Below are 461,373 nucleotides of genomic sequence, written 5' to 3' on the forward strand. Positions count from 1 at the left end.
GCCGTCCACGGGCGTGCCCGTCCCGGTCGTCGCGGTCGTCGACGGCCCGTCCCAGGTCGTCGGCAGCGGCGCGTGCCCCGGCAGGACGTGCGCGACCACCTCGTCGAGCACGCGCCGCACGGCCGGCTCGCCGACCCACAGGTGCTTGGCCCCGTCCACACCGATGACCTCGGCCTGCGGCACGCGCGCGAACCGGGCGCGCGCCTCGTCGGGACGCAGGTAGTCGTCCAGCTCGGGCACGAGCACGACGAGCGGACGGCCGAACTCGGCCCACGCGTCGAGGTCCGCGTCGCTCGCGCGGTGCAGCGGCGGCGAGAGCAGGATCGCGCCCTCGACCGACGGGTCGTGCCCGTGCATGAGCGCGAGCTCCGTGCCGAACGACCAGCCGACGAGCCACCGGCGCGGCAGGTCGTGGAACTCCGCGTACTCGATCGCCGCCGCGACGTCGAAGCGCTCACCCCGGCCCTCGTCGAACGACCCCTCGCTGGTGCCGCGCGGGCTCGACGTCCCGCGCGTGTTGAACCGCAGCACGGCGAGGTCCGCGAGCGCGGGCAGCCGCCAGGCCGCCTTGCGGTACACGTGCGAGTCCATGTAGCCACCGTGCGTGGGCAGCGGGTGCAGCGTCACGAGCGTCGCGGCGGGCGTCGCGGGTCCGCCGTCCGGGCCGAGCGGGCGGGCGAGCTCGCCGACGAGCGTGAGCCCGTCCGCCGTGTGCAACTCGACGTCCTCGCGGTACGCGGGCAGGACGGTCAGGGAGCGGATCTGGGTGGGACCAGCGGTGGTCGCGCCGGCGTCGGTGGCCGGGTCCGGGGTCGGGGTCGTGGTGCTCATCCCGACGAGCCTATGCCGTGCCCCCGGCCGTGCGCGCGGGGCCCCGGACCAGCGCGGTGGCGTGCTCGAGCACCACCGCGACGCCGTCGTCGACGTTGGCGGGGCACGTGTGCCGTGCACCGGCACGCACCTCGTCGTACGCGTTCGCCATCGCGAACGAGTGGCCCGCCCACGCCAGCATCGGCAGGTCGTTGGGCGCGTCGCCGCACGCCCAGACGTCCTGCGCGCGCACCCCACGCTGCTGCGCCCACGCGGCGAGCGCACCCGCCTTCGTCACGCCGCGCGCGCTGACCTCCCCGAGCCCCACGGCACCCGAGTCGGCGACGAGCGCCGCGCTGCCGACCGCCCGCTGCACGACGGTCGCGTGCCCCGTGCCGTGGTCGGCCCGCGTGCGCACGAGCAGCTTGAGCGTCGAGTCGGTCAGGACGTCCTCGATGCGGTCCGCGACGGGGTACCGCTCGGGCAGCACGTGCGCGTCGACGTAGCCGCGCTCGGCGGCGAAGCCGTGCACGCTCTCGACCGCGAGGTGCACCTCCCCGAGCGCGTCCCGCAGCCTGCGGGCGAGCGCGCCGACGAGCGTGGCGGGCATGCCGTTCTCGGCGAGCACGCGACCGGTGGCGACCTCGACGACCGCGGCGCCGTTCGCGCAGATCGCCACGCCGTGCCCGGCGACGTGCGACGCGAGGTCCGAGAGCCAGCGCGGCGGGCGCGCGGTCACGAACACCACCTCGATCCCCGCGTCCTCGGCGGCGCGCAGCGCGGTGGCCGTCCGCGGCGACACGGCGCCCGCCGGGTCGAGCAGCGTGCCGTCGAGGTCGGTCGCGAGCAGGCGCGGCGCGCGCGTGGGCCAGGTCGCGGCGGGGCCCGCGGTCACGTCACGCCCCCCTCGTCGGGCGACGGGCGGCGCCACGCGTCGTCGGGCCGCGGCGGCCGCGCGCCTCGAAGCACGCCGCGTGCCAGTGCCGCCGGTCCTCGACGCCGGCACCGCGCCAGTCGTCGGTCCGCCACGCGACGACGTGCGCCGTGCCCGCGGGGACCGGCTGGTCGCAGCCCGGGCAGCGGTAGTCGCGCTCGCCGCCGCGCACCCGCTGCACGACCCACTCCCCGTCCGGTCCGTCCTGGACCGTGCGCCCGCCCGTGGCCCGGTGCACGTCGAGCGGGACGTGCTCGGCGCCGTAGGGGCGCTTGGTCGAGCGGCGGGCCATGAGCCGATCCTCCCCGATGCGCGCACGGGACGACGAATCGTGACGACGAGCCCGACGACGAGCCCGACGACGAGCCCGACGACGAGCCCGACGACGAGCCCGACGACGAGCCCGACGACGAGCGTGCCCGGCGGCGCGTGCTGCGCCGCCGGGCACGGGTGGCTCGGGGTGACGAGGTGGCTCGACCGGGTCGAGCCGACGTCAGAGCGTCGCGGCCGACTCGATCGTCGGGATGGTGCGGGTGCGCACGAGCTCGGCGTACCAGCGACCCGAGTCCTTGACCGTGCGCTCGAGCGTGTCGTAGTCGACGCGCACGACACCGAACCGACGGTCGTAGCCGTAGGCCCACTCGAAGTTGTCCAGGAACGACCAGACGAAGTACCCGACGACGTCCACGCCCTTGTCGATGGCCTCGCCGACGGCGTCGATGTGGTCGTGCAGGTACGCGACGCGCTCGACGTCGTGCACACGACCGTCCTCGTCGACGGTGTCGTAGAACGCGGCGCCGTTCTCGGTGACGGCGAGCGGCAGGTTCGGGTAGCGCTCGTGCAGCTCGACGAGCAGCTCGACGAGACCCTCGGGCTCGATGTTCCAGCCCATCGCGGTGTGCGGGCCGGGCTGCGGGAGCCACTCGGAGTGGGTCGCGCCGACCCACGGCGAGTGGACCGACGAGCGGTGGCCGTCCGGGCCGGGCTTGCCGTCGCCGACCGGCGGCGTGCCGTACCGGACCCGGCCGGTGGAGTAGTAGTTCACGCCGAGCAGGGCGAGCGGCACCTTGATGAGGTCGAGGTCCCCGTCGAGCACGAACGACCAGTCGGTGATCGACTCCGTGTCCGCGAACACCTCCTTGGGGTACTCGCCGTCCACCACGGGGCGCAGGAACACCTCGTTGGCGATGGTGTCGACGCGGCGCTTGGCCTCGACGTCCGCGGGGTCGTCGCTCGCGGCGCGCGTCACGTGGAGGTTGAGCGTGATGGAGATGGGCGTGTCCTCGCCGAGCACGTCCTTGATCGCCCGCGCGGCGAGGCCGTGCGCGAGGTTGAGGTGGTGCACGGCGCGCAGCGCCTTCTCGTCGTCCGTGACGCCGGGGGCGTGCACGCCGCTCGCGTAGCCGAGGAACGCCGAGCACCACGGCTCGTTGAGGGTCGTCCACAGGTGCACGCGGTCGCCCAGCACCTCGGCGACCTTGCGCGCGTACTCCTCGAAGCGCAGCGCGGTCTCGCGGTTGGCCCAGCCGCCCGCGTCCTCGAGCGGCTGCGGGAGGTCCCAGTGGTACAGCGTGACGACGGGCTTGATGCCCGCGGCGACGAGCCGGTCGACGAGGTCGGAGTAGAACGCGAGGCCGGCCTCGTTGAACTCCCCCGAGCCCGTCGGCTGGATGCGCGGCCACGCCAGCGAGAAGCGGTACGCCTCGAGGCCGAGCTCGGCCATGAGCGCGACGTCCTGCTCGACGCGGTGGTAGTGGTCGGCGGCGACGTCGCCGGTGTCGCCGCCCAGCACCTTGCCGGGCGTGCGGGAGAACGTGTCCCAGATCGACGGGCCACGGCCGTCGACGTCGACGGCGCCCTCGATCTGGTAGGACGCGGTGGCCGAGCCCCACAGGAAGTCGGCGGGGAACTGGCGGCCGGACGGACGCGTCGTGGTCATGGCTGGGTCCTTCGGTGGCTGGGCGCGCCCCGCGGTGACCGGGCGGGGGCGGTACGGGGTGGTGCGCAGTACGGGCGCCGGAACCGGTTCCGGCGGGATCGAATCGTTACGATACCCGACGAGCGGCCGTCGGACCAGCAGCGGCCGCCCGTCGAGAGACGATACGTCCTCAGCCCCGGGGGGCGGCCAGCTCCACGACGACCTCCGCGACGCCCGCGGGCGCACTCGCCGTCACCGCACCCGACTCGCGCCCGCGCTCCACGCTGACGTGCCACGGCGCGCTCGTGCCCTGCGCGATCACGCGCACGCGCTCCCCGACCCGCTCGACCGTGAACCACACGGGGTCGCCGCCCGACGACGACGGCACGCGCGTGCGGCTGCGGTGACCGTCGGGCAGGTCGAACAGACGCAGCGTCAGGCCGTCCGCCCAGTCGCCGTCCGGCCGGTCGGTGTGCGCGGCGAACGGCAGCACCGTGCCGGGCCGCACGTACAGCGGGAGCGAGCTGAAGCCGTGCTCCTCCCGCACCCACCGGGGGCCGGTGACCTGCGACCCGTCGAGCAGCGACGTCCACGTCCCGTCCGGCACGTACACGTCCACGTCGCCCTCGGCCGAGAAGACCGGCGCGACGAGCAGCGAGTCGCCCAGCATGTACTGCGTGTCGACCGTGGCCGCGCCGCGGTCGGTCGGGAACTCCAGGACCATCGGGCGCATCACCGGCACGCCCTGCTCGTGCGCCTGCTCCCCCAGCTCCGCGAGGTACGGCATCAGCCGGTGCTTGAGGTGGGTGAACGTGCGCGTGACGTCCACCGCCTCGTCGTCGAACGCCCACGGCACGCGGTAGGAGTCCGAGCCGTGCAGACGGCTGTGCGAGGACAGCAGCCCGAACGCGACCCAGCGCTTGAACACCGCCGGGTCCGGCCGGCCCTCGAAGCCGCCGATGTCGTGGCTCCAGTACGCGAACCCCGACGAGGCGAGGGACAGGCCGCCGCGCAGCTCCTCCGCCATCGACTCGAACGTCGACTCGCAGTCGCCGCCCCAGTGCACGGGGAACTGCTGGCCGCCCGCCGTCGCCGACCGGGCGAACAGCACCGCCTCACCCTCGCCGCGCTCCGCCTCGAGCAGCTCGAACACCGCGCGGTTGTACAGGTGCGTGTAGTAGTTGTGCATCCGGTGCGGGTCGCTGCCGTCGTGCCACACGACGTCCGTCGGGATCCGCTCGCCGAAGTCGGTCTTGAACGCGTCCACCCCCTGCCCCAGCAGCTCGCGCAGGTAGCCGGTGAACCACGCCACGGCGTCCGGGTTGGTGAAGTCGACGAGCGCCATGCCCGCCTGCCACATGTCCGTCTGCCACACCGAGCCGTCCGCGCGCGTCACCAGGAACCCGCGGTCCCTGCCCTCGTCGAACAGCCGCGAGCGCTGCGCGATGTACGGGTTGATCCACACGCAGATGCGCAGGCCCCGGGCCTTGAGCCGGGACAGCATGCCCACCGGGTCCGGGAACGTCGCCGGGTCCCACACGAAGTCGCTCCAGTGGAACTCGCGCATCCAGAAGCAGTCGAAGTGGAAGACGGACAGCGGCAGGTCGCGCTCCGCCATGCCGTCCACGAACGACGTGACCGTGGCCTCGTCGTAGCTCGTGGTGAACGACGTGGACAGCCACAGCCCGTACGACCACGCGGGGACGCGCGCGGGGCGGCCCGTGAGCGCGGTGTACTTGCGCAGGATCTCCTTGGGGCTCGGCCCGTAGATCAGGTAGTAGCGCAGGGTCTGGCCCGCGACCGAGAACTGCGTCCGGGAGACCACCTCGGTGCCGACCTCGAACGACACGCGCCCCGGGTCGTCGACGAACACGCCGTAGCCCGCGTCCGACAGGTAGAACGGCACGTTCTTGTACGCCTGCTCGCTCGCCGTACCACCGTCGGCGTTCCAGATGTCGACGCTCTGGCCGTTCTTGACGAACGGTCCGAACCTCTCCCCCAGCCCGTACACGTGCTCGCCGACGCCCAGCGAGAGCTGCTCGTGGACGTACGCGTCACCCGCCGCGTCGGTCACGACGCCGATGCTGCGCGGGGTCGACGACGTGAGCACCCGCCCGCCGCCGGAGAACTGCACGCCCCACGCGCCCTCGGTGCGCACGGTCGCCGTGAGCGCGCCGGAGCGCACCTCGGCCGTGCCCGTGCCCGGCTCGTGCGTGATCTTGAGGTCCGGTGTGCCGCCCGCGACCTCGAAGCGCGGGCCGCGGTCCGTGCCGCCGCGGTGGTGGTCGACCTGCACCCCGATCACGTCGTCGAGCGGCGAGGTGAACGTCACCGTGACGAGCGGGCGGTTGAGGGTGTCGCCGCGCGTCGTCAGCGGTGCGGTCGAGGACCACACCGTGAGCCGGTCGTCGTCGACCCGCACGTCGGCGACGTCGCGGGGGCGCAGCACCTGCACCCCCGGCAACGGGAGCCAGTAGCCGTCGGTGAACTTCATCGCAGTGCTCTCTCTCGTCGAGGACGACGGGTGGTGTCGGGGCGGGGCGGGTCAGCCGGGCGGGGCCGACGCGACACCCGCGACGACCGCCGCCCCGCCGGGGGGCAGACGCAGGACGCCGTCGTGGACGGGCACGCCGAGCAGGTCGCGCGCACCCGGGACGAGCTCGACCGCCCGCTCGTCGCCGGCGTGGTTGAGCAGGAGCACGAGGTCGCCGCGCTGCGCGACCTCGACGCCGTCGGGGACGAGCGGCAGCGGGCCGTGCACGCCGGCGGCGGCCGCGCAGTCGAGCACGACACGGTCCAGGACCGCCGGGTCCGGGAGCGTCGAGACGTACCAGGCCTGGCCGCCGCCGGGCAGCACGCGGCGGGTCACCGCGGGCGCGCCCGCCAGGTCCGCCCCGTCGTACGTCGCGAGCACCTGCGCGTCACGCGCCTCGAGCCGCTCCGACCACACGTGCGCCCGGTGGTCGCCGTACGTCGCGCTGCGCAGCGCGACGCCCGCGTCGGGCAGCGGCCGCCACTCCTCGCCCGCGACGCCGAGCACGTCCGTCCAGGGCCCGGGGAACGGGCCCGTCCGCACGCGCGTCGTCGGGTCCTGCACGCCGCTGAACGGCCCGACGAGGAGCACGCCGCCCCGCCGCGGGACGTGCGCGATCGCGGCTGCCGCCCGGTCCGCGACCAGCGGCAGGGCGGGGACGACGACGAGGTCGTACGCGTCGAGGTCCGCGTCCGACGGCACGACGTCGGTCGCGACGCCCGCGCGCCACAGGGGGCGGTGGTACGCCTCGAGCTGCGCGACGACGTCCAGGCGGTCCGACGGCCGCGCGGGCAGCCCGCCCGCCCACAGCGCGGGCCAGTCGAAGACGAGGGCCGCGCGCGCCGGGACGCGGGTGCCCACCAGGTCGCCCAGCAGCGCGAGCACGCGGCCCTGGTCCCGGACCGCCCGGTGCAGGTGCGTGTCCGGCCCGGCATGCGGGAGCAGCGCCGAGTGGAAGCTCTCCGCGCCCGCGGCGGACTGGCGCCACTGGAAGTAGCAGACGCCGTCGGCGCCGTGCGCGACCGCGCGCAGCGAGTCCTGCAGCATCTGCGCGGTCGTCTTGGGGACGTTGTGCGGGCGCCAGTTCACGGCCCCCGCCGCCTGCTCCATGAGCAGCCACGGCGCACCACCGGCCACGCCGCGCGTCAGGTCGTGCGTCAGCGCCGCGCGCGCCGGGCTGGTCGGGTCCTGCGGGTCGCCGTAGTGGTCGTCGGACACGACGTCGAGGTCGGCGGCCCACGAGTGCTGGTCGACGCCGCCGAAGAAGCCCATGGCGTTCGTCGTGACCGGCGCGTCGGAGCCCGCGCGCAGCACGGCGGCCTGCTCGCGGTACAGGGTCAGCAGCTGGTCGGACGTGAAGCGCCGCCAGTCCAGCAGCTGCGCGGGGTTGTGCAGGTAGGGCGCGGCGCGCGGCGGCACGACCTCGTCGAACGTGCGGTACCGCTGGCTCCAGAACGCCGTGCCCCACGCGTCGTTCAGGGCGTCCACGTCGCCGTACCGGGCGGACAGCCAGCGGCGCAGCCGCGCGGCGCACAGGTCGCAGAAGCACTCCTGGCCGAACTCGTTGCCGACGTGCCACATCGCGAGCGCGGGGTGCCCCGCGTACCGGTCGACGAGCGTGGTCGCGACACGCAGCGCGGCCGCGCGGTACGCGGGCGCGCTCGGGCAGAAGTGGTTGCGCGACCCGACGGACATGCGCACGCCGCGCGCGTCGACCGCGGACGTCTCCGGGTGCAGCGCTGTGAGCCACGGCGGCGGCGACGCGGACGGGGTCGCGAGGTCGACCGCGACGTCGTGCTCGTGCAGCAGGTCCATGACCTCGTCGAGCCAGTCGAGGTCCCACGTGTCCTCGGCGGGCTGCAGCACGGACCACGAGAACACCCCGACGGTCACGAGCGAGACGTGCGCGTCGCGCATGAGCGCGACGTCCTCGCGCCACGTGGCGCGCGACCACTGCTCGGGGTTGTAGTCCGCGCCGTACAGCAGCCGACGACCACCGGGACGGTCGGTGAGGGACGCGAGGCCGCGGCGGGTGGGGGCGGTCATCGCGGTCCTCCTGGGCTGGGTGACGCGGCCGGGTGGTGGGGCGCCGGGGATGTCGGTCGGCATCGCGCCCGACGATCGTCGAAGCGCTTCAACGCGCGGTCGTCGATGATGCTAGCCACGCGCGAGCAGCGGCGTCCACAACCGGGCGTCCGGCGCGTGCGTTGGTGCGGGGACGCCGCGAGCGGGTGAATCGAAGCGATTAGTCGAGATCCACGATGAAGACGTTCGACACCGCGCCCCGCGGCATCGGTAGGATCCGCCGCATGGCCACGATCGCCGACGTCGCGAAGCTCGCCGGCGTCTCGTCGTCCACCGTCAGCTACGTGCTCTCCGGGAAGCGGCCCATCTCCGCCGCCACCCGCGCGCGCGTCGAGCGCGCGATCCGCGAGCTCGGGTTCAGCCCGCACGCGGGCGCCCGCGCGCTCGCGACCAACCAGACCAACGTGCTCGGGCTCGTCGTCCCGCTGCGCGCGCTCGAGACGAACTCCGCGACCGTCATGGAGATCGTCGCGGGCGTGCTCGCCGGGGCCCGTGAGCACGGCGACGACGTGCTGGTCCTCACCGACGAGGACGTCGCGGACGTGCACCGCCTCGCCGCCGGGTCGCGCGTCGACGCGCTCGTCCTCATGGACATCGAGCGCCACGACCCGCGGCTGCCCGTGCTCGCCGCGCTGCGCCAGCCCTCGATCCTCATCGGCGTGCCCAGCGACTCGCAGGGCCTGTCGTGCGTCGACCTCGACTTCACGGCCGCGGGCCGGCTCGCCGTACGGCACCTGACCGAGCACGGCCACCAGCGCATCGCGCTGCTGGGCGCGAGCGAGGCCGCGATCGCGCGCAGCGCCAACTACGCCGTGCGCATCATCGAGGGCTTCCGCGAGGAGGCGGGCCGCCTCGGCGTGCGGCACACCGTGGTGCCGCTCGAGGAGTCCTACCCGCAGGCCGCGGCCGCCGTCGCCCGCGCGCGCGCCGAGGTCGAGGGCGTCACGGCGTTCGTCGTGCACAACGAGGGCGCGCTGCCCGGGGTGCTCGACGCGCTCGCCCGCGAGGGCCTGCGCGTGCCCGAGGACGTCTCCGTGCTCGCGGTGAGCCCGACGCGGCTCGCCGCCCACCTGCCCGTCCCGCTGTCCGTCATCGACATCCCGTCCGTCGAGATCGGCCGCACCGCCGTCGCGATGGCCGTCGACCGGCAGGCTCGCCCCATGGCCGTCGAGACACGGCTGCTCGCCCCGCGGCTGCTCGAGCACGGCAGCTGCGCGGCACCGCCCGCGCCCTGAGCCCGTCGCGTCAGCCCGCACGGTCCACCAGGCCCGGCCCGAGCCGCGTCGCGCGACCCGCGCGCAGCCGCACCCGCCGGACCGTCCCCGCGTGCTCGACCTCGCGCTCCTCGTCGCGCCCCGGGTGCAGGACCACCTCGACGAGCCGCCCCGCCGACCAGCGCACGTCGAGCGTCAGCGCACCCGGCGCGCGGACGCCGACCACCGCGCCGTCGGGCCACGACGGTGGCAGCGCGGGCAGGACACGCACGCGCGTACGCGTCGCGGACACGAGCGCCTCCGCGATCGCGGCCACCAGCCCGAGGTTGCCGTCGACCTGGAACGGCGGGTGCGTCGAGAACAGGTTCGGCAGCAGACCGCCCGCGGTCGGGCCGTCGCCGCGCGCCGGCAGGAGGGCGTCCGCGAGCACCGACTCCAGCCCGGGACCGTCGCCGAGGCGCGCGCGCAACGCGGCCTTCCAGGCCATCGACCACCCGGTCGACCCGGGGCCGCGCGCGTCCAGGCTCGCGCGCGCCGCCTCGGCGACGTGACGTCCGGACCCGGGCACGGCGGGGCCGGACGCGTGCTCCCGCGGCGACCGTGCGGTGTCGCCGAGGAGCTCGTCGAGCGGGTACAGCCCGACGAGGTGGGAGAGGTGCCGGTGGTGCGGGTCCCGCGCGGGCGCGTCGTCGGGCCACTCGCGCAGCAGGCCGCCCGCACCGGCACCCGGACGCGGCAGACGCTCGAGCGCGTCCGCCCAGCGCGGCACCAAGGGCTCGTCGAGCCCGAGCACGTCGACCGCCTCGAGGCAGTGCGTCAGCAGGTCGCGCACCAGCGCGACGTCCATCGTCGACCCCGCGCACAACGCGACCGGCCGGCCGTCGACGAGCCGCTCGTTCTCGGGTGACGACGACGGGCTCGGGACCAGCCCGCCCGCGCCGTCGGGCACCAGCCAGTCGAGCGCGAACGCGGCCGCACCGCGCAGCACCGGCCACACCTCGCGCAGCACGTCCTCGTCAAGCGAGTAGGCGTAGCGGTCCCACAGGTGACGGCACAGCCACACGCCGCCCATCCACCACCCCGCCCACGCCGGGTCACCCTGGCCCCGGCCCACCGGCAGCGCCCAGCCCCACACGTCGCTGTTGTGGTGCGCGACCCAGCCGTCGCAGCCGTACAGCTCGCGCGCCACCGCCGTACCCTGGCGCGCCAGCAGCCGCACGAGGTCGACGAGCGGCCCGACGCACGCCCCCAGGCCGGTCGGCTCCGCCGCCCAGTAGGCCATCTGCAGGTTGATGTTCAGGGTGTACGCGCTCGACCAGGGCGGGCGGTGCTCGTCCATCCACCGTCCCTGGAGCGTCACGGGCGGCGCACCGGGCCGCGACGACGCCATGAGCAGGTAGCGGCCGAACGCGAACGCCGCCTGCGCACGCTGCGCGAGCGGCACGCCGCGGACCTCGTCGATCGCGTCGGGCAGGACGAGGTCCACGGGAGCACCGAAGGACAGCGTGGTCGCGTCCGCGAGCGCCCGGTGGTCGGCCACGTGCCGACGCTCCGCCAGGTCACCGTCCGCGGTCCCCCGCGCGAGCGCGGCGCTCGCGGCGTGGGTCGCGTCGGCGAGCGCGTCGCCCGGCGCCCGCAGCGGGCCCGGGTCCGGCCAGCGGGACGTCGTCGCGGTCGCCAGGACGGCCTCGACCCACGTCGCGCCGGTCACGCGCACGCCGTCCCGCGCCCAGGTCAGGCGTCCGTCGCTCGCGACGCGCAGGACCGCGGCGCCGACGAGCGTGCGGGCCGGTCCGTGCCGCGTCACGCCCGGCACGACCTGCTCGTGCGGCGGCGCGACGTCGAACGGCAGCTCGACGAGCACGCGGACCGCGTCGGGGCCGGCCGCGTCGGGGTCGCCCGCGTCGGGGCCGGCCGCGTCGGGGTCGCCCGCGTCGAGGCCGACCGCGTCGGTCTCGTCCGCCGCGGGACCCGGATGGGCGCCCACGAGACGCAGCGCCAGCGTGAACCGCGTGCCCGTGGCGCGCCAGCGGCCGTGCAGGCAGCCGTCCGGCGCGGACGCGAACCACCGCACGTCGAGCCCGCCCGGCGACCCCGCGCGCGGGGTCGTGAGCCGCTCGGTGACGAGGCCGTCGCGCAGGTCGAGGGCCCGCCCGCAATACTCGAAGTCCTCCGCGCCGCCGTCGTCGGCATCCCCGTCGTCGGGAAGGACGTCGGCCCACAGGTCGGCGAACGGCTGGTACGCCTGCGCGTACGGCCCCTGCAGGGACCCGAGGAGCGCGGCGGCCTCGTCGTGCCGGCCGTCGGCGACCGCGTCGCGCAGCCGCGCGAGCGTGCCCGGCCCCACACCGCGCGCGCGCAGGTCCGCGAGCGCGCGCGCCGGCCCGTCCGGGTGGCCGGACCACGCGGTCGCGTCGTTCACCTGCACGCGCGCGTCGCGCACTCCGCCGTGCACCATCGCGCCGAGCCGGCCGTTGCCCACGGGGAACGCCTCGACCCACCGGCGCGCGGGGCCCGTGAACCGGAGCCGGTCACCGCCCGACACGTGCGACGCCTCAGCCCTTGACGGCGCCGAAGATGACGCCCTTGGTGAAGTGGCGCTGGACGAACGGGTACACGACGAGGATCGGGATCACCGCGAGCACCATCACAGCCATCTTCACGGGCATACCCGTGACGGCGCCCGCGCCGACGTCCACCTGCCCGGTGCCCGAGCCCGGCAGGGTCACGCCCTGCAGCACGTACGAGCGCAGGACGAGCTGCAGCGGCCACTTGGTGTTGTCGTTGATGTAGAGCATCGCGTTGAAGAACGCGTTCCAGTAGCCCACGCCGTAGAACAACGCGACGACGGCGACCACGGCCTTCGACATGGGCAGCACGATCCGCAGCAGGATCCGCCAGTCACCCGCGCCGTCCATGCGCGCCGCGTCGAGGATCGCATTGTCGATGCCCATGAAGAAGTTGCGCAGGATCAGGACGTTGAACGCCGAGACCGCGCCCGGCAGGATCAGCGCCCAGTACGTGTCGATCAGGTCGAGCGAGCTCACCAGCAGGTACGTCGGGATCATGCCCGCACCGAAGAACATGGTCACGAGGAACACGAACAGGATCGGCCGGTGCGCGAACGAGCCCGGGCGCGACAGGCCGTACGCGGCGAGCACCGACACGACCACCGAGATGACCGTGCCCACCGCGGTGACGCCGACGCTCACGAGCGCGGCCCGGGTCACGACGCCACCCGACAGGATCTGCGTGTAGGCGCGCAGCGTGAGGTCCCCGGGGACGACGACGAGCCCGCCCGCGTCGATGGACTCCTGCGTGGTCGACAGGCTCGTCACGACGACGGTCCACAGCGGGAACAGCACCGCCAGGACGACGAGCGTGAGCACGACGACCTTCGTCGTCTGACCCGCGAGCGAGGGGCGTTCCTCCCACACGGCGCGGTACTTGTTGCGGCGCGGCCGGCGCGGTCTCCTGCCACGCGCGTCGTCGACGACGTCGCGTGGCAGCACCGCCGCCTGACCTGAGATCTCCGGACCGGTCCCCGTCATGCGCGCTGGTACACCCCCGCCTCACCGAACACGTGCGCGAGCTTGTTCGCCCCGAGGACCAGCGCGAGGCTCACGACACCCTTGACCAGCCCCGCGGCGGCCGCGAAGCTCCAGTCCCCGTAGATGACACCCTGGTAGTAGACGTAGGTGTCGATGACCTCGGACACCTGCGCGCCGACCGCGTCGCGCTGCAGGATCAGCTGCTCGAACCCGACCGTCAGCGCGTCGCCGAGGCGCAGGATCAGCAGCAGGACGATGACGGGCCGCAGCGCGGGCAGCGTCACGTGCCACATGCGACGCCAGCGGTTCGCGCCGTCCATGACGGCGGCCTCGTACTGCTCGGGCGGCACCGTGCTGAGCGCGGCGAGGAAGATGATGATCCCCCAGCCGGCGTCCTTCCAGATCGACTGCGACGTGATGAGCACCAGGAACGTGTCCGGGTTCGTCATGAACGTCACGGCGTGGTCGACGCCGTTGTTGCGCAGCGTCTGGTTGATGAGCCCCGCGCCGCCGAAGATCTGCTGGAAGATCGTCACGACGAGCACCCACGAGAAGAAGTGGGGCAGGTAGACGATCGACTGGATGACCGTGCGGACGCGCGGCGAGACGACGCTGTTGAGCAGGAGCGCCAGGAAGATCGGGACCGGGAAGTAGAACACGAGCTGGAACAGCGTGATCGCGAGCGTGTTCTCGACCGCGTCGAGGAACAGCGGGTTGTCGAACACCCGCACGAAGTTGTCCCAGCCGACGAAGGGGCTCGCGACGAAGCCCTGGTACGGCGAGTAGTCCTGCCACGCGATGACGTTGCCGAGCATCGGGACGTACGCGAACACGACCAGGAGCACGATCGCGGGCAGCGTCATGAGCAGCAGCGAGCGGTCGCGGCGCAGCCGGGTGGTCCACGGGACCGCACGGTGCGGCACGTTCGTGCCCGCCCGCCGCGGTCCGCGCGGCGCCCGCGTCCTGGCGGCCGTCCGTGCGTCCGACCCCGCGACCGGTCCGCTCGTCGGGCCGTCCGCAGGTGCCGCCGCCTCGTCGGCGGCGGCACCCTGCGTGAGTCGAGCACCCGTCACAGCTGGTCCAGGATCTCCTGGTAGAACGCGCGCAGCTCCTCGCCGCCCGACGCCTTCCAGGTCTCGACCGCGGGATCGAGGTCGGTGAGCTTCTTGCGGCCGCGCACGATGTCCTTCTCGAGGTCGACGAACGGCTGGCCGATCGACGCGTAGCGCGCCGGCTCGACGATCTGCATCGCGAAGAACAGCGGCTCGGTCACGTACTGCGCCGCGTCCGCCATCCACGTGCTGTACGCCTCGACGAAGCCCGGGTACTGCACGCGTGCCTGCGCGACCGGCGGGTCCACCAGGAACATGTACGTGGGCTGCAGCTCGGTCGCCGCGAGCTCGGTCGGCACGGGCACGCCCTGGTCGTCCTTGGTGTAGTGCACCCCCTCGACGCCGTTGTTGATGACGTCGAACTCGGTGGTGCCGAACGGTGCCGCGAGCACGTTCGCGAGTGCGAGCAGCTCGGTGATGCGCGCCTCGTCGTCGGACTTCTTGAGGAACGAGAAGATGTTCGCCGGGTTGCCCTGGAACAGCACGGGCGTGCCGCCGTCGGCCGCGATCGGCGCGAACGGCTGCTGCCAGTAGTCGGGGTTCGCGCCCAGGTTGTCGCGCAGCGCCTCGTGCCAGCCGCCCAGGCCGTCGCTCGCGATGAGGGAGCGCCCGCCCTGGAACCGGGTCTTCGCCTCGCCCGTGTTGCCGGCGACCGCGTCGGGGTGGACGGCGCCCGACGCGAACAGCTTCGCGGTCCACTCGAGCGCGGCGCGGTACTCCTCGGTCTCGACGCGGTTGACGAGCGTGTCGCCGTCGAGGGTCCACTTGGGGGGCACCGCGAACATCTGGGTCGCGGTGATCCACAGGTCCTCGGCGCCGTACACGTTGCCGCCCGTGAGCTCCTTCGCGAGGTCGAGCAGGTCCTGCGCCGAGCGCACGTCGACGGTGATGCCCTTGGCCTCGATGAGGTCCTTGCGGTAGAAGGTCGCGTCGGTGATGAGCTCACCCGGGAACGGCAGGCCGTAGAGGCGGTCGTTGAACACGCAGAACTTCCACGCTGCGGTGGGGATGTTCGCGAGGTTCGGGTAGTCCTTGACCTTGTCGCCCGCGAGGAACGGCGTGAGGTCCTGGAACAGGTTCGGCACGATCTCCGAGCCGAACCGCGGCGGGATGTTCCACGTCGGGACGCACACCCAGTCCGGCACGTCCTTCGCGGACGCGAGCACTGTCGCGAGCTTGTCGCCGTACGTGTTGCCGTCCGAGATGCGGAACTCGATCGTCGAGCCGAGCGCGCCGTTGACCGCCTCGTAGTACTTGTTGCCCTGGACCGGCGGGATGGTGCCCCACAGGGGCGTCATCGCGGTGAACGTCAGGCCCGTGCCCGGCGGCTCGGGGACCGACTGCACGAACGACTCCGGGATGGTCGTGTACCCCGGCGTCGAGCCGTTGACGCCCGGGACGTCGGGCTTCGCGTACTCCACGGGGTAGTACGCGGGCAGGATCTGCGCGGACACGGTCGCCTGCGCGGAGGGCGCAGCGGCGCCGCCCTGCCCGCCGCCGCTGCACGCGGACAGCAGCGACGGCACACCGACGACCGCGGCACCCGCGGCGATCATCCCGAGGAACCCACGGCGGCCGACCTCCACGTCGGCGAGCCGGCCGGTTCGAGGGGTGGAGCTGTTCATGAGCGTCCTCACTCCCTTATGCGGACGAGCCCCGCGCACGCCTCGGTGCACGGGGAAGACAGGCACCTGCTCGGCCAGACATCGGCGCGAGTCGACGCGCTGCGGACGGCCGCCGAACCGCCGACCCGGTTGTCGAAGCGGTTCGACGGGGAACGTAGTCGGGATGCCGTCGGATTGCAACCATCCTCACCGATCCGGGTGGTGACCTCCCGCGTTGCCGGGTTCCGTGTCCGATACCTGGACGTCGACGTGGTTCGTCCGGGCGCCCACGCGCGCTCTGCCGCGATCACGGCACCGCTCGGTGCCGCCCGGACTTGTGATCCACGCCATCGAATCGGTTCAATGACCGGCGGCGACTGCCACCCTGTGCCGCCTGGAGGAGAGCGACGTGCCCGACGTGACCACCCCCGACCCGCGTGCGCCGTACCTCGACCCGTCGCGCTCGCCGCGCGAGCGGGCGGCCGACCTCGTCGGGCGCCTCACGCGCGACGAGAAGATCGCGATGCTGCACCAGCGTGGCCCCGCGGTCGAGCGGCTCGGCCTGCGCGCGTTCACGACCGGCGCCGAGGTCCTGCACGGCGTCTCCTGGCTCGGCACCGCGACGGTGTTCCCGCAGCCCGTGGGCCTCGCCGCGACGTGGGACCCGGACCTGCTGCGCCGCGTCGGCGACGCGGTCGGCGTCGAGCTGCGCGCCAAGCACGCCGCCGACCCGTCCGTCTCGCTCAACGTGTGGGCGCCCGTGGTCAACCCGCTGCGCCACCCCGCCTGGGGCCGCAACGAGGAGGGCTACTCCGAGGACCCGTACCTCACCGCCGAGCTCGCCACGGCGTACGCGCACGGCCTGCGCGGCGACCACCCGACCTACTGGCGCACCGTCCCCACGCTCAAGCACGCGTTCGGCTACAACAACGAGACCGACCGCGCCGTGACGAGCTCGCAGCTGCGCCCGCGCGTGCTGCGGGAGTACGAGCTGCCCGCGTTCACCGGTCCCCTGCGGGCACGGGCCGCGGGCGCGGTCATGGCCGCGTACAACCTCGTCGACGGCCGCCCCAACCACCTCGCGGGCGAGCTGCTGGACCTGCTGCGCGAGGCGACGCCCGACGAGCTGTTCGTGGTCTCCGACGCCGCCGCGCCCGGCTTCGTGGTCGACCTCCAGCGGTTCTACGACGACCACGTCGAGGCGCACGCGGCGATGCTGCGCGCCGGGATCGACTCGTTCACCGACAACGACGCCGACGCGGGCCCGACAACGCGGCGCGTCGGCGAGGCGCTCGAGCGGGGGCTCGTCGACGAGGCGGTCATCGACCGCGCGGTGGCGCGCCAGCTCGAGCTGCGGATCCGCACCGGCGAGCTCGACCCCGAGCTCGACCCGTTCGTCGTGCCCGCGGACGCGATCGACCTGCCCGAGCACCGGGCGCTCGCCCGCGAGGCCGCGGCGCGCGGCGTCGTCGTCCTCGAGAACGCCGGCGCGCTCCCCGTCGCACCGGGTGCCGTCGTCGCGGTCGTCGGACCGTTCGCCGAGCGCGTGCTGCACGACTGGTACTCGGGCACCCCGCCGTACACCGTCGGTCTCGCGACCGCGCTGCGTGAGCGGCTCGGCGACGCCCACGTGCGGGTCGCGGACGGAGCGGACCGGATCGTCCTGCGCTCCAGCAGCACCGGCCGGGCCGTGCGGGCCGCGGGCGCGGGCCACGTCCTGGTCGCGGACGGCGACGCCCGCGACGCGGCCGCGCAGCACGACGCGACGCTCTGGGAGAGCGGGCTGTGGACGCTGCACGTCGCCGCGACCGGCCTGCTGTGGACCGGCGCACGGTGGGTCGCGCACGCCGACGCCACCCGCGTCGGCGGATGGGTCGCGCAGGAGACGTTCCGCCGGCACGTGCACGACGACGGCACGTGGTCGCTGCAGCACGCCGGCTCGGGCCGGTGGCTGCGTGTGCAGCACGACGAGCAGGGCACGCTCGTCGCCGACGGCGAGACGCTCGCGCACGCCGAGCGGTTCGCCGTCGAGACCGTCCGCGCGGGTGCCTGCGCCGTCCGCGAGGCGTGCGACGGCGCGGACGTCGTGGTGGTCGCGCTCGGGAACGACCCTCACCTGGGCGGACGCGAGACGCAGGACCGCCCCGCGCTGACGCTCCCCACCGGCATGCTCGCCACCTGGCGGGTCGCGGCAGACGCGTCACCGGCGGCCCGGCACGTGCTGCTCGTCGTCTCGTCGTACCCGTACGTGCTGCCGGAGGACCTCGACGCCGACGCCGTCGTGTGGACGTCGCACGGCGGGCAGGAGCTCGGGCACGGCCTCACCGACGTCCTGGTGGGCGACTCGGAGCCCACCGGCAGGCTCGCCCAGGCGTGGCCCGCGCGGGTCGAGGACGTCGGCGACCTGCTCGACTACGACGTCATCGCCGCCCACCACACCACGTGGTACGCGACCGCGGCGCCGCGTTACGCGCTGGGCCACGGGCTCACCTACGGCGAGGTCGCCTACCGCGCCGTGACGCCGACCGCATGCACGTGGGCCGCCGCGGGCACGAGCGGTGGCGACGACGAGGTCGCCCTCACCGTCACGGTCCGCAACGACGGGACGCGCACCGCGCACGAGCTCGTCCAGGTGTACGCCGACGCACCGGCCCACCGGCTGCCGTACGGCCACCGCCTCGTCGCGCACGCACGCGTCGCGCTCGAGCCCGGCGCGACGCGCGACGTCGAGCTGCGGGTGCCCCTCGCGCGACTCGCGACCTGGGACGTCACGCGCGACCGCTTCGTCGTCGAGCCCGGGACCTACGTGCTCGGCGTGGGGGCGTCCGCCGCCCGCCTGCCGCTGCGTGCGTCGCTGACCGTCACCGGCGAGCCCGTCCCGCCGCGCGCGCTCGTCGGGCACGCGGTGCGCGCGGCCGACGCCGACGAGCTGCACGACGTCGAGCTCACGGACCGCACGCGCGAGCGCGGCACCGCGGTCCAGGTCGCACGCCGGCGTGCGCGCGGGTCGGTGGTCATGTCCACGTGCGACCTCGCCGGTGCACGCGCGGTGCGGGCGGTCGTCGCGCGCACCGGACCGGGGACCGCGCGGGTCGAGGTCGAGGTGCGCGTCGCCGTCGACGCGATCCCCGACCGCCTGGCTCACGCGGCGGGTGGCACGGCGGGTAGCGCGGCCGACGAGGCGACGGAAGAGCCGTGGCGCACGGTCGCGCGGCTGGAGGTCCCCGCCGGCGGCGGCCGCTGGGACTGGCACCCGGTCGAGGCCCTCCTCGACCCGGGTCCGGACGGCACGCCGCTCGGCGACGTCCGGCTCGTGCTCGTCGGCGCGGCCCGCCTCGCGACCGTCGAGCTCACGCCGTGACGGCGTTCCGCACGAGCCAGCGGTGGCCGTAGGGGTCGACGAGCCAGCCGCCGCGCGTGCCGTCCGGCAGGTCCGCGGGCGGCCGGTCCGGCGTCGCACCGGCCCGCAGCACGTCCGCCCACGCGCCCATACCGCGTCCCTTCGTCCACGGGTCGGCGTCGGTCGCCGGCCCTGTTCGAGGCGGTTCGAGGCGGTTCGAGGCGGTTCGAGGCGGTTCAATTCAACGCCGCGAGCGGAGCACCGGTCAACGGCGGGCGTCGCGGGCGTTGGTTGACGGATCGGACCTGCTGGGCGACCATGGGCCGTTGAAGCGCTTCGACGACGAAGCCCCGAGCTGGGAGAACCGCCCGTGCTGCGAAACCTGTCCGCCTGGCACCTCGTCATCCTGGTAGCCGTGCTCGTGCTGCTGTTCGGCGCGAACAAGCTGCCCGAGCTCGCGCGCGGCGTCGGGCAGTCGCTGCGGATCTTCAAGAGCGAGGTCAAGGACCTCACGGCCGACGAGCCCGCCGGCAGCCCCGCCGCGCCCGTCGGCCTCGCCCCCACAGCCCCCGGCGGCGTCGTGCCCGCACCCGCCACCCCGCCGGGTCCGCAGCAGCCCGCGGCCTGACGGGTCAGTCCACCGGCACACCCGCGCGCAGCACGAGCTGCGGCGTGAGGTCTCCGTCCACGACCAGGACGTCCGCCCGCAGGCCCGCCACCAGGCCGCCCACGTCCCGCAGCCCGAGCACCGTCGCCGGCGTGAGGGACGCCGCGCGCACCGCGTCGACCACCGGCACACCCGCGGCCACGGTCGCGCGCACGACGTCGAGCAGGTGCGCGACCCCGCCCGCGATCGCGCCCGCCTCACCGTCGCCGTCGACGACCCGCGCCACACCGTCGGCGACCCGCACCGCCATCGGCCCGAGCTGGTAGTCGCCGTCGGCCATCCCCGCGGCCGCCATCGCGTCGGTCACGAGCGCCACCGCGTCCGCACCGACCAGGTCGAACACCGCCACGACCGTCGCAGGATCCAGGTGCGTGCCGTCCGCGACGAGCTCGACGACGAGCTCACCGCGCCCCGCTGCCGCGAGGCACGCCAGGACCGGACCCGGGTCGCGGTGGTGCACCGGGCGCATCCCGTTGAACAGGTGGGTTGCGGTCGGCCGGCCCGAGCGCGCCGCCGGGTCCGCCGCGAGCAGGTCGAACGTGCGGTCGACGGCCGCCTCCACCTGCACCGCGCTCGCGTCCGTGTGGCCGATCGACGGGAGCGCGCCGCCGCGCACCAGGGCGGCCAGCACGTCGTCGCCCTGCCCCGCGTGCACACCGACGACCTCGGGCGCGACCGTCATCGTCACCAGGTGCCCGCGCGCCGCCTGGACCACCGCGTCGACCAGTGCCGGGTCGCCCGCGAGCATGTCACCGGGGTTCTGCGCGCCGCAGCGCGCGTGCGACAGGAACGGCCCCTCGAGGTGGATGCCCGCGACGACGCCGGCGTCGGCCGCGTCCGCGAGCAGAGCCGTGCGCGCGAGCAGGACGTCCGGCGGAGCCGTCACCAACGACGCGACGAGCGTCGTCGTCCCGTGGCGCAGATGCTCGTGCGCCGCGGTCGCGACCTGCTCCGCCGTCGTCGCGTCCGGGAAGCTCGCACCGCCACCCCCGTGGCAGTGCACGTCGACCAGACCGGGCAGCACGATGTCGTCGGATGCCTCGGGCAGGCGCTCGTTCCACGGCGCGGGCGCCTCGTCCGCGCGACCGATCCAGGTGATCGTCGCGCCCCGGGTGACCAGGAGCCCGTCCTCGAGCACGTGCGTCGGCGTGACGACCCGGCCACGCAGCAGGATCTCGGACTCCGGGAGGTCGCTCACGCGGTCATTGTCCCCCACGCCCCCGCGACCACGCGGCCCACACGCACGCCCCCGCCGCGGACGCCGCACCGACGGACGCGAGGACGACGCCCCACCAGGACGCCACACCCGCCTGCAGCACGACCAGACCGGCCAGGAGCGCGACGCCCGCGCCGAGCGCCCCGTACACCGCGGCGCGGTGCGCGGGTCCGGCGTCGACCAGCCGGTGCTCGACCAGCATCGCCCCCGTCCCCCCGACGACGAGCACGGGGACGGCCCCGAGCACCACCGCGTACGAGACCAGCCCGACCCCCAGCCCGCCCGCGCCGGTCACGAGTGCGAGCACCACGCCGAGGACCCAGCACAGCACGAGCGCGCGCCAGACGACGCCCGCCGCGCGACGGACGTCCAGGTCGGGAGCGGTGCCGGTCATGACGTCATCATTGCGGGGTCAGAAGAGCCGGGAGTCCACGTCGTCGACGCCACGCATCGCGTCGTAGTCGAGCGTCAGGCACGCGATGCCGCGGTCGGTCGCGAGCACGCGCGCCTGCGGCTTGATCTCCTGCGCCGCGAACACGCCCCGCACGGGCGCGAGCAGCGGGTCGCGGTTGAGCAGCTCGAGGTAACGCGTGAGCTGCTCGACCCCGTCGATGTCGCCGCGGCGCTTGATCTCGATCGCGACCGACCCGCCCGTGGGGTCCTTCGCGAGGATGTCCACCGGGCCGATCGCCGTGGGGTACTCGCGGCGCACCAGCACGTGCCCGTCGCCGAGCAGGCCGATCTGGGCGGCCAGGAGCTCCTGGAGGTGCGCCTCCACGCCGTCCTTGACGAGGCCCGGGTCCACCCCGAGCTCGTGCGCGCTGTCGTGCAGCACGTCGAACAGCTCGATCTCGAGCCGGTCGTCGGACTTCTGGTGCTGCACGGTCCAGACCTGCGTGACCCCCGCGGCGCGCGACTCGTCGTCCGGCTCGCCCACCGCCAGCGAGCACGGCGGGCTCATCCAGTTCAGCGGCTTGTAGGAGCCGCCGTCGGAGTGCAGCAGCACGCTGCCGTCCGCCTTGACGACGAGCAGACGCGTCGCGCGAGGCAGGTGGGCCGACAGCCGGCCCGTGTAGCGGGCCGCGCAGGACGCGACGACGAGACGCACGCGAGGATCCTCCCGGACGAGGGGGTCAGATGACCGAGCCGACGCGCGACGGCGTCGCCTCGATCCAGGAGGTGAGGCCCGCGTACGCGTCCGCGGAGAGCAGCAGCTCGAACTCGACCGGCCGCCCGGCGGACCGGGACCGGCACGTCACGACGAGGTCGCCGGGCGCACCGGGGACGTCGGCCTGGCGCTTGGCGACGACCGCGAGGGACTCGCGCTCCCACCGCCGCGCGGGCCGCGGGGCCAACGACCACGAGCGCCACCAGTACAGGGACGCCGCGCCGTACTGCGCCACGCCACCCGGCCAGCGGGTGCCGTGGCGCAGCGCGCAGCGGAAGGACCCCACGCGGCGGTCGAGCGTGTGCCGTCGCGAGAGCCACAGGGCAGCCGTCACGAGCGCGAGCAGCACCACCGTCACGACTGCGACGACGACGCCCCCGTGCACGCGGCCGGCCTCAGTGGGACGAGGACGTCGAGTCGCTCAGCGCGTCGACGACGATCGTGACCGTGTCCGAGTCGACGGACAGGAAGCCCCCGTCGACGTGCCACGAGAGCACACCCTCGCCCTCGGTGCGCACCCGCACCTCACCCGCGCGGAGCACCGAGAGGATCGGCGTGTGCCCCGCGAGGATGCCGATCTCCCCGTCGGCCGCGGGGGCCGAGACCTGGCGGGCCCGGCCCGACCAGACCTTGCCCACCGCGTCGACCAGGTCGACCTCGAGCGTGGCCGCCATCAGACCCCGTACTCCTTCTGGATGCGGGCCCAGTTCTTCTCGAGGTCCTCGAGGCCACCGATGTTGAAGAACGCCTGCTCGGCGATGTGGTCGAACTCGCCCGCGGCGATCTTCTTGAACGCCTCGACCGTCTCGGACACCGGAACGGTCGAGCCGACGACACCCGTGAACTTCTCGGCCATGTAGGTGTTCTGCGACAGGAACTGCTGGATGCGACGCGCCCGCGCGACGACGGTCTTGTCCTCCTCCGACAGCTCGTCGACACCGAGGATCGCGATGATGTCCTGGAGCTCCTTGTTGCGCTGCAGGATCGACTTGACCTGCGTCGCGACGTCGTAGTGCTCCTGGCCCACGTAACGCGGGTCGAGGATGCGGCTCGTCGACGACAGCGGGTCGACCGCGGGGTACAGACCGCGCGAGGCGATCTCACGGCTGAGCTCGGTGGTCGCGTCGAGGTGCGCGAACGTCGTGGCCGGGGCCGGGTCGGTGTAGTCGTCCGCCGGCACGTAGATGGCCTGCAGCGACGTGATCGAGTGACCGCGGGTCGAGGTGATGCGCTCCTGCAGGAGGCCCATCTCGTCGGCCAGGTTCGGCTGGTAGCCCACCGCGGACGGCATGCGGCCGAGCAGCGTCGACACCTCGGAACCGGCCTGCGTGAACCGGAAGATGTTGTCGATGAACAGCAGCACGTCCTGGTTCTGCACGTCGCGGAAGTACTCCGCCATCGTCAGTGCCGAGAGGGCCACGCGCAGACGCGTGCCCGGCGGCTCGTCCATCTGGCCGAAGACGAGGGCCGTCTTGTCGAAGACGCCCGCCTCCTCCATCTCGACGATGAGGTCGTTGCCCTCACGCGTGCGCTCACCGACGCCCGCGAACACCGACACACCACCGTGGTCCTGCGCGACGCGCTGGATCATCTCCTGGATGAGGACCGTCTTGCCGACGCCCGCACCACCGAACAGGCCGATCTTCCCGCCCTGCACGTACGGCGTGAGCAGGTCGATGACCTTGATGCCGGTCTCGAACATCTGCGTCTTCGACTCGAGCTGGTCGAAGGCCGGGGGCTTGCGGTGGATGGGCCAGCGCTCGGTGATCTCGAGCGTCTCGCCCTCGGCCAGGTTCAGCACGTCACCCGTGACGTTGAAGACCTTGCCCTTGGTCACGTCGCCGACGGGCACCGAGATCGGGGCACCGGTGTCGGTCACCTGGGCGCCACGGACGAGGCCGTCCGTCGGCTTGAGGGCGATGGCGCGCACGAGCGAGTCGCCGAGGTGCTGCGCGACCTCGAGCGTCATGCGCAGCGTGCCCTCACCCTCGCCCTCACCCTGGCCGGACAGGTCGATGTCGACCGTCAGGGCGTTGTAGATCTCGGGGATCTGGTCCGCCGGGAACTCGATGTCCACGACGGGGCCGATGACGCGGGCGACGCGACCGACGCCGGGCGTGCCGGCGGCGGCGGCCGTCTCGTCGACGGTGGTGGCGGTCATGTCTGGCCTGCTTTCTCGTCCCGGGGTGGTCGACCCCGGCGTGGTCTTCGGTCGGTCGTGGCTCAGGAGGCCGAGGCGAGCGCGTCGGCGCCCGACACGATCTCGCTGATCTCCTGCGTGATCTCGCCCTGACGGGCCTGGTTGGCCAGTCGGGTGTACGTGCGGATGAGGTCCTCCGCGTTGTCGGTCGCGGTGTGCATGGCCCGCTGACGCGCGGCGAGCTCGGACGCCGCGGCCTGCAGCAGGCTCGCGAAGATCCGGGCGCGGAAGTAGCGCGGCAGCAGCGCGTCGAGCACCGTCTCCGGGTCCGGCTCGAAGTCGTACAGCGGGAGCGGACCGCCGTCGCCGGCGGGCGCGACACCCTCCACGACCTCGAGCGGCAGGAGCCGGATGACCCGGGGCCGCTGCGTGACCATGTTGACGAACTGCGTGTACACGACGTGCACCTCGGCCACGCCGCCCTCGTCGGCCGGGGCGCCGAACCGCTCCAGGAGCGTGTCGGCGATCTCCCGTGCCGTCTCGAGCTGCGGGGCGTCGGACTGGCCGACCCACCGCCCCGCCAGCTCACGCTGGCGGAACGTGTAGTAGCTCACCGCGCGGCGACCCGAGACGTACAGGTCGACCTCGCGGCCCTCGTCGCGCAGCTGCTCGATGAGCCGCTCCGTCTCGCGGATGACGGTCGCCGAGTAGGCGCCCGCCATGCCGCGGTCCGACGCGACGAGCAGCACGGCCACGCGGTTGGTGTCGGTCCGCCTCGCGAGGAACGGGTGCGTCACGTCCGAGTGGGTGGCCACGGCCGAGACGGCACGCGTGATCGCCCGCGAGTACGGCGACGCCAGGGCCACCCGGTCGCGGGCCTTGCCGATGCGGGACGCAGCGATGAGCTCCTGCGCCCGGAACATCTTCTTGAGCGACTGGGTGGACTTGATGCGCTGCTTGTAGACGCGCTGCGAACCGGCCATGCTCAGGCCTTCTTCTGCCGGACGATCTGCTCCTGCTCGACCTCGACCTCGGCGTCCTCCTCGGCACCGCCGACGAGCGGCGTCCCGTCGAACTTGAGGAAGCCCCCGCGGAACTGCTCGACCGCGGACGCGAGCTGCTGCTCGGTCTCGTCGCCGAGCTTGCCCGTCGAGGCGATCGTCGTGAGCACGTCCGTGTTACGGCGCAGGTGGTCGAGCAGCTCGGACTCGAACCGCTTGACGTCCTCGATCGGCACGTCGTCCAGGTGGCCCTTGGTGCCGGCCCAGATCGACGCGACCTGGTCCTCGACCGGGTACGGCGTGTACTGCGGCTGCTTGAGCAGCTCGGTCAGGCGCGAGCCACGGGCCAGCTGGGCGCGCGACGTCGCGTCGAGGTCCGACGCGAACATCGCGAACGCCTCGAGCGAGCGGAACTGCGCGAGGTCCAGCTTGAGCGTGCCGGAGACCTGCTTCATCGCCTTGACCTGGGCCGCACCACCGACGCGCGACACCGAGATGCCGACGTCGACCGCGGGACGCTGGTCCGCGTTGAACAGGTCCGACTGGAGGAAGATCTGGCCGTCGGTGATCGAGATGACGTTCGTCGGGATGTACGCCGAGACGTCGTTCGCCTTGGTCTCGATGACCGGCAGACCCGTCATCGAGCCCGCGCCCAGCTCGTCCGAGAGCTTGGCGCAACGCTCGAGCAGCCGGGAGTGCAGGTAGAAGACGTCACCGGGGTACGCCTCGCGGCCCGGCGGGCGACGCAGGAGGAGCGACACGGCGCGGTACGCCTCGGCCTGCTTCGACAGGTCGTCGAACACGATGAGGACGTGCTTGCCGCCGTACATCCAGTGCTGGCCGATGGCCGAGCCGGTGTAGGGCGCGAGGTACTTGAAGCCCGCCGGGTCGGACGCGGGCGCCGCGACGATGGTCGTGTACTCGAGCGCACCGGCCTCTTCGAGCGCGCCGCGCACCGCGGCGATCGTCGAGCCCTTCTGGCCGATCGCGACGTAGATGCAGCGGACCTGCTGGGTCGGGTCGCCCGAGTCCCAGTTGGCCTTCTGGTTGATGATCGTGTCGATCGCGATCGCCGTCTTGCCGGTCTGGCGGTCGCCGATGATCAGCTGGCGCTGACCGCGGCCGATCGGGATCATCGAGTCGATCGCCTTGATGCCGGTCTGCAGCGGCTCGTGCACGGACTTGCGCGCCATCACGCCCGGCGCCTGCAGCTCGAGCGCACGGCGCGCCTCGACCTCGATCTCGCCCAGGCCGTCGATCGGCTGGCCGAGCGGGTCCACCACGCGGCCGAGGTAGCCGTCACCGACGGGGACCGAGAGGACCTCGCCCGTGCGGCGGACCTCCTGGCCCTCCTCGATGCCGGAGAACTCACCCAGCACGACGACGCCGATCTCGCGCACGTCGAGGTTGAGCGCGAGGCCGAGCGTGCCGTCCTCGAAGCGCAGCAGCTCGTTGGCCATCGCGCCGGGCAGGCCCTCGACCTGGGCGATGCCGTCGCCCGCCAGGGTCACACGGCCGACCTCTTCCGCGACGGCGCCCGTGGGCTCGTAGCTCTTCACGAAGCTGTCCAGCGCGGCGCGGATCTCCTCCGGCCGGATCGTCAGCTCAGCCATTGCTCTCTCCTGTCATGGGCCTGCCGGTGCAGGCTCAGCGTTCTGGGGTGCCGGGTCAGCCGGCGAGTCGTCGTCGGGCGTCGGCGAGGCGGGACAGCACGGTCGAGTCGACCACCTGCGGCCCGACCTGGATGCGCAGACCACCGAGCACGTGCGGGTCCACGATCACGTTGAGCTGCACGTCGCGGCCGTACGCCTGCCGCAGGATCTGCGCCAGGCGGTCACGCTGCGGGCCGGCGAGGTCGGTCGCGCTGGTGACCGTCGCGACCTCGCGGCTACGGCGCTCGGCGATGAGGTCCGCGATGCGCCCGAGCGTGGCCACGTAGCGCCGGCCACGCGGCGCGGACGCCGCGCGCCGCGCGATGATCCCGGTCACGGCACTGCCGCGGCCTGCCAGGATCCGGTCCACGAGGTCGGCGCGCGCCGCTCCCGGGATCGCGGGGTCGAACAGCGCCTGGCGGACCTGGCGCTGACCGGCGAGCGCACGCGTGAGCCGGAACAGCTCCTCCTCGACGTCCGCGAGGCCGTGCTCGTTCTCGGCGCGCGCGACCACGGCGATGAAGCCGAGCCGCTCGAGCGCGTCGGCGAGGTCGGCGTCCGCCGACCAGCGCTGGCGCACCGCGTCCTGCGCGACGGCCACGACCCGGGGGTCGGCAGGGGCCAGGAGCCGCCCGACGAGCGTGGCCTTGGCCTCGCCGTCGACCGACGGGTCGCCGAGCACGCGACGCAGCGAACCGGAGGAGTCGAGCGCGTCGACGAGCGCGAACAGCTGCTCGCCCAGGTCGGACGCCTGTGCCCCGGCGGCGGTGAGAACCGGCTCGAACCGCTCCTCGACCGCCGCCAGCGACGCGCGAGAGGTCCCGCGCATCAGGCCCCCTTGCCGCTCGTCGCCGCGGTCGCCTCGAGCTCGTCGAGGAACCGGTCGACGACGCGCGAGCGCCGTGCCTCGTCCTCGAGCGACTCGCCGACGATCTTCGACGCGAGCTCGGTCGCGAGCGACCCGACGTCCGTGCGCAGCTGCACGGCAGCCTGCTGCCGCTCGGCGTCGATCTGGCGCTGCGTGGTCTCGAGGATGCGAGCCGCCTCCTCCTGCGCGCGCCCGCGCTGCTCGGCGACGATCTGCGCGCCCTCGGCGCGCGCCTCCTCACGGACCCGGGCCGCCTCGGTCCGGGCGTCCGCGAGCTCACGCTCGTACTCCTCGCGCAGCGCCGCGGCCTCGGCCTGGACGGCCTCCGCCTTGGCAAGGCCGCCCTCGATGCGCCGGGCGCGGTCGTCGAGGACCGCCTGCAGCTTCGGCAGGGCGAACTTGTAGAACGGGATCGCGATGATGAGGAGGACGACCGTCGACCAGATGAGGTCGTACGCGGCGGGCAGCAGCAGCTGGACGCCCTCGCCCTCGGTCTCCTCCGCGGCCGTCACGACAGCCGCGGCGATCGCGGCGGCGCTCACGTGAAGAGGAACCCGGTGATGAGGCCGAGCAGGCCGAGCACCTCGACGAAGCCGATGCCGATGAACATCGTCGTGCGGAGCTGACCGGCCACCTCGGGCTGGCGGGCGATGCCCTCGAGGGTCTTGCCGATGAGGATGCCCAGACCGATACCCGGGCCGAGCACCGCGAGGCCGTAGCCGACGGTCGCGATGTTGCCGGAGACGGCGTCGGTGGCGGCGAGGATCATGCTGGTGTCTGCCACGGTCGTTCGTTCCTTCCGTAGGGTCCTCGGCCGGTCGACCGAGGGCTCGTTGTAGTCCGTAGGGTGGCCGCCCTGCGGTGGGTGAGGTCAGTGCTCCTCGGTGATCGAGGAGGAGATGTACACGGCGGTGAGCACGACGAAGATGTACGCCTGGAGTGCGGCGACGAACACCTCGAAGAGCGTGATCGCGATACCGCCCACGAGGCTCGGCACGGCGAAGGCAGACATGCCCGAGGCCTCACGGACGAAGAAGTCCGTCGCCGCGAAGCACAGGACGAGCATCAGGTGCCCGGCGACCATGTTGGCCATGAGCCGGATCGCGAGCGTCACGGGCCGGATGACGAACACCGTGAGGAACTCGACGGGCGTCAGCAGCACGTACAGGAAGGGCGGCACGCCCGGGGGGAACAGGCTCGACCGCAGGAAGCCGCCGACGCCCTGCGCGCGGACCCCGGCGCCGATGTACATCACGTACACCCACAGCGCGAGCATGACCGGCAGACCGATCAGGGACGTCCCGGCGATGTTCAGGCCCGGGATCACACCCGTGATGTTGAACGCGAGGATCGCGAAGAAGAGGGTCGTCAGGAAGGCGACGTACTTGCCGGCCTTCTCCTTGCCGATGATGTCCTCGGCGACGTTCTTGCGGACGAAGTCGAGGCCCATCTCCACGACGCTCTGCGTGCGGCCGGGCACCAGCCTGGCCCGCGAGGCGACCGTGCAGACCAGGACGACGAGCGCCACGGCCGCGATGACGCGCACGAGCTGGAGCCTGTTGAACTCGAGCAGCGTGCCCTCGAACAGGAAGGGCGGCGGGAAGAAGTCCGCGATCGACGGCGTGTGGAAGCCGTTGCCCCCCTCGTCGGACGCGAGTGGCAGGAGGGTCGCGAGGCTGGACAGGGTGCGCTCCTGGAGGTCGTTCGCGTCGGCCGGTGCCGCGGCTGTGCGGGCACGCCTTCGACTGCTGGCCATCGGGGTCGGGGGAAGCCTAACCCATCGAAGGTGGTGCCCGAGCCCCTGTCCGGGACCGTCGTCCTACGACTTCGGCGTCACCGCGTGCTCTCGTCCGCGTCGCGCGGCGCGGGCTCCACGTAGGGCAGCCGGGCGCGCGTGACCGCGCGGTAGTCGAGGTACGCCGAGCCCAGCACGCCGACCATGAGCGTCACCGCGAGGACCCCCGGGGAGTAGAAGTCCTGACCGCGCAGGATCGCGAGCACGACGACGACGACGGCGACCTTCGCGAGCCACGTGCCCATGACCACCAGGGCCATCGTCTGCGCGGTCGAACGCGTCGTGAGCAGCATCGCGACGATCGTCGTGCCCGAGAACACCAGGGCGAGCCCCACGCCGACGAGCGCGCCCCACACCCCCGCGGCGCCCGCGACGAGCCACCCGACGAGGGTGCCGATCACGAGCAGCGCGCCGAGCAGGACCAGCACCGTGCGCAGCGAGGTGCGGAAGACGTCCTCAGCTGTGCTGTCGTGCCTCGGGGCGGTCGACGGGTCGTGGTCCGGGCTCGTCGGGGAGGACATGCGGCTCCTTGGAGGTGCGGTGCGACCGGCCGCGCAGCGGCCCGATGGTCAGCAGGACGGCGACGACGACGGCGGCGAGGAAGATCCACAGCACGGTCGTCGTCGAGAACAAAACGAGCGCGCCCACGCCGTAGGCGAAGACGGCCGTCCACAGGTACATGATCGCCACCGCGCGACGGTGGCTGTGCCCGAGGGCGAGCAACCGGTGGTGCAGGTGCAGGCGGTCGGGGTGGAACGGGGACTTGCCCTGGATGGTGCGTCTGATGATCGCCAGCCCCATGTCGAGCAGGGGCAGCAGCAGGACCGCGATGGGCAGCAGTATCGGCAGGAACGCGGGGAACGACTGCCGGCGGGACACCTGCTCGGGGTCGATCTGGCCGGTCACGATGATCGCCGCGGCGGCGAGCACGAACCCGAGCAGCATCGAGCCGGAGTCCCCCATGAAGATGCGCGCGGGGTACAGGTTGTGCGGCAGGAACCCGACGCACGCCCCCACGAGCGCCGCGAGGACGAGCGCGGACAGGCTCGCGTAGTCGCCCGACGTCGCGCGCGTGAGCAGGTAGCAGTACAGGAAGAACGCGCCGCCGCCGATGGCCAGCACGCCCGCGGCGAGGCCGTCGAGCCCGTCGACGAAGTTCACGGCGTTCATCGCGACCACGACGATCACGATGGTGAGGAACGTCCACATGCGCCCCGAGCTCACGGTGACCCCGCCGATCGGCAGCTGGTAGAGCTGCACGCCCTGCCAGGCGAGGAAGCCCGCGGCGAGCACCTGACCCATGAGCTTGGTGAGCCAGTCGAGGTCCCAGATGTCGTCTGCGACCCCGAGCGCCACGACGAGCCCCGCTCCCCCGACGATCCCGACGAGCGCGCGCGGGTTGTCGTACACCCCTTCGAGGAACGGCAGGCGGCTGGCCACGACGATCGTCACGACGACGCCGAGGAACATCGCCAGCCCGCCGAGCCGTGGCGTCGGCACCGCGTGCACGTCGCGGTCGCGCACCGCGGTGATCGCACCCCAGCGCAGCGCGCACCAGCGGGCGAGCGGCGTCATGAGGTACGCGACCGCGGCGGCCACCAGGCCGACGAGCAGGTAGACCCTCACCCGGCGGCACCGTCCCCCGTGGCGGGCCGGTCGGCGCCCTCCGGGCCGCCAGGAGCCTCGTCGGGACCGCCCTCGTCGGGCACGCCCTCGTCGGGCACGAGCTCGTCTGGCACGACCTCGTCGGGGAGGAGCCCGTCCGTGCCGCGCACGGGCGCGACCTCGTTGAGCGCAGCGAGCGAGATCGCCCCCTGCCGCACGACGCGCAGCCGGGGGGTCGTCGCGTCGACGATCGTCGACGCCACCTGCCCCGGCGACGTGCCCGCGTCGAGATACACGCGCACCCGGTCGCCGAGCATGCGGTACGCGTCGGCGGCGCTCAGCGCGGCGTCCTGGCCGGTGCGGTTGGCGCTGGACACGGCCAGCGGGCCGGTGCGGCGCAGCAGCGCACGCGCGGCCGGGTGGTCGGGCACGCGCAGCGCGACGGTGCCGTGCGTCTCGCCCAGGTCCCACGCGAGCGACGGCTGCGCACGCACGATGATCGTCAGCCCGCCGGGCCAGAACGCCTCCGCGAGGAGCCGCGCGTGCGCGGGGACGTCGGTCGCGAGCCCGTCGAGCGTGCGCACGTCGCCGATGAGGACGGGCGGCGGCATCTGCCGGCCGCGCCCCTTGGCGTCGAGCAGCGCCTGCACCGCGGGCGGCGAGAACGCGTCCGCGCCGATGCCGTAGACGGTGTCGGTCGGCAGGACGACGAGCCCGCCGTTCGCGACGACGTCCACCGCCTCGTCGATCGCCGGTCCCCACGTCGCGGGGTCGTGAGCAGACAGGGTGCGCGCGGTCACGGGTGCGATCCTTCCACGTGCGACGGTGCCTTCCGACGTGCGACGAGCATCCGGGGCCGTCCGGTGAGGTCCGGCAGCGTGCCGACGTCGACGAACGCGCCGGTCCGGTCCGCCGCGGCGCGCGCCTGCGCGTCCTGCACCTCGGCGTGCTCCATGACGAGCAGGCCGCCCGGGACCAGGAGCCGCGCGGCGGCGGCGAGCACGGCGCGCGGCACGTCGAGGCCGTCGGCACCACCGCCGTAGAGCGCCAGGTCCGGGTCGTGGTCGCGGACCTCGGGCTCGCGCGGGACCGCGTCGGGCGGGACGTAGGGCGGGTTGGAGACGAGCACGTCGACCTTCCCGACGAGGTCCGCCAGCAGGTCGGGGTCGCGCACGTCGCCCTGCTCGACGCGCAGCGTGCGCGGACCCACCGCGCCGCTGTTGGCGCGCGTGAGCCCGACGGCCTGAGGCGACAGGTCGACCGCGACCACCTGCGCGCCGGGCACCTCGGTGTCGACCGACAGCGCGATCGCGCCGGTCCCGCAGCACAGGTCGACCACGACGGGCGTCGCACCCGCGGCGACGAGGCGCGCGGCCTCGTCGATCGCGACCTGCGCGACGACCTCGGTCTCGGGCCGGGGCACGAACACGCCCGGCTCGACACGCAGCGTGAGGTACCGGAACACGGTGTGCCCGACGATGTGCTGCAGCGGCTCGCGCCGCCGTCGCCGCTCGACGAGCTCCGCGAGCTCCTCGACGAACCCGGCGGGCGCCGGGTCGGGTGCGAGCGCGAGCTCGAGACGCGGCAGCCCGAGCGCGTACGCCGCGAGCGCGACCGCGTCGACGCGCGGCGACGGCACGCCGGCCTCGTCGAGCACGCGCACGGCGGCCTCCACGAGCGTGCGCACGCCGGGCGCGCGGTCTGCGCCCGCGGAGCCGGGGGCCGGGGTGCTCACGCGCCCGCCTCGGCGAGCCGCGCGGCCTCGTCGGCCTCGATCGCGGACGCGATGACGGGCCCGAGGTCGCCCGCGAGGACCGCGTCGAGGTTGTACGCCTTGTAGCCCGTGCGGTGGTCCGCGATCCGGTTCTCCGGGAAGTTGTACGTGCGGATGCGCTCGGAGCGGTCGACCGTGCGCACCTGGCTGCGCCGCGCCTCGCTCGCCGCGGCCGCGGCCTCCTCCTGGCGTGCCGCGAGCAGCCGCGCGCGCAGCACGCGCATCGCCTGCTCGCGGTTCTGCAGCTGGGACTTCTCGTTCTGCATCGACACGACGATGCCCGTGGGCACGTGCGTGATGCGCACGGCCGAGTCGGTCGTGTTGACCGACTGCCCGCCGGGGCCGGACGAGCGGTAGACGTCGATCCGCAGGTCGTTCGGGTCGATCTCGACCTCGCCCTCGTCGTCCGCCTCCGGGAAGACGAGCACGCCCGCGGCCGACGTGTGGATGCGCCCGGCCGACTCCGTGACGGGCACGCGCTGCACGCGGTGCACGCCGCCCTCGTACTTCAGGTGCGCCCACACGCCGTCCTCGGGCGCGACGCTCCCGCGCGACTTGACCGCGACCTGGACGTCCTTGAAGCCGCCGAGGTCCGAGGGCGTGGACTCGAGGACCTGCGTCGCCCAGCCCTGCTGCTCGGCGTACCGCAGGTACATGCGCAGCAGGTCGCCCGCGAACAGCGCCGACTCCTCGCCGCCCTCGCCGGCCTTGATCTCGAGGATCACGTCGCGCGCGTCGTCGGGGTCCCGGGGGATCAGGACCTCGCGCAGGCGCGCGGCGGCCTCGTCGGCGGCGGCCCGCAGCGCGGGGAGCTCGGCGGCGAACGTCGCGTCCTCGTCCGCGAGCTCGGCGGCGGCCGCCGCGTCGTCGGATGCCGACCGCCACGCCCGGTAGGCCTGCGCGACCCGGCCGAGCTCGGCGTACCGGCGGCCGAGGGTTCGGGCGCGGCCCGCGTCGGCGTGCACCGCCGGGTCCGAGAGCTGTGCCTCGATCTGCGCGTGCTCGGCGAGCAGCGCCTGCGCGGCGGCGAACTGCTCGCTCACGGGACTCCCTCGGGGTGCGGGTGCGACGGGGCACGCGACGCACCCCGGGGACGACGCAGCGCCGGTGCCCTCGCGGACACTGCCATGGAGGGCAGTCGTCCGCGCCGGGCACCGGCGCTGCGGAGGTGCTAGTTGGCCTTCTTGCCGTAGCGGGCCTCGAAGCGGGCCACGCGGCCGCCGGTGTCGAGGATCTTCTGCTTGCCCGTGTAGAACGGGTGGCAGGCGCTGCAGACGTCGGCGTGGATCTTGCCGCTCGTCACGGTGCTGCGGGTGACGAACGTGCTGCCGCAGGTGCACGTGACCTCGGTGACCACGTACTCCGGGTGGATGTCAGACTTCACGGGGATCTCCTTGGTGGGGTGTCTCCGGGTCCCGACGCGGATGTGCGCGGGTGAACCGCAGACCAGCGAACCATTGTGCCAGAACCCCCGCGCGCCCCGAAATCTTCCCCGGGCGTCGAGGCGTCCTGCCCACGTCCACGACCACGTCCACGCCCGGGTCCACGCCCGGGTCCACGCCGCCGCCGGCGTGGCGGTCCCTAGGATGCGTGGGTGCCGTCTGCTGCTGGTCCCCGTGACGACGACCGTCGCCTCGTCGTCGGCCTCGTGATCGACGACGACCTCGACCGCCCCGACGGCGTGCAGCAGTACGTGCTCACCCTCGGCGCCGAGCTGACGCGCCGCGGCCACGACGTGCACTACGTCGCGTCCACGACGCGCCGCACGGACCTGCCGCTGCACGTCGTCGGGCGCAACGTGGGCGTCACGTTCAACGGCAACCGGCTCAACACGCCGCTGCCGGCGTCCCGCGCGCGGGTGCGCGACCTGCTGGCGCGCGTGCCGTTCGACGTGCTGCACGTGCAGATGCCGTACTCCCCCGTGCTCGCGGGCCGCGTCGTGTCGGCCGCGGCACCCGGCACCGCGGTCGTCGGGACGTTCCACATCTACCCGCACTCGTGGTGGGTGAGCGCGGGCACGCGCGCGCTCGGCCTGCTCGAGCAGCGGCGCCTGCGCCGGTTCCGGCACGTCTTCGCGACGTCGCAGGCGGCGGCGCAGTTCGCGCAGCGCACGTTCCGCGTGCCGACGCACGTGCTGGGCAACCCCGTCGACGTCACGCGGTTCCCCCCGGCCACCGGTCCCGTGCCCGCGGACCGCCCGGTCCGCATCGTGTTCCTCGGGCGGCTGGTGCCGCGCAAGGGTCCGCGCGAGCTGCTGGACGCGGTGGTCGCGATGGCACGCGCCGGCACCCGCAACCCGTGGACCCTGACGATCGCCGGGCGCGGGCCCCTGCACGACGAGCTCGCGGCGACGGTCGCGCGCGAAGGGCTGACCGGCGTCGACCTGCCCGGGTTCGTCGCCGAGGAGGACAAGGCCGCCCTGCTCGCCGACGCGGACGTCGTCGCGCTGCCGTCGACGGGTGGCGAGAGCTTCGGCATCTCCGTCGTCGAGGCGCTCGCCGCCGCGCGTGGCGTGGTCCTCGCGGGCGACAACCCTGGCTACCGCACGACGATGGCCGGCCTCGAGCGCCAGCTGCTCGACCCGGCCGACACCGCGACGTTCGCGCGCGTGCTCGGCCGGTGGGTCGACGACCCGCAGGGGCGCTCCGCGATCGCCCGGCGCCAGCGCGCCGCCGCGGCACGGTTCGACACGCCCCGCATCGCCGACGAGGTCGAGCGGGCCTACCGCTCGGCGCTCGCCGCCGTGCGTGCCGAGCACTGACGGCGCCCGGCACGCACGCGGACGAGCGCACCCGCTGACCAGCGCCCCCGCGCGTCAGCGCGCAGGCACGGACGCGGCCGTGCGGGCGCCGATCGCGACCCACCGGCGCAGCACCGCGTCGTCGGCCAGCTCGGCCGTGTCGACCACGACCCACCCCCGCATGTCCGAGCCCCGCATCTGCATGGGCCGCACCCCGGCGCTCGCCAGGAGCTCGCCGCGGTCCTCGATCGGGACGCGCACCATCAACCCGCCCGAGCGCGTGCTCACGACGACGGCCATCCGCCCGTCGAGCAGGAACGCGAGCCCGCCGAACATCCGCTTCTCGCCGACGGCGGAGCCGCCCGACCCCGCCCCGGCGCCGCGCGCCGCGAGGTGGTCCGCGAGAGCCGCGCGCACGCGTGCCCCCAGAACCTCGTCGACCATGGGTCCCCCCTCGTCCCGTCGCGTCCGGGACCCATGGTGCCCCGGCGTGCGCCGGGGCGGAAGGCGCTGCACTGTGGAGTGAGCACTGTGGAGTGAGCACTGTGGAGTGAGCACTGTGGAGTGAGCACCGTGGAGGTGCCGACCCGCCCAGCTCGAAGGAGAAGGCCATGACGTACCGGATCGGCTACCTCGTCGGGAGCCTGTCGAGCACGTCCATCAACCGCACGGTCGCGCGGGCGCTCGTCGGGCTCGCGCCGCCCGAGCTCGAGCTCGTCGAGATCGGCATCCGTGACCTGCCGCTCTACTCGCCGGACTACGACGACGACTACCCGCCGCAGGGCCGCGCGATCAAGGAGGCCGTCGAGGCGTCCGACGGCATCCTGTTCGTCTCGCCCGAGTACAACCGGTCCATCCCCGGAGCGCTCAAGAACGCCATCGACTGGGCGTCGCGCCCGTGGGGCACCAACTCGTTCGCGCGCAAGCCCACCGGCATCGTCGGGGCGTCGATCGGCGCGATCGGCACCGCGGTCATGCAGTCGTCGATGCGCAGCGTGCTGAGCTTCCTCAACGCGCCGCAGCTCAACGCGCCCGAGGTGTACCTGACGTTCCACCCCGAGCACTACGCCGACGACGGCGCCGGCGGCATCACCGTGACGCACGCGGACACCGCGACGTTCCTGCGCCACTACATGTCGGAGTACACCGCGTTCGTCGAGCGCGTCCTGTCGGTCACGGCGCCCGGGCACATCGGCGACCCGAGCTGACTCGTCGCGTCAACGCCCGCCGGCGGCCGTCCCGTCGCGCCCGGTGCGCTCGAGCTCGCGCTCGAACCAGACGAGCCCCGCCGGGCCCAGGTCTCCCGCGCGGCGCCGGAACGCACCCCGCGGCACGGTGCGCGTGCGCAGCTCGAGCCAGCCGTCCTTGCGCATGCCCGTCAGGCGCGCGGGTGCCGGCACGTGGTCGCGCCGGCGGCTCTTGTCCTGCGAGGTGAGCTGCGCGACGACGACCGACCCGCCCTGGACGTCGAGTACGAGCACCGGCCGGTCCTTGGCCCCCGAGCGGTCGTCGAACGACACGAGGGCGAACCAGAGCTCCCCCGGCCGGGGCCCACGACCGCCAGGCCGACGAGTGCCGGGCCGACGACCGCCAGGCCGACCGCCAGGCCGACGTCGCGCGCGCCGCGCCACCGCCACGACGAGGAGCGCGACGAGCGCCGCGGCCCCGAGCACCCACGGCGGCGCCGCCCCGGCGCGCTCGGTCAGCCACGCGACCATGTCGTCACCCCCGTCGCGCACCGCGTCCACGCCCCGCCATCGACGCACGCGCCGCCGACCTTGAGCGACCGACGACGGCTGCAGGGACGGGTGGAGGACGGGTGGAGGACGGGCGAGAAGGTCCGACCGGCAGGACCGTCGCCACCCGCCGGCGTGCGCCCGGGACGACGAAGGCCGCGCCCGAGCGGGCGCGGCCTTCGTCGAGCGGTGGTCAGACCGTGCGGCCCGCGTTCTCCTCGCCGAAGCTGCCCGGCGTGGAGCGCTGCACGCCGAGCAGGAACTCGACGTTCGACTTGGTCTCCTTGAGCTTGCCGATCAGCAGCTCGATCGCCTGCTGCTGGTCGAGCGCACCGAGCACGCGGCGCAGCTTGTAGACGATCTGCAGCTCGTCGCGCGACATGAGCAGCTCCTCGCGGCGGGTGCCCGACGCGTTGACGTCGACCGCGGGGAAGATGCGCTTGTCCGACAGCGAGCGCGACAGGCGCAGCTCCATGTTCCCGGTGCCCTTGAACTCCTCGAAGATGACCTCGTCCATCTTGGAGCCGGTCTCGACGAGCGCGGACCCGAGGATCGTCAGCGAGCCGCCGTTCTCGATGTTGCGCGCCGCACCGAAGAACTTCTTCGGCGGGTAGAGCGCCGAGGCGTCGACACCACCCGACAGGATGCGACCCGACGCGGGCGCGGCCAGGTTGTACGCGCGGGACAGGCGCGTGATCGAGTCCAGCAGCACCACGACGTCCTGACCCAGCTCGACCAGGCGCTTGGCGCGCTCGATCGCGAGCTCCGCGACGATCGTGTGGTCCGAGGCCGGGCGGTCGAACGTCGAGGCGATGACCTCGCCCTTGACCGACCGCTCCATGTCCGTGACCTCCTCGGGGCGCTCGTCGACGAGCACGACCATGAGGTGGACCTCGGGGTTGTTCGCGGTGATCGAGTTCGCGATCTGCTGCATGATGATCGTCTTGCCGGCCTTGGGCGGCGCGACGATCAGACCACGCTGGCCCTTGCCGATCGGCGCGACGATGTCGATCACGCGCGGCGTGAGCCGGCCCGGGTCCGGGGTCTCGAGACGCAGGCGGTCCTGCGGGTACAGGGGCGTGAGCTTCTGGAACTCGGGCCGCTGGCGCGCCTCGTCGGGCGACAGGCCGTTGACCGAGTCGAGCCGCACGAGCGCGTTGAACTTGTTCGGCCGGCCGCCCTGCGCGGCTTCGCCGTCACGCGGCTGCCGCACCGCGCCCGTGATCGCGTCGCCGCGACGCAGGCCGTTCTTCTTGACCTGGCCGAGCGAGACGTACACGTCGTTGGGGCCCGGCAGGTACCCGGTGGTCCGCACGAACGCGTAGCTCTCGAGGATGTCGAGGATGCCCGCGACCGGGAGCAGCACGTCGTCGTCCGCGAGCTCGACCTCGTCGAGACCCGCGAGGTCCGGCTGGCCGCTGCGGCCGCGGCCGCGCTTGCGGTCCCGGTCGCGGTAGCGGTCGCGCGAGCGGCGGCGACGCCCGCCCCGCTCGTCGTCGTCGTCGCCCTGCGCCGCGACACCCTGCTGGCCCTGCTGGCCCTGCTGGCCGGTCTGCTGACCCGCCTGCTGAGCCGTCTGCTGGCCCGTCTGCTGATGTGCCTGGGCGCCGGGCTGCTGGCCCTGCGCGCGCTGCTGGCGCCCCTCGCCCTGCGCGTCGGAGGCGCCCTGGCCACGGCCCGCGCGGCGCGAGCGGCGCTCGCCGGCCTCGCCCGCCACGTCGCCCACGGCCTCGCCGACCGCCTCGGCGGCGCGCTGCGCACGGTCGTCGTCACGGCTCTCGCGGCCGTCACGGCCCTCGCCGCGCCGCTCGACCGGCTCGCCCGCGATCTTCGCGTCGATCGCGGCCTCGAGACCGGCGAGCGCGTCCTGCGCGGGGCCCTGCGCGCGGCGGGCACCGCGCGTGCGCTGCGTGCGCGGCGCGGCCTCGTCGCGCTCGACGGGGCCCGCCTGCTGCGTCACCGGCGCGACGGTCTGCTCACGACGCGCGTCGAGGGCCCGGGGGCGCGAACCGCCGCGTGCGGCGTCGATCGCCTCGACCAGGTCGCCCTTGCGCATCTTCGAGATGCCCTTGACGCCGAGCTCGGACGCGAGGGCCTGCAGCTCGGGCAGGCGCAGCGCCGCGATGGACCCGGTCTGGTTGGTGTCTGTCACGAAGGACCCTTCCCCCTCGTCGGTGGCCTCTCGGGGTAGGAGGCCGTCGTCTCGTCAGACGGACGTCCGTCGACGAGACGGTGCTGGAAGCCCACGCGCGGCTCACGACCGTGTCGGCGACGCGTTCAAGGCTGGGGTTGTTCCCGGATGGTCGGCTCGCCTGGGCAGCGGTCCCGCGGATGTCCTGCGGAACACCGTTCGGGAGGCACGCGACCCGGAGGATGTGGTCCGGGGGAACGCGACGATGCTACCACTGTCGGCCTCACGACCGGCCGCGATGACCCCGCGCGACACCGCTCACCCGATCGGGTGGTCGCCGACCGCGAGGCGCACCCCGGCGGGGTCGACGGGCAGCCGGCGGATCACCCAGCCGCCCAGCACGCCGCCGAACGCCTCGTCGATCGCGGCGTCCGCGTCCGTGCGCGGTTCGCCCGCCACGTCCGGCCCGCCGGGCTCGTCGGGCAGCCGGCGCGCGAGCGCGAGGACCGTGGGGCCCGCACCGGAGACGACCGCCGCGACCCCCCGGCGACGCAGCGCGTCGACCAGCGCGAGCGAGTCCGGCATGACGGCGCGCCGGTACTCCTGGTGCAGCAGGTCGACCGTCGCGTCGAGCAGCAGGTCCGGGCGGCGCCCGAGGGCCTGCACCAGCAGCGCCGAGCGTCCGGCCTGCCGCGCCGCGTCCACGAACGGCACCTGCTCGGGGAGCACACCGCGTGCGGCCTTCGTCGACAGGTGCGTCGGCGGGATCATCACGACCGGGGCCACGTCGGGGTGCACCTCGACCTGCGTCGCACCCACCGCGCCTGCCGGGGTCGTCCACGCGATCGTCGCGCCGCCGAGGATCGCCGGGGCCGCGTTGTCGGGGTGTCCCTCGAGCTGCGTCGCGAGCGCGAGCACGGTCGCGTCGTCGAGCGCCTCGGGCTCGGAGATCAGCCCGCGCGCGGCGACGATGCCCGCGACGACCGCCGCGGCCGACGAGCCGAGACCCCGGCCGTGCGGGATCGCGTTGCGGCACGTCAGGGTCAAGCCCGCCTGCGGCGCGCCGACGTGGTCGAGCGCGGTGCGGATCGCGCGCACGACGAGGTGCCGCTCGTCGCCCGGCACCGCACCGGCACCCTCCCCCTCGACGACGACGGTCACGCCCGGCGCGGCGACCGCGCGGACCTCGACCTCGTCGTGCAGCGCGAGGGCCACGCCCATCGCGTCGAAACCCGGACCGAGGTTCGCGGACGTCGCGGGGACGCGCACGCGCACCCGGTCGGCACGCAGTCGCACGGCGGCCTCAGCCCAGGCCGAGCGCGTCCGCGATGGACACGACGTCCGCGGGCACGCGCACCGGGGTGACCTCGCCGCCGTCGGGCCGGCGCAGGGCCCACTGCGGGTCCTTGAGGCCGTGGCCCGTGACCGTGATGGTGATGCGCGCACCGGCGGGCACGCGCCCCTCGTCGGACAGGCGCAGCAACCCCGCGACACCCGCGGCCGACGCGGGCTCGACGAACACGCCGACCTCGGCGGACAGGACGCGGTGCGCGCGCAGGATCTCCTCGTCGGTCACCGACTCGATGAGACCGCCCGAGACGTCGCGCGCCTGCTCGGCCTGCTGCCACGACGCCGGGTTGCCGATGCGGATCGCGGTCGCGATCGTCTCGGGCTCCGACACGGGGTGCCCCAGGACGATCGGGGCGGCGCCCGCCGCCTGGAAGCCCCACATCACCGGGGTGCGCGACGCGACGGCACCGTGCGCCGCACCGTCGTCGAGCCCCGCGTACTCGCGGAAGCCCTTCCAGTACGCCGTGATGTTGCCCGCGTTGCCGACCGGCAGCACGTGGATGTCCGGGGCGTCGCCCAGGGCGTCGACGATCTCGAACGCCGCGGTCTTCTGACCCTGGATGCGGTCGGGGTTCACCGAGTTCACCAGCTCGACCGGGTACGCCTCGGCGAGCTTGCGCGCCGCGATCAGGCAGTCGTCGAAGTTGCCGTCGACCTGCAGGAGCGTCGCTCCGTGCGCGATCGCCTGGCTCAGCTTGCCCATCGCGATCTTGCCGTCCGGCACGAGCACCGCGCAGAGCATGCCCGCGCGCGTCGCGTACGCCGCGGCCGACGCCGAGGTGTTGCCCGTCGACGCGCAGACCACCGCCTTCGCGCCCCGCGCGGCCGCCGCCGAGATCGCGGTCGTCATGCCGCGGTCCTTGAACGAGCCCGTGGGGTTCATGCCCTCGAACTTCACGTGCACGTCGGCACCCGTGCGCTCGCTCAGCGCGGGTGCCGCGATGAGCGGCGTGCCGCCCTCGTAGAGGGTGACCGGGTGCGTCGTCAGGTGCTCGGGCAGGCGGTCGGCGTACTCGGCGATCACGCCGCGCCACTGGTGGGCCATCAGGCTCCTTCGACTCGCAGGACGGACACGACGTCACGCACGACGTCGAGGTCGGTGAGCGCGGCCACGGTGGCCGCGAGCGCGCTCTCGCGCGCGGTGTGCGTGGTGATCAGCAGGCGGGCGACGCCCGTGGCGGCACCCGCGTCCGCCGACTGCCGCACGGCCTCGATCGAGACGTCGTGCTCCGCGAGGACGTGCGCGACCTGCGCGAGCACGCCCGGGCGGTCGTCGACGTCGAGCCGCACCTGGAACCGGGTGCACGCCGCCTCCGCCGGCAGCACCGGCAGGTCGGCGTACGACGACTCGACCGGCCCGCGCCCGCCGAGCACACGGTGGCGTGCGACCGAGACCAGGTCGCCGAGGACCGCCGACGAGGTGGGCGCGCCGCCCGCGCCCCGGCCGTAGAACATGAGTTCGCCGGCCGCCTCCGCCTCGACGAACACCGCGTTGAACGCGCCGCGCACGCCCGCGAGCGGGTGCTCCAGCGGCACGAGCGCCGGGTGCACGCGCACCTGGATGCCCGCGACGTCGTCGCGGACGTTGCGCTCCGCGATCGCGAGCAGCTTGATCGCGTGGCCGGTCCGCTGCGCCCACGCGACGTCGGCGGCGGTGACGCCCGTGATGCCCTCGCGCGCGACGTCGTCGAGCGACACCCGCGTGTGGAACGCGAGCGAGGCGAGGATCGCGGCCTTGGCCGCCGCGTCGTAGCCCTCGACGTCGGCCGTCGGGTCCGCCTCCGCGTAGCCGAGCGCCTGCGCCTCCTTGACGGCCTGCTCGAGCTCGAGCCCGTCGGTGGCCATGCGGTCGAGCACGTAGTTCGTCGTGCCGTTGACGATGCCGAGGACGCGCTGCACCTGGTCGCCCGCGAGCGACTCGCGCACCGGCCGGACGATCGGGATCGCGCCCGCGACGGCGGCCTCGAAGTACAGGTCCACGCCCGCCGCGTCGGCCGCCTTGTAGAGCGTCGGGCCGTCGGACGCGAGCAGCGCCTTGTTGGCCGTGACCACCGACGCGCCCGCCTCGATCGCCTGCAGGATCAGGGTGCGCGCGGGCTCGATGCCGCCCATGACCTCGACGACGACGTCCGCACCGCGCACGAGCGCCGACGCGTCCGTGGTGAGCAGCGGCTCCAGCGAGGTGCCCGTGACGCCCTCGCGCGGCGATGCCGCGTCCCGCACGGCGATGCCGACGATCTCGAGCGGCGCGCCGACGCGCGCGGCGAGCTCGTCGGCGTGCGTGACCAGGCGGTGGGCCACCTCGGTGCCGACGACACCGCAGCCGAGCAGGGCGACCTTCAGGGGGGCGGGCACACGACCTCCGGTGCTCTCGTCGGGGACTGGGCACAGGATAGGGCGCACGCGTGGTGGGCCGTCCGGGACGTCCGGTCGGCAGGACGCGAGTCTCACCTACCTTCCGGAAGGGTCCTTGGGCACATGTCCAGCGCGGCCGGTCAGCCCTGGTCGAGCGCCAGCAGGTCGTCGACCGTCTCGCGCCGCAGCAGCGTGCGCACCGCGCCCTCACGCACCGCCACGACCGGCGGCCGCGTCAGCAGGTTGTAGTTCGATGCCATCGACCGGCCGTACGCACCCGTCGCCGCGACCGCCAGCAGGTCCCCCGCGCGCACGTCGCCCGGCAGCTGCACCTCGTGCACGACGACGTCACCCGACTCGCAGTGCTTCCCGACGACCCGCGCCAGCACCGAGGGCGCCGACGACAGCCGCCCGACGACCTCCGCGTGGTACCGCGCGCCGTACAGCGCGGGACGGATGTTGTCGCTCATGCCGCCGTCGACGGACACGTACAGGCGCTCGGTCTCGTCGTCCACGCGCACCGGCTTCACGGTCCCGACCGTGTAGAGCGTCAGCCCCGCCGGCCCGACGACCGCGCGCCCCGGCTCGATCGAGAACCGCGGCAGCGGGGTGGCGAGGTCCGCGGCCGCAGCCGCGACCGAGGCCGCCACGTCCTTCGCGATGCGGTCCGGGTCGAGCGCGACCTCGCCGGGCAGGTACGCGATGCCGTACCCGCCCCCCAGGTCGACCTCCTCGACCAGCACGCCCGTGCGGCGCGCGAGCTGCGCGCGCAGCTCGAGCACCACGCGCGCGGCGACCTCGAACCCCGACGGGTCGAGGATCTGCGACCCGATGTGCGAGTGGATGCCCAGCAGGCGCAGCTCCGGGTGGTCGAGCACCGCGAGCAGGGCCGTCATCGCCGGGCTGTCCTGGCCGTCACGCGCCGTGACCGACAGGCCGAACTTCTGGTCCTCGTGCGCGGTCGAGATGTACTCGTGCCCGCCCGCGTGCACCCCCGTCGTCACGCGCACCATCACCGGCGCCGGGTCGCCCCCGCGGGACCGCACCAGCGCCGCCAGCCGCTCCACCTCGACGAGCGAGTCCACGATGACCCGGCCCACGCCGTGGTCCAGCGCGAGCGCGAGCTCCTCGTCGGACTTGTTGTTGCCGTGCAGGCCGATGTCCGCGCCCGGCACCCCGGCGCGCAACGCGACCGTGAGCTCGCCGCCCGACGCGGTGTCCACGCGCAGCCCCTCGTCGTGCACCCACCGCGCGACCGCGACCGACAGGAACGCCTTGCCCGCGTAGTACACGTCGACACCCGCGCCCACCTCGGCGAACGCCGTCTCGAACGCGCGGCGGTACCCCGCGGCACGCGCGCGCAGGTCCGCCTCGTCGAGCACGTACGCCGGCGTGCCCACCTCCTGCGCGAGCCGCGCCACCGGCACCCCGCCGACGACGAGCGCGCCCGAGCCGTCCCGCGCGACACCCGTCGACCAGGGTTCGCCCGGGATGCTCGTCGTCACATCCGCTCCGGCGCGCTCACGCCGAGCAGACCCAGGCCGTTCGCGAGCACCTGCCGCGTCGCGTCGACCAGCCACAGGCGCGTGCGGTGGGTGTCCGTGACGGGCTCGTCGCCCTGCGGCAGGACGTAGCGCTTCGCGTCGTACCACTTGTGGAACCCGCCCGCGAGCTCCTCCAGGTAGCGCGCCACCCGGTGCGGCTCGCGCAGGTTCGCGGCCTGCGCGACCACGCGCGGCAGCTGCGCCAGGTGGCCCAGCAGCACCGCCTCGGTCTCGTGGTCGAGCACGCTCGCGTCGAACCCGTCCTCGCGGCGCACGCCGGCCTCCGCCGCGTTGCGCCCGATCGCCGCGGTGCGCGCGTGCGCGTACTGCACGTAGAAGACCGGGTTCTCGTTGGTGGCCTTGGCGAGCAGGTCGAGGTCCAGGTCGATCGCCGAGTCCGTCGACGAGCGCGCGAGCGCGTATCGCGCGGCGTCCACGCCCACCGCGTCGACCAGGTCGTCGATCGTCACGACCGTGCCCGCGCGCTTCGACATGCGCACCGGGGCGCCGTCCTTGACGAGGTTCACGAGCTGGCCGATGAGGATCTCGAGGTTGACGTCCGGGTCGTCGCCGAACGCCGCCGCGACGGCCTTCATGCGGCCCACGTACCCGTGGTGGTCCGCGCCGAGCATCATCACCACGCGGTCGAACCCGCGCTCGCGCTTGTCGAGGTAGTACGCGATGTCACCCGCGATGTACGCGGCCTCGCCGTCGGACTTGATGACGACGCGGTCCTTGTCGTCGCCGAGCTCGGTGGTCCGCAGCCACGTCGCGCCGTCCTGCTCGTACACGTGCCCCAGCTCGCGCAGGCGCGCCACCGCACGGTCGACCGCACCGGACTCGTGCAGCGAGTCCTCGTGGAAGTAGACGTCGAAGTCCACGCCGAAGTCGTGCAGCGACTTCTTGATCTCGTCGAACATCAGGTCGACGCCGCGCGCGCGGAACGCTTCGAGCGCCTCGTCGTCGCCGAGCGTGGCCGGGTCCGGCTCGCCCGCCGCGACGGCCTGGGCCGTCACCTGCTCCGCGATGTCCGCGATGTACTGCCCGCCGTAGCCGTCCTCGGGCGCCTCCTCGCCGCGGGCGCGCGCCAGCAGCGAGCGCGCGAACCGGTCGATCTGCGCGCCGTGGTCGTTGAAGTAGTACTCGCGGGTGACCTCGGCGCCGGCCGCCTGCAGCACACGCGCGAGGCTGTCGCCCACGGCCGCCCAGCGCACACCGCCGATGTGCAGCGGGCCGGTCGGGTTCGCGGACACGAACTCGAGGTTCACGCGGTGCCCCGCCTCGGCCGTGTTGGTGCCGTACGAGGCGCCCTGCTCGACGATGCTGCGCGCGAGCTCGCCGGCCGCCGCCGCGTCGAGCCGGATGTTGAGGAAGCCGGGTCCCGCCACCTCGACGGACGCGACGCCGTCGGTGCTGGTCAGACGGCGTGCGAGCTCCTCGGCGAACGCGCGGGGGTTCGAACCGGCCTTCTTCGCGAGCTGCAGCGCGACGTTCGTCGCCCAGTCGCCGTGCTCTCGCTGACGGGGTCGCTCGACGTGGACGGTCGCCGGGAGGTCGGCGGGGTCGAGAGCGAACGTGCCGTCGGCGACGGCCGCCGCGAGGGCGGCCGCGATGGCCTGCGAGAGCTGGTCGGGAGTCACCGCTCCAGGGTAGGGGAACCGCGCGACGCCCTTTCGCGGACGTCCGTCGTCGACGGCCCCGGCTCGACGTGCCCCAGCACCTCGGGGCGGCACGCCCGCCACCCCGCCACGAGCAGCACGACGAGCAGCCCCAGCAGCACGAGGATCGGCGCGTCCCAGCCGCCCGTGGCCTCGTACACCAGGCCGATCGACACCGGCCCGAGCGCCGCGAGCGCGTACCCCACGCCCTGCACCATCCCCGACAGCACGACCGCGAGCCCCGGCGTCGCCGTGCGCAGGCCGATCAGCGCCAGCAGCACGGGGAACGAGCTCGTGCCGAGCCCGAGCAGCACCATCCAGACGACCGTGCCGTGCGCGGGGGCCAGCAGGAGCCCCAGGTAGCCGACCGCCCAGCTCGCGACGAAGCCGGCCACCAGCGGGAACGGCGAGCGCATGCGCGCGGTCAGCACGGGGACGACGAGCGAGGCGGGCAGCCCGAGGATCGCGAACAGCGCGAGCCACCGCCCGCCCGCCTCCGTGCCGAGCCCGAGGTCCGCGAGCATCTCCGGCAGCCACGCGAACACCGTGTACGTGCCGAGCGAGTTCACCGCGAACGTCACGGCCATCGCCCATGCGAGGGGCGAGCGCCACACCAGGCGCGCGTCGCCGGGTGCGCCGCCGGGGGCGACGCGCGGGTCCGTGGCACGCGCCCGCGCTCCCCCGCCCACGCGGCGCAGGAGCTCACGCACGTGCGCGCGCGCCGCGACCGAGCGGACGATCACGACCAGCCACGGCACCGCGGCGACCACTCCGAGCAGCGCCCACGCCCCCACGGCCCACCGCCACCCGGCGGCGCGCGCGAACGGCAGCGCCACGAGCGGCGGGACGGCCGTGCTCACGGACAGCATCACGGCGTACGCCGCGGTGACCACGCCGATGCGGTCCGGGAAGTATCGCTTCACGAGCGGCGGCAGCAGCACGTTCCCCATCCCCATGCCCGCGAGCGCGAGCACCGACCACGCCAGGAACGCGGGCGCCGACGACGACAGCGCTCGCGCCACCTCCCCCACGGTCGACAGCGCGAGCGCGAGCACGACCGTCGGCTCCAGGCCGAGGCGCCGGCCCAGCGGCGACGCGAGCGAGCCGAACACCGCGAAGGACAGCAGCGGCACGGTGCCGAGCACCCCCACCTGGGCGGGTGACAGGTCGACGTCCTCGCGCACCGCGTCCAGGATCGGTGAGACCGCCGCCACCGCGATGCGCAGGTTCAGCGCCACGAGCACGACGCCCAGGAGCACCACGAGCCGCCCGCGCCAGGGAGCCGGAGGGGGCGAACCAGGCGTCACGACACTCCGCAGGGTGAATCGGCAGGATGGGACGGTCGGCGCGACGGACACCCCTGGCACGCAGACACCCGGCTCGTGTTGACTGCACCGCATGCCTGTTCACGGAGTCCTGTCCCGATGACGCGACGGACCGGTCTGATCGATTCGACCGTACAGGAGCTACGCGCGCGCATCACGAGCGGCGAGTGGCCCGTCGGCTCCCGCATTCCGCCCGAGCCGCAGCTCGTCGGGCTGCTGGGGGTCGGTCGCAACACCGTGCGCGAGGCCGTGCAGTCGCTGGTGCACGCCGGTCTGCTCGAGCGGCGTCAGGGTTCGGGGACGTACGTGCTCTCGTCGTCCGAGCTCGCCGCGAGCATGGGCCGGCAGATCGCCGAGGCCCGCCAGCGCGACGTCGTCGAGGTGCGCCGCGCGCTCGAGGTCGAGGCCGCCCGCCTCGCCTCGCGTCGCCGCACGGCGCTCGACGCCAGCACGCTGCTCGACCGCCGCGACGAGCGCGCCGCCGCGTACGTCTCGGGCGACCTCGACGCGATGGTCGCGACCGACCTCGCGCTGCACACCACGATCGTGCGCGCCGCGGCCAACCCCGTGCTCGCGTCGCTGTACGAGAACCTCATCGACGCCATCGGCGAGAACATCCGGTTCAACTTCGTCACCGACTACCACGGCCAGACCGCGCACGACGCGCTGGTCGAGGCGATCGTCGCGGGCGACAGCGCCAAGGCCGTCGCCGAGACGACGGCGTACCTGTCCGCCCTCCTCGGCGAGTCCTGACCCCGACCACCCCGTCCACCCCGACGACCCCGCGGTTCCTCCGGGTATCCCCGCCCAGAGCCGGAGGAAGCGCGGGGTCGCGGGCGCTGGGGGTGGCGGGCGCCGAGGTGGCGGGCGCTGAGGTGGCGGGCGCTGAGGTGGCGGGCTCTGGGGTGGCGGGCGCTGGGGTGGCGGGGAGTGGGGTGGCGGGCTGGTAGGCTCGCTGGCCGATGCGTTCGCGCGTCCCGCGCCCGTAGCTCAGCGGATAGAGCGTCTGCCTCCGGAGCAGAAGGTCGAAGGTTCGAATCCTTTCGGGCGCACCGGCATTCGACGGCCCGTGACCACCTCGGTCACGGGCCGTCGTCGTCTGGCGCGACCGCACCCGTGCGGGCGTGGACGCGTCGGCGGGGACACAGGTGTCTCGGGCACAGTGAGGCCGTGCTCGCCGACCTGCTGCCCCCGGGGGTCGAGGTCACCGAACGGCACGGCCCGCCGGTGACCGTCCCGCTGTTCGCCGACGAGGAGCGCGCGGTCGCCCAGGCCGTGCCCGCTCGTCGGGCGGAGTACGCGGCCGTGCGCGGGTGCGCGCGCGAGGCGCTGAGCCGGCTGGGCGTCACGACGCTCGCGGTGCCGAGCGCACCGAACCGCGCCCCGGTGTGGCCGCAGGGCGTCGTCGGAAGCATGACGCACTGCGCGGGCTACCGTGCCGCTGCCGTCGCACGGGCGGGCGCCTGGGCGGGGCTGGGCATCGACGCCGAGCCGCGCGCGCCGCTGCCGCCCGAGGTCGCGGCCCTCGTGCTCGACGAGTCCGAGCGTGCCCCGCTCGCCGAGCTCGACCCGGCGCTGTGCGCCGACCGCGTGCTGTTCAGCGCCAAGGAGTCGGCCTACAAGGTGTGGTCGCCGATCACGGGCGTCTGGCTCGGGTTCGAGGACGTGCGCGTGCGCCTCGAGGACGACACGTTCGTCGTCCGGCTGCTGAAGCCCGGTCTCGGGGTCGACGAGCTGCGCGGCCGCTGGGCCGTCGGTGACGACCTGCTGGTCACGGCGCTCGCGCTGCCCCGCTGACCGGCGCGCCACGCGGCCGGCGTCCGCGGCTCCGCGGGTGGGTCAGCGCAGCGACGCCCCGCCGTCCACGTAGAGCTCGTGCATCGTGAGGTGGCGCGCCTCGTCGGACGCGAGGAAGGCGACCGCCGCCGCCACGTCCTCCGGCTCCGCGACCCGGCGCAGCGGGATGCCCACCTTGTAGGCCTCGGGCGTGCCGGCGATCGCGGCCGCGACGACCTGCTCGGTGTCCCCGAGGTCGCCGAGCATCGGTGTGCGCGTGGTGCCCGGGTGCACGACGTTGCAGCGCACGCCGTGCTCGGCGACCTCGAGCCCGAGCGACTTCGTCCACGCCGTGAGCGCGGCCTTCGACGCGCCGTACGCGGCCATGCCCGTGCGGGGCACGCGCGCCGCGTTGGACGCGACCGTCACCACCGACCCACGCCCGCGCGCGACCATGCGTCGCACCACGGCGCGCGTGAGCGTCGCGGTGCCGAGGACGTTGACCGCGACCAGCGCCACGAGGTCGTCGTCGTCGGCCAGTGCCGGAGCCGTGCGCAGCAGGCCGGCGGCGTTGACGAGCACCTCGACCGGACCCTCGTCGTCCTCGACCCGCGCGACGAACTCCGCGACGGCGTCGCCGTCCGTGATGTCGAGCACCCGCACGTCGTCGCGCGGGGCCCGGTCGGTCCCCACGACCGTGTACCCGCGCGCCCGCAGAGCGGTCACGACGGCCGACCCGATGCCCCCGGCGGCTCCCGTCACCAACGCGACCCCGCGTGCCCCCTGCGCCATCCGTCTCCCCCTCGTCCGCTGCCGGCCCCCGCTCGGGCCCTGCTCGGGCCCTGCTCGGGCCCCGGTCGGCGAACCTAGCCCGGCGACGGGCCGCGAGACCGGGTGTATCGCCCCTCGGGCCGTGCGCGGCGCCACCCGAGGCTTCTCACCCGTGCCACACCGGGCGGACGGCGCTACCGTGTCCGAGAAGTCCCTTTTCTCTGGTCTCCCGGCGGCTGCAGACCGTCCGCCGCCAGGTCATCGCCGTGCAGCGCGAGGTCCTCATGGCGTACCGCGACGCGGGCGAGCTCGACGAGGCCGTGATGCGCCGCATGATGCGTGAGCTCGACCTCGAGGAGGAGTCGCTCGCGTCGTCGTGGGTCTCGCGGCTGCGCGACTGACCCCTCACCGGGAGCCGGGTGAGGAACCCGGGGTGACGAATGGGATGGACCAGGACCCAGGTCCCCCTCGGGCCCGCGGCGCCCACGACTCGGCGGCACCCTCCTGACCTCGGGGGACTTTCATCCCACCACTTCCGACGAGGGCTTCCCTAGCGTCGAGTCATCGGTTCGGACGGGCCTCCAGCACCCGCCCCTCTCACCGAATTCGTCTCGATCAGGGAGTCTCCGTGACCACCAGCACGCCCCGTCCTGCCAAGAGCCGCAAGCCGGCCGACGCCCCGGCGCCGGCGCTCGCGGTGCAGTCCGACGAGGAGGTCCACGCCGCGATCGACGCGCTCGTCGCGAACGCCGCCAAGGCGCTCGCCGAGTTCGAGTCGATGACGCAGGAGGACGTCGACCGCTTCGTCAAGAAGGGCGCGGTCGCCGCGCTCGACCAGCACGGTCAGCTCGCGAAGCTCGCCGTCGACGAGACCGGCCGCGGCGTGTTCGAGGACAAGGCCGTGAAGAACATCTTCGCGTGCGAGCACGTGACGAACTCGATGGCGAACCTCAAGACGGTCGGCGTCATCAACGTCGACGAGCTCAACGGGATCACCGAGATCGCGGAGCCCGTCGGGGTCATCGCGGGCATCACGCCGGTCACCAACCCGACCTCGACCGCGATCTTCAAGTCGCTCATCTCGCTCAAGACGCGCAACCCGATCATCTTCGCGTTCCACCCGAACGCGCAGCAGTCGTCGATCGCCGCCGCCCGCGTGGTGCGCGACGCGGCGGTCGCCGCGGGTGCGCCCGAGCACTGCATCCAGTGGGTCGAGGCGCCGTCGCTCACCGCGACGAGCGCGCTCATGAACCACCCGGGCGTCGCGACGATCCTCGCGACCGGCGGCAACGCGATGGTCAAGGCCGCGTACTCGTGCGGCAAGCCCGCCCTGGGCGTCGGCGCCGGCAACGTCCCCGCGTACGTCGAGAAGAGCGCCAAGCTCGCCCGCGCGATCAACGACATCGTCCTGAGCAAGGCGTTCGACAACGGCGTGATCTGTGCGTCCGAGCAGGCCGCGATCCTGGACGACGAGATCTACGACGCCGCGATGGTCGAGTTCGCCAAGCTGCACGCGTACCGCGCCACGCCCGCCGAGAAGGCCAAGCTCGAGCAGTTCATCTTCGGCGTCGAGGCCGGCGGCGAGAACTGCGCCGGCGCGAAGCTCAACCCCGCGGTCGTCGGGAAGTCGCCCGTGTGGATCGCCGAGCAGGCGGGCTTCACGGTCCCCGCGGACACGTCGATCATCCTCGCCGAGGTCTCGGGCGTCGGCCCCGACGAGCCGCTGACCCGCGAGAAGCTCTGCCCCGTCCTCGCGGTGCTGCGTGCGCACTCCACCGAGGAGGGCATCACGCTCGCCGAGAAGATGGTCGAGTTCGACGGCCTCGGCCACTCGGCAGCGATCCACACGCGTGACGACGCCCTGACCGTGGAGTTCGGCAAGCGCGTCAAGGCCATCCGCGTCATCTGCAACGCGCCCTCGTCGCTCGGCGGCATCGGCGACATCTACAACGCCTTCATCCCCTCGCTGACCCTCGGCTGCGGCTCCTACGGCCACAACTCGGTGTCCAACAACGTCTCGGCGGTGAACCTCATCAACGTCAAGCGCGTCGGTCGTCGGAACAACAACCTGCAGTGGTTCAAGGTCCCGGCGAAGACCTACTTCGAGCCCAACGCGATCCGCTACCTGGCCGACATGGCCGACGTCGAGCGCGTCACCATCGTCACCGACACGACCATGACGACCCTCGGGTTCGTCGACAAGGTCCTGGACGTGCTGAACCGGCGCGCCAACAAGGTCGCGGTCCAGATCATCGACGAGGTCGAGCCCGAGCCGTCGGTCCGCACCGTGCAGAAGGGCGCCGCGAACATGCGGCACTTCAAGCCGGACACGATCATCGCGCTCGGCGGCGGCTCGCCCATGGACGCCGCGAAGGTCATGTGGCTGCTGTACGAGCACCCGGAGATCGTCTTCTCCGACCTCAAGCAGAAGTTCTTCGACGTCCGCAAGCGCGCGTTCAAGTTCCCCGTCCTGGGCGACATGGCCAAGCTCGTGTGCATCCCGACCACGTCGGGCACCGGCGCCGAGGTCACGCCGTTCGCGGTCATCTCCGACCCCGACGCGGGCAAGAAGTACCCGCTCGCGGACTACGCGCTGACCCCCACGGTCGCGATCATCGACCCGGTCCTGACCTCGAAGATGCCGCGCTCGCTCGCCGCCGACTCGGGCTTCGACGCCCTGACGCACGCCACCGAGGCGTTCGTCGCGGTCTACGCGAACGACTTCACCGACGGCATGGCGCTGCAGGCCATCCGCCTCATCTTCGACAACCTCGCGCAGTCGGTGAACGGTGACCCGACCGACCCGGCCACGCAGGACGCACGCGAGAAGATGCACAACGCCGGGACGATCGCCGGCATGGCGTTCGGCAACGCGTTCCTGGGCATCGTGCACGCGATGGCGCACGTCATCGGCTCCACGTACCACCTGGTGCACGGCCGGACGAACGCCACGCTGCTCCCCCACGTGATCCGCTACAACGGCACGGTCCCGACGAAGCTCACGAGCTGGCCCAAGTACGAGAGCTACGTCGCGCCCGAGCGGTTCCAGCAGATCGCCCAGATGCTCGGTCTGCCGGCGGCGACGCCGCAGCAGGGCGTCGAGTCCTACGCCCTGGCCGTCGAGGCGCTGCGTGCGAAGGTCGGCATCCCGTCGTCCTTCCAGGCGCAGGGCGTCGACGAGCAGGAGTTCATGTCCCGCCTCGACGAGGTCGCCATGGGCGCCTACGAGGACCAGTGCGCCCCCGCCAACCCGCGGATGCCGATGATCGACGACATGAAGGACATCATGACTGCGGCCTACTACGGAACGTCGCTGGAGGACGTCCGAGGCCGCAAGAGCGGGCAGGAGGGCTGACCACCTCCGGGGGCTCCCGCGGCTCCGGCCGCCGGTAGAGCCCCGCCCGCTCGCGACGCCCCGTCCGGCTCATCCCTCGCCGGACGGGGCGTCGACCTTTTCCCGCACCCTTTCCCCGCACGCGTTCCCCGCCCACCGCGCGCTCGGACGGTTGTCCACAGCCTCGTGGAACCGCCCCCGTCCGCCTGTCCGGTTTGGGTATGTTCACGGCCGTGCACCCGACTGCGACGACCACGACGCCTCCGACCCCGCGCCCCGCCCGCCGCGTGCTCGCGTCCGGCGCGGTCGCGCTCACCCTGGCTGCCGCGCTCACCGGCTGCACGGGCGGCGGCACGGCCGCACCGACCGCGTCCGCCACGGTTCCGACGACGGTCGCCCCGACCGCGAGCGCCTCACCCACCCCGTCGGCGACGCCCACGCCGACCGCCCTCCCGAGCGGCGCGGAGGACTTCTCGTCGATCGACCTGACGGTCCCCCCGCCTCGCCCGGACGCCCTCGACGCACCCCCGAGCAAGCAGGCCGCGGCGCACGTCGCCGAGTACTTCCTTCTCCTGCTTCCGTACGCAGCGGTGACGCACGACCTGGACGCGTTCGAGAAGCTCGCCTACGCCGACTGCCGGTACTGCAACCAGGTGATCACCACGCTGGAGGAGTACGAGGCGAACGACATCGTCACGGACGGCGGAGGCATCATCGTGGCGGACGTCGAGGTTGAAGAGCGCGACGCCGAGTTCTTCACGGCGACCATCACGTTCACGCAGGCGCCGTCCCGCGAGACCGCCCCCGACGGGTCTGTCATCGACGAGGGTATCGGCGGTCGGATGAGCCATGAGATCGACCTCCTCTACGACGATGGCGCCTGGCTCGTCACCTCGTGGGTAGAGGCGTCGTGACGACGCGTCGCCACCGATCACTCCTGGCCGCGCTGGTCGGGCTCATCGCCGTGGGGTTGGCAACCCCGGCCTACTCTCTCCAGGTCGAGCCCGGCGTCGACGAAGACGGGTTCAGCGCGCGCGCCCGACGCTCCACCGACGGCATTCGCAGGTACGAGGCGAACCCGGAGGCGGGGCCCTACGTCTGGAAGCGCGACCTGCCGTGCTGGAGCCGGTTCCCGGAGATCGACCGCGAGTCGAACGAGGCGTGCTGGGGCGGGTCGGCTATCCAGCACGACCCGCCCGAGTGTGAGGACGGGGCGCCGCTCATGCCGATCTGGCGCCGACTGCGCACGGAGGGGACGTGGCACCTGCAGGTCGGGTGGCACTGCCCGGAGGACCTGATCCCGCGCGTGACGCAGGAGGACTTCCGGCGGCTGACGATCCCGGCCGCGCCCGCGCGGATGCAGCCCGACGGCGGCCCGGTGCTCGTGAACAAGAAGACGATCGTCTACACCGAGGCCGAGGTGCAGAACCTGCGCACCGATCTGCTGGGCTACGGCGTCGACATCGAGGCGACGCCCGTGTCGTACTCGTGGGACTTCGCCGACGGTCAGCCGCCGTTGGTCACGACGTCACAGGGCCACCGCTACCCCGACCACGACGTGTTCAGCACGTACTTCCACCCGGGCACGGCCCGGATCACGCTCACGACGACGTGGACGGGCCGCTACCGGGTGGACGTCGACCCTCTGCACAAGTGGCGCGAGATCGACGGCAACGCCCTCACCACGTCCACGACCCCCGCCTTCGAGGTCGTCGAGCTGCGCGGGCACCTCGACGGATGAGCCGGACGGATGCCCGAGAACGGGTTGCGCGGGGGCGATTCGTCGGGAAGCGTGTCCGCGTGACCACGACGACCCCCCGACGTCTCGCCGCTGCTCTCGTCCTGACCGCGTCGCTGACCGCGTCCTTCACGCTCGCGGGTTGCTCCGAGGCGGACGACGCCCGCAAGGCGGTGAGCGACGCCGCCTCCCAGGCCAAGGCGCAGGTCGACAAGGCTCGCGAGGCCATCGACGGCCTGCGCAGCACGGTCGACGACGCCCGCGCCCGGGCCGACGAGGTCCGCGACCAGCTCGCCGACCTGACGCCGGAGAAGAAGAAGGAGGCGCAGGCGGCGCTCGACGAGGCCACGGCCGCGCTCGCCGACGCGAAGGCCGCCGCCGAGGCCGCGAAGGACGACGCGTCGTCCGGGTCGCAGCGGGCGCTGGACGACGCGCGCGCCCGCGTGGACGAGGCGAAGGAGGCCCTCGACGACGCCGCGGCGGACGCGGGCGGCGACGCCGCGGACGGTCTGAGCGCCCTGGCGGGTCAGCTCCAGGACGTCGCGGACGATCTGCGCTCGGCCTCCGGTTCCTGAATCACGCGGCCGCGCCGTCTTGCACGGCGAATGGCGCCCGTTCGGGTGATTTCTCGACCGTTCGGCGCGGGACGTTGTCTCTGCGGCTGCGGGTGCCGATCTTGAGAGACATGGCAGACCGTCGAGCAGTTCGACGCCACCACGTCGAGTGGTGGGTCGTCGCTGCATGGTCGTCGTTGGCCCTCATGGTCATCGCCGGCCTCACCGCCGCCGCCGGCACCTTCTGACCCGGCGCGCTCGTCGCCGTCATCGGCGCCGTGCGCGGTCAGGCCGGCACGGAAGGTGGCTCAGCGGCCTGTCCGTGCATCCATCGCGCGCACGAGCTCGTCGGCGTGATGGAGCATCGACCCGACCGACCGTCAAGTACGAGGTGCCTCACCGCGGTCGATCGGGCGGTCCGCGGCACGCCGCACCGCCTCGAACGTGCCAGCCCGGTCCCTGGGGACCTCGATCTGCACCGGGCCACCCTTGATCAGCACTGTCTCCGCCCGGGTGCCGTTACGGGCGTTACCCTCCCCGCGAGGCGTCCTTCTCTTGCTTCTCGTAACCCAGGTGAGCGGTGATTTCACCCTCGAGCGCGGACTCCAGCACGATCTTCGTTACCTGGGCCAGAAGTCACGCCACAGGGCAGCCATGAGTTCACCAGGCTATCGGCCTCCTGCCGCTGGGTCCCAGACGCCGCGAAGCGGCAGATCGACGTGAGCGCATGCCTCCGGAATCGTCAGCCGTCCGTACCCGTTGCCCGCCATCTCGACGTCGTCACCGAGGCCATAGCTCTTTCCCGTGGCCACGGAGGTCAGCGTCGCCGTCTGCGCATCCCAGCGCCAGCTCGTGTCGAGTGCAAGGACGAACCCTCGCGCCTCGTCGACCAGGCATCCGTCGCGACTTGCCAGTGTGTACAGCGACGGTCCCAGGAACGTGCGGATTCCCTCGGACACAACCGCCTCGACCTTGTGGGGGCTGGGCGGCGCTGTGGCGCGGGGTTCCTGTCCGCCCACGCTCGTCGTGTCTGCAAGATTCGTCGAAGCTTCCCTCCCAACCTGGTGCGACACTGCTCCGGCGAGTGCAGCGGCCAGCGCCGCGGACGCCGCGACACCCGCGATGAGCAAAGCGCGGCGCGGCTGTCGTCCTGGGGGAAGCGTTACCACGGGCAGGACTTCGACATGCTCGCGAGAGTCCGAGCACGCATCGCACCGCAAGGCTTGCGCGAGCTCGCGCTGGACCGTCACGCGAAACTTGTCGGCGAACGCTCGTTCGTTGATCACTTGATCTCCCTGTGCCTCTCCGTTTGGACAGCGAGCTGTCGAAGGGCGCGGTGCGCAGCGACGCGAACCGCGGCGCGTGTCGTCCCCAGCACGTCCGCGATCGTCTGATCGTCAAGCTCTTCGATGTACCGCAGCGCGAGCACCGCCCGGCTACGGGCAGGCAGTGACCGGATCCGGCGCACTGCGGCGTCCAGGTCGTCGACGCCCGCCATCGCGTCGTGGCCGTCCGCTACGTCGGCGTGTTCCGACACGTATACGGTGCGCTCGTCGCGCGAACTAAGGAACACCCGCACGGTGGCCTGGCGGACGTAGGCCCACGGGTAAGTGGCGGCGCAGACCATAGACCACCGAGGAACTAGTCGGGCGAGTGTCTCCTGAACCACGTCCTCAGCCGTGTCGAGGTCGCGGCAGAGCCCCAGCGCCAGGCGAAGCATCGCGGGTCGATAGCGCGCGACAAAGCCGCCGATGTCGTCCACCGAGTCCAGCGGCTCGACCGCCATGACGCCCCTTCCTCACTGCTAGTTCTACAGACATAGACGGGCCCGGCGTGTCGAACTGTTACAGACGCTCTTCCCCAAGCGCCATGAACCGCCTGCAAGTTGAGTCACCACTGGCGTAGCAGAGGGTCGCACGACCGTGGACGAGGCGAAGAAGGCTCTCGACGCCGCCGCGGCCGACGCGGGCGGCGAGGCCGCCGACGGCCTGAGCGACCTCGCCGGTCAGCTCCAGGACGTCGCCGACGACCTGCGCTCCGCCTCCGGGTCCTGACCCCTCCTCGCCCAGCACCCGGACGGGGCCGATGGCGACCGTTCGGGTGAATTCTCGACCGTTCGGCGCGGGAGTTTGTCTCTGCCCCCGTGGCTGCCGATCTTGAGAGACATGGCAGACCGGCGAGCAGTTCGACGACACCACGTCGAGTGGTGGGTCGTCGCTGCGTGGTCGTCGCTGGCCCTCATGGTCATCGCCGGCGTCACCGCCGCCGCCGGCACCTTCTGACGCCGCGCGCTCAGGACGCTCGGTACCGACGCCGAGCGGCCAACGCGGTACCCGAGCGCCGTTCGCGCTCTCGAAGTCGAGACCGCACGAGTTCTCGGCGAGGCGCGATCAAGTCGGCCAGTGAGGGTCACACGGGCATCTCGTGAAGCCGATGGCCCGACCAGCTTCAGGTTCGGTCCTTGAGTGCATCGAGCAGCGTTCCCACGGGAAGCAGACCCACCGCCGCCGCTCCGACCGAGGCCGCGCACCAGGTGGCCACCACCTGCCCGGTGACCTGCGTGAGTGCGACCCCGGCTTCAGCGCCTAGCCCCAGCGCGTACGAGACGGCCATGCCCCACCCCCACGCGCTGCCCGCCGCAGACAGAACCAACCACTCCGCGCTCTGCACCGTCAACCGCGCTCGCGCATCGGCCCCGAAGGTCGCGTAGATCGCCCACTTCGCACGTCGGGACCACTGCAGGACGGCCCAGAGAGCGACGAGCATCGCCGCCCCCGCCGCCCACGCCCACCGCAGTACGCGAGCGCCATACGCGTTCTCGAAGTCGAGACCGTACGAGTTCTCAGCGAGACGCGGGCGCACGAGCGCAGGCGTCCCATCGTCGTCCGCGAGGTGTGGACGCAGGTAAGCGCCGACCTCGTCCACGTGCGCCGCGTCGGTCCGCACGTAGCACTGCTTCGCCTCACCCGTCAGCACAGTGGGCAGCAGGTAGGCGCCGACGAGTTGCTCAGCGAGTACTCCGTCGTCGACGAGCACGGCAGTCGCCGGGACCTCGTGCGTGTCCCGTCCCCACGACTCGACCACGAACACCGAGTGCTCGCCGTCGGCGAGGCCGGTGCTCGTCGCCGCCGGCGGCGGCACGAGAATGCCTCCAGTTGCCGGAGCCCTGACGCCGAGGAACTCGTACACGCCGGGCGATGCCACTGCGAGAGTCGCGCGCGTCCCCGGGGCGTGCGCGGGCTCGACGGTGGACTCCGTCACCGTCACCGCGAACGCGGCGTCGATGCCATCGACGTCGCTCAGCCGGTCACACCTCGAGACGTCGATCCCGGCATCGTCCGTCTTCGAGCCCGGTTCGACGACGAACACGAAGGCACCCGCGTCGATCCAACGCCTCTCGGCGTCGACGAGCGACGAGACCTCGAGCGCGTTCGCCAAGCCCACGCCTCCAGTGACGAGCGCCACCGTCGCGCAGACCGTCACGGCGAGGCGTCGACCCGCGACGGCGTTGGCGAGGCCCTCACGGACGGACAGCTTCGTAGGCCACGGGCGCGTCATCCGCCCCCCGCCTCAACCGTCGAGCGCTCGGTCACCAGGACCCCGTCACGCAGGCGCAGCACGATGTCGCATCGTGCCGCGGCGGACTCGTCATGCGTGACCAGGACCACGGTCCGCCGCGCGGACGCGAGCATCGCGTCGAGGACCGCGGCCGTCGTCGACGCGTCGAGCTGACCGGTCGGCTCATCCGCGAACAGGACCGTGCGGTGCGAGCTCAGTGCGCGCGCGATGGCGACCCGCTGCGCCTCACCCCCGGACAACACCTTTGCCGGGTCCTCGGCGCGCTCCCGCAGTCCCATCTCCTCGAGACTGCCCATCGCCCGCCGGACCGCCTCGGACCTCGACGCCCCGTCGAGGTACGCACCGACGCAGACGTTGTCGAGCACCGACCGATCGGGCAGTAGCGAGACCGTCTGGAGGACCCAGGTGGAGACGTCGCGCGGGACGTGCTCGCCTCCCTGGTCGTCAACGCACCGGAAGCGCCCGCGCTGTGGGGCCAACAGGCCACCGAGGAGCGCGAGCAACGTCGTCTTGCCGGAGCCCGACGGTCCGATGATCGCGGCTGACGCGCCCGACGGTACGTCGCACGAGAGACTGGACAGCACGTCGTGGTCGCCGCGGGGGTAGCGGAACGACAGGTCGTCGGCTACGAGTCGCACGACAGATCGTCCACGACGCCCCGCGGGTTGACCAGGACCGGCGTGCCGACGAGCGCCGCGTCGACGTCGACGAGCCCGAACCCTCCCGCCGTCGCGTCGATCCGCACAGGGTCGGCTTCGAGCCCGCGGAAGTAACAGCTCACGCCCTTCTCGTCGACGATCACCGCGCTCGCGGGCACGGTGCCGACCTTCGTCGGGGCCACGTCGGCCAGCACAGCCGGGCCGGACTCCTGGTCTCCCAGGACCTCCGCGAGATCGGCGACGTCGTCGGGGTCGGTGACGACGGTGGACCCCGCAGGGAGGGGAACCGTGACCGCCCCCACGGTCAGGGAGCGTTCGACTTCCGCTGCGGGAGCGGCGACGGAGGCAGTCGAGGCCCCGCGCGCGGTCTCGTAGAGCGGTGTCTGCGGCTGCACGACATCTCCGACGCGGACGATCACGACGTCCGGTGCGCCGCTCCCCTCCGGGACCCAGAGCAGCGAGCCCGCCGCGAGAGTCGTGACGTCCGTCCCTGACCCGTGCGCCGCGTTGAACGCGCGAACCGCCCGACGCATGGCGTCGGTCGAGGAACGATCGGTCGCCTTCAGGTGTCCCGTCTCCACGAGCAGGTCTTGAGCCGTGGCCACGTCCTTCCCTTGGAGGCCGGGGGTGATGTCGCGGTACAGAGGCGCGGCGGCGACGTACGCGATCACCGGGCGGCCGTCCACCTCGTACGCGACGTCGCCTGTGCGGAGCGGTCGCGCCTCCTGCAAGGCGGACCCAGTGACCGTCCCCGCGGACTGGCTGCGGACCTCCACGGTCGGCGCAGGGCTCAGCGTCACGGTCGTGGATGTCCTGTTGTCGCGCTGCGCGGCCTGCACCTGCGCGACGACGGGTTGAGGGTCGGCCGAGGACTGGAGCGGTGACGAGGCCAAGGCCCACACCGCGAGCGCGGCGCCCACGGCCAGTGGCACGGCGAGCACTGCGAACGCCCCGACCGCCGGACCCGGACGAATGGTCACCACGTGTCGATGCCCGCCTCGTGGAGGCAGTCGAACGCGCCGCTTCCGTCACGAAGTGCCTCGGCAGCCATGTTCGCGAGATCAACACCGCTCGCGTCAGGGTCGGTACGGATCCCGTGCTCCTCGAGGCATGCGCGGAGCACGGACTCCTGCTGGTTCGCGTAGTCCTCCTTCTGCTGGATCGACGTCGGCTGCAGCTGGAGCACCTTGTTGATCCACAGCGACTCCCGGGTGACGCACTCGTCGATCGTGGCATCCCGCGCCGCGTCAGCGCCGTCGTCGTCGGCCGACGCGACCAGATACCCGGGCACGACAAGGCCTCCCGCCAGCGACTGCTCCGAGTACTCCGCGTCCAGTCCGGCGGCGGTCATGCAGGCGACGGTGCGTCGAGCCGCCTCCCGCGCCACCTCGACGGGAACGCCCCCGGTTTCCGTCGCCGCTTCGAGCGCCCGCACCTGCTCGGGTCCCGCGCCTTCCGCCTTGGCCTCGGCGAGCGCCTCCGAGATGACATCCGTAGTCGAACTCGACTCTGACGGTCCTGCGCTCGAACATGCCGCTAGCGTCAACGCGGCGACAGCGATGGGCAGAAGTCGCCCAAGCCAGTGCCGCCTTACAGATCCTTGCACCTTCACTCCCCCTGAGACCCCGACGAACGGTGCCCGCCTGGTGTCGCACGCTCCACGCGAACGACACCAGGCGTCGCGGGCGACTCTAGTGATAGACGTTGACGTACGTGACGTTCGTGGCGTTCCACCTGACCGACGAGCCCGCCCAGAGAACCGAGGTCGTGTACGTGGTCGAGCTCGGCTTGTACTTCACCGCGAGGCCGACGTCACCGGAGCAGCTGGAGTTCTCCGCGGCACTCGCGTAGTTGGTGAACCCCGACTGGACGACGGCACAACCGTCGACTGTGAGCAGACGGCTCTGGTTGTTGGGCAGCCAGCCGGTCGAGCCTGCTGCGAGTGCCATCGATGCCGTCAATGCAACGAGAGTTCCGCTCGCACCGACCGCCAACGCGCCTCGTGTTCGCCAACGCATCTTGTCCCCCATCTCAACTCTCTTGAACCGTTCTAGGCCACATTGCTACGGCACTTCGACCGCAGCCGGATATTGGCAACACAATCACCCCAAACAGGTGTGATTGCAGTCACAGACATGCATGCGTCACGGTAGGGTCGCTCTACGCTGGCACCCGCGTGACGCTGCGCGGCCACGAGTTCGCGGCGGCCACGGGCGCACCGAACGACAGGTGCCGAGACGAGTCGTCGAGTCGGTCTCGTCGCGGCCTAGGCTCGGCTGCCATGAGTGCTGTTCGGTGGGTCGACGTCGCCAAGGCCGCGAACCTGCTCGGTGCGGACGGCACCCCGCGCGCGACGATCTTCGCGGAGATGTCGGCGCTCGCGGGGGCCACGGGAGCGGTGAACCTGGGTCAGGGCTTCCCGGACGTGGACGGCCCGGAGTCGGTGGCGCGGGTCGCGGCGGAGTCGATCGCGGCGGGCGTGAACCAGTACCCGCCGGGTCCGGGGATCCCCGAGCTGCGGCAGGCGATCGCGGCGCACCAGTCCCGCCGGTACGGCATCGAGCTCGACCCGGACACGCAGGTGCTCGTCACCGCGGGCGCCACGGAGGCGATGGCCGCCACGGTCCTCGCGCTGGCCGGGCCCGGCGACGAGGTCCTCACGCTCGAGCCGTTCTACGACGCGTACGCGGCGGTGATCGCGCTGTCGGGTGCGACGCACACGACCGCTCCCCTGCGCGCGACGCCCGACGGGTTCCGGCTCGACGAGCAGGCGCTCGCCGCGGCGTTCACGTCCCGCACGCGCCTCGTCGTGATCAACACCCCGCACAACCCGACGGGTGCGGTGCTGACGCGCGCGGAGCTCGAGCTGGTCGGCCGGCTCGCACGCGAGCACGACGCGCTCGTCGTGACCGACGAGGTGTACGAGCACCTGACGCTGCCCGGCCCGGACGGGTCGCGGCCGCGGCACGTGCCGATGGCGTCGCTGCCGGGCATGGCGGAGCGGACGCTGACGATCTCGTCGGCGGGCAAGACGTTCTCGTTCACGGGCTGGAAGATCGGCTGGGTCAGCGGGCCGGCCGAGATCCTCACGGCGGTGCGGACCGTCAAGCAGTTCCTCACGTACGTGAACGGTGCGCCGTTCCAGCCGGCGATCGCGTTCGCGCTGCAGGACGAGGGTGTGGCGGCGTGGGTCGACGAGCTCGCGGCGTCGCTCGCGCGGCGTCGGGACCTGCTGAGCGAGGGTCTGCGCGCCGCGGGCTTCGCGGTCGCGCGGCCGCAGGGCACGTACTTCGTCGTCGCCGACGCTGCCCCGCTGGGCTACGACGACGGCGTGGCGCTGTGCCGGGACCTGCCGCGGCTGTGCGGGGTGGTGGGCGTGCCGGTCAGCGCGTTCACGCGTCCCGGCTCGCCCACCGACGAGGCCCTGCGGTCCTGGGTGCGGTTCACGTTCGTCAAGCGCGACGACGTGCTCGCCGAGGCGGTCGGCCGCCTGGCGCGGCTCGGGGCCTGACTCAGCCGGTCCAGCCACCGCCGCGGCGGTACGCGGGGGTCGCCAGGGCGAGCACCGCGAGCGCGGCCATCGACGACCCGACCATGACGACGGCCATCGCGACGGCGTCGCCGCCGAGGAAGCCGGACAGCGGCGAGATGAGGCCGGAGATCGCGGCCTGCGTCGCGCCGATCATGGCCGCGGCGGTGCCGGCGATCTCGCCGTGCCGGGACAGCGCGAGCGCGGACGCGTTCGGCGGCGCGAAGTTCACCAGCGCCAGGACGAGCCACAGCATGACGAGCAGCAGCGGCAGGCCGCCGAACCCCGTGGCGCACACGACGAGCAGCGCGAGCGTCATCCCGAGAGACGCGGGCAGCACCACGCGGATGATCCGGATCGGCGCGACCTTGCGGACGAGCGCGGCGTTGACCTGCGCGCCGGCGACGAGCCCGATGCCGTTGAGCGCGAACAGCAGCGAGAACTGGTGCGACGAGAGCCCGAAGCCCTCCTGCAGGACGAACGGCGAGCCGATCACGTAGCTCATGAGCACGGCGTTCCCGAGGCCCGGCATGATCGCCAGGGCGAGGAAGTGCCGGTCGCGCAGGAGCGTGCGGTAGCCGCGCAGCGCGGTGCGCAGACCGCCGTCGCGGCGGCGCGCGGCGGGCAGCGTCTCGGGCAGCCGCCGCCAGCACACGACCCACAGGAACGCGCCGAACGCGCCGAGGCCGACGAACACGGCCCGCCAGCCCCACTCGCCGGCGATGAGCCCGCCGACGGACGGCGCGAACAGCGGCGCGATACCGATGACGAGCATGAGCCGCGAGATCAGGCGCGAGGCGTCGGCGCCCACGAACCGGTCGCGGATGACGGCCATCGCGACGACGGTCGCGGACGCGTTGAAGAAGCCCTGCGCGACGCGCAGCGCGATGAGCATCTCGACGCCGGTGACCACGGCGCACAGCAGCGACGTGACGATGTGCAGGGCCACGCCGACGAGCACGGGCGCGCGGCGGCCGAACCGGTCGGACAGCGGGCCGATGACGAGCTGCCCGACGGCGCCGCCGAGCATCATCGCGGTCATCGTGAGCTGCGCGGCGGTGGCGGAGGTGCCGAGGTCGCGCGCGACGTCCGGCAGCGACGGCAGGTAGATGTCGTTGGAGATCGCCGGGAGCGCGCACATCATGCCGAGCAGCAGGACGTACTTGGCGTTCGGGCGGTACGCCGGGGTCCCGCTCGGCGTGGTGCCGCCGACCGGGACGGTCTCGGCGGCTGCGGCGGGTGCGGTGAGGCGTTCGTCGGAGGCGGCGGGCTGGGCGCTGGGGTTCACGTGGGGGTCGTCGATCGTCGCGCGGGTGCTGGGTGCGTGGGTGAGGTTCACAGGGGTCCGTCGTCGGGGTCGTGGTGGGGGTCCGCGGTCCGACGAGGACGTGTGCTCCGGGTGCTCGGCCGGCGTCCGACGTCGGCTGTCGCGGCGTCCATGGTGGCACTCTCACGGGCCGGGCGCGAATCGATTCGATGTTCTGACCTGGGCACGGCCGCGCGCTGACCTTCGCTTGACCCGGGAACCGGTCGGAGCGCCCGAATCGGGCGCCCGCCGGCGCGCCGGATGTGGGCGGCAGGTGGCAGGGTGTGCCCCATGTGCGGTCGTTACGCCTCCTTCCGCGAGGACCAGGCCATCGCCGACGAGTTCGCGGTGGCGGTCGTCGCCGACGACGTGCGCCTGCTGCCGCCGTCATGGAACGTCGCCCCGACGGACGGCGTGCGCATGGTCGTCGAGCGCGCGGACCGCGAGACGGGCGAGATCACCCGCCAGCTCCGCGTCGCCCGGTGGGGCCTGGTCCCGTCATGGGCCAAGGACCCGTCGGTCGGCAACCGCATGATCAACGCGCGCGTCGAGAGCGTCGCCGAGAAGTCGGCGTTCGCCCGCCCGTTCGCGCAGCGCCGCGCGCTGATCCCCGCGGACGGCTACTACGAGTGGCGCAAGCCCGGCCCGGACTCCCCCGTGCAGCGCAAGCAGCCGTACTACATCCACCCCGACGACGGCTCGCTCGTCGCGCTCGCCGGGCTGTACGAGTTCTGGCGCGACCCCGCCAAGGCCGACGACGACCCGGACCGGTGGCTCGTCTCGGCGACGATCCTCACGCGTCCCGCGAGCGAGCGGCTCGCGTTCATCCACGACCGCCAGCCCGTGATGCTCCCGCACGCCGCGTGGGACGCGTGGCTCGACCCGGCCGTCGACGCCGCGGGCGCGAGCGACCTGCTCGCCGCGACCCCGCCGGCCCTCGAACCCACCCCGGTGCGCCCGCTGGTCAACGCGGTCCGCAACAACGGCCCCGACCTCCTGCTGCCCGACCCGGAAGCCGCCTAGCGCGAGCTCAGCTCGTCGCGGCGCGCAGGCGGACCGGGGTGACCGTGCCCAGGCCCTGGAGCTCGCGGACCGGCTGCTCCTCGCAGACGAACCGCGGGTCGGCTGCGAGCACCGCGGCCGTGCCCTGGTCCATGAGGACGGTCGACGGCTCGGCGATGTCCGTCAGCCGCGCGGCGAGGTTCACCGACGGCCCGAACACGTCCCCGAACCGGGACAGCACCCGTCCCCACACGAGCCCGACGCGCACGGGCGTCACGCCGCGCGCCCCCTCCGCGAGCCCGCCCGACGCCTGAGCCGACGACACGTCGAGCTCGCGGCCCAGCGCGTCGGCGAGGCCCAGCGCGACGAGCGCACCGGTCTGCGGCGTGTCCGCGACGAACAGCACGGCGTCGCCGATCGTCTTGACGACCCGGCCCCCGGCGGCGGTCACCACGTCACGCGCCTCGGCCTCGAACCGCTGCACGAACGCCGACAGGTCCGTGGACCCGAGACCCGCGGTGCGGCGCGTGAACGACACCATGTCCGCGAACCCGACGGCGCGCGCGAGCGGCAGCGCACCGGGCTCGTCGCCGGGCCGGCCCAGGTCGCCGAACTCGGCGGCGTACCGGCCGGCGATCGCCGCGAGCTGACGGCGGTAGGAGTGCACGAGCTGCGCCTCGAGCACGGGCGCGAGGTCCGCGAGGCGGTCGAGCACGAGCAGGCGCGCCGTGGTGTCGTCGAGCTCGTAGCGCGAGGACATGTCCTCCACGAGCGCCTCGACCTGCCACAGCGCGAGCCGGTCCGACGTGTGCCCGAGCGCGCGGGTCACGGTCAGGACCGTGCGCAGGTCCAGCCCGTGGTCCCGCACGAGCGACGCGGCGCGGCCGATCGCGTCCGCGTCGTTCTCGGAGAAGTAGTCGTCGTCCGGGTCCGGGTGCGGCAGGCCGAGCGTCGACCAGAAGGTCTGGACGAAGTCGAGCGAGATGTCCGCGCGAGCGGCCAGGTCACGTGCGGTGTACCGCCGGGTGCCGCCGAGCAGGGCGGCGTCGATCTCCTCGACGGTCGACGCGAGGGCGGCGTGCTCCTCGGGGGCGTCGGCGGCAGGGTCGGGCACGGGTCGAGGGTAGTTCACGCCAGGGTCCGCAGGTGACGCACGTCACCGGCGAGGACGCGTCGCTCGTCGTCCGCGGCGGTGCGCACGACGAGGGCACCGTCGTCGTCGAGGCGCACCGCGACGCCCTCGAGGACGTCCCCGCCGGGCAGGTCCACCGCGACCCCGGTGCCGAGCGTCGACAGGACGGACGCGACCTCGTCGGCCAGGCCGGACTCCTGCACCGCCCCGCCCGAGGTGTCCCACCGCGACTCCACGTCCTCGAGCGCCTCGACCAGCCCGACGAGCACCGCGAGCCGGTCGACGTGCCGCGCGCCCGCGAGCGCGAGCGAGCCCGCGGACGGCACGGGCAGCTCGTCAGCGGTCTGCAGCACGTTGAGGCCGATCCCGACGACCGCGGCGACGGTCCCGTCGGCGAGCGGTACGAGCTCGCAGAGCACCCCGCCGACCTTGCGCGCCGACCCCCAGCCCTCGACGTCGCCCGACGCGGGCACGAGCACGTCGTTGGGCCACTTCAGCGACGCCGCGACGCCGGCCGTCGCGCGCACGGCCCGCACCGCACCCAGGCCCGCGAGCAGCGGCAACCACCCGTACCGGTCGGAGGGCATGCCCAGGTGCACGACGAACGAGCAGGTCACCGCGGCCCCGGCCGGCGTCTGCCAGGTCCGGTCGCGCCGGCCCTTGCCCGCCACCTGGTGGTCGGCGACCAGCAGGCTGCGGTCGGGCCACGACCGCGGGTCCGCGCGCAGGTCGCGCACCACGTCGGCGTTGGTCGAGCCCGTGCTCGCGACGACCTCCACCCGCGTGAGCGGGCCGTCCGGCCGCTGCAGCAGCGCGCGGACCTCGTCGGGGTCCAGCGCTGGTCGCGTCGTCATGCGCCCGTCCTCACCTTCGTGCCGGTCCCCCCATCCTGCCCCCGAATCGCGCCGTGCCGGGCGTGCCGTCGGCGTGTTGTGGGATCGGCACGACGAACGACGCGCAAACCCGTCCGCGCCCTGCACCGCGTTGGAGCGTGCCGACAACTAGCCTCGGTCGGGTGACGCAGACAGACGCGACCAGCCCGAGCGCGCCCGCCCGCACGACCGCCGGCAAGCTGGCCGACCTCGCGGCCCGCCGCGAGGCGCAGGCGAGCGCCGAGGCGGCCGCCGTGGACAAGCAGCATGCGCGCGGCAAGAAGACCGCGCGTGAGCGCATCGACCAGCTCCTCGACCCGGGGTCGTTCACCGAGATCGACGCGCTCGTGCGGCACCGCTCGACGAACTTCGGCCTCGACGCGAAGCGCATCCCGGGCGACGGCGTGGTCGTCGGGCACGGCACGGTCGACGGACGCCCGGTCGCGGTGTACTCGCAGGACTTCACGGTGTTCGGCGGCAGCCTCGGCGAGGTGCACGGGCAGAAGATCACCAAGGTCATGGACCTCGCGCTGCGCACCGGTGTGCCGCTGATCGGCATCAGCGACGGCGGCGGCGCACGCATCCAGGAGGGGGTCGCCGGCCTGACGCAGTTCGCGGAGATCTTCCGCCGCAACGTCGCCGCCTCGGGCGTGATCCCGCAGATCAGCCTCATCCTGGGCCCGTCGGCGGGTGGCGCGGTGTACTCCCCCGCGCTGACCGACTTCATCGTGATGGCCGACGGCACGTCGAACATGTTCATCACCGGCCCGGACGTGATCCGCGCGGTCACGGGCGAGGACGTGGGCTTCGAGGAGCTCGGCGGCGCGACCACGCACAACACGCGCTCGGGCGTCGCGCACTACCTGGCGTCCGACGAGGACGACGCGATCGACTACGTGCGCTCGCTGCTCGGCTACCTGCCGCAGAACAACCTCTCGGACCCGCCGCTGTACGCGCACGAGACCGACCTCGCGCCCACCGACGAGGACCTCGCGCTCGACACGCTCGTCCCGGACTCGGACAACCAGCCGTACGACATGCGCACGGTCGTCGAGACGGTGCTCGACGACGGGGTGCTGCTCGAGGTGCAGCCGCTGTACGCCGGCAACGTCGTCGTCGGGTTCGGGCACGTCGAGGGTCACCCCGTGGGCGTCGTCGCGAACCAGCCGCAGCAGATGGCGGGCACGCTCGACATCAACGCGGCGGAGAAGGCCGCGCGGTTCGTGCGCACGTGCGACGCGTTCAACATCCCCGTGCTGACGTTCGTCGACGTGCCCGGGTTCCTGCCCGGGACGGACCAGGAGTGGAACGGGATCATCCGCCGCGGCGCGAAGCTCATCTACGCGTACGCGGAGGCGACGGTCCCGCTCGTCACCGTGATCACGCGCAAGGCGTACGGCGGCGCGTACATCGTCATGGGCTCCAAGCAGCTCGGCGCGGACGTGAACCTCGCGTGGCCGACCGCGCAGATCGCCGTCATGGGCGCGGGGGGCGCGGTGAACATCCTGCAGCGCGGCGCGCTGAAGAAGGTCGCCGACTCCGGCGGCGACGTGGAGGCGGAGCGCCGGCGGCTCACCGCGGAGTACGAGGACGCGATCGTCAACCCGTGGGACGCTGCCGACCGGGGCTACGTGGACGCGGTGATCGAGCCGTCCGCGACGCGCGCCGAGATCACCAAGGCGCTGCGCCTCCTGCGCACCAAGCGCGCGTCCCTGCCGCCCAAGAAGCACGGCAACATCCCGCTGTAGAGACTGGACCAGACGATGACGCACGAGCACGACGAGCACGACGAGCACCACGGGCACGGTCACGACGACGACCACGAGGGCCACGACTCGGCCACGCACGGGCCCGCTCCGCTGACGGACGTGGACCCGGCCGGGCTGCACGCCGCCGTCGACGCGCTCGCCGCCGCGCTGCACGAGTACGTCGACGCCGCGGTGGGCGTGCGCGCCGAGTTCGGCTCCACGGAGGCCGACGAGGACCCGCGCATCCTGGCGCTCGAGGCGCGCGTGGGCACGCTCAACGCCGCGCTCTACGACCAGATCCACGACCGCCTGGGCATGCACTCGGACCTGACGGGCATGACCTGGCAGGAGGACGAGGGCGGGCACGACGACGCGCCGTCCGAGGACGACGAGGCCGACACGTTCCACGTGGGGCTCGTCGTGGTCCGCACGCCCGCCGCGGGTGACCGGACGCTCGACTCGGCGCTCGACATCGTCGAGTCCGGTGCGGGCGACCTCACGCAGGCGCTGGTCGACGCGGGCTTCGAGGTCGCGGAGTGGGGCGTCTCGCGCGGGGCCCACGTGGACTTCGGCGACGAGGACGACGACGAGGACGACGCGTGAGCGACGACGGCCAGCTCCAGGTGGTGCGCGGCACGCCCGACGACGTCGAGCTCGCCGCGCTCGTCGCGGGCATCATGGCGGCCGCGACGGCGGCTCCGTTCGACCCGCCCGCGGCGCCCCGAGCCGCGTGGTCCGACCGTCGCCGCCAGCTCCGCCCGGTGCCCTCGGCTGCCCCCGGCGCGGACTCCTGGCGCTGGAGCCTGCGCGGCTGACCGCGGCTCCCGCGACCGCCGTCCCCGGTCCCGGTCGCGTCGCTACCGACGAGTAGGGTCGGGCGCATGCGTGAACCCACGGCCGTCGACGCCGTCGCCGAGAAGTACGTCAGCACCTACGCCTCGCTCGACCCGCTGTCCGCGACAGCGATGGGTCTGTCGGGCCACGACCACGAGATGACCGACCTGTCCCCCGCGGGGCACGACGCGCGCGCGGACCTCACGCGCTCGACGCTCCTCGAGCTCGACGCCCTCGCGCCGGTGGACGACGTCGACCGCATCACCGTCGCGGCGATGCGGGAGCGGCTCGGGCTGGACCTCGAGCTGCACGCCGCGGGCGAGCACCTGCGCGACCTGAACAACATCGCGTCCCCCGTCCAGGGCCTGCGCGACGTGTTCGACATCATGCCGACGGGCGACATCGAGGCCTGGGAGAACATCGCGGCGCGTCTGACGGCGCTGCCCCACGCGGTCGACGGCTACGTCGAGTCCCTGCGCGCCGGCGCCGCGCGCGGGCTCGTCCCGGCGGTCCGCCAGGTCCGTGAGGGTGTGACGCAGGCCGTCGAGCTCGCCGCCGGCAGCTCGTTCTTCACCGAGTTCGTGCAGGGCGAGGCCGCCGCGGCCGCGCTGGACGACTCGTCGTCGTGCGCGCTCGTGCGCGCCGAGCTCGAGCGCGGCGCCGCGGGTGCGCGCGAGGCCTACGGCCGGCTCGCGGAGTTCCTGCGCGACGAGCTCGCGCCGCAGGCCCCCGCCGACGACGCCGCGGGCCGCGACCGCTACCAGCTGTTCTCCCGGGCGTTCCTGGGCGCGGCCGTGGACCTCGAGGAGACCTACCAGTGGGGGCTCGAGGAGCTCGCGCGGGTCGTCGCGGAGCAGGAGGCCGTCGCGGCGCAGATCGCCGGGCCGGGTGCCACGGTCGAGCAGGCCGTCGCGGCGCTCGACGCGGACCCGTCGCGCACCCTGCACGGCAAGGACGAGCTGCGCCGCTGGATGCAGGAGACCTCGGACGCGGCGATCGCCGCGCTCGACGGCACGCACTTCGACATCCCCGAGCCGCTGCACACGCTCGAGTGCCGGATCGCCCCGACCCAGTCCGGCGGCATCTACTACACGGGCCCGTCGGACGACTTCACGCGGCCCGGCCGCATGTGGTGGTCGGTGCCGGCCGACGTCACGACGTTCAACACGTGGCGCGAGAAGACGACCGTCTACCACGAGGGCGTGCCGGGTCACCACCTGCAGGTCGGTGCCGCGGTGTACAACCGGGCGGACCTCAACACGTGGCGCCGCCTCGCCTGCTGGACCTCGGGTCACGGCGAGGGCTGGGCGCTGTACGCCGAGCGCCTGATGGCGGACCTCGGCTTCCTGGACGACCCGGGCGACCGCCTCGGCATGCTCGACGGCCAGCGGATGCGCGCGGCGCGCGTCGTGTTCGACATCGGTGTGCACCTCGGCCTGCCCGCTCCCGAGCAGTGGGGCGGCGGCCGCTGGGACGCCGACAAGGCGCTCGCGTTCCTGCTCGCGAACGTGAACATGCCCGAGTCGTTCGTGCGGTTCGAGTGGATGCGCTACCTCGGGTGGCCGGGCCAGGCGCCGTCCTACAAGGTCGGCCAGCGCCTGTGGGAGCAGACGCGTGACGCGGCGCGGGCCGCCGCCGGCGACGCGTTCGACCTGCGCGCGTTCCACGCCAAGGCGCTCAACCTCGGCTCGCTCCCCCTGGACGTCCTCAAGCTCGCGTTCTGACCCGCCCACGACGAAGGCCCGGCCCCTGTGGGCGGATTCTCGGGGTCCGGGCCTTCGTCGTGCGGCTCGCGCGCTCCGCTCAGAACAGCGTGTAGCCGTACTTGACCATGATCATCCCGGCCATGACGACGAGCAGCGCGATCGTCACGAACCAGTCGTTGCCCTCCTGGACGAACCGCCGGCCGGCCGCACCGGCCCGGCCCGGCAGCGCGATGTGCCCCTCGCGGATGTTGATGCGCGTCAGCCCGGCCCACACCAGGGTCGTCGTGAGCGTGATGAGCAGGCACCACGGGCACAGCGCGCCGATCTCGAAGAACGACATGTAGAACAGCCACCACGCGAACAGGAACCCGACCGTGTAGATCGCCTGCGCGGTGCGCATGAACCAGCGCGGGAACACCACGCCACCGACCAGCGCGACCGCGACGGTCAGCACGACGGCCTCGGCGGCGATGCCGAGGAACGCGTTCGGGAAGCCCAGCAGCTCGGCGGCCCAGTGCTTCGCGACCGTGGCGCAGTTGATCTTCTCGTTGAAGCTGCAGCTGAGCTTGGCGTTCTTGTCGGCGGCCAGCACGAGCGCCTCGATGGACAGCACGAACGACGCGTACAGGCCGATCAGGCCCGAGACCACCATCTCGATCGCGGTGCGCCGCCGCCACGCCGGGTCCGGCGGCGCGAGCAGGTCGGGGTCGTCGTCGACCAGGTCGTCGAGCTCGAGGTCGTCGTCGTCCACGTCCACCACGGTGTTCTCCTTGCCCACGAGCCCTCCCGAGCCACCCGGCGTCCTGCGTCGGCCCCCGACGCTGCGCAAGCGCGCGACCGCCATTGTGACCCACGTTCCTGTGCGCGAACCCCGACAATCGTCCCTCGGCGCGCGGCTCGGACCCCGCGACCTGCGTGGGTAGGGTGCGGGCCGTGACCCGCCTGCTGCTCGCCTCCGCCTCCCCCGCCCGCCGTGCCACGCTCCGCGCCGCCGGCATCGAGCCGCTCGTGGCGGTCTCGTCCGTCGACGAGGACGCGGTGCTGGCCCGGGCCCGCGAGCGCTACGGGGACGCGGACGGCGTGCTCGACCCGGCGGACGCGGTGCTCGTGCTCGCGCAGGCCAAGGCGCACGACGTCGCCGCGCACCTGCCCGACGACCTCGCGGACGCCACCGACCTCGTGGTGCTGGGCTGCGACTCGATGCTCGAGCTCGACGGGGAGGTCCTCGGCAAACCGCGCGACGCGGACGACGCGGTCGCGCGCTGGCGGTCGATGCGCGGACGCGCGGGCACGCTCCACACGGGCCACTGGGTGGTGGACCTGCGCGAGCCCGACGAGGACGCGCCCGAGCCGCGGCCCGGGACGCTCGGGGCGGGGCGGGGGGCCGTGCTGGGCGACACGTCGTCGACCGTCGTGCACTTCGCCGACGTGTCCGACGAGGAGATCGCGGCGTACGTGGCGACGGGCGAGCCGCTGACGGTGGCGGGGGCGTTCACGATCGACGGGCGGGGCGGCCCGTTCGTCGAGCGCATCGAGGGCGACCACCACGGCGTCGTCGGCCTCTCGCTGCCGCTGCTGCGCACGCTCCTGCTCCAGGTCGACCTGCCGCTGCCGGCCCTCTGGACCCCCTGACCCACCCGCCCCGCTCGCGCCGTACGCCACGGTCGGGTTGTGGGGATCGTGCAGCCGGGTCCGGACACCGACCCCCGAGCGGCGCGCGGGCGTCGTCGGGTTCCTACAAAACCCGGGCCGCGCAGGTTGGGTGCAAGCCCAATCTTCTCCGGCGGGCGGCGACGACGAGGCCGCGCCGCACACCGGGGCGTTACGGTGAGCCGTGCCCTCCAGCCTGTCCGCCCCTGCCGTGCGCCCGCTGCGCAAGGTCCTCATCGCCAACCGCGGCGAGATCGCCGTCCGCATCGCGCGCGCCTGCCGTGACGCAGGCGTCGGGTCCGTCGCCGTCTACGCGGACCAGGACCGCACCGCGCTGCACGTGACCCTCGCGGACGAGGCGTTCGCGCTCGACGGCGCCCGCGCGGCGGACACGTACCTGTCGATCGAGAAGCTGCTCGACGTCGCGCTCCGCGCGGGCGCGGACTCCGTGCACCCCGGGTACGGGTTCCTCGCGGAGAACGCGGACTTCGCGCGTGCCGTGACCGACGCGGGCCTGGTGTGGATCGGCCCGTCGCCGGACGCCATCGAGGCGCTGGGCGACAAGGTCAGCGCGCGGCACATCGCGCAGAAGGCGGGCGCGCCGCTCGTCGCGGGCACGCCCGACCCGGTGGACGGCCCGGCGCAGATCCACGCGTTCGTCGCGGAGCACGGCCTGCCGATCGCGATCAAGGCCGCGTTCGGCGGTGGCGGCCGCGGCCTCAAGGTCGCGCGCTCGGCGGACGAGGTCGACGAGCTCTACGAGTCGGCGGTGCGCGAGGCGGTCGCCGCGTTCGGCCGCGGCGAGTGCTTCGTCGAGCGGTACCTGGACAAGCCGCGGCACGTGGAGACGCAGTGCCTCGCCGACGCCCACGGCACGGTCGTCGTGGTGAGCACGCGCGACTGCTCGCTGCAGCGCCGCCACCAGAAGCTCGTCGAGGAGGCGCCCGCGCCGTTCCTCACGGACGCGCAGCGCGAGCAGCTGGTGACCTCCAGCAAGGCGATCCTGCGCGAGGCCGGCTACGTGGGCGCGGCGACGTGCGAGTTCCTCGTCGGCGCCGACGGGACCGTCTCGTTCCTCGAGGTCAACACGCGCCTGCAGGTCGAGCACCCGGTCACCGAGGAGATCTCGGGCGTCGACCTGGTGCGCGAGCAGCTGCGCATCGCGGCGGGCGAGCCGCTCGGCTACGACGAGGTCGCCACGCGCGGGCACTCGATCGAGTTCCGCATCAACGGCGAGGACCCGGCCGCGAACTTCCTGCCCGCGCCGGGCCGCATCTCGACGCTGCGCTTCCCGTCCGGCCCCGGCGTGCGCGTCGACTCGGGCGTGGTCGAGGGAGACACGGTCTCCGGTGCGTTCGACTCGATGATCGCCAAGCTGATCGTCACCGGCGCCGACCGGCCGCAGGCGATCGCGCGCGCCCGGCGCGCGCTGGCCGAGCTCGAGGTCGTCGGCATCCCGACGGTCGTGCCGTTCCACCGGGCGGTGCTCGAGGACGAGGCGTTCGCGCCGGCCGACGCAGCCACGCCGTTCGCGGTGCACACGCGCTGGATCGAGACCGAGTTCGCGGACACGCTCGCGACGCTCGGCAAGGCGCCGGCCGCGACTCCGGCTCCCGAGGAGGAGCCGCCGGCGCTCGAGCGCGTCGTCGTCGAGGTCGGCGGCAAGCGGCTCGAGGTCGTGCTGCCCGCCGCGCTCGGCCTGGGGCGTCCCGGTCCGGCCCGCGCGGGGATGCCGCGCCGGCCCGCGCGTCGCAACGCGAGCGGGCCGAAGGCGGCGGCCAACGGCACGACGCTCGCGTCCCCCATGCAGGGCACGATCGTGAAGGTCGCGGTGCAGGACGGTGCGACGGTCGCGGAGGGCGACCTCGTCGTCGTGCTCGAGGCCATGAAGATGGAGCAGCCGCTGGTGGCGCACCGCGGTGGGACGGTCACGGGCCTCGCCGCGAGCGTCGGCGCGAGCGTGAGCGCCGGCACCGCGATCTGCGAGATCGTCGACTGAGCCCGACCGCATGACCGACCTGCCCCGCCACCCGCCCGCGCCGGGCGACGGCTGGGTGCGGTGCGGGTGCGGGGCACGGCACTGGGGTCTGCACGGCGCGGCGGGGCTGCTGGTCGCGCGCCGCGCCCCGGACGGCCGGCCGACGCACGTGCTGCTGCAGCACCGCGCGCCGTGGAGCCACCACGGCGGCACGTGGGGCATCCCGGGTGGGGCACGCCAGCCGCACGAGGACGCGACCGCGGCCGCGCTGCGCGAGGCGCACGAGGAGGCGGGCGTCCCCGCGGACGCGGTGCGGCCCTTCGCGTCGCACGTGCTGCGGCACCCGGACTGGTCGTACACGACCGTGCTGGCCGACGACGTGCGCCCGTTCGAGGCGCGCGCCACGGACGCCGAGTCCCTCGCGGTCGCGTGGGTCCCGATCGAGCAGGTCGCCGCGCTCGACCTGCTGCCCGCGTTCGCGGACGCGTGGCCGACGCTCCTGGCCGCGATCCCGGCGACCCCGCAGAGCGCCCCGTGCGGCCCGGACGCGTGACGCGAGACACACCGTCGGGCTCGGTACCGGACTCCCGCCGACCCCGGGCACGGGTGTAACCTCGCGAATCGTGTGAGGTAAGCCTGACCTCACCTCGCGGCGTCCGGCGCCGCGGACGCACACACTCGGCGAACGGTCACCATGGTCGCGAACTTCCTCATCGGCCTGCGCGAGGGGCTCGAAGCAGCCCTCGTCGTCAGCATCCTCGTGGCGTACCTGGTCAAGACCGGGCGACGCGACCTGCTGCCCGCGCTGTGGGGCGGCGTGGCCGTCGCCGTGGGGGTCTCGCTCGCGTTCGGCGCGCTGCTGACGTTCGGGCCCAAGGGGCTGTCGTTCGAGGCGCAGGAGGCCATCGGCGGCACGCTGTCGATCGTCGCGGTCGGCCTCATCACCTGGATGATCTTCTGGATGGCGCGCACCGCCCGCCACCTCAAGGCGGACCTGCAGCACAAGCTCGACGACGCGATCGCAGCCGGCAAGGGCGCCGTGGTCGTCATGGCGCTGCTCGCCGTGGGCCGCGAGGGCCTCGAGACCGCGCTGTTCCTGTGGGCGGGCGCGCAGGCGACCTCGTCGGGCACCAGCGCGCCGCTCGCCGGCGCCGCGCTCGGCATCGCGGTCGCGGTCCTGGCCGCGTGGCTCATGTACCGCGGCGCGGTGCGCCTCGACCTGCGCCGGTTCTTCGCCTGGACCGGGCTGTTCCTCGTCCTCGTCGCGGCAGGCGTCCTGTCCTACGGCGTGCACGACCTGCAGGAGGCCGGCATCCTGCCCGGCCTGGACTCGCTCGCGTTCGACGTCTCCGCGAGCATCCCGCCCTCGTCCTGGTACGCGACGCTCGCCAAGGGCGTCTTCAACTTCACGCCCGCGACCACGTGGCTCCAGCTCGTCGCATGGACCTCCTACGTCGCCGTCGTCCTGACCGTGTTCGTCCGCACCACGTGGGGCCGCTCGACGGCGCCCAGGCCGTCGGCGCCCGCCGTCGTCGCGCCCGTCGCGACCCCCTGACGCCCGCGCCGGACGCCCGCACCTCCACCCGCTCCTGAGGAGACCCATGTCCCGCTCCGCCCTCGGCGCGCTCGCGCTCGTCGCCCTCGTCCTGCCGCTCGCCGCCTGCGTCGACAACGACGCGAGCCCGGCCGCGTCGGGCGCACCCGGGCGTGCGCTGACCGTGAGCAGCACCCAGGACGCGTGCGAGGTGTCGGCCGCGACCGCCCCGAGCGGCACGCTCACGTTCGCCGTGAGCAACGACGGCACGGACGTCACGGAGTTCTACCTGCTCGGCGAGGACGGCCTGCGGGTCGTCTCCGAGGTGGAGAACATCGGCCCGGGCCTCACGCGCGACCTCGTCGTGCAGGTCCGACCCGGCACGTACTACACGGCGTGCAAGCCGGGCATGGTGGGCGACGGCATCCGCGCCGAGTTCACCGTGACCGACTCGGGCGAGGCCGTCGGACCGACGGGCGACGCGGCCGACCAGCTCGCCGCCGCCGAGGCGCAGTACGTCGCGTACGTCAAGGACCAGGTGGGCGCGCTGATCGCCGGCACGCAGGAGTTCGCGGACGCCTACACCGCGGGCGACGACGACGAGGCGCGCGCGCTCTACGCCGCGACGCGCGTCCACTGGGAGCGCGTCGAGCCCGTCGCCGAGTCCTTCGGTGACCTCGACCCGCTGACCGACGCGCGCGAGGCCGACCTCGAGGACGGCCAGACCTGGAGCGGCTGGCACTACATCGAGAAGGACCTGTGGCCGCCGCTCGCCGCCGACAACGGCGGCGTCGAGTACGTGCCGCTCACCGACGCCGAGCGCACCAAGGCGGCGGACGACCTCGTCGGGTGGACGCAGCAGCTCGTCGACCAGGTCAACGACCCGCAGTTCACGTTCGAGGCGTTCCAGATCGCCAACGGCGCCAAGGAGCTCCTCGACGAGGTCGCGACCGGCAAGGTCACGGGCGAGGAGGAGATCTGGTCGCACACCGACCTGTGGGACTTCCAGGCGAACGTCGACGGCGCGCGCGTGGCGTACGAGGTGCTCGCGGACGTCGTCGAGGGCGCCGACCCGGACCTGGCGGCGACGCTCGTCGAGCGGTTCGCCGCGCTCGACGGGCTGCTCGCCGAGCACGGCTCGGTGGAGAAGGGCTTCACGGCGTACGACGAGCTGACCGCGCAGCAGGTCAAGCAGCTGTCCACCGCGGTCGACGCGCTCTCCGAGCCGCTGTCCCGGCTGACCGCCGTCGTCACGGGGGTCTGACGTGACCGAGCAGCCGCCCGCCCCCGGGTCGCGGGGCGTCACGCGTCGCGCGGTGCTCGGCGGCGGTCTGCTCGGTGCCGCCGCCGTCGGCGCCGCGGGCTTCGCCGCCGGTCGTGCGGCGGCGTCGGTCGGCGAGCCTGCCCCGGACACCCGCGCCGCGGGGACCTACCCGTTCACGGGCCGGCACCAGGCGGGCATCGTCACGCCCGCTCAGGACCGCCTGTACCTCGCGTCGTTCGACGTGACGACCGACGACCGCGAGGACCTCGTCGCGCTGCTCCAGCGCTGGACGACGATCGCCGCACGCCTCACGCAGGGGCTGTCGGCAGGTCCGTACGGTGCGGCGTCCGGCCCGTACGACGCGCCGCCCGACGACACGGGCGAGGCCGCCGACCTGCCCGCCGCGGGGCTGACCCTCACGTTCGGGTTCGGCCGCTCGCTGTTCGTCGCCGCCGACGGCACCGACCGGTTCGGCCTCGCGGACCGTCTGCCCGACGCGCTCGTCGAGCTGCCGCACTTCCCCGCGGACGCGCTCGACCCGGCGCGCAGCGACGGCGACCTCGTCGTGCAGGCGTGCGCCGACGACCCCCAGGTCGCGGTCCACGCGATCCGCAACCTGTCGCGCGCGGCCTTCGGCGCCGCGACGATCCGCTGGACGCAGCTCGGGTACGGGCGCACGTCCTCGACGTCCACGGCGCAGACGACGCCGCGCAACCTGTTCGGCTTCAAGGACGGCACCGCCAACCTCAAGGCCGAGGAGCCCGACGAGCTCGAGCGGCACGTGTGGGTGGGCGAGGACGCGGCCGCGCACGACTCGCGCGACTCGTCGTGGCTGGTCGGCGGCACCTACCTCGTCGCACGGCGCATCCGCATGCAGATCGAGACGTGGGACCGCACGTCGCTGCGCGAGCAGGAGGCGCTCGTCGGACGCACCAAGGGTGAGGGCGCGCCCCTGTCCGGCGGCGAGGAGCTCACCGAGCCCGACTTCGAGGTCACCGGCCGCGAGGGCACGCCGCTCGTCGCGCTCAACAGCCACGTGCGGCTCGCGCACCCCACGCACAACGACGGCGTGCGGATGCTGCGCCGCGGCTACAACTTCACCGACGGCAACGACTCGTTGGGGCGGCTCGACGCGGGGCTGTTCTTCATCGCGTTCGTCCGCGACCCCCGCACGCACTACGTCCCCATGCAGACCACGCTGTCGCGCGACGACGGGCTCATGGAGTACCTGCAGCACACCGGCTCGGGTCTGTTCGCGGTGCCGCCGGGCGTGCCCGACGGCTCGCTCGTGACGGGCAGCGACGGCACCCCGATCACGACGAGCCACAGCCCGTTCGTCGGTCAGGCGCTGTTCGCCTGACGCGGCCGCCTGCGGCGTCCGTCGTGGACGGTGCCCCGGTCCGCAGCGGCGCTCAGCCGAGCGTCACGAGCGTGCGCACGTCGTCGTCGGGCAGCTCGTCGACGACCGCGCCCACGCGGAAGGCGGTGAGGTCCGCGGCGCCGCCGTGCACGGACAGGAACGCGGTGTCCGACGCGTCGCGCCCGGTGGCGACGCGCACGAGGGTCGACCGGGGTGCGAGCGTCGTCGCGTCGACCACGCGCCACGCGCCGTCCACCCACGCCTCCGCGACCGCGTGCAGGTCCATCGGGTCCAGCCCGGGCGCGTACACCCCGACGAGCCGCGCGGGCACGTCGAGCGCGCGCAGCAGCGCGACGACGAGGTGCGCGTAGTCCCGGCACACGCCCTGCCGGGCGAGGAGCGTGCGCACCGCGCCGTCGGTCGGCAGGCTCGAGCCCGGCACGTAGGCGAGGCGCGTGCCGACCCACGACGAGACGGCCGCGAGCAGGTCCTGCCCGGCGAGCCCGGCGAACTCGGCGCGCGCGGTCGGCCCGAGCGAGTCCGACTCGCAGTACCGGCTCGGCCGCAGGTAGCGCAGCCGGTCGGCCTCGCTCGCCCCGGGCGTGGTGGTGCGTCCGCGCACGGTCGCGCCGTAGTCCACGACGAGCGTGCCCGGCCCCGCGTCGAGCACGTGCAGGCGCGTGCCGTGCGCGTCGGGGACCTCGCGCGGGGTGAGGGGGACGCCGTCGAGCGTGACCTCGAGGCGCTCGTCGGCGTCGTGGCCCGTCGCCACCGCGAGCGCCAGCGCGAGGGTCGCGGGGGCGCGGACGTCGAGCGTCAGGTGGGCGTTGACGTCACGCAGCATGACGACGAGTGTGCGGGCTGCACCCGGCGCGCGCACCCGCTCACGCGGGTGTGTCCCGCAGGTCAGGACGCCAGCAGCGCGGCGACGTCCTCGGCGTACGGGAACGAGCCCGGCTCGTAGGCGCACAGCGGGTCGGACGCGTGCGGGTCGCCGGACGTGGCGTACGCGCGCGACCGCGAGCCGCCGCACACCCGGGCGAACTCGCACGTCCCGCACCGCCCGGTCAGCAGCGAGGTGTCCCGCAGGCCGGTGAACAGCTCCGAGCAGCGGTAGATCTCCGGGAGCGGCTGCTCGCGGACGTCGCCGGCCGAGACCGGCAGGAAGCCCGAGGGGTGCACGGTGCCGACGTGCGAGACGAAGACGAACCCGTAGCCCGCGTTGACGTTGACCGGGGGGCGCCGCGCCCGCACCGCGTCGCCCCACCCGAACGCGGCCGTCCGCTCGGTCAGCTCGGCGTACAGCTCGCCGAGGCCCATCACCTCGACGTGGTCCGCGCCGCGCTCCTCGAGCACCGCGCGCTGCAGCGCGACCCGCCGGAAGTGGTGGCCCTCGGTCGTCTTCACCGGGACGTGCGGGCCCAGGTCGTACAGGTAGTTCATGACGTCCTCGCACTGCTGCGCGCTGAGCGCACCCAGGTCGACGCCCCGGCCCATCGGCACGAGCATGAACGCGCTCCACGTCATCGCGCCGTACTCGCGCACGAGCGCCGCCAGGTCGGGCAGCTCGTGCACCGTGCGGCTCGACATCGTCGAGTTGACCTGCACCTTCATGCCGAGCTCGCGCGCCGTGGCCCACGCCTGCACGGTCCGGTCGAACGTCCCCGGCACGCGGCGGAAGCCGTCGTGGACCTGCGCCGTCGCGCCGTCGAGCGACAGCGACATCGCGGTCACGCCCGCCTCCTGCAGCCGCACGAGCGCCGCACGGTCGAGCTTCGCGGTGCCCGACGGCGAGACCGCCACCGCGAGCCCGAGCCCACGCCCGCGCCGCACGAGCTCGTCGAGGTCCTCGCGCTCGAAGCAGTCGCCGCCCGTGATGACGAAGATCGGCGACGGCCGTCCGAAGGACGCGACCTGACGCATGAGCTCGGTCGCCTCCTCGGTGTCGAGCTCGCGCGGGTCACGGCGGGGCTGCGCCTCGGCCCGGCAGTGCACGCACGACAGCGCGCACGCACGCGTGGCCTCCCAGATCACCAGCAGCGGCCGGTCCGCCGGGTCGTGGCGGACGGTTCGGACGACGGGACCGTGCGGGCGCATGTGCCGCATCATGGGCCCACCGGGACGCCCCGGGCCGGGACGTGTGTCCCGCGCGGGCCGCTCACGGCCCGGCGCGTACCCTTCGGCGCGTGACGAGCGACGACACGCGAGAGGCGCGGCCCACCGGGTTCGCCGACGAGCAGGCACCGGCCGGCAGCGTCGCCCGGCCGCCCGACGACGGCACGCCCACGCGCGTCTGGCTGCTCGCGGCGCTCGTCGTCGCCACGCTCGAGCTCGTGCGCGCGAGCGGTCCGCTGCTCGACCACGCGTTCGCGTCGGGCGTCGTGACCGTCGGCGTCACCGCGCTCGCCACGTACGCCGCCGCGGGGCTCGTCGCGGGGGCGCTCCTGGTCGCCACGCGCGCGCCGAGCGGGGTGCCGACCGGCCGGACCGTGATCGTCGGCGCGGCGGTGCTCGCGGTGCTGCGCGTGGTCCTGCAAGGCCTCGACGGCGACGCGCGGTACCGGCTCGGGCTCGTGTCCGTGGCCTGGGCGGTCGGCGTGCTCGTCGTCGCGGCCGCGTTCGTCGCGGGGCGCGCCTCGGGGCCGCGACAGGCGGCGCTCGGGGTCGTCGTCGGCTGCGGGCTGTCCGCGGGGCTCCAGGTGCTGCTGGGCTCGTGGGACGCCGTGTGGCGGTCGTCGTGGGTCGGCTGGGCGGTCGCGGTCGCGGTCGCGGTCGCGCCGCTCGCCGCGGTCCGCGTCACCTCGGGCGGGACGGGCGCGGGGGCGCCCGCGACGACCCGTCCGCGCCGGCTGTGGGCGCTCGGGCCGGTCATCGCGATCGCCGTGATGATCGGCGCGAACCCCGCGTTCCTCGCGTCGCAGGCCGGGATCGCGCTCGGCTGGGCGGGGCTGGCCGTGGTCCTCGCGACCGGGCTGGGCGGGTGGCTGCTGCTGCGCCCCGACCGCTGGCCGGGAGCGGTGCGCGTCGGGGCCGCGGTCCTCGTGGTCGCCGCGGTCGCGCTCGCGATGCTCACCTCCGGCGGCACGGCGCTCGTCGCCGTCGTGGTGCTGGACGCCGTGCTCGGCGTCGTGCTCGTCGGGACGCTCTCCGTGCGCCGCCCGGCGCCTGCGGGCACGTGGCGCACCGCGGGTGCGGTCGCGGTCGCCGGGCTCGGCGTCGTGCTGCCGCTGCTCGGCTACATGCTCGACTACGACGTCCCGCTGCCGTTCGACAACGCGTACGTGCCGGTGGCCGCGGCCGTGGTCGTCGCGGTCTGCGGCCTGCACCACCGCACACCGGCGCCCGGCGCCCCGCTCGGTAGCGCGCCGGTCAGCGCGCAGGGCCCCGCCCCGGACCCGGCACCGGACCTGCGCCAGCCCGCGCGCGTGCGCGCCGCGCGCCTGCTGCTGGTCCCGCCGGTCGTGCTCGCGCTCGTCGGCCTCGGCCCGTCGACGACGAGCACGCACGGTCGGGACGTGCCCGCGCGCGCCGCGGGCGACGCGCTCACGGTCGTGAGCTGGAACCTGCACTACGGCGTCGCGCCGTCCGGCGGCGTCGACCTCGAGGCCGCCGCCGCGACCGTCGAGGCGGCGGGTGCCGACGTGGTCCTGCTCCAGGAGGTGGAGCGCGGCTGGGTGCTCGGCGGCGGAGCGGACATGGCGACGTGGCTCGCGCGCCGTCTGGGCATGACCGTCGAGTACGCGCCGGCGGCCGACCGGCAGTTCGGCAACGCGGTGCTGGCCAGGTCCGGGCTCACGGACGTCGCCGTGACCGCCCTGCCGTACGGCGCCGGTCCGCAGAGGCGTTCGGCACTCTCGGCCACGGTGACGACCGCCGGGGGCGAGGCCGTGCGCGTGACGTCCGTCCACCTGCAGCACCGCGCCGAGAACACGCCGACGCGCCTGGACCAGCTCGCCACGCTGCTGGCGGCCGAGCCGGGCACCGGGCCGAGCGTGCTGGGCGGTGACCTCAACGCCCGGCCGGGGTGGCCGGAGGTCGAGCTGCTCACGGACGCCGGGTGGGTCAGCGCGGTCGACGAGGTCGGTGACGCCGACGTGCTCACCTCACCGTCCGACGCACCCGCCGAGCGGATCGACTGGGTGTTCGGCCGGCACGTCGGGTTCGCGTCGGCGGACGTGCTCACGGACGTCACGACGAGCGACCACCTCCCGCTCGTCGTCCGGGTCACGCTCCCCTGACGCTCCCCGCGGTCAGTCCGCGGCGCGGTGGTGCAGCGTGCGCGCGACCTCGGCCAGCGTGCCGGACATCGACGGGTAGACCGTGATGACCTGCGCGACCTGGTCGGCGGACAGGCGGTGCGTGATCGCGAGCGCGAGCGGGAACACCGACTCCGACGCGCGCGGGCCGACGAGCACCGCACCGAGCACGGTGCCCGCGCCGCGCGTCGCGAAGATCTTGACGAACCCCTCGCGCACGCCGAGCATCTTGGCCCGCGGGTTGCGGGTCAGCGGCAGTGTGCTCACCTCGTACGCGACCCCCTCCTCCTGCAGGCGCTGCTCGGAGTAGCCGACCGTCGCGATCTCCGGTGCCGTGAAGATGTTCGCCGCGACCGCGCGCAGCGACAGCGGCATGACCGCGTCGCCCAGCGCGTGCGACATCGCGATGCGCCCCTGCGTCGCCGCGACCGACGCGAGCGGGAGCACCCCGGTCACGTCGCCGGCCGCGTAGACGCCGCGCACGCTCGTGCGCGAGACCTTGTCGACCTCGATGTGCCCCGACGGCGCCAGGCGCACGCCCGACTCCTCGAGCCCCAGCCCGCTCGTCGTCGGGATCGAGCCGACCGCGAACAGCACGTGCGTGCCCTCGACCTCCCGCCCGTCGGCGAGCGTCACGACGACCCCGTCGGCGGTGCGGCGCGCCCCGGCGGCCCGCGAGCGCGACAGCACGGTCATGCCGCGGCGCTTGAAGACCTCCTCGATGAGCTCTGCCGCGTCGCCGTCCTCGCCCGGGAGCACGCGGTCGCGCGACGAGACCAGCGTGACGTCCGAGCCGAGCGACGTGTACGCGCCGGCGAACTCCGCACCCGTGACGCCCGAGCCGACGACGACGAGCCGCTCGGGCAGCGCGGGCAGGTCGTACAGCTGCGTCCACGTGAGGATGCGCTCGCCGTCGGGCCGCGCCTCGGGCAGCTCGCGCGGGCGCGCGCCGGTCGCGACGAGGACGACGTCCGCGTCCAGCGTCGTCTCGCCGCCGCCGTCGACGAGGTCGACGACGACCCGCTGCGGCCCGTCGAGGCGGCCGCGGCCGAGCACGACGTGCACGCCCTCCTTCTCGAGGCGTCCCCGGATGTCCGCCGACTGCGCGGCCGCGAGCGCCTTGACGCGCGTGTTCACCGCGGCGAGGTCGATGTGGTGGCCGTGGTCGTGGCTCAGGCCGCTGCGGATCCCGAGCTCGGGCGCGCGGTCGGCGATCGTCATCCACTCGGCGGTCGCGATGAGCGTCTTGGACGGGACGACGTCCGTGAGCACGGCCGACCCGCCGAGCCCCTTCTCCTCGACCACCGTCACGTCGGCGCCCAGGCGCCGCGCGACGAGAGCGGCCTCGTAGCCACCGGGGCCTCCCCCGACGATGACGACGCGGGTGTCGGGCAGGGCGTGCGTACCGGGCGGTGTGCTCACGTGTGCATTCTGCCCGGTGCCGGCGCATGCCTCACGAGCAGCCGGTGGGCAGCCCGCGTGTGGCTCGGCACGTCCCGCGCGCCGTGACGCGTGCCCCGGGCGCGGTCGGGGCTAGCGTTCTCGTCATGACCGACGTCCTGGACCTCGACGACCCGACGACCGATCCGTTCGACGTGGCCCGCGCGGCCGCGGAGCACCTGGCGCGCGCCACGGGGGTGCCGCGCCACGACGTGGCGCTCGTGCTGGGCTCGGGCTGGGGCGGTGCGGCGGACCTGCTGGGCGAGACGGTCGCCGAGGTCGCGAGCACCGACGTGCCGGGGTTCTCGGCCGCCGCCGTGCACGGGCACGTCGGCACGATCCGCTCGGTGCGGATCGGCGCGAGCGGCAAGCACGCGCTCGTGCTCGGCTCGCGCACGCACCTGTACGAGGGCAAGGGGGTGCGGCGCGTCGTGCACGGCATGCGCACCGCGGCGGCGGCGGGCGCCACGACCGTCGTGCTCACCAACGGCTGCGGCGGCCTGAACCCCGCGTGGGGTCCGGGCACGCCCGTGCTCATCAGCGACCACCTCAACCTGACGGCGACCTCGCCGGTCGAGGGTGCGACGTTCGTCGACCTGACCGACCTGTACTCGGCCCGTCTGCGGGGCCTCGCGCGCGAGGTCGACCCGTCGCTCGACGAGGGCGTGTACGTCCAGTTCCGCGGACCGCACTACGAGACGCCGGCCGAGGTGCGCATGGCCGGGCGCCTGGGTGGCGACCTCGTCGGGATGTCGACGACGCTCGAGGCGATCGCGGCGCGGCAGGCGGGGCTCGAGGTGCTCGGCATCTCGCTCGTGACGAACCTCGCGGCCGGCATCAGCGAGCAGCCGCTGTCGCACGATGAGGTCCTCGAGGCCGGTCTCGCGGCCGGGCCGCGCATCAGTGCGCTGCTGGCCGACATCATCCGCCGCCTGTGACGCCCCGCCGCTGACACCCCGCCGCTGACACCCCGCCGCGCGGCGGGGCCGGGACGTTCGGTTCGTGCGCGAGCGTACTGGTCAGTACGTTGGGGGCATGAGCGCCGACGACGCGTGGGATGACCTCACGGCCCGGGTCGAGGCATGGATCGCCGACGACCCGGACCCCGAGACCGCGGACGAGCTGCGCGAGCTGCTGCGCCTCGCGCAGGAGTCCCCGCCCGGGCTCGAGGAGGGCGCCGACCCGGACCTCGAGCAGCTCACGGTGCTGCGCACCGCGCGGCACGCGCGCGCCGAGCTCGCCGACCGGTTCTCCGGGCTGCTCCAGTTCGGCACCGCGGGGCTGCGCGGCGCGATCGCCGGCGGACCGCACCGCATGAACCGCGCGGTGGTGATCCGCGCCGCGTCGGGGCTCGCGGACTACCTGCTCGGCGAGCTCGACGGCCTCACGCCGGCGCCGCGCGTCGTCGTCGGCTACGACGCCCGCCGCAAGTCCGAGCAGTTCGCCCTGGACACGGCCGCCGTCCTGACGGCCGTCGGCATCGAGGTGCTCCTGCTCCCCCGCCCGCTGCCCACCCCGGTGCTCGCGTTCTGCGTGCGCCGGTTCGACGCCGACGCGGGCGTCATGGTCACCGCGTCGCACAACCCGCCGCAGGACAACGGCTACAAGGTCTACCTCGGCGGGCGCGTCGTGACCGACAGCGGCCAGGGCGCGCAGATCGTGCCGCCCGCCGACTCGGCGATCGCCGCCGAGATCGCCCGCGTGCCGTCCGTCGCGTCCGTGCCGCGGGCCGACCACGGCTGGACCGTGCTGGGCGAGGACGTCGTCGACGCGTACGTCGACGCGACGCTGCAGCTCGCCGACCCGACGACGCGGGCTGTCGCAGGTGACCTGCGGGTCGTCCTGACCCCCCTGCACGGCGTGGGCGGCGAGGTCGCGCAGCGGGTGCTCGCGGGGGCGGGGTTCACCGACGTGCTCGTCGTGCCGGAGCAGGCGGAGCCCGACGGCCGCTTCCCGACCGTCGCGTTCCCCAACCCCGAGGAGCCCGGCGCGATCGACCTCGCGCTCGGGCTCGCGGCCGACGAGCGCGCCGACCTGGTCATCGCGCTCGACCCGGACGCCGACCGGTGCGCCGTGGCGGTGCAGGACCCGCGGGCGCGCGCCTACCGCGGCCCGGACACCGCGGCCGCCGACGGCTGGCGGATGCTGCACGGCGACGAGACCGGCGCGCTGCTCGGCCAGGAGGCCGCGGACCGCCTCGCGGCCGACGGCGGACCCCTCGACCCCGAGGCCGCGTTCGCGAGCTCGATCGTGTCCTCCCGGCAGCTCGCGCAGATCGCGCAGGCCGCCGGCGTGCGCCACGTGCAGACGCTCACCGGGTTCAAGTGGCTCTCGCGGGTCGACGGCCTCGTGTTCGGGTACGAGGAGGCGCTCGGCTACTGCGTCGCACCGGGGACCGTGCGGGACAAGGACGGGATCTCGGCCGCGCTGCTCGTCGCGGGCCTCGCCGCCCGGCTCAAGGCGTCCGGCAGGACGCTCGTCGACGCGCTCGACGACCTGGCGCGCGCGCACGGCCTGTACCTCACCGGCCAGGTGTCGGCCCGGTACGACGACCTCGCGGCGATCGGCGAGACGGTGGGCCGGGTGCGCGCACAGCCGCCCGGCGTTCTCGGCGGCGCGGCCGTGACGCGCGTGGTCGACCTCGCGCGCGGCACCGACGAGGAGCGCGGGGGCCTGCCGCCGACCGAGGGGCTGCGGCTCGACGCCGCCGACGGCACCCGCGTGATCGTGCGTCCGTCCGGCACCGAGCCCAAGGTCAAGTGCTACCTCGAGGTCGTCGAGCCGGTGCTCCCCGACGCCGACGACGCCGCCGTGGGCGCCGCACGCGGCCACGCCCGCGAGCGCCTGGACGCCGTGGCGGCCGACGTGCGCGGCGCGCTCGGCATCGACTGACCCCGCGGCACCACCCGCACCGCGCGAGACGGGTGGAGGGACGCGTGAGCGCCCGTCCACCCGTCTGGCGCACGAGGCAGCGGTCAGTACGTCGAGTCGGCCTCCAGGCCCGCCAGGACCGCTGCCGTCCCGGACAGGCCGAGACGCGTGGCGCCGGCCTCGATCATCGCCAGCGCGTCGCCCGCCGTGCGGATGCCGCCCGACGCCTTGACGCCGAGCCGACCGCCCACGGTGTCGGCCATGATGCGCACCGCGTGCACCGACGCGCCACCCGCGGGGTGGAACCCCGTCGAGGTCTTGACGAAGTCCGCACCGGCCGCCGCCGCGGCCTTGCACACGTGCACGATCTCGTGGTCGCTGAGCGCCGCGGACTCGATGATGACCTTGAGCACGGCGGGCGCGGGGATCGCGGCGCGGACGGCGGCGATGTCCGCCTGCACGTCGTCGAACCGCTCCTCCTTGGCCGCGCCCACGTCGATCACCATGTCGACCTCGTCGGCCCCGTCCGCGACCGCACGCGCGGCCTCGGCGGCCTTCACCTCGCTGTGATGCTTGCCCGACGGGAACCCGCACACCGTGGCGACCTTGAGGCCGGGCGCCCCCGAGACGTCGACGGGCAGGAACGACGGCGACACGCAGATCGAGTAGACGCCGAGGCGGCCCGCCTCGACGACGAGCGCGTCGACGTCCGCGCGGGTGGCCTCGGGCTTGAGCAGCGTGTGGTCGACGAACTGGGCGAGGGCTGCTGCGTCGAGCGGGTCGTGGGTCATGCGCGGTGCCTTCCTCCCCGGGCCGCGGCGTACGCGGGCCGGATCACGGTGTCGATGAGCGCGGCGCGCTCGTCGTGGTGGAGGAACGCCTGCGCGGCCGCGGTGACCGCGACGTCCTCCAGGTCGTGCAGCGTCCAGCCCGCCTGCTCGACGAGCAGCGCGAGCTCGCGGCCGAGCGTGGTGCCGGACTGCAGCCGGTTGTCGGTGTTGACGGTGACCGCGAAGCCCAGCCGGCGCAGCCGGGTCACCGGGTGCTCCGCGACCGAGGGTGCGGCGCCGGTCTGGACGTTCGACGACGGGCACACCTCGAGCGCGAGCCGCTGGTCGCGCACCCAGTGCGCGACCAGGCCGAACCGGTCGCCGAGGTCGTCGGAGCCCACGTCGTCGACGAGCCGCACGCCGTGGCCCAGCCGCAACGCACCCGCCGCGACCGCGTCGGACACGGACTCCACACCGGCCGCCTCGCCCGCGTGCAGCGTGAACGGGAAGTGCGCCGCGCGCAGCATCGCGAACACCTCGGGGTGCGCGGACGCCGGGTAGCCGTCCTCCGGGCCCGCGAGGTCGAAGCCGACCACACCCGCGTCCCGGTTGGTGACCGCCAGCTCGGCGACCTCCGCCCAGCGGTCCAGGTGCCGCATCGCGCACAGCACCAGCTGGACCCGGACCGGGGTGCCGGCCTCGCGCGCCTGCGTGACGCCCTCGTCCACGCCCGCGCCGACCGCGTCCACGACCTCCTGCAGGCTCAGCCCGCCCTCGACGTGTTGCTCGGGCGCGTACCGCAGCTCGGCGTACACCACGCCGTCCGCCGCGAGGTCGAGCACCGCCTCCCGCGCGACGCGGCGCAGCGCGTCGGCGGTCTGCAGCACCGCGACCGTGTGCGCGAACGTCTCCAGGTACCGCTCGAGCGAGCCGGCCGACGCGGCGTCGACGAACCAGGCCGCCAGCTCGTCCGGGTCCGTCGCGGGCAGCGCGTGGTCGATCTGCGCCGCAAGCTCGACGAGCGTGGCCGGACGCAGCCCGCCGTCGAGGTGGTCGTGCAGCAGCACCTTCGGCAACGAGGGGACCAACGCGACGAGCGCCTGCACCGCGTCGGGGACCGCGTCGTCCGCCTGCACCGCCTCGGCGGACTGCTCGCCGGCGCCCTCCTCGGTCCTGCCGCCGGCGTCCTCGTCGGCCCTGTCGCCGGCCGTGTCGTGCGTCGGTTCGTCCGTCTTCTTGCTCACGCCTCGTCCTCGTCGTCGTCCAGGGGGACCTCGGTGTCCTGCTCGACGACGTCCGCCTCGTCGGCGGCGCCGTCACGGTCGGGCCGCGCGAAGTCCGGGACGTACTCCTCCGGGTCCGGCGCGTCGGCGGGCCGGTCCGTCTCGTCGTCGGTCAGCCGGGCGGGGACGGCCGGGTCGGCGGGCTCGAGCCCCGCGTCCCGCCAGGCGTCAGGTCCGGGCAGCGTGCTCATCGCGTCCTCCTCGTCGCCGGGTCGTCCTGCTCATCCTTCTCCCGTGCCCTGTCCGCCGCCAGTGGGCCTTCGGCCCTGGTCAGCGGCCCTGCCCGGCAGCCCTGGTCGGCAGCCCTGGTCCGCAGCACCGCACGGCCGCACCGGCATCGGGCGCCGGGCGCCGGCCGGGTGCCGGTGGTCAGGCCGTGACCCGGCCGAGCACCAGCGGGCCGGCACCGGGCGCAGCGGCGGGGTCGACGACCACGCCGCCGTCCAGGGCCTCGCGCGCCCGCGCGAACCGCTCCGGGGTGTCGGTGTGCAGCGTGAGCAGCTTCTGGCCCGCGGTGACGCGGTCGCCCGGACGCACGTGGATCTGCACGCCCGCGCCCGCCTGGACCGGGTCCTCCTTGCGGGCGCGTCCCGCACCGAGGCGCCACGCCGCGATGCCGACCGCGTACGCGTCGAGCGTCGTGAGCACGCCGTCGCTCTGCGCGACGACGTCCTCGGTCTCGCGCGCCACGGGCAGCGTCGCGTCCGGGTCGCCGCCCTGGGCCGCGATCATGCGCCGCCACACGTCCATCGCGCGGCCGTCCGCGAGCGCCGCCGCCGGGTCCGCGTCGGGGCGTCCCGCGGCGTCGAGCATCTCGCGCGCGAGCGCGAGCGTGAGCTCGACGACGTCCGCCGGACCGCCGCCCGCGAGCACCTCCACGGACTCGCGCACCTCGAGCGCGTTGCCCGCGGTCAGGCCGAGCGGGGTGGACATGTCGGTGAGCAGCGCGACGGTCGTGACGCCCGCGTCCGTGCCGAGCTCGACCATCGTGCGCGCGAGCTCGGTGGCGCGGTCGAGGTCCTTCATGAACGCGCCCGAGCCGACCTTGACGTCGAGCACCAGCGAGCCCGTGCCCTCGGCGATCTTCTTGCTCATGATCGAGCTCGCGATGAGCGGGATCGCCTCGACCGTGCCCGTGACGTCGCGCAGCGCGTAGAGCTTGCGGTCCGCGGGTGCGAGGCCGGAGCCGGCCTGGCAGATCACCGCTCCCACGTCGGCGAGCTGGCGCATCATCTCGTCATTGCTGAGCGCCGCGCGCCAGCCGGGGATGGACTCGAGCTTGTCGAGCGTGCCGCCGGTGTGGCCGAGCCCGCGGCCGGACAGCTGCGGCACCGCGACGTCGAACACCGCGACGAGCGGCGCGAGCGGCAGCGTGATCTTGTCCCCCACGCCGCCGGTCGAGTGCTTGTCCGAGGTCGGGCGGCCCAGGTCGGCGAACGACATGCGCTCGCCCGACGCGATCATCGCGGCGGTCCACCGCGCGATCTCGGCGCGGTCCATCCCATTGAGCAGGATCGCCATGTTGAGCGCGGACATCTGCTCGTCGGCCACCACGCCGCGCGTGTACGCGTCGATGACCCAGTCGATCTGCGCGTCGCTCAGCCGGTGCCCGTCACGCTTCGCGACGATGACGTCGACCGCGTCGAACTGCTCGCTCATGCTCGCTCCTCCAGGTCGGCGGGCCCGAACGCGTCGGGCAGCACCTGGTCCATCGTCCGTACTCCCGACACGGTCTCGAGCACGAGCCGCGGACCGCCGTGCTCGAACAGCAGCTGGCGGCAGCGTCCGCACGGCATGAGCACGTCGCCGTGCCCGTCGACGCACGTGAACGCGACCAGCCGCCCGCCGCCCGACATCACGAGCGCCGAGACGAGCGAGCACTCCGCGCACAGCGTCACGCCGTAACTCGCGTTCTCGATGTTCGCCCCGCTGACCACGCGCCCGTCGTCGACGATCGCCGCGGCCCCCACGGGGAACCGCGAGTACGGCACGTACGCGTGGCGCATCGCCTCCGTCGCGACCGCACGCAGCGCGTCCCAGTCGACTTCCTTCACCTGACGACCTGCCTCACTTGACGTACGGGATGCCCTCGGCCGCCGGCGGGCGCACCCGGCCGACGAGCCCGGCGACGGCGAAGATCGTCACGACGTACGGCGTCATGAGCATGATCTGCGACGGGATGGGCGTGCCGATGATGCCGAGCACCACCTGCAGGTTGTCGGAGAAGCCGAACAGCAGCGCGGCGGCGAGCGCCCCGACCGGGTTCCACCGGCCGAGGATCATCGCGGCCAGGGCGATGAAGCCCTTGCCTCCGGTCATCTCCTTGCCGAACGCAAGACCGGCCGCGACGGTGAAGAACGCGCCGCCGAGACCGGCGACCGCGCCGCCCAGCAGCGTGGCGCGCATGCGCGTGCGGTTGACCTTGATGCCGACGGTGTCCGCGGCCTTCGGGTGCTCGCCGACGGACCGCAGGCGCAGGCCCCACCGGCTGCGGAACAGGAAGATCTGCAACAGGGCGACGACGACGTACATGATGTAGACGAGCGCGGTCTGCCGGAACAGCACGGGTCCGACGACCGGGATCTGGCTGAGCAGCGGGATGTCGATCGTCTGGAGCTTGGGCGGCGAGTTGAACGTGGCCGCGTCGTTCTTCAGCACGGTGGAGAACAGGTAGCTCGTGACGCCGACGACGAGCACGTTGAGCACGACGCCGACGATGATCTGGTTCACCACGTACCGGATCGAGAACAGCACGAGCAGGGCACCGACGAGCGCTCCCGCGATCGGCGCGGCGACGAGCCCGGCGTACGCGGACTGCGTGATCGACGCGACGACGGCCGCGAGGAACGCGCCCGCGAGCAGCTGCCCCTCGATGGCGACGTTGACGATGCCGGACCGTTCGCACAGCGTGCCCGCGAGCGCCCCGAACACCAGCGGGATCGCGAGGAACAGCGAGCCCTGCAGCAGCCCGGTCAGCGGCATGGGCGAGGCCTTGCCCGCGTCCGCCCAGGTGAGGAACGCGAGGATCACGGCGACGCCGAACAGGACCGGCAGCCACACGCCGACCTTCCGGCGCCGGCTCGCGGCCCGGTAGGAGTAGGCGGCGAGCGCGAGCGCGACGAGGGACAGCACGATCGCGGTGAGCTTGGACGGCACCGTGACCGGGTCGATCGTGACGAAGTCCTTGCTCGTCGAGACCGTGAAGGTCGACTCCAGCCCACCGTCCGGGAGCAGCCCGAACAGCACCAGGGAGAGCACGCCGACCACGCCGTAGCCGATCGGGGCCTTGTAGGAGATCGGGGGCAGCGGCTTGGTCTGCGCCGGTCCGGCGCCCGCGGGCGTCGGACGGTCCGTCGTCGGGGCGCTCACGCGGCCACCTCCTTCGTCGTGGGGCGGGGCGCGCGCTCGCGCCGGGTGCCGGGGGTCGGCAGGTGGAACACCGCACGGACGAGCGGCGGTGCCGCGATGAACAGCACGACGAGCGACTGGACGACGAGCACGACGTCGATCGGCGTGCCCGTGCGCGCCTGCATCGCGAACCCGCCCGCGCGCAGCGCGCCGAACAGCAGACCGGCGAAGAACGTGCCGAGCGGCTTGGACCGGCCGAGCAGCGCGACCGTGATCGCGTCGAACCCGAAGCTCGCGGCCACGTCCGCGGTGAGGACTTTGTCCGTGCCGAGCACCTGCGCGGAGCCGCCCAGCCCGGCGAGCGCACCCGCGACCACCATGACCCAGACGAACGACGCGTTCACCGAGATGCCAGCGGTGCGCGCGGCGTGCAGGTTCGAGCCGACCGCGCGGAACTTGAAGCCGATGGTCGAGCGGCTCATGAGCCACCAGACGAACACCGCCGCGAGCACCGCGACGACGAACCCCCAGTGCAGGCGGAACTGTCCGCCGAGGAGCGCCGGGTACTGCGCCGACTCGGGCACGGGCGGCGAGATCGGGTTGGTGCTGCCCGGGTTCTTGAGCACCGACGTCGTCAGCAGGTACGCGACGAGGTACACGGCGATGTTGTTGAGCATGATCGTCGTGATGACCTCGTGCGCACCGGTGCGCGCCTTGAGGAAGCCGGCGATCCCGGCCCACAGACCGCCCGCGACCGCGGCCGCGAGCATCGCGACGAGCAGGTGCAGCACCGGGGGCAGGTCGAGGTGGAACGCGACCCAGCCGGCGCCGACCGCGCCGAGGATGATCTGCCCCTGGGCGCCGATGTTGAACAGGCCCGCACGGAACCCGATGCCGAGGCCGAGACCCGCGAGGATCAGCGGCACCGACGTCGTCATGGTCTCGGTCAGCGGCTTGATCGACGCCGCGAACGTGTCCTTGCTCGGGTCGTACACCGCGCCGTGGAACAGCGCGACGTAGGCGCTGGACACGGCGTCCCACGCGGCCGTGAGGGTGTCCGTCGGCTTGGAGAAGAAGTAGCCCGCGGCCTTCTGGACCTCCTCGTCCGCCGCGGCGATGAGCACGCCGGACAGGACGAGCGCGAGGACGACCGCGAGCACCGTGACGAGCCACCCGCTCGACAGGATCTCGCGCAGCACCGAGCTGCTGCGCGGCTCGGGCTGCTCCTTCGTCGTCGTCACCGCGTCGGTGCCGGTGCCCGCCGGGGGCGGGACGTGCTCGCCGGGAGCGCCGTCGGGAAGTGGTGGCGTGGTGCTCACCGGTCTGCCTCCTGGGTGGGGTCCTGCGAGCCGGGCGCGTCGGTGACGTCGTCGTCCGTCTCGAGCTCGCCGAGCACCGTGTGGTGGCTCGCCGCCTGGGCCCGGGCCTCCGCGAGCGGCACGCCGGCCATCATCAGACCGAGCACGTCGCGGTCGGTGTCGCCGGGCACGGTGCCGACGATCCGACCGCGGTACATCACGACGATCCGGTCGGCCAGCGCGAGCACCTCGTCGAGCTCGGTGGACACGATGATCACGGGGGTGCCGTGGTCCCGCTCCTGCACGATCCGCTTGTGCACGAACTCGATGGACCCGACGTCGAGGCCGCGCGTGGGCTGCGACGCGATGAACAGCCGCAGCGGCCGGCTCATCTCGCGCGCGAGCACGACCTTCTGCTGGTTGCCGCCCGAGAGCGTGCCGGCGGGCGCGTCGATCGACGGCGTGCGCACGTCGAACTCGACCGTGCGGTGCTCGGCGTTCGCGCGGACCTGGGCGAGGTCCATCTGCACGCCCCGGGCGAACGGCTCCTCGTCGTGCAGGTCGAGGACCAGGTTCTCCGCCACGGTGAAGTCGGCGACGAGGCCGTCGAGCGTCCGGTCCTCGGGGACGAAGCCGACGCCCGCGCGCAGCACCTCCTTGACGCTGCGGCCGGCGAGGTCGGTGCCGTCCAGCCGCACGGCACCGGCGACCGGCTTCTGCAGGCCGAGGATGACCTCGGTCAGCTCGGTCTGCCCGTTGCCCTGCACGCCGGCGATCGCGACGATCTCGCCGCGTGACACCTCGAAGCTCACGTCGTCGACCTGCCGCACGCCGGCGGCGTCGATGACGGTCAGCCCGCGGACCTCGAGGCCGACCGCGCCGGGCTCGGCCGGCGCCTTGTCGACGCCCAGGGACACGGAGCGGCCGACCATGAGGGAGGCGAGCTCGGTCTCGCTCGACGTGGGCTCGGCGGTGCCGACGACCTTCCCCCGACGGATCACGGTGATCTTGTCCGCGACGGCCCGGACCTCGCGCAGCTTGTGCGTGATGAAGACGATGGACGTGCCCGACTCCTTGAGCTGGCGCATGATCGCGATCAGCTCGTCGGTCTCCTGCGGCGTGAGCACCGCGGTGGGCTCGTCGAGGATGAGGACCTCGGCGCGGCGCGAGAGCGCCTTGATGATCTCGACGCGCTGCTGCGCGCCCACGGGCAGGTCCTCGACGAGCGCGTCGGGGTCCACGTCGAACCCGAAGCGGTCGGAGATCTCCCGCACCGTGCGGCGGGCCTGCGCGAGGTCGAGGATGCCGCCGCCCTTGACCGGCTCGTGCCCGAGGGCGACGTTCTCCGCGACGGTGAACACCGGCACGAGCATGAAGTGCTGGTGCACCATGCCGATCCCGGCCGCCATCGCGTCGCCGGGGCCGACGAACGTGCGCGCCTGGTCGTCGAGCAGGATCTCGCCCTCGTCGGGGTCGTACAGCCCGTAGAGCACGTTCATGAGCGTGCTCTTGCCGGCGCCGTTCTCACCGAGCAGGGCGTGGATCTCGCCGGGCTCGATCACGAGGTCGATGTGGTCGTTCGCCACCAGCGCGCCGAACCGCTTGGTGATGCCCCGCAGCTCGAGCTTCACGAGGTCACGCTCCTTCGCGTCGTTGCTTGCACATTAGCCGCACCGGCACGACGGTGGCCCGGGCGCGTGCCCGGGCCACCGTCGTGGGCCGTCAGTTCTGGCTCGGCGACTCGACCTTCAGCTCACCGCTGATGATCTGCTGCTTGAGCTCCTCGACGCGCGTGGTGACCTCGGCGGGCACCTTCGACTCGAAGTCGTGGAACGGGGCGATGCCGATGCCGCCGTTCTCGAGCGTGCCGACGTAGGGCTCGGCGGAGAAGCTGCCCGCGGCGGCCTCCTTGACCGTGTCGTACACGGCCTGGCCGATCTCCTTCATGACGGAGGTCAGGACGATGCTCGAGTAGTCCGGCGCCGTGAGGAACCAGTCGGCGTCGACGCCGACGAGCGCGACGTCGCCCGCATCCTTCGCGGCGGCCGCGGCACCGAGGCCGACGGGGCCGGCGACGGGCATGATGACGTCCGCACCCTGGTCGATGAAGCCCTTGGCGAGGTTCTGGCCGTTGGCCTGGTTCTCGAAGTCACCCGTGAACGACCCGGTCTGCTTGGCCTTGTCCCAGCCGAGGACCTTGACCGTCTTGCCCGAGTCGGTGTTGTACTGCGCGACGCCGTCGGCGAAGCCGTCCATGAAGATCGAGACGGACGGCAGCTGGATGCCGCCGAACGTGGCGACCGTGCCGGTGGCGCTCGTGCCCGCGGCGACGTAGCCGGCGAGGAAGGCGGCCTCCTGCGTGTTGAACAGCAGCGGCTTGGCGTTCTCGATCGTCACGACGCCACCCTCGGCGTCACGGAACGGCGAGTCGATCAGCGCGAACTCGACGTCCGCGTTCGCCTCGGCCGCGGCCTGGATCGGGTCCTCGAGGAGGAAGCCGACGCCGATGACCAGGTTGCAGTCGTCGGCGATCATCTGGTCGATATTCGGCGTGAAGTCCGTCGCGGCGGTCGACTCGACCATGTTGATCTGGACGCCCAGCTCGTCGGCCGCGCGCTGCAGGCCCTCGGCACCGGACTGGTTGAACGACTTGTCCTCGAAGCCGCCGGAGTCGGAGACCATGCAGGCCTTGAAGTCGACCTCCTCGGGCGCGGCCGCGGTGGTCTCGCCGCCGGTCGCCCCCGCACCGGGCGTCGTGTCGTCGTCGCTGGGGGCGCTGCCACAGGCCGTGAGCGCGAGGGCGACCGCCCCGCTGAGCGCGGCCACACGGATGAGCTTCTTCACGCGTGTCTCCTGGGTTCTCGTCAGAGCACCGACCCGGCGCGTCGGTGGACGCACTTCCCCCGGCACGCACGGTGCCGCGGTGCGGCGGGTGCACCAGATCGCACGGGCCGGTCGATGGGTCGGACTCTAGTGAGCGCCAGGTGACGCGCATGTTACCGGGGAGTATCCCTGCAGGTTCCGTTACCGAGTTGGGACATCGGCCCAGGTGACGGACGTGCCGTCTCACCAGGTGATCGGGACGCCGACCGCGAACCGGTCGAAGCCACGCGCCTCGGGCGCGCCCGGACGCGCCGGGCGACACGCCGTGCGGGGCTGAGCCGTTCGGGTGATCCGCTGCCCGGGGCATGTCGGCGCCGGGTGACGGGTGTCACAGTGACGCGTCCGTCCGGACCAGACAAAGGGGGAAAACCCGTGACATCCACCACCCGTCGCCGACTCGCCTCGACGGCCCTGCTCCTCGCGCTCGGCATCGGCACGCCGGTCGCCCTGGCCGCGCCCGCCTCGGCGACCTCGTGCACCGCGCTCAGCGCGTCGGTGTCCGCCTGCTCGAAGGTGACGTCCGTCCAGGCGACGAGCTTCAAGGTCGCCTACCGCGACTCGGCGATCAACCGCACGGGAAGCTCGATCTCGTTCACGTGCACCGCGTCGAGCACCACCTCGGCGTCCCACACGGTCAGCGCGACCGTCGAGGCCGCGGTCAAGGCGTCGATCCTGGCCGAGTTCAAGGCCTCGGTCACCTCGGGCGTCTCGGCGAGCATGTCGACGACGTACGGCTCGAGCACCACCGTCAACGTCCCGGCCAAGTCGACGCGCTACTGCACCTACGGCATCTACGTGCCCAAGGTCAGCGGCAACACCTCCTACGACGCGTACAGCGCCGGCAGGCACACGCACATCAAGACCGTCACGTGGACCTCCACCGCGCCGCAGCGGCTCGGCTGGCAGGTGACGACCACCCCGATCTGATGACCGCCCCGCGACGACGCGGGCGCGCGTGGGTCCTCGCCGTGGCGGCCGTCGCCGCCACGGCGGGGCTCTGCGGCTGCGCCGGCAGCACCGCCCCGCCCCCGACGACCCCCGCCGGACCCGACGCCTCGGGCGCCCCGGCCGCGCCCGACGCACCCGTCGCGCCGTTCGCGACCGTGGTCGCCGGCGAGACCCGGCTCGCCGTCCCCGACGACGAGCGGCTCGTCGCGACGCTCGGCGGCCAGGACGCGACCGTGACGCTCGCCGCCGGCGACTTCACGCTCTACGGGCTGTGCGACGGTCCGGAGCCGGTCACGCTCACGTTCGAGGCCGAGTCCGAGCCGTTCTGGGTGGTGCCCTGCGACGGCCTTCCGTCACGGCTGCGCGGGTCGATCCCCGCCGGCACCACCGCGCACGTCGCCGGTCAGGAGCAGGCCGACTGGCAGGTGCTCGTCACGACGCCCGCGGGCTGACCCGCGCGGGGCCCGACCCGGCGATCACCGCGGCCCGCGCGAGCAGGAGCGCGCCGGCCTCGACCGCGCGCTCGTCGACCACCAGGTCGCCCTGGTGGATGTCGTACGTGCGGCCGCCCGGCGTGCGGGTGCCGAGCCGCGCCATCGCGCCCGGCACCTTCGTCAGGTACCAGGCGAAGTCCTCGCCCCCGAGCGACTGCTCGGTCAGGTTCACCGAGTCCGGCCCGAGCGCGTCGCGCGCGGCCGCCTCGAGGACGCCCGTCGCACGCTCGTCGTTCTCGACCGGGGGCACGCCGCGCTGGTGACGGATCTCCACCTCGACGTCGTACGGCGCGACGACCTGCTCGACGGCGTCGTGGAACACCTGCGACGCGGTCTCCCACGCCCGCACGTCCAGGCAGCGCAGGGTCCCGCGGACCGAGCCCGAGCCGGGGATCACGTTGTGCGCCGTGCCCGCCTGGACCGCGCCCCAGGTGAGGTTCACGCCCGAGCGCGGGTCGAGGCGCCGGCCGAGGATCGCGGGCACCTGCGTGACGACCTGCGCCATGGCGTACACGAGGTCACCCGTGAGGTGCGGGCGCGACGTGTGCCCGCCCGCGCCGGAGAACACGACCGTGACCTCGTCGCTCGCGGACGTGATGGGACCGATGCGGGTGCCCACCTGGCCCACGTCGACCTTCGGGTCGCAGTGCACCGCGAAGATCTGCGAGACGCCGTCGAGCGCACCCGCCGCGATCACGTCGAGCGAACCGCCCGGCTGCACCTCCTCGGCGGGCTGGAACACCAGGCGCACCCCGGTCGCGAGCTCGCCCGCGGCCGCGAGCTCCGCGAGCGCGAGCCCCGCGCCGAGCACGGCGGCCGTGTGCACGTCGTGGCCGCACGCGTGCGCGACCGACCGGTGCGTCGAGTGCCACGGCAGCCCGCACTCGTCCGCGACGGGCAGCGCGTCGAGGTCGGCGCGCAGCGCGACGCGGCCGCGGCCCGTCTCGGCGTGCGAGGGGCCGATGTCGCAGACCAGCCCGCTGCCGGGCAGCACGTGCGGGTGCAGGCCCGCGAGGCGCAGGCGCTCCGCGACGACGCGCGTCGTGCGCTCCTCGGTGCGGGCGAGCTCGGGGTGCGCGTGCAGGTCACGGCGGATCTCGACGAGCTCGTCACGCAGCGAGCCCACCAGCCGGGCGAGCCGCAGCACCGGGGCGGTCGTCGGCGCGGGGCGCAGCGAGTCGAGCGGCGGGACGGCGAGCGACGACGAGGTGGACACGTGGCGAGGTTATCTCCGTGCGCCCCGGCGCCGCCCGGCCGTCCGCGGTCGGGCGGGGTCGTGCGTGGCCGTGCGTGGTCAGGCTCGCTCAGAGCAGGTCCTCGCGGCCGGCCGCGCGCCAGCCGTCGACGGCCTGCTTGACCTGCTGGGCGTGCGCGCGGGTCGTCACCAGCAGCGCGTCGGGGGTGTCGACGACGACCGCGTCGGCCAGGCCGACGACCGCGACCGTGCGGCCCGCCCCCGGCACGACGAACGCGTCGTCGGACCCCACACGCAGCACCGCGGCGTCGTCGCCGAGGGTCGGGGCGGGCAGCAGGTCCGCGAGCGACGCGAAGTCGCCGACGTCGTCCCAGCCGAAGTCACCGGGCACGACGGCCACGCCGCCCGCGGCGGCGACCGGCTCGGCGATCGCGTGGTCGATCGCGATCTTGGTCAGGCCGGGCCACACCCGCTCCAGCACCGCGTCGCGCTCGGCGGTGTCCCACGTGGCACCGATCTCGCGCAGCCCCGCCGCGAGCGCCGGCAGCTGCTGCGCCAGGTGGTCGAGCAGCACCGCGGCGCGCACGACGAACATGCCCGCGTTCCACCGGTAGTCGCCGGTGGCCAGGTACGCGGCGGCGGTCTGCGCGTCGGGCTTCTCGGTGAAGCCCGCGACGTGCCGCGCGGTCGGCGCGCCCGCGACGCCGAGGTCGTCGGCCGAGCGGATGTAGCCGAACGCGGTCGACGGACCGGTCGCGGTGATGCCGATCGTCACGACGAAGCCCTCGCGTGCCGCCGCGACGGCCTCGCGCACCGTGCGCTCGAACTCGTCGGTGCCGTCGATCACGTGGTCCGCGGCGAACGAGCCGATCACGACGTCGTCGCCGTGCCGCTCGAGCAGCACGGCGGCGGCGAGCCCGATCGCGGCCATCGAGTCGCGCGGTGACGGCTCGACGAGCAGCCGCCCACGCTCGTCGTCGGCACCGAGCGTGGGGACCTGCTCCGCGACCGCCCGCGCGTGCCGCACGCCGGTCACGACGACGACCCCGCGGTCGCCCGTGAGCGGCGTGAGGCGGTCGACCGTCGACTGCAGGAGCGTGCGGCCCGAGCCGGTGAGGTCGAGCAGGAACTTCGGGTGGCCGGCCCGGGACAGCGGCCACAGCCGCGTGCCGGCGCCGCCCGCGGGGACGACGGCGTGGAAGCCGGGGATGCGACCGGACGTCGGTGCGGCGGAGTCGGGCATGCGCGACAGGTTAGCCCGCCGGCGCGGCGCGCCACGGGCGGGGGCCGAGCGTGGGACGAGACGTGCGGGAGGGGGTCGCACGACGCGTGGGAGCACCGTGCACGAACCGCGCGACCGGGGTCGGGCGTCCCAGTCTGTGGACTTTCTCACAGGCAGGACCTTGGGCCCAGCCCCGTGCGATCGGGGGTGGAGGGGTCTATACAGTGAGGGACACACCCCCGGGACGAGGCCGTCCCGACCCCTGACTCGCCAGGAGGCACTCCCCGTGTCCGCTGCGCCCACCGCGCCCGCCTCGCCCCCGGCGAGGAAGAAGGCGCCCGTCGGCACCCTGTACCGCGGGCGTGAAGGAATGTGGTCGTGGGTCGCGCACCGCGTGACCGGAGTCGCGATCTTCTTCTTCCTTCTCGTCCACGTGCTCGACACCTCGCTCGTGCGCGTCTCGCCCGAGGCGTACAACGAGGTCATCGGCACGTACAAGAACCCGGTCATGGGCCTCGGCGAGGCCGGCCTGGTCGCCGCGATCGTGTTCCACGCGTTCAACGGCATCCGGATCATCCTCGTGGACTTCTGGGCCAAGGGCCCCAAGTACCAGCGGGTCATGCTCTGGGTCGTCATCGGCCTGTTCGTCGTGACGATGGCGGGCTTCCTGCCGCGTCACCTCATGCACGTCTTCGGGGGTGAGTGATGACGACGATCGCCGACCCCAAGGCCCCCCGCCCGCCGCGCGCCCGTCCGTCGCGCCTGACCACGCGCGGCAACACCGAGCTCTACGGCTGGGTGTTCATGCGCGCCTCCGGCGCGCTGCTGATCGTGCTGATCTTCGGCCACCTGTTCATGAACCTGGTGTCCGGCGAGGGCATCAAGTCGATCGACTTCGGGTTCGTCGCCGGCAAGTGGGCGTCGCCGCTGTGGCAGGTCTGGGACCTGCTGATGCTGTGGCTCGCGATGATCCACGGCACCAACGGCATGCGCACGATCGTGAACGACTACGCGTCCAAGGACTCCACCCGCCTGGTGCTCAAGGGCCTCCTGTACTTCGCGTTCGTCATCGTCGTCGTCCTCGGCACGCTCGTGATCTTCACGTTCGACCCGTGCCCGACCGACGCGCCGCTGGACCTGCTGCCCTCGTTCTGCACCGCCTGACGTCCCGAAGGAAGCCCTGACCCTCATGCAGACCCACCAGTACGACGTCGTCATCGTCGGCGCAGGCGGCGCCGGGATGCGCGCCGCCCTCGAGTCCTCGACGCGCGTGCGCACCGCCGTGATCTCGAAGCTCTACCCCACGCGTTCGCACACCGGCGCGGCGCAGGGCGGCATGTGCGCCGCGCTGGCCAACGTCGAGGAGGACAACTGGGAGTGGCACACGTTCGACACCGTCAAGGGCGGTGACTACCTGGTCGACCAGGACGCCGCCGAGGTCATGGCCAAGGAGGCCATCGACGCGGTGCTCGACCTCGAGAAGATGGGCCTGCCGTTCAACCGGACGCCCGAGGGCCGGATCGACCAGCGCCGGTTCGGCGGCCACACGCGCAACCACGGCGAGGCCGCCGTGCGCCGCGCCTGCTACGCCGCGGACCGCACCGGCCACATGATCCTGCAGACGCTGTACCAGCAGTGCGTGAAGAACGACGTCGAGTTCTTCAACGAGTTCTACGTCCTCGACCTGCTCGTCGACCACGACCTCGCGGCGGGCCACGTGCCCGACGGCGAGGAGGTCAACGTGTCGGGCGTCGTCGCGTACGAGCTCGCGACGGGCGAGATCCATGTGTTCCAGGCCAAGGCCGTCGTGTTCGCCACGGGCGGCGCGGGCAAGATCTTCAAGACGACCTCGAACGCGCACACGCTCACGGGCGACGGCATGGCGCTCGCGTACCGCCGTGGCATCCCGCTCGAGGACATGGAGTTCTTCCAGTTCCACCCGACGGGCCTCGCGGGCCTGGGCATCCTGCTGTCCGAGGCCGCGCGCGGCGAGGGCGGCATCCTGCGCAACGCGGACGGCGAGCGGTTCATGGAGCGCTACGCCCCGACGATCAAGGACCTCGCGCCGCGCGACATCGTCGCCCGCTCGATGGCCAACGAGGTGCGCGAGGGCCGCGGCGCGGGCCCGAACAAGGACTACGTCCTGCTCGACCTCACGCACCTCGAGCCCGCGCACATCGACGCCAAGCTCCCGGACATCACGGAGTTCGCGCGCACGTACCTGGGCATCGAGCCGTACACCGAGCCCGTGCCCGTGTACCCGACCGCGCACTACGCGATGGGTGGCATCCCCACGAACATCGAGGGCGAGGTGCTGCGCAACGAGCGCGACGTGATCAAGGGCCTGTACGCGGCCGGCGAGGTCGCCTGCGTGTCCGTGCACGGGTCGAACCGCCTGGGCACCAACTCGCTCCTCGACATCAACGTGTTCGGCAAGCGCGCCGGACGTTCGGCCGCCGCGTACGCGGCGACCGCCTCGTTCGTCGAGATCCCGGCGGACCCGGCGGTGGTCGTCGAGTCCGAGCTCGAGACGATCCGCACGCGCCCGGACGGCGAGCGCGTCGCGGACATCCGCCGCGCGCTGCAGGAGACGATGGACGCGAACGCGCAGGTGTTCCGCACCGAGGAGTCGCTCACGCAGGCGCTCACCGACATCAAGGCGCTGCGCAAGCGGTTCCAGGCGGTGTCCGTGCAGGACAAGTCGCGCACGTTCAACACCGACCTGCTCGAGGCCGTCGAGCTCGGCTTCCTGCTGGACATCTCCGAGACGGTCGTCGTCGGCGCGCTGAACCGCAAGGAGTCGCGCGGCGGCCACTTCCGCGAGGACTACCCGGACCGCGACGACGCGGGCTTCATGCGGCACACGATGGCCTACCGTCGCCCGGCCGACGCCCCCGTGACCGACGGCGACGCGGAGGGCTCGTTCCACCACGTCGAGCCGTTCGACGACTACCAGCTGGTGCTCGGCTCCAAGTCCGTCACCGTGACCCGCTACCAGCCGATGGAGCGTAAGTACTGATGACTGCCACCCTCGAGGACGCCCCCGCCAAGGCCGGTGCCGTGCCGTCGTTCACGGTCACCCTGCGCGTGCTGCGTCACCTGCCCGCCGAGCACGGCCCCGCGGTCACGCGGTTCGACGACTTCGAGCTCGAGGTGCACGGCACCGACCGCGTGCTCGACGCGCTGCACAAGATCAAGTGGGAGCTCGACGGCTCGCTGACGTTCCGCCGCTCGTGCGCGCACGGCATCTGCGGCTCGGACGCGATGCGCATCAACGGCCGCAACCGGCTGGCGTGCAAGACGCTGCTCAAGGACCTCGACCCGAGCAAGCCGATCACGGTGGAGCCGATCAAGGGCCTGCCGGTCGTCAAGGACCTCGTGGTCGACATGGAGCCGTTCTTCGCCTCCTACCGCGAGATCATGCCGTTCCTCATCACCACCGGGAACGAGCCGACCAAGGAGCGCCTGCAGTCACCCGCGCAGCGCGAGCGGTTCGACGACACGACCAAGTGCATCCTGTGCGCGGCGTGCACGTCGTCCTGCCCGGTGTTCTGGACCGACGGCCAGTACTTCGGCCCCGCGGCGATCGTCAACGCGCACCGGTTCATCTTCGACAGCCGCGACGACGGTGGCGCGCAGCGCCTCGAGATCCTCAACGACAAGGAGGGCGTGTGGCGTTGCCGCACGACCTTCAACTGCACCGAGGCCTGCCCGCGTGGCATCGAGGTGACCAAGGCGATCCAGGAGGTCAAGCGCGCGATGATCACCCGCGCGTTCTGACCCGCACGTCCCGCACCGCGACCGACGCCCGCCGCCCCGCCCCGGGGACCGGCGGGCGTCGTCGTGTGGTTGGGTGGTCCGGTGCTGGACGACGAGGTGGTGCTGCCGGGCGGCAACGTGGGCGGAGCGGTCCGCGTGGGCTCGACCGTGCGGCGGCCGACGGGCCCGTGGACGCCCGCGGTGCACGAGCTGCTGACGTTCCTGGCGGACGAGGGTCTGCGCGGGGTGCCGCGCCCGCACGGGACCGACGAGCACGGCCGCGAGGTCCTCGACTACCTGCCCGGCGAGGTCGTGCCGGTGGGAGTCGTCGCGCTCTCGGACGCACAGCTCGCGTCGACGGCTCGCTGGCTGCGCGACTTCCACACGGTCGTCGCGGGCTTCCCGCGCTCGTCGCGCCGCTGGCGGTTCGTCGAGCGGGGGCTCGAGCCGGGCGAGATCGTGTGCCACCACGACGCCGCGATGTACAACCTCGTGTTCGACGGCGACGAGCTCGCGGGCGTCTTCGACTGGGACACCGCCGGCCCCGGCGTCCCGCTCGACGACCTCGCGATGTTCGCGTGGGCGTCACCCCTGCTGTTCCCCGACGACGACGCGGCACGCATGGCGCACGGGCTCGCGGTGATCGCCCACGGGTACGGCGGGGTGGACCCCGTGGTGCTGCTGCGGCACGTCGAGCGGCGCCTCACGGACTCGTGCGACCGCATCGCGGCGGGGCAGCGCGCGGGTGACGTCGGCATGCTGCGGCTCGGCGAGCGCGGCGAGCCGGCCGCGACGCTCGCGCGGTTGCGCCGGCTGGTGGCCCGCACCGACGAGCTGGTCGCCGCGCTCGGTCGCGTCTGACCGCACGCGGCGCGCCGACGCACCAGGATGGCGGGGTGACAGGAGGGACGCGCGCCGCGTGGCGCCGGGAGCTGACGGACCTGACCGACGACGAGGTCGTCGCGCTGCTCGGGACGCACTCGGGGCTGCCCGGGCCGCGCGCGAACCTCACGCTGCTCGCGGCGTTCGGGGACGTCGCGCGCGAGCCGCTCGTGCGGCGGCTCGCCGGGGACGGGGACGAGTACCTGGCCGCGTGCGGCACGGCCGCGCTCGGCCGCCTGCTCGCGGACGCGAGCGGACCGCGGCACGACGAGCTCGTGGACGTCCTGACCGCGCGCGCCGACGACGAGCGCTGGCGCGTGCGGGAGGGCGCGGCGATGGCCGTGCAGCGCCTCGGTGCGGCCCACCCCGCGGCGACGGTCGCGCTCGTGCGCCGGTGGCTCGCGGACCCGCGGCCCCTCGTCGTGCGGGCGGCGGTCGCCGGTGCGTGCGAGCCGGCGCTGCTCGCCGTCCCGGAGCTGCGCGCGCTCGCGCTCGAGGCGTGCGCGCGCGGGACGGACGTGCTGCGCGCCGTGCCCGCCGGTGAGCGGCGCACGCCGGACGTGCGCACGCTGCGCCAGGCGCTGGGCTACTGCTGGAGCGTCGCGGTCGCGGCGGACCCGGAGCGGGGCCTCGCGGCGTTCGCGGCGCTCGAGCGCGACGACGACGCGGACGTGGCCTGGGTGGTGCGCGAGAACCGCGGCAAGCGGCGGCTCGCGGTCCTGCTCGGCCCGGACGTGTGAGCTCCGGCCAGCGGACTCAGGTGGCGGGGGCGGTCGGCTGAGCCGGCTGAGCCGGGGGGTTCGCGGTCCACGCCGCCGCCAGCAGGACGATCCGCGAGATCAGGTTCACCCACACCAGCAGCGTCACGACCAGCGCGAACGACGCGAGCACCGGGTTCCTCGTCGCGCTGCCCGCGACCACCGAGGTGCCCAGGACCCGCACGACACCCATGCCCACACCCGCGATGACGGCGCCGCCGCGCAGGTCGGGCCAGCGCGGTGACTCCCCCGCCAGGACCTTGACGATCAGCACGAACACGGCGGCGTCGACCACGAACGCCACGAGCACGCCGACGACCTGCGCCGCGACGCTCGTCACGCCGCCCCACCCCAGCACCTGCAGCACCCAGGCCACCGCGGACGCCACCGCCGTGGTCAGCACCGCCGAGACGAGGATCGCGACCGCCAGCCCGGCCAGCCCGCCGAGCTCGCGGAGCTTCCCGGCGACCGCGTTGCCGCCGCCCTGCTCGTCGAACATCGCGCGAACGCCCGTGCGCAGCGCGGCCGTCGCCGACAGCGCCGACAGCAGCAGCACGACGAACGCGACCAGGCCGGCGACCGTGAGCCCGGAGCTGAGGCGCAGGGACGCCGGGTCGACCAGACCCTCGGTCGTGCCCGTGCTCAGCAGGCCCGGCACCGCGTCGTTGACCGCGTCGACCACCTGCGCGCGCAGCTCGGCGCTGTCCCCCAGCACCGCCATGAAGACGGTCCAGCCGATCGTCAGCGCCGCGAACACCGAGAACAGCGCGGCGTACGCGATGCCGCCCGTGAGCACGCCCCCGCCCTGCGCGCCGAACCGCGCGTTCGCGCGCGCTGCCCGCGTCCCCTGCCACCACGCCAGCAGCGCCTTCGCCCGGTCGACCACGCGTGTCACGAGCGAGCGGCGCGCGGGCGCCAGGTCCTCGCCGACCCCCGCGGCCGCGCGCGCGTGCGCCGAGCCGGAGCCCGCTGCCGGTTCCACCACGTCTGGCTGTCGTCCCACCTCACGAGGCTAGGTGGGGCCACGCGGCCCGGCACCTCGAGGCGCGGTCCTCGTCGTCGAGGCCACGGCTGCGAGCGCGTCCGGGCGCGAGGTCGGGAACGGTCAGGTGGTCCGGGACGGCCAGGCGGTCAGGTGCGCGAGACGCGGTCGCCGCGCGGGGCGGCGCGGCCCGTGAGCCGGTACTCCGAGCGCGGCCGCCACACCTCGTCGTCGCCACGCAGGTAGCAGTGGAACCGCGTCACGACGAACGTCGCGTCGTAGTCCGCGAGCAGGTCCATGGCCACGTCCAGCTGCTCGTCGGACAGCTCGTGCGCGACCGTGACGTGCGGGTGGTAGTGGAACCGCAGGTCCTGCGCGAGCGGCCCGGTGCGCACCGCGGTCTCGAGCGCCTCGCACCCCGCGATGCCGTCGGCGACCTGCACGAACGCCACCGGCGAGACGGGCCGGAACGTCGCGGTGCCGCGCAGCCGGACGACGAACGGGGCGTGCGCCGCGGCGACCTGCGCGAGGTGCGCGTCGACCTGGTCGACGTCCTGCGGCTCGAGCGCGGTGGGGCCGAGCAGGGTGATGTGCGGCGGGATGTACGCCGCGACCGGGTCGCCCAGGCGTGCGCGCGCGTCCTGGAGCTGGCTGCCGTACGGCTCGGGGACGGTGATCGCGACCCCGACGATCACCTGGTCGCCGTGGACCTCGGGCAGCTTCACGCGCGCGCCCGCCGCGCGAGCAGGCCGGAGCGCTCGTACACGCGGTCGAGCGTGGGCGCCGCGATCTCGCGCGCCTTCTCGGCGCCCGCCGCGAGCACCGCGTCGAGCGCGGCCGGGTCGTCGAGGTACTCGTGCACGCGCGCCTGGAACGGCGTGACCCACTCGACGACGAGGTCCGCGAGCGCGACCTTGAGGTCGCCGTACCCCTTGCCGTCGAAGTCCGCCTCCAGCTCGGCGATCCCCCGCCCGGACAGCGCCGAGAAGATCGTCAGCAGGTTCGACACCCCGGCCTTGTGCTCCGGGTCGAACCGGATCTCGCGGCCCGCGTCCGTCACGGCGGAGCGGATGCGCTTCGCGATCGTCTTCGGGTTGTCGAGCAGCTCGATGAGGCCGTTGGGCGAGCCCGCCGACTTGCTCATCTTCGCCGTCGGGTCCTGCAGGTCGTAGATCTTGGCCGTCTCCTTGACGATGTGCGGCTCGGGCACGACGAACGTGCCCGCACCGAACCGCGAGTTGAGGCGCTGCGCGAGGTCACGCGTGAGCTCGAGGTGCTGGCGCTGGTCCTCGCCCACGGGCACCTTCGCCGTGTCGTACAGCAGGATGTCCGCGGCCATGAGCACCGGGTAGGTGAACAGCCCGACCGTCGTGCCCTCGGCGCCCTGCTTGGCGGACTTGTCCTTGAACTGCGTCATGCGCGAGGCCTCGCCGAAGCCCGTGTGGCAGGACAGGATCCACGCGAGCTCCGCGTGCTCCGCGACGTGCGACTGCACGAACAGCGTGGAGCGCTCCGGGTCGACGCCCGCCGCGAGGTACTGCGCGGCCGTGCGGCGGGTGCGCTCGCGCAGCACCGCCGGGTCGGGACCGACCGTGAGCGCGTGCAGGTCGACCACGCAGTAGATCGCCTCGTTGCCGTCCTGCAGCGCCACCCACTGCGTCAGCGCACCCAGGTAGTTGCCGAGGTGGAGCGAGTCCGACGTGGGCTGCATGCCGGAGAAGATGCGCGCGGGGTGTGACACTGCGGGTCCGATCTGTGCGGCTCGTCGGCGACGAGCGTGGACGGGTGCGGGCGGGTGCCGGCGGGTGCCGGCGGGGCTGTGGGTCGGCGGCGTCGACGCTCAGGTGGCCTGGTCGTCGAACGGGGGCGGCCCGACGAGCGGGGCCGGGCGGGGCACGGCGGCACCGGCGGGCGCCGCGCCACGACGCGCGGGCGCTGCCGGCTCGTCGAGGAGCGCGTCGCGCACGATGCGTCGCGGGTCGTACTTGCGGGGGTCGAGGGCCTCCCAGTCGACACCGAGGTCGGCGGTCTCCTCGTCGAGCCGGGTGCGCGCCTGCGTGATCCAGTCGCGGCCGCGGCGCACGAGGACGCCGAGCTGCTCGGCGTACGCCGGCAGCCGTTGCGGCCCGATGACGAGGGCCGCGACGACGAGGAGCACGATCAGCTCGCCGCCGTTGATGTCGAACACCGGCTCAGGCTACCCCGGTCGCACCGGCCCACCGACGCGATCGTCGGACCCACGTCACTGCGACTCGTCGAGCTCCACCTGCAGCGTGCGGTCCTCGCCGTCCGACCGCACGGTCAGCTCGACGACCTCGCCGGGCTCGTGCGCGCGGATCGCGACGATGAGCTCGTCGGGGTCCGTGACGGGCCGGCCGTCGATCGCGACGATCACGTCGCCCGGCCGGATGCCCGCGTCCTGCGCGGGCCCGCCGGGGCTCACCGGCTCCTGCCCCTGCTGCGCCTCCGACGCGACGCGCACGCCCTCGCCCGAGTACTGCCGGTCGAGCAGCACGCCGATGATCGGGTACGTCGCGCGTCCGGTCTCGATGATCTGGGTCGCGGTGCGTCGGGCCTGGTTGGAGCCGATCGCGAACCCGAGCCCGATGCTCCCGCCGGTCTGCGCGGTCTGGCCGGGCGGCTGCGCGATCGCGGAGTTGATGCCGATGACCTCGCCGGCCGCGTTCACCAGCGGCCCTCCGGAGTTGCCCGGGTTGATGGCCGCATCGGTCTGGATCGCGTTGATGAACGCGGTCTCCGCCTCGTCGCCCGCCGAGACCGGCCGGTTGAGCGCCGAGACGATGCCCGTCGTGACGGTTCCCTCGAGCCCGAGCGGCGCGCCGATCGCGACGACTGGGTCTCCCACGCGCACCGCGTCGGAGTCGCCGAGGGCGAGCGGCACGAGGCCGTCGACGTCGACCTTGAGGACCGCGAGGTCGTAGTCAGCGGTGCTCCCGACGAGCTCCGCAGGCGCCTCGCGGCCGTCCGCGAACGTCACGACGAGCGAGCCGCCCGCGCCCGTGCCACCCGCGACCACGTGGTTGTTGGTCAGCAGGTAGCCGTCCTGCCGCAGCACGAAGCCCGACCCGGTGGCCGCGCCCGACGAGCCCGACGACTGGATCGAGACGACGCTCGGCAGCACGGCCGCCGCGATCTCGGCGACCGAGCCCTCGACCATGGCCCCGCCCACGGGGTTCCCCGCGGCGTCCGTCGGCCGTGTGACCACCGCGGGCAGCCCGGCGTCGGCGAGGCGGTCGTCGCCGCCGAGCAGCCGCGCACCCGCGACCCCGCCGACGAGGCCCGCACCGAGCGCGAGCGCGACCAGCCCCGCGACCCAGCCGGCCGACAGCCCGCGGCGCGTCCGGCGTCCCCGCTCGTCCGTCGGCGACGGTCCGGGAGCGCCCGGCGGTCCGGGGACCGGGCCCGGCTGCGCAGCGGGCGCACCCGGCTGCGCGTACGGTCCTGCCGCGCCGTACGGCGCGTACCAGGGCGCGGGGCTCGGGGCACCCGCGACGGGGACGGGTGCGGGTGCGGCCTGCGGTCCGGGCGGCGTGAGCCCGTGCGGCTGCGCGCCGACGTGCGCCGCCTGCGGGTGCGCGGTGGGCGGCTGCGAGTGTCCGAGCTGCGGGTACGTCCCGGGCGGGCCGTACGGGTTGGCGGGACGTCCGTACGGCTCGGCGAACAGCCCGCCCGCGGGCGACGCGGCAGGCGTGGGCGAGCCGGCCGGTGGCGTGGCGGCGGCCGGCGGTCCCGGGGGAGCGGGTGGCACGGGTGGTCCCACCTCGGGCCGGTCCAGGGCGGGCTCGGGGCGCGCGTCGGCGGGGCGCGCGGGCTCGTCGGGCGTCGTCATGGGCGGCTGATCGCCCCGGCCACGGTCGACCACCCACGCGAGATCCGCGCGGGCACCCCACCGTCGAACGCCTTCGCGGGGAACGCCTCGACGATCGCGGAGGCGTCGCCGCCGGAGACCACCTGCACGACGGTCGAGTCGCACTGCCACACGACGTGCCACGGCGCGTAGGAGAGCACGTACGCCTCGTGCTCGCCGATCGTCACGCGCTCCGCACCGCGCAGCGCGGTCGTGTCGAGCCGCCCCTCCTGCTCGGTCACGACGAGCGTGCCCTGCGGACCGGCGAGGTCGATCTCGAGCACGCGCTCGTCGTCGTCCCACCGCGTGCCCGTCACGCTCCAGCCGACCGGCAGCGTGTCCGGGAACGTCCACCCGCGCGCCCGCAGCGACTGGGCGAGGCCGGGCTCGCCGTCCGGGGTGCCGGCCTCCTGCGCCGCGGCGGCCAGCACGCTCGCGGCCGATGCACTGCCCAGCAGCCCGAGGTCCTCCCCCGGGTGCCCGACGGGCGCGACCGCGGGCCGGTCACCCAGCACGAACAGCATCGCGGCGATCGCACCGACCCCCGCGAGCGACCCGGCCGCGAGCCGCGAGACCTGCCGCCGCTGCCCGACCTCGCCGCGCAGCGCGCGCGCCCGGCGTCCGTGCAGGTGCGGGACACCGAGCGCCGGCTGGGCGAACGGGTCCCGCGGAACGGCCGCGGGCACGGCGGCGGGCGTCGGGACGGACCCCGCGAGCGACATCAGCCGGGCCGTGAGGTCCGGGGCGAGGGGGACGTCGTCGTTCGCCGCGGCGGCCAGCGCACGCCGGGCCAGCCGCGCCGCCGCGAGCTCGTCGGCGCACTGCGGGCAGCCGGCGACGTGCGTGAGCACCCGCTCGGTCGCGACGGCCGAGAGCCGCCCGTCGACGAGCGCGCTGAGCTGGGACCCGACGTGGTACGTCACGGCGCGACCCCGACCTCGTCGGCCACGCGGGACCCGACCGGCGCCGACGCCACCACGGACGTGGAGCTCGACGCGGCGGACGACGAGGGGGCCCGATGCTCGAGCGACTCGCGCAGCCGGGCGCGGGCGCGGTGGATGCGCGAGCGGACCGTGCCGATCTTCACGCCGAGCGTGACCGCGATCTCCTCGTAGGACAGCCCCTCGATGTCGCAGAGCACCACGGCGGCGCGGTACTCGGGCGGCAGGTCGTCGAGCGCGCGCTGCACGTCGTGGTCCAGGTTCCCGTGCTCGAACGCGCGCTCGGGCGTCGCGAGGCGGTCCGTGTTCTCGTAGCGCTCGTCGTCGTCGCCCATCGCGTCCATGCGGATGCGCTGCCGGCGGCGCGCCTGGTCGAGGAACAGGTTCGTCGTGATGCGGTGCAGCCAGCCCTCGAACGTGCCGGGCGAGTACGTGTGCAGCGAGCGGAACACGCGCACGAACGTCTCCTGCGTCAGGTCCTCGGCGTCGTGCTGGTTGCCGGTCAGGCGGTACGCGAGCCGGTACACGCGCGCGGAGTGCTCGCGCACGATCTCCTCCCACGACGGCGGCTGCCACGTGGGGGTGCTGGGGGTGGCCTGGTCGCTCGGCACGCGCTCCCTCATCGCTCGGTGGTCGGACCGGTGGTGGCCCGGTCGCCCGCGACGTGTGCCGCGGCCGACCGCCCAGTGTCCCAGGCGCCGCACGGTGCCCGCGACCCGTGGAGGTCCGTGACGTGAGTGCCAACGCCGCACCCGCACGATTCGTTCCCCGCGCTGGCCCGGGGGCCGTGCCGCACTAGGCTGGGGCGAGCCCGCGACCGTGGGCGCTCGACGCGCGTCCGACGCGCCACCGCCGGGAGGTCCATCATCTCCGCCGACAAGGCCAGCAGCTGGGTCTACGCCGAGGAGTTCCTCCCGGAGGACGACGTGGTGCTCGCCGCGCGCGAGCGCGCCGCCCAGCTCGGCGCGAGCGCCGTGACCCCCGGCACCGGAGCGGCGCTGACCCTGCTCGCGGCCGCCGCCAAGGCGCGCGCCGTGGTCGAGATCGGCACGGGCACGGGTGTGGCGTCGCTGTTCCTCCTGCGCGGTATGCCCGACGACGGCGTGCTGACGACGATCGACTCCGAGGCCGAGCACCACCGTGCCGCCAAGGAGTCGTTCGCCGACGCGGGGATCCGCTCGACGCGGACCCGCACCATCTCGGGCCGGCCGCTCGAGGTCCTGCCCCGGCTCACCGACGGCGCGTACGACCTGGTGCTCCTGGGCCTGACGAGCGTCGGCGGACTGCTCGAGTCCGCGCCCGAGTACCTCGCGCAGGCCGTGCGGCTGCTGCGCCCCGGCGGCGTCCTGGTCGTCGACCACGCGCTGTGGCACGACCGGGTCGCGGACCCGGCGCGCCGCGACGAGGCGACGACGACCGTGCGCGAGCTCGGCCGCGCCGTGCGCGCCGACGAGCGCCTGCAGCCCGCGCTGCTGCCGGTCGGCGACGGCCTGCTCGTCGCGGTCCGCCGCTGACCGAGGTCAGCGCAGGTCGGTGAGGTAGCGCAGCAGCAGCCGGGCCCCGTAGCCGGTCGCGCCCTCGGTCACCTCGTGCTTGTCGGCGGTGGCACGCGCGGTGCCCGCGATGTCCAGGTGCGCCCAGGCCCGCTCACCCGCGAACCGCCGCAGGAACAGCGCGGCGGTCACGGACCCCGCGCCGGTCTTGCCGTCCTCGGGTACGTGCCGCAGGTCCGCGACCGAGCTGCGCACGGCGCCCTCGTACTCGCCGACCAGCGGCATGGGCCACGCGCGCTCGCCCGACTCCGCGCCGGCCCGCTCGAGCGCGGCGACGAGCGCGTCGTCCGTGCCGTACAGCGCGGCGTACTGCCGGCCGAGCCCGACGGTCGCGGCGCCCGTGAGGGTCGCGACGTCGACGAGCACGTCGGGGTCCAGCTCGGCGTCCGCCCACGCGAGCGCGTCGGCCAGGACGAGCCGGCCCTCGGCGTCGGTGTTGGCGATCTCGACGGTGGTGCCGCCGAACATCGTCAGCACGTCACCGGGACGGTAGGACGCGGCACCGAAGTGGTTCTCGGCGAGCGGCAGCACGGCGGTGACCTTGTGCAGCACGCCGGCCTTCGCGGCGCCGAGCACGGTCGCGAGCGCGACCGCGGCCCCCGCCATGTCGGTCTTCATGGGGACCATCGCCTCGCGCGGCTTGATCGACAGGCCGCCGGTGTCGTACGTGATGCCCTTGCCGACGAGCACGACGTGCTTGCCGTCCGCCGCGAACGTCGGGGGCGTGTAGGACACGGTGACGAGTCGCGGGGGCGACGCCGAGCCCGAGCCGACCGCGAGGATGCCGCCGAAGCCCTCGGCCGCGAGCTCGCGAGGTCCGCGCACGGTGACCTGGAGCCCGGCCTCGGTCGCCAGGCGGCGCGCCTGGTCCGCGAGCCACGCGGGGTTCTTGATGCTCGACGGGGTGGACGCGAGCTCGCGCACGAGCCACGTCGCCGACGCGGCGGTGCGCGCCGCGTCGACCGCGGCACCCGCGCGCGTGCCGTCACGCCCGAGCAGCACCAGGTCGGCCGACGGCTTGACCGACGGTGTCCGGGCCAGGCTGATCGGCACGTAGGCGGCGAGCAGGTAGCCCTCGACGAGCGCGCGTGCCGCACGTGCGGCCTGGGACGCGCTGTAGCCCGCGTCGTCGCCGATGGTCGTCACGACGCGCCGCAGGCCACGCGTGGCGCGGGCGAGCGCGGCGCCCGCGCGGCGCAGGTCGGTGTCGGTGCTCGCACCGATGCCGACCAGCACGATCCGCGGCGGCAGATCGGCCCACGGCAGCGTCACGCCGGACCCCGCCGGCCGGGGCAGCTGCACCACGGACGCCTCGCCCGCGGCACCGCTCAGCCCGGCCCGCTCGGCGAGCTCGGCCAGGTCGATGCCGTACCGCGCCGCGGTCGACGCCGCGCCGCGGCGCGGCTGAGGACCCTCGTCCTCGTCGCCCGCGACGGCCGGGGCGACGGGGACGGCGACCGCGTCGACGTCGGGCTCGGTCAGCAGCGGGCTGTCCGCCACGACGCCGCCGACGAGCGAGACGGCCGGCAGGCTCCGGCCGATCGTCAGGGGACGACCAGCGGCCACGTCAGCCTGCGACGGAGGTCAGTGCCTCGCCCAGCTCGGCGGCCTCGGTCGCGTTCAGCTCGACCACGAGACGACCACCACCCTCGAGCGGGACGCGCATGACGATCCCGCGTCCTTCCTTCGTCACCTCGAGCGGTCCGTCTCCGGTCCTCGGCTTCATCGCGGCCATGCGTGGCCTCTCCTTCGCCTCGTGCGTCCCGACCGGGTGCCCCGGTGCGGTCGCCGTGCAGCGCTAGCGCGCCGCTCGTGCCCGCACCACCTGCGATCCCGTGGTGCCGGATGTCCGTGGGCCATCCTAGTTCACAGGCCGGACATCACGGCGGCCAGCCGCTCGTCAGGCGCCAGAACCGCCACACCCAGACCGCCTGCAGGACCAGCATGAGCACCACGACACCCGCGAACCACGCCCACCGCGCGGCCCCCGGCCGGCGCACCACGCCGGCCGTGATCGCCCCCGCGGGGAAGGCGAGGACGAGGAACCGCGCGAGGCTGCTGCCGGGCTCGATCGCCGCCGCGAGGTAGAGCAGGTACGCGGCGGGCCACGCGTGCAGCTCGGGTCCCAGCCGCCGGGCGGCGGGCACGACGAGCAGCGCGACGACGAACACCGCGGCCGCGGCGAGCACCCACCAGCCGGCGTCGCCGAACCAGAACCGGAGCACGTAGTCCCAACCGCCGAACGGCGTGACCTCACGGACCCCGCGCCACGCCTCCTGCGTGCGCAGGTACCCCTCGGGCACACCCGTGACCCAGCCGCACACCGCGGGCCACGCGAAGCCCGAGACGACCGCGACGACGCCGAGCCCCAGCACCTGTGCGACGTCCCGGGCCGGGAACGCCTCACGACCGCGCCGCGCCGCCACCCACCGCGCCAGCAGGTGCACGCCGACGACGACGGCCATCGGCAGCGCGACCGCACGGGTCAGCCCGAGCAGGACGAGCACACCCGCGCACGCGAGGTAGTGCCGGCGCACCAGCAGCAGCAGCGCGGCGGCGACGAGCAGGAGCGCGAGCGACTCGGTGTACGCGACCTGCAGCACGGGCGAGGTGGGGAACACCGCCACGAGCACGACGGTCGCGAGCGGCAGCCCGGGCCACGCGGCGCACGCGCGCGGCGCGCCGTGCGCCACGGCGCGGTGCACCAGGAGCATCGCGGCCGCGCCGAGCAGCAACGACGTCGTCGGCGCCACGACCTCCCACCCGAGGGTCGTGACGGCCATGAGCCCGCGCACGAGCATCGGGTACAGCGGGAAGAACGCCCACGCGCTCTGCTGCACGCGGCCCGCCTCGTCGACGGGCAGGGTGTCCGGGTAGCCCTCGTCGGCGATGCGGTGGTACCAGCCCGCGTCCCAGAACAGCCCGGTCATCTGCGCGTACGACGGGTGCGCGTCCGCCCAGGGCGTGGCCCCCTGGTGCGCGGCGGCCTGCAGGATCAGCACCGCGGTGAGGCCGCGCGCGAGCGCGTACACCGCGAGCACCTGCACCCACCACGCCCACGTGCGCGGGGCCCACCACCGGCGCGCGGGCCGCACGACGTCGTGCTCGCCGGTGGGCTGCACGGACCCCTGTGCGGCCCCCTGTGCGGACCCCTGCGCGGGCCCCTGCACGGCCGCGGTCACGCCAGCCCTCGCACCGCGTGCTCGGGTGCGCGGTCGGCGCGGATCGCGGCGACCATGTCGAGCGTGCGGCGCGTCGCCCGCACGTCGTGCGCGCGGAAGACGCGCGCGCCGAGCCACGCCGCCACCGCGGTCGCGGCAAGGGTGCCCTCGAGCCGCTCCTCGGTGGGCAGGCCGAGCGTCTCGCCGACGAAGTCCTTGCGCGAGAACGCCATGAGCACCGGGTACCCGAGCGCGACGAGCGCGGAGGTGCGGCGCACCAGGTGCAGCGAGTGCCACGTGTTCTTGCCGAAGTCGTGCGTCGGGTCGACGAGCACGCTCGCGGGGTCGATGCCGAGGTCGACGGCCCGCCGGGCGGCCGCGGCGAGCGTCGCCACCACGTCGTCGACGACGCCGTCGAGCGGGTCGGGCGCGTCGCTCCCGGGTCCGTGCGGGTACGCGACGCGGAACGGGTCGGTGCGCGGGCGAGCGCCGCCCGTGTGCGAGCACACGACGCCCATCCCGTGCTCGGCGGCCACGGCGACGAGCTCCGGGTCGTGCCCCGCCCACGTGTCGTTCACCAGGTCGGCACCCGCGAGCGCGGCCGCCCGTGCCACCGACGAGCGCCACGTGTCGACGCTCACGAGCAGACCGGGGTGCCGCCGGCGCACGCGCTCGACCAGCGGGATCACGCGCGCGAGCTCCTCGTCGGGCTCGACCCGCGGTCCGCGCCCCGCCCGCACGCCGCCGAGGTCGACGATGTCCGCGCCCTCCTCCTCGGCGCGCGCGACCGCCGCGTCGGCACCCGCCTCGTCGTACCGGGCGGGTGCGTAGAACGAGTCCGGCGTGCGGTTGACGACAGCCATGACGACGGGGTGGTCGGGCCCCAGCACGCGGTCCCGCAGGCGCAGCGTGGCGCCCGCTGCGGGCACGCCCGCGAGGCCGCCGGGCTCGCCCCCGGCGGGTCCGGCCGTGCCGGGAGCGCCCGTCACGGCTCGTCGGACGCCGCGTCGGCGGCCTCCTGCGCGGCCTCGGCCTGCGCGGTCGCGGCCTCCTCGGCGGCGCGCAGCTCCGCGCCGCGCTCGAGCACGACCCGCACGGCGTCCTCGGCGGTGTCGACCACCTGGATCAGCTCGCGGTCGACGGGCGAGATGAGCCCGGCGGCGACCACGGGCCCGGTGATCCAGTCGAGCAGCCCCTGCCAGTGCGCGCGCCCGACGAGCACGATGGGGAACTCGATGACCTTGTGCGTCTGCACGAGGGTGAGGGCCTCGAACAGCTCGTCGAGCGTCCCGAACCCGCCGGGCAGCACGATGAACCCCTCGGAGTACTTCACGAACATCGTCTTGCGGGCGAAGAAGTAGCGGAAGTTGACCCCGAGGTCGACCCAGTCGTTCATGCCCTGCTCGAACGGGAGCTCGATGCCGAGCCCGATCGAGACGCCGCCCGCCTCCTTGGCGCCGCGGTTGGCGGCCTCCATGATCCCGGGGCCGCCGCCCGTGATGACCGCGTACCCGGCCTCGACGAGCCGGCGCGCCACCTCGGTCGCGACCACGTACTCCGGTGAGCCGGGGCGGGTGCGCGCCGAGCCGAACACGCTCACCGCGGGCCCCACCTCCGCGAGCGCCCCGAACCCCTCGACGAACTCCGACTGGATGCGCATCACGCGCCACGGGTCGTCGTGCAACCAGGCCGCACCGCCCGAGGGCCCGCTCAGCAGCCGTTGGTCCGACGTCGTCGTCGGGATCTGCCGCCCGCGCAGGAGCACCGGGCCCTTGCGGTAGCCGCGGCCGGGTGCGGGCTGTCCGTCGTCGCTCATGCCCGCAGCCTAGGAGGTGAGCCAGACGCGCAGGGCCTCGTACGACGTGCGCAGCTGCGCGAGCGGGCAGCGTTCGTCGTCCTTGTGCGCGAGCATCGGGTCGCCGGGGCCGAAGTTCACCGCGGGGACCCCCAGCTCGGAGAACCGGGCGACGTCCGTCCAGCCGTACTTGGGTGCGGGGGCGCCGCCCGTCACCGCGAGCACCGCGGCCGCGAACTCCTGCGCGGCGGGTGCGTCGAGCCCCGGTCGCGCGCCGGGGGCCGCGTCGGTGACGACGACGTCGTAGCCGTCGAACAGCTCGCGCACGTGCGCCTGCGCGTCGGCGACCGACGACGACGGCGCGAACCGGTAGTTGACCGTCACCACGCAGTTGTCCGGGATGACGTTCGTCGCGGTCCCGCCGCTGATGAGGACCGCGTTGAGGCTCTCGCGATAGACCAGCCCGTCGACGTCGACGGACCGCGGCTCGTAGGCCTCGAGCCGGCGCAGCACCTCCCCCGCGGCGTGCACGGCGTTGACGCCCGCCCACGCACGCGCCGAGTGCGCGGCGACGCCGGCGAGGCGGACCTCCGCCCGCAGCGTCCCGTTGCACCCGCCCTCGAGGCCGCCGTTCGACGGCTCGCCGAGCACCGCGAAGTCGCACGCGAGCCAGTCCGGGTGGTTCCGCACGAGCCGGCCGAGCCCGTTGAGGTCGGCGGCGACCTCCTCGTGGTCGTAGAACACCCAGGTCACGTCGCGCGTCGGCGCGTCGAGCGCCACCGCGAGCGCGAGCGCGACCGCGACGCCCCCCTTCATGTCGACCGTCCCGCGCCCCCACAGCTCGTCGCCGACGACGCGCGTCGGCAGGTTGTCCGCGACCGGCACGGTGTCGAGGTGCCCGGCGACGACGACGCGCTGGGCCCGGCCCAGGTGGGTGCGCGCGACGACGGCGTCGCCGTCGCGCAGGACCTCGAGGTGCGCGGCGCTGCGCAGCGCGTCCTCCACCAGGTCGGCGAGCGCGCGCTCGTCTCCGCTGACGGACGGGACGTCGCAGATCGCGCGGGTGAGGGCGACCAGGTCGCCGCGAGGGTCGAGGGCGGGGTGCGTCACGGTCCCCGAGCCTAGGGCGCGCGAGCCACGCCGCGATCGGTTACCGACCGGTAACGATTCAGCCGCCCGTAGGCTGGCCACCATGAGCTCTCGCCCCGCCTGGGGGTTCGGTCTCGCGACCACGACCCTCGACGGCACCACTCTCGACACCTGGTACCCCGCTCCCGCGCTCGGCACGCCCGACGACGACGCCGAGGCGCCCGCCGACCTGCACGAGCACGTCGACGAGGCGCGCCGCGTGCGCGTGCACGTCGTGCGCACCGTCGTCGACCTGGACGCCCCGCCCGCCGGGACCGCCGACGCGTACCTGCGCCTGCACCTGCTGTCGCACCGGCTCGTGCGGCCCAACGACGTCAACCTCGAGGGCATCTTCGGTGCGCTGCCGAACGTCGTGTGGACCGACCGCGGCCCGTGCGCGGTCGAGGGCTTCGAGGTCACGCGCGCTCGCCTGCGCGCCGCGAACCAGGTCGCACCGACCGTCTACGGCGTCGACAAGTTCCCGCGCATGGTCGACTACGTGCTCCCGTCGGGCGTGCGGATCGCCGACGCCGACCGCGTGCGCCTCGGCGCGCACCTGGCGGCCGGGACGACCGTCATGCACGAGGGCTTCGTGAACTTCAACGCCGGCACGCTCGGCACCTCGATGGTCGAGGGCCGCATCTCCCAGGGCGTCGTCGTCGGCGACGGCTCGGACGTCGGCGGCGGCGCGTCGATCATGGGCACGCTGTCCGGCGGGGGCCGCGAGGTCGTCTCGATCGGGCGGCGCACGCTGCTCGGCGCCAACGCGGGTCTGGGCATCGCCCTCGGCGACGACTGCGTGGTCGAGGCCGGCCTGTACGTCACCGCGGGCACCAAGGTCACGCTCGTCGGCTTCGGCGACGACGACGGCACGGTCGTCAAGGCCCGCACGTTGTCGGGCGCCGACGGCGTCCTGTTCCGCCGCAACTCGCTCACGGGCGGGGTCGAGGCGGTCGCGCGCACGGGGACGGGCGTGCGGCTCAACGCGTCGCTGCACGCCAACTGAGCGCGGTGACCGACCGCCGGCGCCGACCACGCGCCCGGCGCGGCCGGCGCGCCGCGCGCACGCTCGTCGGGCTGCTGGTGCTCGTCGGGGTCCTGGCCGGTGCCGTCGCGCTCGTCGTGACCGCGCTCGAGCGCCTCGAGCCCGAGGTCCCCGTGGTCGCGCGGTGCACGGCGACCCTCGACGGCACCGCGTGGAGCCTGAGCGCCGACCAGGCGCAGCACGCCGCGCTGTTCGCCGCGGTCGCTCAGCGCCGCGGGCTGCCCGCGCGTGCCGTGACGATCGCGATCGCGACCGCGTTGCAGGAGTCCCGCCTCGAGAACATCGACTACGGCGACCGGGACTCGATCGGGCTGTTCCAGCAGCGACCCTCGCAGGGCTGGGGCACGGTCGAGCAGATCATGGACCCGGTCTACTCGGTCGGGAAGTTCTACGACGGGCTCGTGAAGGTCCCGGGCTACGAGGACATGGAGGTCACCGACGCCGCGCAGGCGGTGCAACGGTCCGCGTTCCCGAAGGCGTACGCGCAGCACGAGGTCCGGGCGCGCGCGTGGGCGTCCGGCCTGACCGGGCACTCCCCCGCGACGATCGCGTGCACGCTGCCGGCCGGCGACGGCGGGGACCCGGACGCGGTGCTGACCCGCGTGCGGCGCGACCTCGGCGACGTCCCCGCGCGGGCGTTCGGCGGCGGCGACGAGCCGGCGGGCGTCGTGGTCGACGCGCGCGGTCTGGGCGACGACGCCGCACGGTCCGCGTGGGCGGTCGCGGCGTGGGCCGTGGCGACCGCCGACGAGCTCGGCACGCGACGGGTCGACGTCGCGGACCGCTCGTGGACGCGTGAGGGCGGCACGTGGACGGCGAACGACCGGGGCGCGCGCGCCGCGGGCACGGTGCGCATCGACTCGTGAGCCCCGCTCACGGACGAGGGGCCGCACGCCTCGTCGTCGCGGCGTCCTGACCACCGCGCGAGAACCCGAACGCGACCGCGGCCAGAACCGTCAGCACCGCGCCCCACCACCCGAGCCCGACCAGGCCGGCGAGGAGCGCGACGGCGACGAACGGCGCGAGCTGCGTGAGGTAGCGCCACGGCCACGGCAGCCGCGACGGCGAGCGCGGCGCGTTCCACCGCGCCCACACGATCACGACGACCGCGACGAGCAGCACCGCCAGCACGGCCGCGAGCGCGTCCTGCGCAGGCACGTCGATCCGCTGCCCGAGGCGCCACCCGGTCACCCCGGCGAGGACCAGCAGCCCGAGCTCGCAGACGAACGCGACCACGGACAGCGGCCCGGCCACCCCCGGCGGGAGCGCACCGGCGCGCCGCGCGTCGGGGCCGCCGGTGCCGGTCACGTCAGCGCTTGCCGGCGGAGACGTAGTCGCGCGCGACCTCGCCGGTATAGACCTGCCGCGGCCGGCCGATCTTGGTCGCGGGGTCCGTCATCATCTCGCGCCACTGCGCGATCCAGCCGGGCATCCGGCCCAGCGCGAACAGCGGCGTGAACATCGCCCGGTCGAAGCCCATGGCCTTGTAGATCAGGCCCGTGTAGAAGTCGACGTTCGGGTACAGCTTGCGCGAGATGAAGTAGTCGTCGTTGAGCGCGATCTCCTCGAGCGTCATCGCGATGTCGAGCAGCTCGTCGGCCGCGCCCAGCGCCTCGAGCACCGCGTGCGCGCTCTCCTTGACGATCGCCGCGCGCGGGTCGTAGTTCTTGTAGACCCGGTGCCCGAAGCCCATGAGCCGGACACCCTGCTCCTTGTTCTTCACGCGGCGCATGAAGTCCGTGGCGTCGCCGCCGTTCGCCTTGATCTCGTCGAGCATCGTGAGCACGGCCTCGTTCGCGCCGCCGTGCAGCGGGCCCGACAGCGCGTTGATGCCGGCCGCGACCGACGCGTACAGGTTGGCGTGCGACGAGCCGACGATGCGGACCGTGGACGTCGAGCAGTTCTGCTCGTGGTCCGCGTGCAGGATCAGCAGCTTGTCGAGCGCCTCGACGACGACCGGGTCCGGCTCGTACTGCTGGTACGGCACCGCGAACGTCATGCGCAGGAAGTCCTCGACGTACCCGCGGCTGTAGTCCGGGTACAGCAGCGGCTCGCCCTTGGACGTGCGGTGCACGTAGGACGTGATGGTGCGCGTCTTGGCGAGGATGAGCACCGTCGCGAGCTCGACCGTGTCCGGGTCGAACGGGTCGAGCGACTCGGGGTAGAACGTCGACAGCGCGTTGATCGCCGACGACATCACGGCCATCGGGTGCGCGCCGCGCGGGAACGTCCCCATGAACGTGCGGAAGTCCTCGTGCACGAGCGTGTGCCGGTTGACGCGCTCGCTGAACGCGTCCAGCTCGGCCGGCGTCGGCAGCTCGCCGTGAATCAGCAGGTACGCGACCTCGAGGAACGTCGACGACGCAGCCAGCTGCTCGATCGGGTAGCCCCGGTAGCGCAGGATCCCCTCGTCGCCGTCGATGTACGTGATCTTCGACTCGCACGACGCGGTGTTCATGAAGCCGGGGTCCACGGTCACCAGACCGGTGTCGCGCAGCAGGGTCGAGACCACCACTCCGTCGTTCCCCTCGGTCGCGGTGACGACCGGCAGGTCCTTGGCCTGGCCACTGACGACCAGCTGGACCGGGGAGGTGAGGGTCTCGGACATGGCGTTCCTTCCTGCCACGACCTGCGCGGATCGCGCTCTGGTCGTCGCCGACGTCGGCCCTGCGGCCGCAGCGGTGGCCTCCGTTGGCCTGCCGACGACGGTACCTGCGCCCGGCGCGCGGTGACGAATCCTGGGACGACCTGACCCGCTGTGAATCAAGTCACAGCAGGTCGGTCACGCGCCGCGCAGCCGCGCCGCGGCCTCCGCGACCGCCTCGTCGGTCGCGGTCAGCGCGACCCGCACGTGCCCCCGGCCGGCCGGGCCGTAGAACGCACCCGGCGCGACGAGGACGCCCAGCCCCGCGAGGTCGGCGACCGTCTGCCAGCAGTCCTGCTCGCCACCCGCCGGTCGCACCCACAGGTAGAGGCCCGCCGCGGACTCGTCGACCGCGTACCCGGCCTCCTCGAACGCCGCGCGCAGCACGGCGCGGCGCGCGCGGTACCGCTCACGCTGCGCCGCCACGTGCGCGTCGTCGTCGAGCGCGACCGTCATGGCCGCCTGCACCGGACCCGGCACGATCATGCCCGCGTGCTTGCGCGTCTCGAGCAGCCCCGCGACCAGCTCCGGGTCCCCCGCGACGAACGCCGCGCGGTACCCCGCGAGGTTCGACTGCTTCGACAGCGAGTACACCGCGAGCAGGCCGGTCACGTCGCCGCCCGACACGCGCGGGTCGAGCACGCTCGGTACCCCGTCGCTCGCCCACGGCTCGTCCCACGCGAGCTCCGCGTAGCACTCGTCGGACGCCACGACGACCGGGCGGCCGTCCCGCCGCGCGGCATCACGGGCGGCGGCCACCACGGCCGCGAGCTCGTCGACGCCCAGCACCGCGCCGTGCGGGTTGGCGGGCGAGTTCAGCCACACCAGCCGCACGTCGCCGCGCCCGCGCGCGAGCCGCTCCGCGGGGTCAGCGCACGGCTCGGGCACCGCGCCCGCGAGCCGGGCCCCCACGTCGTACGTCGGGTACGCGACCGCCGGGTGCAGCACCGTGTCGCCCTCGCCCAGCCCGAGCAGCGCCGGCAGCAGCGCGACCAGCTCCTTCGAGCCGACGGTCGGCAGCACCCCCGCCGGGTCCAGGCCCGGCACACCGCGGCGCCGCGCGAACCACCGCACGACCGCCTCACGCAGGTCCGCGGTCCCCCACGTCGTCGGGTACCCCGGCGAGTCCGCCGCCGCGACGAGCGCGTCGCGCACCACCGCCGGCGTCGGGTCCACCGGCGTGCCGACCGACAGGTCGACGATGCCCCGCTCGTGCGCGCGCGCCTGCTGCGCGAACGGCACCAGCGTGTCCCACGGGAAGTCCGGCAGCGCGCCGGTCAGCAGTCCCACCGGTGACGAAGGTCAGTCGCCGTGCACGCGCAGCGGCAGCGTCGCGATGATCGGGTGGTCCTTGTCGATCTGCCCCATCTTGGCGGCGCCACCCGGCGAGCCCAGGTCGTCGAAGAACTCGACGTTGGCCTTGTAGTACTCGCTCCACTGCTCGGGGACGTCGTCCTCGTAGTAGATGGCCTCGACCGGGCACACCGGCTCGCACGCCCCGCAGTCCACGCACTCGTCCGGGTGGATGTACAGCGACCGCTTGCCCTCGTAGATGCAGTCCACGGGACATTCCTCGATGCACGCCTTGTCCTTGACGTCCACGCAGGGCTCGGCGATCACATACGTCACGGTCGGTCCTCCACTTGACGGGTCGTCCCTAGTATTCCCCACATGCGCACGCGCACGCTCCGGTGTCCACTCCCCGACCCACCGCCCGCCGCCACGAGGCCCGGACGGTGAGCGCCCCTCCTGCCCGGCCGTGGCGCGAGGCCGCCGCCGGCACGCGCGTCGTCGTCCGACGCCGCCTCGTGCCCGCCCCGCCGGACGGGCCGCACCTCACCGACGTGCTCGGCGTGGTGCTGCGCGTCGACGACGAGGGCCTGACGCTCGACACCTCGCGCGGCCCCGCCCGGATCCTGGGCGCGGACGTCGTGCTCTGGAAGCCGATCCCCCCGCCCCCCGAGCGACGCGCCCGGCGGCACTGACCCGCTGCGGTCGAGGTCGGCACTGCGGTGGAGGTCGACGCTGCGGTCGAGGTCGGCTCAGGGAGCGGCGGACTCCTTGTCCTTGTCCTTCTCCTTGTCCTTGTCGGGCGGCGAGCCGCACACCACGCGGTTCTGCGGCTTGTACCGCCAGGTGTTCGACGTCGTGTCCTTCAGCTCGCCGTCCAGCAGCAACCGGCGCGTCACCGTCACCGAGAAGCCCGGGTTGCCGGCGGACTGCGGCGAGCACGTGCGCGACGTGGAGTACACCGTGGACGGCTGCACCACACCCGAGCGCCCGCTCGTCGACGACTCGACCGTCCAGTACTTGGTCCCCCACAGGCGCACGTACGCGCGCCCGTCCGCGACCCAGCCCTGCACGAGCGCGCCGTACGGCGTCGAGTTCTTCCACTTCATGTCGATCACGCCGGTGAAGATCGTCGCCTCGCGCCCCTCCGGGTACCGCGCGAACCACTCGCTGTGCGGCGTGTGCTCGACGTCCTCCATGCCCGCGAGGTACGCGGCGTTGAACGTCGTCGTCGACACCTGCGACAGGCCACCGCCCCACGCGTCCGAGTGCTCGCCGTTGACGATCGCGCCGGCCTGCACGAACCCGTGGGCCGCGTCGATCGGCCCGAGCGCGTCGGTGAGGCTGAACGTCTCGCCCGGCCGGATGAGCACGCCCGTGATGTTCTCCAGCCCCTGACGGATGTTCTGCGTGCGGCGCGGCTCGCTCGTCAGCGGTGTCGAGAACTCCGAGACGACTTCCTTGACGCCGAGCTCCTCGAGCGCCTCGGCGGACTCGCTCGGGTCGGTCTGCGTCAGCTCCACCGTCGCGGTGCGGTCCTGCGCGTCGGCAACGGCCGCGACCGCGTCCGCGACGTCCTCCGGCGCCACCGTGGTGCCCGGCTCGCCCGGCACGAGCACCGGCTTGCCGTCCTGGAACTCGAAGTGCGCGTCCGCCGCCGACGTCAGCACACCCTCGGGCAGCTGCTCGACGACCGCGTCCGCGAGCGCCTCACCGTCGAGCTGCAGCTCGAGGTCCCCGTCGACCGGCTGCATCGCTGCAGCCGCCGCGAGCGTGGCCGGCTGCAGCACCGCGAGCTTCTCGGACACGACGACCGAGATCGGGGCGGACACGAGCGGCTCCGCCACGTCGTCCAGCGCGGCCTGCGCCTCCGCCTGGGTGATCTCGGGCTCGACGACCGACGTCGGCAGCGCCAGCGGCTGTGCCGCGACCAGCCAGTCGCGGGACACGAGGTCCGCCGCCGCGTCCTGGTCGAGGCTCCAGCCCTCGGACGCGTCCGTCAGCACCGCGGCACCGTCGACGAACAGCACCGCACCGTCGACCGGTGCGAGCGACAGCGACGTCCCCAGCGCCTCGAGCGCGGCCGTCAGCTTCGCCTCGTCCACCTGCGTCACGGGCTCCTGCGCACCCACGCCGACGATCTGGTCCCACAGCCGGCGCGGCTGCGCCAGGTCCACGCCCGTCAGCCGGTCGACCGTCGCCGCCGCGTCGAACGACAGGCCCGCGGCCTGCGGCTCGAGCGTCGCCTGCACGTCGTTCGCGAGCACCTCGACCGCGTCCTGCGTCGTCGGCGCGAGCTCCTCGTCCAGCCGCGCGACCGCGGCGTCCGCCGAGAGCCCGCCGATGTCCACGCCCGCGACCGTCGCCCCCCGCGGGACGCGGTCCGCCGTCGCGTAGCTCGCACCGACGTAGGCCGCGCCGAGCAGCACGACGACGCCCGCACCGACCGCCAGGCGCCGCGGCCAGCGGCGCACGTGCTCCTCGGGCTCGAAGTCGTCGAACGGCGACGGGTCGCGCGGCGTGGTCGGCACCGGGCCGGCCGTCACGCGCGCCGGACCGCCCGGCGTCGAGCCCGTGGACGTCGGGGCGGTGGACGTCGGGGTCGCGGACGTCGAGGTCGCGGACGGCGGGGTGGTGGGTGCCGACGCGGGCAGGACGACCGTCTCGTCACCCCTGGCGTCCGCCGGTCGGGACGTCTGCGTCGTCGGCTGTGCCTCGCGCCGGGGGAACACGGACTCCCGCGTCGGAGCCACGGCGGCGGCCACGTCGGGGGCGGCGGCGTCGGGGGCGGCGGCGTCGGCGGCAGCGGCCTCGTCGGCAGCGGGCTCGTCGGCAGCGGGCTCGTCGGCAGCGGCCTCGTCAGCAGCGGGCTCGTCGGCAGCGGGCTCGTCGGCAGCGGGCTCGTCGGCCGTGGCCTCCGCAGCAGCCGTGCGCTCGTCGTCGGACGGCTCTCCGGCATCAGCCTCGCTCGCGTCGGACTCGTCCGAGGCCTCGTCGGCCTCCGGCTCGTCGACCGGCTCGGACGTCGGCGCGGACGTCGGCTCGATGCCACCGGCAGCGCTCGCGACAGGCTCCTCTGCCGCGGGCGTCGACGCGGCGGTCTCGGTGAAGATCGCGGGCACGACGACCGTCGGCGCCGGTTCCTCCGCCGCGCCGTCGTCGTCGTCCACGTCCTCGTCGTCGTCCTCGTCTTCGTCCTCGTCCTCGACGGTGGACTCGTCCTCGCGCGCGCCCTCGTTCTCGGGCTCCTCGGGCCGGACGGTCTGCGCGACAGCGGCCTGCGCCTCGTCCTCGACGGGCTCGTCAGTGGGCTCCGTGTCGGCAGCGGGCGCCTCGTCGGGCTCGTCCTCGTCGGGCACGTCCTCGTCCGACCCGTCCTCGTCGGGCACGTCCTCGTCGGGCACGTGCTCGTCGGGCGCCGCATCGGTGGCGACGGGCTCGTCGGGGGCGACGTCGTCGGCAGAGGGCTCGTCGGTCTCGACGTCCTCCGCGGGGGCCTCGTGCGGCTCCGCCGGCTCGGCGGGCGCGTCCCCGGCAGGGACGACCGGGTTCGGACGTGTGTCGTCCCCGAGGGCGGGGCGGCGCGTGGTCGCACCCCAGACGGGCCAGACGACATCGTCGGCCGAGCTCCCGTTCGACGGCTCCTGGGGCGAGGGGCTGTCGGCGTCGGTACGGTCGGTCATCGCTTCCCCTGCTCGGTCGTGTTACGCCCGGCGAGTCTACGTCGCGGTGCCGTGAGGGCGCCGCAGGCCCACGCGCGCCTCGACGCACGCGGACGACCTGTGACGAGATCGTGACCTCAGCGCAGGCCGCGCAGGCGTGCCTCGACGTGCACGAGGCCCCCGACCTCGGGGCCGGCGCGTTCCGCGACGAGCACCTCGCCGACGACGACGTCGTGGTCGCCCGCGGCGTGGATGGCACTCGTGCGGCACTCGAACCACGCGGCGGCGCCGTCGACGCGGATGCCCGCGGCGACGTCGGGTGCGTGGTGCGGCACGCGGGTGAGCTGGTCGACGGCGGGGCGCCCGGCGGACGCGAGCCAGTCGGCGACGGGCGCCTGGTCGGCGCCGAGCACGGAGACCGTCCAGGTGTCGGCCTCGTCGAGCGCGTCGCGCAGGCGCGCGTCGGTGTGCACGCAGAACAGCAGGAGCGGGGGGTCGAGGGACACGGACGCGACCGAGCTGACGGTCATGGCCCAGACCGTGCGCCGCCACGTCGTGGTGACGACGGCGACGCCCGCGGGGAGCGCCGCGACGGCGGTGCGGAAGTCGTCGGGCCGGGCGCTCACGCCGCGCCGTCGCTCGGCGGTGCGGCCGGTGCGGTCGGTGCGGCCGGTGCCCGCGGGGTGTCGTCGAACCAGCGGCGCGGGGCGAGCGCACCGAGGGCGAGCGCGACCACGACCCCGCCGAGCCAGGCGAGTCCGAGCCACGGTGCGTTCACGCGGTCGCCGCCGGGCAGGAGCACGTCACCGCCGGGCCCGGTCCGCGCGAGCACGACGACGGCGAGGAACACACCGCCGACGAGCCCGACGTACGCGGGCCACCCGGCCCACGCGCGCACCATGACGCTCGCGGCGAGCACCAGGGCGAGCCCGGCGAGCAGGCCCCACGGCATCGCACCGCGGTGGACGACGGTCCCGAGCGCCCCGATCAGGAGGCCGAGGACGAACGACAGGAGAGCCCGCACGAGCGTCTGCGGGGTCAGCGGCTGCACGCGGTCAGGCTACCGGCCGGACCCCTGCGGGCCACGCGACGCCCGCGAGACCGCCGGGGCTCGAGCCGGGTGCGAGGCGGTACTGCTCGACGGGCAGGACCGGCTCGGCCAGGCCGAGGCTGAGACCGTACCGGCCGACGAGCGCGGGCTCGTCGTCGACGGCGGCCACGTGCTGCACCTGCGTCGCGTGGGCCCGCAACGCGTCGAGCACGGTGTCGCGCACCGGGCGCGTGTCGACCTCGACCGCCACACGCTCGTCGTCGACGACGACCGAGGCGAACACGTCGTCGTCCGCGGGCGGGGTCAGCGCGTCGCCCGGTCCGACGAGGCGGCGCAGCGCGGCACGCGCGGCGCGCGCCCGTCGGCGCCCCTGCGCGGCCCACAGCACCACGGGCACGCGGTGCCCGGCCCGCGCCGCGAGCTCGAGCGCGCGGGACGTCACGTCGTGCGCACGCACGTGGTCCGGGTGGCCGTAACCCCCGCCCGGCTCGTACGTGACGACGACGGCCGGCGTCCGATCGACGACGAGCGCGGCGAGCGGCGCGGCGAGGTCGTCGAGCGGCTGCGCGGCCAGCGCCGTCCCCGCGGCGACCGCCTCGGGAGCCGCGACCGCGCGGCGACCCTCGTCCGCCCAGGCCATGCCCGAGTCCTCGTACCGCGCCCCGGTCAGGGCGTCGAGGAACAGGTGGTCGGCCACGCCCAGCGCCGCGAGGGCGCCGGCGAGCTCGGTCTCGCGGTGCGCCGCGAGCGCCGGGCCGTCGCCCTCGAGGTGCGCGAGCGCGTCCCCGATCACCTCGCCGCGCTCACCGCGCGTGCACGTCACCAGGGTCACGGGCAGCCCGGCGGCGGCCCACGTCGCGAGCAGCGCACCCGTCGCGAGCGTCTCGTCGTCGGGGTGCGCGTGCACCGCGAGCAGGCCGCCGGGCCGGCCCGGCCCCGGCACGGCTCAGCCCTTCTTGGTGCGGGACCAGATGCGCGCGCGCTCGGTCTGGTCGAGCACGACCTTGCGGATGCGCACGATCTCGGGCGTCACCTCGACGCACTCGTCCTCGCGCGCGAACTCGAGCGACTCCTCGAGCGTGAGCTTGCGCGGCGGGACGACGTTCTCGAACGACTCGGCCGTGGAGGAGCGGATGTTGTTGAGCTTCTTCTCCTTGGCGATGTTGACGTCCATGTCCTCGTTGCGGGAGTTCTCGCCGACGACCATGCCCTCGTACACCTCGGCGGTCGGCTCGACGAAGAACGTGCCGCGGTCCTGGAGGTTGAGCATCGCGAACGGCGTGGCCACACCCGCGCGGTCGGCGACGAGAGAGCCTGTCATGCGCGTCTCGATGACGCCCGCCCACGGCTCGAAGCCCTCGGCGATCGAGGACGCGATGCCCGTGCCGCGCGTCTCGGTGAGGAACCGCGTGCGGAAGCCGATGAGGCCGCGCGCGGGCACCAGGAACTCCATGCGCACCCAGCCGGTGCCGTGGTTGCTCATGGTCTCCATGCGGCCCTTGCGCTGCGCGAGGAGCTGCGTGACCGCGCCGAGGTACTCCTCGGGCACGTCGATCGTCATGCGCTCCATCGGCTCGTGGACCTTGCCGTCGATCGTCCTGGTGACGACCTGCGGCTTGCCGACGGTCAGCTCGAAGCCCTCGCGGCGCATCTGCTCGACGAGGATCGCCAGGGCCAGCTCGCCGCGGCCCTGCACCTCCCACGCGTCGGGACGGTCCGTGGGGACCACGCGCAGCGAGACGTTGCCGACGAGCTCCTTGTCGAGGCGGTCCTTGACCTGGCGCGCGGTGACCTTGTGGCCCTTGCCGCCCTTGCCCGCGAGCGGGCTGGTGTTGATGCCGATCGTCATCGAGATCGCGGGGTCGTCGACCGTGATGGGCGGCAGCGGGCGCGGGTCGTCCGGGTCGGTGAGCGTCTCGCCGATCGTGATGTTCTCGATGCCCGCGACGGCGACGATGTCGCCGGGGCCCGCCGCGTCGGTGGGCACGCGCTCGAGCGCCTTGGTCTCCAGCAGCTCGGTGATGCGCACGCTCTGCTGCGAGCCGTCGTTGCGCACCCACGCGACCGTCTGGCCCTTGCGCAGCGTGCCGTTGAAGACGCGCAGGAGCGCGAGCCGACCGAGGAACGGCGACGCGTCGAGGTTGGTGACGTGCGCCTGCAGCGGCGCGGACTCGTCGTACGTCGGCGCGGGGATCTTCTCGAGGATGGTCGCGAACAGCGGCTCGAGGTTCTCGCTGTCCGGGAGCGCGCCGTCGGCGGGCTGCTCGAGCGACGCGCGGCCGGCCTTCGCGGACGCGTACACCACGGGGACGTCGAGGATCGCGTCGAGGTCGAGGTCCGGGACGTCCTCGTGCAGGTCGGACGCGAGGCCGAGCAGCAGGTCGGTCGCCTCGTGGACGACCTCGGTGATGCGCGCGTCGGGACGGTCGACCTTGTTCACGACGAGGATCACGGGCAGCTTCGCGGCGAGCGCCTTGCGCAGCACGAAGCGGGTCTGCGGGAGCGGGCCCTCGGACGCGTCGACGAGCAGCACGACGCCGTCGACCATCGACAGGCCGCGCTCGACCTCGCCGCCGAAGTCCGCGTGGCCGGGGGTGTCGATGACGTTGATCGTGATGCCCTCGGGCTGACCCGCCGCGGCCGCCGCGGGGCCCAGGTACCGGACCGCGGTGTTCTTCGCGAGGATCGTGATGCCCTTCTCGCGCTCGAGGTCGCCCGAGTCCATCGCGCGCTCGTCGACGTGGTCGTGCGCGCCGAACGCGCCCGACTGCCAGAGCATGGCGTCGACCAGCGTGGTCTTGCCGTGGTCGACGTGCGCGACGATCGCGACGTTGCGCAGGTCGCCGCGAACGGCAGTTCCGGTGACGGACGAGGGCATGCGAGCTCTTCTCGAGTGGAGGAAAGGGGGGTGACGCCGACGGCGGCGCCGGTCGATCTTACCCGGTCCGGGCCAATCACCGGTGGCCGCGTGGCCCTCGCCACACGTGACCTGCGCCGCGCCGAGCCGCCCGCACGACGCGGGCCCACGCCGGGGCTCAGCCCTGTGCGGCCCAGGACCACCAGTCCGTGAGGTCGGCGCGCGAGAGCCGCAGCAGCGGGACCTCGCCCACCTGCGGCGTGCGCGCGGCTGGCTCGGAGCGCGTGGCCGTGAGCGCGGGGGCGTGCACCAGCGGCAGCACGGCCCCGGCCTCGACGAGCCTCGCGGCGAGCGTCGCCTGCCCCGCGGCGAGGCGCGCGGGGTCGGTCTGGGCGGCGAGCGCCGCGAGCGCCGCGTCGGTCGCCTCGTCGGACCACGCGGTCACGTTCGCGGTCCCGTCGGTCCCCCACCGGCCGACGAGCGACGCGACGGGGAGCTCGTCCTGGACGGTCGGGACCAGCGCGACGTCCCACGCGTCGGGCTCGGCCCACAGCGCGGTCGCCGGGTCGGCCGTCGAGGCCGTGACCTCGAAGCCGGCCGTGCGGGCGGAGTCCGTGAGCAGCGCGAGCGTCTGCTCGCGCAGCGGGTCGGTGGTGGAGACGAGCACACGCACGGCCACCGGTGTGCGCACCCCCGCGTCGGCGAGCCGCGCGGCCGCGGCGGGCGCGTCGGGCTGCGCGGTCGCGACCGGGCCGCCCGCACCGTCCCCGACCGTCGCGAGCACCGCGGTGTCCACGACCGCCTCGGGCCACAGCGGCGCGACGACCTCGTCGACCACCTGCTCGCGCGGCACCGTCGACCACAGCGCGCCCCGCACCGTCGGCGCGTCGTCACCCGCGAACGGACCCGTGCCGCCCGCCCGCGCGACGAGCTGCCACGCGGCGTCACCGCCCGTCACCACCCGCGCCCCGGCTTCGACCAGCGCGTCACGCACGTCCGGCGTCGCGACGGGCGCGACGACGTCGACGTCGCCGGCCTCGAGCGAGGAGACCTGGTCCAGCGGGTGCTGGTCGGTGCGCACGCGCACCGAGTCGAAGCGCGCGGGCCGCGAGCCCGCGTACCGCTCGTTGCGCACCAGCTCCACGGCCGAGGCCGTCACCGACGCGAGCGCGTACGGCCCGGTCGTGACGGCGTCGGCGGTGCTCGCCGCCAGCGCGTCCGTGTCGAAGCCGGTACGCCACGCGCGGGAGACCGCCACCAGGTCGTCGTGATGCCCGGCGGGTGCGGTCACGGCCGCGACGACCGCCGCGGCCGCCTCCTGCGCGTCCTCCACACCCAGCGCCGTGCGGCCCAGCACGTGCGCGGGCAGGTTGACGTCGAGCGCGACCTGCCAGTCCGCGACCGGCTGCGCGTACACGAGCGTGACGCGACCCTCGTCGTCGACGGTCGGGGCGGCCTGCACGTGCACGAGCGCCCGCGAGGTCGCGGCGAACGCCACGCCCGCGTCGAGCGCGTCCCCGTTGACGATCTCGCCGTCGTCGCCCAGCTCGGGCGCGACCTCGTCGAGCGCACCCGAACGCGCGGCCCACTCGAGCAGCAGGTCGGCCGCCGTCACGGGCGTCCCGTCGGACCAGCGGGCGTCCGGGCCGATCGTGTAGCGGATCGTCAGCGGGTCGTCGGCCGTCTTCTCGACCGTGCCGAACGCGGCGTCCGGGACCGCGGCGCCCGCGGCGTCGAGCGAGACGAAGCCGTCCTGCACGAGCCCGCGGACGAGCACCGACCCGGGCAGCCGGCCCTGCGACGTCCCGGCGTTCAGGGAGCCGAACGGCGCCCCGACGCTCACCACCACGTCCCGCGACCGGTCCGGGCCCGGCTCGGGCGACGACGAGCACGCGAGCGGCACGAGCGCGACCGTGCCACCCAGGAGCGCAGCGAGGAGCGTGCGGCGGCCGCCTCCACGGCGACCGGCCGCACGCCCCTGCGCCGCGTGGGTCACGTGCGGTCGATCAGCAGCGCCCGCAGCTCGCGACGCTCGCGCTGCTTCTCCGGGTTGGGCAGCGGCACCGCCGCGATGAGGCGCTGCGTGTACGGGTCCTGCGGGTTGCGCAGGATCGCGTCGCGCGAGCCCTGCTCGACGATCCGTCCGCGCTGCATCACGACGATGCGGTCCGCGAGCAGGTCGACGACCGCGAGGTCGTGCGTGACGAACAGGCACGCGAACTTCAGGCGCTCCTGCAGCTCCTGCAGCAGCTCGAGCACGTGGGCCTGGACCGACACGTCCAGCGCGGACGTCGGCTCGTCGGCCACGAGCAGCTCGGGCGACAGCGCGAGCGCACGCGCGATGCCGACGCGCTGCTTCTGACCGCCCGACAGCTCGTGCGGGTAGCGGTTGCGGTACGCGCGGGGCAGCTCGACCTGGTCGAGCAGCTCCTCGATGCGACGCTGCAGCTCGCCACCCTTGGCGATCTTCGCGAGGTACAGCGGCTCGCCGATCGACTCACCGATCGGCAGGCGCGGGTTGAGGCTCGACGACGGGTCCTGGAACACCATGCCGACCTTGCGGCGCAGGCGCGCGATCGTCTTGCGGTCGTTCGACGAGACGTCGATGTCGCCGACCGTGAGCGTGCCCTCGGCCACCGGCAGCAGGCCGACCGCGGCGCGGCCGATCGTCGTCTTGCCGGAACCGGACTCGCCGACGAGGCCCACGACCTCACCGGGCCGCACGACGAGGTTCGCGCCCTCGACCGCGCGGAACGCCGGCATGCGCCCCTGCTTGGGGTACTCGATCGCGACGTCCTTGAGCTGCAGGATCGGCTCGGTGCCGGCCATCTCGCGGGCGCGCTCCTCGCGACGCGCGGCCTCGAGCTTGGCCGCGTTCTCGGCCTCGCGGCGCGCGAGCTCCTCGCGCGACACGTCGACGACGAGGTCCTCCGCGTGGGTCGCGCTCGCGAGCGCGGCCGTCAGGTCGATCTCCGGGCCGCCGAGGTGCGGGACCGCGGCGAGCAGCTCCTGCGTGTACTGGTGCTGCGGGTCGGAGAAGATCTGCTCGGACGTGCCCATCTCGACGATCACGCCGCGCCGCATGACGGCGATGCGGTCCGCGAGGTCCGCGACCACACCCATGTCGTGCGTGATGAGGATGACCGCGGAGTCGAGGCGGTCGCGCAGGTTGCGCATGAGGTCGAGGATCTCGGCCTGCACCGTGACGTCGAGCGCGGTCGTCGGCTCGTCGGCGATGAGCAGGGCCGGGTCGCAGGACAGCGACTGCGCGATCATCGCGCGCTGGCGCTGGCCGCCCGAGAGCTGGTGCGGGTACGACCGGAACGCCTTGTCCGGGTCCGGCAGCTCGACCATCGACAGCAGCTCGAGCGCGCGCTCGCGGGCCTGCGCGGGCGACATCTCGCTGTGCAGGCGCAGCGTCTCGATGATCTGCGAGCCGACCGTGTACGCCGGGTTCAGCGCGGTCATCGGCTCCTGGAAGATCATCGCGACGTCGTTGCCGCGGATCGCGCGCATGCGCTTGCTCGGCAGCCCGCGCAGCTCGGTGCCACGCAGCTTGATCGAGCCCGAGATGCGCGCGTTGCGCGGCAGCAGGTCGAGGATCGCCATCGAGGACACGGACTTGCCCGAGCCGGACTCGCCGACGATCGCGAGGACCTCGCCGGGGGCGACGGAGTAGTTGAGCTTGATCGCCGCGGGCACCCACGTGCGGTCGACCGCGAAGTCGACCGACAGGTCGCGCACCTCCAGCACGGGCTCGCGGGTCGTGGTGGGCGTGGTCATGACAGAGCTCCTGGGATCATGGGGTCGTGCGAGACGACGACGAGACCTGGACCTTCCGGCCCCGCAGCGCGGCGTGGATCACGGGGGGTACGTGGCTCGTGGTCGCGGGCTTCGCGGGTGCCGCGGTCGCCGAGGGGGGTGCGCGGACGCTGCTCACCGCGGTGCCGTTCACCGCGGCGGCCGTGCTGCTCACCTGGCTGGTGGCCTACCGGCCGCACGTGCGGCTCGACGACGAGGGCGTCCACGTGGTGAACCCCTTCGTGACGCACCACGTGCCGTGGACCGCGCTCATCGAGATCCGGACGCGCTTCACGTGCACGTTCGTGACGCCCGGCCGCAGCGTCGAGGCGTTCGCCGCCCCGGGCCCGGGCCGGCACGCCGCGACGCGTGCGGTGTCCGTCGACCTGCGCCACGTGCAGGCGGGGGCCTTCGACCCCGCCCGCTCCGTGAGCATCGGCGAGATCGGGCACTCGCCGTCCGCGGTCGTCGCGACCGCGGCGCGCCGCCGCTGGGAGCGCCTCGTCGAGGACGGTGCGCTCGAGCTCGGTGTCGCGGACGAGGTCCCGGTGCGCCGCGAGGTGCACACGGCCGCCCTGGCCGCGGTGGGCGCGCTCGTCGCGCTGGGCGCGGTGCTGCAGCTCGTCGGCTGAGCACCGCGCCGACCGCGCGTGCGTGCGGGGCGTCACTTGGTCTCGTCCCGGGGGTCCGGGTCGTGCCCGACGCCCGGTGCGCCGTCCTCCCAGCCGCTGCGTGCGCCGTCGAGCGTCGCGACGTTCGCCGCGAGCAGGCTGCCCTCGAGACGCGCGTCGAGCTCCTCGCGCGGCGTCTCACGCATCCGGCGCAGCGACACCTTGCGCTGGCGCGGGTCGAACGCGTCGCGCAGGCCGTCGCCGATGAAGTTGATGCAGAGGCAGATGAGGACGATGAACAGGCCGGGCCACCAGAACAGCCAGGGGCGCGTGGCGAACGCGGCCTGGTTCTGGCTGATGAGCAGGCCCAGGGACGTGTCCGGCGCCTTGACGCCCATGTTCAGGTAGGACAGCGACGTCTCCAGCAGGATCGCCGAGGACATCAGCAGGGTCGTGTTGACCGTGATGACGCCGACCGCGTTCGGCAGGATGTGCTTGAAGATGATCCGCTTGTCGGACGCGCCCGCGAGGCGGGCCGCGTCGACGAACTCGCGCTCGCGCAGCGACAGGAAGTCACCGCGGACGAGCCGCGCCATGCCGGTCCAGTACGTCAGGCCGAGCAGCAGGCCGAGCACGACGACACCGGACTTGGTGTTGTAGCCGATCACGGCGCCGATGAGCAGCACCGGGATGATGATCACCATGTCGGTCAGGCGCATGAGCACCGCCTCGACCCAGCCGCGGAAGTACCCCGACAGCGCGCCGAACACGACGCCGACGAACGCGGCGATGACGCCGACGACGAACGTCACGAGCAGCGAGATCTGGGTGCCGCGCATCGTCATCGCGAAGTAGTCGCGCCCGACCGAGTCCTGCCCGAACGGGTGCTCACCCAGGGAGAACGGGAACAGGCTCAGCGTGGGTCGCCCGCCGTTCTGCAGCGGCGGGGTGTCCGTCCAGCGGAACTTCCACCAGCCGTGCCAGCCGCCGATGCCCACCGAGGTGAGCGCGAGGATCACGACGAGCGCGAGGACGACGAGCGAGACGATCGCGCCCGTGTGGCCGAAGAAGCGCTTGCGGACCAGCGCGCCCTGGCTCTTGCCCTTGAGGTCGGCCGCGACCTCGCCGGAGTCGAGGGAGTCGGTCATCCGCTCCGTGGTCTGCTCGGTCATGCCTTCACCCTCACGCGCGGGTCGAGTGCGGAGTACAGGAGGTCCGCGACCAGGTTGAACGTCACCGCGGTGACGCCGACGACGAGGAACACGCCCATGACGGGGTTCGGGTCCTGGTGGTCGAGGCCTTGGATGAAGAGCTGGCCCATGCCCTTGAACGAGAACACGTTCTCGGTGATGACGGCGCCACCCAGCAGGCCGCCGATGTCGAACGCGACGATCGTCGCGAGCGGGATCAGCGCGTTGCGGAACGCGTGCCGGACGACGACCGTGCGCTCCGGCAGGCCCTTGGCGCGGCCGGTGCGGACGTAGTCCTGACCCATCACCTCGAGCATCGACGCACGCGAGTAGCGCGTGTACGAGGCGAGCGAGATGAGGATGAGCGAGATCGTCGGGAGGACGAGGTGCGTGTACTTGTCGACGCCCGTGATCCAGAAGTCGCCGTTGAGGTTCGGCGTCTCCGAGCCGATCGTCGCGATCGGGCGGCCGCGCGTGAGCTTGAAGTACTCGGGCCACGCCTGCATGAACCCGTCGAGCAGCACGAGGCCCGCGACGAGGAACGAGGTGAGGGCCGCGACCTTCATCGACTGGCCGCGGTCGTAGCCGCCCATGAGGCGCCCGACGAGCAGGCCGCCGCCGACCGCGGCGATGCCGAGGAGGATGACGAGCCAGACCGACGGGTCCTCGAGCAGCGGCTGCAGCGCGAACATCGCGACGACGGCGAGCCCGACCATGATGAGCGCGGAGTACAGCGCCTTGCGGTTGCGCAGGCCCGCGAGCAGCGCGGTGAGCGCGAACGCGATGCCGACGCCGAGCCCGGCGACGATGCCCGGCCCGAGACCCGGGTAGCTGAACCACTGCGACCAGCCGAGGTACCACAGGATGCCGGCGGTGAGGAGCGTGGACCCCGCGAACACGATGCCGCGGCGCTTCCACGAGCCGCCGATGAGGACCGTCCAGATGACACCGGCGACCAGCCCGACGGCGAGAGCGACGGTCACGCTCACCGAGGGGTCCCGGAGGAAGTCGTTGAAGCCGATCGCGCCGAACTCCTTGAGGAGCACCGCGACCCAGAACACCGGCAGCGAGAAGAACAGGAACGTCATGAACGTGACGCTGTAGTCGAGCACCGAGTACTGGCGCAGCGCGACGACGATGCCGATCGTGATGCCGATGACGACCGCGAGGATCGTCGCGGTGAGCACCAGCTGGATCGTCGAGGGGATCGCGGCGCTCAGCGCGTCGGTGACCTCCTGGCCCTGGAGCGTCTTGCCGAGGTCGCACTGACCGGGGATCACGCACTTGACGGCTCCGCTGAGCCACGAGAAGTAGCGCAGGGGTGCGGGGGTGTCGAGGTCGAGCAGGTCGATGCGGGCCTGCATCAGGGCCTCTTTGTTGGGGCGGTTCGACTCGCGGTACTCCCTCAGCGGGTCACCGGACACGGCGACCAGCTGGTACACGAGGAACGACGCCCCGAGCAGGATGAGCAGCGACACACCGAGGCGTCGCAAGACGTAGGAAGCCATCAATTCTCGCTTCTCGGGCGTGGGGAGCGTGCGCGGGTGAGGTGCACGCCTCCGCGTCGGCGTCGCGCTGTCGCGACGCAAAGGTCGGGAACGCCGCGCCTCGTGGGCGACGCGTTCAAGGCGGGTCCGCCGTACTGGTCAGTACGACGTTCTGAGGAGGGACTCTAGCGCGCGTCGCGCGCCGGTCCGTCGTCGACGGTGCGTCGACGACCCCGGGACGCACCGGTGCCGGGACCCGAACGACCGGGTCCCGGCACCGGTGGCTGTCATACCGGGGAGGTCAGCCGACTCAGTCGGTGACCGTCCAGTCCCACACGTTCCACCAGACACCCGACTGGCTCGGGTTGTAGGCCTCGATGCCACCCACGCGGTCGGCGACCGCGTCGATGCCGACCGACTGGAACAGGGGCAGGCCGTACGCGTCGGCGAACAGGAGCGGGTCGATCTGCTCCTGGATGTTCGCCTGCTCGTCGAGGTCCAGCGTCTTCACGAGCGTCGCGGCGAGCTGGTCGACCTCGGCGTTCTTGTAGCCGTTGTAGTTGCCACCACCGGTGCTGGAGAAGATCTGCGGGACGCCGGAGACGCCGACACCCGAGTTGATCCAGCCGAAGATGGCGACGTCGTACGAGCCGTCGGCGAGGCGCGAGCCCCACTCGGCGTCACCCTGGTCGTCGACCTTGAAGCCGGCGGCCGTGGCCTGCGCCGCGATCAGCGTGTAGGCGTTGACGCGGTTCGGGTTGTTGATGTTGTAGAGGATGCGCACGGTCGGCGTGACACCGACCTCCTCGAGCAGCGCCTTGGCGCCGGCGACGTCGGGCTCACCCGGGTAGTCGGCCGAGCCGTTGTTCGCGACCGAGTCCTCGTACGAGGCCTGGGCCGGGACGAAGAGCTGCGAGTTGAGGATCGACGCGTCCGCCTTGAGCGGCGTGACGATCGCCTCGAGGATCGCCTGGCGCGGGATGACCTTGAGGAACGCCTGGCGGACCTTGAGGGCCTTGGCCTCGTCGCCACCGTAGGTCGCGGGGTCGAACGGACCACCGTTGTTGAAGGTCAGGTCGACGTGGTCGTACGCGAGCTGGTCGCCCTCGTGGACCGTGATGCCGTCGATGCCCTCGAGCGCCGCGAGCGTGTCAGCGGACGGCTGCGGGGAGATGACGTCCACCTCGCCGTTCTTGAGCGCCTGCACGGCCGCCGTGGCGTCCGGGATGGTGCGCATGACGATCGAGTCCAGCTTCGGCGTCAGGTCGCCCGAGTACTTCTCGTTCGGGACGAGCGTGACGGACTGGTTCTCGACGACCTCGGAGACGATGTACGGGCCGGACGAGAGGTACAGCTCCGGGTCGCTCGGGAGGACCGTGGAGTCGAAGCCGGTGTTCCAGAAGTCCGCGACCTTGCGCAGCTCCGGGTCGTCGGCCGTCGCGTCCTTGGCGGTCGGCGCGAGCTTGGTGAACAGGTCGATCAGCGCCTGACCGTCCGCGAGGCCGGCCTTCTTGGCGACGACGTGCGCGGGCGCCTCGGCGGCGAGCGCGTACTCCCAGTCGGCCGCCGGCTCGGAGAAGGTGAGGGTCATCGAGCGACCGTCCTCACCCAGCTCCGGGAAGTCGGTCAGCGCGAGCGTGCCCGTGTCACCGGCGTAGTCGAAGTAGGAGACCTTGCCGTCGGCCGAGTTGTAGTGGCCCGAGTCGACCGCCCACGACAGGAGCAGGTCGTCCGCGTCGACGGGCTCGCCGTCCGACCAGACGACACCCTCGTTGATCGTGTACTTGACGGTCAGCGGGTCCTCGGAGACGACCTCGTACGTACCGAACGACTCGTCCTTGGCGACACCGGGGTTGCCCGCGGCGAAGCTCGACCCGTCGACGTAGTTGAACCACGCGCGCGTCGGGTAGGTCGTGACCTTCGCGTTGATGTCCGTGTTGCCGTTGCTCGTGTTCGGGTTGAACGAGAAGAACTGGTTCGTCTCGGCAACGGTGAGCGTGCCGCCGGTGGTGGCCGCCTCGGAGGCCGACGGAGCGCCGGTGGCGTCGTCGTCCGAGTCGCCAGGCGCGTTGGAGCACGCGGTGAGCACGAGCGCGGTGGTCGCGAGAGCCGCGACACCGGCCAGGGATCGCCTGATCTTCAATGTTCCTCCAGGGAAGGTGGAGGCCGGCTCGGGCCGCCGTACGGGGGTACCGCGTACGAGGTACGTGGACGAGGTACGGCAGCGAGGCAGACCGCCAGTGTTTGGCGCAACGTTAGTCAAGCGTTTTCGGACAAAGCAGGCCCGGACCCGGCCGACTCCCGATCGTTACCCGATTGATACTGACCAGTACGTCTCAACTTTCGAGACAGCACCGGCGATTCGTGCGGAAAAATCACCTCTCTCCAGCACGAAGACTGTCCACGACCCGTCAAATCGGCGAGCGGGAGAGCGGCCGGTGTGTTATAGCCACGTGACGCGCCGTTCGCACGCCCGACACATGCCGGAAACACGCGCGGAGCGACGCGCCCGCCCCTCTGCCGCGCCCGGGCGGCCCCGCGACGCACAATGCGGGACGTGGACCTCACCGACCTCGCCCGCCGCGCGGGCCGCACCCGCTGGTTCGCCCGGCTGGGCCGCGCGACCTCGCGGCTCGACCGGCGGCTGCAGCGCGCGACCGGCGGTCGCTGGACCGTCCTGGGCCGACCCCGCCTGCCGCAGCTGGTGCTCACGACGACCGGCCGGCGCTCGGGTGAGCCGCGCGAGGTGGTGCTCCTGCACGTGCGCCACGAGGGCTCCTGGGTGGTGCTCGCCTCCAACTGGGGGCAGGCGCACCACCCGGCCTGGGCGCTCAACCTCCTGGCCGACCCGCGGGCGCGGGTCACGGTCGACGGGCGCACGCACGATGTGACCGCGCGCCTCGCGACGCCCGACGAGTCGCGCGTGCTGCTGCCCCGGCTGCGCGCCACGTGGCCGGGCTACGAGGCGTACGAGCAGCGTGCGGGCCGCGACCTCCACCTGTTCGTCCTCGACCCCTCCGCCTAGCCCGCGGACACCTACCATGCGGTAAGTGTTTCGGTTACGCTCCCCGCGTGGGATCGCTCCCGCACGCTCGTCGTGCGGCGCGGCCCGCCGGCTCGCGCCGCCGCCGTCGTGAACCCCGTCGTAAAGGACCTCCCGTGACCGCACCCCTCGAGACCGCCGGCCCGACCGAGACGGGCACGGCGCCCTACCTCGACGCGACGCTCCCCGTCGCGGAGCGCGTGGCCGACCTCGTCGGCCGCATGACGCTCGCCGAGAAGGTCGGCCAGATGATGCAGCTCGACTCGCGCGGGTCCGTGCGCGGCCTGATCGAGGACACGCACGTCGGCTCGATCCTGCACACGTCCCCCGCGCTCGTGCGCGAGGCGCACGAGGTCACGGCCGGCACGCGCCTGCGCATCCCGCTGCTCATCGCCGAGGACTGCATCCACGGCCACTCGTTCTTCGAGGGCGCGACGATCTTCCCCACGCAGCTCGGCATGGCCGCCTCGTGGAACCCCGGCCTGGTCGAGCGCGCCGCGCGCGTCACGGCCGTCGAGGTCGCCGCGACCGGCATCCACTGGACCTTCTCCCCCGTGCTGTGCATCGCACGCGACCTGCGCTGGGGCCGGGTCTCCGAGACGTTCGGCGAGGACCCGTTCCTCATCGGCGAGCTCGCGTCCGCGATGGTCAAGGGCTACCAGGGCGACGGTCTGACCGACCCGACGGCGATCCTCGCGACCGCCAAGCACTTCGCCGGCTACTCCGAGACGCAGGGCGGGCGGGACGCCACCGAGGCGGACATCTCGCGCCGCAAGCTCACCGCCTGGTTCCTGCCGCCGTTCGAGCGCGTCGCCCGCGAGGGCTGCGCGACGTTCATGCTCGGCTACCAGTCGATGGACGGCACGCCGATCACCGTGAACGACTGGCTGCTGACCGACGTCCTGCGCGGCGAGTGGGGCTACACCGGCACGCTCGTCACGGACTGGGACAACGTCGGCCGTATGGTCTGGGAGCAGCAGATCCAGCCCGACCACGCGCACGCCGCCGCAGCCGCCGTGAAGGCGGGCAACGACGTCATCATGACGACGCCGCAGTTCTTCGACGGCGCCCAGGAGGCCGTCGCCGCCGGCATGCTCGACGAGGCCGCGATCGACGCCGCGGTGTCCCGCATCCTCACCCTGAAGTTCGAGCTCGGGCTGTTCGAGGACCCGCGCCGCCCCGACGACGCGCGCATCGCGCAGGTGCTCGGCACCCCCGAGCACGAGGCGCTCAACCTGGAGCTCACGCGCCGCTCGATCGTCCTGCTGCGCAACGAGGGCGTCCTGCCGCTGGCCGGCGGCTGCACGGCGGGCGACGACGAGCGCGCCGTCGCCCCCGCGGGCGCCGAGCGCCGGCGCGTGCTCGTCGTCGGCCCGAACGCCGACGACACCGACGCGCAGCTGGGCGACTGGGCCGGCCGCTCGGGCCAGGTGGACTGGCTGCCCGACGGCCACCCGCGCCACATGATCGAGACCGTGCTCGACGGCCTGCGCCGCCGCTCGCCCGAGGGCTGGGAGGTCACGTACGCGCGCGGCGCCGACATCCTCACGCTGACGCCGGACCCCGAGGGCGAGTACTTCCCCGACGGCCAGCCGCGCCCGCAGGTCGTGGCGCCGTGCGAGCCCGACCCGGAGCTCATCGCCGAGGCCGTCGCCGCGGCGCGGGACGCCGACTACGTCGTCGCCGTGGTGGGCGACCGCATCGAGCTCGTCGGCGAGGGACGCTCGACCGCGACGCTCGAGCTCATCGGCGGTCAGGTCGCGCTACTCGACGCGCTCGCCGCGACCGGCACGCCGCTCGTCGTCGTCGTGGTCGCCTCCAAGCCGCACGTGCTGCCGGACTCGGCGCTCGACGCCGCGGCCGTCGTGTGGGCCGCGAACCCCGGCATGCGCGGCGGGCAGGCGGTCGCGGAGATCCTGCTCGGCCTGGTCGAGCCGTCGGGGCGGCTGCCCATCACGTTCGCGCGGCACGTCGGCCAGCAGCCGACGTTCTACAACCAGCTCCGCGGCCAGCACGGCACCCGGTACGCGGACCTCACGCAGCGTCCGGCGTTCGCGTTCGGCGCCGGGCTGAGCTACACGACGCTCGAGTACGCCGACCTCGAGGTGCTCACGCCGTCGGTCACGGCGGCCGACGAGGTGCGCGCGCGGGTCACCCTCCGCAACACCGGCACGCGCCCCGCGCTCGAGACCGTCCAGGTCTACGTGTCCGACCTCGTCACCACGACGATGTGGGCCGAGAGCGAGCTCAAGGCGTACCGCCAGGTGGAGGTCGCGCCCGGCCAGAGCGTCGTCGTCGAGCTCACGCTGCCGGCGTCCGCGTGCTCGATCGTCGACGCCCAGGCGCGCCGCGTCGTCGAGCCGGGTGCGTTCGAGCTGCGCGTCGGGCCGTCCTCGGTGCGCGAGCAGCAGCTCGTCGCGGGGTTCACCATCACCGCGTGACGCGATGTCCGGTTCACGGCCCGTTCGTGACCCGCCTGGACGTCAGGCGGGTCACGGGCGGGTCACGAGGTGGTGACGGACGTCGCCGGAACCGGTTCCACCGGCTACGGTGACGCCATGCAGGTTCGGGTCATCGGCGACCGTCGGGTGCTCATGCTGCCCGCGGAGGGTCCCGCGATCGGTGCGGCACAGGCGACGGATCTCGTCGGCGACGCCTGGGGGTTCGACGCATCGGTCGTGGCGGTCCCCGCGCAGCGGCTCGACCCCGACTTCTTCCGGCTGAGCACGCGAGTCGCCGGCGAGATCGCGCAGAAGCTCGTGAACTACCACCTGCACCTCGTCGTGGTGGGTGACGTCAGCGGGCACGTGGCGTCGAGCGAGGCGCTCGCGGGCTACGTGCACGAGTCCAACCGGGGCCGCCACGTGTGGTTCGTCGCGGACGACGACGAGCTCAAGCAGCGGCTCGTCGGCTGAGCCGCGCGCGCCGGCCGGGCCGGCGCCGGGCGTGAGCTACCGCTCCTGCCACGTGCACAGGCACAGGCGGTTGCCCTGCGCGTCCGCGAGCACCCAGAAGCTGGGCGCGTGCGAGTCGTCGACGAGCCGCCCGCCGGCCGCGAGCGCCGCGTCGATGCGTGGCTGCACCTCGCCGGGGTCCACCCACACGTCCAGGTGCCACCGCTGGCGCGGCTCCTGCGTGCCCGACCACTGGAACCACACCGTGGGGAGCGCGCCCGCGGGGTCGCTCAGGTCGTCCTCGCCCGTGTACGCGAGCGCGGCGGTGTAGAAGCCGCGCACCTCGGCGTGGTCGGGGCTGTCGAGCGCCAGCTCGACGAGGCTGCGCTCGGCGCCGCGCAGCTCGTGGCCGGCGTCCGCCGCGAAGCGGCTGATGTCGCGCGCGAGCCGCACGTCCGCGTCCGTGACGCCGCCCGCGTCGTGGCTCGTGAGTCGCACGTCGACGAACGCGTAGCGCAGGTCGAGGTCCGGGTGGTGGTCCTGCTCCTGCGCGGCCGCGCCGATCCGGTCCACGAGCGCGAGCCCCGCGGCGAAGCCTCCCGTGGCGATCCGGGTGTGCAGCCCGCCGGGCAGGTACACCCAGCCCGTCAGGCCGGCGTCGGCGATCTGCTGTCCCGTCAGCGTCTCCATCTCTCCATGCTGACGCCGACCTCCCACACGCGCAGCGTGAGGTGCGCCAGGCGCAGGACCGCGGTCCGTGCGGACGTTCCCCGGCTGCCCCGCAGACGCCCGCGAACCGGTCAGGATTCGAGAAGCCCGCGCACTCTCGTCGTCCCTAGCCTGGTCATGGCACCACGGGGGAGACGCGCGCGGCGAAGAAGATGACACCCGAGCAGGCTGCGGCCGAGGTGGTCGCGAAGATCGCCGAGCTCCCCGAGAACGACCGCGTGATCGCCGAGGCGATCCACCGGCTCGTCCAGGACAACGCCCCGGACCTGGCGGCCCGTACCTGGTACGGCATGCCGGCCTACGCCAAGGACGGCAAGGTCCTGGCGTTCTTCCAGCCCGCGTCCAAGTTCAAGGCGCGCTACGGGACGCTCGGGTTCAACGACCCCGCGAAGCTCGACGACGGGCCGATGTGGGCCACGACGTTCGCGATCACCGCGCTGACGCCGCAGGTCGAGGCGCAGATCGCCGACCTGCTCAAGCGCGCCGCGAGCTGACGCGCACCGAGGCACGGCGGGCGCTGCCGGGCCCCGGTCGCGCCCGTCAGCCCACCTTCTGGGTGCGCAGGATCGAGGTCATCTTCTTGCCGCGTGCGAGCTCGTCGACGAGCTTGTCCATCCACCGGATCCGCTGCGCCAGCGGATCGGCGATCTCCTCGACGCGGTAGCCGCAGATCACCCCCGTGATGAGCGTCGCGTCGGGGTTCATCGCTGGCGCCTGGGCGAAGAACGTCTCGAGGTCGACCTGCGAGTCGACCGCGGCGCGCAGCCCCGCCTCGTCGTAGCCCGTGAGCCACGTGAGCACCTCGTGCAGCTCGTCGACCGTACGGCCCTTGCGTTCCACCTTCGTCACGTAGAGCGGGTAGATCGACGCGAACGTCATCCGGAACAGGCGCTGCGCGTTCATCTCGTCCCTCCGTCGGCCACTTGTCGACCCTATGCCGCACATGACGCACCTGATACTGCGCGGGGGGCGACCAGCGCATCACAAGAGCGTGCCGATTCACGACTCAGCGGCTCCTCACCGTGTGAGCCTCGGTGCACCAGATCCCCCACGCCTCTCGCAGAAGCGCACTTGGGGGATTTCTCCGTCTCCCAGGGGGTCCGTGTGCCTCACGGGGCTGTGCGTCCGCGAGGCTCGCTGCGGTACACCAAGCCTGCGATGACCGTCGAAGAACTCGTGAGCCGGCTCGAGGGGCGCGGGCTCGTGATCTCTGACGAGGACAAGGCCGCCCGGTACCTCCGACACATCGGTTACTACCGGCTCTCGCGGCCTTGCTCAGACGTTGAAGCGGAACTCCACCGGAATCCGTAGAATTTGAACATGATCACAGCCTCCCCGGCCACCTCCACCGATGCCCTCGCCCGTGCTGACGCGCTGATCCGCTCCGCGTCACGCACGGGCTCCCGACCCGCGAGCGCGCCGGGCATTCCGACGAAGCGCGCCGCGATCTACGCCCGCCAGTCCAAGACCGACGACCAGGGCGTCGAGCGGCAGATCGAGCGCGGCATCGCGCTGATCGCCGCTCGGGGATGGACGCACGTCGGGACGTACATCGACAACGACGTGACCGCCAGCAAGCCGCGCGGAGCACAGACGGCGTGGGGCCGGATGCTCGCCGCCGCTGCCGACATCGACGTGACCGTCAGCGTGGACCTCGACCGCGTGGTGCGCTCCACGCGCGACCTGAACACGCTCATCGATCACGGGCTCGCGCTGATCACCCTCGACGGCGAGATCGACCTTACGACCGCCGACGGGGAGTTCCGCGCTTCGATGCTCGCCGCCATCGCCCGTTTCGAGGTGCGTCGCAAGGGCGAGCGCCAGACCCGCGCGAACGCTCAGCGTGCAGCCGGGGGTGGCGTTCCGAAGGGTGCGCGGCTGTTCGGCTTCGAGACCGACGGCACGATCCGCGAGGACGAGGCCGAGGTCGTCCGTGCGCTGTTCGAGGGCTTCGGTCGAGGCGACACGCTGCGCACCCTCGCGCGTCGCTTCGACTCCACGCCGTCGTCCGTCCGCGACCGGCTGCTCAACCCGCGCTACGCCGGGAGGCGTGTCTACAAGGGCGAGGTGGTCGGCACCCTTCCCGCCGCGATCATCGACCCGGCTCTGTTCGACCTCGTGCACGTGCGCCTCACCGACCCGCGCCGCCTGACGAACACCTCGGGGAGCACCGCACGCAAGTACCTCGGCAGCGGGCTCTACCTCTGCGAGTGCGGCGACCCGCGCCCGGTCGTCTCCGGCGGCGACGGCCAGCGCTACCGCTGCCGCGCCTGCGGCCTGATTCGCCGCCGGGAGTCCGTGGACGCCTACGTCCTGACCGTGCTGTCCGAGCGGCTGAAGCGGCCCGACGCCCTCGACGCGATGCGCCCCGCCGCGCCGGACGTGTCCGCACTGCTGACCGAGCAGGTTGCCGTCAAGGGACGGCTGGACTCCCTCGCTGCGCTCGTGGCTGACGGCACCCTCGACGCCGACGCGGTGCGGGCCGCCGCCGAGCCGCTGCGCACGCGGCTGGAGGAGGTCGGCGCGCTCCTCGCCGCCGGGACGACCAGCCCCGTATTGCACGACCTGCGAGCGATCCGCCGCCGCCTGCGCACCGAGTGGCGGACGATGCCGCTCGACCGCCGCCGCGCGATCGTGGACGCCTTCGTGACCGTCACGCTGCACCGCGCCCCGCGCGGCTCGAAGGTGTTCGACCCGTCCACGGTCTCGATCACGTGGAAGGTCGGCTGACGCTACGGTCACGTCATGACTGGGTGGATCATCGCGTTGAGCCTGCTCGGAGCGCTGCTCCCCAGCCTTGGAGTCGGTCGGGTCTACCTCCGCGCACGCGCTGACGAGGCGGAGAGAAGGCGGGTGGTCGCAGAGCGCGGGAGCCACGAGCGCGTGGTGGCTGGCGACATCACGAAGATGATGCACGGCCTCTATGCGCCGAACGACCGCCTCCGGATCGCTGCGACTGACCTCGTGCTCGTACTCGTCGGCTTCGTCTGCACGGCCTTGGCGACGTGCCTCACGGCGTTCAACTAAGCGGTCGAGCTGGAAAGCCTGCAACCGGCGGTGTGGGCCGTTGTGACGGGCTCGCCGTACGGCATCGGGTGAGCGTGCATCGGCACCGTGCGAGGCCGTCAGAACGGCGCACAGCGACGGATGCGGGCATGGTGACGGACCAGGCCAGACGGTAGAATCGGAACCGAGGCCAGGCGCTCCGCGCAGGGCCTCCCTCCCCCGAGGGTCAGTCGCCTGACCGCTCGGGAGCGTGGACCTCACCGTTCCGGAGCACCCGGCCGTAGGTGAGAAGGCGACGTGAGAGCCGCCCCGACGCCGGGGCGCGCGAGGTGCATCGAACAGACACCTGCTTCACGAGGGCTCGACGGCGGAGCCGAGCAGGGTCGCATCTCCACAGGAGAAGCACGATGCCCCGTCGTCTCGTTTCCACCGCCGCCGCAGCGCGGCACTACGCGGTGTCCGACCGCACCATCCGCAACTACATCGGTCGCGGCTACGTCACCGGCTACCGGGTCCAGGGCAAGCGCGGCGTCCTGATCGACCTGGACGAGTCCGACCGCGTGATGGCCCAGATGCCCGGCTCTCGGGCTCGGGCCAGCAAGAAGGCGTACGGCCCGAACGCGCGGATCGTCGTCATCTCGCAGCCCGTCGTCGTCAGCGGGGACGACCAGTGACCCCCGACGTGCTCGCCGCCGCGAAGCGCGTCGCCGCCGAGGCCCCGCCGCTGTCCGACGAGCAGCGGCGGCTGCTCACCGGGCTCGCCACGGTGCCGCAGCCGACCACGCGGCCCCGTCCGCCCGTGCGCCGCACCCCGCGCACCGTCCCGACCCGGAGGCACGCGTGAACGCGAGTGAGGTCGCCCGGTTCCAGCACCCGATGGACGGCTCCAACGGCGACGTGTACGTGCGCCGCGCGGAGGTCGTCGCCGTGACGCCGGACTGGACCGAGGACGGCATCGGCATGGCGTTCGCCCGGCTCCACCTGCGCGGCGGGTCGTCCGTGATCGTGCGCGGCGACGCCGACGACGTGGCGGCGGCGCTGTTCGAGAAGGGAGAGCCGAGGTGAGCGCGGACGACGTGGTGATCGACCTCGCGGGCTACCGGCCCGACCTCGACGCGCTCGTGAGGGCATGGCCGGGAGCCAAGCACTCCTCGGACCCGACGCGGTGGGCGGAGTTCCCGTGCCCGGTCTGCGGGGTCGGTGAGGTGCTGCACCGGTTCGGCACCGACACCGCCATCTGCCAGTCCGGCCGGGGGTGCAGCCTCGAAGCCATCGAGGACGCGCTCCGGGCCGGAGTCGTCGCACCGTCGGGCTCGACGGACGTGCCGTCGCTCCCGACGGACATCGAGCGGTGTCCGATCCACGGCCACAACCTCTCTCACGCCTGCGCGACCTGCCTGGTCGTTCGCGCTCAGGTGGACCGCTACGCGAAGGCGAGGGCCGTGGCACGCGAGGTGCAGGCGATGGCGTCGCCGGACGCCTGGCTCGCGGTGGACCTCTCGGACGCTCCCGCGCACCCGCCCCGGTCGCTGTTGTGGGCGGAACCCATCGAGCCCGGCGGGGAGCGCGTTGCGCTCCTTCGTCCCGGACAGGTCAGCGGGGTGCACGGGGTGTCGGGCTCGGCAAAGACGCACTTCGCCTACCTCGGAGCGGTGCAGGAGGTCGAAGCTGAGAACCTCGTGGTGATCATCGACTACGAGATGCGGAGGGTGCAGGCCCGCAAGGCGCTGGTCGAACTCGGGCTGTCGGATGCGCAGATCAAGGACGGCATCGTCTACGTCGAAGACCCGCCGCTGGTGGACGACGCGGGGTTCGCGCGGCTCATGGAGCAGGTTCTCGATAGGTCGGAGCGCACCAAGAGGCCGCTCACCTTCGGCATCTTCGACTCGGTGTCTCGCAGCATGGGGAAGGTTCCCGGCTGGTCGTCCAACGACGAGATGAACGTCAACGCCTGGTACGACAGTCTCCCCCGGCGCATCCTGCGCGAGTTCCCGGAGTACACGCCGTTCACCATCGACCACCCTGGGCGCACGGACGGGCCGAACTCGATCGGGTCGCACGCGAAGGGCGCCGGACCGGACTTCCGCGTCTGGTGTCAGCAGCGGACGAAGTTCAGCCGGGCGAACGGCGGCGTCGGCCGCTCGACACTCCAGGTGGTGAAGGACCGCGCCGGGGAGATGCGGCTCGACGTGGACATCGCGGAGATCGTCGTCGTCGGCGGGCACCTTCGTCTCCGGATGCTGCCCGAGCAGGGTGGCGAGGGCGAGGTCGAGGTGCCGCTCGACGCCGCTCCCTCGTGGGCTCTGACCGAGGCCGACCAGGCGCTCCTCGACCGCCTCCGTGCGGCCGGTGCTGACGGTCTCATGACGAAGGAGGTGTGCGGCGAGGGCGGTGACTACAAGCCGCGCCGCAAGGCCCTCGAACGGCTGCAGTCGAGAGGGTTGGTGACGTGGTTGCCCGCAGGTCGCGCGAATCGTGGGCAGCGCTGGTGGGCGTCGGAGTTCGCTCCGACGACCTGAGTGTCAGGGTTCAGGGTTCAGGGTTCAGTGGTTCGAAGTTCTAGAGAGAGGGTTCCGTGAACCCTCTCTTCTATAGGAACCCTGAACCCTGAACCCTGAGATGGAGCGGGTGGTCAGCGCAGCCCGGCGCGGCTGGCTGCCCGCTCCACCTCACGGAGCGCGACGAGGTGCGCGCGAGCCGACCGCGCTCGTGCGTGGTCGAGAGGGTTGGGGGCGAAGCCGCGCGAGCGCTCGCCAGCGCCGAGCGTCATCGACTCCGTGCGCCCGGTCATCGTGGCCGTGGTCGCCGTCGTCCGGCCGGTCCTCGGGGTGGTCGTCATCGCGCTCTCCTCGTCTCAGCGGGATACCCCACCAGGGTATCCGCCTCCCGTAGTACGGTGTCGGTCCGAACGGGGACTAGGCTCGAACCGAGCACGGTCCTTCGAGCGCCGGGACGACGACGCCAGCCGTGCCGCGCTCGCTGGCAGTAGGGCCGGAGCAGTCCGAGAGGCTGCCCGCCGATGCCCACACGTCACGACCTCATCGCCCAGCGCGCCACCCGCGCCGCCCGCCGCGCCCACCGTCGCTCTCGCGACAGCGACGACGCCCGGCCCATCGACCCGACGACGGCGGTGTTCCTGCCGGGCTGGCGTCCGTCGGTCGCCAGCGCCGCCGCCGCCGCTGCCCCCACCCGGCCCGTCACGCCCGCCGCCGTCGCCCCTGCCTCCGGACGGCCCCGGTTCCTCGATGACCTCGGGGAGCGGGCGCTGGTGCGCCGCACGCTCAACGTCGTGAAGTCCGTGTCGTGCCCGGTGCACGGCGCTCCCGCCGGGCAGCCCTGCTGGCAGGTGCCGTCCGCGACCACCATCGGCAAGGCGTTCGAGGGCGTGTGCGCCGAGCGCCTGCGCCGCGCGAAGGTGCGCCTCGCCGCTCACCCCACGACCGCCACCACGCAGACGGGCCGGTGATCGCCATGACCACGACGACGACGACCAACCCGACCACCACGACGACCGAGCCCCGCCCCGCCCTCGTGACCCTCGCGCTCGAAGGCGGCGACCTCGCCTGCCTCGCCTGCGGCGTGGCCGTCCACGGCCCGCACGCGCCGGGCGCGGTGGTGACCCTCGCCGCGACCGGGCGCGACGGCGTGCCCACACCCGCCGCCCTGGTCGAGTCCGGGATGCCCGCCCGGCTGCAGACCGAGGAGGTCACCAGGTGCCCCTCGTGCGAGAAGCTACGGATGCAGGCGCTCGCCGTGGTCGCCGCTCACCCTGCCGTCGCGCACCGGATCGGCTCGCGTGACATCGCGCTGCACCGCGTGGAGTGCGCGCTGGACGCGCTCGACGCCCTGGCCTCGCTCGGGCACCGCACGCTCGGGCTGGACGCCCTGACTCGCTCCGGCAAGGACGTGCGGCTCCTCCTCGCGTACCTGACCAGCGCCGGGGGTGCCGCGCGCTGGGCGGCGCGGTTCGCGCCGATCATGGCGCGCAACGCGACCACGGGGACCGCCGCGCTTACCGCGTGGGGCCACGTGGACGACGAGCACGCAGCGACGCTGCGCGACGCCTACGCCGGGCTCCTGCGCGCGAGGGTCGCGGTCCCGCGCCCGACCGCTCCCCCGGCGCTCACCGCCGACCACAGCGCTCCCGCGCCGCGCGGGTGCCTGTTCTGCGGGGTCGGCGCGGTCCTCGCGATGCCCGGCGACCACAACGCGTGGCACCCCGTCACCGCCACGACCAGCGCGCTCGGCGGACGCCCCAGCCCGGAGCCGGTGCGCGGCTGGCTGTGCTCGCCGTGCGACGCCGCCGTGGAGCAGGTCGGCGGCGCGCTCGGCCCGACCGCGATGGAGCGCGCGCTCCTGGACCACCTCGGCGTCGGGCGCACCCTGTCCGCGACGGACCTCGTGGGCCTGGTCGCGTGGTGCGTCGTGCGCCGCCCGGCAGGCAGCCAGCCGACACCGAACGCGACGCCGTGGGCGCACCTCGGGAGCCTGGCGCACCTCGTGGACGAACTGCGGCACGGCTGAGCGCCACGCCCGCTACCGTCCGAGCATGGACGCAGGGACAGTCGTCGCACTCGTGCTCGGTGTCGTTGGCTTCGCGCTCAGCGGCGTCACGCTCTACTTCAACCGTCGCGACGCCAAGGACGCGCGCTGGCTGCAGGAGAAGCGCGTGATCTATGCCAGGACACAGGCCGCTCTCACCGAGCAGTACGAGGCGATGGTCCGGTTCATGAACGTCTTCAACCTCGACCGTGCCACCCGCCCGCCGGGCGAGTTCGACGACGCGCAGACGCGAACCAACGAGGGCTGGTCCACGCTCGTCGCGGTTCGTGGCGAACTCGATCTGCTCGCTCCCGGAGATGTGCGCGCGGCCGTCGAGAGCGCCAAGACCGCCCTGTTCGACCTTGCGTGGGCACTTCCTGGCGACGACGAAGAGCAGTCGGCGGCGCAGAGCGAGGCCGAGAGGCAGAACGCCCGCGCACTCAACGCCATGCGCGCAGACCTCGGCTTGAAGGCGATCGACCTCTACACAGCGGCGGACGCTGACGTTCGACTACGTATCGACGAGTCCACCAAGCGCCCGAAGGACTTCGAGTAGCACATGCCATTTGCAAGACGGCAATCTTGCAACGCTCTGACCTGCGGAAACGCCGCAGGTGTTCAACTGTGGCGGAACTCCACGACGTCGCCGTCGACCATGACGTAGTCCTTGCCCTCGACACGGGCCTTGCCCGCCGAGCGGGCCGCCGCGACGGAGCCGGCCTCGACGAGGTCCTCGAACGAGATGACCTCGGCCTTGATGAAGCCCTTCTGGAAGTCCGTGTGGATCACGCCGGCGGCCTGCGGCGCGGTCCAGCCCTGGCGGATCGTCCAGGCGCGGGCCTCCTTGGGGCCGGCCGTGAGGTAGGTCTGCAGGCCGAGCGTGTGGAACCCGACACGGGCGAGCTGGTCGAGGCCCGCCTCGTCCTGGCCGTTCGCCTCGAGCATCTCGCGCGCCTCGTCCTCGTCGAGCTCGACGAGCTCCGACTCGAACTTCGCGTCGAGGAAGATCGCGTCGGCGGGCGCCACGAGCGCGCGCAGCTCGTCCTGCATCGCGGTGTCCGCGAGGCCCTCGTCGTCGGTGTTGAAGACGTAGATGAACGGCTTCGAGGTCATGAGCTGCAGCGCGCGCACGTGCTCGTCGTCGCGCAGGCCCGCGGCGAACAGCGTGGTGCCGGTCTCGAGGACGTCCTTGGCGCGCTGCGCCGCGGCGAGCACCTCGGGGTCCGTCTTCTTGCCGCGGACCTCCTTCTCGAGCCGCGGGATCGCGTTCTCGAGCGTCTGCAGGTCCGCGAGGATCAGCTCGGTCGAGATGATCTCGATGTCGTCCTTCGGGTTCACCTGACCGGAGACGTGCACGACGTCGGGGTCCGCGAACGCGCGCGTGACCTGGCAGATCGCGTCGGCCTCGCGGATGTTCGCGAGGAACTTGTTGCCCAGGCCCTCACCCTCGGACGCGCCCTTGACGATGCCCGCGATGTCGACGAACGACACCGTGGCGGGCACGATCCGCTCCGATCCGAACACCTCGGCGAGCTTCGTGAGGCGCTCGTCCGGGAGCGGCACGACGCCGACGTTGGGCTCGATCGTCGCGAACGGGTAGTTCGCGGCGAGCACCTGCGCGCGGGTCAGGGCGTTGAAGAGGGTGGACTTGCCGACGTTGGGCAGGCCGACGATGCCGATGGTGAGTGCCACGGGCGGCAAGTCTACGGGGGTACCCGCACCCGCCCGACCGGGGCGCTACTCGAACGCGATGACGCGCTGCAGCAGGACGGGCGCACGGCGGTCGAGCAGCCGCCCACCGACGCGCACCCCGACCGTCAGCCACACCGCGCCGAGCACGACCCCCAGGGCGAGCGCCGCCCAGCCGAGCGCGGCCGACGAGCGGGACACCGCGAACCACGCGAGCAGCGCGGGCGGCGACGCGGCGACGAGCACGAGCGCCCACCCGGCGGTCTGCGAGAGCACCGTGGCCATCGACGCGCCCTGGCGGGTCTGGAACGGGTTCTCGCCCGGCTGCTGCACGGGCTGCACGAACAGCGCCGAGACGATGCTCGCGCCGCCGTAGGACGTGAGCATGACGCCCGCGGCGGCGCCGAGCAGCGCGGGCACCGCGTCGAGGCGGTCCGTGACCGCGGCGGTCACGACGACGATCGTCGTGACGAGCGGGACCGCGATGATGCCCGACGCGACGACGCGACCCAGCCGGTCGACCACTCCGCGCACGCCCGCGCTCACGTGCATCCAGAACGCGGAGCCGTCGTACGACACGTCGGAGCTGACGCCCCACCCGCACACGAACGCCGCGAGCACACCCGAGGCCAGCACCAGGTCCGCGTTGCCGCCACGCCCGACGACCCACAGGAGCACGGGCGTGAACGGCACGATCGCGAGGGCGACCGCGTAGCGCGGGTCGCGGAACCAGTAGACGAGGCAGCGGCCGACGACCGCGCCGAGCGGCGTCGCGGGCACGCGGCTGAGCACCCCGAGCCCCGCTGGCCGTGCGCCGCCGGAGCCGGCGTGCACGGGCTGCACGAGCGTGCGCGCGAGCGCGCCCTCCCAGAGCCGCAGCGCGATCGCGAGGGTCACGCCCGCGATCGCGAGCCGGGCCACGGCGAGCGCCGGGTCCCCCGCGGCGACGTCGGCGGGCGCCGCCCACGCGGCACCGAACGGCGTCCACGCGAGCACACCGACCAGGTCGTCGAACGTCTCGCGGCTGATCTCACGGCCGTTGGTGAGCGTGCCGAGCGTCGGGCCGATGCTCACGACGAGCAGGAGCGTCACGACCGCCGTCAGCTCACGCGCGCGGCGGCGCGCGACCAGCGGCGCCGCGAGCGCGACCACCGCGCGCCCGCCGACGACCGCGACCGCCAGGCCCAGCACCGCGGCGACGACCCCGACGAGGAGCGCACCCGGGTGCCGGAACCACGCGAAGCTGGTCGACAGCGCCGCGGCCGCGCTGAGCACACCCGGCACGCCCACGAGCGCCGCGACCGCGAGCCCGACGACGAGCACGCGCCGCGGGATCGCGAACGTCGCGAACCGCTCCGGGTCGAGCGTGGCGTCGACGCCGAACGCGAGCAGCGGGATGAACCACCAGCCGATCACCAGCGCGGAGCCGACCAGCACGGTGACGGTCCGCTGCAGCGCGACGTCCTGCGTGCCGACCGCGACCATCCCCGCGACGACGATCGCGAGGATGCCCAGCCCGTACAGCACGGCGAACGCGAACCCCACGACCTGCCAGACGCTGCGCCGCAGACCGTTCGCGACGAGCGCGAGCTTCAGTCGGACGAGGTGCGCAACCACGCGAGCCCCTCCCCCGCGACGCGCCCGCCGACGAGCTCGACGAACCGGTCCTCCAGGCTCATGCCGCCGCGCACCTCATCGACCGTCCCCGCCGCGAGCACGTGCCCGCCCGCGACGACCGCCACGTGGTCGCACATGCGCTGCACGAGGTCCATGACGTGCGACGAGACGATGACCGTCCCGCCCGAGGCGACGTACTGGGCGAGGATGTCGCGGATGTTCGCGGCGGACACCGGGTCGACCGCCTCGAACGGCTCGTCGAGGACGAGCAGGCGCGGGGCGTGCACCATCGCGCACGCGAGCGCGACCTTCTTGGTCATGCCCGCCGAGTAGTCGACGACGAGCGTGCGCGCGTCCGCGACGAGGTCCATCGCGACGAGCAGGTCGCGGGCGCGCTGCGTGACCGTGTCCCGGTCGAGCCCGCGCAGCAGCCCCGCGTACGTGATGAGCTGCTCGCCCGTGAGCCGGTCGAACAGCTTCACGCCGTCGGGCAGGATCCCGATGAGCGCCTTGCCGGCGACCGGGTCGGCCCACAGGTCCTGGCCGTGCACGAGCACCTGCCCCGCGTCCGGGACGAGCAGGCCCGTGGCCATCGACAGCGTCGTCGTCTTGCCCGCGCCGTTGGGGCCCACGAGGCCGTAGAACGACCCGGCCGGCACGACGAGGTCGATGCCCGCGACCGCGACCTTCTCGCCGAACCGGCGCCAGAGCCCGCGCAGCTCGAGCGCGGGCACGCCGGTCCGCGCCGTCGGCACTCCGGTTCCGGCGGACGGGGGCATGGCCGGGGATGCGGGCTGAGAGGCGGGCTGTGAGGCGGGTGGCGAGGTCGTCACGTCGTCGGGCACGCGGTCAGCATACGGACGCGCGCCGACACCGTCGGCGGTCCGTGGTCCCGCACCGGGCCGCTGACCTGCGGTCGGGGCGGGTGTCGGTGGTGTCTGGCACGGTTCGGCGCATGGGACAGCTGCTGCTCGGGGTGCTCGTGGGACTGGTCGTCGGCGTGGTCGCCGGGGGCGCCGTGGCGTGGGCGAGCGCGTCGCGCCGGTCCGAGGCCGCGGTGCGGCGCGCGGAGGTCGCCGCCGCGGCGGCGGGCGCGCGCCTCGAGTCGGAGCGGGCCGCCGCGCTCGAGGCGTCGGCGCGCTCGGCCGATCAGTTCCGCGCGCTCGCGTCCGACGCGCTCGCGCAGTCCTCCGAGCAGTTCCTCGCGCTCGCGTCGCAGCGGTTCGCCGCGGACCGGCAGACGCAGGTGGGCGAGCTCGCGCAGCGCGAGCAGGCGGTCCGCGAGCTCGTGGAGCCGCTGACCCGCACGCTCGACGAGGTGCGGGGCCAGGTCGCCGCGGCGGACCGGGCGCGCGCGGCCAGCGACGCCGCGCTGCGGGAGCAGGTCGAGACGATGCGGGTGGCGTCCGAGCGCGTGCGCACCGAGACCGCGCAGCTCGTCACCGCGCTGCGGTCCTCGCAGGTGCGCGGGCGCTGGGGCGAGACGCAGCTGCGCCGGGTCGTCGAGTCCGCCGGGATGCTCGCGCACGTCGACTTCGTCGAGCAGGAGCAGGTGCGCACGGACGAGGGCCTGCAGCGCCCGGACATGGTGGTGCACCTGGCTGGTGGCAAGCACCTCGTCGTGGACGCGAAGGTCGCGTTCCTCGGCTTCCTCGAGGCGCACGAGGCGACCGACGAGGGCGTGCGCGCGCAGCGGCTCGCGGCGCACGCACGGCACATGCGCGCGCACGTCGACTCGCTGGCGGCGAAGCGGTACTGGGACCAGTTCGCGCCCGCGCCCGAGTTCGTCGTGATGTTCGTCCCCACCGAGGCGTTCTGGCACGCCGCTGTCGAGGAGGACCCGACGCTGTGGGAGTACGCGGCGGACCGCAACGTCGTCGTCGCGACGCCCGCCACGTTGCTCGCGCTGCTGCGCACGGTCGCGTACGCGTGGCGCCAGGACGCGCTCGCCGCGAACGCCCAGCGGGTGCTGTCGCTCGGCAAGGAGCTGCACGGCCGGATCGCCACGCTCGGCGGGCACCTGACGCGCCTGGGGCGCTCGATCGACGCCGCGGCCGAGGCCTACAACAAGACGGTCGGCTCGCTCGAGACGCGCGTCCTGGTGAGCGCGCGGCGGTTCGCCGAGCTCGGGGTGGTGAGCGAGGACCTGATGAGCCCGCCCCCGGCGGACCCGCGCCTGTCGGCGCTCAGCGCCCCCGAGCTGCTGGCGTCCGCGAGCGACCAGCTCGTGAGCCTCGACGGGCTCGACGGCAGCGACCGGGCCGGTGGTCGGTTCGACGAGGCCGACGAGGTCGACGACGTCGACGGCTTCGACACGAGCGCCCAGCGCGACGAGCGGGCACTCGCCGAGCAGGCGCCCCGCACGCGGGGCGAGGACGAGCCGGGCGAGGCGTCGGTCAGGCCGGCGTGACGTCGAGCGAGCGACGCGTGCCGCGACGCGGGCGGGCCGGCGCGTTGCCGGACGCCTTGAGGTCGGCGCGCAGCTCGCGCGGCAGCGAGAACATGAGGTCCTCGGTCGCCGTGCGGACCTCCTCGACGTCCGCGAACCCGAACGACGCGAGCCGGTCGAGCACGTCGCGCACGAGGATCTCCGGCACGGACGCGCCCGAGGTGACGCCCACGGTCGTCGCGCCCACGAACCACGCCGGGTCCATCTCGGACGCCTGGTCGATCCGGTAGGACGCGCGCGCCCCGTTCTCGAGCGCGACCTCGACCAGCCGCACGGAGTTCGACGAGTTCGCCGAGCCGACCGTGACGACCACGTCGCAGTGCGGCGCGATCTTCTTCACCGCGACCTGGCGGTTCTGCGTCGCGTAGCAGATGTCGTCGCTGGGTGGGTCCTGGAGCGACGGGAACCGCTCACGCAGCCGGCGCACCGTCTCCATGGTCTCGTCGACCGACAGGGTGGTCTGCGAGATCCACACGACCTTGGCGGGGTCGCGCACCACGACGTCGTCCACGTCGTCCGGCGAGTTCACGACCTGGATGTGCTCCGGCGCCTCACCCTGCGTGCCCTCGACCTCCTCGTGGCCGGTGTGGCCGATGAGCAGGATGTCGTAGTCGTCGGAGGCGAAGCGGACGGCCTCCTTGTGCACCTTCGTCACCAGCGGGCACGTCGCGTCGATGGTCTGCAGCGAGCGTGCCGCCGCGGCCGCGTGCACGGCGGGCGAGACACCGTGGGCCGAGAACACCACCCGCGCACCCTGCGGCACCTCGTCGGTCTCGTCCACGAACACCGCGCCGCGCGCGGCGAGCGTCTCCACGACGTACTTGTTGTGGACGATCTCCTTGCGCACGTACACGGGGGCGCCGTAGTGCTCGAGCGCCTTCTCCACCGCGATGACCGCGCGGTCGACGCCCGCGCAGTAGCCGCGGGGGGCGGCGAGGAGCACGCGTCGGTTGGTCACCTGCCCGATCCTACGTGCTCGTCGACGACGACCAGGATCTGGGAGGACAGGTCGTGGACCTCGCCGGCGGTCGCGCCCTTCATCTTCTGCGCGCTCACCGTCGAGAGCAGCAGGACCTCGGGCGAGCACCCGGGCAGCACGCGGAAGCGCAGGTCGAACTGCAGCTGGTCGTGGTGGACCTTGCCCGACACGTCGAGCTTCTGCCACCCCCGGACACCGCCCGCGAGCTGCACGCACGAGGCGGGGTACGGGTCGCCGTTCGCGTCGCGCAGCAGGAGCTTGCCGAGGAACCGGGTGAACGTGCCCTTCTTGCGGTCCTCGGGGCGGCAGGTGCCGCGGTACTGCTCGGCGGCGCAGCTGGTCACGTGGATCGTCGCCGAGGCACGCATCCACCGGCCGGGCTCGGTGTCGGTGGGGGCCGCGACGAACGCGGTCATCCGGTTGACGTGCGCGGACGGTCCGCCGGGCACGAGGCGCGCCTGGTCGCCCTGGAGGGGCGAGCTGTACGCGCAGCTCGTCGGCAGCGCCCCGGACCTGCCGAACCGGGGGGTCCAGAAGCACTGCTTGGCGTCGACGTCGTCGTTCAGCACGTCGGAGACGGTGAGCGTGCCGGGCTGCGCGCTGATCTGCGTGACGCGGTCGTCCTGCACCGCGACGGAGCTGCGCGCGCCCCAGCTGCCGTGGCACGCGTACGTCCCGGGGAGCGTGAACGTGAACAGCGAGCGCACGGTCACGGTCGACGCGTCCCACGCCAGGAGGTTGCGCGTGGTGCTCTTCGAGCTCGTCGCGTCGCCGTCGTCGGCCTCGCTCGTGACGACGCGGCCGGGCTCGCCCTCGCCCGGCGCGCACACGACGCGCCACTGCCCCATGACCTGCCGGTTGGACCCTGGTCCGGGGCGCAGGACGGACGGGACCTGGAGCGTGACGAGGCGCTTCTCGCCGGCCGACGCGATCGCGACCTCGACGGTGCTGCGGCGCAGCACCTGCATGGGCGGCGAGCCGCTCTCGGGCGGCGTGCGGGCGACGTCGACCCGGTTGCCGGAGAACGTCGCGACGACCTCGCCCGAGCGCTGCGGGCGCGAGGCCGCGACCATCCGGTCGAGCTCGATCTGCCGGCGCACCCGGTCACGCTCGATCGCGACCTCGAGCTCGTGGGCCTTGCGCGCCGCGAGCAGCGAGAGCCGCTCGGCGGAGAACGCGCTCACGCGGCGGGCCGCGGACTCGCCCTGCGAGAGGGCCGCGGAGGCGGCCTGGGCGCGCGCGACGGACGTCGTCGCGGTCGCACCGCCGAGCAGGACGGCGAGCACCAGGACCGAGATGACCGCCAGATGACGCGCTGGGTGGCGGGTCCGTCGGCGATGCACGCGCAGACCATATCCGCTCGCCCCGTGCGGGGGAACGCCCGACCGGCGCGTCGTCACCCCGGCGCGCCGGGGCCGCAGGTGGGCACGTCGGACGCGCCCGGGACGAGGGTGTGTGGGCCGCGTGCGGCAGGCTGGGGGCGTGAGCGAGACGACACCACGCGAGCCGCTGCCCCTGCGGGCGGCGGACACGACGCCGGACCGGCCGTGGCCCGTGCGCCACCTCGCGCCCAAGATCGCCGACTACGTGCAGCGCATGCCGCCGGTCTGGATCGAGGGGCAGGTGCTCGACCTCAAGCGCTGGAACACCACGTGCTTCCTCACGCTGCGGGACACCGACGTCGACATGTCGATCTCGGTGACGACGAGCGCGGCGAGCGTGGCGCGCCTCGGCAAGGGGGTCGGTGACGGTGCGCACCTCGTCGTGCACGCGCGGCCCACGTACCACCTCAAGCGCGGGAGCCTGTCGTTCGCGGCGGACGACGTGCGGCTCGTCGGGCTCGGGGAGCTGCTGGAGCGCATCGAGCACCTGCGGCGCGTGCTGGGTGCCGAAGGGCTGTTCGACGAGTCGCGCAAGAAGCGGCTGCCGTTCCTGCCGGCCGTCGTGGGGCTGGTGTGCGCGCAGCAGGGCGACGCGGAGCACGACGTCGTGTCGAACGCGCGCGGCCGGTGGCCCGCGGTGCGCTTCGAGATCCGCCGCGTGACGGTGCAGGGCCCGCGCGCGGTCCCGGAGGTGAGCGCCGCGATCGCGGAGCTCGACGCGCGGCCCGAGGTCGAGGTGATCGTGGTCGCCCGCGGCGGCGGCTCGTTCGAGGACCTGCTCCCGTTCAGCAACGAGGCGCTCGTGCGTGCGGCCGCGGCGTGCCGGACCCCGCTGGTCAGCGCGATCGGGCACCACCTCGACGCACCGCTGCTCGACCTCGTCGCCGACCTGCGCGCGTCGACCCCGACGGACGCGGCCAAGCGCGTGGTGCCGGACGTGGCCGAGGAGCGCGCGCGGATCGCGCAGGCCCGGCTGCGGTCCCGCGCGGCGCTCACGCAGCGCCTGGCCCGGGAGCAGACGGCGCTCGAGCACTGGCGCAGCCGCCCCGCGCTCGCGCGGCCCGGCACGCTCGTCGACGCGCACGAGACCCGCGTGCTCGCGCTGCGCGAGTCGGCCCGGCGCACGCTCGAGCACCTGCTCGACCGGGCGCAGACCGAGGTGCGGGGCCTCGCGGGCCACGTGCGGGCGTTGTCCCCCGCGGCGACGCTCGACCGCGGGTACGCGGTGGTGCAGCGCGCGGACGGCGCGGTCGTGCGGGGCCCCGACGAGGTCGCCGTGGGCGACGCGCTGCGCGTGCGGGTCGCGCGCGGCGAGCTCGCGGCGCAGGTCACGCACACCTGAGACCGGGCGCACGGGCCGGGCCATGATCCGGGCGTGGGCGGGGTCTGGTTGACTGGCGGACGTGCCGAAGCAGACCTCACCCGCGCCCGCGGCGCAGGCCGCGAACGACGACGTACCCGGGCTGACCTACGAGCAGGCGCGCGACGAGCTCGTCGCGGTGGTGACGCGGCTCGAGAGCGGCGCCGAGTCGCTCGAGGAGTCGCTCGCGCTGTGGGAGCGCGGCGAGGCGCTCGCGGCGCGGTGCCAGCAGTGGCTCGACGGGGCGCGGGAGCGGCTCGCCGCCGCGCGCGGGACGAGCGACGAGGACGGGGACGCGTGAGCGCGCAGCCCGTGGCCCCGGGCACGCCGCACGAGCGCGCGCTCGTCGTCGGCGAGGCGCTGATCGACGTCGTGGCGCGCGCCGACGGCACGCGCGAGGAGCACCCGGGCGGCAGCCCCGCGAACGTGGCGCTCGGGCTCGGCCGCCTGGGCCGCGCGGTCGACCTGCTCACGTGGCTCGGGGTGGACGCCGAGGGCGACCTGGTGCGCCGCCATCTGGCCGCGTCGGGCGTGCGCGTCCTGCGCGGGGACCGCGGTGCGGTGCGCACGCCGCTCGCGACCGCGCACCTGGACGCCGCGGGGGTCGCGACCTACGAGTTCGAGCTCGAGTGGGACCTGCCGCACGCGTGGGACGGTGACGACGTCCCGCCGCTCGTGGTGCACACGGGGTCGATCGCGGCCGTGCTGGAGCCCGGCGCGGCGCGCGTCGCGCACGAGGTGACGCGGCTGCGCCCCACCTCCACGGTCACGTACGACCCGAACCTGCGGCCCGCGCTCATGGGGACGTCGCGGCACGCGCTGCCGTACGTCGAGGCGATGGTCGCGCTGTCCGACGTCGTGAAGGTCAGCGACGAGGACCTCGCATGGCTGCACCCGGGGGTCGCGCCCGCGGAGATCGCCGAGGAGTGGGCGCAGCGGGGGCCTGCGCTCGTCGTCGTGACCCACGGCGGGGACGGTGCGTTCGCGGCCACCGCCGCGGGGGCGCGCGTGCGCGTCGCGGCCCCGCGCGTGACGGTCGTCGACACCGTGGGTGCGGGCGACTCGTTCATGGGCGGACTGGTCGACGGGCTGTGGTCGGCGGGCCTGCTGGGTGCCGACCGGCGCGCCGCGCTGCGGGACGTCGCGGCACCGACCGTCGAGGCGGTGCTGCGCCGGTGCGCGCGCATCGCGGCGGTCACGGTCTCGCGTGCCGGCGCCAACCCGCCGCGCGCGCACGAGCTCGACTGACCCCAGGTCACCGACCGGCCGCGGCGCTCTCCTTCTTCTCGCGCGCCTGCGCCCGCTCGAGCGACGCCTTGCGGTCGGCCTCGTTCTGCGCGTCGATCTCGCGCGCACGGTCGGCGTCGAACGTGAGGTTCTCGCCGGTCTCCGGGTCGAAGACGAGGAGCTTGGCGGGGTCGAACCACAGCGTCGCGGTGTCGCCGTCCCGGATCCGGGACTCCGAGTCGAGCGCGACGACGAGCTGCGTGCGCAGGCCCTCGCCGTCGAGGTCGCGGTCGAGCTCCTCGAGCGTGCCCGCGACCTCGTGGCTCGTCTCGAACGGCACGTAGGCGTACAGGTCGGAGCCGAGCCACTCGGTGACGTCGACCTCGGTGTCGAACGTGTGGCCGGCGTCGCGCTTGCCGTCCTCGAGCAGCGCGGCGTCCGCGAAGTGCTCGGGGCGCAGCCCCACGATGACGACGCCCCGATCACCGATCCGCGAGCGCAGGTCGTCGGACAGCGGGACCTGCGCGAACGGCAGGCGCAGCTCGCCGTCGACGACCTCGCCCGGCAGGAAGTTCATGGGCGGCGAGCCGATGAACCCGGCGACGAACAGGTTGACGGGCTGCTCGTAGAGCCCGCGCGGGGAGGCGACCTGCTGGAGCTCGCCCTTGCGCAGCACCGCGACGCGGTCGCCGAGCGTCATGGCCTCGGTCTGGTCGTGCGTGACGTACACGGTCGTCGTGCCGAGCCGGCGCTGCATGCGGGCGATCTCGGTGCGCATCTGGCCGCGCAGCTTCGCGTCGAGGTTCGACAGCGGCTCGTCGAACAGGAACGCGTTCGCCTCACGCACGATCGCGCGGCCCATCGCGACGCGCTGACGCTGCCCGCCGGAGAGGTTCGCGGGCTTGCGCTGCAGGTGGTCCTGCAGCTCGAGCGTGGACGCGGCGTGCTCGACCTTCGCGCGGATCTCGTCCTCGGTGAACTGGCCCTTGGTGAGGCGCAGCGGGAACGCGATGTTCTCGAACACCGTCAGGTGCGGGTACAGCGCGTAGTTCTGGAACACCATCGCGAGGTGCCGCTCGCGGGGCGCCTTGTCGTTGACGACCTCGTCACCGATGCGCAGCTCGCCGGACGTGATGTCCTCGAGCCCGACGATCATGCGCAGCAGCGTGGACTTCCCGCAGCCGGACGGCCCGACGAGGATCACGAACTCGCCGTCCGCGATGTCGAGGCTCACGCCCTTGACGGCGAGGAACCCGTCGCCGTAGCGCTTGACGATGTCCTTGAGGGTGATGGCGGCCATCGGAAGTCTCCTTGTTCAGCCCTTGACGGCGCCCTGGGTCAGGCCGGACACGATCTGGCGCTGGAACAGCAGCACCAGGATGACGACGGGGACGGTCACGACGACCGCGGCGGCGGAGATCGCGCCCGTCGGCTCCTCGAACTGCGACGCGCCGGTGAAGAACGCGAGCGCGGCGGGGACCGGCCGCGCGGCGGACGTCGAGGTCAGCGAGATGCCGTAGACGAAGTCGTTCCACGCGATGAAGAACGCGATGAGCGCGGTCGTGAACACCCCGGGTGCGGCGAGCGGCACGATCGCCTTGCGGAACGCCTGCCACGGCGTCGCGCCGTCCACCTGCGCGGCCTGCTCGAGCTCCCACGGGATCTGCCGGAAGAACGCGGCGAGGGTCCAGATGGAGATCGGCAGCGTGAGCGACAGGTACGGGATGATCAGGCCCAGCCACGTGTCGTACAGGCCGATGCTGCGCCACAGGTTGAACAGCGGCGTGACGATCGAGATGACGGGGAAGATCGAGACGCCGAGCGCGGTGGTGAGGATGAGCCGCTTGCCGCGGAAGTCGAGCCGCGCGATCGCGTACGCCGCCAGGGTCGCGAGGGCCACGGCGACGAACGTGGCGATCAGCGAGATGCCGATGGAGTTGCGCAGCGCGGGCAGGAACAGGTCCTTCGCGGAGCCGACGAAGATCTGCTCGTAGTTCGTCGTCGTCCACGTCTTGGGCCAGAACGTGCCGAGGTTGAGCTGGCTGGGCAGCTTGAACGAGGTCGCGATGATCGACACGACGGGCAGGAGCGCCCACACCATGACGACGACCGTGATGACGGCCCACCCGACCTTCATGCGGGTCGTGAGCGTGCGCATCAGCCCTCCCCCCTCGCGCTGGCCAGGTCCACCTTGAACAGCTTGATCGCGATGAAGCAGATCCCGATGACGCAGAAGAACAGCAGCACGGAGATCGCGGAGCCGAGGCCGATCTCGAGGCGCCCGATCGACGTGCGGTAGGCCAGCAGGGACAGCACCGTCGTGCCGTTCGCGCCGTTCGTCATGATGAAGACGTTGTCGAAGATGCGGAACGCGTCCAGCGCCCGGAACAGGACCGCGACCATGATCGCGGCCTTCATGTTCGGCAGGACCACGCGCTGCAGCCGCTGCGCCCACGTCGCGCCGTCGACCTCCGCCGCCTCCTCGAGCTCACCGGGGACCTGCGAGAGCCCCGCGAGCAGCAGGAGCGAGATGAACGGCGTGGTCTTCCAGATCTCGGACGCCATGATGACGGCCAGGCTCGTGCCCTGGTGGGCGAACCAGTTGAGGTCCGGGTCGACGCCCGGCACCCAGTCGAACCAGTGGTTGACGAACCCGGAGCTGATGTCGAACGCGTAGAACCACGCGAACGCGGAGACGACCGTGATGATCCCGTAGGGCACGAGGATCGCGGTGCGCAGGACGCCGCGCAGCCGCTGGATCGCGCGGTGCATGACGAGCGCGAGCAGGAAGCCCAGCACGAGCTCGACGAGCACGGTGACGACCGTGATGAGCGCGGTCACCGCGAACGCCTGCCACCACACCGGGTCGCTCAGCACGACGACGTAGTTCTCACCGCCGTTGAACGCACGCTCGTCGGGTGCGGTCAGCCGGTAGGAGAACAGCGAGTCGTAGAACGCCTGCAGGATCGGGTAGATGGTCACCGCGACCATCACGACGAACGCGGGGCCGGCGAGCCACCAGCCGAGCCGCGCCTCGTCCCGCGCGCGGTCGCTCAGGCGCGGCCGCCCGCGCCTGGTCGTGCCCGGGTCCGGGTCCGGTTCGGGGGTGGTCCGGGACCGGGCGTCCGCTCCGGCTCCCGGCGGGATGGACGTGGTCACAGCAGCGCCTCCCCTCGCAGGACGGCGGTGATGAAGTCTGTGGACCGGCGCGGCGTGGTGTCGGGGTCCACGTCGGCCGGGGGGTGCCACGTCTCCTGCAGGCCGGTGGACACCTCGTTGTAGTACGGCGTCTGCGGCCGCGGCGCGGCCTGCTCGAGCGACTCGCGGATGACGTCCGCCATGGGGAACGCCTTCTGCACAGCGGGGTCGTCGTACGCCTTCGTCGACGCGGGCGGGTTGCCGTTCGTCGCGAAGTACTCGGCCTGGTTCTCGGGGGTGACGATGCACTGCGCCGCCTCGAGCGCGAGGTCGACGTGCTCGCTGAACGCGCCGATGCCCAGGCTGATGCCGCCGTACGGCGGGCGGGACCCGGTGTCCGCGTCGACGCGCGGGTACAGCGCCCAGCCGATGTCGTCGACGAGCGACGCGTCGAGCGTGCCGTCCTCGACCGCGGCGTTGGTCGCCGACCACACGAACGGCCAGTTCACCATGAACGAGCCGCTGTCCCGCTGGAAGACCGTCATGGTCGCGTTCTCGTCGGCGGTGGGCAGGCCCGCACCGCCCAGCCCTTCGCGCCCGATCGCGCCGATGATCTCGGCCGCGGCGCGGCCCGCGTCGGACTCGAGCCCGAGCCGCAGCTCGTCGGCCGGGGCCTCGGGGTTCTCCAGCACGTGCCCGCCCGCGGACTCCACCAGCGCGTTCACCCACACCGTGAGCGACTCGGCCTTCGCGCCCTGCACACCGAGGACCTTCCCCTGCTCCTTGGCGGCGTCCATGATCTGCTGCCACGTCACCGGCTCCTTGGCGGGGTCCAGCCCCGCGGCCTCGGCGACCGACTTGCGGTACCAGAGCAGCTGCGTGTTCGCCCAGAACGGGATCGCGACGAGCTCGTCCTTCCACGTCGCACCGTCCAGCGCACCCTGCACCACGTCGGTCGTGACCTTCTGGGCCACGTCCTGCGGGATCGGCGCGAGGAACCCGGGCTCCGCGAGCTCGGGGATGAACGGCGGGTCGAGGCTCATGATGTCGATCGACGAGTCCTTCGCCGCGAGCCGCCGCGCGAGCTGCTCCCGCTGCGACGCCGCGTCACGCGGCAGGACCTCCGTCGCCAGCCGGTACCTGCCGTCCGCCTCCTGGGTGCAGCGCGCCGCGATCTCGACCTGGCCGCCGTTGTCCGGGTTGATGTACCACGTGAGCGTCGGTGGCCCGGACTCGGCCGCGCACGCCGCGAGGGGCAGTGCGACCGCGACCGCGACGACCGCCGCGAGGTTGCGGGTACGTCGACCCACGGTGGCCTCCGTCCGTTGCGCCTCGTCGTGCTGGGTCCTGGGTACACCCCGCGCGGGGCCGCCGCACGTCGAGACCGCGCGGGAGGGTTCGTGGACGTCTTGTGCACGTTCGTCGCGCTGTGCGCGTTCGGTCCGGTGCGCCCGGTGCGAGCGCTACCGTCCTGCTGTGTCGAACTACCTCGGCGCAGTGCTGCGCCGTGACGTCGTCCCCCGCGTCCGCGCGTGGCTCACGGTCCGCGGGTCCGTGGGGTCCGAGCACCGGTTCGTCGACCTCGACGAGCGCACGGTCCTGCTCCTGGTGAGCCGGGACCTCGACGCGAGCCTCGCCCCCGGCCGGTTCTTCCGCGGCACCGCCGTCTCGCCCGAGCACGGCGCGATCGGCTTCGGGCTCGCCGGCTGGCAGGCCATGCCCGCGGGCGCGCACGCCGACCCGCACGGCGTCTCGGGCGAGTTCGTGCTGCTGGAGTGGGACGACGACGCCGTCGTGGCCCGTCGCGACGTGCTCGGCTCGGTCGCGCTCGCCTCGACGACGGGCGACGGGTTCGCCGCGGTGAGCGACTCGCTGCTCGTGCTCGTCGACCTGCGGCGCTGGTTGGGCCAGGGCGTCACCCAGCGCACCGAGGTGCTGCTGGCGCGCACGTTCCCGAACAACTTCGCCTCGCAGCAGATCAGCGAGGAGACTCACGTCGTGGAGGTCGCGTACGCCGCCGCCGGGCGGGGGGTGCGCATCCCGCTGCGTACGCTGCGCGCCGAGCCGGACGGTCCGCTGCTCGCGTCGCGGGTCGTCGACGTCGACCTCGACCCCGTCGAGACGATGCGGGGCGTCGCGACCTTCGTCGCCCGCACGATGACCACGCTCGCGCTGCGCGACGACCTCGACGTCCGTCTCATGCTGTCCGGCGGGTACGACTCGCGCGTGCTCCTGGGCGGTGCCGTGCACGGCGGCGCCGCGCACCGGCTCGCCGTGCACACGCGCGGCGGCTCGGGCAGCCACGACCTGGACGCGCGCGCGGTCGCGCCGATCGCGGAGCACTACCGGCTGCGTCTGAACGCGCCGCGCCTGAGGAGCACCCCGTCGCAGGACGCGGGCCCGCCGCTCGCGCTGCTCGCCTCCACGACGCTCGGCTTCTACGACACCCTCTCGCCGCTGAGCACCGTCCGGCGCGGTGCGATCACCATCAACGGCGTGGGCGCCGAGATCTACAAGGGGAACTGGAAGTGGCGCACCGAGCGCCAGATGTTCGAGCAGACCAACCAGCGCGCGGTGCAGCTCGGGGCCATGCGCGCGCAGGCCGCCAAGGGCATCCGCGCCACCGGCGGCGACCCCCGGTGGGCCGATGCGAGCGAGTTGCTCTACTGCGGCTTCCGCAACGGCATCCACGGCGCCGGCAACTCCATCGCGCTGTCGATGACCGGTCTGCGGCCCCTGCACCAGGTCGCGCTCGCCGCGCTCGGCCACCAGCGCGTCGACGGCCTGCCGCCGCGCGAGCGCCGCGACCGCGCGCGCCTGCGCGGCCAGGGCGAGAACGTCATGGCGGGGCTGCTCGCGCTCATGGACACCCAGCTCGCCGCGATGCCGTACGACCGACCCGACAAGACGCTCGCACCCGACCTGGTCGCGCAGCGGCTCGCGGACCTCGGCGGCCCGCTCGGACCCGAGGCGAAGACCGAGCTGCCCGTGCACGGGTCGCCGTCGGACGTCCCCGCGGGCCCCTCGGCCCTGGGCCTCGGCGTCGCGGAGCATGCGGGGATGGCGGTCGAGATGTCGACCGAGCACCTCATGCGCCTCGCGGAGCGCGGACACGAGTCCGTCGAGCACCCCGCGGTGCGTCCCGCGTACGGGCGGGTCCTCAAGCGTGCGCGCGAGCGGCTGGTCGACAACGGCGAGTCGCCCCGCGACGCGGGCGCGATGCTAGGCAAGCTGCTGACGCTCGCGATGATCGGCTGACCGCCCGGGCGTGAGACCGGCGAGCGGGGACCGCGCGGTTTTGCGACGATGACCGCCGTGACGACACGGATGACTCCCGCCGAGGCCTGGTCCGCGCTCAAGGACGGCAACAACCGGTTCGTGGCAGGCGAGATGCTGCACCCCTCGCAAGGCGTCGACCGACGCGCCGAGGTGACGCAGTCCCAGCACCCGTTCGCGGTGCTGTTCGGCTGCTCCGACTCGCGCGTCGCCGCCGAGATCATCTTCGACCGCGGGCTCGGCGACCTGTTCGTGGTGCGCACCGCCGGGCACGTGCTCGACACCACCGTGATCGGCTCGATCGAGTACGGCGTCGAGGTCCTGGGCACCCCGCTCGTCGTCGTGCTGGGCCACGACTCCTGCGGTGCGGTGGCCGCCGCGACGTCCGCGCTCAACGACGGCACGCTGCCCCCCGGGTTCGTGCGGGCGGTCGTCGACCGGGTGATCCCCAGCATCGTCGGCCTCACGCGCCGGGGCGAGGGCGCCGAGTCGCTCGACGCCGCCACGCTGGGCCACGAGCACGTCAAGCACACCGTGCGCATGCTGCAGGGGTACTCCGTCTCGCTCGCGGACGCCGTCGAGCAGGGCCGGTGCGCGATCATCGGCCTGGAGTACACGCTCACGGACGGCCGCGTGCGCGTCGCCGAGGTCGTCGGCGACGTCGGCGAGCTCTGAGCGCCGCGGCCGGTCGCGCGTGCGGCAGGATGGGCGCATGACTTCTGCGCTTCCCGACGACGCGGTCGAGTACCGGATCGAGCACGACACGATGGGCGAGGTCCGGGTCCCGGCCACCGCCCTGTACCGCGCCCAGACGCAGCGCGCGGTCGAGAACTTCCCGATCTCGGGCTCGCGGCTCGAGCGCGGGCACATCGAGGCCCTCGCACGCATCAAGAAGGCCGCCGCGCGCGCCAACGCCGAGCTCGGTGTGCTGCCCGGCGACGTCGCCGAGGCGATCGCCGCGGCCGCCGACGAGGTCGCCTCCGGCCTGCACGACGCGCACTTCCCGGTCGACGTCTACCAGACGGGCTCGGGCACGTCGTCGAACATGAACACCAACGAGGTGCTCGCGACGCTCGCGACCCTCGCGCTCGGCGCTCCCGTGCACCCCAACGACCACGTCAACGCGTCGCAGTCGTCCAACGACGTGTTCCCGACGAGCGTGCACGTGGCCGCCACCGCGGGCGTCGTGCGCGACCTGGTCCCCGCGCTCGAGCACCTCGCGGGCGCGCTCGGCGCGAAGGCCGACGAGTGGGCCGGGGTCGTGAAGTCCGGGCGCACGCACCTCATGGACGCCACGCCCGTGACGCTCGGCCAGGAGTTCGGCGGGTACGCCGCCGCGGTGCGCTACGGCGTCGAGCGCCTGCAGGCCGCCCTCCCCCGCGCGGCGGAGGTCCCGCTCGGGGGCACGGCCGTGGGCACGGGCATCAACACGCCCGCCGGCTTCCCGCAGCGCGTCATCGAGCTGCTGCGCGAGGACACCGGCCTGCCGCTGACCGAGGCGCGCGACCACTTCGAGGCGCAGTCCTCGCGCGACGGGCTGGTCGAGCTCTCGGGCGCGCTGCGCACGATCGCGGTGTCGCTCACCAAGATCTGCAACGACCTGCGCTGGATGGGCTCCGGCCCGAACACCGGCCTGTCCGAGATCGCGATCCCCGACCTGCAGCCGGGCTCGTCGATCATGCCGGGCAAGGTGAACCCCGTGGTGCCCGAGGCGGTGCTCATGGTCGCGGCGCGCGTCGTCGGGAACGACGCGACGGTCGCGTGGGCCGGCGCGTCCGGGTCGTTCGAGCTCAACGTGCAGATCCCGGTCATCGCGTCGGCGGTCCTGGAGTCGATCCGCCTGCTCGCCAACGCGAGCCGGGTGCTGGCCGACAAGACCGTGGCGGGTCTCGTCGCGAACGTCGACCGCGCGCGGGCGTACGCCGAGTCCTCGCCGTCGATCGTCACGCCGCTCAACCGCGTCATCGGCTACGAGGCCGCGGCGGCGATCGCGAAGCACGCGGTCAAGCGGGGGCTCACGATCCGCCAGGCCGTCGTGGACCTCGGCTACGTCGAGCGCGGCGAGGTCACCGAGGCGCAGCTCGACGCGGCGCTCGACGTGCTGAGCATGACGCGCCCGCCGCAGGGCTGACCCTCGCCCTGGCGCGACCCACCCCGCCTCGGCGGGGGCCGGCCCCGCCGGCCCCCGTCAACGCGCGCCGGAGACCTCCCGCGCGGCGTCCGTCGTGACCGGCCGCGCGTGGGGTCGCACCGCGTGCATCCCGAGCGCGGCCACGAGCCCGAGCACGAGCGCGCCCGCGGTGAGCAGGAGCGTCTGCGCGGTCGCGGCGGCGAAGCCCGTGTGGACCGCGTCGAGCGCGGCCACGCGCACCTGCTCGGCGAGCGCGGCCGGGACCCCGTCGGGCGGGGCGAACCCGGCCGCGCCGTTCGAGAGCGCGGACGGGTCGAGGCGCGCGAACCCGTCGAGGAAGGGCGCACGCACCGCCTCGGGGAGGTCCCGGGCGGCGTCGGCGGCCGCGGCGGGGATCTCGACCGACAGGCGTGACGTGAGCATCGCGACGACGGCCGCCGAGCCGACCACGCCGCCCATCTGCCGCGTGGTGTTGAAGGCGCCCGCTCCCGCACCCGCGGTGCGCTGGTCGAGCCCCGCGGTCGCGGCCGCCGCCAGCGGCGAGAACACCAGGCCGGTGCCGATGCCGAACACCGTCATGGGCACGACCAGCGTCCAGACCGGCGCGTCCGGCCGCACCGCGGCGGCCAGCCACGCGACGACCACGGCGAGGGTCGCGAACCCGGCCGTGACCACCCACTTCGCCGGCACCCGGTCGGACAGCCGTCCTGCGAGCGGCGCGACGACGCCGGACACGAGCGATCCGCCCGCCCCGACGAGCGCGGCCCGCAGCGGCGAGAGCCCCAGCACGAGCTGCAGGTAGATGGTGAACGGGAAGAAGATGCCGGTCATCGAGAACGTCACGGCGGCGCCGGACACGTTCGCGAGCGAGAAGTTGCGCACGTGGAAGAGCCGCAGCGGCAGCAGTGCGCGGTCGCCGATCCGGTTCTGCCACCAGACGAACGCCGCGAGGACCAGCACTCCCGCACCGATCACCAGCCACACCGAGACGGGCCCCCGGATGGTGCCCCAGTCGTAGGACTCGCCCTCCTGCAGCCCGAACACCAGCAGGAACATGCCGACGACCGAGAGCAGGACGCCGACGACGTCGAACGAGCGCGCGTGCGTCGGCAGCGACGGCAGCGTCCGCACCGCGAACCACAGCGCCACGACGCCGACCGGGATGTTGATGAAGAAGATGTACTCCCAGCCCACGGTCTCGACGAGCACGCCGCCGAGCACCGGGCCGGTGATCGTGGCGACGCCCGCGACCGCACCCCACACGCCCATCGCGGCGCCGCGCCGCTCGGGGGGGAACACGCGCGTGATCATCGACATGGTCTGCGGCGTCATGAGCGCCGCCCCGACGCCCTGCACCGCGCGCGCGGCGACGAGCAGGGCGACCGAGTCGGCGAGCCCGCAGACCGCCGACGTCACGGTGAACAGGACGAGCCCGGCGATGAACACCGGCCGCGGCCCGAACCGGTCCCCGAGCCGCCCCGTGACCAGCAGGAGCACCGCGAACGAGAGCAGGTAGGCGCTGTTCACCCAGCCGACCTGCGTGATGCTCGCGTCGAGCTCGCGCCCGAGCGTGGGCACCGCGATGTTCACGATGGTCGTGTCGAGCATGATCATGAAGAACCCGAGGCACAGCGCGGGCAGCACGCTCCACGGGGAGCGCCCGTGCAGGTCGACCTGGCCGGGGGCCGGCGCGGCGGTGGGCCGCGCGGGGCTGGGGTCGTGCGTCATGGGGCCTCTCGGACAGCGCGCGGACGGTGGACGACGCTCGGGGCGGCGACGCGCGCTCGTCGGGGCCCGTCGTCGAGCGTAGGACCAAGGACCCACACATGCGCGCGACCGCCAGAGCCACCCGAACGGGTGACAACCCGGGGAAGTTGCTGTGGGAACCCGACAGAACTCCCCGGTACCCCGCACTCACCCGGACAGAACCCTCGCGGCGTTCGTGGGACCGCTCCCGGGGCCTCTGCGCGCTGGGTTACTGTCGCCCCGCCCGGCCCGCTGCGGACCGGTGACGACGAGGTCGGGAGGTCGACGCGTGGGCTGGAGGTCACGGCTGCTGCTGCGCCGGGCGACGGCGCAGGGCACCCTGCTGCTCGCGGTGCTGACCGTGACCCTCGTGGCGACGACGCTGCTCGGCACGTTCGCGCTGCTGCTCACGGCGAGCGAGACGCGGGCGCCGCAGGTCGCCCTCGAGCGGGTCGACCTGGGGGACACGACGATCGACCTGCGCTCGGTCGTCGGCGGCAAGGACGGGACCAGCGTGGCCGCCGCCGCGCACGCCGCGATGGACGCCATCGTCGGCGACGTCGCGCAGGAGCGGGACGTGTGGACGTCGTCGCCGTGGCTGTCCGTACCCGGCACCGCGGACCCGGTGGACCCGATCGTGTACCTCGCCGACTACCCCGTCGTGCCCGAGCACACGACCCTGCTCGCCGGCGAGTGGCCGACGACCGCGTCCGTACCCGGCTCGTACGCCGTCCCCGTCGCCGTGCCGCAGGACGCGGCCGAGCGCTACGGCTGGGAGCTCGGCGACGAGGTCGCGCTCGAGGGCGTCGAGCTCGGCGCCGACCTGCGCATGCGGGTCGTCGGCGTGTACCGCGCCGAGCCGCCGCGCGCCCTGTGGCAGCGCGACCTGCTCTCGGGCCGCGGCCACGAGCCGTACTTCCCGGTGCCCGGCTCGTTCGGCTCGGTCGTCACCGAGGCGTGGGGCCCGATCGTCGTCGCGCACGACGTGGACGCGATCGTCCCGGGCACCCTCACGCTCGTCGCCAAGCCCGACCTCGGGTCCGCGACACCCGCGCAGCGCGCCGGGCTGCGCGACCGGCTCGAGACCGCCCAGACCGACGCGTACGCGTCCATCCCGGCCGCGAGCGTGCAGGTCAGCACGACGCTCGACCGCACGCTCGACGAGATCGCGGCCACGCTCGCGGTCACGCGGGCGGGCGTGGTCGTCGTCGGGCTCCTGCTGCTCGTCGTCGCCGTCACGGTCCTGCTCATCGCCGCGCGCCTGCTCGCCGAGCGGCGGACCGCGGAGCAGACGCTGCTCACCTCACGCGGGGCGTCCGCACCGCAGCTCGTCGGCCTCGCCGCGCTCGAGGCGCTCGGCGTCGCGCTGGCCGCCGCGCTGCTCGCCCCGTGGCTCGCGCGCCTCGCGTACGGCGCCCTCACGCGCGCCCGCCTGCTGCGCGACGCGGGGCTGGCGACCGACCCCGGCACACCGACGACGCTCTGGCTCACGTGCGCCGTCGCCGCCACGCTGCTCGCCGCCGTGCTGCTCGCGCCCACGCTCCGGCGCCGGGTCTCGGCGGTCGACTCCGAGCAGCAGGAGGTCCGCCAGGACCGTCGCCAGATGTTCGCCCGCTCGGGCGTCGACCTGGCGGTCGTGGTCGTCGCCGGCGTCGCGCTGTGGCAGCTCGTCCGGCACGGCGCCACGGGTCTCGCGGGCTCGCGCGGTCTGGACCCCCTGCTCGTCGCCGCCCCCGCGCTCGTCCTGCTCGCCGGCGGCGTGCTCGCGGGCCGCGTCCTGCCGGTCGTGGCACGCACGGGCGAGGCCGTCGCGCGGCACAGCCGGTCGCTCGTCGCCCCGCTGGCTGCCTGGCAGGTCAGCCGCCGACCGCACCGGGCCGCGGGCGCCGTCCTGCTCGTCACGCTCGCGGTCGCGGTCGGCACGTTCGCGCAGGGCTGGCTCGCGACGTGGCACCTCTCGCAGCGTGAGCAGGCCGAGCTCGCGGTGGGCACCGACCTGCGCGTCGACGAGCTCGGCGGCTCACCGCTCGAGCAGTCGGCGCTGCTCGCGGGGCTGCCCGAGGCGCCCATCACGTCACCCGTCGCCCGGCGGCAGGCGCAGGTCGGCATCGCGACCGGTGCGAGCGCGCTGAGCACCGGGGTCCCGGCCACCCTCGTCGCGCTCGACACGCGGCACGCGGGCGACCTGCTGCGCGGACGGCTGGACGCCGGGTGGCCCGCGGTGACGCGGGACCTCGCGCCCGCGTCCGTCGTCCGCGGGGCACCGCTCCCCGCGGGCACGCGGTCGATCTCGTTCGACGTGCAGGGCTGGCTCGCCAAGCGCATCAAGGGCGCCGAGCTGCGCGTGTCCGTCCTCCTCGCCGACGAGCGCGGCCTTCGCACCACGCTGGACGTCGGCATGCTCGCGCCCACGTCGGGGCGTCCCGTCGAGGAGGCCGTCCCCACGACGTTCACGCTTGACGTGCCCGAGGGCGTCGGAGCCCTGCAGCTCCTCGGCGTCACCATGGACATCCGCCTCGACCCGCTCGCGGTCGACCTCCTCACGCCCGAGAACTGGGAGGTCACGGTCCACGGCATCGTCTCGCGCATGCAGGCGCTCGACGCGGACGGCGAGCCGACGCCCGTCGACCTGGCACGCGCGCAGTGGCGCACGACGTCCCCGTCGACGTGGAACCCGCTCGCGGAGGGCAACCGCCTGGGCGCCACGTGGGTCGAGGCCGGCGCGCTGCACGTGACCGCCGCGACCAACATGGGGCTGGTGCTGCAGGGGTACAGCGCGCTGTACACCACCGCGTTCGAGCGCGAGCCGATCGTGCACGCGATCGTCACGCCCGGCCTGCTGCGCACGCTCACCGCCGAGCCGGACGAGACGCTCGTCGTCCAGGTCGACGGGATCGACGTGCAGGTGCGCGTCGACGCCGTCGTGCCCTACCTGCCGTCGGTGCCCGACGGCGACGCCCTGCTCGTGGACCGGGACGCGCTCACCCGCGCGACCCTCGTCGCCGGCGGTCGGGACGCGCTCACCGACGAGTGGTGGGCCATGGTCGACGACGCGGCCGCACCGGCCGCCGCCGCGGCGGTCGCCCGCTCGGAGCTCGGGACCGCCAGCACGCGCGCGGCAGCCGTCGTCGAGGCGACCGACGGTCCGCTGCGGGTCGGGATCCCCGCCGCGCTGTGGAGCGTCACGCTCGCCGCCGTCGCGCTCGCGGTCACCGGGGTCGCGCTCAGCGCGACCGTCGCGGTGCGCACACGACGGCTCGAGCTGGCCCGCCTGCAGGCGCTGGGCGCGTCGCGCGGCGCGCTGTCCCGCGCGGTGCTCGGCGAGTACGCGCTGCTGGGGCTGCTCGGCACCGTGGCGGGCGTGCTCGTGGGCGCCGCCCTCGTGCGCGTCGTCGGCCCGCTCGTGACGGTCTCGCCACGCGGTCTGGCACCCGTGCCGGGCGTGCTCGTGCAGTGGCCGTGGCCCGCGCTCGCGACGGTCGTCGCGGTGATCGGCCTCGGTGCCACGCTCGCGGTGGTCCTGACCACGCGCGCACTCCTGCGCCGCACCTCCGGCGCGCTCCTGCGACTGGGGGACGAGGGATGAACGTGTCGACTCGCGTGCGGACGGTCGTCGGGGGCGCCCCGCTGCTCGTGCGCCGCCGCGCGCGCACCGATGCGGGCCTGCTCGCGCTCACGGGTGCGCTCGTCGCCGCGCTCGTGCTCGTCGCGCTCCTCGCGCCGCGGCTGGTCACGAGCGTCGCCGACGAGGGCGCGCGCGACGTCGTCGAGCGGGGCCGTCCGGCCACCGACGTCGTCGCACGCGTCTCCGGCGCCGTACCGCCCAAGGCGGGCGTCCGCCCGGACCACGCACCCGACGACCAGCGCAGTGCTGCGCGGACGGTCGCCGCCGGCGTGCCCGCGTCGATGCTCCGCGACCTCGCGGGACCGTCGCTGTCGACGTTCACGTCCGCGTGGACCGGGAACCTGCCCAGCGGCCAGTTCGTCGCACGCGCGGGCTACGTCCTGCCCGCGGACGGCGCCGACCCGGTCCGCTGGGTCACCGGCCGCGCACCCGAGCAGCTCGACGACGTGGTCGTCACCGAGGACCAGTCGCTCGCGAACGTCGAGCGCCGTGTCGAGGTGGGCGTGAGCGTCGACGGCGCCCGCGCGCTCGGCCTCGAGCCGGGCGACGAGGTGCGCGTGACCACCGCGATGGTGTCCCGGCTGACCGCCGTCGTCGTCGGCACGTACGAGGTGACCGACGCCGACGACCCGGTGTGGACCACGCTGCCCGAGCTCGTCCGGGCCATGCCCGCCCCGGGCGGGTCCGCGGACCTCGCCGCCGTCGGGCTGCTCGTCACGGACGCGTCGCTGCCCGACCTGCTCGTCGCCGTCCAGCCGTCGGCGGTGACCACCGACGTGCGCTTCGTCTCGGTCCCCGACCGCATCACGGCGGCGCGGGCACAGGTCATCGCCGCCGAGGTCGCGGCGCTGCGCACCGACCCGCGCCCGCTCCAGCTGCTCGACGCGCGCCAGCCCACGCTCCTGACGTCGCTCGACGACGAGCTGCTCGCCTACCGCGACCGCCTGGCCGGTGCGACCGCGCAGGCGAGCGTCCTGCTCATGGGGATCGTCGCGGTCGGAGGACTCACCGTCCTGCTCGCCGCGCGGCTCATGGTCGAGCGGCGCTCCCGCGGCCTGACGCTCGAACGCGCACGCGGGGCGTCGGTCACGTCCGTGGGCTGGCGCGCGCTGCTCGAGTCCGTGCCCGTCACGCTCGCCGCGACGGCGCTCGCGGTCGCCGCGCTCCTGCTCGTCATGCCGCCGCAGGGCGCGTGGTGGCCGGGCGTCGCGGTCGCGACCGTGGGCGTGGTCGCGCCCGCGCTGCTCGCGGGGGCCCTGGTCCGACGGTCGTGGACCGGCCGACGCGTGCCCGCCAACCGCGCCGACCGTGACCGGCTCGCGTCACGTCGCCGCACGCGACGGCTCGTCGCGGAGCTCACGCTGCTCGCGGTCGCCACCGGCGCGCTGCTGTCCGTCCGCGCGCGCGGTCTGCTGTCGAGCAGCGTCGGCGACGTCGACTGGCTCCTCGCGGCGACCCCCGTGCTGCTGGCCGGCGCCGCGACCGTCCTGACCGCGCACGCCCTGCCGCCCGTGCTGCGCCGCCTGCGGGCCGTCGCCTCGCGCGGCCCCGCGCTCGCCGGGCTGGTCGCCACGGCACGTGCCGAGCGCGCGAGCCGCACCGCGATCCCGCTGCTCAGCGTGACGGTCGCGGTGGCGCTCATGGTGTTCAGCGGCATCACGGTCGCCACCGTGGACCGCGGGCAGGTGCGTGCCGCGGACCTCGTGGTGGGCGGCGACGTGCGGATCGACGGGCCGGTCGGGGACGATGCGTTGGCCGCGCTGCGCGAGCAGGACGGCCTGACGAGCGTCACGGGCTCGCGCACGTGGGTGAGCCGCACGTTCGGCGTGGGCTCGGGCGTGGACGTCACGCTGCTCGCCGTCGACACGGGACCGTTCGAGGCGCTGCGCGCCGCCCGCGGCGAGGGCGGCGCGGGCCTCGCGCGGCTGGCGGACGGCGCGCCGGGGACCGGGGTGCCCGCGCTCGTGACGGCGGACCTGGAGCCCATCGCCGAGACCACCGACCCGCAGGTCTGGGTCACCGAGTCGTTCGTCGCGCTGGACCCGCGCGGCACCACCGACCTGCGGGTCGACGGTGCGCCGACCGTCGTCGTCGACCGCGCCGCGCTCGCCGCGGCGATGGGGATCGAGATCCCCGCCGAGACGACGTGGCTGCTGGGGCCCGGAGCCGACGCCGCCGTCACCGCGACGGCCGTCGAGGGCCTGCCGAACGTGCGCGTGCTGAGCCGCACCGACTGGCTCGACGCGTGGAACACCTCGCCGCTGACCACGGGGCTGCGCACGCTGCTGCGCGTCGCGCAGGGCGCGCTCGCGGTGCTCGCCGTCGTCGCGCTCGTCCTGACCGTCGTGGCGACCGCGCGCGACCGGCGGCGCACGCTGCACGTCCTGCGCACGCTCGGGCTCGACGCGGGCACCGCACGCCGGCTGTCCGCGGGCGAGGCCGCGCCCGTCGCCGTCGCCGGCCTGCTCGCGGGCTGCGCGATCGGCGTCGCGGTGCCGTGGCTGCTCACCGGCGCGCTCGGCCTGTCGACGCTCACGGGCGAGCCCGACGGCACGCGCGTCGCGACGACCTGGGTCCCGTTCGTGCTCGCGGCGGGGGCGCTCGCGCTGGGCCTCGCGGTCGCGGTCGAGGTCGAGGCCCGCACGCGGCGCGACGACGACCTGGCCCTCGGCATCCGGGAGGCGGAACGATGACCACGACGAAGGAGGCGCGATGACGACGACGCTCGACCGGCTCACGCAGGAGGCCGGCGCCCCGGCGTTCGGGCGGGACGCGCTCATCGTGTGCGACTCGCTCGTGCGCATCTACCAGTCCGAGGGCATCGAGGTGCAGGCGCTGCAGGGCCTCGACCTGCTCGTCGAGCCCGGCGAGCTCGTCGCGATCGTCGGCGCGTCCGGCTCCGGGAAGTCGACGCTGCTCGCCGTCCTGTCGGGCCTCGACGTCCCGACCGCCGGGCGGGTGCGCGTCGGCGACTGGGACCTCATGGCCATGACCTCCGCGCAGCGTGTGGCGTACCGCCGCCAGATGGTCGGGTTCGTGTGGCAGCAGACGGCCCGCAACATGGTGCCGTACCTCAGCGCGACCGAGAACGTGACGTTGCCCCTCGCGCTCGCGGGCAGCGGCCGGCGCGAGCGCGAGGCCCGCGCCGCCGAGCTCCTCGAGCTGCTCGGCGTCGGCTACTGCGCGGACCGGCGGCCCGGCCAGCTGTCGGGCGGCGAGCAGCAGCGCGTCGCGATCGGCGTCGCGCTCGCCACCTCGCCGCAGGTGGTGTTCGCCGACGAGCCGACCGGCGAGCTCGACTCCGCGACGTCCGACCTGGTGCTCGAGAGCCTGCGGATGGTCAACCGCGAGCTCGGCACCACGGTCGTCGTCGTGACGCACGACCCGGGCGTGAGCGAGCACGTGCAGCGCACGGTCGCCATCCGCGACGGGCGCACGTCGTCGGAGACGGTCCGCCGCACGCACCTGCGCGACGACGGCACCGAGCACGTGGTGGCCGAGGAGTTCGCCGTGCTCGACCGCGCGGGGCGGGTCCAGCTGCCCGCCGAGTACCGCGAGGCCCTCGAGCTGTCGGGCCGCGTGCGGCTCGCGCTCGAGGCGTCGCACGTGTCCGTGTGGCCCGACCGCCCGCGCGTGGCCCCCACGCAGCCCACCGCCGCGCCCCAGGACGGCACGCACGAGGGAGGACCCCACCGATGAGCGTCGAGACCGCGCAGCAGGGCAAGCACGCCGCGAGCACGTCCGAGCCGATGGTGCTGGTCGACCACGTCTCGCGCACGTACGGCAGCGGGGACGCCGCGGTGCACGCGCTGCGGGACGTCTCGCTGTCGATCTCCCCCGGTGAGCTCGTGGTGCTCGTCGGGCGCTCCGGCTCGGGCAAGACGACGCTGCTGAACGTCGTCGGCGGGCTCGACCGCCCCGACGAGGGGCGCGTGGTCGTCGACGGCCAGGAGGTGTCCCGGCTCGGCGAGCGCGGGCTCGTCGCGTTGCGGCGCGACGTCGTGTCGTTCGTGTTCCAGACGTTCGGGCTCGTGCCCGTGCTGTCGGCGGCCGAGAACGTCGGCGTCCCCCTGCGGCTGCGCAAGATCCCGCCGAAGGTCCGCGACGAGCGCGTGGCGCTGCTGCTCGACCTCGTCGGGCTCGGCGGGCACGCCAACCAGCGACCCGGGGAGCTGTCGGGCGGTCAGCAGCAGCGCGTCGCGATCGCGCGTGCGCTCGCGAACTCGCCGCGCCTGCTCGTCGCGGACGAGCCCACCGGCCAGCTCGACTCGGCCACGGGCGTCGCGATCATGGGGCTGCTGCGCGCGGTCGTCGAGCACGAGCGCACCACGGCCCTCGTCGCGACGCACGACCCGGTCATGATGTCGCTGGCCGACCGGGTCGTGCGCCTGCAGGACGGGGTGCTCACGCAGGACTGAGCACAAGACTGAGCACAGGTCTGCGCCCGGGGTCGGGCGTCGGGCTCAGACCTCGATGCCCTCGAGCAGCTCCGTGACGAGCGCCGCGACGGGCGACCGCTCCGAGCGGGTGAGCGTCACGTGCGCGAACAGCGGGTGGCCCTTGAGCGCCTCGATCACCGCGGCGACACCGTCGTGCCGACCCACGCGCAGGTTGTCGCGCTGCGCGACGTCGTGCGTGAGGACCACGCGCGAGCTCTGCCCGATGCGCGACAGGACGGTGAGCAGCACGTTGCGCTCGAGCGACTGCGCCTCGTCCACGATCACGAACGCGTCGTGCAGCGACCGGCCGCGGATGTGCGTGAGCGGCAGGACCTCGAGCAGGTCGCGGTCCATGACCTCCTCGACGACCTCGCGTGAGACGAGCGCGCCGAGCGTGTCGAACACGGCCTGCGCCCAGGGGTTCATCTTCTCGGCCTCGGAGCCGGGTAGGTAGCCGAGCTCCTGACCGCCGACGGCGTACAGCGGTCGGAACACCATGACCTTGCGGTGCTGCCGGCGCTCGAGGACGGCCTCGAGCCCCGCGCACAGCGCGAGCGCGGACTTGCCCGTCCCGGCGCGACCGCCGAGCGAGACGATGCCGATCTCCTCGTCGAGCAGCAGGTCGATCGCGATGCGCTGCTCGGCGGAGCGGCCGTGCACGCCGAACACGTCCCGGTCGCCGCGCACGAGCGCGACGTGCTTGTCCGCGGTCACGCGCCCGAGCGCGGACCCCCGGGGCGAGTGCAGCACGAGGCCGGTGTGGCACGGCAGGTCCCCCGGGGCGGCCGTGCCGAACCCCGGCTCCGACGAGGAGGGGACGACGTCCGCGAGCGGGAGCGACTCGTGCTCCCACAGCTGGGCCATCTGCTGCTCGGTGAGGTCGAGCGCGTCCATCCCCGTCCAGCCGGACTCGACCGCGAGCTCGTGGCGGTACTCCTCGGCGCGCAGCCCCACCGCGGAGGCCTTGACCCGCATGGGCAGGTCCTTGGAGACCACGGTCACGTCCCGGCCCTCGGCGGCGAGGTTCGCCGCGACCGCGAGGATCCGCGTGTCGTTGTCACCGAGCCGGAAGCCCGCGGGCAGCACGGTCGGGTCGGTGTGGTTGAGCTCGACGCGCAGCGTCCCGCCGAGGTCGCCGATGGGCAGCGGCTCGTCGAGGCGGCCGTGCTGGACGCGCAGGTCGTCGAGCAGGCGCAGCGCCGAGCGGGCGAAGTACCCGAGCTCCGCGTGGTGCCGCTTGCCCTCGAGCTCGGTGATGACGACCACCGGCAGGACCACGTCGTGCTCCGCGAAGCGGTACATCGCCCTGGGGTCGGACAGCAGGACGGACGTGTCGAGGACGTGGGTCCGGCGGGCGTCGTCCTGCCCGGCCGGCTCGGGTCCGGTGGGGCCCTGCTGAGCTGCGCTGCTGACCACGGCGTGCTCCCTCCGGCGCTACGTGCGCCGCAGAAGGCGTCGCGCTCCGGTGTCCCGCACGCGGGGGTGCGGGGGCCGGCTCGCGGCGGCGGGACGAGGGCGGTCCGACCCTGCGAAGGGCCGGGTCCGGCCCTCCTCCCGGAGCGGATGCTCCATGGGCTAGGCCTCCCGGGGACGCCGGGGCGACGTCCTTGTGGTGACGCTAACCCCGGCCGCGCGCGGGTCGCAGGCTCGACGCGCCGTCCGAGACACGAAGTTCACCTGCACCTCGCCGGGCGTCCACCCGGCGGGGTGACGGCGCCGCGGGAGGCCCGCTCGTGGCGGGTCGTCCGGGGCAACCGCGAGCGCGCGTCAGCGCCCGAGCCGCCGTTCCCGGACCGCGTAGTCGCGCACCGCGCGCAGGAAGTCCACGCGCCGGAAGTCCGGCCAGTACGCCTCGCAGAAGTAGAACTCCGAGTGCGCCGACTGCCACAGCAGGAACCCGCCGAGCCGCTGCTCGCCCGAGGTGCGGATGACGAGGTCCGGGTCCGGCTGCCCTTTGGTGTACAGGTGTGCGGCGATGTGCTCGACGTCGAACGACTCCGCCATCTCGTCGAGCCCGAGGCCCTTGTCGGCCGCGTCCCGCAGGTAGGCGCGCACCGCGTCGGCGATCTCGCGGCGGCCCCCGTAGCCCACGGCCACGTTGACGTGCAGCCCGACGACGTCGCGCGTCGCCTCCTGCGCGTCGCGCAGGGCCTGGGCCGTGTGCTCGGGCAGCAGCTCGAGCGAGCCGACCGCCTGCACGCGCCAGCGGCGGGTCGCGGCGAGCTCGCGCACCGCGTCGTCGATCACGACGAGCAGGCCCTCGAGCTCGTCGGCGGGGCGGTTGAGGTTGTCGGTGGACAGCATCCACAGCGTGACGACCTCGACGCCGACGTCCTCGCTCCAGGCGAGCACCTCGCTGATCTTGTCCGCGCCCGCGCGGTACCCGCCGTGCGTGGACTTGCCGGTGGACCGCGCCCAGCGGCGGTTGCCGTCAAGGATCACGCCGACGTGCCGCGGCATCCGGTCCGAGGGCAGCGACGCGGCGAGGCGGCGCTCGTACAGCCCGTACAGCGGATGGGGCAGGCGCACGCGCTCTCCTGTCGCGATCGGTACCGGCCGGGCTCGCGCCCGGCGGGTGCGGCGTGGTGTGCCGGCGCGGTCAACCGTACTCGTCCGCCGATGTGCGTGAGGCAGGATCGTCCGTGCGGCGCAGACGGTCGACACCGCTACCTACGGGGCCGTAACCTACGGGGTCGTAGGTTCCCGACCACGAACGCGAGGCACCATGGCCAGCACCCCCGCCCCCAGCGGCACCTCGGGCGTCGCACGCGCGGTCGAGCAGGTCGCCGCGACCGTCAAGCCGCTCCTGCGGGGCTGGATCCACGCCGGCGTCTCACCGTTCGTGCTCGCCGCGTCGATCGTGCTCGTCGCGCTCTCCCCCACGCCCGCCGCCCGGTGGTCCACCGCGGTCTTCGGCCTGTCGGCCGTCATGCTGTTCGGCACCAGCGCGGTCTACCACCGCGGCACCTGGTCGCCGCGCGTCGCGGGCGTGCTGCGCCGCCTCGACCACACCAACATCTTCCTCATCATCGCGGGTACCTACACGCCCCTGGCCGTGCTCCTGCTGCCCGCCACGACCGCCCGGAACCTGCTCATCGCCGTCTGGGCCGGCGCGCTCGTCGGGCTGCTCGCCCGCGTGTTCTGGCTCTCCGCGCCCCGATGGGTCTACGTGCCCGTGTACGTGATCCTCGGATGGGTCGCGGTCGCGTTCCTGCCGCAGTTCTACCGCGAGGGCGGCGCGGCGGTCCTGTGGCTCATCGCCGCCGGTGGCCTGGCCTACACCGTGGGCGCGGTCGTCTACGGCACCAAGCGCCCCAACCCCAGCCCGCGGTACTTCGGGTTCCACGAGATCTTCCACGCGCTGACCGTCATCGGCTTCACGTGCCACTACATCGCCGTGTCGATCGCGAGCTACTCGCTGCGCTGACCCGCCGGCACCACCGCGTACCGTCGGTTGGCGAGCGACGGGTTCGCCTCGCGCACGCCGCGCAGCTCGACCGGGTCCAGGTCGACCGTGCGGATCGACGGCTCGTCGTCGAGCTCGAGGCCCACCACGCCGTCCGGCCCCACGACGAGCGAGCGCCCCACGACGCCCTTGCCCGCCATGCCCACCGCGACGACCGCGGCCGTGTTCTCGATCGCACGCGCCGTCGCGAGCGTGCGCCAGTGCATCGCCTTGAGCGCACCGTCCGCCCACGCCGCGGGCACGACGAGCACGTCCGCACCCGCGTCCACCACCCGCCGCGCCGACTCCGGGAACCGCAGGTCGTAGCACGTCAGCACGCCGAACCGCACGCCCGCGACGTCGAGGACGAGCGGGTGCGCGTCCGCCGGGCCCGGCCGCAGCCGGTCGGACTCGCGGCTGCCGAACGCGTCGTACAGGTGCACCTTGCGGTACGTCCCGACGAGCGCGCCCGTGCCGTCCACCGCGACCACGACGTTCGCCGCGCGCGGGTCCTCGTCGTCGCCCGGGACCGTCACGCCCGCGAGCGCCGCGACGCCCGTGGCTGCCGCCCGCTCCCGCAGCGCTGTCACGTACGGGCCGTCGAGCGGCTGGGCGTGCTCGGCGCCCACACCGCCCGGGTCGAACGCCGAGGCGTACTCGGGCAGCACCAGCACGTCGGCCCGGACGTGGTGCGCCTGCGCGAACGCGTCACGGAGGACCACCACGTTCGCCGCCGCGTCCGCCGACGCCGCGACCTGGGCGATCGTCACACGGACCGCGGGCCGCCGCGGCGGTTCGGGGCGCTCGCTCACCGCGTGCCGTCGGTCGCGTCGTCCGGCTCGCTCGTGCCGTCCGCACCGCGCTCCCGCGCCGCGGCCTCGGCGGCCTCGTCGGCCTCGAGCTGCTTGGCGCGCCGGTCGACGACCCGCAGGTGGCGCGTGAGGGACAGGAACAGCAGCACCGCGACCGCAGCGAGCCCGAACGTGAAGACGAAGCCCAGGAAGCCCGGTGAGCCCCCGGTGGCCGCGGTGACGGTGGGGCTGGGGCTCGGTGCGGGCGTGGCGGCCAGGACCAGCGCCAGCGTGTCCAGCGCGTTCATCGACCCGTCCCCGTCGTCTCGTCGGCCGGCTCGAGCGAGCCGAGCGGCTGCACCGAGATCCCTGCGAACAGGTCGTGCTCCGGGAGCGTGACCGGCACGCGCGACTCCGCGAGCTCGTACTCCTCGGTCGTCCAGTGCGCGAGCTCGACCTCGCGCGGGACCGCGAAGAAGAAGCCCTCGGGGTCGATCTGCGTGGCGTGCGCCCGCAGCGCCGCGTCCCGCCGGTCGAAGTACGCCGCGCACTCGATGCGCGTCGTCACCTCGCGCTCCGGGATCTCCCGCGCCTGGCGGGACTCGATCCAGTCCCCGAACGGGGACTCGCCGCCCGCCTCCAGGATCGCCTCGTGCATCGCGCGCAGACGCGCGAGCGAGAAACCGTGGTTGTAGTACAGCTTGAGCGGCGCCCACGGCTCGCCGTGGCCCCGGTAGCGCTCGGGGTCGCCCGCGGCCGCGAACGCCTCGGCGGCGACCCGGTGGCACATCACGTGGTCGGGGTGGGGGTAGCCGCCCGTCGGGTCGTACGTCGTCATCACGTGCGGCCGGAACTCGCGCACCACCTCGACCAGCGGCGCGCTCGCGTCCTCGAGGCCCACGAGCGCGAAGCACCCCTCGGGCAGCGGCGGCAGCGGGTCCCCCTCGGGCAGCCCCGAGTCGACGAAGCCGAGCCAGCGCTGCCGCACACCGAGCGCGGCCGCGGCCGCGGCCATCTCGTGCCGGCGCACCTCACGCATGCCCTCGATGCCGCCCGGCACCTCGCCGTAGCGCTCGTTGAGCACGTCGCCGCGCTCGCCGCCGGTGCACGTCACGACGAGCACCTCGACCCCCTCGGCGGCGTACCGTGCGGTGGTCGCCGCACCCTTGCTCGACTCGTCGTCCGGGTGCGCGTGCACCGCCATCAGGCGCAGCGGCTCACCCGCGGCGTCGGTGCGGCGCACGAACGCCGACCCGGCGGGAGCGCTCGGGGACGAGGTGTCGGACACGTTCTGGGGGCGCCGTGGTTCGGCGGGCAGCTCGGGCACGGGACAATGATCGCGCACGGCACCCACGAACCCGGAACCGGTCCGCCGACCACACAGGAGGAACCCCCGTGGCCAGCACGCCCGCCGCGAGCCCCACGCCGCCCGCGGGACGCTACGGCGACGACCCCGACGAGCGCTCGCGCGTCCCGTGGCTCGTCACGGTCGTGCTCGCCGCCCTCGTCGGCGCGGTCGTGGTGGGCTGGATCGGCATCAGTGCGCTGCGCGACCCCGTGCAGTGGAAGACCATCGGGTTCTCGGTGCACGGCGCGGACACGGTCGACCTGACGTTCGAGGTCACCAAGGACCCGGAGAGCACCGCCTCGTGCCGCGTGCGTGCGCTGTCGCAGTCGTACGCCGAGGTCGGCGTCAAGGACGTGCAGATCGGCCCGGGCGCCCGCACCCAGCGCGTCACCGTCGTCATCCCCACCGCGGAGCTCGCCGTGAGCGCGAGCGTGCAGACGTGCGACCCCGTCGAGGACGCGCCGGACGCCCCCTGACGCGACCGCTTGCTATCCTGGGCGTTTCGCACGCCGCCCACGCCTCGTCGCGTCCGGCCCGCTCCCAGCGCGGCACGGCACGACGAACCGGGACCGGACGGTCGACGCGACCGGACGGAACGGCGACACCCCGCCCCAGACACCGCCGACCGGTGACGCCTGCGGCCTCGAGCCGTGGGGTCACGGAGGGCGCCGACGGGACGCACCAGGAAGCAGGAAGGAGCGATCGTGACCGACACGACTGCGGCCACTTGGCTGACGCAGGAGGCCTACGACCGCCTGAGCGCCGAGCTCGAGGACCTCAAGGGCCCCCGCCGGGACGAGATCACGCAGCGCATCGCCGCGGCGCGTGACGAGGGCGACCTCAAGGAGAACGGCGGCTACCACGCCGCGCGCGAGGAGCAGGCGAAGAACGAGGCCCGCATCCGCGAGCTCGAGGCGAAGCTCCGCACCGTGCAGATCGGCACGCCGCCCGACGACGGTGTCGTCGAGCCGGGCATGGTCGTCACGGCCGTGGTCGCGGGCGACGAGGAGGTCTTCCTCCTGGGCTCGCGCGAGATGGCCGGCACGACGGGCATCCAGGTCTTCTCCCCCACCTCGCCGCTCGGTGCGTCGATCCACGGCAAGTCCGTGGGCGACACGACGAGCTACGCCGCGCCGAACGGGCGCGAGATCGAGGTGACGATCGTCGCCGCGAAGCCCTTCGAGGGCTGAGCAGCACCACGACGGGCGCGTCCCCCGGGTCACCACCCGGGACGCGCCCGTCGTCGTCCCGCCGCCGCGCGCGAGCCGGCCCGCGCGGAGCGGTCAGTCCGTGAGCCGGTAGCCGGCAGCGCGCAGCGCGTGCTGCACCGCCGCGCAGTGGTCCGGTCCCTTCGTCTCGACCTGCACCTCGACCGCGACCTCGTCGACCGCCAGCTCGGTCTGCGTGCGCACGTGCGAGACGTGCATGACGTTCGCCCCCGTGGCGGCCAGGTCGTTGAGCAGCCGCGCGAGCGAGCCCGGACGGTCGTCGATCCGCACGTGCAGCCACAGGAACCGGCCCGCCGACGCGAGACCGTGCCGCACCACGCGCAGCAGCACCTGCGGGTCGATGTTTCCGCCCGACAGGATCGCGACCACGGGCCCGGCCAGGTCACCGGGCGGTGCGGCCATGAGCGCGGCGACCGCGGCCGCACCCGACGGCTCGACGAGCAGCTTCGCGCGCTCCGCGACGAGCAGGAGCGCGCGGGACAGGTCCTCCTCGGACACCGTGCGGATCTCGGTGCGGGTGCGGGCGAGCACCTCGAACGGCACGTCGCCGGGCAGGCCGACCGCGATGCCGTCCGCCATGGTGCGCAGCTCGGGCGCCCTGGTCGGGACGCCTGCGGCGAGCGACGCGGGGTACGCGGCCGCGTGCGCCGCCTGCACGCCGACCACGCGCACGTCGGGGCGCAGCTCGGCGAGCGTCGCGACGACGCCCGCCGCGAGCCCCCCACCGCCGACCGGCACGACGACGGTCGCGACGTCCGGCACCTGCTCCACGATCTCGAGGGCGATCGTCCCCTGGCCGACGACGACGTCGCGGTGGTCGAACGGGTGGATCAGCGCCGCTCCCGTGACCCGTGCGTGCTCGCGCGCGTGCACCAGCGCGTCGTCGACGCTCGACCCGACGAGCTCCACGCGGGCGCCGTACTCGCGCGTCGCCGCGATCTTCGGCAGCGCCGCGTCGGTCGGCATGAACACCACGGCGTCGATGCCCAGCAGCCGCGCGGCGAGCGCGACGCCCTGCGCGTGGTTGCCCGCCGACGCCGCGACCACGCCCCGCCGGCGCTCCTCGTCGGACAGGCCCGCCATCCGCACGTACGCCCCGCGGATCTTGAAGGACCCGGCGCGCTGCAGGTTCTCGCACTTGAGCAGCACGGGCGTGCCCGCGAGCTCGGACAGCGCCCGGCTCGTCTCGACCGGGGTGCGCTCCGCGACCCCGTCGAGCAGCGCGGCCGCCTGCCGGACGTCCTCGAGCCAGGTCATCGCCCGCCGTCCCCGGACGGACCCTCGTGCGCGGCATCGTCGTGCGCGGCATCGCCCTGCGCGGCATCGTCGTGCGACGTCTCGTCTCGCGCCGGGTCGCCGGACGCGTCCTCGAGGTCCGTCGCCGCGCCCTCGTGCGGCCCGACGGCCGCCTCGCCACCCAGCTCCTCCTGGTGGGCGAGCTGCGCGACGGCGCGGTCGATCGCCGGGTGGCCCACGGGTCTGAGGAGCACGTGGTCGTCGTGCCCCAGCTGCGGGAACTTGTCGTGCCCGTGCAGGTACAGCACGACGGTGTTCAGCACCGCGACGATCGGCACCGCGAACAGCGCACCGAGGATGCCCGCCATGAACGAGCCCGCGGCCACCGCGAGCAGCACCGCGACGGGGTGCAGCGACACCGCGTGACCCATGAGGAACGGCTGCAGGACGTGCCCCTCGAGCTGCTGCACGGCGAGCACGATCGCGAGCATGATCAGCGCGACCACGGGCCCCTGGGTGACGAGCGCGACGAGCACCGCGACCGCACCGGTGACCACGGCACCGACCACGGGGACGAACGACCCGAGGAACACGAGGATCGCGAGCGGGAACGCGAGCGGCAGCTGCAGGATCGCCGCACCGATCCCGATGCCGACCGCGTCGACGGCCGCGACGAGGATCTGCGTGCGCGTGTAGGCGCCGAGCGTCACGACCCCGCGCCGCCCCGCCTGGTGCACGTGCTCGCGCGTGCTGCGCGGCAGCAGCCCGACGAGCCACGACCAGATCTGACGGCCGTCGTGCAGGAAGAAGAACGTGCAGAACAGCGTGATGATCGCGCCCGCGAGCACGTGGCCGATCGTCACGGTCGCGTGCAGCGCTCCGGCGACGAGCGTGTCGCTGTTGTCCGCGGCCGCCTGCCGCGCCTGCTCGACCCACCCCTGCACGTTCTCGGTCGAGATCTGCAGCGGACCCGTGGCGAGCCAGTCGAGCAGCGTGTCGACACCCTCCTGCGCCTGCTGCCACAGCTCCGCGATCCCCAGCACCACCGAGCGCCCGGCGAGCACGAGCAGCCCCAGCACGAGCACGACGAGCGCGCCGAGCGACACGCCCGCCGCGGCGGCCCGGCTCATGCGCGCGCGCCGCTGCAGCCACGTGCTGAGCGGCTGGAGCAGCACGGTCAGCAGCAGCGCGACCGCGACGGGCACGACGACGAGCTTGAGGTACGCGATCGCGGCGACGCCCACCGCGAGCGCGGCCGCGATGAGCAGCAGCCGCCACGACCACGCGGCGGCGCGCTGCACGGACATCGGGACGGCGTCGGCGGCGCGCGGCGCCGCGGGCCCAGGAGCGTTCACCGCCCCAGGCTACGGTCGCGGGCGGGCCCGCATGCGCCAGGAACACTCCGGCCGACCGCGCGGTTGTGCCACCTGCGAGGGCGCGCCCCGCGCAGCACCCGGCGCGCGAGGCCGGCGCCCCGTCGAAGGAGACCCGCGATGGGATGGCTCTTCGGATCCGCGATCCGCACCACGATGGTCGAGCCCGAGCGCGCGCTCGTCGGCCGCGACCGGTACGCCTACACCGTGCCCGGGACCCACGTGGTCCTCGGGACGCCGCTGCAGGGCCCCTGGCCGCAGGGCACCGCGGTGATCCACCTGGCCCTCGGCTGTTTCTGGGGCGCCGAGAAGGAGCTGTGGCAGCTCCCCGGTGTCGTCACGACGGCCGCCGGCTACCAGGGCGGCTTCACGCCCTACCCCACGTACGACGAGGTCTGCACGGGCATGACCGGGCACACCGAGACCGTCCTGGTCGCGTACGACCCCGCGGTCCTGCCGCACGACGAGCTGCTGCGGCACTTCTGGGAGGCGCACGACCCGACGCAGGGCTTCCGCCAGGGCAACGACGTCGGCACCCAGTACCGGTCGGCGGTCTTCACGACGACGCCCGAGCAGGCGCAGGCCGCGCACGCCACGCGTGACGTCTTCGCGCCGAGGCTCGCGCGCGCGGGGTTCGGGGACATCACGACCGAGATCCGCTCCGCCGACGAGGCCGGCCCGTTCTACTACGCCGAGCCGTACCACCAGCAGTACCTGGTCAAGAACCCGAACGGCTACTGCCCGGTCCACTCGACGGGCGTGAAGTGCGACTGACCTGACCCCGGCCGGCGGCCCTCGGGCCGCGGTCCGACCGCAGGGTGGGCGGTGCTGTCTCCCCCCGGAACACCGCCCACCCGCGGCGCGCGCGTGGCTCCCCCTGAACCCGCGCTGCGACGAGGGCCTTGCGACGACCAGACGCACACCGTTGTGCGACCCAGCGAGCTGCTGCGGCCACGAGGCGATCGGTCGACCTGGTCAGAAGGTACGAGTCCGCGCGAACGGTGTGAACCCGGCGTCCACGTGGCGTCGGACCGCAGTCCAACTTCTCCTCAGGGCTCGACCGCCGTGGGCCGGTCGTCCACGGCCGCGACATGGTCGCTGTGACCGAGCGGCTTGTCCGGCGCGACCACGTCCCGTACCCGGCGCTTGAGCTCGGTGATCTCCGGGAACCCGCCGTCGCGCCCGCGGTCCCACAGGACCACCGGGGCGTGCTCGTCGTCGGGCGCCGGGGCAGGACCCTGCCCCGGCCATGCCTCGACGACGAACACGCCACCGGTCCCCGGACGCAGCGCGACCTCGTCCACCTCGCGGTGGAAGGTCGTCAGCAGCTCCTGGGCGTACCAGGCCGCACGCAGCAGCCAGCGGCACTGCGTGCAGTAGGTGATGACGACGCGGCTCAGCGCGACGTCCGCACGATGTCGACCACGAAGACGAGCGTGTCGCCGCCCTTGATGCCGGCCTGCGGCACGCCGCGGTCGCCGTAGCCGAGGTGCGACGGGATCGACAGCAGCACGCGGCTGCCGACCTGCTGGCCGACGAGGCCCTCGTCCCACCCTGCGATGACCGCGCCGACGCCGATCGGGAAGCCGATCGACGAGCCTCGGTCGTACGAGTTGTCGAACACCCCGCCCTGCCAGGACTGGCCGAGGTAGTGGACCTCGATGTCGTCGCCCGCCTCGACCAGCTCGCCGTCGCCCCGGCTGAGGACCTGGACCTCGAGCTCACCGGACGGAGCCGCGGCGGGGAACGTGAGGGTCGGCTTCTGGCCGAACGAACCCGAGACCTCGGGCAGGGCAGCAGTCATGGAGGAACCTCCGGTGGGATCAGGTGGGATCAGGTGGTGCGAGCGCCCGGTAGCGGACGCCCGCCCATCCTCGCGCATACCGCCGACACGGGCATCACGTCGTCCAGCCGCAGGCCGTGTCGTCTGCGAGGGTTGGACGCGTGACCGAGATCGCCGACGCCGCGCCGCCCGTCACACGCGCGCACGTGCCCCCGCTGCACGCGCTCGCGGCGCTGCTCGTGTGCGGGTCGGCCGTGCTGCTGTTCGCGGTGCACGTGCGGCCGCTGGCGTACGTGCCGCTCGTCGTCGGCGTCGCGCTCGGCCTCGCCGTCGACCGCGTGCTCGGCCGGGACCTGCTGCTCGTCGCGGTCGGCATGAGCATCGTCAGCGCGATCCCGCTGGCCGCGGACCTGTCCGACGCGGGCATCGCACGGTTCGCGGTGGCCCTGTCGCTCGCGGTCGTCGTCCCGTACGTCCTGTCCCACCGCGTGTTCGGCGACGACGTGATCCGCTTCCCGTGGCGCACCGGGCAGCGCTGGACGCGGTTCCAGTGGGGGTACCTGCTCGTCGTCGTCGCCGCAGGGTACCTGCTGCTGCCGTTCTACTTCCTGACCTCGGGCGCGTACCGGAACTGGCCCACCGTCCAGGCGCCCGACGAGATCGCGCGGCTGTTCGTCGGCGTCAACGCGGTGGGCACGTGGGACGAGCTGTTCTTCATCTGCACCGTGTTCGCGCTGCTGCGCCGGCACTTCCCCGTGTGGCTCGCGAACCTGCTGCAGGCCACGGTGTTCGTGTCGTTCCTGTGGGAGCTCGGCTACCGGTCCTGGGGGCCGCTGCTGACGGTCCCGTTCGCGCTCATCCAGGGCTGGACGTTCAGCCGCACCAAGTCGCTGACGTACGTGCTCGTCGTGCACCTGCTGTTCGACGCCGTGGTGTTCATGGTGCTCGTGCACGCGCACTCGCCGCACCTGTTCGACATCTTCGTCACCGCGCCGCGGTGACGCCCGCACACCCGACGACGTCCGCACCGGAGCGCCGATGACCCTCACCACCTGGGCGGGCAGCCACACGTTCAGCGGCGGGCCGCTGCTGCGCCCGACGAGCGTCGAGGAGGTCGCCGACGTGGTCGCGGCCGTCTCGCGCGCTCGCGGGCACGTGCGGGCGCTCGGCTCGCGTCACTCGTTCCACGACCTCGCGGACGGCCCCGGCACGCTCGTCGCGCTCGACCGGCTCGACCTCCCCGTCGACCTGGTGCCCGACGACCCTGCGGGCCCCTACGCGGTCGCCGGTGGCGGCGTGCGGTACGGCGAGCTCGCGCGCACGCTGCACGCCGCGGGCTGGGCGCTGCACACCATGGCGTCCCTGCCGCACATCGCGGTCGCCCGGGCGCCGACCCGGCGGCGTGCACGCAGCAGGGCGCCGTCCCCGGGCCGTGGCACGAGCGGCTGCCGCACTTCCGGCTCGAGCACACCCCGTCCGCGGGCGCCGAGCTGCAGACCGAGTACCTTGTGCCGCGCGAGCATGCCGTCGCGGCGATCGAGGCGATGCGCGGGCTGCGCGACGTGATCTCACCGTTGCTGCTGGTCAGCGAGATCCGCACCGTCGCGGGCGACGACCTGTGGCTGTCCACCGCGCACGGCGGGCCCCGGGTCGCGCTGCACCTGACGTGGCAGCCGTGGCGCGAGCAGGTCGAGGCGGCGCTGCCGGTGATCGAGGATGCGCTCGCGCCGTTCGCCGCACGTCCGCACTGGGGCAAGCTGTTCGCCGACCGCGACCGCCGGCTCGCGGAGCTGTACCCCCGCTGGGACGAGATGCGCGCGCTCGTCGCACGCCGCGACCCGGACGGCGTGTTCGCCAACGACTTCCTGCGTCGCTGCGGTCTGCGCGCCGAGCCCTGACGCGTCCGTCAGTCGACGAGGTCGCGCAGCCAGCGCAGCTGGCGGTCCAGCTGGAAGCCCTGGCCGCCCTCGTGGCGGTTGAACTCGTACACCTCGATGTCGGTGCGCGGCCGCTGCGCCGCGAGCCCCGCGTAGTGGTTGTACGCCGCGAAGACGGTCGAGGGCGGGCAGATGTCGTCGCGCAGCGCGACGCTGAACAGCGCGGGCGCCGTCGCACGGCGCGCGAGGTGCACGCCGTCGACGTAGGACAGCGTGCGGAACACCCGCTCGGTGGAGCCGCGGTGCACCGCGAGGTACTGGACGAGCTCGCCGTACGGGAAGCCGTCCGTGATGTCGACCGCGCGGCGGATGTGGCACAGGAACGGGACGTCGGGCATCACCGCGACGAGCCCGTCCGACAGGCCCGCGGCGGCGAGCGCGAGGCCACCGCCCTGGCTGCCGCCCGTGACCGCGACCCGTGCCGGGTCGACGCCCGGCAGTGCGCGCACCGCGTCGACCGCGCGGACCGCGTCCGTCATGATCCGGCGGTAGTAGTACCGCTCCGGGTCCTCGACGCCACGCGTCATGACGCCGGGCGCGGCCGGGCCCGAGCCCGCCTCGTCGGGCGTGTGCGCGCCGCTCCCCCACGTCGAGCCCTGGCCGCGCGAGTCCATGACCAGGTGCACGAACCCGGCGGCGGCCCACGCGAGGCGCTCGTGCGCGAACCCGCGGCCACCGCCGTAGCCGATGTACTCGACGACCGCGGGCAGCGCGTCGCCCTGCGACCCTGCGGGTCGCGTGACCCATGCCTTCACCGGCTGACCGTCGAAGCCCGCGAACGTCACGTCCGTCGTCTCGACCAGCCGCAGACCGGTGTCCTGCGGCCGGGCGTCGAGCAGGACGTCGTGCCGACGCGCCTGGGTGAGCGTGCGGGACCAGAAGTCGTCGAGGTCCGCGGGTTCGTCGAGCTCCGGAAGGTAGCGCTCGAGCTCTGGCAGGGGGAGGTCGAAGAGAGCCACCCGCCGACCCTAGCGAGGTCGACGGGTGGCTCCGTGTCAGGTGTGCGGCGCGCCGGGTCGCAGCCGGCGTCCCCGCGTCAGTTCCGGAAGATCGCGAGGATCCGCAGGATCTCGAGGTACAGCCAGACGAGGGTCACGATGAGGCCGAAGGCCGCGGCCCAGGCCATCTTGCGCGGGGCGCCGCCCTCGACGCCGCGCTTGATCGCGTCGAAGTCGACGATGAAGCTCGCGGCCGCGAGACCCACCGCGAACAGGCCGACGAGGATGCCCAGACCGCCGCTGCGCAGCGGGCCGAAGTCGCCGCCGCCCACGCCCGCGATCATGAGGACCACGTTGAGCAGCGAGAACACCAGGTAGCCGACCATCGCGAGGACGAGCCAGCGCGTGAACTTCGGCGTGACGCGGACCTTGCCGGACTTGAAGACGAACAGCGCGCTGGCCGCGACCGCGACGGTGCCGAGCACGGCCTGGCTCACGATGCCGGGGTACGCCGCCTCGTAGAACGCGCTGATGCCGCCCAGGAACACGCCCTGCGCAACCGTGTAGAGGGTGATGAGCACCGGGCTCGGCTCGCGCTTGAACGCGTTGACGAGGCCCAGCACGAGGCCGACCACCGCACCCGCGATCCACAGGCCCGGGGCGAGCGCCCACGTCGCGGCGCCGACGACCACGAGGAGGGCGAGCAGGCCGCCCGTCTTCATGATCACGTCGTCGTACGTCAGGCGGCCCGTCTCGCGGGTCGTCGCTGCCGGTGCCGCGTACAGGTCGTCGAGCGTCGCGGCGTCCACGGTCGAGTACGTCGTGCTCGACTGCGCGTAGACGGTCCCACCGCCACGGCGCTTGTCCTCGCCGAAGACGGGGCTGTTGCTGAAGACGGGGTTCGCCACGTCGTCCTCCTGATCGGCCCGCGCCACCTCGGCGCAGGTCTGTGGTCCTCCAACGTACAAGGTGCACCGGCGGTTCCCGGGTCCGGACCGACCGTCCTGGGGACGGACCCGCCGCCGTCCGCGCGGGGCAAGGTCCACCCGCAGTCGGATGTCTCGGGCCGGGCACCTGGCCCTAGGGTCGGGGCGACACGTCACCGAACGGAAGAGCCTCCGCGATGATCGAGGCAACGAACCTCACCAAGCGATACGGCGAGAAGCTCGCCGTCGACTCCATCTCGTTCCGGGTCGAGCCCGGGACCGTCACCGGCTTCCTCGGCCCCAACGGGGCGGGCAAGTCGACCACCATGCGCATGATCGTCGGCCTCGACCGTCCGACGTCCGGGCACGTCACGGTCAACGGCAAGCCCTACGCCGAGCACGCCTCGCCCCTCACGCAGGTCGGCTCGCTGCTCGAGGCGAAGGCCGTGCACACCGGCCGCAGCGCCCGCAACCACCTGCGCACGCTCGCCGCGACGCACGGCATCTCCGACGCACGCGTCACCGAGGTCATCGAGATGACGGGCCTCGAGTCGGTCGCCAAGCGCCGCGTCGGCGGCTTCTCGCTCGGCATGGGGCAGCGCCTCGGCATCGCCGCCGCGCTCCTGGGCGACCCGCGCACCCTCATCCTCGACGAGCCGGTCAACGGGCTCGACCCGGAGGGCGTGCTGTGGGTCCGCAACCTCGTGAAGTACCTGGCCGGCCAGGGCCGCACCGTGTTCCTCTCGTCGCACCTCATGAGCGAGATGGCCGTGACCGCGGACCACCTCATCGTCATCGGGCGCGGCCGGATCATCGCGGCGGGTCCGGTGCAGGACATCGTCGAGCGCGGTACCCGCACGTCCGTGCGCGTCGTCAGCCCGCAGGCCACGCAGCTCGCCGAGCTGCTCACGGGGCCCGAGGTCAGCGTCACGTCGACCGAGCCGGGCTCGCTCGTCGTGCACGGCGCGACCGCCCCGCAGATCGGTGAGGCCGCCGCGGCCGCGGGCGTGGTGCTGCACGAGCTCACGCCCGTGCAGGGCTCGCTCGAGGAGGCGTTCATGTCCCTCACGCAGGACACCGTCGAGTACCACTCCACGATGGGCCACGACGGGTCCGCACCCCTCGGCACGACCGGTCAGGAGGCCGCGCGATGACCGCCACGACCACCGACGCACCCACGGCCGACGCCGACGTGCGTGTCACGTTCCCGCGGCTCGTGCGGTCCGAGTGGATCAAGCTCTGGTCGCTGCGCTCCACCGTGTGGACGCTCGCCATCACCGCCGTCGTGATCGTGGGCTTCGTCCTGCTCATCACGTGGGGCATGCTCGACGCGAACGAGATGTCCGGGAGCAGCGACGACGTCAACGCCCTCGACGCGTTCGGCGCCATCCCGTACCTCGGCCCGACGGCCGTCGCCGTGCTCGGCGCGCTGACGATCACCGGCGAGTACACCACCGGGATGATCCGCAGCAGCTTCGCCGCCGCGCCGCGCCGCCTGCCGGTGCTGTGGGCGAAGGGCCTCGTCCTCGCGCTCGTCGTGTTCGTCGTGACCGCTCTCGCGGTCGCCGTCGCGGCTTCGCTGCAGGCGCTGATCTTCGGCGGGCAGGGCGCGTCGGTCGACCTGGGCGACCCCCAGGTGGTGCGCGCCCTCGTCGGGAACGCGCTCTACGTGACGATGATCGGGGTGCTCGCGTTCGGGCTCGGCGTGCTCATGCGGCACTCCGCGGCCGCGATCACGACGACGCTCGGCATCCTGCTGGTGCTGCCGATCCTGTTCAGCCTGATCCCGTGGAAGCCCCTGCAGGACCTCACGCCGTACCTGCCGAACGTCGCGGGCTCCCAGATGACGCTCACCGACGCGATGATCGAGCAGCAGGCGGGCTTCACCGGCTCGGTGGTGCTCTCGGCGTGGGAGGGCTTCGGTGTGCTGCTCGCGTACCTCGTGGTCGTCCTCGCCGCCGGTGCGTGGCTCACCAAGCGCCGCGACGCCTGACCCGGCACCGACGACGCGGCCCCGTGACCTGCCCGGTCGCGGGGCCGCGTCGTCGGTGCGCGCGGTCCTGCGCCACGTCCGCGGCGCCTAGGGTGGTGCTCACCGGACACAGGAGAGCACCCATGGATCCCGCGATCGCCGACGTCGAGCGCCAGGTCGCCCTGCTGCTGCGCCTCGCGGACCGCAACCGGCGCCGCAGCCGCCGCCTGGAGGGCACGCTCGAACGCTCCGCGTACCTCGCGCTCGGCCGGCTCGCCGACGACGGGCCCGCAGGCATCAACGAGATCGCCGACCACCTGCGCCTCGACGCGTCCACGGTGACGCGCCAGGTGCTGCAGATGGAGGCCCTCGGCTACGTGAGCCGCTCGCGCGACGACAACGACGCGCGACGCTCGGTGATCGACGCGACCCCGGCCGGCCTGGCCGCGCTCGAGGCCACGCGCCGCGCGCGCGCCGACGTGTACGCGCAGGTCCTGTCCGACTGGGCGCCCGACGACCTGCAGCACCTGGCCACGTCCCTCACGCGGCTCAACGCGTCCCTGAACGCCTCGCTCGACGCCTCGTCGGCGGCCGAGTCCCGCTCCTGACCCGGCCGTCCGGCCGAGCCGTACGCCCCGCCGAACGCCCACCGAACGCCCGGTCGCGTACCGCTCGGGCGGACGTAGGCTCACGACTCGTGACGACCCCCTCCCCGGCCGACGACCGCACGCCCGGCGGGACCAGGCGCCGACCGGCACCCGTCCTGGCGCACGTGCTGCGCACCGAGCAGCCGACCCCGCACCTCGTCCGCGTGGTCCTCGGCGGGCCGACCATGGCGCCGTTCGTCGCCGACGAGCACGCGGACTCCTACGTCAAGCTGATGTTCCTGCCGGCAGGTGAGCGCCCGCTGACCGACGACGGTCGCGTCGACCTGGACGCCGTGCGCGCCGCGCTGCCCGACGGCGCCGCACCACGCCTGCGCGCGTACACCGTGCGGCACTTCGACGCCCACGCGCTCGAGCTGACCGTCGACGTCGTCGTGCACGGCGACCAGGGGCTGGCCGGCCCGTGGGCCGCGGGTCTCGTCGGCGGCGAGGAGATCCTCGTCTCGGGTCCGGGCGGCGCGTGGTCGCCCGCGGTCGACGTCGACCACCACCTGCTCGTCGGGGACGCGAGCGCACTGCCCGCGATCGCGGTCGCGCTCGAGCGGATGCCCGACGACGCGCGCGGCGTCGCCGTGGTCGAGGTCGACGGCCCGCAGGACGAGCTCCCGCTCACCGCTCCCGCGGGCGTCGAGGTCCGCTGGGTGCACGCCGACCGCGGGCACCCGGGGCGGCGGCTCGTCGAGACGACGCTCGCGCTGCCGTGGCCCGGCGGCCGCGTCGGCGCGTTCGTCCACGGCGAGGCCGGGGCGGTCAAGGAGGTGCGCCGGCACCTGCGGCTCGAGCGCGGCGTCGCGCGCGCGGACCTGTCCGCGTCGGGGTACTGGCGCATCGGCGTCGACGACGAGGGGTGGCGCCGCGCCAAGCGCGCCTGGGTGGCCCAGGTCGAGCAGACCGAGCAGGCCGCCGGGCTGGCCTGACGCGGGCGTCCGCCGCGGACGCTCCGGTGGGAGGATGCTCGCGTCCGCGCCCGTAGCCCAACCGGCAGAGGCGGCCGGCTTAAACCCGGCTCAGTGCGGGTTCGAGTCCCGCCGGGCGCACGACGACGAGAGCCCCGGTCCACAGGACCGGGGCTCTCGTGCGCGAGACGGGCGGACCGTCAGGACGCGGACTTCTTCTTCGCGGCGGGCTTCGCGGCGGCCGCGATCGCCGGGTCGGCCGGCTGCTCGTCGGACTTCTCCTCGACGACGCGCGGCTTCGGCGGGACCGACGCGGCGCGGAACTCGGCGCGCGGGTCGTGCAGCGCACCCAGCGGGACGACCTCGCGGCGCAGCAGGAGCGAGCCGGTCCAGCCGGCCATGATGCGCAGCTTGCGGTTCACGGTCGGCATGGCGAACACGTGGTACGTGCGGTGCAGCACCCACGCGAGGAACCCGCGGACCTTGATCTTGCCGAACATCTGGGCGACGCCCTTGTACATGCCGAGGGACGCGACCGCGCCGATGTTCTTGTGCGAGTAGTCCGTGACCTCGGCCGAGCGCAGCACGCGCGCGAGGTTGTCGCCGAGGTGGTTGCCCTGACGCAGCGCGTGCTGCGCGTTCGGCGGGCAGAACGACCCGGGGTTGTACAGGTCCGGCACGGCGGCGCAGTCGCCCGCCGCGTAGGCGTCCGGCACGACCTCGCCGTGCTCGTCGACGACCTGCAGCGCGGCGTTGCACGTCACGCGGCCCATCTTGTCGAGCGGCAGGTCCGACTGCTGCAGGACGGGGTTGGCCTTGACACCCGCGGTCCATACGATCGTGTCGGCGTCGAACTCGAGCTTGTTCGACAGGACGACGTGCCCGTCGACGCACGAGCTGAGGAACGTCGACAGGTGGATCTCGATGTGCCGCTTGCGCAGCTGCTCGAGCGTGTAGCCGCCGAGCTCCTCGCTCACCTCGGGGAGGATGCGCGGGCTGCCCTCGACGAGCACGAACCGCAGCTCGTCCTGCTCGATCTGCTTGTAGTGCGCGATCGTGTAGCGCGCGATGTCCTCGAGCTCCGCGAGCGCCTCGATGCCCGCGAACCCGCCGCCGACGAACACGAACGTGAGCATCCGCTTGCGCAGCTCGGGGTCCCACGTCGAGGACGCGACCTCGATGCGGTTGAGCACGTGGTTGCGGACGGCGATGGCCTCCTCGACGTTCTTGAAGCCGATCGCCTGCTCCGCGAGGCCCGGGATGGGCAGCGTGCGGGCGACCGAGCCGAGGCCGACGATCAGGTGGTCGTACGTGACCCAGTACGGCTCGCCCTCCTCGGGCGTGATCTCGACCGTGCGCTCGGCGTGGTTGATCTGGGAGACCTTGCCCTGGAGCACGTCGACGCCCTTGAGGGCGCGGCGGTGCGGTGCGACGACGTTGCGGGGGTCGATCGAGCCCGCGGCCGCCTCGGGGAGGAACGGCGCGTACGTCATGTACGGGCGAGGGTCGACGACGACGATCGCGGCCTCGCGCCGACCGAGGCGCTTGCGCAGCCGGCGCGCCGAGTACAGGCCGACGGTGCCGCCACCGAGGACGAGGACCCGGGGGACCTTGCGCGACTTGGCGGGGCGGACCGCGGTCTCGGCAACCGGGGTGGAGGCAGACTGAGGCATACCTCAACGGTATCGGCGCACGCGCGACCCACCACCTCAGCACCCGGTGACGATGCGCACATCGGGGCGACCCGGCGTGTGAAAACCGTCACGAGAGCCGCTCGCGGCCCCCGGTGGCCGGGGTCAGGCGGGCGGCACCGCGTTCGTCCGCACGACCTGCGAGTACCACCGGGCGCTCGACTTGGGCGTGCGGCGCTGCGTGTCGTAGTCGACGTGCACGATGCCCCAGCGCTGGGTCATGCCCCGCGCCCACTCGAAGTTGTCGACGAACGACCACGCGTAGTACTGCTGCAGGTCCACGCCCTCGGCCACCGCCCGCGCCGCCTGCTGCAGGTGCGTGCGCAGGAAGTCGAGACGCTGCGGGTCGTCGATCTGGCCCTGCGCGTCGGGGTCCGGGATGCCGTTCTCGCTGATGACGAGCGGCGGCACGTCCGGGTAGTCCGCGGGCAGCCGGACGAGCAGCTCGTACAGGCCCTCGGCGTGCACCTGCTGCCACCCGGCCGACGACGGCGGGTACAGCTGCAGCCACGCACCGGTCTTGTCGATGCCCGCCACGCCGTAGTACTGGACCGCGAGCAGGTCGCACGGCTGCGAGATCGTCTCGAGGTCACCGGGCTGGACGAGCGCCTCGAACGCCGCGCGGTCGCCGCGCAGCTGGCCGGGCTTGTCGCCCACGGCCTCGTCGGGGTACGTGCCGCGCAGCACCGGGTCCAGGTAGAGACGGTTCTCGGCCGCGTCGAGGCGGTCCGCCGCGAGCTCGGCGCCCGCGGCCCCGTAGACCGGCATGAGGTTGAGCGCGATGCCGATCCCGCCGCGTCCACCGATCTCCCGGAACGCCTGCACCGCCTTGCCGTGCGCGAGGAGCTGGTGGTGCACGGCCGCGAGCCCCGCGTCGATGTCCCCGAGCGCCGGCGCGTGCTCCGTGCCCGCGTAGCCGACCATCGCGGTGGTCTTCGGTTCGTTGATGGTCAGCCAGGTCGCGTCCACGTCCCGCAGCGACTCGAACACCACGGCCGCGTAGTCGGCGAACCGGTCGGCGGTGTCGCGCACCGCCCAGCCGCCCGCATCCTGCAGGGGCTGCGGCAGGTCCCAGTGGTAGAGCGTGATCGCGGGGTGCATGCCGCGGTCCAGCAGGCCGTCGACCAGGCGCCGGTAGTGGTCCAGGCCCTTCTGGTTCACCTCGCCGCCGCCCGTGAGGTAGCCCGTCGGGACGATCCGCGGCCACGAGATCGAGAAGCGGTAGGCCTGCAGGCCCAGGTCGACCATGAGGTCGAGGTCCGACTCCCAGCGGCGGTACTGGTCCGCGGTGGGGTCGGCGGTCGAGCCGTCGTCGATCCGGCCCGGCTGCGCGGCGAACGTGTCCCAGATGGACACCCCGCGGCCGTCGGCGGTCGACGAGCCCTCGACCTGGAACGCCGAGGTCGCCGAGCCCCACACGAAGCCCTGCGGGAACCGCATCGGCTCGGCCGGGACCGCCCACGCGGTGGGCGTCTGCTCGGGAGCCGGGGTGGTGTCGGTCGTCGCGTCGGTGGGGTGGTCGTGGTCCGTGCACGCCCCGAGCAGGCCGAGGCCGACGAGTCCGCACCCCATCTCCAGCACCGTGCGGCGCGCGACGAGCCGCCCGCTCGGCGCGGCCGGGTTCGGCTGATCCATCTCTGGAGCTCCTCGTCGAGCGGCGTGGTCATCAAGGAGCGACGGCCGGTGGACCCGGCCGTGGAAACGCTCCCAGAGCGGCGTGTGCCGCACATCGTGCCACCCGGCATCACGAGGCGTCAGGCAGTTCGACCCGTGGGATGGTACCGGTTCCAGTGAGACGAGTCACAGACCCGCGAGAGGTGACACGGTTCAGCACCCGCGTTTCACCAGCCCTGCGCCCCGCAGCCGCAGCCCGCTCACGGCGCGCGCACGGCTCCCCGGGCCGACCGCTCCACGGTGCTCCGGTGGCCCCGGGGCGACAACCGTTTCGTCCCAAGATCACCCGGTACGTCGGGGGTCGGGTCAGCGGGCGACGCGCTCCGCCGCGCTGAACGCGATGCCGTCGAGGATGTCGTGCTCCGAGGTCACGACGTGCTCGAGCGCGCCTCCTGCCGCGGCCACCTCGTCACGCACGCGTGCCACCACGTCGTGCCAGACCAGCGCGCCGGCGCCGATCACGTCGACGCGGCCCGGGTGCATGAAACCGAGCGCCGCGCGCTTCTCGCGGGTCGCGCCCAGCAGGTCCTCGCACGCCTCGAGCACGGTCGCCGTCGGCAGCACCGCGCCGTCGATGCGGTCCGGCTGGTAGCTGGGCAGGCCCAGCGCGTGCGCCGTCACCGTCGTCACCGAACCGGCCAGCCCGACGAGCGTGCGCGCCCGCCCGAGCGGGACGACGGCCGCGGCCTCGTCGAGCGCCGCCGCGACGTCCCGGTGCGCGGCCGCACGCTCGTCGGCGGACGGCGGGTCACCCAGCAGGTGCCGCTCGGTGAGCCGCACGCAGCCCACGTCCATCGACAGCGACGCCTGCGGCTCGCGCTCCCCCAGGACCAGCTCGGTCGAGCCGCCACCGAGGTCGACGACGAGGTACGGGCCGGGGTGGTGCGCCGCGACGACGCCCGTGGCGCCGCGGAACGACAGTGCCGCCTCCTCCTGGCCCGAGACGACCTCCGGCTCGACGCCGAGGAGCGCACGCACCCCGTCGACGAAGTCCGCGCGGTTCTCCGCGTCCCGGGAGGCCGACGTCGCGACGAACCGGACGGTCGTCGCCCCGAGCTGCGCGCAGATCGCCGCGTAGCGCGCCGTCGCCGCGAGCGTGCGCTCGAGCGCCTCGGGGGCCAGCCGCCCCGTGCGGTCCACGCCCTGGCCGAGGCGGACCACCTCGGACCGCCGGTCCAGGTCGACCAGCGTGCCCGCGGCAGGATCGACGTCCGCCACCAGGAGCCGGATGGAGTTCGTCCCGCAGTCGATGGCAGCCACTCGCGTCACGCCGCACATCCTCGCACCCGGACCGGACACGTCAGGAACGCGCCCGGCGTCCCGGTCGGTCCCGGCGGTGGTCAGCACGTGCAACGGTCGGGGCGCCACGTCCCACGGATCATCGCGAGCGCCTCGTCGCCGAACGGGTTCACACCCGGCCCGGCCGCGAGCGCGTGGCCGACGAGGACGTGCAGGCACTTCACGCGCGTCGGCATGCCGCCCGCCGAGATCCCCGCGATCTCCGGCACGTGACCGATCGCCTCACGGTCGGCGAGGTACGCCTCGTGCGCGTGGCGGTACGCGGCGGCGAGGTCCGCCTCGACCGCGAGCCGCTGCGTCCACTCCTTCATGAGCCCCGACGCCTCGAGCGTGCTGACCGCCGCGACCGCCTGCGGGTGCGTCAGGTAGTACAGCGTCGGGAACGGTGTGCCGTCGTCGAGCCGCGGCGCCGTCCGGACGACGATCGGGCGACCGCACACGCAGCGCGCCGCGACACCGACCACGCCGCGCGCGGGGCGGCCCAGCTGCTCGTGGAGCACCTCGAGGTCGTGGGCGGTCACGTCCGATGCGGTAGTGGGCACGTCGCTCCTTCGTCGGGGGGACGCCCATTGTCCCTCAGCGCGCACCGGTCAGCGCGACCGACCCCCTGGGCCGGCACGCCGTCAGGGACGAGCCGACGACGCGTCCTTCGTCGCGGCGTCCTGCTCCGCACCCTTCGTCGTGCCCTTCGTCGTGTCCTTCGTCGTGTCCTTCGTCGGGCGCTTCGTGGCGTCGCGGGGCGTCGCGTCGTCCGTCGTCCCCGCGACGACGAGCGAGTCCCAGACGGACGTGTACCAGGGCTGCTGCGCCTGCGTGCGCGCCACGGGGGTGTCCTCGTCGACGACCTGCGTCGTCGGGACCTCGACGGTCTCCGGGTCGACCACGCGGTACGCCTTCTCGCCCGGCAGCACGTAGGACAGCCGCTCGCGCGCCTGGGCCGTGACGAACGCCGGGTCGTCCCAGCGCTCGAGCTCCGCCTGCAGGTCGTCGTTGCGCTCACGCGCCGCCGCGACCTGGCTGCGCAGCTCGCGCAGGTCCGCCTCCTGACGCAGGTAGGTGTGCAGCGTCGGGTAGACCAGCACGAACGCGAGGACGAGCACGCAGCCCAGCACGATCGCCCGCACCGAGAACAGCCGCGGCGGCTCGACCCGGGCCCGTTCCGCCCGGGCCGTGCCGCGCGGCGGTGTCGACGGCGCACGGTTGCCGGGCCGGGTGGCGCCCGGGCGTGACGTGGCGCGCGGGACCCCGCGCGAGGGGGTCGCAGCCGAGCGGGTCCCCCGCGCCGGCGTGACCGGGCGTGCTCCCGCCGCACCCGGACGCGCGGCGCCGGCCGCCCCGGTCCGCGGCGCACGCGGCGCACGCGGGGCACCCGCCGCGTCGGGGCGGGGGGCGCCGGACGCGCCGTCGCGGACGCCCTGACGCGGGTCGACCGGGCGGCGGGGTGCGGACATGCGCCCGATTCTGCCCCGCGCGCACCCGTGAGCCCGGGACGTCGCGCCGCCGCGTGGCTTCCTTCACCGATCCCCCACGTGCGGGGCGGCCGGCAGGGACGCGAGAGGCCGGTCGCCCCGGGGGGCGACCGGCCTCGGGGTCGGCGTGGGCCGACCGGTCAGGCTGAGGTGATCAGGCCTGGAAGCGCGGGAAGGCCGAGCGGCCGGCGTAGCGACCGGCGTCGTCCAGCTCCTCCTCGATGCGCAGCAGCTGGTTGTACTTGTTGATGCGCTCGCCACGGGCGGGGGCACCGGTCTTGATCTGGCCGGCGTTCGTCGCGACCGACAGGTCGGCGATCGTCGTGTCCTCGGTCTCGCCGGAGCGGTGCGAGGTCATCGTCGTGAAGCCGTTGCGCTGCGCGAGCGTCACCGCGTCGAGCGTCTCGGTGAGCGTGCCGATCTGGTTGAGCTTGACCAGCAGCGAGTTCGCCGACTTGAGCTGGATGCCCTTGGCGAGACGCTCCGGGTTCGTCACGAACAGGTCGTCGCCGACGATCTGCACGCGGCCACCGACCTCGGCGACGAGCTGCGACCAGGAGTCCCACTCGTCCTCGGACAGCGGGTCCTCGATGGACACCAGCGGGTAGTCCGTCACGAGCTGCTCGTAGTACGCGATCATCTCGGCGGGCGTCTTGGCGCCACCCTCGAACTGGTACGCGCCGTCCTTGAAGAACTCGGTCGACGCGACGTCGAGCGCGAGCGCCACGTCGGTGCCCGGCGTGAAGCCGGCCTTCTCGATCGCGGTGAGGATCAGGTCGAGCGCCGCGCGGTTGCTCGACAGGTTCGGCGCGAAGCCACCCTCGTCGCCGAGGCCGGTCGACAGGCCCTGGGCCTTCAGGACGGACTTCAGCGAGTGGTAGACCTCGGTGCCGGTGCGCAGCGCCTCGCGGAAGGTCGTGGCGCCGATCGGGGCGACCATGAACTCCTGGATGTCGACGTTCGAGTCGGCGTGCGAACCACCGTTGAGGATGTTCATCATCGGCACGGGCAGGACGTGCGCGTTGGGGCCGCCGACGTAGCGGAACAGCGGCAGGTCGGCCGAGTCGGCCGCGGCCTTGGCGACCGCGAGCGAGACGCCCAGGATCGCGTTCGCGCCGAGCTTGCCCTTGTTGGGCGTGCCGTCGAGCTCGATGAGCGCGGCGTCGACCAGACGCTGCTCGCTCGCCTCGAACCCGATGATCTCGGGGGCGATCTCGTCGATGACCGCGTTCACGGCCTGCTCGACGCCCTTGCCCAGGTAGCGCGACTTGTCGCCGTCACGACGCTCGACGGCCTCGAAGGCGCCGGTCGACGCGCCGGACGGGACCGCCGCGCGGGCGATCGTGCCGTCGTCGAGCGCGACCTCGACCTCGACAGTGGGGTTGCCGCGCGAGTCCAGGATCTCGCGGGCGCCGACGGCCTCGATGCTGGCCATGGGAGCTCCTTCGACATGCAGGTGGGGTCCGTGCAAGGTGGGTTTACGACCTCACCCTAGTGGCGTCCGACGACGGGTGCGCCGGGACCTCCGTCCGCTGGACACGCGTGTGCATGTCCTACGCACGGCTCCCGGCGCACCCCGCCGCGGCTACGCCGCCGTGCAGGCGGACCCGTTGAGCGCGAACGCCGTGCCCGGCGTGGGCGTGCCCGGGTGCGACGCGTTGAACCCGATCTCGACGCTCGCGCCGGGTGCCAGCCGCCCGTTCCACGGGGCGTTCTGCGCGGTGACGCGCGTGCCGCTCTGCGACCACTGGGCGCTCCAGCCCTGCGTGACCTGCTGCCCCCCGCCGAACGTGAACGTGAGGGTCCACGCGTCGAGCGCGGTCGAGCCGGTGTTCGTCACCCGGACGTTCGCGGTCAGGCCGGTGTTCCACGCGCTGGCCGACCAGCGGACCGTGCAGGCGCCCACGGGCGGGGGCGTCGGGGTCGGCGTGGGCGTCGGGGTCGGAGTGGGCGTCGGCGTCGGGGTGGGCGTCGGCGTCGGGGTGGGCGTCGGCGTCGAGGTGGGCGTCGGGGTCGGCGTGGGCGTCGGGGTCGGCGTGGGCGTGGGGGTCGGGGTGCTCGTCGTCCCGATCCGCGACGGGTCGACCACGCCCCAGAACGCGTCCTTCGCCTGGAGCTGCCCGTCGAACAGCAGCGGCGCGGCACCCGCGCGCAGCCACGTGCGCGAGTCGTCGACACCCCAGATCGTCACGGACTCGAACGACGGCGCGTGCTTCTTGAGGACCGCGAGCAGGTCGCGGTAGTAGTACGCCTGCTGCCGCAGCCGGTCCGCGGGCGGCGTGGTCCACGACTCGCCACCGTGCTGGTACGTCGAGACGTCGAGCTCGGTGACGGCCTGCCGGACCGGGAGCGCCTCGAACGCGGCGATGGTGCCCTCGACGTACTCGAGCGAGCGTCCGACCTCGACGTGCAGCTGGTGGCCCACGCCGTCGACGGGCACACCCTGCGCGAGCAGGGACTTCACGAGCGCGAGGTAGGGGGCGCGCTTGTTCGGGTACTCGCTGTTGTAGTCGTTGATGAACAGCAGCACGTCGGGACCGAACGCGTCGCGCGCGTAGCGGAACGCGTCGGCGATGTAGGACGGCCCGAGGACGCGGTACCACTCGCTGCGGCGCAGGCCGTCGCTCTGGTTCTCGTCGATGACCTCGTTGACCACGTCGAACGCGAAGATCGGGTTGCCCGGTGTGCCGAACTCGCCGTACGTGGTGCGGTAGTGGTCCGCGACGGCCTCGATGTGCGTCTTGAGCCGCGAGCGCAGCAGCGCCTGGTCGGCGGCGCTCGTCGTGAGCGCGGCGCCGTCCCGCTGGAAGAACCACTCGGGCGTCTGCTGGTGCCACACCAGCGTGTGGCCGTAGACGCGCTGGCCGTGCTCGAGCGCGAAGTCGACGAGCTGGTCGGCGGGGCCGAACCGGAACGTCCCCTCGGTCGGCTGGATCGCGTCGGGCTTCATCTGGTTGCCCGGCGTGATCTGTGCGGCGTGGTGCGCGACGAGCTCGCCGCGGCCCGCGAGCACGTCGGCCGGCTCGACCGCGAGTCCGAACGTGAACCACGGCGCGAGCGTCTCGTCGATCTGCGGGAGCGACAGGTCGGGGCTCACCTTCTCGCTCGTGACCGTGACGTCGTCGACGAGGAAGTCGGTCAGGGACGAGGTCGACTCCACGTACAGCGACGCGGTGTCGAACAGCCCCGGGGTGTAGCTCGCGCTGACGTGCGTCCACGCGCCGCTCGTGACGCCCGTGGCCGTCGCGATCGTCTCGTACGCCGACGTGCCGTCGACGTCCCGCTGCGCGGAGACCCGCAGGTCGGCGTAGCCGCTGCCGGTCGCGGGCAGCCGCAGCCACAGCGACACCTGGTGCGTCACGCCCGGCTCGAACGTGTCGGTCACGTCGACGACCGCGCCGTTCCAGGACTGCGTGCGCCCGGTCGCGAGGAGGCTCTGGGTGCCGCGCGCGTCCTGCGTGGTCAGCGCGACGGTCGCGTCGCCGCGGCCGGTCCAGCCGTCGAGGCCGTCCTCGAAGTCGGCCTGCAGGACGGTCGTCGCCGCGTGCGCCGGCGTCGCGGACTGCGCGACGAGGGCGAGCACGGCGACGAGGGCCGCGACGACGAGCGCCGCGAGGCCGCTCACCGGCAGCGCGGTCGCCCGGCGCGTCGGGGTCCCGGCGCGGGGGTCGAGGTGGACGAGGGCACGGCGAGGCATCGCATCGCTCCTGACGGCATGCCGACGGCACCGTCCGCCGGTCAGCCCGGAGGCTAGGGACCGCACGGACCCCGGGACGACGGGTGAACCGTTTCGTCCCGGGGGCCGCGGTCAGCCTGCGGCGAGCGCCGCGACGATCTTCTCGGTCTGGTCCCGCGCGTCGCCGAACAGCATCGCGGTGTTGTCCCGGAAGAACAGCGGGTTCTGCACGCCCGCGTACCCGGTGGCCATCGACCGCTTGAAGACGACGACCTGCTTGGCGTTCCAGACCTCGAGCACCGGCATGCCCGCGATGGGCGACGACGGGTCGTCGAGCGCCGCGGGGTTGACCGTGTCGTTCGCGCCGATCACGAGCACGACGTCGGTCTCGTCGAAGTCGCCGTTGATCTCGTCCATCTCGAGGACGATGTCGTACGGCACCTTCGCCTCGGCGAGGAGCACGTTCATGTGCCCGGGCAGGCGGCCCGCGACGGGGTGCACGCCGAAGCGCACCTCCACCCCGCGTGCGCGCAGCTTCTCGACGAGGTCCGCGACCGGGTACTGCGCCTTGGCGACCGCCATGCCGTAGCCGGGCGTGATGACGACGGACCGCGCTCCCGCGAGTGCCTCGGCGACGTCCGCCGCGGACATCTCGTGGTGCTCCCCGACGGGTCCGCCACCGGCGGGCGCCGCGGCACCCTCCTCGGCCCCGAAGCCGCCCAGGATCACCGAGACGAACGACCGGTTCATGGCCCGGCACATGATGTAGGACAGGATCGCACCGGACGCGCCGACGAGGGCGCCGGTGACGATCAGCAGGTCGTTGCTGAGCATGAAGCCCGCGGCCGCGGCGGCCCACCCGGAGTACGAGTTGAGCATCGAGACGACGACGGGCATGTCCCCGCCGCCGATGGCCGCCACGAGGTGCCAGCCGAGCGCGAGCGCGATGACCGTCATCAACGCGAGCGGCCAGACGGACGGCTCCGCGAGGAACCACGCCAGCAGGCCGCACGAGACGAGCACGGCCGCGAGGTTGAGCAGGTTGCGGCCGGGCAGCGTGAGCGGCGCGCTCTTCATCCGCGCCGAGAGCTTGAGGAACGCGACGACCGACCCGGTGAACGTCACGGCCCCGATGAGCACGCCGAGGAACACCTCGACGAGGTGCACGCCGTCGTGCGTGCCGGTCAGGTAGGAGTTGTAGCCGACGAGCACGGCCGCGATGCCGACGAACGAGTGCAGGATCGCGATCAGCTCGGGCATCTGCGTCATCTCGACGCGGCGCGCGCGCCACGTCCCGACGACCACCCCGATGCCCAGCACGAGCGCGATGAGCAGCGCGGTCACGCCGACGGCCCGCTGGGACTCGTTCAGGGCGCGCGCGACGACGGCGGCCAGCGCCAGCCCCATGCCGACCATCCCGAGCACGTTGCCGCGCCGGGCCGTCTCCTGCTTGGACAGGCCGGCGAGCGACAGCACGAACAGCACCGCGGCGAGCAGGTAGATGGCGTTCGTGAGCGACACGAGCGTCATGTCAGGCCCCCCGTCGGAACATGCGGAGCATCCGGTTCGCGACCAGGAACCCGCCGAAGATGTTGATGGACGCGACCGCGGCGGCGACGCACGCGAGCACGGTGACCACGGGGTCGTCGGACCCGATCTGCAGGAGCGCGCCGACGAGGATGATGCCGGAGATCGCGTTGGTCTGGGCCATGAGCGGCGTGTGCAGCGAGTGCGACACGTTCGAGATCACGTAGTACCCGACGAACACCGCGAGCACGAACACCGAGAAGTGCGCGAGGAACTCGCTCGGCGCGTACGAGATGCCGAGCGTGAGCAGCAGGGCACCGAGCGCGTACGCGACCGTGCGCCGCTGGGCGCGCACCTTGGCACGCTCCGCCTGCTCGGCCTGCCGCGCCGCGACCTCCTGCGGGCTGGGCGGCGGCGGGCCGGTCGTCGGTGGCGGCGCGGCCGAGACCGCGACGGGCGGCGGCGGCCACGTGACGTCCCCGGCGTGCGCGACCGTCATGCCGCGCTGCACCGGGTCCTCGAGGTCGAGCACGAGCTCGCCGTCCTTACCGGGCGTCAGCAGCTGCATCAGGTGCACGACGTTCGTGCCGAGCAGCTGCGACGAGTGCTGCGGCATGCGCCCGGGCAGGTCCGTGAAGCCGAGGACGACCACGCCCCCGTCGGTCACGACGCGCTCGCCCGGCACGGTGAGCTCGCAGTTGCCGCCGCCCGTGGCGGCGAGGTCGACGACGACCGAGCCGGGCCGCATGCCCGCGACGGCGGCGGCCGTGATGGTCGTGGGTGCGGTGCCGCGCACGAGCGCGGTCGTCACGACGATGTCCGCGTCGGCGCACTCGCGCGCGTAGACCTCGAGCGCCGCGGCGGCCTGCTCCTGCGTCAGCGGCTTCGCGTAGCCGTCGGCGCTGATCTCCTGCTGCGCCTCCGGGGCGCGCACGAACGTCGCGCCCATCGACTCGATCTGCTCCCCGACCTCGGGTCGCACGTCGAACGCGCGTACCTGCGCACCGAGCGAGTCGGCGGTGCCGATCGCGGCGAGGCCCGCGACGCCCGCACCGATGACGAACACCTTGGCCGGCGGGGTCTTGCCCGCGGCCGTGACCTGCCCGGCGAACATCCCGCCGAACTCGCCCGCGGCCTCGACGACCGCGCGGTAGCCGGCGACGTTCGCCATGCTCGAGAGCACGTCGAGCGCCTGCGCGCGGGAGATGCGCGGGACGGCGTCGAGCGCGAGCGCGGTGACGCCGCGGGCGGCGAGGGTCGCGACGAGCTCGGGCCGCTGCGCGGGCTGGAGCTGGGCGACGAGGACCGCTCCCTCGCGCAGCAGCGCGACCCGCTCGTCGGGCGGGGCGTCCACGGCGGTGACGACGTCGGCACCCCACGCGCGCGCCGAGTCGACGACCTGCGCCCCGGCGGCGGCGTACGCGTCGTCGGCGAACGTCGCCGCCTCGCCCGCACCGGCCTCGACGAGCACGTCGTACCCGAGCCCGACGAGCTTCGTCACGGTGGCCGGGGTCGCGGCCACCAGGCGCTGCCCGGCCGCCTCCCGCGGGATACCGATCGTCGTCACGCAACGCCTCCTGACCTGCGCGCACCCGCCTGACGCGGGGTGGACGCACGGTGACCGAATCGTGGCCGGGTGACCGTCTCACCGGCTCGCCGCCGACCCTACCGACGTGCGGCGACCTGCCACGGGACCACTGTCCCTCGTGGACACCCGCGACCCTTCGCGGGGCGCGTCAGCCCGACTCTGCGGCGCGCACGCGGGCCTCCCAGCCCGCCGTCGTCCGCCGCAGCTCGCCCTCGGCGTCCAGGCCCGCCGCACGCGCCTCACGCACGAGCGCGAACAGCCGCGCGCCGAGGTCGTCGCCCGCGGGCGCGTCGACCGCGAGCCCCGCGCGCTCCGCACGCGCGACGAGCTTCTGCGTGCGGGCCAGCGCCCCGAGCGCGAGCGGCACGCCGTCGAGCGCGGACGCACGGTCCTTCTCGGCGCGCTTGATGCGGTCCCACGCGACGTGGCGCCCCTCGTCGTCGGGTGCGGACTGCTCGTCGGCGAACACGTGCGGGTGCCGACGGACGAGCTTCGCGACGAGGTCCGCGGCGACGTCCTGCACGTCGAACGGGTCGTCGGCGTCCTCCTGCGCGACGCGGGCGTGGAACACGACCTGCAGCAGCAGGTCGCCCAGCTCCTCGCGCAGCCCCGCGCGGTCGTCGTGCTCGATCGCCTCGACGAGCTCGTACGCCTCCTCGAGCGCGTACGGCGCGAGCGAGGCGTGCGTCTGCTCCGCGTCCCACGGGCACCCGCCCGGCGAGCGCAGCCGGTCCATGACGGCGACGAGCTCGTCCAGCGCGCTCGTCGTGCCCCCGGCCGGGGGCCGGTCGGCCGCGGCCGGGCTCAGGGCGCGTCCGCCCGGGGCGTCACGATCCACGGCCGCGCGGACGCACCCTCGACCGCCGCGCTCTCGCCGAGCGTGCCGAACCGGGGGTTGACCTCGACGTCCAGCGCGTCGAGCCGCTCGGCCACCTGCTGCCCGAGCGCCTCGAGGTCGCCCGCGTCCTGCAGGTTGCCGGACGCGAGCGAGTAGCGCGCGATCGCGAGCGTCGCGTCGCTGTACTCGCCGACGTCGATGCCCACGGACTGCGAGACCTGGTCGAGCAGGCCGGCCGCGTCCTCGTCGGACACCGCCACGCCCTCGTCGGCCGCGAACCGCGTCATCGTCGGCTCCTGGATGAGGATCGACAGCACGGTCGGCACGTCGAACTGCTGCCCGAGCTCGGTGAGCTGGTCCGTCGCGGACCGCACCTCCTGCGCGGTGATGACGTGCCCGTCGACCACGGCGGCCGCGCCGGGCGTGCCCGAGCACGCCCCCAGGGTGGCGGCGGCGAGCGCCGCGCCTCCCGCGAGCAGCACCGCCCGCGCGCGCGTCATCCGGTTCGTAGGCGTGCTGGTGTGCACCTGACCTCCCGCGTCCTCGCGACGACCTCGTCGACGGGCGCCATAGTAGGCCCACCGGCGCAGCGTTCAGGCACCGCCCGACGACGGCGCGTGCCGGTCGAGGAACGCGTACATCTCCGCGGCGTCCACGCCGGGGAACAGACCGGCGGGCAGCGGTGCGAAGACGTGCTGGTGGATGCGCGCGCTCGGCCAGGACGCCTGCTCCCACCGTGCGGCCGACGCCTCGTCGGGCCGGCGGCAGCACGCGGCGTCGGGGCACGTGCTCGTGCGGCGTACCTGCGTGTCCCGCCCGCGGAACCACCGCGCGGCCGAGAACGGCACGCCCACCGCGAGCGCGAACCGTCCGGTGGGCGCGACGCCGGGCTGCGTGGAGCACCAGAACGTGCCGGCGGGCGTGTCCGTGTACTGGTACGACTCGGTCGCGTGGTCGCGGCGGGACAGCGCCTCGCGCACGCCCCAGCGGCGGCACACGACCTGCCCCTCGATCGCGCCGGTGACGTCCGCGGGCAGCGGCAGACCGTCGTTCGCGTAGGCGCGGTAGATCGAGCCGTCCTCGTTGATGCGCAGGAAGTGCACGCGGATGTCGAGGTGGTGGGTGGCGAGCGACGTGAAGCGCTGCGCGGCGGCCTCGTGCGTCACCCCGAACGCGTCCCGGAAGTCCTCGATCGCGAGCTCGCGCGAACGCTTGCGCGCCGCGAGGAACTCGACCGACGCGGACTGCGGCATGAGGCACGACGACGCGAAGTACGTGATCTCCATGCGCTGGCGGAGGAACTCCTCGTACGTGGCGGGCCGGTCGTGGTCGAGCACGCGGTGGGCCATGGCCTGCAGCGCGAGGGAGCGCAGGCCGTGCCCGCCGGGGGTCGAGGCGGGTGGCAGGTAGATGCGCCCGTTCGCCAGGTCGGTCACGGTGCGGGTGGAGCGCGGCAGGTCGTCGACGTGGCGGATCTCGAAGCCGAGCCGCTCGGCCATGCGCCACACGGTGCGGTGCGTGAGCGGCCCCGAGGTGTAGCCCGCGTCGCGGACCATGCGCTCGGCGACGACCTCGAGCTCGGGGAAGTGGTTGTCGCGCTCCTGGCGCGCGAGGCGCAGCGCGGTGTTGGCGCGGCGGGCCTCCTCGGGCGTGGCGACGGCCTCACGGTCGCGCCGCGCGAGCTCGGCATGCAGGCCGACGAGCTGCTCGAGCACCGGGGTGGGCAGCGTGCGGCCCGGGCGGACCTGCGGCAGCCCGAGGCGCTGGAACGAGGGCGTGCGCTGCGCCCTGTCGAGCTCGATCTCCAGGGCGGCCCGGCGCGTGGGCGGCTCGGGGTCGACGAGGTCGTTGACGGTGACGCCGAGCGTCGCGGCGAGGTCGCGCAGCAGCGACAGGCGAGGCTCGCGGCGCCCGTTCTCGACGAGCGAGAGCATGCTCGCGGTGACACCCACCCGCGCGCCGAGCGCGTCGAGGGTCAGGCCCCGCGCGGTGCGCAGGTGCCGGATGCGGCGGCCGGTCGTGAGCACGTCGTCGGAAGGCACGGACCTCACGATACGTCAAGAACGCCGAAACTTGACGGCGGTTCGAGTTGGCAGCGCCCGTCCAGGTTGACAGACGATCGAGAGGCAGGACCACCCCGCCCGGACTCGCACAGGAGCCGTCCATGACCGTCACGTCCGTCCGCATCCCCCGGCTGCCGACCGTCGACGCCCACCGCCCGCTCTCGCTGCTCGCCTGGGTGGACGCCGTCGCCCGGCTCACGGAGCCCGACGCGGTCGTGTGGTGCGACGGCTCCGCCGCCGAGCGCGAAGGGCTGCTCGCGCAGATGGTCGACTCCGGCACGCTGACCGCCCTCGACCCCGAGCGCCGCCCCGGCTCCTACCTGGCGCGGTCCGACCCCGACGACGTCGCGCGCGTCGAGTCCCGCACGTTCATCTGCAGCGAGGACGCCGCCGACGCGGGCCCCACCAACAACTGGCGCGAACCCGCGCTCATGCGCGCCGAGCTCGCGGGCGTGTTCGCCGGCGCCATGCGCGGCCGCACGCTCTACGTCGTCCCGTTCTCGATGGGTCCGGTCGACAGCCCGCTCGCCCGGTTCGGCGTGCAGCTCACCGACTCGCCGTACGTCGTCGTCAGCATGGGCGTCATGACGCGGGTGACCGGCGACGTCGTCGACCGCATTCGTGCGGGCGCCGCCTGGGTCCCGGCCGTGCACAGCGTCGGTGCCCCGCTCGTCTCGTCGGACGGCACGCGCGTCGCGGACGTCCCGTGGCCGTGCAACCCGCGCAAGTACGTCGCGCACTTCCCCGAGTCGCGCGAGATCTGGTCGTTCGGGTCCGGGTACGGCGGCAACGCGCTGCTCGGCAAGAAGTGCTTCGCGCTGCGCATCGCGTCCGTGATCGGGCGCGACGAGGGCTGGCTCGCCGAGCACATGCTGCTCGTGCGCGTCACCTCCCCCGAGGGCAAGCGGTACCACGTGGCCGCCGCGTTCCCCTCGGCGTGCGGCAAGACGAACTTCGCGATGCTCCAGCCCACCCTGCCCGGGTGGCGGGTCGAGACGCTCGGCGACGACATCGCGTGGCTGCGCCCGGGCGACGACGGCCGGCTGTACGCCATCAACCCCGAGGCCGGCTTCTTCGGCGTCGCGCCCGGCACGGGCGTCGAGACCAACCCCACCGCGGTGCGGATGCTCGAGCGGGACGTCATCTTCACCAACGTCGCCCTGACCGACGACGGCGACGTCTGGTGGGAGGGCCTGACCCCCGAGCCGCCCGCGCACCTCACCGACTGGACCGGCCGGTCGTGGACCCCGGACTCGGGCCGCCCCGCGGCGCACCCGAACTCGCGGTTCACCGTGGCCGCCGCGCAGTGCCCGAGCATCGCCGACACGTGGCAGGACCCCGAAGGCGTGCCGGTCGACGCGATCGTGTTCGGCGGTCGCCGCGCGACGAACGTGCCGCTCGTGACCCGGGCGTTCGACTGGCAGCACGGGGTGTTCCTGGGCGCGACCGTCGCGTCGGAGCAGACCGCCGCCGCCGAGGGCACCGTGGGCACGCTGCGCCGCGACCCGTTCGCGATGCTCCCGTTCTGCGGCTACGACATGGCCGACCACTGGGGGCACTGGCTGTCCGTCGGCGCGGGGCTGTCCGAGCAGGGGCGCCCGCTGGTGTTCGGCGTCAACTGGTTCCGCAAGGCCGCGGACGGCTCGTGGCTGTGGCCCGGGTTCGGCGAGAACTCCCGGGTGCTCGCGTGGATCGTCGGCCAGGTCGAGGCCGCACGGGCCGGGTCCGACGAGGGCGCCGTGGCCGGTCCGGTCGGGCTGCGGCCCGCACCGGGTGCGCTCGACCTCGACGGCCTGGGCCTGACGGACGAGCAGGTGGCCGAGCTGTTCGCGGTCGACCCGCAGGCGTGGCTCGCCGAGGCGGAGCTGACCGAGGTCTTCTTCGCGCAGTTCGGCGACCGCCTCCCGGCCCCGCTGCGCACCCAGCTGGCAGCCCTCCGCCACCGCCTGTCCCAGCCCTGACCCCGGCTGGACCACGCGCGTCAGGCGGGCGCGTGGCGCTCGAGGAACTCGTAGACCTCGGTCGTGTCGACGCCCGGGAACACGCCCACGGGCAGCGCAGCGAGCAGCGACGCGTGCGGTCGCGCCGACGGCCACGCCGCGCCCTCCCACCGCTGCGCGAGCGGCTCGGGGGGTGTGCGGCAGCACGACGGGTCGGGGCACGTCGACGACGAGCGCAGGGTCGTCTCGCGGCCGCGGAACCACCGCACGTGCGCGAACGGCACCCCCACCGAGACCGAGAACGCCCCCTGCGACGACGGCTGCACGCGCGACGTGCACCAGTAGGTGCCCGACGAGGTGTCCGTGTACTGGTAGTACGGCGAGAACCGGTCCTCGCACGTGAACACGGTCCGCGCGGTCCACTGCCGGCACACCGGCTGGCCCTCGATCGCGCCGAGCGGGTCCGACGGGAACGCGACGCCGTCGTTCTCGTACGCCTTGTGCAGCGTGCCGCCCTCGTGGACCTTCATGAAGTGCACGGGCAGGCCCAGGTGCCGCGTCGCGAGGTTCGTGAAGCGGTGCGCGGCGGTCTCGTAGGGCACCGCGAACGCGTCGCGCAGGTCCTCGACCGACAGGCGGCGCTCGTCCTTCGCCGCCGCGAGGAACCGCACCGCACCGTCCTCCGGGAGCATGAGGGCCGCGGCCAGGTAGTTCGCCTCGACGCGTTGGCGCAGGAAGTCGCGGTAGTCGCGCGGCTCGGTGTGGCCCAGCACGTGGCTGCCGAGCGCCTGGAGCACCGGCGAGCGCGAGTCCGAGAAGCCGCCGCCGATCTGCGGCAGGTAGATCCGGCCGTGCGCGTGGTCGGTCACCGAGCGCACCGAGCGGGGCAGGTCCGGCACGTGGTGCAGCGTGAAGCCCAGGTGCGCCGCGATGTCGGACGTCGCGCGCTGCGACAGCGGGCCGCCGTCGTGCCCGATCGCGGTCAGCAGCGTGCGCGCGTGCTCCTCGAGCTCGGGGAAGTAGTTGTCGCGCTCGCGCATCTGCGCGCGCAGCTCGGCGTTCGCCCGGCGCGCCTCCTCCGGCGTCGCCGCGTGCTCGGTGAGCAGCCGCTCCACCTCGTGCTGCATCGCGACGAGGGCCTCGAGCGCGTCGGTCGGCAGCGACTTCGCGACCTTGACCGTGGGCAGGCCGAGCTGCGCGAACAGCGGCCCGCGCTGCGCGCGCTCGAGCTCGACCTCGAGCGCGGCACGGCGGCTCGGCGCCTCGGTACGCAGGAGCTCGGCGAGCGGGACGCCGAGCGCCTCGGCGATCTGGCCGAGCAGGCTCAGGCGCGGCTCGCGGTGCCCGTTCTCGAGCATGGACACCTGCGAGGGCGCGCGCCCGATCGCGGTGCCGAGGTCCTCGAGGGTCATGCCGCGCTGCGTGCGCAGGTGCCGGATGCGGCGTCCGAGGACGAGCGTGTCGATGCCGCCCGAGCCGGCGGACACGTCGGTGCGCTCGTCGGCGCGCTCGTCGGCACGCGGGGAGGTGCGCGGGGAGGTGCGCGTGGGTGCGCTCGGGCGGTGCGGTGCTGTCGTCGTCACGTGACCAGCGTCACACCCGGCGCGGATTCTGTCACGCAGAAGTTTCGCTGATCTTCTCGTCGATCAGCCGGTGAAGAACCCTTGCCCATGCCCCAACGTGGTGTCCACGGCCAGCCCGGCCGGAAGAACTGACGGACCCCCGGAGGAGCCATGACCACGCAGACGGACCCGACCGTCGCCCCCACGGGCACGGCGGGCCACCGCCCCGGTGACCAGACGACCACCGCCGAGCAGCTCGAGGCCGCCTGGCAGCTCGACCCGCGGTGGGCCGGCATCCGCCGCACCCACACGGCGGCCGACGTCGTCGCGCTGCGCGGGTCCGTCCGTGAGGAGCACACGCTCGCCCGCCGCGGCGCCGAGCGCCTGTGGGAGCTGCTGCACACACGCACCCACGTCCCCGCCCTCGGCGCGCTCACCGGCAACCAGGCCGTCCAGCAGGTCAAGGCGGGGCTCGAGGCCATCTACCTGTCCGGCTGGCAGGTCGCCGCCGACGCGAACCTGTCCGGGCAGACCTACCCCGACCAGTCCCTCTACCCCGCCAACTCCGTGCCCGCGGTGGTCCGGCGCATCAACAACGCACTCCTGCGCGCCGACCAGATCGACGTCCAGGAGAACGGGCGCCGCACCCGCGAGTGGCTCGCCCCGATCGTCGCGGACGCCGAGGCCGGGTTCGGCGGACCGCTCAACGCGTACGAGCTCATGCACGCGATGATCGCCGCCGGCGCCGCGGGCGTGCACTGGGAGGACCAGCTCGCCGCCGAGAAGAAGTGCGGCCACCTGGGCGGCAAGGTCCTCGTCCCGACGAACCAGCACGTGCGCACGCTCAGCGCCGCGCGGCTCGCCGCGGACGTCGCCGGGGTCCCGTCCGTCCTCGTCGCCCGCACCGACGCGCTCGGCGCGGACCTGCTCACCAGCGACGCCGACGAGCGCGACCACGAGTTCCTCACCGGGGAGCGCACCGCCGAGGGCTACCACCGGGTCCGCCCGGGCCTCGACGCGGTCGTCGCGCGCCAGAAGGCGTACGCGCCGTACGCCGACCTGCTGTGGGTCGAGACGTCGACACCCGACATCGCGCTCGCGATCGAGTTCGCCGAGCGGATCCACGACGCCTACCCCGGCAAGCTGCTCGCGTACAACTGCTCGCCGTCGTTCAACTGGCGTCAGCACCTGTCCGACGGCGACATCGCGCGGTTCCAGCGCGAGCTCGCCGGCCACGGGTACGCGTTCCAGTTCATCACCCTCGCCGGCTTCCACGCCCTCAACCACTCGATGTTCACGCTCGCCCGCGGCTACGCGCAGCGCGGCATGAGCGCCTACGTCGAGCTGCAGGAGGCCGAGCTCGCGTCCGAGGTCGACGGTTACACCGCCACGCGCCACCAGCGCGAGGTCGGTACCGGCTACTTCGACCGCGTCGCGACCGCGATCACCCCCGACAGCGCCACCCTCGCGCTGGCCGGGTCCACCGAGGCGGCCCAGTTCACGCACTGACCCCGCCGACGACCCGCGCGGGGCCCGGACCGGCCCCACCCGGCCACCGGCGCACCGCCGCGCCACCCCGGGCCCCGCGCGCACCCCGTCGTCCCACCTGCCTCACCCTCGGAGACCGCCATGACCGTGATCACCCCCCTGGCCAGCCGCACGCTGCTGACCGACCCCCTGTCCCGCCCGCATCTCGAGGTCACCGGACCTCGCACCACCGGCACCGACGAGATCCTCACGCCCGAGGCGCTCGACTTCCTCACCGACCTGCACGCCCGGTTCGCCGGCCGCCGCCACGACCTGCTGCTCGCGCGCCAGCACCGCCGCGACCGCTGGTCCAACGGCGCCGACCCCGGCTTCCTGCCGCTGACCGCCGGCATCCGCGCCGACCCGACGTGGCGCGTCGCCGGCCCGGGCCCGGGCCTCGAGGACCGGCGCGTCGAGATCACCGGTCCCACCGACCGCAAGATGACCGTCAACGCCCTCAACTCCGGCGCGAAGGTCTGGCTCGCGGACCACGAGGACGCCATGAGCCCCACGTGGTCCAACGTCGTCGGCGGACAGCTCAACCTGTTCGACGCGATCCGTGGGCAGGTCGACTTCACCTCGCCCGAGGGCAAGGAGTACCGCGTCGGCGAGCAGACCCCGACGATCGTGTTCCGCCCCCGCGGGTGGCACCTCACCGAGAAGCACGTCGCCTACGTCGACCGGGCCGGCATGCGCTCGTCGTCGTCCGCCTCGCTCGTCGACGCAGGCCTCTACCTGTTCCACAACGCGCAGGCGCTGATCGACTCCGGCCGCGGCCCGTACCTGTACCTGCCGAAGCTCGAAGGTCACCTCGAGGCGCGGCTGTGGGACGAGGTGTTCCGGTTCACCGAGACGTACCTGGGCCTGCGCCACGGCACCATCCGCGCGACCGTGCTCATCGAGACCATCACCGCCGCGTTCGAGATGGAGGAGATCCTCTACGAGCTGCGCGACCACTGCGCGGGCCTCAACGCCGGGCGCTGGGACTACATCTTCAGCGTCATCAAGAGCTTCCGGAACCGCGGCCCGCGGTTCGTCCTGCCCGACCGGTCACGCGTCACCATGACCGTGCCGTTCATGCACGCGTACACCGAGCTGCTCGTGGCCACGTGCCACCGGCGCGGGGCGCAGGCGATCGGCGGGATGAGCGCGTTCATCCCCAACCGGCGCTCGCCCGAGGTCACCGCGCGCGCCCTCGAGCAGGTCCGCGCCGACAAGCAGCGCGAGGCCGGCCAGGGGTTCGACGGCACGTGGGTCGCGCACCCCGACCTGGTGCCCGTCGCTCGCGAGGTGTTCGACGAGGCTCTCGGCGAGCGCACCGACCAGCGGCACCGTCTGCGCGAGGACGTGCACGTCACCGAGGCGCAGCTGCTCGACATCCCGTCCGCGGGTGGCGCGTCGCCCGGCGCGGTGACCGACGAGGGCCTGCGCGGCAACGTGTCCGTGGCCGTGCGCTACCTCGAGTCGTGGCTGCGCGGCGTCGGGGCCGCGGCGATCGACGACCTCATGGAGGACGCCGCGACCGCCGAGATCTCCCGGTCCCAGGTGTGGCAGTGGGTCCACCAGGAGGTCCGCACCGGGTCCGGCACGCGCATCACCGCGGACCACGTCCGCTCGGTGCTCGCGTCGGTCCTGGCGCAGCTGCCTCGCTCGTCGGACGACCGGTTCGACGACGCGGCCGCGCTGTTCGAACAGGTCGCGCTGGCCGAGGACTTCCCGACGTTCCTGACGGTCCCCGCCTACACCCAGCACCTGGTCACGCCCCGCTGAACAGCCCGGCCCCGTCCCGTCCCCACACCGCGACCCCGCGGTTGCTCCGGCTTCCAGCCCCCATTCCCGGAGCAACCGCGGGGTCGTCGGTCTGCCCGACGACGAGCCCGCGGTTGCTCCGGCTTCGGCTCCTCTTGGCCGGAGCAACCGCGGGGTCGTCGTGGCCGGGCGTCGGTCAGAGGAGCTGGCCGCCCGAGGCCTCGATGCGCTGGCCCGTGACCCAGGACAGCGACGACGAGACGATCGCCGCGGCAGCGCGACCGATGTCGTCGGGCTCCCCGACCCGGCCCATCGCGCTCCCGCCCGCGATCATCGCGCGGTACCGCTCGTCGTCGCGGATGACGCCACCGCCGAAGTCCGTGGCCGTCGCGCCCGGGGCGATCGCGTTGACCGCGATGCGCCGCGGACCGAGCTCCTTGGCGAGGTACCGGGTCCACACCTCGACCGCGCCCTTCATCGCCGCGTACACGCTGTAGCCGGGTGCGCCGACGAAGCGCGTCAGCCCGGTCGACACGTTGAGCACGTGCCCACCGTCGGCGAGCAGCGGCGCGACCTCCTGCGTGAGCAGCACAGGCCCGCGCACGTGGATCGCGTAGAGCTCGTCGACCGCCGCGGCCGTGGTCCCGCCGAGCGGGGTGTGCGCGGCGACGCCGGCGTTGTTGACGAGCACGTGCAGCCCCGGCGCGCCCCACCCGGCGAGCACGCCGCGCAGCGCGTCGACGAACGCGGCGAACGTCTCCGGCGCGGACGTGTCGAGCGCGAGCGCGGCGGCCCGGCCACCGGCCGCGTGGATCTTCGCGACGACCTCGTCGGCCGCGGCGACGCCGTGCACGTACGTCACGACGACGTCCGTGCCGTCGGCCGCGAGCGCGAGCGCGGTCGCGCGGCCGAGCCCGCGTGAACCACCCGTGACGAGTGCGGTGCGAGTCATGTGGGTTCCTTCCCTGGTGGTGGCGCCCCGGATCCGGGTGCCTCCCCACCGTGCGGCGCGGCACGCGGCGCATCCAGGCCGAGGTCATCCAGGGACCGGCGATCCCTGGCTGCCGCTCGTGGTCCGCGCGACGATGCACGCATGGATCGACCCCAGCTCGCCGACTTCCTGCGCGCACGACGCGCCGCGCTGCAGCCCGAGGACGTGGGCCTGCCCCGCGGACCGCGGCGCCGCACCGCCGGGCTGCGCCGCGAGGAGGTCGCCGCGCTGTGCGGCATGTCCGCCGACTACTACGGACGGCTCGAGCAGGGCCGTGGACCGCAGCCATCCGAGCCGATGCTCGCCGCGATCGCCCGAGGTCTGCACCTCACGCTCGCGGAGCGCGACCATCTCTTCCGCCTCGCGGGCCACCACGCACCGGACCGCGCGAGCCGCGCCGACCACGTCGCCCCGGCCGTGCAGCGCATCCTCGACCGGCTGCAGGACACCCCCGCGATGGTGGTCACCGAGACCGGCGAGACCCTGGTGCAGACACCCGCCGCGATGGCGCTGCTCGGCGACCAGACCCACTACACCGGGCTCGAGCGCTCCACCCCGTTCCGCTGGTTCACCGACCCCGCGTCACGCGACGTCTACCCGGCCGAGGACCACGACGAGCGCGCCTCGACGTTCGTCGCCGAGCTCCGCGCCGCCTACGCACGCGGCGGCGCAGGGTCCCGGGCCGCGCGCCTGGTCGACGCGCTGCTCCGCCGCAGCGAGGAGTTCGCGACGATGTGGGCCCGCCACGAGGTCGCCGACAAGCGCAGCCGCACCAAGCGCATGCAGCACCCCGACCTCGGCGTGCTGACCCTCGACTGCCAGACCCTCCTCGACACCGACACCGGTCAGCGCCTGCTCGTCTTCACCGCGAGTCCCGGCACCCCCGACGCCGACAAGCTCGCCCTCCTCACGGTCCTCGGTCCCCGCCAGACGACCGCCGCCCCCTGATGCTCGTCTGCCCTCAGCGACGAGCGCGCCGGAGGTAGCCGGGGCTGCGCGGGTCCCCGACGGCGAGCGCCAAGCCGACCACCGCGACGACCGCCGCGACGACGAGCTGCTCGGTCGACGCGGTCTCGCGGAACGACATCGACCACGGCGCCCACTCCGAGCTCTCACCGGGCGTGACCATCGCCGCCGCGAGCGCCACGACCGCGGGGACGAACACGTACACCGGGCCCGCGAGCGCACCGACCGCCGCGCAGATCCCGCTCAGCAGCAGCAGGTTGCGCAGGCACGCCGCCAACGGCAGTCCCGTGCCGAGCCGCGACCCGAGCAGCACGATCCCCCAGCTCACGACTAGCGTCAGCGCGTAGCACGCCGCCCGGACCGCGAGGACCCGCCCGTTGCGGAACACGACCGGCGTGGGCGCGACGCCCTGGCAGATCCCCACAGCCACAGCCATGAGCAGCGGCACGGCGACGAGCACCCGCAGCTGCGGGTTGAGCTCGAGCGGACCGAAGTGCGAGATCCGCCCATCCGGGAACGCCACAGTCAGCACCACCGCGAGCGCCAGCACCGGCACGGTCGAGTACCACCCGGTCGACGCGAGCACCGCCCGCACCAACCGCAGCGGGCGGACAGCGCTGCTCGCAGCCGTCATCTGAACGGATACGTGCACGTCCGGAACTCCCTCATCAGTCGATCCACCTCGTCGGAATCCAGGCTCCTGTACGGCGCCTGCTCGGCCACGAGCGCGGGGTCGACGAGCTCGAGCCACGTGCTCTCCACGTTGTACGACTCGGCCGAGAAGGCGTCCGAGGTCGGCACTTCGCCGCCTCGTTCATCGCAGTACCACGGGTCGACGAGATCCAGGACAAGACTGCGCGGTGTAACGGGCTCACCGATGAGCGGTTCGTCGAGGAGCAGCGACGCCCCGTGCCACTCGATCTCACCACCGGTCACCTCACGCACCTCGCGTGGCACGAGCGAGTGGTACCCCGCCTGCCGCGCAGCCTCAAACATCCGGGCGAGCTGCGTGTTGACCTCAGCCTGTACGCGCGCATGCTCGGGGTACATGCAGACCGGGACGCCCGAGACGTCCTCGCACAGCGACGGGGGCTTCCCCGTGTAGACCAGGCGGCTGCTCGGTCCGACCGAGCCCGCGACGACGACGAGACCGACGGCCACGACGGCGACCGCGCCCTCACCGACCCTCCGCCACCCGCTCCTGGCCACACCCCGACGCATCATCAGGCACGCCAGGATCAGCAGGGAGAGCATGACGACCTGACTGCCGAGGTAGACGACACTGTACGAACGCCCCACACGCGGGTTGAGCGAGGCGCCGGCGTACAGCAACGAGATGTGCTCGGTCCGCGCGGAGAACATGGACACGCCGACCAGCGCGATGACCGCCGCGAGGACGCCACCCAGGATCGGTCCCAGCGCCCTCCCCACCAACGCGCCCAGGGCAGCGAACAACGTCAGCATCAGCAGGTGGACGCCCACCCCGAGGAGCGCCCGCGGGTCCACGGACGGGGGCACCTCGACAAGCGCCGCGACGACGATCGCCGCCACGTTCGTCCCGCCGACGCCGACCGCGTATGCCCATGTCACGGCCGCAGCCGGTGAGCGCCACCACCTGTGGTCCTCGAGATGACGCGTGCCGACCGACAACCGGGCCAAGTCGATCGCAGCAGCACCGGCGACGACCGGTGCCACCGCGACGTGGCCGATCGGGATCCAGTCGATGATCCACAGCAGATCCGCACGCCATGGGGCGCCCCGCATCGCAAGCACGCTCGCGTTCACCCCAGCGACGATGAGCATCGCCCACGGGAGCACCCCATTACGCATCACGAACCAGACCGGGACCACGAGTCGTCCCGGCGGTCGACGCCTGGCACGCTCGTCGTCGGTCGGAACCTCCTGAGGCCGTTCGGCGAGTGTCGCGGCGCTCATCGGGAGGACTCCCCGCACGCGCGGAGGTCCGCCATGACTCGAGCTGCGTCCTGCGGCGTCAGCTGCGGGCCAGCGGGTCCGGACACCGAGGGCTGCTCCGACTCGATGAGCGCGAGCCACGTGCTCTGGAGCGCCAGCGCGTCGGCGGCGAACCGCTCGTAGTCCGACGTCTCACCGCTCCCGTCCATGCAGTGATAAGGGATGACGACGTCCTGGACGAGCGTCTCGACGTCCACAGCCCCGCCACCCAGCGGCCCGTCGAGCAGGATCTGAGGTCCCTTCCACGACGTGACGCCGCTGCTCGGGACCTCTCGCACCTCCCGGGGCACGAGGTCGTCGTACCCGGCGGCGCGCGCGCCGTCGAAGATCCGAGACAGCTGCGCGGCGACCTCGCCCTGCAGGCGCGCGTGCTCGGCGTAGAGACACACCTTGACGCCCACGACGTCGGAGCAGAGGTCCGGTGGCGTGTCCGTATGGGTCAGCCTGCTGCTGGGTCCGACGAACGCCGCGACCACGACCGCCCCGACCGCGATCGCAGCGACCGAGCGCTCCCCCGCTCGACGCCAGCGTCCACGAACGACCCCGGGGCGCATCAGCACCAGTGCCACCACCAGTCCCGACAGGAGCCCGGCCTGGCTGCCGAGGTACGCGACGTCATAGCTGCGTCCGACGCGTGACACGACCGAGGCGCCCGCGTACAGGAGAGCGATGTGCTCGGTCCGCGCCGACAACAGGTAGATGGCGGTCAGCGCGAGGATCGCGGCGAGGACCCCACCGAGAACGGGTCCGAGCACCCGGCCGACGAGCGTGCCCAGCGCCGCGAACAACGCCAGCATGAGTAGCTGAACCCCTACCCCCAGCAGTGCCCGTGGGTCGAGCCTCGGCGGCAGGTCGATCACTGCTGCGACGAGCATCGCCGTCACGTACGTCCCACCGACTCCGGTCGCGTACGCGAGCGTGATCACTGATCCCGGAGACCGCCACCAGCGGATGTCCTCGAGGTGCCGCGTGCCCACGCTCAGACGGGCAATGTCGATCGCTGCGCCACCGGCCACCACCGGCGCGATGGCGAGGTGACCGATGGGAAGCCAGTCGACGATCCACAACAGGTCCCCACGCCACGGAGCACCGCGCATTCCCAGCACTGCTGCGCACACCACGGTGACGATCAGCATGACCCAGGGCAGGACACCGTGGCGGGCGACGAACCACACCGCGTCGGCGGTCCGCGCGGCCGGGGCCGGGTGCGGGCTCGCCCGCGAGCCCGCAATCTGCCGAACCGAGCCAGGAGTCGTCGCCTGGCCCGCGAAGACGCTCACGCCGACACCCTGTCTCGGACGACTGACAGGAAGCCTCGTTCCACGGATTCGGAGGACACAGCCGTCCCGCCTCCGCGCTCGGCGAGCTCGTCTACGCTCCCTTGGAACGCGTCGGAGCCGTCGGCAAGTATCAGGACCCGCTCCGCTACCGCTGCGACGTCCTCGGCGAGATGGGTCGACACCAGGACCGCGTGTTCTCGTCCGAGCGTCGCGATCAGCTCTCGCAGCTCGGTGCGCTGCACCGGGTCGAGTCCCACCGTGGGTTCGTCCAGCACCACCACGCCTGCCGAGCCGATCAGCGCCTGTGCGACCCCCACTCGACGACGCATGCCACCCGAGAGCGCTCCGAACCGCCAACCGGCACGGTCTTCGAGACCGACCGCCCGGAGCGCCTCGCTGATCTCGTGGTCCGTGATCGGAGTCCGCCTGCTGCTCCGGCACCACGCCACGAACCGTAGGTAGTCCGTGACACGCACCCGGCGCGGCGCATCGAAATCCTGAGGCAGGTAGCCGGGCGGCATCGGCCGACCACCGGAGCGTTCGATCTCCACCCGTCCGCGAGTCGGTGCGAGCACGCCCACCACCGCGCCCATGAGCGTCGACTTCCCCGCACCGTTCGCGCCCAGCAGCGCCGTCACACCCACGTCGAAGCGAGTGCTCACCGGTCCGAGCTCGAACCTGCCGCGACGGGCGACCATGTCCTCGAGCAGCACCATCATCGATCCCCCCCGCCGGCGCGGCGGCCCGTCACAGGCCGCCGCGCCTGGTGACTAGTAGTTCAGGTACGAGTAGAAGGACTTGCCCGCCGAGCAGACGTCCGGCCGTGAGGGGATGTCGAGGCAGGTCTTGATGAACGCGTCCACACGCACCGTGACCGGCTTCATCGTCACGGAGTAGGTGTGCACCGGCTCGGACGCGATGGCGAGCCACTCACCGCTCTCCCTCGTCCCGCTAGCCGACTTCGAGGCCTTCTCGTAAGGACCGAGGTTCCCGATGGCCGCGATGCTCTTGAGGTGGACGTAGACCTTGTGGTCGTCGGCGTTGCTGAGCTTGTACCGCGCGTCCACGATCTTGGAGATGGCCGTGCGAGATCCCTTCGACGCGGTCCAACTGCCGAAGGTCTTGCCCGTGCTGCCGTAGCCGCGGGCGACCTGCGGGGACGACTTCGTCGCGTAGGCGACCGCCGCCGCGCCGGCCGCCGGGCCGCAGACCGCGATGCCGACGACGACGGCGATCACCGCCATCACCCGGCGACGCTTGGACATAGGTGTACCCATGTGTTCCCCCTACTTCGGTCATACGTGGGAGCGCCGCAGCCGTGCGGCGCTCGCCGGTGGGAACGATCCCACGCGGCCGAGACGAAAACTAGTGGGAGACCGACAAACGGGACAACGGGTGCGTCGCTGCCTGTGGACAACAAGGCGACAGGCGTCACCCCCGCGCGCGCACAAGCGACCGATGACCACGCCCACACGGGTGAATGCCCGAGCGCCGTCTGCCTGACGGGCCGCCCAAAGGTGTTGGGTAGTCGCGTCAGGCAACGGCGCTTGGATGGAGCAGTCCCATGAGGTTCGAGATCGTCAAGAGCGACAACGGCAAGTGGTTCTTCCGGATCGTCGCCCAGAACGGCAACGTGCTGGCGCACAGCCAGCAGTACACCGAGAAGGCGTCGGCGAAGTCGACGGTCGAGTCGATCAAGAAGAACGCCGCGGACGCGGACGTCGTCGAGGCCTGACCGCGCGCCGCGAGCGGCCGCGAGCAGCGATGAGCTGAAGCGGCCGAGGCGAGGCGGCCACGGGCTGCCCCGCCTGCGCGCCGGTCAGCGGGTGGTGCCGACCTGGGCTGCGGCGGAGACGTCGTTGAGGACGACCGCGTCGATCAGCTGGCGGCACCACGTGAGCACCTCGCGGCCGTGCAGCGGCTTGCCGCCGATGCGCGCGGTCGTCGGGAACGGCACGAGCACGGTGCGCAGCGCGGGCTTGAGGACGGTGCCCGGGTAGAGCCGCTTGAGGCGCAGCTGCGCGGACTCGGGCAGCTCGACGGGTGCGAAGCGCACGAACTTGCCCTGCGCGGTGATGTCCGACAGGCCGGCTCGTCGGGCGTGCTGGCGGAACTGCGCGACCTCGAACAGGTTGTCGACGGCCTCGGGCACGGGGCCGTAGCGGTCGACGAGCTCGGCGTGCACCTCGCGCAGCGCGGTGTCGTCGGTGGCGACGGCGATCTTGCGGTACGCCTCGAGGCGCAGCCGCTCGTGCGCGATGTAGTCGTGCGGGATGTGCGCGTCGACGGGCAGCTCGATGGTGACGTCGGGCAGCTCCTCGGGAACGTCGTCGCGGAACGCTGCGACGGCCTCGCCGACCATGCGGATGTACAGGTCGAAGCCCACGCCCTCGATGTGCCCGGACTGCTCGCCGCCGAGCAGGTTGCCCGCGCCGCGGATCTCGAGGTCCTTCATGGCGACGGCCATGCCGGCGCCCAGGTCGGTGTTCGCGGCGATGGTCTGCAGGCGGTCGTGGGCGGTCTCGGTGAGCGGCTTCTCGGGCGGGTAGAGGAAGTACGTGTAGGCCCGCTCACGGCCGCGGCCGACGCGCCCGCGCAACTGGTGCAGCTGCGACAGGCCGAGACGGTCGGCACTCTCGAGGATGAGGGTGTTGGCGTTGGAGATGTCCAGGCCGGTCTCGACGATCGTCGTGCAGACCAGCACGTCGAACCGCTTCTCCCAGAAGTCGACGATGACCCGCTCGAGCTGGTGCTCGCCCATCTTCCCGTGCGCGACGGCGATGCGGGCCTCGGGCACCAGCTCGTTGAGGCGCGACGCGACGCGTTCGATCGACTCGACCCGGTTGTGGACGTAGAACACCTGACCCTCGCGCAGCAGCTCGCGGCGGATCGCGGCGGAGATCTGCTTCTCCTCGTACGGCCCGACGAACGTCAGGACGGGGTGGCGCTCCTCGGGCGGGGTCGCGAGCGTGGACATCTCGCGGATCCCGGTGACGGCCATCTCGAGCGTGCGCGGGATGGGGGTGGCGGACATCGCGAGCACGTCGACGTTGGTGCGCAGCGCCTTGAGCGTCTCCTTGTGCTCGACGCCGAACCGCTGCTCCTCGTCGATCACCACGAGCCCGAGGTCCTTGAACCGCACGCCGCCCGTGATGAGCCGGTGCGTGCCGATCACGACGTCGACGGACCCGTCGGCGAGACCCTCGAGGATCTCCTTGCTCTCCTTGGCGGTCTGGAACCGCGAGAGCGCCTTGACCGTCACGGGGTACGGCGAGTAGCGCTCGGCGAACGTGTCGAAGTGCTGCTGGACCAGCAGCGTCGTCGGGACGAGGACCGCGACCTGCTTGCCGTCCTGCACGGCCTTGAACGCGGCGCGCACCGCGATCTCGGTCTTGCCGTAGCCCACGTCGCCGCACACGAGCCGGTCCATGGGGATCGGCTTCTCCATGTCGGCCTTGACCTCGTCGATCGTCGCGAGCTGGTCGGGCGTCTCGACGTACGCGAACGCATCCTCGAGCTCGCGCTGCCAGGGCGTGTCCGGGCCGAACGGGTGGCCCGGGGTGGCCATGCGCGCCGAGTACAGGCGGATCAGCTCGGACGCGATCTCCTTGACCGCCTTACGCGCCCGCCCCTTCGTCTTGGCCCAGTCCGCGCCGCCCATGCGGTTGAGGCTGGGCGCCTCGCCGCCCACGTACTTGGTGACCTGGTCGAGCTGGTCGGTGGGGACGTACAGGCGGTCGCCGGGCTGGCCGCGCTTGGACGACGCGTACTCGATGACGAGGTACTCGCGCGTCGCGGCGGCCGCGCCGGAGCCGATGGTGCGCTGCACGAGCTCGACGAACCGCCCGACGCCGTGCTGCTCGTGCACGACGAAGTCGCCCGCGCGCAGCTGGAGCGGGTCGACGACGTTGCGGCGCCGGCTCGGCATGCGGCGCATGTCGCGCGTGGACGAGCCCGCGCGCCCGGTGAGGTCCGCCTCGGAGAACACCGCGAGGCGCTGGGCCTCGGCGACGAAGCCGGGTCCGACGGGCGCGGGCGTGACGAGCACGACGCCGCCGGACGGCTCGGAGTCGATGGTCGCGACGAGCCGCGCGGGGCAGTCGGCGGCCTTGAGCTGCTCGACCATGCGCTGCGCGGGGCCGTGCCCCTCGGTCGCGAGCACGAGCCGCCAGCCGGCGCGCTGCAGCTCGCGCACGTCGGCGACGGCGCGCGCGACCTCGCCGCGGTAGCGCTCGACCTCGCGGGCGGCGACGACGAGCGTCTCCACGCCGTCGGTGTCGCGCACGGGTGCGGCGGCGCTCTCGTCGTCGGCCCCCGCGTCGAGCGTGAAGCCGGACAGCGTCCACCAGCCCAGCCCGCGCACCTGCGAGAGCGCGCGGACCTCCGCGAACGTCGCGAACGACGCGGCGGACAGGTCGAGCGGCGTCGCGGCACCGGCCGCGGCCGACGTCCACGCGGCCTCGAGGAACTCCTGCGTGGTCGCGACGAGGTCGTGCGCGCGCCGCCGGATGCGCTCGGGGTCGGCGAGCACCAGCAGCGCGTCGTCGGGCACGAGGTCCAGCACCGGGACCATGCGGTCGACCAGCACGGGCGCGAGGGACTCCATGCCCTCGACCGCGATGCCCGCCGCGAGCTTGTCGAGCATGTCGATCGCACCCGGCAGCTGCGGCACGAGCGATGCCGCCCGCTCCCGCACCGCGTCGGTCAGCAGGATCTCGCGGCACGGCGGGGCCCACAGGCCGTGGTCCGCGACCTCGAGCGAGCGCTGGTCCGCCACGGAGAACCAGCGGATCTCCTCGACCTCCTCGCCCCACAGCTCGACGCGCAGCGGGTGCGACTCGGTCGGCGGGAACACGTCGACGATCCCGCCGCGCACGGCGAACTCCCCGCGCTTCTCGACCATGTCCACGCGGCTGTACGCGGCGTCCGCGAGCCGCTGCGTGAGGTCGTCCATGTCGACCGTGTCGCCGACCGCGACCTCGACGGGCCGCAGCTCGCCGAGCCCGTCGACGACGGGCTGCAGGAGCGCACGCACGGGCACGACGAGCACGCGGATCGGCCCCGCGGGGCCTCGCTCGGGCGTCGGGTTCGCGAGCCGGCGGAACACCGCGAGGCGCCGCGCGACGGTGTCGGCTCGCGGCGACAGCCGCTCGTGCGGCAGCGTCTCCCACGCGGGCAGCACCGCGACGTCGTCGTCCGGCAGGTAGCAGCGCAGCGCGTCGGCGAGCTCGTCGGCGTCGCGTCCCGTCGCGGTCGCCACGACGAGCGGACGCCCGGCCTCGTGCCCGCCCGCGCCGGCGAGCGCCGCGAGCAGCGGGGGCCGGATGCCCGCCGGTCCGACGACGTCGACCTCGCCCCGCGCGGGCACGGCCTCGAGCGCCGCGGCGGCGGCCGGGTCGGCGAGGAGGGCGGGCAGCAGTCCGGTGAGGTCCATGGGTCCTTCACGTTCGTCGGGCGGGCAGCGGTCGCGGGGCTCCTCGGGAGTGCCGCGGGCAGCACGAGCACCCCTGCTCCGGCGACGACGAGGGCGCGGGACCGGGCGAACCGGTCGGCGCGCACCGCTGCCACGCGGGGTCAGGGGCGTCGTCAGTGTACGAGCCGCCACCGACACCGTCCCGGGGGCGCGGAGGTGCGTCAGGCGCCGCGACCGGAGTCCACGGGCGCCGGGCGCCCGGGTGCGCGCGCGTCGACCGCGGCCAGCCGCTCCTCCCACCGGCGCGGCATCGCGAACGCCGGGACGAGCGCGTGCGCGCGCCGCGCCCCCGCGTGCACCGCGAGGCTCAGCACGACGACGAGCGTGGTGACCGCCGGCGGGTAGAGCAACGACCCGACGGTCGTCGCCGTGACGTCGCGCGCGAGCCCGCCCGCGTACGCGAGCAGCAGCGCGAGCCACAGCGGGTGCAGCACGTAGATCGGCAGCGTCTGGCGCCCGAGGAGGAGGCCGAGCCGACGCAGCGGCTCCCACCGGACCGCGAGGACGACGACGAGCACCGCGAGCACCAGGAACGCCAGGCACCGCACGACGAACACCACGGCCTCGGCGAGCTCCACCCCCTCGGCGAGCCGCCCCGACGCGGTGGCGGCGACAGCGAGGCCCGCCGCGAGGAGCAGCGCGCCCCACGACGCCCGCTCGCCCAGCCGGCGCAGCGGGCCGGCGCCGTACACGCCGACGGCGAAGAACAGGAACATCTCCGGCACCTTGGCCCACATCTGGTCCGACGACGTCAGGACGTGCGTCGCCAGGCACAGCGCGACGAGCCCCGACAGCACGGCCCACGGGGGCACGCGGTGCAACGCCCCGAGCACCGCGATGTACACGGCGAGCGCGAACACGTACCAGAGCGTCGTCTCCGGAACGACGAGCTGGCGCAGCAGGTCACCGACGCCGTCGACCCGGTGCGGCAGGCTCGGGTCCCGCACCACCGCGTAGAACACGGCGTACAGCAGCAGCCACACGACGTACAGGTAGTAGTTGCGCGCGACGCGCAGCGTCAGGCCGCCCGGCCGCCACCCGAGCCGCACCCGACGCGCGACGACGAGGCCGGAGACGGCCAGGAGCACCGGCATGCGCGCGCTGCCGAGCACCCCGTACACCCGGCCCCACACCGACTCCCCGGCGTCCGCGGTGGGTGCGTCCACGGCGAGCAGGTGCCAGAGCACGACGTGCGCGAGCACGACGGCGACCACGGAGTACCCGCGGACCGCGTCGACCCACTCGAGCCGACCGACCGTGGGAGCGGTGCGCGCCGGGGCGACGTCTCGCGCGGCCAGCGCGCTCACCCCCCGGGCCGGGTCGCGGCACGCGACGCGCGTGCGGCCCGCCGCCGTGCGGCGACGTCGAACCACGCGGGCGGCTCGTACAGCCACCCGGCGCCGACGCGCTTCGCGCCGCGTTCGAGGGCGAGCGTCGCGACGATCGCGGCGGCGGCGAGCAGCGGGGGGCCGAGCACCGCGACGGCGGGCGAGTCGACCGCGCCCCAGCTCTTGAGCAGCGCGGCGGTCACGATGATGAGCGGCGTGTGCGCGAGGTAGACCGGCAGGGTCCGTGCGCCCAGGTCCCGGAGCACGTGCGACCGGGACAGCGCCCGGCTGACCGCGATCCCGGCGGCGACCCCCAGGACGCAGTTCACGAAGTACAGCCCGGGTGCCTCACGCAGGTCCGCGGCCCACAGCCCGAACGCGACCGCCGCCCACAGCGCGACGACGCCGACCATCGGCAGCACGCGCGCCTCGGAGCCGCGCCGCAGCACCACGTCGCGCAGGTGGAGGCCGACGAGGAAGAACACGTAGTACTTGACCGAGCCGTTCCACCCGGGGCTCGCTGTCTCCCACCCGGACAGCGCGATCGCGGAGCCGACGGCGGCGACGCCGATCTGGACGGCCACGGGCACCCGGCGCGTCAGCTTGGCGACGACGAAGAACAGCGCGAGCGCCCAGATGAACCACAGCTCGAGCCGCGGGACGAACGGCGAGAGCACGTACGGCTGCAGCACGTTCGACAGGAACGAGCCGGTCCCCCGCATGCGCACGCCCACGTAGTACGCGAGCGAGCCGACCGCACCCCACACGAGGAAGACCCACAGGTACAGCCGGATCTTGGAGTGCCACAGCGCGGTCCACGCGCCGCGCACCCACTTGCCCGCGAACAGCCCGGCGAGCGTGAAGAACAGCGGCATCCGCAGCGACGAGACGACGACGTTCGCCTCGACCCAGGGCCTGACGTGCGCGCCCGCGCCGAGCAGCCAGTTCGACGAGTGGAACAGCACGACGAGCGAGATCGCGATGCCGCGGCCGGTGTCGACCCACTCGACGCGCGGACGGCGGGGCCGCGGGGCGTCGGGCACCGCCTCACCCTCCGCAGCGGCCTGCACGGGAGCCGGTGCCGTCGCCTCGACGACACCCGGCTTCGCGGGCCCCGAGGGCGGTCCAGCGCTGCGCATGCGAGCGAGTCTATGCGGGCAGAACGGGCGAAACAGGGGCCAGACGGGCGAAAAACGGCACACCCGTCCGGGTCACGAGGGTGCGGGTGCGACGATGTGGCGGAACCGGGCCGCACGGGTGCCGGTCTCGACCGACATCGGGGAGGGACGTGTCCCGGACGGCGACCTCGGCGCCCGCGTGGCTGACGGCGCGGGTCTCCGCGCCCCACGTCCTCGTCGTCGTCTCGCTGCTGGCCGTCGGCAGCGGCCGGGTCATGGTCAAGTCCGTCACCCTGGGGACGATCGTCGCGGTCGCGCTGCTGCCGATCTGGTGGCGTCCCGTGCGCGACCTCGTCGGGATCCGGACGCTCGTCGGCCTGGGCGGCCTCGCCGCGGTCGTCGGCGTGTGGCTCACGTGGTTCCACGAGGCCGACCACGCGACCTCGACGAACCTGCTGGTCGGCAACACCTCGACGGTCCTCGACGCGGTGCTCGGCGCGGCGGTCGTCGCGTGGGCGCGCACCGTGCTGCGGGACCCCGTGGTCGCCGCGTGGTTCGGCGTGGGGATGCTGCTCGGCATCAGCACCGGCGGGCGGTTCCTGGAGAACCCCTGGCGGTTCGGCTTCTCCGTGCCGCTCATCGTGCTGCTGCTCGGCCTCGCGTGGGCGTCCGGCCGCGGGTGGCTGCAGGTCGTCACCGCGCTCGGGCTCGCGGGCGTCTCGGTGATGAACGGCGGCCGCTCGACGTCCGCCATGCTCGTGCTGGCCGCCGCCGTGACCATCCAGCAGACCGCGCGCCGCGCGACGACGCGCGCGGGCTCGCGCGTGCGCGCGCTGCTCATCATCACGAGCCTCGTGGCCGCCCTGTACCAGCTGGGCCAGGTCGCGATCCTCGACGGCCTCCTCGGCCAGGACGCGCAGGAGCGCACCGAGGCGCAGATCGCGCTGTCGGGCTCGCTGCTCGCCGGCGCCAGGCCCGAGAGCGGGGCGACCCGCGCGCTCGTCGTCGCCCATCCCTCAGGGTTCGGCTCCGGGACGCTGCCGGGCACGCGCGACGTGTTCGTCGCGAAGACCGGGATGGCCGAGCTCAACTACGACCCGCACAACGGCTACGTCGAGAAGTACATGTTCGGCAGCGGCTTCGAGCTCCACTCCACCGCGGCCGACCTGTGGGTCCGCTTCGGCTTCGCGGGCGTGCTGCTGGCGCTGTGGGCGGCGTGGCTGGTGGTCCGCGGGTACACGGGCGCGATCGCGACGCACACCGCGAGCGCCCTGCTGACGTACCTGGCCGTCCGCACGCTGTGGAACCTCGCGTTCAGCCCGCTGTCGAGCTCGAGCACCCTGCTCGCCCTCACGCTCGGTCTCCTCGCCGTGCGTCGTGTTGCGACCTCGTCGCCGCCGGACCTCACCGGGGACGTCGTCGAGCAGGTGTACGACGACGAGCGCGGCGCCCGACCCGAGCGCAGCCTCCCCGCCCGCTGACCCGCGTCCACCGCATGCGACGAGGCCCGGGGTGGGACCTGCCCACCCCGGGCTTCGTCGTACGTGCGGGTCAGACCGCGCGCGCCACCAGGTCGTCCCAGACGAACACCAGCGACGGGTCGCCGGTCGCGCCACCGTGGTAGACCTCGAACCCGACACCGCCGGGCTCCTGCAGCGCCGCGTTGTTGTCCGTCGTCGAGACGCGCCACTGCTCGGGCTCCGGCTGTCCGGCGACCCAGACCTTGGCCCGGATCGTCGTCGGCGAGGTCCCGGTCACCTGGACGCGGACCGCGAGCGGCGTGCCCGGCTCGACCACGAGCCCGCCGACCGCGCCGCCGGAGATCGCCGTCGTCGTGCCACCGACCGTCCGCACCGCGTGCAGCTGGACGGTGCCGTCGGCCGCGATGCGCACGCGCCCGCCGTACGCCGCGTCGCCGACGGTCCGGCCCTGCAGCGTCGCGAACGAGGTGCCGCCCGGCACGCGGTCGAGGTCGAGCGTCGCCACCGCGTCGGTCGACTCCTGCGAGACGGAGTTGAGCCGGGCGCCCGTGGTCCCGCCGCGCGGCACCGTCATGACGCCCTTGCCGCCCGAGACGGTCAGGCGGGCGCCGGGACCGACCGAGGTCCACGCGCCGCCGACCTGGGCGTCGCCCCAGCCGTTGGACGCGGTGCGGCCGAACGCGTCCTGCGCGAACGGGCCGCCGGGCGCCGGCGCGGTGACCGTCACGTCGTGCGCGACCGTGGCGGTCAGCCCACCGGCGTCCGTGACGGTCAGCCGCACCTCGTAGGTGCCCGCCTCGGCGTAGGTGTGCGACGCGGTCGCGCTCGTGCCGGTCGTGGGCGCCGAGTCGTCACCCCACGTCCAGCTGTACGACGCGATCGCACCCTCCGCGTCGGACGAGCCGGAGCCGTCGACGGACGCCGTCAGCCCGGCGGCGCTGCTCGTGAACGCCGCGGTGGGCGCGGTGTTCACGGGCGGCTCGGGCTCCTCCGGCTCCTCCGGCTCCTCGGGCGCCTCGGCACCGACGCGCTGCGCGAGCAGGTCGTCGACCGAGAACACGAGCGACGGTGCACCGGTCGCGCCGCCGTGGTACGCGACCACGCCCACGCCGCCGGCGGTCTGCAGCGCCGCGGTGGAGTCCGTCGTCTGGACCCGCCAGGCCGCCGGCTCCGGGGAGCCCGCGGGCCACGCCTTCGCCCGGATCAGCGTCGGGTTCGTGCTCTCGGCCTCGACGCGGACCGCGATCGCGGCACCCGGCGAGTACGTCAGGCCGGACACGGCACCGCCGGCGATCGCCGTGGTCGTGCCACCCACCTCGCGCGTCACGTGCAGCTGGACGGAGCCGTCCGCGGCGAGCCGCAGCCGGCCGCCGTAGGAGTCGGCGTCGACGCGACGAGCCTGGAAGGTGACGAAGGAGTTGCCGGTCGACAGGGCGCCCAGCGAGACCTTGCCCGTCAGGGACGTGTCGCTCGCGGCGACGTCGCCGAGCACCGCGCCGCTCGTCGCGCCGCGCGGGGCCGTGATGACCCCCGCGCCGCCCGCGACCGACAGCCGGTTCGCCGCGCCGACCGCGGTCCACGCGCCGCCCACCGGAGCGGTGCCCCAGCCGTTGCTCACGGTGCGCGCGAAGTCGTCGCGGACGAACGGGGCGTCCGCCGGCGGCTCGGTGACCGTCACCTCGTGCGTGACGCTCGCGGTCGCACCGTCGTCGTCCGTCACGGTCAGCGTGATGGTCTTGTCGCCCGGCGTCGCGTACGTGTGCGTCGCCGTCGAGCCGGACCCGTTCGCCGTCCCGTCGCCCCAGCTCCACGACCAGGACGCGACCGACCCGTCCGGGTCGCTCGACCCGGTGCCGTTCACCGAGACGCCCAGGTGCTGGACCTCGGAGGTGAACGCCGCGACCGGCGCCTGGTTGGCCGCGACCGTGACCTCGTGCGTGACGCTCGCGGTCGCGCCGTCGTCGTCGGTCACGGTGAGCGTGATCGACTTCGTGCCGCCGGTGGCGTACGTGTGGGTCGCTGTCGCACCCGTGGACGTCGTGCCGTCGCCCCAGGCCCACGACCAGCTCGCGACGGTCCCGTCGGCGTCGGCCGAGGCCGAGCCGTCGACGGACACCGCGAGGTGGTCCGCCTCGACGTCGAACGCGGCCGTCGGCGGCTGGTTGGGCACCGGGGCGCCCGAGCCGACCGAGTAGTGCTGCGCCACGGTCGCGGCGTCGAGGACGCTGCCGTAGACGGCGACCTCGTCGATCGTGCCCGCGAACCACGCCTGCGGTCCCCAGGTGGTGTCGCCGCCGACCCGCCAGTAGCCGGTGTACACCTGCTGCGAGGTCTGCGCGTGGGTCCCGCGCAGCACGCCGTCGACGTACAGCTTCATGCCGTCGGGGCCCTGTGTGGCGACCATGTGGTGCCATGCGCCGTCGTTGTACGACGCGGGCGTCGTGATGGTGTTCGCCTCGCCGGTCCACACACCGAACGTCAGCTTGCCGTTCTCCTCCATGTACACGTGACGGTCGTAGTTGCTGCTCGTCCCGGTCGCGGCGTCACCGAACCCGATGAGCTTGCCGCCCGCCGTGGTGGTCGTCTTGAACCACAGCTCCTCGGAGTAGACGTCGGGGCCGTTGAAGTCCGCCTGGCTCGCGACCAGCCCGTTCGTGCCGCCGAACGTCACTGCGGTGTTGCTCGTCCCGGCGAGCGCACCCGCCACGCCGCGCGTCAGGCCGCCGCTGTACGTGCCCGGGTAGGACAGCGGACCGGTGTCGGCCGCCGTGGCACCCGCCGCCTCACCGAGGCGCCAGTACAGGTCGGGGTTCGCCGCGCGTACAGCGGCGCCGTACGCGTCGGCCGGCACCGGCGTGACGCTCGAGGTGCGCCCGGAGGTCACCCAGTGCGCGTCCACCTGGGCCGCGGTGAGCGGCTCGTCGTAGATCGCGACGTCGTCGATCGTGCCGGCGAAGTACGCCGCCGCCGTCCACGGGCTGTCGCCACCGATGCGCCAGTAGCCGTCGTAGCTCTGCGCGCTGGTGACGCTCGTCTTCTGCGCGACGCGCTTGCCGTCGAGGAACAGCTTCATGCCGTCCGGGCCGAGCGACGCCACCACGTGGTGCCACGCGCCGTCGTTGAAGCCGGTCGCGCTCTGGACCGTCTGCGACGAGCCCGGGTACACGCCGAACAGCACGCGCCCGGACGTGTCCATGTAGACGTGCCGGTCGTAGCTCGTGGAGTTGCCGGTCTTCTCGTTGCCGAAGCCGATGATCTTGCCGCCGGCCCGTGTCGTCGTCTTGAACCAGCCCTCGATCGCGAAGGTCTGCGGACCCGCGACCGCGGTCTGCGTGGCCACGAGGCCGTTCGACGACCCGCTGAACGTCGACGCGGTGTCCGTGTCGCCGGTGATGGCACCGGCCGCGCCGCGCGTGACGCCCGCGGACGCCACCGCGTCGTCGCCGCCCGCGTAGTCCGTCACGGTCGTCGTCCCGGTCGGCTCGGACAGGCGCCAGTAGTGCGCCGCGCCGTCGTCGAGCACCTTCGTGCCGTACGCGCCGACCGTCTTGTCGCTCACGGTGACCGAGGTCCACGCGGACGAGGCCGAGTTCCCGAACGGGTCTGTCACGACCACGCGGTACCTCGTCGTCGTGCCCGGTGTCAGGGACGGGTCACGGTCGGTGAACCGCATCGTCTTGACGTTCCAGAACGTCGTCGACAGCGTCTCGACGTGCACCGGCGGGTTGTTCTGCGTCTGCCGGTAGACGGCGTAGGTCAGCGTCTCGTTGTCCCGGTCGTAGTTCGACTTCCAGGAGACGCGCACCTCGCCCACCTGCACCGAGGTCGCGGTGACCGGGTAGTTCGACCCGGACAGGCGCGGACCCTGCTGCATGGGCGCCTTGTCGATCGTCGTGAACCGCACGAGGCCCTGCTGGCCCGCGCCGTTGACCTGCGTGAACTCGCCGCCGAACACGACGTAGTCGTCCTTCGCGGTGACCGTCCACGGGCCCTGCGACTTGCCGGTGTACGTGCCGGCGTTGATCGTCGGGTACCAGTTCAGGATGGTCGGCGAGGGCTCGCCGTCGTGGTCCGGGTACCCGTAGATGTCGGGGGTGTTGATGCGCGTCGCCCACTTCGTGAGCGCGGTCGCGCGGTACACCGACCACGGCGTCGTCTGCGGGAAGCCGCCCGAGTTGCCGCAGTAGTGCTTGTGGCTCGCCGAGTAGACGACGTCACCCATCGGATACGACGAGTACGTGTCGCCGTGGCAATCCTCGACCCACAGCTCGGACCCGGTCGCCCAGTCCGCCGCGAACGTGCCCTCGACGTTCCCGCCGCCACCGAAGTGGTAGCCGGTGCCGTAGAAGTTCTCGCCGTCGGTCTCGAGGCTGAGGATCGCGGACTCGGTGCCGCCGTTGCGGATCTGGGTGTTGACCGGCAGCGGGAGCAGCGTGCCGTCGGTCGCGAGGCGCGCGAGCCCGTAGCCCGGGTTGGACGAGCCGTTCACCGACGTGAACGCGCCGCCGAGCACGACCGACTCGCCGTCGGGGGCGACGACGAGCGCCTGGATCGCGCCGCCGTCGATCGTCGCGGTCAGCGGCAGGTTCCCGCCGTCCGAGGCGCGCAGCGCCGCGAACCGCTGGCGCGTCTGCCCGTTGACGCTCGAGAAGTTGCCACCGATGTAGACGGTCGAGTTGGTGACCGCCACCGCGTTGATCCCGGAGTTCACCGTCGGCCGGAACGTCGAGATCAGCGCGCCGGTCGCGGTGTCGAACGCCGCGATCCGGTAGCGGGCCTGCCCGTTCACCGACGTGAAGTTCCCCACCGCGTACAGCCGCGTGCCGTCCGGCGAGAGCGCGAGGTCGTCGACCTCCGCGTTCAGGTCGGGCGCGAAGGAGCTGTCCAGCGCACCGGTCGTCAGGTTGAACGCCATCATGTTGTTCCGGACGACCTCGCTGGTGCCCGGGGCCGCACCCGGCGGCCGGGCCCGCGTGAACTCACCCCCGACGTACACCTTGTTGCCGGCGGGCTGCAGGTTCCACACGACGCCGTTGACCTGCGCGGTGGGGAGCCCGTCGGCCGAGACGGTCACGGGGTTGTCGGGGTTCGGCGGCGCGGTGTCGGCGAGCGCCGACGGCGCGACGACGACGGCCAGCGCCGACGTCACCGCGCACGCGGCCAGGAACCCGATGGTGCGCGCGAGGCGGCTGGTGACGGCCATGTGCGTGTCCTCCCGAACAGGCGGGCGCGGAGGCGTCGCGGGTGCGACGATCGGCCCGACTCTAGGGCGAAAGGGACATATCGGGACCTGGACGATCGGGTGAACCGGCGTGTGCCGCGGGTGAAAACGGGCTTGTGTACCGGTTTGAGGCGTGCGGCGTCATTCGACCGGGTGATAGGCCCGTCCGCCGACCCGCGTGAGCCCCGGGCGAGACCCCGGGGCGGACTCGGGGCTCAGACGCCCGCGGGCCCCCGGAACAGCGCGATCGTCGTGCCCACGCCGAGGTCCAGCTCGATCGTCACGTCGCCCCGGTCGGCGACCGCGACCGTGTGGACGAACACTCCCGTCGCGTCCGCACCCGGCGCGACCTCGCCCGGGAACGCGCGCGAGCCGGTGGACAGCGGGAGCTCGGGAGTCAGCCCGGGGCCGGAGTAGACGTTCAGGACCGCGAGCGACAGGTCGAGCGGCTCGTCGGTGCCGTTGTGCACCTCGACCGTCACCTCGAGCGCCGGACCGCCGACCTCACCCGGCAGCTCGGCCTTCCCGGTGACCGCCCGGATCGAGGCGACGCGCGCCGTCACGCCGGGCGACGGCTCGGCCGTGGACTCGATCGGGGCGAGCGTGACCGCCCGGCCGTCGGGCCGCGGGGTCGGCGTGGGGAGCACGCCCGGGGCGGCGCTCGACGGCTCCGCCGAGGCGGCGGGTGTCGTCGGCGCGTCCGAGACCGTCGGGCCGGGCGCCGGTGTCGACGCCGTGGTCGCCCCTGCGGTCGACCCTGGGGTCGACGCGGCGGCGGTCGAGGGGGCGCTCGTCGGGTTCGCACCGTCGTCGGAGCGCCCGGAGGTCACCGCGAGGACGATCAGGACGGCGAGGACGACGACGCCGGCGGCGGCCGCGATCCGCACCGTCCGCCTGCGCCCACCTGCCGAGGCGGTCTCAGCCTCCGTCACGACACACCCCCAGGATCCGAACGACAGCCGACCGGGTCCCCGACGGCGCCAGGGCTCGGGTCAGTGTAGAGACCACGGGGGGTCACCCGGACCGAGTTCGCGCGGTCCGCATCCGGGTGAATTTCCCCGTGGGTGCGAGAATTGTCCGGATCACCACCTACCGTTCCGGGGGTCGGCAGCACCACGAAGGAGAGTCATGGAGATCGGCGACTACCTGACCGCGCTGCGCAAGCGCTGGTGGGCGGTCGCGCTGCTCGCCGTCCTCGGTGCCGGCCTCGGGTACGTGCAGGCGTCGGGTGCGACTCCCCTCTACCGGTCGACCGCCAAGGTCTGGGTCTCCCTCGCGCAGGGCAGCGACGTCACCGAGCTCGTGCAGGGCTCGACGTACACCCGCAACCTGGTCGAGTCGTACGTCCAGCTGACGACCGTGCCGCTCGTGCTCGAGCCCGTGATCCAGGACCTCGGGCTGACGGTCACCTCCCGACAGCTCGCCGCCGTGGTCTCCGCCGAGGCCCCCATGGACTCGATGATCATCGAGATCTCGGCGACGAGCCGCAGCGCGACGCGCGCCGCGGACATCGCGAACGCGGTCGCCGGGCAGCTCGCCACGGCGGTCGAGCAGCTCACACCGACCTCGGCCGAGGGCCAGGCGACCGTGAAGATCACGCTGGTGGGCCCCGCGACCCCCGCGGCGGCGCCGTTCGCCCCCAACACCAAGCTGCTCGTCGCGACCGGCGGTGCCGTCGGGCTCGGGCTCGGCGTGCTCGTCGCGCTGGCGTGGGTGCGGCTCGACACCCGGGTGCGCACGACGCGCGACCTACCGGACGGCCGCGTCGTGCTGGGTGAGGTCCCGCACGACCGGGCCGTGACCCGGGACGGTCCCCGCTCCGTGCTCGACCAGCCCCGCAGCGCGCTCGCCGAGGGCTACCGGCGCGTGCGCGCGAACCTCGACTTCCTCGACTCGACCGAACCGGTCCGGGGGTTCGTCGTGACCTCGACCCTCCCCGGCGAGGGGAAGTCGACGGTCTCCGTGAGCCTCGCGCTCGCGCTCGCCGACACCGGCCGGCGCGTCCTGCTGATCGACGCGGACCTGCGCCGACCCAACATCGCCAACGTGCTCGGGATCGAGTCGGCGGTCGGTCTCACGACGATCCTCGCGCGGCGGGCCACGCTCGAGCAGGTCACCCAGCAGTGGCGGCTCGAGAACCTGCACGTCCTGCCGTCCGGACCGGTCCCGCCGAACCCGACCCAGCTGATCGACTCCGCGGCGTTCGCCGACCTGCTCGCGCACGCGCAGGAGGTGTACGACATGGTCATCGTCGACACCTCGCCCCTGCTCGCGGTGTCGGACGGCGCGGTCCTCGCGCGCCGCACGAGCGGCGCGATCCTCGTCGCACGCGCGCGCAAGGTGAGCAGGCGCGAGCTCGCCGAGTCGCTCGACGAGCTCGACGCGCTCGGCGCGGACTGCCTCGGCGTGGTGCTCAACGGTGCGCAACGCCGACGGCGTGCGACGTCGTACGGGTACATGGAGCCGACGGGCCGTCGTCTGGCACCTCCCCGTCGTCCCCGGCGCCGGGGCGGCCGCCCGGACGTGCCGGTCGCGTCGGCACCGTCCCGCCACACGCACGACGAGACGCCGGACCGGGCGCCCGTCAGCCCGACCCGACCCCCCGTGGAACCGGCCGGACCCTCGCTCGAGATGGACCGCCTGTCCGTCGAGCCGACCCGACAGTACGTCGGGTCCGTCCGGTCGCCCGCCGCGCCGGACCGCGAGCGGGCCGCCGGCCCCGAGGAGACCCGTGCACCGGTGACCACCGCCGACGCGACGGAGACGACGGAACCGACGCGCGCACCGTCGTCCGAGCCCACGCCCCTGCCGACGCCGGAACCGGAGCCTGAGCTTGAGCCGGAGCCCACGCACGCGCGGTCGTCGGAGCCCACCGGGGCACCGGAGCCGTCACGGGCATCGACGGAGGGCGCGCACTCCCGCGCCGACGCCTGACGCGGACCGACTCCCGCACAGACTCCCGCACCGACGACGACGCCCGGGTCCCCGCGTGGGGTACCCGGGCGTCGGTACAGGTGAAGGCGCTCGGGTCAGCGCACCGCCTCGGTGAGCGTGGCCGCCTCGGGCTCGAGGAGCGCGAGGGCGCGGCGCAGCGCCGTGCTCGAGGTGTGCATCGTGTAGGGGAAGTAGGCGACCTCGACGCCGACCGCCGCGAACTGCTCCTCGAGCGCGCGCCCCTTGGCGGTGCCACGCCAGTCGTCGCCCTTGAAGATGATGTCGAAGCGGAGCCGCTCCCACATCGCCAGCTTGCTCGGCACGTCCTCGAGCACGGCCTCGTCCACGATCGACAGCGCGCGGACGATCTCGAGCCGCTCGTGCGCGGGGACGACCGGACGGATGCCCTTGGTCAGCTCCAGCACGTCGTCGTCCACGACCCCCGCGATGAGACGGTCGCAGTGCGCGGCGGCGTGCCGCAGCAGGTTGAGGTGCCCGACGTGGAACAGGTCGTAGGCACCCGGCGCGTATCCAATGGTCATCGAGACTTCCCTTCCACGATGATTCGTCCCGGACCCGCGCCGTTGTGGGTGGCTGACGCTCGGACGTTACCGACATTCCGGACATGGCGACAGGGTGTCCGTCGGGTGAAGAAACGGTTCGCGGTGGGCACGTCAGGTCCCCCGCGCGTAGTCGTAGACGACCCGCCCGAACGCGCCGGTCACCATGCCGCGACCTCGCGCGACGGTCCGCAGACCGCGTGCGTGGTGCTCCGGGGAGCGCGTGAGCGCGCCGACGAGCGCACGGGCCCCGCCCGCGAGGACGCGCGCCGAGCCGAGGGCGATCCCGCGGGCGCGGGCCGCGGCCCGGCCGGCGGTGCCGCTCGCGAGCGCGACGTCGCAGCGCGTGGCCGAGTTCCCGCTGCGGGACGCGCGGTGCAGCACCCACGTTCGCGTCGCACGAGCGGCGGGGACCTCGTCGGTCACGAGCGCCTCGTCGCACCACACCATGGGGATGCCGGCGGCGACCAGGCGGCGCGTGAACAGGGTGTCGGAGCCGCCGCTCAGGCCGAACGCCTCGTCGAACCGGACCCCGGACGCCCGCACGGGGGGCAGGTCGAGCAGCAGGTTGTTGGTCGCGGCGACGACGACGGGCGTCCCGGTGCGCAGGCGGCGGCGGTCGAAGAACCGGCCCGCTCGCACCCAGGCGTCGGGCTCGACCTCGAAGCGCGAGACGACCGGGCCGACGACGCACGCACCCGTGCGGCGGTGCGTCGCGAGCAGCTGCGCGAGCCAGTCCTCGACGGGTCGCTCGTCGTCGTCGAGGAACACGAGCACGTCGGCGTCCCCCACCTCGTCGAGCGCGCGGTTGCGTGCCGCGGCGATGCCCGGGCGTGGCTCGTGCACGTAGCGGACGTGCGGGCCCACGACCGTCTCGCGCGCGCCCGCGTCGGGGTCGTTGTCGACGACGAGCACGCTCACCTCGTCGTCCACGGACCCGACCTGCGTGCGCAGCGACTCGAGCACGGCTGCGAGGTCGTCGGGGCGGCGGTAGGTGAGCACCGCGACGACGACCGTGAGGGCGCGCGTGCGGTCCTGCTCGGCCAGCTGCTGGCTCGTCTCGGTCACGGCGTCGACACCTGCACCCGGCCGGCGGCGGGACCCGCGTCCGGCGTGACCGCGGGCCGGGCGCCCTGGTCGAGCGCCTTGAGCTCGGCGTACCACTTGCCGCACGCGAGCACGAGGAACGCCGCGGACGCGGCGGTGATGAGCGTGTACGCCACGAGGAAGACGGGCAGCGCGCCGATCAGCACGAACGACCAGCACAGCACGCCGTAGTCCATGGGCAGCACGAGCAGGGAGCGCAGCGACGCACCGCGGCCGCCCTCGGGTGCGCGTGACTGGACGCCCCGGGCGCGGCGCAGCTGCTCGGTGAGGATCATCGCGAAGAACAGGACGCTGGTGACCACGGCGGAGACGAGCGGGACGGCGAGCCACCGGTCGTCGACGTCGGGCGCGCGCCACAGCCCGACGAGCAGCCCGAGCGGGAGCATCACGGACTTGCCGGCGTCGACCACGTGGTCGAGCCACTCCCCGGCGCTCGACCCGCGGCGCTGGAGCCGGGCGACCTGGCCGTCGGCGGAGTCGAGCGCGTACCCGAGGACGAGCGCGGCGGCGACGGCCACGCCCGTGCCCCACGTGAGCGGGAGCGTCGCGAGGCCGACGATGCCCGCGAGCGTGAACAGCGCGCTGATGCCGGTCACCTGGTTCGGGCTGAGCCCGGCGACGTGCGCGCCCGCGGCGAGGAACCGGCCGAGGCGTCGGTTGACGAACCGCGAGTAGGCGGGCGCGGACCTGGCCGCGGCCTTCTGCGCGTCCTTGAGCTCGCGGAGGGCGTCGGTGTAGCGGCTCATGACGCCTCCGCCGCGGCGGCCGCGAGCGGCTGCGGCTCGGGCGCCGGGCGCCGGCGGCCGAGCCCGCGGGGGCGCCGTACCCGACGCTCCGCGAGCCGGATGGCCAGGTCCGAGTACCGTGCGGCGACGTCGTCCCAGTCGTAGTCGAGCGCGCGGCGCGCGAGGTCCCGGCCGCGGTCGCGGCACCCGTCGGGGTCCCGCTCGGCGGCGGTGAGCTCGCGCGCGACGTCCGCGGGGGTCGTGAAGTAGCGGCCGGCGTCGCCGAGCACCTCGCGGTTGAACGAGACGTCGAACGCGAGGGTCGCCGTGCCCGCGCCGATCGCGCGCAGGAGCGAGGGGTTGGTGCCGCCGACGCTGTGGCCGTGCACGTACGTGAGTGCGTGGGCGTACAGGGTGTCGAGCAGCTCCTGGTCCCACACGCCCCCGAGCAGGCGGACCCGGTCGTCCGCGAGCGACTCGACGCGGCGCGTGTACTCCGCGGCGTACGGGGCGGAGCCGACGACCACCAGGGGCTCGCGGCACCCGCTCGCGACGTAGCCCTCGACGGCGACGTCCACGTGGTTCTCGGGCTCGAACCGCGCGACGACCAGGTGGTAGCCGCCCGACGTGAGCCCCAGCTCGGTGAGCCGGTCCGCCGGGACGTCACCGAGGCGGGGTGCGCCGTACGCGATGATCTCGGTGGGCGCCGCGAACTCGCGCTGGTAGTAGTCCGCGATGCCCTGCGCGTCCGCGATGAGCGCGTCCGACCAGCGCACGGCCAGCGCCTCGGCGTTGCGGTAGTACCGCCGGCCGGTCCCCGACCACTTGGAGCGCTTCCACTCGAGCCCGTCGACGTGCGTCGCGACCGGCATCCGCGCGGCTCGGAGCACCGGGAGCCACGGCGCGTTCGCGGCGTTGAACAGGATCACCGCGTCCGCCCGGTGGCCGAGCAGGTGGCCGACCGAGAGCCCGGTGTGGGAGAGCGTCTCGAGCGCGCGGTGCCGCAGCGCGGGCAGGTGCACGAGCCGCATCCCGAGGTGCTCGGTGAGCCGCGGCTCACCCGCGACGGGCCGGCAGTAGACGGTCACGGGGTGTCCCGCCGCGACCAGCCGGCGCCCGATCTCCTCCGCCGCGGTCTCGAAGCCCCCGTAGCGCGCCGGCACGCCGCGCGTGCCGACCAGTGCGACGTGGGGACGATGGGATGTCACGTGGCGCTCTCCTCGGATCGACCTCACAGACGGGTCGAGTGTGCCCCCGGAGTCGGACGAACGGTACGAATCCACCCGTTTTTCGCCCGCTGGTCGTAACGATTCACCACTGTGGCGGCCCTGGCGGCCGCGGTGTCACCTGATCGCGCGTCGCCGCACCGCGCGCAGCGCGGACGCGTAGACCTCGCGGTGCTGCTCGACCACCTCGGGCCACGAGCGTCGGCTCAGGTCAGGGCCGTCGACCGGCCCGTCCGCGGTGGCCTTGAGCGCCGCCGCGAGCGCGTCGGCGGTCAGCGGCCCGTCGAACCGCTGGACCCACCACGCCCCCACCTCGCGCGCGAGCGCGTCCGTGACCTCGTTCGCCGGGACGAGCACGGGCCGACCGAGCGTGAGGGCCAGCAGCACCGCACCGGAGTTGTGCATCGCGCGGTACGGCAGCGCGACGAGCTGCGCGGCACCGACCTCGGCGACCAGCTCGGCGTCGGTGAGGTGCCGCAGCTCGGTGCCGACGCGGGGGTCGTCGCCCGCGGCGGCCTCGATCTCGTCGGCGGCCGTCGGCCCGGCGGGCCTGCCTGCGACCCGCAGGCTCGACTCCGGGTCGTCGAGCCCGCGGAACGCGTGGACCAGGTCGAGCACGCCCTTGTACGGCCGCACCAGCCCGACGTAGGCCACACGGCCCGGCGTGGCGGCGGGCAGCGGGTGCGCGGCGTACCAGTCGCCGTAGTCCGCGAGCGGGATGGTCGACGAGCGCGCCTCGTCGGGCACCGGCGTCGTGTCGTTGAGCCGCACCCACCACGTGGTGCGCCGGTCGCACACCCGCAACGCGACGCGGCCCCACCACGGCTGCCGCTCGTGCGGCGCGAGGTTGTGCAGCGTCCGCACGACGGCGGTCCGCCGCACCGCGCAGCGCGCGAGGACCACGACGAACGCGGCCGACGCGAGCACGCTGCGCCACGCGCTCGACTTGGTGACGACGACCTCCGGCCACTGCACGTGCAGCACGTGGTACCGCCCGAGCAGCGCCTCGCGCCAGCTGAACGTCCGCACGTCGAGGTGCTCGCGCAGCCCCTGCAGCAGCAGCGTCATGTGGGGGTTCGTCGACGGACGGGGCTCGCCGAACGACTGCAGGACGACGGGCGGACGGTCGTCGTGACGGGTCACGGTCCATCCCTCCCGGCGCGTGCGCGCGCCCTGTCGTCGTCCCCCGGCGGTGTCCGGATCGTACCGATGTTCACCCTCGCGGAGGCCCGCTCCGGCCCTCCGGGGTCGCTAGGGTCGCTGGCCGGGGGCGGTTCCAGAACCGACCCCGCAGACGACGAGCCGGGAGGTGCCCCCAGTGACCGACGCGGTCGTCGTCGTGAACCACCGTTCGCACGCACTCCTCGCGACGTACCTGGCCGCGACGACGGACGGCCTGGAGGCCACGGTCGTCGTCGTGGACAACTTCTCCGACGACGACGAACGCGCCGCGGTCTCCCGGCTCGCCCGCGAGCGCGGCTGGCACCTGGTCACCGCGCCGAACGACGGGTTCGGCGCGGGCGTCAACCGCGGCGTCGAGGCCGCCCGCGCGCTGGGTGCGTCGGCGTTCCTCGTGCTCAACCCCGACCTGGCGCTCACACCCGCTGGCGCCCGCGAGCTGCTCGACCTCGCCCGGGCCGACCACGACGCGCTCGTCGCGCCGCACGTGCTGCGCCCCGACGGCTCCGTCTGGTCCCAGGGCGGCCTGCTCGACCGGACCACCGGCCGGACCCGCACCCGGCCGGAGCTGGTGGGCGACGAGCCCGACTGGCTCACCGGCGCGTGCCTCGCGGTGCACGTCGACCTGTGGGACCGGGTCGGGGGGTTCAGCGAGGACTTCTTCATGTACTGGGAGGACATCGACCTCTCGGTGCGCGTCGCCGCCGCGGGCGGCCACCTGCTCGTCGCGCCCACCACCGCGGTGCACGACGTCGGCGGGACGCAGGAGCACGGCGGGTCGCGCCGCAAGTCCGACCTCTACTACCGGCACAACTGCCGCGGCCGGCTGGTGTTCGCGGCGCGCAACCTCGAGCCGGAGCTCGCGCGGCGGTGGGTGCGCTCGGCGCCGCGGTACGCGCGCGACGTCGTCCTGCGCGGCGGGCGCCGCCAGCTGCTGCGGTCGCCCGGACCGGTGCTCGCCGCGCTGCGCGGCACGCTCGAGGGTGCCCGGTTCGTGCGCCGCGGCGCACGCCGGCCCGCGGCCGAGCGCCCGCTGCGCGTGGTCGTGGCGCACCCGTCGCCGGACCTGTACGGCTCCGACCGCCAGCTGCTCGAGTCGCTGCGCGCGCTCACCGCGCGCGGGCACCGCGTGACGGTCGTGCTCCCCCACGAGGGTCCGCTCGTGCCGCTCGTCGTCGACGCGGGCGCGCAGGTGCGGATCGCGGGCTTCCCCGTGCTGCGCAAGTCCGAGCTCGCCCCCACGCGCCTGCCGCGGCTGCTGTGGGGCTCGCTCACCGCGACGCTCCGGGCGGCCCGCCGGCTGCGCTCTGACCGGCCGGACGTGCTGTACGTCAACACGGTGACCATCCCCGTGTGGGCGGCCGCGGGCCGCCTCGCGGGAGTCCCGACGCTCACGCACGTGCACGAGGCCGAGGACGGCAACCGCATGGTCGCGACCGCGCTCGCGCTGCCGGTCCTCGCGTCCCGGACCGTCGTCGCGAACTCCGCGGCGGCCCGCGAGGCGCTCGTGCGCGCCGTCCCGCGCCTGGCCCGTCGCACGCTCGTCGTGCACAACGGCGTCGCCGGCCCGCCCGACGGCCCCGTCGACGCCCCGACGGACGCCGAGCGCGCCCCGGGCGCACCGTGGCACCTGGTCTCCGTCGGGCGGCTGTCGCCCCGCAAGGGGACGGACGTCGCGCTCGAGGCGGTCGCGCTGCTCGTGGCCGCGGGCGAGGACGTGCGGCTGTCCGTCGCGGGGACGACGTTCGCGGGCTACGAGTGGTTCGAGGACGAGCTACGGACCCGCGCGCGGCAGCCGGACCTCGCGGGGCGCGTCGAGCTCCTCGGGTACGTGCACCCGACCTGGGACCTGCTGGCGTCCGCGGACGTCGTGCTCGTCCCCTCGCGCGCGGAGCCGTTCGGCAACACCGCCGTCGAGGCGCTCCTCGCGCGCCGCCCGCTCGTCGCGTCCGACGTGCAGGGCCTGGCCGAGGTGGTCCGCGACGGCACCACCGGCCTGCTCGTCCCACCCGGAGACGCGCACGCCCTCGCCGACGCGGTCGCGGCCCTGCTGCACGACGAGCAGCGCCGCCGCACGTTCGCGTCCACGGGCGAGGACGACGCGCTCGAGCGGTTCTCGTTGCGGCGCTACGCCGACGACGTCGTGGCGGCCGTGACCGGCACCGCCGGGGACGCGACCAACCGGGCGAGCACCCCGGGGAGCACCACGGCGACCACCCCCGTGGGCGGCCCCGCTAGCACCCCCAAGTTCACCCGCACGCCGGACGGCGAGCTCGAACCCTTTGTGTAGATTCGTCCGGGTCGACGGCGCCGGGGCCTCGACCCGGTACCGGGCCCGGCGAGAGGTGAGACAGACGTGCGAGCACTGGTCCTGTGGGCCGACGACAGGTCACCCAACCTGGGGGTCCGCGCCCTGGCGCACGGCACCGCGGCACTCCTGAGGCGGGCGTTCGACGACGTCACGGTCGAGTTCCAGAGCTCGGGCCGAGGCGTCGCGCCCGTCCCCGTCGGCGGTCCGCGCCAGCTCGTGCGCGAGCACGTGACCGGGCACCACGGGCTGCGGCGCTGGATCAGCGGGTACGACGTGGTGGTCGACACGCGCTCGGGCGACAGCTTCGCCGACCTCTACGGCCTGCCGCGCCTCACGACGATGTCGCTCATGGCCGAGCTCGCGACCCGCTCCGGCGTGCCCGTCGTGCTCGGGCCGCAGACCATCGGGCCGTTCTCGACGCTCGCCGGGCGGGCCGTCGCCCGTCGGTCCCTCGCACGCGCGACCACCGTCATGGCGCGCGACCACCTCTCCGCGCAGGCCGCCGCGTCGCTCGGGCGCGAGGTCGACGTCCTGACGACCGACGTCGTGTTCGCGCTGCCCGTGCCCGAGGTCGAGCGCGACCGCGACGTCGTCCTCAACGTCTCCGGCCTGCTGTGGCAGCCCGGCCCGCACGTCGACGCGATCCGCTACCGCACGACCGTCACCACGATCCTCGACGAGCTCACGGCGCAGGGCCGCCGCGTCACGCTCCTCGCGCACGTCCTGGCGTCCCGCGGTCACGACGACGACGTGCCCGTGGTGCGCGAGCTCGCGGCCGAGCGCGGCCTCGAGGCCGTGGTCCCCGAGGACCTCGACGAGGTGCGGCGCGTCGTCGCGTCCGCGACCGTCGTCCTCGGGTCCCGCATGCACGCGTGCCTCAACGCGCTGTCCGTGGGCACGCCCGCGGTCCCGCTCGCCTACTCGCGCAAGTTCGCCCCGCTGCTCGAGGCGCTCGGCTGGCACGCGACGGTCGACCTGCGCGAGGACCCGGACCCGGCGGCCACCGCGCTCGCGCTCGTCGCGGACCCGATGCTCGCCGCGCAGGCCGCGCGGGTGCGCGAGACGGCGCTCACGGCGCTGCTGCCGGCCGAGGCCGCGCTGCGCAAGCTGGCCTGACCGTGGCCGACGACGACGACGTCCTGCAGGCCGGACCGGCCCTCGGGAAGCGCGCCGCGCGCGGCGCGATCGTGACCGTCGGCAGCCAGGTCGTCCGGATGGCCGTGCAGGTCGGCGGCGTCGTGGTGCTCGCCCACCTGCTCACGCCGCACGACTACGGCCTGGTCGCCATGGCTCTCGCCGTCGTCGGCATCGGCGACCTGTTCCGGGACTTCGGCCTGTCGTCCGCCGCGATCCAGGCGCAGCGCCTCACCCGGCAGCAGCGCGACAACCTGTTCTGGCTCAACACCGGGATCGGCGCGCTGCTCGGCGTTCTCGCGTTCGCGTGCGCACCGCTCGTCGCGGCCCTGTACGACGAGCCCGACCTCGTCCCGATCACGCGTGGGCTCGCCCTGACGTTCCTGCTCAACGGCATGGCGACGCAGTACCGGGCGCACCTCACACGGCACATGCGCTTCGCCCAGCTCGCGGCCGTCGACGTGGCCTCCCCGCTGCTCGGCCTCGTCGCGGGCATCGTCCTCGCGGTGTCCGGCGCGGGGTGGTGGGCGCTCGTCGGGCAGCAGGTCATGACCGCCGCGACGCTCGCGGCGGGCGGGGTGATCGCCGCGCGCTGGCTGCCCCGGCGCCCGCGACGCGGCGAGCCGATGGCCGGGCTCCTGCGGTTCGGGTGGAACCTCCTGGGCACCCAGCTCGTGGGTTACGCGAGCAACAACGTCGACTCGCTCACCATCGGTCTGCGGTTCGGCGCGCAGCCCCTGGGCGTCTACAACCGCGCGTTCACGCTGCTCATGCAGCCGCTCACGCAGCTGCGCGCGCCCTCGACGACCGTCGCGCTGCCCGTCCTGTCCCGGCTGCGCGACCAGCCCGAGCGGTTCGGTGAGTTCGTCCGGCGTGGCCAGCTCGCGCTCGCGTACACGCTCGTCGCCGGGCTCGCGTTCGTCATCGCGGCCACCGGCCCGCTGACCTCGATCCTGCTGGGCCCGCAGTGGCTCGACGCCGAGCCCGTGCTCCGGTTCCTCGCGGCCGCGGGCGTGTTCCAGACGCTCGCGTACGTCGGCTACTGGGTGTACCTCGCGACGGGCCTGACGAACGTCCTGCTGCGGTACACGCTCGTGTCGGCGTCGATCCGGATCACGTGCGTGCTCGTCGGGAGCATCTGGGGGGTCGTCGGTGTCGCGGCGGGGTACGCGGTCGCGCCGATGCTCGCGTGGCCGCTGTCGCTGTGGTGGGTCGCCCGCCACACGCCCGTCCCGCTGCGCGCGCTGCTCTCGGGCGGCACGCGCGCGGTCGTCATGTTCGGTTCCTGCGCGCTCGCCGGCTGGGCCGCCTCGACGCTCGTGACGGGCGCGTGGGCGCAGCTGGCGCTCGCGCTCGTCGGCGTCGGCGCTGCGTTCGCGCTCTGGTACCTGACGGTGCCGCGGGTGCGCAAGGACCTGAGCGAGGTCGCGTCCGTGGTGCACACGGCGCGCGGGACGCGCAGCGCCGCCCCCGCGCCGGCCGCCTGACGGCCGCACCGCCCGACGAGCCCTCGTCGTCGGCGGGTGGTCCCGTCAGTCGAGCACCTCGTCGAGCGCGGCTCCCAGGCTCGGCGCGAGCGAGCGCATGTACGTCGTCGTGACGTGCTGCGCCTGGTGGTAGACGAGGACGTCGCCGATGACGGCCGGGCACGTGTCCTCGACGCAGAACCGGTCGGTCAGGTCCACGAGGTCCGCGCCCGGGGTCTGCGAGACGGCCTCGACGAGCGGGTCCGCGCGAAGGCTCCGACCGGGGTCCGTGCCGCACCCCAGCGGCCCGCGCTCCTCGACGCAGACGGGCGTGCTCGGGATCCCGGCGTGGGTCGGGTCGGGGTTGTCGCGGATCGCGACGACCTGCGAGCCCGCCTCGAGCAGCGGCGCCCACGCGTCGGTGAACCCCTGCACACCGGACGGGTCCTCGGTGTAGACCGTGCCCGCCAGGGCCGAGGTCACGACCACGTCGAAGTCGCCCTCGGCGAGCGCGCGCAGGACGTTGCGCTCCCACACGCCGCACGCCTCGTTCGACGTCCCCCGGCCAGCGGGGCGGGTCTGCGTCACGGGGCAGCCCGAGCGCAGGTAGGTGGTGACCTTCCAGCCGCGCTCCTCGCCCACGAGGTCGAGCGCGGGCGCCCACTGCGCGGCGTGGGAGTCACCCACGAGCGCCACGGACGTGGCGCCCGACGGGTCGCCGAACGTGCACGTGCGGGCCTCGGTGGTGGTGCTGCGCACCTGGCACCCGCGGTTGAGGATGCCGAAGTCGTCCAGGTCGGCGATGACCGGGTCCGGCACGACGTCGCCGCCCGGCGCGCAGTCCGCGTCCAGCGCCGCCGCGCCGAAGCAGTCCCCCGCCGCGGCGACGCGCGCGTCGAGCTCCGCCCATGCCTGCTCCCGCCGGTGCTCGACCGTGCGGTCGGCCGCGAGGGCCGGGACGGCGACGAGCGCCATGGCGCACGCGACGGCCACCCCGATGACCCCGGGCCGTACGTGGGCGGACCCCGAGCCGGGGCGGTAGCGCTCCATGAGCGGCACCTCGACGTACCGGCGGGTCAGGTACGCGAGCGGGAAGGCCAACGCGACGGCGGCCACGCGTCCCCTCGCGCCGGACGCCTGCGACACCACGTACGGCAGCAGGACGATCAGCGGCCAGTGCCACAGGTACAGCGAGTACGACATGTCGCCGACGACCTGCACCGGACGCCACCGCATGATCCGCGCGGGCCCCCACCGGGTCTCGGGCAGACCGGCCGCCAGGACGGCGGCCGCGGCCACCACCGGGATGCCGGCGACCCACCCCGGGAACGGGGTGCGCGCCGAGAACAGCAGCGCGCAGGCGCCGATCACCGCGAGCCCCGCCCAGCTCGCGAGCGCGCGGCGGTCGCGGGGCAGGAGCCCGAGCCGGTCGGCGACCAACCAGGTCAGACCGCCCGCGGCGAACTCCCACGCGCGCGTCGTCGTGACGAAGTACGCGGCCGACGGCTCCTGCGCGGTCCGGTACACCGACCAGGCGAGCGAGACGAGCGCGAGCGGGACGAGGACGGCAGCGAACGCGAGGCGCCACGAGCGGGTGCGCCGCGAGACCAGGAGCCCGAGCAGCAGGAGCGCCGGCCACACGAGGTAGAACTGCTCCTCGGCCGACAGCGACCAGAAGTGCTGGACCGGGCTGACGTTCGCGGCCGGGGCCGAGTAGTCCGTCGCGTTGCCGGCGAGCAGCCAGTTCTCGACGTAGAGGGCGCTCGCGGCGATCTGCTGCCCGAACTGCGGCCACCGGCTCTGCGGCACGACGGCGAGCGTGACGGCGAGCGTGAACGCCAGGACCAGCAGCGACGCGGGCAGCAGGCGCACCGCGCGGCGCGCGTAGAAGCCGCGGAACGTGAAGGTCCCGCGGCGCAGCGGCTTGACGATGTGCGCCGTGATGAGGAACCCGGAGATGACGAAGAAGACGTCGACGCCGATGTAGCCGCCCGGCAGGCGTGCGGGCGCGACGTGGTACGCGAGCACGAGCAGCACCGCGACCGCGCGCAGCGCCTGGATCTCGGGGCGGATCTCGCTCGCCGACCCGCGCAGGCGCTGCGCGGTCGCCACGTCGTCGGCGCGCTCCTGCTCGGCGAGGCGGGTGCTGCTCGTCGCCGTCACGGCCACTGCGGTCCGGCCCTCAGTAGGCGCCGGTGGAGAGGAACACGGCGCGCGCGGTCTTCCACAGGATCATGAGGTCCATCGCGAACGACCAGTTGTCGGCGTACCGCAGGTCCAGACGCACCGAGTCGGCCCAGTCGAGGTCGGAGCGTCCGCTGACCTGCCACAGGCCCGTGAGCCCCGGCTTGACGCGCAGGCGGCGGTGCACCTCGTCCTCGTACTCGCTGACCTCGCCGGGCAGCGGCGGTCGGGGGCCGACGAGCGACATGTCGCCCCGCAGCACGTTCCACAGCTGCGGGAGCTCGTCGAGCGAGTACTTGCGCATGAACCGGCCCAGCGGCGTGACGCGCGGGTCGTCGCGCATCTTGAACAGCACGCCGTTGCCGTCGGAGGAGGCCTCGAGCGCGGCCCGGCGGGCGTCCGCGTCGACGTACATCGAGCGGAGCTTCCACATGGTGAAGGGGCGCCCGTCGACCCCGATCCGCGTGTTGCGGTAGAACGCGGGCCCGGCCGAGGTGAGCCGGACCGCCGCGGCGAGCACCAGCACGACGGGTGCGGCGGCGAGCGCGAACAGCGGCGACAGGATCCGGTCCATCACGGCCTTGGCGACGATCCGCCGTCGCGGCGGCGCCACCTCCACCTCGAGCAGCGGCAGGATCCCGACGGGCCGCACGCTCAGGCGCGGCCCGCTGACCTCGACGAGGTCCGGCATCATCACCATCTCGGCGCCCGCGCGGTCGAGCGCCCAGCCGAGCCGGCGCGCGGCGGGGCCGCTCAGCGTGCCGCTGGTGACGATGACGACCTCGATCGCGTAGTCGGAGACGACCTGCGCGATGTCGGCGACCGCCCCGAGCACGGGGACGTCGACGAGCGGTGCGCGGTCGTCGACGGACGGCAGGCAGAGCCCGACGACGTCGTAGCCCTCGTAGGCGGTCTGCTGGAGCTCGTACGTCGCGCGGGACGCGTCCTGGGGCCGCCCGACGACGAGCGTGCGGCGCATGTCCAGGCCGTGCTGACGCCGGTGGTGCAGCCGCTTGCGCGCGGCGTACCGCAGCAGGCAGGCGAACGCGACGGCGCTCGGGATGCCCGCGAACACCACGGCGCGCGGGACGGGCAGCTCGAACGTGAAGGCGAGGCCCACCACGGCCGCGGCCACGGCCAGCCCGCCGGTGACGACGGACTGGAACTCCTGCGCACCGACCCCGATCCGACGGGCGTCGTAGCCGCGCGTCAGCGCGATCGCGGCCGGCAGCACGACCCCGGCGGCCGCGGCCCACGCGAGCGTCGCCCCCTCGACGCCGATGGTCGTCGCGGTGAGCGCGAGCGCCACGAGCGACGCCGACAGCGCGTCGGTCACGACGAGCAGGGCGCGCGAGCGCCGCGAGCGCACCGCCCAGGTCCGTGCGACGACCGTCGGGGCGTTGAACGGCGTCCTGCGCGGTTCGAAGGGTCGCGTCGACGCCCACGACCGGCGCGGCTCGCGCGAACGGGCGCGGCGGTCGAACGACTCGTAGACGTCAGGTCCACCACGGTCGGCCGTCAGCGTCATGTCAAGCCCCCCAGGGTTCCCATGCGTACGGCGAGGTTACTGCGCGATCCGTCCCTGTCTACACCGGTTCGTCCGATTTCACCCGGTTCGCTGTCACTCGACCGAGTGCGCACGGAATTGCGCGCGGGTGAAAAAGCGCAGAAATGCGGATTGTGGCTCGGCTCACGTCCGACTTGGTCCTTACGCCCCAGAAGTCCCGACAAACAACGCGTAACCATGGAATGGCCGCGGAGAGCACATCCCCCCCGCTCTGGTCCGATCCGGACCGCGGCAGTAGGCATCCCCCCCAGGAGATTTCTGTGCCCATTTCCACGCGCGTCCCGTCCCCCTCGCCGTCCCCCACCTCGGCATTCACAACTTCCTCATCGAATCCCCGCCGGCGCGTTCTCGCGACGGCCGGTGCCGCGACCGCCGTCGCGCTCGGCATGGTCGTGACGAGCACCACCAGCGCCTCGGCGTGGGGCGCACCCGACAGCACGGCCCCCGAGTCCGAGGCCGTGTCGACCCAGCCGTACGCCGTCGACACGTTCGACCGCGAGACCACCAGCGGGTGGGGCGAGGCGTCGTCCGGCGCCTGAGCACTCCGCCGCGGCGTCCGCCTTCCGGGCCGAGGGCGGCGTCGCCACGACGGCGCTCGGCAGCACGGGCGGCAACCAGTCCTCCTTCCTCGACGTGTCGTCGACCGACACCGAGCTGCAGGCCCAGGTCGGCCTCGCGGCGCTCCCGAAGAGCGGCACCGTGGACCTGTACGCGACCGCCCGCGCGCTGGACACGACGTCCGGCTACCGCTTCAAGCTCAAGGTCCAGACGGACGGCACCGTGGTCCCCAGCCTGCTGCGGGTGAACGGCACGAGCGCCTCGACGATCGCCACGACGACCGAGCGCCTGCGCCTCGACCCCGCCTCTGACCTGCAGGTTCGCGTCCAGGCGACCGGCACGTCGCCCACGGTCGTGTCCGCCAAGGCCTGGCCGACCGGCACGCAGGAACCCGACGCCTGGACGCTCACCGCGAGCGACTCGACGGCCGCGCTGCAGACCGCGGGCGGCGTCGCGTTCACCACGTACGCCCCCGCGACGGCCGGCGCCGTGACCTCGCAGGTCGCGGACGTGTGGGCCGGCCCGACCGACGCCGCGCGCGACCTGAGCGCCGACAAGACCCTCGCCCCCACGCCCGGCACCTACGTGCCGAGCGCCTCGACCACGGGCGTCCCGCGCGGCACCTACCTCCAGGTCCACAACGGTGACCTCACGATCACGAAGGCCGGCACGGTCGTCAACGGCATGGACATCCGGGGCTTCGTCACGGTCAAGGCCAAGGACGTCGTCATCGAGAACACGATCGTGCGCGGCCGTGCCACCGACGTGGCGCGCGGCCTGGTCGTCGTGGAGTCCACGGGGTCGCTGAAGATCTCCGACTCGGAGCTGTACAACTCCACGCCGAACTGGCTGGTCGACGGCCTGCGCGGCAGCGGCACCATCGACGCGACGCGACTGAACATCCACGACGTCATCGACAATGTGCACTTCTACGGTGACAACAAGAAGCTGACCGCTTCCTGGCTGCACGACACGCTGCATTACGAGAATGACCCGAGCCACTCCGACGGGACGCACGACGACAACGTGCAGATCGTCAAGGGCGCGAACATCTCGCTGATCGGCAACCGCATGGAGGGCGCGTACAACGCGGCCATCATGGTGACGCAGGGCCTCGGCACCGTGACCGGCCTGGTCATCGAGCGCAACTTCCTCGACCACGGCGCCTGCACGGTCAACGTGGCCGAGTCCGGTCGCGGCGCGATCGCCCTGCAGATGAGCGGCAACACGTTCGGCTCGCACAGCCGCAAGGGGTGCGCGTACATCGCCCCGACGACGACGACGAGCAAGAGCACCATCACCTCGAACACCTACGAGGACGGCTCGGCCATCACCCTGAAGAAGGGCTGACCCGCGCGGTCGTCGACCGCTGACGCCGAGGGGACCGTCCCGGGGAAACCCGGGACGGTCCCCTCGCGTCTTCGCTACGCTCGCCGGACCCGTGACTGGAAGGACCCGCGGTGCCGGCACTCACGTTCGTGACCCCCGTCTTCGAGGCGGAGGTCCAGCTGCTCGGGCTGCAGGCGCGGTCGTTCGCGCGGCACGCCCCGTCCGACGCCCGCGTGGTCGTCCTGGACAACACCCGCCGGGGCCTGCGGGAGGTCGACGCGCTGGTCCGCGCGTACGGCGCGCTCGCCCCGCGCGTGCGGGTGCTGCGCCCGGCCGACGTCACGGACCTGCCGACGACGTCCGGCTGGCGCAGCCAGCAGATCCTCAAGCTCGCGGTGGCCCGGCTCGTCGAGACCCCGCACTACGTCGCGCTCGACGCGAAGAACCACTTCGTCGCACGGCCCGACGACGCGTTCTTCGTCGCGGCGGACGGACGCGCGCGTGTGCGCGCGTACTCCTACACCGAGCACACGTTGCGGCCCGCGCTCGAGCGCGTGTGCCGGTACCTCGGCCTCGACCCGGCCGAGCACGTGGGCCGCTTCGCGGCGACGACGACGCCGTTCACGCTCGACCGCGAGGTCGTGCTCGCGATGCTGGCGGACGTCGAGTCGGCCGCGGGGCGCCCGTTCGCGCGCGAGTTCCTGGCGCACGACCTCACCGAGTTCTTCCTGTACGCGGGTTGGCTGGCGCGGCGCGACGGCACGCTCGAACGGACCCTGGAGCTCACCGACGAGCCGAACCCGGTGGTGTGGCCCCGGCTCGCGACGCCGCAGGGCGTGCGCGCGGTGCTCGACGCGGGCCGCGACCTGCCGGTGCTCGGCCTGCACCGGGACGCCGTGCCCCGGCTCGACCCGCAGGCGACGGCGCAGCTCGCGGGCTTCTGGGCGGAGCGCGGGCTGGTCGACGCACCGGCCGACGGGGTCGCGCTCGTCGCGTCGATGCGCGCCCGGTACGACCGTGAGCGGCGTCGCCGGCAGATCCGCGAGCTGCCCGCCCGGGTGCTCAACGTCGGGCGTCGCGCCCTGGCCAGGGGCTCACGGCGGTGAGAATCTCACATTTCGGACAACTGTCTAGGTGGGCGCTGCCGCAGGTCAGCAAGGTCACGACGCGGTAACGGTCCCTGGTCACGGGCAGAGGGTCTCGGCCGAACGGGTGAATTCTTGTACGTTCGGCGCACCCGCCCGAGGTCGATCCTCCCGACCTGCCGTATTCGCGCCGATGTCCTCGTCACCCGAGCGGCCCAACCCGAGACCCAGGAGGTGCTCGTGCCCGGACGCCACACCGCTCCCCCCGGTGCGCGCACGACCGCGCTCGACAGCCCCCGCCGCCGCCAGCTCGTCGCACTCGCTGCGATGGCCTGCGCGGCCGTCGTCCTCGCCACGACCATCGCGACCCAGGCGTCGTCCGCCGACACCGCCGTCCACCGCCCCGCGGACCCGCTGCGCGTCCTGAAGGGCACCACGCTCGCGGCCGGCGCGTCCACGACCGTCACGCTGCCGTCGGTGCCCAGCGGCACGACCGCCGCCGAGCTGCACGTGAGCGTCAAGCCCAGCAAGACGAACGCGACCGTCCGCGTGTGCCCCGGCACCGCGTCGACGTGCAGCAACCCCCGGACCGTCACGGCCGCCGGCGGGTTCGCCAACGGCTCGGTCCTCGTCGCGCCCTCGTCGGGCAAGGTCACGCTCACCGCGCTCGACGGCGCGAAGGTGTGGGCAGACGTGCGCGGCTGGTCGCTGCGCTCGACGAAGACCGACGCGCGCGACTCCCGGTACCTGCCCGTCGAGCCCCGCCGCGCCGGGACCGTGTCCCTCACGAGCAAGAAGACCCGCACGGTCTCGCTGTCGGGCGTGCCGAAGAACGCCACGGGCGCCGTCGTGCGCCTCACCAGCGCCGCCGGCGCGACCGCGACGAACATCGGCGCGTGCGCGACGGGCAGCTCGCCCACGTGCAACGGCACCACGTTCCTCAACCCCAGCACGTCGCGCGCCGCCCAGGCCTCCGGCGTCGTCGCCCTCGGCGGTGACGGGTCGCAGGTCAACCTGTACGCCACCGGCGGCAGCGCCCACGTCTCGATCGACATCGACGGCTTCTACGTCACCGCGTCCACGCTCCCCGACGGCGGCCTTCTCGCGCCCGCGTCGGGCTCGCTCGACGCCCGCGTCATCAGCCCCGGCTCGTCGTCCACGCTCACGCTCTCGCCGCCGAGCGGCGCGACCGCCGTCCACCTGCGCGTCCGCGTCTCCGGCGCGTGGCGCGAGACGGTCGTCGCCGCCTGCCCCGGCACGTCGGCCACGGCGCGGTGCCGCTCGACGTCCCTCGTGACCGCCTCGTCGTCGGCGCCGACCTACGGCGACGCCGTGATCCCCCTCGGCGGCTCCGGCGGGAAGTCCGTCACGCTGACGAACACCGCCGCGAGCGTCAAGGTCGCGCCCGAGGTCCTCGGCTGGGTGGTGGGCGGCAAGACCGTCACCGTCGCGTCGACCTCGGCCACGACGAGCGCGACGACCAAGGCGACCGCCACCGCCACCGCGAAGGCCACGGCCACCGCCACCGCCAAGGCGACCGCCACGGCGACGCCCAAGCCGACCGCGACGGCGACGGCCAAGCCCACCTCCTCACCGTCACCGACGAGCTCGCCGCGCGCCACCACGGCGCCGACGACGCCCGCCCCGTCGCCCAGCGCGAGCACCGGGACCGGCGGCAAGCCGGGACCGAGCAACACCGGCGTGCCGTCGGGCGTGTCCCTCAAGGTCCACGACGGCGACCTCGTCATCAAGGAGGACGGCGCCGTGATCAGCGGGCTCGACATCCGCGGGTTCGTCGACGTCCGGGCCTCGAACGTGACGATCAAGAACTCGATCATCCGCGGCTACAAGGTCAGCACCGGCCGCTCGCTCGTGCAGAACACCAACGGCGCCCCGCTGCTGATCCAGGACAGCGAGCTGTTCGCGGCGTCCCCGTCGTACTGGATCGACGGCGTCCGCGGCGCGAACATCACGATGCGCCGCGTCGACGTGCACGACGTCATCGACTCCGTCCGCATCACCGGTGACGACGTCCGCGTCGAGGCGTCGTGGCTGCACGACAACCTGCACTACGCCAGCGCGCCCTACCAGGAGGACGGGACGCACGACGACAACATCCAGATCCAGCGCGGCTCGGACATCGTCATCACCGGCAACACGATCGAGGGCGCCTACAACGCCGCGATCATGTACTCCCCGGGCCTGGGCGTGGTGTCCGACGTGACCGTGTCCGGCAACTGGATCGACGGCGGCGGGTGCTCGGTCAACATCGCCGAGCAGGGTCGCGGCCCGATCCAGGGGCTCGTGTTCAGCAAGAACACGTTCGGTCTCGACACCCGCGTCGACCGCTGCGCGATCATCTCGCCCTCGACGACGGTCCCCAAGGTCTCGTCGAACTACTACGAGGACGGCAAGACCGTCGCCGTCCGCCAGGGCGGCTGACGCAGCCGCCCACGCAGGGCTCCGACGCAGGGCGGTCGCTCCCGAGCGGCCGCCCTGCGTCGTGCCGTCAGGGCTTGGTGTGGAACCGCTGCTGCGCCGCCTCGAGGCCCTCGAGGACCACGGCCTCGACCGCGTCCGCGGCGCGGTCGACGAGCCAGCCCAGGTCCTTCGCCTCGGTCGTCGAGAAGTCCTTGAGCACGAAGTCCGCCGGGTCCTGGCGGCCGGGCGGGCGGCCGATGCCGACCCGCACCCGCACGTACTCCTTGGTGCCGAGCGCCTTCGTCGTGTCGCGCAGCCCGTTGTGGCCGCCCTCACCGCCGCCGCGCTTGAGGCGGACGTCCGCGAACGGGATGTCGAGCTCGTCGTGCACCATCACGACGCGGTCCACCGGGACGTCGTAGTACTTCGCGAGCGCGGCGACCGGGCCGCCGGAGACGTTCATGTACGTCGTCGGCTTGGCGAGCACGACCCGCGGGCCGGGCGCTCCGCCCGGCAGGACGCCGAGCCGCGTCTCGGCCACGGCCGCCTGGGGGCGACGGGACAGCAGCCCGCTCGCGCGCGCCCCGAACGACGAGCCCGTGCGCCGCGCGAGCTCGTCGAGCACCATCTGACCGACGTTGTGCCGGTTGCCCGCGTACTGCGGTCCGGGGTTGCCCAGACCCACCACGAGCCACGGTCCGTCAGCCACTGGTCCTCCTCGGTCGTCGGGTGCGTGAAGTCGTCGGGGTGCGCCGACGCCCGGCACCGCACGTGACGGTACCGGGCGTCGGTCGCAGGTCCGCGGGCCGGGCCCGCGTCGGAGGTCTCAGGCCTCGGCCGGCGCCTCGGCGGCCTCGTCCGACTCCTCGCCGAGGTCCTCGGCGGAGACGCGCGGCGTCGAGATCGTCGTGACGACCGTCTCGGCGTCCGTGACGAGGGTCGAGCCGGTCGGCAGCGTGACGTCGCCGGCCTTGATGATCGCGCCGTCCTCGAGGCCGTCGATCGACACCTCGACCGACTCGGGCAGGTGCGTGGCCTCGGCCTCGAGGGCCAGCGTCTGCGTCTCGACGACGTGGATGGTACCGGGCGCGGACTCGCCGACGATGACGACGGGGATCTCGACCGAGACCTTCTCGCCCTTCTTCACGATCAGCAGGTCGACGTGCTCGATGATCTGGCGGACCGGCTCGCGCTGGACGTCCTTGGCGAGGGCGAGGACCGGCTTGCCGTCGACCTGGATCTCGAACAGGGCGTTGGCGTGCTTGACGGCGAGCATCGTCTCGTGGCCCGGGAGGGACACGTGGACGGGCTCGGTGCCGTGCCCGTACAGGACGGCGGGGATCTGGCCGGCACGGCGCAGGCGACGCGCGGCGCCCTTGCCGAACTCGGTGCGGGTGGTGGCGGCGAGCTTGACCTCGGACACGATGACTCCAGTGATGCTGGGCGCACGGGGGCGCGACGTACGAGAACGGGTGCGGCACGGGGCCGGTGGTCTGGCGGTGGGCCGACGAAGGGCCCGGTGGCCTCGACGCGGGGCGCAGGACGGGCGCACGCGGAGGCGCTCGCCCAGTCGATCACGGACCGGAAGCGGTGTGGACCGTCCGACGTCCCTCGCCGAGGCAACCTGAGGATCTTACCCGCTCACGTGGCCCGGCTGAAACCCGGCGGCGCGGGGTCGGGCGTGGGGTCAGTCACCCGCCGCGGGCTCGTCGCGGCGTTCGAGCACGCGCACGGGTCCGGCGACCACGGTCGCCCCCGCGGGGACGTCCCTCACCACGACGGCACCCGCGCCGACGCGGGCACCCGCGCCGACGGTCACGGCGCCGATGATCTTGGCGCCCGCACCGATGTACACGCCGTCGCCGATCGTCGGGGAGCCGAACCGCGGGCTCGTCTCGATGTCGTTCTTGCCGATGGTCACCTGCTGGTAGACGGTGACGCCGCGCCCGATCACGGCGCCGGGTGCGATGAACACACCGATCGGCTTGTGCGGGAACACCGGCGGTCCGGCGAACGTGGTCAGCAGCGAGATGTACCCGCCGAACTCCTCGAGGTAGAGCTTGTGCACGGCGGCGTGGAGCCGCCGCAGCGGGCCCCGCGCGCGCAGCGTCCGCTCGCGGTGCGCCCACCAGCCGCCCGACAGCCTCACGAGGATGCGCACCAGCACGGGTGCAGGCTCCCACACGAGGACGGCCCCGCACACGGGGCGTCTCGGGGGGCGGTCGGCTCAGGCGTTGCCGTCGAACAGGCTGGTGACCGAGCCGTCGTCGAACACCTCACGGATCGCGCGCGCGATGAGCGGCGCGATCGACAGGACGGTGAGCTGCTCGAAGCGCTTGTCGTCCTCGACGGGGAGCGTGTCGGTGATGACGACCTCGCGCACCCCGCACGACGAGAGCCGGCCGACGGCCGGCTCGGACAGGATGCCGTGCGTCGCCGCGACGATGACGTCCTTCGCGCCGGCCTCCTTGAGGACGCGCACCGCCTCGGAGATGGTGCCGGCGGTGTCGATCAGGTCGTCGACGAGCACGCACGAGCGGCCCTCGACGTCGCCGACGACGCGGTTGGCGACCGCCTTGTTCGCGGTGCGGACGTCGCGGGTCTTGTGGACGAACGCGAGCGGGCCGCCGCCGAGCTTGGCCGCCCACTGCTCCGCGACGCGGATGCGGCCCGCGTCGGGCGAGACGACCGTGACGTTCGTCAGGTCGACGCGCGAGCGCACGTAGTCGACGAGGATCGGCATGGCCCACAGGTGGTCGACCGGGCCGTCGAAGAAGCCCTGGATCTGCGACGTGTGCAGGTCGACCGACATGATGCGGTCCGCGCCGGCGGTCTTGAACATGTCCGCCAGCAGGCGGGCCGAGATCGGCTCGCGGCCGCGGCTCTTCTTGTCCTGGCGCGCGTAGCCGTAGAACGGCGCGATCACGGTGATGGTCTTGGCCGAGGCGCGCTTGAGCGCGTCGACCATGAGCAGCTGCTCCATGATCCACTTGTTGATCACGGGCGACGCGTGCGACTGCAGCACGAACGCGTCCGCGCCGCGCACCGACTCCCCGAAGCGCGTGTAGATCTCGCCGTTCGCGAAGTCGTACGCGCTGGTCGGGACGAGCTCGATGCCGAGCTCGTCGACGACGGCCTGGGCCAGCTCGGTGTGCGCCCGGCCGGAGACGACGACGAGCCGCTTCTCTCCGTCGTGGGAGATGATCCCCGTCATCGCGTGCTCGTCTCCTCGGTGCCGTGCTCGGCGGTGGTCTGGCCCCCGGTGGGGCTGGGCGGATCGGACAGCTGCGCCGGCTGGCCGGGCAGGCCGGGCGGGGGCGTGACGGGGATGCCGCGTGCGGCGGTGGCAGCGCGCTCGAGCTCCGCGCGGGCCTGCGGCGAGAGCGACCCGTCGAGCGGGGTGCCGGCGGCGGGCGCGGCGGCCTGCGCGGCCTTGGCGGCGGGCGTGCCGGCGCGCGAGCGCTGCACCCAGCCCTCGATGTTGCGCTGCGCCCCGGCGCTGACGCCGAGCGCGCCCGCGGGCACGTCGCGGCGGATGACCGTCCCGGCGCCCGTGTAGGCGCCGTCGCCGACCGTGACGGGCGCGACGAACATGTTGTCCGCGCCCGTGCGGGCGTGCGAGCCGATCGTCGTGCGGTGCTTGTTGACGCCGTCGTAGTTGACCGTGACGGATGCGGCGCCGATGTTCGAGTGCTCCCCGATCGTCGCGTCGCCGATGTACGACAGGTGCGGGACCTTCGAGCCCTCGCCGATCTGCGCGTTCTTCGTCTCGACGAACGTGCCGATCTTGCCCTTGCGGCCGAGGACCGTCCCGGGGCGCAGGTACGCGAACGGGCCGACGCTGGCCTTCTCGCCGATCACCGCGAGGCTGCCGTGCGTGCGCACGACCGTGGCGCGCGGCCCGACCTCGACGTCCGTGAGCGTGGTGTCCGGGCCGACGGTCGCGCCCTCGCGCACGACCGTCGCGCCGTGCAGCTGCGTGTTCGGCAGGATCGTGACGTCACGCTCGAGCTCGACGTCCACGTCCACCCACGTCGTCGCCGGGTCGACGACGGTGACGCCCTCGCGCATCCAGTCCTCGAGGATGCGGCGGTTCAGTTCCGCGGCGAGCGCGGCGAGCTGCACGCGGTCGTTGACGCCCTCGACGACGTACGGGTCGTCGGCGCGCAGTGCGCGCACGTGCCCGCCGTCGCCCCGCGCGATCGCGAGCACGTCGGTCAGGTAGACCTCGCCCTGCGCGTTGTCGCGGCCCAGGCGGCCGAGCGCGCCGCGCAGCACCGCGGCGTCGAACACGTAGATCGAGGAGTTGATCTCGCGGATCTCGCGCTCGGCGTCGCTCGCGTCCTTGTGCTCGACGATCCGCAGCACGTCACCCGTGCCCGGCTCGCGCACGATGCGCCCGTAGCCCGTCGCGTCCTCGACCTCGGTGGTGAGCACCGTGACGGCGTTGCCGTCCGCGTGGTGCGCCGCGAGCAGCTCGCCGAGGGTGCCCGCGTCGAGCAGCGGGACGTCACCCGCGACGACGACGACAGCGCCCTCGAGCAGCACGCCCGACGCCGAGCCCGGCACCCCGGGGCCGTCGAGCGCCGCGACGGCGCTCGCCTGTGCCGCGGCGTCGAGCGCGGTCATCGCGACCTGCACGGCACGGCCCGTGCCGGGGATCGCGTCCTGGTCGGCGACCAGCGCGGTGGGGACGTGCTCGGTCACGTGCGCCGCGACCTTGTCCCGCTCGTGCCGGACGACGACGACGACCCGCTCGGGGTCGAGCGCCTGGGCGGTGGCGAGCGCGTGGCCCAGCATGCTGCGACCGGCGAGCGTGTGCAGGACCTTCGGGGTCGCCGAGCGCATCCTGGTTCCCTCACCTGCGGCGAGGACGATGACGGCAGCTGGGCGGGGGACGGTCACCTGTGGGTGCTCCTCGCGGGGGTGTGCCCGACGATCCGGGCGTGAGATCCGTGCGCGCCCGCCACTCTACCGCCGCGTCCGGGCACGCCCGCGCGCGGTGGCCGAGTCACGGGTCACACCGCCGTGCGGCGTCAGGGCGCCGCCGCACCGCACACCGCGACCGGCCCGGTGCGGCCGTGCTGCAGGGTCGGCGTGCGCTCGACGCGCACCTCGTCGGTACCCGCACCGGCCGTCACCTGGACGTCGAGGGTGGCGGTCTCGCCCGGTGCGAGCCGCACCGTGAGCGCACCCGCCTGACGCCCCGCGTGCTCCTGCACCCCCGGGCCCACGGACTGCGCCTCGCCGCCGTCGCGCGCCACGCGGATCTCGCCGAGCGCACCGCCGCGCGGTGAGTACAGCAGCACCTGGGTCGTGAACGACCCGGCGGGCGTGCCGTTGTCGCCGCCGCCGGTGACGTACTCGGGCAGCGCCGTCGCGGCGTCCGCCGGCGCGGTGCTCGTGAGCGTCAGGTGCAGCCACGTGCTCGCGCCGTCCGCGGTGCAGGTCGCGTCGTCGACCGTGAGCGCGGTGTCGAGGTAGTAGTCCATCTTCGAGACCGTCGTGTCGTTGAGGAACACGCCGGCGGTCACGTCCGCCGTCGCGTCGTCGGCGAGGAAGTCGTGCACCAGGCCGACCTCGCGCAGCCGCTCCCGCACGGCGTCGTCGGACGTCCACACCGACACCCGCCCCTCGCCCACCACGTCACCGACCGCGTCGACGAGCGCCGACCCGGAGTACCCGCCGGCGAACGTCGCGGCGACGACGGACTGCGCGACCTGCGCGAAGAACGCGTCGGAGTCCGCCGCGTGGGGGTAGCGGGCGTACGCGGCCGACAGCAGGGTCTCGACCGCGTCGTCGGACGTGAGCGTCGTGCCGTCGGGCGTGGTCGTCGGGCCGATCACGTCCAGCAGCCGCGCGAGGACCACCGGGTCGACCGTGAGGACGCCGTCCACGGTCCGGCCCGTCTCGCGCGTCCACAAGGCGCTCGCGAACGCCGCCGTGCGGGCGAAGTCCGGGGTCGCCGTCACCGCCTGCATGTACCGCGCGGGCACGTCGCCGAGCAGCGCGCGCTCCGCCGGGTCGAGCGGGACCACGGGCTCCTCGGGACGGCCCATCGTCCGCGCGGGGTGCTGCGCCCCCACCGTGATCGCCCCCGCGTCCGCGCGCACCTCCAGCACCGAGCCGACGATGCCGCCCGCGCTGCGCAGCTCCGCCGGGTTGAGCACGAGCACCAGGTACGAGCGCGGGCCGTCGACGCCGAGCAGCGGCGGGACGATCGCGAGCGCGGCATCCGCGGCCTCGAGCCGGTCGCGCAGCTCGACGAGCTGCGCGCGCGCCGGGACGAGCCGGTCCGCGAGCGCCGGGACGAGCGCGTCGGCGTCGACCGCCTCGAGCCGGGACACGCCCGCGTCGACCGCCGCGTAGGCCTGCGCGACGGCGGGTGCCATCGCGTCGAGCCGCGCCACGTCGACCCGGCCCTCCTGGGGCGTGAGCGCGGCTGTCGAGAAGTCCCCCGCGACGTCGACGAGCGGCGGCAGCGCGTCGTGTGCGAGCGCGTCGACCGCGTCGGTCGCGGCCGAGACCGCCGACACCTGCGCACCCAGCCACGGCGCGTGCTCGGCCACGCGCCACACCGGGTCGCCCGTCGCGCGGCTCGCGCGGTCCGCCGCGTCCTGCAGGCCGGGCAGCACCCCGCCGACCGCGGCGACGTCCCCCGCGCTCACCGCGTCCCGCACCGTGCCCAGGTGGGTCTCCGCGTCCGCGAGCGCCGCCGCGACCTGCGTCCCGCGCCACGCGAGCCACACCCCCGCGAGCACGACGATGACCAGCACGACGACGAGCGACAGCAGCACGCGCCGCCCCCACCGCCGCCCGCTCGGAGCGGCTGCCGCACCGGCGGGCTCTCCCCCCGCACCCACCTGCACGTCAGCCCGCTCGGACACCCGGCCCCCGTCCCCACCAGCCCGGCCGGTGCTCACCCGGCCGCGGCACGGCCTGCTCCCCCGAGGCTAGGTGTCCGGTCTGACACCCGTCAGCAGGGTTCGTCCCGATTCACCCGGTTCGGCGCCGACCGATCGGAGCACGGCGTCACACACCGGTCACCCGCCCGGGGTCTGCTCGTAACAGGACCGCGCCACGATGCCCGCGACACCCGTCATCGCCGAACCGTCACCGCACGCACCCCCGTGCCGGCCACGCACCCACCCGAACAGCGAGGTCCCGTTGCTCAAGAAGTCCCGCGCCGCGTCTGCCACCCGCCTCACGTTCGCGCTGCCGACGACGGCCGTCGACGGTCCCGTGAGCGTCGTCGGCACGTTCAACGACTGGACGCCCGGCGCGCACGTGCTGCGCCGCCGCTCGAACGGCACGTCGAGCGTGACCGTCACCGTCCCGCCGGGCACGGTCGTGCGGTTCCGCTACCTCGGCGAGCACGGCCGCTGGTTCGACGACGAGACGGCGGACGAGGTCACGCCCGAGGGCTGCCTGGTCCGCGCCTGACCCACCGGGCGGGCCGGCCGGTCAGTCGCGGCGGGCCGGGCCGGGCTCCGCCCCCAGGATTCGAACCTGGACCGCAAGGCTCCAAAGGCCTGCGTGCTGCCGTTACACCAGGGCGGATCGTCGGCGGCGCGCGCGCCGCCGACGGCGCCCCAAGTCTGCCAGCCGGACGAGGCCGCCCGGTCGCGCCGGGGGCGGGGCGGTCGGGTGACCTGGGCGCCCCGGCGCGGGACCCGGGCCCGGGGGCGGGGGGTGGCACGGCATGATGGGCGCCATGGCGGAGAGCAGACGGGCACCCCGGTCGCGGATGACGGGGGTCCAGCGACGCGCGCAGCTGCTGGACGTGTCGCGCACGCTGTTCGCCGAGAAGGGGTTCGAGGGCACGAGCGTCGAGGAGATCGCGGCACGCGCCGAGGTCTCCAAGCCGGTCGTCTACGAGCACTTCGGGGGCAAGGAGGGCGTCTACGCGGTCGTCGTGGACCGTGAGGTGCAGGGCCTGACGGGCGCGCTCACGGGTGCGCTGGAGGGCGGCGGGCACCCGAAGGTCCTCGTCGAGCGGACCGCGCTCGCGCTGCTGTCGTACATCGAGGCGAACGAGGCGGGCTTCCGCATCCTCGTGCGTGACTCGCCGGTCGCGCAGGCGACGGGCACGTTCTCGAGCCTCATCGGCGACGTCGCCACGCAGGTGGAGCACCTGCTCGCGGACGAGTTCCGGAAGCAGGGGCAGGACCCGAAGACCGCGCCGATGTACGCGCAGATGCTCGTCGGGATGGTCGCGCTCACCGGTCAGTGGTGGCTCGACGCGCGTCGCCCGGGCAAGTCCGAGGTCGCGGCGCACCTGGTGAACCTCGCGTGGAACGGCCTGCAGGGCCTCGAGCGGCGCCCCTCGCTCACCAAGGTCACCGCGGGCGAGGCGCCGGCCGGGCGGGCCGAACCCGCGCCTGTCCGCCGCCGTTCTGTCGACGTCGAGTAATCTCGGCGTATGGCGGAGACGGCTCACGACGAGGTCGACCGCATCGTCGCCGCCTGGAACCGGGAGCGGCCCGACCTGGACGTCCGCCCGCTCGAGGTCCTCTCCCGCGTGAGCCGCCTCGCGCGGCACCTGGACCTGGCCCGCCGGGGCGCGTTCGACCGGCACGACCTGGAGACGTGGGAGTTCGACGTCCTGTCCGCGCTGCGTCGCGCGGGCACGCCGTACCGGCTGTCGCCCGGGGCGCTGCTGACGCTCACGCTCGTGACGTCGGGGACCATGACGAACCGCATCGACCGGCTCGCGGAGAAGGGTCTGGTCGAGCGTCAGCCGTCCCCCGACGACCGGCGCGGTGTGCTCGTGCAGCTCACGCCCGCGGGCCTGGCGCGGGTGGACGCGGCGTTCGCGGACCTGCTGGACACCGAGCGCACGCTGCTGGCGGACCTCACCGAGGACGACCGCACGCGACTGGCCGACCTGCTGCGCTCGGCGCTGCTGCCGTTCGACGCCCCGCACTGACGCCGGCACCGCCGATCAGCCCGCGACGTCCGCGACCTCGAGCCACGCCTCCTCGAGCTCCTCGCGCTCGGCCGCGAGGGTGCGCAGTTCCGCGTCGAGACGCTGCACGGCCTCGTGGTCGGTGGCCTGCTCGGCCATGCGGGCGTGCAGCGCGGACTCGAGGTCGGCGATCTTCGCCAACCGGCGCTCGATGCGCGCGACCTCCTTGCGCGCGGCGCGCACGTCGGCGGCGCTCGGCGAGCCCGTCGTCGTCGCGTCCGTCCCCGCGGCAGGGGCGCCCGACGACGAAGCCGCGCCCTCGAGCGCGACGCGCCGCAGCTCGAGGTACTCCTCGACGCCACCGGGCAGGTCCCGCAGGTGCCCGTCGCCGAGCAGCGCGACCTGCCGGTCGCACACGCGCTCGAGCAGGTACCGGTCGTGCGAGACGACGATCAGCGTGCCCGGCCAGCCGTCGAGCAGGTCCTCCAGGGCCGCGAGTGTGTCGGTGTCGAGGTCGTTGGTCGGCTCGTCGAGCAGCAGCACGTTGGGCTCGCCGACGAGCAGGCGCAGCAGCGACAGGCGCCGGCGCTCCCCGCCGGACAGGTCCTTCACGGGCGTGCGGGCGCGGTCGCGCGTGAAGCCGAGCCGCTCGACGAGCTGGGCGGCGGTCAGCTCCTTGCCGCCGACGACGACCGAGCGCTTCTCGGCCTCGACGACCTCCACGACCCGCAGGTCCGCGACCTCGTCGAGGTCCTCGACGTCCTGGCGCAGCTCGGCGACCTGGACGGTCTTGCCGCGCTTGACCCGTCCCGCGTCGGGCGCGAGCCGCCCCGACAGCAGGCGCAGCAGCGTCGTCTTGCCCGCGCCGTTGACGCCGACGACGCCGTACCGGTCCCCCGGTCCCAGGCGCCACGTGACGTCGTCGAGCAGCGTGCGCCCACCGAGCGCGACCGTGACGCCCTCGACGTCGAGCACGTCCTTGCCGAGCCGGGCGGTGGCCATGCGGGACAGCTCGAGCGGGTCGCGCGGCGGGGGCTCGTCAGCGATGAGCGCGTTCGCGGCGTCGATGCGGAACTTCGGCTTGGACGTGCGCGCGGGGGCACCGCGGCGCAGCCACGCGAGCTCCTTGCGCAGCAGGTTCTGCCGCTTCTCCTCGGTGACGGCCGCGGTGCGGGCACGCTCGGCGCGCGCGAGCACGTACGCGGCGTACCCGCCCTCGTACTGGTCGACCGCGCCGTCGTGCACCTCCCACGTGCGCGTGCAGACCGCGTCGAGGAACCACCGGTCGTGGGTCACGACGACGAGCGCGCCGGGCCCGCGCGAGAAGCGCTGGTTCAGGTGCGCGGCGAGCCACGCGACGCCCTCCACGTCGAGGTGGTTGGTCGGCTCGTCGAGCACGAGCACCTCGTCGTCGCGCACGAGCAGCGCGGCGAGCGCGACCCGGCGGCGCTGCCCTCCCGAGAGCGTGCTGACGTCTGCGGTCACGTCGACGTCGGGCAGCAGGCCCGCGTGCACGGCGCGGATGCGCGGGTCGGAGGCCCACTCGTGCGCGTCGGCCGTGCCGTGGATCGCGTCGAGCACCGTGCCGGAGCCCAGGTCGTCGCGCTGGTCGAGCATCGCCAGGCGCACGCCGCCCGCGCGGGTCACGCGCCCGTCGTCGGGATCCTGGACGCCCGCGAGGACGCGCAGCAGCGTGGACTTCCCGGCGCCGTTGGGCCCGACGACGCCGACGCGCTGCCCGTCGTCGAGACCCAGGGAGACGCCGTCGAGCAGGACCCGGGTGCCGAGCGCGAGGGTGACGCGGTCCGCGCCGAGGAGGTGAGCCATGAGGATCTAGAGGCTACCGGCCCCGGCGCGCCGGGCTCACCGCGTGAGGAACGCCCCCAGGGCGTCGAGGATCTGCCCGCAGCCGGACTCCCGGCCCGTGACGCCCTCGGGCCCGTAACTAGTGACCCGTCGCGGGGTGTCGTCACGAGGTGGTGGGGATCGTCTAGTCCGACGTCGACACGACGCGCGCACCCGCGACCGGGCCCGTCGCCGTGAGCACGCGGTCCGCCGCGCCCGACGCCGTGAACGCCGCCGCGAGCACGAGCGCGTGCTGCCTGCTGCGCCCGAGCGCCGCGACCGTCGGGCCCGAGCCGGAGACGACGACACCGAGCGCGCCCGCGTCCCGCGCGACGCCGAGCGGCTCCGCGAGGCGCGGGTCCAGCGACAGCGCCGCGTCCTGCAGGTCGTTGTGCAACGCCGCGCCCAGCGCACGCGGGTCCCCCGCGCGCAGCGCCTGCAGCAGCGGCACGTCGTCGTCCAGGTCCGGCGGCAGGCCCAGGTCGGCGGCACCGTCACGCAGCGCGTCCAGCTCGCCGTACACCGCGCCCGCCGACAGGCCACGCCCCTGCACCGCGAACGCCCAGTGGAACTCGCCGCGGCCCAGCACCGGCGTCAGCAGGTCACCCCGGCCCTGGCCCACGGCGGTGTGCCCCTGCAGCACGAACGGCACGTCCGAGCCGAGCTGCGCCGCGAGCTCCATCAGCTGCGCCCGCGAGAGCCCCGCCCCCCACAGCGCGTCGCACGCGAGCAGCGCCGCCGCCGCGTCCGCCGAGCCGCCCGCCATGCCGCCCGCCACCGGCACGCCCTTGTCGATGTGCAGGTGCACACCCTCGTCGATCCCCGCCGCCTGCGCGACCAGCTCGGCCGCGCGCAGCGCGAGGTTCGAGGCGTCCGTGGGCACCAGCTCCGCCTGCGGGCCCGAGACCGTCACCACCCGCTCGTCACACGTGCGCGCGACGACCTCCTCGAACACCGACACGGCCTGGAACACGGTCGTCAACGGGTGGTACCCGTCGGGCGACACCGGCCCCACGTGCAGCGACAGGTTCACCTTGCCGGGGGCACGCACACGGACCTCGCGGGTGATGGCGACCTCCACCGGGCTCAGCGTCACGGCCCCACTGTGCCAGCAGGCGCGCCACGGCGCGTACCGGCCAGCTGCTCCGCGACCCGCGCGAAGCCCTCCACGTCGACCGTCTCCCCCCGCGCCTGCGCGTCCACGCCCGCGGCCGCGAGCGCGGCCGCCGCCGCCTCGTTCGAGCCGAACAGCGGGGCCAGCGCCGCGCGCAGCATCTTGCGTCGCTGCGCGAACGCCGTGTCGATCACCTCGAAGACCTCCAGGCGCGTCGCCGACGTCGTCGGCGGCTCACGGCGGTCCAGGCGCACGAGCGCCGAGTCGACGTTCGGCACCGGCCAGAACACCGAGCGACCCACGGTCGCCGTCCGGCGCACGTGCGCGTACCACGCCGCCTTCGCGGACGGCACGCCGTACGTGCGGCTCCCCGGCGGCGCCGCCAGCCGGTCCGCGACCTCCGCCTGCACCATGACCAGCGCGTGGTCGAGCGAGTCGAACCGCTCCAGGAACGTCAGCAGCACCGGGACGGACACGTTGTACGGCAGGTTCGCGACGAGCGCGCGCGGCGGCTCACCCGGCAGCGCCCTCACCTCGAGCGCGTCCTGGAGCACCACCGTGAGGCGCGCGCGGCCCTCGTCGTCCCGCAGCACCACGGGCTCGTCGGACGCGCGCTCGTCGGACGCGTGCTCGTCGGACGCGTGCTCGTCGGACGCGTGCTCGTCGGACGACATGGCGTCCGGGTGCAGGCCCGCGTGCTCCGCGACCGTGCTCGGCAGCAGGCGCGCGAGCACCGGGTCGATCTCGACCGCGACCACGTCCGCACCCGCCTCGAGCAGCCCCAGCGTGAGCGACCCGAGGCCCGGCCCGACCTCCACGACCCGCATGCCGGGCTCGACCCCCGCCTGGCGGACGATCTTGCGGACGGTGCCCGCGTCGAGCACGAAGTTCTGCCCGAGGGTCTTGGTCGGGCGCACCCCGGCGCGCTCGGCGAGGTCGCGGATCTGCGCGGGGCCGAGCAGCGTGACGGTCATGGGCGCCAAGCCTACGAGGGCGCCCGCCCCGGGCGCGCACGCGTGCTGCGTGCGGCCGGGGCGAGCGCCCTCGTCGGACGTGCGGCCTCCCTCATCGGGGAGCCGGCGGGACAGCGGTCAGCTGAACAGCCGCGGGCCGCAGTGCGGCCACTGGCCCGCGCCGGAGCGCAGGTAGAGCATCTTGGCGCGCGAGGTCTGCTCCGCGGGCGACGCCTGCGACGGCAGACCGGCACCGCCGACCGAGCGCCACGTGCCCACCGAGAACTGGTAGAGCCCGTGGTACAGCCCGTTGGCCGAGACGATCGTCGGGTTGCCACCCGACTCGCACTTCGCGAGCGCGGCCCAGTTCAGCGAGTCCGCGTCACGCGTGTCGCCGATCGGGCCGCCCTTCGAGGAGCCACCGCCGCCGCCCGTGCTGACGACCGGGCGCTTCTTGGTGCCGACCGACACGACCTCGTGCACCGGGTTCACGGTCTGCGTGTCGGCGACGAGGACGCGCTTGGTCTCCTTGCCGTCGACCGTGGTGACGCGCTCGACGATCGTGCGCGTGCCGGGCACACCCTTGGTCGTCACGACCTGCGTGCCCACGTAGCGCGAGGCGTCGTCCTTCTCGCTCGAGGAGAACGCGACCTCCTCGGACCGCGTGACGGTCCGGACCGAGACGCGCTGCACGACGACCCGCACGTGGCGCTCGTCGTCGTTGGCCAGGCGCACCCGGTCGTACCCGCCGAGCGCGATGCCCGCGTCCTCGAGCGCGTCCGCGACCGTGGTGCGCACGTCGCCGACCTCGAGCTCCTTGCCGTCCACCACGATCGTCGCGGGGCCGCGCAGGGACAGGTCGAGCGAGAGCTCGGGGCGGCCGCCGCCGGAGCGCGACGCGACGAGCTGCACGTCCGGGTCACGCACGGCGAGCAGGTCGAGCGCCTCGTCGGCGGTCAGCGCGGTGGTCCACACGGTGCGGTGCTTGCCGTCCTGCGCGACCGTGACGCGGTGCGCGTGGCGCACGGTCACGACGTCGCCGTCGGACAGGCTGCCGGCCGGGTCGACCGAGTCGCGGGCGCCGGTGGCGACGCCCTCGTCGGACAGCAGGCCGTCCACGGACCCGGCGAACGTGGTCACCGTGCGGGTCGTGCCGTCGACGTCGAGCGTCACGGTCTTGTGGGCCTGGGCGTAGACGGCCGTCCCGCCGGCGGCGACGAGCGCGCCGGCCGCGACGAGCGCGGGAAGAGCCAGGCGTCGGCCCGGTCGGCCGCCCTGCTCGGTGGTGGTGTCGAGCGGAGCCGTGGGCTCCGTGGTGGCACGCGTGCGCGTGAGCAGGCGTCCGATGCGGGTCGAGAAGGGCACGGGGCTCCAGCCGTCGTGGTTCCCGGGCACGGGGAGCGGGTGCGTCCCGCAGGACGCCCGACGTCGCCGGTCGCTGCGCACGCGGGGCGTGCGCGCTGGGCGTGTGGCGACTGGAGGGAGTCGTCACCGTCGGTCCCGGATCCCCGATCCGGCTGTCGCTCGCGGGCCGCCGTCCAGGCCGGTGCGCGAGGCCGCGGCGAGCGGGCAGGACCCTGTGTGCTCACACGACGACACGCGACCGTAACCCGATCGTGATCATCCCGCCAAGCGTCACGGCGGGCGAAGCGGGACGTTCGACGCGGTCCGGACGTGACCGACCCTTGACCTGACGGTGGCCCGGCTGGTCAGGACTTGGTCAGTACCAGCCCTTGACCGTGAAGTGGCCCCAAGCGCCGCACGGCGTCTTGTAACGACCCTTGATGTAGTTCAGGCCCCATGTGATCTGCGTCGCAGGGTTGGTCCGCCAGTCGCTCGCGACCGACGCCATCTTCGAGCCCGGGAGCGCCTGCGGGATGCCGTACGCACCCGACGACTTGTTCTCCGCGTTGACCCGCCATCCGCTCTCGTGCTTCCAGAGCGTCAGCAGGCACGCGAACTGGTCGTCGCCCCAGCCCCGCGCCGCGGCCATCTCCTTGCCCAGGGCCTGTGCCGTGCCCGGCGAGACCGTGGCGTTCGTCGGCAGCTCGGACGTGCCGACCTTGACGACCTGCGTCACCGGCTCCGTCGTCACCACCGACGTCATGACGTGCCGCCCGACGACGACACCCCCCACGACCTCGAGCTCGTACGTCGTGGTCCGCACGCCCGCGCGGCCCGCTTGGGTCACGATCCGCATGCCCTTGAGCAGGTTCGCGTCCTCGATCTCCTCGGTCTCGAACGGGAGGGTCTCCGTGACGACCTCGCCGCTCTGCTCGCCGCGCGTGACGAGCACCGCGAGCCCGTCCACCGCGGCCGCGTCGAGCGGCACCGAGACCTGGTCACCCTCGTTCAGCACCAGGCCGATGTCCCGCAACGCGTCCCGCACCGTCGACCCGCTCGAGATGCCGTCGATCACCTGACCGTCGACGACGAGGTGGATCGTCTTCTGCGTCGAGACGTGCAGCGTCCCGCGGCCCAGCGACGCCGAGCGCGACGCCGACAGGCGCACCTCGCCGTCCCGCAGCCCGAGCGCGTCGACCGCCTCGCCGACCGTCAGCGCCGTCGTCCAGATGCGCGCCTGCTCACCGTCGACCGCCACGTCGAGCTGGCGCGCGTGGCGCACGACGATCTGCTCACCGCGCGTCACCGCCTCGTGCACGCCGGGCGCGACGAGGTCGCGCTCACCGACGTGGATGTCCCCCGCCGCGAGCACCTGGCCGACCGTGCGGCCGAAGCCCTCGACCTGCACCAGCTCGCCGTCGACGTCGACGACGACCTCCTTGTGCAGCACCGCGAACGCGGTCGTGGCACCGACGACGAGCGCGACGACCGTGCCCTGCGCGACCGCCTTGCCCAGCCGACGGCCCAACCGGTGACCCGAGGTGTGACCCGAGCCGTGACCCGAGTCGTGACCCCGGCGAGGGCCGACGCGACGTGCCGTGCTCACGCGGTGCTCCTCCGTCCTGCGGGCCGTCGTCGCGGTCCCGCGACGCCTGTCGTGCCGGTGCTCGTGCTCGTCGTCGACCACGAACGGCCGTGCTCGATCGTCCTGCCCCCCGGACGCACGTCCGACCGTAACCGATCGGTGATCGGCGGTGGAACCCGGCATCTGGACCTTCCCAGCAGGTGATCACCCGGTCGCGCGCCCCGGCGCACCCGTGCTCCGGCGTGTCGCCCGGCGTGTCGTCGCGGGTCGGTAGTCACCAGGAGCCGTAGACCTCCTGCGAGGTGCGCGCCAGCGTCGCGCACAGCCCCGCCACGTCCTCGCCGCGCGCCGCCGCGAGCGCCCGCACCGTCCCGGGCAGGAGGTACGGCGCGTTCGGCCGGCCGCGCAGCGGGTGCACCGTCAGGTACGGCGCGTCCGTCTCGACGAGCAGGAGCTCGGCCGGGAGCACGCGCGCGGCGTCCCGCAGGTGCTCGTTCGCCGGGAAGGAGACGGGGCCCGCGAACGAGCAGTACCACCCGTGCTCGGCCGCGAGCCGCGCGAGGTCCTCGCCGCCCGAGAAGCAGTGGAACACCGTGCGCTCGGGTGCGCCGTCGCGCAGCAGCACCTCGACCACCTCGTCGTGCGCGTCGCGGTCGTGGATCTGCAGCGCCAGGCCCAGCTCCTTCGCGAGCGCGACGTGGGCGCGGAACGCCTCACGCTGCACCGCACGGCCCCGCGGCCCCGCGCGGAAGAAGTCCAGCCCCGTCTCACCGATCGCCCGGATCCGCGGGTTGCCGCGCGCGGTCGTCGCGACCAGGTCGAGCGCCTCGTCCAGCGGCAGGTCGTGCCACGGCTGCGGGTCCGGCTCGAGGCCGTCGGGCGCGACCTCGTGCACGCCCGCGTGCAGCACCGCCTCGTTGGGGTGGACCGCGACCGCACCGAGCAGCTCCGGGTGCGCGCGCACCGCGGCGTCGGTCCAGCGCACCGCCTCCACGTCGCAGCCGACCTGCACCATGCGCGTGACGCCGACCTCGGCGGCGCGGGCCAGGTGCGCGGCGAGGTCGGGCCCCTCGCCGCCCTCGTCGGCCCCGTGGTCCGCGCGCTCGTCGTCCCAGCCCGGCGCACGCCAGCCGACCACCGTCTCCAGGTGCGTGTGGTTGTCCACCACCGGGACCGGCAGCGGCTCGGGCGTCGCGGGCCAGCCCCGCTCGCGCGACCGGCCCATCAGCGGTTCTGGTAGCGGGCGAGCTCCTCCTCGACGATCGAGTCGTCGAGCTTGGTGAACACCGGCGTCGGGGCCGGCACGGGAGCCCCGGGCGTCAGCGTGGGCGAGACCCACGCCGGCACGTCGGAGTAGTCACCCGTGATCACCGGGTAGTGGCGCGACTCGTCGTCCAGGTCCGTGACCTCGTCGAGACGCGGCTGCGGCGCGAGCACGCCCGTGCCACCCAGCGTCTCGTGCACCTTCTGCGCCGAGTGCGGCAGGAACGGCGCGAGCAGGGTGTTCGCGTCCGCGACGACCTGCGCGGCCGTGTTCAGCACCGTGCCCAGACGCTCCCGGTCGCCCTTGAGCTTCCACGGCTCGGTCTCCGAGACGTACCGGTTCGCCTCCTGCACCACGCGCATCGCCTCCGCGATGGCGGCCTTGTGCCGGTGCGTGCCGATCAGGTCCCCGACCGTCCCGAACGCCGCGCGCGACTGGTCGAGGATCGCCCGGTCCACGTCCAGCAGGTCGCCCGCGGCGGGGATCTCGCCGAAGTTCTTGTGGATCATGCTCGCCGTGCGGTTCACCAGGTTGCCCCAGCCGGCGACCAGCTCGTCGTTGGTGCGGCGCAGGAAGTCCGACCACGTGAAGTCGGAGTCCTGGTTCTCCGGACCCGCGACCGCGATGAAGTAGCGCAGCGCGTCCGGCTGGTAGCGCGCCAGCATGTCGCGCACGTAGATGACGATGCCGCGCGACGACGCGAACTTGCGGCCCTCCATGGTGAGGAACTCGGAGCTGACGACCTCCGTCGGGAGCTGGAGCTCGCCGTACGCGCCCGGCGCGCCGCCCTTGGCGCCCTTGCCGTCGTAGCCGAGCAGTTCCGCGGGCCAGATCTGCGAGTGGAACGTGATGTTGTCCTTGCCCATGAAGTAGTACGACCGCGCGTCCGGGTCGTTCCACCACTGGCGCCACGCGTCCGGGTCGCCCGAGCGGCGCGCCCACTCGATCGACGCCGACAGGTAGCCGATCACCGCGTCGAACCACACGTACAGCCGCTTGTTCGGGTTGTCCTCCCAGCCTGCGAGCGGCACCGGGATCCCCCAGTCGATGTCCCGCGTCATGGCGCGCGGACGCATGTCGTCGACGAGGTTGAGCGAGAAGTTCAGGACGTTCGGCCGCCAGTCCGAGCGCGTGCGCAGCCACGCGTCGAGCGCGTTCGCGAACGCCGGCAGGTCGAGGAAGAAGTGCGTCGACTCCACGAACTTCGGCTTCTCGCCGTTGATCCGGCTGCGCGGGTTGACCAGGTCCACCGGGTCCAGCTGGTTGCCGCAGTTGTCGCACTGGTCGCCGCGCGCGCCGTCGTAGCCGCAGATCGGGCACGTGCCCTCGATGTAGCGGTCCGGCAGCGTGCGCCCCGTGCTCGGGCTGATGGCACCCATGGTCGTCTTCTCGATCATGTAGCCGTTGGCGTGCACGGTGCGGAACATCTCCTGGACCACCGCGTAGTGGTTGCGCGTCGTCGTCCGCGTGAACAGGTCGTACGTCAGGCCCAGCGCGGTGAGGTCCTCCGCGATCACGCGGTTGTACCGGTCCGCGAGCGCCTGCGGGGTCGTGCCCTGCTTCTCGGCCTCGACGAGGATCGGCGTGCCGTGCTCGTCGGTCCCCGAGACCATCAGCACGTCGTGGCCCGCCATGCGCATGTAGCGCGAGAAGACGTCCGACGGGACGCCGAAGCCGGCGACGTGACCGATGTGACGGGGACCGTTCGCGTACGGCCACGCGACGGCCGACAGGATGCGGGACATGCGCCCGATCCTAGGTGAGCGTCCGCGTGCGCCGAGGGCGCGTCCACCTAGGGCGAGGGCCGCGGCGCGCACGGCGGGACGTTTGCCGCCGGGGCCGCCGGCCCCGGGAGGAACGGGGCGACCGCTGTCGTGAAGTACCCGATCCCCGTCACCGCAGGACCGACCGCGCTCGACAGGCCGATCCCCTCCTGGCGCCGCCTCAGGAACTCGCCGACGGCCCGGATCGGGCGGGTGACCGAGCGCACGAGGTCGACGAGGTTGTCGATCGTGCGGGCGAGCGCCACGACCTGCGGTCCGAGGCGCACGCCCCAGCGCGCCGCGAGCCGGCTCGCCCTCGCCACGGCCGAGACCGGGTTGGTGCAGCAGACGACGGACGAGACCACGTCCGCGATGGCGTCGCGGATCAGGTCGTGGACCATCCGCACCAGTTTGGCGCAGGCCGCCAGCGCGCTGCCGAGCGCACCGGCCGCGTGCGCGACGGTCCGGGCGGCCTCGACCTGGACCGACGCCACGCCGCGGTAGGCGGCGACAGCGGGGCCGGACATCGACGCCAGGTCACGCGCGACGTCGCTCTCGAGCCCGTCGGCGGCCGCGACGAGGTCCCGCTCGATCGTCTCCCACGTGCGCGCGTACGCGGTGACCTGGTCGGCGTCGCCCCCGACCTCGTCGAGCCACCCCTTGAGCGGCTGCACGTGGTCCAGCACCCACCCGACTCCCCACGCGACCGCCGCGCCGAGCGGGTCCACCCCGAGCGCCACACCGTTGCCCGCCAGGGCCGCCGTGCTCAGCGTGGCGTCGACCCACGACCCGCTACGGGCCTGCCCGGCAAGGCTCGCGACGTCACTGATCAGCCCCGCGCCCGAGTGCCACGCCTCGGTCTCGGCCACCTCGACCCCGGGAACGGGCAGCCCGCTCATCGCAGCACCACCTGTCCCGCACGGAACACCGTGCGCACGGCCGTGTCGGTCACGTCGTACGAGTCGGCCACCACGTCGACCGCCGTGCCCGTCACGGCGAGGGCGCCCCCGACGCCGCCGATCGCGACGCCGCAGGCCGCCTGCGCGAGCGCCATGGCGCTGCCGACCGGGGCGAGCGCGATCCCGAACGCACCCGGGTCGGCAGCCATCGCGAGCGCGACCGGCGCGAGCTCCGCGACGTCTCCCGCGCGCTCGCGGACGTGCCGCGCATGCTCGCGCAGCCTGTCGGTGTCCACCTCGAACCCGTCCATCTCCACCCCCGGTATCGGTCGTGGCAGGACGGTAGCCGGGACGGGCAACGGCCCGCGGACGCCCTGTGGACAACCCGGCGACAGCGCATCGCCGCAGGTCAGCGCACCGTCAGTCGCAGGATCGTGTCGTCGTCCGGGCGCGGGTCGCCGCGACCGTCGGTGTTGCCGGTGACCACGAGCAACGTCCCGTCGGGTGCGACCGCGACCGCGCGCAGGCGACCGTGCCGGCGTTCGAGCAGGGCATGCGGCTCCCCCACACCGTCGGAGTCCGTCCCCGCCGCCGGCCGCAGCGGCACGCGCCACAGACGTTGGCCGCGCAGCCCCGCGAGGTACACGCCCTCGTCGGTCACCGCGAGCCCGCTCGGGGACGCGTCGGCGGTCCGCCACACCGCGACCGGGTCGACGAACCCCGCACCGGCGCCACCCTGCCCCTCGACCAGCGGCCAGCCGTAGTTGGCACCCCGGTGGATGACGTTGAGCTCGTCCCACGTGTTCTGGCCGAACTCCGAGGCGAACATCCGGCCGTCCGGCGACCAGCCCATGCCCTGCACGTTCCGGTGCCCGAGGCTCCACACGGGCGAGCCCTCCACCGGGTTGCCGGGCGCCGCGTCCCCCTCGGGCGTGATCCGCAGGATCTTGCCGCCCAGGCTGTCCGGGTCCTGGGCCCGACGAGGGTCGCCCGCGTCACCCGTGCTGACGTACAGGTAGCCGTCCGGACCGACCGCGAGCCGCCCGCCGTCGTGGTTCCGGGCCGCGGGGATGCCCGTGAGCACCGGCGTCAGCGGGCCGAGCGCGTCGCCCGTGAGCGTCGCGCGCAGCACGCGGTTGTCCCGCGAGGTCGTCGCGTACAGCGCGACGTCCAGGCCGCCGCCGGTGCGGCCGAACACCGCCACACCGAGCAGCCCGCCCTCGCCCTGCGGGGCGACGACGTCCGTGAGGCCGCGCGCACCCGGGCCGGTCACCGGCGTGACGGTGCCGTCGGCGTCGACGAGGACCAGCCGCGCCTCGTCGCGCATCGTCACCAGCGAGCGCCCGTCGTCGAGCGGGGCGATCCCCCAGGGCACGTCGAGCCCGGTCGCGAGCGTCGCGACGTCGACCTCGACGGTCGCGGGCCCGGACGGCTGGACGTGCGCCGGCAGGCCGGACCCGTCCGTGGCGCCACCGGTGGCCCCGCTCGTCGGCCCGCCGGCCGGGGCGGAGCCCAGCATCGTCGGCCCGCTCGTCGTCGTCGCGGGCTCGACGCACCCCGCGAGCACGGTTCCCCCCACGACGAGCCCGACGACGACCCCGACCGCGCGCCCGGTCCACCGCGCCCCCGCGACCCCGCACTTCCTCCGGCTGCGCGGCTCCGGACCCGGAGCAACCCCGGCCTCGCGCGACGCCGAGCCGACGACCCCGCGGTTCCTCCGGTTCCGGCCCGTCCGAGCCGGAGGAACCGCGGGGTCGGGCGGCAGCCAGCCGACCGGGCCGCGGGCGGGGGTGGCGGGCGGGTGGGCGCGGGGCATCGGGGTCTAGTCCACGAACGCGGCGGTGCTCGCCACCAGCTCGACGCCCGCGGCGCGCAGGTCGTCGCGCGCCGCGGCGCCCAGCTCGGGGGTCACTGGCACGGTCAGGTCGGTCAGGACGCGCGTGCGCAGCCCCTCGGAGTGCGCGTCGAGTGCCGTCGCGCGCACGCAGTGCGACTCGGCGATCCCGACGACGTCCACGTCCGTCACCTGCTCCTCGCGCAGGATCGCCGCGAGGGCACGCCCCCGCGCGTCGACTCCCTCGAACCCGGAGTACGCGGCGGCGTACTCGCCCTTGCGGACGCTCACGTCGGGCCCGAGCTCGGACAGCGCCGGGTGCAGCTCGGCCTCCGCGGTGCCCGCGACGCCGTGCGGCGGCCAGGTGTCGACGAAGTCCGGCGCGTCGGAGAAGTGCGCGCCGGGGTCGACGTGCCAGTCCTGGGTGGTCACGACGACGTCGTACCGGTCGCGGTGCGCGGCGGCGTACCGGGCGATCGCCTCCGCCACGTCGTTGCCGCCCGCGACGGGCAGCGCGCCGCCCTCGCAGAACGTGGGCTGCACGTCGACGACGAGCAGCGCGCGTCGGCCCTGGTCCATGGCACCCCTCCTGTCGCCGGCCGGTGCGGTCGGCATCCGGTCCCAGCCTGCCACCGCCCGCGCGCGGCGTCAGGGTGCGGGGCGCGTCCCCGCTGCGGGCAGCGCCGCCTCGTAGAGCGAGCGCGTCGGGACGCCCGCAGCGGCCGCGACCGCCCGCGCGGCGTCCTTGAGGCGCTCGCCGGAGTCCACCCGCGCACGCACCTGCGCGACGAGCGCCGTCAGGTCACCCCCGCCGGCGGGCCGGGTCGCACCGCCCACGACGACGACGACCTCGCCGCGCACCTCGCCCGCGGCCCACTGCGCGAGCTCGGCGAGCGCGCCACGGCGGACCTCCTCGTAGGTCTTGGTGAGCTCCCGGCACACGGCTGCGGGCCGGTCGGCGCCGAACGCGTCGACCATCGCGCCCAGCAGCGCCTCGAGCCGGTGCGGCGCCTCGAAGAACACCATGGTGCGTCGCTCGTCCGCGAGCGCGGCCAGGGCCCGTGCGCGCTCACCGGGCTTGCGCGGCGCGAACCCCTCGAAGCAGAACCGGTCCGTGGGCAGGCCGGACAGCGCGAGCGCGGTGAGGACCGCGCTCGGGCCGGGGGCGGCCGTGACCGGCAGGCCGGCCTGCACCGCGGCGGTCACGACGCGGAACCCGGGGTCGGACACGGCAGGCATCCCCGCGTCCGTCACGACGACGACCGTGCCGCCGCCCGCGACGACGTCCAGCAGCTCGTCGGAGCGCGACGCCTCGTTGTGCTCGTGGTGCGAGACCACGCGGCCGCGCACCTCGACCCCGAGGCGTGCGGCGAGTGCGCGCAGGCGGCGCGTGTCCTCCGCCGCCACCACGTCGGCCGTCGCGAGCAGCGTGCGCAGGCGCGCGGAGGCGTCGTCGACGTTGCCGATGGGGGTCGCGGCGAGCACCAGGCGTCCCGCGGTCTCGTCGTGCGCCATGCGCCCAGCCTGCCACCCGGCACCGTCCGGGACGGAACGATCGAGGACGAGTCCCCATCAACTGGTCGCACCCGTAGCATGTCCGCGTGCCGCAGTCGCCCGACGCCGTCGACCCCACCCCGGGAGCGCCCGACGACGCGCGTGCGCGCGCCGGGGCCGCCCGTCCCGAGGACGGCCTCGCGCCGCCCGGTACGAACGGCGCGCCGCACCCGGCGCCCCTGCCCGGCCCGCCCGCGGGGTGGAGCACGCCGTACGTCGCGCCCGTGCCGCTCGAGCCGGAGCAGGAGTCCCCGCCGGACGAGCCACGGACGGGAGACGGCTGGGCCGACCCGTCCGCCGGCACGCCGTCGGGCACGGCAGCCGGCACAGCGGCCGGCGACGCGGCCGGGACGCAGACCGCGGTCGACGCGCCGCCGTGGGGCGCCGGTCCGGTCGTCGCCACGGCCGCGCCCGAGCGTCGCATCCCGGACGCCGACGAGCTCCGCGAACGCCTGCTCGGGGCAGCGACGCTCGCGCTGGACGCGACGCGACGCAACCGTGTCGTCGGCTGGGTCGTCGCGCTCGCCGTCACGGCCCTCGGTGCCGTGCTGCGGTTCTGGAACCTCGGCTCGCCGCACGAGCTCGTGTTCGACGAGACGTACTACGTCAAGGACGGCTGGTCGCTCGTCGAGCGCGGCTACGAGGCCGACTGGGGCGAGGAGCCGAACCCGCGCTTCGAGCAGGGTGACGCGTCGATGCTCGGCACGAAGGCCGAGTACTTCGTGCACCCGCAGGTCGGCAAGTGGCTCATCGGGCTCGGCATGCGGCTGGGCGGCGGCGTCGAGTCGGCGTTCTCGTGGCGGCTCGCGGTGGCGGTGCTGGGCACGCTGTCGGTCCTCATGCTCACGCGGATCGCGCGGCGGCTGTTCGCGTCGACCGCGTGGGGGGCGGTCGCGGGTGGTCTGCTCGCGATCGACGGCATGGGCATCGTCATGTCGCGCACGTCGCTGCTCGACCCGGTACTGATGTTCTTCGTGCTCGCCGCGTTCGGGGCGCTGGTGCTCGACCGCGAGCAGTCCCGGCGGCGGCTCGCGGTCCGCCAGGCGGCGTTGCTCGCGGAGGGCAAGGAGACCGAGTTCGGGCCGGGGCTCGGGTGGCGGTGGTGGCGGTTCGCGGCCGCGGTGCTGCTGGGCCTCGCGATCGGTACCAAGTGGTCCGGCCTGTACTTCCTCGCGGTGTTCGGTGTGCTGACGGTGCTGTGGGACGCGACCGCGCGGCGCACCGCCGGGGTGCGCGTGTGGGCCGCCGTGGCGTTCGTGCGGGATGCGGTCCCTGCGGCGTTCGTCATGGTGGGCACGGCCGTCGTCGTGTACGTCGGCACGTGGTGGTCGTGGTTCACGAACGCGGGCTCCTACGGGCGGCAGTGGGCGGCGGAGCACCCCGGCGAGGGCCTGACGTTCCTGCCCGAGGGGCTGCGCTCGCTGTTCGAGTTCCACCGGCAGATGTGGAACTTCCACCGGGACCTGGACTCGCCGCACACCTACCAGGCGCACCCGCTCGGCTGGATCGTGCAGTGGCGACCGACGTCCTTCTTCTGGGGTGACGAGTCGGGCCTCACGGGCCCCGACGCGCAGGCGGCGTGCGGCGCGGACCACTGCGCGCGCGCGATCCTCGCGATCGGCAACCCCGTGGTGTGGTGGGCCGGCGCCGCGGCGATCCTCGTCGCGCTGTTCTGGCTCGTCTGGTACCGCGACTGGCGCGCGGGCGCGGTGCTGTCCGGCCTGGTCGCCGGGTGGGCGCCGTGGTTCCTGTACTCCGACCGCACGATCTTCGCGTTCTACTCGATCGCGTTCACGCCGTGGGTGGTGCTCACGCTCGTGTACGTGCTGACCCTCGTCGTCGGGCCACCGACGCTCCCACCGCGGGCGCGTCGTGGCGCGATCATCGGTGTCGGCGTCTTCCTGGCGGTCGTCGTGCTGGTGAGCGCGTTCTTCTACCCGATCTGGGCGGGCTGGACCGTGCCGTACGACTTCTGGCACCAGCACATGTGGCTGCGCCAGTGGGTGTGACCGGCCCCTGAGCCCGGTCCGGCCCCTGAGCCGAGCAGGGGTCAGGCCGTCCGCGTCCCGCGCGTCCGGCTCGGCCATGCGACCTGCCCGCTCGCGTACCAGCGCACGCCCAGGCGGTCCCAGAACGGGCCGTGCTCGGCCACGCGCGTGCGGAAGTCCTCCCAGTCGCGCCGCTCGGGTGCGGTCCACGCGACCTCCGCGACGGCCGCGAGCCGCGGCAGCAGCATCGTCGTGAGCCCGTCCAGGTCGCGGATGGTCTCGGTCCACACCGCGGCCTCGACCCCGACGACCGACTCGGCCGGCAGACCCTCGACGAGCGTGGTGGGCTCCCACTCGTACGCGTCGCGCACCTCGACGTGCCCGGCCCACTCCAGGCCCAGCGCGGTGCGCTCGTCGTACTTCATGTCGAGGTAGACCTTGGACGCGGGCGACATGAGGATCGACGCGCCCGCGCGGGCCGCGGCCAGGAACGGCTCCGGGTCGACGCGCGTGTCCCAGTACTGCACGACGGTGCCGGGCTCGAGCGGTGCCGAGGCGATCTCCTGCCAGCCGACGACCTTCTTGCCGGCGGCCCGCACCGCGGCGGCCGCCTCGCCGACGAGCGTCGCGTACTCGTCCGGCTCCATGGTGAGCACCTCGTCGCCGCCGATGTGCACGTACGGGCCGGGGGTCATCGCGGCGACGTCGGCGAACACCGCGCGCAGGAACTCGCCCGTCGCGGGCAGGTCCGCGTACAGGCGCGAGAAGCCGACCTCGATGCCGGTGTACTCGTCGGTCGGCACGCCGTCGGGCGTGAGCTCGCCGTACGCGTGGGTCGCGGCGTTGACGTGCCCGGGGACGTCGATCTCGGGGACCACGGTGATGCCGCGCGCGTCGGCGTACTGCACGAGGTCCGCGAAGTCGGTCGGCGTGTAGCAGCCGCCCCGGTCGCCGCCGACGGCCGTCCCCGACGACTTGCGGGCGAGGTGCGGGCGCGACGGCACGTGCAGGCGCCAGCCCTGGTCGTCGGTGAGGTGCAGGTGCAGCACGTTGAGCTTGTAGTGCGCCATGAGGCCGACCACGACCTTCAGGTCGTCGACCGACAGGAAGTGGCGGGCCACGTCCACGGACAGCCCGCGCCAGGTGAACCGGGGCGCGTCGCGCACGACGACGGTCGGCACCCGCCACACGCCGTCGCTGCCCTGCTCGAGCAGCTGGCGCAACGTCACCACGGCACGCGTCAGGCCCGCGGAGGTGCGCGCGACCGCCTCGATGCGGCTCGGGGCGGCGACGATCGTGTACGCCTCGTCGCCCGGCAGCAGGTCGGTCTCGTCGGGCGCCGCGAGGCGCAGCCGGATGACGTCCCGGGCCCCGCGCGAGTCGTCGGTGTAGCGCACCTCGATCGCCTGGTCGGTGACGCGTCCGAGCAGGTCCGCGGCGAGCACACCGTGCGCGATGAGGTCCGGCCGGGGGTCCACGACGACGGTCACCGACTCGCCCACGACGAACGGCGCCTCGGTGCCCAGCTCCACGTGGACGGGTCGGGGGACGACTCCGGGCTGCGTCACGATGCTCCCTGTGGTGCTCTCCGCACGGTGCGGTTCGAGCGCACGCTACCGGACGCCACCCAGGCGCCGGGCCACGACGGCGCACGTGGCCAGCTGGATCTGGTGGAACACGATCACGGGCAGCGCGACGGTGGCCGCGACGACCGGTGAGAACAGCACCGCGGCCATGGGCAGACCCGTCGCGAGGCTCTTCTTGGAGCCGCACATGAGCAGCGCGATCCGCGCGCCCCGGTCGAGCCCGAGCCGGCCACCGGCCCACCAGGTGAGCGTGAGCATCACGGCGAGCAGCACCGCGCACACCGCGGCCAGGACGACGAGCGCGACGAGCGTCACGTGGTCCCACGCGCCCGAGGTCTGCGCCTGGCTCACCGAGGTGTAGGCGACGAGGAGGATGACCACGCGGTCGGTGACCTGGGTGAGGCGTCTGCGCGCGCGCAGCCACGCGCCGGTCCAGCGTTCGAGCCCCTGCCCGACGACGAACGGCAGCAGCACCTGCAGCAGCACGCTGCGCACGGCGTCGCCGTGCAGCCCGCCGGAGGTGGCGCCCAGGGTGAGCGCGACGAGCGCGGGCGTGAGCACGACGCCGGCGACGTTGGAGATCGTCGCGCCGGTGATCGCGCCGGCGACGTCCCCGCGGGCGACGGAGGTGAACACCACCGACGCCTGGACGGTCGAGGGCAGCAGGGACAGGTACAGCACGCCCGAGCGCAGCTCGGGGGCGAGCACCGAGTCGGGCAGGAGCTGCGCGGCGAGGCCGAGCACGGGGAAGACGACGAACGTCGCGGCGAGCATCGAGCCCTGCAGCCGCCAGTTGCGCAGGCCGCGCACGACCTCCTGCGTGGGCATCCGGGCGCCGTACAGGCCGAACAGGACGACGATCGCGACCGTGCGGACGGTCTCGAGCAGGTCCGCGAACGCACCCGTCGCCGGCCACAGCAGCCCCACGGCGAGGACCGCGAGGATCATGACGACGAGCGGGTCGACCCAGGCCTTGACGCGCGCGAGCACAGGCCGCGGGGCCCGAGCGCCCGCGGCACCCGCTGCGCTCTCAGGACTCTCAGGGCTCTCGGGGCTCTCGGGCGTCACCACCCGGTCATCGTGCCCCAACGTGCCGCGGCGCCCCCTGCGCGCCGCGGCACGGCAGCCTGTGCGCGTCGTCACGCACTGCTCCGCGGTGACCGGTCGCCCTCCAACGACCGGTCACCGCGGTGGTCCCTCAGGTGCGCGTCAGGAGATCCCGCACACCGAGTCGGCGCTCGAGGTGCCCGACGCCCGGCCCTTGACGCGGGCGCACGGCGTCGGGGACTGGAGCTTGATGCCCCCGACCCTGAGCACGAACTTGTGCCGCGTGTAGGAGCGGCCCTCGTTGGACACGACGCCCTTGCCGCTGCCCGTCACGCCCTCGTAGGACCAGCCGGGCGTGGACGTCTCGCCACCGGAGTCCGCGATGCGCGCGGAGGTGACGCTGCTGCCCGACGCGCACCAGTGGCCCACGTGGTAGTAGGTGTACAGCGTGTTGCCGGCGGCGGCCCGGGGTGCCCAGGTCCACCGCTGCGACCAGCACCCGGTGGCCGAGGGGGTCACGGACAGGCCCGAGGCGCGCGCGGCGAGCAGCGAGCGCACGGCGGTGATGTCGGCGGGCTGCTGGCCCCCGACGACGACGTCGGTGGTGGCCGGCAGCTGCGTCTCGACGAACTCGGCACGCTCCTGAGGGCTCAGCGAGTCGAGGTATTCCTGCAGGGCGGTGTCGTCCGACGTCGGAGCGTCGTCCTCGGCGCGCGCGGCGGTCCCCCCACCCAGCACGAGCGCGGCCACGACGAGCGCGGTCGCGATCTTCCTCATGTACTGCACTGAACCCCCATCTCGGTCCTCGGGCGGCGCCGGTCGCCGCTCGCTCTAACCACAGCAGAGATCTTTGCACCAGTCACTACCTTGCGGCGCAAGAGACTGCTAAGTTCCCCCGCATGGCCGCAGAGTCGGACGCGCTGCTGACGCAGCTGCGCAAGGGGGTCCTCGAGTACTGCGTGCTCGCGTGCCTGCGCAAGGACAGGGCGTACGGCCTCGAGCTGGCCACCCGCCTGTCCCGCTACCAGGTGCTGTTCGCGAGCGAGGGAACGCTCTACCCGCTGCTGTCGCGCATGCGCCGGCAGGGCTGGGTGGAGACGTCCTGGCAGGAGTCCACGAGCGGCCCACCACGCCGCTACTACGAGCTCACCCCGCAAGGTCGCACCGCGCTCGACCTGTTCACCCGTGCGTGGGAACCGTTCCGCCAGGACGTCGACACCGTGCTGGAGGAGTCCCGATGAGCCGGCCCCCCGCCCCGGAGCACCCGCTCGTCGCGGCCTACCTCGCCGACCTCGAGCGCGCGCTCGTCGCCGCCGACCCGCGCGAGCGCGAGGACACCCTCGACGCGGTGCGCGAGCACCTGCGCGAGGCGCTCGGCCCGGCCCCCTCGACCGCCGACGTCACCGAGGTGCTCGCCGACCTCGGGTCGGTGGACGTCATCGCCGGGACCGTCACGCCCGCGGGCCACACGCCCGTCGTCGCGCTCGCCGCCGCGCAGGAGACGCTCACCGCGCCGGCACGGCCCGCCGGACCCGACGCGGCCTCGGTCGTCGCGCTCGTCGCCGGTGCGTTCGCGCTGCTGCTCGTGCTGCTCGTGCCGGTGCTGGCGATCCCCGTCGCGCTCGTCGCGCTCGTCGTCGCGGTCCTGCGCGTGCGCAGCGTCGGCAGCAGCGCACTCGCGTGGTCGGCCGTCGTGCTCTCGGGCACGTCGCTGCTCGTCGCCGCGCTCCTCAGCCTCGCGATGCTGTCGACGGGCGGCGACGACGAGCCCTCCCCGGGACCGGTGCACAGTGAGCCCCTCGACCAGGGCTGAGGCGGCCCGGCACGCCGCCGACCTCCGCGCGGTCCGCCGCGCCGCCTACCTCCAACGCCGTGCCCTCGCGAGCCTCCCGCTCGACCAACGCGTGACCCTCGCCCTGCGCGGGGCAGGAACGCGCGCCCGCACACCGGCGCGCTCGACGTCGTAGCGCCGCCCACACCGACCGGCACCCGGCTGCGGTGCCCGTCGGACCGTCCGCACCGCAGCCGTGACCGAAGGAGCCTCCCGTGCACCGCCCCACCGCACGGGCCACCGTGCCCGACACCGTCCCGACCGCCTGGTCCTCCCGCGAGCCCGCTCGAGAGCTGCTCGTCATGTCCGCCTCCGCTCCCGACCGCTGGTCGCCCCTGCCGGCCGCCGCGCTCGGCGAGCACCTCGTCAAGCTCGAGGCCGGTCACGCCCTGGTCGTCACGCTCGAGGTCACCGACACGCGCATCGCGCAGGTCGTGCGCGCCGTCAAGGGTGACGGCGCGTGCTTCCTCGTCGAGCTCACGGGCGACCAGGGCACGCACCAGGTGGGCGCCGGCCCCGACCCTGCCGCCGCCGTGACGGTGCTGTCGCGCGTCACCCGACGCTGCGGGCACGCGCCCGTGCTGCGCGTCGGGGCGCAGTGGCGGCACACCGCGCGCACCGCGCCCGCGCTCGTCCTGACCTGGCTGCTGCGCGGCGACGTCGGCGCGCAGTACACGGTCGCCCCGTTCCTGTGCGGCGGGTCCTGCCCGTCGCAGCGGAGCGCCTGAGACCCCGCCCCCCTGCGGACATCGGGACGCGGCTGAGCAGGGGGCGGCCGCGTCCGCACGCGACGAGGCCCCGGCTCGGGGGAACCGGGGCCTCGTCGTGGTGCTGGTGCGTCAGGCGCCTGCCTGGCTCACCTCGTGCTCACCGTGCTCACCTCGTCGTCATCGGGAGACCGTCACCGTGTCGGTGCCGGTGCTCGTGGCGTGCGAGCCGCTGCCCGTGTAGACGACCTTGACGTGGAGCGTGGCCGTCGACGTCGGCGTGACCGAGGACGACACCGTGCCGTTCGCGCCCACCGCGACGGTGCGCACGAGCTTCCAGTCCGCCGTGCCGACCTTGGTCCACACCTGGGCCCTGCCGGTCGCGTCGCCCGGGGCGACCTTCGCGGTGAAGGCCACCGGGGTGCCGACCTTGCCCGTGGCGGGCGCCGAGACGGTGGTCGTCGTCGCCTTCTTGGCGACGGTGACCGTGGCCGACGCGGACGTCGAGCCCGTGTAGACGGCGTCACCGGCGTAGACCGCACGCACCGACAGGGTCGTCGCGGTGGCCGGGGCGGTGAACGACCAGCTCGCCGTCCCGTTGCTCACGGTCGCCGAGGTGACCGTGGTCCACGCGCCCGAGCCGCGCTTGGTCTGGACGGTGACCTTGCCGGCCGCCCGCACCGTGGCGGAGCCGCCCTTGACGGTGACCTTGCCCGTGACCTTGCCGCCCACCGTGACCCGGGCCGGCGCCGTGACGACGGCGGTCGTGCCGCGCTTGGCGACCGTGACGGACACCGGCTCCGACGACGAGCCCGCGGCCGTGGCCGTCTCGCCGAACGCCGCCGTGACCGAGTGCGCGCCGGCGGTCAGGCCCGGCACCTCGAGCACCGCACGGTGCTCGACGACCTCGGCGGTGCCGAGCACCGTCGTGCCGTCGGTGAACGTGACCTCACCCGCGGTGTCGACGCCCTCGACCGTGGCCGTGAGGCTCACGGTCTCGAGGGCCGTCGGGGCGTCGGGCTGGACCGTGAGCGACGTGACCGTCGGGGCGAGCACCTTGACCGACGCGGTCCCGGCGATGCCGGAGCCCGCACCGACCGCGACGAGGTCCGCCGCGCCGAGCGTGGCGTCCGCGGGGATCTCGACGGCCGTGGCGGTCGTGCCGTCCGCGGCCGCGTCGGCCGAGCCGAGCACCGAGCCGCCGAGCGACCAGAGCACCGACTCACCCGAGCGGAAGCCGCTCGCCGCGACCTCGAGCGTGCCGCCCGGGGCCACCGTGGCCGCACCCGGCGTCACGACGCCCTGCGCGGTCAGCTCGGCGCACGGGTCACCCGGCACGCCGAACGCGGCGGCGGGGGTGCCGCTGGTCACGCCGTCGTCCTCACGGACGACGAGCGGGGCGAACGCGTCGCTGCCCATCACGGCGTTGCTCGTGTTCGTCACCGAGATGGTGTACGACGTCGTCGCGGCCGCGCTGGCGTCGCCGTCGCCGTAGGTCGCGACCGACACCGTGGTGCAGACCTGACCCGGGGCGAAGACGACCTTGCGCATCTGCATGCCGGCCTTGGCGGTGGCCGTCGTGCCGCCGATCACCGAGAGGTACGCGGTGACGGGCGTCGTCGCGGGCTGCGACAGACGGACCGGGACGAGCACCTCGTCGGGGCCGGAGCCCTCCTCGACGCGCACCGGCGCCGTGCCGACCGAGACGGTCGTGGCGGGCGCGGCCGTGCCGAGCGCGGACGACGCGAACGCGAGGTCCGTGAGGTAGACGCCGCCGCTGACCGCGCCGCCGAGGCCGACCGCGGCCGTGAACCGCACCTCGCGGACGTCGGTGAGGTCGATGCCCGTGACCGACTCCAGCGGGAGCCGGACCTCGTGCAGGACGATCTTGCCGAGCGTCGTGGAGTTCTGCGTGCTCTGCGGCAGGCGGACCAGGGCGTTCGGGTTGAGGTCGGAGACCTTGGTCGCGAACGTCGCACCGTGGCCGTCGACGAGCGTGACCGTCAGGTCCGTGCCGGCGCCGTAGGCGACCGACTCGTCCGGCGACGCCTTGACCGTCAGGAACTCGTACGACGAGGCGTCACGCGCCGAGCGCGGGACCGACACGCGGACCTGACCGGTGCCGCTCGTCCACTGCACGCGGGTCATCGGGCTCGCGGGGACGTCACCGCCGAAGCGGACCGAGGTCCAGTGCGGCAGCTGCGCCGAGGCCAGCGTCGTCGAGCAGTACGGCAGGACCTGCGGGACCGTGCGGCCGGACATCGACGCGCACAGCGTGGCCGTGGCCGTGCCGTAGGTGCGGGCCGCGCCCGTCGTCGTGAACCGCGCGATGTCCGCACGGGCGGACGCGGGCTGCGTCGCCGAGACGCGGACGTCGAAGTCGGCGATCGAGTCGACCTTCGCACCCGAGCCGTCGAACATCGGCAGGAACTCGTCCTCGCCGCCGACCGTCAGGCGGAACCAGCCGGTCATGAGCGTCGTGCCCGTGTCGTACTGCTCGTCGTCCGTCAGGCGGATCGTCGTGTCGACCGCCGCGCCCGTGGTGCCGCAGACCGAGTCGGTCGAGCGGGCCGAGGTGGCGTTGGTGCCCGACCAGTCGTCGGACGTCGACAGGGCGTACTTCGACGGCGTCCAGACCGTGTTGAAGAAGTTGTGGTTCGCACCCATGACCCACACGTCCGTGCGGAGCACGTCGTCGTCGAACGCGTAGCGCGAGTCGTCGTTCATGTGCTGGCCCTGCTGGCTCGAGACGTCGCCGTCGCAGTAGGGCAGCAGCAGCATCGTCGGGATGTCCGGCGTCGTCATGCGGCCGAAGTCGACCGGGGCGAGCGGGAGGATCGAGACGATGTCGAACGGGTCGTCGAGCGCCGCGTTGAGCGTCGCCGCGGACGTGACGCCCTCACCACCGCGCGAGTGGCCCATGAGGCCGATGCGCGAGAAGTCCAGACGGCCGACGAGGTCCGCCGGCGTGATCTCGGTGATCTCGTCGTCCAGACCGGCGGCGGGCAGGCCCGCGTTGCCGGACAGCGCGTCGGCGAGGGTGACCTCGGTGTCCGTCTGCGCGTCGTAGAGCGTGGTCGAGACGCCCTCGTTCGCGTCCTCGAAGATCGAGAGCGTGTCGAGGATCAGCTGGCCGCGCGCCTGGGCGCCGTAGTCGAGCGCGAGCTGGTTGTCGTTCGAGTTGATCGCGTTGGCGCCGATGGAGATGACCGCGTAGCCGTGGCTCGCGAGCGCCTCGGCGGCGCCGTCGTAGCCCGCGTAGCTGGGGATGTTGGTCTGCGTCGGGAGGCAGGGCCAGCGGGCAGGGTTGCTGCCGGCGCCGTTGCACGAGGTGTGCCGGCCGTGCAGGAAGAGCACGACGGGTGCCTCGCCGTCGGTGTCGGGCAGGTAGACCTTGCCCTCGACCTCACCGCGGATGCCGCCGATGCCGGCGAGCTCGATCGCCTGGTTGCCGAACGAGTAGAGCGCCTTGGTGTACGAGTACTCCCCCGGCACCGACGGGTCGGGCGTGCCCTCGGGCGCGTCCTCGATATCGCCGGGCTCGGGCGCGGGCGCGACATCCGCCGGCGCGGCCGACGTGGTGCCGGCGTCGCTGAACCAGCCGGCCGCCACGTCCTTGGCGTCGAGGACGGACGGGTCGTCGGTCAGGGCCGTGAGCGTGCGCCCGGTCGCCGACTCCGTGGCGAGCCCGACGGCCTTGCCGTCGACGACGATCGTCGGGGCGTCGCTGCGGACCTCGAGGGGGCGGTCGAGGTCGAGCGTCACCTGGTACATGCCACCGAGGTCGGTGACGGTCCAGCCGTCACCGGACGCGACGCCGCTCAGGTTCCGCCGCGTCCATCAGCAGGAGGGTGTGCCCGGGTGGGGGCGCGGTGTCCATCACGACGATGCGCTTCGTCGTGATCAGGAACGTCGGGCAACGGCCTGACGGGCAGGCCCCACGCGACGACCGGCGGGCGCCGGCTCGCTAGGGTCGCCGTCGCCCGGAAGCACAAGAGCCGGACCCTGGGGTCCGGCTCTTGTCGATGTCCTGGGACATCCGATCGGTGGAGCTGAGGGGATTCGAACCCCTGACCTTCTCATTGCGAACGAGACGCGCTACCAACTGCGCCACAGCCCCTTGAAGCGGGCTACAGACTAGCACCCTGCAGGCCGGTCGAGAAAAACCGAGGCCGCGTGACCTGCACGACTCCGCAGCGCCGGATCACTGCCCCGACGCGCGGCGGCGGGCCAGGATCGCGTCGAGGTCGATCGAGCCGGTCGTCGTCGGCGTGGTGACCGCGGCCGGGACGGTCGCGGCGGGCGCCTCCGCCTGCTCGTCGGCGGTCTCCTGCGGGGCACGCATCGCGGAAGCCGACGTCGAGCCCTCGAGGTTCGTCAGCGGGACGGGCTCCCGGCGCGGCGCCTCGGGCTTGAGCGCGTACGTCGGGCGCGGCAGCGGCACGGGCGACCAGGACTCGTCGCCGGCCGCGGTGACGCGCGCGATCATCTGCGTGGGGGTGTCCGACGGGCGCACGGCGTGGCCGGTGACGGTCGGCTGGACGACGCGCTGCGCACCGGTCACGGCGCGAGCGGCGCGGGCACGGGCCTCGTGCGCGTCGCGCGCCGCCTGCTCCATGCGCGCGGCGAACGCGGCGTCGGCGGCACGGCCGGCGACCACGGCCCGACGGCCGAGCACCACGACCGCGGCGAGCAGGGCACCGGGGACGGCGCCCGCGACCCACGTGACGGCGGGCGCGGCGACCGCGACGACCGCGCCCACGACGGTGAGCACCGCGAGGCCGGACGCGAGCAGCCCGCGCCGGCGCGCAGCCGCACCGCGGCGCGCGACCGCGGCGGCGTGCTGGGCACGCGCCTGCGCGGTCCGGCGTGCCACCTCGGCGGTCAGTCGGTCGTGCTGCGCCGTCGGTCGGTCCATGGTCCTGCCTCCTGTCGCGGAGCTCGTCGCTGCCACGAGCACCCCTCTGCCGGGGGTCAGCAACCCCGACGTGCCGGCAGGCCTGCAGTCGCCGGGGTTCACCGCCGCCTGCGCCCGGTCGCGAGCCGGTCGGTCGCTCACCGCGACCACGCGCAGCGCGTCGGAGAACCGGTCGTCGACGCGGGACTCCACCAGTTGCTGCCGGTACCGCAGCTTGTGCGGCACCAGGTAACCCACCCACAGGCCGACCAGCGCGAGCGCGAGCCAGCCGGTGAGATCCTTCACGGACCGACGGTAGGGCGCGACGTCCCCCTCTCGGGGCAACTGTCCGGCGTGTCGAGCCGAATCGCGCTCAGGGGGCCGGGTGCTGCGCCCGGTAGCGCGCGAGGAGCCCGTGCGGGACCTCCTCGACGGTGAGCGCGAACGTGCGGTGGTCGCACCACTCGTCGCCGATGTGCAGGAACCGTTCGCGCACGCCCTCGTCGCGCAGCCCCAGCTTCTCGACGACGCGCAGCGACGGGCCGTTCTCCGGCCGGATGTTCACCTCGATGCGGTGCAGCCCCAGCTCGGTGAAGCAGTGGTCGGTGGCGAGCGCGACCGCGACCGGCATGATGCCGCGGCCCGCCACGTGCTCCGAGACCCAGTAGCCGATCGCCCCCGAGCGCAGCGAGCCGTACGTGATCGACGAGACCGTGACCTGACCGACGAGCTCGCCCTCGTGATCGATCGCGAACGGCAGGCTCACCCCCGCGCGGGCCTGCGCGGACAGCGTGCGCACGAACTGCGCGAACGTGGGCCGCGGCCCCTCCACGGGCACCGGTGACGTCGCGTCCCAGGGTTCGAGCCACGCGACGTTGCGGGCGCGCAGCGCGAGCCACGCGGTCGCGTCCCGGCGGCGCAGGGGCCGCAGACGCACCGGACCGTCCTCGAGGACGGCGGGCCAGCCGCGCGCCATCAGCCCTCCAGGACCAGGCAGTGCACGACCTGCCCGGGCTGCACGCCCGTGTCGTGCTCGCCGACGACCGCGAGCGCGTTGGCGTGCGCGAGCGCGCTGACGGTGGGTGCGGTCGGGTCCCCGAGCGGCGTCGCGCGGTAGCCCTCCTCGGGCGAGCCGAGCACGGTCGCGGGCACGAACTGCCGCAGCCCCGCGGGCGACGTCCAGCCGTGCGTCGCACGGGCGGTGACGCTCGGCCGGTACAGCTCGGCGTGGCCGCCCATCGCGCGCAGCGCGGGCCGCACGAACACCTCGAACGACACCTGCGCGGCCACGGGGTCGCCCTGCAGCGCGAAGATCGGCACCGTCCGGTCGGCCCCGAGGTCGCTGCCGACCGTCCCGAAGCCGTGCCGCAGGCCGGGGGTCATCGCGACGTGGTCGAGCCGCACGGTCCCGAGGGTCGCGAGCACGTCCTTCACGGTGTCGCCGACGAGCTCGGACAGACCGCCCGTGATCACGACGAGGTCCGCGCGCACCAGCTGGTCGTCGAGCGCCTCGCGCAGCGTGCCGCGGTCGTCGGGCAGGATCCCGACGCGCACGGGCGTCGCCCCCGCATCGCGGACCGCCGCCTCGAGCGCGTGCCCGTCGGTCTCGAACACCGCACCCTCGCGCTGGCGCGACGTACCGGGCTCGACGAGCTCATCGCCCACGGACAGCAGCACGACGCGCGGCGTCGGGTGCACGTGCAGCCGCCCGTGGCCGAGCGTGGCCGCGAGCGCGAGCTGGCGCGCCCCCAGGCGCGTGCCCGCGGCGAGCACCACCTCACCGGTGCGCACGTCGGCGCCCACGGGCCGCACGTGCTGGCCCGCGACCGCCGGGCGCTGCAGCGCGAACCGCACCGCACCGCGGTCGGTCTCCTCGAGCGGGACGACCGCGTCCGCACCGAGCGGGAGCGCGCCGCCCGAGGCGATGCGCACCGCCTGACCGGGCGCGAGCCGCACGCCCGCGGGCGCACCGGGCAGCACATCGTGCGCGACGGGCAGCGTCAGCGGCGTGTCGAGCCCCGCCGCCGCGGTCTCGTGCGCCGCGACCGCGTAGCCGTCACGCGCGGCCACCGCGGTCGCGGGCACGTCCCGGGTCGCGACGAGGTCACGCGCGAGGATGCATCCCACCGCGTCGTGCAGCGCCACGTCGAGCGGGGCGACCGGCCCGACGGCAGCGAGCACGGCCGCCAGGTGGTCCTGGACCGATCTCATGGCGGCATTGTGCCGCGCATCCGGCCCGGCACCGCGCGTCAGGCGGTGGTGCCGGCCACGTACTTCTCGAGCCACTCCTTGAAGTCGGGGCCCAGGTCGGGGCGATCCACCGCGATCCGGACGACGGCCTTGAGGTAGTCCAGCCGGTCACCCGTGTCGTAGCGGCGGCCGCGGAACACGACGCCAGTGACGCCGCCGCCCTGCTCGGCCGGCAGATCCATGAGCGTCGCGAGCGCGTCGGTCAGCTGGATCTCGCCCCCGCGGCCCGGCGCGGTGTTCTCGAGCACCTCGAACACCGCGGGGTGCAGCACGTAGCGGCCGATGATCGCGAGGTTCGACGGCGCCTCGTCGACCGGGGGCTTCTCGACGAGGCCCGTGATGCGCACGGTGTCCGCGTCCTCGCCGTCCAGCGCCTCGACCGCGGCGCAGCCGTACGACGAGATCTGCTCGCGCGGGACCTCGAGCAGCGCGATGACGGACCCGCCCAGGCGCTCCTGGAGCGCGAGCATCGGCGCGAGCAGGTCGTCGCGCTCGTCGATCAGGTCGTCGCCCAGCAGGACCGCGAACGGCTCGTCGCCCACGTGGCGCTTGGCCTGCAGCACGGCGTGGCCGAGACCCTTGGGCTGGCCCTGCCGCACGAAGTGCACGTTGGCGAGCTCGGTGGACTCGCGAACCTTGGCGAGACGCTCGGCGTCCCCCTTCGCCTCCAGCACGGCCTCGAGCTCGGGCACCGCGTCGAAGTGGTCGGCGAGCGTGCGCTTGGAACGCCCCGTGATGAGCAGGACGTCGTCGAGACCGGCCGCGACGGCTTCCTCGACGACGTACTGGATGGCGGGCTTGTCGACGACCGGGAGCATCTCCTTGGGCGTCGACTTCGTGGCGGGCAGGAACCGGGTACCCAGTCCCGCGGCGGGGATGACTGCCTTGTGGATCGTCATGCCGGAACGCTAGCCGCGCGCGTCCGGCCGCGCCCAGCGGACGCCGGTGTGGCGTGGGTCATGTCGATACGTCGTCATCCGGGCGCCATGGCCGATTCCGCAGGTCGTCATCTGTTCACCCGCGCGGGTGACCCCGAGGGTGTGTCCGAGGCGTGGGACACGGCCCGGGCCCGGGTACGACCGCCCGCGGAACGTTTGCGACACTGGGCGCATGAGCAGCGCCGCCGAACCGTCGCTCCGCACGTCCCCTCCCGAGCCCGAGGAGGCGAAGGAGCTCCTCCGCTCGGCGGTCCGCAAGGCGCGCTCCCACCGGTCGGCCCGGCTGCGCGACGAGGCCGCCACGGCGATCGCGGACGTCGTCGCGGCCATCCCCGCGGTGCGCGACGCGCGCTGCGTCTCCGTCTACGCCGCGCGTCCGACGGAGCCGGCGACCGGGGTGCTGCTCGAGCGGCTCGCGGCACGCGGGGTGCGCATCCTGCTGCCCGTGCTCGGCTCGGGGCTGCAGCGCGACTGGGCCGAGTACCGCGGTGTCGAGGACCTGCGCGAGCGCGCACCCGGCCGGCCGCCCGAGCCCGGTGGCCCGACGCTCGGGCCGCAGGCGCTCGCCGACGCCGACGTGATCGTCGCCCCCGCGCTCGCGGTCGACACCGCCGGCAGCCGCCTCGGTCAGGGCGGCGGCTGGTACGACCGGGCGCTCGAGCACGCCCGGCCCGACGCGCTCGTCGTCGCGCTCGTGTTCCCCGACGAGGTGCGGGACGCGAGCGTCGACCCGCTGCCCCGCGAGCCGCACGACCGGCGCGTCGACGCGTACGCGACGCCCGAGGGCTGGGTCCCGCTGCGCTCCTGACCCGGCCGCGGTCCCCACCGGCCGTGCTCATGACCGGCCGTGGCCCCGACGAGTCGCGGTCCCGACCCGGCGTCAGGGGCGCAACGTCAGCCGGTCGACCGCGTCCGCCTGCGTCGCGGCGGTCGAGAACGGCCACGGGAACGTCGTCCCCTGCGCCCACGCGCCCAGCTGGTCGGCGTAGTGCGGGCTCGCCGGGTGCCCCGACGTCCCGGTCAGGGTCACCCAGGTCGAGGAGTCCAGGTCGCCCAGGTCGACGACCATCCGCATCGAGGGCGCCGCGGTCACCCCGTACCCCTGCGACGCGTCCCACGCGGTCGCGTCGACGATCGACGAGCCGCCGCCCACCTCGACCGGGTCGGGGTTCACGAACGAGCGCACCAGACCCGGGACCGACGAGCCGCCCAGGACCGGGTGCTCGGGTGCGGCGGTGTGCAGCCGGCCCCAGCGCCACTCGTCGGCGTCCCGCCCGAGCTGCTGCGTGAGCGTCAGGCGGGCCGTGACCATCGCCTGGTAGAGCACCTCGTCACGGCCCTCGAGCAGGCCCGGGGTCGTGCGGTCGTCCCACCAGGGCGAGTCGGGCTCGTCGAGCAGCCCGCGGACCACCTCGAGCCAGCGCGAGCCGCCGTTCGGCAGCTCACCGTCGGGCAGGTCGTCGGCGAACGTGAGCTCGAGCAGCGTCTTCCAGACCGCCGCGAAGTACGCCGCGGCCGCGGAGTCGGCGCTCGCCACGTGGTCCCACGTGCGCAGCAGCTGCTGACCGTCGTCCGCGAACGCGTCGTCGATGTCGATGCGCAGCAGCCACGGCACGAGCACGTCCGCGTACGGGCTGCGCTGGTCGTTCTGGAGCGTGTTCACGTCGGCGACGTCGATCCTGTCGCCGCGCGCGATCGCGGTCGACAGCACCGTGCGGATGCGCTGGGCCCGGTAGCCGTAGTCCCAGTCGTCGGTGAGGAACGGCCCGACGCCCTGGGGCGTGACCGCCTGGTTCGCCGCGACGACGAAGCCCTCGGCCGGGTCGAGCGCGCGCGGCATCTCCTCCGGGTCGACGTAGCCCTGCCAGTCGTAGGCGGGGTCCCAGCCGGGGCGCGGCCACGTGCCGTCGGACGGCACCGCTCCCCTGACCGTCTGCCGCACCGGGATCCGACCCGGCGCCTGGTACCCGATGTGCCCGTCGGTCGTCGCGAACACGATGTTCTGCGACGGCACGTCGAGCAGCCGGCCCACGCGCGCGATGTCGCTCGCGTCCTTCGCGGTCGCCGTCGCGAGCACCGCGTCGGCCGTGTGCCCCGGCGCGAGCGCCGTCCACGCGAGCGCCACCTCGTACCCGCGGTCCGACGTGCCGTCCGGCATGGGCGCGTCACCGACCTGGTCGACGTCCAGCACGTCCGAGACGATCGGCCCGTGCACCGACTGGCGCACGACGATGGTCACGTCGTCACCGCCGTTGACCTTGATGACCTCCGTACGGGCTCGGATCCGCGCCGTGCCGTCGCCGCGCACGGTCGCGTTCCCCTCGACCCGCTCGACGAAGAAGTCCGTCACGTCCGCGCCCAGGTTCGTCAGACCCCACGCGAGGTCCGCGTTGTGGCCGATCACCACGCCCGGGAAGCCCGCGAAGCCGAAGCCCGACACGTCGTACGGGCACGCCTCGTCGACCTGCGCGCAGCGCAGACCCACCTGCATCCAGATCCCCGGCGCGGAGATGCCCAGGTGCGGGTCGTTCGCGAGGATCGGCGCGCCGCTCGCGGTGTGCTCGCCCGAGACCACCCACGAGTTCGACCCGACACCCTCACCCTCACCGACGAGGTGCGGGACGGCGTCGAGCGCCTTGTTCGCGCTGTCGATCGCCGCCTGCAGGCCCGAGTCGTCCAGGTCGAGCTCGCCGGCCGCGCTCGCCGGCGTCGCGCTCGTGAGGTCCTCGGCCGCGACGATCGGGGCGTTGAGGTCGTACGGGTAGGCCGGGAACAGCTCGTCGACCTTCGCGACGTCCCGCACGGACGCGTACACGCGTGCCCGCGACAGCTCGGCGTCGTAGTTGCCGCGCAGGTCCCACGCCATCGCCTTGAGCCACGCGAGCGAGTCCACGGCCTCCCACGGCTCGGGCGCCTCGACGTGGACCTGCAGCCCGAGCACGGTGTACTCGACGGCGATCTGTGAGGGCGCCTTGCCGTCCAGGTAGGCGTTGACGCCGGCGGCGTACGCCTCGAGCGCGTCACGCGTCGAGGGGTCGATGATCGCGAGCTCGGCCTCCGCAACCCGGCGCCAGCCGAACGTGCGGATCACCTTGTCCGCGTCGAGCGCGTCCTCGTTCTGCCCGACGAGCTCCGAGAGCCGCCCCGCGACGACGTGGCGGCGGTAGTCCATCTCGAAGAACCGGTCCTGCGCCGCGACGTAGCCCTGCGCGAGGAACAGGTCGTGCGGGTCCTGCGCGGTGATGGTGGGGACGCCGCGCGCGTCGCGTGTCACGGTCACCTCGTCGTGCAGGCCCGCGACCTCGAGGGTGCCGCTCACCTGGGGCAGCGGCCGGCGCACGACGACGAACGCGGCGACGACCGTCGCCACCAGCGCGACGACGAGGACGATGGCGACCGACAGGACGGTCAGACGGGCGGCACGGCTACGGAGCACGTCTGCGAGGGTAGTGCGGGCCCGGCGCGGCTGCCGTCAGGAGGCGGCCGGCGCAGCGGCCGGGGCGGCCGAGGGCGCGGGCGACGAGGCCGTGGAGGACGACGACGAGTCCGACGACGCGGGCGTCGAGGCGGAGCCGGACGTGCCCTTGTCGGACGAGACCGCGGGGACCGACGACGACTTCGTGCCCGAGCGCGCGTCGTTGCGGTAGAAGCCCGAGCCCTTGAACACGACGCCGACCGACGAGAAGACCTTGCGCAGCCTGCCCTCGCACTCCGGGCAGACCGTGAGCGAGGCGTCCGAGAACGACTGGTGGATGTCGAAGGCGTGGCCGCACGCCGTGCACGCGTACGAGTAGGTGGGCACCGGTTCTCCCTGAGGTCCGTCCGTGATGCTGCGAGCCCGGGCGCCGGGGTGGCGCGGCCTGGCACTCACACGTTCCGAGTGCCAATGGTAACGACCCGCGCAACCCGTCGATTCCCGGACCGCCGGCGGGCACGGCGCCGGGGTGCCCAGGGCGCACGACGAGGGCGCCCGGCCGAGATGGTCGGGCGCCCTCGTCGCGCAGAGCGTCAGACGGTCGGAGCGGGCGGCGTCGGGCCGTCCTCGGGGCGGATCGTCGGCGGGGTGGTGAGGTCGGACTGCAGCGCGGGCGTGGGGCGCTGCGCGAGCAGGTCGCGGATCTCCTGCAGCAGCAGGATGTCCTCGGCCGGCGCGGCCGGCTCGGCCTCCTCACCGCGCTTGCGCCGCGCTGCGAGCGCGTTCAGGGGCAGCACGACGAGGAAGTACACGGCTGCGGCGGTCAGCAGGAACGTGATCAGCGCCGTGAGCACCTTGCCCATGAGGATGGGCTGCGCCTGCTCGTTGCCCCAGCTGTACGGGCCGATCGTCCAGATGTTGTCGAGGTTCGGCTGACCGAAGATCCACCCGATGAGCGGGTTGATGACGTTCTCGACGATCGACGACACGAGGGCGCCGAACGCCGCGCCGATGACGACGCCGACCGCGAGGTCGACGGCGTTGCCGCGCGAGATGAAGTCCTTGAATCCCTCGAAGACCTTCCCCAGGCCCTTGGCGCCGGAGCCGAGGGCGTTCGCGGCGGATCCCGCCGTCGAACCGAATGTGGACTGCGACACGAGTACCTCCGATGAGCACGGGACAACCAGGCTGGACGTTCGATCATGGCACGACGACGGCGCTGAGCAAGCCCGTCACCGCGGCTCCCGCCAGCGCCGCGGCCTCCTCGGGCGTCACGGCGAGCAGCACGGGCGGCGTCTGCGCCTCGCCGCCGACCGCCCAGCCCCCCTCGTCGTCGCCCGGTGCGACCGGCAGGACGAGCGCGCGCCGCGCGACGACGACACCCTGCGTGCCGGTCTCGGCCGCCGCCGCGAGCACGTCGACCCGCGTGCCGGGCGTCAGCAGCGCCGCCACCGCGGGGTCCGCGAGCCGCACGGCCGCGACCACCGTGCCCGGCGGACCGACGAGCTCGCCCGAGGTCAGGAGGCCGGGCACCACGGGCAGGCCCGCGGGGACCGGCACGGCCGTCGCGCGGCCGAGCAGACCGTCCGGGCTCGTGCGCGTGGCGTGCAGCGCGAGGGCCGCCGGGAGCCGGGCGACACGCAGGTCGCCCGACCCGAGCGTCGTGCCCGCGGGCAGGTCACGCGCCGCGACCACGACCGCCCGGACCTCGGGCGCGGGCGGCCTCAGCACCTGCAGCGTCGACGTCGCCGCGAGGCCCACCCCGAGCGCCGCGACGACGAACCGGCACCGCCACAGCACCGCGCGCCACGCAACCCGCACGGGGCGGCGTCGCCGCTCGAGCGGCGGGACGGGGAACCTGGTCGACGGCACGCCCGCACGCTAGGGCGCAGCGCGCCACGCGGGGCCCCCGGTTCGGTCACCTGGGGACGGGTGTGCGTCCGCGCGGGGCTGGGGTCGGGTCGCGACGGACCGGACGCCCGTGCACGGTCAGGTCACCAGTGCGGCGGCTTGTCGCGGCGCAGGCGCTCGTCGTTCGCGTCCGCCCCCTCGCCCCACCCGACGTCGGAGTCGTCCGCGCTGCGCAGCGCGAGCAGCGCGTCGCCGGACCTGTCCCCCGCGCCGCCCGACCGCGGTCCCGCGCCGGGGGACGCCGCGGGCGACACCGCGGGTGCGGTCGTCGCCGCGGGGGCCGCGGGCAGCGTCGAGCGCAGCACCGACTCGTCCGTGCCGACCGTCCCGGGCGGGCGCACCGCGCGGCGCGGCCGTCGCGGGCGCGGGTCCTGGCTGCTCATCGCCCGATCATCGCACCGCGGCGGGGACCGGTCCGAGCCGGGTGACCCGTGCGCCGACCGCACCGGGCGCTCAGGACAGCGCGCGCTCGATCGCCCCGCGCACGGCGGTGTCGATCCGGTACGACCGGCGGGTGACGCCCAGCTCGTCGCGCAGCGCCTCCGCGAGCTCGTCACGCGAGCGCTGCACGCCGTCGGACTGCAGCCAGCCGACCAGGTCGTCGAGCTGGTCGTCGCTGTAGGCGGCGATCGGCAGGCCGCGGCGCACGTCGGGCCGCGGCAGCGTGCGCACCGGCAGCGCGGGCTGCTCGGGACGCACGACCGACAGCGGACGGTGCCGCGTGTCGTCGACGACGACCCCGTCCATGGCGACCGGCGCCACGCCGGAGCGCGACGCGCCCTGCAGCACCATGCTCCCCGTCACGGCGGGCGGCTCCGGGGGCGTCGCCGCGGGCCGCGCGGGCTCCTGCGCGGCCTCACGCGGTGCGGGCACCTCGGGCGTCGGGGCCGTGCCGGTGGGTCCGGTCGGTCCCGAGGCCTTGGCGGCGGTCGGCCCCGTGCCGGCGCGCTCGTCCGAGCCGCGGCCCTTGCGCTGGCGGGCCTTGCGTCGCAGCGCACGTCCGCTCGCCCGGCCGTCCGGCGAGTCGTCGGCGGGGCCGGCATCACCCGCGCTCGGGGCGGTCGGCCGCGCGGGCGCGGACGCGCCGGCCGACGCGACCTCATGGTCGTCGGTCCCCTGCGCACGCTCCGGCGCGTCGTGGGTGCCCGCCTCGGCCACCTCGACCGCGACACCCGCCCCGGCACGCGCCCCCGCAGCCTCGCCCGGTGCGCGCTCGTCGTCGGTCCAGGACTGCGGCAGGCCGATGACGGCCGTACCGGTGCGTGGCTCGACGGGTGCGGGCACGGCGCGGTGCACGTAGCGCCGGATCCGGTCGACCTCGGCCTCGGGGTCGAGGAACGCCGCGGCGGACCACACGCGCACGACCGTCCAGCCGAGGCGCTCGAGCCGGTCGGCGGTGAGGCGCTCGCGCACGCGCACGGACGGCTCGCTCACGTACGCGTCGTCGTCGGTCAGGACCGCGACGAGCATGCGCCCCGGCAACGACGGGTGCCCGACGACCATGGGGATGCGCTGCCCGCCGGGGACGCCGTAGTCGAGCTCGACGACGAGCCCGTGCCGCCACAGGCGCTCGGCGAGGTCGACGAGCAGGCGGTCGGGGTCCACGGCGTGCGACGCGGGTGCGGTCCGGCCGGCGCCGCGCTCGGCGGCGAACGCCAGCAGGTCGCGCAGCAGGCGCGGGCCGTCGCCGCGCAGCCGCTCGGGGTCGAGGTCGTCGGCGCCGAAGCAGGACACCACCGACAGCCGGTGACGGGTCGAGCCGAGCGCGTCCAGCAGCAGAGCGTCGCCGCCCGGCCCGGACAGCACGCCGAAGGTGTGCAGCACGCGCCGGTGCGGCGTGCGGCCGAGCCCGAGCGTGAGGACCACCGCGTCGCGGTGCAGCCCGGCGACTCCCGTGAGGTCGGTCACGACGAACGGCTCGGGCCGCACGGGGTCGAAGAACGCGGCGAGCGCGGGGTTGGTCCGCACCTCGTCGAGCACGGCCTCGCGCACGGCCTCGGCGTGCGCGGGCGTGACGGTGACGACCGCGAGCGACTCCTCGGGGCGGGACAGCGCGTGCTCGAGCACGAGGTCGACGGCCTGCGCGACCTCGGCCGGGGTGGTCTCGACGATGCCGCCGGGGCCGGGCATCCCCGTGCCGTCGACGACGTCGAGCCGCACGAGCGGGCGGCTCGTGGGCAGCGGGGTCGCGACCAGCGCGTCGCCGTACCCGTGCTCGGACAGGAACGTCGTGAGGTAGGGGTCGCGCGCGACCGTGTCGGCGCGCAGCGTGGCGCGCGGCAGCACCTCGGCGAGGTCACGCACCGCGCTGCCGGACGCGCACCGGGCGTCCCCGACGACGACGACCTGCCGGCCGCGGGCGACCGCGGCGAGCGCGACCTCCGTGGGCAGGTGCGCGGCGGCGCCGAGCACGACGAGGTCGACGGTGCGGGACGCGGGCAGCACCTGCGGCACGAGCATGGGGCTCGCGACGAGCACGGGGCGCAGGCGGCGCGCGACGTCGGGGTACCGCGCGAACGTGTCGCGCAGCGACGTCAGGCGCTCCTCGACCAGCTCGGCGAACAGCTCCTCGGCCTGCTCGCGGTGACGGCGCAGGACGGCCGCGACCTGCGCGGCGACGGCGGTGCGCACGGGTGGGGCGAGGCTCGCGACGTGCGCGCGGTCCAGCTCGGAGTACCGCTGCGCCATGGCGCCGAGCGCCTCGCCGTCGTACCCGGCGAGCGCCGGGTCCTCGGCGAGGATCTGCTCGATCACGGTGCTCCACCACGCGAGCTCGAGCTCGGCCGGTGCCTGGGCGGCGGCGACGCGCCGCTCGGCGAGGTCGTCGACGAGCGCGCCGAGGCCCGCCGCGCGCAGCCGGTGCAGCAGGCCGGTGCGGTCGGGCAGGGTCTCGAGCGCGTCCTGCGCCCCGCGCAGCCGCTCGAGCCGTTCGGTGAGCGCGGGCAGCGGGAGCGCGCACAGCCCGGCGCCGCCGGGGGTGGGTGCGAGCACCTCGTCGAGCGCCTCGAGGTCCTCGCGCACGGCGCGGTACTCCTCCTCGAGCGTCTCGAGGCCCTCGGGCAGTCGCGGCCAGCCGCCGCTCGGGCAGTGCGCCTGCCACGTCTCGCGGCGCGCCTGCACCTCGACGAGCGCGGAGTGCAGGTCCGCGACGGGGCGGCCGGGGCGCACCATGTCCTTCGCCTGGCGGCGCAGGCGTCGCCGCAGCCAGTAGCCCATCGGGAGCTCGCGCTCGGCGCGCCACTGCTTGGTCGCGGTGGCGGCGACCAGGTCGGCGGCGGTGCGCTCGAACACGATCGGCAGGAACACGTCGAGCGAGGCGCGCACGCCGTCGAGCATGCGCAGCTGCTCGCCCCAGGCGTCGACGGTCTCGGCGGGCAGCAGGCCCGTCTCGGCGTCCACCTGCGCGGAGCGCTGGGCGAGGCGCGGCAGCGCGTCCTCGAGCAGACGCTCGAGGCGACGGCGCGCGACGTCCGCGTCGGCGTGCGTGCGCAGGTCGGCGCCGTACCAGGGGGTGTCGCCGGGCCGGACGGAGAACGCCCCGAGCTCGCCCGCGCGGCGCAGGTCGGCGGCGAGCCGCGTGCGCTGGTCGCCGTCGAGGGCGCGGGCGACCTCGGGTGCCAGCCGGACGGTCGTGCGGGGTGCGGGCCGGGTGGACGTGAGCCGCGCGAGGTGCTGCAGCGCGTCGTACGCGGACACGCCGAACGGCTCGCGCGGGGTGTGCAGGCCGGCGACGTAGCCGCGCAGCGCCTCACGGTGCCCGACGAGGTCCGAGCGCAGCGCCTGCACGCCGCTCGGGTCGACGACGGGCGGCTCCACGGTCATCGCGCCGAGCATCCGGCGGGCGGCGGCGCTGCGCCAGCTCGCCTCGGGGGCGATGTCGAGCAGCAGGTCGTGCAGGCCGTGCGCGGCGAGCCGCTCGGTGAGCGCGACGGCGGCACGGCGGTGCCCCGGCACGTACAGGACGGTGCGTCCCGCGGCGGCGGCGTCGGCGACGATCGCGGCGACGGTGCCGGAGTCGTCGGCGCCCGTGGGGCTGTCGACGAACAGGTGCGCACCGGTCGCGACGACGTCGAGCACGTGCTGCTGCGCGGGGTCCAGGTCGCCGACGCCGCGCTCGTGCGCGGGGTCGCGGTCGCCCGCGGCGGGCGCGGGCAGCGGGTGGGCGCGCAGGCGCTCACGGTCCGCCTCGACGCCCGCGAGCGCCGTGAGGACCTCGTGGTGCGCGACGCCGGCGGCGAGCGTGTCGAGGTCGTCGACGAGCACCTGGCCGGGGTGGACGAACGTGCCGACGACGACGCGCTCGCTCAGCTCGAAGTCCTCGAGGACCGCCTCGCCGAGCGACGCGAGGCGCTGGAGGGCGGCGCGCGGGTCGAACCCGCCGCCGGTGAACGCACCGCGCGCGACGGCCGCCGGGTCGAGCAGCGCGCCGCGGGAGCGCAGCGCGCGGGCGAGGACGGGGTTGACCTCGAGCGACGGCTCGAGCGCGAGCTCGTAGTCGCTCTCCCCCGTGCCGCGGGCGCGCAGCGCCACGGGTCGCAGCAGCACGGGCGCGCGCAGCCGCCGGGGTGCGGCGGCCGGCTCGTCGTCCGCGGGGGCGCCGCTCCGGGTCGAGGTGGCGAGCACGGTCGCGAGCGCGGCGACGTCGTCCTGCGCGACGTCCGCGGTGGTGCGCTCGGTCCAGGTGGCGACGCCGATCGCGAGCGACGTGGGCGCGATGCCGTAGCGCTGCTCGTAGGCGGCGGCGCGGGAGCCCACGGCGCGAGCCCGCCGGCGCGCGGTGGACAGCGCGGCCCCTTCGCGCACGAGGTTCGACAGGCGCGTCTCGCGGCCCGCGAACAGCTGGGCCATGCCGGACGGGTGCGCCGCCGACAGGTCGAGCGCCGCCTCGCCGAGCAGGTCGATGTCCGCGAGCGTGGAGCCACCGGCGGCCTCGACGAGCGCGCCGCGCCACGTGGCGAGCGCGCCCTCGACGAGCTCGGCGTCGGACGGCGGCTCGACGAGCGCGACGGGACCGGCGGCCTCGCCGGGGACGGCGGGCTGGGCACCCGTCGCCGCACCGGGGCGAGCGGTGGGCGTGGTGGACGTGGGGTCGGCCGTGCCGGGGGCAGGCCCGAGGTCCGAGCCGGCTCCCGAGCCTGGCGCGCGCGCGGGGACGGTCACCCTGCGACGGTAACCGCGGCCGCGACGCGCCCGGAGGTGACGCGCCGAGGGCGTCCGAGTTCTGCCCGGTCGGCGGATCGGCGTGATCCTGCGGATCGCGGGGTGGCGCAGGACGCGTCAGGAAACGCGAGAGGCGGCCGCGGACGATCGCGGCCGCCTCTCGGACGTAGAAACGGTGCGCACCGCGCAGGGGGCAGGCGATGCGCACCGTCGGGGAACAGTGTGCTCCACCCCCACCCTATTGGTCAACCGTCCAGTCCATGACTTTGCAGATATTCGCCCGTGACGCGGCTCACACGCCACCCGTCCGCCGCGACCGTCCAGGTCAGGCGCCCGACACCGCTGCGTGCCCTGTCACGCGAAGGTGTCCACGATGCGGCAGAGTCGGGTGCGCGGCGCGCCTCCGAGCCGCTCGAACCATCGTCGGAGGCCGTGCGGCACGCCGGCAGGACCCCATGACAACGCCCGCACCCGGGCCGGACGCACCGCGCACCACGCACCTCGGCGTCCCGACGATGGCGATGCTCGTCGTCGGCTCGATGGTCGGCGCCGGCGTGTTCTCCCTCCCCCGCCAGTTCGCCGAGTCGACCGGCGCGGCGGGCGCACTCGTCGCCTGGGGGGTCGCCGGCGCCGGCACGCTCATGCTCGCGCTCGTCTTCCAGACCCTCGCACTGCGACGCCCCGACCTCGACGCGGGGGTCTACGCGTACGCGCAGGCCGGGTTCGGCGAGTACCTCGGCTTCTTCTCCGCGTTCGGGTACTGGGCCTCGGCGTGCGTCGGCAACGTCACGTACTGGGTCCTCATCACCTCGACGCTCGGCGCGGTGTTCCCCGCGCTCGGCTCGGGCGACACGCTGCTCGCGGTCGCGGTCGGCAGCGCGGGACTGTGGGTGTTCTTCACGGTCGTGCGGCGCGGGATCCGCGAGGCCACCGCGGTCAACCGCGTCGTCACCGTCGCCAAGCTCGTGCCTATCGTCGTGTTCGTCGTGCTGGCCGTCGTCGCGTTCGACCCCGCGGTCTTCGCCGACAACTGGAGTGGTTCGCCCGGATCGGGCACGCTGCTCGACCAGGTGCGCGGCACCATGCTCGTCACCGTCTTCGTGTTCCTCGGCGTCGAGGGCGCGAGCACGTTCTCCCGCCACGCGCGCCGCCGCAGGGACGTCGGCCGCGCCACCCTCCTGGGCTTCGGGTCGGTGTTCGCGCTGTTCGCGTCCGTCACGATCGTGTCCTACGGCATCCTGCCCGCCGACGACATCGCCGGGCTCGAGGAGCCGTCGATGGGCGGCGTGCTCGAGGCCGCGTACGGCCCGTGGGGTACCACGTTCGTCTCCGCAGGGCTCGTCGTCTCCGTGCTCGGCGCGTACCTCGCGTGGACGCTCATGGCCGCCGAGGTGCTGTTCGTCGCGGCCCGCGACGGGGACATGCCCCGGTTCCTGCGCACGACGAACGAGCACGACGCGCCCGTGCCCGCACTCCTGATGTCCACCGCGCTCGCCCAGGCCGTGCTGCTGCTCACGCTCGCCTCGGAGCGCGCGTTCGACTTCGCGCTCGAGCTCACCGGCGCGCTCGTGCTCGTCCCCTACCTGCTCGCCGCCGCGTACGGTGTGCGGCTTTTCCGGCGCGACCGCGGCCCGCGCGGCCCGCTCGTCGTCGCGGCGCTCGCGACTCTCTACACCGCGTGGCTGCTGTTCGCGGCCGGGATCGACCACCTGCTCGTCGTGTTCGTCGTCTACGCGCCCGCGTCCGTGCTGTTCGTCCTCACGCGCCGCGAGCAGGGCCGCCGCTGGTTCTCCCCCCGCGAGCGCGTCGTGCTCGCCGTCTCCCTCCTGGGCGCGGTCGCGGGCCTCGTCGCGCTGTTCACGGGCTGGATCCGCCTGTAGCGCCACGTCCGGACTGCTACGTTCCTCCCGTTCTCTCGGCCGCCGCGACCCGCGGGCCGAGCCCGGCGCCGTCGCCACGGAAGGACCCGGGGACGAGTGGAGATCTCGAGCGGGCGGGCGCCCGTGGACCCCCAGGGCGCGTACGCGCTCGTCGTCGAGGACCTGTGCGTCGACCTCGGGGGGCAGCCCGTGCTGTCGTCCGTGAACCTCACGCTGCCGGCTGCCACCACGGTCGCCGTGACCGGGCCGTCCGGTGCGGGCAAGTCGACCCTGCTCAACGCGCTCGGCGGCCTGCAGCCCGCTGCGCGCGGACGGGTCGTCGTCGCGGGTCGCGACCTGAACCGCCTGTCCGACGACGAGCGCGCGGAGCTCCGGCTGCGCGAGGTCGGGTTCGTCCTGCAGTCCTCGGGCCTCGTGCCGGAGCTCAGCCTCCAGGAGAACATCGCCCTGCCGCTCGAGCTCGCCGGGATGCGCAGGCGCGGTGTGCGGGACCGGGTCGCGGAGGTCGTCGCGCAGCTCGGGCTCACCACGTGCGCTCGCCGCAGGCCCAGCGAGGTCTCCGGTGGGCAGGCGCAGCGCGCCGCCGTCGCCCGCGCCGTCGCCGCCCGACCGTCGGTCGTGCTGGCGGACGAGCCCACGGGTGCGCTCGACTCCACCAACCGCGAGATCGTGCTCGACCTTCTCCTGGAGCAGGTCGAGCGGTGCGGCTCGCTGCTCGTGCTCGTCACGCACGACCCGCAGGTCGCGGCGCGCTGCGCGCGGCAGGTGCGCATCGTCGACGGCCGGGTCGCGGCGGGTGTCGGAGCAGCAGGTGGGTGACCTGCGGCTCGCGCTGCGGCTCGTGCGCGGGGGCGGTCGCACGGAGGCCGTGCGGCTCACCGTGCTCGCCGTCGGGGTCGCGCTCGCGGTCCTCGGGGTGCTCGTCGGGACGACGGTGCCGCGCGTGAGCGCGGACGCGGCCTCGGCCGCCGCGGCGCGCACGCGCGTCGTGGCGGGGCCCGGTGCACCCACGACGTCCGAGCTGCGGGTCCTCGTCAGTGACGACCGTCTCGGGCGTCGGCCGTGGACGCACGCCGTCGTGACGGGCACCCACGACGACGCCCCGCTGCCTCCGGGGCTCGTGCGCTGGCCGCGCCCGGGCGAGACGATCGTGTCGCCCGCCCTGAGCCGCGCCCTGCTGGAGCACCCGGACGTGAGCGTGCCGGGCGTCGTACCCGAGCACATCGGCGCGGCAGGCCTGACCGGCCCTGACGAGCTCGTGTCCTGGACGGTGCTGCCCGCGGGCTCGCCGCCGCTGCCGGCCGAGCCCGTCATCGCGTTCGGCGGGCCCGTGGTCACGTCCTCGACCCCGGCGAGCGTGCGGGCGACCGAGATCACCGTGCTCGTCCTGGGCCCGGCGGCGCTGCTCCTCGCGCTCGGGGTGCGGGCCTGCGCGGGCGCCCGGGCGGCCCGCACGCGTGCGCTCGTGCTCGCGGGCATGGGCCCGCGCCGGTGCGCGCGGGTCTTCGGGTGGGAGATGGCGGCCGTCGTCGTCGTGGGCGCGTGCGCGGGCGTCGCCACCGCGCGCGTCGTGCACCCCTGGCTCGGGTCCTGGGGGGTGCTCGGCCGGCGCTGGTTCCCCGAGCAGGGCGCCGTGCCGGTGGTCCTCGAGGTGCTGCTGGCCGTGACGGTCGCGCTCGTCGTGCTCGTCGTCGCGCGGCGGACCATGCGTTCCCAGGCAGGCGGGACCCGGCAGCACCGCCTGCCGAGCCCGCGCGTCGCGCTGCTCGGCTACGTCCTCGGCGTGCCCGCCGCGGCGTGCCTGGCGTGGCTGTGCGTCCGACTCGCGTCGCACCCGGGCGACCAGGGCGCCCCGGACTCCGCGGTCGTGGCCTCGATGGTCGCGAGCTGCGCCGCGGCCCTCGCGGTCGTGGTCGCCGCACCGCACGCGGTACACACGGTGACCACGTGGCTCGCCGACCGGCTCGCTGCGCGCGCCACCCGGCCCGACGTCCGGCTCGGGCTGCGCGGCGCGGGCTGGCACGCGCACGCGACCGGACGGTGCGCCGCGCTCGCGGCGGTGCTCGTGATGACGAGCGCGTACGGCACGGGGCTGCTGGTCGCGCTCGACCGCGACGCGCACGGACCCTCGGCGGGCATCGAGGTCGACCTGTCCACGACCACCGCGGCCCAACGGGACGCGCTCGCGGGCCTCGGCCTGACCGTCGCGACGGTCGAGCGCACGGCCGCGGACACGAGCGACGGACCGTGGACGGGCCTCGACGCCGGGTGGGTGACCTTCGCGGTGTCCGACGAGACCGCGGCTGCCGTCACGTCCCGGATCCACCGCCTGCTGCCGGAGCTCACGCTGCGGGCGGGCGCGGACGACGCCGACCTGGTGGCCTACGCGGACGAGCAGACGGGTGTGGTCCGGGCGGGGCTGGCCGTCGGCACGGGCCTGGTGAGCGCCGCGTTGATCGTGTGCCTGCTCGAGGTCTGGTGGTCCCGGCGGCGCACCACCGCCGCACTGGGTGCGATCGGCACGCCGCGGCGGGCCATGCGCGTCGTCGCGGTCACGCAGATGGCCGCGCCCGTGCTGGTCACCACGGCGATCGGCGTGGGCGTCGGGGTCCTCGGCGGCTGGACCGCCGTCGCCTACGCGGGCACGGCCGACATGCTCGACCCCGCGGTCGTCGGCGCCGCGGTGCTGCCTGCGGTCGCCGCGGTCGCGCTCGTCGCAGCCGTGGCGTGGGTGGCCGGAGGTCGCCCGGCACCGCCGGGGTCCCTCGCCGACCTGTGACGCGCACGCGCCGCGAACGGCCGGTCGGGCCGCGCCACGGCGCCTCAGGCGGCGAGCGTGTGGCTGGTCGCGGGGGTGACCTGTGTCCGTGCGGGGACGACCGCCTCCGCGGGGACACGTGTGTCGTCCGAGACGTGCGCGCCGGCGCCGACCGAGACGCGCGTCGCGAGGCGGGTGCGCGAGCCGATGACGGCGCCGCGCCCGACGTGCACGTGCGTGCCGAGCTGGGAGTGCGGTCCGACGACCGCATCGGGCTCGACCCAGACGTGGGCGCCGATGTGAACTCCGCCGCCGATCGTCGCGCCCGGGTCGACCCAGGCGGTCTCGGCGACGTACGTGGTGGGATCGACGGTCGCGGCCATCGCCACGAGTCCGCCGCCGTTGTCGTGCCGGCGGTAGCGGACGGTCGTGCCGTCGTCGGTCTCGAGCTCTTCGTATCGCTTCTTCATGGCGTCTCTAGGAACGATTCGACAGGGTCTCTTGTTCCCACCGCGCGCGCTGGGCGGCGCAGGGCGTGCCGGATCGGTGCGGGCTCCGGGGCGACAGGGGCTGTGCGGACCGGGGCCTGACCGCCCCGGCGCTGGGGCTGCGGGTGGCGTCGTCATCGAGCGGGCGGCGACGCCGGGTGGTGCGGGTGTCAGTCGCGCGGGGACGCCTGCGTGGGGATGCTCTGCGTGATGAGCGCGCGGACCTCGGAGCCGAGGTAGCGGCGGTGGCCACCGAGGGTGCGGATGGCGTTGAGGCGGCCGGCCCGCGCCCAGCGGGTGACGGTCTTGGGGTCGACGCCGAAGAGCATCGCGACCTCCTGGGGGGTGAGGAGCTCCTGGGCGGTCTGGGTGTCGGTCATGTCTTCTCCCTCGTGACAACTGCCGTCTACTCGGTCAGTCGTCACACGTTCGTGTCAGTGCATGACAAGTTTGACATGTTTCGACGAAAAGTCCACCCCTTGTGTCCTACTGTGTGCCCATGGCCCCCGATGTGTCCCTCCGCGAGCGCAAGCGCCGCGCCATCCAGGACGAGGTGTCCCAGGCGGCGATCGACCTCTTCCTCACCCAGGGTTTCGACGAGACCCCGGTCGGTCAGATCGCCGCCAAGGTCGGCATGTCGGAGCGCACGTTCTTCCGGTACTTCGCGACGAAGGACGACGTCATCGACCATGTGTCGGACCGCTGGCGGCGCCGGGTCGTGCTCGCGTTCGCCGAGCGCCCGGCCGACGAGCCCGTGTGGACCGCGCTGCGCCGGGCGTTCGACGACTACATCGCCGAGACGGCCGCGACCGGGCAGTCCCTGCCCGTCATGCGTGTGATCTACAAGACACCCGCGCTGCACGGCCGGCACATGGCGCGGCAGTTCGACTGGCGGGCGGACCTGACCGAGGCGCTCCTCGCCCGCGAGCCGCAGCTCGACCCGTTCGTCGCACTGACGGTCGTCGGCGCCGCGGTCGGCTGCTTCGACGCCGCGCGCGAGACGTGGGCCCGCTCGGACGGCGCGCGGGCCCTGGACGTGCTGTTCGACGAGGCGATGGCCGCGGTGGCAGCGATCGGCTGACCGCGGCCCCGCCTCGTCGCGCTCAGACGAGCCGCCACCACCTCACCTCGTGCGCGCACTGCGGGCACGCTGGGAGCGCTTCGTCGTCCTCGAGCTGGACCGTGTGACCACAGGCATCCAGGAACTTCCCCTTGCCCGGCTTCGCCCCGATGGAGAACACCGGCATCACCTCCTTGTGACGGATCAAGGCCTATCGCCCCGCGCCCGGCCCGCGCCTGGGACCAAAGGCCGCAGTTCCGCCCGGACCCGCCCACCGAACCGTTCACGCGGCACCCGAGCGCCGCCGGCGGCAGTACAGGACGGTCTCGCGCGCCACCCCCCGTGCGACGTCCAGCGTCCACGGCAGGCTCGTCGGGTAGCCCAGGTTCAGGTGGGTGCCGCGGCCGCACAGCTGCTCCTGCGTGCCGACGAGCGCGCGCCGGGCGACCACGTCGAGCTCGATCCGCTCCTCGTCGTGCGCGACTCCACGGGCCCGACCCGCTGACGGACCGGGCCCGCGGAGGTCAGGAGCGGTCGGTGCGCGAGGTCGGGGCGCCGGCGGTGCGCGCCGCGCGGCGCGGACCGGAACGGCGGGCGCCGCTCGTCGTCCCCGCAGCCGCGGACTTGCGTGCCGCGGAACCCTGCGCCGACCCCGGCGTCGACCCCGGCGTCGAGGTGGTGTAGGTGCGCGGCTGACGCGGGGGCGCCGCGGCCGCCCCGGCCTGCTGCCGACGACCGCCCTGACCACCGCTCGTCGGACGGGCGGTGGCGCTCTGCTCGCCGCCACGGCCGCCACGACGACGCGAGCGACCGGCAGGACGCGCGGCGTCCCCGGACCCGGCCGACCGACGCTGCTGGGGCTGCGGCTGCGCGGGACGCGCGGGCTGCACGAACGGCGCGGTCTCACCGACGAGCTGCTCGAGGACCGACGCGCCCGGCGCGACGGGCTGCGGCTTCGCGGTGATGCCGGCCTGGCGGGTCATCGCACGGACCTCGCCGACCTGCTCGGGCAGCACGATCGTCACGACGTCCCCCGCGGACCCCGCACGCGCGGTGCGGCCCGAGCGGTGCAGGTACGCCTTGTGCTCGGCCGGCGGGTCCACGTGCACGACGAGCTCGACCTCGTCGACATGGATGCCGCGCGCGGCGATGTCGGTCGCGACGAGCACCTTCACGGCACCGGTCGAGAACGCCTCGAGGTTGCGCTCCCGCGCGCCCTGACCGAGGTTGCCGTGCAGGTCCACCGCGGGGACGCCCGACGCGGTGAGCTGCTTCGCGAGCTTCTTGGCGCCGTGCTTGGTGCGCGTGAACAGCACGCGCCGGCCGGTGCCGGACGCGAGGTGCTGGACGACGTGCTTCTTCGCGTCCGCGTCCGCGACGGTGAGCACGTGGTGCGTCATCTGCGAGACGGGCGAACGGTCGGTGTCGACCGAGTGGCGCAGCGGGTCCTTGAGGAACGCCGCGACGAGCTTGTCCACGCCGTTGTCGAGCGTCGCGGAGAACAGCATGCGCTGACCGCGCTTGTCCGTCGCCGCCATGATCCGCTTCACGCCGGGAAGGAAGCCCAGGTCGGCCATGTGGTCGGCCTCGTCGAGCACGGTGATCTGCACGTCCGCGAGCGAGATGACCCCCTGCTTCATGAGGTCCTCCAGGCGTCCGGGGCACGCGACGACGATGTCGACGCCGCCCTTGAGCGCGGACTCCTGCGGGCGCTGCGAGACGCCCCCGAAGATCGTCGTGACACTCAGGCGCGCGGCCTTCGCGAGCGGCTCGAGCGTCGCGGCGATCTGCGTCGCGAGCTCACGCGTCGGCGCGAGCACCAGGCCCGTGGGGCGGCTCGGGACGTGGCGCACCATCGTCGTGCCCGGGACGAGGCCCGCGAGGCGCGCGACGAGCGGGAGGGAGAACGCGAGGGTCTTGCCGGAGCCGGTGCGGCCGCGGCCGAGCACGTCACGCCCGCGCAGCGTGTCCGGGAGAGTCGCCTCCTGGATGGGGAACGCGGACGTCATGCCGGCCTTCGTGAGCGCACCGGCGAGGACCTCGGGCACGCCAAGGCTGGAGAAAGAAGTCAAGAGAGAGTCGCCCTTCAGGCGTCGAGTGGGGCGCCCGCCAGGCAGCCACAGCACCCAGGACGCGGGCCCGCGCCGAACCTTCCACCGCGCCAGAGCCACCCCCAGTGTGCCCTATGAGCAGCGAAGATCCGCTGTCGGTCCGCTCACACCGGTCGTCGGGCGCGCTCGTCGGACCGCACGGGACGCCGAGCACCACCGCACGCTCACCGCAGGCACGCGGCATGATCGGGTCCATGACCGTTTCCGACGGACCCGGCTCCGGCGAGCCGATCAGCGCCGAGACGGTGCTGCACGTCCGCTTCATCACGACGAAGTTCACCGAGGGCTACGACCAGTCGGAGGTCGACGACTTCCTCGACCGGGTGATCGCGACGCTGCGCGCCCGGGAGGCGGGCGAGCCCGGGGAGCTCGGCGCGGAGGAGGTCGCGGGGACGACGTTCAGCCGTACGCGGTTCCGCGAGGGGTACGCGATGGACGAGGTCGACGACTTCCTCGACCGGATCGCCACCGCGCTCGCCGGTGGGGCGCCCCGCACCTCGGCGACGCCGCCCGTCGCGCACGACCGGGTGGTCGCGGACGTCCCTGACCCCGGCGCGACCCCGGGGCTCATCCCACCCCGACGCGGCTGGCGTCGGCTGTTCGGCGGCTGACCCGCCACACCACCGCGTACAGGACCACGGCCGCGACGACGACGGCGCCAGACGTCGTGACGAGCCGCGCGAGCGTCGACTCGACCGGCTCGCGCGCCGTGATGCTCGCCGCGAGCGCGACCCCCGCGGCCACCAGCCCGAGCACGACGACGCCCGCGATCACCGCCGCGCTCGTGCTCGACACCTCGAGCCGACCGCCGCGCTCCCGCCACCGAGCGGCCCACCGCACGGCCCACGCGGCGACGACGAGCAGCCCGACGACCGTGCTCGCGTGCTGCAGCACGCGCGCCACGTCCATCCCCGCGAACGCCGGCTCACGCAGCGCGTCGACGCGCTCGACCAGGAACCCGTCGCCGTGCGTGAACGAGTCCCACAGCACGTGCGTCGCGACCCCGATCACGAGAGAGAGCAGCGTCCACCCGGCGCGCTCGGCCAGCCCGGCGCGCTCGTCGGACCCGGCCCTTCCTCCCTCGCGCGTCACGAGCGCGACGAGCGGTGCACGCACCACCCACCACACCGCGAGCAGCACCGCGGCCGTCGGCACGGCGACCGTCAGCGCACCGGGCCAGTGGTGCGTCGTCGTCGCGTTGACGAACGGCTCGTACCAGGCCCCCGCGTAGCGCGGCAGCTTGACGAAGTACGGCGCGTCCGGCGCCATGGCCCCGACGACGAGCGCGGCGGGCACCAGCGGGCCGCGCGCGAGCGGCAGGACGACGGCAGGGTGCGAGAGCGTGAACGGCACGCTGGAGGATGACCCGGTCCCCCGCCGCTCGTCGTCGTGCCGGGGAATGGACCACCCGGCTCGGGGGTCCACCTGCGGTCGCACGCCATGCGCGACCGCTGTCCCCTCAGCCCTTGAGGATCGCCCAGGCGAGGAGCTTGTCGAGCCGGCGGATGTCGATGTCCTTGCCGAGCTTGACCTTGATGTGACCGGCCCGCGTCCACAGCTCGAGCTCGGCGTTGATGTCGAAGACCTTGCCCGCGTTCTCCGAGGACCACATGTTGATCGAGCTGTAGGGCAGCGAGTAGATCTCGACCTTCTTGCCGGTGAGGCCCTGCGCGTCGCGCACGATCAGGCGTCGCGTGGTGAACACGGCGCTGTCGCGGAACGTCTTGAAGGCCGCGACGGCCTGCTCGCCCTCGATCAGGAGGTCCACGACGTCCGGCGGGATCGGGATCTCCTGCAGCAGGGTCCATGCGGCGATGGTGGCGGGTTCCACGGGTATGCCTCCGGGGTCGGTGACGGGGCCCCAGGATGGCGCACCGAGCAACGCTCCGTGCGTCGTCCACGGGCCGCGTCACCCGGACGGGCTCAGGCGACGACGCCTGCCGCGAGGGCGTCGGTGAGCAGGCTGACCAGGGCCTCGAGCTGGACGTCGGTGGAGGTCTCGGCGTCGTCGAGGTCCGCGCCGTCGAGCGCGCGCGCCGCGAGGCCGGACTTGGCGTCGATGAGCTCGGCGATCTTCGCGTCGATGGTCTGCGCCGCGATGATGCGCCACGCGGTGACGGGCTCGGACTGGCCGATGCGGTGGATGCGGTCGATCGCCTGGGTCTGCTCCGCGTCGGTCCAGGACAGCTCGGCGAGCACCAGGTTGGACGCGACCTGCAGGTTGATGCCGACCCCCGCGGCGAGCAGCGAGCACACGGCGATCTGCACGTCGGGCTCGTCGGTGAACGCCGCGATGGCCTTGTCGCGCGCCTTCGTCGTCTGGTCGCCGCGGATCGACACGGACCGGATGCCGCGGTCGGCGAACGTCTGCTCGGCGGCGTCGAGGACGTCGACGTGCTTGGCGAAGAACACGACCTTGCCGACGTTGCGCGCGAGCTGCGCGGCGTAGTCGGCGGCGAGCCCGGCCTTGGCCTGGCCGATGCGCCGGACCATGGTGAACACGTTGTCGCCGGTCTTCTTGGACGACGAGTCCTTGAGCTCGCCGGCCGCGACGCGGCGTGCCAGGTCGTGGTCGACCGCCCCGCCGATCGACGTGTCGCCGCGCGCCTCGAGCGCCGCGCGGTAGCGGCTGACGAGGCGGCGTGCGAGCGCCTCCTCCGACGCGCGGATCGAGCGCCCGACGGCACCGTCGAGCTCGACGGGCAGGTCCGCCACGCGGCGGGCCGGGATGTCCGCGACGACGTCGATCTTGCGGCGGCGCACGATGCCCATGTCGATCACCGCGGCACGCGCGGCGGCGGAGAAGCCGCGGTCCGCCGGGGTCAGGCCGGTCTCCTCCAGCGCGTTCATGAGCGCACCGAGCGGCTTCTCGTCGTCGATCCACCCGAGGAACTCCCAGATCGCCTGGAAGTCCTCGATGTCGTTGATGAGCGGCGTCCCGGTGAGGGCCATGAGCAGCGGACGCGCGGTGCGCAGCTGGATCTGCTCGGAGAGCGCCAGCACGTTGCGTGAGCGCTGCGAGCCCTTGTTCTTGATGAAGTGCGCCTCGTCGACGACCATCCCGCGGAACCCGAGCTCGCCGAGCCACCCGACGTGCCGGTCGAGGATCTCGTAGTTGACGATCACGACGTCGGCGAACGCGTCGACGTCCTCGCCGTCGCCGTGCAGCACGGTCGAGCGGCGCTGCGGGGTCCACAGCTTCACCTCGTGCGCCCAGTTGGTCTTGACGACGTTCGGGACGACGACGAGCAGCGGGTACGCGTCGGCCGCCTGCGCCGCGAGCAGCGCCTGCGCGGTCTTGCCGAGGCCCGGCTCGTCGGCCAGCAGGAACGTGCGGTGACCGCGTGCGGCGGCCGCGACGACCTGCGCCTGGTGGCGCATGAGCTCCTTGCCGCGCGGCACGAAGCCGGGCGTCGGCTCGGGCAGCGCCATGCATGCGGGCGAGCCCGTCGCGGCCTTCTCGAACGACCAGAACAGCGGCTCGAGCAGCTCCCAGCCCGCGAGGCGGCGCGGGCGGGCCGCGGCGCGCTCGGCGGCCGCCTCGAAGTCGGGGGCGAGGAACGGGTTGGCGAGGCGGCGCGAGATCACCGACTGCGGGACGACGCGCTTCTCATCGGCGGGCGTCGGCGGGGCCTGCGGCGCGGGCTCGGGCTCGTCGGGCGGCTCGATGCCGCCGGCGCGCAGCACCGACGCCCGGTACTCACGCGCCGCGTCGGAGACCCGCGCGTCCTCGCGCAGCAGCTCCAGCAGCGACGTGTCGCGCGCGGCGGTCTTGGCGAGCTGCGTCGCGACGCCGTCCAGGCGCTTGAGCTCCTGCGTGCGCTTCGCCTGGCCGAGCGTCTCGTCGGCGTTGACGCGGGCCCGCTCCTCGCGCACCAGCAGCGCCACGACCTGGAACTTCGTGCGCACCGCCGGACGCGTCGGGGGACGCTTGACCGCGTTGTCGACGTCACGGGCGATCCCGGCGAGCACCGGGATCAGACCCTCCTCGTCGGGACGCGTCGTGCGGCGTCGCTGACCACCGGACTGGGCGCCTCCGCGACCCGACCGGCCCCGGCCTGCTCCTGCCACATCTCCTCCTTCGACGTCCGCACCCGACCGCAGGCGCGGCGTGCGTTGCCCCGGCCCGGCCACGGCCGGACTGGGCTCACCGCGTGCCGCCGGGAACGGCGGGGCGGGGCGCTCAGGTCAGCGCCGCCGCGCGATCGCGCAGCTGTTCGTCGGCGCCGCGTGGGGATCGCGCCGGCACCGTGGTGTCACTGCCGGGGCGTGTCCTCGACGAGCTGCGGCACGACGTGAGGTCGCGCGCCATCCACCGGCGGTTCGCATCGTACCGCCGGGGTGCACGCGGCGCCGACGAGTGCTGTGAAGTCACCCGCTCGTGCGCGGCCTACCCGGCCGTGCTCACCCGCTGGACCGGCGCGCCGGCCCGGATCGCGCGCGGGATCTCCGCGACCTCGTCGACGACGGCCACAAGCCGCGCGACCTCGTCGGGCGAGGCCTGCGTGTCCACCTCGACCGCGTAGGTGATCCCGGTCGACACCCACTCCCCGTCGAACCCGCCGCCCGCCGTCACCCGCACCCCCTGGAGCGCGACGCCGAGGCTGGCGGCCTCCCGGTACACGTCGTTGAGGACGCAGCCCGCCGCCGCGACGTGCAGCAGGTGCGCGCCCGTGAACGCCGCCTCGACCGCGACGCCCTCGTCCGTCCACCGGTGCGGCAGCCGCCACGCCCCGTCCGACGACGAGCGCAGACTCCCGGCACCCACGACGACCCCGTACGTCTCCGCCATCACCCCTCCCGCTCGCCATCCTGAGCGGGAGGGAGGGGTGGCGCAAGAAGTCACCCCGCATGCCGCGTTTTCGTCATACGTCACGTGGGTGGTGAGTGACGAGCGGGTCCGGGAGCTGGCCCACGAAGCCGAGAAGGGCTACGACGTCGAGGTGCCGAGGCGCCGCGCACGAGGACGTCCGGGCCGCGGCGCACAGCCGATGCAGGTCGTCGTCGTCCGACTCACCGCCGAGGAGCTCGACACCCTGGACGCGGCGGCAGCGCGCCACGGCCTGACCAGGGCCGAGGCGATCCGCGCCGCCCTCGCACGCTTCCACGCCTGAAGGTCCATCAACGCGCACACCCACGGCGCCCTCTCCGAAGGCAGGGAGCCCCCTCGTCGTCGGCTACGCCGTCTCCTCCGCACGCAAGTCATCAATGAGCCAGAGAAGTGCCGAGACGGCGTTCGAGTACCGCAGATACCGGGGGTTCTGGTTCGACTTCGGCTCGCAGTCGTTCCGCTGGCGCCGGAGGGCGTCAACCATCCGCTCGAGATCCTGGATCTTCGACATGGAGCAACGGTTGACCCACCGATGTACGAGTGCAAGACCGTGACCGCCTCCCGCTAGATCTTGGGGTCGAGGGTGTCCGCCAGCGAGATGGGCACGAGCACACACGCGTCGAGTAGGGCGCCGAAGCTCACCCCTGCGGCCCACCGCCGGACGTCCGGCGGGCGAGCCGCAGCGCCTCGGCGTACTCCTCGGCGGCGTCCTCGTAGAGCCCGTCCGCCTGCGCCTCGCGCGTGAGCTCGTCGAGAGACGCCCGCCGCTCGGTCCGGCGGAGGTCCCGGAAGCGCAGCAGGTCGTCGAGCCTGATGCGGCGGTGCCGCGTGACTCGCTCGTACGGGATCCGCTCGTCGTCGAGGAGCTTGACGAGCGTCGGGCGGGAGATCCCGAGGAACTCTGCCGCCTGCGACGTCGTCAGCCGCTGCTCGACCGGGGCCACGGTGATGGCGTGGCCGGCCTCCATCGCCTCGACCACGTGCACGAGGATCTCGTGCACGGGGGAAGGCACCTCGACCGTCGTCCCGTCGGGCGCGACGAGCTTCGCGGTCGGCTGCTCGAGCGCGGCCGCCAACCGGTGCACGGACTCGCGAGCGGGGGCGTCCTCAGGGGGCAGCGTCGTCGTGGCGAGAAGAGCGGTCGCCATACGACCACTCTCGTCTCAAGACGAAATATCCGCAAGGGCCTCGCAGGCGCCCGGAGGGTCTCCCGCCTCACACGCGACCGGGGTCCCGCAGCGATGCTCGCGCTGCGGGACCCCGGTAGACGCTGATCGCTACCTGCGCTCGAGCTTGGCGATCGCTGAGGTGAGGGCCACGGTCGCGTCGTTGACGGCGCGCTGCGGCTCGGCCTTCCGCAGGACGTGCTCCGCCCGGTGCAGCGCCGCACGGACCTTCGCGGCGCTCTTCGGCGTGTAGGCCCGCAGGTCGAGCTCCTCGGCCTGGTCGACGGTCGCTTCCAGGTGCGAGGTGTCCGTGATCGGCTTGCGCACGCCCAGCCACTTCTCCGGGTTGGCGACCGCGGCCGCACCGAGCTTCTCGGAGAAGTCGCTGTTGAAGATCAGCGGGTTGTGCGTCGAGCGCCAGCTCAGCTGGTCGGTGAGGCCCCAGAACGTCACGCGGCTGATGTCCTGCGAGTACTTCTTGTAGACCGCGAAGTACTCCGCGAACCGCTGCGCCTGGATCTTCTCGAGCTCGGCGCGGTTGGTGATCTTGCCGACCCAGTAGTCGAACTCACCACGCGAGATCCGGTCGGCGACCGTCGGGTCGTTCAGGTCCCGGTACTGCGAGCGGTCGTCGCCCTCGGGCTGGCCGTTCCACGCCTCCCAGACCTGCAGGTCCAGCTCGGAGATGCTGGCCTTGAAGCCGGCCTCGGTGATGAGCTGCAGCGAGCGCTCGACCGACGCGTGGTCGGAGCACGCACCCGGCTTCCACTCCGGTGCGGCGTCGTTCACGAGCTTCGGCAGCCGCGTGTTCGTCGAGCACGCGAACGCCGGGGTCTGGTTGATGTAGTTGTGCGACTGCATGCCGATCGCCTCGACCAGCGGGCGCGGGTCCTCGGGGTGCTCGGCGGCGTACCGCGCGTTGAGGTCGGTGGCCATGGCGATGATCGCCTGCGCCTTGCCCTCGGACTGGAAGAGGTTGAAGTCGTTGTACTCCAGCCGCGTGTCCGGGTCGTACGTGCGGGCGAAGACGAACGCGTCGTACAGGAAGTCCGCGGGGCTCTCACCCTCGGCCAGGTCCCCACCGTTGCGGTACGCGTTGTACCAGTTGGACCAGCCGCCGTTCGGGCCGCCGCGCAGGAAGTCACGCCAGTCCTGCGTGGCGGGGTCGAACTCGTCGAGCCCGTCGACGAACGCCTCGTTGACGACGTCCCACGAGACCGTGCGGCCCTGGAAGTGCGTGAGCACCTCCTTGATGTAGCGCTCCATGTTCGCCTTGGCGAGCGCGCGCGTGCCGCCCGTGGGGCCGCTGTTGATGCGCGCCGGGGTCTGCCCGTGCCAGACGAGCACATGCCCGTGCACCTTCATGCCACGCGCGAGCGTCTCGTCGACGAACTGGTCCGCCTGGTCCCAGCGGAACGTGAACTCGCCCGTCTCCGGGTCGATGTTGTCGTTCGGCAGCAGCTGGTCCGGCTTCATCGCGTTCTCGGCCGTCATCACGCTGTAGTGCCGCGCGATGGTCGCCGAGTTCGGCGAGCCCTCGGCGTACGTGCCCGGGTGGGACCAGATGTTCCCGACGTCGAAGTAGTCGCGGTACGCCTTCTTCAGCGACTCCATGCGCGGGCGGAACGAGGTCGTCAGGACGACGTCGTGCGCCGGCATCGTGAACTCGTCGACGCGCGCGCCGATCCAGTTCAGCTCCTTGGACGTCCAACCGCCCCACACGTCGTTCTTGTGCGGCGTGGCGGTCAGGTCCACCGTCTCCCCCGCCTTGTACTTCCCCGCGCCGGTGACCTTCCCGTGGCCCTCGACCCGGATGGTCACGCGGAACGTGTCCCCGTGCCCCGGGTGTCCCGGCGCGTGGCTGTGACCCGGCCCGTGGCCCGGCGTCGCCTGACCGGGTGCGGCGAGGCCGACGGTCGCGATCGCGACCACCGCCCCCGCGCCGATCCATCGCGCCACGCGGCGTCGTCGGACCGACGCCGTCCCAGCACCCTCACGTCGTCGTGCGGTATGCGCTGTCATGGTCACTCCCTTTCGTCCCCCTACGGAGCCGGCGGCCCTGGGCCTGACCGGCCGCTTGCTCGCACCGCCCGGGACGGCCACCTCGTCGTGACCGCGGCCCCGCGCGCCCCGGCGCTCTTCATCGGTGAAGAAGCGTTCTGCGGACGACGAGCGTGCGGTCCGGGGTTGGCTGCCCAACGTAGGTAGGTCATTCCAGGACGTCAAGGACGTCCTAGGAGCAACCGGACGGCGGGTGGGCTATGAGAAGCAGGCGCGCCGACCGTCAGTTCGATACGGATGCTCAGCCGCATTCGGATGGGTAGAGCAAGGGAACGATTATCTTGTCACAGCCGCACACTGCTACAAGAATCCAAACGGAACATGCGGGAACGTTGCGCGAGTCAACAGCGATAAGTCGATCACGAAGATCGGCACGGTGACATGGTCGTCGGGCGACGCAACGGGAACAAAGTCCGGCCTCGCTGGCGACATCGCACTCGTCCGACTGTCGTCCGCACGAACATCCGGGATGCTCTACACCGGCACCTACAACACCACAACAAAGAAGAAGGTCCTCGGTCGCACTTACCTCACCCAGGGTTGGACCGGCTCGAACCTTCGCACTTCTGGCGCAAGCGGTTTCGCCGGCAACGGGTCCGGGGAACTCAACCCTAATTGGGTTTCGCTGGTCAATCAGACCCTATCGTACGGGGGGATGAGGTTCACGAAGATCTCGGTCGCTGAACACTCGTCCACATGCACCAAGGATGGTGACTCGGGCGGAGCCTTCTACCTCAATGTCTCTGGGGGGGTGCACGCCGTTGGTGTCATCAGCGGAAGCAATGGAGGCGGAGCACTCACCACGAATTGCCGAAACTACTACACGCCGATTTCATTTGTTGCCGCCAACTTTGGCGGTAGCATCAAGACGAGCTAGGGGGAAGAGAATGCATCTGTCGCACACTCAGGTCTGGGTCGGCATCACCGTTGTACTGGTTGTAGCCGCGATAGCGGTTCTCGTCTGGGCAATGCTTCCCGAGGACACGCTGCTGCCACCTCGTGTCGATCACCTGCTGAAGACGCCCTAGCGACGCCGAGTGCCCGGCGGGTGCGCCACAAGTCCCGACTGGGGTGCTCATAGAGGTTCCACACGGGTCACGGAACCGCCACCACCTCGGGCGAAGGGCTCAGACACGGAAGAACGTGCGCAGATCGTCGACGAGGACGTCGGGCACCTCCATGGACGCGAAGTGCCCGCCGCGCTCGTGCTCGGTCCACTGGACGATGTTCGTGTTGTCCCGCTCGGCGAACGGGCGGATCGTCTTGAAGTCGTCGGCGAAGACCGAGACCCCGGTGCGGCCGTGGCTGACCTGCGGCTCGGCCTGCGCGCGCGCCTCCTCGTAGTAGAACCGCACGGCGGTCGACGAGGTGTTCGTCAGCCAGTACAGCGAGACCTGGGTGAGCACCTGGTCGCGAGTGAGCAGGCTCGTGCCGTTGCCGAAGTTCTCGAACAGCTCGTTCCACGCGAGCTGCGCGACGGGCGAGTCCGCCAGGCCGGCGGCGACGGTCTGGGGTCGCGACGAGTTCGCGGCGGCGAAGCCGGCGCGCTGCTGGAACCAGCCGAGGAACTCCAGCGCGGCGTGGTCGGCCGGGGTGAGCTTCTCGAACTCCGCAGGGTCGCCGGACGGGAACGAGAACAGCTGCAGCACGTGCGCGCCGAGGAACCCGGGCGGGTCCATCACGGCGAGCTCGCGGGAGATCATCGCGCCGCCGTCGCTGCCGTGCGTCCCGTACGACTCGTACCCGAGCCCGCGCATGAGCGTGTCCCAGGTCCGCGCGAGCCGCGCCGTCGTCCACCCGCCGTCGACGACGGGCGTCGAGAACCCGAACCCCGGCATGGACGCGATCACCACGTCGAACGCGTCCTCCGCGCGGCCGCCGTGCGCGACGGGGTCAGTGAGCGGGCCGATCATGTCGAGGAAGTCGACGAACGACCCCGGGTAGGTGTGCCCGAGCAGGAGCGGCGTGGCGTCCGGCTCCGACGAGCGCACGTGGATGAAGTGGATCGTCTGCCCGTCGATCTCGGTGCGGAAGTGCGGGAAGGCGTTCATGCGCTCCTCCTGCGCACGCCAGTCGAACTCGTCGCGCCAGTACGCGACCATCTCGCGCAGGTACGACTCCGGGGTGCCGTAGTCCCACGAGTCGCCGGGTGCGGGCGTCGCGAACCGGGTGCGGGCGAGCCGGTCGTGCAGGTCGTCGAGAACGGCCAGGTCGATCGAGACCTGGAACGGGCGGACGGTCAGGGTGGGCTGCTGTGTCGTCGTCATGACTGTCACGCTATGAACCGTTCCGGCACGGTTCGTTCCTCTACTCCCGAGGAGTTCCGACGAACCTGAGGACCCGCATGCTCGAGACCTCCGCCCGCCTGCTGCAACTGCTCGCACTCCTGCAGTCACGCGCCCGCTGGACCGGCGACGAGCTCGCCGAGCGCCTCGGCATCACCACCCGCACCCTGCGCAACGACGTCGACCGCCTCCGCACCCTCGGCTACCCGGTCGACTCCGCGCGCGGCACCGGCGGCTACTACCAGCTCGGCGTCGGCAAGACCCTGCCACCCCTTCTTGTCGACGACGACGAGGCCGTGGCGATCGTCGTCGGCCTCGGAGCCGCCACCGGCCTCCGCGGCCTCGAGGACACCACAGCCCGCGCCCGCGCGAAGCTCGAGCAGGTCCTCCCCCACCACCTGCGCCTGCGCGTCGCCGCCCTGCGCGAAGCCCTCGAGCACGGCCCGACGAACACCGACAGCAACGTCGACGACCCCGAGGTCGACCCCGCGCTCGTCGCCACCATCGCCGCCGCGATCCGCGACCACGAGTCCCTGCGCCTCCTCGAGGACGACGAGCCCCGCACCGTCGAGCCCTGCAAACTCGTCACCTGGCAACGTCGCTGGTACGTCGTCGCCCGCGACCCCGCCACCGACACCTGGGCCCCGCACCGCCTCGACCGCATCACCGTCCGCACCCCGAACGGCCGCCGCTTCACCCCGACCCCGCTCCCCGGCGAGGACTACACCGGCCTCGTCGCCCGCGAGGTCGCCCGCGCCGGATGGGCCGTCCACACCCGCATCACCGTCCACGCCTCAGCCGAGCAGGTCCTCGCCCGCATCAACCCCACCGTCGGCGTCGTCGAACCCGTCTCCGACACCGAGTGCGTCCTCGTCACCGGCGGCGACAGCGTCGAGATCGTCGCCGTCTACATCGGCATGCTCGGCTACGACTTCACCGTCACGAACCCGCCAGCGCTCGCGGAGTACGTCGACGTCCTCAGCCGGCGGTACGCGGCGGCGACCGATCGAAGGTTGGAGCCTTCCTAACATTTTCGCTCGAACTGTTAGTACCGTGAGGGCATGGCAACAGAAGTTGCGGCGCTCGCGGTTCCAGCAACAGCGCAAGAGTCGCATCACTGGCTCGCGCAGACCGACGGCATGAGCTCGCGCGCCCAGCTCTCGAGCGCCTCCGGTCCGTACGAGTCGAGCGTGCCCGCCCGCATCGCCGACCACTCCGTGACCATCCCCTCGGACCTCGGGGCGGACGTCGACGAGGCGACCGCCGCGCTCGCACGGTTCGACCTGTACGCGAGCGCGAAGCTCGGCGCCGAGAGCGCGACGCTCGGCCCGATGTCGTCGATCCTGCTGCGCACCGAGTCGGCCTCGTCGTCGCAGATCGAGAACCTGACGGTGGGCGCCCGCCAGCTCGCGCTGGCCGAGATCGACCAGTCCGGCAGCGAGAACGCGCAGGTCGTCGTCGCCAACGTCCGCACGATGGAGGCCGCCCTCGCCCTCGCCGACCACCTCGACGAGAGCGCCATCCTCGCGATGCACGCCCGGCTCCTGGGCGGACAGCGAGGCTGGGAAGACCACGCCGGCACGTACCGCGACGAGCTGGTCTGGGTCGGCCGGAGCAGGATCAGCCCGCGGGGCGCGTCGCACGTCGCCCCGCAGGCCGAGCAGGTGCCCGAGGCGATGGCCGACCTGGTCCGCTACCTGGCCCGTGACGACGTGCCCGTCATCGTCCAGGCCGCCATCGCGCACGCGCAGTTCGAGACCATCCACCCGTTCGCCGACGGCAACGGCCGCACCGGGCGGGCACTGGTCCACGCGATCCTGCGCGGGAAGGGCGTCATGACCCGCACGACGGCGCCCGTCTCGGCGGGGCTCCTGACGGACACCGAGGCGTACTTCTCGGCGCTCGGCGCGTACCGCCGCGGTGACGCCCGGCCCATCGTCGAGCAGTTCACCCGCGCGAGCCGGTACGCAGCCTCCACAGGCGAGAGGCTCGTCGACGACCTGGCCGCTCAGGTCGACGCCGCCCGCGAAGCCCTGACGGCCCGCCGGCTACGACCTCAGGCATCCGCCTGGCGGGTCGTTCCCCTGCTCATCTCGAACCCGGTGGTCAACGCCCGGCTGCTCGGCGAGCGCCTCGGCACCAACGAGGTGGCCGCGCAGCGAGCGCTGGCGCAGCTCACCGACGCCGGGGTCCTGACCGAACGCACGGGGATGAAGCGCAACCGCATCTGGCAGCACTCAGGGATCCTGAACGTGCTCGACCAGTACGCGCAGCACATCTCCCGTCGCTAGCTGCACTGCCGACAGCCCGCTCAAGTACGGCTGCGCGACCCGAGGTCTCTTGAGGTGCCGAGCGCTGAGTGGAACGCTCCGGCCATGAGCTTCGACGTGTACGCGCAGCGCTTCGCCGGCGGTGAGGCGGCCGAGGCGGAGAACGGTGTGCTGGCTGAGCTCTTGGCGCCACACCTGATGAGGGTCGAGCCGGAGTTCGACTTCGCCGAGCTGCACTTCGACGACGGGACTGCCGACTTCTACGGGGTTGCCGAGCCGGGGTCAGGCTTCATGGTGAACCACGTGAGCGGGCAGTTGGCCTGGGAGCTGTTCGCGCGGATCGCGTCGGCCGGCGACATGGTTCTGATGGCCCCTGGCGTGCCGACGATGCTCTTCCGCGAAGAGGTGCGGCAGCACCTGCCTGCGGACCTGGCACAGGACGCTGTCGTCCTCAGTTCCGGCGCGGACATCCTGCGGACCTTCGCCAACGCCTGAGCCCCTACCGGCGCCAGATCCACGAGCCGCGACACACGGCCGCGTCGCTGCGCATCGCCGCCGGGACGGACGTGAAGGCCGTGCAGGTGATCCTGGGGCACTCCAACGCGACGATGACGATGCACCTCTACGGCACCTGTTCAGCGAGGCAACGGGGCAGGCGACGGAGGGGCTGCCCGTGATCTCGCTGATGCAGGCGACCCGGGCGATCGAGCCACCGTCCTGATCTGCGGCACAGGGCTGCAGCCCGACGGCTCACATCGGCTCTCATTCTCGGCCTGGCCCAAGTCACAGGCGACGCTCGTACCCGCACTCTTCGTGGACCCAGCGATCCAGGGAGGCGCGCCTCGAGCTGTCCGCGCCGAGAGCCTCGAGCCATTCCGCCGCAGCACACTTCATCTGTGCGACTGCGGCGGCATCCTGCTCGGCACCGCTACGCCCGGGCGCGTCCATGGCGTCCGTCAGGGAACCCCAGATGAGGTAGAGCCCCCCTGACAGCTCCTCAGCACCTGGAACTCCGACCGTCGGCGACAATGCCTCCATCGCCATGCCAAGGAAGCGCATGCCGGCGTCGTACGTCGGCCAGCCGTCATCGGCGTGGATCACGGCACGCGCCAGGTCGGCCGTCGACGCCAGAAAGTCGGCCGTGGAGCGCTCGCTCATGCCACCCATGATGACGGGGTGCTCGTGCCGACACTCGGAGCGTGCACGGCCTACCCGCGCGAGAGTTTTCGTCATACGATATGTGCGTGGCGAGCGACGACCAGATCCAGCAGTGGGCCGACGAGGCCGAGGCGGGCTACGACGTCGACGCGCTGAAGCGTCGAGGGCGCGGGCGCCCTGGCCGCGGGGCTGAGCCGATGCAGGTCGTGGCCGTCCGCCTCACGGCTGAGGAGCTCGACGCCCTCGACGCCGCGGCGGCCAAGCAAGACATGACCCGGTCCGAGGCGATCCGGGCCGCGCTCGCCCACTTCGCTGCGTGAGGGTCCACCGCAGCGCGCGGAAGCACGGCGTCGCGGAGGACGACGCGATCCAGGCGGCCGCGTGGTCGCTGTGGATCGAGCCACTGGACGACGACGGCCCGCCCTATCGCGAGCTGCGCCTCGGCTTCGACACCCGGGCCCGCCTGCTCGAGACGGTGGTACTCACGCTCGAGAGCGGTGACGAGATCGTCATCCACGCGATGCCAGCGCGCCGGAAGTACCTCGACCTGCTGCCATAGGGAGCGCCGCCGAGGCTCGGCCCTCGCTCGGATCCAGGACCGCAGATGGCCGCCTCGAGGGGGACGGAGACCTAGTCTCCGAACATGCTTCTGCCCGAGCCGGCCGACATGTGCACACTGCTGCTTCGAACGGACTACTCCGACGATCTCGCCTGGCACGCAGCTGTCAACGCGGCGACCGCCGTCTACGACGCTGGAGACCTCGACCGGGTCGGCGCTTCGCTGCAACCGGTCGAGTCGCCCGAGTTGGCCGGCCTGACGGCGGCCGAACTGGTGCAGCTGCCTCGCGACGGCTACCTCTCCCACCTCGCAGTCGCGGACGCCCGCACGATGAAGGACCTGACGGTCCTGTTCGTCGACCTCAACGAGCACAGCGAGCAGATCGGCCGCACCTCCCGGGCGGTACCGCAAGAGGTCGAGCCCATCACGGCGAACCTCGGGATCGCCGACATGGACTTCTTCGAGTTCGCGGATGCCGCCGACCCCGATGGCGTCTTCCGCTGCTTCAAGGCTCCGGAACCAGAGCCCTAACGCTGCTACCCGGGCACCAATTCGTCCCCCTGACCTGCGACGAACCTCTGTGCGCCTGGGCAGATTCGAACTGCCGACACCCGCTTTAGGAGTTCGATCTTGGATTGGGGATATCGCGCTGACCTGCGGAACTACATGCGAGTAGTTCGTGCGGTGACCCCGTTCCGGGGTGCTCGCTGACCACACGCTGACCACACGGAACTCGAGCTCTCCTCGAGCAAGCGCCCGTCGCGACCGCCCAATGCGGTTCTCCGGTCACCTCCGTGCCACAGGAGGAGGTACGAGCCGCCGCACGCCCTTGGTCCACGACATGGCCCACGGCTGTCGCAACGGGCGTCGCGGACCTCGGCAGCCCAACGCCCGGCAAATCCGCACCGTCTTCGACACCCCAGGGAGGTAGTCTCTTCTCCCGTCAAGGCCATGTGGCGGATGCCCGCCCGCCCGAAGCCGACAGGAGTCAACGTGCCGGTCGTTTCTGTCATCAACTACAAGGGCGGCGTTGGGAAGACGACACTGACCGCCAACCTGGGCGCAGAACTGGCGTGGCGGGGCAGAAGGGTCCTACTAATGGACCTCGATGCGCAATCAAGCCTGACATTCTCGCTCGTCAAGCCGGACGACTGGCGCACTCGTCTCGCCACGGACAAGACAATCCTGAAGTGGTACGAGTCCTTTCGACAGGGCGATCCTGTTCCACTCAAGGACCTTGTGCTCACCCCCTCGAGTGTCGGCACTCGGTTGGCTCTCGCCAAGTCAGGCGGTCAACTCGACCTAATCCCTTCACACCTCGGGCTCATCAACGTTGACCTGGAACTCGCCACCGAGCTCGGGGGCGCGTCCATGAAGCAGGCGAAGCACAATTACATTCGAGTCCATCGTCGATTGGCAGATGGGCTCGACGATCCGCACTTCTCGCAGTATGATGTGGTGCTCATCGACTGTCCTCCAAACTTCAACGTCGTCACGAAGACCGCAATTGTCGCGAGCGACCACGTCCTCATTCCCGCAAAGGCCGACTACCTGTCCACACTCGGCATCGACTACCTCCTCAGAAGCCTCAACGAGTTGGTTTCGGACTACAATGAGTTTGCGTCGCTCGAGAGCCCCGGGGAAACCGCAAGCCCACCGATCGGGCCACAGATTCTCGGCGTTGTCTTCACCATGCTGCAGATATATGGTGGGCGCCCGATATCGGCTCTTCGGCCTTACATCGCCCAAACCAAACGGCTTGGCGTCACTGTCTTCGACAGCCACATGCGAGAGAACAAGACGCTCTTCTCAGACGCACCCGCCTACGGCGTTCCGGTCGTCCTCGACGGGAACTCCGGGGCACAGCACATCGTCGACGAACTCGAGGCGCTCGTGACGGAGTTCGAGAACCGTGCCGGCCTCTGAGCACGGGGCCGGCGAGGCGCGACTCGCACAGGCGGCCCTACAGAAGATCGCAACATTCGTGCGCGGACTCTCGCCAGAGGAGATCTCAGACCTCGCTCGCGGGCGGGCCAAGCTCTCACTGGTCCGTGAGGCGGACCGAAAGAAGCCTCGAGCGGAACTGAGAACCGACGACGAGGTTGCTCGCGTAATTGCAACCCTCCGACGGTACAAGTCGAGAAGCGACGGGGACCGCCTGCTACAGGACGTCGCGTCCAGTCGAGCCGCCCTTACGCAACTCGCCAACGCCCTCGACGTGCCGATTCCCAAGACCGACACGGTTGAGCGGCTACGCGAGCGCGTGGTTGATGCGACGATCGGTTACCGCCTCCGGTCGGAGGCGATACGCGGTTCGATCACTGACAAACAGGCCTAGAAGACGGCGAGATCGGCCAAGTCCCGTCGCCGGACGGCCTAACCCGTGCGGGACTTGCCCCGTAAACGCACCTACGTTCCCGAGGGGCGCGCTTCCCTCGTCTCTCGCAGAACTGTTGCGGCAGAGGGTCGCCGCGGGGGATCGAGGTTGTGGTTCCGCGCGTTGGACCTCATTGCGGACGCCGCCTATCTATTCAAAACGGAAGCCGAAGAGTCCGCCTTCCTCGCTCGCATCGGTCAGTACCGGGTTGATGGCGTATTCGGACCTGTCGAAGGCGCCCTCCGATTCGACAGAATCGAGGAAATCGGAGTTCATCGTCACCACGTATTGGAATCCATGCTCGACAGCTAGGCGGGCACCGATGTTGAGACAAGACGCAACCTGACGTCGATCGACTGAATCGAACAGATGACTGTCGTGGACGAGAAGGCCAGGGGCCCGACCAAGTGGCAGCGCCGACACGATGCACACCATATCCAGAAGGAACGTCTCGACTCCTCGAATACCCTCGCTGGCGTCGCCGTCGATCTGCGGCTCGACCTTCAGGATTGCGCGCGTGGTGGGGGCAATTCTGAGACGCGCCGCCCGATCGTCGTATATCTCGCCGGCGAGCTCCGCGTACATAGCGATGATCTGATCGAGTCGGCTCTCCCATTCTTCGAGCTCGCTGCGCACCGCGCGCACTGCCGTCGCCGTCTCAATCCGGATCGATTCACCAATCTTGCTAAATCGGACCGCCGCCTCCAGCCTCCGCTCGAGATAGGCCACTTCTGCACTCAGTTCCGCGAACGAACGCTGCGCGTCCAGGAAGGTCTCAAGCGCCACCGAGTCTCGCAGCACCCTCATGACTTCTGCCCGCTGTGAGTCGAGGCGCCTCCGCTCTGCCTCGGCCCGCCCTTTCCTCTCCACCACTTCCTGCAGCTCACGCTCCAGGAACGTCCGCCGATTGCTAACAACCGAGCTGTGGAACTCGTGGACCTCCTCAAACCGCCGCCTGACGCTACCAGGAAGAACCAGCCCAACCTCGGCGTACAAGGCCTCCAGGCGCTCCAGAGAACCGGTATGAGGAAGAGCGACCTCTGCCTCCAGTGCCCGCTCGATATCGCCCGTGCGCCTTTGGAGAGCTAGCGTTTCGTCGTTGAGAGCTTGAATGCGCCTCGTCAGCAAGTCAGCCAGGTTCTGGTGGTCAGCGTACTGATCGTCGACACGGAACTCGGAGAGACTCCGTTCGACCCGGTCACGCCGCCGACGCGCCTCAACGAGTTCCGTTCGTAGGCCCGCCTCGTCGAGCGAAAGATGTGCGATCGCCCCTTCGCGAACGGCTGCCTTCACAGCGTTGCGCTGGCGCTCAAGCGCTGTGATCTCTCCCGCCTTGACCAGGATCTCGGGTGACAGGCCAAACAGATATCCAAGCTTGACGCCGGTCTCCCAGTCTGTGTCGGTCGGGTAACTCTTTGTGGGGCTTCCGAAGTAGGTGCGGGCGAACTGCCCCCAGAGCTGGCCGGGCGTGGGACGCGCAACGTCGGGCGGAAGTCCGAACGCGGCCTGTGCCAACACTTCGCGCCACTCATCGGCATGCAACGGGGCACTGTCCCCGAGTCGCGACCATCCAGAGACCGACACCCGTGTGGTAGGCGAGACGGCCCGGCTGACGCGTACGTCTTGCTCTCTACCGAGTCCATCAGGTAGTCCGAACTCTGCGGCGAACGTATGTTGGGTGAGCTGGTCGGCCCGGAGCTCGTCCGCCAAGCCACCGCCGACGAGATACCTCAGAATGCGGACGAAGCTGGTCTTGCCCGTCCCGTTGCGGCTGTCGCCTCGGGTGGACTCGGACGTCGTGTCCGCGACCAGCATGTTGAGACCTTCGTGGAACGTTAGCCTACGAAAGCGGTCGTCAGAGGAACTGACGCTATGCAGAAACATCTCTGCGCTCCAATCGACCGCCAGCGGTCCAGTCAATGAGGCCAAGCGAGAAGAGCGCAGAGAGGGCGAGCGCGAACCAGTCGAACGTGATCAGCTCTCGGTCGCCATCAGCGTGCGTCGCACGATACCTCTCCCATGCCGCTGAAACGCCGGCGGGCGTCTCCAGCGTTGATAGAATCTCCGCACCTATCGTTAACAGTGCCCGCTCGGCACTGATGCCCTTAGTGGGTAAGAACAACTCCTGCCTCACCTTCTGTGTCCGGCGGGGGCTCTTCAAAGATGTGGCACAGGTCGAAGAAGTAGACGGTTACCGCATAGACCGCGGTCGCATTGACGGAGTTATAGCGAAAGTCCGATCCCCCTAGTGAGGTGTAGAGCCGTTCGATCAACTCGGCGACGCCTTGCACCGTACCGCGGTGGTGGTCGTAGATTGTCCGGAATCGCTTTCCGTGGCGGTCCGAAAGATCGGGGTCCGGCTGCGCTCGGTACCACCCATCGATTCTCGGCGAAAGGAGACGCCCCTCGTTGAACTCGATGCGGGCCGTCTCCGGGATGCGATTGTGGTCGAGTTTCGTAGGCGGCACCGGTCTGATCTGGCCGGTCGTCTCCACCGGGGTCGCCCCGATAGAGAGCGAGTCCAGTAGCGGGACAAGGTCCATGAGCTCGACGTGCGCGGCGTGCGGGATACCCGGGAAGAGCTCGTCGAGGACCTCGAGGGGGAGATCTCGAACGACCTCCCCCCATAGACGCTGGGGGGTCCAGAGGCGGACGCGGATGGGACGAGCGCTCCCCGGGCCGTGCTCCCGTTGAAGCTCGGTCAGTGCGGTCGAGGCAAGCGGCCCAACACGCGCGTTTGTTACGAAACGCCACTCTTCGAGTGCCTTCCACACCGCGAGAGCTCGCCCGAAGTCGGACCGGATCTTCTCCTCGAGCGCTCGCTCCGCATTCTGGACGGCGCGGGTGCCGTAACTCGCGTACCCGATGCATCCCGCGTCGGCGAGCCCATCCGAGCCGCCGTCCCCCAACGAGCCGACGGAGGCCGGATTGATGAAGTCGGGGTGATGGTGGGTGAGGATCGCGGAGACGTAGTCTTCGAAGGCGCCGCCAGTCTCCTGGCACCTGCGGTCGTGCTGCGCGCGATACCAGTCCCGCCAGGCTGTGTCTGGTCGCACGACCCCCCCGTCCGTCGTTCCGTTCAGCGTGCTCTCACGAGAGTAGGGGACCGTCGTGACACGCCGCCGTGCCTTCGACGCCGCGACCGGGCGAGCGTCCCACCTACCGTGCGCGCAGAGAGCCCGCTGTGCCTCATGACAGGTTGGAGCGACTCAGGACCAGCGTCACAGACGTGCAAGAGGAGTCACGGTCCGTCATCGACCTCCTCGGCGGGCAGTGCGCGTGCGAACCGCATGTCGCCTCGTGCTGGCGGGCGAGCGGCAGGGATGATCATGCGGTGGCGACGGGGCGGGGGACCATCGAGGCCGCGCTGCGGCCTGCGCTGAGCGAACGCGGCTGGACGCCGCGGGCATCCGGTTGGTTCACCCACCCAGTGCTGCCGGGCGTACTGGGCGTCGTTGCACTCGGTGTGGCCTCGAAGCACACGGCGCCTGGCGCGGCGACGGCAACGATTCACGTGCACATCCGCGACGAGCGGCTCGAGGCTGCCGTGGCCGACGTGACCGGATGGGCGGATCAGGGCTACAAGACGACGACCGCAACTACCTCCATCGGCTACCTGATGCCCTCCGGGCGCTGGTACGAGTGGGACGTCCGGCCGGACTCCGTTGACCTAGTCGCCAACGAGATGGCCCTCGCCGTCAAGCAGTATGCAGAGCCACACGTTAGGAAGCTTGCCGTTGACCCCGACGCACTCCTCGTGGCGATCACTGCATCTGCCTCGTACTCGACGGCACATGGGCTCGTCAGGGCCGTCCTCATGCTCAGCCGGACGGGTCGGCGTCGTGAGGCTGGTGACCTCCTCGCAGCCCGGATGGCCCAACTCGGCGATCGTTCGGATGCGGCCGCAACCGAAGAGCGCCACGTCGGCACGACTCTCAGCGAGCACCTGAACTCTTAGGCGAGGCCCGGCTGCAAGGCCCGGCTCCAGCGCGCTCCGCCGCGGCCTCAGGTTGGTAGGCCGGCTGGCACACCTCTTCCTGAACGCCGTCGCGGCGGCAGGCGCGCATCTTCTCGCCCCCGCCGCACACCTGCAGGTAGCGACGGAGTCGCGAGGGGAGGTGGTGCCGGTGATGTCGATGCACAAGCTGACGGCCGGGGACGGGTACGCGTACCTGACCCGGCACGTGGCCGCGGGCGACGCCGGCCTCGACGCCGGGGCGTCCCTGACCGCGTACTACGAGCAGACCGGCAACCCGGCGGGCCGCTGGTACGGCGAGGGACTCGCCGGGCTCGGTGACGGGTCGCGGCGCCTCCGGCCGGGCGACGTCGTGACCGAAGCGGCGAGACGGCGGTGTTCCGTGACGGCGTCGACCCGCTGACCGATGACGAGCTGGGCCGGCCCTATAGCCGGTTCGATGACGGGAAGCGTCACGCGGTCGTCGGGTTCGACCTGACGTTCACGGCACCGAAGTCCGTCTCCGTCCTGTGGGCGCTGGCCGATGACGCGACGCGCGTCATCGGCTATGACGCGCATCGGGCAGCGTTGGCGTCATCGCTGGAGTTCGTCGAGCAGCGCGTCATCCGCACGCGCATCGGCGACGCCGGGCGTCATCAGGTCCGCACCCGCGGAATGGTCGCCGCGGCGTTCGACCACTGGGACACCCGCGCCGCGGACCCAAACCTGCATACCCACGTCGTCATCGCCAACAAGGTTCAGGGCCCCGACGGCGCGTGGCGGAGCCTGGACGGGCGGACCGTGCACGCCGCGGTCGTCACCGCGTCCGAGCTGTATGACGCGCTGCTGGCGGACGAGTTGGCGCGGCGGCTGCCGGTGGAGTGGTCGATGCGCGACCGCGGCCCGCGCCGGAACCCGGCGTTCGAGGTCGACGGGATCGGCGAGGACCTGCTGGCGCACTTCTCGACCCGGGCCGAGGCGATCCACTGCGCCGAGCAGGAGTGGCTCGCTCAGTTCGAGACGACGCACGGCCGGGCACCGACTCGGGTGGAGACGACCCGAGCCCGCCAGCACCTGACCCGCGCAACCCGCCCGCCGAAGACGGTCCGGCCGCTCGCGGACCTGCTGGCCGACTGGGCGAACCGCGCCCGCGCGCTCACCGGGCTCGAGCCGCGCGACCTCGCCGCCCCCGCACTGGCCGGCGCCTACGGCCGGGCGCTGCACGCGCACGACGTCGGCCCGGAGGTGCGGGCGGCCATGGTCGCCCAGGTGCTCGATGACGTGTCGACGCGGCGGTCGGTGTGGACGACGTGGAACCTCGGCGCCGCCGCCGTGCGCGCGTCGAAGCTGCTCCGGATGGCGTCACCCACTGAGCGTCGTGCACTGCTCAACGAGGTCACCACTGACGCCGCCGCGGCGTGCGTGCACCTGGACGACAACCGCGACCCGATGACGCGGCGAGTCGGGGAGTCGCTGTTCACCTCGACCGAGCTGCTCGGCGCAGAGAAGGTCCTGATCGACGCCGCCGAGACCACCGGCGCACCGCACCGGCCAGCGGAGATGCTCGGCGCCATCCAGCTGCGCACCGAGCACCACCTCGGCGCCCTCGCCCCGGACCAGCGCGCGGCCGCCGAAGCCGTCATCACCTCCGGCCGGCTGCTCGACGTGCTCGTCGGCCCGGCCGGGTCGGGCAAGACCACCACCCTGGCGGCGCTGACCTCGTTCTGGCGGCACGGCATCGGGTCCGTGGTCGGGCTCGCGCCGTCGGCCACCGCGGCCCGTGCGCTGGCGGCGTCGCTCGGGGTGCCGTGCGAGACGACCGCGAAGTGGCTGCACGAGTCCACCGGCGACGTCGCCACGAGCCGCGCCCTGCGCTACGCCGACGCCGTTGCCCGCAAGGCCAGCCGCGACTACCGGGAGCAGCGCGCGGCAAACGAGGAGCACTGGCGGCTGCGCGCCGAGCAGGATCAGTGGCGGTTCTCCCCCGGCCAGCTGGTCATCGTCGACGAGGCATCCCTCGCCGACACCCGCACCCTGGCCGCCATCGTCGAACAAGCGAAGGCGGCGACGGCGAAGGTGCTGCTGGTCGGGGACCACCTGCAGCGCGGGTCGGTCGACGCCGGCGGCGCGTTCGGGATGCTCGCCCGCCGCGGACCGACCGCCGAGCTCACCAGCCTCTGGCGGTTCGCCCGCCCGTGGGAGGCGCGGGCCAGCCTCGAGCTCCGGCGTGCGCACCCGGCCGCGCTCGATGCCTACGAGGCGCACGGCGCCATCACTTCCGGCGACCACGACGCGATGCTCGACGCCGCCATGGACGCAGTCACCACCGCGGCCGAGCGCGGCCGGGTGGCGGTGCTCCAGGCTGTCGACAACCGGACCGTCCGCGAGCTCAACGCCCGCATCCGCGCCGACCGCATCGCCACCGGCGACGTCGCGCCCACCGGGGTGACGCTTCATGACGGGCTGGCGGCCGGCGTCGGCGATCGGATCGTCACCCGACGCAACCAGCGCCGCCTCACCACTGCCGACGGGTTCGTGCGCAACGGCGCCATCTGGGACGTCACCGCCGTCCTCCCCGACGGCTCCCTCGGCGTGCGTCCCGCCAGCCACGGCAAGGCGGCCACCGTCCGCCTGCCCGCCGACTACGTGGCCGAGCACGTCGAGCTCGGCTACGCCACCACGATCGCCCGCACCCAGGGCATGACGGTCGACGAGACGCACACCATCGCGACCCCCGGCATGGGACGCGAGGACCTCTACGTCGCGATGAGCCGCGGCCGCCACACCAACCGCGCCTACGTCGTGGCCGACCAGGGCGACCCGGAGTGCCTGCCCGGCCAGGCGCCGTCGTCGGGCCGCGAGGTGCTCGAGCAGATCCTCGCCACCAGCCACGCCGAGCCCAGCGCCACCGAGACCTGGGACACCTACCACCCAGGCCGAGCCGCGCCCGTCGTGCCGCCCGCGCGTCCACAGCAACCGTGGAACCCCTGGCCTCCACAGCCCCCGCTGCACCCCTTGACCGCGCCGCCGCCGTCGTCCGCCGATGGACCGGTGCTCGGTCGCTGACCACCGCCACACCCAACCAAACAGAAGGAGAAGGTCATGACCACCACCGCACAGCACACCGTCCCCGCCACCCCGGCCCGGCAGTACTACCGCGTGAAGGACGCGGCGCGGGTGCTCGGGGTGCCGCCCCGGACGCTGTACCACCTGGTCGAGCACGAGCAGATCCCGTACCGACGGCTCGGCACGGTGATCCTCCTCCCGGCGGCGTGGGTCGAGCGCGAGCCGACGATGCCCATCAAGCGGCGCTGATGTCCGTCACCAGGCGGGCGCACCCGACGGGCAACGTGACCTGGCGCGCGAAGGTGTTCTTCGAGGGCCGGGTCATCGCGCAGCGGTCGTTCGGGCGCCGGGTCGATGCCAAGCGCTGGGAGGCGGACCAGCTCGCGAAGCTGGACGCCGGCTCCTGGATCGACCCGGCGCGCGGGCGGATGACGTTCGCGGCGCTGGCCGAGGAGTGGCAGACCTCGCGTGGTCACCTGGCGGTGCGCAGCCAGGAGACCACGCGGTTCCTGCTGGACAAGTACGTGATCCCGGAGATCGGGGCGTACCCGATCTCCGGGATCTCGGCGGCCGACGTCGAGAGGGTGATGTCGGCGCTGACGGCGCGGGGGCTCGCGACGGCGACGCGGCGTCGGGCGCTGTCGATGATGCGGCTGGTTTTCGACTACGCGATCCGCGACCGGCGGCTGTCGGTGAACGTCGCGCGGATGGTGGCGCTGCCGCGCGGGGGGACCAAGCGCGAGCCGCATTGGCTGCGGCCCGAGCAACTCGGCCGGTTGGTGATGGCGGTGCCGCCGCTGTGCCAGCCGGTGGTGCTGTTCCTCGGGACGACGGGGTGCCGGTTCTCCGAGATGGCGGCGCTGCGGGTCGACGACGTCGTGCAGACCCCGCACGGGCTCGGGGTGCGGGTGCACCGGGCGGCGACGCAGTCCAAGCGGACGAGCGGGGCGGTGTTCGGGCCTACGAAGACGCATCAGACGCGGACCGTGCCGGTGCCGGCGGCGCTGGATGAGTACGTGCGGACGCGGGTCGCCTTCACCGCGCCGGGCGGATACCTGTTCCCGAGCCCAACGGGGGGCGTGTGGACGAACACCAACTTCCGGGCGCGGTCGGGGTGGATGGAGGCGACGCGCCGGGCCGGGGTCGAGGGGACGACCATCCATGACCTGCGGCACACCGCGGCGTCGCTTCTGATCGCGGCCGGGGCGGACGTGAAGGCGGTGCAGGTGATCCTCGGGCACTCCACCGCGACGATGACGATGGACCTGTACGGCCACCTGTTCAGCGAGGCGACCTGGCAGGCGATGGAACGGCTGCCGGTGATACCGCTGATGCAGGTGCCGCGGGCGCTCGAAACCCGGCTCTTCACGGTTCGTGGTGGAGCGAGGTTCGTCGCGTCGGTGAGACGAATGCTCGTGGCCTGCTGGGATGGGTGTTGTCGAAGCACAACATCCGAGCAAGGACCACGAGCCGTGATCGAGACTACGGGCTCGCGTCGTGATGCCGCGAGCACCATCTTCAACCTGCCTGATTTCCGTGTGATCGACGCGGCTGACGAGCCCGGTGGGTGTCGTCGGGTGCTGGTCGAGTCGTTGGCGCCGCCGGGCTGCCCGTCGTGCGGGGTGGTCTCGACGCGGGTCCACGCTCGCCGTGAGCAGGTCGTGCGTGACGTGCCCGTGGCCGGGTCGGTGCAGGTGGTGTGGGCCAAGCGGCGCTGGGTCTGCGCCGAGGGCCGGTGCGGGCGGCGCACGTTCTGGGAGCGGACCATGCAGGTCCCGGCGCGTGCCCGTTCCACGGTGCGGCTCAAGGACGCGCTGGTCGCTGCGGTGATCGTCTCGGGGCGCTCGGCGCGTGAGGCGGCCGGCGCGCACGGGGTGTCGTGGTGGTTGGTGCGGGCTGCGATCAACGCCGTCGTCGTGCTGCTGGCCGCCGTTGATGACGTGCCGGTGCGGCGGCTCGGGATCGACGAGCACCGCTACCGCTCGGTGCGCTGGTTCCGCGACGAGACGGGCTCGTGGCGGCGGTTCGAGCCGTGGATGACCACGTTCGTGGACGTGGACACCGGGGCTGTGCTCGGTGTCGTCGACGGGCGCGACAGCGCCGGTGTCGGTGACTGGCTCAAGGAACGCAGCCAGACCTGGCGCGACCGGGTCGAGGTGGTCGCTATCGATCCGTCCGCGGCGTTCCGCAAGGCCATCGTCGAGCACCTGCCGACCGCCGCCGTGTGCGTGGACGCGTTCCATCTGGTCCAGCTCGCCAACCAGATGCTCACCTCGGTGCGACAGCGTCGCGCGCGTGAAATCCACGACCGTCGCGGCCGAGCCCTCGACCCCGCGTGGGCGAACCGGCGGCTGCGGCTGCGCGCCGCGGACACCCTCTCGAGCCGAGGCTGGGACCGGCTGACCAGCGTGTTCGCCACCGACGACCCGACCGGGCAGCTCGAGTGGGCCTGGGCCGTCAAGGAACACCTGCGGATGCTGCTCAAGACGACATCGCTGGACCAGGCCGCGACCGCCATGCAGACCCTGCGCGCCGTCGCCAACGTCGCCGCGATGCCCGAGACCGACCGCCTGGTCGCGACCCTGCAGACCTGGTGGCCAGCGATCGAGGTCCTGATCGTCACCGGCGTGACCAACGCGCGCACCGAGGCCGCGAACACCAGCATCAAGAACATCAAGCGCACCGGCCGCGGGTTCCGCAACGAGAACAACTACCGCGCCCGTATCCTGCTCACCAGCGCCGGCAACACCGCCGCGTGAACACCCACCATCAGGCCGTGTTCACCACGAACCGCGAAGAGCCCGAAACCCCACCTCCGCCGTTCGAAGACGATCTAGGCTGAGGGCGCCGCAACTCGGTCGTCCCACACGCACCCCGATGCGCCTGCACGCCGGCCCCGCCCACCTGTCGCACCGGGCGACGTCGAGCACCGTGGTTGACTGTCCGCCGGACCGTTCCTCAGCCAGCAGCCGTCGGTCCCTCAGAAGCCGGCTCGGCATCCCAGCTGAGGCGCGCTCGAGTCGACTCGGTGGGAATCACACGAGCGGCCTTCCTCGCTTTCGGCTGGTCGGCGCTCGGCTCTTCGGGCTCGAGCGTCACGTCTCCGGAGATGTGGAGGGTAAAGGCGAACGCGAAGTCGTCGCCCAGCAGTGGGAACGGGACAGACCACGGCACGACGAGCGCTCCGGAAGCCGCACGAACCGTCAAGTCTTCGAAAGCCGACGGGACGTCCTCGTACCAAAGAACGAGTTCACCGATCCCGACCTCCGGTTCTAGCCCAGAGACCGTGTCCGCGATCATGCGCACTCCGACACCCTTCTCCTGCGCCAGGGCATCGATGTTTCGAGGCAGACCGATCGCTCGTCCGGTCGCGCCGCTGATGCGAACGAGGTCCTCGACCACCGTCACTAGAGTTTGCGGGATGGGAGCCTCGTCCTCCAGCGACAGGGTCTCCTGGGCGACGGTGAGGCCAAACTCGTCCTGGGGCCGCAGGCGATTGCCGTTCCCTAACGCGGCGCAGAACCGGAGCATTGGGAGGACCCGCTGCACCGGTTGGCCCACCCACCGCTCGCGGAGCATGTGGATCTTGACCTTCATCGAGCCGGTGGTTGCGCCAGTTTGCATGGCGTAGAGGTCGAGCGTGATGTATCCATCCCCGTCGGCACCCCGACGGTGTTCGCCACCTGCGATTCCGCGTCCTCCTAGACGGAACGAGAACACCCTTTCCGCTAGCCGCGTACCGTCAGCATCCTCGATGACCCACAGGGAGCGCGTCGTCGGCTCGTCGTCGAACTCACCGAACGCCGGTCCGATGCTCAAGGTGCTGTCCCCAGAGGGCGCCGGCCCTCCGAGGCCGCCCGGTAGGTCCACTGCTAGGTCCCCCACGACGCCCCCGTGGAGAGTCACCGGAGCGCCATAGTCGCGCCACTCCTCCCAGGCCCGTCGTTGCTCGGGACTCATCCGCTCGGGATAGACGGTGAAGGCTCCGGGGACGGGACGGTCTTCGAGAGCAGTGTCGTACTTCGTTGAGATGTGCCAGGTGACATGCGGCGCATCCTTGCTAGCACGCGCGACAACGCTGGCGATGAGGCCCGGGCCAGGACTGATGCGAGGGAGGTCCTTGGTCACCTCGTAGTCATAGTTGAAGTGAGGGTCCACAGCGTTAATGTGGCGATGAAGCTCAGCGAGGGAATCACTAGCGTCAGCCGGTCCAACCTTCGTCGGGTCGGCGGTGAGGCCCTGCAGACCCTGGAGGCTACTGATCTGGATTAGAGCTTCGCGGACGCGTTCGAGGCCGTCACCAAGGTAGTATTCACGGATATTGGGCGACTCGAGTAGCAGGTCCTCGATCGAAGTCAGACCGAACACCTCGACTGGGAACGGGGCACCAAGGTCCGATGCGAGATCAACCAGCCACTTTTCCTGCTCGCGTGTGAGGTCCATGGGCAGCGCCAGGTACCACCTGGAGATCTCGTATCCGAACGTCGTCCCCTTGTGAGTGGCGATGGCCCTCGCCAGGGACTTCTTGATCTGGCGCTCGCGCGAAGCGTCGAGGCCGTCCGCGAATTTCTTGACCTGGTAGTTCTCAACCTGGAGTAGTGACCCTCCCGCTACCGGGACCAAGACGTCCAGACCGCCGTCGCCCTGCGAAGGCTTGATACGCCGGGCGTGCTTGTGCCGGCGGCACAGACCGACTGCAATCATCCGCTCGATCGTGTCGGGGTCTACGACCGTCCAGGGAATCGCGGTCACCTCGGAGCCCTCTTGCCTCGCACTTGCCGCATGCCCCCCACCTCTCTGGACTCGCCCCTACCGGCAAAGGTGAATGATCGACCATGCCATCCTGGCAGGTGCTTGCGCGTAAGGCACTGCGCGGTGGTGCGGACGGCCAGCCGACCACACCACGACTCGCCGAGTGCGTGACGACAGCAGGCTCCTCCCGCGCGCTCCGCTGGGGCGGACCCACTGCAGGGCTCCGCGATAGCTGGCGGAACGTTCGGCGCCAAGGCGCTTCGTGGATGCGAGAGGGGCCCCGCGGTCAGGCGCGCGCGGGCCGAGAGGCTCCCAGCCACAGCATGGCCAAGCGGAGGAGCGCGCTCGGCTCAGCAAGCGCGATCTGGTACCGAAGTCGCGCGCACAGCGAGGACCCGCCAGCACCCGGCACCGTCCACCGACGTCCGTCCACGTCCTTGACGGGCCGTCCACGTCCTGAGACAAGTCGCTGACCACACGCTGACCACGGCCCCGATTCGGCCCCCGCAGCCCCCGCGCCCACTTCGCCGAAACCGCCCCTGACCTGGGAAAACACCTCGGTGCGCCTGGGCAGATTCGAACTGCCGACACCCGCTTTAGGAGAGCGGTGCTCTATCCCCTGAGCTACAGGCGCTCGGGCCGGGGCCCGGGCTGCCGCGTGCGACGCGGGTCGCGGCGGCGCAGGCCAGCCTACCGGGCCGACGGCCGGGTCCTTGGCGGAGTGCCAGGGCGTGCAGGAGGGACGACGGTTGCCACGGGTGAGCGGACGGGCCGAAAGATAACCGGTTCAGCGCACGAAAGTGCACGTCCGACATCTTGACCATCTCGGACCATCAGGCACACACTCGGCAGGCAAGGCCCTGCAGGGGAAGGTCCTCGTGCAGGTCATCGGTGTGGATCGACAACTGACGCCGCAGGTCAGGGGCTCAGAAGGCGGCGACAGGCCGCTACGTCTCCCCGATCCACGATTCCGCACGAAGGAGTGCAGAATGACCGCAAGTTTCGCAACTCTCCGGCGTCCGAAGCACCGTCGTCGGTCCGTGAAGCAACTCGTCGCAGGCGTGGCCGTCGCGGGCCTCGTCGGGACGGGTCTGGCGATCGCGCTGCCGGCGTCGGCGGCGGTGACGTCCAACCAGACGGGTAACAGCGGCGGGTACTACTACTCGTTCTGGACGGACTCGCAGGGCACGGTGTCGATGGAGCTGGGCTCCGGCGGCAACTACTCGACGTCGTGGCGCAACACGGGCAACTTCGTCGCCGGCAAGGGCTGGCAGACGGGGTCGGGCCGTGCGGTGTCCTACTCGGGGCAGTTCAACCCGTCGGGCAACGCGTACCTGACGCTGTACGGGTGGACCACGGGTCCGCTGATCGAGTACTACATCGTCGACAACTGGGGCACGTACCGCCCGACGGGCACGTACATGGGCACGGTGAACTCGGACGGTGGGACGTACGACATCTACCGCACGCAGCGCGTGAACCAGCCCTCGATCCAGGGCACGGCGACGTTCTACCAGTACTGGTCGGTGCGTCAGCAGAAGCGCACGGGCGGCACGATCACGGCCGCGAACCACTTCAACGCGTGGGCCTCGAAGGGCATGAACCTGGGGTCGCACAACTACCAGATCCTCGCGACCGAGGGGTACCAGTCCTCGGGCTCGTCGAACATCACGGTGTCCGAGGGCTCGGGCGGCGGCGGCAACACGGGCGGTGGCGGCAACACGGGCGGCGGCGGCAACACCGGCGGCGGCTCGTGCACGGTCTCCGCGACGAAGACGCAGGAGTGGGGTGACCGGTTCAACGTCACCTACACGGTCTCCGGCTCGAACAGCTGGACGGTGACGGTGTACCCGTCGAACGGCCAGTCGATCCAGAACCACTGGAACGCGAACCGCAACGGGAACACGTTCACCCCCAACGGCTCGGGGAACACGTTCGGCGTGACCTACTACAAGGGTCCGAACAACGTGAACTGGACGCCCAGCGCGTTCTGCTGACGCACGGACGCACAGAGCACGACCGCACAGAGCACGGGGCGGGGCCGCACGAGCGGTCCCGCCCCTGCCTGTGTCAGCGCGGGACAGCGATCAGGCCCTCGCGGGAGTGCACGCCCGTCTTGGTGAACACGCGCGCGAGGTGCGAGTCCACGGTCCGCACGGACAGGGTCAGGCGGGCGGCGATCGCGCGGCTCGTCATGCCGCCGGCGGCGAGCGCGGCGATCTCCCGCCCGCGCGGCGACGTGCGCCGCCACGGCGACGGCGCGCGGGCCCTCGACGAGGGTCGCGAGCTCGCCGACGCGTGCGACGGCACCGGGCGGGCGGTGGCCGGCGCGGACGCAGCTGAGGGGGGTGGTGTCAGCGAGGGGGTGGGGTGTGGATCCGGCTGAGCGGGATGCCGAGGATCGTGCGTTCCGGGACCGCGAGGCGGTCCAGGCCCTCGGGCACCTCCGGGAACACCTCGGGGACCGGGCCGGCCCAGATGCGCCACAGGACGCCGTGGCGGTCGTCGCCGTCGCGCGGGACGTCGTGCACCTCGGGGTGCACGCAGCCGGGCACCACGCCCACGGCGCGCCCGCCGGGCAGCCGGGCGGCGAGACCGCCAGCGCGCTCCGGCGGCACGAAGCCGACGATCATGTTGCGCCACACCACGACGAGCGCGTCGCCGCGTCCCGGCTCGAGCCGGAGCTCCGCGGGGACCGGCACGCCGCCGGTCTTGTCCGCGCCGAGGACCTGCACGATCGCGCGCTGCAGCGCGGGCGCCTCGGCCACGTGGAAGCCGTCGTCCACCTCGAGCGTCACGCGTTCCTTGCGGCCCCAGAGCTTCACGGCACCAGCCTGCCACGCCCCACGTGTGGCCCCCTCGCGCGCGCTTGCGCCCCGGCCGGGGTCAGGCCTCGAGCGTGCGGGTGCTGTCCGGGTTCAGCACCTGGACCACGCCGCCCCACGCGCACTGGCACTGCGCACCGAGCACGAGCGTGGGCTGCCCGCCGATCGTCGTGCCCGTCGCGCCGTTCACCCACGGCGTCGTCGCCGGCACGCACGGCATGGGGGTGAGGTCCCCGAGCGCCGCCGCCGTCGCCGCCGCGACGGTGGGGTTCGCGAGCGACGTGCACATGCCGAACGGCGGGATGTGCACCAGCGGCGTCGCGTCGACGATCGTCGCGGCGGGCTTGCCCTCGACGAGCACGCGCGCCCTTCACGGCCCACCCGGACCGGACGAACCGTCGCGAGCCCAACGAGCGCGCGACCGCCGGCATCCGTAGTCGTTGCGCAATCGCACCGCCCCCGCACCCCCGCGCGCAGCCGCGCCCCGTGCGAGGATCGGCCCATGACGAGCCAGACGCCGAGCCAGACGACGAGCCCCGACGCGGTCGCTCCCGTGCCTGCGCCGATCCCCTCGCGAGCGCCCGCCAACGCGGGCGGCACCCGCCTGTGGGTCGAGCGCATCGGCTCGCGCCGCTACGTGGGCCGCAGCTCGCGCGGCGCGAGCGTCGAGATCGGGGACATCTCCTACGAGGGCGCGTTCACGCCCGGCGAGCTGATGAAGGTCGCGCTCGCAGGGTGCTCGGGCCTGTCGTCGGACGCCGCGCTCGCGCGCCGCCTCGGCGACGACGTGCCCGTGACGATCGAGGTCGAGGGCCTCGCCGACGACGCCGAGGACCGCTACCCGGCGCTCGCCGAGCGGCTCGTCGTCGACCTGTCCTCGCTCGACCCGGCGGCGCGCGAGCGCCTCCTGACCGTCGTGCACCGCGCGATCGACCAGCACTGCACGGTGGGCCGCACGCTCACGGCCGGCGCGACGGTCGACCTCACGGTCGTCGGGGAGCGCTGAGCGCCGTGCCGCGCATCGTCGAGGAGGCCCTCGCCCGAGCGGTCCAGCTGCCGTCGAGCGCAGTGCACCAGCACGTCGCGAGCCTGCGCCGGCGCAACCCCGAGGCGACGCCCGAGCAGCTCGTGCGGCTGCTCGAGAAGGAGTTCCTGGTGCTCGTCGCGAGCGCCGGCGGCGCCGTGGGTGCCGCGGCCGCCGCCCCCGCGGTCGGCACCGGGGTCGCGCTCGTGCTGACCGCGAGCGACGTGGCGACGTTCTTCAGCGCGTCCGCCGCGTACGTGCTCGCGGTCGCGTCCGTGCACGGCATCGAGGTGGAGGACGTCGACCGGCGCCGCGCGCTCCTGCTGACCGCGCTGCTCGGCGAGTCCGGCGCCAAGGCGCTGACCGACATCACCGGCCTGGGGGCGACGAACGTCGCACGGCTGCTGCTCACGCGCATGCCCGTCGCGACCGTGAAGAAGGTCAACACGACCCTCACGCGGCGCATGCTGCGCAAGCAGCTCGCCAAGCAGTCGGGGCTGTTCTTCGGGCGCCTGCTGCCCTACGGGATCGGCGTCGTCGTCGGCGCGTCGGGTGGACGTGCGCTGGGCCGCGAGGTCATCGCGGGCACCCGCAAGACGTTCGGGCCCGCACCGGCGACGTTCCGCGACCCGGTGGAGCTGCCGGCGCAGCCCGTGCGCGTCGAGCTCACGGCCGACGCGGCATGGGGCACCCCCACGACGCCGGACGTGCCCGAGCTGCCCGCGGGTCCCGCCAGGCGCCGTCGCGGCCTGCCGCGCCTCGGGCGCGGCTGACCCACGACGCCCCGGGCGCGGCTGACCGCCGACGGCTCAGCGGGCGGCGGGCAGGGTCACCAGCGGTCGTGCACGTGCGCGCGGATGCGCTCGTCGTAGATCGCCCCGAACCGCTCCTGCAGCTCGGGGGTGAGCGGCGCGAGGTCCGCCGCACCGGCGTTGCCGCGCGCCTGCTGCGGGTTGCGCGCACCGGGGATCACCACGGACACGCCGGGCTGGTCGATGATCCAGCGCAGCGCGAGCTGCGCGGTCGTCGCACCGGCGGGCGTGAGCGCCGCGACCTCGCGGGCCGCCTCCACACCGACCTCGTACGGCACGCCCGAGAACGTCTCACCGACGTCGAACGCCTCGCCGTGGCGGTTGAAGCTGCGGTGGTCGTTCTCCGCGAACGTCGTCGTCGCGTCGTACTTGCCCGAGAGGAGGCCGGACGCGAGCGGCACACGCGCGATGATCCCGACGCCCGCCTCGACGGCGGCGGGCAGCACCTGCTCGAGGGGCTTGCGGCGGAACGCGTTGAGGATGATCTGCACCGTGGCGACGTGCGGGCGCGCGATCGCGGTGAGCGCCTCGTCGACCGTCTCGACCGAGACGCCGTACGCGGCGACGCGGCCCTCGTCGACGAGCGTGTCGAGCGCGTCCCACGTGGACTCGCGCGAGTACACCTCGGTGGGCGGGCAGTGCAGCTGGACCAGGTCGAGCGTGTCGACGCCCAGGTTCTCGCGGGAGCGGTCGTTCCACGCGCGGAACGCGTCGAGCGTGTAGGCGTCGGCCACGTGCGGGTCCGCCCGCCGGCCCATCTTCGTCGCGACCGTCAGGCCGGACGCGGCGCCGCCGCGCGACGCGACGAGCTTCCCGACGAGGCGCTCCGAGCGCCCGTCGCCGTACACGTCGGCCGTGTCGAGGAACGTCACCCCGGAGTCGACGGCCGCGGAGAGCACCTCCAGCGCGGTGTTCTCACCGACCTCGCCCCAGTCCGCACCGAGCTGCCAGCAGCCCAGCCCCACGACCCCGACCTGTCGTCCCGTCCGCCCCAGCGCGCGCGTCTGCATGGGACGAGGCTAACGTCGCGGGAGCACGTTCCCGAACCGACGAGGAACCGACGAGGAGGGTCACCACGTCCGCCGCCCGCGCGTCCCTGAGCCTGCCCGTCCCGGCCGACGAGGCGTGGGCGCTGCTCGTCGACGCGCGCAACCACGCGCGATGGATCCCGTGGACGACCGTGACGACCGACGGCCCGCCCGCGGTCGGGGGACGCGTCGAGGCCCTCACCGCGCGCGTGCTGCCGGACCGCATGACGATCACGCGCCTGGACCCGCCCGTGGACGGCCGCGCGGGCGTCGCGGTGTTCGAGAAGCGGGGTCCGCTGCTCCTGGGGCGTGCGCTCATCGCGGTGCGTGCCGACGGGGACGTGGCGCGGGTGCTGTGGCTCGAGGACGTGCACCTGGCCGGCCTGCCGCCGACGCTCACGCGCGTGGTCCTGCGCCCCGTGCTCGCGGGCATGGCCGCCCTGGCGCTGCGCGCGGTGCGGCGCGAGCTGCGCGACGCGGGCCGGGCCGCCTGAGCCGGGGCCTGCGCAACAGATCGTTCACGGAAGCTCGTCGTACGCAACAGATCGCGCCCGGGTGCGCAAGCGCCGTTCATCGGTTGCGCGGCGCCACGCCTCTACGCTCGAACCGACCACGGCCTCATGCGCCGCGAGACCCGCCGTCCCCGAGCCAGGGAGCACCATGACCGCCTCCGCCCGACGAGCGCCCGGCCGTACCGACCGCCACTACCTCATGTGCGAGCCCGTGCACTACACGGTCTCCTACGAGATCAACCCGTGGATGGACAAGACCCGGTACACCGACGTGGAGCTCGCCCTGCGGCAGTGGCGCACGCTGCGGGACACCTACCTGGACCTCGGGCACACCGTCGAGCTCATCGACCCCCTGCCCGGCCTGCCGGACATGGTCTACGCGGCGAACGGCGCGACGGTCGTCGGCGGCGTCGTCTACTCCGCGCGGTTCCGGTACCCCGAGCGTCAGCCAGAGGGCCCCGCGTACCAGAAGTGGTTCGCCGACCGCGGCTACGTCACGCACACCGCCGCGCAGGTCAACGAGGGTGAGGGCGACATCCTCGTCGTCGGCGACCTGATCCTCGCCGGCACCGGGTTCCGCACCGAACGCGCCGCGCACGCCGAGGCGCAGGAGCTGTTCGGCCGCCCGGTCGTCAGCCTCGAGCTCGTCGACCCGCACTACTACCACCTGGACACCGCGCTCGCGGTGATCTCGTCGGACCCCGCCTCGCCGCAGATCGCGTACTACCCGCCCGCGTTCTCCGCGGGCAGCCGTGCGGTCCTCGACCAGCTGTTCCCCGACGCGATCCACGCGACCGCCGCCGACGCGGCCGCGCTCGGCCTCAACGCCGTCTCCGACGGCGAGCACGTCGTCGTCGCCCCCGGCGCACGCGACCTCGCCGCCGCACTGCGCGAGCGCGGCTACACGCCCATCGCCGTCGACACGAGCGAGCTGCTCAAGGGCGGCGGCGGGGCCAAGTGCTGCACCCTCGAGATCCGCGCCTGACCCGCTCGCGGACCTGACGCGAAGGAGCGCGCGATGACCGCCACGACCACCACCGTCAGCCGGCTCGCGCGCAACTACGCGCCCCTGCCCGTCACGCTCGTCGCGGGCGACGGCGCGTGGGTCACCGACGACGAGGGCCGCCGGTACCTCGACCTGCTCGCCGGCTACTCGGCGCTCAACTTCGGGCACCGGCACCCCGCGCTCGTCGCCGCCGCCCACGCACAGCTCGACCGGCTCACCCTCACGAGCCGCGCGTTCGAACACGACCTGCTGCCGCGGTTCGCCGACGCGCTCGCCGGGCTCGTCGGACCGCTGCTCGCCTCGGGACCGTCGGGCGGCGACCCGCTCGTCCTGCCCATGAACACGGGCGCCGAGGCCGTCGAGACCGCGATCAAGGCCGCGCGCAAGTGGGGTTACGAGGCACGCGGCGTCGCACCAGACCGCGCGACGATCGTCGTCGCCGCCGGGAACTTCCACGGCCGCACGACGACGATCGTGTCGTTCTCCGACGACGCGGACGCGCGCACCGGCTTCGGACCCTTCACCCCCGGCTTCCGGACCGTGCCGTTCGGCGACGCCGCCGCGCTGCGGGCCGCGCTCGACGAGACCGTCGTCGCCGTCCTGCTCGAACCCGTGCAGGGCGAGCACGGCGTCGTCGTCCCGCCCGACGACTACCTGCCCGCCGTGCGCGCCGCGTGCGACGAGGCGGGCGTGCTGCTCGTCGCCGACGAGATCCAGTCCGGGCTCGGCCGCACCGGTCGCACGCTCGCCTGCGAGACGTGGGGCGTGCGGCCCGACCTCGTGACGCTCGGCAAGGCGCTCGGCGGCGGGATCCTGCCCGTCTCCGCCGTCGTCGGACGCTGTGACGTGCTCGGCGTGCTCACCCCCGGCACGCACGGCTCGACGTTCGGCGGGAACCCGCTCGCGTGCGCGGTCGCGCTCGCCGTGGTGGACCTCCTGGCCCCGGGCGACGTCCAGGCCGCGGCGGCCGCGCGCGGGCGCGAGCTCGGCGCCGCGCTCGACGCCATGGCCGACGAGGGGCTCGTCACCGGCTACCGGCGGCTGGGCCTGTGGGCGGGGCTCGACGTCCCGCACGGCACCGGCCGGGCCGCGTGCGAGGCGATGCTGCGCGAGGGCGTGCTGGCCAAGGACACGCACGGCCGGACGCTGCGCCTGGCCCCGCCGCTGACCATCTCCCCCGCGGACCTCGCCGAGGCCCTCACCCGCACCACCACGGCCCTGCGCACCCTGTCCTGACCACCCCCACCCGCCCCGCCCGACCCCGCTGCTCGCCCGCGCTGCCCGGGCCGCACGCCGACGACCCCGTTGTTGCTCCGGGAATGGAGCGGCGGAGCCGGAGGAAGCGCGGGGTCGGCGGGGGTCGGGGCCGTCAGCGGAACAGGACCGCGCCGAACAGCCAGCCGCTCTGCGTCGCCGCGCCCACGTACATCGTCGACACGTCCGTGCGGCGCATCTGCTTGTCGTGACTCGGCGAGTGCGCCCACGCCTGGACCAGGTACGACGCGGTGCTCGTCCCCACGCAGCCGACGATGTTGTCGCCGCCCGAGTGCCAGATCCCGCCGCGCGTGCCCATGTCGAGCGCGTGCGACGTGAGCGAGCCGGACCGCGCGACACCGAGCTTCGGCAGCCCCAGCGACGCCCGGTAGGAGTTGATCGCGGCCCCGAGCGTCGACGCGCTCGCCTCACGCGCCCCGGACCCGCCCGTGCCCGAGCACACGAGCCCGCCCGCGGGGATCCCGCGCCGCACGGGCGCCGAGCCGGTCCCGGGCCCGGTGGTCGTCGTGCGCGGGGGCGCAGCCACGCGCTGGCGTGCGCGCTGGGCCGCCTCGGCGGCCTTGCGCTCGGCCTCGGCCGTCTGCCAGGCCTTCTCGCCGTCCTGCGCGGCCTTCTGCGGTGCGACGAGCCCGGCCCGCGCGGTGCGCAGCGCGTGCAGGCTCGCGGCGCCGTCGGCGGCCGTGGTGCGGGCCGTGTCGATGGCGCGCTGCAGCGCGCCGCGTGCGTCCGCGGGGGCGTGCGTCGTCGCCGCGAGGGCCGCGGTCGCGGTCTTCAGCGCGGCGGTCAGCGCGCCGGTCTCCGACGACCGCGCGTCCGTCCACGTCGCGACCTCCACGCGGGCGCCCGACGACGACGGCGCGTCGACCGCCGCCATGACGGCGTCCACGCGCGCTCGGGCCTCGGCTCGCGCGACGTCCTGGCGGTGCGCGCGGTCCTGCGCGACCCAGCCGCCGGTCGCGGTCGCGACGAGCGCGACGACGGCCGCTCCGGCGACGACGCGCAGCGCGCGCCGGTGCGCGGGCGGCGCGGTGACCGGCCGGTGCAGCACGTCCGCGACCTCCACGCCGCCGCGCGGGACACCGGCCGCACGCACCGCCCGCGGAGTGCGTTGCGGGGTGGCCTGGGGGTCGCCCCGCCGGGTGTCCTGGAGGTCGTCCTGCCGGGGCGCCTGGGGGTCGCCCTGCGGGGTGGCCTGCGGGGTGGCCTGCGGCGCGCCCTGGCGCTCGACCGCCGGCGCCGTGCGCGGCGTGACGAGACCCGTCGGCACCGGGCGGGCAGGGGTCGTCGAGCTCGGCGTCCCCGCTGGACGCTGGGTCGGGAGCGTCGGCGCGGGTGCACCCGTCCGCGCGGAGCGCGGCGTGGGACCGGGGTGGGGTGACGGCACAGCACGCTGGCGAGGCAGCACGGCGGGTGGTGCTGCCGCCGGCCGGGCGGCCGTCGCGCCGTCGGACGAGTCCTTCGCTGACGTGGGCTGGTTCACGCCGCCCCTCCCGTCGCATTCGTGCCAAACATCCTGCAATGGCATCGGCACGCCCGCCTCCCGACTGAAGCCTGCGCGGAACTCCCCGACCAGCCGCTCGCTCGTCGTCGGACCACCCGCGCCGCGTTCGCGGGATCATGGGCGCATGACCGACCCCCTCGACGCGGCGATCCTGCGCGTCCTCGCGGCCGACGCGCGTGCGACGTACGCCCAGATCGGCGCCCAGGTCTCGCTCTCCGCACCCGCGGTGAAGCGCCGCGTGGACCGCATGCGGGACGACGGCGTGATCCGTGGGTTCACGGTCCGGCTCGACCCCGCGGCGCTCGGGTGGCAGACCGAGGCGTTCGTCGAGATCTACTGCCAGGGCTCGACGAGCCCGGCGACCATGCGTGCGGCGGTCGAGCAGTACCCGGAGGTCGTGGCGGCGAGCACGGTGACGGGTGACGTGGACCTCGTCGTGCAGGTCCGGGCGCGGGACATGCGGCACCTCGAGCAGGTGGTGGAGCGGCTGGCGGCGGAGCCGTTCGTGTCACGCACGCGCTCGACGGTCGTGCTCTCCGCGCTGGTGCGCCGCCCGGACGTCACGCCCCTGTGAGGCCGCCGCGCCCCGGGGCCGGCGGCGGTGCGGGGTCAGCGGCTGTGCAGGGTCACCGGCGGTGCAGGGCCGGCGGCGGTGCGGGGTCGCACGTCCGCGCGGGTCAGGCGTCCGCGGGGTCGGTCGTCGGCTCGACGGGGTCGATGGGGTCGGCCGGGTCGGGCGTGGCGGACTCGTCGTCCAGGTCCTCGGCGCGGCTGCCCACGACCATCACGGGGCACGACGCGTGGTGCAGCACCGCCTGGCTCGTCGAGCCCAGGAGCAGCCCGCGGAACCCGCCACGGCCGCGGGACCCGAGCACCAGGAGGTCGCACGCGGTGGAGAACTCGGTGAGCAGCTCGGCGCCCGTGCCGTCGAGCGCGAACCGGCGCACCTCGACGCCGGTCCCGGCGACCGCGCGGTCGACGACCACGTTGAGCCCCTCGGTCATGTCCCCGAGCACCTGCTCGTGGTCGACGGTCGAGGGCAGCCACGCGAGCAGCCCGGTCATGGACCCGACGGGCACGCCCGACACCGCGGTGAGCTGCGCGCCCCACGCGCCCGCCTCGTCGATCGCGTAGCGCAGCGCGCGCTCGGCCTGCGGGGAGCCGTCGACGCCGACGACGATGCGGCGCACGGGCGGGACGGGCGGCACCTCGGAGTCCTCGGGGAGCTGGTGGCCCTGCGCGTCGCGCAGCGGCACGACGACGACGGGGCAGTACCCGTGCGCGGGCAGCGCGGAGGACACGGTGCCGAGCAGGCGGTCGGCGAACCCGCCGCGCCCGCGCGTCCCGACGACCGCGAGGCGCGCCTCGCGCGACAGCTCGACGAGCACGCCCGCGGCGTCGCCGGTGTGGACCTTGGCGGTGACCGGGACCCCGCGGTCGGCGACGCGCGCGGACGCCTCCGCGAGCACGGCCGCGGCACCCTCCTGGATCGCGGTGTCGTCGAGCGCGGCGTACCCGCCGTCGAGCGAGGCTGCCGCGAACGAGGGCAGCGCGTACGCGCACACGAGGTGCAGCCGCCAGCCGCGGCGCGCGGCCTCCTCGACCGCCCAGTCGAGCGCGTAGAGGCTGGCCGTCGACCCGTCGACCCCCACGAGGATCACGTCGTCGCGCGTCATGTGCCCTGCTCCTTCGCTGGTGCTGCCCGGGTGCCCTCCCTCAAGTCAACACCAAGCGTTCCTCAAGAGCGAGGCGCTCCCCTGCAGACCGCGTGACGTGCCGTCCGCGCCGCCGTCAGGCGACCGAGGCGTCCGCCCAGCCGAGCAGGTACGGCTCCCAGTCGGGCTGCCGCACGTGCACCGTGTGGCCGGCGAGCGGCCCGCGGGGTGCGCGCGGCGTGAACGGCAGCTCCCAGCCCAGCTCGGACAGCAGGCGGTCGGCCTTGCGGTGGTTGCACCGCGCGCACGCCGCGACGACGTTCTCCCACGCGTGCGGCCCGGACCGGCTGCGTGGCACGACGTGGTCGACCGTGTCGGCGCGTCCGGCGCAGTAGGCGCACCGTTCGTGGTCGCGTGCGAGGACCGCACGGCGCGTGATCGGCACGTGCGACCGGTGCGGGACGCGCACGTAGCGTTGCAGGCGCACGACCGACGGGGCGACGACGCTGAGCCGCTCGGAGTGCAGGACGGTCGCGCCCGGCCGCTCGACGACCGCCTTCTCCAGCAGGAGCAGGAGCACCGCGCGCCGCACGGGGACCACGCACAGCGGCTCGTAGGAGGCGTTGAGGACGAGCGTGCCGCTCACGGGCGCCCCCGTCGCCGGACGCGCACCTGCGCGCCCCCTGGTCCGTGTCCTGATGTGGCGACTGTCGGCGGCACGGCGCCCTCCCTGCGTGGTGGGACGGACCTGGCTGGCCCGTCCGAGGAGCTTCGGTGCGCGATCAGAGTAACCACACCTCCGGGTGCGGGGACACGACGAAGCCCCGGCGACACCAGGTGTCGCCGGGGCTTCGTGACGTGCGGGGCTGCTCAGCCGATGCGGATGAAGACCGGCGAGCTCTGCCAGATGGAGCGGAACTGGATCGTCTTGCCCGGGCGGGGCGAGTCGATCTGCTGGTTGCCGCCCGCGTAGATCCCGACGTGGCCGGGGCTCCAGATGATGTCGCCCGGCTTGGCGTCGGCGCGCGAGACCACGGTGCCCGCGTAGCGCATGCCGCTCGAGGTGCGGGGCAGCGAGACGCCGAGCTGGCGGTACACGTACGAGATGAAGCCCGAGCAGTCGAAGCCGCTGGGGGTCGAGCCGCCCGAGACGTACGGGACGCCGACGTAGCGCGCGGCGATCTCGAGGACCGCGTTGCCCGAGACGCTCTGCGGCACCGGGTTGTTCGCGACGCGCTGCGACGAGCGCGAGGGCGACTTCGTGACCGTGCGGGTCTCGACGACCGGCGGGGCCTTGGGCTTGGGGATCGACACCTTGAGCGCGGGGGCGTCGATCGTCCACGCGGCGTCGGCCGGGGCGCTGACGACGGCCTCGGTCTCGAGCAGCGCGCGGGCGGAGGCGGTGAGCGCCTCGGTGTCGACGGCGGCGAGCGCGCCCACGGAGGCGTCGTCCGACGTCGCGGCCAGAGCGGGGGTCGCGCCGAGCATCGAGACGACGAGGCCGCCGGAGGCGGCGACGACGGCCGAACGGCGACCGACGGTACCCATCTGCTCTGATGCGACCGCGGCCAGCTCGGTCAGCGGCGTCGAGGGCCGGCGTGCGGCCCGGTGACGTGCATTCGTCATGCGTGGTCTCCTAGCGCCTGCGAGGTCAGCTGTCGGGTTCGGGTGGGAGATCACCCGGCCTCGCCGCGGACCGGAGTCTGCGACGGGGCTTCACCCCAAGGACGCCGTAGCGCCCGAATGTGGGTCCCCCGCCCCTGCCGGCGGTTCGTGCGGACCTCTCGCGGCGGCAGGGCTAGGCGTTCCGCTCGAGGGCTTCGCAGAGGAGGGGTTCCGTGAAGCAGGTCGAACGTACATGAGGCTCCCGGAGATTGTCACGTTCCGATCACGACGAATCTGCGGGAGATTGGACGAGCGCCCAGGAGGCGCTCACCAGGTGGGGACGAACGTCCAGGCCAGGGGCCGTGGGAGCGTGGGTCACGGGACGTGACGCAGGTCACCCGTTGGGCGGACGTCTCACGATCCGACCATTTCGGACGCATGACCACATCACGCGCAGGTCACGACGCCCCGTGACGGCCCCGCCACGGGTGTCGCGGTGGGGAGCCCTCAGGCCCGTCCGACGAAGATGTGCCGCGCGACCTCGTCGGGCAGGTCGAGGACGACGTCCGCCCCCGGGACGCCCACGGTGACCACACCCGCGGCCTTCTCGACCGTGATCCGCGCACCCGGGACCACGCCCGCCGAGGCGAGCCGCGTCAGCAGCTCCACGTCGACCTGCAGCGGCTCGGCGATCCGTGCCACGACCGCGTTCCCGTCCGCCCCCGCGGTCGGCTGCGTGAGCGACTGGACGCCGTCGAGGAACGCGACCGGCGTCTGCTCCTCCCCGATCTCCGGCAGGCCCGGGATCGGGTTGCCGTACGGGTCGAAGTGCGGGTGGTCCAGCAGCGCCGCGAGGCGCTTCTCGACGCGCTCGCTCATCACGTGCTCCCAGCGGCACGCCTCCTCGTGGACGTACGGCCACTCGAGGCCGACGACGTCGGTGAGCAGCCGCTCCGCGAGGCGGTGCTTGCGCATGACGCGCACGGCCTTGGCGTAGCCGAGCTCGGTGAGCTCGAGGTGCCGGTCCCCGGTCACGACGACGAGACCGTCGCGCTCCATGCGCGCGACCGTCTGCGAGACGGTCGGACCCGAGTGGCCGAGACGCTCCGCGATCCGGGCGCGCAGGGGGGTGATGCCTTCCTCGGTGAGCTCGTAGACAGTCTTGAGGTACATCTCCGTCGTGTCGATCAGGTCGCTCACCGCGTTGCCTCCCAGGTCGCAACGGCCGCTGCGTCCTCGGCCGCAGTGACAGGGTAGTTGGTCCCACGGACGGTCCGACGGTTCTATCCTCGCGGGGTGCCCGAGAACACCGCCGCGAGCGGCGCGCCCACCGCCCTGACCATCCCCACGGACCTGCTGCCGCGCGACGGGCGGTTCGGGTCCGGGCCGTCGAAGATCCGCGCCGCGCAGGTCGAGGCGCTCGCGGCCTCGGGCTCCTCGCTCCTCGGCACGTCCCACCGGCAGGCGCCCGTGCGCCGGCTCGTCGGGCGCGTGCGCGCTGGTCTCGCGGAGCTGCTGTCGCTGCCCGACGGCTACGAGGTCGCCCTCGGGAACGGCGGTTCGACCCTGTTCTGGGACCTCGCCACGTTCTGCCTCGTCGAGAAGCGCGCCGCGCACGGCGTGTTCGGCGAGTTCGGCGCGAAGTTCGCGGCAGCTACGACGAGGGCGCCGTTCCTCGACGAGCCCGTCGTCACCCGGGCCGCACCCGGCTCGGTCGCCGTGCCCGCGCACGCGGACGGCGTCGACGTGTACGCCTGGCCGCAGAACGAGACGTCCACGGGCGCCGTCGCACCGGTGCGCCGCGTCGAGCGCTCGCGCGAGCAGGGCGCGCTCGTCGTGGTCGACGCGACCTCGGCCGCCGGCGGCGTGCCCGTGGACGTCGCGCAGACCGACGCCTACTACTTCGCACCGCAGAAGTCGTTCGCGTCCGACGGCGGACTGTGGCTCGCCGCGCTGTCGCCCGCGGCCGTCGAGCGGGCCGAGCGGCTCGAGCGTGACCGCTGGGTGCCCGAGAGCCTGTCCCTCACCGCCGCGGTGACCAACTCGCGCCTCGACCAGACCCTCAACACCCCGGCCATCGCGACGCTCCTGCTGCTCGCCGAGCAGGTCGACTGGATGCTCGCGGGCGGCGGGCTGGACTTCACGACGAGCCGCAGCGCGACCTCGTCGGGGCACGTGTACGCGTGGGCGGAGGCCCGCGACTGGGCGACCCCGTTCGTCGAGGACCCCGCGGTGCGCTCCCCCGTCGTCGCGACGGTGGACTTCGCACCCGAGGTCGAGGCGGCGACGATCGCGAAGGCGCTGCGCGCGCACGGGGTCGTCGACGTCGAGCCCTACCGCAAGCTCGGCCGCAACCAGCTGCGCATCGCCACCTACCCCGCGGTGGACCCGGACGACGTGCTCGCGCTCACCGCGTGCATCGACCACCTGGTCGACCAGCTCGTCTGAGCCGCCCGGGTACGACGAAGGTCGCCGACCCCCTCGTGGTCGGCGACCTTCGTCGTCGTGCGGGACCTGCCCCGCGTCAGGACTGCTGCACCCGGCGGCGGTGACGCATCGTCGCGACGAGCGCGGCCGCGCCGGCCAGCACCAGGCCGCCGCCGACGAGCGCCACGGGCAGCGCGTTGGAGCCGGTCGCCGACAGCACCGCGGACGGCACCGGCGGCTCCGCGGCGAGCACCGAGCTGCCCGGAGGGTTCGTCAGGCACTGCGGGCTCGACGGCGGGTACGCCACGGTCACGGTCGCCTCGGGGTTGACCTGGAACTTCACCTGCACGGACGGCCGCACCCAGTCGAACTCGTCGCCCTCGACCCAGGTGCCGTCCGCGAGCTGGCGCCAGCCGGGCCAGTCGACGCCCACGCCGTTCTTCTCGACCGCGCCCGGCCACAGCACCGTGCCGGACAGCGGCAGGTCGGACTGGACGACGTCCGCGCCGCTCGGGTTGACCCACGTGATCGTGACGGTCGTGTTGGGCGAGCCGATCGCCTCGACCGCGTACCGGAGCTTCGGCACGTCGTTGTCGCAGATCGGGCTCTTGGTCACCACGCGCAGCTCGCACGGCAGCGGGGGCGAGTAGTCGCCCTCCCCGTCGGCGACCGCGGCACCCTCGTCGACGAGGCAGCCGTAGCCGGGTGACGGCGACGGGTCGGTGACCGCGGAGGCCATGGACGGCGCGCCCACGGCGAGCCCGGCGATCAGGAGTGCGAGAAAGCTCCGCAGGAACGTGCGCATGAGGACGACCCACCGTCTGGAGAGTTCGGACGATTCGTACATTTCGGGACCATCCTCGCGCCCGGACGGCGCTGCTCCTAGCCGCAGATCGGGTGATTTCCCACGGGCTCCCATACCTGCGGCCCGTTTCGGACCCCACCTCGGACCCCGTCCGCGCAACCAGTTGCCCCCGTCACCGAGGCGCACTCCCCGCCCCGACGGGCCGATCCGCGCGAGGAACCGCGAGGAGCCGCGAGGTGCCGCGGGGGCGCCGGGGGTCAGGCCGCGGTGGCCTCGTCGGAGGCGTCCTGGGCGGCCGAGCGCTCGGCGCCCGCGACGCGCGCCCGCTCGTCGGGCACGCGTGCGGCCACACCCGACCCGTCGCGGTGCACGACCTCCAGGTGCGGGCGGTGCAGGTGGTAGCGGACCTCGACGTCCCACGCCCTGCGGGCCCAGAGCGCGGCGCCCGTGGAGACCAGCAGCGCGGTGATCGAGCCGATGCCGATCGACCACCGCGCGCCGAACGTCTCCCCGATCCAGCCCACCACGGGCGACCCGATGGGCGTCGCGCCGAGGAACACCATCATGTAGAGCGCCATGACGCGCCCACGCATCGCGGGCTCCGTGCTCATCTGGATGGTCGCGTTGGCGGCGGTCATCATCGTGAGCGACGCGAGCCCCACGGGGATGCACGCGATCGCGAAGGACAGGTACGTCGGCATGAGCGCCATGACGCCGGTCGTGATGCCGAACGCGAACGCGGACCCGATCACGAGGCGCACGCGCGGGCGCTCGCGCCGCGCGGCGAGCAGCGCGCCGGTGAGCGAGCCGATCGCGAGGACGGAGCCGAGGATCCCGTACTCCCCCGCGCCCTTGCCGAACTCGGTGCGCGCCATGAGCGCGCTCGTCAGCTGGAAGTTGAGGCCGAAGGTCGACACCACGCCGACGACGACCATGATCACGACGATGTCCGTGCGTCGCCGCACGTAGCGCAGCCCGGCACGGATCTGTCCCTTGCGGCCGCGCGGCGCGGTGGGCATGGCGTGCAGCTCGCCCAGCCGCATGCCGGTGAGCGCGAGGATCGTCGCGGCGAACGAGACCGCGTTGATGACGAACACCCACCCGGTGCCGACCCACGCGATGAGCAGGCCGGCGAGGCCGGGGCCGATGAGGCGCGCGGCGTTGAACGACGCGGAGTTGAGGCCCACCGCGTTGGACAGCTTGTCCGCGGGGACGAGCTGCCCGACGAACGTCTGGCGGACCGGGCCGTCGATCGCCGACACGCAGCCGAGCAGGCCGGCGAACACGTAGACGTGCCACAGCTGCGCGTTGCCGGACAGCACGAGCACGCCGAGCGCGGCGGCGAGGACGCCCTGGCCGATCTGCGTCGCGACGAGGAGCTTGCGCCGGTCGACGCGGTCCGCGAGCAGCCCGGCCCACGCCGAGAGGAACAGGGTGGGCGCGAACTGCAGCGCGGTGGTGATGCCGACCGCGACGCCGGACTCGTCGGACAGGTCGGTCAGGACCAGCCAGTCCTGGGCGACGCGCTGCATCCACGTGCCGACGTTCGCGACGAGCGCGCCGGCGAACCACAGCCGGTAGTTGAAGAACCTCAGGGAGTCGAACGTGCTCATGCCTCGGCGATCCTCCGCAGCAGCTCGGTCGCCTCGTCGAGGCGGCGGCGCTCGTCGGGCGTCATGGCCTCCAGCTGCGCCTCGAGCCACGCCGACCGCTTGCGCCGGGTCTCGGTGACCTCGGTGCGGCCGGCGTCGGTCAGGCTCACGACGACGACGCGGCCGTCCGTGGGGTGCGCGTCCTTGGCGACGAGGCCGGCCTCGGCGAGGCAGTTGACCGTGCGGGTCATGGACGGGGGCTGGATGCGCTCGAGGTCGGCGAGCTGGCCCGGCGTGAGCGGGCCGCGCTTCTCGAGGTGGACGAGCACGGAGTACTGCGGGTCGGACAGGTCGGCGGCGCCGCGCTCGGCGCGGATCCGACGGGCGGCCATGATCACGGTGCGGCGCAGCTCCGAGGCGAGGGCGTGGGCGTCGGAGGGCATGGTCGTGAGCATAACTCATTACCTGTAGTAATGACTCTGGGAAAAGGCCGTTCCGCGCCTCACACACGACGACGCCGCCCGCCCCCACCAGGGGACGAGCGGCGTCGTGAGTCCGTGCGGCGCGTACGCCGCCGGGTCAGGGGCGACCCAGCGCCCGGTACGTCCAGCCCGCGGCCCGCCAGCGCGCCGGGTCCAGCACGTTGCGGCCGTCGAGGATGTGCTTCGCGGCGACCACGTCCGCGAGCTTGTCCGGGTCGAGGTCCCGGTACTGCGCCCACTCCGTGCCGAGCAGCACCACGTCCGCGTCCCGCACCGCGTCGAGCACGTCGTCGGCGTAGTGCAGGTCCGGGCGAGCCGCCCGCGCGTTCTCGATGCCCTGCGGGTCTGTCACGACGACGTGCGCACCCGCCTTGTCGAGCATGTCCGCCACCGCGAGCGCCGGCGAGTCCCGGATGTCGTCGGAGTTCGGCTTGAACGTCGCGCCCAGCACCGCGACACGCTTGCCGACGAGCGTGCCCTCGCACACCTCGCGCGCGAGCTCGACCATGCGCTCGCGGCGCCGGCCGTTGATCGAGTCGACCTCACGCAGGAACGTCAGCGCCTGGTCGACCCCGAGTTCGCCGGCCCGCGCCATGAACGCCCGGATGTCCTTGGGCAGGCACCCGCCGCCGAAGCCGAGGCCCGCGTTGAGGAACTTGCGACCGATGCGCACGTCGTAGCCGATCGCGTCCGCGAGCTGCGTGACGTCACCGCCGGTCGCCTCGCACAGCTCGGCCATCGCGTTGATGAACGAGATCTTCGTCGCGAGGAACGAGTTCGCCGCGACCTTCACGAGCTGCGCCGTCGGGTAGTCCGTCACGACGAGCGGCGTGCCGTCCGACAGCGGCGTCGCGTACACCTCGTCGAGCAGCGCCTTCGCCGCCTCGCCCGCGGCGGTCACGACGCCCGCCTCGTCGGTCGGCAGGCCGTACACGAACCGGTCCGGGTGCAGCGTGTCCTCGACCGCGAAGCCCTCGCGAAGGAACTCCGGGTTCCAGATGAGCGTCGCGCCCGTGGGCGCGATCTGCTCCGCGAGCCGCTCCGCCGTGCCCACCGGCACCGTCGACTTGCCGACGACCACGTCGCCCGGCTGCAGGTGCGGCAGCAGCGACGTGACCGACGCGTCGACGTACCGCATGTCCGCGCGGAACTCGCCCTTCATCTGCGGGGTACCCACGCACACGAAGTGCACGCGCGCACCCGCGACCGCGGCGATGTCCGTGGAGAACGTCAGCCCGCCCGCGTCACCGGCCTCGAGCAGCAGCTCGGGCAGCCCCGGTTCGAAGAACGGCGCACGCCCCGCGCGCAGCGCGTCGATCTTGCGCTCGTCGACGTCGATCCCGACGACCTCGTGGCCGAGAGACGCCATGGCCGCGGCGTGCACCGCGCCCAGATACCCACAACCGATCACGCTGATGCGCACGACTTGCACTCCTGTTCCGAGGACGGTCTCACGAGGGTACCGGCCGCGTCCGGCCTACCCTCACACCCGTGGTCCCACCCGACTCGTCCGGCTCGCCCGGTCCCGGCCGCGCCGCGCGCACGCGCCGCGCGGTGCTGCTCGGCGCCCTCGCGTGCTGGGCGGCCGCCGTCGCGGTCGTCACCCTGCGACCCGCGGACGACCTCGACGACGAGCTCGGGGTGGTCCGGGACGTCTGCGCGTGGCTCGTCGCGCACGGGGTCCCGGTGTCGTTCGAGGTCGCCGAGGCGGTCGCGAACGTCGTGATGTTCGTGCCGCTCGGGGTGCTGCTCACGCTCCTCGTCGGCGACGCCACGACCCGCACCCCGCGTCCGCCCCGACGCGCGCACGTGCGGGTGGTCCTGCTGAGCACCGTCGTCGGGCTCGTCCTCTCGAGCGCGATCGAGCTCGCGCAGCGCACCTGGCTGCCCTCACGCGTCCCGACCGTCCAGGACGTCGTCATGAACACCCTCGGCGCGCTCGTCGGCGCCCTCGCCGTCGTCCTGCTCGACGCGCGCCGACGCGCGCGGCCGCACCCCCGCCGCCGACGCCGACGGGCCGGCTCCCCCGCAGGAGAACCGGCCCGTCGCCGAGACGTGCGACCCGAGGTCAGATCCCGAGCGCGTCCTTGATGGGACCGAGCACGAAGTACAGGACGAACAGCACCGCGGCACCCCACATGAGCGGGTGCACCTGGCGCCACTTGCCGAGCGCCGCCTTGATGACGACGAACGTGATGACACCCGCGCCCATCCCCGCCGTGATCGAGTACGCGAACGGCATGACGACGATCGTGAGGAACGCGGGGATCGCGATCTCGTAGTTCTTCCAGTCGATGCCGGACACCTGCATGACCATGAGGAAGCCGACGACGACCAGCGCCGGCGTGGCCGCCTCGAACGGCACCATGTCGACCAGCGGCGACAGGAACGTCGCGAGCAGGAACGCCACACCCGTCGTCACCGCGGCGAGACCCGTGCGCGCGCCGTCGCCGACGCCCGCGGCCGACTCGACGTAGCTCGTGTTCGACGAGACGCTCGCGGCACCACCGGCCGCCGCGGCGATCGAGTCGACGATGAGGATCTGCTTGGTGCGCGGCGGGTTGCCGTCCTCGTCGAGCAGCCCGGCCTCGTCACCGATCGCGACCATCGTGCCCATCGTGTCGAAGAAGTCCGCGAGCAGCAGCGAGAAGACCAGCAGGATCACGGCGAGCAGGCCGATCTTCTCGATCGACCCGAACAGCGAGAACTGACCGAGGAGCGAGAAGTCCGGCGTCTGGACCAGACCGTCCTCCGGGATCGCCGGCGAGTTGAGCCGCCAGCCCGTGGGGTTCTCCGCGTCGCCCTTGCCGATGTCCGCGACGGCCTCGAGGACCACGGCCAGGACCGTCGAGCCGAGGATCGCGATGAGGATCGCACCCTTGACCTTGCGGACCATGAGAACGATCGCGAGCAGCAGGCCGAACGCGAAGACCAGGAGCGGCCAGCTCGAGAGCGAACCACCGATGCCCAGCTCGGTCGGCGTCGCGAGGCTCGCCGGGATGCGGACGAAGCCCGAGTCGACCAGACCGATGAACGCGATGAACAGGCCGATGCCGACGGAGATCGCGGTCTTGAGCTCACGCGGGACGGCGCGGAACACCGCCTCACGGAAGCCGGTGAGGACCAGCGCCAGGATGATGAGGCCCTCGAGCACGACGATGCCCATCGCGTCGGCCCAGGTCATGCCCGGCAGCGCGGCGATCGAGAACGCGACGACGGCGTTCAGGCCGAGCCCGGCCGCGAGCGCCAGCGGGAAGTTCGCGACCACACCCATGAGGATCGAGAGCACACCGGCGACGAGCGCGGTGGTCGCGGCGATCGCCGTGAGGTTCGGCTCGTTGCCGCCGCCGAGGAAGTTGCCCTCGAAGCCGTTGTCCTGGACGGTGCCGATGATCAACGGGTTGAGGACGATGATGTAGGCCATCGTGAAGAACGTGACGAGACCGCCGCGGATCTCGGTGCCGATCGTGGAGCCACGCTCGGAGATCTTGAAGTAGCGGTCGATGGCGTTCTTGGGGGGAAGGACGCGGACGTCAGCCGCGGGAGGGGTCGAAGCCATGCGCGAAGTGTGGCAGAAGCATGTTTCTCCCGTGGACACTTCGTGTCACATGATGGGCCGCGCCACGGACCCCCTCACCGACGCCCGCTGGACGTGCCGCGCCGGGTGATCGGACATACTCAGTGGATGCGCGGCATCATCCTCGCGGGCGGCTCGGGAACCCGGCTGCACCCGATCACGCTCGGCGTCAGCAAGCAGCTCGTCCCCGTGTGGGACAAGCCGATGATCTACTACCCGCTCTCGACGCTGATGCTCGCCGGCATCCGCGACGTGCTGGTCATCACGACCCCCCACGACGCGGACCAGTTCCACCGCCTGCTGGGCGACGGCAGCCAGTTCGGCATCTCGATCTCGTACGCGGTGCAGGCGGAGCCGAACGGGCTCGCGCAGGCGTTCGTGATCGGCGCGGACTTCGTGGGCGACGAGAAGGTCGCGCTCGTGCTGGGCGACAACATCTTCTACGGCACCGGACTGGGCGACCAGCTGCTGCGGTTCTCCGACGTGGACGGCGCCGCGGTGTTCGCCTACCGGGTCGCCGACCCCACCGCGTACGGCGTCGTGGAGTTCGACGACGCGGGCCGCGCGCTGTCGATCGAGGAGAAGCCGGCCCGCCCCCGCTCGCCCTACGCGATCCCGGGTCTCTACTTCTACGACAACGACGTGGTCGCGATCGCCCGCGACCTCGAGCCCTCGGCGCGCGGCGAGTACGAGATCACCGACGTGAACCGCATCTACCTCGAGCGCGGCGCCCTGCAGGTCTCGGTGCTGCCCCGCGGCACCGCGTGGCTCGACACCGGCACGTTCGAGTCGCTGCTCGACGCGAGCGACTACGTCCGCGCGATCGAGCACCGCCAGGGTCTCAAGATCGGCGCCCCCGAGGAGGTCGCCTGGCGCCGAGGATTCCTCGACGACGACGGCCTGCGCTCACGCGCCGCCGCGCTCGGCAAGTCCGGTTACGGCGCCTACCTCCTGAGCCTCCTCGACTGACCGGCACCACCGCACCACCGCCCCGGCATCACACGCGGAGCCGCACCGACGCGCTCGGGCGCAGCTGGCCCGGTGGGTCCAGCGGGCTCGGTGGGTCCAGCGGGCTCGGTGGGCTCGGCGGGCGTGGTGGGCGTGGTGGGGAGTTGCGGGGTCGGCCGGTCCGGTCGCTGAACGTGTAGCGGGCACGCGTCGGCGTGCCCGGTCGTTCCGCCGACTCGGCTCGCCCCTGCCGCCCGACGGGCTCGCGCACCACCGTGAGGTCGAGCCGATGCACCTCGTGGTGGTGGAAGTCGCACAGCAGCAGGGCGTTCGCGAGGTCCGAGCGTCCACCGTCCCGGTGCCACCACGCGATGTGGTGCACCTGGCAGTACGCGGGCGCGACCGAGCAGCCGTTCCACGCGCACACCTGGTCCCGCACGACGACCGCTCGCCGCTGCGCCGGGGTGAACATCCGCCGGGTCCGCCCGACGTCGAGCGGCAGTCCCCGCTCGTCCATCACGACGCGCGTCATGGCGCAGTCGCACAGGGCAGCCGCGAGCTCGTGCGACGAGACCACCGTCCCGTCCTCGGCACGGGCGGGTTCGACCCGCCGCTCGACGGTCGCACCGGCGAGTTCGACCCGCCGCTCGACGGTCGCACCGGCGGGCTCGACCCGCCGCTCGGCCGCGGCCGCGGGCTCCACGCACCCCTCGGCCGCAGAGCCGCGGCGCGCGCCATCAGCCCGCACGCCTCCCGCCTCGACCGCGCCCCGGCGGCGCGCCTGCTCCCGCACCGCGTGCCACGTCGCGGCCGGCACGACCAGGCTCACGTGCGGCACGACCCCCGGCGTCACGACCTGAGCGCCGTCCGGCACATCCTCAGGCCCACCAGACGCGCCGGGCGCCCCGGTCACGGCATGCCCACCAGACACGGCAGGCGCACCGGGCGCGGCATACCCACCAGACACGGCAGGCGCACCAGACACGGCAGGCGCACCGGGCACGGCATACCCACCAGACACGGCAGGCGCACCGGGCACGGCAGGCGCACCGGGCACGGCAAGCGCACCGGGCACGGCAGGCGCACCGGGCGCGCCGGGCGCTGCGTCGAGCGCCGGTGGGGCGAGCGCTGTCGACGCACCCAGCGCGTGGCGCGCGAGGGCGGTGAGCGCGTCCGCACGCGCCTGCTCGGGAGCGCGGTCGTCGTCGGGCCGGTGGCCCGTGGCGTCGAGCGCCGCCTGCAGCGCGCGGCCGGCGAGCGGGTCGAGCCGACCGCGCAGGAACGTGCCGTCCGCGGCGTGCGTCAGGTGCAGGAAGCGCGCGCGGCGGGCGGCCTCCCGCGCGTCGTCGGCGCTCTGCTGGTCGTGCGTGGCGGCGAGCACCGCGAGGTCACGCGCGAACTGCCGCGCGTCCGCCCCGTCGGCGAGCTCGACCACGCGGCGCTGCCCCTCGGACGAGGTCAGGAACTCGTCGACCTGCGAGGACGCGGTGTCGAGCACACGGGCGAGCGCGTCGACGTGCGGCTCGAGCATGCGCCGCTCGTGGACCGCGTCACGGACGCCGTCCAGGCGGGTGAGGGCGTGCGCCGCACGTACCTGACGGTCGGCCTGACCGCGCGTGCCGGCGATGGCCTGCGCGCGCTGGTCGGCGAACTCCCGCTCGGCCCCCACGCGCGCCGCGGCGCGCTGCTGTGCGACCAGCACGGGCGCACGCACGCTGCTCACGAGCCCCGGCACCCTGTCGAGCGCCCCGAGGACCCGCGCCCGCTCGGCCCCCGTCCACCCCGCCGCGTCCCGCGTCGCGGCGGCGAGAGCCACGAGCTCCTCGACCACCGCCCCGAGCCGGTGGGCCACCTCGGCCCCACCGCACGCCACCGCGGAGCCCACGGCCGACCCGGCAACCGATCGAGCGCCCGATCCCACGACCGAGAGCGCCCCCTCGTCGCGCGGCGTCTCGAACATGTGTTCGATTCTACGCAACCAGGGCGATCCCGACAACCCCCGGCGACCGCCACGGGGGCGACCCGGGAACGCCTACCGCGCGTCCGGCCCCAAGGTCGCCACGAACGCCCGCACGTCCGCGACCGCCGGCAGCAGCCCACCCGCGCGCGCCTCCTCCAGCGTGGGCGCGGCGGCGTCCTTCTCGGACAGCACGTACTCCAGCGGCGACCCGTCGCGCCCCACCGTCGGCCAGGAGATCCCGATGGCCGGGTCGAGCGGGTGCACGCCGTGCTCACCGGTCGGGTTGTAGGGCGCGGAGCACAGGTACGCGACGGTCGAGCCGTCCTCGAGGGAGCAGAACGCATGCCCGAGCCCCTCGGAGATCAGCACGGCCTCGCGCGTCTCGTCGTCCAGGAGGACGGCGTCCCACGCACCGTAGGTGGGCGACCCGACGCGGATGTCGACGACCACGTCGAGCACCGCGCCGCGCACGCACGTCACGTACTTGGCCTGGCCGGGCGGCACGTCGGCGAAGTGGACGCCACGAAGCACGCCCGCGGCGGAGACGGAGAGGTTCGCCTGGCGCAGGTCGAACCGCCGCCCGGTGACCTGCTCGAGCTCGTCGGCCCGGAACCACTCGAGGAACGCCCCCCGCGCGTCGCCGAACACGCGCTGCGTGACGCGCCACGCACCCTCGACGGCCAGCGGCTCCATGCCCATCAGCTCTCCTCCTGCCCCAGGACGGCCGCGGCGGCCGCCTCCCACCGTCCGCGCCAGTCGCCGATCGGCGTGACGCCCGCGGCCTGCAGCCCGCGGTGCCCGAGGACGGAGTACGCGGGCCGCGGTGCGGGTCGCACGAACTTCTCGGACGTGGTGGGCGCGACGATCGCGGGGTCGAGGCCCGCGGCGGCGACGACGGCCTGCGCGAACCCGAACCACGTCGTCTCGCCCGACGAGGTCGCGTGGTACGTCCCGCGCGGGGCGCCGGCGGCGACGAGCCGCGCGACGACGTCGGCGACGTCGACCGTCCAGGTCGGCTGGCCGCGCTGGTCGTCGACGACGTCGAGCGCGCCGCGCTCCCGGGCGACGCGTGCGATCGTCCGAGGGAAGCTCGAGCCGTGCGCGCCGTAGAGCCACGCGGTGCGCACGACGAGGTGGTCGCCCCCGGACGCGGCGACGGCCCACTCGCCGGCGGCCTTGGTGCGGCCGTACGCGCCGCGGGGCGCCTGCGGCGCGTCCTCGTCGTACGGGGTGCTCGCCCGGCCGTCGAAGACGTAGTCGGTGGAGATCTGCACGAGGCGCACACCCGCGGACGCGGCGGCGCGGGCGAGCGTGGCAGGCCCGACGGCGTTCGTCGTGAATGCCTCGGCCTCGTGCGTCTCGGCGTCGTCGACGGCGGTGTAGGCGGCGCAGTTCACGACGACGTCGGCGCCGACGAGGGCGTCGGCGCACGCCTGCGGGGACGTGATGTCGAGCCCCGCACGGTCGAGCCCGACGACGTCGTCGTCGCCCTGGCGCAGCCGCGCGACGACGTCCCGCCCGAGCATCCCCGCCGCCCCGACCACGACCCAGCGCATTTGTCACCCTCTCGTCCGCCCGGGAGCACTCTAGGCGGTGGGTACATTTCCGACATGCGTCTTCTCGTCACCGGCGGCGCCGGGTTCATCGGGGCCAACTTCGTGCACCAGAGCGTCGCCGAGCACCCCGAGGTCGAGGTCACGGTGCTGGACAAGCTCACGTACGCCGGCAACCGGGCGTCGCTCGCGGGCCTGGGTGACGCGGTGACGCTGGTCGAGGGCGACGTCGCGGACGGTGCGCTGGTGGACGGGCTGGTGGCCGACGCGGACGCGGTCGTGCACTTCGCGGCCGAGTCGCACAACGACAACTCCCTGGCGGACCCGTGGCCGTTCGTCCAGACGAACCTCGTCGGCACGTACGCGCTGCTGGAGGCCGTCCGCAAGCACGACGTGCGCTACCACCACGTCTCGACCGACGAGGTCTACGGCGACCTCGAGCTCGACGACCCGCAGCGCTTCACGGAGCGGACGCCGTACAACCCCTCGTCGCCGTACTCGTCGACGAAGGCCGGCTCGGACCTGCTGGTGCGCGCGTGGGTGCGCTCGTTCGGGGTGCGGGCGACCATCTCGAACTGCTCGAACAACTACGGCCCGTTCCAGCACGTCGAGAAGTTCATCCCCCGCCAGGTCACGAACCTGATCGACGGCGTGCGGCCCAAGCTCTACGGAGCGGGCGCGAACGTGCGTGACTGGATCCACGTCGAGGACCACAACGCGGCGGTCTGGCGGATCCTCACGGACGGTCGGATCGGGCAGACGTACCTGATCGGCGCGGACGGCGAGCGCAGCAACCTCGAGGTGGTGCGCACGCTGTTGGAGATCTTCGGGCGGGACGCCGACGACTTCGACCACGTCACCGACCGCCCGGGCCATGACCTGCGCTACGCGATCGACTCGACGCTGCTGCGCACCGAGCTGGGCTGGTCGCCGCGGTACACGGACTTCCGCTCGGGCCTCGAGGCGACGGTGGCGTGGTACCGCGAGCACGAGGACTGGTGGCGTCCCGCGAAGGCCCGCGTGGAGGCCGCGTACGCGGTGACGGGCCAGGCCTGACACCCCGTCCGACGAGCGTGCCCGGGCACCCGGCGGCGACCGCATAGGCTGCGGGCGTGCCGATCGACCAGCCGCCCCCGCCTCCCGTGGAGGTCGACCTCGCGCGCGTGACCGTGGTCGGCTCGGCGCTGTGGCTGCTCGCGCTCGTCGTGACCGTGGTGCTCGCGCTCGTCGGGACCACGGGGTGGACGCCGGTGGCGGTGTGCGCGACGGGTCTCGCGCTCGGCGGCCTCGGGTACCGGTGGGCCGCGCGTCGACGCTGAGGCTCATGCCGGTGCGCTCGCGTGCCGATAGGTCCCGTAGCGACATCTTTGTCCGTTCGCGGCGCCCTCCGACGAGGGCGCCCTCGCTGGTCGACGACCGGCGTCCCGCGGCCACCGACGGCTCCGACGCTCGCGTCCGCGCGCGTCGGAGCCCACCACGCGAGAGAGCCTGATGCACGACGAGAACCCCGTGACGCCGACCGACGCGACGCCGGACGACACCCCGGACAGCGCCCCCGAAAGCGCCCCCGAAAGCGCCCCGGCCACCGAGCCCGCGGCTCCGCGGCGTGGGCGCCGCGGGCTGTGGTGGACGCTGGGGGTGTTGGGCGTGCTCGTCGTGCTGGCCGTGTGGGGGGCGTTCGACGCGCGTCGGACGTACACGGGTCTCGACGAGGCGGCGCGCGAGGTGCAGGCCGCGCGCGACCTGGCGCTGGACGGTGACGCGGCCGCGGCGCGCGGACCGGCGGACCGCGCGGCGCGTGCGGCGTCCGCGGCCGACGCCGCCGCGCACCGGTTGCCGTTGACGCTCGCGCAGGCGCTGCCGGTGATCGGCGACGACGTCTCGGCGGTGCGGTCGCTCGCGCGCACGGTCGACGACCTGGCGGGCGTCGCCATGCCGGGGGTGCTCGACGCGGTCGAGACGCTCGAGCCCGAGTCCCTCGTCAGCCCGCAGGGCCGGGTGGACGTCGAGGCGATCGCGCGCGTCGCGCCGGGCATCGTCGCGGCCGACGACGCGGTGCAGGCGGCCCGGGTCCGACTGGCGGGCCTGCGCGGCGGTGACTACGACGAGCGGGTCGTGGACGCGGTGACGCGACTGCAGGACGCGGTGGACTCGGTGAGCGGCAGCACGTCGGGTGCGGCACGCGCCGCGGCGCTCCTGCCCGCGATGCTCGGTGCGGACGGGCCGCGCGACTACCTGCTGCTGGTGCAGTCGAACGCGGAGCTGCGCGCGACGGGCGGCATCCCGGGCGCGGTGCTGCACCTGCACGCGCAGGACGGCCTGCTCACGGTGGTCGAGCAGCGTGGGGCGGGGCAGATCAACACGGCGGACGCGGCGCCCGTGCTGGCGCTCACGCCGCAGGAGCAGGAGATGTTCGGCGACCAGCTCGGCGTCTACATCCAGGACGTCACGCTGACGCCGCACTTCCCGCGCGCGGCCGAGCTCGCGCGCGCCATGTGGGAGCGCGCGACGGGCACGGCGGTGGACGGCGTGCTCGCGACGGACCCGGTGGCGCTGGGGCACCTCGTCGAGCGGGCGGGCCCGGTGACGACGCCGGACGGCACGCGCATCACGGGCGAGAACGCCGCACAGCTGCTGCTCAACGAGGTCTACCTGCGGATCACCGACCCGGTGAAGCAGGACGCGTTCTTCGCCGGTGCGGCCGGGGCGGTGTTCGACGGCCTCTTCGCGGGGTCGCCGACGTCGCTGCTCGAGGGCCTCTCGCAGTCGGTCGACGAGCGCCGGCTGCTGGTCTGGTCCGCGCACGACGACGAGCAGGCGCGGCTCGCGGGCACCCCGCTCGCGGGTGAGGTGACCGGCCGCGACGGCGAGTCCCCGGTGGTGGGCGTCTACCTCAACGACGGCTCGGGCGCGAAGATGTCGTGGTACCTCGACACGACGGTCGCAGCAGCGGTCGAGCGCTGCGAGGCGGACGGGTCGCGGGTCGTCGGCGTGGACCTGACGCTGACGAACACCGGCCCCGCGGGTGGCGCGGGGCTGCCCGCGTACGTCGTCGGCGAGCACCTCGACACCCCCGGGAACGTCCGGACGAACTACGACCTGTACGCGCCCGCGGGGGGCACGCTCGAGTCGGTGGAGATCGACGGGACGCCCGAGGAGATCTTCGAGTCGACGTACCTCGACCTGGACGTCGCGTCGTGGACGACCGAGCTGGCGCCGGGTGCGTCGACGACGATCCACGCGACGTTCACAGTCCCCGCGGACCTGCCCGGCGAGCTCCGGCTGAGCACGACCCCCACCGCGCACGACGTTCACCCGATCGTGGACGCCGAGTGCCCGACATGACCGACCCCGCCGTGACCGCCGTCACACCTCCAGGCGACGATCCCGCATCCTGAGCCGCGCGTTACGCCGATCGGGTGAGATCCCCGGGCAATTCTCGTGGTTTGCCCGAAGCGACTCAGGCCGACCCGTGGGATGACCGATCATCTAGGCGGTAGCCCAGTCCTTCGGGACCCGGGGGGCGGCCCGAATACGGAATGAGGACCACACACGTGCTCAAGAAGAAGACCCTTGCACTGACGCTGGCCGCGGCGCTCGCCGTCCCGGCCGCGCTCGCCATCCCGGCAGTCGCCGCAGGCAACGACACGACCCCGGCAGCTCCGGCCACCACGACCTCCGAGTCCGTCCTCACGACGGTCGCGGCGCCCTACCCGGCGACGGTCCGCACCACGACGAGCGCCTCCGCGGCCCCCGTCGTCTACGGCACCGGCTCGACCGTGTCCGTCACGGTCAAGGCCGCCACCGGCACGCCGACCGGCTACGTCAAGGTCAAGGTCGGCACCAAGACCTTCACCAAGGGCCTCACGAGCGGCAAGGCGACCGTGTCGCTCGGCAAGCTCAACAAGGGCACCTACTCGGCGTCGGTCACCTACACCCCGACCTCCGGCTCGGAGTTCAAGGGCTCGTCCACCGCTGTCGTCGTCAAGGTCACGGCCGGCAAGACGAGCGTCAAGATCGCCAACACCTCGATCGCCAAGGGCAAGTCGCCCGCCGTCTACGTCAAGGCGTCGCGCGACGGCAAGGCCACGGTGACGATCACCGGCCCCAACGGCTTCAAGGTCACCAAGACCATCGCCGTCAAGGGTGGCAAGCTCGCCAAGGCCGCGTTCACCTCGAAGGTCCGCGCGAGCGGCACCTACAAGGTCTCGGTGAAGTTCACGCCCACCAGCACGAACTACTCCGGCTCCACCGCCGCGGCCTCGGTCCGCGTGCGCTGACGACCTGAGCAGCACGACGAAGGGGCGGTCCACACGGACCGCCCCTTCGTCGTCCCTCCGCAGTACGGCGCTCGTCCCCCGAGGCCACGAGGGGACCTCTTCACCGGTCACCTCGGCAGCTGCTGTGCCGCCTCTCGCATGCTGTCGACGACACCCGGCACCAGGGCCGCGATCGCTGCCGCATCCTCGGCCTTGCGCGCCTCGACCCGCCGGTCCCCGCCCAGGACGGCCGGGTCGTCGAGCGCCGAGAACTGGGCAGGGCGGCGGAACACGCTCATGTAGTCGTCGTACTTGAAGCTCGGCTCGGCGTGCCCGCTGAACGACGTGAGCACGGCAGGGACACCCAGGGCGTGCGCGAACACCATCCCGTGGAGGCTGCTCGTCACGACGTACGAGGCACTTGCGATGCGGCGCACCATCTCGAGTGCGTTCGTGTTGGGCAGCAGGACGTCGAACCCCTGCGCTCGCAGCGCGGTGACCGCGCTGCGGCCGTCCGGCGATCCGAAGGTCCCGAAGTGTGGCACGACGGCGGGACGGGTGGAACGACTGATGCGTCCCACGTCGAGAGCCGCAACGGCCAGACCAGGGTCCCCGAGAACGGTCCCGGCCGGCAGGCCCAGCGTGTCCCGCGTGAGCGTCCCGCGCACGGAGCACACCGAGTCGGGCGAGACCTGCGCGAAGGACCACCGGCCCGAGCGGATGCCCGAGCCGAAGATCGTGGCTCCCCTCGCGCGCTTGCCGTAGATCTCGAGGATGGATCCCACTGCGAAGACGTCCGCACGGCTAGGTGAACGCCAACCGACCTTCTCGCCGGTCAGCTCTCGGATCACATACGGCGTGATCTCGTCACCGAAGTTGTAGACCCGGCCGGAGTTGCGTGACGCCATCACGGTCCACGCCCGGGCGTTCGAACGTGCCTCGGCCGCAAGGGTCCTGGCACTGCGAAGCGGCGACCACCAGTACACACCGATCATTGATGATTCCTCAGAAGATCCACAGGGCGATCACGCCCACGAACGAGAACACCGCTGTCCAGCAGCAGACGACCACCAGACCGCGAACGGGCGCGTACCGCCCGCAGGCGATGCCGAGCATCACCGCGACGACGACCTCGCGAGCGACCACGAGGCCGGCCGCCAGGGGCAGCGAGTGGGTGGCGGCCCAGGCGATCGGGAACGCCATGAGGACGCCGACCACACGCACCCACATGGCCCGGCCGACGCGACCGATCCGCTGCAGGAGCGCGGTCGTGTTCCAGGACGCCGCGGTACCGAAGCCGGACGCGGCGAAGAGCGGGACGACGAGGAGCGCTGGACGCCAGTCGGGGCTCAGCACGATCGCGAGCACCGCGGCGCCCGCGATCGACGCCACCGCCACCACGCCGACCAACGACGCGGAGCGCGCCATCGCACGGTTGACGGTCGACCTCAGGGCGTCGACGTCGTCGGCGCGGTCGACGCGGCCCAGGTCGGCACGCAGCACGGAGCTCGTCCCCTGCGCCGCAGCCTCGGCAAGGCTGCGGGAGACCTGCGAGGCGAAGGTGTAGAGCCCGAGGGTCGCTGCTCCCGCCCACGCACCGAGCGCGAGTCGGTCGACCTGGCCCTGACCCCACCCGAGCACCGCGTACCCCGAGGTCAACGCGTAGTCCCGCACCACGCCGGGCGCTTCGCCGGTGCGAGGCGCAGTCCGACGGCGACGCACCGCGCGCGTGGCGAGCAGCAGGGTGACGAGCTCGGCGACGGCGAGCTGGACGGCGCCGCCGAGGATGGACCTCGTCCAGAGCATGACCCCCAGCCCGACGACGAGGCCGACGATCGCGCCGACGCCCTGGCTGGAGGTGGCCTGCCGCCAGTGCCCTCGGGCCTGCAGCTCGACCATGGCCGGCATCGACAGGATCGCGAGACCCGGCACGACCAACATCGGGAGGAGCATCACGAACGACGCCTCGTCAGCCCCGGTGCCCAGCCGGGAGACGAGCACCAGGCCGACTGCCATCGCGAGCGCGGACCCCGGGACCGCGAGCCAGGCGAACCGGCGGACGAACCGGTCGGTCGCCCCCTGCGTCCAGTGCAGCAGGAGGGACTGGCGGGCGCCGACGTCGGTCATCGCCTGGACGAACGTCAGGACGACGATCCCCAGTGCGTAGACACCGACCTGGTCGGGACTGACCAGCGCGGCCAGCGCGACCGACGCGAGGGCGGTCGCTGCGCGTGGTGCGGTGCGTTCGACGAGCGCCCACAGGTGGCGCGTGTCCCTGCCCTTGAGCCTCGTGAGCACGTCAGGCACGCGCACCTCGCGCGTCCCGCACGGGCCCCGGCACGGCCCCCAGGATGTCCTGCGCGAGCCGGTTCCACGAGTACTCCCCAGCGGCGGCCGCGAGGCCCCTGCGCACGAGCGACGCGTAGAGCACGGGGTCCGTCAGGACCTCGACCAAGGCAGCCGTGATCCCGGCCGGCGAGAGGTCGCGCGCGACGTGGGCGGCACCCGTCTCCTCGGCCTGCTGCACGAGCCCACCGACGGGCGTGACGACGCACGGGACGCCGAGTCCCATCGCGAGCGCGATGACCCCGGACTGGCTCGCCTCGGTGTACGGGAGCACGACCACATCCAGCCGCGACACGAGCTCGGGCACCTCGTCCTCGGGGATCCACCGGGCGTCGAGGTCGACGTAGGGACTCTCGACGAGGTAGTCGGCGTCCGCGAGCGGGCCCGCACCGTGGACGTGGACGGGCTCCGACGGCATCGCCTCGGTCAGCAGCCGCCCCACCTCGGGGAGCAGCTCGAGGCCCTTGTAGGGCACGAGCCGCCCAAAGAACCCGACGCGCGCCGGGCCGTCGTGCCGGGTTCCCGCGCGGGTCGCGTCGGCGCCCGGTGCGGTGAAGGCCGGGTGCACGCTCTGCACGACCTCCTGGCCGGGCCGCGGGACGAGCTCGTCCGCGTCGGAGAGCGTGAGGACGACGTGCGCGCACCGCAGCTCGATGAACCGGTTGAGCCGACGGATGAGGTTCTCATCGCCCGTGTGCAGCCTGACGTCGTGGATGATCGCGACGTACGTCCCGTGGCGCCGGGCGACGACCGGCACCAGGAGGGACTGGTGCAGATGCTCCATCGTGCCGATCACGACGGGGTCGAGCGATCCCTTCAGCGCGCGATGGAGCCGGTAGGCGTTCCACACCGAACGCGGGAGGGTGAGCACCACCCCGAGAAGCGTCCGGTACGTGCGCACGACGATCGCTCGCGCGCCAGGGGGGAACCGGTCGGCCCCCTCCGCCTCCCGGTTGTAGGAGACGGTCGTGCGGTGTCCGGCGTCGACGAACGCCGAGGTCAGGTCGCGCAGGAAGAGCGGACCGGCGCCGGTCCTGCCCCAGTGGACCAGGAAGACGTCCCGCGAGGGCTGGCCACCCGTCACGGCGTCACCTCCAGGAGGCGGGTGGTCGCGACCGTGATCCGTTCGAACGCCCGACGAGCGCTGTGGTGGTCCGTCGCGTGTGCGCGGATCGCGCTCTGCTCGGGGAACCGGATCTCGCCTCGACCGACCCCCGCGAGGGTCCTGGTCAGGCCCTCGACGTCGCCCGGGGCGAGCGCGGCGCCGTTGCGGCCGATCGTCGCCGCGAGACCACCGACGTCGAACCCGACGACGGGTCGACCCATGGACATCGCCTCCAGCGGGACGAGCGCGGCGCCCTCCCATCGCGAGGGGGCGACGACGACGTCAGCGGCCGCGTACCAGTCCCGCGGGTCCTCGCAGCCCGTCACGAAGACGATCTGCCCCTCGCCGCTGTCGCGTGCCAGGGCGCGAAGGTCGGCCTCGTCGGGCCCGGCGCCGACGAGGACCAGTCGAGCGGCGGGGTTCCGCCCGAAGGCCGCCTGCCAGGCCTGGACGAGGAGGTCCTGCCCCTTCTGACGAGCGAGCCGACCCACGCAGAGCGACACGTGGTCCGACGCATCGAGCCTGACCGCTGCGCGAGCGCGTCCCTTGTCGCGCGGGGCGAACCGCTCGGTGTCCACGCCGTTGGGGACGGTGATGGCACGCACCACCCCGAGGCGCTCGGCGTGGCTGCGCTCCGCGTCGCTCAGGCAGATCGTCAGGTCGGTCCACCGTCGTGCGCCTCGTTCCCACGTGCGGATCGCGCTCGCGACCGGCTCGGCGGCGGCCCAGTCGCCCCAGGCGTGCGGCTCGAAGACCGTCCTGACCCGGCCGCGCAGCGCCAAGCGTCCGGCCAGTCCCGCCTTCGTGCTGTGCAGGTGCACGACGTCGGGGTCGACCTCGCGCACGACGCGCGCAAGGTCGAAGGCCTCGCGCAGGACCGCAGGGCCGGGGTTCCGGGCCGCCGCCCACGGACGATGGGGGATGCGCCGGAGCTCGAGCTCGCGAGAGAGGTAGGAGCCACCCGGGCAGGCGACCGCCACCTCCAGGCCGGCCTCGGCCTGGTGGTAGGCAAGGTCTCTCACCACGTTGGCGACGCCCGCCTCTACCGGCTGGGACACGTGCAGAACTCGCATCTTGCTCAGAAATCTCCGTACTGATGGGTTCGAACCGCGGCCGGCGTCGATGCGCTCGGCACGTGCGCGAGGCGGGGTCGCGGGCGGTGCGCGTCGAGGGGTGCGGTCGGGGCGGTGTCCGCCGCCGCCGCGACGAGGGCGCGCTGCTCCCGCAGGCTCGGCACCCCGGCCGCCAGTGCGGCGCACGCGAAGGCGATCAGCTCGCCGACCGGGTACCGCAGCGTGCCCCAGCCCGACCAGCTCACGAGGGCGACCGCGAGGACGAGGAGCAGCAGCGCCCGCGCCTGCGCGACGTGCCCCGCGCGCAGACGCATCGCACCGAGGGTCTTCACGAGGGCGACGAGAAGAGGGACTAGCGCCAGGACGCAGCCGACGAGGCCGAACTCAGCCAGCGCCAGCACGAACGCGTTGTGAACGGGATAGCCCGTGATTGCCACGATGACCTCGCGTGCCTGAGCGGTCGGGACGAAGTTGTTCGGGCCAAGCCCTGTCCATCGGGCCGCGGCGAACTCCCGTAGGCCCGCGGCGAGCAGCTCCGGCCGGTCGCCGCCCTCCGGGTCGCGGACGAAGCGCGTGACAACGACAGGAATGTACGGCGCGGCGGCGATGGCCACGACGAACGCGATCGCATAGCGCCGCCCTCGTCCGCCCTTCGTCCTGTCGATCGCCACCCACCCGAGCACCAGCAGCAGGATGCCCGCGATATTGGCGCGGCTCTGGGTCGGCATCGTCATCGCGACGCAGAGCACGACGCCCAGGTACGCGAGCCGACGGGTGCGAGGCTCGGGCGACTCGGACTGCGGCAGCAGCATCGCGGTCAGTGGGAGCGCCAACTTGCCCACGGTCGCGGGGTGGCCGAACAACCCGCTGGCCCGCGATCCGTAGTCCTCGGCCCCGGCGCCCTGCACCACCTGCAGCAGCACGGACGCCGCGAGCACCGCGACGACCACGACGACGACCTTCACTCCGAACGCAGTGCGCATCACGCCCGCGAACCCGGTGCCAGCCACCCAGGCGAGGGCGATGAGCCCGACCTGTGCTGCACCGGAGAGCAACGGGCCGGCACCGTCCCACAGACCGGTGAGCCCGGCGGCTACGTAGAGGAGGAACGGGATCACGAGAAGTAGCTGTCGGCGCGCCTCGGGCCGTCCGAGTGCCACCACGGCCGCGAGGGGAACCAGCACGGTGAACGTTGCGACCGCTGGAGCGGGATAGGAGATTCCGACCAGGTACTGCTCGTCCGGGCTGCCCCCGCCCCACAGTCGGGCAGGGGCGACCGTCAGGGAGACGAGCAGTGCGGCGCACACTGCCCGACGTACGCCCCAGATCGGGACGACCGTGACTCCGACGAGGCATGCGGCCGCCGCCAGGAGGATCAGCACGCGATCATCCGATCAGTCCCGCACTGTGCCTCATCCATCCCTCTCCCGCCCCCTCGACAGTCCTAGCGTCGCGCGTGGAACGCTGGCGCGCACACACAGTCCACGAGTCATCGAGTCGAGTCGGTGTCGAGCACAGCCCGGACCGTGCGCAGCAGGATCGCGAGGTCGCCGACCATCGACCAGTTCTCGACGTAGCGCACATCGAGGCGGATCGACTCCTCGGGGGTCAGGCAGGAGCGGCCCGAGACCTGCCAGAGGCCCGTGAGGCCGGGCTTGACGCGCAGGCGCCGGTGCGCGGCGCGGTCGTAGAGGTCGACCTCGGCCTGGATCTGGGGGCGCGGGCCGACGAGGCTCATCTCGCCGCGAAGGACGTTGAACAGCTGCGGGAGCTCGTCGATGGAGTAGCGGCGGATGAACCGGCCGATGGGCGTGACGCGCGGGTCGTTGACGGGCTTGTAGAACATGCCGACCTCGCGGCCCTCGGCGGCGAGCACCTCGGCGAGGCGCTTGTCGGCGTCGACGACCATGGAGCGGAACTTGAGCATCGGGAACGGCTTGCCGTCCTTGCCGATGCGCTCCTGGCGGTAGAGCACGGGTCCGGGGCTGGTGACCTTGATGACGGCGGCGACGCCGAGCAGCACGGGCGACAGGAGCAGGGTGATGAGGCCGGTGCCGAGGAAGTCGAAGACGTTCTTGAGGACGTAGCGCCACCCGGTGAACCGGGGCTCGTCGACGAACGCCCACTGCAGGCCGCTGACGGGCTGGACGGTCATGCGGGGGCCGGCGACGTCGACGAGCGCGAGGGACAGGGCGAGGTCGATGCCGGTGCCCTCGAGGTCCCATCCGATCTGGCGGACGGTCTGGGAGGTGACGGCGTCGGAGCCGAGCACCAGGACCATGCGCGCGCCGGTGGTCTCGGCGACGAGGCGCACGTCGTCGAGACCGCCGAGCACGGGCACGCCGGCGACGTCCTCGTCGGGCTCGACGGCGCCGTGCGGGACGCACGCGGCGACGACGCGGTACCCGCTGGCGGCGCCGTCACCGAGCATCTGGGGGAAGTGGGCGACCTTCTCGCGGGGGCCGACGACGACGACGTCCTGCAGGCCACGGCCCTGGGCGCGCGCCCGGTGCAGGTAGCGGCGGGCGACGGCGCGCCACGTGAGCAGGAGCGCGAGGCCGAGGGGTGCGGCGATGGCGAGGTAGGTGCGGGCGACGTCGGCGTGCACGAGGAACGCGACGACGGCGACGACGGCGAACACGCGCCACGTGGCGCTCCACACGCGCTGGTACTCCGCGGCGCCCTGGCCGAGCACGCGGCGGTCGCGGGAGCGGCCGACGGTGAGCGCGGCGGTCCAGGCGCCGGCGATCAGGAGCGACGCGGTCAGGTAGGACACGTCGAGGTCGCCGGACACGCTCTGGTCGCCCTCGAAGCCGATCCGCAGCGCCCACGCGGTGACGACGGCGGCGATCACGCAGACGACGTCGCCGCCGACGAGCGCGCGGTGCAGGCGGCGCCCGAGGCCGAGCGACCTGACCTGCGCGGATGGGCGGGTGGACGCGTGGGTGGACGCCTGGGCCGCCGGTGCTGTCCGGACCTCGGACGGCCGCGCGCGGTTGGTCTCGATCGACATGCTTCCCCCTGCAGAACTGTCGCGCTGGATTGACTCGGGCATCGGCATGACCCGCCGCCAAGTTGAGGAGGAATCCGGAACTTCGGACGTGATGCGCGCCACGCCGTGCGCTCACCAGGCGCGATGCGCACCGCGTCACGGACGGGTGATATGGGTCATACGCCGGAAGATGGATGTCCGATTCGCTCAAGCCCGCCACCCGATCGGACGATAGGAGACCAGATCCCCGCCGCCCCCGCCCGGACCACCGGTGCGACAATCGAGCGCATACCCAGACGACATCTCGGGAGAAACCCCCAGTGGAACTGCACGACTACCTCGGCATCCTGCGCAAGCGGTGGCTCTCGATCCTGCTCATCACGGTCGTCGCCGCCGGCGCGGCGCTCGGGCTCTCGCTCGCGACGACCCCGCAGTACACCGCGTCCACGCAGCTGTACGTGTCCGTGCAGGGCGGGGCGACGAGCAGCGACCTGCTGCAGGGCTCGAACTACTCCCGCCAGCAGGTGACGTCCTACACGCAGCTCGTGAAGAGCCCGCTGGTCCTGGGTCCCGCGATCGACGAGCTGGGGCTCGACGTGACGCCGGCGGACCTGGCGACGCGCGTGAGCGCCAACTCCCCCCTGAACACCTCGCTCATCAACATCCAGGTCACGGACGTGGAGCCGGCGGTCGCCGCCGCGATCGCGGACACGGTGGCCACGGAGTTCTCCGCGGTGATCGACGAGCTGGAGACCCCGTCCGACGGCGGGGTGTCGTCGGTGAAGGTCTCGACCGTCCGGCCGGCCGCGGCGCCGCAGTCCCCGTCGTCGCCGAACCTCAAGCTGAACGTCGCGCTCGGCCTGCTCGTGGGGCTGGCGATCGGCGTGGGCGTCGCGGTGCTGCGCGCGGTGCTCGACACGCGCATCCGCACGGCGCAGGACGTCGCGCAGGTCACGGACGCCGCGGTGATCGCGACCATCGGGTTCGACGACGACGCCGACGCGCACCCGCTGATCGTGCACAGCTCGCCGCAGTCGGAGCGTGCCGAGGCGTTGCGCCGCCTGCGCACCAACCTGCAGTTCCTCGACCTCGCGGACCGGCCGCGCTCGATCGTCCTGACCTCGTCGGTCCCGGGTGAGGGCAAGTCCACCACCGCGATCAACCTCGCGATCACGCTCGCGGACGCCGGTGCGCGGGTCGCGCTCGTGGACGCGGACCTGCGCCGCCCGTCGGTCGCGAAGTACATGGGTCTCGAGGGCGCGGCGGGGCTGACGACGGTGCTGATCGGCCAGGCCGACGTCGCCGACGTCGTCCAGCCGTGGGGTGTGGCCGACCTGCACGTGCTGACGTCCGGCATGGTCCCGCCGAACCCGTCGGAGCTGCTGGGCTCCGCGGCGATGGCACGTCTGCTCGACGAGCTCACGGCGCAGTACGACCACGTGATCATCGACGCTCCCCCGCTGCTGCCCGTCACGGACGCCGCGATCCTCGCGAAGATCTCGGGCGGTGCGCTCGTCATCGCCGGTGCGCAGAAGATCCACCGCGACCAGCTGCGCGAGTCGATGGGCTCGCTCGAGACGGTCGGTGCGCGCGTGCTGGGCGTGGTGGTCAACGGCCAGAAGCGCGCGGTCGGTGACGCGTACTCGTACTACCACTACCGCTCGGACCACTCGTCGGTCAGCCCGCTGCCGACCGCGGGCCGCGACCAGGCCCCGGCGGGCGAGCAGCGCGTGGACGACGAGGCGGGCGCGGCGCGCGCGAAGCACTCGGCCTGACCTCGGTACGCACCGGCGCCGCCGTCCCCTCCCGGGGCGGCGGCGTCAGTCGTCGAGGGCGACGTCCAGCGTGACCTGCGCGGCGCGCTCGTCGTCGACGAGCACCGCCTCCACCGCGTAGCGCAGGTCCCAGCGGCCCGCGGCCTGCGCGAGCGCCGCCGCGAGCCCGGCGAGGGTGGTGGCGTGCACCCGCACCTCGTCGCCCGCGGTGTCGACCCACCACGCGACGCTCACGTGGTCGACGCGCAGGTCCTCGTGCTCGCACCAGTGCTCGGGCGCGCCCGGCAGGACGTCCCGCACCGCGCGGGGCACGCGCGCCCGCAGCCCGTCGTCACGCGTCACGACGCCCGCCGCGAGCTCGGACACGCGCGGCAGGTCGAGCGCGCGGGACAGCCGCAGCGCGTCGGCGTCGTCACGCGCCGGGACGAGGGCCGCGACGTCGGTCCGCTGACGCCACATGGGGCTCGGTGCGACGGCCGCGTCGTGCGCCGCGACGACGAGCACGCGTCCCGGTCCGACGACCGCCGGGACCCGCTCGGGCGGCTCGTCGGGCTCCGCGTGCCGCCACACGAGCGCCGCGGCGCGCGCCGGGACCTGCGCACCCACGGCCCACGCGTCCAGCACGTCCGCCCACGCGGCGGGCGTGACGTCCCGCGGGTCGCTCACACCGCCGAGCGCGCGCTGCACCGCCACGTCGAGGTGCGCCACGGCGGGCGGCGCCGCGGGCAGCAGCGCCCGCAGCGGGCCGTCGCCGACGACGAACGGGCCCTCGACCCCGAGCGGCCCCCGCTCGCGCAGCCACCACGCGGTGTAGGACGCGGCGCTCGCGCCGTGCTCCCCGCGCACCGGCTCCAGCACCGCGCGGCGCAGGTCCGGCTCCTCGCACAGCTGCGTGAGCACCTGCGGCCACGCCTCGGTGGCCACCGCGTCGAGGTCCGCCACCGCCGTCACGTCGCCCACGTACGCGCCGGGGCCCAGCACGTCCGCCAGGTGCTCGAGGTACTGCGGCCAGGCGTCGAGCGCCTGCGCCGTGAGCGCGCCCGGCGCGTCCGGCACGGGCTCCTCGTCGGCCACGACGTCCGGTACCCGCACCGTCACGAGCCCCTCGCGCACCCCCGCCGCGACCAGCGTCATGGCACCCCAGCGCTCGACCTGCTCGCTCGCCACCGGCGCCAGGACACGCGCGTCGAGCACCCGGTGCGCGGGCGAGCCCGGCAGCACCAGCCCGTCCGCGGGCGCCGGCTCCCCGCCAGCGGCGGTCAGGGGCAGCAGCGCGAGCCACTCCCGCACGTCGTCGGGCAGTGCGTCCGCGGCACCCGTCGTCGCCGACCAGCGCGCCGGGTCGCGCGGCGGGAGGTGCGCCGCGACGAGCGTGAGCACCGTCGTCGTGAGGTCCGGCTCGTCGGGGTCGTCGTCCTCGTCCCACGCGAGCACCGCGGCGCGCACGGGCGGCAGCCGCAGGAGCCCGACCGCGTCGGGGCACTGCGCGCCGAGCCGCTCGAGCAGCGGGTGCGCCACGGCGGGGTCGACCACGCGCACGCCCCACCGCGCGAGCGTGCCGAGCACGGGCGTCACGGCCTCGGTGAGCGGACCCGCGAGCACCAGCGCGCCCCGCACGCCACGCACCACGCGCCCGTCCGCGAGCGGCACCGGCAGGTTCGCGAGCGCCTCGACCCCCGCCGGGTCACCCGCCGCGAGCTCGCCGAGCGCCGTGTAGAGCCCGCGCCAGTCGTCGTCCGCCGCCGGGAGCTCCTCCACCACGTCCGCGAGCGTGCGGACCTCGACACCCACCGCGCGCGCCTGCGCGTGCCGTCCCGCGGGCACGACGACGAGCGCACCCACGCGCCGCCCCACCGCGGCGAGCGCCTCGGGCGGGCCGGCCCCCACCACGGCCACGGCGTGCCGCGGCGCGACGCGCTCCGGCGAGCCGGCCGCGGTGAGCACCGGTGCGGCGGCCAGCGCGTCGAGCAGCAGCGGACGCAGCACCGCGTCCAGCGGGCCCGCGGGCAACGCCGTGGGCACCAGCGTGAGCGGGTCCACGCCGTGCTCCGCGAGCTCGAGCGCCAGGTCCGCGTACACGTCCGCGGCGTGCCGCAGCACCCGGTCCGTGAGCGGGCCGGTGGCGACGTGCCGCCGCGTCGGGTCGAGCGGCAGCGTCGCGACGAGCAGCGCCGGCACGTCGAGCGGCTCGTCCGTGGGCGTGGGCGCGTGCACCGTCCGGGGCCCCGCCGCGCCCGCGGCCGCGACCGCGAACGGGTCCGCGCCCTCGCGCGGCACCGCCGCCGAGCGCGGCAGCGCCCACGTCACGCGCCAGCGCGTCGCGTCACGCTCCTCGACCGGCCGGCCCGCGAGCACGTCCCGCGGCACGTCCCCCTCCGCCGCCGCGACGAACCACCGTGCCGCGACGTCCGCGATCCGCCGGGGCCCGCCGTCGGACGTCTCGTCCTCGACGACGACCTCCGTGAGGCCGGGCAGCGCTAGCAGCAACGCGTCGTCCACGGCGTGCAGCAGCGCGCGCACCTCGTCCGCCGCGACCTCGTCGCGCAGCAGCAGCACCACCGCCGTGTCGAAGCCCTCGGGTGCGCGTCCCTGCGCCGCGAACGGCAGCCGCAGTGCCGGCAGCGACCCGTCGCGCCGCACGAGCTCCTGCGCCAGCGACGGGACCTCCGCCGCGAGCGTCGCCAGCTCGGTGGCCGCGTCCCGCAGCGAGAACCGCACCGCGCCCGACGACGAGAGCACCGAGATCTCGTCGGACACCGCGCGCACCGCCGCGAACCCGACCCCGAACCGTCCGACGACCCCCGCGTGGCCACGCTTCGCGGACGCGCGCATCGACGCGAGCGCCGCGACGCCCTCCTCGTCGAGAGGTGCGCCCGTGTTCGCCGCGACGAGCGTGGTGCCCTCGTCCGTGCGGGTCAGCCGCAGCAGCAGCCGCCCGGGCACGCCCGCGCGCACCGCCGCGTCGGCCGCGTTCTGGGCGAGCTCGACGACCACGCGGTCGCGGTAGTAGCCGCGCGCGTGGTCCTCCTCGACGTTCGCGTCCTCGCGCAGCCGCGCCGGGGACGTGCGCCACGCGGTCAGGACCGCCGCACGCAGCGCGGCGGTGCCGAACGCGTCCGGGCTCACCGCTCCAGTTCGGGCTGGTCGGCCGTCACCGGCTGGTCCGGGTGGTCCGGGTGGTCCGGCACCGGCTCGGTCGCGTCGGCCCCCTCGACGACGACCTGCGGCTCGTCGGGCGTCGCCGCCTCGTCCGCCTCGGGCGGCGCGGCCGCCGGGACGAGCTCGACGCGCATCTCGTCGATCAGCGGGTCCGGCGCGGGCCAGTCGCTCGCGACGGGCTCGACGTCGGTCTCCGAGTGCGCACCGCACCCGTGGTCGAGCGAGACGACCTTGCCGTCGTCGGGCGACCACGCGTTCGCGCACACCCCGAACACGGTGCCCAGCGCACCCTGCAGCGGCACCAGGAACCCGCACGACCAGCACGCGCCCGACGACGCGAGGGAACCCGCGCTCGTCGGACCGCGCGACCCGCGGTACCAGCGCTCGGCCGCCTCGTCACGGCCCTGCGGCGAGAGCACCCGCACACGCGCGAGCGCCAGCTCGTCGATCGCGACCTCGTCGAGCTCCGGGTCGCCCGAGGGCGTCCAGCCGGGCTCCAGGCGCGGGTCGTCCGCACGGAACGGCAGCACGTCACCCGGGCCGATGTCCCCCGGGCGCAGCCGCTGCGACCACGGGACCCACGGCTGGCCGAGGATCGCGTCCGGCCCCGGCAGCAGCTCCGCCTCGCAGACCGTCGCGGTGCGGCCGCGCGGCACACGCGCGACCGTGACCGTCCACTCCCACCCGCGGTAGCCGCGCGCGAGGCACGCGAACCGGTGCGAGACGAGGCGCTCGCCCTCGACGACCACGCCCAGGTGCTCACCCACGTCCGACGCGTCGGACGCGATCTCGACCGCGACCTCGCGCGCGAGGTCCACCGCCGAGCCGAGCACGGCGTCACGGGTCCTCGTGGCGGTCGCCACCCTCAGCCCTCGAGCTCGTCGGCGACGGCGCGCAGCGCCTGCGCGTACGCCTTGCCGCGCGACGGGTCCGGGTACCGACCGCGACGCAGGTCACCGCCGACCCGGTCGAGCACCTTGATGAGGTCCTCGACCACGACCACCATCTCGTCGGGCTTGCGGCGCTGCACCTTGGCGACCGACGGGATCGGGTCCAGGAGCTTGACGGACAGCGCCTGCGGGCCGCGCTTGCCGTCAGCCACGCCGAAGTCCACCTTGGCGCCCGGCTTGGGCGCGGTCACGCCCGCGGGCAGCGCCGACGCGTGCAGGAAGACCTCGCCGCCGTCGTCGGACGCGATGAAGCCGAACCCTCGCTCGGTGTCGAACCACTTGACCTTGCCGGTAGGCACGGCAGACCCCTGTCGTGAGAAGAACTACGTCGAGGCAAGGCTACCGGGCCGGGCACGTCCTTTCGTGCCGGGCCACCGTCCGCCGTGCGACGATCGCCGGGATGAGCCGGCAGACACCGACCCGACCCGGGCTCGCCGTGCTCGTCGCGGCCGTCCTGGTCGCGGCGCTGCTCGCGGGGGCCGCGGTGCTCGTCGCACGCCGCGACACCGGTCCGGCCGCGCCGTCGTCGGACCCCGCCCCCTCGCGTCCCGCCCCCTCGTCGTACGCGGACGTCGACCCCGACGCCTACGCCGCCGAGCTGCTCGCGGCGGCGCGCGCCGCGCACGTCGCGGCCGGGCTGCCCGCGTGGCAGGACGCGCCGTGCGTCGGCGACCTCGCCCGCGACCGAGCGCTAGCGCTCATCGGCGCCGAGCTCACGCACGCCCCGCTCGAGGACGTGCTCACCGCGTGCGCGCCGCTCACCACCGCCGCCGAGAACCTCAGCCGCGGAGCGGCACCCGCCGCCGACGTCGTCGCCGCGTGGGACCGCTCGCCCGGCCACCGCGCCAACCTCGAGGACCCCGCCCTCACCGGCGCCCGCGCCGGGTGCGTGCACGACGGCGACCTGCTCGTCTGCGCAGTCGTGCTCGTCGGCCCCTGACCTGCACCGACGCCACCCACGAGGGACGCCGGACGCGAGCGGTCGCCGTGTCAGTTGCCCCCTGCTACGTTCGGCATTCGCCGGGACGAGTGGCAGCCACACGGGGGGATGGCCCATGACGTCGACGACACACCCGTCTGTCCGTGGCCGCCGTCCGACGCTCGCGGCGACCAGCCCGCCGGGCGCGCTCACCGCCTGGAGCGGCCCGTACGCTCGGCGCATCGCCACCACCGACGCGCTCGCGATCGTCACCGCCGTGGCCGTCGCCTACGCCCTGCAGTTCCCGTTGCGCTCGTCGGTCGCCGTGTCCGGCGAGTACTCGCCCAGCTACCTCGCCGTCTCGGCCGTGCTGTGCGCGGCCTGGTTCACGCTCCTGACCATCGGCCGCACGCGCGACCGCCGCCTCCTCGGCTCCGGGTCCGAGGAGCTCGCGCGCGTGTGCGTCGTGACGTGGCACCTGTTCGCGGGCATCGCGATCATCGGCTTCCTCGCACGCATGGACCTCGGACGCGGGTTCCTCGCCATCGTCGCGCCCCTCGGGCTCGCGCTGCTCCTGACGTCCCGGCTCGTCTGGCGGCGCGCCCTGCACCGGCGCCGCGACGCGGGGCTCGACGTGAGCCCCGTGCTCGTCGTCGGACCGCGGCACAAGGTCGCGACCCTCGTCGAGGAGTTCCACCGCAACCCGCGCGCCGGCTACCGCGTGATCGGCGCGTGCCTGTCCGAGAGGGACCCGAGCGCACCCGAGGTCGCGGGCGTCCGCGTGCTCGGCACCCACGCGCAGGCAGCGACCATCGCGCGCCGCGAGCGCGTGGCCGCGGTCGCGGTCGCGGGCGCCGACGTCATGACCGCCGACGCGGTGCGCCGACTCGGCTGGGACCTCGAGGGCACCGGGATCGACCTCGCCCTGACGCTCGCACTCACCGACGTCGCCGGCCCGCGCGTGCTCATGCGCCCCGTCAACGGCCTGCCGCTCATGTACGTCGACGAGCCGCGGTTCAGCGGCTCGCGGTACGCCGTGAAGTCGTCGTTCGACTGGTGCACCGCGCTGGTGCTGACCGTCCTGCTCGCGCCGCTCCTGCTCGTGCTCGCCCTGGCCGTCAAGCTCAGCAGCCCCGGCCCCGTGCTGTACGCGCAGGAACGCATCGGCAAGGACGGCGAGCGGTTCCGCATGCTCAAGTTCCGCTCGATGCGCGTGGGCGCGCACGACGAGCTCGCCGCGGTCCTCGCCGCGCAGGGGGTCGACGGCGTCGGGGCGTTCTACAAGCCGCGCGACGACCCGCGCGTCACCCGCGTGGGCCGCGTCCTGCGCCGGTTCTCGCTCGACGAGCTCCCGCAGCTCGTCAACGTGCTGCGCGGCGACATGAGCCTCGTCGGGCCGCGCCCGCAGATCGAGGCGGAGGTCGCGACGTACGACCGCGTCGCCCACCGGCGGCTGCTGGTCCGGCCCGGCCTGACCGGGCTGTGGCAGGTCTCCGGCCGCTCGAGCCTCGACCCGCGCACCGCCATGCGCCTCGACGTCGCGTACGTCGAGAACTGGACGCTCGTGGGGGACGTGCTGATCCTCGCGCGGACCGTGCGCGCGGTGCTCGCCCGCGAGGGCGCGTTCTGACGCACCCGGCCCCGGCGCACCCGCCGGACCTGCGGGCACGGCGAGGGGGAGGGTCCGCCGGGACCCTCCCCCTCGTGTGACGCCTCAGCCGTGCGCGTGCTGGCGACGCCGCGCGTAGACCACCGCACCGCTCCCCAGCACCAGGACCGCGCCCGCGCCGAGCGCGAGCGGCAGGACCTCCGAGCCCGTGGACGACAGGTTGCCGCCCGGCGCCTCGGCGATGCTGCCCGCGACCTGGAACGTCTGCGTGCTGAGCACCTCACCCGACTCCGTGTCCGTCACGACCGCCGTGAACGTGCCCGCCTGGTTCAGCGTCACGGTGAACACCGCCACCCCGGACGCGTCCGTCGTGCGCGTGAGCGACTTGGTCCCGGCGATCTGGATGGCGGAGTCCGGGATGTTCGCGCTCGACGTGATGGTCAGCGTGACGTCCGCACCCGCCGGGCCCACGACCCTGATGGTGAAGCTCTGCCCCGGGGCGGGCGTCGTGGTCGACGCCGTCCCCGTGTCCGTGTAGTCCTCCGCGCCGTACCCGAAGGCCACGGACGGGGACAGCACGAGCGCCCCCACGATGGCGGCCGATGCGACCGCGCGACGCACTCTCATGACATCTCCCCCCTGATGACTGACTGGCCCGCGATCCGTCGCCTAGGGCGACGACCGGTCGCAATCAGGACACTAACCCCGATCCCGGCAGGAGGAAACCGCAGAAACCCGGTCGAACCCGGAGGCGAGCGGCGTCCCGCGCACCAGCACCGGCCCGGGCGCACCCGGGCCCGTCACCACCTCCACCTCGAGCGACCGCCGCTCTCCGGGCTCGAACGTCCAGGTCAGCGCGCCGACCGGCAGACCGTCGTGCACCTGCGCGTGGACCTGCGCGGGGCGGCCGTCGACCGTCAGCCGCGCCATGCGCGCACCGGCCGGAAGGTAGAGCAGGAGGTTCGTCCGCAGCAGCCCGGGCTCGACCACGCTGCCGTCCCCGACGACGTACCAGGGCAGCCCCGCCACACCATCGGGTGGCCCGAACGTGTACGTCGCGCGCACGACGAACCGCTGCGCGCCGCCCGCCAGGCACGCGCCGTGGTCCACCGCCACGTCCGCGTCGAGGTAGTACCCGACCTTGGCCTGCGTCCCGTCGTTGAGGTAGAGCCCGACGACCGGGCGGTCCCCGACCCGACCCGCGAGCTCGCCGGACAGGACCGTGCCGCCCAGCAGCGCCTGCTCCTCGTCGTGCGCCGACCACACCATGAGGCGGCCCCGGCGCGCCGCCTCGGCGAGCGCGTCCACGACACCGGTGGCGTCGGACGAGGCTGCGTCCGACGAACCCGCGTCCGACGAACCTGCGACCACGCGGGCGAACACCGCCGCCGCGGTCTGCGCGAAGAACGCGTCCTGGTCGCGCGGGTCGCTCAGGCGCACGTACACGTCGTTGAGGAGCACCCGCACCGCGTCCTGCCCCGTGAGCGTGGTCCCGTCCGGGAGCGCCACCGGCCCGGTGGCCCGCAGCACCAGCGCGAGCGTCTCGGGGTCCACCGACAGCACCCCGTCGACCTGCTCCCCGGTGTCGCGCGCCCAGATCGCGCGGGCCAGCTGCGCCGAGCGCGGGAAGTCCGGCGTGAACGTCACGTCACGCATGTCGGTCCCGAGCAGGGGTCCGAACAGGTCCTGCTCCACGGGTGTCAGCGCGAGGGCGGGCTCGTCGGCGCCGGACAGGTCCCCGCCGCGCCGCTGCTCGAGCACCTCCACGTGCCCGTCGTCGGCCCGCAGCCGCAGCACCGCACCCGGGATGCCCCCGGTCGCGCGTGGCTCCGCCTCGTTCTGCACCAGCACCAGGTACTCGCGCGGCCCGTCCGTACCGAGCATGGGCGGCAGGAGCGCCGCCGCACGCGCCGCCGTGCCGGTGTCCGCGGCGACCCGTGCGAGCTCGTCGCGCAACCGCCGGACCGCGTCCGCGACGGGGGCGACCAGACCGTCCGTCCGTACGGCCGCGACGCGTCGGTACGCGGACCGCACCGCTGCGTCCGCGTCCGCGACCTGCCCCGCGACCGCCGCCAACGGCGCGACGTCCACCCGCCCGTCGACCGGCGCGAGCGCCGCCGGGTCGACGACGCGCGTCGCCTCGACGAGCGGTGGCAGCGCGCGGTGCGTGACCTCGTCGACCGCACGCGCGAGCTCCTGCACCGCGCGCGCGTCCGCCCCGAGCCACGGCAGCCGACCCGCGAGCGCCCACAGCGGACCGTCGGTGTGGTCGCGCGCCGCGCGCGCGTGGCGCTGCGCGGACGCGAGCGTCACCCCCACATCGGGCGACGACGGGTCGGTGACCTGCTCGCGGAGCCGCACCACGTCCGCCGCGGTCGCCTCGAACGCGTCTCGCGCCCGGACGGCGTCGACCGCCAGCACCCCGGCGGCGACGACGAGCACCAGCAGCAGCCCGCCCGCGACCGCGAGCACGCGGCGACGGCGCGAGCGCCGCGCGTCCCGGCGGCCCTGCCTGCCATGCCTCGGCTGCACCGCGCCCCCACGCTCGCCGTCGTGGCCGGCACCACCGGCCCCCGGCGATGCTAACCGGGACGCATCGGGCAGGCTCGGCGCACGCCCGCGCGGGCGCGGGCCGCACGGGCGTCCGCGGCGCGCGCCTGCGGCATCATGGCCGGGTGACCTCGCCCGACGGACCCGCGCTCGTGCTCGCCGTCTGCACCGGCAACATCTGCCGCTCGCCGGCGGTCGAACGCCTGCTCGCCGCCCGGCTCGCGGGCACCGACGTCGTCGTCGCGTCCGCCGGGACCCGCGGCGTCGTCGGCGCACCCGTGAGCGCGCCCATGGTGCCGCTCGTCGAAGCCGCCGGCGCGAGCGCGGACGGGTTCGCCGCGCGCCGGCTCACCGCGGGCGTCGCGCGCGATGCGGACCTGGTGCTCGCCCTCACGCGCGGTCACCGGGCCGCGGTCGTGGAGACCGTGCCCGCGCTCGTGCGCCGCACGTTCACGCTGCTCGAGCTCGCGCGGCTGCTCGAGCACGTCGACCCCGACGAGCTGCGCGCGGCGGGTGACACCGTCGGCGCGCGCGTGCGCGCCCTGCCGCGGCTCGTCACCGCCGTGCGGCACCTGGCGGGCCGGGGCGAGGACGACGTCGTCGACCCCTACGGCGGCTCCGCGGCGCTCTACCGCGAGTCCTTCGGCCAGCTCGCCCCCGCGGTCGAGTCGGTCGCCGCGGCCCTGCGCGCCTGACGGCGCAGGACGCCGGCGTCAGCCCTCGGCGAGGCGGTCCAGGGCGAGGCCGGCGAGCAGCGCGGCGCTGCGGGCGAGCGCGGCGTCCTCGAAGCGCGCCTGCGGCGAGTGGTTGTAGGGCGCGGTCGCGGGGTCCTCGCCGGGCAGGATCGCGCTGACGAACACGAACGCGCCGGGCACCTCCCGCAGCACGTAGGAGAAGTCCTCGCCGCCCGCGAGCGGGTGGGGCATCTCGAGCCACGCGTCGTCGCCGAACAGCGTGCGCGTCAGCCGGGCGGTGCGCCCGAGCTCGTGCGCGTCGTTGACCGTGACCGGGTAGCCGCGCCGGTACTCGACCGTGGCCGTCATGCCGTGCGCGGCGGCGACGTGCTCGCACACCTCGCGCAGCCGCTCGGGCGCCGCGGTCCACGTCTCCTGCGAGAACGTGCGGACCGTGATCTCGAGCGTCGCCGTCGACGGGATGACGTTGTTCGCGGTCCCGGAGTGGATCGACCCGACCGTCACGACCACCGGGTCGAACACGTCGAACCGGCGCGTGACCATCGCCTGCAGCGCGAGCACGATCTCGGCCGCGACGGGCACGGGGTCGGCCGCGCGGTGCGGCGCCGAGCCGTGCCCGCCCGCACCGTGCACCGTGACCGTCACGTCGTCGGGCGCGGCCATCGCGGTGCCGGCGCGCCCGGCGACCACGCCGTACGGCAGCAGCCCGCCCGAGACGTGCACGCCGTACGCGGCCACGACGCGCTCGCCCGCGGCGTCGAGCACGCCCTCGCGGATCATGTACTCCGCGCCGCCGTCGCCCTCCTCGCCGGGCTGGAACATGAGCACCACGGATCCGGCGATCTCGTCGCGCCGCGCGGCGAGCAGCCTCGCGGCGCCCACGAGTCCCGCGACGTGCATGTCGTGACCGCACGCGTGCATGTGGCCCGGGTGCTCGGACGTGAACGGCTCGCCGGTGTCCTCCGTGACGGGCAGCGCGTCCATGTCGCCGCGCAGCAGCACCGCCGGGCCGGGGCGCGCGCCGCGCAGGACCGCGACGACCGAGCTGAGCGACTCACCGGTGGTGACCTCCAGGCCGAGCTCGTCGAGTGCCTCGAGCACCAGGGCCTGCGTGCGCGGCAGGTGCAGCCCGAGCTCGGGGATCCGGTGCAGCGCGTGCCGCAGCCGGGCGAGCTCCGGCAGCATCGCCTGCGCGTCGTCGTACAGGCCGGTCAGCTCTCCCACGTCGTCCTCCGCTCGCGTGCTCGTCGGTCCCGACGCTACCCCGCCGCGCACGGGCGCCGCCGGTCGGCGCTGCGTGCCCGCCGGTGGCCCACGTATCGTGGTGCGGATGCCCACGTTCACCGCGTTCCTGCGCTCGTCGTCCGACGAGCAGCTCGCAGGTCTGCTCACGCGGCGTCCGGACCTCGCCTCGCCGTTCCCCGGGAACCTGACGTCGCTCGCGGTGCGGGCCACGGGGCGCGCGAGCCTGGAGCGCGCGCTCGCGGGCGTCGACGCGGTCGTCGTGCAGGTGCTCGAGGCCGTGGCCGCGCTGGGTGGCGCGGCCCGGCCGGCGATCCAGGACGCGGTGGCCGGCGGCCCGCACGACGAGGTCGCGCGCGCGACCGACGAGGCGCTCGCGCTCGCGCTGCTGCACCCGGACGACGAGGGTGCGCTGACGCTCGCGCCGGGCGTCGCGGAGCTGCTGGGCGCGCACCCCGCGGGCCTCGCGCTCGAGGTCACGGGTCCCGCGGACCCCACAGCACTGCCGTCCGACGACGACCCGCTCGCCGCCCCCGCGCGCGCCGTGCTGGACGCGCTCACGTGGGGTCCGCCCGTGGGCCTCGCGCCCGCGCCGGGCTCACCCGCGGGGGACGCCGTCGCGATGCTCGTCGCGCGCCGCCTGCTGGTGCGCGGCGCGGGACGGCACGTGCTGCTGCCGGCGTCGGTCGCGCTCGTGCTGCGCGGCGGGCGCACGCACCGGGGCGTCGCGACGCCCCCGGACCTCACGCAGGTCCCGCACCGGTCCGCCGCGACGGTGGCCGCCGAGTCCGCGAGCGCCGGTGAGCGGTGCGTGCGGCTCGTCGTACGGCTGCTGCGTGCGTGGGAGCAGGACCCGCCGGGCGTGCTGCGCGCGGGCGGGCTCGCGGTGCGCGAGCTGCGACGCACGGCGCAGACCCTCGAGGTCGACGAGCGTGAGGCGGCGTTCGTCGTCGAGCTCGCGTCCGCGGCCGGGCTGCTGGCGGTGGACGACGACGAGCCCGCGGTGTTCGCGCCGACGACCGAGACCGACGCGTGGTCGGCGCTCGACCTGCCGCAGCGGTGGGTCACGCTCGCGTCGGCGTGGCTCGCGACGACGCGCACCCCGTGGCTCGTGGGCTCGCGCGACGAGCGCGGGTCGCTGATCGCGGCGCTCGACCCCGAGCTGTCACGCCCGTGGGCGCCGCGCCTGCGCCGCTCGGTGCTGGGCGTCCTGGCGCGAGAGCCCGGGGGCGCGCCGGCCGCGGACGACGTGGTGGCGGCGCTCGAGTGGTCCACCCCGCGCACCGTCCCGCCGCGCGGCGCCGTCGACGCGGTGCTCGCGGAGGCGACCACGCTGGGCGTCCTGGGCGCGGGTGCGCTGAGTGACGCCGCGCGCGTCCTGCTCGAGCCTGCGTCGCACGCCGCGACGCCCGCGGACGCACGCCCCGATGCCGCGGCGGCGTTCGCCGCGGGGCTGTCGCCCGAGGTGGGTGACCTGCTGCTGCAGGGCGACCTCACCGGCATCGTCCCCGGGCGGCCCAGCCCGGCGCTCGAGTCGCTGCTCGAGCGGGCCGCCGTCGTCGAGAGCCGCGGCGGCGCGGTCACCGTGCGGTTCACGCCCGACTCGGTACGCCGCGCGCTCGACGACGGGCTGACGGCCGACGAGCTCGTCGAGCGCCTGACGACGTTCGCGCGCGGCGGCCTCCCGCAGGCGCTGGACTACCTGGTGCGGGACGCCGCGCGGCGGCACGGGCGGCTGCGCGCGGGTGCCGCCTCGTCGTACCTGCGGGCCGACGACCCCGCGCTCCTGGCCGGGCTCGCCGACGACCCGCGGTTCGCGGACCTCGGCCTGCTGCAGCTCGCGCCGACCGTGCTCGCGGCGCAGGCCTCGACGCACGAGCTGGTGGAGGCGCTGCGCGCGCACGGGCTCGCGCCCGTCGCGGAGACACCCGACGGCCAGGTGCTGCACCTGGAGCGCACCGTCCGGCGCGCCCGCCGCCGCGGCGCACGGCGCACCGCGTCCCCCGTGGTCACGCGCACCACCGACGCCGCCGCCCTGGTGCGCCGGCTGCGCTCGTCGGACCAGCGCCGCACGGCCGAGGTGCCCGACGACGGCGCCCCGTCGAGCCGGACCCCCGGCGGCCCGCCCGCCGCAGGAACAGACGACCCCGCCGCCGCGTTGGCACTCCTGCGTGAGGCGGCCGCCGCACGCGAGAACGTGTGGGTCGAGCTCGTCGGACCCAGCGGGCGGCCCGAACGCAGGCTGCTGCGTCCGCTGCGCGTCGAGGGCGGGCGGCTGCGGGCCGCCGACCCCGTGCGCGAGTCCGAGCTGACGGTCGCCGTGCACCGGATCGGCGCGGTGCGGCGCGCGGCCGACGACGAGCCCGACCAGGACCAGGACCAGGAGGTCACGTGAGCGGACCGCTCATCGTCCAGAGCGACAAGACGCTGCTGCTCGAGATCGACCACGACCAGGCGGACGCGTGCCGTCGCGCGATCGCGCCGTTCGCGGAGCTCGAGCGCGCCCCCGAGCACGTGCACACCTACCGCCTCACGCCGCTGGGCCTGTGGAACGCGCGGGCCGCCGGGCACGACGCGGAGCAGGTCGTCGACGTGCTGCTCGAGTACTCGCGCTACCCGGTGCCGCACGCGCTGCTCGTCGACGTCGCCGAGACGATGGCCCGCTACGGGCGCCTGCAGCTCGTCCAGGACCCCGTGCACGGGCTGGTCCTCCACGCGCTCGACCCGGCCGTGCTCGCCGAGGTCACGCGGTCCAAGCGCACCGCGGGTCTGCTGGGCGCGCGGCTGGATGCCACCGACGTCGTCGTGCACCCCTCCGAGCGGGGGCACCTCAAGCAGGTGCTGCTCAAGCTCGGCTGGCCGGCCGAGGACCTCGCGGGCTACGTCGACGGCGAGGCGCACCCCATCTCCCTGGAGACCGACGGTTGGGCCATGCGCCCGTACCAGGAGCAGGCCGTCGAGGGGTTCTGGCACGGCGGCTCGGGCGTCGTGGTGCTGCCCTGCGGCGCCGGCAAGACGATCGTCGGCGCGGGTGCCATGGCGAAGTCGTCGACGACGACGCTCATCCTGGTCACCAACACCGTGTCCGCGCGCCAGTGGCGCGACGAGCTCGTGCGCCGCACCTCGCTGACCGAGGACGAGATCGGCGAGTACTCGGGTGCCCGCAAGGAGATCCGGCCGGTCACGATCGCGACGTACCAGGTGCTCACGACCAAGCGGAAGGGCGTCTACTCGCACCTCGAGCTGCTCGACGCACGCGACTGGGGCCTGGTCCTGTACGACGAGGTGCACCTGCTGCCCGCGCCGATCTTCCGGATGACCGCGGACCTGCAGGCGCGCCGGCGCCTGGGCCTGACCGCGACGCTGGTCCGCGAGGACGGCCGTGAGGACGAGGTGTTCTCGCTCATCGGTCCCAAGCGGTTCGACGCGCCGTGGAAGGACATCGAGGCGCAGGGCTACATCGCGCCCGCGGAGTGCATCGAGGTGCGCCTGACGCTGCCCGACGCCGACCGCATGGCGTACGCGACGGCCGAGCCCGAGGAGAAGTACCGGCTCGCCGCGACCGCGTCCGGCAAGAACCGCGTGGTCGAGCAGCTCGTCGCGCAGCACGAGGGCGAGCCGACGCTCGTCATCGGTCAGTACCTGGACCAGCTCCACGAGCTCGCCGAGCACATCGGCGCCGACCTCATCACCGGTGAGACGACCGTGCGGGAGCGGCAGCGCCTGTTCGACGCGTTCCGCTCGGGTGAGATCTCCAAGCTCGTCGTGTCGAAGGTCGCGAACTTCTCGATCGACCTGCCCGAGGCGTCCGTGGCCATCCAGGTGTCCGGGTCGTTCGGCTCCCGGCAGGAGGAGGCGCAGCGGCTCGGGCGCATCATGCGGCCCAAGGCCAGCGGGCGGACCGCGCACTTCTACACGGTCGTCGCGCGCGACACCGTCGACCAGGAGTTCGCCGCGCACCGCCAGCGGTTCCTGGCGGAGCAGGGCTACGCGTACACGATCAAGGACGCCGAGGACCTGGGCGTCGCCTGACCGTCGTCGTCCCCCCTCGTCGTCCCCCTGACCCCTCGCCCGCGACCCCGTCATTCCTCCGGGTATCCGACCTCGGAGCCGGAGCAACCGCGGGGTCGCGGCCGGCCTTCGCACGAGACCGTCGTTGCTCCGGGTCTGGGACGACGAAGCCGGAGCAACCGCGGGGTCGTCGGGGAGGGTCGTCGGGGAGGGTCGTCGGGGAGGGTCGTCGGGTCGACGACGAGCGCGGGCGGGTCAGGCGCGGACGGGGTACCAGCGGGAGCCGAAGCGGCGGGTGAGGGTGCGGCCCTCGATCTCGGCGCGCTCGTCGAGGTGGTGCAGCACCGCCCAGCCGGCCTGGCGCGCGGACGTGTCGTCGTCGGCCTGGTAGCGGATGGTGACGCGCGCCCGTCGGCGCACGACCTCCACGTCCCAGGCCTCGACCGTCACCAGCGTGCGCGCGAAGTCCACCGCCTCGGGCAGCAGCTCGGGCGCGGACGTGCCGGGCCGCAGCGTGCCGACGAACGCGCGCACGCGGTACGACGGCACGCGCGCCGCTCAGGCGGAGACGGGTGCGTCCGCCGCCTCGCGGACCACGTCGAGGAACGAGGTGGCCAGGAGCTCGCCGGTCGCGACGAGCTCGTCCTCACGCGCGGTGTAGTCCGCGAGGATCGCGTCCGCGTCGGCCGACTCGCTGCCCTCGGCCCAGCCGCGCAGCGTCGGCCCGGACACCTCGGGGTGGAACTGCACGCCCCACGCGGAGCCGACCCGGAACGCCTGGTACGGGTACTGGTTGGACGACGCGAGCCACACGGCACCCGGCGGCAGGTCGACGACCGCGTCCGAGTGCATCGTCGGCTGGGCGCTCACCTTGCGCTCGGGGTGCCCGGGCAGACCCGCGACGAGCGGGCCGAACAGCGCGTCGGCGCCCGCCTCGGGGCGCCACCAGATGTCGACCACGCCGGCCTCGGGTCCGGGCGGCGCGGCGACCTGCACGCGGCCGCCGGTCGCGGCGGCGAGGAGCTGCGCGCCCAGGCAGATGCCGAGCGTCGGGACGCGGGAGGCGACGGCGTCGGCGAGCAGCGCGCGCAGCGCGGGCAGCCAGGGCGAGCCGGCGTCGTCGTAGGCGTTCATGAGGCCGCCGAGGACGACGAGCCCATCGCCCACGCGGTCGGCCGTCGGGAGGGTGTCGCCCTGGTCGGGGCGCACCACGGTCAGCTCGACGTCGCTCCACCAGCCGGCGAGGCGGTCGAGCGGGGCCTCGGGCGAGCTCTGCACCACGGTCAGTCGAACGGTCACGTCCGCCGACGGTACCCGCACCTGGTCGTGCGTCCGAAACCCGCTGCTCAGCGCGCTCGTCGGGCGAACCGATTCGGCCGCCCGCGCCCCGGACGGCCGCCCGACCCGCCGCCGCCCAGGCGGTTCCCAGGCAACCTCCAGGCTGCGGCGGGAGGATCGGGGCATGAGCACGCACGCGTCGGAGGTCGAGGCCCGCCTGCTCGTCGTCGACGACGAGCCGAACATCCGCGAGCTGCTGGCCACGAGCCTGCGGTTCGCCGGGTTCGAGGTGCACGCCGCCGCGGACGGGAACTCGGCGCTGCGCCTCGCGCGGGACCTGGACCCGGACCTGCTGGTGCTGGACGTCATGCTGCCCGACATGGACGGCTTCACCGTGACGCGCCGCCTGCGCGAGAAGGGCCAGCACATGCCCGTGCTGTTCCTCACGGCGCGCGACGACACGCAGGACAAGGTGCAGGGACTCACCGTCGGCGGCGACGACTACGTGACCAAGCCGTTCAGCCTCGAGGAGGTCGTCGCGCGCATCCGCGCGATCCTGCGCCGCACGTCCCCCGCGGAGGAGCTCGACGCCAACGTCATCCGGTACGCCGACCTCGAGCTCGACGAGGACTCGCACGAGGTGCGGCGCGCGGGCCAGGAGATCGACCTGTCCCCCACCGAGTTCAAGCTGCTGCGCTACCTCATGCTCAACGCCGGGCGCGTGCTGTCGAAGTCGCAGATCCTCGACCACGTGTGGCAGTACGACTGGGGCGGCGACGCGAACATCGTCGAGTCCTACATCTCCTACCTGCGCCGCAAGGTCGACTCCCTCACCGGCCCGGACGGTGAGAAGCTCCCGCCCCTGATCCACACCAAGCGCGGGGTCGGCTACCTCCTGCGCTCGATGTCGTGACCCTGCGCGACCCGGGTCCCGTCCCGCCCCCGCCCCCGCGCGCGGACGACGCAGGCGCCCCCACCCCCGACGAGCAGCCGTTCCCGTCCGGCCGCGGCCCGTGGTCCCGGACCCCCCTGTCCGGGCGGCTCGTCGCGATCTCGACCGTGCTGCTGCTCGCCGGCCTGGTGCTCGCGGGCGTGACCGCGACGTGGCTGCTGCAGCGCACGCTCGTCGGGCAGGTGGACGACAAGCTGCGCACCGAGGGCCTCGCCCAGGTCAGCGCGACCAGCAGCACGTCGCCCTGGGAGGGGTCGGGCACCCCGACCGACTACCTGGGCGTCTACGTCAAGAACGGTGAGTTCGGCACCCTGTTCTCCCCGCGCGCGAGCGCGCTGCACGAGCGCGGGGTGCCCGACCTGCCCGCGCTGACCGTCGCGCAGGCACAGGCTCGCGCCGGCAAGCCGTTCACCGTGTCGTCGGACACCGGGTCGCGGTGGCGTGCCGTCGCGTACCCCGGCACCGAGAACGCGACCGGTGAGGCGGTCGCGATCATCGTCGCGCTGCCGCTCGAGGACGTCTCCCAGACCGTGCGCGCCATGGTCGGCGTGCTCGCCGCGTCGGGCGCCGTGATCCTGCTGCTCGGCGGGCTCGCCGGCTGGTGGGCGGTGCGACGGTCGCTGCGTCCCCTGCGGGAGATCGAGCAGACCGCGGCGGCGTTCGCGGCCGGGGACTTCTCCCAGCGCATCCCGGCGGCCCCGACCTCCACGGAGGTCGGTCGCCTCGGAGCCGCGCTCAACGGGATGCTCGCGCAGATCGAGCAGGCGTTCGCGGCGCGCACGGCGTCCGAGCAGCGGATGCGGCGGTTCGTGTCCGACGCGTCGCACGAGCTGCGCACCCCGCTCGCCGCCATCCGCGGCTACGGCGAGCTGTACCGGATGGGCGCCCTCACGACGAAGGAGCAGGTCGACGACACCTTCGGCCGCATCGAGGGCTCCGCGACCCGGATGGGCACCCTCGTCGAGGACCTTCTGTCCCTCGCGCGGCTCGACGAGCGACGCGAAGCCCGCCGCGACCCCGTCGACCTGACCGTCGTGGCCGCCGACGCGGTGAGCGACCTGCGCGCCCTCGACCCGACGCGCACCACGCGCATCGTCCCGCTCACCTCGGGCGGCACCACGGGTCCCGTCGTCGTCCAGGGCGACGAGGCGCACCTGCGGCAGGTGGTCGCCAACCTCGTCGGGAACGTCGTGCAGCACACCCCCGCCGGCACACCCGTCGAGATCGGCGTCGGCCTCGCGCAGCGCGCACCTGGTCCCGACGAGCCCGCGGGCCCCGCGTTTCCTGTGGGCGTGATCGAGGTCCGCGACCACGGACCCGGCATCGACCCCGAGCACGCCGCCCGCGTGTTCGAGCGGTTCTACCGCGTCGACGCCTCCCGCGGCCGCGACTCCGGCGGCTCAGGACTCGGCATGGCCATCGTCGCCGCGATCGCCACCGCACACGACGGCCACGTCGACCTCACCCAGACCCCCGGCGGCGGCACCACGGTCCGCGTCGACCTCCCCGTCGTGAGCCCGCCGACCCGGCTGACGGGTACGGAGACAAGAGCGGCAACTCAGAGCGGAGAGCAGTCTCAGCAATCTTCCTGAAACGGAGCGTGAGACCGTTGGCACCACAGGTCAGGTCGCGGTGTCACTCATCCGTGTAGCAGGGCCGACGTTCGCCCGCTGTGGTCGTCACCGAAGCGCTCGAAGCTCCGACTCCACGGAACCAACGGCTGACGGCTCTTCGTCGTAGTAGGCCTCCCAGAAGCCGGGAACGAGCCACGCCGCCGGCGCAAGTCTCAGAACGCCAGCCTCTCCGATCTGCACCACCCAACTTTCAGGCACAGCCCCGTCGACGGTCGCGAAGTCTGTCGACTCGAACCAAGCCAAACTGCGCCCGTCGTCGGTCAGGATCTGGAGCAGGACCCGGCGACCAGGTGAAGCCAGCACCGAGACCACGCGGTACTCGGCGCCAACCGTCACCCAGGGACTCGCTGCCAACCTCTCACCGCTCGGAGACGGCGGAACCTTCGTGCAGACGACCCTCAAAATATCGCTCCTCTGAATTTGACCTTGTAGTCGTACTCGTAGTCTATAGCCCCGGTAACGCGGTTCATGTAGAAGTGCACCTGGAAGTCACCGGACGGGCTCCGATAAAAGGGGGTCGTGTATTTGCCCCAATCGGCGATGTCACTGCCGTCCGAGGTCAGGTGTCGGATCACGCGTGTACTCAGATCTGCCCCTGAAATGATCTCGCGCGATTCGGCGATCGCTTCCGGGCTCAGGCGTCCGGACGAGGTGAACACAGATTCTGCCGACTCTCGTGCCAACTGCTGGCTGAGCCGCGCGCCGTTGGCGACGTTGTCTGCGCCGTCCACAGTCGCATTTGCGGCTCGGCGAGCCCATTTAGCGACATTCGCCGCCCAGCCCGCAACCGGCACCATCGACAAGGCTGAGAGCCCAGCGTCTTCCCAGTTGCCTTCCAGTGCGTACCAGCCAGCGTTCGCAGCATCTGCAAGTTCCAGTCCCGGAACAAGACCTACACCCTCGACGAGGAGGTGGCCCATCTCCGACGGACTCATGAATGGCCGAAGGGGCGTGCAGGCGGTCGGGCATGTGTCTGGGGCCGGGGGGGGCTCGTAGAAGGAGACGCTCCGTGCCGTCGACCGTGTGGCCGAGGACGCGCTCGGCCCCGGGGTCCATCGCGCCTGACGGGCTGGACGTGAACGAACCGAACTCGCCCTCCCCGGTGCCCTGCTGCCGTCGTCTTCGATGCTGACGCTGACCGCCAGGCCCGTGGGGTCGGACAGGGATGTGGGGTTGTTGTTGGCGTAGGCGTACCCGTTCCACTGCTGCGGGTCGGACAGGTCCAGCAGGGGGTCGAGGCTGATGAACCGGCCGGTGTGTTCGTCGTAGTAGCGGGCTCCGATGAGGGTCAGGCCGGTGGAGTCGCGGGTCCTGTCGAGGAACTGTCGGTCGCCCGGGACAGTCACGGCGGTGCCGCGGGTCGCGCCGAACGGGTCGGTGTACTGCTTGATGACCGACGTCTTCTTCCACGACCCGTTGGGCACCGCGGCCAGGGTCGTGCCGTGCATGTCCGCGACCAGTGAGGTCACGGCGCCCAGGCCGCGTCCTGTGCGTACGGCGACCGTGGTGGCAGAAGGCGCTCGGATACGCCGGTGTCGGCGCCGTAGCCGCCCTCGGAACCATCGCATGCGCGGGGAGCTTGGGCCTGGGGTGCGTGGCGCTCGTAGCCGGCGCGACCGCCGTGGCGTCCTTCGGGAACAACTACGTCATCCAAGGCCAGTCCATGCGCACCGCCGCCAAGGGCGCGCTGCTCGACGGAGCACTGACCTTCGGCACTCTCGGAACCGGCGTCGCCATCGGTCGACTCCGCAACCTGCCCACGCTCGGCACCACCGCAACCACCACCACCGGTAGTCTCGCGGCAGGAGGGATCGCCGCAAACGCCGCGCGCAGCTCGCGGAGCGTGATTGACGATGTCCTCGACGAGACGGTGGGCCACTCCGGCAAGCCGAACCTGACGAGCGCTCACAGCCTCTCGCAAGATGAGGCACTCGACGGCGGGATCCGCTGGCTCGGCGAGGGGTATTCCGAGATCGGCAAACCAGGGAGCGGTGTGTTTCGTTCGGGCGACGGCTTACGGCAGTTCCGCATGGACAACGGCTCGATCACGGGTGGGCACGCGCCACAGCCTGGCCATGTGCACTTCGAGATCTACGCCCCAGGCGGGCGGACGCCGATTGTCAACAATCACGTTCCGCTGGACTTCGGGCGGTGATGGCAGTGATCCGTCGAGACGCTCGCTTCGTATCGGGCCCATACACGGGGCTCTTCCTTGTCGCAGAAGACGACGAGAGTGGATCGATCATCGCGCTGATCTGTGATGGAGAGCCTGGGGCGCTGGAGACCGTCGCTGACATCTGGTTCGCTGACGAGCGCGAGCTTGAGCTCGGCGTAACCGACGGCGACTGGGAGGTCGCGTGGCTGCCGAGCGGGAGCCTGGGCCGACCTAAATGACCCGACGTAGTCTCAATCGCCCTGGGTTGCCTGGAGGCTCCTGACCTTGGAAACGAGGAGGGGCCATGCCCAGAGATCTGTCGAAGGGGAAGCCGACGACGCGTCGGTACTCGCCCGAGGAGAAGGCCGCCGCGGTGCGGATGGTCAGGACTTTGCGCGCCGAGCTCGGGACGGAGCACGGGACGGTTCAGCGGGTCGCGGCCCAGCTGGGTTACGGGACCGAGTCGGTGCGCCTGTGGGTGCGCCAGGCCGCCATCGATGATGGTCATGCCCCTGGGGTGAGCTCCTCGGAGTCGGCGCGGATGCGTGAGCTCGAGCAGGAGAACCGTGAGCTGCGCCGGGCCAACGAGATGGCGGATTCAATCGGGCTCTTCGCCGTTCCGGTGGGGGCTACGGGATCAGCCCGCCTGCGGCGAGCAGCATGCGTAGCCTGTAGTTGTCGCGGTTGCGGTAGCCGCGGGCGATCCGGCGGTGCAGTTCGATGACGCCGTTGATGGCTTCGGTGCCGCCGTTGTTCGCGCGGTCGGTGGTGAAGTAGGCCAGGAACGCCTCGCGCCAGCGGCGCAGGGTCCGTCCCAGGCGGGCGACCTCGGGGATCGGGCAGGTATGGAACGAGGCCAGGATCTTCTCCGCGCGGGCGCGGCCCGCGTCGGTCTGCTTGGCCCGGTAGGCCGCTCGGAGGTCTTGGGCGCAGCGCCAGGCGACGTAGACCTCCTCGTGGGCCTCGTCGGCGTCGATCGCATTCTCGAGGCGAGCAAGCTGGCGGTCGGTGAGGTTCTCGGCGCCGGCGCGCACGATGGTCTGGATCCCGAACAGGGGGTCGCCCTTGCGGCCGCGGTGCCCGGTCGTGTCCTGCTGGACGCGGCGGCGCACCTCGTCGACGACCTGGGTGCCGAGCTTGACGACGTGGAACACGTCCAGGACCGCGGTCGCGTCGGCGAGCTCGGCGTCGATCGCGGACTTGTAGCCGCCGAACGGGTCCAGGGCAGCGATCTCGATCCCGTCGCGGAACGGGGCGCCGCGCTCGACCAGCCAGTCGGCGTAGGCCTTCTTCGAGCGGCCCGGGACCAGGTCGAGCAGCCGGGCGTGGACGCGTCCTTGCTGGTCACGGGTCAGGTCGACCATCCCGGTCAGCTCCTTCGGGCCGCGCTCTCGCACGTCGCCGTGGTGCCAGATGTGCTCGTCAACGCCCAGCGAGGTGATGCCCGCGAACCTCGTCGGGTCGGCGGCGAGGCGTTCGAGCTCGGGTGCCAGTGCGCGCCACAGGGTCGCCCATCCGACTGCGAGCCGGCGGGCGAGCCGGCGATCGTGGCATGCTCGCGGCGCAGCTGACCGACCGCCCACCTCACCGACCTGCGGGTCAAGACCCCGCGCGCGGCGACCAGAGCCGGGACCTGCTCGGTGAACGTCCCGCGCGGGCACCTCGCCTCGGGGCAGCGCCAGCGTCGTTGCCGCCATGCGACCTGGACGCGCACGTCGCCGTGCGGCACGTCGCGCAGCAACCGCACCCGCCGACCCCGGCTGACCGCGACGACCCCGCAGTCCGGGCAGCCCTCCAGGTGCGGGCGTCGAGACCGTCACCCGCATCACCGCCACGCCTCGCGTCACGGACTCAACCCGGACCCCGTCCAGGCCGAGCAGAACGTCACAGCGAGCACAGGGATCGGTCGTTGGGCGCACGTCGGCGCACCCCGTAGCGTGAGACACGTCGAGGTCCTCGAGATGGATCGGGTTGCTTGGTCGCTCCTGATCCTCGGGGACCTCGACCCCTACCCGCCGCTCAACCCGCCGAACCCGTCGCTCCCCACCGGAACGGCGAGAATCCGGAAAACCGACCTCCGTCGCGAGGCCGAGACCGCGCACGTGCAAGTCCTCTTCGGCCGCCGCGCTCCCAAATGACGCCGAGGCGGGATCGTCCGGGGGATATATCGAGTCCCGCCCGTTCGCCCACTCATACAGTCGCGGGCACAGCCCGGATGGCAGTTCCAGCGGTTCGGGCGGAGCGTTCTCGGGATATTCGGCGTCGAGATCCCTGTGGCCAGCCCAGCGCCGCGACTCGAAACCACAACGGTCCGACCCGGATTAGCAGTTTCCCTCCCCAATCGAAGATCCTCTTCCACGCATTCACCTGGCGATTTAGCCATTGTCCACGATGATCAATGCCGCCCTCCCTAGCGCGCCACCTCATGCACTGGGCGGGCCCCCGGCGACGGCCCGCTACAAGCGCAATCGGACCGGGTCGACTGATCCCGCATCCCACAGAACACCATCACCGTCTAGGAGCCACACCCGCTCATCGACTACATCAGCAATCGCCGACAGCGCCCGGGCAACCAGTTCGGGCCAACGGGATTCAAACGGAAAAGCGGCCAGATCGTCGCACTTTAGGGACGGCAACCGTCTCCCTGAAGGGGTGGGCGGCTCTTGAAATACCTCCCATTCCACCCCTTTGGGAACTGCGTCGAATACCGTGAACAGGCGCCCGTGCTCGTCGGAAAGTTGCACCACGGTTCCCTGGGAACCGCTCACCTGGAGGACTTCGCCTAGTCCTGCAAGGGCGCCGGCGAACCGGTCGAATACGGCCTTGTCGTCCGTCAGGACGTATCCACCCCTCACAGGAACTCCCGCAGATAGATCAGCACTTCCTCTGGCGTCCTGAGAATCGCAATGCCTTGCTCGGCTGCGGAGTACACCGTCGCATCGGACACGCCAGGAGCGTACCCAACGGTACGCACGCCCGTGGAAGCTTGCGTACTCGCGATCTGCGCTGCGATTCCTCGCGCTCTACCTCGGCGGTGTCAATCCGTGGAAGCAACGAGGAGTCGTTCGAAGGCTTCGCGGGGTGTGAGGAAGCCGAGCGCGGCGCGGGGGCGTTCGTTGAGCTCTTCGGCGATCGAGGTCAGGTAGGGCTGGTGGGTCGGGATCGTGGTGCCCTTGGGCAGGTACTCGCGGATCAGACCGTTGGTGTTCTCGTTCGTGCCACGTTCCCATGGTGAGCGCGGGTGGGCGAAGTAGACCGGCAGGTCGGTGGCCAGGGTCAGGTGCCCGTGGCGGGCCATCTCGGTGCCCTGGTCCCAGGTCAAGGACCGGCGCATCATCGCCGGCAGCCCGGTGACGGTCTCGATGAGGGTGTCGGCCAGCGCGGTCGAGTCCTTGCCGTGCTCCAGGGCGAGCAGGACCGTGAACCGCGTGGTCCGCTCGACCAGGGTCGCTGCGGCGGTCCTGCCGTGCGCGCCGATGATCAGGTCACCTTCCCAGTGCCCGGGCACCCGCCGGTCGCTCAGGTCCGGGCGGGCCTCGATGCTGGTCATCCCCACGATCGGAGCGCCGCGTTCGCCCAGGTCACGACGCGGGCGGCGGCGGGTGCGCTTTGTGCGCAGCATGATCCCGTGCCGGGCGAGCTCGCCCTTGGGCAGGGCGTAGATGTACCGGTAGATCGCCTCGTGGGACACGACCTTGCCGTGCGCGGGCACCGAACCGTTCATCAGGCTCACCGTGTCGTCATCGGCCTCGCGGCGCAAGCGTCCGGCGATCTGGCGCGGGGTGCGCGAGTGCTTCAGGTCCGCCAGGACCCGCGCGGACAACACCTCGTCGGCGGCGATCTTGCCGACCTGCGGACGCCGGCGACGGGCCGCGGCGGTGTTGTCGCCGTGGACCAGCTGGTACCCGCGAGTCTTCAACGAGTTCCGCGCGACCTCCCGGCTGACGACCGACACGTCGCGCCCGATCCGCCGCGCGATCGCCCGCAACGACTCCTTCGCCCGTAGCCCCGCAAGGATCTCGACCCTGTCCTCGACCGTCACCATCCGCCGCACCCGAGCAACCCCCTGACCTGGACCGTTGCTACGACGCTATGACACCGCCCCCTCGCGCTCGACAAGAACCCTCTGCTCCGGCCCGGATGAGCGGCCTGCCGCTCCGATCACGACGCTCCTCCACGACAACGCCGTCCCACGAAGTAGCGGCGGCCCGAGCTGGTGGATACCGCTCCTCGTCACCGTCGTCACCCGCTGCCGGAACGACGACGATGATCCGTTCACGGCATCTCGCGCAACGCAGCCTTGCGGTGCTCGATGCTCGCGACGATAAAGCGCACTGCTCCGTCGCTGAACTCCTCGTCGCGGCCCGCCCACTCGAGGAGCAGTCGATCGAACGCATCGATCTCCAGTAAGTCGATGTCGACGAACTCCTCTTTCTTCACAAGGGCGCGAGGCTCGCCCTCGATCCGCATGCGCAGTCCGATGTCGAACCTCAGCTCGACGATCCGCGGCCCGCTCGTGCACTCCGTCAGCCGCATGGCCACGTCGCCGGGCCGCCCGCCGAACGCCCCACTCGGCAGCTCGAGAATCGCGCGGTCGAAGCGCGCGAAGAACTCCGACACAGCCTGACCGAAATCCGTGCTGCTCACTGCGCCGCCTTCCACTTCTCCAGCACCGCTCGGATGCACACCTGACTCGCACCTCCCGGAGGCGATGCATCAGCCAACTGGCGCACGCGGAGACGAGAGCGGTGATCCACAGCGGCACGGACCGTTGATCCGCGTCTCGTAGCCCGCGAGCCATTCTTGACCTACCGCCGCGTCCTGGGCGTCAGCGAGCCCCTCGAGCGAGCTTGACACCAGAAACCAGCGCTCGGGGCACGCCCGGTGACTCAGGAGTTGAGCTGACTACTTGCGCAGCAGTACGTCTGAAACGCCGACATGGTCCCCGACCCGGACGACCAGCTCGCCACCGAGGACGCCGGCGTCAGACCAGATCCAGAACTCGATCCGACCGTGGTCCTCACGGACCGAGACCTTTGACACCATCTCTCGCTCGACGACCAGGCGCTCCTCGTCGGCCTCCGTCCAACGCACTTGGACAGACCCAGCGATCTCGTCCCACGTAACCGTGACGACCGAACCATCGTTGGCCCAGCTCGTCACGCTAACGACGCCCGGCTCCTCTGAGCTGACGACTTCCACGGGGAGACCGTCGAGATCGGAGAGTTGAGGAACTTCCATGAGCGCGCTCACATCCGACCGCCCATCGGGATCACCGTCGACAGAACGAAGCCATCATCCGTGACCCGCCAGCTTGACTCGAACTTCAGTCGCGTCGAGCACGTCCCACACCACCCGGGAGCCGCTCACTCGCGGAGCACCGAGATCGACCGGCACGTCGAGGCTGATCGCACCCTCGTCCGACTCGATCGCGACGAACCCCGACCCGTCCTTCGGGTCGAACGTGATCGCATGCACCGGCGAAGCGACCCGAAGCTCACCCGACTCCTCGTCGGTCACCACGCTCGGGTCGACCGGCGCCCACTCACCCGAGACATCGGTACGAACCGCTCCGGTGCTCGCACTCGCGCGCACCGCACCCACAGGCGTCGCGGTCAACGAGCTGTACGGGTCCAGCGAGTCCAGCGCGACCACGTCGTGCCCGCACGCCTGAGCGAGCAGCAACGCCGCGGTCAGCGTGGGCGCCTCCGTCGCCGAGCAGTCGACATCGGAACCCCGCACCGCGTCCGCCGCCGCATACGCCGCACCCGCGACCAGCACAGCGGCCACCGCCGTCACGACCGTCCGCCGGCCACGACCCATCAAGCCCTTACGCACACGCTCCCCCTGCAGCCCGATACTGCTCGACGGGCAACGGTGCGCGACCCGGCGCGAGGATTATGGCGAAGAATCCGCCACGCCGTGCCCGGTTTGACGCGCTACACCCCTTCGGGCGAACGCGCAGGTCACACATGCCCTCACGCCATGAATGGTCCACATCCGTGTCGACCGCGACGGGCGTCGTGCCGCCGGTGCTCAAGGACCAAGCAACACCAGTCCTCATCTTCGCCGCGCGCAGCGTCGTCACGGCCGCTCGCTCGATGACCAGCGGCTGGGCGTCCGGGACGACCGGTTCGTGCCGCGGGGCTATGCTGACCCGTCCTAGTCGTCGTCGTGAGGGTGGTCATGGGCGTCCTCGAAGCGCCTGCCTGGCTGGTGCCCGCATTCGTACGCAACGTCGTCGGGGCAGGAGCCACGGCGTCGCCGGACGAGATCCGCACCGTCGCCGAGCGTCTGCTCGACCGGTGGCTCTCCCCCGGCCGTGAGTTCCACAACGTGAAGCACCTGGTCGAGGTGCTCGTCCGGGTGGACGAGCTCGACGCAGAGAGCCACGAGCCGGACCTGGTGCGGCTCGCCGCCTGGTACCACGGGGCGGTGTTCGACTCCGCGGAGCGCAAGACGTACGCGAACAAGGGCGGCGAGGACGAGGCGGCGAGCGCACGCCTGGCGTTCGACGACCTCGTGGGCCTGGGCGTCCCCGAGCACAACGCGCAGCGCGTGCACGACCTGGTGACGGCGCTCGTGCGCCACGCGCCGAACCCGAAGGACCCGGACTGCGCGGTGCTGTGCGACGCGGACCTGGCGATGCTCGCGTCCGAGCCGCAGCGCTACAAGGCGTACCTGCACGACGTGCGCGCCGAGTACTCGCACGTGCCGGCGGCGGACTACGCGCGGGCGCGGGCGCGCATCCTGCGCAAGCTGCTGGCTCGCCCGTCGCTGTTCTCGACCCCGCTCGGTGCCGGGTGGGAGGAGCCCGCGCGGCAGAACGTGGAGGCGGAGCTGCAGCGCCTCGAGAAGGAGATCGCCAAGCACGACGCGGAGGCGGCGGCGCACGCGCTCGTCGCGCCCGACCCGGTCGAGCTCGCCGCACCGCAGGACGGGTCCGCCGCGCCGTGATCCTCCTCGACCCTCCGCTGTGGCCGCGCCACGAGCGGCTGTGGTCGCACCTCGTGAGCGACTCCTCGCTGGACGAGCTCCACGCGTTCGCCCAGCGTGCGGGCATCCCGCCGCGCGCGTTCGACCTGGACCACTACGACGTGCCCGACGAGCGGTACGACGAGCTCGTCGCGCTCGGCGCCGTCCCGGTGGGCACCCGCGAGCTGGTGCGCCGCCTGCGCGCGAGCGGCCTGCGGGTCCGCGCCCGCGACCGGCACTGACCCTGGTGGGGGCTCGTCGCGCCGGGGACGCCGGCCAGGGCTAGCGTGGCCGCATGGCCCGGATCGAGAACTCCAGGCTGACGGTCGTCGGCGCCGGGAGCGTCGGCGTGAGTGTCGCGTACGCCGCGCTCATCCGCGGCTCGGCGCGTACCGTCGCGCTGTACGACATCGACCGCCCGAAGGTCGAGGCCGAGGTGCTCGACCTCGCGCACGGCACGTGGTTCACGGGTGGCACGGTGGTGGGCGGCGCGGACCCCGAAGTCGTCGCGGGCTCGCACGTCGTCGTCATCACGGCGGGCGCGAAGCAGCGCCCGGGGCAGACGCGGCTCGACCTCGCGGGCACCAACGTGCGTCTGCTCGAGCGCCTCATGCCGACGCTGCTCGAGCACGCACCCGAGGCGGTGTACTGCATCGTGACCAACCCGTGCGACGTGCTGACGGTCGCCGCGCAGAAGGTCACCGGCCTGCCCGCGTCGCAGGTGTTCTCGTCGGGAACCGTGCCGGCGTTCGGCTGAGGCCGGCCGAGCCGGCGGTCAGGCCGGTGCGGACGAGGCGCGGCGCAGGCCGAGGGCGACCAGGCCGGCGACCGCCACGACGCCCGCGAGGCCCGCCGCTCCGACCGGGACGCCGGTGAGGGTGCCGTAGTCGGCGAGCGGGGCCCCGACGAGCGCCGGGCCGGCCGTGGCCTCGAACCCGACCCGCTGCGCCGCCCACTCCAGCCCGTCCGGCGTCCCGACGGCCAGCGCCGACAGGCCGCCGGCCGTGACGACGGATGCGACGCCCAGCGCGAGCGCGCCACGGCGGACGGCCGTACGCGCATGCGGGCGGGCGTCGAGCGCGACGAGCCCCGGGGCGATCGCTGCGACGGCGGCGACGACCGCGCCCGTGACCAGGGCCTCGCCGAGTCCGATCGCGGCGTGGACGCCGAGCATCGCGGCGGTCACCGCGCCGATCCCGACGTCGGCCGTGCCACCCACCGCGTACAGGCCGACGAACGCGAGCGCGGCGGCCGGGACCGACACCACCGCCCCGCCCGCCGCGGAGAGCGCGACGCGCCCGACGTCCGGCACCCGCGCGGCGAACCGTGCCACCAGTCGCTGCACCGACCAGCCGACGAGCGTCCCGACACCCGCCATGAGCAGCGCGTTCACCCCGAGCGCGGTGATCCCGCCGTCCGCGAACAGCACGGCCTGCACGACGAGCACCGCCGCCACCGCGAGCGCCCCGAGCCACGGCCCGACGAGCGCCGCCGCCAGCGCAGCGCCGAGGAGGTGCCCGCTCGTCCCGGCGGCGACCGGGTAGTTGACCATCTGCGCGGCGAACACGAAGCCCGATGCGACGGCGGTCATCGCGACCTGCTCGCGGGTCGCCTCGGCGCGGGCACGGCGCACGGCGTGCGTGAGCGCGGCACCGGCGACCACGGCGGTCGCGATGCTCGTGCCGGGGTCCATCACGTGGTCGGGGACATGCATGTCGTGCTCCTGTCGTCGGTCCCGGTGGTGCCGGGCGCGTCGGTCGAGGTCTCGGGGTCAGTCGTCGGAGCGGTCGGGTGGGCGGCCGGGTCGGCGGCAGGGTGCGGGTGCACGGTGGGCACCGGGAGCGCCGCGCGCCATCGGCCGACGAGCGGGCCGACGTCGGCCACGTGCGCGGCGCTGCCGACCGCGCGGGCCAGCGCGCCGGGGCGGTGCAGGTCGAGCACGACGAGCCCGCGCGTCTCGTCGTCGCGCGCGTCGCCGCCGTCCGCAGCGACCGGCCGACGGCCGGCCAGCAGCACCGAGTCGACGACGCGTGCGTCGCCCAGCACGCCGGGCGCGGTGTGCGGGCCGGTCAGGTCGAGCTCCTCGACGAGCAGGTCGCGTCCGCCGATGGCGGCCCGGGTCGCGGACCGCAGCGGCCCGCCGCGCTGCCCGTCGCGCCCGAGTACGAGCGTCTCGCGCAGCAGCGCAGCACCCTCGTCGTGCACGTGCAGGTTCGTCGTGCGCGTGACGTCCGCGCCGTCCGAGACGACGAACGGCAGCGCGTCCCACACGAGCGACGCACCCCGCCCGACGCGCACGTCCGCCACCCACGACGACGCCCGCCCGCGCCCGTGGTACGCGACCGTGCCGGACGTCTCGACGAGCTCGAGCGCGACGCCGTCGCCCACGCGCACGTCCACGCGCACGTGGTCGCCGCCGAGCAGCAGCGCACCGGTCGCGACGAGCGCGACCGTGACGCCGCGGTCGGTCTGCGCGAGCACGCGCGGCGCGAGGTGGCCGGCGCGCAGCACGCACCGCACGCGGTCCCCCGCGCGCTCCACCTCGACCGTCGTCCGCACCGCTGCGCCGCCTCAGTGCGTGTGGACGAAGCCCCCCGCGGGGTGCTCCTCGTCCGCGTGGAAGTGCGGCGCCATGGGCCCCGGGTCCTGCGGGACGTGCGCGCCGGCGCGGTGCGCGGTGAGCATGAGGCGCACCCAGTCCTTGAGCGCCTCGACGGACGCCTCGTCGTGCCGCGACAGTGCGAGGACCGGCCGCCCGTCGCGGGCCGCGGTCGCGTCGGCGACCATCTGCGGCACGTCCACGCCCACGTACGGCGCGAGGTCCGTCTTGTTCACGACGAGCAGGTCGGCACGCCCGATGCCGGGCCCGCCCTTGCGGGCCACGTCGCCCCCGCCCGCGACGTCGAGCACGAAGATCTGCGCGTCCACCAGGGCCGGGGAGAACGTGGCCGTGAGGTTGTCGCCCCCGGACTCGACGAGCACCACGTCGAGCGGCGCGAAGTCCTCCTCGAGGTCCTCGACCGCGAGCAGGTTCGCGGTGACGTCGTCGCGGATCGCGGTGTGCGGGCACGCGCCGGTCTCCACCGCGCGGATGCGCTCGGGGTCGAGGACGCCCGCGGAGCGCAGGAAGCGTGCGTCCTCGTCGGTGTAGATGTCGTTGGTGACGACGCCGAGCTGCAGCTCGGCCGCGAGCTCGCGGCACACGAGCGCGATCAGCGAGCTCTTGCCGGTGCCGACGGGCCCGGCGACGCCGAGCCGCAACGACCGCGTCGGGGCAGGGTGGGTGTGGGTGTGGGTGTCAGGCACTGAACAGCCTCTCTGTGCGGCGGGCGTGCTGCTGCGCCCACTCCTCGAGGAGCGGGGCGCCGGATGCGGGGATGTCCCCCGGTTCGGTGAGGTGCGCGACGCCCGCGGCCATGGCCTCGACGGTCGGCGCGGCCGCGACGACCCACCCGGTCGCCTCGGCGGGGTCGACGGGCGCGAGCTTGAGCGTCGCGGAGGCGATCGTCTGCACGTCGTCGTACCCGACGAGCTGCGCGACCTGCCGCGCGTCGAGCCCGACGCACGCGCCCACCACACCGAGCACCAGGGGCCGGGGCGGCTGCGCGCGGTCGCTGCGTCCGACGGGTCCGGAGGCGGCGGGGCTCTCCGCGGCCAGGCGCGCGCGCTCGGCGACGACCGCCGCATCGAGCGCGACGACGGCGGGGTGCGCCCCCCACAGCCGGTGCGCGAGACGCAGGTACCCGCGGCCGAGGCGCTGCGACGTCTCGCGCAGCGCGGGCGCGGGCGTGCGAGCCGCCCACGCGTCCCACGTGGCGCGCAGCCCGGCGACGCGCTCGTCGGGATCACCCAGCGCCACGTGCCGCGCGACGACCGCCACCGCGGCCTCGGTGCGCGTCACGGTCGCGAGCCGACCGCCCACGTACCCGGGGACGTCCGCGACGGACAGCCCCGCGAGCAGCGCGGGCTCGAGCCCCGCGGACTGCGTGTGCCCGCCCGTGGGCAGGCGCGCGTCGGCGAGCAGCGCGAACAGCACGCTCGTCGGCGGGTGCACGGCGGTCACGGCGGGCTCCTCAGAACATCGTGTACAGCTGGGCGAGCGGCAGCCGGTCGGCGGGTGCGGGTGTGATGCGTTCACCGTCGACGTCGATCGCGAACGACTCGGGGTCGATGTCGATGCGCGGCATCGCATCGTTCAGCCGCATGTCGGCCTTGCCGACGCCGCGGGTGTCCGCGACGGCGGCGAGCGTGCGGCGCAGCCCGAGCCGGTCCGCGAGCCCGTCCTCCAGCGCCGCCGGGGCGACGAACGTCATCGACAGCTCGGGCGCGATCGCGTCCCCGAACGCGGGGCGCATCAGCACGGGCTGCGGCGAGGGGATCGACGCGTTCGGGTCACCCAGCGCACCCCACGCGATCGCCCCGCCCTTGAGCACCACGGACGGCCGGATGCCGAAGAACCGCGGCTCCCACAGCACCAGGTCGGCAAGCTTGCCGGGCTCGACGGACCCCACGTGCGCGTCGATGCCGTGCGCGACCGCGGGGTTGATCGTGTACTTCGCGACGTACCGCCGCGCCCGCAGGTTGTCCGCGGGCTCGTCGGTGCCGAGCGCGCCTCGTCGGGCCTTCATGACGTGCGCGACCTGCCACGTGCGCGTGATCACCTCGCCGATGCGGCCCATCGCCTGCGCGTCCGACGACGTGATCGACATGGCCCCGAGGTCGTGCAGCACGTCCTCCGCGGCGATCGTCGTCGCGCGGATGCGGGACTCCGCGAACGCGAGGTCCTCGGGGACGTGCGGGTTGAGGTGGTGGCAGACCATGAGCATGTCGAGGTGCTCGGCGACCGTGTTGACGGTGTGCGGGAGCGTCGGGTTGGTCGAGCCCGGGATGACGTTCGCGTGCGACGCGACCGTGAGGATGTCCGGCGCGTGCCCGCCGCCCGCACCCTCGGCGTGGAACGCGTGGATCGACCGCCCCCCGATCGCGGCGAGCGTCGACTCGACGAACCCCGCCTCGTTGAGCGAGTCGGAGTGCAGCGCGACCTGCAGCCCCCACCGGTCCGCGGCCCGCAGCGCCGCGTCGATCGCCGCGGGCGTCGAACCCCAGTCCTCGTGCACCTTGAACCCGGCCGCGCCCGCGAGCGCCTGCTCGTCGAGCCCTTCGTCGGACACCGTGTTGCCCTTGGCGAGCAGCAGGACGTTGACGGGCAGCGCGTCGAGCGCGCGGTGGATCGTGCCCAGGTGCCACGCACCCGGGGTGACCGTGGTCGCCTTCGAGCCCTCGGACGGTCCGGTGCCGCCGCCGACGATCGTCGTCAGGCCCGTCGCGAGCGCCTCGTGCACCTGCGACGGCGAGAGCAGGTGCACGTGCGAGTCGATGCCGCCCGCCGTGAGGATCCTGCCCTCGCCGGAGATGACGTCGGTCGACGGGCCGATGTGCAGGTCCGGGTGCACGCCGTCCGCGACGTCCGGGTTGCCCGCGCGGCCGAGCGCGACGATCCGCCCGTCGCGGATGCCCACGTCCGCACGCACCACGCCCCACCAGTCGAGCACCACCGCGTTGGTGATGACGGTGTCCAGCGCGCCCGCCGCGCGGCTCGTCGTGCCCTGCGCCATCGACTCGCGGACCGACTTGCCGCCGCCGAACACGGCCTCGTCGCCGCCGACCGTGCGGTCCTCGGTCACCTCGACCCACAGGTCGGTGTCCGCGAGGCGGAGCTGGTCACCCGTCGTCGGGCCGTACAGCGCGGCGTACCGCGCGCGGGTGACCGCGAGGCCGGTGCGCGGTCCCGACGAGGCCGCGGGCGCGGCGGGCACCGGGCCCAGGGCGCCGCCGTCCGCCTTGTCCCGCTGCAACCCCGGCACGCGCCGCGCACCCCGGATCGTCACCGCGTCGACCCGCGCGGACGCGCCCGGCTCGAACCGCCGCGACGTCCCCGAGGGCAGGTCGAGCCGGAAGCCGTGCGCCGCCACCCGGTCGAGGTCCAGCGCCGGGTTCGCGTCGGGCAGGTGCACGTGCGACCCCACCTGCACGGGCCGGTCGCCCGTGTTCGTCACGACGAGCGTGATCCGCTCGTGCGGCTCGCGGTCGTTGAGCACCACCGGCTCGTCCGCGCGGCCCGGTGCGAGCCGCACCGCGCCCGGCCCGCTCGTCGTCGTGCCTGCCATGTGCCGCCCCCTACGCGATCGGCTCGTGGATGGTGACGAGCTTGCGCCCGTCCGGGAACGTCGCCTCGACCTGCACGTCCGGCAGCATCTGCGCGACGCCGTCCATCACGTCGTCGCGGCCCAGCACCTGCCGGCCCTCGACCATGAGGTCCGCGACCGAGCGCCCCTCGCGGGCGCGCTCGACCACCCACGTGGTGAGCAGCGCGACCGTCTCCGGGTAGTTGAGCCGCACGCCGCGCGCGAGCCGGTCGCGCGCGACCATGCCCGCGACCGCGAGCAGCAGCTTCTCGGTGTCCGACGGCGTCAGGTGCACGGAACCTCCTTCGTCTTCGTCGTCACGGGCCGACCGCCACGACCGCGAGCGCCTCACCGGGCGCGACCTGCTGACCGGGTTCGACGAGCACCTCGACGAGCCGCCCGTCCACGGGCACCGGCACGGCGAGCTCGAGCTTCATGGCCTCGAGCGCGACGAGCGCGTCACCGGCCCGCACGCGCTCGCCGACCTGCGCCTCGACGCGCCACACCGCACCGACCATGGGGGCCTCGACGAGCACGCACCCCGGCGGGGCGGTGCGGGTCGCGGCCCTGACCGGGGGTGCGGTCGCGGCCTCGTCGGGCGCGTCGAGCTCGCCCGCCGCTGCCCACGCGGCGCGCTCGGCGGCGAACGCCTGCGCGCGGCGAGCGGTCACGGCCGCGATCTCGGCGGCGTCGCGCGCGAGCGACTCACGGTGCTCGCGCGCCGAGAACCAGCCGTCCTCGACCTCGAGCGTGCGCCGCCCGGACGCGAGGTCCTCGCGCCACCCCTGCAGCTCCTCCGGCGTGACCGCGTGCCACACGATCCGGTCGAAGAACCGCAGCAGCCACGGCACCCCGGGCTCGAACGCGCCGTGCTGCGCGTACGACGACCACACCGGCACCGTCCGCCCGACGAGCTGGTACCCGCCCGGGGAGTCCATGCCGTACACGCACAGGTACTGCCCGCCCAGCCCGACCGTGCCCTCCGCGGTCCACGTGCGCGCGGGGTTGTACTTGGTCGTCAGCAGCCGGTGCCGCGGGTCGAGCGGCACCGCGAGGGGCGCGCCCAGGTACACGTCACCGAGGCCCAGCACCAGGTACTCGGCCGCGAGCATCGTCGCGAGCACGTCGTCCACCGAGCCGAGCCCGTTGACGCGCCGCACGAACTCCGCGTTCGACGGCAGCCACGGCGCGTGCGGCCGCACGCCCGCGACGTACCGCCCGACCGCTGCGCCGACGACGGGGTCGTCGAACGACAGCGGCAGGTGCACGCGCCGCGACGGCACGACGAGGTCGTCGGTGTGCGGCAGCGCGTGCTCGAGCTCGACGAGCACGCCGACGAGCGCGCGCACCGGCAGCGCGTCCGGGTCGACGTGCACGTGCAGGCTCCGCACGCCCGGCGTCACGTCGACGACCCCGACGAGCCCGCCGCGCACCCGCGCGCGCAGCGCCTCCGCGAGCGCGTGCACGCGCACCCGCAGCCCGAGGTCGAGCACGGGCGGGCCGTACTCGACGAGCACGTTGTCATCCCCGCCGCGCAGGTAGCGCACGCGTGGCCGCCCGACCGTGTCGTTCGCGTCGCCCGGGACCACGGCGAGCACGCCGTCGTCGCCGTCCGGTCCGGTCGCGACACCCGGCGGCAGCAGTGCCGCGGCGCGCAGGCGCTCGTCGGCGCGCAGGCGCTCGGCCGTGCGGGTGGGGACCGCGTCGAGGCGCACGGTGTCCCCCGGGCGGATCTGGCCGAGCTTCCAGCGGTGCCCCGAGACGACCGTCACCGGGCAGGCGAACCCGCCGAGCGACGGGCCGTCCGGCCCGAGCAGGATCGGGGTGTCGCCGCTGATGTTGAGCGCGCCCACCGAGTACGGGGTGTCGTGCACGTTCGACGGGTGCAGGCCCGCCTCACCGCCGTCCTGGCGCGCCCACCGCAACCGCGGGCCGGACAGCCGGACCCCCGTGCGGTTCGCGTGCGCCTGCACCCGCCACGTCGCGCCGAGCAGCGTGGCCATGTCCTCGCGGGTGAGGAAGTCCGGCGCGGGGTGCGGGCCCTCCTGGACGGCGAGCCGCCACGCGTGCGTGAACCGGGGCCGCACCTCCGCCGGCACGGGCGCCAGGGTCCCGTACTGCGTGCGCCGTGCGGCGGGGCGCAGGACGTCGCCGACGACGAGCGCGCGGCCGGTGGTCCCGCCGAAGCCGCCGAGCGTGAACGTCGACGCCGACCCCAGGTACGTCGGCACGTCCCACCCGCCCGCGACCAGCACGTACGTGCGCAGCCCCGCGCCCGTGGGGGCGCCCACGTCGAGCACCCCACCCGCGGGCACCTCGACCGGCTCCCACTGGGGCACGGTCCGGCCGTCGACGCGCACCGGCGCGGGCGCTCCCGTGACGCACACCGTCGCGGCGTGGCTGAACCGCAGCCGCGGCCCGGTGAGCGTGCACTCCAGCCCGGGCGCACCCTCGTCGTTGCCGAGCGCACGGTTCCCGAGCCGGAACGACAGGTCGTCCATCGGGCCGGACGGCGGCACGCCGACCTCCCACAGCCCGCGCCGCCCCGGCCAGTCCTGCACGGTCGTCATGTCCCCCGCGCGCAGCACCTCGACCCACGGCTCGTCGTCGACGACGTCCGCGAGCAGCGCGGTGTCCACCCGGCCCGCCAGCACGCGCGGGTGCGCCACGGCCGCCCGCAGCTGCGGCAGGTTCGTCTCGACCCCGTCGACGCGCGTGCCCGCGAGCGCGTGCGCCGCGCGCGCGAACGCCTGCGCACGGTCGTCACCGTGGACGACGACCTTCGCGAGCAGCGGGTCCCAGTGCGGCGTCACCCGCTGCCCCGGCTCGGCCCACGTGTCGACCCGCACGGGCGGGAGCGTGACGTGCGTGAGCGTCCCGGTCGAGGGCAGGCCGCCGCGCCGCGGGTCCTCCGCGTAGACGCGGGCCTGCACCGCGTGCCCGGCGGTCGGCACGTCGTCGGGTCGGCCCGCGAGCACGTCCTCGCCGTCCGCGAGCCGCAGCATCCACGCGACCAGGTCCACGCCCGTGACCTCCTCGGTCACGGTGTGCTCCACCTGCAGCCGCGCGTTCACCTCCAGCAGCGCGGCCTCGCCACGGTCCAGGTCGACGACGAGCTCGACCGTCCCCGCCGACCGGTACCGCGCGGCGGCCAGCAGGTCCCGCGCCCACGTGCGCAGCTGCGCGTGCAGCTCGTCGGGAAGACCCGGCGCGGGCGCCTCCTCGAGCACCTTCTGGTGGCGGCGCTGCAACGAGCAGTCGCGCGTCCCGAGCGTCACGACGCGCCCCGACCCGTCGCCGAACGCCTGCACCTCGACGTGCCGCGCACGCGTCACGAGCCGCTCGACGAACATCGCGGGGTTGCCGAACCGCTGCGCCGCGACCCGACGCATCTCCTGGACCGCAGCGGCCAGCGCTGCGCCGTCCGCGCACCTGCGCAGCCCGAGCCCGCCACCGCCCGCGACGGCCTTGAGCATCACCGGGTAGCCGATCTGCTCGGCCGCGCGCAGGGCGTCGTCGGCCGTCGTGACGAGCCCCGACGCCGCGAGCACCGGCACGCCCGCCGCGAGCGCCGCCTGCCGTGCGCGGAACTTGTCGCCGAACGTCGCGACCTGGCCGGGCGTCGGCCCGACGAGCGTGATCGCCGAGCTCTCCACGTCCGCCGCGAACACCGCGTCCTCGGACAGGAACCCGTACCCCGGGTGCAGCGCGGTCGCCCCGGACCGGCGGGCGGCGTCCAGCACGCGCCCGCCGTCGAGGTACGCGTGCGGGTCGGCACCCAGGTGCACGACGTCGTCGGCCAGCCGCACGTGCGGCGCCGCCGCGTCCTCGCTCGTGCACAGCGCCACCGTCCGCCACCCGAGCCGCCGCGCGGTGGTGATGATCCGCACCGCGATCTCCCCCCGGTTCGCGACGAGCAGCGTGCCGACCATGCCGTCTCCTCGTCGTCGTCCCCGGTCGCGGTGCGTATACACCGACGTATCCGGGACGGTACGAACCGGATGTTTCGACTCCGGACGCCGGGTGTGAACGCGGCGTTACGCCACCTGCACCCCCGACCCCGCCATCCCTCCCTCCCCCCGACCCCAGACCCCAGACCGGGAGCAACCGCGGGGTCGACGAGGACCACCCCGCCGAGACCGTCATCGCTCCGGGTCTGGTCCGCCGGAACCGGAGGAAACGCGGGGTCGACGAGGACCACCCCGCCGAGACCGTCATCGCTCCGGGTCTGGTCCGCCGGAGCCGGAGGAATCGCGGGGTCGACGAGGACCACCCCGCCGAGACCGTCATCGCTCCGGGTATGGCGCGCCGGAGCCGGAGGAAACGCGGGGTCGGCGGGGCGGGTGCGCCGGCGCGGGGTCAGCCGGCGAGGGCCATGCGGGTCATGGCGCTCGTCGCGCGCTCCATGACGACCTCGAGGGACTCGCCGACGTGCTGGTGCAACGCCGTGAGCGCCTCGGGCAGGCGGCGGGCCAGGACGAGCTCGACGATCTCGACGTGCTCGTCGATCGTGGTGGCGATGCGCGAGGTCTCGACGAAGTCGTGCATGCGCACCGCGCGGATCTTCTGGTTCACGGCGACGAGGGCCTCGGTGAGCTGCGCATTGCCGGAGGACGCGGACAGGACCTGGTGGTAGCGCTCGTCGAGCAGGACGAACGACGGGTCCGGCGCGGGCGGGTCGTCGCGCAGGCCCACCCAGAACTCGAGCTCGGCGCGCAGCGCGGCCTCGTCGTGCACGACGGACGGGTTCTCGATCGCCCGCTGGATGCCGCGCAGCTCGAGCGTGATGCGCAGCTCGTAGAGGTTGCGCAGGTCCTCGAGCGACGGCACGACGACGGCGTACCCGAAGTCGGTGCGCTCCACGAGCCCGTCGGACAGCAGGCGGGACAGCGCCTCGCGCACCGGGGTGCGGGACACCTCGAACGCCTTGCCGAGCTTGGGCTCGGTGAGGCGCTCGCGCGGGCTGATCCGGCCGTTGAGGATCTCGTCCCGCAGGCGGTGGTAGACGATCTCGCGCAGCGACAGGCCGTCGGTGGGAGTGCTGGTGGTCTCCCGCGCGGCCGGCTCGGAGCCCGGTCCGGTGCTCATGGACATGGAGCGTATCCCCCCTGGTGACGCGTGCCGCGCGACGCGGCGACCACGTCAGATCGCCATCGCCGCACGCACGCCCTCCTCCTGGTCGAGCCCACCCGCACCCTCGCTGGTGACGCGCCCGGACTCGAGCACGTAGTACCGCGCCGCGGCGGACAGCGCGAACCCGACGTGCTGCTCGACGAGCAGCACCGCGAGCCCGCCGGCCGCCGTCAACGTCGTGATCGCGTCCTCGATCTCCTGCACGACGTTGGGCTGGATGCCCTCGGTCGGCTCGTCGAGGATCAGGACCCTGGGGCCGGTGATGAGCGCGCGTGCGATGGCGAGCTGCTGGCGCTGGCCGCCGGACAGCAGACCGGCTCGTCGGCCTAGCAGGCCGCGCAGGGCCGGGAACAGGTCGAGCGACTCGTCCATCCGTCGTCGGCCCGCGGCGCCCGTCCCGTCGGCGACGAGCTGCAGGTTCTCGCGCGCGGTGAGCGTGCCGAACGACTGCTGCCCCTGCGGGACGTACGCGAGGCCGCGGCGCACGCGCTGGTGCGGGCGCAGCCTCGTGACGTCGTCGCCGTCGAGGCGGACGCTGCCCGAGCGCACGGGCAGCAGCCCGACCGCGGCGCGCAGCAGCGTCGTCTTCCCGGCGCCGTTGTGGCCCATCACGGCGGTGACGGAGTCCGCGTCCACCGCGACGTCCACGCCGTGCACCACGGCGGTGCGCCCGTACCCGACATGCACGCCGGTCAGCTCCAGCATCACGCCACCTCCCCTGCGGCGCCCCGGGCGCCGGCTCCCCGGCCCAGGTACACCTCGACGACCGACGGGTCGGCCTGCACCTGCGCGACCGACCCTTCCGAGAGCACGCGCCCCTGGTGGAGCACCGTCACGGACGAGGCGAACGTCCGCAGGAACTCCATGTCGTGCTCGACGACGACGACCGTGCGCTGCTCGCCGATGCGTCGCAGCAGCTGCCCGGTCTGCTCGCGCTCGGCGTGGGACATGCCGGCGACGGGCTCGTCGAGCAGCAGCAGCCGCGCGTCCTGGACCAGGAGCATCCCGATCTCGAGCCACTGCTTCTGGCCGTGCGCGAGGACCCCGGCGGGGGCGTCCGCGAGCGCGGTCAGGCCGATGGTCTCGAGCGCCTGCGCGACCTCGTCGGGGATCCCCGAGCGCCGCCGCAGCAGGGTCGGCAGGCGCCGACCGGAGCCCGCCGCGATGTCGAGGTTCTGCAGCACCGACAGCTCGTCGAACACGCTCGCGGTCTGGAACGTGCGTCCCACGCCCGCCCGCACGATGCGGTGCGCGGGCCGGCCGACCAGGTCCACGCCGCCGAACCGCACCGAGCCGCTGCACCGGGCCAGGCCCGTGATCGCGTCGACGATCGTCGTCTTGCCGGCGCCGTTGGGCCCGATGAGGAAGCGCAGGTCGCCCTGCGTGACCGTGAGGTCGACCCCGTCGACCGCGACGAAGCCGTCGAACTCGACGCGCAGCCCGCGCACCTCGAGGTAGTCGTGCCGGAACCGGGACTCGGGTGCCGCGATCACGGCCTCGAGGGCCTGCGGGTCGAGCTGGACCTCGACCTCGTCGGGGTCCGGTGTCGTCTCGTCGGTCATGCCGTCCTCCCCGCGCTCGCGGTGGCCTGCTCGTGCTCGTCGTGCGCGTGCTCGTCGTCCCGGGTGCCCGCGGGCTCGTCGGGACCGGGCCGACGACGCCGCAGCCGCACCCGGCCGAGCGTCGCGAAGCCGTCCGGCAGGAACGCGACGACGACGATGAACAACCCGCCCAGGAAGTACGTCCAGAACGACGGGAACCGCTCGGACAGACTCGTCTCCGCCCATGAGACCGCGATCGACCCGACGACGGGACCGAGGAGCGTCGCACGTCCGCCGATCGCGACGCCGACGAGGAACGCGATGGACGGCACGACGCCCACGTCGGCGGGCGAGATGATCCCGACGATCGGCGCGAACAGCGCACCGCCGATCGCGGCGAACGCGGCCGCGAGCGCGTACGCCAGCACCTTGACGAGCGCCGGGTCGTAGCCCAGGAACCGCACGCGGTTCTCCTGGTCGCGCACGGCCACGAGCAGCTCCCCGTACCGCGAGCGCATGACCAGGCGCACGACGAGCACCATCACCAGCAGCGTGCCCGCGGCGATGTAGTAGAGCATCTGCTTGTTCACCGGGTCGGCCAGGTCGAACCCGAAGAAGGACCGGAACCCGTTGAGCCCGTTGGTCCCGCCCGTGACCTTCTGCTGGCCGATGAGCAGGATCGCGAACGCGGCGGCGAGCGCCTGCGACAGGATCGCGAAGTACGCACCGCGCACGCGGCGCTTGAACACCGCGAGGCCGAGCAGCGCGGCGAGGCCTGCGGGCAGCAGGAGGATCGCGAGCACCGTGACGACCGGGCTGCGCAGCGGCTCCCACCACGCCGGGACCGTGCCGTCGCCGTACAGCAGCATGAAGTCCGGCACGCCGCCCGGGCCCGCGTCGGCGAGCTTGAGGTGCATCGCCATGAGGTAGCCGCCGAGGCCGAAGAACACGCCCTGCCCCAGCGTGAGCATCCCGCCGCGACCCCACGCGAGCCCGATGCCGACCGCGACCATCGCGAGGCAGCAGAACTTGGCGAGCAGGTTGAGCCGGAAGTCCGACAGCACGCCGGGTGCGACGACGAACAGCAGCAGCCCCGCCACGCCCACGCCGACGAGCAGGCGCGCCCGCTCGTGGCCCCAGATCCGCACGACCGCGCTCATGCCAGGCTCCTCGTCCGGACGGCGACGAGCCCCTGCGGCCGGACCTGCAGGAACGCGACGATGATGACGAACACGAGCACCTTCGCGAGGCTCGCGGTGCTCGAGTACTCGATGCCGGCCTGCAGCAGGCCCAGCCCGAGCGCCGCGATCACGGCCCCCTTGAGCTGACCGATGCCGCCGACGACGACGACGAGGAACGCGTCGACGATGTAGTTGGTGCCGAGCGTCGGGCCGATCGACCCGAGCAGCGTGAGCGCGACGCCGGCGACCCCCGCGACCCCGGAGCCGAGGAAGAACGTGAGCCGGTCGGTCGCGCGTGTCGAGATGCCCGCGGTCTCGGCGAGGTCCCGGTTGGCGACCGTGGCGCGGATGCGGCGACCGAGCGGCGTGAGCCTGAGCGCGAGGCCGAGCGCGACGACCGCGAGGGTTGCCAGGCCGAGGATGAACAGCCGCGTCTTCGGCACGCCCACCCCGAGGATCTCGACCGCGCCGGACAGCCACGCCGGGGCGCGCACGTCGACGTTCGGCGCGCCGAACACGTCACGCGCGAGCTGCTGCAGCACGAGCGCGACGCCGAACGTCACGAGCAACGTGTCGAGCGGCCGGTGGTACATGCGGGAGATCAGCGTCACCTCGAGGAGCAGGCCGAGCAGGCCCCCGACGAGGAACCCGACGACGAGCGACACCAGCAGCGAGACGCCCGCGTCGGCGATCGCCTTCTGCACGACGAAAGCGGTGTACGCGCCGGCCATCATGAACTCGCCGTGCGCCATGTTGATGACGCCCATCTGCCCGAACGTGAGCGCGAGGCCGAGCGCTGCGAGCAGCAGCACCGACCCGAGGCTCAGCCCGGCGAAGAGCTGGGAGACCAGGGCTTCCACGCACCCGCTCCTTCCTGCGCCCGGTGGGCGCGGCCGACCTGGGGGGCGGTGACCCGGCGCACGGAGAGGACGCCGGGCCACCGCCCGTCAGGGGTGGGTCAGGACAGGCCCTCGGCCCAGTCGTAACCCTCGAGGAACGGGTCCGGCTCGATCGGGCCGTCCGACTCCCACACCGGGTAGATCAGGCCGTCGGCGTCGATCTTGCCGATGAGCGCGGTCTTCGCGATGTGGTGGTTGTCGCCGTTCACGGTGACCGTCCCCTCGGGGGCGTCGAAGCTCACGCCGTCCGCCGCGGCCTGCACGTCCGCCACCGCGAACGACTTCGCCTTCTCGACCATGCCCTTCCACAGGTAGAGCGAGGTGTAGGCGGCCTCCATCGGGTCGGACGTCACGCGGTCGTCGCCGTACTTGGCCTTGAACGCCTTGACGAACGTCTCGTTCTGCGGGCTCTCGACCGTCTGGTAGTAGTTCCAGGCGGTGAGCTGGCCGACGACGTTGTCGACGCCGATGCCGCCGACCTCCTCCTCGGCGATCGACACCGAGACCACCGGCGTCGTCTCCGCCGTCAGGCCGACGTTCTTGTACTCCTTGAAGAACGCGACGTTCGAGTCGCCGTTGAGCGTGTTGAACACCGCCTCGGCGCCCGAGCCCTTGAGCTTGGTGACGATCGTCGAGAAGTCCGTGTGGCCGAGCGGCGCGTACTCCTCGCCGACGATCTCGATCCCGTTGGCCTCCGAGTAGGCGATGATCTCCTTGTTCGCGGTCCGCGGGAACACGTAGTCGGACCCGACGAGGAAGACCTTCGTCACCCCCTGCTCCTTGAGGTAGTCCATCGCGGGGATGATCTGCTGGTTCGTCGTCGCGCCCGTGTAGAAGATGTTCGGCGACGCCTCGAGGCCCTCGTACTGCACGGGGTAGAACAGCAGGCTCTTGTTGCTCTCGAAGACCGGCAGCATCGCCTTGCGCGACGACGACGTCCAGCCGCCGAACACGGCCGCGACGCAGTCGGACTTGATGAGCTTCTCCGCCTTCTCGGCGAACACCGTGGGCTCGGACGCGCCGTCCTCCGCGACGATCTCGAGCTTCTTGTCGAGCACGCCGCCCGCGGCGTTGATCTCCTCAGCCGCGAGGTCGAGCGCATCCCGGACGGTCTGCTCCGAGATCGCCATGGTGCCGGACAGCGAGTTGAGGAAGCCGATCTTGATGCTGTCGCCGTCCGTCTTGACGCATGACGCCGCCGAGGTGGACGACGCCTCGTCGTCCGTGCGGGAGCCGCAGGCGGACAGGGCGAGGAGGGCGACGAGCGCCCCGGAGGACAGTGCGAGCGCGCGGGTGGTGCGGATCGATCTGGTCACGGAGGAGACCCTTTCGTCGGGGCTGTGCTCACGAGCGGAACCGGACGCGGGCTCAGGAACCGCGCGACACCGCGCTGTGTCCCGGGGTGTATACATCCCTGTGCCCATGACGCAGGACGGTAGGGACCGGGTGTTTCGGGCACCGACCCGAAGGCGTGAACGGGGTGTTTCGGACGTGTCCCGATCCGGTCACGCCCGTCCCGGCCGGGCGCGGGCACCGGCACGGGCGCGGCCGGGCCTACGCTGCCCCCATGCACCTGCGTCCCCTCGACCAGTCGGCCAAGCTGCAGCACGTCCTGTACGAGATCCGCGGGGCGACGCTCACCGAGGCGGCACGGCTCGAGGCGGAGGGCCACGCGATCCTCAAGCTCAACACGGGGAACCCCGCTGCGTTCGGCTTCGAGGCGCCGCACCAGATCGTGCGCGACATGATCGCCGCGATCCCCACCGCGCACGGGTACAGCGAGTCGCAGGGCATCCTGTCCGCGCGGCGAGCGGTCGTCACGCGCTACGAGACCGAGCCCGACTTCCCGACGTTCGACGTCGAGGACGTCTACCTCGGCAACGGCGTCTCCGAGCTCATCACCATGGTCATGCAGGCGCTGCTCGACGAGGGCGACGAGGTGCTGATCCCCTCCCCCGACTACCCGCTGTGGACCGCGATGACGTCGCTGTCCGACGGCAAGCCGGTGCACTACCGCTGCGACGAGTCGCAGGGCTGGCAGCCGGACCTCGAGCACCTCGAGTCGCTCGTCACGCCGCGCACCAAGGCGCTCGTCGTCATCAACCCCAACAACCCGACCGGTGCGGTGTACTCACGCGAGACGCTCGTCGCGCTCGCCGACATCGCGCGCCGGCACTCGCTGCTGCTGCTCGCCGACGAGATCTACGACCGGATCCTGTTCGACGGCGCCGTGCACACGCCGCTCGCGTCCGTCGCGCCCGACCTGCTGTGCCTGACGTTCAACGGGCTGTCGAAGACGTACCGCGTCGCCGGGTACCGCTCCGGGTGGATGGTCGTCACCGGACCGCGGGAGCACGCGTCCGGGTTCCTCGAGGGCATCCAGCTGCTCGCGTCCACGCGACTGTGCGCGAACGTGCCCGCGCAGCACGCGCTGCAGGCCGCGCTCGGCGGCGTGCAGTCGATCGAGACGCTCGTCGCGCCCGGCGGACGCCTGCACGAGCAGCGCGACGTCGCCTGGCGCGGGCTGACCTCGATCCCGGGCGTCACGTGCGTGCGCCCCGACGGCGCGCTCTACCTGTTCCCGCGCCTCGACCCCGAGGTGCACGAGATCCACGACGACGCCCGCCTGGTGTACGACCTGCTCGTGAGCGAGCACATCCTGCTGGTGCAGGGCACCGGCTTCAACTGGCCGGACCCGGACCACCTGCGCATCGTCACGCTCCCCGAGGCGCGTGTCCTCGGCGAGGCCGTCGAGCGCCTGGGCAACTTCCTGGCCTCCTACCGCCAGTAGCGCGCGGCCCTCAGGACGCCGCGAACCGCGCGTGCACCCGCACCGCGACGGACAGCTCGTCGGGCTTGAGGTCGAGCCGACCCTCGGCGGCGTCCGCGACCATCGCGCGCGCCGCGGCGAGGACCGGCGGCTCGTCGCCCGGTGAGCCCGGACCCGGGTCGCCCAACATCCCCGGCTCGGCCACCGCGAGCGGCCGCACGTCCCGCATCCCCAGCGCGCGGGCGTAGGCGCGGGCCCGGTCGATCGCGTCCGCGACCGCGCGCTCGCGCGCGTCCTCGAGCAGGCGCGTGCGGGTCGGGTCCGTGAGCGCCCACTGCACGCCCAGCACCGTGACGCCGTCGAGCACCGCGACCTGCTCGACCCACGCCGCGAGCCGCGCCAGGTCCGCGAACGTCGCCTCGAGCTGCACCGACGCGTGGTGCACGAGCGGCGGGCGCGCACCCTGGTCGCTCCACGGGCGCTGCGCCCACACCGCGACCCGCTGCGACGCCCACCACGTGACCGGCCCGGCGCTCTCGTCGTGCATCGACCGGACCTGGTCGACGAGCCGCGCGTGCGCGTGCGTGGTGCGGCGCACCGCGTCGTCGCGCACGTCGGACTCGAACCCGACGTCGAGCGACACGGTCCCCCGCTCCGCGGCGTGACGGTGCTCGAACCGGCCCTCGACGGTGACGACGGTGTCCTGCACACGCCGAGGCTAGCCGCGCAGGGCCGCGTCGCAGCGGGTGAAAGCGCCGCCTGCGTGTCAGCCCATCGCCTCCGCGCGCAGCACACCGGTCCCCCGCCGCGCGCGCGTCCGTCCCGCGCGACCGCGCAGCGCGACGACGACCGCCGCGCCGACCGCACCCGCGAGGGCCGCGACGAGCACGTCGTCGGTCGCCACGTGCCGCCCGGTGTGCAGGACGTGCTGCAGCCCCTCGACGAGCGCCGCGACCGCCGCCATCGCGAGCGCGGGCCGCACGACACCCCACCGCAGCCGCGCCGAGAGCAGACCCCCACCCACGACGAACAGCAGCGCCGTCCCGCCGAGCTGCACCGCGGGCACCTCCCACGAGCCGGCGTCGAGGCCCGCGGGTATCCCCGTGAACGGGGCGAGGTCCGGTCCCGGGTCGCTCGGGTACGGCAACGGGCGCAGCATCACCGCGAGGAGCGCGATCGCCCACGCGACGACCAGCGCCTCGCCGACCGACCGCCACACCGCGGACGCGCTGCGCTCGACCCCCCGGTACGCCCACGAGCCGAGGAACACCCCGCCGCCGACGACCACGCCCAGCACGGTCGCCACGGTTCCCAGATCCGACACGTCACGCCACAGTCCTGTCACCGGAAGCCCCCCGCCCCGTCGCGCCAGGCCGCCTCACCGGACGGCGGAACGACACTACCGGGTGATACCGGGCGCCGACGAGCCCCCCGCACCCGCAGATCGGCCCGCACATGCCGGACGGGCCGGCCGCCCGAAGGCGACCGGCCCGTCCTGGGTCGTGCAGTGCTGCGTCAGGCGCGTGCGACGCGCCCGGGCAGGACCGACTGAGGCAGGCTCAGCGGTCGGCTCAGAAGCCGCCGCCGAAGTCCTCGCCGCCGCCGGCGGGGGCCGCGGGGGCCTTCTCCGGCTTGTCGGCGACGACGGCCTCGGTCGTGAGGAAGAGCGCGGCGATCGACGACGCGTTCTGCAGCGCGGAGCGCGTGACCTTGACCGGGTCGTTGACGCCCGCGGCCAGCAGGTCCTCGTACGAGTTGGTCGCGGCGTTGAGGCCGTGACCCGTCGGCAGGTTGCGGACCTTCTCGGCCACGACGCCACCCTCGAGACCGGCGTTGATCGCGATCTGCTTGAGCGGGGCCTCGATCGCGAGCTTCACGATCGCGGCACCCGTCGCCTCGTCACCCTCGAGCTTGAGGTCCGCGAACGCGGTGTTGCCGGCCTGGATGAGCGCGACGCCACCACCGGCGACGATGCCCTCCTCGACGGCGGCCTTCGCGTTGCGCACGGCGTCCTCGATGCGGTGCTTGCGCTCCTTGAGCTCGACCTCGGTGGCCGCGCCAGCCTTGATGACGGCGACGCCGCCGGCGAGCTTGGCGAGGCGCTCCTGCAGCTTCTCGCGGTCGTAGTCCGAGTCCGAGTTCTCGATCTCGGCGCGGATCTGCGTGACGCGACCGGCGATCTGGTCGGCCTGGCCCGAGCCCTCGACGATCGTGGTCTCGTCCTTGGTGACGACGATCTTGCGCGCCTGGCCGAGGACCTCGAGGCCGACCGTGTCGAGCTTGAGGCCGACGGTCTCGCTGACGACCTGGCCACCCGTGAGGATCGCCATGTCCTGCAGCATCGCCTTGCGGCGGTCGCCGAAGCCGGGGGCCTTGACGGCGACCGACTTGAACAGGCCACGGATCTTGTTCACGACGAGGGTCGCGAGGGCCTCACCCTCGACGTCCTCGGCCACGATGAACAGCGGCTTGCCGGACTGGATGACCTTCTCGAGCAGCGGGAGCAGGTCCTTGACGTTCGAGATCTTGCCCTCGACGAGCAGGACGTACGCGTCCTCGAGGACGGCCTCCTGGCGCTCCGGGTCGGTGACGAAGTACGCCGACAGGAAGCCCTTGTCGAAGCGCATGCCCTCGGTGAGCTCGAGCTCGAGGCCGAGCGCGTTGGACTCCTCGACGGTGATGACACCTTCCTTGCCCACCTTGTCGAGGGCCTCGGCGATGAGCTCGCCGATCGCGGTGTCACCGGCGGAGATGGCGGCCGTGGCGGCGATCTCCTCCTTGGTCTCGACCTCCTTGGCCTGCGCGAGCAGGGCGGCGGTGACGGCCTCGACGGCCTTCTCGATGCCACGCTTCAGCGCGATCGGGTTCGCACCCGCCGCGACGTTGCGCAGACCCTCGCGCACGAGCGCCTGGGCGAGGACGGTCGCCGTCGTCGTGCCGTCACCGGCGACGTCGTCGGTCTTCTTGGCGACCTCCTTGACGAGCTCCGCACCGATCTTCTCGAAGGGGTCCTCGAGGTCGATCTCCTTGGCGATGGAGACACCGTCGTTCGTGATCGTCGGCGCGCCCCACTTCTTGTCGAGCACGACGTTGCGGCCCTTCGGGCCGAGCGTGACCTTCACGGTGTCGGCGAGGACGTTCAGACCCCGCTCGATGCCGCGGCGGGCCTCCTCGTTGAAGGCAATGATCTTGGCCATGTGGCGAGCGATCCTTTGCTTGGGTTCGGGTCGGCCGGTCGGTGCCCGCGACGGACGACGACCGGGCGCGCGGTCTTGTCCCGCGCACCCGACGCCTCACCTGACGGCCGGGGTGGTTCTGTCACTCTCAACCCGAGAGTGCTAAGTCAATGGTTAGCACTCGACCCCTGTGAGTGCAAGCACGCGTCCCCGTCCGCGCACCGACCTTCACGCACCGCGAACACACCCGGCCCACGGCACCCGGACGACGGGGCCCGCGGACGCGAGCCCGAACGGGCCGTCCGGACCGCCCCGCTCGGCTAAGGTCCGGGACGTGCCCGGTGACGACGCCCGCACCTCCCGCAGCCGACGACGCACGCGTCTCGTCGTCGGCGCACTGGCGGCCGCCGGGGCGGTCGCCGCCGCCGTGCTCCCGGTCACCACGGCCCGGCCCGCGGCCGCGGCCGCGGAGCCTGCGGCCCTCCCGTACGCGGTGGTCCCGCTGCACCAGACCGGCGTCGCGCTCGCCCCCGACGGCTCGGTGGTCGAGCTCCCCGCCGACGCCGACGTCGCCTACCTCGACGGCACACGCGTGCTCGACCCGCGCGTGGGCCACCTGGGCTCGGTGCTGCGCGGCGAGGCGGGTGCGCCCGGCGTCGCCGCGGCACGTCGGCTCGCGGACGAGCAGGCGGCCTGGCTCGCGCAGGGCACGGTCCCGGGCGCCGGCGGCCCCTTCGAGGACCTCGCGCGCGACGCGCTGCTGGACCTGCGCACGCTGCTGCTACCGGACGGCGCGGTCGTCGCGGGCTGGACGCCGGCCTGGCGGTACGTGTGGCCGCGGGACGCGTCGTTCGTCGCCGTCGCACTCGCGCGCACCGGGCACCCGGCCGACGCGCTCGACGTGCTGGGCTTCCTCGCCGACGCCCAGCGCGCCGACGGCGGGTTCGAGGCGCGCTACCTGCCCGACGGCTCGGGCCCGCCCGACGACCGCACGCCCCAGACGGACGGCCAGGGCTGGGCCATGTGGGCCGCGGGGCTCGTGCTCGACGAGGTGCCACCGGGCACCGCCCGGACGGCGGCCGCGCACCGACTCGCCCCGCTCGTCGCGGCCGCGGTCGACGGCACCGCCGCGCTGCTCGACCCTCGCGGCCTGCCACCGGCGTCCCCGGACTACTGGGAGCGCGACGAGACCCGGCTGACGCTCGGCACGGTCGCACCGCTCGTCGCCGGGCTCGAGCAGGCCGTCGCGGTGCTGCGGGAGGCGGGCGACGACGAGGGGGCGCTCCTCGCGCAGCGCACGGCGCGCACCGCGCGGGCGGCCGCGGTCGAGACGTTCGGCCCCGCCGGTTGGACCCGCTACCCGGACGGCACCGCCCACGACGCGGCCTCGGCGTTCGTCCTCGCGCCGTTCTGGCAGGCGCCCGCCGCGGGCGGACGTGACGCGTGGCTGCGCTCGATCACCGAGATGAGCCGACCCCTCGGCGTCGCCCCCGCGGGCGAGTGGCGACGCGACGGCGTCACGTGGACACCGCAGACCACCCTGTACGCGTGGGTCGCCGCGGAGAACGGCGAGGACGAGCGCGCCCGGGCCTGGCTCGCGGCCGTCGAGACGCACCGCACCCCGACCGGCTCGATCCCCGAGAAGATCCTCGCGGACGGCAGGCCGGCGGCCGTCGCGCCCCTCACCTGGAGCGCCGCGTGCGCGCTGCTGGCGATCGACGCCCTCGACCGCTGACCGCCGCCGCGGGCAGCTACCGGGTGAGCTACGAGGTGAGGCTCAGAGCGGGCGGACCTGGTCGGCCTGCGGGCCCTTGGCGCCCTGCCCGACCTCGAACTCGACCTGCTGACCCTCCTCGAGGCTCCGGTACCCGTCGACCTGGATCGCGGAGAAGTGCACGAACAGGTCCGCACCTCCCGCGTCCGGCGTGATGAAGCCGTAGCCCTTCTCCGCGTTGAACCACTTCACCGTGCCGTGCGCCATGCCGTCAGCTCCTTGCTGGGGAGAACCTCCCACGCCGCTGCGCGGGGTGCGCCGAAGCCTAGTGGGAGCGCACCCGCCGCGAACAGAGCCCGTCGCAGACCTGTGGAGGACGGCTCAGGGCAGCGCGGAGACGAGCACCACGACGACGCCCGACGGCGCCTGCGCGGGGTCGAGCTCCACCGCCGAGATCCCGAGGGCCGAGGCGACCACCGAGGCGGTCGTCGAGTCCTCCTCGGAGGCGTAGTACACCGTCGACGCCTCGGGCTTGGTGCCCGTGAAGTTCGTCGGGACGACCTCGGTGAAGCCGGCCTGCTCGAGCCGCTCGGCGCCCTTCGCGGCGAGGCCCTGGATGCCGGCCGCGTTGTACACCGTGACCGTCGTGGCGAAGTCCGGCGCGGGAGCGCTCGTCTCCTCCTGCGTCGGCTCCTGCTCACCCGCGGGCTCGGTCTCCTCGCCCGTCGGCTCGGCACCCGGCGTCTGCGGCGCGGTGGCGGTCGGCGCCGGCGTCTCGTCGGCGTCGCTGCCGCCGGACGAGATCGGGAGGTCGCCGCCGCGCGTGGCGAACGCGACGATGCCGTACGCCAGGGCCGGTGCGAGCACCAGGACCGCGAGGAACGGCCACCAGCGGCTCCATGCCGAACGGGGCGCGCGGTGGACACCGCGGGGGGCGGTGGGGTCCGGGGGCGCGTCGAACTCGTCGTCCGGGTACGGGTAGTCGGCCTTGCTCACGGCAGGAAGGCTATCCGGCCCGACGCCGTGCGCATGCACCGGCGCGTCGGACACGCTCACGCACGGGTGACGACGCGCGGGCGAGCCGTGCGAGCGGGGTCAGGCGTCGACGCCCAGCCGGCGCGCCGTGCGGGCCCGCTGACGCGACTGGCGCATCCGGCGCAGGCGCTTGACGAGCATCGGGTCGTGCGCCAGGGCCGCCGGGTCGTCGATCAGCGTGTTGAGGATCTGGTAGTACCGCGTGGCCGACAGGTCGAACAGCTCACGGATCGCCTGCTCCTTGGCGCCCGCGTACTTCCACCACTGACGCTCGAACGCGAGGATCTGCGCGTCTCGCTCGCTCAGCCCGTCGACCTCGCCCGCGGGCATCGGCTCGAGCTGTGCGGTCGAGAGGGCTGCGTCCATGAGCGCCAGGATAGGCCGCGAACCACACCGGTGTCATTCGCCCGCCCGAGCCCGGCCGCGGGCCGCGCCCGCGGTTCACCCGCCCGCCGGTAGGGTCCAGCGCGTGGTTCCCGCACCGCTGTCCGAGCTCGTCGCACCCGACTGGGCCGCCGCCCTCGCCCCCGTCGAGGCCCACGTGCACGCCGCCGGGCGGTTCCTGCGCGACGAGGTGGCCGCGGGCCGCGAGTACCTGCCCGCACCCGACGCGATCCTGCGCGCGTTCCACCGCCCGCTCGCCGACGTGCGAGTGCTCGTCGTCGGCCAGGACCCGTACCCCACGCCCGGGCACCCCATGGGGCTGTCGTTCTCCGTGCAGCCCGACGTGCGGCCCGTGCCGCGCTCGCTCGCCAACATCTTCCGCGAGCTCGTCGACGACCTCGACGCGCCCGCCCCGACGAGCGGCGACCTGACGCCGTGGGCGGACCAGGGCGTGATGCTGCTCAACCGGGTGCTCACCGTCCGGCCGGGCGCACCCGCCTCCCACCGCGGCAAGGGGTGGGAGGCCGTCACCGACCGGGCGATCGCCGCGCTCGTCGAACGTGGCGGACCGCTCGTCGCGATCCTGTGGGGGCGCGACGCGCAGACCCTCAAGCCCGCGCTGGGCCGGGTGCCGACCGTCGAGTCCGCGCACCCCAGCCCGTTGTCCGCGTCGCGCGGGTTCTTCGGCTCGCGGCCGTTCTCACGCGTGAACGACCTGCTGGTCGCGCAGGGCGGGACCCCCGTCGACTGGCGCCTGCCGTAGTCAGCGCGTGCAGCTCGGCGTCGCACCGTTCTGCGCACCTGCCTCGACGAGGTCGATCTCGACGTACGTCCCGGGGCGGCGGTCCACTCCGGGAACAGCCGCGCAGGTCGATCGCCGTGTCGGGGTCGACCGCGGTCGCGCTGGCGGAGAGGCAGAATGTCCGTCGTGTCGACTGACGAGGGTGTGCGCTGGAGCCGGTACGTGGCCGTGGGTGACTCGTTCACCGAAGGGCTGTGGGACTCGCCCGACGGACGGGCGCCGGCCGACCCGACCGCCCCCCTGCGCGGCTGGGCGGACGTGCTCGCCGCACGCCTGTCCGCACGGCGGGTCGCCGGCGGCGGGGCGCCGCTCGAGTACGCGAACCTCGCGATCCGTGGACGGCTGCTGCGCCCGATCCTGCGCGACCAGGTCCCGGCGGCGCTCGGCCTCGAGCCCGACCTGGTGAGCCTCATCGGCGGCGGGAACGACATCCTGCGGCCCGCCGCCGACGTCGACCGGCTCGCGCGCGACCTCGAGGCCGCCGTCGCCCGGCTGCGCGCGGCAGGCGTCGACGTGCTCCTCGGGACCGGCGTCGACACCGTGGACAGCGGGCTCCTGCGCGCGACCCGCTCGCGGGTCGCGACGTACAACACGCACATCTGGTCGATCGCGCACCGGCACGGTGCGCACGTCCTCGACCTGTGGGGCATGCGCTCCCTGCGCGACTGGCGCATGTGGGCCGACGACCGCATCCACCTCACCACGCAAGGGCACGCACGGGTCGCGCAGGCCGCGCTCGTCGCGCTCGGCCTGCCGCCCGACGAGGAGCGCTGGGACGACCCGCTCGCCCCGCAGCCGCCCACGCCCCGGCTCGACCGGCTGCGCGGCGACGCCCGCTGGGCACGCGAGCACGTCTACCCGTGGGCCACCCGGCGGCTGCACGGGCGCTCGTCGGGCGACACCCGCACGCCCAAGCGGCCCGCGGCCGCCCCCGTCACGTCCGAGGAGGGCTGAGCCCGGCCCGTCAGCGGGTCGCGCAGTAGGTGAACACGTAGGTCTGGGTACCCGAGATGTTCGCCGCGGTGTTGCTCGTGAACCGGAACTTGTTGCCGCCCAGGTCGGTGCGGGTGAGCTGCCAGAAGTTGTCGGTCAGCTCCGACCACCCGGACCCTCCCACCGCGGCGCGCGCCGCCGACATGTCGATCTCGGCGGTCCACCCGAAGAAGAACCGCGACGTGCCGTTACCCGTGACGGTCGCCGTCACGCACGCCTGCGTCGCGGTCCACGCAGGGCTGTTCGTGTACGTCACCGTGTACGCCGACGGCGTCTGGACACCCGGCGGCAGGTTGTAGTTGCACACCTGGAAGCGCAGCGTCGTGGCGCTCGTGATCGTCGTGACCGGCGCGTCGACGTCCGGCTTCCCGGCGATCAGCGCGGTCATCGCGGTGTGGTCGTACGTGATGCCGAGCTTCCACGCGATGTCCGCACCGCCGGGCGCGTTGAGCAGCGCGAACTGGCTCGTCGTCCCGTTGAACGGCGCCTGCGCCAGGTCCATCTTCAGCTGCCACGGCACGGGCGTGGTCGACGTCGTCGAGACCGTCGCGGTGAAGCACACCTGGACGGGGTTGTTGGTGACGAGCGTCCACTCGATGTTCGGCATCACCGTGTTCCCGTTGCCGGGGCTCACGGGACCGGCGGGCGGCGTGTAGGCCCACGTGGCGGGGACGGGCCAGCCGTTGACGGTCACCCAGGCACGCCCGCTCCCCGTGACCGGGGGCGTGAACGCCGGGCCCGTCGCGGTGAACGCGCCACCCGTGATCGCGGACGACGACGACGAGACGAACGCCTGCGTCCACGCACCCGTGGAGCCCGACGCGACCCGCACCGCACCGATCGTGCACCCACCCGCGAGGCCCGACACCGCGACCTGCGTGAACTGGCCCGCGCTCGACGTGCCCGTCGGGCTGACCGTCACCGGGCCCGGCGCGCAACGCGCGAGCTGCTTCGCCGTCGGGCGGACCGGAGACATCAGCGACAGCCCGGCCGCCTGGGCACCGGCGACCGACAGGACCGCGAGCGCGAGCACGACGAGCAGCGCCACCACCGGGTGGCGTCGCGGGGCTCGGGCACGCGTGGGCATGTCGGTCCTCTCCGGTCAGTCGGGGGGAGCGGTCGAGGCGGCGTCGGGGTGGGAGCCGGTGCCCGGCCCACCCGCGGCCTCGTCGTCGGACCCGCGCTCGGCAGAGCCGTCGTCCCCGGGCTCGTCGTCCACGTCCTCGTCGGCCATGTCCTCGTCGGCTATGTCCTCGTCGTCCACGGGCTCGTCGTCCACGGGCTCGGCGTCCTTCGACGGCCAGGCCCACAGCGCGAGCGCCAGGAACAGCAGCCCGAGCCACAGGTACGCGTTGGTCACGACGCGCAGCGCGAGCCCGATCTTCGGGATGTGCGCCTGCGCGACGCCGAGCACCTCGTCGCCCGCGGGCTCGAACGGGTCCGTGAAGGAGTTGTTGTCGCCGCGCACCACCCACCCGTCGGCGTCACCGCCGATGACACGGTGGATGATGCGCACGCCGTGCTCCGAGGCGGGCGCGTAGACGATCACGTCCCCCACCTCGGGCTCGCCGCAGCGCGAGATCACGATGTCGCCCGTGTGGTACGTCGGCTCCATCGAGTGACCGTTGACGTAGGTCAGCGTGGTGCAGCCGCCCAGGCTCGTCGGCCACACGAACCACGCCGCCAGCAGCGCGGCCGCGTAGAACAGGACGGTCGGGACAGTGCGCAGCACCCGACGCGCGGGGGGCGCGTCGGGTGCTGCGGCGACGACCGTGCCGGGCACGAGGCCTCGGGTCAGCTGTGCAGCGAGAGGGCGAAGCCCGTGATCGAGGCCGGGTCGACGCCGGACGGGGCCGCGACGGTCAGGACGCCGGCGGCGGCGTTGCCCGTGGCGAGCGCCTGCCAGTCACCGGTGGTCTTGTAGGCCACCGAGTACTTCGCGCCCTGCGTCGCGCACGCGGCGTCGATCGAGCTGAACGTGATGTTCGGGACCTTCCACGGGTTCGTCGTCGTCCCGTCGAACGTGGGGGCGCTGAACGCGACCGCGACGGCGGACGACTGGCACTCGCCCGAGACGGTCACGTTGCCGGCCTGGAACTGGCCGCCCCAGCTGAGGTTGAGCTGCGACGCGGAGGCGAGGGACAGACCGGCGACGCCGACGAGCGCGAGGCCGACGGCGATGGCCTTGCGGCGGTTGTTCTTGGTGCGCATGGGGTTCTCCTGGAGGGGGGAGGCGGACGGCGGCTCCGGGGTGGGCGCCGAGCGGCCCGCTCACGCGGACGAGATCGACGGTAGGACGGTTGTCGGAGCGCTCCCATGGCCGGGTGAGGTGCTGCCACCCACCGCGCCGGGTATGCCGGTTTATTTCACCCTGGACAACCGTCCAGGTATCCGGACATCTCCCGAGAAAGCGGTCGCCACCTGCGACGCGGCCGTTCGGGTGACATCTCAGAGCGGGAGCCGCGCCTCCAACCGCGCGCCCCGGGGACGCAGCGCCTCCAGACGCACCGTCCCACGCACCAGATGCAGCCGCGACGCGAGCCGCGCGGTGCCCCCGCCGGGGTCGCTGCCCCGCGACGGGTCCGGCGACGGCCCGTCGTTCTCCACCGCGACGACGAGCGCGCGGTCCACCACGGCGAGCGCGACGACGATCGTCGCGGCCGGTCCGTTCTTCAACGCGTTGGTGACGCCCTCCTCGACCACCCGCACCGCGAGCAGCCGCTGCGCGGTCGAGAGCGTGCCCTGCACCGGGTCGTCGACCGTGCGCACCTCGGGAGCCACCGTCAGGCGCGTCGCGATCGCGGTCGGCAGCCGGCCCAGCAGCGCACGCACCGCCGGCACCAGGCCCAGCTCGAGGCGCTCCGGGTACAGCAGCCGGCTCATCTGCCGCACGTCCAGCTCCCGCACCACGTCCAGCTCGTCACGCACCCGGCGCAGCGTCTCCACGTCGTCCGGGTCCGCACCGCGCTCGACCAACCGGCCCAGGACCTCGTCGAGATGCGCGTTCACCACCACGAGCTTGCCCTGCAACGAGCCGTGCAGACCCTCCGCGACCTCGCGGCGCACCCGGATCTCCTCGGCCTCGAGCGCCTCCAGCACGTGCTCCACCTCGAGCGCCTCACGCTCCGCGCGCCTCAGGTGCGCACGGCTGCGCCGCCGCGCCGACATCCCCCACACCCCGATGCAGCCCGACACCAGCGCGAGCACCACCCCCGCCACGAACTCCGCCTCGATCGTCGCGCGCTCCGGGTTCGAGTACACGCTCAACAGCTCCTGCGCCGCCGTGCGCCCGCCCGCCGCGACCACCGACGCCAGCACCAGACCGCCCAGGATGCGCGCCAACGACACCCAGCGGTACACACCCATCGCCCACAGCGCACCCACCAGCAGGAGGACCGCCAGCACGTTCGCCGCGACCCGCGCCCACACGCTCACGTCCTGCCACGCGGGGATCAGGTTCGAGTACACGTACGCCGCCTGGATCGACGCCCCCAGGCCGTACCCGAGCGCGACGATGCCCGTGAGCCGCAGGAGGACCCTGCGGTCCGCGGTCACGTCACCCCGCCTCGTCGGCGCCCCCTCGACCATCGTCCTCCTACCCGTCGGGCCCGGTCCGCCGTGTCCGCACGCGCACTCCGCCCGAGCCGACGATACTGAACCCGATGAGCACACCCCTGGCCGAGGTCATCCGAGTGGCGGTCGTCGAGGACCAGCCGCTCTTCCGCTCGATGCTCGAGCGGACCCTCGCGCAGATGCCTGGCCTGCGGGTCGTCGCGTCCGTGGGGACGTTCGCCGAGGCCCGCGCCGCCCTGCGGCCCGGCAGCGTCGACGTCGCGCTGCTCGACATCGACCTGCCCGACGGGAACGGCATCGCCCTCGGCGTCATGCTCCGCCGCGAGCAGCCCCGGCTCGGGATCCTGCTGCTGTCCGCGCACGACGCGATGGACCTGCTCCTCGACCTGCCGCCCGACGTCGCCGACGGGTGGGGCTACCTGTCGAAGAACAGCTCCACGAGCGAAGAGCTCCTGCTGTCCGCGGTGCGCTCCGCCGCAGTCGGCGTGACCGTGCTCGACCCCGAGTTGCTCGCGCGGGCGACCCCGCGCGCCGGGTCCGACGTCGCCCGGCTCACGCACCGGCAGTACGAGGTCCTGCGGCTCCTCGCGTCCGGGCTGTCCAACGCCGGCATCGGTGAACAGCTCGGGATCACCGAGAAGTCCGTGCAGAACCACGTCAACGCGCTGTACGCCACGCTCGGCATCGACGCCGACCCGTCACGCAACCCGCGCGTGAGCGCTGCGCTGCGGCTGCTCGAGGAGACGGGCACAGGCACCTGATCCCGTGCGCGGTTCGGTAGGCTGACCGCCCTCGCCTCCTTAGCTCAGCTGGCCAGAGCAGCTGTCTTGTAAACAGCAGGTCGTCGGTTCGAATCCGACAGGGGGCTCCACACCGGCGCCACCGACGACGACGGGCCCGGCCCCCGCTCCTGCGAGCGGTGGCCGGGCCCGTCGGTCGACGTCAGCCCTTCGCGGCCAGCGCGGACTCGACAGCGGCACGCAGCGGACCCTGCTGGTACAGGGCCCCCTTGTCCTCGCCCTCGCCCGGCCACTCCTGGCCGTCGATCAGGACGGTCGGGGTACCGACCCCACCGCGGTCGATCGCCATCTGCTGGGTCGCGGCCGTGACCCACGGCGCGAACGTGCGCCACGTGCCGGTCTTCTCCTCGGCGTCCTTGCCGACCTCGAACGTGCCGTCCACCGTGTCCGTGAACGTGTCCGCGACATCCTGCGGGACGCCGACCCCGACCGCGATCTCCGCGATCTTGTCGTCCGTCAGACCCGTCGTGCCCTCCTTGGGCTCGCTCTCGTACATCGCGGTGATGAAGTCCTGGACGTGCTCCGGGGACTTGTCGGCGACGACCGCGAGCGCGTTCGCCGCACGCGTCGAGAACGAGGTGCCCTTCGACTGACCGTCGAGGAACGACACCGGCCGGTAGTCGACCGTCACGCCGTCGGACGCGGCGAGCTCCTCGAGGTCCGCCGCGTTCGCGGCGTCGAACATGCCGCAGTAGGGGCACATGAAGTCGAAGTACACGGTCACGACGACGTCGTCCGCGCCCTGTTCACCCACGCCGGCCGCGCTGACGGGGATGCCGCCCTTGTCGTTCGCGGTCGACGGCGCCGTCACGTCCGCGAGCTTCGGCGCGACCACCTGCGACTCGCTGCCGCCGTAGACCACGTCGCTGTACTTCGCCTCGGTCTCCGCGTTGTTCTTGATCGTGACGCCCACGACCACGCCCACCGCAGCGATCACGACGACGAGCAGGCTCGCCGTGAGGATCTTCGTGCGCCGCGCGCGGCGCTCCTGCTCTTGACGCATCTGCAGGGCCTTGGCGCGCGCCTCGTCGCGGCGCTGCGCCTTGGTCGGCCTGGGGTCGTTCGTGGGCACGGGATCTCCTCGGTCGGTGGGCGACACGGCATAGGGTACGGGTCGAACCCGTGCGTCGGCACGGACCTGTCGGCCCGACCCCGAACTGGCACGGTTCAGCGCCTTGCCGCACACCCGCCGCAGGTCACGGGACCGTGGGCGTCGGCGCAGGCGACCACACGATCCCCGCACCGTTCGACACCAGCGACGCCACGACGACCGCCGCGAGCACGCACGCGACCACGAGCACCGCCGCACCCAGACGCCCCGGCGCGACGACCGCGAGCACGCGTCGCGCACCCGTGCGCGTCATCCGCGACAGCGGCCCCCACCACGCGACCACCAGCCACAGCAGCACCGCCGACGCCACGACGAGCGCCGCCGTCCCCCCGTCCACCGGGTCACCCGAGCGCAGGTCCCCGATCGTCCACGTCCCGTTGTCGACGAGCCACGCGACCACCCCGCCCACCAGCACCGTCACGCACGACGCGACGACGAGCGACGGCACGAGCGCCACCACCGCCCGCACCAGGTACCACGGCGTCGCCACGACCGTGCGCGGCACGTCGGAGGCGCGCACCCCCCGCTGCTCACGCCGCCCGTACATCGCCTCGACGGCCGTCCCGGCCGTCCGCACCAGCACCAGCAGCACGACGAGCACGCCCACCGTCACCACCGGCGCGAGCGCACCCAGCGCCCCCACCAGCGCCGCGAGCGCCAGCAGCGAACCCCAGCGCCGGCGGGCCGGCGGGCGCTCGTAACCCGAGCCGTCCGGGACCACCTCCGAGGCGTCCAGGTCGTCCTCGATCCAGTCGACGCCCTCCTGCGCCTCCCCGTCCGCCTCCCCGTCTCGGGACTGCCACGCCTGCGGCCCGCCACGGTCGAACCCGTCGTCCGCCAGGTGCTGGCCGTACCGCGGGTCGAGCGCCAGGTCGTCCAGCTCGTCCAGGTCCGGGTTCTCAAAAACCGTCGCGTCACGCTCCGAGCCGTCCCGCACGGAGCGGTCGAGCGTGTTCCCGGACGTCGCGCCGGCGCGGTCGTCGGCCGCTGGGCCGGCGGATGTCGCCGAGGGGCCCGCCGGCAGGACGGTCGTCGGGTCGCCGGCCGGCAGGACGCGCGTGTGGCCGTCCTGCACCGGGAGGCTGCGCGTGTCGATCACGACCGTGCCCGGCTCCTTGCCCGGGTTCGCGGGGCCCGCGTCCGCGAGCGCCGTGGCGGTCAGGGCGACGGTGCTCGTGGCATCGCGCTCGTCGTCGTCCGACGAGTCGTCGTCCTCGCCCTCGTCCTCCTCGTCCGTGTCGGCCTCGTCCGCGTCCTCGTCCACGTCGTGCTCGTCGCCATCCCGGTCGTCGACCCCGTCGTCCGCGGCCACGGCATTCTCGTCGTCCGCGACTGCGTCGCCGTCCGACTCCTCGTCGGCCGGGTCGGCCTCGTTCGCGGCGGACGCCTGTGGCGCGGGCTGGTCGTCGCGGCCCTCGTCGTCGGGGTGGGTGTCGTCGGGGTCGGCGGGGACGTCGTCGTCGGCGTCGGACTCGTCGGGGGCGGGCTCGTCGGGGGCGTCGCCGTCCTCGTCGTCCGCAGGCGCGCCTGCACCCGCCGAGCCGAGCGCGACGGTCGCGGCGACGGCGGCGTCCTCCACGACCGCCCCGCCGGGGCCCGTCTCGACGGGGTCGCCGTCGACCGCGGCCACCGCGAGCGCGGCCACCAGGTCGTCGGCGTCGAGCCGCGCGGCGGGGTCGGGGTCGAGCGCGCGGCGCAGCGCGTCACTGGTCAACGGTCCCAGGCCGGTGAGGTCCGCGTCCCCCGCCCGGGCACGCGCCAGGACGGTCTGCAGCGGGCGCGTCCCGAACGGCGGCCGGCCGGTCGCGGCGAAGGCCAGGACCGCCGCGAGGCCCCACAGGTCAGTCTCGGGCGAGGGCTCGGCGCCGTCGAGCAGCTCGGGCGCGAGGTAGCCCGGGGTGCCGACGACGAGGCCCGCCGTGGTCACCTGGGCCGAGCGGTCGCCCGCGGCCTGCGCGATCCCGAAGTCGATCAGCACGGGACCGTCCTCGCCGACGACGACGTTCGTGGGCTTGAGGTCGCGGTGCACGACGCCCGCGGTGTGCACCGCGGTGAGGGCGTCGGTGAGGTCGCGCGCGAGGTCGCGCAGGTCGTCGGGACCGAACGGCCCGTGCTCGCGGACGTGGTCCTCGAGGTTCGCGCCGGCGACGAGCTCGGTGACGATGAACGCCTCCGTGGAGTCCGCCTCGGCGTCGAGGACGGACGCGACGGACCGGTGCCGCAGCCGCTGGAGCGCGAGGACCTCGCGGCGCAGGCGGTCGCGGCCCTGCGCGTCGGCGCCGATCTGCGGGTGGAGGAGCTTGAGCGCGACCGCCGTGCCACCGTCGTCGACCGCCCGGTAGACCGTGCCCATGCCCCCGGAGCCGAGGGGGGCGACGACCGTGTAGCCGCCGATCTGCGCCCCCGGCGCGAGGCCGATCCGTTCCATGCCAGGTCACGCTAGGCGGCTCCGGGCGTGCGTGCGAACAGGCGCGCTGGTCCTGGACGGGCGGTGCGCGGGGCACCACCGGTGCCCGAGGTGTGGACAGGCGGTGGTGCGGTTCGTCCGGGTTGCGTATCATCGAACACATGTTCGAGTCGGAGGCCGTGGCGGTGGGGGGTGCCTTGTCGCGCGCCTCCGCGGCGGCGGACGTGCTCGCGTCGCTCGACCAGGTCGCGGAGCAGCTGCGCGCGGTCGCCGAGCGGTCTCGCGACTCCCGGGCGTGGGACGGGGCGGCGTGCGCGCGCGTCGTGCGAGCGCTGGACCAGGCGGCGAGCCTCGTCACCGCCGCGCGGGGGCCGGTCCTCCTCGCGCAGCACGCGGCGGCTGCTCGCGCAGGGGGCGAGCGGGCGTTCGTGGACACCCGGGCACGGCTGTCGGGGACGACGAGGTTCGCCGCGGCCCGGGAGGTCGCCGCGGCCCACGCGATGGACCGGCTGCCGCTCGTCGGCGTGGCGGTGGCCGAGCACGCCGTGCCCTGCGGGCACCTCGACGTGCTCGGCCAGGCGCTCGCCGGTGCGAGCGACCAGGTCGCGCGCGTGCTCGCCGACGAGCGGACGCAGGAGCAGCTCGTCGAGCTCGCGCAGCAGACCGACGCACGGCAGTTCTCCCGGCACGTCGCGGCGCTGGTCGCGGAGCACGACCCGGACCGGGCGGAGGACGAGCGAGAGGACGCACGCCGCGCGCGGCACCTCACGCTGAGCCACGGTCCACGCGGGACCGCGCTCAAGGGGCTCCTCGACCCGCTCGCGGGTCAGGTGCTCGCCCGCGCGCTCGACGCGACGGGCCACCGCGAGGACGACGACCGCACACGCGACCAGGCGCGCGCCGACGCCCTGACGGCCCTGGCACAGCACGCGCTGGCGGGTGGGCTCGGGGCCCGTGCATCCGGGACCGGTGGGTTCCATGCCGGTGAGCACCGCGCGCAGCCGGCACCCGACGCCGACGTGTCCGGCCGCGCCGGCGGGGAAGACGACCGACCGGCGGCGGCGGTCGCTCCCGACGGCGCCGTGAGCGCGCCCGCCGCGCAGGTGAGCCTGCTCGTACCGGCCGAGACGTGGCACGCGGTGCGTGAGCACCAGGCACGCCGTCGTCCCGGTGCGGGGCGTGGCGCCGGTGCGGGGCATGGCGTGGGTGCGGCCGGGCCGCCCGATGACGCGGCGGAGACCCTCGGGGGTGAGCATCAGCGGGTGGCGCCCGCGGTGAGCGACGACGGGACGGTCCTGACGCGCACCGAGCTCGCGGCCGCCTTGTGCGACTGCGCGATGACGCGCGTCGTCATGGACACGGGCGGTCTGCCGCTCGACGTCGGGCGCACGCGGCGCATGTTCACGCCCGCGCAGCGGCTCGCCGTGGTCGCACGCGACCGGCAGTGCGCGTGGAACGGCTGCTCGGTCGCCGCTCGGTACTGCCACGTGCACCACGTCCGCTGGTGGCACCGGGACGGCGGGCGTTCCGACCTGGACAACGCCGTGCTGCTCTGCTCGCACCACCACCACCTGGTGCATGCGCTCGACCTCGACGTCGAACGGGTGGCTCCCCCACCTCGTGCGACGGACCACCGGGCACCTAGCCCCGCGGGGCCGCCGCGGAGCTCCGGGCAGTCCGCTCCGGAGCCCGGCCCCGGCTTGGCGGGTCTCGGCGTGCGCTACGTGTTCCGGGGGCGCCGGGGCACGGTCCACAACGGTCCGAGCCGCGAGCCGCCCGGTTGACCGGCCAGGCGACCGGCGGTCCGAGCCGCGTCACCTGCGGTTGGAGTGCGCGTCGAGGGCGGTTCGTCCCGGGCGGCTCGGCCTGCGTGTGACGTGCGTCGTTCGGCAGGCGGGGTCGCGGGGGCACCGACTAGGGTCAAGATTCAGTCAACCCAGGAGATGCAGTGTCTGCTGTGCCTAAAGATGGCTACGACCTCGTGGTCGTCGCGAACCGGTTGCCCGTCGACGTGTCGCTCGGCGAGGACGGCGAGCCCACCTGGACCCGGTCCCCGGGAGGGCTGGTGACGGCCCTCGCACCGGTCATGGCCCAGGCGGACGGTGCGTGGGTCGGCTGGGGCGGGTCGCCCGACCTCACGCTGGACCCGTTCGAGGTCGACGGCACCCAGCTCGTGCCCGTGACGCTCTCGGCTGACGACGTCGAGCGGTACTACGAGGGCTTCTCGAACGACACGCTCTGGCCGCTGTACCACGACGTCATCGCTCCGCCCGCGTTCCACCGCCAGTGGTGGGAGGCCTACCGGCGCGTGAACCGCCGGTTCGCCGAGGCCGCCGCGGCGCAGGCCGCACGGGGCGCGACGGTCTGGGTGCACGACTACCAGCTCCAGCTGGTCCCCGCGCTGCTGCGCGAGCTCCGCCCGGACCTGCGGATCGGGTACTTCCACCACATCCCGTTCCCCCCGCTCGAGATCTTCGCGCAGCTGCCGTGGCGCAAGGCCGTGGTCGAGGGGCTGCTCGGAGCGGACCTCATCGGGTTCCAGCGCGGTGGGGACGCCGCGAACTTCGTGCGCGTGGTCCGCCGCCTGACCGACCTGACCACACGTGGCCAGGTCGTCACGATCACCGACGAGCACGGCCGCACCGAGCGGCACGTGCGCGCCGCGGCGTTCCCGATCTCGATCGACTCCGCCGCCTTCGACGCCCTCGCCCGCACCGACGCCGTGCAGGAACGTGCCGTCGAGATCCGCCACGAGCTCGGCAACCCCACGATCCTGCTGCTCGGGGTCGACCGCCTCGACTACACCAAGGGCATCCGGCACCGCATCAAGGCGTACGGCGAGCTCCTCCAGGACGGCCGCCTGTCACCCAGCGAGACGACGCTGGTGCAGGTCGCCTCACCGAGCCGGGAGAACGTCGGCGCCTACGCGCAGCTGCGTGACGAGGTGGAGCTGCTCGTCGGCCGGATCAACGGCGACTTCGGCCAGGTGGGGCACGCACCCGTGCAGTACCTGCACCAGTCGTTCCCCATGGAGGAGATGGCCGCGCTGTACCTCGCCGCGGACGTCATGCTCGTGACCGCGCTGCGCGACGGGATGAACCTGGTCGCCAAGGAGTACGCGGCCGCACGGTCCGACGACCGCGGCGCGCTGGTCCTCAGCGAGTTCACCGGTGCGGCCGACGAGCTCGCGGGCGCGATCCTGGTGAATCCGCACGACATCGACGGGATGAAGGACGCGATCACGTACGCCGCGCACCTCGACCCGCGCGAGGCCCGCAAGCGCATGCGCCGGCTGCGGCGGCGCGTGCTCGGCCACGACGTCAACGCCTGGTCGCGCGAGTTCCTCGCGGTGCTCACCGCCGTCCCCCAGCGAGACAGCCATGTCTGACGCCAGCACGGGCGCGTCGACCGGCCGGCCCGACCCCTCGGTGCCGACCCCCGCACAGCCCGACAGGGAGCCGACGACGCCTGCCCCCGCACAGCCCGACCCGGGGCTGGTCGCGCCTACCCCCGCACCGCACGACCGGGGGCTGGCCGCGCCCACCCCCGCACCGCACGACCGCCCGGCAGCGCCGTCTCCTGCGCCACGTGACCGTGGGGCGGTCGTCGACGCGCTCGTGGCGCTGGCGGACGACGCCGAGGCCCGGCCGCTGCTCGTCGCGCTCGACTTCGACGGCACGCTGGCCCCGTTGCAGGACGACCCGTCGCTGTCGCGGGTGCTGCCGGAGGGCGTCGAGCCGCTACGGCGCATCGCCGAGGCGGACGACGTCGCGCTCGCGCTCGTGTCCGGGCGCGCGCTGCACGACCTGCACGCACTGGCCGAGGTCCCGGTGGGCACGTACCTGATCGGCTCGCACGGTGCCGAGCGGGCGCGCGTGACGCGGCACGGCCTCGACCGGGACGTGGTCCGGCTCACCGACGAGCAGGCCGACCGGCTCGCCGCGCTCGGCGCGCAGGCGTCGGCCATCGCGCGCGGACGCGACGGGATCTGGGTCGAGACCAAGCCCACCGCCGTCGTCCTGCACACCCGGCTCGCGGAGCGCGCCGACGCGGCCGCCGCGCACGAGCAAGCGCTCGCGCTGGGCGCCGAGCTCGGCTCGGGCGTCCTGAGCGGCAAGGACGTCGTCGAGATCTCCGTGCTGCACGCCAGCAAGGGCGAGGCCCTCAGCGCGCTGCGTGACGAGCTCGGCGCACGCGTCGTGGTCTACGCGGGCGACGACGTCACCGACGAGCACGCGTTCGAGGCCCTCGGCGAGCACGACGTCACGGTCAAGGTCGGTCCTGGCGACACCGCCGCCCGGCTGCGCGTGGCCGACCCGCACGAGATGACGCGCGCCCTGGCCGCGCTCGCCGACGCCCTGCCCGGCTGACCCGCACAGCGCACCGCATGTCTGAGCCACCCCGCCACCCGCTGAACCCGAACTGGCGCCCTCGCCTCGGACCCGTGCGGCCGTCCCGCGTGCACCCGCCGGGCGGTGGAGCGCGGGCTGAGGCACCCGGGCGATGGCGGGGCGGTTCGGCCGGGCGCGGCCAGGGGGTGTGGTTGGCTGGGCACCGACCGCGCAGGTGCGGTCGGTCGCGGGTCGGTCGCGGGTCGGACGGTGTCGTCGGTCCCGGGCGGACCGCGGCAGGCACCCCGGCCGAGGAGGCGCCGTGGCCCCGATGCGGCCCGTCGAGCTCGAGGACGACGACCCGGGCCCGCGCGACGCCGCGCCGCCCGCCGGACGGTCGTCGAGCCAGCGCGCCGCGGCCCGGCCCGGTGACGCCGGACGCCGGGGGTGGGGCGTCCGGCGCGGCCGTCGCGGCCGGGGAGAGCGGACGACCGTCGTCGAGCTGGACGACCCCGCCACCGCGCACGCGGCGGACATCGACACGGCGGACGTCCACGCGGCGGACGTCGATGCAGCGGACAGCGATGCGGCGGACGCCGATGGCGCGGGCCAGGGACGAGACCAGGGACCGGGTCGTCGGCACCGGGGGCGCTGGTTCGTCGTCGGGGGCGCGGCTGTGCTCGTCGTCGGCGCGGTCGTCGCGCAGTACGTGCTCGACGAGCGTCGCGAGGCGCGCGCGACGCGGTTCGACGACGTGCCGGGCGTGCTGCTCCCGCTCGACGGCCCGCCGCGCGTGCGCGACGACGTGCGGTTCGAGGCCCTGTACGTCCCGGTCCAGGTGGGCGGCGTCCTGCTCGTGCACCGCGCGGTCCCCGACAGCCGCACGACCGCACGCGTCGAGGGGCTCGACCGTGCGACGGGCGACGTCGTGTGGCGCCGGGACCTCGCGGTGCCGCCGGCGCTCGAGGCCCTCGTGCGCGAGGACCCCGAGCCGCTCGACGTGACGTGCCGGCCGCTGGGGACGCAGGCCGCGGCGTGCGTGGTGACCACCGGCACGGTGTTCGCGGGCGACGGGGTCGACGACCTGCTCGTCGTGCTCGACGCGACGCACGGGACCGTGCTCGAGCAGCGCGACCTCGGCGCGGCGGGCTGGACGACGTCGGGGACGTCGATCGTCACGGCGGACCCGGGCCGTGACCCGCTGCGCCCCGAGCGCGAGCTCTGGACGGTCCAGTCGCGGGTCGGCACGGGGCCGCGGGCGGGGACGCTCGAGTGGACGTGGACCGCCGACGAGCCCCTCGACCGGGACGCGCCCACATACACCACTGGCCAGGCGATCGACGTGCTGGGCGACCGCATCCTGCTGACCCCGCTCGACGCCCCGTGGTGGCTGCTCGACACGAGCGGCGCGCTCGTCGCGCAGGGCGAGCTCGCCGAGGGCGAGTTCGCGGCGCTCGCACGCGGTGGCGTCGTCACGGTGAGCCCCGTGCTCGGCAGCGACCTGAACGACGGCGCGCTCGTCGTCGGCGACCGGCGCGTCGAGGCGGGCTGGGTCACGCGGGCGTCGGTGGACGACGGCACGGCACCCGACGTGACGTTCACGGTGCGGCAGGACGGCGCGGCCGTCTCGGTGCACGCGTGGGACGCCGCCACGGGGGACGCGCTGTGGGACCGCACGGTCCTCAGCCCCGACCCGCTCGTGCTCGACGGGCGGGTGTACCTGCTCGGTGCCGGGGGCACGGTCGCCGCCGTCGACGCGCGCACGGGTGAGGAGGTCTGGTCCGCATCCGCCGGGGACTTCGCGTCGTGGCTCGCGACGGACGGCCGCCGGGTGCTGGCGCTCGGCACGTCGGACCGCGTGCGAGCCCTGGACCTGGACAGCGGCGCGCGGGTCTGGGAGGGCACGGTGCCCGGGGCGGAGTACGGCCTGTGGCCGACCGGCGGAGTGCTCGCCGCCCCCGAGAGCGGCCTCGAGCGCCCGGCGCTCGTCGTAGCACGCCCCTGACGGTGCGGACCAGGGACCTCCGGATGACGGAGGTCACACCGGCGTGTGGCAGGATGTGCGAAGGCCGGTGCGGGTCCTTCCGCGTCGGCCGTGTCAGTGAAGACACTGAACACCCTCCACGACGGATCGTCCGGCACGTACCTGCCGGTGAAGGGATTGGTAGCACCATGGCTACGGTCACGTTCGACCACGCAACCCGGGTGTACCCCGGCACGGAGCGTCCCGCGGTGGACGCCCTCAACCTCCACATCGAGGACGGCGAGTTCCTCGTCCTCGTCGGCCCCTCGGGCTGCGGCAAGTCGACCTCGCTGCGCATGCTGGCGGGCCTCGAGGACGTCAACGCGGGCCGCATCCTCATCGGCGACCGCGACGTCACGGACGTCCAGCCGAAGGACCGCGACATCGCGATGGTCTTCCAGAACTACGCGCTGTACCCGCACATGACGGTGGCCGACAACATGGGCTTCGCGCTCAAGATCGCCGGCACGCCGAAGGCGGAGATCCGCCAGCGCGTCGAGGAGGCCGCCCAGATCCTCGACCTCACCGAGTACCTCGACCGCAAGCCGAAGGCCCTCTCGGGTGGTCAGCGTCAGCGTGTTGCCATGGGTCGCGCGATCGTGCGTCAGCCCCAGGTGTTCCTCATGGACGAGCCGCTGTCGAACCTCGACGCGAAGCTCCGCGTGCAGACGCGTACGCAGATCGCGTCGCTGCAGCGCCGCCTCGGCGTCACCACGGTCTACGTCACGCACGACCAGACCGAGGCCCTCACCATGGGTGATCGCATCGCGGTGCTCAAGGACGGCATCCTGCAGCAGGTCGGCACGCCGCGCGAGATGTACG

At 73.6% G+C, this 461,373-nt stretch carries 407 protein-coding genes, 6 tRNA genes, 6 pseudogenes and 1 riboswitch (2 of these 420 running past the window's edge); of the genes and pseudogenes, 157 read left to right on the top strand and 262 right to left on the bottom strand.

Annotation, left to right across the window (positions count from 1 at the left end):
- The 6 genes from ACT17Q_RS11980 to ACT17Q_RS12005 all read right to left on the bottom strand — a co-directional run.
- Positions 1-831 carry the 5' portion of an alpha/beta hydrolase gene (locus tag ACT17Q_RS11980; RefSeq protein WP_232514594.1) on the bottom strand. The gene continues 42 nt to the left of window position 1, outside the view, so the window shows 831 of its 873 coding nt (coding positions 1-831); its start codon is at positions 829-831; its stop codon lies off the left edge, out of view.
- 10 nt (positions 832-841) lie between these two features.
- Positions 842-1,705: an HAD family hydrolase gene (locus ACT17Q_RS11985; RefSeq protein ID WP_444662658.1), complete on the bottom strand. Its 864-nt coding sequence runs from the start codon at positions 1,703-1,705 to the stop codon at positions 842-844.
- A gap of 1 nt (position 1,706) precedes the next feature.
- Positions 1,707-2,036, bottom strand: coding sequence for a hypothetical protein (locus ACT17Q_RS11990; protein WP_141320963.1), 330 nt, complete (start codon positions 2,034-2,036; stop codon positions 1,707-1,709).
- A gap of 201 nt (positions 2,037-2,237) precedes the next feature.
- Positions 2,238-3,683: a GH1 family beta-glucosidase gene (locus ACT17Q_RS11995; protein WP_444662660.1), complete on the bottom strand. Its 1,446-nt coding sequence runs from the start codon at positions 3,681-3,683 to the stop codon at positions 2,238-2,240.
- A gap of 169 nt (positions 3,684-3,852) precedes the next feature.
- Entirely contained in the window at positions 3,853-6,156 is a 2,304-nt protein-coding gene (yicI, locus tag ACT17Q_RS12000; RefSeq protein ID WP_444662662.1) for an alpha-xylosidase, read from the bottom strand.
- A 51-nt stretch (positions 6,157-6,207) separates the two neighbouring features.
- On the bottom strand, positions 6,208-8,241 hold the full coding sequence (locus ACT17Q_RS12005; protein ID WP_444662664.1) for a beta-galactosidase: 2,034 nt from the start codon (positions 8,239-8,241) through the stop codon (positions 6,208-6,210).
- A gap of 263 nt (positions 8,242-8,504) precedes the next feature.
- On the opposite strand from ACT17Q_RS12005, the gene ACT17Q_RS12010 reads away from it, so the two are divergent.
- A complete protein-coding gene (locus ACT17Q_RS12010) occupies positions 8,505-9,515 on the top strand; it encodes a LacI family DNA-binding transcriptional regulator (protein WP_141320971.1) in 1,011 nt (336 codons plus the stop codon).
- A 10-nt stretch (positions 9,516-9,525) separates the two neighbouring features.
- Here the strand turns inward: ACT17Q_RS12010 and ACT17Q_RS12015 are convergent, their stop codons facing one another.
- From ACT17Q_RS12015 to ACT17Q_RS12030, 4 genes are read right to left on the bottom strand one after another with little or no spacing between them, the layout of a single operon-like run.
- Positions 9,526-12,039: a glycosyl hydrolase family 95 catalytic domain-containing protein gene (locus ACT17Q_RS12015; protein WP_444662667.1), complete on the bottom strand. Its 2,514-nt coding sequence runs from the start codon at positions 12,037-12,039 to the stop codon at positions 9,526-9,528.
- Positions 12,040-12,049: 10 nt separating this feature from the next.
- On the bottom strand, positions 12,050-13,045 hold the full coding sequence (locus tag ACT17Q_RS12020; protein ID WP_094179444.1) for a carbohydrate ABC transporter permease: 996 nt from the start codon (positions 13,043-13,045) through the stop codon (positions 12,050-12,052).
- On the bottom strand, positions 13,042-14,118 hold the full coding sequence (locus tag ACT17Q_RS12025) for an ABC transporter permease (RefSeq protein WP_444662670.1): 1,077 nt from the start codon (positions 14,116-14,118) through the stop codon (positions 13,042-13,044). Before ACT17Q_RS12025 ends, ACT17Q_RS12020 begins: the two co-directional genes overlap by 4 nt.
- Positions 14,115-15,782, bottom strand: a complete 1,668-nt coding sequence (locus ACT17Q_RS12030) for a sugar ABC transporter substrate-binding protein (RefSeq protein WP_444662672.1) — start codon at positions 15,780-15,782, stop codon at positions 14,115-14,117. Before ACT17Q_RS12030 ends, ACT17Q_RS12025 begins: the two co-directional genes overlap by 4 nt.
- A 388-nt stretch (positions 15,783-16,170) precedes the next feature.
- On the opposite strand from ACT17Q_RS12030, the gene ACT17Q_RS12035 reads away from it, so the two are divergent.
- Entirely contained in the window at positions 16,171-19,122 is a 2,952-nt protein-coding gene (locus ACT17Q_RS12035; RefSeq protein WP_444662673.1) for a glycoside hydrolase family 3 N-terminal domain-containing protein, read from the top strand.
- Here the strand turns inward: ACT17Q_RS12035 and ACT17Q_RS12040 are convergent.
- Positions 19,112-19,252 (bottom strand): hypothetical protein, encoded by a 141-nt coding sequence (locus ACT17Q_RS12040; protein WP_444662675.1) that lies wholly within the window; start codon positions 19,250-19,252, stop codon positions 19,112-19,114. The genes ACT17Q_RS12035 and ACT17Q_RS12040 overlap by 11 nt on opposite strands.
- 219 nt (positions 19,253-19,471) lie before the next feature.
- Between ACT17Q_RS12040 and tatA the strand changes: the two genes are divergently transcribed.
- Positions 19,472-19,729: a Sec-independent protein translocase subunit TatA gene (gene tatA / locus ACT17Q_RS12045; RefSeq protein WP_094179442.1), complete on the top strand. Its 258-nt coding sequence runs from the start codon at positions 19,472-19,474 to the stop codon at positions 19,727-19,729.
- Positions 19,730-19,733: 4 nt separating this feature from the next.
- Here tatA and ACT17Q_RS12050 read toward each other — a convergent pair whose 3' ends face one another.
- The 18 genes from ACT17Q_RS12050 to rpmE all read right to left on the bottom strand — a co-directional run bounded on the left by ACT17Q_RS12050 (position 19,734) and on the right by rpmE (position 34,371).
- Positions 19,734-20,966, bottom strand: a complete 1,233-nt coding sequence (locus ACT17Q_RS12050) for an N-acetylglucosamine-6-phosphate deacetylase (protein ID WP_094179441.1) — start codon at positions 20,964-20,966, stop codon at positions 19,734-19,736.
- Between the two features lie 4 nt (positions 20,967-20,970).
- Positions 20,971-21,378, bottom strand: a complete 408-nt coding sequence (locus tag ACT17Q_RS12055; protein ID WP_094179440.1) for a hypothetical protein — start codon at positions 21,376-21,378, stop codon at positions 20,971-20,973.
- Positions 21,379-21,396: 18 nt separating this feature from the next.
- Positions 21,397-22,092 (bottom strand): endonuclease NucS, encoded by a 696-nt coding sequence (nucS, locus tag ACT17Q_RS12060; RefSeq protein ID WP_094179439.1) that lies wholly within the window; start codon positions 22,090-22,092, stop codon positions 21,397-21,399.
- A gap of 25 nt (positions 22,093-22,117) precedes the next feature.
- Positions 22,118-22,537 carry a DUF2550 family protein gene (locus ACT17Q_RS12065; protein ID WP_094179438.1) on the bottom strand — a complete coding sequence of 140 codons (420 nt, stop codon included), beginning with the start codon at positions 22,535-22,537 and terminating at the stop codon, positions 22,118-22,120.
- Positions 22,538-22,547: 10 nt separating this feature from the next.
- Positions 22,548-22,826, bottom strand: a complete 279-nt coding sequence (locus tag ACT17Q_RS12070; protein ID WP_094179437.1) for a F0F1 ATP synthase subunit epsilon — start codon at positions 22,824-22,826, stop codon at positions 22,548-22,550.
- Positions 22,826-24,313 carry a F0F1 ATP synthase subunit beta gene (gene atpD / locus ACT17Q_RS12075; RefSeq protein ID WP_141320980.1) on the bottom strand — a complete coding sequence of 496 codons (1,488 nt, stop codon included), beginning with the start codon at positions 24,311-24,313 and terminating at the stop codon, positions 22,826-22,828. The genes ACT17Q_RS12070 and atpD overlap by 1 nt, the downstream gene beginning before the upstream one ends.
- Positions 24,314-24,375: 62 nt before the next feature.
- Positions 24,376-25,275, bottom strand: a complete 900-nt coding sequence (locus tag ACT17Q_RS12080) for a F0F1 ATP synthase subunit gamma (RefSeq protein WP_094179435.1) — start codon at positions 25,273-25,275, stop codon at positions 24,376-24,378.
- Positions 25,276-25,277: 2 nt separating this feature from the next.
- Positions 25,278-26,906, bottom strand: a complete 1,629-nt coding sequence (gene atpA, locus ACT17Q_RS12085; RefSeq protein ID WP_444662679.1) for a F0F1 ATP synthase subunit alpha — start codon at positions 26,904-26,906, stop codon at positions 25,278-25,280.
- 55 nt (positions 26,907-26,961) lie between these two features.
- Entirely contained in the window at positions 26,962-27,774 is an 813-nt protein-coding gene (locus ACT17Q_RS12090; protein ID WP_094179433.1) for a F0F1 ATP synthase subunit delta, read from the bottom strand.
- Positions 27,774-28,355 (bottom strand): F0F1 ATP synthase subunit B, encoded by a 582-nt coding sequence (locus ACT17Q_RS12095; RefSeq protein WP_094179432.1) that lies wholly within the window; start codon positions 28,353-28,355, stop codon positions 27,774-27,776. The genes ACT17Q_RS12090 and ACT17Q_RS12095 overlap by 1 nt, the downstream gene beginning before the upstream one ends.
- Positions 28,352-28,582: an ATP synthase F0 subunit C gene (gene atpE, locus ACT17Q_RS12100; RefSeq protein ID WP_094179431.1), complete on the bottom strand. Its 231-nt coding sequence runs from the start codon at positions 28,580-28,582 to the stop codon at positions 28,352-28,354. The genes ACT17Q_RS12095 and atpE overlap by 4 nt, the downstream gene beginning before the upstream one ends.
- Before the next feature lie 102 nt (positions 28,583-28,684).
- Positions 28,685-29,569, bottom strand: coding sequence for a F0F1 ATP synthase subunit A (gene atpB / locus ACT17Q_RS12105; RefSeq protein ID WP_094179430.1), 885 nt, complete (start codon positions 29,567-29,569; stop codon positions 28,685-28,687).
- Between the two features lie 77 nt (positions 29,570-29,646).
- The gene (locus ACT17Q_RS12110; protein ID WP_094179429.1) at positions 29,647-30,129 is read right to left on the bottom strand and encodes a hypothetical protein; all 483 of its coding nucleotides are present in this window, start codon (positions 30,127-30,129) and stop codon (positions 29,647-29,649) included.
- On the bottom strand, positions 30,065-31,234 hold the full coding sequence (locus ACT17Q_RS12115) for an MraY family glycosyltransferase (RefSeq protein WP_094179428.1): 1,170 nt from the start codon (positions 31,232-31,234) through the stop codon (positions 30,065-30,067). Before ACT17Q_RS12115 ends, ACT17Q_RS12110 begins: the two co-directional genes overlap by 65 nt.
- Positions 31,231-32,013, bottom strand: a complete 783-nt coding sequence (locus ACT17Q_RS12120; RefSeq protein ID WP_444662683.1) for an L-threonylcarbamoyladenylate synthase — start codon at positions 32,011-32,013, stop codon at positions 31,231-31,233. The genes ACT17Q_RS12115 and ACT17Q_RS12120 overlap by 4 nt, the downstream gene beginning before the upstream one ends.
- Positions 32,010-32,948 carry a peptide chain release factor N(5)-glutamine methyltransferase gene (prmC, locus tag ACT17Q_RS12125; protein WP_268533612.1) on the bottom strand — a complete coding sequence of 313 codons (939 nt, stop codon included), beginning with the start codon at positions 32,946-32,948 and terminating at the stop codon, positions 32,010-32,012. Before prmC ends, ACT17Q_RS12120 begins: the two co-directional genes overlap by 4 nt.
- Positions 32,945-34,030, bottom strand: a complete 1,086-nt coding sequence (gene prfA, locus ACT17Q_RS12130) for a peptide chain release factor 1 (protein ID WP_444662686.1) — start codon at positions 34,028-34,030, stop codon at positions 32,945-32,947. Before prfA ends, prmC begins: the two co-directional genes overlap by 4 nt.
- A gap of 128 nt (positions 34,031-34,158) precedes the next feature.
- Positions 34,159-34,371 carry a 50S ribosomal protein L31 gene (gene rpmE, locus ACT17Q_RS12135; protein ID WP_048342972.1) on the bottom strand — a complete coding sequence of 71 codons (213 nt, stop codon included), beginning with the start codon at positions 34,369-34,371 and terminating at the stop codon, positions 34,159-34,161.
- 210 nt (positions 34,372-34,581) lie between these two features.
- Between rpmE and ACT17Q_RS12140 the strand changes: the two genes are divergently transcribed.
- Positions 34,582-35,748, top strand: coding sequence for a glycosyltransferase family 4 protein (locus ACT17Q_RS12140; RefSeq protein WP_444662688.1), 1,167 nt, complete (start codon positions 34,582-34,584; stop codon positions 35,746-35,748).
- Between the two features lie 54 nt (positions 35,749-35,802).
- Here ACT17Q_RS12140 and ACT17Q_RS12145 read toward each other — a convergent pair whose 3' ends face one another.
- A complete protein-coding gene (locus ACT17Q_RS12145; RefSeq protein WP_444662690.1) occupies positions 35,803-36,171 on the bottom strand; it encodes a TfoX/Sxy family protein in 369 nt (122 codons plus the stop codon).
- A gap of 167 nt (positions 36,172-36,338) precedes the next feature.
- On the opposite strand from ACT17Q_RS12145, the gene ACT17Q_RS12150 reads away from it, so the two are divergent.
- A complete protein-coding gene (locus ACT17Q_RS12150) occupies positions 36,339-36,935 on the top strand; it encodes an NADPH-dependent FMN reductase (protein WP_444662692.1) in 597 nt (198 codons plus the stop codon).
- Between the two features lie 9 nt (positions 36,936-36,944).
- Here ACT17Q_RS12150 and ACT17Q_RS12155 read toward each other — a convergent pair whose 3' ends face one another.
- The 8 genes from ACT17Q_RS12155 to ACT17Q_RS12190 form a co-directional block, all read right to left on the bottom strand.
- Positions 36,945-37,493 carry a type II toxin-antitoxin system PemK/MazF family toxin gene (locus tag ACT17Q_RS12155; RefSeq protein ID WP_444662693.1) on the bottom strand — a complete coding sequence of 183 codons (549 nt, stop codon included), beginning with the start codon at positions 37,491-37,493 and terminating at the stop codon, positions 36,945-36,947.
- A 163-nt stretch (positions 37,494-37,656) separates the two neighbouring features.
- Positions 37,657-39,615: a transcription termination factor Rho gene (rho, locus tag ACT17Q_RS12160; protein WP_444662695.1), complete on the bottom strand. Its 1,959-nt coding sequence runs from the start codon at positions 39,613-39,615 to the stop codon at positions 37,657-37,659.
- 297 nt (positions 39,616-39,912) lie between these two features.
- Positions 39,913-40,890, bottom strand: a complete 978-nt coding sequence (gene thrB, locus ACT17Q_RS12165; protein ID WP_444662697.1) for a homoserine kinase — start codon at positions 40,888-40,890, stop codon at positions 39,913-39,915.
- 7 nt (positions 40,891-40,897) lie between these two features.
- Positions 40,898-41,989 carry a threonine synthase gene (gene thrC / locus ACT17Q_RS12170; RefSeq protein ID WP_141319622.1) on the bottom strand — a complete coding sequence of 364 codons (1,092 nt, stop codon included), beginning with the start codon at positions 41,987-41,989 and terminating at the stop codon, positions 40,898-40,900.
- Positions 41,989-43,299: a homoserine dehydrogenase gene (locus tag ACT17Q_RS12175; RefSeq protein WP_141319620.1), complete on the bottom strand. Its 1,311-nt coding sequence runs from the start codon at positions 43,297-43,299 to the stop codon at positions 41,989-41,991. Before ACT17Q_RS12175 ends, thrC begins: the two co-directional genes overlap by 1 nt.
- A gap of 140 nt (positions 43,300-43,439) precedes the next feature.
- Positions 43,440-44,804: a diaminopimelate decarboxylase gene (gene lysA, locus ACT17Q_RS12180; RefSeq protein WP_444662700.1), complete on the bottom strand. Its 1,365-nt coding sequence runs from the start codon at positions 44,802-44,804 to the stop codon at positions 43,440-43,442.
- Complete coding sequence (gene argS / locus ACT17Q_RS12185) at positions 44,801-46,483, bottom strand: arginine--tRNA ligase (RefSeq protein WP_141319616.1); 1,683 nt, start codon at positions 46,481-46,483, stop codon at positions 44,801-44,803. The genes lysA and argS overlap by 4 nt, the downstream gene beginning before the upstream one ends.
- Positions 46,480-47,808 (bottom strand): MFS transporter, encoded by a 1,329-nt coding sequence (locus ACT17Q_RS12190; RefSeq protein ID WP_444662702.1) that lies wholly within the window; start codon positions 47,806-47,808, stop codon positions 46,480-46,482. The genes argS and ACT17Q_RS12190 overlap by 4 nt, the downstream gene beginning before the upstream one ends.
- A gap of 117 nt (positions 47,809-47,925) precedes the next feature.
- Between ACT17Q_RS12190 and ACT17Q_RS12195 the strand changes: the two genes are divergently transcribed.
- The 3 genes from ACT17Q_RS12195 to ACT17Q_RS12205 all read left to right on the top strand — a co-directional run bounded on the left by ACT17Q_RS12195 (position 47,926) and on the right by ACT17Q_RS12205 (position 49,623).
- The gene (locus ACT17Q_RS12195; RefSeq protein WP_094179414.1) at positions 47,926-48,579 is read left to right on the top strand and encodes a FadR/GntR family transcriptional regulator; all 654 of its coding nucleotides are present in this window, start codon (positions 47,926-47,928) and stop codon (positions 48,577-48,579) included.
- Between the two features lie 226 nt (positions 48,580-48,805).
- Positions 48,806-48,878 (top strand) — tRNA-Arg (locus ACT17Q_RS12200).
- A gap of 118 nt (positions 48,879-48,996) precedes the next feature.
- Positions 48,997-49,623: a 4'-phosphopantetheinyl transferase family protein gene (locus ACT17Q_RS12205; protein ID WP_444662704.1), complete on the top strand. Its 627-nt coding sequence runs from the start codon at positions 48,997-48,999 to the stop codon at positions 49,621-49,623.
- 42 nt (positions 49,624-49,665) lie between these two features.
- Here ACT17Q_RS12205 and ACT17Q_RS12210 read toward each other — a convergent pair whose 3' ends face one another.
- On the bottom strand, positions 49,666-50,364 hold the full coding sequence (locus ACT17Q_RS12210; RefSeq protein ID WP_444662706.1) for an SDR family oxidoreductase: 699 nt from the start codon (positions 50,362-50,364) through the stop codon (positions 49,666-49,668).
- A gap of 275 nt (positions 50,365-50,639) precedes the next feature.
- On the opposite strand from ACT17Q_RS12210, the gene ACT17Q_RS12215 reads away from it, so the two are divergent.
- From ACT17Q_RS12215 to ACT17Q_RS12235, 5 genes are all read left to right on the top strand, one after another.
- Positions 50,640-50,774: a hypothetical protein gene (locus tag ACT17Q_RS12215; RefSeq protein ID WP_444662707.1), complete on the top strand. Its 135-nt coding sequence runs from the start codon at positions 50,640-50,642 to the stop codon at positions 50,772-50,774.
- A 227-nt stretch (positions 50,775-51,001) separates the two neighbouring features.
- Positions 51,002-53,728 carry a bifunctional acetaldehyde-CoA/alcohol dehydrogenase gene (adhE, locus tag ACT17Q_RS12220; protein ID WP_094179407.1) on the top strand — a complete coding sequence of 909 codons (2,727 nt, stop codon included), beginning with the start codon at positions 51,002-51,004 and terminating at the stop codon, positions 53,726-53,728.
- Positions 53,729-53,940: 212 nt separating this feature from the next.
- Positions 53,941-54,621 (top strand): DUF6318 family protein, encoded by a 681-nt coding sequence (locus ACT17Q_RS12225; protein ID WP_444662708.1) that lies wholly within the window; start codon positions 53,941-53,943, stop codon positions 54,619-54,621.
- On the top strand, positions 54,618-55,448 hold the full coding sequence (locus ACT17Q_RS12230) for a hypothetical protein (RefSeq protein WP_444662709.1): 831 nt from the start codon (positions 54,618-54,620) through the stop codon (positions 55,446-55,448). Before ACT17Q_RS12225 ends, ACT17Q_RS12230 begins: the two co-directional genes overlap by 4 nt.
- Before the next feature lie 59 nt (positions 55,449-55,507).
- Positions 55,508-56,020 (top strand): hypothetical protein, encoded by a 513-nt coding sequence (locus ACT17Q_RS12235; protein WP_094179404.1) that lies wholly within the window; start codon positions 55,508-55,510, stop codon positions 56,018-56,020.
- Between the two features lie 410 nt (positions 56,021-56,430).
- Here ACT17Q_RS12235 and ACT17Q_RS12240 read toward each other — a convergent pair.
- From ACT17Q_RS12240 to ACT17Q_RS12250, 3 genes and pseudogenes are all read right to left on the bottom strand, one after another.
- Positions 56,431-56,635 (bottom strand): annotated as a pseudogene (locus ACT17Q_RS12240) (transposase); the annotation flags it as partial.
- Between the two features lie 32 nt (positions 56,636-56,667).
- Positions 56,668-57,285: a hypothetical protein gene (locus ACT17Q_RS12245; protein ID WP_141319598.1), complete on the bottom strand. Its 618-nt coding sequence runs from the start codon at positions 57,283-57,285 to the stop codon at positions 56,668-56,670.
- Positions 57,282-57,785 (bottom strand): sigma-70 family RNA polymerase sigma factor, encoded by a 504-nt coding sequence (locus tag ACT17Q_RS12250; protein WP_094179402.1) that lies wholly within the window; start codon positions 57,783-57,785, stop codon positions 57,282-57,284. The genes ACT17Q_RS12245 and ACT17Q_RS12250 overlap by 4 nt, the downstream gene beginning before the upstream one ends.
- A 136-nt stretch (positions 57,786-57,921) precedes the next feature.
- On the opposite strand from ACT17Q_RS12250, the gene ACT17Q_RS12255 reads away from it, so the two are divergent.
- The gene (locus tag ACT17Q_RS12255) at positions 57,922-58,053 is read left to right on the top strand and encodes a hypothetical protein (RefSeq protein WP_444662712.1); all 132 of its coding nucleotides are present in this window, start codon (positions 57,922-57,924) and stop codon (positions 58,051-58,053) included.
- A 394-nt stretch (positions 58,054-58,447) separates the two neighbouring features.
- On the opposite strand, the gene ACT17Q_RS12260 is transcribed toward ACT17Q_RS12255, so the two are convergent.
- The 5 genes from ACT17Q_RS12260 to ACT17Q_RS12280 all read right to left on the bottom strand — a co-directional run bounded on the left by ACT17Q_RS12260 (position 58,448) and on the right by ACT17Q_RS12280 (position 62,186).
- A complete protein-coding gene (locus ACT17Q_RS12260) occupies positions 58,448-59,557 on the bottom strand; it encodes a hypothetical protein (RefSeq protein ID WP_094179398.1) in 1,110 nt (369 codons plus the stop codon).
- Complete coding sequence (locus ACT17Q_RS12265) at positions 59,554-60,216, bottom strand: ABC transporter ATP-binding protein (RefSeq protein WP_157732453.1); 663 nt, start codon at positions 60,214-60,216, stop codon at positions 59,554-59,556. The genes ACT17Q_RS12260 and ACT17Q_RS12265 overlap by 4 nt, the downstream gene beginning before the upstream one ends.
- Positions 60,204-61,217 carry a hypothetical protein gene (locus ACT17Q_RS12270; RefSeq protein ID WP_157732452.1) on the bottom strand — a complete coding sequence of 338 codons (1,014 nt, stop codon included), beginning with the start codon at positions 61,215-61,217 and terminating at the stop codon, positions 60,204-60,206. Before ACT17Q_RS12270 ends, ACT17Q_RS12265 begins: the two co-directional genes overlap by 13 nt.
- On the bottom strand, positions 61,214-61,672 hold the full coding sequence (locus tag ACT17Q_RS12275; protein WP_444662715.1) for a hypothetical protein: 459 nt from the start codon (positions 61,670-61,672) through the stop codon (positions 61,214-61,216). Before ACT17Q_RS12275 ends, ACT17Q_RS12270 begins: the two co-directional genes overlap by 4 nt.
- Before the next feature lie 256 nt (positions 61,673-61,928).
- Positions 61,929-62,186, bottom strand: coding sequence for a hypothetical protein (locus ACT17Q_RS12280; RefSeq protein ID WP_157732450.1), 258 nt, complete (start codon positions 62,184-62,186; stop codon positions 61,929-61,931).
- Between the two features lie 332 nt (positions 62,187-62,518).
- On the opposite strand from ACT17Q_RS12280, the gene ACT17Q_RS12285 reads away from it, so the two are divergent.
- A complete protein-coding gene (locus tag ACT17Q_RS12285) occupies positions 62,519-63,748 on the top strand; it encodes a pyridoxal phosphate-dependent aminotransferase (RefSeq protein ID WP_094179397.1) in 1,230 nt (409 codons plus the stop codon).
- Between the two features lies 1 nt (position 63,749).
- On the opposite strand, the gene ACT17Q_RS12290 is transcribed toward ACT17Q_RS12285, so the two are convergent.
- Positions 63,750-65,105 (bottom strand): multidrug effflux MFS transporter, encoded by a 1,356-nt coding sequence (locus tag ACT17Q_RS12290; protein WP_444662718.1) that lies wholly within the window; start codon positions 65,103-65,105, stop codon positions 63,750-63,752.
- Positions 65,106-65,363: 258 nt separating this feature from the next.
- Between ACT17Q_RS12290 and ACT17Q_RS12295 the strand changes: the two genes are divergently transcribed.
- Positions 65,364-66,095: an SOS response-associated peptidase gene (locus tag ACT17Q_RS12295; protein ID WP_236123233.1), complete on the top strand. Its 732-nt coding sequence runs from the start codon at positions 65,364-65,366 to the stop codon at positions 66,093-66,095.
- A gap of 7 nt (positions 66,096-66,102) precedes the next feature.
- Here the strand turns inward: ACT17Q_RS12295 and ACT17Q_RS12300 are convergent, their stop codons facing one another.
- Both ACT17Q_RS12300 and ACT17Q_RS12305 read right to left on the bottom strand, forming a co-directional pair.
- Complete coding sequence (locus ACT17Q_RS12300; RefSeq protein ID WP_444662720.1) at positions 66,103-67,188, bottom strand: adenylate/guanylate cyclase domain-containing protein; 1,086 nt, start codon at positions 67,186-67,188, stop codon at positions 66,103-66,105.
- Between the two features lie 14 nt (positions 67,189-67,202).
- Entirely contained in the window at positions 67,203-68,060 is an 858-nt protein-coding gene (locus tag ACT17Q_RS12305) for a biotin--[acetyl-CoA-carboxylase] ligase (protein WP_141319576.1), read from the bottom strand.
- Between the two features lie 161 nt (positions 68,061-68,221).
- Between ACT17Q_RS12305 and ACT17Q_RS12310 the strand changes: the two genes are divergently transcribed.
- The 4 genes from ACT17Q_RS12310 to ACT17Q_RS12325 all read left to right on the top strand — a co-directional run bounded on the left by ACT17Q_RS12310 (position 68,222) and on the right by ACT17Q_RS12325 (position 72,384).
- Entirely contained in the window at positions 68,222-69,826 is a 1,605-nt protein-coding gene (locus ACT17Q_RS12310; protein ID WP_444662722.1) for an acyl-CoA carboxylase subunit beta, read from the top strand.
- Positions 69,827-69,841: 15 nt separating this feature from the next.
- Entirely contained in the window at positions 69,842-70,429 is a 588-nt protein-coding gene (locus ACT17Q_RS12315; RefSeq protein WP_094179392.1) for a hypothetical protein, read from the top strand.
- Entirely contained in the window at positions 70,426-70,641 is a 216-nt protein-coding gene (locus ACT17Q_RS12320; RefSeq protein WP_444662723.1) for an acyl-CoA carboxylase subunit epsilon, read from the top strand. Before ACT17Q_RS12315 ends, ACT17Q_RS12320 begins: the two co-directional genes overlap by 4 nt.
- Before the next feature lie 66 nt (positions 70,642-70,707).
- Positions 70,708-72,384 (top strand): DUF885 domain-containing protein, encoded by a 1,677-nt coding sequence (locus ACT17Q_RS12325; protein ID WP_444662724.1) that lies wholly within the window; start codon positions 70,708-70,710, stop codon positions 72,382-72,384.
- Positions 72,385-72,463: 79 nt separating this feature from the next.
- On the opposite strand, the gene ACT17Q_RS12330 is transcribed toward ACT17Q_RS12325, so the two are convergent.
- Positions 72,464-73,144: a vitamin K epoxide reductase family protein gene (locus ACT17Q_RS12330; protein ID WP_444662725.1), complete on the bottom strand. Its 681-nt coding sequence runs from the start codon at positions 73,142-73,144 to the stop codon at positions 72,464-72,466.
- A gap of 155 nt (positions 73,145-73,299) precedes the next feature.
- Here ACT17Q_RS12330 and ACT17Q_RS12335 point away from each other — a divergent pair, with 155 nt between their 5' ends.
- The 6 genes from ACT17Q_RS12335 to efeB all read left to right on the top strand — a co-directional run bounded on the left by ACT17Q_RS12335 (position 73,300) and on the right by efeB (position 80,152).
- Positions 73,300-73,998 (top strand): Maf family protein, encoded by a 699-nt coding sequence (locus ACT17Q_RS12335; RefSeq protein WP_094182027.1) that lies wholly within the window; start codon positions 73,300-73,302, stop codon positions 73,996-73,998.
- A gap of 202 nt (positions 73,999-74,200) precedes the next feature.
- A complete protein-coding gene (locus tag ACT17Q_RS12340; protein ID WP_268532483.1) occupies positions 74,201-76,015 on the top strand; it encodes an ATP-binding protein in 1,815 nt (604 codons plus the stop codon).
- 10 nt (positions 76,016-76,025) lie between these two features.
- Complete coding sequence (locus ACT17Q_RS12345; protein WP_444662728.1) at positions 76,026-76,547, top strand: NUDIX hydrolase; 522 nt, start codon at positions 76,026-76,028, stop codon at positions 76,545-76,547.
- Positions 76,548-76,688: 141 nt separating this feature from the next.
- The gene (gene efeU / locus ACT17Q_RS12350; RefSeq protein ID WP_094179386.1) at positions 76,689-77,549 is read left to right on the top strand and encodes an iron uptake transporter permease EfeU; all 861 of its coding nucleotides are present in this window, start codon (positions 76,689-76,691) and stop codon (positions 77,547-77,549) included.
- Between the two features lie 46 nt (positions 77,550-77,595).
- Positions 77,596-78,792: an iron uptake system protein EfeO gene (gene efeO, locus ACT17Q_RS12355; RefSeq protein ID WP_444662730.1), complete on the top strand. Its 1,197-nt coding sequence runs from the start codon at positions 77,596-77,598 to the stop codon at positions 78,790-78,792.
- Position 78,793: 1 nt separating this feature from the next.
- Positions 78,794-80,152, top strand: coding sequence for an iron uptake transporter deferrochelatase/peroxidase subunit (efeB, locus tag ACT17Q_RS12360; RefSeq protein WP_094179384.1), 1,359 nt, complete (start codon positions 78,794-78,796; stop codon positions 80,150-80,152).
- A gap of 52 nt (positions 80,153-80,204) precedes the next feature.
- Here the strand turns inward: efeB and ACT17Q_RS12365 are convergent, their stop codons facing one another.
- Both ACT17Q_RS12365 and ACT17Q_RS12370 read right to left on the bottom strand, forming a co-directional pair.
- The gene (locus ACT17Q_RS12365; RefSeq protein ID WP_444662732.1) at positions 80,205-80,996 is read right to left on the bottom strand and encodes a transglutaminase-like domain-containing protein; all 792 of its coding nucleotides are present in this window, start codon (positions 80,994-80,996) and stop codon (positions 80,205-80,207) included.
- 62 nt (positions 80,997-81,058) lie between these two features.
- Complete coding sequence (locus ACT17Q_RS12370; RefSeq protein WP_444662734.1) at positions 81,059-82,249, bottom strand: TIGR04053 family radical SAM/SPASM domain-containing protein; 1,191 nt, start codon at positions 82,247-82,249, stop codon at positions 81,059-81,061.
- An 89-nt stretch (positions 82,250-82,338) separates the two neighbouring features.
- Between ACT17Q_RS12370 and ACT17Q_RS12375 the strand changes: the two genes are divergently transcribed.
- A complete protein-coding gene (locus tag ACT17Q_RS12375) occupies positions 82,339-84,390 on the top strand; it encodes an endonuclease/exonuclease/phosphatase family protein (RefSeq protein ID WP_444662736.1) in 2,052 nt (683 codons plus the stop codon).
- 12 nt (positions 84,391-84,402) lie between these two features.
- Here the strand turns inward: ACT17Q_RS12375 and ACT17Q_RS12380 are convergent, their stop codons facing one another.
- Positions 84,403-85,830 carry an NAD(P)H-quinone dehydrogenase gene (locus ACT17Q_RS12380; RefSeq protein ID WP_094179382.1) on the bottom strand — a complete coding sequence of 476 codons (1,428 nt, stop codon included), beginning with the start codon at positions 85,828-85,830 and terminating at the stop codon, positions 84,403-84,405.
- Positions 85,831-85,955: 125 nt separating this feature from the next.
- On the opposite strand from ACT17Q_RS12380, the gene ACT17Q_RS12385 reads away from it, so the two are divergent.
- Together ACT17Q_RS12385 and ACT17Q_RS12390 are read left to right on the top strand one after the other, a co-directional pair.
- On the top strand, positions 85,956-86,786 hold the full coding sequence (locus ACT17Q_RS12385; RefSeq protein WP_444662738.1) for a purine-nucleoside phosphorylase: 831 nt from the start codon (positions 85,956-85,958) through the stop codon (positions 86,784-86,786).
- A 97-nt stretch (positions 86,787-86,883) separates the two neighbouring features.
- Positions 86,884-88,740, top strand: coding sequence for a phospho-sugar mutase (locus tag ACT17Q_RS12390; protein ID WP_444662740.1), 1,857 nt, complete (start codon positions 86,884-86,886; stop codon positions 88,738-88,740).
- A gap of 83 nt (positions 88,741-88,823) precedes the next feature.
- Here the strand turns inward: ACT17Q_RS12390 and deoC are convergent, their stop codons facing one another.
- The 9 genes from deoC to ACT17Q_RS12435 all read right to left on the bottom strand — a co-directional run bounded on the left by deoC (position 88,824) and on the right by ACT17Q_RS12435 (position 98,262).
- Positions 88,824-89,510: a deoxyribose-phosphate aldolase gene (deoC, locus tag ACT17Q_RS12395; protein WP_094179379.1), complete on the bottom strand. Its 687-nt coding sequence runs from the start codon at positions 89,508-89,510 to the stop codon at positions 88,824-88,826.
- On the bottom strand, positions 89,507-90,625 hold the full coding sequence (locus tag ACT17Q_RS12400) for an adenosine deaminase (protein ID WP_268532493.1): 1,119 nt from the start codon (positions 90,623-90,625) through the stop codon (positions 89,507-89,509). Before ACT17Q_RS12400 ends, deoC begins: the two co-directional genes overlap by 4 nt.
- 104 nt (positions 90,626-90,729) lie before the next feature.
- On the bottom strand, positions 90,730-90,963 hold the full coding sequence (locus ACT17Q_RS12405) for a hypothetical protein (protein WP_094179378.1): 234 nt from the start codon (positions 90,961-90,963) through the stop codon (positions 90,730-90,732).
- A 178-nt stretch (positions 90,964-91,141) separates the two neighbouring features.
- Positions 91,142-92,431: a thymidine phosphorylase gene (locus tag ACT17Q_RS12410; protein WP_094179377.1), complete on the bottom strand. Its 1,290-nt coding sequence runs from the start codon at positions 92,429-92,431 to the stop codon at positions 91,142-91,144.
- Positions 92,428-92,778, bottom strand: a complete 351-nt coding sequence (locus ACT17Q_RS12415) for a cytidine deaminase (protein ID WP_232514823.1) — start codon at positions 92,776-92,778, stop codon at positions 92,428-92,430. Before ACT17Q_RS12415 ends, ACT17Q_RS12410 begins: the two co-directional genes overlap by 4 nt.
- Positions 92,779-92,839: 61 nt before the next feature.
- Positions 92,840-94,141, bottom strand: coding sequence for an ABC transporter permease (locus ACT17Q_RS12420; RefSeq protein ID WP_094179375.1), 1,302 nt, complete (start codon positions 94,139-94,141; stop codon positions 92,840-92,842).
- The gene (locus ACT17Q_RS12425; RefSeq protein ID WP_371860760.1) at positions 94,138-95,439 is read right to left on the bottom strand and encodes an ABC transporter permease; all 1,302 of its coding nucleotides are present in this window, start codon (positions 95,437-95,439) and stop codon (positions 94,138-94,140) included. The genes ACT17Q_RS12420 and ACT17Q_RS12425 overlap by 4 nt, the downstream gene beginning before the upstream one ends.
- On the bottom strand, positions 95,436-97,049 hold the full coding sequence (locus ACT17Q_RS12430; protein ID WP_444662744.1) for an ABC transporter ATP-binding protein: 1,614 nt from the start codon (positions 97,047-97,049) through the stop codon (positions 95,436-95,438). Before ACT17Q_RS12430 ends, ACT17Q_RS12425 begins: the two co-directional genes overlap by 4 nt.
- Positions 97,050-97,140: 91 nt before the next feature.
- Positions 97,141-98,262, bottom strand: coding sequence for a BMP family lipoprotein (locus tag ACT17Q_RS12435; RefSeq protein ID WP_094179373.1), 1,122 nt, complete (start codon positions 98,260-98,262; stop codon positions 97,141-97,143).
- Positions 98,263-98,673: 411 nt separating this feature from the next.
- Between ACT17Q_RS12435 and ACT17Q_RS12440 the strand changes: the two genes are divergently transcribed.
- Complete coding sequence (locus ACT17Q_RS12440) at positions 98,674-99,228, top strand: hypothetical protein (protein ID WP_444662747.1); 555 nt, start codon at positions 98,674-98,676, stop codon at positions 99,226-99,228.
- Positions 99,228-99,701, top strand: a complete 474-nt coding sequence (locus tag ACT17Q_RS12445; RefSeq protein WP_094179371.1) for a hypothetical protein — start codon at positions 99,228-99,230, stop codon at positions 99,699-99,701. Before ACT17Q_RS12440 ends, ACT17Q_RS12445 begins: the two co-directional genes overlap by 1 nt.
- On the opposite strand, the gene ACT17Q_RS12450 is transcribed toward ACT17Q_RS12445, so the two are convergent.
- Positions 99,682-100,890, bottom strand: coding sequence for an amidohydrolase (locus tag ACT17Q_RS12450; protein WP_232514821.1), 1,209 nt, complete (start codon positions 100,888-100,890; stop codon positions 99,682-99,684). The genes ACT17Q_RS12445 and ACT17Q_RS12450 overlap by 20 nt on opposite strands.
- A gap of 157 nt (positions 100,891-101,047) precedes the next feature.
- Positions 101,048-102,181, bottom strand: a complete 1,134-nt coding sequence (locus ACT17Q_RS12455; RefSeq protein WP_444662749.1) for a mannose-1-phosphate guanylyltransferase — start codon at positions 102,179-102,181, stop codon at positions 101,048-101,050.
- Positions 102,182-102,530: 349 nt separating this feature from the next.
- Between ACT17Q_RS12455 and sdhC the strand changes: the two genes are divergently transcribed.
- The 6 genes from sdhC (at position 102,531) to ACT17Q_RS12485 (ending at position 107,541) form a co-directional block, all read left to right on the top strand.
- Complete coding sequence (gene sdhC / locus ACT17Q_RS12460) at positions 102,531-102,866, top strand: succinate dehydrogenase, cytochrome b556 subunit (protein ID WP_232514820.1); 336 nt, start codon at positions 102,531-102,533, stop codon at positions 102,864-102,866.
- The gene (gene sdhD, locus ACT17Q_RS12465) at positions 102,866-103,324 is read left to right on the top strand and encodes a succinate dehydrogenase, hydrophobic membrane anchor protein (protein WP_094179367.1); all 459 of its coding nucleotides are present in this window, start codon (positions 102,866-102,868) and stop codon (positions 103,322-103,324) included. Before sdhC ends, sdhD begins: the two co-directional genes overlap by 1 nt.
- A 25-nt stretch (positions 103,325-103,349) precedes the next feature.
- On the top strand, positions 103,350-105,179 hold the full coding sequence (gene sdhA, locus ACT17Q_RS12470; RefSeq protein ID WP_141318191.1) for a succinate dehydrogenase flavoprotein subunit: 1,830 nt from the start codon (positions 103,350-103,352) through the stop codon (positions 105,177-105,179).
- Positions 105,179-105,940 (top strand): succinate dehydrogenase iron-sulfur subunit, encoded by a 762-nt coding sequence (locus tag ACT17Q_RS12475; protein ID WP_444662752.1) that lies wholly within the window; start codon positions 105,179-105,181, stop codon positions 105,938-105,940. Before sdhA ends, ACT17Q_RS12475 begins: the two co-directional genes overlap by 1 nt.
- Before the next feature lie 81 nt (positions 105,941-106,021).
- Complete coding sequence (locus tag ACT17Q_RS12480) at positions 106,022-106,780, top strand: phosphotransferase (protein WP_444662754.1); 759 nt, start codon at positions 106,022-106,024, stop codon at positions 106,778-106,780.
- A gap of 35 nt (positions 106,781-106,815) precedes the next feature.
- On the top strand, positions 106,816-107,541 hold the full coding sequence (locus ACT17Q_RS12485) for a HEAT repeat domain-containing protein (protein WP_444662756.1): 726 nt from the start codon (positions 106,816-106,818) through the stop codon (positions 107,539-107,541).
- A 16-nt stretch (positions 107,542-107,557) separates the two neighbouring features.
- On the opposite strand, the gene ACT17Q_RS12490 is transcribed toward ACT17Q_RS12485, so the two are convergent.
- The 7 genes from ACT17Q_RS12490 to sigE all read right to left on the bottom strand — a co-directional run bounded on the left by ACT17Q_RS12490 (position 107,558) and on the right by sigE (position 113,973).
- Entirely contained in the window at positions 107,558-108,562 is a 1,005-nt protein-coding gene (locus tag ACT17Q_RS12490; protein ID WP_444662758.1) for a YihY/virulence factor BrkB family protein, read from the bottom strand.
- Positions 108,563-108,690: 128 nt separating this feature from the next.
- Positions 108,691-109,266: a 2'-5' RNA ligase family protein gene (locus tag ACT17Q_RS12495; RefSeq protein ID WP_094179363.1), complete on the bottom strand. Its 576-nt coding sequence runs from the start codon at positions 109,264-109,266 to the stop codon at positions 108,691-108,693.
- Entirely contained in the window at positions 109,263-110,252 is a 990-nt protein-coding gene (gene trpS, locus ACT17Q_RS12500) for a tryptophan--tRNA ligase (protein WP_208405547.1), read from the bottom strand. The genes ACT17Q_RS12495 and trpS overlap by 4 nt, the downstream gene beginning before the upstream one ends.
- 129 nt (positions 110,253-110,381) lie before the next feature.
- A complete protein-coding gene (locus ACT17Q_RS12505; protein ID WP_444662761.1) occupies positions 110,382-110,729 on the bottom strand; it encodes a twin-arginine translocase TatA/TatE family subunit in 348 nt (115 codons plus the stop codon).
- 54 nt (positions 110,730-110,783) lie between these two features.
- Positions 110,784-112,391, bottom strand: a complete 1,608-nt coding sequence (locus tag ACT17Q_RS12510; RefSeq protein ID WP_444662763.1) for a S1C family serine protease — start codon at positions 112,389-112,391, stop codon at positions 110,784-110,786.
- On the bottom strand, positions 112,388-113,332 hold the full coding sequence (locus ACT17Q_RS12515) for an anti-sigma factor family protein (RefSeq protein WP_444662766.1): 945 nt from the start codon (positions 113,330-113,332) through the stop codon (positions 112,388-112,390). Before ACT17Q_RS12515 ends, ACT17Q_RS12510 begins: the two co-directional genes overlap by 4 nt.
- Positions 113,329-113,973: an RNA polymerase sigma factor SigE gene (sigE, locus tag ACT17Q_RS12520; RefSeq protein ID WP_141318181.1), complete on the bottom strand. Its 645-nt coding sequence runs from the start codon at positions 113,971-113,973 to the stop codon at positions 113,329-113,331. The genes ACT17Q_RS12515 and sigE overlap by 4 nt, the downstream gene beginning before the upstream one ends.
- Before the next feature lie 243 nt (positions 113,974-114,216).
- On the opposite strand from sigE, the gene ACT17Q_RS12525 reads away from it, so the two are divergent.
- Positions 114,217-114,864, top strand: a complete 648-nt coding sequence (locus tag ACT17Q_RS12525) for an O-methyltransferase (protein ID WP_094182020.1) — start codon at positions 114,217-114,219, stop codon at positions 114,862-114,864.
- Between the two features lie 6 nt (positions 114,865-114,870).
- Here ACT17Q_RS12525 and ACT17Q_RS12530 read toward each other — a convergent pair whose 3' ends face one another.
- The 6 genes from ACT17Q_RS12530 to dapE form a co-directional block, all read right to left on the bottom strand.
- Positions 114,871-116,469, bottom strand: coding sequence for a leucyl aminopeptidase family protein (locus ACT17Q_RS12530; RefSeq protein ID WP_444662768.1), 1,599 nt, complete (start codon positions 116,467-116,469; stop codon positions 114,871-114,873).
- Between the two features lies 1 nt (position 116,470).
- The gene (locus tag ACT17Q_RS12535; protein WP_013884554.1) at positions 116,471-116,638 is read right to left on the bottom strand and encodes a DUF3117 domain-containing protein; all 168 of its coding nucleotides are present in this window, start codon (positions 116,636-116,638) and stop codon (positions 116,471-116,473) included.
- Positions 116,639-116,783: 145 nt separating this feature from the next.
- Positions 116,784-118,085, bottom strand: coding sequence for a hypothetical protein (locus tag ACT17Q_RS12540; protein ID WP_444662771.1), 1,302 nt, complete (start codon positions 118,083-118,085; stop codon positions 116,784-116,786).
- Entirely contained in the window at positions 118,082-119,053 is a 972-nt protein-coding gene (gene folP, locus ACT17Q_RS12545; RefSeq protein WP_444662773.1) for a dihydropteroate synthase, read from the bottom strand. Before folP ends, ACT17Q_RS12540 begins: the two co-directional genes overlap by 4 nt.
- Positions 119,050-119,880 (bottom strand): LOG family protein, encoded by an 831-nt coding sequence (locus tag ACT17Q_RS12550; protein ID WP_094179356.1) that lies wholly within the window; start codon positions 119,878-119,880, stop codon positions 119,050-119,052. Before ACT17Q_RS12550 ends, folP begins: the two co-directional genes overlap by 4 nt.
- Positions 119,881-119,889: 9 nt before the next feature.
- The gene (gene dapE / locus ACT17Q_RS12555; protein WP_444662775.1) at positions 119,890-120,969 is read right to left on the bottom strand and encodes a succinyl-diaminopimelate desuccinylase; all 1,080 of its coding nucleotides are present in this window, start codon (positions 120,967-120,969) and stop codon (positions 119,890-119,892) included.
- A gap of 82 nt (positions 120,970-121,051) precedes the next feature.
- Between dapE and dapD the strand changes: the two genes are divergently transcribed.
- Positions 121,052-121,993, top strand: coding sequence for a 2,3,4,5-tetrahydropyridine-2,6-dicarboxylate N-succinyltransferase (gene dapD, locus ACT17Q_RS12560; RefSeq protein ID WP_141318175.1), 942 nt, complete (start codon positions 121,052-121,054; stop codon positions 121,991-121,993).
- Between the two features lie 5 nt (positions 121,994-121,998).
- A complete protein-coding gene (locus tag ACT17Q_RS12565; RefSeq protein ID WP_268532393.1) occupies positions 121,999-122,898 on the top strand; it encodes a hypothetical protein in 900 nt (299 codons plus the stop codon).
- A gap of 7 nt (positions 122,899-122,905) precedes the next feature.
- On the opposite strand, the gene ACT17Q_RS12570 is transcribed toward ACT17Q_RS12565, so the two are convergent.
- The 4 genes from ACT17Q_RS12570 to fdxA form a co-directional block, all read right to left on the bottom strand.
- Positions 122,906-123,340, bottom strand: a complete 435-nt coding sequence (locus tag ACT17Q_RS12570) for a YrdB family protein (RefSeq protein WP_444662778.1) — start codon at positions 123,338-123,340, stop codon at positions 122,906-122,908.
- Between the two features lies 1 nt (position 123,341).
- On the bottom strand, positions 123,342-124,640 hold the full coding sequence (locus ACT17Q_RS12575; protein ID WP_444662780.1) for a citrate synthase: 1,299 nt from the start codon (positions 124,638-124,640) through the stop codon (positions 123,342-123,344).
- A gap of 174 nt (positions 124,641-124,814) precedes the next feature.
- Positions 124,815-125,966 (bottom strand): succinyldiaminopimelate transaminase, encoded by a 1,152-nt coding sequence (dapC, locus tag ACT17Q_RS12580; RefSeq protein ID WP_444662782.1) that lies wholly within the window; start codon positions 125,964-125,966, stop codon positions 124,815-124,817.
- Between the two features lie 12 nt (positions 125,967-125,978).
- Positions 125,979-126,305, bottom strand: coding sequence for a ferredoxin (gene fdxA / locus ACT17Q_RS12585; RefSeq protein ID WP_094179349.1), 327 nt, complete (start codon positions 126,303-126,305; stop codon positions 125,979-125,981).
- A gap of 107 nt (positions 126,306-126,412) precedes the next feature.
- Here fdxA and ACT17Q_RS12590 point away from each other — a divergent pair, with 107 nt between their 5' ends.
- The gene (locus tag ACT17Q_RS12590; RefSeq protein WP_141318164.1) at positions 126,413-126,661 is read left to right on the top strand and encodes a hypothetical protein; all 249 of its coding nucleotides are present in this window, start codon (positions 126,413-126,415) and stop codon (positions 126,659-126,661) included.
- Between the two features lie 57 nt (positions 126,662-126,718).
- On the opposite strand, the gene ACT17Q_RS12595 is transcribed toward ACT17Q_RS12590, so the two are convergent.
- The 7 genes from ACT17Q_RS12595 to ACT17Q_RS12625 form a co-directional block, all read right to left on the bottom strand.
- Positions 126,719-129,649, bottom strand: coding sequence for a VanW family protein (locus ACT17Q_RS12595; RefSeq protein WP_444662785.1), 2,931 nt, complete (start codon positions 129,647-129,649; stop codon positions 126,719-126,721).
- A gap of 116 nt (positions 129,650-129,765) precedes the next feature.
- Entirely contained in the window at positions 129,766-130,254 is a 489-nt protein-coding gene (locus ACT17Q_RS12600) for a flavin reductase family protein (protein WP_444662787.1), read from the bottom strand.
- Positions 130,251-130,679, bottom strand: a complete 429-nt coding sequence (locus ACT17Q_RS12605; protein WP_268532377.1) for a hypothetical protein — start codon at positions 130,677-130,679, stop codon at positions 130,251-130,253. Before ACT17Q_RS12605 ends, ACT17Q_RS12600 begins: the two co-directional genes overlap by 4 nt.
- 4 nt (positions 130,680-130,683) lie before the next feature.
- Positions 130,684-131,622, bottom strand: coding sequence for a PIG-L family deacetylase (locus ACT17Q_RS12610; protein ID WP_444662789.1), 939 nt, complete (start codon positions 131,620-131,622; stop codon positions 130,684-130,686).
- Between the two features lie 3 nt (positions 131,623-131,625).
- Positions 131,626-133,557: a translational GTPase TypA gene (gene typA, locus ACT17Q_RS12615; protein WP_141318154.1), complete on the bottom strand. Its 1,932-nt coding sequence runs from the start codon at positions 133,555-133,557 to the stop codon at positions 131,626-131,628.
- Positions 133,558-133,714: 157 nt separating this feature from the next.
- Positions 133,715-135,532, bottom strand: coding sequence for an ABC transporter substrate-binding protein (locus ACT17Q_RS12620; protein ID WP_444662792.1), 1,818 nt, complete (start codon positions 135,530-135,532; stop codon positions 133,715-133,717).
- On the bottom strand, positions 135,529-137,319 hold the full coding sequence (locus tag ACT17Q_RS12625) for an ABC transporter ATP-binding protein (protein WP_141318150.1): 1,791 nt from the start codon (positions 137,317-137,319) through the stop codon (positions 135,529-135,531). Before ACT17Q_RS12625 ends, ACT17Q_RS12620 begins: the two co-directional genes overlap by 4 nt.
- A gap of 26 nt (positions 137,320-137,345) precedes the next feature.
- On the opposite strand from ACT17Q_RS12625, the gene ACT17Q_RS12630 reads away from it, so the two are divergent.
- On the top strand, positions 137,346-137,969 hold the full coding sequence (locus ACT17Q_RS12630) for a PH domain-containing protein (protein WP_444662794.1): 624 nt from the start codon (positions 137,346-137,348) through the stop codon (positions 137,967-137,969).
- Positions 137,970-138,001: 32 nt separating this feature from the next.
- Here the strand turns inward: ACT17Q_RS12630 and ACT17Q_RS12635 are convergent, their stop codons facing one another.
- The 3 genes from ACT17Q_RS12635 to ACT17Q_RS12645 form a co-directional block, all read right to left on the bottom strand.
- On the bottom strand, positions 138,002-139,120 hold the full coding sequence (locus tag ACT17Q_RS12635; protein ID WP_094179340.1) for an ABC transporter permease: 1,119 nt from the start codon (positions 139,118-139,120) through the stop codon (positions 138,002-138,004).
- On the bottom strand, positions 139,117-140,646 hold the full coding sequence (locus ACT17Q_RS12640) for an ABC transporter permease (protein ID WP_094179339.1): 1,530 nt from the start codon (positions 140,644-140,646) through the stop codon (positions 139,117-139,119). Before ACT17Q_RS12640 ends, ACT17Q_RS12635 begins: the two co-directional genes overlap by 4 nt.
- Positions 140,647-140,935: 289 nt before the next feature.
- Complete coding sequence (locus ACT17Q_RS12645; protein ID WP_444662797.1) at positions 140,936-142,768, bottom strand: ABC transporter family substrate-binding protein; 1,833 nt, start codon at positions 142,766-142,768, stop codon at positions 140,936-140,938.
- Between the two features lie 405 nt (positions 142,769-143,173).
- Here ACT17Q_RS12645 and ACT17Q_RS12650 point away from each other — a divergent pair, with 405 nt between their 5' ends.
- From ACT17Q_RS12650 to ACT17Q_RS12660, 3 genes are all read left to right on the top strand, one after another.
- Positions 143,174-143,650, top strand: a complete 477-nt coding sequence (locus tag ACT17Q_RS12650; protein ID WP_444662799.1) for a nitroreductase/quinone reductase family protein — start codon at positions 143,174-143,176, stop codon at positions 143,648-143,650.
- Positions 143,651-143,784: 134 nt separating this feature from the next.
- The gene (locus tag ACT17Q_RS12655) at positions 143,785-146,109 is read left to right on the top strand and encodes an exo-beta-d-1,3/1,6-glucosidase (protein ID WP_268532852.1); all 2,325 of its coding nucleotides are present in this window, start codon (positions 143,785-143,787) and stop codon (positions 146,107-146,109) included.
- A 117-nt stretch (positions 146,110-146,226) separates the two neighbouring features.
- Positions 146,227-146,583: a DUF4180 domain-containing protein gene (locus ACT17Q_RS12660; RefSeq protein ID WP_094182017.1), complete on the top strand. Its 357-nt coding sequence runs from the start codon at positions 146,227-146,229 to the stop codon at positions 146,581-146,583.
- Between the two features lie 36 nt (positions 146,584-146,619).
- Here ACT17Q_RS12660 and ACT17Q_RS12665 read toward each other — a convergent pair whose 3' ends face one another.
- Complete coding sequence (locus tag ACT17Q_RS12665; RefSeq protein WP_094179335.1) at positions 146,620-147,252, bottom strand: 4a-hydroxytetrahydrobiopterin dehydratase; 633 nt, start codon at positions 147,250-147,252, stop codon at positions 146,620-146,622.
- A 191-nt stretch (positions 147,253-147,443) separates the two neighbouring features.
- Between ACT17Q_RS12665 and ACT17Q_RS12670 the strand changes: the two genes are divergently transcribed.
- Positions 147,444-147,785 (top strand): iron chaperone, encoded by a 342-nt coding sequence (locus ACT17Q_RS12670; RefSeq protein WP_444662802.1) that lies wholly within the window; start codon positions 147,444-147,446, stop codon positions 147,783-147,785.
- Between the two features lie 46 nt (positions 147,786-147,831).
- Here ACT17Q_RS12670 and ACT17Q_RS12675 read toward each other — a convergent pair whose 3' ends face one another.
- Positions 147,832-148,194: a DUF2200 domain-containing protein gene (locus ACT17Q_RS12675; RefSeq protein ID WP_444662804.1), complete on the bottom strand. Its 363-nt coding sequence runs from the start codon at positions 148,192-148,194 to the stop codon at positions 147,832-147,834.
- Between the two features lie 417 nt (positions 148,195-148,611).
- Between ACT17Q_RS12675 and ACT17Q_RS12680 the strand changes: the two genes are divergently transcribed.
- From ACT17Q_RS12680 to ACT17Q_RS12705, 6 genes are all read left to right on the top strand, one after another.
- Positions 148,612-150,021 carry a recombinase family protein gene (locus ACT17Q_RS12680; protein ID WP_444662806.1) on the top strand — a complete coding sequence of 470 codons (1,410 nt, stop codon included), beginning with the start codon at positions 148,612-148,614 and terminating at the stop codon, positions 150,019-150,021.
- Positions 150,022-150,036: 15 nt separating this feature from the next.
- Positions 150,037-150,318, top strand: a complete 282-nt coding sequence (locus ACT17Q_RS12685) for a hypothetical protein (RefSeq protein WP_444662808.1) — start codon at positions 150,037-150,039, stop codon at positions 150,316-150,318.
- A 386-nt stretch (positions 150,319-150,704) separates the two neighbouring features.
- Positions 150,705-150,971: a hypothetical protein gene (locus ACT17Q_RS12690; protein WP_444662810.1), complete on the top strand. Its 267-nt coding sequence runs from the start codon at positions 150,705-150,707 to the stop codon at positions 150,969-150,971.
- Complete coding sequence (locus ACT17Q_RS12695; protein WP_444662811.1) at positions 150,968-151,141, top strand: hypothetical protein; 174 nt, start codon at positions 150,968-150,970, stop codon at positions 151,139-151,141. Before ACT17Q_RS12690 ends, ACT17Q_RS12695 begins: the two co-directional genes overlap by 4 nt.
- Positions 151,138-151,362, top strand: a complete 225-nt coding sequence (locus tag ACT17Q_RS12700) for a hypothetical protein (RefSeq protein ID WP_444662813.1) — start codon at positions 151,138-151,140, stop codon at positions 151,360-151,362. Before ACT17Q_RS12695 ends, ACT17Q_RS12700 begins: the two co-directional genes overlap by 4 nt.
- Positions 151,359-152,816 (top strand): hypothetical protein, encoded by a 1,458-nt coding sequence (locus ACT17Q_RS12705; protein ID WP_444662815.1) that lies wholly within the window; start codon positions 151,359-151,361, stop codon positions 152,814-152,816. Before ACT17Q_RS12700 ends, ACT17Q_RS12705 begins: the two co-directional genes overlap by 4 nt.
- Positions 152,817-152,929: 113 nt before the next feature.
- Here the strand turns inward: ACT17Q_RS12705 and ACT17Q_RS12710 are convergent, their stop codons facing one another.
- Entirely contained in the window at positions 152,930-153,136 is a 207-nt protein-coding gene (locus ACT17Q_RS12710) for a hypothetical protein (RefSeq protein ID WP_444662817.1), read from the bottom strand.
- Between the two features lie 180 nt (positions 153,137-153,316).
- On the opposite strand from ACT17Q_RS12710, the gene ACT17Q_RS12715 reads away from it, so the two are divergent.
- Genes ACT17Q_RS12715 through ACT17Q_RS12725 form a run of 3 tightly spaced genes read left to right on the top strand, consistent with a single transcriptional unit; the run spans position 153,317 to position 155,395 of the window.
- On the top strand, positions 153,317-153,763 hold the full coding sequence (locus tag ACT17Q_RS12715) for a hypothetical protein (protein ID WP_444662819.1): 447 nt from the start codon (positions 153,317-153,319) through the stop codon (positions 153,761-153,763).
- A gap of 5 nt (positions 153,764-153,768) precedes the next feature.
- Positions 153,769-154,821 carry a hypothetical protein gene (locus tag ACT17Q_RS12720; RefSeq protein ID WP_444662821.1) on the top strand — a complete coding sequence of 351 codons (1,053 nt, stop codon included), beginning with the start codon at positions 153,769-153,771 and terminating at the stop codon, positions 154,819-154,821.
- A 25-nt stretch (positions 154,822-154,846) separates the two neighbouring features.
- A complete protein-coding gene (locus tag ACT17Q_RS12725; protein ID WP_444662823.1) occupies positions 154,847-155,395 on the top strand; it encodes a hypothetical protein in 549 nt (182 codons plus the stop codon).
- Positions 155,396-155,457: 62 nt separating this feature from the next.
- On the opposite strand, the gene ychF is transcribed toward ACT17Q_RS12725, so the two are convergent.
- Genes ychF through ACT17Q_RS12740 form a run of 3 tightly spaced genes read right to left on the bottom strand, consistent with a single transcriptional unit; the run spans position 155,458 to position 158,924 of the window.
- A complete protein-coding gene (gene ychF / locus ACT17Q_RS12730; protein ID WP_444662824.1) occupies positions 155,458-156,531 on the bottom strand; it encodes a redox-regulated ATPase YchF in 1,074 nt (357 codons plus the stop codon).
- Positions 156,532-156,576: 45 nt separating this feature from the next.
- Positions 156,577-158,145 carry a hypothetical protein gene (locus ACT17Q_RS12735; RefSeq protein WP_444662826.1) on the bottom strand — a complete coding sequence of 523 codons (1,569 nt, stop codon included), beginning with the start codon at positions 158,143-158,145 and terminating at the stop codon, positions 156,577-156,579.
- Positions 158,121-158,924, bottom strand: coding sequence for an ABC transporter ATP-binding protein (locus ACT17Q_RS12740; protein WP_232514580.1), 804 nt, complete (start codon positions 158,922-158,924; stop codon positions 158,121-158,123). Before ACT17Q_RS12740 ends, ACT17Q_RS12735 begins: the two co-directional genes overlap by 25 nt.
- Positions 158,925-159,100: 176 nt before the next feature.
- Here ACT17Q_RS12740 and ACT17Q_RS12745 point away from each other — a divergent pair, with 176 nt between their 5' ends.
- Positions 159,101-160,555 (top strand): DNA recombination protein RmuC, encoded by a 1,455-nt coding sequence (locus tag ACT17Q_RS12745; RefSeq protein ID WP_444662828.1) that lies wholly within the window; start codon positions 159,101-159,103, stop codon positions 160,553-160,555.
- Here ACT17Q_RS12745 and ACT17Q_RS12750 read toward each other — a convergent pair.
- Positions 160,542-161,561, bottom strand: coding sequence for a 4-hydroxy-3-methylbut-2-enyl diphosphate reductase (locus ACT17Q_RS12750; RefSeq protein WP_094182016.1), 1,020 nt, complete (start codon positions 161,559-161,561; stop codon positions 160,542-160,544). The two genes, ACT17Q_RS12745 and ACT17Q_RS12750, sit on opposite strands and share 14 nt — an antisense overlap.
- Entirely contained in the window at positions 161,549-162,916 is a 1,368-nt protein-coding gene (locus ACT17Q_RS12755) for a hypothetical protein (RefSeq protein ID WP_444662830.1), read from the bottom strand. Before ACT17Q_RS12755 ends, ACT17Q_RS12750 begins: the two co-directional genes overlap by 13 nt.
- 139 nt (positions 162,917-163,055) lie before the next feature.
- Here ACT17Q_RS12755 and xseA point away from each other — a divergent pair, with 139 nt between their 5' ends.
- The 3 genes from xseA to ACT17Q_RS12770 all read left to right on the top strand — a co-directional run bounded on the left by xseA (position 163,056) and on the right by ACT17Q_RS12770 (position 165,563).
- Complete coding sequence (gene xseA / locus ACT17Q_RS12760; RefSeq protein ID WP_268532827.1) at positions 163,056-164,297, top strand: exodeoxyribonuclease VII large subunit; 1,242 nt, start codon at positions 163,056-163,058, stop codon at positions 164,295-164,297.
- A gap of 61 nt (positions 164,298-164,358) precedes the next feature.
- Positions 164,359-164,616, top strand: coding sequence for an exodeoxyribonuclease VII small subunit (locus ACT17Q_RS12765; protein ID WP_094179326.1), 258 nt, complete (start codon positions 164,359-164,361; stop codon positions 164,614-164,616).
- A complete protein-coding gene (locus ACT17Q_RS12770; protein WP_198303503.1) occupies positions 164,613-165,563 on the top strand; it encodes a carbohydrate kinase family protein in 951 nt (316 codons plus the stop codon). Before ACT17Q_RS12765 ends, ACT17Q_RS12770 begins: the two co-directional genes overlap by 4 nt.
- Before the next feature lie 7 nt (positions 165,564-165,570).
- On the opposite strand, the gene ACT17Q_RS12775 is transcribed toward ACT17Q_RS12770, so the two are convergent.
- The 4 genes from ACT17Q_RS12775 to ACT17Q_RS12790 all read right to left on the bottom strand — a co-directional run bounded on the left by ACT17Q_RS12775 (position 165,571) and on the right by ACT17Q_RS12790 (position 169,990).
- The gene (locus tag ACT17Q_RS12775) at positions 165,571-166,842 is read right to left on the bottom strand and encodes an ABC transporter ATP-binding protein (protein ID WP_444662833.1); all 1,272 of its coding nucleotides are present in this window, start codon (positions 166,840-166,842) and stop codon (positions 165,571-165,573) included.
- A gap of 15 nt (positions 166,843-166,857) precedes the next feature.
- Positions 166,858-167,700: a carbohydrate ABC transporter permease gene (locus ACT17Q_RS12780; protein ID WP_444662835.1), complete on the bottom strand. Its 843-nt coding sequence runs from the start codon at positions 167,698-167,700 to the stop codon at positions 166,858-166,860.
- Positions 167,700-168,599 (bottom strand): carbohydrate ABC transporter permease, encoded by a 900-nt coding sequence (locus ACT17Q_RS12785; protein ID WP_208405599.1) that lies wholly within the window; start codon positions 168,597-168,599, stop codon positions 167,700-167,702. The genes ACT17Q_RS12780 and ACT17Q_RS12785 overlap by 1 nt, the downstream gene beginning before the upstream one ends.
- 98 nt (positions 168,600-168,697) lie before the next feature.
- Positions 168,698-169,990, bottom strand: coding sequence for an extracellular solute-binding protein (locus ACT17Q_RS12790; protein ID WP_444662837.1), 1,293 nt, complete (start codon positions 169,988-169,990; stop codon positions 168,698-168,700).
- A gap of 166 nt (positions 169,991-170,156) precedes the next feature.
- Here ACT17Q_RS12790 and ACT17Q_RS12795 point away from each other — a divergent pair, with 166 nt between their 5' ends.
- From ACT17Q_RS12795 to ACT17Q_RS12805, 3 genes are read left to right on the top strand one after another with little or no spacing between them, the layout of a single operon-like run.
- Positions 170,157-171,938, top strand: coding sequence for a hypothetical protein (locus ACT17Q_RS12795; protein ID WP_444662839.1), 1,782 nt, complete (start codon positions 170,157-170,159; stop codon positions 171,936-171,938).
- A gap of 48 nt (positions 171,939-171,986) precedes the next feature.
- Entirely contained in the window at positions 171,987-172,631 is a 645-nt protein-coding gene (locus ACT17Q_RS12800; protein WP_243861191.1) for a carbonic anhydrase, read from the top strand.
- 37 nt (positions 172,632-172,668) lie between these two features.
- Positions 172,669-174,087 (top strand): class II fumarate hydratase, encoded by a 1,419-nt coding sequence (locus tag ACT17Q_RS12805; protein WP_268532812.1) that lies wholly within the window; start codon positions 172,669-172,671, stop codon positions 174,085-174,087.
- 57 nt (positions 174,088-174,144) lie between these two features.
- Here the strand turns inward: ACT17Q_RS12805 and ACT17Q_RS12810 are convergent, their stop codons facing one another.
- Complete coding sequence (locus ACT17Q_RS12810; RefSeq protein ID WP_444662842.1) at positions 174,145-175,815, bottom strand: DHA2 family efflux MFS transporter permease subunit; 1,671 nt, start codon at positions 175,813-175,815, stop codon at positions 174,145-174,147.
- 307 nt (positions 175,816-176,122) lie between these two features.
- On the opposite strand from ACT17Q_RS12810, the gene ACT17Q_RS12815 reads away from it, so the two are divergent.
- Genes ACT17Q_RS12815 through ACT17Q_RS12830 form a run of 4 tightly spaced genes read left to right on the top strand, consistent with a single transcriptional unit; the run spans position 176,123 to position 183,876 of the window.
- On the top strand, positions 176,123-179,419 hold the full coding sequence (locus ACT17Q_RS12815; RefSeq protein ID WP_444662844.1) for an ABC transporter permease: 3,297 nt from the start codon (positions 176,123-176,125) through the stop codon (positions 179,417-179,419).
- Positions 179,416-182,151, top strand: a complete 2,736-nt coding sequence (locus ACT17Q_RS12820; protein WP_444662846.1) for an FtsX-like permease family protein — start codon at positions 179,416-179,418, stop codon at positions 182,149-182,151. The genes ACT17Q_RS12815 and ACT17Q_RS12820 overlap by 4 nt, the downstream gene beginning before the upstream one ends.
- Positions 182,152-182,170: 19 nt before the next feature.
- Positions 182,171-183,157, top strand: a complete 987-nt coding sequence (locus ACT17Q_RS12825) for an ABC transporter ATP-binding protein (protein ID WP_444662848.1) — start codon at positions 182,171-182,173, stop codon at positions 183,155-183,157.
- Positions 183,154-183,876: an ABC transporter ATP-binding protein gene (locus tag ACT17Q_RS12830; RefSeq protein WP_444662850.1), complete on the top strand. Its 723-nt coding sequence runs from the start codon at positions 183,154-183,156 to the stop codon at positions 183,874-183,876. Before ACT17Q_RS12825 ends, ACT17Q_RS12830 begins: the two co-directional genes overlap by 4 nt.
- Positions 183,877-183,921: 45 nt before the next feature.
- Here ACT17Q_RS12830 and ACT17Q_RS12835 read toward each other — a convergent pair whose 3' ends face one another.
- Both ACT17Q_RS12835 and ACT17Q_RS12840 read right to left on the bottom strand, forming a co-directional pair.
- A complete protein-coding gene (locus ACT17Q_RS12835) occupies positions 183,922-185,313 on the bottom strand; it encodes a PhoH family protein (protein WP_141318087.1) in 1,392 nt (463 codons plus the stop codon).
- A gap of 351 nt (positions 185,314-185,664) precedes the next feature.
- Complete coding sequence (locus ACT17Q_RS12840) at positions 185,665-186,426, bottom strand: isoprenyl transferase (protein WP_094179314.1); 762 nt, start codon at positions 186,424-186,426, stop codon at positions 185,665-185,667.
- 196 nt (positions 186,427-186,622) lie between these two features.
- On the opposite strand from ACT17Q_RS12840, the gene trhA reads away from it, so the two are divergent.
- Positions 186,623-187,324, top strand: coding sequence for a PAQR family membrane homeostasis protein TrhA (gene trhA / locus ACT17Q_RS12845; RefSeq protein WP_444662853.1), 702 nt, complete (start codon positions 186,623-186,625; stop codon positions 187,322-187,324).
- On the opposite strand, the gene ACT17Q_RS12850 is transcribed toward trhA, so the two are convergent.
- The 3 genes from ACT17Q_RS12850 to mca are packed head-to-tail and all read right to left on the bottom strand — an operon-like array spanning position 187,309 to position 189,337.
- Positions 187,309-188,154, bottom strand: a complete 846-nt coding sequence (locus ACT17Q_RS12850; protein WP_444662855.1) for a nitrilase-related carbon-nitrogen hydrolase — start codon at positions 188,152-188,154, stop codon at positions 187,309-187,311. The genes trhA and ACT17Q_RS12850 overlap by 16 nt on opposite strands.
- The gene (locus tag ACT17Q_RS12855) at positions 188,151-188,441 is read right to left on the bottom strand and encodes a hypothetical protein (RefSeq protein WP_094179311.1); all 291 of its coding nucleotides are present in this window, start codon (positions 188,439-188,441) and stop codon (positions 188,151-188,153) included. Before ACT17Q_RS12855 ends, ACT17Q_RS12850 begins: the two co-directional genes overlap by 4 nt.
- Positions 188,438-189,337, bottom strand: coding sequence for a mycothiol conjugate amidase Mca (gene mca, locus ACT17Q_RS12860; protein ID WP_094182014.1), 900 nt, complete (start codon positions 189,335-189,337; stop codon positions 188,438-188,440). The genes ACT17Q_RS12855 and mca overlap by 4 nt, the downstream gene beginning before the upstream one ends.
- A gap of 191 nt (positions 189,338-189,528) precedes the next feature.
- On the opposite strand from mca, the gene ACT17Q_RS12865 reads away from it, so the two are divergent.
- Together ACT17Q_RS12865 and greA are read left to right on the top strand one after the other, a co-directional pair.
- Positions 189,529-189,957 carry a DUF4307 domain-containing protein gene (locus ACT17Q_RS12865; protein WP_444662857.1) on the top strand — a complete coding sequence of 143 codons (429 nt, stop codon included), beginning with the start codon at positions 189,529-189,531 and terminating at the stop codon, positions 189,955-189,957.
- A 228-nt stretch (positions 189,958-190,185) separates the two neighbouring features.
- Complete coding sequence (greA, locus tag ACT17Q_RS12870) at positions 190,186-190,671, top strand: transcription elongation factor GreA (RefSeq protein WP_141318077.1); 486 nt, start codon at positions 190,186-190,188, stop codon at positions 190,669-190,671.
- A gap of 93 nt (positions 190,672-190,764) precedes the next feature.
- Here the strand turns inward: greA and ilvA are convergent, their stop codons facing one another.
- Positions 190,765-191,967, bottom strand: coding sequence for a threonine ammonia-lyase (ilvA, locus tag ACT17Q_RS12875; protein WP_141322126.1), 1,203 nt, complete (start codon positions 191,965-191,967; stop codon positions 190,765-190,767).
- A complete protein-coding gene (locus ACT17Q_RS12880; protein WP_444662860.1) occupies positions 191,964-193,301 on the bottom strand; it encodes an AI-2E family transporter in 1,338 nt (445 codons plus the stop codon). The genes ilvA and ACT17Q_RS12880 overlap by 4 nt, the downstream gene beginning before the upstream one ends.
- 138 nt (positions 193,302-193,439) lie before the next feature.
- Between ACT17Q_RS12880 and msrA the strand changes: the two genes are divergently transcribed.
- The gene (gene msrA, locus ACT17Q_RS12885) at positions 193,440-194,093 is read left to right on the top strand and encodes a peptide-methionine (S)-S-oxide reductase MsrA (RefSeq protein WP_444662862.1); all 654 of its coding nucleotides are present in this window, start codon (positions 193,440-193,442) and stop codon (positions 194,091-194,093) included.
- Between the two features lie 275 nt (positions 194,094-194,368).
- Here the strand turns inward: msrA and ACT17Q_RS12890 are convergent, their stop codons facing one another.
- Positions 194,369-194,719, bottom strand: a complete 351-nt coding sequence (locus tag ACT17Q_RS12890) for a SelT/SelW/SelH family protein (RefSeq protein ID WP_444665394.1) — start codon at positions 194,717-194,719, stop codon at positions 194,369-194,371.
- Positions 194,716-195,123 carry an FKBP-type peptidyl-prolyl cis-trans isomerase gene (locus ACT17Q_RS12895; protein WP_094179307.1) on the bottom strand — a complete coding sequence of 136 codons (408 nt, stop codon included), beginning with the start codon at positions 195,121-195,123 and terminating at the stop codon, positions 194,716-194,718. Before ACT17Q_RS12895 ends, ACT17Q_RS12890 begins: the two co-directional genes overlap by 4 nt.
- Before the next feature lie 149 nt (positions 195,124-195,272).
- Here ACT17Q_RS12895 and ACT17Q_RS12900 point away from each other — a divergent pair, with 149 nt between their 5' ends.
- A complete protein-coding gene (locus tag ACT17Q_RS12900; RefSeq protein WP_268532882.1) occupies positions 195,273-196,103 on the top strand; it encodes a CPBP family intramembrane glutamic endopeptidase in 831 nt (276 codons plus the stop codon).
- A 37-nt stretch (positions 196,104-196,140) separates the two neighbouring features.
- Positions 196,141-197,000, top strand: a pseudogene (locus ACT17Q_RS12905) (D-arabinono-1,4-lactone oxidase).
- Between the two features lie 8 nt (positions 197,001-197,008).
- Here ACT17Q_RS12905 and ACT17Q_RS12910 read toward each other — a convergent pair.
- Both ACT17Q_RS12910 and ACT17Q_RS12915 read right to left on the bottom strand, forming a co-directional pair.
- On the bottom strand, positions 197,009-197,998 hold the full coding sequence (locus tag ACT17Q_RS12910) for an acetylxylan esterase (protein ID WP_268532757.1): 990 nt from the start codon (positions 197,996-197,998) through the stop codon (positions 197,009-197,011).
- Positions 197,999-198,075: 77 nt separating this feature from the next.
- Positions 198,076-198,885, bottom strand: a complete 810-nt coding sequence (locus ACT17Q_RS12915; RefSeq protein ID WP_094182010.1) for a Bax inhibitor-1/YccA family protein — start codon at positions 198,883-198,885, stop codon at positions 198,076-198,078.
- Between the two features lie 215 nt (positions 198,886-199,100).
- On the opposite strand from ACT17Q_RS12915, the gene ACT17Q_RS12920 reads away from it, so the two are divergent.
- The 5 genes from ACT17Q_RS12920 to ACT17Q_RS12940 all read left to right on the top strand — a co-directional run bounded on the left by ACT17Q_RS12920 (position 199,101) and on the right by ACT17Q_RS12940 (position 202,577).
- On the top strand, positions 199,101-200,057 hold the full coding sequence (locus tag ACT17Q_RS12920) for an ABC transporter ATP-binding protein (protein ID WP_444662865.1): 957 nt from the start codon (positions 199,101-199,103) through the stop codon (positions 200,055-200,057).
- The gene (locus ACT17Q_RS12925; RefSeq protein ID WP_444662867.1) at positions 200,054-200,896 is read left to right on the top strand and encodes an ABC transporter permease subunit; all 843 of its coding nucleotides are present in this window, start codon (positions 200,054-200,056) and stop codon (positions 200,894-200,896) included. The genes ACT17Q_RS12920 and ACT17Q_RS12925 overlap by 4 nt, the downstream gene beginning before the upstream one ends.
- 122 nt (positions 200,897-201,018) lie before the next feature.
- Complete coding sequence (locus ACT17Q_RS12930; RefSeq protein ID WP_094179303.1) at positions 201,019-201,483, top strand: MarR family winged helix-turn-helix transcriptional regulator; 465 nt, start codon at positions 201,019-201,021, stop codon at positions 201,481-201,483.
- Positions 201,484-201,572: 89 nt separating this feature from the next.
- Positions 201,573-202,457, top strand: a complete 885-nt coding sequence (locus tag ACT17Q_RS12935) for a siderophore-interacting protein (RefSeq protein ID WP_444662870.1) — start codon at positions 201,573-201,575, stop codon at positions 202,455-202,457.
- A gap of 46 nt (positions 202,458-202,503) precedes the next feature.
- Positions 202,504-202,577 (top strand) — tRNA-Leu (locus ACT17Q_RS12940).
- A gap of 59 nt (positions 202,578-202,636) precedes the next feature.
- Here ACT17Q_RS12940 and ACT17Q_RS12945 read toward each other — a convergent pair.
- From ACT17Q_RS12945 to ACT17Q_RS13000, 12 genes are all read right to left on the bottom strand, one after another.
- Positions 202,637-204,109: an NAD(P)/FAD-dependent oxidoreductase gene (locus ACT17Q_RS12945; protein WP_444662872.1), complete on the bottom strand. Its 1,473-nt coding sequence runs from the start codon at positions 204,107-204,109 to the stop codon at positions 202,637-202,639.
- A gap of 123 nt (positions 204,110-204,232) precedes the next feature.
- Positions 204,233-205,762, bottom strand: a complete 1,530-nt coding sequence (locus tag ACT17Q_RS12950; RefSeq protein WP_141322138.1) for a GH1 family beta-glucosidase — start codon at positions 205,760-205,762, stop codon at positions 204,233-204,235.
- A gap of 345 nt (positions 205,763-206,107) precedes the next feature.
- Positions 206,108-207,070, bottom strand: coding sequence for a Ppx/GppA phosphatase family protein (locus ACT17Q_RS12955; RefSeq protein WP_444662874.1), 963 nt, complete (start codon positions 207,068-207,070; stop codon positions 206,108-206,110).
- Positions 207,071-207,141: 71 nt separating this feature from the next.
- Positions 207,142-207,642 (bottom strand): DUF501 domain-containing protein, encoded by a 501-nt coding sequence (locus ACT17Q_RS12960; protein WP_141322143.1) that lies wholly within the window; start codon positions 207,640-207,642, stop codon positions 207,142-207,144.
- An 81-nt stretch (positions 207,643-207,723) separates the two neighbouring features.
- The gene (locus ACT17Q_RS12965) at positions 207,724-208,551 is read right to left on the bottom strand and encodes an FtsB family cell division protein (protein WP_444662877.1); all 828 of its coding nucleotides are present in this window, start codon (positions 208,549-208,551) and stop codon (positions 207,724-207,726) included.
- A 172-nt stretch (positions 208,552-208,723) separates the two neighbouring features.
- Complete coding sequence (gene eno, locus ACT17Q_RS12970; protein WP_094182004.1) at positions 208,724-210,004, bottom strand: phosphopyruvate hydratase; 1,281 nt, start codon at positions 210,002-210,004, stop codon at positions 208,724-208,726.
- 150 nt (positions 210,005-210,154) lie between these two features.
- Complete coding sequence (locus ACT17Q_RS12975) at positions 210,155-212,266, bottom strand: endo-1,4-beta-xylanase (RefSeq protein WP_444662879.1); 2,112 nt, start codon at positions 212,264-212,266, stop codon at positions 210,155-210,157.
- A gap of 111 nt (positions 212,267-212,377) precedes the next feature.
- Complete coding sequence (gene pntB / locus ACT17Q_RS12980; protein WP_094182002.1) at positions 212,378-213,775, bottom strand: Re/Si-specific NAD(P)(+) transhydrogenase subunit beta; 1,398 nt, start codon at positions 213,773-213,775, stop codon at positions 212,378-212,380.
- A 1-nt stretch (position 213,776) separates the two neighbouring features.
- Positions 213,777-215,339, bottom strand: coding sequence for a Re/Si-specific NAD(P)(+) transhydrogenase subunit alpha (locus tag ACT17Q_RS12985; RefSeq protein WP_094182001.1), 1,563 nt, complete (start codon positions 215,337-215,339; stop codon positions 213,777-213,779).
- 169 nt (positions 215,340-215,508) lie between these two features.
- Positions 215,509-216,198 (bottom strand): MazG family protein, encoded by a 690-nt coding sequence (locus ACT17Q_RS12990; RefSeq protein WP_444662882.1) that lies wholly within the window; start codon positions 216,196-216,198, stop codon positions 215,509-215,511.
- Positions 216,165-216,698, bottom strand: a complete 534-nt coding sequence (locus ACT17Q_RS12995; RefSeq protein WP_094182000.1) for a hypothetical protein — start codon at positions 216,696-216,698, stop codon at positions 216,165-216,167. The genes ACT17Q_RS12990 and ACT17Q_RS12995 overlap by 34 nt, the downstream gene beginning before the upstream one ends.
- A gap of 93 nt (positions 216,699-216,791) precedes the next feature.
- The gene (locus tag ACT17Q_RS13000) at positions 216,792-218,249 is read right to left on the bottom strand and encodes a helix-turn-helix domain-containing protein (RefSeq protein WP_198303499.1); all 1,458 of its coding nucleotides are present in this window, start codon (positions 218,247-218,249) and stop codon (positions 216,792-216,794) included.
- A gap of 113 nt (positions 218,250-218,362) precedes the next feature.
- Between ACT17Q_RS13000 and ACT17Q_RS13005 the strand changes: the two genes are divergently transcribed.
- Positions 218,363-220,222 carry a phosphoenolpyruvate carboxykinase (GTP) gene (locus tag ACT17Q_RS13005; protein ID WP_444662885.1) on the top strand — a complete coding sequence of 620 codons (1,860 nt, stop codon included), beginning with the start codon at positions 218,363-218,365 and terminating at the stop codon, positions 220,220-220,222.
- A gap of 20 nt (positions 220,223-220,242) precedes the next feature.
- Here the strand turns inward: ACT17Q_RS13005 and ACT17Q_RS13010 are convergent, their stop codons facing one another.
- A complete protein-coding gene (locus ACT17Q_RS13010; protein ID WP_444662887.1) occupies positions 220,243-221,784 on the bottom strand; it encodes a helix-turn-helix domain-containing protein in 1,542 nt (513 codons plus the stop codon).
- A gap of 150 nt (positions 221,785-221,934) precedes the next feature.
- Here ACT17Q_RS13010 and aceA point away from each other — a divergent pair, with 150 nt between their 5' ends.
- Both aceA and aceB read left to right on the top strand, forming a co-directional pair.
- Entirely contained in the window at positions 221,935-223,272 is a 1,338-nt protein-coding gene (aceA, locus tag ACT17Q_RS13015) for an isocitrate lyase (protein ID WP_094181998.1), read from the top strand.
- Between the two features lie 120 nt (positions 223,273-223,392).
- Positions 223,393-225,060, top strand: a complete 1,668-nt coding sequence (gene aceB / locus ACT17Q_RS13020; RefSeq protein WP_444662889.1) for a malate synthase A — start codon at positions 223,393-223,395, stop codon at positions 225,058-225,060.
- A gap of 175 nt (positions 225,061-225,235) precedes the next feature.
- On the opposite strand, the gene ACT17Q_RS13025 is transcribed toward aceB, so the two are convergent.
- Positions 225,236-225,991, bottom strand: coding sequence for an SDR family NAD(P)-dependent oxidoreductase (locus ACT17Q_RS13025; RefSeq protein ID WP_444662891.1), 756 nt, complete (start codon positions 225,989-225,991; stop codon positions 225,236-225,238).
- Positions 225,992-226,132: 141 nt separating this feature from the next.
- On the opposite strand from ACT17Q_RS13025, the gene ACT17Q_RS13030 reads away from it, so the two are divergent.
- Positions 226,133-226,978, top strand: a complete 846-nt coding sequence (locus tag ACT17Q_RS13030; protein ID WP_444662893.1) for a helix-turn-helix transcriptional regulator — start codon at positions 226,133-226,135, stop codon at positions 226,976-226,978.
- Between the two features lie 13 nt (positions 226,979-226,991).
- On the opposite strand, the gene ACT17Q_RS13035 is transcribed toward ACT17Q_RS13030, so the two are convergent.
- Genes ACT17Q_RS13035 through ACT17Q_RS13055 form a run of 5 tightly spaced genes read right to left on the bottom strand, consistent with a single transcriptional unit; the run spans position 226,992 to position 231,515 of the window.
- Positions 226,992-227,648 carry a hypothetical protein gene (locus tag ACT17Q_RS13035; protein ID WP_444662895.1) on the bottom strand — a complete coding sequence of 219 codons (657 nt, stop codon included), beginning with the start codon at positions 227,646-227,648 and terminating at the stop codon, positions 226,992-226,994.
- Complete coding sequence (locus ACT17Q_RS13040; RefSeq protein ID WP_444662897.1) at positions 227,627-228,931, bottom strand: hypothetical protein; 1,305 nt, start codon at positions 228,929-228,931, stop codon at positions 227,627-227,629. Before ACT17Q_RS13040 ends, ACT17Q_RS13035 begins: the two co-directional genes overlap by 22 nt.
- Positions 228,928-230,250, bottom strand: a complete 1,323-nt coding sequence (locus ACT17Q_RS13045; RefSeq protein ID WP_444662899.1) for a hypothetical protein — start codon at positions 230,248-230,250, stop codon at positions 228,928-228,930. The genes ACT17Q_RS13040 and ACT17Q_RS13045 overlap by 4 nt, the downstream gene beginning before the upstream one ends.
- Positions 230,247-230,966: an ATP-binding cassette domain-containing protein gene (locus ACT17Q_RS13050; RefSeq protein ID WP_444662901.1), complete on the bottom strand. Its 720-nt coding sequence runs from the start codon at positions 230,964-230,966 to the stop codon at positions 230,247-230,249. Before ACT17Q_RS13050 ends, ACT17Q_RS13045 begins: the two co-directional genes overlap by 4 nt.
- 54 nt (positions 230,967-231,020) lie before the next feature.
- Positions 231,021-231,515, bottom strand: a complete 495-nt coding sequence (locus tag ACT17Q_RS13055; RefSeq protein ID WP_444662903.1) for a hypothetical protein — start codon at positions 231,513-231,515, stop codon at positions 231,021-231,023.
- Positions 231,516-231,814: 299 nt separating this feature from the next.
- On the opposite strand from ACT17Q_RS13055, the gene ACT17Q_RS13060 reads away from it, so the two are divergent.
- Entirely contained in the window at positions 231,815-231,985 is a 171-nt protein-coding gene (locus tag ACT17Q_RS13060) for a YegP family protein (protein WP_444662905.1), read from the top strand.
- 84 nt (positions 231,986-232,069) lie between these two features.
- Here the strand turns inward: ACT17Q_RS13060 and mfd are convergent, their stop codons facing one another.
- From mfd to ACT17Q_RS13075, 3 genes are all read right to left on the bottom strand, one after another.
- A complete protein-coding gene (gene mfd, locus ACT17Q_RS13065; protein WP_444662907.1) occupies positions 232,070-235,684 on the bottom strand; it encodes a transcription-repair coupling factor in 3,615 nt (1,204 codons plus the stop codon).
- 200 nt (positions 235,685-235,884) lie between these two features.
- Complete coding sequence (locus ACT17Q_RS13070) at positions 235,885-237,030, bottom strand: acyltransferase family protein (RefSeq protein WP_444662909.1); 1,146 nt, start codon at positions 237,028-237,030, stop codon at positions 235,885-235,887.
- Complete coding sequence (locus ACT17Q_RS13075; RefSeq protein ID WP_094181983.1) at positions 237,027-238,190, bottom strand: acyltransferase family protein; 1,164 nt, start codon at positions 238,188-238,190, stop codon at positions 237,027-237,029. The genes ACT17Q_RS13070 and ACT17Q_RS13075 overlap by 4 nt, the downstream gene beginning before the upstream one ends.
- A 149-nt stretch (positions 238,191-238,339) precedes the next feature.
- On the opposite strand from ACT17Q_RS13075, the gene ACT17Q_RS13080 reads away from it, so the two are divergent.
- Positions 238,340-239,650, top strand: a complete 1,311-nt coding sequence (locus tag ACT17Q_RS13080; protein ID WP_094181982.1) for a hypothetical protein — start codon at positions 238,340-238,342, stop codon at positions 239,648-239,650.
- 70 nt (positions 239,651-239,720) lie between these two features.
- Here the strand turns inward: ACT17Q_RS13080 and ACT17Q_RS13085 are convergent, their stop codons facing one another.
- A complete protein-coding gene (locus ACT17Q_RS13085) occupies positions 239,721-244,853 on the bottom strand; it encodes a PKD domain-containing protein (RefSeq protein WP_444662912.1) in 5,133 nt (1,710 codons plus the stop codon).
- 233 nt (positions 244,854-245,086) lie between these two features.
- The gene (locus tag ACT17Q_RS13090; RefSeq protein ID WP_157732715.1) at positions 245,087-245,803 is read right to left on the bottom strand and encodes a hypothetical protein; all 717 of its coding nucleotides are present in this window, start codon (positions 245,801-245,803) and stop codon (positions 245,087-245,089) included.
- Positions 245,804-245,999: 196 nt separating this feature from the next.
- Here ACT17Q_RS13090 and ACT17Q_RS13095 point away from each other — a divergent pair, with 196 nt between their 5' ends.
- The gene (locus ACT17Q_RS13095) at positions 246,000-247,805 is read left to right on the top strand and encodes a polysaccharide biosynthesis tyrosine autokinase (RefSeq protein ID WP_094181978.1); all 1,806 of its coding nucleotides are present in this window, start codon (positions 246,000-246,002) and stop codon (positions 247,803-247,805) included.
- 95 nt (positions 247,806-247,900) lie between these two features.
- Here ACT17Q_RS13095 and ACT17Q_RS13100 read toward each other — a convergent pair whose 3' ends face one another.
- From ACT17Q_RS13100 to ACT17Q_RS13120, 5 genes are all read right to left on the bottom strand, one after another.
- The gene (locus tag ACT17Q_RS13100; protein WP_094181977.1) at positions 247,901-248,347 is read right to left on the bottom strand and encodes an adenylyltransferase/cytidyltransferase family protein; all 447 of its coding nucleotides are present in this window, start codon (positions 248,345-248,347) and stop codon (positions 247,901-247,903) included.
- Between the two features lie 132 nt (positions 248,348-248,479).
- Positions 248,480-249,433 carry a glycosyltransferase family 2 protein gene (locus ACT17Q_RS13105; protein ID WP_232514816.1) on the bottom strand — a complete coding sequence of 318 codons (954 nt, stop codon included), beginning with the start codon at positions 249,431-249,433 and terminating at the stop codon, positions 248,480-248,482.
- A complete protein-coding gene (locus ACT17Q_RS13110) occupies positions 249,430-250,218 on the bottom strand; it encodes a CDP-alcohol phosphatidyltransferase family protein (RefSeq protein WP_094181976.1) in 789 nt (262 codons plus the stop codon). The genes ACT17Q_RS13105 and ACT17Q_RS13110 overlap by 4 nt, the downstream gene beginning before the upstream one ends.
- Positions 250,215-251,405 carry a DUF1972 domain-containing protein gene (locus ACT17Q_RS13115; RefSeq protein ID WP_444662915.1) on the bottom strand — a complete coding sequence of 397 codons (1,191 nt, stop codon included), beginning with the start codon at positions 251,403-251,405 and terminating at the stop codon, positions 250,215-250,217. Before ACT17Q_RS13115 ends, ACT17Q_RS13110 begins: the two co-directional genes overlap by 4 nt.
- Before the next feature lie 135 nt (positions 251,406-251,540).
- Positions 251,541-252,566 carry a glycosyl transferase gene (locus ACT17Q_RS13120; protein WP_444662917.1) on the bottom strand — a complete coding sequence of 342 codons (1,026 nt, stop codon included), beginning with the start codon at positions 252,564-252,566 and terminating at the stop codon, positions 251,541-251,543.
- Positions 252,567-252,741: 175 nt separating this feature from the next.
- Here ACT17Q_RS13120 and ACT17Q_RS13125 point away from each other — a divergent pair, with 175 nt between their 5' ends.
- From ACT17Q_RS13125 to ACT17Q_RS13135, 3 genes are all read left to right on the top strand, one after another.
- Positions 252,742-254,892: a glycosyltransferase gene (locus ACT17Q_RS13125; protein WP_444662919.1), complete on the top strand. Its 2,151-nt coding sequence runs from the start codon at positions 252,742-252,744 to the stop codon at positions 254,890-254,892.
- 66 nt (positions 254,893-254,958) lie between these two features.
- Complete coding sequence (locus ACT17Q_RS13130; protein WP_444662921.1) at positions 254,959-256,029, top strand: polysaccharide pyruvyl transferase family protein; 1,071 nt, start codon at positions 254,959-254,961, stop codon at positions 256,027-256,029.
- 2 nt (positions 256,030-256,031) lie between these two features.
- Entirely contained in the window at positions 256,032-257,534 is a 1,503-nt protein-coding gene (locus ACT17Q_RS13135) for a lipopolysaccharide biosynthesis protein (protein ID WP_444662923.1), read from the top strand.
- Positions 257,535-257,579: 45 nt separating this feature from the next.
- Here the strand turns inward: ACT17Q_RS13135 and ACT17Q_RS13140 are convergent, their stop codons facing one another.
- The gene (locus ACT17Q_RS13140; protein ID WP_444662924.1) at positions 257,580-259,676 is read right to left on the bottom strand and encodes an acyltransferase family protein; all 2,097 of its coding nucleotides are present in this window, start codon (positions 259,674-259,676) and stop codon (positions 257,580-257,582) included.
- Positions 259,677-259,695: 19 nt separating this feature from the next.
- Entirely contained in the window at positions 259,696-261,225 is a 1,530-nt protein-coding gene (locus tag ACT17Q_RS13145) for a sugar transferase (RefSeq protein ID WP_094181971.1), read from the bottom strand.
- A gap of 431 nt (positions 261,226-261,656) precedes the next feature.
- On the opposite strand from ACT17Q_RS13145, the gene ACT17Q_RS13150 reads away from it, so the two are divergent.
- The 4 genes from ACT17Q_RS13150 (at position 261,657) to ACT17Q_RS13165 (ending at position 266,678) form a co-directional block, all read left to right on the top strand.
- The gene (locus ACT17Q_RS13150) at positions 261,657-261,803 is read left to right on the top strand and encodes a hypothetical protein (protein ID WP_444662927.1); all 147 of its coding nucleotides are present in this window, start codon (positions 261,657-261,659) and stop codon (positions 261,801-261,803) included.
- Positions 261,804-261,897: 94 nt separating this feature from the next.
- Entirely contained in the window at positions 261,898-263,172 is a 1,275-nt protein-coding gene (locus ACT17Q_RS13155) for a hypothetical protein (protein ID WP_444662929.1), read from the top strand.
- A 110-nt stretch (positions 263,173-263,282) separates the two neighbouring features.
- Positions 263,283-264,257: a DUF6492 family protein gene (locus ACT17Q_RS13160; protein ID WP_444662930.1), complete on the top strand. Its 975-nt coding sequence runs from the start codon at positions 263,283-263,285 to the stop codon at positions 264,255-264,257.
- Positions 264,258-264,476: 219 nt separating this feature from the next.
- Positions 264,477-266,678, top strand: a complete 2,202-nt coding sequence (locus ACT17Q_RS13165) for a right-handed parallel beta-helix repeat-containing protein (RefSeq protein ID WP_444662932.1) — start codon at positions 264,477-264,479, stop codon at positions 266,676-266,678.
- 67 nt (positions 266,679-266,745) lie between these two features.
- On the opposite strand, the gene pth is transcribed toward ACT17Q_RS13165, so the two are convergent.
- From pth to ACT17Q_RS13195, 6 genes are all read right to left on the bottom strand, one after another.
- Positions 266,746-267,366 (bottom strand): aminoacyl-tRNA hydrolase, encoded by a 621-nt coding sequence (pth, locus tag ACT17Q_RS13170; RefSeq protein WP_094181967.1) that lies wholly within the window; start codon positions 267,364-267,366, stop codon positions 266,746-266,748.
- A gap of 117 nt (positions 267,367-267,483) precedes the next feature.
- A complete protein-coding gene (locus ACT17Q_RS13175; RefSeq protein WP_444662935.1) occupies positions 267,484-268,080 on the bottom strand; it encodes a 50S ribosomal protein L25/general stress protein Ctc in 597 nt (198 codons plus the stop codon).
- A 264-nt stretch (positions 268,081-268,344) separates the two neighbouring features.
- Entirely contained in the window at positions 268,345-268,824 is a 480-nt protein-coding gene (locus ACT17Q_RS13180; protein WP_444662937.1) for a hypothetical protein, read from the bottom strand.
- A 60-nt stretch (positions 268,825-268,884) separates the two neighbouring features.
- The gene (locus ACT17Q_RS13185; protein WP_094181965.1) at positions 268,885-269,871 is read right to left on the bottom strand and encodes a ribose-phosphate diphosphokinase; all 987 of its coding nucleotides are present in this window, start codon (positions 269,869-269,871) and stop codon (positions 268,885-268,887) included.
- A complete protein-coding gene (glmU, locus tag ACT17Q_RS13190) occupies positions 269,868-271,562 on the bottom strand; it encodes a bifunctional UDP-N-acetylglucosamine diphosphorylase/glucosamine-1-phosphate N-acetyltransferase GlmU (protein WP_444662939.1) in 1,695 nt (564 codons plus the stop codon). The genes ACT17Q_RS13185 and glmU overlap by 4 nt, the downstream gene beginning before the upstream one ends.
- Before the next feature lie 131 nt (positions 271,563-271,693).
- A complete protein-coding gene (locus ACT17Q_RS13195) occupies positions 271,694-273,544 on the bottom strand; it encodes a DUF4012 domain-containing protein (protein WP_444662941.1) in 1,851 nt (616 codons plus the stop codon).
- 280 nt (positions 273,545-273,824) lie between these two features.
- Between ACT17Q_RS13195 and ACT17Q_RS13200 the strand changes: the two genes are divergently transcribed.
- Positions 273,825-274,100 (top strand): isoamylase early set domain-containing protein, encoded by a 276-nt coding sequence (locus ACT17Q_RS13200; protein ID WP_444662943.1) that lies wholly within the window; start codon positions 273,825-273,827, stop codon positions 274,098-274,100.
- 45 nt (positions 274,101-274,145) lie between these two features.
- Here the strand turns inward: ACT17Q_RS13200 and ACT17Q_RS13205 are convergent.
- Positions 274,146-274,217: transfer RNA gene (locus ACT17Q_RS13205), tRNA-Gln, on the bottom strand.
- Between the two features lie 187 nt (positions 274,218-274,404).
- Here ACT17Q_RS13205 and ACT17Q_RS13210 point away from each other — a divergent pair.
- Together ACT17Q_RS13210 and ACT17Q_RS13215 are read left to right on the top strand one after the other, a co-directional pair.
- Positions 274,405-275,070 carry a TetR/AcrR family transcriptional regulator gene (locus ACT17Q_RS13210; RefSeq protein WP_232514573.1) on the top strand — a complete coding sequence of 222 codons (666 nt, stop codon included), beginning with the start codon at positions 274,405-274,407 and terminating at the stop codon, positions 275,068-275,070.
- 9 nt (positions 275,071-275,079) lie between these two features.
- Complete coding sequence (locus tag ACT17Q_RS13215; RefSeq protein ID WP_094181961.1) at positions 275,080-275,586, top strand: MarR family winged helix-turn-helix transcriptional regulator; 507 nt, start codon at positions 275,080-275,082, stop codon at positions 275,584-275,586.
- A 15-nt stretch (positions 275,587-275,601) separates the two neighbouring features.
- Here the strand turns inward: ACT17Q_RS13215 and ACT17Q_RS13220 are convergent, their stop codons facing one another.
- The 12 genes from ACT17Q_RS13220 to rsmI all read right to left on the bottom strand — a co-directional run bounded on the left by ACT17Q_RS13220 (position 275,602) and on the right by rsmI (position 289,681).
- Positions 275,602-277,392 carry an ABC-F family ATP-binding cassette domain-containing protein gene (locus ACT17Q_RS13220; protein WP_444662946.1) on the bottom strand — a complete coding sequence of 597 codons (1,791 nt, stop codon included), beginning with the start codon at positions 277,390-277,392 and terminating at the stop codon, positions 275,602-275,604.
- 163 nt (positions 277,393-277,555) lie between these two features.
- The gene (locus ACT17Q_RS13225) at positions 277,556-278,506 is read right to left on the bottom strand and encodes a 4-(cytidine 5'-diphospho)-2-C-methyl-D-erythritol kinase (RefSeq protein WP_444662948.1); all 951 of its coding nucleotides are present in this window, start codon (positions 278,504-278,506) and stop codon (positions 277,556-277,558) included.
- Complete coding sequence (locus ACT17Q_RS13230) at positions 278,503-279,498, bottom strand: ribosomal RNA small subunit methyltransferase A (protein WP_444662949.1); 996 nt, start codon at positions 279,496-279,498, stop codon at positions 278,503-278,505. The genes ACT17Q_RS13225 and ACT17Q_RS13230 overlap by 4 nt, the downstream gene beginning before the upstream one ends.
- 117 nt (positions 279,499-279,615) lie before the next feature.
- On the bottom strand, positions 279,616-280,842 hold the full coding sequence (locus ACT17Q_RS13235; RefSeq protein ID WP_094182472.1) for a resuscitation-promoting factor: 1,227 nt from the start codon (positions 280,840-280,842) through the stop codon (positions 279,616-279,618).
- 355 nt (positions 280,843-281,197) lie between these two features.
- The gene (locus ACT17Q_RS13240; protein ID WP_444662952.1) at positions 281,198-282,427 is read right to left on the bottom strand and encodes a ubiquitin-like domain-containing protein; all 1,230 of its coding nucleotides are present in this window, start codon (positions 282,425-282,427) and stop codon (positions 281,198-281,200) included.
- Positions 282,428-282,680: 253 nt separating this feature from the next.
- Positions 282,681-283,631 (bottom strand): TatD family hydrolase, encoded by a 951-nt coding sequence (locus tag ACT17Q_RS13245; RefSeq protein ID WP_444662954.1) that lies wholly within the window; start codon positions 283,629-283,631, stop codon positions 282,681-282,683.
- Positions 283,631-285,415 carry a methionine--tRNA ligase gene (gene metG / locus ACT17Q_RS13250; protein WP_268535362.1) on the bottom strand — a complete coding sequence of 595 codons (1,785 nt, stop codon included), beginning with the start codon at positions 285,413-285,415 and terminating at the stop codon, positions 283,631-283,633. Before metG ends, ACT17Q_RS13245 begins: the two co-directional genes overlap by 1 nt.
- A gap of 47 nt (positions 285,416-285,462) precedes the next feature.
- The gene (locus tag ACT17Q_RS13255; protein WP_094181954.1) at positions 285,463-286,332 is read right to left on the bottom strand and encodes a hypothetical protein; all 870 of its coding nucleotides are present in this window, start codon (positions 286,330-286,332) and stop codon (positions 285,463-285,465) included.
- Entirely contained in the window at positions 286,329-286,643 is a 315-nt protein-coding gene (locus tag ACT17Q_RS13260) for a hypothetical protein (RefSeq protein ID WP_444662957.1), read from the bottom strand. Before ACT17Q_RS13260 ends, ACT17Q_RS13255 begins: the two co-directional genes overlap by 4 nt.
- Before the next feature lie 98 nt (positions 286,644-286,741).
- Positions 286,742-287,911: a PQQ-dependent sugar dehydrogenase gene (locus ACT17Q_RS13265; protein WP_444662959.1), complete on the bottom strand. Its 1,170-nt coding sequence runs from the start codon at positions 287,909-287,911 to the stop codon at positions 286,742-286,744.
- Positions 287,912-288,154: 243 nt separating this feature from the next.
- Positions 288,155-288,745, bottom strand: a complete 591-nt coding sequence (locus ACT17Q_RS13270) for an isochorismatase family protein (RefSeq protein ID WP_444662961.1) — start codon at positions 288,743-288,745, stop codon at positions 288,155-288,157.
- 69 nt (positions 288,746-288,814) lie between these two features.
- Positions 288,815-289,681 (bottom strand): 16S rRNA (cytidine(1402)-2'-O)-methyltransferase, encoded by an 867-nt coding sequence (gene rsmI / locus ACT17Q_RS13275; RefSeq protein ID WP_094181950.1) that lies wholly within the window; start codon positions 289,679-289,681, stop codon positions 288,815-288,817.
- An 86-nt stretch (positions 289,682-289,767) separates the two neighbouring features.
- Between rsmI and ACT17Q_RS13280 the strand changes: the two genes are divergently transcribed.
- Positions 289,768-291,729: a dolichyl-phosphate-mannose--protein mannosyltransferase gene (locus tag ACT17Q_RS13280; protein ID WP_444662963.1), complete on the top strand. Its 1,962-nt coding sequence runs from the start codon at positions 289,768-289,770 to the stop codon at positions 291,727-291,729.
- Positions 291,730-291,770: 41 nt separating this feature from the next.
- Here ACT17Q_RS13280 and ACT17Q_RS13285 read toward each other — a convergent pair whose 3' ends face one another.
- The 3 genes from ACT17Q_RS13285 to ACT17Q_RS13295 all read right to left on the bottom strand — a co-directional run bounded on the left by ACT17Q_RS13285 (position 291,771) and on the right by ACT17Q_RS13295 (position 295,118).
- Entirely contained in the window at positions 291,771-293,276 is a 1,506-nt protein-coding gene (locus ACT17Q_RS13285) for a family 20 glycosylhydrolase (RefSeq protein WP_444662965.1), read from the bottom strand.
- 45 nt (positions 293,277-293,321) lie between these two features.
- Entirely contained in the window at positions 293,322-294,365 is a 1,044-nt protein-coding gene (locus ACT17Q_RS13290; protein ID WP_444662967.1) for a bile acid:sodium symporter family protein, read from the bottom strand.
- A gap of 138 nt (positions 294,366-294,503) precedes the next feature.
- Complete coding sequence (locus ACT17Q_RS13295) at positions 294,504-295,118, bottom strand: hypothetical protein (protein WP_444662969.1); 615 nt, start codon at positions 295,116-295,118, stop codon at positions 294,504-294,506.
- Between the two features lie 122 nt (positions 295,119-295,240).
- On the opposite strand from ACT17Q_RS13295, the gene ACT17Q_RS13300 reads away from it, so the two are divergent.
- The 3 genes from ACT17Q_RS13300 (at position 295,241) to ACT17Q_RS13310 (ending at position 296,900) form a co-directional block, all read left to right on the top strand.
- Positions 295,241-295,582: a PadR family transcriptional regulator gene (locus ACT17Q_RS13300; RefSeq protein WP_094181947.1), complete on the top strand. Its 342-nt coding sequence runs from the start codon at positions 295,241-295,243 to the stop codon at positions 295,580-295,582.
- Positions 295,579-296,154 carry an HAAS signaling domain-containing protein gene (locus ACT17Q_RS13305; RefSeq protein ID WP_094181946.1) on the top strand — a complete coding sequence of 192 codons (576 nt, stop codon included), beginning with the start codon at positions 295,579-295,581 and terminating at the stop codon, positions 296,152-296,154. The genes ACT17Q_RS13300 and ACT17Q_RS13305 overlap by 4 nt, the downstream gene beginning before the upstream one ends.
- Before the next feature lie 233 nt (positions 296,155-296,387).
- Positions 296,388-296,900 (top strand): hypothetical protein, encoded by a 513-nt coding sequence (locus ACT17Q_RS13310; RefSeq protein WP_094181945.1) that lies wholly within the window; start codon positions 296,388-296,390, stop codon positions 296,898-296,900.
- 159 nt (positions 296,901-297,059) lie between these two features.
- Here ACT17Q_RS13310 and ACT17Q_RS13315 read toward each other — a convergent pair whose 3' ends face one another.
- From ACT17Q_RS13315 to galU, 6 genes are all read right to left on the bottom strand, one after another.
- The gene (locus tag ACT17Q_RS13315) at positions 297,060-300,653 is read right to left on the bottom strand and encodes an Ig-like domain repeat protein (protein ID WP_444662972.1); all 3,594 of its coding nucleotides are present in this window, start codon (positions 300,651-300,653) and stop codon (positions 297,060-297,062) included.
- 273 nt (positions 300,654-300,926) lie between these two features.
- Positions 300,927-300,999: transfer RNA gene (locus tag ACT17Q_RS13320), tRNA-Ala, on the bottom strand.
- Between the two features lie 84 nt (positions 301,000-301,083).
- A complete protein-coding gene (locus ACT17Q_RS13325) occupies positions 301,084-302,082 on the bottom strand; it encodes a hypothetical protein (protein WP_444662974.1) in 999 nt (332 codons plus the stop codon).
- Between the two features lie 67 nt (positions 302,083-302,149).
- Entirely contained in the window at positions 302,150-302,752 is a 603-nt protein-coding gene (locus ACT17Q_RS13330) for a GNAT family N-acetyltransferase (protein ID WP_094181942.1), read from the bottom strand.
- The gene (locus ACT17Q_RS13335; protein ID WP_268535347.1) at positions 302,752-303,987 is read right to left on the bottom strand and encodes a molybdopterin molybdotransferase MoeA; all 1,236 of its coding nucleotides are present in this window, start codon (positions 303,985-303,987) and stop codon (positions 302,752-302,754) included. The genes ACT17Q_RS13330 and ACT17Q_RS13335 overlap by 1 nt, the downstream gene beginning before the upstream one ends.
- Before the next feature lie 38 nt (positions 303,988-304,025).
- Positions 304,026-304,925, bottom strand: coding sequence for a UTP--glucose-1-phosphate uridylyltransferase GalU (gene galU, locus ACT17Q_RS13340; RefSeq protein WP_094181940.1), 900 nt, complete (start codon positions 304,923-304,925; stop codon positions 304,026-304,028).
- Positions 304,926-305,136: 211 nt separating this feature from the next.
- Between galU and ACT17Q_RS13345 the strand changes: the two genes are divergently transcribed.
- Positions 305,137-305,772, top strand: a complete 636-nt coding sequence (locus ACT17Q_RS13345; protein ID WP_141320488.1) for a 5-formyltetrahydrofolate cyclo-ligase — start codon at positions 305,137-305,139, stop codon at positions 305,770-305,772.
- 72 nt (positions 305,773-305,844) lie between these two features.
- Here ACT17Q_RS13345 and ACT17Q_RS13350 read toward each other — a convergent pair whose 3' ends face one another.
- The 6 genes from ACT17Q_RS13350 to ACT17Q_RS13375 all read right to left on the bottom strand — a co-directional run bounded on the left by ACT17Q_RS13350 (position 305,845) and on the right by ACT17Q_RS13375 (position 315,450).
- Positions 305,845-308,400 (bottom strand): penicillin acylase family protein, encoded by a 2,556-nt coding sequence (locus ACT17Q_RS13350; protein WP_268535340.1) that lies wholly within the window; start codon positions 308,398-308,400, stop codon positions 305,845-305,847.
- A 36-nt stretch (positions 308,401-308,436) separates the two neighbouring features.
- Positions 308,437-308,766 (bottom strand): FmdB family zinc ribbon protein, encoded by a 330-nt coding sequence (locus ACT17Q_RS13355; protein ID WP_444662978.1) that lies wholly within the window; start codon positions 308,764-308,766, stop codon positions 308,437-308,439.
- A gap of 206 nt (positions 308,767-308,972) precedes the next feature.
- Positions 308,973-309,536 (bottom strand): large conductance mechanosensitive channel protein MscL, encoded by a 564-nt coding sequence (mscL, locus tag ACT17Q_RS13360; RefSeq protein ID WP_268535338.1) that lies wholly within the window; start codon positions 309,534-309,536, stop codon positions 308,973-308,975.
- 43 nt (positions 309,537-309,579) lie between these two features.
- Positions 309,580-310,251 (bottom strand): SAF domain-containing protein, encoded by a 672-nt coding sequence (locus tag ACT17Q_RS13365; protein ID WP_444662980.1) that lies wholly within the window; start codon positions 310,249-310,251, stop codon positions 309,580-309,582.
- Between the two features lie 122 nt (positions 310,252-310,373).
- Positions 310,374-310,673, bottom strand: coding sequence for a hypothetical protein (locus tag ACT17Q_RS13370; protein ID WP_444662982.1), 300 nt, complete (start codon positions 310,671-310,673; stop codon positions 310,374-310,376).
- Positions 310,674-310,743: 70 nt separating this feature from the next.
- Positions 310,744-315,450, bottom strand: coding sequence for a hypothetical protein (locus ACT17Q_RS13375; protein ID WP_444662984.1), 4,707 nt, complete (start codon positions 315,448-315,450; stop codon positions 310,744-310,746).
- Between the two features lie 455 nt (positions 315,451-315,905).
- On the opposite strand from ACT17Q_RS13375, the gene ACT17Q_RS13380 reads away from it, so the two are divergent.
- From ACT17Q_RS13380 to ACT17Q_RS13390, 3 genes are all read left to right on the top strand, one after another.
- The gene (locus tag ACT17Q_RS13380) at positions 315,906-317,330 is read left to right on the top strand and encodes a basic amino acid/polyamine antiporter (protein WP_444662986.1); all 1,425 of its coding nucleotides are present in this window, start codon (positions 315,906-315,908) and stop codon (positions 317,328-317,330) included.
- A 96-nt stretch (positions 317,331-317,426) separates the two neighbouring features.
- Positions 317,427-318,149: an ABC transporter ATP-binding protein gene (locus tag ACT17Q_RS13385; protein WP_444662988.1), complete on the top strand. Its 723-nt coding sequence runs from the start codon at positions 317,427-317,429 to the stop codon at positions 318,147-318,149.
- On the top strand, positions 318,127-320,109 hold the full coding sequence (locus ACT17Q_RS13390) for a hypothetical protein (protein ID WP_444662990.1): 1,983 nt from the start codon (positions 318,127-318,129) through the stop codon (positions 320,107-320,109). Before ACT17Q_RS13385 ends, ACT17Q_RS13390 begins: the two co-directional genes overlap by 23 nt.
- A gap of 44 nt (positions 320,110-320,153) precedes the next feature.
- On the opposite strand, the gene ACT17Q_RS13395 is transcribed toward ACT17Q_RS13390, so the two are convergent.
- Positions 320,154-320,558: a transferase gene (locus ACT17Q_RS13395; protein WP_444662992.1), complete on the bottom strand. Its 405-nt coding sequence runs from the start codon at positions 320,556-320,558 to the stop codon at positions 320,154-320,156.
- Between the two features lie 188 nt (positions 320,559-320,746).
- The gene (locus tag ACT17Q_RS13400) at positions 320,747-320,956 is read right to left on the bottom strand and encodes a BldC family transcriptional regulator (protein WP_444662994.1); all 210 of its coding nucleotides are present in this window, start codon (positions 320,954-320,956) and stop codon (positions 320,747-320,749) included.
- 119 nt (positions 320,957-321,075) lie between these two features.
- Here ACT17Q_RS13400 and ACT17Q_RS13405 point away from each other — a divergent pair, with 119 nt between their 5' ends.
- The gene (locus ACT17Q_RS13405; RefSeq protein WP_141320472.1) at positions 321,076-321,657 is read left to right on the top strand and encodes a TetR family transcriptional regulator; all 582 of its coding nucleotides are present in this window, start codon (positions 321,076-321,078) and stop codon (positions 321,655-321,657) included.
- Between the two features lie 262 nt (positions 321,658-321,919).
- Here the strand turns inward: ACT17Q_RS13405 and ACT17Q_RS13410 are convergent, their stop codons facing one another.
- Both ACT17Q_RS13410 and ACT17Q_RS13415 read right to left on the bottom strand, forming a co-directional pair.
- A complete protein-coding gene (locus ACT17Q_RS13410) occupies positions 321,920-322,087 on the bottom strand; it encodes a hypothetical protein (RefSeq protein WP_444662996.1) in 168 nt (55 codons plus the stop codon).
- Between the two features lie 73 nt (positions 322,088-322,160).
- Positions 322,161-323,645 carry a DEAD/DEAH box helicase gene (locus tag ACT17Q_RS13415; protein WP_444665395.1) on the bottom strand — a complete coding sequence of 495 codons (1,485 nt, stop codon included), beginning with the start codon at positions 323,643-323,645 and terminating at the stop codon, positions 322,161-322,163.
- Positions 323,646-323,941: 296 nt separating this feature from the next.
- Between ACT17Q_RS13415 and ACT17Q_RS13420 the strand changes: the two genes are divergently transcribed.
- Positions 323,942-324,358 (top strand): DivIVA domain-containing protein, encoded by a 417-nt coding sequence (locus ACT17Q_RS13420; RefSeq protein WP_444662998.1) that lies wholly within the window; start codon positions 323,942-323,944, stop codon positions 324,356-324,358.
- On the opposite strand, the gene ACT17Q_RS13425 is transcribed toward ACT17Q_RS13420, so the two are convergent.
- From ACT17Q_RS13425 to ACT17Q_RS13440, 4 genes are all read right to left on the bottom strand, one after another.
- A complete protein-coding gene (locus tag ACT17Q_RS13425; RefSeq protein ID WP_444663000.1) occupies positions 324,315-325,100 on the bottom strand; it encodes a DUF4184 family protein in 786 nt (261 codons plus the stop codon). The genes ACT17Q_RS13420 and ACT17Q_RS13425 overlap by 44 nt on opposite strands.
- 106 nt (positions 325,101-325,206) lie before the next feature.
- Positions 325,207-325,578: a PH domain-containing protein gene (locus tag ACT17Q_RS13430; protein ID WP_444663002.1), complete on the bottom strand. Its 372-nt coding sequence runs from the start codon at positions 325,576-325,578 to the stop codon at positions 325,207-325,209.
- Between the two features lie 92 nt (positions 325,579-325,670).
- Positions 325,671-327,818: a DEAD/DEAH box helicase gene (locus ACT17Q_RS13435; RefSeq protein WP_444663004.1), complete on the bottom strand. Its 2,148-nt coding sequence runs from the start codon at positions 327,816-327,818 to the stop codon at positions 325,671-325,673.
- Between the two features lie 319 nt (positions 327,819-328,137).
- Positions 328,138-328,539 carry an OsmC family protein gene (locus ACT17Q_RS13440; RefSeq protein WP_444663006.1) on the bottom strand — a complete coding sequence of 134 codons (402 nt, stop codon included), beginning with the start codon at positions 328,537-328,539 and terminating at the stop codon, positions 328,138-328,140.
- Between the two features lie 37 nt (positions 328,540-328,576).
- On the opposite strand from ACT17Q_RS13440, the gene ACT17Q_RS13445 reads away from it, so the two are divergent.
- Positions 328,577-328,861 carry a ribbon-helix-helix protein, CopG family gene (locus ACT17Q_RS13445; RefSeq protein ID WP_236123046.1) on the top strand — a complete coding sequence of 95 codons (285 nt, stop codon included), beginning with the start codon at positions 328,577-328,579 and terminating at the stop codon, positions 328,859-328,861.
- Between the two features lie 63 nt (positions 328,862-328,924).
- On the opposite strand, the gene ACT17Q_RS13450 is transcribed toward ACT17Q_RS13445, so the two are convergent.
- The 3 genes from ACT17Q_RS13450 to ACT17Q_RS13460 form a co-directional block, all read right to left on the bottom strand.
- Positions 328,925-329,089 (bottom strand): hypothetical protein, encoded by a 165-nt coding sequence (locus tag ACT17Q_RS13450; RefSeq protein WP_236123045.1) that lies wholly within the window; start codon positions 329,087-329,089, stop codon positions 328,925-328,927.
- Positions 329,090-329,216: 127 nt separating this feature from the next.
- On the bottom strand, positions 329,217-329,726 hold the full coding sequence (locus ACT17Q_RS13455; RefSeq protein ID WP_444663009.1) for a helix-turn-helix domain-containing protein: 510 nt from the start codon (positions 329,724-329,726) through the stop codon (positions 329,217-329,219).
- Positions 329,727-329,855: 129 nt separating this feature from the next.
- A complete protein-coding gene (locus ACT17Q_RS13460; RefSeq protein ID WP_444663011.1) occupies positions 329,856-331,703 on the bottom strand; it encodes an endo-1,4-beta-xylanase in 1,848 nt (615 codons plus the stop codon).
- 295 nt (positions 331,704-331,998) lie between these two features.
- On the opposite strand from ACT17Q_RS13460, the gene ACT17Q_RS13465 reads away from it, so the two are divergent.
- Positions 331,999-332,682 (top strand): trypsin-like serine protease, encoded by a 684-nt coding sequence (locus tag ACT17Q_RS13465; RefSeq protein WP_444665396.1) that lies wholly within the window; start codon positions 331,999-332,001, stop codon positions 332,680-332,682.
- A gap of 250 nt (positions 332,683-332,932) precedes the next feature.
- Here ACT17Q_RS13465 and ACT17Q_RS13470 read toward each other — a convergent pair whose 3' ends face one another.
- Positions 332,933-334,072 (bottom strand): epoxide hydrolase family protein, encoded by a 1,140-nt coding sequence (locus ACT17Q_RS13470; RefSeq protein WP_444663013.1) that lies wholly within the window; start codon positions 334,070-334,072, stop codon positions 332,933-332,935.
- Positions 334,073-334,149: 77 nt separating this feature from the next.
- Between ACT17Q_RS13470 and ACT17Q_RS13475 the strand changes: the two genes are divergently transcribed.
- From ACT17Q_RS13475 to ACT17Q_RS13485, 3 genes are all read left to right on the top strand, one after another.
- Positions 334,150-335,118, top strand: a complete 969-nt coding sequence (locus tag ACT17Q_RS13475) for a helix-turn-helix transcriptional regulator (protein ID WP_444663015.1) — start codon at positions 334,150-334,152, stop codon at positions 335,116-335,118.
- A 33-nt stretch (positions 335,119-335,151) separates the two neighbouring features.
- Positions 335,152-336,381 (top strand): Fic family protein, encoded by a 1,230-nt coding sequence (locus ACT17Q_RS13480; RefSeq protein WP_444663017.1) that lies wholly within the window; start codon positions 335,152-335,154, stop codon positions 336,379-336,381.
- An 84-nt stretch (positions 336,382-336,465) separates the two neighbouring features.
- Entirely contained in the window at positions 336,466-336,855 is a 390-nt protein-coding gene (locus ACT17Q_RS13485) for a hypothetical protein (RefSeq protein WP_444663019.1), read from the top strand.
- A gap of 288 nt (positions 336,856-337,143) precedes the next feature.
- Here ACT17Q_RS13485 and ACT17Q_RS13490 read toward each other — a convergent pair whose 3' ends face one another.
- Positions 337,144-337,518 carry a hypothetical protein gene (locus ACT17Q_RS13490; RefSeq protein WP_444663021.1) on the bottom strand — a complete coding sequence of 125 codons (375 nt, stop codon included), beginning with the start codon at positions 337,516-337,518 and terminating at the stop codon, positions 337,144-337,146.
- An 80-nt stretch (positions 337,519-337,598) separates the two neighbouring features.
- Here ACT17Q_RS13490 and ACT17Q_RS13495 point away from each other — a divergent pair, with 80 nt between their 5' ends.
- From ACT17Q_RS13495 to ACT17Q_RS13515, 5 genes are all read left to right on the top strand, one after another.
- Complete coding sequence (locus ACT17Q_RS13495; protein WP_444665397.1) at positions 337,599-337,838, top strand: ribbon-helix-helix protein, CopG family; 240 nt, start codon at positions 337,599-337,601, stop codon at positions 337,836-337,838.
- Positions 337,835-338,077: a toxin gene (locus ACT17Q_RS13500; protein ID WP_444663023.1), complete on the top strand. Its 243-nt coding sequence runs from the start codon at positions 337,835-337,837 to the stop codon at positions 338,075-338,077. Before ACT17Q_RS13495 ends, ACT17Q_RS13500 begins: the two co-directional genes overlap by 4 nt.
- 84 nt (positions 338,078-338,161) lie before the next feature.
- Positions 338,162-338,608 carry a DUF6924 domain-containing protein gene (locus ACT17Q_RS13505; RefSeq protein WP_444663025.1) on the top strand — a complete coding sequence of 149 codons (447 nt, stop codon included), beginning with the start codon at positions 338,162-338,164 and terminating at the stop codon, positions 338,606-338,608.
- A gap of 420 nt (positions 338,609-339,028) precedes the next feature.
- Positions 339,029-340,003, top strand: a complete 975-nt coding sequence (locus ACT17Q_RS13510) for a ParA family protein (RefSeq protein ID WP_444663027.1) — start codon at positions 339,029-339,031, stop codon at positions 340,001-340,003.
- Positions 339,990-340,415 (top strand): hypothetical protein, encoded by a 426-nt coding sequence (locus tag ACT17Q_RS13515; protein ID WP_444663028.1) that lies wholly within the window; start codon positions 339,990-339,992, stop codon positions 340,413-340,415. The genes ACT17Q_RS13510 and ACT17Q_RS13515 overlap by 14 nt, the downstream gene beginning before the upstream one ends.
- Positions 340,416-340,604: 189 nt before the next feature.
- Here ACT17Q_RS13515 and ACT17Q_RS13520 read toward each other — a convergent pair whose 3' ends face one another.
- From ACT17Q_RS13520 to ACT17Q_RS13530, 3 genes are read right to left on the bottom strand one after another with little or no spacing between them, the layout of a single operon-like run.
- Positions 340,605-342,269 (bottom strand): ABC-three component system protein, encoded by a 1,665-nt coding sequence (locus tag ACT17Q_RS13520; protein ID WP_444663030.1) that lies wholly within the window; start codon positions 342,267-342,269, stop codon positions 340,605-340,607.
- Positions 342,270-342,324: 55 nt separating this feature from the next.
- Positions 342,325-342,588, bottom strand: coding sequence for an ABC-three component system middle component 6 (locus tag ACT17Q_RS13525; protein WP_444663032.1), 264 nt, complete (start codon positions 342,586-342,588; stop codon positions 342,325-342,327).
- Positions 342,560-343,510: an ABC-three component system protein gene (locus ACT17Q_RS13530; protein ID WP_444663034.1), complete on the bottom strand. Its 951-nt coding sequence runs from the start codon at positions 343,508-343,510 to the stop codon at positions 342,560-342,562. Before ACT17Q_RS13530 ends, ACT17Q_RS13525 begins: the two co-directional genes overlap by 29 nt.
- Before the next feature lie 278 nt (positions 343,511-343,788).
- On the opposite strand from ACT17Q_RS13530, the gene ACT17Q_RS13535 reads away from it, so the two are divergent.
- From ACT17Q_RS13535 to ACT17Q_RS13550, 4 genes and pseudogenes are all read left to right on the top strand, one after another.
- Entirely contained in the window at positions 343,789-344,412 is a 624-nt protein-coding gene (locus tag ACT17Q_RS13535) for a hypothetical protein (RefSeq protein ID WP_444663036.1), read from the top strand.
- 172 nt (positions 344,413-344,584) lie between these two features.
- Positions 344,585-347,475 (top strand): annotated as a pseudogene (mobF, locus tag ACT17Q_RS13540) (MobF family relaxase).
- A gap of 36 nt (positions 347,476-347,511) precedes the next feature.
- Complete coding sequence (locus ACT17Q_RS13545; protein ID WP_444663038.1) at positions 347,512-347,724, top strand: helix-turn-helix domain-containing protein; 213 nt, start codon at positions 347,512-347,514, stop codon at positions 347,722-347,724.
- The gene (locus ACT17Q_RS13550) at positions 347,724-350,234 is read left to right on the top strand and encodes an ISL3 family transposase (protein WP_444663040.1); all 2,511 of its coding nucleotides are present in this window, start codon (positions 347,724-347,726) and stop codon (positions 350,232-350,234) included. The genes ACT17Q_RS13545 and ACT17Q_RS13550 overlap by 1 nt, the downstream gene beginning before the upstream one ends.
- 199 nt (positions 350,235-350,433) lie before the next feature.
- Here ACT17Q_RS13550 and ACT17Q_RS13555 read toward each other — a convergent pair whose 3' ends face one another.
- A complete protein-coding gene (locus ACT17Q_RS13555) occupies positions 350,434-352,227 on the bottom strand; it encodes a hypothetical protein (RefSeq protein ID WP_444663042.1) in 1,794 nt (597 codons plus the stop codon).
- Positions 352,228-352,788: 561 nt separating this feature from the next.
- A tRNA-Arg gene (locus tag ACT17Q_RS13560) sits at positions 352,789-352,861 on the bottom strand.
- A gap of 406 nt (positions 352,862-353,267) precedes the next feature.
- Here ACT17Q_RS13560 and ACT17Q_RS13565 point away from each other — a divergent pair.
- A complete protein-coding gene (locus ACT17Q_RS13565) occupies positions 353,268-354,224 on the top strand; it encodes a glycoside hydrolase family 11 protein (protein ID WP_444663044.1) in 957 nt (318 codons plus the stop codon).
- Positions 354,225-354,297: 73 nt separating this feature from the next.
- Here the strand turns inward: ACT17Q_RS13565 and ACT17Q_RS13570 are convergent, their stop codons facing one another.
- From ACT17Q_RS13570 to ACT17Q_RS13580, 3 genes are all read right to left on the bottom strand, one after another.
- Positions 354,298-354,537, bottom strand: coding sequence for a helix-turn-helix domain-containing protein (locus ACT17Q_RS13570; RefSeq protein WP_444663046.1), 240 nt, complete (start codon positions 354,535-354,537; stop codon positions 354,298-354,300).
- 44 nt (positions 354,538-354,581) lie between these two features.
- On the bottom strand, positions 354,582-355,052 hold the full coding sequence (locus ACT17Q_RS13575; protein ID WP_444663048.1) for a hypothetical protein: 471 nt from the start codon (positions 355,050-355,052) through the stop codon (positions 354,582-354,584).
- 61 nt (positions 355,053-355,113) lie between these two features.
- Positions 355,114-355,413: a DUF4280 domain-containing protein gene (locus ACT17Q_RS13580; protein ID WP_444663050.1), complete on the bottom strand. Its 300-nt coding sequence runs from the start codon at positions 355,411-355,413 to the stop codon at positions 355,114-355,116.
- Positions 355,414-355,554: 141 nt separating this feature from the next.
- On the opposite strand from ACT17Q_RS13580, the gene ACT17Q_RS13585 reads away from it, so the two are divergent.
- Complete coding sequence (locus ACT17Q_RS13585; RefSeq protein ID WP_444663052.1) at positions 355,555-356,058, top strand: OsmC family protein; 504 nt, start codon at positions 355,555-355,557, stop codon at positions 356,056-356,058.
- Positions 356,059-356,063: 5 nt separating this feature from the next.
- Positions 356,064-356,849 carry a hypothetical protein gene (locus ACT17Q_RS13590; protein ID WP_444663054.1) on the top strand — a complete coding sequence of 262 codons (786 nt, stop codon included), beginning with the start codon at positions 356,064-356,066 and terminating at the stop codon, positions 356,847-356,849.
- 56 nt (positions 356,850-356,905) lie between these two features.
- On the opposite strand, the gene ACT17Q_RS13595 is transcribed toward ACT17Q_RS13590, so the two are convergent.
- Positions 356,906-357,898, bottom strand: a complete 993-nt coding sequence (locus ACT17Q_RS13595; RefSeq protein ID WP_444663056.1) for an aldo/keto reductase — start codon at positions 357,896-357,898, stop codon at positions 356,906-356,908.
- Between the two features lie 170 nt (positions 357,899-358,068).
- Between ACT17Q_RS13595 and ACT17Q_RS13600 the strand changes: the two genes are divergently transcribed.
- The 3 genes from ACT17Q_RS13600 to rocD all read left to right on the top strand — a co-directional run bounded on the left by ACT17Q_RS13600 (position 358,069) and on the right by rocD (position 360,670).
- Positions 358,069-358,410: a hypothetical protein gene (locus tag ACT17Q_RS13600; protein ID WP_444663058.1), complete on the top strand. Its 342-nt coding sequence runs from the start codon at positions 358,069-358,071 to the stop codon at positions 358,408-358,410.
- Positions 358,411-358,576: 166 nt separating this feature from the next.
- Complete coding sequence (gene ddaH / locus ACT17Q_RS13605) at positions 358,577-359,413, top strand: dimethylargininase (protein WP_094181895.1); 837 nt, start codon at positions 358,577-358,579, stop codon at positions 359,411-359,413.
- A gap of 33 nt (positions 359,414-359,446) precedes the next feature.
- On the top strand, positions 359,447-360,670 hold the full coding sequence (rocD, locus tag ACT17Q_RS13610; RefSeq protein WP_444663060.1) for an ornithine--oxo-acid transaminase: 1,224 nt from the start codon (positions 359,447-359,449) through the stop codon (positions 360,668-360,670).
- A 133-nt stretch (positions 360,671-360,803) separates the two neighbouring features.
- Here the strand turns inward: rocD and ACT17Q_RS13615 are convergent, their stop codons facing one another.
- Entirely contained in the window at positions 360,804-361,976 is a 1,173-nt protein-coding gene (locus tag ACT17Q_RS13615; RefSeq protein WP_444663062.1) for a CAP domain-containing protein, read from the bottom strand.
- Positions 361,977-362,334: 358 nt separating this feature from the next.
- Here ACT17Q_RS13615 and ACT17Q_RS13620 point away from each other — a divergent pair, with 358 nt between their 5' ends.
- Complete coding sequence (locus ACT17Q_RS13620; RefSeq protein ID WP_094181892.1) at positions 362,335-362,784, top strand: Lrp/AsnC family transcriptional regulator; 450 nt, start codon at positions 362,335-362,337, stop codon at positions 362,782-362,784.
- 103 nt (positions 362,785-362,887) lie between these two features.
- Here ACT17Q_RS13620 and ACT17Q_RS13625 read toward each other — a convergent pair whose 3' ends face one another.
- From ACT17Q_RS13625 to ACT17Q_RS13640, 4 genes are all read right to left on the bottom strand, one after another.
- Entirely contained in the window at positions 362,888-363,886 is a 999-nt protein-coding gene (locus ACT17Q_RS13625; RefSeq protein ID WP_444663064.1) for a universal stress protein, read from the bottom strand.
- A gap of 115 nt (positions 363,887-364,001) precedes the next feature.
- Complete coding sequence (locus ACT17Q_RS13630; protein WP_094181890.1) at positions 364,002-364,511, bottom strand: HNH endonuclease; 510 nt, start codon at positions 364,509-364,511, stop codon at positions 364,002-364,004.
- Positions 364,512-364,735: 224 nt separating this feature from the next.
- A complete protein-coding gene (locus tag ACT17Q_RS13635; RefSeq protein WP_444663067.1) occupies positions 364,736-365,491 on the bottom strand; it encodes a C40 family peptidase in 756 nt (251 codons plus the stop codon).
- A gap of 17 nt (positions 365,492-365,508) precedes the next feature.
- A riboswitch (cyclic di-AMP (ydaO/yuaA leader) is annotated at positions 365,509-365,639 on the bottom strand.
- A 338-nt stretch (positions 365,640-365,977) separates the two neighbouring features.
- The gene (locus tag ACT17Q_RS13640) at positions 365,978-366,670 is read right to left on the bottom strand and encodes a metal-dependent transcriptional regulator (RefSeq protein WP_094181888.1); all 693 of its coding nucleotides are present in this window, start codon (positions 366,668-366,670) and stop codon (positions 365,978-365,980) included.
- A gap of 96 nt (positions 366,671-366,766) precedes the next feature.
- Between ACT17Q_RS13640 and serC the strand changes: the two genes are divergently transcribed.
- On the top strand, positions 366,767-367,918 hold the full coding sequence (gene serC / locus ACT17Q_RS13645; RefSeq protein ID WP_444663069.1) for a phosphoserine transaminase: 1,152 nt from the start codon (positions 366,767-366,769) through the stop codon (positions 367,916-367,918).
- A 76-nt stretch (positions 367,919-367,994) separates the two neighbouring features.
- On the opposite strand, the gene ACT17Q_RS13650 is transcribed toward serC, so the two are convergent.
- The 4 genes from ACT17Q_RS13650 to ACT17Q_RS13665 all read right to left on the bottom strand — a co-directional run bounded on the left by ACT17Q_RS13650 (position 367,995) and on the right by ACT17Q_RS13665 (position 372,199).
- Positions 367,995-368,702, bottom strand: a complete 708-nt coding sequence (locus ACT17Q_RS13650) for a peptidase (protein ID WP_444663071.1) — start codon at positions 368,700-368,702, stop codon at positions 367,995-367,997.
- Between the two features lie 257 nt (positions 368,703-368,959).
- Positions 368,960-370,315 carry an MFS transporter gene (locus ACT17Q_RS13655; RefSeq protein ID WP_141322185.1) on the bottom strand — a complete coding sequence of 452 codons (1,356 nt, stop codon included), beginning with the start codon at positions 370,313-370,315 and terminating at the stop codon, positions 368,960-368,962.
- Entirely contained in the window at positions 370,312-370,737 is a 426-nt protein-coding gene (locus ACT17Q_RS13660) for a MarR family transcriptional regulator (protein ID WP_268530812.1), read from the bottom strand. Before ACT17Q_RS13660 ends, ACT17Q_RS13655 begins: the two co-directional genes overlap by 4 nt.
- 136 nt (positions 370,738-370,873) lie before the next feature.
- The gene (locus ACT17Q_RS13665; protein WP_444663074.1) at positions 370,874-372,199 is read right to left on the bottom strand and encodes a UDP-glucose dehydrogenase family protein; all 1,326 of its coding nucleotides are present in this window, start codon (positions 372,197-372,199) and stop codon (positions 370,874-370,876) included.
- A 68-nt stretch (positions 372,200-372,267) separates the two neighbouring features.
- On the opposite strand from ACT17Q_RS13665, the gene ACT17Q_RS13670 reads away from it, so the two are divergent.
- On the top strand, positions 372,268-372,867 hold the full coding sequence (locus ACT17Q_RS13670; RefSeq protein WP_444663076.1) for a VanZ family protein: 600 nt from the start codon (positions 372,268-372,270) through the stop codon (positions 372,865-372,867).
- Here ACT17Q_RS13670 and ACT17Q_RS13675 read toward each other — a convergent pair.
- On the bottom strand, positions 372,845-374,335 hold the full coding sequence (locus ACT17Q_RS13675; RefSeq protein WP_094181883.1) for an NCS2 family permease: 1,491 nt from the start codon (positions 374,333-374,335) through the stop codon (positions 372,845-372,847). The two genes, ACT17Q_RS13670 and ACT17Q_RS13675, sit on opposite strands and share 23 nt — an antisense overlap.
- A 126-nt stretch (positions 374,336-374,461) precedes the next feature.
- On the opposite strand from ACT17Q_RS13675, the gene rfbA reads away from it, so the two are divergent.
- Positions 374,462-375,322 carry a glucose-1-phosphate thymidylyltransferase RfbA gene (gene rfbA / locus ACT17Q_RS13680; protein WP_141322178.1) on the top strand — a complete coding sequence of 287 codons (861 nt, stop codon included), beginning with the start codon at positions 374,462-374,464 and terminating at the stop codon, positions 375,320-375,322.
- A 28-nt stretch (positions 375,323-375,350) separates the two neighbouring features.
- On the opposite strand, the gene ACT17Q_RS13685 is transcribed toward rfbA, so the two are convergent.
- The 3 genes from ACT17Q_RS13685 to rfbD all read right to left on the bottom strand — a co-directional run bounded on the left by ACT17Q_RS13685 (position 375,351) and on the right by rfbD (position 378,817).
- On the bottom strand, positions 375,351-377,261 hold the full coding sequence (locus ACT17Q_RS13685; protein WP_444663079.1) for an HNH endonuclease: 1,911 nt from the start codon (positions 377,259-377,261) through the stop codon (positions 375,351-375,353).
- A 72-nt stretch (positions 377,262-377,333) separates the two neighbouring features.
- A complete protein-coding gene (locus tag ACT17Q_RS13690) occupies positions 377,334-377,960 on the bottom strand; it encodes a dTDP-4-dehydrorhamnose 3,5-epimerase (RefSeq protein WP_268530803.1) in 627 nt (208 codons plus the stop codon).
- Positions 377,960-378,817, bottom strand: coding sequence for a dTDP-4-dehydrorhamnose reductase (rfbD, locus tag ACT17Q_RS13695; protein ID WP_444663081.1), 858 nt, complete (start codon positions 378,815-378,817; stop codon positions 377,960-377,962). The genes ACT17Q_RS13690 and rfbD overlap by 1 nt, the downstream gene beginning before the upstream one ends.
- 54 nt (positions 378,818-378,871) lie before the next feature.
- Here rfbD and rfbB point away from each other — a divergent pair, with 54 nt between their 5' ends.
- The 4 genes from rfbB (at position 378,872) to ACT17Q_RS13715 (ending at position 383,094) form a co-directional block, all read left to right on the top strand.
- On the top strand, positions 378,872-379,870 hold the full coding sequence (gene rfbB, locus ACT17Q_RS13700) for a dTDP-glucose 4,6-dehydratase (protein WP_444663083.1): 999 nt from the start codon (positions 378,872-378,874) through the stop codon (positions 379,868-379,870).
- Between the two features lie 56 nt (positions 379,871-379,926).
- A complete protein-coding gene (locus ACT17Q_RS13705; protein ID WP_094181878.1) occupies positions 379,927-380,133 on the top strand; it encodes a DUF2530 domain-containing protein in 207 nt (68 codons plus the stop codon).
- Between the two features lie 172 nt (positions 380,134-380,305).
- Positions 380,306-382,159 (top strand): DUF4012 domain-containing protein, encoded by a 1,854-nt coding sequence (locus ACT17Q_RS13710; RefSeq protein WP_444663084.1) that lies wholly within the window; start codon positions 380,306-380,308, stop codon positions 382,157-382,159.
- Positions 382,160-382,353: 194 nt separating this feature from the next.
- Positions 382,354-383,094, top strand: a complete 741-nt coding sequence (locus ACT17Q_RS13715) for a hypothetical protein (protein ID WP_444663086.1) — start codon at positions 382,354-382,356, stop codon at positions 383,092-383,094.
- A 107-nt stretch (positions 383,095-383,201) separates the two neighbouring features.
- On the opposite strand, the gene ACT17Q_RS13720 is transcribed toward ACT17Q_RS13715, so the two are convergent.
- The 6 genes from ACT17Q_RS13720 to ACT17Q_RS13745 form a co-directional block, all read right to left on the bottom strand.
- Positions 383,202-383,981 (bottom strand): polysaccharide pyruvyl transferase family protein, encoded by a 780-nt coding sequence (locus ACT17Q_RS13720; protein WP_444663088.1) that lies wholly within the window; start codon positions 383,979-383,981, stop codon positions 383,202-383,204.
- Between the two features lie 97 nt (positions 383,982-384,078).
- Complete coding sequence (locus ACT17Q_RS13725; protein ID WP_444663090.1) at positions 384,079-385,380, bottom strand: lipopolysaccharide biosynthesis protein; 1,302 nt, start codon at positions 385,378-385,380, stop codon at positions 384,079-384,081.
- On the bottom strand, positions 385,373-386,503 hold the full coding sequence (locus ACT17Q_RS13730; RefSeq protein WP_444663092.1) for a glycosyltransferase family 4 protein: 1,131 nt from the start codon (positions 386,501-386,503) through the stop codon (positions 385,373-385,375). Before ACT17Q_RS13730 ends, ACT17Q_RS13725 begins: the two co-directional genes overlap by 8 nt.
- Positions 386,500-387,597 (bottom strand): glycosyltransferase, encoded by a 1,098-nt coding sequence (locus ACT17Q_RS13735; RefSeq protein ID WP_444663094.1) that lies wholly within the window; start codon positions 387,595-387,597, stop codon positions 386,500-386,502. The genes ACT17Q_RS13730 and ACT17Q_RS13735 overlap by 4 nt, the downstream gene beginning before the upstream one ends.
- A gap of 5 nt (positions 387,598-387,602) precedes the next feature.
- The gene (locus ACT17Q_RS13740) at positions 387,603-388,979 is read right to left on the bottom strand and encodes an O-antigen ligase family protein (RefSeq protein ID WP_444663095.1); all 1,377 of its coding nucleotides are present in this window, start codon (positions 388,977-388,979) and stop codon (positions 387,603-387,605) included.
- 107 nt (positions 388,980-389,086) lie between these two features.
- Positions 389,087-390,610 (bottom strand): sugar transferase, encoded by a 1,524-nt coding sequence (locus ACT17Q_RS13745; protein ID WP_444663097.1) that lies wholly within the window; start codon positions 390,608-390,610, stop codon positions 389,087-389,089.
- Between the two features lie 299 nt (positions 390,611-390,909).
- On the opposite strand from ACT17Q_RS13745, the gene ACT17Q_RS13750 reads away from it, so the two are divergent.
- The gene (locus tag ACT17Q_RS13750) at positions 390,910-392,364 is read left to right on the top strand and encodes a polysaccharide biosynthesis tyrosine autokinase (protein ID WP_444663099.1); all 1,455 of its coding nucleotides are present in this window, start codon (positions 390,910-390,912) and stop codon (positions 392,362-392,364) included.
- A 45-nt stretch (positions 392,365-392,409) separates the two neighbouring features.
- On the opposite strand, the gene ACT17Q_RS13755 is transcribed toward ACT17Q_RS13750, so the two are convergent.
- From ACT17Q_RS13755 to ACT17Q_RS13765, 3 genes are read right to left on the bottom strand one after another with little or no spacing between them, the layout of a single operon-like run.
- Positions 392,410-395,490: a sacsin N-terminal ATP-binding-like domain-containing protein gene (locus ACT17Q_RS13755; RefSeq protein ID WP_444663101.1), complete on the bottom strand. Its 3,081-nt coding sequence runs from the start codon at positions 395,488-395,490 to the stop codon at positions 392,410-392,412.
- On the bottom strand, positions 395,487-396,386 hold the full coding sequence (locus ACT17Q_RS13760; protein ID WP_444663103.1) for a DUF3027 domain-containing protein: 900 nt from the start codon (positions 396,384-396,386) through the stop codon (positions 395,487-395,489). Before ACT17Q_RS13760 ends, ACT17Q_RS13755 begins: the two co-directional genes overlap by 4 nt.
- A 2-nt stretch (positions 396,387-396,388) precedes the next feature.
- Complete coding sequence (locus ACT17Q_RS13765) at positions 396,389-396,772, bottom strand: cold-shock protein (RefSeq protein WP_094181863.1); 384 nt, start codon at positions 396,770-396,772, stop codon at positions 396,389-396,391.
- Positions 396,773-396,873: 101 nt separating this feature from the next.
- On the opposite strand from ACT17Q_RS13765, the gene ACT17Q_RS13770 reads away from it, so the two are divergent.
- Both ACT17Q_RS13770 and ACT17Q_RS13775 read left to right on the top strand, forming a co-directional pair.
- A complete protein-coding gene (locus ACT17Q_RS13770) occupies positions 396,874-397,413 on the top strand; it encodes a hypothetical protein (RefSeq protein ID WP_444663105.1) in 540 nt (179 codons plus the stop codon).
- Between the two features lie 115 nt (positions 397,414-397,528).
- Entirely contained in the window at positions 397,529-399,022 is a 1,494-nt protein-coding gene (locus ACT17Q_RS13775; RefSeq protein ID WP_444663107.1) for a sugar transferase, read from the top strand.
- Positions 399,023-399,106: 84 nt separating this feature from the next.
- On the opposite strand, the gene ACT17Q_RS13780 is transcribed toward ACT17Q_RS13775, so the two are convergent.
- Both ACT17Q_RS13780 and ACT17Q_RS13785 read right to left on the bottom strand, forming a co-directional pair.
- On the bottom strand, positions 399,107-399,628 hold the full coding sequence (locus ACT17Q_RS13780) for a peptidase (protein ID WP_444663108.1): 522 nt from the start codon (positions 399,626-399,628) through the stop codon (positions 399,107-399,109).
- A 72-nt stretch (positions 399,629-399,700) separates the two neighbouring features.
- A complete protein-coding gene (locus ACT17Q_RS13785) occupies positions 399,701-401,533 on the bottom strand; it encodes a DUF4012 domain-containing protein (protein WP_444663110.1) in 1,833 nt (610 codons plus the stop codon).
- A 143-nt stretch (positions 401,534-401,676) separates the two neighbouring features.
- On the opposite strand from ACT17Q_RS13785, the gene ACT17Q_RS13790 reads away from it, so the two are divergent.
- Positions 401,677-402,246 carry an arsenate reductase/protein-tyrosine-phosphatase family protein gene (locus ACT17Q_RS13790; RefSeq protein WP_444663112.1) on the top strand — a complete coding sequence of 190 codons (570 nt, stop codon included), beginning with the start codon at positions 401,677-401,679 and terminating at the stop codon, positions 402,244-402,246.
- An 18-nt stretch (positions 402,247-402,264) separates the two neighbouring features.
- Here the strand turns inward: ACT17Q_RS13790 and ACT17Q_RS13795 are convergent, their stop codons facing one another.
- Positions 402,265-403,431, bottom strand: coding sequence for a M20 metallopeptidase family protein (locus ACT17Q_RS13795; protein WP_444665398.1), 1,167 nt, complete (start codon positions 403,429-403,431; stop codon positions 402,265-402,267).
- Positions 403,432-403,576: 145 nt separating this feature from the next.
- Here ACT17Q_RS13795 and ACT17Q_RS13800 point away from each other — a divergent pair, with 145 nt between their 5' ends.
- Both ACT17Q_RS13800 and ACT17Q_RS13805 read left to right on the top strand, forming a co-directional pair.
- A complete protein-coding gene (locus tag ACT17Q_RS13800) occupies positions 403,577-405,883 on the top strand; it encodes a helicase-associated domain-containing protein (protein WP_444663116.1) in 2,307 nt (768 codons plus the stop codon).
- Entirely contained in the window at positions 405,880-407,520 is a 1,641-nt protein-coding gene (locus tag ACT17Q_RS13805; protein ID WP_444663118.1) for a DNA repair helicase XPB, read from the top strand. The genes ACT17Q_RS13800 and ACT17Q_RS13805 overlap by 4 nt, the downstream gene beginning before the upstream one ends.
- Positions 407,521-407,754: 234 nt before the next feature.
- Here ACT17Q_RS13805 and ACT17Q_RS13810 read toward each other — a convergent pair whose 3' ends face one another.
- Entirely contained in the window at positions 407,755-408,048 is a 294-nt protein-coding gene (locus tag ACT17Q_RS13810) for a hypothetical protein (RefSeq protein ID WP_444663120.1), read from the bottom strand.
- 9 nt (positions 408,049-408,057) lie between these two features.
- The gene (locus ACT17Q_RS13815) at positions 408,058-408,798 is read right to left on the bottom strand and encodes a type 1 glutamine amidotransferase (protein ID WP_444663121.1); all 741 of its coding nucleotides are present in this window, start codon (positions 408,796-408,798) and stop codon (positions 408,058-408,060) included.
- 163 nt (positions 408,799-408,961) lie between these two features.
- Between ACT17Q_RS13815 and ACT17Q_RS13820 the strand changes: the two genes are divergently transcribed.
- Both ACT17Q_RS13820 and ACT17Q_RS13825 read left to right on the top strand, forming a co-directional pair.
- A complete protein-coding gene (locus tag ACT17Q_RS13820) occupies positions 408,962-409,690 on the top strand; it encodes a response regulator transcription factor (RefSeq protein ID WP_444663123.1) in 729 nt (242 codons plus the stop codon).
- On the top strand, positions 409,687-411,321 hold the full coding sequence (locus ACT17Q_RS13825; RefSeq protein WP_444663125.1) for a sensor histidine kinase: 1,635 nt from the start codon (positions 409,687-409,689) through the stop codon (positions 411,319-411,321). Before ACT17Q_RS13820 ends, ACT17Q_RS13825 begins: the two co-directional genes overlap by 4 nt.
- An 87-nt stretch (positions 411,322-411,408) precedes the next feature.
- Here the strand turns inward: ACT17Q_RS13825 and ACT17Q_RS13830 are convergent, their stop codons facing one another.
- Positions 411,409-411,699 (bottom strand): hypothetical protein, encoded by a 291-nt coding sequence (locus ACT17Q_RS13830; RefSeq protein ID WP_268531024.1) that lies wholly within the window; start codon positions 411,697-411,699, stop codon positions 411,409-411,411.
- 62 nt (positions 411,700-411,761) lie between these two features.
- A complete protein-coding gene (locus ACT17Q_RS13835; protein ID WP_444663127.1) occupies positions 411,762-412,832 on the bottom strand; it encodes an RHS repeat-associated core domain-containing protein in 1,071 nt (356 codons plus the stop codon).
- Between the two features lie 125 nt (positions 412,833-412,957).
- Between ACT17Q_RS13835 and ACT17Q_RS13840 the strand changes: the two genes are divergently transcribed.
- The 3 genes and pseudogenes from ACT17Q_RS13840 to ACT17Q_RS13850 all read left to right on the top strand — a co-directional run.
- The gene (locus ACT17Q_RS13840) at positions 412,958-413,518 is read left to right on the top strand and encodes a hypothetical protein (protein ID WP_444663129.1); all 561 of its coding nucleotides are present in this window, start codon (positions 412,958-412,960) and stop codon (positions 413,516-413,518) included.
- Positions 413,515-413,757, top strand: a complete 243-nt coding sequence (locus ACT17Q_RS13845) for a hypothetical protein (RefSeq protein WP_444663131.1) — start codon at positions 413,515-413,517, stop codon at positions 413,755-413,757. Before ACT17Q_RS13840 ends, ACT17Q_RS13845 begins: the two co-directional genes overlap by 4 nt.
- A 65-nt stretch (positions 413,758-413,822) precedes the next feature.
- Positions 413,823-414,110 (top strand): annotated as a pseudogene (locus ACT17Q_RS13850) (transposase); the annotation flags it as partial.
- 37 nt (positions 414,111-414,147) lie between these two features.
- On the opposite strand, the pseudogene ACT17Q_RS13855 reads toward ACT17Q_RS13850, so the two are convergent.
- The 5 genes and pseudogenes from ACT17Q_RS13855 to ACT17Q_RS13875 form a co-directional block, all read right to left on the bottom strand.
- Positions 414,148-415,464: pseudogene (locus tag ACT17Q_RS13855) on the bottom strand (ISL3 family transposase).
- A gap of 1,091 nt (positions 415,465-416,555) precedes the next feature.
- Entirely contained in the window at positions 416,556-417,563 is a 1,008-nt protein-coding gene (locus ACT17Q_RS13860; RefSeq protein WP_444663133.1) for an IS30 family transposase, read from the bottom strand.
- A 230-nt stretch (positions 417,564-417,793) separates the two neighbouring features.
- Entirely contained in the window at positions 417,794-418,165 is a 372-nt protein-coding gene (locus tag ACT17Q_RS13865; RefSeq protein WP_094181843.1) for a hypothetical protein, read from the bottom strand.
- Positions 418,166-418,423: 258 nt separating this feature from the next.
- The gene (locus ACT17Q_RS13870) at positions 418,424-418,720 is read right to left on the bottom strand and encodes a hypothetical protein (RefSeq protein ID WP_444663135.1); all 297 of its coding nucleotides are present in this window, start codon (positions 418,718-418,720) and stop codon (positions 418,424-418,426) included.
- Between the two features lie 93 nt (positions 418,721-418,813).
- Positions 418,814-419,173: a hypothetical protein gene (locus ACT17Q_RS13875; RefSeq protein WP_444663137.1), complete on the bottom strand. Its 360-nt coding sequence runs from the start codon at positions 419,171-419,173 to the stop codon at positions 418,814-418,816.
- 531 nt (positions 419,174-419,704) lie between these two features.
- Here ACT17Q_RS13875 and ACT17Q_RS13880 point away from each other — a divergent pair.
- The 3 genes and pseudogenes from ACT17Q_RS13880 to ACT17Q_RS13890 form a co-directional block, all read left to right on the top strand.
- Positions 419,705-420,475, top strand: a complete 771-nt coding sequence (locus ACT17Q_RS13880; RefSeq protein WP_444663139.1) for an HD domain-containing protein — start codon at positions 419,705-419,707, stop codon at positions 420,473-420,475.
- Positions 420,472-420,735 carry a DUF4031 domain-containing protein gene (locus ACT17Q_RS13885; protein WP_444663141.1) on the top strand — a complete coding sequence of 88 codons (264 nt, stop codon included), beginning with the start codon at positions 420,472-420,474 and terminating at the stop codon, positions 420,733-420,735. Before ACT17Q_RS13880 ends, ACT17Q_RS13885 begins: the two co-directional genes overlap by 4 nt.
- Positions 420,736-420,788: 53 nt before the next feature.
- Positions 420,789-421,235, top strand: a pseudogene (locus tag ACT17Q_RS13890) (lactate/malate family dehydrogenase); the annotation flags it as partial.
- A 33-nt stretch (positions 421,236-421,268) separates the two neighbouring features.
- Here the strand turns inward: ACT17Q_RS13890 and ACT17Q_RS13895 are convergent.
- The 13 genes from ACT17Q_RS13895 to urtA form a co-directional block, all read right to left on the bottom strand.
- Positions 421,269-422,207 (bottom strand): energy-coupling factor ABC transporter permease, encoded by a 939-nt coding sequence (locus tag ACT17Q_RS13895; protein WP_444663143.1) that lies wholly within the window; start codon positions 422,205-422,207, stop codon positions 421,269-421,271.
- On the bottom strand, positions 422,186-423,052 hold the full coding sequence (locus tag ACT17Q_RS13900) for an urease accessory protein UreD (protein WP_444663145.1): 867 nt from the start codon (positions 423,050-423,052) through the stop codon (positions 422,186-422,188). The genes ACT17Q_RS13895 and ACT17Q_RS13900 overlap by 22 nt, the downstream gene beginning before the upstream one ends.
- Positions 423,053-423,064: 12 nt before the next feature.
- Positions 423,065-423,799, bottom strand: a complete 735-nt coding sequence (ureG, locus tag ACT17Q_RS13905) for an urease accessory protein UreG (protein ID WP_444663147.1) — start codon at positions 423,797-423,799, stop codon at positions 423,065-423,067.
- Positions 423,792-424,556: an urease accessory protein UreF gene (locus ACT17Q_RS13910; RefSeq protein ID WP_444663149.1), complete on the bottom strand. Its 765-nt coding sequence runs from the start codon at positions 424,554-424,556 to the stop codon at positions 423,792-423,794. Before ACT17Q_RS13910 ends, ureG begins: the two co-directional genes overlap by 8 nt.
- Before the next feature lie 10 nt (positions 424,557-424,566).
- Complete coding sequence (locus ACT17Q_RS13915) at positions 424,567-426,660, bottom strand: urease subunit alpha (protein ID WP_444663151.1); 2,094 nt, start codon at positions 426,658-426,660, stop codon at positions 424,567-424,569.
- 10 nt (positions 426,661-426,670) lie between these two features.
- On the bottom strand, positions 426,671-426,973 hold the full coding sequence (locus ACT17Q_RS13920; protein WP_444663153.1) for an urease subunit gamma: 303 nt from the start codon (positions 426,971-426,973) through the stop codon (positions 426,671-426,673).
- Positions 426,974-426,995: 22 nt separating this feature from the next.
- On the bottom strand, positions 426,996-430,610 hold the full coding sequence (gene uca / locus ACT17Q_RS13925; RefSeq protein ID WP_444663155.1) for an urea carboxylase: 3,615 nt from the start codon (positions 430,608-430,610) through the stop codon (positions 426,996-426,998).
- Between the two features lie 427 nt (positions 430,611-431,037).
- A complete protein-coding gene (locus tag ACT17Q_RS13930) occupies positions 431,038-431,766 on the bottom strand; it encodes a GntR family transcriptional regulator (RefSeq protein WP_094181832.1) in 729 nt (242 codons plus the stop codon).
- Between the two features lie 54 nt (positions 431,767-431,820).
- Positions 431,821-432,516 (bottom strand): urea ABC transporter ATP-binding subunit UrtE, encoded by a 696-nt coding sequence (urtE, locus tag ACT17Q_RS13935; RefSeq protein ID WP_444663157.1) that lies wholly within the window; start codon positions 432,514-432,516, stop codon positions 431,821-431,823.
- The gene (gene urtD / locus ACT17Q_RS13940; protein ID WP_444663159.1) at positions 432,516-433,373 is read right to left on the bottom strand and encodes an urea ABC transporter ATP-binding protein UrtD; all 858 of its coding nucleotides are present in this window, start codon (positions 433,371-433,373) and stop codon (positions 432,516-432,518) included. The genes urtE and urtD overlap by 1 nt, the downstream gene beginning before the upstream one ends.
- Positions 433,370-434,512, bottom strand: a complete 1,143-nt coding sequence (gene urtC / locus ACT17Q_RS13945; RefSeq protein WP_444663161.1) for an urea ABC transporter permease subunit UrtC — start codon at positions 434,510-434,512, stop codon at positions 433,370-433,372. Before urtC ends, urtD begins: the two co-directional genes overlap by 4 nt.
- Positions 434,509-435,393 carry an urea ABC transporter permease subunit UrtB gene (urtB, locus tag ACT17Q_RS13950; RefSeq protein WP_444663163.1) on the bottom strand — a complete coding sequence of 295 codons (885 nt, stop codon included), beginning with the start codon at positions 435,391-435,393 and terminating at the stop codon, positions 434,509-434,511. Before urtB ends, urtC begins: the two co-directional genes overlap by 4 nt.
- Positions 435,394-435,491: 98 nt before the next feature.
- Entirely contained in the window at positions 435,492-436,748 is a 1,257-nt protein-coding gene (gene urtA, locus ACT17Q_RS13955; RefSeq protein ID WP_444663165.1) for an urea ABC transporter substrate-binding protein, read from the bottom strand.
- A gap of 251 nt (positions 436,749-436,999) precedes the next feature.
- Between urtA and ACT17Q_RS13960 the strand changes: the two genes are divergently transcribed.
- On the top strand, positions 437,000-438,223 hold the full coding sequence (locus tag ACT17Q_RS13960) for a pyridoxal phosphate-dependent aminotransferase (RefSeq protein WP_094181826.1): 1,224 nt from the start codon (positions 437,000-437,002) through the stop codon (positions 438,221-438,223).
- 10 nt (positions 438,224-438,233) lie between these two features.
- Here the strand turns inward: ACT17Q_RS13960 and ACT17Q_RS13965 are convergent, their stop codons facing one another.
- The 3 genes from ACT17Q_RS13965 to groL all read right to left on the bottom strand — a co-directional run bounded on the left by ACT17Q_RS13965 (position 438,234) and on the right by groL (position 441,399).
- Positions 438,234-438,911: an SIMPL domain-containing protein gene (locus ACT17Q_RS13965; RefSeq protein ID WP_141320802.1), complete on the bottom strand. Its 678-nt coding sequence runs from the start codon at positions 438,909-438,911 to the stop codon at positions 438,234-438,236.
- A 57-nt stretch (positions 438,912-438,968) separates the two neighbouring features.
- On the bottom strand, positions 438,969-439,526 hold the full coding sequence (locus ACT17Q_RS13970) for a hypothetical protein (RefSeq protein WP_141320800.1): 558 nt from the start codon (positions 439,524-439,526) through the stop codon (positions 438,969-438,971).
- 247 nt (positions 439,527-439,773) lie between these two features.
- A complete protein-coding gene (gene groL, locus ACT17Q_RS13975) occupies positions 439,774-441,399 on the bottom strand; it encodes a chaperonin GroEL (RefSeq protein ID WP_444663168.1) in 1,626 nt (541 codons plus the stop codon).
- A 313-nt stretch (positions 441,400-441,712) separates the two neighbouring features.
- Between groL and ACT17Q_RS13980 the strand changes: the two genes are divergently transcribed.
- Positions 441,713-443,113: a glycoside hydrolase family 15 gene (locus ACT17Q_RS13980; protein WP_444663170.1), complete on the top strand. Its 1,401-nt coding sequence runs from the start codon at positions 441,713-441,715 to the stop codon at positions 443,111-443,113.
- A 42-nt stretch (positions 443,114-443,155) separates the two neighbouring features.
- Here ACT17Q_RS13980 and ACT17Q_RS13985 read toward each other — a convergent pair whose 3' ends face one another.
- From ACT17Q_RS13985 to ACT17Q_RS13995, 3 genes are all read right to left on the bottom strand, one after another.
- Positions 443,156-443,359, bottom strand: coding sequence for a cold-shock protein (locus ACT17Q_RS13985; RefSeq protein WP_094181821.1), 204 nt, complete (start codon positions 443,357-443,359; stop codon positions 443,156-443,158).
- 114 nt (positions 443,360-443,473) lie between these two features.
- A complete protein-coding gene (locus ACT17Q_RS13990) occupies positions 443,474-444,088 on the bottom strand; it encodes a LytR C-terminal domain-containing protein (protein WP_141320794.1) in 615 nt (204 codons plus the stop codon).
- A gap of 99 nt (positions 444,089-444,187) precedes the next feature.
- Positions 444,188-444,493, bottom strand: coding sequence for a DUF3263 domain-containing protein (locus tag ACT17Q_RS13995; RefSeq protein WP_141320792.1), 306 nt, complete (start codon positions 444,491-444,493; stop codon positions 444,188-444,190).
- A 103-nt stretch (positions 444,494-444,596) separates the two neighbouring features.
- On the opposite strand from ACT17Q_RS13995, the gene ACT17Q_RS14000 reads away from it, so the two are divergent.
- A complete protein-coding gene (locus ACT17Q_RS14000; protein ID WP_268531072.1) occupies positions 444,597-445,274 on the top strand; it encodes a uracil-DNA glycosylase in 678 nt (225 codons plus the stop codon).
- Between the two features lie 156 nt (positions 445,275-445,430).
- Positions 445,431-446,267, top strand: coding sequence for an SGNH/GDSL hydrolase family protein (locus ACT17Q_RS14005; protein WP_094181817.1), 837 nt, complete (start codon positions 445,431-445,433; stop codon positions 446,265-446,267).
- 10 nt (positions 446,268-446,277) lie between these two features.
- Here the strand turns inward: ACT17Q_RS14005 and ACT17Q_RS14010 are convergent, their stop codons facing one another.
- The 4 genes from ACT17Q_RS14010 to ACT17Q_RS14025 all read right to left on the bottom strand — a co-directional run bounded on the left by ACT17Q_RS14010 (position 446,278) and on the right by ACT17Q_RS14025 (position 449,861).
- Positions 446,278-447,393, bottom strand: coding sequence for a hypothetical protein (locus tag ACT17Q_RS14010; protein ID WP_157732686.1), 1,116 nt, complete (start codon positions 447,391-447,393; stop codon positions 446,278-446,280).
- Between the two features lie 15 nt (positions 447,394-447,408).
- Entirely contained in the window at positions 447,409-448,089 is a 681-nt protein-coding gene (locus ACT17Q_RS14015; protein WP_157732685.1) for a signal peptidase I, read from the bottom strand.
- A gap of 11 nt (positions 448,090-448,100) precedes the next feature.
- Positions 448,101-448,517, bottom strand: coding sequence for a hypothetical protein (locus tag ACT17Q_RS14020; protein WP_094181814.1), 417 nt, complete (start codon positions 448,515-448,517; stop codon positions 448,101-448,103).
- A gap of 237 nt (positions 448,518-448,754) precedes the next feature.
- Positions 448,755-449,861, bottom strand: a complete 1,107-nt coding sequence (locus ACT17Q_RS14025; protein WP_444663175.1) for a sensor histidine kinase — start codon at positions 449,859-449,861, stop codon at positions 448,755-448,757.
- 107 nt (positions 449,862-449,968) lie between these two features.
- Here ACT17Q_RS14025 and ACT17Q_RS14030 point away from each other — a divergent pair, with 107 nt between their 5' ends.
- Positions 449,969-450,640, top strand: coding sequence for a response regulator transcription factor (locus ACT17Q_RS14030; RefSeq protein ID WP_268533029.1), 672 nt, complete (start codon positions 449,969-449,971; stop codon positions 450,638-450,640).
- 33 nt (positions 450,641-450,673) lie between these two features.
- Positions 450,674-450,750, top strand: a tRNA-Thr gene (locus ACT17Q_RS14035).
- A 71-nt stretch (positions 450,751-450,821) separates the two neighbouring features.
- On the opposite strand, the gene ACT17Q_RS14040 is transcribed toward ACT17Q_RS14035, so the two are convergent.
- Together ACT17Q_RS14040 and ACT17Q_RS14045 are read right to left on the bottom strand one after the other, a co-directional pair.
- A complete protein-coding gene (locus tag ACT17Q_RS14040; RefSeq protein WP_444663177.1) occupies positions 450,822-451,751 on the bottom strand; it encodes a DsbA family protein in 930 nt (309 codons plus the stop codon).
- Positions 451,752-451,875: 124 nt separating this feature from the next.
- Positions 451,876-454,218: a serine/threonine-protein kinase gene (locus ACT17Q_RS14045; RefSeq protein ID WP_444663179.1), complete on the bottom strand. Its 2,343-nt coding sequence runs from the start codon at positions 454,216-454,218 to the stop codon at positions 451,876-451,878.
- Positions 454,219-454,358: 140 nt separating this feature from the next.
- Between ACT17Q_RS14045 and ACT17Q_RS14050 the strand changes: the two genes are divergently transcribed.
- The 5 genes from ACT17Q_RS14050 to ACT17Q_RS14070 all read left to right on the top strand — a co-directional run.
- Entirely contained in the window at positions 454,359-455,981 is a 1,623-nt protein-coding gene (locus tag ACT17Q_RS14050) for a DUF222 domain-containing protein (protein ID WP_444663181.1), read from the top strand.
- 173 nt (positions 455,982-456,154) lie between these two features.
- A complete protein-coding gene (locus tag ACT17Q_RS14055) occupies positions 456,155-457,585 on the top strand; it encodes an alpha,alpha-trehalose-phosphate synthase (UDP-forming) (RefSeq protein ID WP_166772207.1) in 1,431 nt (476 codons plus the stop codon).
- Positions 457,578-458,567, top strand: coding sequence for a trehalose-phosphatase (gene otsB, locus ACT17Q_RS14060; protein ID WP_444663184.1), 990 nt, complete (start codon positions 457,578-457,580; stop codon positions 458,565-458,567). Before ACT17Q_RS14055 ends, otsB begins: the two co-directional genes overlap by 8 nt.
- A gap of 292 nt (positions 458,568-458,859) precedes the next feature.
- Positions 458,860-460,533, top strand: a complete 1,674-nt coding sequence (locus ACT17Q_RS14065; protein ID WP_444665399.1) for an outer membrane protein assembly factor BamB family protein — start codon at positions 458,860-458,862, stop codon at positions 460,531-460,533.
- Between the two features lie 167 nt (positions 460,534-460,700).
- On the top strand, positions 460,701-461,373 hold the 5' portion of the coding sequence (locus tag ACT17Q_RS14070) for an ABC transporter ATP-binding protein (RefSeq protein WP_444663186.1). 455 nt of this gene lie beyond the right edge of the window; the window shows 673 of its 1,128 coding nt (coding positions 1-673); the start codon lies at positions 460,701-460,703; its stop codon lies beyond the right edge, outside the window.

The sequence above is a fragment of the Cellulomonas sp. CW35 genome, from assembly GCF_052378485.1.
GTDB lineage: Bacteria > Actinomycetota > Actinomycetes > Actinomycetales > Cellulomonadaceae > Cellulomonas > Cellulomonas uda.

What these genes read in the sequence shown, in the direction of transcription:
- ACT17Q_RS11990 (WP_141320963.1), bottom strand. Translation starts at nt 2,036, where the DNA reads ATGGCCCGCCGCTCGACCAAGCGCCCCTACGGCGCCGAGCACGTCCCG.
- ACT17Q_RS11995 (WP_444662660.1), bottom strand. Translation starts at nt 3,683, where the DNA reads ATGACCACGACGCGTCCGTCCGGCCGCCAGTTCCCCGCCGACTTCCTG.
- yicI (WP_444662662.1), bottom strand. Translation starts at nt 6,156, where the DNA reads ATGAAGTTCACCGACGGCTACTGGCTCCCGTTGCCGGGGGTGCAGGTG.
- ACT17Q_RS12005 (WP_444662664.1), bottom strand. Translation starts at nt 8,241, where the DNA reads ATGACCGCCCCCACCCGCCGCGGCCTCGCGTCCCTCACCGACCGTCCC.
- ACT17Q_RS12010 (WP_141320971.1), top strand. Translation starts at nt 8,505, where the DNA reads ATGGCCACGATCGCCGACGTCGCGAAGCTCGCCGGCGTCTCGTCGTCC.
- ACT17Q_RS12020 (WP_094179444.1), bottom strand. Translation starts at nt 13,045, where the DNA reads ATGACGGGGACCGGTCCGGAGATCTCAGGTCAGGCGGCGGTGCTGCCA.
- ACT17Q_RS12030 (WP_444662672.1), bottom strand. Translation starts at nt 15,782, where the DNA reads ATGAACAGCTCCACCCCTCGAACCGGCCGGCTCGCCGACGTGGAGGTC.
- ACT17Q_RS12040 (WP_444662675.1), bottom strand. Translation starts at nt 19,252, where the DNA reads ATGGGCGCGTGGGCGGACGTGCTGCGGGCCGGTGCGACGCCGGACCGG.
- ACT17Q_RS12055 (WP_094179440.1), bottom strand. Translation starts at nt 21,378, where the DNA reads ATGACCGGCACCGCTCCCGACCTGGACGTCCGTCGCGCGGCGGGCGTC.
- ACT17Q_RS12070 (WP_094179437.1), bottom strand. Translation starts at nt 22,826, where the DNA reads ATGGCGGCCACGCTCGAGGTCGACCTGGTCGACGCGGTGGGCAAGGTC.
- atpD (WP_141320980.1), bottom strand. Translation starts at nt 24,313, where the DNA reads ATGACCGCCACCACCGTCGACGAGACGGCCGCCGCCGCCGGCACGCCC.
- ACT17Q_RS12080 (WP_094179435.1), bottom strand. Translation starts at nt 25,275, where the DNA reads ATGGCCGGTTCGCAGCGCGTCTACAAGCAGCGCATCAAGTCCACCCAG.
- atpA (WP_444662679.1), bottom strand. Translation starts at nt 26,906, where the DNA reads ATGGCTGAGCTGACGATCCGGCCGGAGGAGATCCGCGCCGCGCTGGAC.
- ACT17Q_RS12090 (WP_094179433.1), bottom strand. Translation starts at nt 27,774, where the DNA reads ATGCGCGGGACCTCTCGCGCGTCGCTGGCGGCGGTCGAGGAGCGGTTC.
- atpE (WP_094179431.1), bottom strand. Translation starts at nt 28,582, where the DNA reads ATGATCCTCGCCGCCACCGACGCCGTCTCCGGCAACATCGCGACCGTC.
- atpB (WP_094179430.1), bottom strand. Translation starts at nt 29,569, where the DNA reads ATGGCCAGCAGTCGAAGGCGTGCCCGCACAGCCGCGGCACCGGCCGAC.
- ACT17Q_RS12110 (WP_094179429.1), bottom strand. Translation starts at nt 30,129, where the DNA reads ATGTCCTCCCCGACGAGCCCGGACCACGACCCGTCGACCGCCCCGAGG.
- ACT17Q_RS12145 (WP_444662690.1), bottom strand. Translation starts at nt 36,171, where the DNA reads ATGGTCGACGAGGTTCTGGGGGCACGCGTGCGCGCGGCTCTCGCGGAC.
- ACT17Q_RS12150 (WP_444662692.1), top strand. Translation starts at nt 36,339, where the DNA reads ATGACGTACCGGATCGGCTACCTCGTCGGGAGCCTGTCGAGCACGTCC.
- thrC (WP_141319622.1), bottom strand. Translation starts at nt 41,989, where the DNA reads ATGGCCCACCAGTGGCGCGGCGTGATCGCCGAGTACGCCGACCGCCTG.
- ACT17Q_RS12195 (WP_094179414.1), top strand. Translation starts at nt 47,926, where the DNA reads ATGACGCGACGGACCGGTCTGATCGATTCGACCGTACAGGAGCTACGC.
- ACT17Q_RS12250 (WP_094179402.1), bottom strand. Translation starts at nt 57,785, where the DNA reads ATGGCGGTCGAGCCGCTGGACTCGGTGGACGACATCGGCGGCTTTGTC.
- ACT17Q_RS12260 (WP_094179398.1), bottom strand. Translation starts at nt 59,557, where the DNA reads ATGACGCGCCCGTGGCCTACGAAGCTGTCCGTCCGTGAGGGCCTCGCC.
- ACT17Q_RS12280 (WP_157732450.1), bottom strand. Translation starts at nt 62,186, where the DNA reads ATGGCACTCGCAGCAGGCTCGACCGGCTGGCTGCCCAACAACCAGAGC.
- ACT17Q_RS12285 (WP_094179397.1), top strand. Translation starts at nt 62,519, where the DNA reads ATGAGTGCTGTTCGGTGGGTCGACGTCGCCAAGGCCGCGAACCTGCTC.
- ACT17Q_RS12295 (WP_236123233.1), top strand. Translation starts at nt 65,364, where the DNA reads ATGTGCGGTCGTTACGCCTCCTTCCGCGAGGACCAGGCCATCGCCGAC.
- ACT17Q_RS12305 (WP_141319576.1), bottom strand. Translation starts at nt 68,060, where the DNA reads ATGACGACGCGACCAGCGCTGGACCCCGACGAGGTCCGCGCGCTGCTG.
- ACT17Q_RS12315 (WP_094179392.1), top strand. Translation starts at nt 69,842, where the DNA reads ATGACGCACGAGCACGACGAGCACGACGAGCACCACGGGCACGGTCAC.
- ACT17Q_RS12325 (WP_444662724.1), top strand. Translation starts at nt 70,708, where the DNA reads ATGCGTGAACCCACGGCCGTCGACGCCGTCGCCGAGAAGTACGTCAGC.
- ACT17Q_RS12345 (WP_444662728.1), top strand. Translation starts at nt 76,026, where the DNA reads ATGACCGACCTGCCCCGCCACCCGCCCGCGCCGGGCGACGGCTGGGTG.
- efeU (WP_094179386.1), top strand. Translation starts at nt 76,689, where the DNA reads ATGGTCGCGAACTTCCTCATCGGCCTGCGCGAGGGGCTCGAAGCAGCC.
- efeO (WP_444662730.1), top strand. Translation starts at nt 77,596, where the DNA reads ATGTCCCGCTCCGCCCTCGGCGCGCTCGCGCTCGTCGCCCTCGTCCTG.
- ACT17Q_RS12365 (WP_444662732.1), bottom strand. Translation starts at nt 80,996, where the DNA reads ATGCTGCGTGACGTCAACGCCCACCTGACGCTCGACGTCCGCGCCCCC.
- ACT17Q_RS12370 (WP_444662734.1), bottom strand. Translation starts at nt 82,249, where the DNA reads ATGCGCCCGCACGGTCCCGTCGTCCGAACCGTCCGCCACGACCCGGCG.
- ACT17Q_RS12385 (WP_444662738.1), top strand. Translation starts at nt 85,956, where the DNA reads ATGACCGACGTCCTGGACCTCGACGACCCGACGACCGATCCGTTCGAC.
- ACT17Q_RS12390 (WP_444662740.1), top strand. Translation starts at nt 86,884, where the DNA reads ATGAGCGCCGACGACGCGTGGGATGACCTCACGGCCCGGGTCGAGGCA.
- deoC (WP_094179379.1), bottom strand. Translation starts at nt 89,510, where the DNA reads ATGACCCACGACCCGCTCGACGCAGCAGCCCTCGCCCAGTTCGTCGAC.
- ACT17Q_RS12405 (WP_094179378.1), bottom strand. Translation starts at nt 90,963, where the DNA reads ATGAGCACGCTGCCCGGACCTGACGCCTGGCGGGACGCGGGGCTCGAG.
- ACT17Q_RS12410 (WP_094179377.1), bottom strand. Translation starts at nt 92,431, where the DNA reads ATGAGCGAGCAGTTCGACGCGGTCGACGTCATCGTCGCGAAGCGTGAC.
- ACT17Q_RS12415 (WP_232514823.1), bottom strand. Translation starts at nt 92,778, where the DNA reads ATGCGCCACGCGTACGTGCCGTACTCGCGGTTCCCCGTGGGGGCCGCG.
- ACT17Q_RS12445 (WP_094179371.1), top strand. Translation starts at nt 99,228, where the DNA reads ATGACCGCCCCGCGACGACGCGGGCGCGCGTGGGTCCTCGCCGTGGCG.
- ACT17Q_RS12455 (WP_444662749.1), bottom strand. Translation starts at nt 102,181, where the DNA reads ATGCCCGACTCCGCCGCACCGACGTCCGGTCGCATCCCCGGCTTCCAC.
- sdhC (WP_232514820.1), top strand. Translation starts at nt 102,531, where the DNA reads ATGTGGTCGTGGGTCGCGCACCGCGTGACCGGAGTCGCGATCTTCTTC.
- sdhD (WP_094179367.1), top strand. Translation starts at nt 102,866, where the DNA reads ATGACGACGATCGCCGACCCCAAGGCCCCCCGCCCGCCGCGCGCCCGT.
- sdhA (WP_141318191.1), top strand. Translation starts at nt 103,350, where the DNA reads ATGCAGACCCACCAGTACGACGTCGTCATCGTCGGCGCAGGCGGCGCC.
- ACT17Q_RS12475 (WP_444662752.1), top strand. Translation starts at nt 105,179, where the DNA reads ATGACTGCCACCCTCGAGGACGCCCCCGCCAAGGCCGGTGCCGTGCCG.
- trpS (WP_208405547.1), bottom strand. Translation starts at nt 110,252, where the DNA reads ATGCAGCCCACGTCGGACTCGCTCCACCTCGGCAACTACCTGGGTGCG.
- ACT17Q_RS12510 (WP_444662763.1), bottom strand. Translation starts at nt 112,391, where the DNA reads ATGACGACGCCCGACGAGCCCGCGCGCCCCGCCGACGCGCGCCCCGAG.
- sigE (WP_141318181.1), bottom strand. Translation starts at nt 113,973, where the DNA reads ATGAGGGAGCGCGTGCCGAGCGACCAGGCCACCCCCAGCACCCCCACG.
- ACT17Q_RS12535 (WP_013884554.1), bottom strand. Translation starts at nt 116,638, where the DNA reads ATGGCCGCGATGAAGCCGAGGACCGGAGACGGACCGCTCGAGGTGACG.
- ACT17Q_RS12550 (WP_094179356.1), bottom strand. Translation starts at nt 119,880, where the DNA reads ATGAGCGACGACGGACAGCCCGCACCCGGCCGCGGCTACCGCAAGGGC.
- dapD (WP_141318175.1), top strand. Translation starts at nt 121,052, where the DNA reads ATGAGCTCTCGCCCCGCCTGGGGGTTCGGTCTCGCGACCACGACCCTC.
- ACT17Q_RS12575 (WP_444662780.1), bottom strand. Translation starts at nt 124,640, where the DNA reads ATGTCCGAGACCCTCACCTCCCCGGTCCAGCTGGTCGTCAGTGGCCAG.
- ACT17Q_RS12595 (WP_444662785.1), bottom strand. Translation starts at nt 129,649, where the DNA reads ATGACCGACCGTACCGACGCCGACAGCCCCTCGCCCCAGGAGCCGTCG.
- typA (WP_141318154.1), bottom strand. Translation starts at nt 133,557, where the DNA reads ATGCCCTCGTCCGTCACCGGAACTGCCGTTCGCGGCGACCTGCGCAAC.
- ACT17Q_RS12625 (WP_141318150.1), bottom strand. Translation starts at nt 137,319, where the DNA reads ATGACCACGCCCACCACGACCCGCGAGCCCGTGCTGGAGGTGCGCGAC.
- ACT17Q_RS12635 (WP_094179340.1), bottom strand. Translation starts at nt 139,120, where the DNA reads ATGACCGAGCAGACCACGGAGCGGATGACCGACTCCCTCGACTCCGGC.
- ACT17Q_RS12640 (WP_094179339.1), bottom strand. Translation starts at nt 140,646, where the DNA reads ATGGCTTCCTACGTCTTGCGACGCCTCGGTGTGTCGCTGCTCATCCTG.
- ACT17Q_RS12650 (WP_444662799.1), top strand. Translation starts at nt 143,174, where the DNA reads ATGCGGGACGTGGACCTCACCGACCTCGCCCGCCGCGCGGGCCGCACC.
- ACT17Q_RS12660 (WP_094182017.1), top strand. Translation starts at nt 146,227, where the DNA reads ATGCAGGTTCGGGTCATCGGCGACCGTCGGGTGCTCATGCTGCCCGCG.
- ACT17Q_RS12665 (WP_094179335.1), bottom strand. Translation starts at nt 147,252, where the DNA reads ATGGAGACGCTGACGGGACAGCAGATCGCCGACGCCGGCCTGACGGGC.
- ACT17Q_RS12670 (WP_444662802.1), top strand. Translation starts at nt 147,444, where the DNA reads ATGACACCCGAGCAGGCTGCGGCCGAGGTGGTCGCGAAGATCGCCGAG.
- ACT17Q_RS12675 (WP_444662804.1), bottom strand. Translation starts at nt 148,194, where the DNA reads ATGAACGCGCAGCGCCTGTTCCGGATGACGTTCGCGTCGATCTACCCG.
- ACT17Q_RS12680 (WP_444662806.1), top strand. Translation starts at nt 148,612, where the DNA reads ATGATCACAGCCTCCCCGGCCACCTCCACCGATGCCCTCGCCCGTGCT.
- ACT17Q_RS12685 (WP_444662808.1), top strand. Translation starts at nt 150,037, where the DNA reads ATGACTGGGTGGATCATCGCGTTGAGCCTGCTCGGAGCGCTGCTCCCC.
- ACT17Q_RS12690 (WP_444662810.1), top strand. Translation starts at nt 150,705, where the DNA reads ATGCCCCGTCGTCTCGTTTCCACCGCCGCCGCAGCGCGGCACTACGCG.
- ACT17Q_RS12710 (WP_444662817.1), bottom strand. Translation starts at nt 153,136, where the DNA reads ATGACGACCACCCCGAGGACCGGCCGGACGACGGCGACCACGGCCACG.
- ACT17Q_RS12715 (WP_444662819.1), top strand. Translation starts at nt 153,317, where the DNA reads ATGCCCACACGTCACGACCTCATCGCCCAGCGCGCCACCCGCGCCGCC.
- ACT17Q_RS12720 (WP_444662821.1), top strand. Translation starts at nt 153,769, where the DNA reads ATGACCACGACGACGACGACCAACCCGACCACCACGACGACCGAGCCC.
- ACT17Q_RS12725 (WP_444662823.1), top strand. Translation starts at nt 154,847, where the DNA reads ATGGACGCAGGGACAGTCGTCGCACTCGTGCTCGGTGTCGTTGGCTTC.
- ACT17Q_RS12740 (WP_232514580.1), bottom strand. Translation starts at nt 158,924, where the DNA reads ATGCCCCCGTCCGCCGGAACCGGAGTGCCGACGGCGCGGACCGGCGTG.
- ACT17Q_RS12745 (WP_444662828.1), top strand. Translation starts at nt 159,101, where the DNA reads ATGGGACAGCTGCTGCTCGGGGTGCTCGTGGGACTGGTCGTCGGCGTG.
- ACT17Q_RS12775 (WP_444662833.1), bottom strand. Translation starts at nt 166,842, where the DNA reads ATGGCCGCCATCACCCTCAAGGACATCGTCAAGCGCTACGGCGACGGG.
- ACT17Q_RS12780 (WP_444662835.1), bottom strand. Translation starts at nt 167,700, where the DNA reads ATGCGCACGCTCACGACCCGCATGAAGGTCGGGTGGGCCGTCATCACG.
- ACT17Q_RS12800 (WP_243861191.1), top strand. Translation starts at nt 171,987, where the DNA reads ATGACCGCCGTGACGACACGGATGACTCCCGCCGAGGCCTGGTCCGCG.
- ACT17Q_RS12805 (WP_268532812.1), top strand. Translation starts at nt 172,669, where the DNA reads ATGACTTCTGCGCTTCCCGACGACGCGGTCGAGTACCGGATCGAGCAC.
- ACT17Q_RS12810 (WP_444662842.1), bottom strand. Translation starts at nt 175,815, where the DNA reads ATGACGCACGACCCCAGCCCCGCGCGGCCCACCGCCGCGCCGGCCCCC.
- ACT17Q_RS12820 (WP_444662846.1), top strand. Translation starts at nt 179,416, where the DNA reads ATGAACGTGTCGACTCGCGTGCGGACGGTCGTCGGGGGCGCCCCGCTG.
- ACT17Q_RS12825 (WP_444662848.1), top strand. Translation starts at nt 182,171, where the DNA reads ATGACGACGACGCTCGACCGGCTCACGCAGGAGGCCGGCGCCCCGGCG.
- ACT17Q_RS12830 (WP_444662850.1), top strand. Translation starts at nt 183,154, where the DNA reads ATGAGCGTCGAGACCGCGCAGCAGGGCAAGCACGCCGCGAGCACGTCC.
- trhA (WP_444662853.1), top strand. Translation starts at nt 186,623, where the DNA reads ATGGCCAGCACCCCCGCCCCCAGCGGCACCTCGGGCGTCGCACGCGCG.
- ACT17Q_RS12855 (WP_094179311.1), bottom strand. Translation starts at nt 188,441, where the DNA reads ATGAACGCGCTGGACACGCTGGCGCTGGTCCTGGCCGCCACGCCCGCA.
- mca (WP_094182014.1), bottom strand. Translation starts at nt 189,337, where the DNA reads ATGGCGGTGCACGCGCACCCGGACGACGAGTCGAGCAAGGGTGCGGCG.
- ilvA (WP_141322126.1), bottom strand. Translation starts at nt 191,967, where the DNA reads ATGACCTGGCTCGAGGACGTCCGGCAGGCGGCCGCGCTGCTCGACGGG.
- msrA (WP_444662862.1), top strand. Translation starts at nt 193,440, where the DNA reads ATGGGATGGCTCTTCGGATCCGCGATCCGCACCACGATGGTCGAGCCC.
- ACT17Q_RS12895 (WP_094179307.1), bottom strand. Translation starts at nt 195,123, where the DNA reads ATGACTGCTGCCCTGCCCGAGGTCTCGGGTTCGTTCGGCCAGAAGCCG.
- ACT17Q_RS12920 (WP_444662865.1), top strand. Translation starts at nt 199,101, where the DNA reads ATGATCGAGGCAACGAACCTCACCAAGCGATACGGCGAGAAGCTCGCC.
- ACT17Q_RS12925 (WP_444662867.1), top strand. Translation starts at nt 200,054, where the DNA reads ATGACCGCCACGACCACCGACGCACCCACGGCCGACGCCGACGTGCGT.
- ACT17Q_RS12930 (WP_094179303.1), top strand. Translation starts at nt 201,019, where the DNA reads ATGGATCCCGCGATCGCCGACGTCGAGCGCCAGGTCGCCCTGCTGCTG.
- ACT17Q_RS12945 (WP_444662872.1), bottom strand. Translation starts at nt 204,109, where the DNA reads ATGCCTCAGTCTGCCTCCACCCCGGTTGCCGAGACCGCGGTCCGCCCC.
- ACT17Q_RS12950 (WP_141322138.1), bottom strand. Translation starts at nt 205,762, where the DNA reads ATGGATCAGCCGAACCCGGCCGCGCCGAGCGGGCGGCTCGTCGCGCGC.
- ACT17Q_RS12965 (WP_444662877.1), bottom strand. Translation starts at nt 208,551, where the DNA reads ATGTCCGCACCCCGCCGCCCGGTCGACCCGCGTCAGGGCGTCCGCGAC.
- eno (WP_094182004.1), bottom strand. Translation starts at nt 210,004, where the DNA reads ATGGCCAGCATCGAGGCCGTCGGCGCCCGCGAGATCCTGGACTCGCGC.
- ACT17Q_RS12975 (WP_444662879.1), bottom strand. Translation starts at nt 212,266, where the DNA reads ATGCCTCGCCGTGCCCTCGTCCACCTCGACCCCCGCGCCGGGACCCCG.
- pntB (WP_094182002.1), bottom strand. Translation starts at nt 213,775, where the DNA reads ATGACGCTCGTGTCGCTCACGAACGCCATCTACCTGCTCGCCGCGGTG.
- ACT17Q_RS12995 (WP_094182000.1), bottom strand. Translation starts at nt 216,698, where the DNA reads ATGACGCGCGCGCGGGCGGTGCTGCTCGCGGGAGGCGCGGCGCTCGCC.
- ACT17Q_RS13005 (WP_444662885.1), top strand. Translation starts at nt 218,363, where the DNA reads ATGACCGTCACGTCCGTCCGCATCCCCCGGCTGCCGACCGTCGACGCC.
- aceA (WP_094181998.1), top strand. Translation starts at nt 221,935, where the DNA reads ATGACCACGCAGACGGACCCGACCGTCGCCCCCACGGGCACGGCGGGC.
- aceB (WP_444662889.1), top strand. Translation starts at nt 223,393, where the DNA reads ATGACCGTGATCACCCCCCTGGCCAGCCGCACGCTGCTGACCGACCCC.
- ACT17Q_RS13025 (WP_444662891.1), bottom strand. Translation starts at nt 225,991, where the DNA reads ATGACTCGCACCGCACTCGTCACGGGTGGTTCACGCGGGCTCGGCCGC.
- ACT17Q_RS13030 (WP_444662893.1), top strand. Translation starts at nt 226,133, where the DNA reads ATGGATCGACCCCAGCTCGCCGACTTCCTGCGCGCACGACGCGCCGCG.
- ACT17Q_RS13040 (WP_444662897.1), bottom strand. Translation starts at nt 228,931, where the DNA reads ATGAGCGCCGCGACACTCGCCGAACGGCCTCAGGAGGTTCCGACCGAC.
- ACT17Q_RS13050 (WP_444662901.1), bottom strand. Translation starts at nt 230,966, where the DNA reads ATGGTGCTGCTCGAGGACATGGTCGCCCGTCGCGGCAGGTTCGAGCTC.
- ACT17Q_RS13055 (WP_444662903.1), bottom strand. Translation starts at nt 231,515, where the DNA reads ATGTCCAAGCGTCGCCGGGTGATGGCGGTGATCGCCGTCGTCGTCGGC.
- ACT17Q_RS13060 (WP_444662905.1), top strand. Translation starts at nt 231,815, where the DNA reads ATGAGGTTCGAGATCGTCAAGAGCGACAACGGCAAGTGGTTCTTCCGG.
- mfd (WP_444662907.1), bottom strand. Translation starts at nt 235,684, where the DNA reads ATGGACCTCACCGGACTGCTGCCCGCCCTCCTCGCCGACCCGGCCGCC.
- ACT17Q_RS13075 (WP_094181983.1), bottom strand. Translation starts at nt 238,190, where the DNA reads ATGCGCAGCGCTGGACCGCCCTCGGGGCCCGCGAAGCCGGGTGTCGTC.
- ACT17Q_RS13085 (WP_444662912.1), bottom strand. Translation starts at nt 244,853, where the DNA reads ATGGCCGTCACCAGCCGCCTCGCGCGCACCATCGGGTTCCTGGCCGCG.
- ACT17Q_RS13095 (WP_094181978.1), top strand. Translation starts at nt 246,000, where the DNA reads ATGGAGATCGGCGACTACCTGACCGCGCTGCGCAAGCGCTGGTGGGCG.
- ACT17Q_RS13100 (WP_094181977.1), bottom strand. Translation starts at nt 248,347, where the DNA reads ATGACCATTGGATACGCGCCGGGTGCCTACGACCTGTTCCACGTCGGG.
- ACT17Q_RS13110 (WP_094181976.1), bottom strand. Translation starts at nt 250,218, where the DNA reads ATGAGCCGCTACACCGACGCCCTCCGCGAGCTCAAGGACGCGCAGAAG.
- ACT17Q_RS13145 (WP_094181971.1), bottom strand. Translation starts at nt 261,225, where the DNA reads ATGACGCTGACGGCCGACCGTGGTGGACCTGACGTCTACGAGTCGTTC.
- ACT17Q_RS13185 (WP_094181965.1), bottom strand. Translation starts at nt 269,871, where the DNA reads ATGACGGGGATCATCTCCCACGACGGAGAGAAGCGGCTCGTCGTCGTC.
- ACT17Q_RS13210 (WP_232514573.1), top strand. Translation starts at nt 274,405, where the DNA reads ATGACGGGGGTCCAGCGACGCGCGCAGCTGCTGGACGTGTCGCGCACG.
- ACT17Q_RS13215 (WP_094181961.1), top strand. Translation starts at nt 275,080, where the DNA reads ATGGCGGAGACGGCTCACGACGAGGTCGACCGCATCGTCGCCGCCTGG.
- ACT17Q_RS13220 (WP_444662946.1), bottom strand. Translation starts at nt 277,392, where the DNA reads ATGGCTCACCTCCTCGGCGCGGACCGCGTCACCCTCGCGCTCGGCACC.
- ACT17Q_RS13230 (WP_444662949.1), bottom strand. Translation starts at nt 279,498, where the DNA reads ATGACCGTCACGCTGCTCGGCCCCGCGCAGATCCGCGACCTCGCCGAG.
- ACT17Q_RS13245 (WP_444662954.1), bottom strand. Translation starts at nt 283,631, where the DNA reads ATGGGCCGGTCGCGCGAGCGGGGCTGGCCCGCGACGCCCGAGCCGCTG.
- metG (WP_268535362.1), bottom strand. Translation starts at nt 285,415, where the DNA reads ATGTCCCGCATCCTGTCGGCCGTCGCGTGGCCGTACGCGAACGGTCCC.
- ACT17Q_RS13255 (WP_094181954.1), bottom strand. Translation starts at nt 286,332, where the DNA reads ATGAGCGGGCTGCCCGTTCCCGGGGTCGAGGTGGCCGAGACCGAGGCG.
- ACT17Q_RS13260 (WP_444662957.1), bottom strand. Translation starts at nt 286,643, where the DNA reads ATGGACGGGTTCGAGGTGGACACCGACAGGCTGCGCGAGCATGCGCGG.
- ACT17Q_RS13270 (WP_444662961.1), bottom strand. Translation starts at nt 288,745, where the DNA reads ATGGACCAGGGCCGACGCGCGCTGCTCGTCGTCGACGTGCAGCCCACG.
- rsmI (WP_094181950.1), bottom strand. Translation starts at nt 289,681, where the DNA reads ATGGCGCACGACGAGACCGCGGGACGCCTGGTGCTCGCCGCGACCCCC.
- ACT17Q_RS13295 (WP_444662969.1), bottom strand. Translation starts at nt 295,118, where the DNA reads ATGAGGAAGATCGCGACCGCGCTCGTCGTGGCCGCGCTCGTGCTGGGT.
- ACT17Q_RS13300 (WP_094181947.1), top strand. Translation starts at nt 295,241, where the DNA reads ATGGCCGCAGAGTCGGACGCGCTGCTGACGCAGCTGCGCAAGGGGGTC.
- ACT17Q_RS13305 (WP_094181946.1), top strand. Translation starts at nt 295,579, where the DNA reads ATGAGCCGGCCCCCCGCCCCGGAGCACCCGCTCGTCGCGGCCTACCTC.
- ACT17Q_RS13315 (WP_444662972.1), bottom strand. Translation starts at nt 300,653, where the DNA reads ATGTACCAGGTGACGCTCGACCTCGACCGCCCCCTCGAGGTCCGCAGC.
- ACT17Q_RS13330 (WP_094181942.1), bottom strand. Translation starts at nt 302,752, where the DNA reads ATGGCGCGCGGCTGGCCCGCCGTCCTCGAGGACGGTCCGGTGCGTCTG.
- ACT17Q_RS13335 (WP_268535347.1), bottom strand. Translation starts at nt 303,987, where the DNA reads ATGAGATCGGTCCAGGACCACCTGGCGGCCGTGCTCGCTGCCGTCGGG.
- galU (WP_094181940.1), bottom strand. Translation starts at nt 304,925, where the DNA reads ATGACGATCCACAAGGCAGTCATCCCCGCCGCGGGACTGGGTACCCGG.
- ACT17Q_RS13345 (WP_141320488.1), top strand. Translation starts at nt 305,137, where the DNA reads ATGAGCAGCGCCGCCGAACCGTCGCTCCGCACGTCCCCTCCCGAGCCC.
- ACT17Q_RS13370 (WP_444662982.1), bottom strand. Translation starts at nt 310,673, where the DNA reads ATGAGCAGCCAGGACCCGCGCCCGCGACGGCCGCGCCGCGCGGTGCGC.
- ACT17Q_RS13380 (WP_444662986.1), top strand. Translation starts at nt 315,906, where the DNA reads ATGACAACGCCCGCACCCGGGCCGGACGCACCGCGCACCACGCACCTC.
- ACT17Q_RS13395 (WP_444662992.1), bottom strand. Translation starts at nt 320,558, where the DNA reads ATGAAGAAGCGATACGAAGAGCTCGAGACCGACGACGGCACGACCGTC.
- ACT17Q_RS13400 (WP_444662994.1), bottom strand. Translation starts at nt 320,956, where the DNA reads ATGACCGACACCCAGACCGCCCAGGAGCTCCTCACCCCCCAGGAGGTC.
- ACT17Q_RS13405 (WP_141320472.1), top strand. Translation starts at nt 321,076, where the DNA reads ATGGCCCCCGATGTGTCCCTCCGCGAGCGCAAGCGCCGCGCCATCCAG.
- ACT17Q_RS13415 (WP_444665395.1), bottom strand. Translation starts at nt 323,645, where the DNA reads ATGACGTCCGCGTTCCCCATCCAGGAGGCGACTCTCCCGGACACGCTG.
- ACT17Q_RS13420 (WP_444662998.1), top strand. Translation starts at nt 323,942, where the DNA reads ATGACCGTTTCCGACGGACCCGGCTCCGGCGAGCCGATCAGCGCCGAG.
- ACT17Q_RS13440 (WP_444663006.1), bottom strand. Translation starts at nt 328,539, where the DNA reads ATGGCGGAGACGTACGGGGTCGTCGTGGGTGCCGGGAGTCTGCGCTCG.
- ACT17Q_RS13450 (WP_236123045.1), bottom strand. Translation starts at nt 329,089, where the DNA reads ATGTCGAAGATCCAGGATCTCGAGCGGATGGTTGACGCCCTCCGGCGC.
- ACT17Q_RS13455 (WP_444663009.1), bottom strand. Translation starts at nt 329,726, where the DNA reads ATGGCGACCGCTCTTCTCGCCACGACGACGCTGCCCCCTGAGGACGCC.
- ACT17Q_RS13470 (WP_444663013.1), bottom strand. Translation starts at nt 334,072, where the DNA reads ATGACGACGACACAGCAGCCCACCCTGACCGTCCGCCCGTTCCAGGTC.
- ACT17Q_RS13475 (WP_444663015.1), top strand. Translation starts at nt 334,150, where the DNA reads ATGCTCGAGACCTCCGCCCGCCTGCTGCAACTGCTCGCACTCCTGCAG.
- ACT17Q_RS13480 (WP_444663017.1), top strand. Translation starts at nt 335,152, where the DNA reads ATGGCAACAGAAGTTGCGGCGCTCGCGGTTCCAGCAACAGCGCAAGAG.
- ACT17Q_RS13485 (WP_444663019.1), top strand. Translation starts at nt 336,466, where the DNA reads ATGAGCTTCGACGTGTACGCGCAGCGCTTCGCCGGCGGTGAGGCGGCC.
- ACT17Q_RS13490 (WP_444663021.1), bottom strand. Translation starts at nt 337,518, where the DNA reads ATGAGCGAGCGCTCCACGGCCGACTTTCTGGCGTCGACGGCCGACCTG.
- ACT17Q_RS13495 (WP_444665397.1), top strand. Translation starts at nt 337,599, where the DNA reads ATGTGCGTGGCGAGCGACGACCAGATCCAGCAGTGGGCCGACGAGGCC.
- ACT17Q_RS13505 (WP_444663025.1), top strand. Translation starts at nt 338,162, where the DNA reads ATGCTTCTGCCCGAGCCGGCCGACATGTGCACACTGCTGCTTCGAACG.
- ACT17Q_RS13510 (WP_444663027.1), top strand. Translation starts at nt 339,029, where the DNA reads ATGTGGCGGATGCCCGCCCGCCCGAAGCCGACAGGAGTCAACGTGCCG.
- ACT17Q_RS13520 (WP_444663030.1), bottom strand. Translation starts at nt 342,269, where the DNA reads ATGCTGGTCGCGGACACGACGTCCGAGTCCACCCGAGGCGACAGCCGC.
- ACT17Q_RS13545 (WP_444663038.1), top strand. Translation starts at nt 347,512, where the DNA reads ATGACCACCACCGCACAGCACACCGTCCCCGCCACCCCGGCCCGGCAG.
- ACT17Q_RS13550 (WP_444663040.1), top strand. Translation starts at nt 347,724, where the DNA reads ATGTCCGTCACCAGGCGGGCGCACCCGACGGGCAACGTGACCTGGCGC.
- ACT17Q_RS13585 (WP_444663052.1), top strand. Translation starts at nt 355,555, where the DNA reads ATGACGAGCCAGACGCCGAGCCAGACGACGAGCCCCGACGCGGTCGCT.
- ACT17Q_RS13595 (WP_444663056.1), bottom strand. Translation starts at nt 357,898, where the DNA reads ATGCAGACGCGCGCGCTGGGGCGGACGGGACGACAGGTCGGGGTCGTG.
- ddaH (WP_094181895.1), top strand. Translation starts at nt 358,577, where the DNA reads ATGACCGCCTCCGCCCGACGAGCGCCCGGCCGTACCGACCGCCACTAC.
- rocD (WP_444663060.1), top strand. Translation starts at nt 359,447, where the DNA reads ATGACCGCCACGACCACCACCGTCAGCCGGCTCGCGCGCAACTACGCG.
- ACT17Q_RS13620 (WP_094181892.1), top strand. Translation starts at nt 362,335, where the DNA reads ATGACCGACCCCCTCGACGCGGCGATCCTGCGCGTCCTCGCGGCCGAC.
- ACT17Q_RS13625 (WP_444663064.1), bottom strand. Translation starts at nt 363,886, where the DNA reads ATGACGCGCGACGACGTGATCCTCGTGGGGGTCGACGGGTCGACGGCC.
- ACT17Q_RS13635 (WP_444663067.1), bottom strand. Translation starts at nt 365,491, where the DNA reads ATGACGAATGCACGTCACCGGGCCGCACGCCGGCCCTCGACGCCGCTG.
- ACT17Q_RS13650 (WP_444663071.1), bottom strand. Translation starts at nt 368,702, where the DNA reads ATGCGCACGTTCCTGCGGAGCTTTCTCGCACTCCTGATCGCCGGGCTC.
- ACT17Q_RS13655 (WP_141322185.1), bottom strand. Translation starts at nt 370,315, where the DNA reads ATGAGCACGTTCGACTCCCTGAGGTTCTTCAACTACCGGCTGTGGTTC.
- ACT17Q_RS13660 (WP_268530812.1), bottom strand. Translation starts at nt 370,737, where the DNA reads ATGCCCTCCGACGCCCACGCCCTCGCCTCGGAGCTGCGCCGCACCGTG.
- ACT17Q_RS13675 (WP_094181883.1), bottom strand. Translation starts at nt 374,335, where the DNA reads ATGGCTTCGACCCCTCCCGCGGCTGACGTCCGCGTCCTTCCCCCCAAG.
- rfbA (WP_141322178.1), top strand. Translation starts at nt 374,462, where the DNA reads ATGCGCGGCATCATCCTCGCGGGCGGCTCGGGAACCCGGCTGCACCCG.
- ACT17Q_RS13685 (WP_444663079.1), bottom strand. Translation starts at nt 377,261, where the DNA reads ATGTTCGAGACGCCGCGCGACGAGGGGGCGCTCTCGGTCGTGGGATCG.
- ACT17Q_RS13690 (WP_268530803.1), bottom strand. Translation starts at nt 377,960, where the DNA reads ATGGGCATGGAGCCGCTGGCCGTCGAGGGTGCGTGGCGCGTCACGCAG.
- rfbD (WP_444663081.1), bottom strand. Translation starts at nt 378,817, where the DNA reads ATGCGCTGGGTCGTGGTCGGGGCGGCGGGGATGCTCGGGCGGGACGTC.
- rfbB (WP_444663083.1), top strand. Translation starts at nt 378,872, where the DNA reads ATGCGTCTTCTCGTCACCGGCGGCGCCGGGTTCATCGGGGCCAACTTC.
- ACT17Q_RS13710 (WP_444663084.1), top strand. Translation starts at nt 380,306, where the DNA reads ATGCACGACGAGAACCCCGTGACGCCGACCGACGCGACGCCGGACGAC.
- ACT17Q_RS13715 (WP_444663086.1), top strand. Translation starts at nt 382,354, where the DNA reads ATGAGGACCACACACGTGCTCAAGAAGAAGACCCTTGCACTGACGCTG.
- ACT17Q_RS13720 (WP_444663088.1), bottom strand. Translation starts at nt 383,981, where the DNA reads ATGGCGTCACGCAACTCCGGCCGGGTCTACAACTTCGGTGACGAGATC.
- ACT17Q_RS13735 (WP_444663094.1), bottom strand. Translation starts at nt 387,597, where the DNA reads ATGCGAGTTCTGCACGTGTCCCAGCCGGTAGAGGCGGGCGTCGCCAAC.
- ACT17Q_RS13745 (WP_444663097.1), bottom strand. Translation starts at nt 390,610, where the DNA reads ATGTCGATCGAGACCAACCGCGCGCGGCCGTCCGAGGTCCGGACAGCA.
- ACT17Q_RS13770 (WP_444663105.1), top strand. Translation starts at nt 396,874, where the DNA reads ATGAGCCGGCAGACACCGACCCGACCCGGGCTCGCCGTGCTCGTCGCG.
- ACT17Q_RS13775 (WP_444663107.1), top strand. Translation starts at nt 397,529, where the DNA reads ATGACGTCGACGACACACCCGTCTGTCCGTGGCCGCCGTCCGACGCTC.
- ACT17Q_RS13780 (WP_444663108.1), bottom strand. Translation starts at nt 399,628, where the DNA reads ATGAGAGTGCGTCGCGCGGTCGCATCGGCCGCCATCGTGGGGGCGCTC.
- ACT17Q_RS13795 (WP_444665398.1), bottom strand. Translation starts at nt 403,431, where the DNA reads ATGCTGCCGGAGCTCGCCCGGCTGCGGCACGCGCTGCACCGGATCCCC.
- ACT17Q_RS13800 (WP_444663116.1), top strand. Translation starts at nt 403,577, where the DNA reads ATGCCCACGTTCACCGCGTTCCTGCGCTCGTCGTCCGACGAGCAGCTC.
- ACT17Q_RS13820 (WP_444663123.1), top strand. Translation starts at nt 408,962, where the DNA reads ATGAGCACGCACGCGTCGGAGGTCGAGGCCCGCCTGCTCGTCGTCGAC.
- ACT17Q_RS13860 (WP_444663133.1), bottom strand. Translation starts at nt 417,563, where the DNA reads ATGGTGACGGTCGAGGACAGGGTCGAGATCCTTGCGGGGCTACGGGCG.
- ACT17Q_RS13880 (WP_444663139.1), top strand. Translation starts at nt 419,705, where the DNA reads ATGGGCGTCCTCGAAGCGCCTGCCTGGCTGGTGCCCGCATTCGTACGC.
- ACT17Q_RS13895 (WP_444663143.1), bottom strand. Translation starts at nt 422,207, where the DNA reads ATGCATGTCCCCGACCACGTGATGGACCCCGGCACGAGCATCGCGACC.
- ACT17Q_RS13915 (WP_444663151.1), bottom strand. Translation starts at nt 426,660, where the DNA reads ATGGCAGGCACGACGACGAGCGGGCCGGGCGCGGTGCGGCTCGCACCG.
- uca (WP_444663155.1), bottom strand. Translation starts at nt 430,610, where the DNA reads ATGGTCGGCACGCTGCTCGTCGCGAACCGGGGGGAGATCGCGGTGCGG.
- ACT17Q_RS13930 (WP_094181832.1), bottom strand. Translation starts at nt 431,766, where the DNA reads ATGAGCACCGGACCGGGCTCCGAGCCGGCCGCGCGGGAGACCACCAGC.
- urtE (WP_444663157.1), bottom strand. Translation starts at nt 432,516, where the DNA reads ATGCTGGAGCTGACCGGCGTGCATGTCGGGTACGGGCGCACCGCCGTG.
- urtD (WP_444663159.1), bottom strand. Translation starts at nt 433,373, where the DNA reads ATGACCGACGAGACGACACCGGACCCCGACGAGGTCGAGGTCCAGCTC.
- urtC (WP_444663161.1), bottom strand. Translation starts at nt 434,512, where the DNA reads ATGAGCGCGGTCGTGCGGATCTGGGGCCACGAGCGGGCGCGCCTGCTC.
- ACT17Q_RS13960 (WP_094181826.1), top strand. Translation starts at nt 437,000, where the DNA reads ATGCACCTGCGTCCCCTCGACCAGTCGGCCAAGCTGCAGCACGTCCTG.
- groL (WP_444663168.1), bottom strand. Translation starts at nt 441,399, where the DNA reads ATGGCCAAGATCATTGCCTTCAACGAGGAGGCCCGCCGCGGCATCGAG.
- ACT17Q_RS13985 (WP_094181821.1), bottom strand. Translation starts at nt 443,359, where the DNA reads ATGGCGCACGGCACGGTGAAGTGGTTCAACGCGGAGAAGGGCTACGGC.
- ACT17Q_RS13995 (WP_141320792.1), bottom strand. Translation starts at nt 444,493, where the DNA reads ATGGACGCAGCCCTCTCGACCGCACAGCTCGAGCCGATGCCCGCGGGC.
- ACT17Q_RS14005 (WP_094181817.1), top strand. Translation starts at nt 445,431, where the DNA reads ATGTCCGTCGTGTCGACTGACGAGGGTGTGCGCTGGAGCCGGTACGTG.
- ACT17Q_RS14010 (WP_157732686.1), bottom strand. Translation starts at nt 447,393, where the DNA reads ATGCCCACGCGTGCCCGAGCCCCGCGACGCCACCCGGTGGTGGCGCTG.
- ACT17Q_RS14020 (WP_094181814.1), bottom strand. Translation starts at nt 448,517, where the DNA reads ATGCGCACCAAGAACAACCGCCGCAAGGCCATCGCCGTCGGCCTCGCG.
- ACT17Q_RS14030 (WP_268533029.1), top strand. Translation starts at nt 449,969, where the DNA reads ATGAGCACACCCCTGGCCGAGGTCATCCGAGTGGCGGTCGTCGAGGAC.
- ACT17Q_RS14045 (WP_444663179.1), bottom strand. Translation starts at nt 454,218, where the DNA reads ATGGAACGGATCGGCCTCGCGCCGGGGGCGCAGATCGGCGGCTACACG.
- ACT17Q_RS14050 (WP_444663181.1), top strand. Translation starts at nt 454,359, where the DNA reads ATGTTCGAGTCGGAGGCCGTGGCGGTGGGGGGTGCCTTGTCGCGCGCC.
- otsB (WP_444663184.1), top strand. Translation starts at nt 457,578, where the DNA reads ATGTCTGACGCCAGCACGGGCGCGTCGACCGGCCGGCCCGACCCCTCG.
- ACT17Q_RS14065 (WP_444665399.1), top strand. Translation starts at nt 458,860, where the DNA reads ATGCGGCCCGTCGAGCTCGAGGACGACGACCCGGGCCCGCGCGACGCC.